The organism is Kribbella polygonati (genome assembly GCF_050320105.1).
In the GTDB taxonomy this organism is placed as follows: Bacteria; Actinomycetota; Actinomycetes; order Propionibacteriales; family Kribbellaceae; genus Kribbella.
In genome coordinates, this window is sequence record NZ_CP190129.1 from 2,251,357 (window position 1) to 2,695,482 (window position 444,126).

Consider the following 444,126-nt stretch of genomic DNA (forward strand, 5'->3'; position numbering starts at 1 on the left):
CCTGCCGCACGCCCACGCCGTACTGATCGCCGCCCGGCACGCGGTGGAGTCCGTCCAGCACGAGGCACGGCCGTTGCGCGTCGACATCCTCGGCTCGCGGGTGCTGCCCGGTGTACTGATGCTGGACTTCCACCAGCGGCACCCGGACGTCGCGCTGAAGACGCTCGTACTGCGTGGTCTGGGCGCGTCACTGCCCGCCCTGCAGTCGGGCGAGATCGACGCGACGTTCGCGTACCACCCGGAGCCGCTGCCGGCCGGGGTCGAGAGCACGCTCGCGTACCTCGAGCCGCACGAGGTGATCGTCGGCGCCGGGCATCCGCTCGCGCACCGGACCGCGGTGCCGGTGGACGAGCTGCGCCGGTACACGTTCTGGATCCCGGGGATCATCGACGGCAGCGAGTGGGGTGCGTTCTACCAGGAACTGTCCGCCGCGTTCGGGCTGACGATCGACTCGACCGGGCCGAACTTCGGCTTCGAGGACCTCATCGGGACGATCGCCGAGTCGAAGTCGGTGATCACGTTCTGGGGCGAGCGGACCCGCGAGGTCGGCCCGTGGCCGCGCGGCGTGCGGCGGCTGCGGGTGGTGGACCCGACGCCGGTCTATCCGTGGTCGCTGATCTGGCTGAGCTCGAACCGGCACCCGGATCTCGCCAAGCTCATCGAGCACGTCCGCGGGCAGTCGCAGCCGGACGTCGACGATCTGTGGTTGCCTGAGCGGCTGCGCGGGTCGGTGTCCGATCGGCGGGCGGATCGCCTCTAGGATTTCGCGGTGACTGATCTCGACCTGTTCGGCGACCTCGACACCGGCGCGCTCCCGGAGCGGCAGCAGCGGATCCTGGTGGTGATCCGGGACTGGGTGACGCGGCACGGGTACCCGCCGAGCAGCCGGCAGATCGGCGACGCGGTCGGTCTGAAGTCCTCGTCGTCGGTGTCGAAGCATCTGGCCGCGCTCGAGGACAAGGGGTTCCTGCGGCGCAGCCCGTCGGTCTCGCGGCCGATCGACGTGCGGATGTTCCTGCAGGAGACCGCTACCCAGTCGGTGAGCGATCAGAACGTTCCGGTCCCGGTCGTCGGCGACATCGCCGCCGGTACGCCGATCTCGGCCGTCGAGCACGTGGACGACGTACTGCAACTCCCCCGCGGGCTGACCGGGCGCGGCACCGTGTTCGGGCTGCGGGTGCGCGGCGAGTCGATGATCGACGCGGCGATCTGCGACGGCGACATCGTCGTGGTCCGCCAGCAGGCCGAGGCGCACTCCGGGCAGATCGTCGCCGCGATGATCGACGAGGAGGCGACCGTCAAGGTGTACCGGCGCCGCAACGGCCACGTGTACCTGGAGCCGCGGAACCCGGCGTACGAAGTGATCGACGGCGACAACGCGACCGTGCTCGGCGTCGTCGTGTCGGTACTGCGCAGCGTCTAACTCTCCAGATTGGTCTTGAGCCGGGCGAGATTGGCCGGCATCTCCTTGCGGGACTGCGGTACGACGATCAGCGGGACCAGGACCTTGCCGATGCCGTGCCCCTCGAAGTCGAGGTCGATCGTCAGCGTGCTCGCGTCCCGGCCGGCGATCGGCTCGACGGTGACGTTCACGGTCGCGCGGATCGGGCCGTCCTCGCCGCGGACCGCCCAGGAGCGCGGCGGGTCGAAAACGGTCAGCCGCGACGTCACGTCGCGTTCCCGGCCGCCGATCCTGCGGGTGGTCAGGCACTTCGCCCCGACAACCGGCTCGCCGCCTTCCAGGTGGCCGCCGGTGACGCCGGCCTGCCATTCGGGGAAGTGGTTCGGGTCGGTGACGTAGGCGAACACCTCGTCCGCGGTCCGCTCGACCTCGACCTTGGTCACGATCGTTGTCATCTCGGTTCTCCCTCCAGGCGTTCATGGAGCAGGTCCAGCTGCGCTGGGTTGGTGGTGAGTCGGGCGGCGCGTTCGTCGGCCGCGTGGGCCTCGGCTGGGCGGTCCAGGTCGCGGAGGAACTGGGCGCGTGTCGCGTGGAAGAGCGGGTAGGTGTCGAGGTCCGCGCCCAGTGTGTCGAGCTCTTTGAGCGCGGTGGCCGAGTCCTCGACGTACGACAGGGCGATCGTGCGGTGCAGGCACGTGACCGGGCTCGGCTGCAGGGTCAGCAACATGTCGTAGAGGACGAGGATCTGCGGCCAGTCGGTGGCGTCCCAGCTCGCCGCCTCGCTGTGGCAGGCGGCGATCGCGGCCTGCAGTTGGTACGGGCCGGGTGCGCGGTGGCGGCGGGCGGTGCGGGTGAGCAGGCCGGTGGCTTCGGTGATCGCGGTGTGGTCCCAGAGCGAGCGGTCCTGGTCCGCGAGCAGGACAAGGTTCGGCGTGAAGCGGGCCGCCGTACGGGCGCGGTGCAGGCGGATCAGGGCGAGAAGGCCGGCCACCTCGGGTTCGTTCGGGAGCAGGCCGTGCAGCAGTGCGGTCAGCCACTCCGCGTCGTCGACGAGGTCGCGCGAGTGGGCGCGTTCCGCCGTACTCGACAGGTAGCCCTCGTTGAAGAGCAGGTAGATGACGGTCAGTACCTCGGTCAGCCGCTCGGGCAGCTCGTCGTCGCGCGGGATCCGGTACGGGATGCCCGCGTCGGTGATCTTGCGCTTCGCCCGGGTGATCCGCTGCGCCACGGCCGACTCGGACGCGAGGAACGCCGCCGCGATCTGTGCGGTCGTCAGCCCGCACACGACCCGCAGCGTGAGCGCGACCTGCGCCTCGCGGGCGAGCGCCGGGTGGCAGCAGATGAAGATCAGCCGGAGCCTGTCGTCCGGCGGCGGCTGTTCCGGTTCCTGCAGCAGCGCCAGCTTGGCCCGGTAGTTCTCCTGCCGCCGCAGTACGTCGAGGCCGCGCCGCTTCGCGACCGTGAACAGCCAGGCGTCCGGCCGCGCCGGGATCCCCTCGACCGGCCACCGCCGCAGCGCGACCTCGACCGCGTCCTGGACCAGGTCCTCGGCCGCGGCGAAGTCGCCCAGCAACGACACCAGCCCACCCGCCAGCCGACCCGCGTGATCACGCACCACGCGGGCCAGCTCGTCCTGTCCGGTCACATCTCCGCGACCGGACGGATCTCGATCACCGGGCAGGCGGGCCACGTCTTCACCATCCGGAGGGCTTCGTCCAGGTCCTCGACGTCGATCTCGGTGAACCCGGACACCACCTCCTTGCCCTCGATGAACGGCCCGTCGGTGGTCAGCGTCGCGCCGTCCAGCCGCACCGTCGTCGCGGTCTCCCGGCCCTGGAGCTTGCTGCCCCGGCTGGTGATCTTGTCCGCGTGGTCGTCGAACCACTGGTACACCCGCCGGTACGCCTCCTCCTTCTCGGCCGGGCTCAGCGCCTCGAAGTCCTTCGCGAACTGCTCGGTCTCGATGAACATCAGCACGTACTTCACCCGCACACCTCCTTCAGGCCAGTGTGGCGTAGAGGTCGACACCGTTTCCGGACGGATCGGCGACGGTCGCGTAACGCATCCCCCACGGCGCGTCGTACGGCTCCTGCAGGCTGGTCACGCCGGCGGCGACGAGTTCGGCGTACGTCGAGTCCACCTCGGCCGGCGTGCCGTACTCGAAGGTCAGGAACGCCCGGCTCGTCGCCGGCGGCGTCCAGTTCGCGGTGATCTTGGCGCGCGACTCGTCGGTGTCGAGCATCAGGTGCAACCCGTTCGGCAGGTCGCAGCCGGCGTGGTCGTCCGGCATGTACTGGTCGCGCTCGAACGTGAGCCCGAGCCGGGCGTAGAACTCGATCGCGGCGCCGAGGTCGGAGACGACGACGTCGATGATCTTCACGGTGTTGATCGGGGTAGCCACGGCACTTCTCCTCTGCTGAACGAACAACTCTCACCCAGCAGACGATCGGCGTACCCCGGGATCCGACACTCTGACAGGGTGGGTCCATGAACCGACCGTTGTTCGCCCGGATGTACGCCCGGGTCCGGCCCACGCTCGACCAGGCCGGTGCGGCCGAACACCGTCGCCGGCTGCTCGCGGGGACGGCCGGCCGGGTGATCGAGGTCGGCGCCGGCGACGGCGGCAACTTCGCGCACTACCCGCCAGAGGTCACTCACGTCCTCGCCGTGGAACCCGAGCCCTTCCTCCGCGCCCAGGCCCGCCAGCAGGCGTCGGCCGCGGCGGTCCCGGTCGAGGTCGTCGAGGGTACGGCGGACCACCTGCCGGCCGCCGACGCCTCGGCCGACGTGGTCGTGGTGTCGCTGGTCCTCTGCTCGGTCCCCGACCAGCAGATCGCCCTCGCCGAGGCCCGGCGGGTACTACGCCCCGGCGGCGAGCTCAGGTTCTACGAACACGTCGCCGCCGAACCCGGCCGCCTCGCCACCGTCCAGCGGATCGCCGACGCCACCCTGTGGCCGCTGTTCGTCGGCGGCTGCCACACCCACCGCGACACGGCGGCCGCGATCACGGCCGCCGGTTTCGCCATCGAGGACCTGGACCGCTTCCAGTTCCCGCCCGACCGGGTGACCCCGGCCGGGCCGCACATCCTGGGCCGCGCCCGGCTCACGGGGTGAGGTCGGTCGCGGCGCGGCCCTCCGGGAAGTACATCGGGACCGAGGCCTGGTCGTGAACGATCTTCCAGTCGCCGTCGATCCGTTGCCAGGCCGCGGTCCAGCGCACCCACATGCCGGCCTCGGCACCGTTCACGAGCGTGCCGCTGATGCGGTTGACGGCGTACGTCACCGCGAGGTCGCCGTCGACCAGCACGGTCAGGTCGCGGACCTCGTAGCCGAGCGGCGGCCGGTAGACCGTGAACACCTTCTCCCAGTTCTGCAGCTTCGTCTCCGCGCCGAGGTGCCGCAGCGGCGCCTCGACGTCGAACGAGACCAGGTTCGGCGCGAAGATCGTCTTCAGCGCACCCAGGTCCCCGCTCCGGATCCCCTCCAGCAACGTCTCGATCCGCTCCCGGATCTCCAGCTCTGACTTCGCGTTGTTCGTCATACCCGGTACGACGGGACAGGTCCGCGTAATGTCAGACCTCACACTTGCGCGAGCCGTTTCGTCGTACCGGGTATGAGCGAGAGGACCGACATGGCCGAGCCCGGCCTGGACGCGATCATGAGCGAGCGGCGCCAGCTGATCAACCTGGCGTACCGCCTGCTCGGGTCGCTGGCCGACGCCGAGGACGTGGTGCAGGAGACCTACGCCCGGTGGTACGCGATGACCCTGGACGAGCGGCACGCGATCGAGAACCCGGCCGCGTGGCTCACCAGGGTCGCGAGCCGGATCTGCCTCGACCAACTGCGCTCCGCACGGGCCCGGCGCGAGCGGTACGTCGGCGAGTGGATCCCCGAGCCGCTGCCCGACGACGTCGACGGCCCGGCCGATCCGGCGGACCGGGTCACGCTGGACGAGTCGGTGAACATGGCGTTCCTGGTCGTGCTGGACGCGATGACGCCCGCCGAGCGGGTCTCGTTCATCCTGCACGACGTGTTCCGGTACCCGTTCCCGGAGGTCGCCGAGATCGTCGGCCGGACGCCCGCGGCCTGCCGGCAGCTCGCCTCGTCGGCCCGTCGCCGGATCCGCGCGTCCCAGTCCCCGACTCCCCCGTCGGCGCGGAAGGCGGAGCTGGTCCGGGCGTTCAAGGCGGCCTGGGAGGCCACCGACATCCAGGCGATCGTCAACCTGCTCGACCCGGACGCCACCGCGGTCGCCGACGGTGGCGGCCTGGTCAGCGCGTTCCTCGATCCGATCCATGGCGGGACCCAGGTCGCGCAGCGCTTCACCCAGCTGCCGGTCGTCCGGCACGGCCGGACGATCGTCGAGCGGCTGGTCAACGGTCAGCCCGGCCTGGTCATCGAGTTCGAGGGCACGGTCGAGACCGTGCTCGCGTTCGACTTCGCGGGCGACCTGATCACGAACATCTGGACGGTCAGGAACCCGGAGAAGCTGCGTCCCTGGATGCACTGACCAGCGTCATCACGGTCTCCTGCGCACACGCCTTGTTGACGCCGATCCCGCCGCGCGCGCCCCGTTTGATCCAGCCCGCCACGTAGTGCCCCGGCCGGTCGACGACGGCGCCGCGGACGTTCGGCACGATCCCCCGGCCGGCGTCGAACGGCAGCCCGTCGACCGGCCGGCCCTCGAACCCGATCGCGGTGAATAGGTTGCCTGCGGCAATGACCTCGCCGGTGTCGAGGGTCAACGCGGCGGACGTCCAGGCGGTCGGCCGGGCGTGGTACCGGAGCTCGACCCGGTCCCCCGCGACCGCGAGCAGTTCCTGCAGGGCCGGTTCGGTGTACGCCGCCTCGTCCGGACCGCGGCGGCCGAGCAGCACGACCTCCTTGATCCCGCTGGCCGCGAGCGTACGCCGTACCTCGGGCGGCACGTCCATCGTGCGGTCGCTCAGCAGCACCCGGGCGATGTCGATCGCCACGTTCCCGTTGCCGACGACAACCGCCCGCGGTCCGGCCAGCGCGGGTGGCGGCGTCGCGCCCGGTCGCCCGTTGTACCAGGCAACAAAGTCCTCCGCCGTACAGGCCGCGTCCTCACCGTCGATCCCGAGCCGCCGGCTGCTCCAGGCCCCCACCGCATGCACGACGGCATCGAACCCGTCGCTCGGCAGCGCGGCCGCGTCCGTTCCCGGACGCCAGTGGACGCGCGGATGGCGGATCAGCCGCTCGAAGTTGTCGATGATCTGTTTCGTCTGCGGGTGATCCGGCGCGACCCCGAACCGCACCAACCCACCGAGGTGCTCGCTCCGATCCACGACAGTGATGTCAGCCGTCGTCCGCAGCAACAACTCGCGCGTCGCGTACATCCCCGCCGGCCCGGCTCCCACCACCAGCACCCGGCGCGGACCGCCGCCCCACACCTGGTAGGACACCGGCTCCCAGGTGTCCAGGTCCGTCGCCTCCAGCGGCTCCCGATCCGCGAAGTACGCCGCGTTCCGCTGCACGTCCTCCGGCAGCGACTCGTCGGCCGGCTTCGCCGCGTCGACCGGGCAGATGTCGGCGCACGCACCGCAGTCGATACAGGTCCGCGGATCGACGAACAGACTCGCCCCGGTCCCGAACCCCGGCTCACCCGGCGACGGATGGATGCTGTTCATCGGGCAGACCGCGACGCAGCTCGCATCCGAGCAGCAATCCCCCGAGATCGCGTAGCTCACAGCAGTCCGGTCCGCCGATACACCCGGGACGCGGCCGGTGTCAGCAGCCCGACCGAGCCGAGGAAGTCCATCAGGTTCGCGCAGCTGGTCCGCAGCAGCGACCGGTGATGCTCGTTCTGCCGCGCCTCGCGCACGGCCCGGTCGGCGTCCAGCCCGGCGTTCACGTACACCTCGCGCCCGACCATGCTCGACACGATCATGTCGGCCGCGATCGCGATCACCAGCGCACTCACCCACCGCCGCCCACGGCCCGCGTTCGCCAGCCGCTCGCGCGTCTCCTCGCGTGCGAACACCATGTGCCGCGACTCCTCGACCACGTGGATGTGGTTCACGGTCCGCACCAGTGGCTCGACCCGGTTGTCCCGCATCCAGTCCCGCTGCATCACGTCCAGGACCTCCTCGGCGACCAGGATCGCGGCGTACGCCGACTCGCCGGTCGCGACGGTCTTGAACATCCGCCCGAGCTCACGCGCCAGCAGCCGCGGCCGGTACGCCGGGTCCACCAGCCGGCCGGACGCCTTCGCGAACATGATCGAGTGCCGGCACTCGTCCGCGATCTCGGTCAGCGCCCACTGGAACTCAGGGCTGCGCGCGGGCTTGTCGTAGATGTCGCGCAGGATCAGCTGCTGCAGGATCATCTCGAACCAGATCCCGGTCGTCGCCGTCGACGCCGACTCGTGCCGGGTCAGCTCGCGCTGCTGCGCCTCGGTCAGCTCGTCCCAGTACGGCGTGCCGTACAGCGTGCTCCACTCCGGCGACATCCCGTACGCGTCGCCGACCGGGGCGTCCCAGTCGATCTCGGTCTCGGGGTCGCGGGACAGCCGGCTCGCCGACCCCAGCAACCGTTCAGCGGTCTGGTCCATCGCACACCTCCGGGGCGACATGACATCGTCTATGTAACATAACTGATGGTTCACGCTCCTGTCGAGATGCGCGCCGATGTAACGCGCGCTACAGTGTCGCCTGTGACGGATCGATGGCTGGTCTTGCTGGTACGGATCCCGGTGGAGCCCTCGCGGCACCGCGTGGCGGTGTGGCGCGAGCTGCGGAAGGCCGGCGCGCTGTCCCTCGGGCAGGGCGTCTGGGCGGTCCCCGAGCTCCCGGTCTTCGAGGCCGCCGTCCAGCGGACGGCCGAGCTGGTCGCGCGCGCCGAGGGCGAGGTGACGATGCTCGAGGCGGCCGGGAAGGACGCGGCCGACGGCGCCCGGCTGCGCGGGCTGTACGACGAGGCCCGGCGGGCGGACTGGACCGAGTTCCTGGCGGACTGCCGCAAGTTCGAGGACGAGATCGCCAAGGAGATCCGGATCGAGAAGTTCACGCTGGCCGAGCTCGAGGAGGAGGAGCAGAGCCTCGAACGCCTGCGCCGCTGGCACCGCGACCTCACCAGCCGCGACGTCTTCGGTACGCCGGAAGCCGCCGAGGCCACCGCCCGGCTCAAGGACTGCGCCGCCTGCTGCGAGGAGTACGCCGAACTCGTGTTCCGCGCCCTGCACCAGCTCCCCGGTGATGCACAGTGAAGAAGATGTGGCCGCTGTACGCCGCCGGCTTCACCACCGCGTTCGGCGCGCACGCGATCGCGGCGAACCTCGGTGGACTGTCGTCCGACGCGGTGAAGTCACTGATGACGCTCGGCATCCTGCTCGCGCTGTACGACGGCGCCGAGGTGCTGCTGAAACCGGTCTTCGGCACGATCTCGGACCGGATCGGCGCCCGGCCGGTTCTGCTGTTCGGGCTGCTCGGCTTCGCCGTTGCCTCCGGCACCTATGTGGTCGCGGACCGGCCCGGCTGGCTGTGGGTCGCCCGCCTCGGCCAAGGAGCCGCGGCCTCGGCCTTCTCCCCCGCCGCCTCCGCGCTCGTCGCCCGGCTGAACCCGTCGGCGAAGCACGGGCGGGCGTTCGGCAGCTACGGCTTCTACAAGAGCCTCGGCTACACGGCCGGCCCGCTGCTCGGCGGCGGAGTCGTCTGGCTCGGCGGATTCCGCCTGCTGTTCGGCGTGATGACGGTCCTCGCGGTGGCGGTCGCCGTGTGGGCGCTGGTCGTCGTACCCGTCGTACCGCCGTTGCCGCGGACCCGGCAGACCGTGTTCGATCTCGCCCGGCGGATCACCGACCCGGCGTTCCTGCGGCCGACTACCGCGCTGGCCGCGGCGACGGCGGCGTTGTCGGTCGGTGTCGGGTTCCTGCCGGTCACGGGCGCGTCGGACGGCCTCGGGACGATCGCCACCGGCGCAGCCGTTTCCTTACTCGCGGCAACGGCCGCCGTGGTCCAGCCGCGGTCGGGCCGGGCGCTGGACGCAGGCAGGCTGACCACGCGGACCGGCATCGCGATCGGCCTCGGCCTGGCCGCTGCGGGCTTCGTCTGTGCGGCGCTGCCCGGGGTGGTGTTCCTCCTCGTCGCGGCCGCGCTGATCGGTGCCGGGACGGGTGTGATCACCCCGCTCGGATTCGCCGCCCTCGCGGCGAGTACACCGCCGGAGCGGATGGGTCAGACGATGGGCACGGCCGAACTGGGCCGGGAGCTCGGCGACGCGGGCGGCCCGCTGCTCGTCGCCGCGGTCGCGTCGATCGCCGTCCTCGACGCCGGGTACGTCGTACTCGCGGTGCTGCTCGCGGTCGGGCTGCTCATCCTCCGCCCGGCACGAAGCTGAACAGGCTCTCACCCTTCACCAGAGGTTCAGGCACGCCGGCGAACCGGTGCACACCGACGCCGAAGCCGGCTTCCTTGTCCGACACCCACACCCGCTCGAAACCGCTCGTCTCGAACCAGTCGCAGATCGACGGCACCAGGTCCGGCTCGCCGCGGTGCCGGGTCCAGATCACCGTCGCCCCGGTCCGGCAGAACTGCCGGCTGCCCGCGATCGTCCGCCGGATGTCGGCGTTCGTGATGTTGCCGAAGATCCCGGTGAGCAGGACCAGCTCGGCCGGCACGAACCCGTCGTAGTGCTCGGTCAGCGATGCGTCACCGGTGACCACCTCGACCCCCTCCGGCGCCTGGTCCCGCGCATCGGCGGCCAACTCCGGATCCAGCTCGACCAGCCGCGCCCGTACGTCGGCGGCCCGCGGATGATCCCGCAGTACGCCGAGCAGGTCGCGGCCCTGTCCCGCGCACAGGCTGATCACGGGGATCGGCCCGGCCGGCGCCCGATCGAGCGCGGCGCGCACCTGCGCCTGAACGGTCAGCAACCGCTGCGCGAGATCGGATCCGGGGTCGTCGTACCGCTGATGCCAGGTGCGCCAGTCCACGTGCGCACCCTACGGCCCGGGTGGGTCCGATGATCTGTAACCTCACAGTGACCGACAGGCAGGAACTTCCGGGCCCGATGGATAGTTGTTCTTCCGGAGCCCGTGCGCGATCAGAGGAGAGTCATGGCAAGGCGTGTCGAACAGAAGGCTGCGGCCCGTGAGCGGATCGCCGCGCAGCAGGCCGCCCAACGGCGGGCCGAGCAGCGCCGGCGGCTTCTGCTCGCGGTGGGTGCGGTCGTTCTGGTCGTGGTGATCGTCGGCGGGCTGATCACGATCCGGCTGGTCGGCGGCGGCAAGAAGACCGCGCAGGGGCCGAGCGGCGCGCTCGACCCGGCCCTGGTCACCGCGCTCGGCTCGGTGCCGGACTCCACGTTCTCCACCGTCGGCAGCTCCGGCGTGACGACGGCTCCGTCGGCGATCAACGACCAGCCGGCCCTGACCGCGAACGGCAAGCCGAAGGTGCTCTACATCGGCGCCGAGTACTGCCCGTTCTGCGCCGCCGAGCGCTGGCCGGTCGTGGTCGCGCTGTCCCGCTTCGGCACCTTCAAGGACCTCGGTACGACGCACTCCGCCTCCGCGGACGTGCATCCGAACACGCCGTCGCTGTCGTTCCACGGCTCGACGTACACGAGCCAGTACCTGTCCTTCACCGGCGTCGAGACCACGACCAACGAGGTCGAGGGCAACAGCTACAAGCCGCTCGACACCCCGACCGCCGAGGACCAGGCGACGCTGCAGAAGTACGACAACGTGCCGTACGTCGCCAAGGACAGCGCCGGGTCGATCCCGTTCATCGACATCGGCAACAAGTTCATCGGCTCCGGGGCGACGTACTCCCCCGACGTGCTGGCCGGCAAGACCCAGGCGCAGATCGTCGACGCGCTGAAGGACCCGGCGAGCCCGATCACCAAGGCGGTCATCGGCTCGGCCAACGTGTACACGGCGGCGATCTGCAAGATCACCAACAACCAGCCGTCGAACCTGTGCACGAGCGCGGCCGTCACCGGCGCCGCCGGCAAGCTCGGCGCTGCGAAGGGCTGACCGATGACCGGTACGACAGAGCGGTCCTCGTCGCGTACCTCGCTGGGCGTGATCCCGTGGGCCACGCTGGCGGTCTCGATCGCCGGGCTGGCCGTGGCGGCGTACCTGACCTACGAGCACTTCACCGCCGGTACGACGCTGGCCTGCCCGGACACCGGCGTGGTCAACTGCGCCAAGGTCACCAGCAGCCAGTACTCGAAGGTCTTCGGCATCCCGGTCGCACTCCTCGGCCTGCTGTTCTTCGTCGGCATGACCGCGCTGTCGATCCCCCCGATGTGGCGTACGCCGTCCCCGTGGCCCGGCCGGCTGCGGCTCGTCGGCGTACTCACCGGCGTGGTCTTCGTCTGCTACCTGATCTGGGCCGAGCTCTTCCAGATCAACGCGATCTGCCTGTGGTGCACCGTCGTCCACGCCCTCACCCTGGTCCTGTTCGGCCTGGTCATCGTCCGCCTGGCCCTCCTGCCACCCGCGTCATGACCACCTCCAGTCGCGGACCTCGGGGAGGTCCTCGCCGTACCGCGTGACGTACGCGTGGTGCCGCGTGCGCTGGTCGGCGAAGTGCTGGCGGGCGGCAGCGGCGCGGGTGCCGAGGGACGGGACGCGGTCGATCACGTCCATCGCCAGGTGGTAGCGGTCGAGGTTGTTGCGGACGACCATGTCGAACGGCGTGGTCGTCGTACCTTCCTCGATGTAGCCGCGGACGTGCAGGTTCGCGTGACCACGGCGGCGGTAGGTCAGGCGATGGATCAGCCACGGGTAGCCGTGGTACGCGAAGATCACCGGCTTGCCGGTCGTGAACAGCGCGTCGTACTCCGCGTCCGGCAGCCCATGCGGATGTTCGGTCGCGTCCTGCAACCGCATCAGGTCGACCACGTTGACGACCCGGATCCGCAGCTCCGGGAGATGTTCGCGCAGCAGCGAGACCGCGGCCAGCGTCTCCAGCGTCGGTACGTCGCCCGCGCACGCCATCACCACGTCCGGGTCGCCGGCGTCGTTGCTCGCGAAGTCCCAGATCCCGGCGCCGCGCGCGCAGTGCAGCGCGGCCGCCTCCCAGCCGAGCCAGTTCGGCTGCGGTTGCTTGCCCGCGACAACGACGTTTATGTAGTTCCGGGTCCGCAGGCAGTGGTCCATCGTGGACAGCAGCGTGTTCGTGTCCGGCGGCAGGTACACCCGGACGACCTCGGCCTTCTTGTTCACCACGTGGTCGATGAACCCCGGGTCCTGGTGCGAGAACCCGTTGTGGTCCTGCCGCCACACGTGCGAGGTGAGCAGGTAGTTCAGCGACGGGATCCGCCGCCGCCAGTCCAGCCGGTTGATCGTCTTCAGCCACTTCGCATGCTGGTTCACCATCGAGTCGACGATGTGCACGAACGCCTCGTACGACGAGAACAGCCCGTGCCGGCCGGTCAGCAGGTACCCCTCGAGCCAGCCCTGGCAGGTGTGCTCGCTGAGGATCTCCAGCACCCGCCCGTCGGCGGCGAGGTGGTTGTCGGTGTCGAAGCGGTCCGCGAGCCAGCGCTTGCCGGTCTCCTCGTACACGGCGGTCAGCCGGTTGGACTCGGTCTCGTCCGGGCCGAAGAGTCGCAGGTTGTCCGGGTTCAGCCGGAACGCGTCGCGCAGGAACGCGCCGAACACCTTGGTCGGCTCCCCGTCCTCGGCGCCCGGCACCTTGACCGGTACGGCGTACTCCTCGACCGCCGGCAACTCCAGGTCCCGGCTCAGCTCGCCGCCGTTCGCGTGCGGGCTCGACCCCATCCGGCGCTGCGGAACCAGCTCCAGCAGGCCCGGTACCGGGCGACCGTGGTCGTCGAAGAGCTCCTCGGGGCGGTAGCTGCGGAGCCAGGACTCCAGTTGCCGGAGGTGGTCCTCGTTCGTGCGGACCCCGGACAACGGGACCTGGTGGGCCCGCCAGGTGCCTTCGACCTGCTCGCCGTCGACGGTGTGCGGGCCGGTCCAGCCCTTCGGCGTACGGAACACGATCATCGGCCACGCCGGCCGGACCGCCTCCTGCTTGATCTCGTCGATCCGGTCCAGGCACACGTCCAGCGTCGCCGCGAGGGCCTGGTGCACCTCGGCCGGGTCGGACCCCTCGACCAGGTACGGCTCGTACCCGTACCCGCGCATCAGCGCCGTCAGCTCGTCGTCACCGATCCGCGCGAGCACCGCCGGGTTCGCGATCTTGTACCCGTTCAGGTGCAGGATCGGCAGTATGGCGCCGTCGCGCACCGGGTTCAGGAACTTGTTCGAGTGCCAGGACGCCGCGAGTGGCCCGGTCTCGGCCTCCCCGTCCCCCACCACACACGCCACGAGCAGGTCCGGATTGTCCGCGGCCGCGCCGTACGCGTGACTCAGCGAGTACCCCAGCTCGCCGCCCTCGTTGATCGACCCCGGTACGTCGGCCGCGACATGACTCGGTACGCCGCCCGGGAACGAGAACTGCTTGAACAGCCGCGCCATCCCCACCTCGTCGCGGGTGGTGTTCGGGTACGCCGCCGTCCAGCTGCCCTCCAGCCAGGTGTTCGCCACCAGCGCCGGACCTCCGTGTCCCGGTCCGGTCACGAACAGTACGTCACGGTCGCGCCGCCGGATCACCCGGTTCAGGTGCGCGTACAGCAGATTCAGGCCGGGCGTCGTACCCCAATGGCCGAGCAGCCGGGGCTTGATGTGCCCGGCCCGCAGCGGCTCCCGGAGCAGCGGATTCGCGAGCAGGTAGATCTGCCCTACGGACAAGTAGTTCGCCGCCCGCCAGTACGCGTCGATCCCCCGCAACTCCTGATCGCTCAACGGCCGGCCGTCGATCTGGTCCACTTCCTCACCCCTCGTGTTCGCCGGAGCTGGCCTTCCGGTCGGCTAATACCCAGTGCCGGTCTGCAACATTCGGGGCGGGGCAGGTAGCATGGTGTCTCGATCGCGCACACAGGAGCGGTGAATTCTGAAAGCCGTGTTCCTGGGCACTCTCTGGGCGACCCTCTGGACGACACCGGGTGGCGTCTCGTCGGCGGGTCGGTCCCCGCGCGGTCCGGCGTTCCGCCACGGCCCGGTCGTGGCACGACACAGGAGGAAATGTTGGCCCGACGAGGTCAGCGCCAGCCCGGCGCTACCCGTTCCGCACCCCGTCGCCGGCGTCGCGTCCGCGACGGTGAGTCCGACGGTCTGATCCAGGTCCTCGCACAGGCGGTCCGCGAGGTCGAGAACGCGGTCACCCGCGCCGCGATCAAGCCCTCGACCCGGACGAAGTTCCAGGTCGTCGCTCTGCTGGTCCGCGAGGAGCGGGCCCGGGTGAACGGCGACGCCGCGGCCACCGAGGCGTACCGCACCGAGCAGTTGCGACGGCTCGACGGGATCGCGACGATCCTGGCCAAGACCGCCGCGCTGGAGCCGTCGCTGCTCGTGCTGCTCGCCGAGGACGCGGTGATCTCCGAGGCGGCGGCAGCGCTCAAGCGGCAGATGATCGAGGAGGCCGGCCTGGAGGCTCCCGAGGAGCCGGAGCCGGCCGAGCCGGCGGCCGTCCCGGAGACCCAGACCCGGCGGGTGGTGCCGCAGGCCGTGGTGTCCCGGCAGCTCGCCAACCCGTTCCTCGCCCCGGACTTCTCCGCGGCCCCGAACCGCCCGGCCGGTCCGAGCCGGCTCGGCGGCTGGGAGCTGATCGGGCCGCTGCTGCGCTCGTTCGAGCACGCGGCCGCCACGGCGAGCATGTCGCTGCCGGACCCGACCTCGCTGCGGCTGGCCGGCGGGATCGACGCGCTCCGGCTCCGCGGCCTCGAACTGATGCCGCACCAGGCCCGGCTGATTGCCGCCGCCGCGGAGGGGCACCGGACGTTCCTGCTCGCCGACGAGCCCGGCCTCGGCAAGACCGCTCAGGCGCTGCTCGCCGCGCAGGCCGCGAACGCCTACCCGCTGCTCGCCGTCGTACCGAACGTGGTCAAGACCAACTGGGCCCGCGAGGCCGGCCTCTGGACCCCGCGCAAGACCCCGACCGTGATCCACGGCGACGGCGACTCGATCGACGGGTTCGCCGACATCGTCGTGGTCAACTACGAGGTCCTGGACCGGCATGTCGGCTGGCTCGGCGACCTCGGGTTCCGCGGCATGGTGGTGGACGAGGCGCACTTCATCAAGAACAAGAAGTCGCAGCGCTCCCGGAACGTGCTCGAGCTGTCCAACCGGATCCGCTCCCGGACCACCCGGCCGCTGCTGATGGCGCTCACCGGTACGCCGCTGATCAACTCGATCGAGGACTTCACCGCGATCTGGGAGTTCCTCGGCTGGGTCGACGAGAAGGCGCCGCGGGCCGAGCTGATGGAGAAGCTCGACGCCACCGACCTGACCCCGGCCGACCCCGGGTTCGCCGCGGCCGCCCGGGCCAGCGTGATCGACATGGGCATCGTCCGGCGCCGCAAGGTGGACGTCGCCGCGGACATCCCGGCCCGCCGGATCGCGGACCTGCCGGTCGAGCTGGACGGCGCCCTCGGGCGCTCGATCCGGGCCGCCGAACGGGAGCTCGCCGACCGCCTGGTCGCGCGCTACCGGACCGCGCTGGAGACCCGGCGTTCGGGTGCCGTCGTGGAGGGTATCGACCACGACCTGGTCCGCCAGGTGGCCGGCTGGGAGCGGACCGAGATGGCCGCGAAGAAGACCGGCGACAACGTGTTCAGCCTGTTCCGCCGGATCGGTCAGGCGAAGGCCGGGCTCGCCGCGGACTACGCGGCACAGCTCGCGCAGAACGTCGGCAAGGTGGTCTTCTTCGCCCGGCACATCGAGGTGATGGACACCGCCGAGGAGCTGTTCGCCGAGCGCGGCATCAAGTACTCCTCGATCCGCGGCGACCAGACGTCCCGGACTCGGCAGAAGAACATCGATGCCTTCGTCAACGATCCCGAGGTGTCGATCGCGGTCTGCTCGCTGCTCACCGCGGGCGTCGGCCTGAACCTGCAGGTCTCCTCGAACGTCGTCCTCGCCGAGCTCTCCTGGACGAACGCCGAGCAGACCCAGGCGATCGACCGGGTGCACCGGATCGGCCAGGACGAGCCGGTCACCGCGTGGCGGATCATCGCCGCGCAGACCATCGACACCCGGGTCGCCGACCTGATCGACGCCAAGGCCGGCCTGGCCGCGATGGCGCTCGACGGCTCCGACGAAGAGGTCGGCTCCTCGGCCGACTTCCAGCTCGAGGCCCTGACCGCCCTACTGACCCGGGCCCTGGAGAACGCCGCCTGACAACTCGCCCACCGGCAGCTCGACGTCGAGAGTGTTGGTTGCCGGGGCGAGTGGGCAGGTCCAGTCCGGGCTGTAGGCGCACGACGGGTTGTAGGCGAAGTTCAGGTCGACGACGAAGCGTCCGGTGGACAGGTCGCTGCCGAGGTCGGCGCCCTTGACGGTGTCGATCAGGTAGCGGCCGCCGCCGTACGTCTGCTTGTTCCTGTCCTTCACGGGGATGAAGAGGCCGCCGCCGTAGGACTCGAGCCACCAGACGTCGAGGTCGCCGATCGGTAGATGCAGGGTGCCGACGAGGGAGAACGGGATCACGCCGTCGGTGGCCGACTGGAACTCCCAGCTGTCGGGCTTGACGTCGGTGTCGAGGGTGGCTTCGAAGCGGTACTGCGGGTCGTACGGGGCCACGGGTGCTCCGCGATAGGTCTCGCGGTGTTGGCCCGGGACTGGGGAGGCCGGGTGGTGGGTGAGGAGGGTGTTGCGGGTGGATTGCCAGTGGGTGTGAGCACTGGCTGGGTCTGGGTCGGCGCGGACAGCGCGGTACAGGTCGAACACCTGCCGGCGCCAGTCGGCCACCGCGAGCGCCGGTCCCCCGAACCGCGCAGCAGCACCTGTCAGCCCTTCCCCCGAAACCACCGCAGCACCTGTCAGCCCTTCCCCCGAAACCACCGCAGCACCTGTCAGCTCTTGCTCGGAAACCGCCGCAGCACCTGTCAGCTCTTGCTCCTGGTCCATCGGATCTCCTGTCAGCTCTTGAGGGCTTCGGCGGACTGGGGCCAGTACTTGTGGATCTTGTCGAGGTACGACTGCGCCTGGGTGCCGGCCTTCCGGCCGCGGGCGAAGATACGCATGTTGCCGCCGCCGGCGTTGTAGCCAAGGGCAAGCAACTCGTCCTTGGTGTACAGATCGGCGCGCTTGGCCGGCAGGCGTTTCGCCAGGTCGTGCAGGTGCCAGGCCGCAGCCTCGATCGCCAGCGCCGGGTTGTCCGGCAGCTCCTCCCACCTCCGCTTCGCGAAGTCCCGGCCGCGTTTCGTCTCGTCGAACGCGGCCTTGTGCATGTTCGCGATCCCGAACGCCGGGTTCGAGTCGACCTCCGCCCACTGCCGCTCGAACTTCGGGTCGTGCGGCTTGTACGACTCGGCGTACAGGATCGCCATCAGCAACTGCGGGTTCACCCCCGCCTGCTGCGCGGAACGCCGTACGTCGGTCGCGAAGTGCGCCGGGTCGTAGTCGTCGTACCAGGCCTTTGACGCGGTAGCTGTGGGCTTCGGCGTGGAGGTGGTCTTCGCGGTCGCGGCAGGCTTGTCCGCCGTGGTCTTGTCCGAGCAGGCAGCCCACACGCCCACGAGCAGTACCCCGATCCCCACCCACGCCCAGCGCTTCGCCACGCCCCCACCGTATCGGTGAGACAACAGTCGGCCCCGGCTCCCACGGTCATTCTGTGAAGACTCTCAGCAAGTGGAAAGCGCTTGCTAGAATTGCTCGATGATCTATGAGCTGAACCATGTCGGTGGGCGGGTGCAGGATCTCGACGCGAGCCTGGCGTTCTACGGCGGGCTCGGCGCGGAGGTCGTGGACCGGTTGTTCATGAGCGGGTCCGGGGTGCACCGGGTGCACATCCAGGTCGCGACCGGGCTGGTCGAGCTGCTGCACCACGAGCAGGCGGACCCGGACGCGACGTACGGGCTGAACCATGTCGGGTTCATGACCGACGACCTGGACGGGGACTACGCGCGGCTGATCGGGCTCGGGTACGGCGAGCTGTCGTCGCCGCGGGTGGCCGGCAGCGGGCAGGGGCGGCTGGCGTTCCTGTCGGACCCGAACGGCGTCCGCGTCGAGCTGCTGCAGCGGTCGGAGGAGTTCCGGGTCGCACCGATCACGTCGGGGCCGGTGCGGGCACTGTCGTACGTCGGCATCGCGGCGCCGGACCTCGGTGCCGCGGCCGAGTTCTACGGCACGCACCTCGGGATGGAGCAGGTGGCGGACGACACGTTCCGGCTCGGGCCGGACGCCGTCAAACTCTTGCCGTCCGCAACCACCACGATCGATCACCTCGGGCTGAACGCCGACGAACCGCGGACCGCCGGCGCGGACCCGGACGGCAACCGCGTGCGGTTCGTCTGAGCGCGACTACCGGGGTTCGACGCGGAGGGTGGTCGCTCTCGCGGCGGCGTTCGTGATCGACCGCGACGGCGACCCGTTGCCGTACTTGCCGAAATACGCCGCGTCGATCCGGTCGTCGGCGGTGTCGTCGGGGACGAACGCGACCGGGCGGGTCTCGCCGTTCCAGGAGATCGCGCCCTCGTGGTGGTGGACGACGCCCTTGTACCAGGCGCCGTCCGCGCCGCGCACCGACCGGACGTAGAGGCGTCCGTCGACGACGACGTGCCACACGACGGTCAACGTCCGCAGCGAGCCGTCGCGCCGACGGCCGGCAACCCGGATCTCACCGATCCGGTCGAGGGTCTTCAGTTCGTCAGGTGTCCAGGTGCTCATGGGTTCCATTACCCCTCTAGGCTGGGGCGATGTTCGACTACGACGCGGAGATGCGGTTCTATCAGCCGCAGTTCCGGGCGGCCTGTGGGATTCGGCCGGGTGATCGGGTGCTGGACGTCGGGTGCGGCAGCGGGCAGAGCACGCGGGACGCAGGGCGGGATGCGGCGCCCGGTGTGGTGCTCGGGGTGGATCTGTCCGAGCGGATGCTAGCGGACGCGCGGCGGCGTACGGCGGACGCGAACGTGAGCTATCTGCACGCGGACGCGTCGACGTACGCGTTCGAGAGCTACGACGTGGGGATCAGCCGGTTCGGGGTGATGTTCTTCGCGGAACCGGCGGCGGCGTTCGCGAATCTGCGGCGGGCATGCCGGCGGATCGTGCTGATGGTGTGGCAGCCGCGGGCCGAGAACGAGTGGGCGCGGGCGATTCCGGAGGCGCTCGGCGGTGCGTTCCGGGACGAGTCGCCGTTCTCGCTCGGCGACCGCGAGCAGACGCGGGCGCTGCTGATGGCGGCCGGGTTCGACGAGCCGACGTTCACCGCCGTACGGGAGCCGATCTACTACGGGGCTGACGTCGAGGCGGCGTACGACAACGTCCGTCAGCTCCGGGAGCCGGGGAAACTGCTGGCCGAGCGAGGACAGGCGGCTTTGCGGAAGGTGCTGGCTGAGCACGACACCGGCGACGGCGTGCTGTTCGACTCGGCGGTGTGGATCGTCGAGGCGGAGTGACCCAGGTCACATTTACGGTCTGTCGATTCGGCGGCGGCCCGGTCGACGCACAGGCACAAGCAACCTACGAAGGAGCATCACGACATGCGTAAGCTGATCACCACCGCGTTCATCTCGCTCGACGGCGTCGTGGAGGGCCCGGGCGGCGAGAAGGAGTACCGGAACACCGGCTGGACCTTCAAGGACATCCCGTTCGACGAGGCGGCGTACGCGCTCAAGGGCGAGGAGCAGGAGGAAGCAACCGCACTGCTGCTCGGCCGGGTCAGCTACGAGTCGTTCGCGCCGGTCTGGCCGACGATGGCCGAGTTCCCCGGCTACCTGGCGATGCCGAAGTACGTCGTCTCGACCACGCTCCAGGACAGCGACCTGGTGACGAACTGGAACGAGATCCACATCCTCCGCTCCCTCGACGACGTCGCCGCGCTGAAGGAGACCGAAGGCGGCCCGATCATCGTCAACGGCAGCGCGACCCTGAACCGCGGCCTGTCCGACGCCGGTCTTATCGACCAGTACAACCTGCTGGTCTTCCCGGTCCTCCTCGGCGCCGGCAAACGTCTCTTCAGCGACGCCGACCGCGACAAGATCAACCTCACCCAAACCTCCAGCGAGTCCTACTCCAACGGCATCCAGCGCCTCACGTACGACGTACAGCACTGAAGGTCAGGCGTCGCGTGGTGGGGTGAGCCGGCGGGCGGCGGCGTGGTAGGTGTCGGCGGGGGTTTGGTTGAAGGCGATCGCGGCGGCGGGGGCGTGCCGGTGGACCAGGTTGATGACGGTCTCGAAGAGGCCGGAGTCTTCGTCGGCGCGGCGGATGCCGCCGCCGATGACCACGCACTCCCAGGGGTGCGCGGCCAATGCTGCCGTGACGACCGCCTCGATGTCGTCGCTGCCGTCCAGGCCGACCAGGCAGGTCTCGGCACCGACGCCATGCGCGGCGAAGTCCGCCATGCCGGCCTGGATTCCGGTCGCGACCGGCTCCGGGTCCCACGGGCCGGGCACGCGGTACGGGTCCAGCCCGAGCACCAACACCCGCGGCTTGCTGTCCATCCGACGAGACTAGCGCTCGAAGGAGAGCACGGTGATGCTGTGCGGCGGGAACTCGTAGCTCCCGTCGAACTCCGCCGTACCGAGGTCGCGCAGCGCCACGGTGTCCGGAGCGCTGAGGCTGTTCGAGGCGAGTACGTCGTCCGCGCTCAGCCGCTTGACCGCGCACCGCGCCGGTAACGCCTCCCGGCGGCCGTCGAGCGAGAGCCCCGCCCGGATCGTGTCCTCGCGATGCCGGTTGATCACCGCGACCCGGATCCGCTCCCCGTCCGTCGTCGCCGACACGTCCAGGTCCGGCACCGTCGCCGGCATGCTCCGGAACTCGCCCCGGTGGTTCCGCTCGTCCCCCTGCCGTACGTCGGCCAGCCGCCCCGGCGACCGTACGTCGGCCGCGAGCGCGATCGGGCCGAGGTGGTTCTGGTACAGGTCCCACACGTGGTACGTCGCGGCCCGGACCGAACCGTTGGGCCGGGCAACGATCACGCCGTTCGCGTTCAGCAGGTTGACCGTGTTCGCCATCGTCACGGGCACCTCCCGCCCGCCCGCGCGGTGCAGCGCGTGGAAGACGCCCGCGTAGAACAGCGCGTCGGCAAGCGTGCGCGGGCTCCAGCGGTTCACCCGGTGCGCGGGATGCGTCGGCAGCCCGTCAACGTCGCGAGCGACCGTACCGCCGTCGTCCGACGGTTGCGGCTCCGGCCAGCTCGCGGGCTCGACGTGCCGGATGTTCCACTCGTCCAGCGCGAGCCCGAGCGGGCGGTCCACCCCGGCGCGGGCAGCGAGGGCGCCGACCAGGTCGGAGTACTGGACGATCTGCTGCTCGAAGTACAGCGACTGGGCAACGATCGCGTCGTACTCGGACGCCCCGTCGATCAGCTGCGTGGTCGCGCCGTACAGGTGGATCGACAGGTAGTCGATCTGGTTGCCGACGGCCCGCAGTACGGTCTCGGTCCAGTCGGCGTCGGCCTGACCGACCGCGACGAACTTCAGCGCCGGGTCGACGGCGCGCATGAAACGGGCGTGCTCCGCGGCGTCGGCGGCGTACGCGGCGGCGGGGCGGTGGCCCAGCTGCCAGCCGCCGTACACCTCGTTCCCGAGGCCCCAGTACCGCACGCCGTACGGCGGCCGACCGCGGCGGCGGGTGTACTCCGTGTCGCCGGCGTAGTTCGTGTACTCGACCCAGCGGACCGCCTCGTCGACGTCGCGGCAGCTGTGCGCGAGGTACGGCACGGTCCCGACCTCGGCGCACCAGGCGAGGAACTCGTCGGTGCCGAAGCGGTTGTCCTCCTCCGAGCCCCACGCCAGCTCGAGCCGCCGCGGACGGCCGGCGCGCGGGCCGATGCCGTCCTCCCAGTGGTACGCCGACGTGAAGTTGCCGCCGGGCCAGCGCACGATCGGGAGGCCGAGCTGCCGGCAGAGCTCGATCACGTCCTTGCGGAGACCGGTCCGTACGTCGTCACCGCCGTACGCGAGCGGCGAGCCCTCGTCGAAGACACCGCCCTCGATGTTGCCGAAGAACGCGGACTCCAGGAAGTGCCCGTAGATCATCGGGTCGATGGGGTGCTGCCGGTCGCTGTGGATGTCGATCGTGGCGGCGAATGTCACGCCGCCCAACTATAGACTCCGAGGCATGCCGCCGAACGTCCTGCTCATCTGCACCGACCAGCAGCGCTTCTCCGCATTGGGTGCCTCAGGCAACGATGAGGTCGACACCCCGAACCTGGACCGGCTCGCGAGTCAGGGCGTGTTGTTCGAGAACTGCTACGTACAGAGCCCGGTGTGCGCACCGTCGCGGGCCAGCCTGATGACCGGCCGGTACGTGCACCAGCACGGGCTCTGGGCGAACGGCGTCGGGCTGCCGGACCACGAACGGCTGTTCAGCAAGGACCTCGCGGACGCCGGGTACGACTGCGGGCTGGTCGGCAAGTTCCACCTGAACGCGTGCTTCGGCGGGCGGACCGAGGTACGGCACGACGACGGGTTCCGGGTGTTCCGCTGGGCGCACGATCCGTACCCGGGGTCGTCGGAGAACGAGTACCACCGGTGGCTGTACACGGTGCGGCCCGACCTTGTCGGGGCGGAGCTGGACTACGACACGCTGCCCGCGGAGATCCACTACAGCCGCTGGATCGGCGAGCAGACGATCGACTTCCTCACCCGGTCCCGCGAACGGTCCAAGCCGTTCTTCTTCGTCGCGAACTTCTTCGACCCGCACCACGGCTTCGGCGCGCCGGAGGAGTACGTACGCCGGTACCGCTCGCGCGAGCTCAGCCGCCCGATCCCGGACGACCTGTCCGGCAAGCCGCCGATCCAGACCGAGGCGTCGCACGAGTCGTACGCCGGCCACGCGCGCGGGTTCACGACGTACGGCGAGGACGAGCTGCAGGAGGTCAAGGCTGCGTACTACGCGATGGTGACGCTGGTCGACGACGAGGTCGGGCGGATCCTCGACGTGCTGGACGCGGAAGGGCTGGCCGACGACACGCTCGTCGTGTTCACCAGCGACCACGGCGAGATGCTCGGCGACCACGAGCTGATGCTCAAGGGCCCGATGCTGTACGAACAGGCCGTCCGCGTACCGCTCATCCTCCGCCGGCCGTCCACCATCCCCGCCGGCACCCGCCGGACCGATCTCGTCCAGTGGATCGACCTCTCCGCCACCATCCTCACCGCCGCCGGCCTCACCCCCCGAGGCGAAGGCCAGGACCTCCTCCAGCCGTCCAGCCGAGGCTGGTCCCTGTGCGAGTACCGCAACAGCGGCCACCCGTACGCCGACCCCGTACACCTCACGATGCTCCGCCGCGACCACTGGAAACTCATCGTCCAACACACCAGCCGAACCCGCCCCCGCACCGGCGAACTCTACGACCTCACCACCGACCCCCACGAACAACAAAACCTCTGGAACGACCCGGCCCACCACCAAACCCGCACCGAACTGCAGGAGTTCCTCCTCGACACCCTCGTAGCCACCGAAAACCGCACCCAACCCCGCCTCGCCGACTGGTGACCCAATGCCGCTACTCGTAGACCCGGCCCTCCCCGAAGGCACCCTGCGTGCCACCCACCAACCACACCTCACCGCAAACGGCCTGACGCTGCGCCCCTGGAAGCCAACCGATGCCCAGGCGGTGTACACCGCCTTCAACTGCCCTGACATCCAGCGCTGGCACGTCCGCCGCCTCGACGACCTCGCCGAGGCGAGCGAGTGGATCGATCAGTGGGCGTCGCGCTGGACCGACGAAACTGCCGCGAGCTGGGCAGCCACCAACTCGGGTCAGGTCCTCGGGCAGGTCGGACTGCGCGGCATCTCCCTCGCCGAGGGATCAGCATCGATCTCCTACTGGGTCACCCCGCCGGCTCGCGGTCAGGCCATCGCCGCGCGCGCGGTCGACGCTCTGTCGGCGTGGGCGTTCCACACGATCGGCGTCCACCGGCTGGCGATCGGCCACTCGACCCTCAACACCGCCTCGTGCCGGGTCGCCGAACGCTCTGGTTTTCCGCTGGAAGGCACCCTCAGCCAAGCCGTCAAACACGCCGACGGCTGGCACGACTGGCACCTGCACGGTCGTCTGGCTAGGCCGTTGTGAAGCGTTGTTCGAGGGTGTCGAGGAAGGATTGGACCTGGCGGTAGGTTTCTGAGCTGTAGGCGCCGACGCTGCGTTCGGTGGAGAGTGCTTCGCGCATGGCGTCGAGGTAGCGGCGTTGGATGACTTCCATCTGTTCGCGGGTGTCGGGCTTGGTCTCCCGTAGTTGGCGGGTGCCGGCGACCAGGCGGGGCAGGATGCGGTCCTTGAGGGCGCTGGCGACCTCTGGGTCCAGTGGTTCACCCTCTACGGTCTGCTCGGACAACGGGCCGACGGCGTCGATCGCCGACTCGCCGATCTGGCGCATGAGTTCCTGGACCGAGTCGCGCTTGTCCTCGGCGCTCTCGGGGCGGAAGCGGAGCTTCGCGATCACCGCCGGCAGGGAGATCCCGAACAGCACCAGCGTGATCAGCGCGACGATGAAGGCCGCCAGTACGACGGTCGCGCGGTGCGGCGTACCAGCGGGAATCGTCTGTGCGGCGGCGACCGTGACGACGCCGCGCATCCCGGCCCAGGCGAGGACCAGGAGGCCGCGTCCGGTGATCGGCTCGCGCTCCTCGAAGTCCGCGTCGGCGCGGCCGCGGGCCAGGCGTTTCCGCGCCCAGGCGACCCGGTTCTCCTCGCGCTGGCTCGACGGCTCCATCGAGTCCAGCCGCTCCTCGAACTGGTCCAGCTGCGCGTGCGCCTGCTCATGCCGGTCGTCCGGCCCGAAGCGGCTCTGCACCGCCGGCCAGGCGAGCCCCAGGAACCGCAGCGCGATCAGCAGCCCGACCACCAGCGCGACCAGCACCGTGATCTCGCCCAGCGTCGTCTCGGCGCGGGCGTCGTTCACCAGCTCCGGCAGTTCGTACCCCATCGCAAGGAAGACGCCGCTCTCCAGGATGAAGCTGATCGTCGTCCAGGTGGTCGACTGGGTCTGCCGGTCGCGGGCGCTGAACCGCCGGTTCCCGAGCGCGCCGGTCAGCAACCCGGCGATCACGACGGCGAGTACGCCGGACGCGTGCGCCTCCTCGGCCGGGAAGTACGCCAGGAACGGCACCGCGAACGAGATCGTCGTGTTCAGCACCGGATCGTCCAGCCGCTGCCGCAGCAGGACGGTCACCAGCCCGACCGCTCCACCGATCAGGATCGCGCCGACGACCGCCCAGACAAAGTCGAGCACGGTGTGACCGAGGCTGAAGTGCGTGGTGACGGCCAGCGCCGCGACCGCCGTACGCAGCACCACCAGCGCGGACGCGTCGTTCACCAGGCTCTCACCTTCGAGCACGGTCATCAGCCGCGGCGGGAGCCCGACCCGGTGCCCGATCGCCGTCGCCGCGACCGCGTCCGTCGGGCTGACGACGGCTCCGAGCGCGACCGCGAGCGCGAACGAGATGCTCGGGAACACCGCGTGGACGAGCGCCCCGATCACCAGCGCGGACACGATCACCATCACGACCGACAGCCACGAGATCAGCCCGAAGTTCCGCCGTACGTCGATCACCGGGAGCTTGACCGCCGACGTGTAGAGCAGCGGCGGGAGGACGCCCGCGAGGATGATCTCCGGTTCGATGTGGATGGCCGGCGTACTCGGCAGGTAGCTCGCGCCGATGCCGAGCGCGACCAGCAGCAACGGTGCGGCGACGCCGGTCCGGCGCGCGAACACCGAGGCCGCGATCATGATCGCGAGCCCGGCACCGGCAATCAGAACGATCTGGTGGTCCACGCGACCGGAGTCTACGGCGGGCCAGGGTGGGAACCAGGGATTCACACTGGTGTCACGGGCGGTCCGCGGCGGCAGATTGGGAGTCAGCGAAACCCACAGCTCCCAGGAGGAAGTCATGAGCACCGATCTGAAGTTCGAAGCCGTCGTCATCCCGGTCGCCGACGCCGACCGCTCGAAGGAGTTCTACACCGGCCTCGGCTGGCGCCTCGACGCCGACTTCGCGTTCGACAACGGGTTCCGGGTCGTCCAGTTCACCCCGCCGGGCTCCCCCGCCTCCCTCCAGTTCGGCGCCAGCATCACCACCGCCGAGCCCGGTACGGCGCAAGGCCTGTACCTCGTCGTCGACGACATCGAAGCCGCCCGGTCCGAGCTGCTCGCGGCCGGCGCCAAGGTCGGCGAGGTGTTCCACCCGAGCGCACCGGGCGCCCAGTTCGAGCCCGCCGCTGACGGCCGCGTGACCGGTACGGCGGACGACCGGACCAGCTACAGCTCGTTCGCCACCTTCGCCGACCCCGACGGCAACACCTGGCTGCTCCAGGAGGTCACCACGCGGCTCCCCGGCCGGGTCAGCGAGGCGACGTACGGCTCCGTCGCAGACCTCGAGGAGGCGCTCCGCCACGCGGCCGCCGCCCACGGGGAGCACGAGGCCCGCACCGGCCAGGCGGACGAGAACTGGCCGGCCTGGTACGCCGCCTACATGCTGGCCGAGCGTACCGGCTCTGAACTTCCGCAGTAGAAGATGTAGAGAACGCCGCCGCGGCTCCGTCCTCCGGGCAAGAACCACAACCGGAGGAGAATCACGAAGATGGCAATCAAGCGCATGGACCACATCGGCGTCGTGGTCGAGGACCTCGCGGCGGCGAGGGAGTTCTTCCTGGAGCTCGGGATGGAGCTCGTCGGCGAGACCACAGTCTCCGGGCCGTGGGTGGAAGGCGTGTCCGGGCTGCCTGGAGTGGTCGCCGACATCTCGTTCCTGCGTACGCCGGACGGACACGGGCAGCTGGAGCTGACGACGTACCAGAAGCCGCTCGCGACCACCGCGGAGCCGTCGGCGCCGCCGAACACGCTCGGGATCCGGAACTTGATGTTCGCGGTGGACGACGTCCACGACACCGTCGAGCGGCTGAAGGCGCACGGCGGCGAGCTGGTCGGGACGATCGAGGAGTACACGCCGTCGAAGTACTTCTGCTACCTCCGCGGCCCGCAGGGGATCATCATCGCGCTCGCCGAGGACTAATTGTCCATGGCACCGCCTAGCGTGCGGTGCATGAACCGGATCGATCGGCTGTACGCGCTCGCGGAGGAGCTGCGCGCCGCCGGACCCCGCGGGCGTACGGCGCGGCAGCTGGCGGCACGCTTCGAGGTCAGCGTGCGGACCATCGAGCGCGACCTGAGCGCGCTCGGGCAGGCCGGCGTACCGCTGGCGACCAAGCAGGGGCGCACCGGCGGGTATTCCGTGGACCGCGCGATGAGCCTCCCGCCGCTGAACTTCACGCCGCGGGAGGCGATGGCGGTCGCGGTGGCGCTGAGCCGCAGCGCCCACGTGCTGTTCGCGCGGGACTCGCGGACCGCGCTGCAGAAGATCGTCGCCGCGATGCCGCAGCGGGACCTGGACGAGGCACGGACCGCGGCGGCGAAGGTGCGGTTGCTGGTGCAGCCGGCCCCGGACCCGGACGGCGAGATCGCCGAGCAGATCTGGCGGGCGGTCCGCGACAACCAGGTGCTGCGGGTCCAGTACACCGATGTCGGCGGTGTCGAGACGGTCCGCGAGATCGAGCCGCAGCACGTCGTTGTCGGGCCGAACGGCTCGTACCTGACCGCCTGGTGCCACCTGCGGCAGGAGGACCGGGTGTTCCGGATGGACCGGATCACCAAGGCCGAGCGGACCGCGACGCTGCCGCTGCGCCCGCCGGCCCCGGACGAGCTGCACGTGGACGGGTACGAGACCAAGCTGCCGGCCGCCGCGCTGCGGCCGGAGGATCTTTTTCCAACTCCGACATAGGGCTGTCGCGAACCGCTGGAAACGTGGTTCTCACGAAGTCCACTCGAGTTGAAGGAGCAGTTCCATGAGTACTCCCGCACCCGGCACACTGGCCTGGTTCGAGGTCGCGACCGACAACCCCGACGCGGCCGAGAAGTTCTACGGCAGCCTGTTCGACTGGTCGTTCGAGTCGTCCGGCAGCCTGACGTCCGGCGGCCTCGACTACCGCAACATCAGCGCGTCCGGCGCGCAGCAGCCGATGGGCGGCCTGTTCGCGACCAAGGGCGAGCTGCCGAACCACGCCGTGTTCTACATCCTGGTCGCCGACATCGAGGCGACCTGCGCGGACGCTGAGCAGCTCGGCGGCACGGTGGTCAACAAGCGGGTCGGCATCGGCGGCGGTACGCCGGACTTCGCCTACCTGCGCGACCCGTCCGGCAACCAGTTCGCGGTCTTCACGCCCCGGCCTGAATGATGCCACCCACCAGCCCCGCGACCCCGCCGGCCGACACCGGCGGGGCGCAGGCCCTGTACGACGAACTGACCGACGACCTGCTCTACGACCCGGCGATCGGCTACGGCACGATCATGGGCCACCCGTGCGTCCGCCTGGCAGGCCGCTTCGTCACCTGTCTGGAACGCAACGGCACCGGCCTGATCCTCAAACTGCCCGCCGACCGTGTGACCGCACTGATTGCCGACGGCACCGGCGTCCCGTTCACCGCCAACCGCACGCCGATGCGCGAGTGGGTCACCATCCCGGCAGCCGACCGCGAGGTGTGGGAGGCCCTGATCGGAGAGGCGGTCGCGTTCGCCCGCGCGCAGGTGGTTCCGTAGGGTTCGGGGTATGGGTAGCAGTGTCTACGTTGCTTCGGTGGAGGGGACTACCGGGAAGTCGACGGTGGCTCTCGGGGTGTTGCACCAGTTGTCGCGGCGGGTGGGACGGGTGGCGGTGTTCCGGCCGATCGTGCGGGCCGACACCGCGACGCACGGCGGGCGGGACTACGTGCTGGATCTGCTGATCTCGCAGGACGCGGTCGAGCAGTCGTACGAGGACGGCGTCGGGGTCACGTACGACGAGGTGCACGCGGATCCGGACGCGGCGCTGGACACGATCGTGCAGCGGTACCACGCGGTGGCGGAGCGGGCCGACGCGGTGGTGATCGTCGGGAGCGACTACACGGACGTGGAGACGCCGACCGAGTTCTCGTTCAACGCGAAGATCGCGGCGAACCTCGGCGCGCCGGTCCTGCTCGTGCTGAACGGCTTCGACCGTACGCCGCACGACGTCCGCGCGATCGCCGACATGGCGGCGGCCGAACTCGCCGCCAACCACGGTTCGCTGTTCGCGGTCATCGCCAACCGGGTGGGGTCCGGCACGGGCGACAGTCCCGCGGACGGCGGGGCGGCCGGTGGGACAGACGCAGGCGCCGCGCTGGTGGCGGCGCTGGAAGGGATCGGCGCGCCGGCGTTCGCCGTTCCTGAGGAGCCGTTGCTCAATCAGCCGTCGGTGGCGGATCTGCTTCCGCCGATCGACGGACGGTTGCTGAGCGGGGACCCGCAACTGCTCACCCGCGAGGTCACCGGGCTGATGATCGCCGGAATGACGATGCCGAACGTCCTCGACCGCCTGTTCGAGGGCGCCGTGGTCGTCACCGCCGGCGACCGCCCCGAGGTCGTGCTCGGCGTCGTGATGGCGCACGCCTCCCGCACCTTCCCGCAGATCGCCGCCATCGTCCTGAACGGCGGCTTCGAGCTCCCCGCCCAGGTCCAGCGCCTGATCGAAGGGCTCGGCGTCACACTGCCGATCGTCGAAACGGGGCTGGGCACCCAAGCCACCTCCAGCAAACTGACCGCCGTCCGCGGCCGCCTCACCAAGGACGCCCCACGCAAGATCGACACCGCGCTCGCGCTCTTCGACCAGTACGTCGACGGCCCCGCGCTCCTCGACCAACTCGCGCTCGCCCGGAGCAGCGCGGTCACCCCGCTGATGTTCGAGCACCGGCTGGTCGACCGCGCCGTCTCCGACCGCCGCCACATCGTCCTCCCCGAAGGCGGCGAGGAGCGGATCCTCCGGGCGGCCGACGTACTGCTCCGGCGTGGTGTCGCGGACCTCACGCTGCTCGGGGACCCGACCGTGATCAGCCAGCAGGCCGCGACCCTCGGCGTCGACGTCAGCGCGGCGAACGTCGTACATCCCGAACACAGCGACCTGGCCGAGCGGTTCGCCGCGGAGTACCACCGGCTGCGCAAGCACCGCGGCGTGGACCTCGACCGGGCGCGTGAGCTGGTCCGGGACGTCTCGTACTTCGGCACGATGATGGTCCAGCTCGGCCTCGCCGACGGCATGGTGTCCGGCGCCGTCCACACCACCGCTCACACGATCCGCCCGGCACTCGAGGTCGTGAAGACCGTTCTGGACGTCTCCGTGGTCTCGTCGGTGTTCTTCATGTGCCTGGAGAACCAGGTCCTGGTGTACGGCGACTGCGCGGTGAACCCGGACCCGACCGCGGAGCAGCTGGCCGACATCGCGATCTCCTCGGCCGCCACCGCTGCCGCGTTCGGGGTCGAGCCGCGGATCGCGATGCTGTCGTACTCGACCGGCACGTCCGGCGCCGGCACCGACGTCGAGAAGGTGTCCAAGGCAACGACCATCGTCCGCGAACGCGCCCCCGAGCTGCCGGTCGAGGGCCCGATCCAGTACGACGCCGCGATCGACGCCGCCGTCGCCCGGACCAAGCTCCCGGACTCCCCCGTGGCCGGCAAGGCGACCGTGTTCGTGTTCCCAGACCTCAACACCGGCAACAACACCTACAAGGCCGTGCAGCGCTCCGCCAACGCCGTCGCGGTCGGGCCGGTGCTGCAGGGCCTCCGCAAACCGGTCAACGACCTGTCCCGCGGCGCCACGGTCCGGGACATCGTCAACACGGTCGCGATCACCGCGATCCAGGCTCAGCAAGGCGGCGCGCGATGAGTGAACACGTCCTGGTGATCAACGCTGGATCGTCCTCACTGAAGTACAGCCTGGTCGACGCCGCGTCGGGTACGGCGGCCGCGACCGGTCTCGTCGAACGGATCGGCGAGGAGCAGAGCCACCAGGTGCACCACGGCCCGTCCGGTGACTTCGACGACGACCAGCCGGTCGCGAACCACGAGGCTGCTCTGGAGGCCGCCGTACGGGCGTTCGGCAAGCACGGGCCGTCGCTCTCGGAGGTCGACATCGTGGCGGTCGGGCATCGGGTCGTGCACGGCGGCGACCGGTTCGCGGCGCCCGCGCTGGTGGACGACGAGCTGATCGCGGCGGTCACGGACCTGGTCCCGCTGGCGCCGTTGCACAACCCCGCGAACCTCGAAGGGATCGAGGTCGCGCGCCGGCTGTTCCCGGACCTGCCGCACGTCGCGGTGTTCGACACGGCCTTTCACCAGACGTTGCCGCCGTACGCCTACACGTACGCCGTACCGTCGTCGTGGCCGGCCGAGTACGGCATCCGGCGGTACGGGTTCCACGGGACGTCGCACGCGTTCGTGTCGGAGCAGGCGGCCCGGCTGCTCGGCCGCGAACCGGGCGAGCTGAACGTGATCGTCCTGCACCTCGGCAACGGCTGCTCCGCGGCCGCGATCCGCGGCGGGCAGTCCGTCGACACGTCGATGGGGCTGACGCCGTTGGAGGGGCTGGTGATGGGCACGCGCTCCGGCGACCTCGATCCGGCCGTCCACGGGCACCTCGCGCGGGTCGCCGGGCAGTCGGCCGAGGAGACCGACCGGGTGCTGAACTCGGAGTCCGGGCTGAAGGGCTTGGCCGGCGCGAACGACTTCCGCGAGGTGCTGAAGCGGCGCGCGGACGGCGACGAACGGGCGCAGCTCGCGTTCGACGTCTACTGCTACCGGCTGAAGAAGTACGTCGGCGCGTACTACGCGGTTCTCGGCACCGTCGACGCGATCGTGTTCACCGCCGGTGTCGGCCAGCACTCCGCCGAGGCACGCGCCGCCGCACTCGCGGGGCTGGAGCCGCTCGGCATCCAGCTGGACCCGGTCCGCAACGCGGACCCGGGCGACAACCTGGTCAGTACGGACGACAGCCCGGTCAAGGTGCTGGTCATCCCGACGAACGAGGAGTGGGAGATCGCCCGTCAGTCCGTGGGCGTGCTCACCGGCCGCTGACGCGCCTGCCGTCCTTCGGTGGTCGCGGCCAGCACGATGACGTAGCCGACGGCAAGCAACCACAGTCCCCCGGGGTCCTTGGTGATCAGTTCCGCGATGCCGCCGAGCGCCACCAGTACGCCGACGGCCTGACCCGCGACCGACGCGATCGCTGTCGCCTTCCGCGGGTCGCCGTACCGGTGCCACAGCACTGCGCGCAGGACGCGGCCGCCGTCCAGTGGTACGCCGGGCAGCAGGTTGAACACACACAGCGCGAGGTTCATCACAGCGAGCCACAGCACGGACATCTCGAGCAGACTGTGCTCCCTTGCCCGGAGCAACAGTCCCGCGCCGAGACCCAGTCCACCGAGGCCGAGGCTCGCCGCGGGACCGGAGGCAGCGATCAGGAACGCGCCGCGCGGGGTCTCCGGGTCGCCGTCGAGAACGCTCACGCCGCCCAGCATCCAGAGCGTGATCCGCTGCACCGGCACCCGGAACCGCAGCGCCGTCAGCGCGTGCGCCAGCTCGTGGACGAGCAGCGACAGCACGAACACGACGGCGACCAGTACGCCGGTGATCCAGTACGCCGCCGTACCGCGGTCGGGCACGAGATACGGCAGGGTCGTCCAGCCGAGCATGCCGGTGACGACCACCACCATCCCCAGGATCGACCAGTGCGCGCCGATCGGGATGCCGGCGATGCGGCCGAAGCGGAACGTTTCCCTCATGCGCGGCTCCCCTCCACTCAGCCGGCGCCCCCGCAGCCAGTGTAGGTAGCGCCCGAAACGCCGGGGTCAGGGCTGGGCGGCCCAGTCGCTCCAGCTCGCCTTGGCGCCGGAGTCGCCGATGCGGACGACGTCGTACACAGCGCCGCCGGCGACGAGGACGGCGATCACGGTCAGGACCGCGGTGACGGCGCCTGAGGCGGGCGCCAGGAACAGGCGTTTCACCGGCGTCCGGCCGGTGCTCTCCCGCTGACGCCACCACACGAGCAGGGCGAGGACCGCGACGCCGATGGCCGCGTAGATGGCGGTGTCGCCGAGCTCGGTGTGCTTCTGGATGAGCGGGCTGGGCGTCAGGTGGCGTTCGAGCCATTCACCGGCGTTGGTGGTGATGGGGACCAGGACGACGACGATCAGGGAAAGCACCAGGTTGGGACCGGCCAGGCGCCGCCGGGCGGCCGGCCAGAGCGCGGTCACCGCGAGCAGCAGGGCCGCGAGCGGGAGCAGTACGACGATCGCGTGGACGAGGAGGACGTGGGCGGGGAGACCGTTGACAGTCTTCATGGGGGTCACGCTGGCAGCCGGATCTTGGTGAATTCTTGGAGCCCTCAGCCGGTGCACAGCGACCGTGCACACTGGAGATCGGAGGGAGCGACCGATGGCCACTGCGACCAGGGCGCGGCCGGCCTGGTACCACCGGGTCTGGTCCGCGGTCTCTCTCGTCGTGCTCGTCGCCATCGTGGAGTACGTCGTACTCCCGAAGCTCTCGGTCGCCCGGGAGTCGCTCGACCGGGTCTCCCGGCTGAACCCGGCCTGGCTGATCACCGCGATCGCCCTCGAAGCCGCCTCACTCGTCTGCTACTCGCTCTTCAGCCGCGCGCTGCTGAACGGCAGCGCCGTCCGGTTCTCGTGGATCCTGCGCTCCGACCTCGCCGGGTACGGCGTGAGCCACGTCGTACCCGGCGGGGCAGCCACCGCGACCGCGGTCCGGTTCCGGCTGCTGGTCAGCGGCGGCGCGAAGCCGGCCGACGTGACCGCGACGGTCACCGCGGAGGCCATCGGCTCGCCGCTCGCGCTGGTCCTGATCGCCTGGTTGTCGACAATCCCCGCGGTCATCCTCCGCGACGCGACCCCGGCGTACCTGACGCTGTTCCTGGTCGGGCTCGTCGCGCTCGCCTGCGGGCTGCTGGCGGTCCGCGAGCGGTCCAGGGTCGAACGGCTCGCCGCGCGCCTCGTCCGCGCCGTCGTCCATCGGATGCCGCAGCGCATCGGCCCGTGGATCGAGTCCGTCGCGCTCCGGCTCCGCGACCTGCTCGCCGACCCCGAGGTCCGGAAGGCGTTCCTGCTCTGGGCCACCCTGAACTGGCTCCTGGACGCGGCGGTCCTGTGGACGTTCCTCGCCGCGTTCGGCGCGCCGGTCAGCCCGGTCCCGGTGCTGCTCGCGTACTGCGCCGCGAACCTGGCGGCCGTCGTACCGCTCACGCCCGGTGGGATCGCGGTCGTCGAAGGTGTCGCGATCTCCAGCCTGCTCGGCTTCGGCGTACCGGGTGAGGCGGCGGTCCTCGCCGTACTGTCCTGGCGGCTGCTCCAGTTCTGGGCGCCGGTCCCGCTGGCCGGGCTGTGCTACCTGAGCCTGCGCGTCAAGGCTCGATGAGCCCGGCGCGGATCGCGTAGCGGGTCAGCTCGGTCCGGTCGCGCATGCCGAGCTTCTGCAGGATGTTCGCCCGGTGCCGCTCGACCGTCTTCTGACTGATGGTCAGCAATCCGGCGATCTCCCTGGACGGGTACCCCTCGGCGATCAGCTTCACGACCTCGTCCTCGCGGGCGGTCAGTACCTGCCCGGGCACCCGCTCGCCCCGCCGTACCCGGTCCACGTAGTCGCGGACCAGCGTGCTCATCACGCCCGGATACAGGAACGACTCGCCCCGGCCCGCCGCCCGGCACGCGTCGACCAGATCCCGGTCGGCGACCGACTTCAGCACGTAGCCGCTCGCCCCGGCCTTCAGCGCGGCGAAGAAGTACTGCTCGTTGTCGTACATCGACAGCATCAGCATCTTCGGCGGATCCCGCCGCCGGGACAGCTCCCGCGCCGCCTGCAGCCCGGTCATCCGCGGCATCGCGACATCCAGTACGACCAGATCGACCGGTGTGTCCCGGAAAGCTTGCAACGCCTCGGCGCCGTCCCCTGCCTCGGCCACCACCCGCAGATCCGGCTCGCTGTCGAGGATCAGCCGTACGCCGCGCCGTACCAGCGCGTGGTCGTCCGCGAGCAGGATCCGGATCATCGCCGCTCCAACGGGACGGCCAGCCGGACCGACGTACCCGGCTCCCCTGGGCCGACCGTCAGCTCGGCCCCGATCAGCATCGCCCGCTCCCGCATCCCGCGGATCCCGGTCCCGTCCTCGGCGCCACGCATCCCCGTCCCGTCGTCGTCGACCTGCAAGATCACCACCTCGCCCTGCCGCCGCAGCGACAGCTGTACGCCGGCCGCCTGCGAGTGCCGGGCCGCGTTCGTCAGCGCCTCCTGCGCGACCCGGTAGATCACCAGCTCACGCTCCGCCCCCAACTCCGGCAGCCCAGGCGACGTGACCCGCCGTACCCGCATCCCGTGCGCGGAGAACTCGGTCGCGAGCGCCGCCAGTGCACTCTGCAGCCCGAGATCCTCCAGTACGCCGGGCCGCAGCCGGCGCGCCACGCCCCGCACCTCGTCGAGGGTCGCCCGCGCGGTCTCCTGCACCTCCATCAGCTCCTGCTGAACGGCCGGCGGCAGGCCCGACGACAACTGTTTCAGCCCGAGCAGTACGGCGGTCAGCCCCTGCCCGATCTCGTCGTGCAGCTCGCGCGCGATCCGGTGCCGCTCGGCCTCCTGCGCCTCGAGCGCCATCGCGTTGCTCCGGCCGCGCTCCAGCTCCAGCCGTTCGAGCATCGCGTTGAACCCGCGGACGAGATGCTCCACCGCACTGTTCCGCGACTCCGGCAACCTCCGGCCGGGACGCTGCAGGTCGACCGAGTCCATCAGCCGCGCCAGCCGATCCAGCGGCGCGAGACTGGTCCGCAGCAGGATCGAGTTCAGTACGACGATGCCGATCAGGCCGAGCACCAGAACGACCGCCTCCGACTCCAGCACGGTCGCGGACACCGTGACCGGAGCCAGTGCGAGCGCGGCCGTTCCGGCCACGAACACCAGCCCGTTGATCAGGCAGACCCGCCAGTACAAAGGCATTCCGTTCACCTCTCCACCTTCCACCACGCGCCTCCGCCACGTCCATGAAGACGGCCAAAAGTGGGTGCCAGCACTCATACCGCCGGCGCGATCCGGCCCGCAGACTGGAAGCGCGGCGAGGCGCGCCCGACGTGCCGAGGGGGTCGTTGGCGGAGCGTCTCGCCGCGTCCACACGGCTCCGGGAGGCAGCATGCTGTTCACGCCGACGTCGATTCTCGTCGCGCTCCTCGTCCTGACGCTGGTCGCCGCGCTCGAACCGCGCGTGGTGCCCCACGACCGCGTCCTCGTCGTACTGCGCTCCGGCCGCGTCGACCGGGTGGTCGCCGCCGGGATCGCGCTCCGGCTGCCGTTGCTGGACAGCTACGTCTGGTTGCCGAAGGCATCCACCCGGCATCCGCTCGCGGTGGTCGCGCGGAGCCGCGAGGGCGTCGAGGTCCGGATCTCCGCCGAGGTCGGTCTCGAGATCGTGGATGCAGCAGCGGCCGTCGAGCACACGCTGCACCCGGTCGACCTCGCGCTCGACGAGATCGAACGGGCCTTGACCCGGGTTGTCGCCCGCTGCGACGTCACGGCGCTCGCCGAGCTCCCGTCGTACCTCGAGCTCGCGGTCGACGTGCCCGGGGTGCGGGTGTCCGCGGTGGACGTCGGCGCCGTGGAGATCGCGCTCACGCCGTACGCGCTCCGCTCGGCCGGCGGTCAGACGAAGTAGCGCAGCCACACGTACACCCAGGCGATTCCGATGCTCAGCGCGGTCACCACGAGGCCGTACCGGGTGAACTGCCAGAACGTGATGTGGTGCCCGCTGCGCGACGCGATGCCGAGGGCAACCACATTCGCGCTCGCGGCGACCGCCGTACCGTTGCCGCCGAAGTCGGCGCCGAGCGCGAACGCCCACCACAACGCCTTCCCGGTCTGCGGCTCCTGCTCGACGACACCCTCCACTACCGACGTCATCGTCGCGACGTACGGGATGTTGTCGAAGAACGCGCCGAGTACGCCGGAACCGAACAGCAGAGCGGTTGCCGCCAGCAAGTACCGGTCACCGATCGCGGCCACCGCCCAGTCGCCGATCGCCTCGATCACACCGGTGTGGGTGAGCCCGGACACCATCACGAACAGGCCCATGAAGAACACCAGCGTCGCCCATTCGACCTCGCGCAGGACTTCGCCGACATCGGCCTTCGAGACCAGCACCATGACGCCCGCGCCGATCAGCGCGACCAGCGACGGCTCCAGGTGCAGGACCGAGTGCAGCGAGAAGGCGGCGACCATCAGGCCGAGCACGATCAGGCACTTCACCAGCAGCCACGGGTCGCGGATCGCGCGCCGCTCCTGCAGCGCGAGGACGGCCGCGACCTGCGCCGGGTTGAACCGGAAGTCCTTGCGGAACAGGAACCGCGAGAGGATCACGAACAGCACGAACACGATCACGACGATCGGCGTCATGTGCACCAGGAAGTCGTTGAACGACAGGCCGGCCCGGCTGCCGATGATGATGTTCGGCGGGTCCCCGATCAGGGTCGCGGCGCCGCCGATGTTCGACGCCAGCACCTCGGCGATCAGGTACGGCTGCGGCGGGATCCGGAGCCGTTCGCAGACCACGATCGTGACCGGCGCGACCAGCATGATCGTGGTCACGTTGTCGAGGAACGGCGAGGCGACCGCGGTGATCAGCATCAGCAGCACCATCAGCCGGTACGGCCGGCCGCGGGACCGTTTCGCCGCCCAGATGCCGAGGTAGTCGAACACCCCGGTCTGCTTGACGATCCCGATCACGACCATCATGCCGAGCAGCAGGAAGATCACGTTCCAGTCGATCCCGGCATGCTCGGAGAAGAACACCTCGGTCCCCGGCGCGAGCCCGAGGACCAGCATCGCGGCGGCGCCGATCAGCACCACCTTCACCTTGTCGGCCTTCTCGGTCGCGATGAAGAAGAACGCCAGGCCGAAGATCACCAACGCGACGAGTGGCCTCACGCTCACCCCGGCGGCTGGTCCTCGAGCCCGGCGACCGCCAGACTCGTCAGCAGGCGGTCCAGCGTGATCACACCGGTCAGCACCCGGTCCGCGCTGACCATCGCGATCAGCGGGCTGCGGCCGCGGGCCATCAGCGCGGCGATCTCCAGCAGCGTCGCGTCTTCGGTCAACGTCAGCGGCCGTGCGACCGGGCGCGGCAGACAGTCGCCGACCGTGAGGCCGCCGAGCTCACGCCAGAACCCGTCGGCCGACGACTCGTCGACGGTACGGGACAGCATCGGGTCGTCCTGGTACGCCGCTGGGATGCTCAGGCGCAGTACCTGAGATCCCGGCAGTACGGCGACCGGCCGGCCGGTGTCGTCGACAACGACGAGGCCGGGCAGGCGTCCTACGGCCATCAGTTGTACCGCTTTGACCACCGGGTCGGCCACGGTGACCGTCGGCAGCCGCACCGCTATGTCCACGGCCCGCATCGGCGCCCCTTGCCCAATCGCAACACTCACCAGACCTCCCCTGACGACGTACTCAGGAGTCAAGTCTTGTTGCCGGCGGTGGGCGGAACCATGGGGTCCACACCCCAACTTCCGGGGTCAGATCACGCGGGGTGGAGCGGCTGTCTTGTCGCTGCGGGCAACGCGAAGCCGCACCCGGTGGCGCAGCCGAGGGAGCCCGAGAACTGTGTGCAGCTCCGCGGCGGCGTCGGTGACCGCGGCCTGTACTGTCTCCAGCTCCGCGCTCGGCTCGATCGTGCACTGCAGCTCGGCAACCAACTCGCCCCGATCGGCAACCACCCGTCCGGAGGCGTCGCGGATCTCCGGAAGGCGGCACAGATCTACTGCGGCCGCCGCAACCGCCGCATGGGCATCCGCAACCAACCGCCCGGCTCCATCGTCGGCTCGCCGTTCGTCGATCAGGTGGAAGCGGCCGTTGACTCGGCGGGGTAGGTGGGCGGTGAGCCACCACAGGCCGAGGCCGGCGACGACCAGACCCCCTCCACCTGTTGCCCAGGGCCACCAACCGGCTGTCGGCCGGTTCGGGATTGTGAGCTGATGGGTCGTGCCGGCGTGCCACCAGAGGAGCGCCAGGGTGCCGGCGCCGATCAGGGTGAGGGCGACCAGCACGCCGACAGCGCGATCCAGGGCGATGACTCCGCGGCGCATGTCAGTCCTCCCTCAGGTCGACGCGGACGCGGGGCTTGGGGGTGACGGTGCTCAATCGGTCCGCGACCGCCGTACCCACCTCGTCGTGCACTCTCGAGGGATCACCGAACATCGTCACGGTCGCCTGCAACCGCCGCCGCTTCGCCACCACCGACGCGGCCGTCACCGAATCCACCCACTCCGCACTGTCCGCCGCCAACCGCGCCGCGGCCGCCGGGCGGATCCACACCATCTCCCCCACCGCCAGATGCGTCCGCCGCCGCGGCTTCAAAGCCCCCACCAGCAGAACCACCCCAACCACGATCACCACACTCCCCACCCACGGCAACCACCCACCCGCCCCCACAACCACAGTCCGCCCGAACCACCCCTCCGGAACCACCCGCCCCCGCAACAACCCGGTCCCCCGCAACATCTCCGCAACGCCAACACCCCCCACCCCAACCAAAACCAACGCCCCTACAACCCCAATCCCCCAAGCCGCAGCCCCCGCCACCGGCCCCTTGGCCGCCACCACCCCCGCCCGCTCGCCCACCCCGACCGCCTCCGCACGACCGTCCACCACCCCGCCGGCCGCGGTGGGGCCCTCATCCACCCCCGCACCGGCGTCCCCCGCCCGACGACCCGCCCCGACCCCAACCCGCTCCGGGCGACCGTCCACGCCCCCACTGGCCGCCCCCGTGCGATCGTCCGCCCCCGTGCCGTCCACCTCCGCGCCGTCCACCCCCGCGCGGACCGCCTCCCTGCGGACCACCTCCCCGCGGGCCGACGCCGCGCGGCCGTTCACCTCAGCCGCCGGCAGCCCCGTACGTCCGTCCGCCTCCGTCGGCGAGGATGTGCGGGGTTCGACGGCGGTGATGTCTACGTCAACTCGGTCTATGCCGAGGCCGGTGAAGCGTTCGACGTCTTCGGTGACGGCTTGGCGGACCTCGGTGGCTATCTCTGCCAGCGGCCGGCCCCAGGCCGCCGCGAGCTCGAGCTCGATGCGGGTACGGCGGCCCGCGACCACCGCCCGCGCCTTCGGCAGCCCGCGCCCGAGCACGCTGTCCCGGCGTACCACCGCACCATGCCTCCGCGCGGTGATCTCGGCGATCCGTTCGACCGCCCGCTGGGCGATCACGAGCCGCCCTCGATCACCCCCGTACGAGACCGAGGACGGCTCAGCTCCGGGCGCGGCCGTGGCCTCAGCCACGACCACGACGCGAGATCAGGTCGTCGATGCCCTTCGTCCCGTCGGACAGGAAGCGGCCGACGACGAGCCCGACCGTGCCCAGGACGAGCGCGAGCAGGAAGCCGGGGAACCCGCCGGCCGCGGCGGCGATGGCGATCAGCAGACCGGCGAACAGACCGATGGTCGACGTGCTCACATGCGCTCCTCAGGGGATGGGGTTGGGCTACCGGACCCGGCGTTCGGCCGGCGGTTCGGCAGTGTCGTCGTCGTCCTCGTCGTCGCCTTCGAGGTGGACGTCGCTGACCGCGATGTTCACCTCGGTGACCTCGAGTCCGGTCATCCGTTCGACCGCCGAGATCACGTTCTGGCGGATCGCGCCGGCCAGGTCGGCGATGCTCACGCCGTACTCCGCGACCAGTTCGATGTCGACGGCGGCCTGCGTCTCGCCGACCTCGACCGACACGCCCTGGGACAGGTTGGTCCGGGAGCCGGGGATCCGCTCGCGGAGCATCCCGACCGCGCGGGCCGCGCCGCCGCCGAGCGCGTGCACGCCCTCGATCTCGCGGGTCGCGATGCCGGCGATCTTCGACACCACGATGTCCGCGATCACGGTCTTCCCGGCGGCGTCGGTGCCGGTGCCGCCGGCAACGATCTCCTCGGCGGCCGGGCCGGCGGTGCCTCGTGCGGAGTTCCTGGCGGCGGTCTTGGCGGCAGTCACGGTCTCGGTCATCGGACGGTGCCTTTCTGGTCAGGGTGTGGTGCCCGTACGACGGTTGGACACCGGCACGTCCCGAATTGTCACGCGCCGGACCAGCGTGACATGTCTCACGCCGTCGATCCGGGAGGTTACCGTGACAGGTGTGCCACCGGCGTCGTCATCCCGACATGAACCACCTGGACCCGCGATGACGGGCGGTCCGGCCCTGATCGAACTGGACGAGGCGACGCTGGTCGCGCGCGCCCGCGATCGGGACGCGGGATCGTTCGAACTGCTGGTCCGGCGGTACCAGCGGCGGATCTACACGCTCTGCCTGCGGATGCTGGACGGCGCCAGCGGCGAGGCGGAGGACATCACGCAGGAAACGTTCGTGACCGCGTGGCGGCGGCTGCCCGAGATCCGGAACGACGCCGCGTTCGGCGGCTGGCTCTACCGGACCGCGACGAACAAGTGCCTGACCGTCCTGCAACGCCGCCGCCCGACGGTCGACCTCGACGACCAGCACCCGGCGACCGACGACGACCCGGCGCGTACGGCGGGCACGAGCGCCGCGATGGACGCGCTCTCACACGCGCTCCGGCAGCTGCCGCCGCAGCAACGGGCGTGCTGGCTGCTCCGCGAGGTGCACGGCCGTTCGTACCAGGAGATCGCCGAACTGGTCGGTACGACGCCGACCGCCGTCCGCGGACGGATAGCCAGAGCCCGCGCCGAGCTCGCGGAGGTGATGAAGCCATGGAGGTGACCGATCTCCACCCACTGGCCTGCGGCCGAACGGTCGAGGACGTCTGGGAGGAACTCGACAGCGGTACGCCGAGCGCGCACCTGGCCGACTGCCCGCACTGCCGCACCGCGCGGGCGAGCCTGGAGCAGCTGGCCGCGGCGACCGAGATGCTGATCGACGACCCGGTCGACGTACCGACGGGGCTGCTGGACCGGATCATGACCGCGGTCCGGGCGGACGTGAATCTGGGGCGGACGATTCCGCTCGGGTCCGCGGACGTGCAGCTGTCGGTGCCGGCGTTGGCCGCCGTACTGCGGTATGCCGTCGACGGCGTGCCGGGGATCCGGGCTCGGCAGTGCCGGATCGAGCTGGTCGACGACGACGCCGTGCGGGTGTCGATGACGGTTGCGCTGAAGTTCGGCGCCGGGCAGGTCGGCGCGCTCGAGGAGGCTCGGGAGCGGGCTGCTGCCGCGCTGCGCGCGCAGATCGGGTACGCCGTCGAGAGCCTCGACTTCGAGGTTGTCGATGTGTGGACGGATCCTTTGTGACGCCGGACGACGCGGCGGAGGTGGAGCGGGTCGAGCTGGCTGAGGTGGCGGCTGCCGCGGCTCGTTCGGTGGCCGGGGTGGTGCGGTTGCAGCCGGGACTGGTCGGGTTACTGAAGCAGCTCGCGGCGCAGGCGTGGGAACGGGCGACCGGGCGGCCGGTGCCCGACATCGCGGGCATCGACGTCGAGCTGCGCGCCGACGGCCGGGTCGAGGTCGGCGCGCGGATCGTGACGGCGGCGACCCATCGGGCCGCCGAGGTGGGCGCCGCGGTCCATGCCTCGATCAGCACCGCGGTCGAGTCCGTCACCGGTACGGCGCCACAGGTCCGGGTCCGCATCGTCGAGATCGCCCTCGAGCCGAACCGCTGACCCGCGCGGTGATCTCCAGGCCCGCTTAGGGTCGTGGGTATGGACGAGTGGCGGTTCGGGCGGCTGATCGACGAGGCCGCGGTGATGCCGGCGTACGACGACAGCGGCTTCGAGGCGGTGACGTTGCCGCACACCGTCGTACCGCTGTCGTGGCGGGACTGGGACGCCGACTCGTGGGAGGGGCGGTGGTGCTACCGGCGCTGGGTCGACGTACCTGCCGATGCCCGACGCGTGTTCGTCGACGTGGACGGGGCGCTCCACGCGGCCTCGGTGTACGTGAACGGCGAGCTGGCGGGCTCGCAGAAGGGCGGGTATCTCGCGCACACGTACGAGGTGACGCCGAGGCCGGGGGCCAACCTGATCGCCGTCGTGCTCGACACCCGCTGGCTGCCGATCCCGCCGAACGGGCACCCGGACGGGCACGGCGCCGTCGACTACTACCAGCCCGGCGGCCTCTCGCGGTCCGTCGACGTCCGCTTCGAACGCGACACCTTCATCTCCGACGTGTACGCCCGCCCCCTGGACGTCCTCGACCCCGCCACCCGGCGCCTCGAGGTGACGTGCACGCTCGACGGCGAGCCCGAGCAGGTAGAGGTCGAACTCCGGGCACCGGACGGCCGCGTCATCGCCGCCGGCTCCGGCACCAGCCTGACCCTGCGTCACCTCGACGTACAGCTCTGGTCGCCTGACTCGCCCGTCCTGTACGACGTGGTCGCCCGGCTCGGCAACGGCAGCGAGCGGACCGTGCGGATCGGGTTCCGCGAGGCGCGGTTCGAGGTCGACGGGTTCTACCTCAACGGCGAGCGCCTGGAGTTATTCGGGCTGAACCGGCACCAGCTCTTCCCCTGGACCGGGATGGCGATGCCCGATCGCGTGCAGCGCCGCGACGCCGAGATCCTCCGTAACGAGCTGAACTGCACGATGGTCCGCTGCGCGCACTACCCGCAGTCCCCCGCGTTCCTGGACGCCTGCGACGAACTCGGGCTGCTCGTCTTCGAGGAGATTCCCGGCTGGCAGTACGTCGGTGACGCCGCCTGGCAGGACCTGGTGGTCGCCGATGTCGAGCGGATGATCCCCCGTGACCGCAACCGCCCGTCGGTGGTCGTGTGGGGCGTACGGGTGAACGAGTCGGCGAACTACCCGGACCTGTACCGGCGTACCCAGAAGGTTGCCAAGGCGCTCGACCCGGACCGCGCGACCAGCGGCGCGATGGTCGCCTCGGAGTACTCGACGGACGACTTCCACCAGGACGTGTTCGCGTACAACGACTACGCCCACGACGACACCGGCGCGACCCTGCTCGAACCGCTGCCCGACATCCCGTACCTGGTGACCGAGGCGATCGGTTCGCTCGCCGGGCCGCACTTCTACCGGCGGACCGATCCGCAGGACGTGCAGGCGCGGCAGGCGTTCCTGCATGCGCAGGTGCACCAGCAGTCGGCCGTCGACGACCGGTACCTCGGCGTCGTCGCCTGGCAGGCGTTCGACTACGACTCCGAGAACGGCTGGGTCGACCATCGGCTGAAGTGCAACGGCGTCGCCGACACGTTCCGGATCCCGAAGCTCGGCGCCGCGATCTACCGGTCCCAGGTGTCGCGGGCGCGCCGGCCGGTGATCGCGCCCGCGTTCTACTGGGACGGATCGGCGCCGGACGAGCTGATGATCTGCTCGAACTGCGACAAGCTCGAGGTGTTCGCCGACGGCGAGCTGGTCGCGACGGTCCACCCCGACACCGAACGCTTCGGCGCACTGCCCTACCCGCCGTCGTTCGTGCCGCGGCCAGCGGGACGTGAGCTGCGGATCGACGGCTACGTCGACGATCGTCCGGTCATCAGCCGCAGCTTCAGCGCCGAGGCGGATCACCTGGAACTGGTTGCCGACGACACCGAACTGACCGCCGACGGCACCCGGATGGTGCTCCAGGCAACAGATGCCTACGGCAACCTCATCCCCACGACGGGCACCGTCACCTTCGACCTCGACGGACCCGCGCAGCTCACCGGTGACAAGACCTTCGCACTCGAGGCCAACGGCGGCGCGGTCGCGGTCTGGGTACGGCCGAGCGGGCCTGGCCGCATCACCCTCACCGCGGCCCATCCGAGGCTGGGCACCGCAGCTGTCACCGTGACCGCGATCTGAGCCACCCACCGAGCGCGCTCGCCAGCGCCACCGGAGCATCGTACTGGATCAGGTGGCCCGCGTCCGGGATCTCGGCGTACGACGCGCCCGGGATCAGCCCGGCCAGCCGACGGCCCGTCTCGGTCGGAATCCACGCGTCGTCCCGGCCCCACACCACCCGCACCGGGATCGTCAACGAGCCGAGCAGCCGCTCGTTCGTGACCAGGAACTCCTCGTCGTACTGCGCGATCTGCCGGTAGAAGGCCGGCTGCCCGGTCTCCGTGCACCACGGACCGATCAGCTCCGCCAGCTCCTCGTCCCGCAACCCACGATGACTCGCCGCGCTCACGTACGCCCGCAGGATCGCCTCGTGGATGTACGCCGGCAGTTCGTCCAGCGTCTCCGGATGCCGCTTCACGAACCGGAAGAACGCCGACCCGCTCGGCGGAATCGCCACGACGTCGACGAGCATCAACGACGCGTACGCCGCCTTCTCGACCAGGGCCGCGCGCAACGAGACCGCACCGCCGAAGTCGTGCGCGACGACGTGCGGCCGATCCAGCTCCCACTGCTCGAGCAGCGCCGCGAACGCCCGGGCCTGCGCGTCGAAGTCCACCGGATGCGCGGGGTCCATCGACGACTCGCCGTACCCGGGCATGTCCCACAGGTACACGGTGAAGTCGTGGCTCAGCGCGTCGGCGTACCGCGACCAGACCCGCGACGAGAACGGCGTCCCGTGGCAGAACACCACCGGCGGACCGCTGCCCACCCGTTCCCAGGCGATCGATCGTCCGTCCCATCCGAATCGTTCGTCCATGAACCTCACCCAACCATGACGGAAGATCACAGCGGTCAGGCGAGGTGCGCGATCTGCTCCTGGATCCGGAACTCGAGACCGTCCGCGACCGCCAGGTACACGTCCTGGTCGACCAGGTTCCCGTCGAGCCGGAGCAGCCCGCGCGGGCTGTCGTAGAAATGCCCGCTCGGCAGCCCCGCCGACACCGCGACCGTGCCGCTGACCTCACCCAGGCGGGCGAGGAAACGGATCGCCTCGTAGCAGGACTCGCCGACCGCGTTGAGCGCCGGGGCGTACGGCCCGAAGCGGGCGTAGTACTGCCGGGCGAACTCGCTGCTCTCGACCGTCGGCAGACCGTCGAAGTACGCCGCGGCCGCATACACCCCGTGGTTCGCCCCGGGTCCGCCGCCGAGTAACGTGTTCTCCTCGACCGCCGTACTCAGCCGGATCATCCGCTCGCTCAACCCGCCGGCCGCGAACTGGCGGTTGAAGTGCACCGCGTCCTGGCCCATCAGCAACATGATCACGCCGTCGGCCGCGGTCGCGCGCAGCCCGTCGATCACGTTCCGGAAGTCCGCCGTACCGAGCGGGACGTACGCCGAGTGCACGATCTCGGAACCCGTTCCCTGCAAGGCTTCCCGCGCCACCGAGCCGGTCACCCGCGGATAGACGTAATCATTGCCGACGACAACCCACCGCCGCGCACCGAGCTGCTCGCGCAACCAGTGCGTTGCCGGGAGCAACTGGTTCACCGGCCGCTCGCCGAGCATGAACACCCCGGGCGTGTCGTCGCCGCCCTCGTGCATCGCGGCGAACGCGTACACGACCTGCCCGCCGATCCGCCGGGTCAGCGCGACGCGTACGGCGGAGATGTGCCACCCGGCCACCGCCGCCACCCGCCCCGAGTCGACCAGCTGCCCGACCTCCTCGGCAACGACCTCGGGCGACCGGCCCGCGTCCACCTCGACCAGCTCGACGCGCCGGCCGGCGATCCCGTTCGCGGCGTTCAACTGCTCCACGGCGAACTGCCCGCAGGCCAGGCAGGACGGGCCGTAGATCCCGGTCGGACCCTGCCGCGGCACGACGAAGGCGATCGGCAGTACGTCGGTACGCCGCACGTCCACCTCCTCCGGGTCGCCGACCAGTCTGACCGAATCGGAGGCGGAAGTTCGAGTGAACCGGCTATATTCCCAGCACCTGAACCGGGAGGGGGCCGGCGTGCTGCTCATACTGAAGCGGATGGAGCGACAGCTCGAACTCGGGCTGCAGCCGTTGCTCGACGAGTTCGGGCTGACGATCGAGCAGTGGCGGATCATGGCCGCGCTGCGGGCCGAGCCCGGTCAGCCGATGTCGGTGCTGGCGGAGTCCGCCGTACTCCCGGCCGCGAGCCTGACCCGGCACGTGGACAAGCTGGTCGAACGCGGGCTGGTACTGCGCCGCATCCACCCCGACGACAAGCGGCGGATCGTCGCGGCGCTCTCGCCCGTCGGCGGCACCGTCGCCGAGCGGCTCGGCGGCGTCCAGCGGGAGCTCGAGGGCGAGCTGGCGAAGTACTTCCAGATGGAAATACGTGAACGTAGCAGCTCGGCAACACAGCGGTAACACGGCGTTCCTAGGTTCCTTCCATTCGGGTGCATCCCCCGCCGGCAGCGTCGCCGGCCCGCCGGAGCACCGCTCGCCCGAAGGTGCCGCAGGAGTTCCGCCATGACTGTTGAACCCTCGCTCGACGACCGCACCACCGCCTCACCGACCCCCACCACCGCGACCCGCGAGACGCTGGAGGACTACACGCTGCGGTTCGCGCCGCGCAGCTACCGGAAGTGGTCGACCGGCGTCGTCGCCGTCTCGGCCCTCGGCGGGATCGCGTACCTCGCCGACTTCGCGATCGGCGCCAACATCGGGATCTCGTACGGGACCACGAACGCGCTCTGGGGCATCGCGATCTTCGCGGTGGTGATCTTCGCAACCGGCCTGCCGCTCGCCTACTACGCCGCGCGGTACAACATCGACCTCGACCTGATCACCCGCGGCAGCGGCTTCGGGTACTACGGGTCCGTTGTCACCAACGTGATCTTCGCGTCGTTCACGTTCATCTTCTTCGCGCTCGAAGGCTCGATCATGGCGCAGGGCCTGTACCTCGGGCTGCACGTGCCACTGTGGCTCGGGTACGCCGTGTCCACGCTGGTGATCTTCCCGCTGGTGATCTACGGGATGAAGGTGCTCTCCACGCTGCAGGTGTGGACGACGCCGCTGTGGCTGATCCTGATGGTGCTGCCGTTCTGCTACCTGCTGATCTCGCACCCGTCGTCGGTGTCGACGTTCTTCGCCTACGGTCCGCACGCCGACTTCGGGTCGATGCTCCTCGCCGCGGGCGTCTGCCTGTCGCTGATCGCGCAGATCGCCGAGCAGATCGACTACCTGCGGTTCATGCCGCCGAAGACCCCGTCGAACTCACGACGGTGGTGGACCGCGGTGCTGCTGGCCGGTCCCGGTTGGGTCATCTTCGGCGCTCTGAAGCAGGTGATCGGGCTGTTCCTCGCGGTCTACATCATCGCCCAGGTCGACGGTGGTACGGCGATCGCGAACCAGCCGGTGCACCAGTTCCTCGAGATCTACCGCGGGTTCCTGCCGGGGTGGCTCGCGATGACGCTGGCCGTCGTACTCGTGGTCATCTCGCAGGTGAAGATCAACGTCACGAACGCGTACTCCGGTTCGCTGGCCTGGACGAACTCGTACACCCGGCTGACCCGGCACTACCCCGGCCGGCTGGTGTTCCTCGGGTTCAACCTGGTGATCGCGCTGGTGCTGATGGAGGCGAACATGTTCGACTTCCTCAACACGATCCTCGGGTTCTACGCGAACTGCGGGATGGCGTGGATCGTGGTGGTCGCCTCGGACATCGTGTTCAACAAGTACCTGCTCAAGCTGTCGCCCAAGGCGCCGGAGTTCCGTCGCGGCATGCTGTACGCCGTGAACCCGGTCGGCTTCGTGTCGATGGCGCTGGCCGCGGGCGTGTCGATCGTGGTGTTCTTCGGCGGCCTCGGTTCCGGGATCAAGCCGTACTCCCCGCTCGTCGCGATCGGCCTGGCGCTGGTGCTGCCGCCCGTACTGGCTGTCATCACGCGCGGGAAGTACTACCTCCGCCGTACCGACGACGGGCTCGACCTCCCGATGTACGACGACCACGGCAACCCGTCCGGCGAGGTCCTCACCTGCCACGTGTGCCGGCAGGACTACGAGCGCCCCGACATGACCGCCTGCGAAACCCACGACGCCGCGGTGTGTTCGCTGTGCCTCAGTACGGACAAGGTCGCCGACCACGTCCTACCGTTGCAGTCATGAACTTCACCCCCGCCGACGTCGAGAAGCTGCTGCTCTCCGTGGCCGGCATGGTCGCCCGCGACCGGCTGGCCCGGGGGGTGCTGCTCAACCACCCCGAGGCCGTCGCACTCCTCAGCACCTGGGTCATCGAACGCGCCCGCGAAGGCTCCCAGGTCGCGGACCTGATGGAGTCAGGTCGCACGGTCCTCACCCGCGACCAGGTGATGCCAGGCGTCGCCGACCTCCTGCACGACGTACAGGTAGAAGCAACCTTCCCCGACGGCCGCAAACTCGTAACCATCCACAACCCGATCATCTGAGGACAGATCCGATGGCTGACGACGGTACACTTAGCAAGGAAGGACAGGGGGCGCACACACCAGCCCCCGGAGCGATCCGGGTCCGACCGGGCACCATCCGACTGAACACCGATCGATCGGACGGCGAGCGGCTGCGGCTGGTGATCGTGAATGCGGGCGATCGGCCGATTCAGGTTGGGTCGCATCTGCATCTGCCGGAGGCGAACTCGGCGCTGGAGTTCGATCGGGAGGCGGCGCGGGGATTTCGGCTGGACATCCCGTCGGGTACGTCGCAGCGGTTCGAGCCGGGGGCCTCGCGCGAGGTCGCGCTGGTCGCGCTGCGCGGGAATCGGCGGGTGCCCGGCATCCAGGTGAAGACGACCGCCGACGCCGAGCTCGGTCCGGTGGGCAATGGTTGAGATCTCGCGGGCGGCGTACGCCGCGTTGTACGGGCCGACCGTCGGCGATCAGGTGCGGCTCGGGGACACCGATCTGTGGATCGAGGTGGAGCGGGACCTCACCGTGGGTGGTGAGGAGGTGGTGTTCGGCGGCGGGAAGTCGATCCGCGAGTCGATGGCACAGGGTACGGCGACCCGCGCGGACGGGGCGCCGGACACCGTGATCACCAACGTGCTGGTGGTCGACTGGTGGGGCATCGTGCGCGCGGACGTCGGCATCCGGGACGGGCGGATCGTCGCGCTCGGGCGGGCCGGGAACCCGGACATCGCGGACGGCGTACACCCGGACCTCCGGATCGGCCCGTCGACCGACGTGATCGCCGGCGAGGGCCGGATCCTCACCGCCGGCGCGATCGACTCGCACGTCCACCTGCTCTCGCCGTCGCAGCTGCACGAGGCGCTCGCGACCGGGATCACCACGATCGTCGGCGGCGGCACCGGCCCGAGCGAAGGGTCGAAGGCCACCACGGTCACCCCGGGCGCGTGGCACCTCGAGAAGATGCACCGCGCGCTGGACGCCGTACCGCTGAACGTGCTGCTGCTCGGCAAGGGCAACACCGTCAGCGCCGAGGCACTCGCCGAGCAGGCACTCGCGGGCGCGGCCGGGTACAAGGTGCACGAGGACTGGGGGTCGACGCCCGCCGCGATCGACTCAGCGCTGCGGGCCGCGGACGAGTGGGGGCTCCAGGTCGCCCTGCACGCGGACAGCCTGAACGAGGCCGGGTACGTCGAGTCCACGCTGAACGCGATCGCGGGCCGCGGCATCCACGCGTTCCACGTCGAGGGCGCGGGCGGCGGGCACGCACCGGACATCCTCTCGATCGCGTCGTACCCGCACGTCATCCCGGGCTCGACCAACCCGACGCTGCCGCACACGGTCAACACGGTCGCCGAGCATCTCGACATGCTGATGGTGTGCCACCACCTCAGCCCGGACGTACCCGAGGATCTCGCCTTCGCCGAGTCCCGGATCCGCGCGACCACGATCGCGGCCGAGGACGTCCTGCACGACCTCGGCGCGCTCTCGGTCACGTCCTCGGACGCGCAGGCGATGGGCCGGATCGGCGAGGTGATCACCCGGACCTGGCAGGTCGCCCACGTGATGAAGCATCGCCGCGGACCGCTGGGTGGACCAGCGGACAACGAGCGGGTCCGGCGGTACGTCGCGAAGTACACGATCAACCCGGCGATCGCGCACGGGATCGACCATGTCGTCGGATCCGTCGAGGAAGGGAAGCTCGCGGACCTGACGCTGTGGGATCCGCGGTACTTCGGGGTCCGCCCGAACCTGGTGATCAAGGGCGGCGCGATCGCGTGGGCGGCGCTCGGTGATCCGAACGCGTCGATCCCGACGCCGCAGCCGGTGCTGATGCGGCCCGCGTTCGGGGACGCGATCGGGGCCGACCTGTCGTACACGTTCGTGTCGCCGGCGGCGCTGGCCGACGGGCTGGCGGGGCGGCTCGGGTTGCGGCGAGAGCTGCTCGGCGTACGGCCGACGCGCGAGGTCACGAAGGCGGACCTGAAGAACAACGACGCGTTGCCGGCGATCGACATCGATCCGGAGACGTTCGCGATCAAGGTCGACGGCGAGCTGATCGAGCCCGCGCCGGCCGCGGTGCTGCCACTCGCTCAGCTGTATTCGATGTTCTGATGAGCGCCCCCGAACTCGTCGCCCTGATGCTGGCCGACGGCCGCCTGCCCACCGGCGGCCACACCCAGTCCGCCGGCCTGGAACCCGCCGTCCGCGCCGGCCTGGGTGCCGACGGCAAGCGACTCACCGACGTCGCGGAGTACGCCCGCGACCGCCTCCACACAGTCACCCGAGTAGAAGCCGCCACCGCCACGGTCACCCGCCACCTGACCCTCCTCCCACCGACTCGTGTGAAACGGCTCCACCCCGATCCACGACTCGATGAAGGAGGCGTGGCTGGGTTGGGGGTGGTGGAGCGGGCTTGGGCGGCTCGGACGTGTAGTCAGGTGGTGCGGGGGGTGTCACGGCGGCAGGGGCGGTTGTTGCTGCGGTTGGCGGTGCGGGTTTGGCCGGAGGTTGGCGAGTATCTTCCGGTGGATCGGGAGGTGCCGCGGCCGATCGTGCTGGGGGTGGTTGCCGCGGTCAACGGGTTGTCGGCGGAGCAGCTCGTGCGGGTGGTCGCGTACGACGACGTGCAGACCGTGGTGTCCGCATCGCTCAAGCTGCTTCCGGTGGATCCGGCGGAGGCGGCGGGGTGGCTCGCGGGGCTGCACGACGAGATCGAGCGGCTCGTCAAGGACGTCGCGCCGCTCACCGAACCGGACGCGATCCCGGCCGACGGCGCGCCCCTGATCGACCTGTTCGCCCACCAGCACGCGACCGAAAGAATGAGGCTGTTCCATGCCTGAGACCCGCTCCTTCCGCCTCGGCGTCGCCGGGCCGGTCGGCACCGGCAAGAGCTCGCTGATCGCGACCGTCTGCCGCGAACTGTCCGCCGAACTCCGGCTCGGCGTGATCACCAACGACATCTACACCGACGAGGACGCGCGCCTGCTCAAGGCCGCCGGCGTCCTCGACCCCGAACGCATCCGCGCCGTCGAGACCGGCGCCTGCCCGCACACCGCGATCCGCGACGACGTCACCCCGAACCTGATCGCGGTCGAGGACCTCGAGCGCGCCTTCGCCCCGCTCGACGTGGTGCTGGTCGAGTCCGGCGGCGACAACCTGACAGCGACCTTCTCCCCCGCCCTCGTCGACGCGCAGATCTTCGTCCTCGACGTGGCCGGCGGCGGCGACGTCGCCCGCAAGGGCGGACCGGGGATCGCCCGCGCGGACCTGCTGATCGTCAACAAGACCGACCTCGCGCCGTACGTCGAGGTCGACGTCGAGCAGATGGTCCGCGACGCCGAGGCCGCCCGCGGCGGCAAGCCGGTCATCGCGCTGTCCCGGAAGGACCCGGCCTCGATCGCCCGGCTAACGGACTGGGTCCGCTCGATGCGGTCCGCCGTACACGCCGGCGACCACACGCCCGTCGACCCGGGCCCGATGGCGCCGCACTCCCACACCGGCGAGAACGGCGAGGTCGTTGTCCACACGCATTGAGGTCGTCGCCGACCCGGTCCGCCACCGGTGCCTGCTGACGACCGGCCACCTCTCCCCGCGCCGGCTCCCCGGACGCCCTGGCGTCGTCCGGGTCGCCCTCGTACAGGCCGGTGCGCTCCTGCTCGCGGGTGACGAAGTACGCATCGAGGTCGTCGTCGCGGGCGCCGTCCGGCTGGAGATCGTGGAGACCGCCGGGACCGTTGCCTACGGCATGCGTGGCGGCTCGGCCCGGTGGGACATCGACATCACGCTGACCGACGGCGCGAGCCTGCAGTGGTACGGCGAACCGTTCGTCGTCGCCGCCGACGCCGACGTCACGCGTACGACGACCACCCGCCTCACCACCGGCTGCACCGCCCAGCTCCGCGAGTCCATCGTCCTGGGCCGCCACCGCGAGACCGGCGGCCGGCTGCACACCAGCACCCGCGCCTGGCTCAACGACCAGCCACTGCTCGCCGAAGACCTCGACCTCCGCCACAGCTGGGCGATCCTCGGCACCGCCCGCTGCCTCGACACAGTCACCACCCTCGGCGTCCGCCTGCCCGACACCCCACAGACCCTGCAACTCGAAGGCCCCGGCTCGATCGCCCGCCAACTGGTCCACGAGCAGCACCAAAGCACCCTGTGAGCTACAAGAACGTCGACAGCAGCAGGGTCATGCCGAGACCCATCACGGAGATCACCGTCTCCATCACCGACCAGGTTTTGATGGTCTCCCCGACGGTCATGCCGAAGTACTCCTTGACCAGCCAGAAGCCGGCGTCGTTCACATGCGAGAAGAACAGCGAGCCGGCACCGATCGCGAGCACGACCAGGGCGATGTGTGTGGTGCTGAGGCCGGTCGCCAGCGGGGCGACGATGCCGGCCGCGGTCACGGTCGCGACGGTCGCGGAACCGGTGGCGAGCCGGATCAGTACGGCGACGATCCAGCCGAGCAGCAACGCCGACAGGTTCGCGGCGATCGCGATCTTCGCGATCGCGGTACCGGTACCGCCGTCCACCAGGACCTGCTTGAAGCCACCGCCGGCGCCGACGATCAGCATCACGCCGGAGATCGGCAGCAGGCTCTCGCCGATCTTCCGGCTCAGCTCGGGAACGCCGAAGCCGACCGCGGTGCCGAACGTGTACATCGCCACCAGTACGGCGATCAGCAGCGCGACCACCGGGTCACCGATGAACTGCAGCACCGGGTAGATCGCGTTGTCCTTGCTCATCCACACGTCCGACGCGGCCTTGATCAGCATCAGCGCGACCGGCAGCAGGACGGTGGTCAGCGTCGCCGCGAAGCTCGGCGTCCGGGTCCGCGTCGTACCGGCCGCGGGCTGCGGCGCGGCGTGCTGCGCGCCATGGGTCATGTCCTGCGGGGCGTCGTGCGCGGCGGCGTGCGGCTCCGGCTCGGAGTCGTGGTGGCCGGAGCCGACCTCGAGCGCGGCACCGGCGGCGCCGATCGGGACCCACTTCGCGGCCAGCCGGCCGAACAGCGGCCCGGCCACGATCACGGTCGGGATCGCCACCAGCAGCCCGAGCGCGAGCGTGATGCCGACGTTGCCCTTCAGTACGCCGATCGCGGCCAGCGGACCGGGGTGCGGCGGCACGAACCCGTGCAGCACCGACAGGCCGGCCAGCGCGGGGATCCCCAGCAGCATCGCGCGGGCGCCGGTACGGCGGACCGCGAGCACCACCACCGGGATCAGCAGCACCAGGCCGATCTCGAAGAACATCGGGATGCCGATGATGAACGCGATCAGCGCCATCTTCCACGGCAGGGCGCCGGGCTTGCCGCGCAGCAACGTGTCGACGACCTGGTCCGCGCCGCCGGAGTCGGCGAGCAGCTTCCCGACCATCGCACCGAGCGCGATCAGCACACCGACGTACCCGAGGACACTGCCGACGCCGTTCTCGTAGGACTTCGTCACGTCGCCGGCCGCGATCCCGGACGCGACGCCGACGAACAGCGCACCGATCGTCAGCGACAGGAACGCGTGCACCTTGAGCGCGACGATCAGCACCACGATGATCGCGATGCCGAGCACCGCCATGATCAGCACCCGGGTGTCGTGCCCGTTCCACGGCGCGTGCACGTCCGCCTCTGCCACCAACGGAAGACCGACTTCGTACGCGAGACCCATAGCTCTCCTTCGGTCGCGACCCCCACTTCGCAGTTTGCCACCAACCCTTGGATTCCGCCGGGCGACGCGGCGCAGTCGTCAGGTAGAACCAGGGGCTTGTCCCGGCGCATGATGGTGGCGTGAGCACGTGCTGGTGTTGCGGCAACGAACTCGACGAGCGCGAACTGGTCGGCCTGGGCCTGCACCCGGAGGTACAGATCTGCCTGCGCTGCACGGTCGCCCTCCGGCAGCGCGGCCGCGAACGCGAGGACCAGCTCCGACCGGGACCGCTGACGAACCTGCGGACCGGCGTACGACGGTCGCGCGACCTGGTGATGCGGCGCGGCTGGCACCGCCTGCCCGTCGTCGGCGCCTTCCTACGCCACCTCAACCGGCACCTTCCGTAACTGCCACCAGGGTCGGGCGTTCGAGGTCTTGCGGTCGAATTATCGATCACTTACAGTCTGGGCCGGCAGCCAAAATGTGATCGATAACTTTTTCTCCGGAGCAGCACGTCGCGCGACCTCCCCGCCCATGTGAGGACCAACCGTCATGCCCAGACATCGCTTCTTCCGACCCTTGCTCGCCGGCCTGGTGGCGGCGACCGCGACCGTCGCGGGGCTGCCGTCCGTCGGCGCCCCGCCCAGCACACCGACGTACTCGAATCCCTTGATGAGCGACATCGCCCAGGCGTTCTCGGACGCCGGGCTGATCCGCGCCAAGGACGGCGCCTGGTACGCGTACGCGACCAACACCAGTCTCACCCGCGAGAACGCACAGAACGGCGGACCGCAGCACCTGATCCCGATGGTGCGCTCCACCGACCTGGTGCACTGGACGTTCCTCGGCGACGCGTTCAGCCAGGCGAACCACCCGCAGTGGGCCGGCTGGCCGCAGAAGGGGTACTGGGCACCCGATGTCCGGTACGTCGACGGCGAGTACTACATGTACTACTCGGCGCCCGGCTCCACCTCGCTCGACGCCGCGATCGGCCTGGCCACCGCCCCGACCCCGGCCGGGCCGTGGACCGACGTCGGCCACCCCGTCGTGAACTTCGTGAAGGACAGCGAGGTGATGGAGATCGACCCGATGATGTTCATCGACTCCGACGGCACGAAGTACCTGTACTACGGCTCGTTCCGCAAGGGCGGCATCCACGTCGTCAAGCTCACCGCCGACGGCCGCAACACGGTCGGCGAGTCCACGCAGGTCGTCTCCGGCGAACGCGGCGAAGGCACCTGGGTCCAGAAGCGCGGGCCTTGGTACTACCTCTTCTACTCCGGCTACGGCTGCTGCATGGGCACCGACGGCGGTGGCGGCTACCCGGTGCTCGCCGGCCGGTCCGCCTCCCCCACCGGTCCGTTCGTCGACGAGAACGGCCGGTCGCTGACGTCCGACCGGCCGGGCGGCTCGATCGTGAACTCGTTCAACGGCAACTCGCTGAACGCCACCGGCCACAACGCGATCACCGTCGACCGCTCCGGCCAGGAGTGGAACATCGTCAACTCCGACATCCGCGCCGATCGCACCTGGGGCGGCCGCCCGCAGTCGATGGACCGCCTGGACTGGGTCGGCGGCTGGCCGACGGTCCGCGCCGGGCAGTGGACCTCCGACACCCCGCAGCCCGCGCCCGACACTAATGCGACAGTCGGAAGCTCGTTCGACTCGTCCGACCTGACCGGCTGGCGTTCGGTCGCGGGCTCCTGGACCAGCGACGACGGGTACGCCGCCTCCACGTCGCCGTCCGGGCTGCTCGTCAGCGAGAAGAGCGGAACCGCCGACTACCGCGTCGAGGCCGACCTGCGCACGTCGTCCGGTCCGGCCGGTGTCGTGTTCGGGTACCGCTCGTCCCGCAACTACGCCGTTGTTTGGCTCGACCCGCAGCGCGGGGTGCTCCGCGTCGAACAGCGCGTCGGTGGCAAGATCGTCAGTACGACGGAACGCCCGCTCTACCAGGGATTCCGGTACGACACCTGGCACTCGGTCACCGTCGAGGTCCGCAACGGCCGCGCCGCGGTCCAGGTCGCTCCGTCGTTCGGCGACAACCCGCTCGGCGAGATCGACGTCCAGCTCGCGCCCGGTCTGAGCGGTCCTGCGCAGTTCGGGCTCACCGGTACGGCGCAGGGCGACAACCTCGCGATGGCGCGGCTGTACCAGCCGGTGACACGCAAGGTCGCCGACCCCAAGGTCGGTCCGCTGCTCCCGGCGTACAGCGACGAGTTCACCGGGACCGACCCCCGTTGGCAGTGGACCGGCGCGAACCAGGGCCAGGTTGCGGACGGCCAACTCAACTGGGACACCCAGGCGACGAACCTCAGCACCGACGCCACCGTCGCGCTGCGGGACGCACCGGAGGGCGACTTCACGGTGGAGACCAAGCTGACGCTGCCCTTCGCCAGTACGACGGGCAACGGGCGGGCCGGGCTGATCGCCTGGACCTCGCGGACCAGTTCGTTGCAGCTGGCACCTACCCGGACCAACGCCGTACAGCAGACGTTCCTGTGGCCGGGGGCCGACCCGAGCCCGTGGCCGGAGGCGATCCAGCTCGGGCCGAGCGCCGACACGATGTGGCTGCGGTTGCGGCACACCACGCGCGACGGACAGCACCTGTTCCAGGCGGCGACCAGTCTGGACGGCAAGCACTGGCAGTGGGGCAGCTACTGGTACCTGCCGGCCGGGCCGCTGAAGTTCGGGCTGATCTCGATGGGCGGCGCCGGCTCGACCGCGCACTTCGACTACGTGCGGACCTACGGGGCGGCCTCATGACGCTCACGCGCCGCACGCTGCTCGCGAGCGGCGCGGCCGGGGTATTCGCCGCGGGGTTGTCACCGGGTCAGCCGGCGATCGCGACACCGGCCGACGAGGACGGGTACGACCTCTGGCTTCGCTATCGTCCGCTCCCCCATCGGGACGACCTCGCCCGGCAGCTCACCCACATCGTTGTCATCGGCAACCACGCCGTACTGCGGTCCGCCGGGGCCGAACTGTCCCGCGGACTGTCCGGACTGCTCGGGCGGTCGGTGCCGGTCGTCGGTCAGACCGGCAAAGGGGCTGTCGTCGTCGGCGTCGGGGCGCTGGCCGAGGAGAGCTTCACGATCAAACGCCGAGCGGACCGGGTGGAGATCACCGGCGGCGACGAGCGGGGCGCGCTGTACGGCGCGTTCCGCTTCCTCCAGCACCTGCAGCGACAGCGCCCGCTGCCGAACCTCAACCTCGCGGACCGTCCGGCCTCGCCGCTGCGGATGCTCAACCACTGGGACAACCTCAACGGCAGCATCGAGCGCGGGTACGCCGGCAAGTCGATCTTCGCCTGGGACGAGCTCCCCGGCCTCCGCGAGCGGTACGTCGACTACGCGCGAGCGATCGCGTCCGTCGGTGTCAACAACACGGTCGTCAACAACGTGAACGCCAGCGCCGACTTCCTCCGCAGCGAGCGGCTGACCGGGCTCGCGGCGCTGGCCGGCGTGCTGCGCCAGTGGGGTGTGCGGCTGTGGCTGTCGGCGAACTACGCCGCGCCGATCACGCTCACCGCCGGGCAGGTCACCGTGGCCGATCCGTTCGATCCCGGTGTTCAGAAGTGGTGGCAGGACAAGATCGACGAGATCTACCGGCTGATCCCGGACTTCGGCGGGTTCCTGGTCAAGGCCAACTCCGAAGGGCAGCCGGGGCCGCTCGACTACGGGCGCACGCATGCCGACGGCGCCAACATGCTCGCCGACCGATTGGCGCCGTACGGCGGGAAGCTGGTCTGGAGGTCGTTCGTCCACGAGGGGTTCTCGGACTGGGCTCAGTACCAGTACAACGTGTTCCATCCGCTCGACGGGCAGTTCCACGAGAACGCGATCGTGCAGACGAAGAACGGGCCGATCGACTTCCAGGTACGGGAGCCGGTGAATCCGTTGTTCGGCGGACTGCCTCGGACGAATCAGCTGGTCGAGTTGGAGATCACGCAGGAATACACGGGGCATTCGACCCACCTTTGTTATCTGGTGCCGGAGTGGAAGACCGTTCTCGGGTTCCCGACGTACCAGGCGCCCGGGGAAACGGTGGCGGGCGTCGTCGCCGGCATGGCTGGTGTGGTGAACATCGGCGACGACCGGGACTGGACCGGGTACCAGCTCGGGGCGGCGAACACGCACGGGTTCGCGCGGCTGGCGTGGAACCCGCGGTTGTCCGCGGACGAGATCGTGACCGAGTGGATCGAGCTGACGTTCGGGCTCGACCAGCAGGTCGGGTCGGCGCTGAAGGCCGTCATGTTGCAATCGTGGGAGACGTACGAGAGTTATACGTCGCCGCTCGGGATGGGGTATCTGACCTATCCGCTCGGCGCGCATTTCCTGCCGGACCCGGCCGCTACCCACAACCTGTCGCATTACACGACATCGGAGGGCACCGGGTTCGACCGCACGGCAGTTTTCCCGAAGTTGTACGCCGACCATTGGCGGGACATCTACGCATCGCTGGATGACTGCCCGGACGAGTTGTTGCTGTTCATGCATTGGGTTCCGTATACGCATCGGTTGAAGTCCGGGAAGACGGTTGTCCAGCACATCTACGACAGTCATTTCGACGGATACGCGCGGGTGCTGGAGTTCCAGCGGGCGTGGGGCCGACTGGCTGGGCGGATCGACGCGGCGCGGCATGCCGCCATCGCGGCGACGTTCGACGCGCACGCCGTCGAGGCGGAGCGCTGGCGGGACACGATCGTGTCGTACTTCTATGGGTACTCGCGGATCCTGTCGACGGGGACGGAGTGGTTGCAGGTCGAGTACCCGAACCGCGGGCTGCTGATCGGTGGGATCGCCAACGACCTGCCGTTGCAGCTCACCAACGCGTTCCGGACCTCGCAGACCGTTGCCGCCGCGGTCCGGCCGGTGGACTCCTCGTGGCAGGTCGGGACGACCTCGGTGGCGATCGAGTCCGGGGCGTCGGCGAGCATCACGGTGCCCGTCACTCCCCCGTTGGTCACGGACCTGGTGGAGGTGGCGATCGACACCGGGAAGACGGCGTTGGGTGCGGAGCATCAGACGTTCGTGGTCACGCCCGACGCGGCGCAGTGTCACCTGGCGCTGGACATCGGGACCGTGGACAGCCCACTGGTGCCGGTGTATGCGCGGGTGTCTCCCAGTACGACGTGGGATGCGACGCGCGGGTACGGGTGGGTGGGTACGGCGCCACAGCCTCGTGATCGTGGTGCCGCGTGGGACGCACTCCGGCGGGACTTCGTCGGGGACTATCCGGCGCGGACGTTCCGGATTACGTTGCCGCCCGGGAAGGTGCGGTTGTCCGCGCTCGTCGGCGACGGCGGCCCGGACTGCCCGCCGACGATCATCACCGAGGCCGGCACGGTACTCGCCGAGTCGACCGATCTCCCCGGCGGCGTCTTCGCCTGGATCCACGCCGACCTCGACGGCGGCCCGACCGGCCGCACCGCCGACCTGGTGCTGGACAGTGACCCCGACCGCTTCTGGCACCTAGGCGCACTCATCCTCACCTGACACCGCCGCAGCAGGCTCATACCCGGAACGAGACGGGTGCCTCAGTCGGCCGAGGACAGCAACCGCTCGAGCACCTCGCCTGCCTCGTCGTACCCGGCGTCGGCGATCCGCTGCAGCTCCCGCAGATCGCGAGTGGCCGCCGCGCGCCTGGTCAGCAGTTCGCCGGCGTGCGGGCAGCCTTCGTCCAGGAGGTCGCTCAGCTCTGGTACGTCGTCGCGCGCGTCGGCCAGGTCGGCGAGGCGGTCGAGTGCGCGTTCGTTGCCGTCGTCGGCGAGGGCGCGGAGGGTTTCGCGGTCGAAGGTCGTCATACGGCGAGCCTGTGGGCTTGCCCCTGGGGAAAGGTCAAGCTGGTCCTGTGATCACGATCGGCCAGCTGGCGCAGTACGTCGGTGTCTCGACCAAGACGATCCGGGTCTACCACGCGAAGGGCCTGCTCCCGGAGCCGCCGCGGGACGCGTCCGGGTACCGCCGGTACACCGCGCAGGACCTCGTCGAGCTGATCAAGGTCCGCACACTCGCCGAGTCCGGCATGCCGCTCGCCCGGATCGCCCGGCTGACCGCCGGCTCGCCAGAGGACCTACGGTCCGCGGCCGCCGCCGCGGAGGCGGAGCTGTCGGCCCGCATCGACCGCCTGCGCGAGACCCGCGGCAGACTCCATGAGCTTGCTGCCGGCAACAACCCGTTCCTGCCCGGCGACGTCGAGCAGCACCTGCGGCGGCTGCACGACCTCGGCTTCTCGGACCGCTGGATCGCGCTAGAGCGCGACCTGTGGATCCTCACCTTCGCCACCGACCCAGACACCGCACGCCGCAACTTCGCCGACCAGGCCGAGGCGCAGACTGATCCCGTCCTCGGGCAGCTGTACCTCGACTGCGACCGCGCCCCCGACCTGTCGCCGGACGACCCCACTCTCGACGACCTCGCCGTACGGATCGTCGACGCGTCCCTCGCCCGCTACCCGGCCGAGGAGCTGCGGGAGCAGTTGGCCGACGCGGCGCTCCCCCAGCTGGTCCAGGCCTCCGTCACGGCCGGCTCCCCGGCCTGGGAGCGCCTCGACACGCTGATCCGGCGCGGGCTCAGCCGACGTGTACCCAGGGACGGTTCGGCCGGTTCGGCTCGGCCCGGCGGAGGACCTCGCGGGTGACCGGCGGTACGTCGCCCTCGCCGGAGATCACGTAGCGGAACAGGAAGTAGAACGGGTTGCCCTCGGCCCACGCGAAGTAGATGTGCGGCATCACCTGCCAGTCGTCGCGGATCTTCAGCAGCAGGGCGGCGATCGCGTTCGGGACGCTCGGGCTGTCGACGCGCAGGATCTTGTAGCCGAACCGCTCCTCGCCGCGGACGTCCAGTTCGCTCTCGAACTGCGAGGCGTCGGTCAGCGTCACCTCGAGGAACAGGATCGGCGGCCCCTCCGGCAGGTTCCGCACCTCGCGCTGCTCGGCCTCCTTCTCCTGGTACTCCGCCTCGTCGCGGGCGTCCGGCTCGTTCGCGATGATCCGCAGCTCGCCGTACTCCGCGGCGGCCGAGATCAGCCGGCACGCCTCCGCGTCGAAGCGCACCTCGGTGGCGCGCAGCTCGAGCGACCGGGTGGCGCGCGAGATCAGCGAGGTGAGGACGATCGCGACGATGAAGAACGACGCGATCTGTACGCCGTCCGGCCGCTCGATGATGTTGGCGATCGTGGTGTAGAGCAGCACCAGGCTGATCACGCCGAACCCGACGGTCCGGAACCGCTCGCCCTTGCGCCGCGCCGACAACGTGACCGCGATCGACGCGGACATGATCAGCACGAGTACGCCGGTCGCGTACGCCCCGCCCTGCGCGTCGACGTTCGCCTTGAACAGCAGCGTGATCACGAACCCGATCACCGCGAACACCAGGACGAGCGGCCGGGTCGCGCGCGCCCAGTCCGGCACCATGCCGTACCGCGGCAGGTACCGCGGCACGATGTTCAGCAGCCCGGCCATCGCGGACGCGCCGGCGAACCACAGGATCAGGATCGTGCTCACGTCGTACACGGTCCCGAAGACGTTGCCGAGGTGCTCGTGCGCGAGGTAGGCCAGCGCCCGCCCGGACGCGGAGCCGCCGTCCTTGAACTCGGCCTCGGGGATCAGCACGATCGTCGTGAAGCTGCTGGTGATCAGGAACCCGCTCATGATCAGCGCCGCGGTGGTGAGCAGCTTGCGGGTGTTCCGGATCCGGGTCGCCGGGTGCGCCGGGTCGTCGTCCGGCGCGCCGTCGACCTGCGGCATCACCGCGACGCCGGTCTCGAACCCGGACAGGCCGAGCGCGAGCTTCGGGAACACGACCAGCGAGATGCCGATCATCACCCAGATGTTCGAGTGCTCGGTGGTCAGCATCCCGCGCCAGTTGGTGACCAGTTCGGGCGCGGTGATCACGTGCCAGAGGGCGTTCCCGACCACGATCAGGTTCAGCCCGAGGTAGATCCCGACCAGTGCGACCGCGATCCCGATCGCCTCCCCGAAGCCGCGCAGGAACACCCCGGCGAGCAGCGCCAGCAACAGCAGCGTGATGATCACTTCCTTGCCGTGCAGCCACTGCGGGACATACGGGTTCTCGACCACGTGCGCGGTGGCGTCCGCCGCCGACAGCGTCATCGTGATGATGAAGTCGGTCGCCATGAAGCCGAGCAGGACGAGGATCGTGAACTTGCCCTTCCAGCGGCCGAGCAGCCGGTCGAGCATCGCGATCGACCCCTCGCCGTGCGGGCTCTCCGCCGCCACCCGCCGGTACACCGGCAGCGCACCGAGCAGCGTCAGCAGTACCAGGATCAGCGTCGCCACCGGCGCCAGCAGCCCGACTGCGGCGGCCGCGATCGCCGGCTGGTAACCGAGCGTGGAGAAGTAGTCGACACCGGTCAGGCACATCACCTTCCACCACCGGTGCGTCGGATGCGGCGCCGGGCGGTGCGGGCCCTGGTGTCCGACGGGCCGGTCGTGCAGCAACCACGCGAGGACCTTGCCGTGCGTAGGCGGCGGCACACCGACCGTCTCGTTCTCACGCGTTTCTGTCACCGCTGGGAGCCTAACGAGCAGGTCAGGGACCCTTGGCGGTTTCTAACGCGTCTCTAACAGCGATGTCGGCAGCACCACTACGGCTCGAAGCGGTAGCCCATGCCGGGTTCGGTGATCAGGTGGTCGGGGCGGGCGGGGTCGAGTTCGAGCTTGCGGCGGAGTTGGGCCATGTAGACGCGGAGGTAGTTCGTCTCGGCCTCGTAGCCAGGGCCCCAGACGTCGTGCAGGAGTTGTTTCTGGCCGATGAGCTTGCCCGGGTTGCGGACCAGGATCTCCAGCAGGTTCCACTCGGTGGGGGTCAGCCGTACGTCGCCCTCCGCGGTGGTGGCGCGCTTCGCGGCGAGGTCGAGCGTGAAGGCCGCCGTACGGACGGTGGCCGCGCCCAGGTCGGCCGTCGTACGGCGTAACGCGGCGCGGATCCGGGCCAGCAGCTCGTCCATGCCGAACGGCTTGGTGACGTAGTCGTCGGCGCCCGCGTCGAGGGCGGCGACCTTGTCCGCCTGGGCATCGCGGGCCGACAGTACGACGATCGGCGCGGTGCACCAGCCGCGCAGACCGTGGACGACCTCCACACCGTTGATGTCAGGCAGCCCGAGGTCGAGGATGACCAGGTCGGGCGGCCGCTTACCGGCGGCCGCAAGGGCGGAGGTGCCATCGGCGGCGGTGTCGACCTCGTAGTGCCGGGCGCGCAGGTTGATCGCCAGCGCGCGGAGCAGGCGTCGGTCGTCGTCCACGATCAGGACCCGGCTCACGGTGCCACCGGCAACGTCACGGTCATCGTCAGGCCGCCGCCCGGCGTCGGTCCCGGGGTGAGCGAGCCGGCCATCGCTTCCGTGAATCCCCGGGCGATCGCGAGCCCGAGCCCGACGCCCCCGTCCGCGGGATTGTCCCCGAGCCGCTGGAACGGCGTGAACATCCGCGCGAAGTCCTCCGCCGGTACGCCGGGACCGGTGTCGACCACCGTCACGCGGACCGTGCCGGCGTCCGCGGACGCGCCGACCCGGACGGCCGCCGCACCGTAGCGGCGGGCGTTGTCGACCAGGTTCGCGAGCACCCGTTCGAGCAGACCCGCGTCCGCGAGCACGAGCGGCAGGTCGTCGGGTACGTCGACCACGACAGCCTCCCGCGGTACGCCGACCAGCGCCTTGCCGACGATCTCGTCGAGCACCAGCGGGCGTGGATCGACGCTCAGCGCACCGGCCTGCAGACGGCTCATCGCGAGCAGGTTGGAGATCAGGTCGTCGAGCCGGTCCGCGCTCTCCTCGATCGTCTCCAGCAGTTCGCCCTGCTCGTCCGGGCTCCACACGACGTCGCTCTGCCGGAGGCTCGAGACGGCCGCCTTGATACCGGACAGCGGCGTCCGCAGGTCGTGCCCGACGGCGGCGAGCAGCGCGGCGCGGAGCTTGTCGATCTCGGCGAGCTGGGCCGCCTCGCCGACCAGCTCCCGGTCCTCCCAGGCCCGCGCCGCCGCGCCGGCCAGCCGGGTCAGCAGCTTCCGGTCCTCGGCGAACAGTTCGGGGCCTTCGGCAACCATCACCAGGCCGTCGCGGGCCGGGACCGAGATCACCGGGCTGCCCTGCAACGGCGGCCCGGCGAGCGCGACCTGGTCGGCACCGCGCAGCAGGGCCACCGAGATCATGCCGAACGTCTCCCGGACCTCCTCCAGGACCGCGTTCAGCGAGTCGCCGGTCACCGGTTCGGCGGTGATCCGGGACAGCACCTCCGCCTCGCTGCGGCTGCGCGCGGCCGCGATCCGGCGGCTGGCCGCCAGGTCGACCGTGACGCTGACCGTCACCGCGACGATGACGAACACCGACAGCGCGATGATGCTGTCGCGCTGCTCGACGGCGAACGTGTGGTACGGCGTGGTGAAGAAGAAGTTTGCCAGCAGCACCGACCCGAAGGCGGCCACGACGCCGGGCAGGATGCCGCCGGTGACCGCGATCAGTACGACGAGCAGCAGGTACAGCAGCAGGATGCTCTCCAGCGCGAGGCTGTCCCGGACCGGTACCAGGACGATCGTCAGGACCGGCAGACTGCCGACGACCAGGCCGAGGCCGGTCCACAGCCGGGCCCGGCGACCGTGCCGGGTCGGCCTGGTCCTGCCTATCGAGCGTCCGGCAGCGTCCGGCCTGCGGTCCTGCTCCACGATGCCACTGTTACACGCCTTGCGATCACACGGGAGCCCCACGCCGCGGCTTGCGCACTGGGACCGCCGCCGGCGGCACGGCACGACGGGCCTCGAGCCCTTCCGCGGAGCCGAGCTGCCACGGCACGTTGATCACCATCACCCCGGGCTGGAACAGCAGGCGGGCCTTCAACCGCAGCGCGCTCTGGTTGTGCAGCAGCGCCTCCCACCAGTGCCCCACGACGTACTCCGGGATGAACACCGCGACGAGGTCTCGCGGACTGGTCCGGCGGATGTCCTTCACGTACTCGAGCACCGGCCCGGTGACATCGCGGTACGGCGAGTGCAGCACCTTCAGCGGCACCGGGATGTCCCGCTCGGTCCACTCCAGCAGCAGCGCGTCGGAGGCCTCCAGGTCGGTGGCGACCGTTACCGCGGTCAGCGAGGTCGGACGGGTCGCCCGCGCGTAGGCGAGTGCCCGCAGGGTCGGGGTGTGCAGCCTGGAGACCAGGACGATCGCGAACACCCGCGGCGGCAGCGTCACACCGCCCGGGCCCGGGGTGAGCTCGACCTCGACGCGTTCGTAGTACCGCCGGATGCCCTTCATCAGCGCGAACACCGCCGGCATCGCGATCACCACGATCCACGCACCGTGGGTGAACTTGGTGATCAGCACGATCACCAGCACGACCGCGGTGAACACCGCGCCGAGCCCGTTGATCGCGCGGGACCGGTGCATCGCCGCCGACGGTGCCGCGCGCAGCAGCCGGGTCCAGTGCACGACCATCCCGGCCTGGCTGAGCGTGAACGACACGAAGACGCCGATGATGTACAGCTGGATCAGCCGCGTCGTACTCGCCTGGAACACCCAGATCAGCAGCCCGGCCAGCGCCGACAGGATCACGATGCCGTTGCTGTACACCAGCCGGTCGCCGCGGCGGGAGAACTGCCGCGGCAGGAACCCGTCGTGCCCGAGCAGCGACGCCAGGATCGGGAACCCGTTGAACGCCGTGTTCGCGGCCAGCACCAGGATCGCCGCGGTGAACGCCTGCACGGCGAAGAACCCGATCGACTGGTACCCGCCGAACACCGCACCGGCGACCTGTGCGATCACGGTCCGTTGCTGGTAACCGGCCGGTGCCCCGATCAGCCGCGCCGGGTTGTCGCTGACATGCACGTGCGACGTGAGCGCCAGCACCGTCAGGCCGGCGAACATCGCGACCGTCAGACCACCCATCATCGCGAGCGTCGCGGCCGCGTTGCGGCTCTTCGGCGGCTTGAAGTTCGGTACGCCGTTGCTGACCGCCTCCACCCCGGTCAGCGCCGTACACCCCGAGGCGAAGGCACGCAGCGCGAGCAGCAAGAAGGCGAGGCCCGTCACGTGGCTCGCCGGGACGATGCCGTACGACGCGGACTCGGCCCGCGGCGCGTCCCCGGCGAGGATGCGAACGAGGCCGACCACGATCATCACCAGGACGATCGCGATGAACCCGTACGTCGGGACCGCGAACGCCGTACCGGATTCCTTCACGCCCCGCAGGTTCATCAGCGCGAGCACCGCGATCATCGCGATCGACACCGCCACCGCGTGCGGCGCCAGGACCGGGATCGCCGACACGATGTTCTGTACGCCGGCCGCGACCGACACCGCGACCGTCAGCACGTAGTCGACGAGCAGTGCGCTCGCCGCGACCAGCGACGCGTTCCGGCCGAGGTTCGCCCGGCTCACGGCATACGCGCCGCCGCCGCTCGGGTACGCGTGGCAGGTCTGCCGGTACGACGCGACGACCACGATCAGCAACGCGATGACCGCCGCCGCGACCCACGGGGCGACGTACAGCGATGCCAGCCCGCCGAGGCTGAGCATCAGCAGGATCTCCTCGGTGGCGTACGCGTTCGAGGACAGCGCGTCGCTGCAGAACACCGGCAGCGCGAGCTTCTTCGGCAGCAGCGTGTCGCCCAGCCACTCGCTCCGCAGCGGCCGGCCGACGAGCAAGCGCTTCGGAATCTCGAGCACCTTCACGTCACCAGCCAACTGCGGAGCGACCCGTCAGGCCCGGATCTTGACGCCCTCTTGACGGCTACCGCGCGGATCTTGACGCCGCGTTGACGGCGGGGTCACTTGAGGTGGTGGACCTCCTGAAGCGCGTAGACCGGGGTGGGCAGGTTCTCGTAGCGGGCCTTGAGTTGCAGGGAGAGGTAGAGCGAGTAGTGGCGGGACTGGTGGAGGTTGCCGCCGTGGAACCACAGGGCCTCCTGCTGGGTCGGTTTCCACATGTTGCGCTGCTCGCCCTCCCACGGGCCGGGGTCCTTCGTCGTGTCGGAGCCGAGGCCCCAGCACTTGCCGACGGCATCGGCCACCTCCTGGGAGATGAGGTCCGCGGCCCACCCGTTCATCGAGCCGTACCCGGTCGCGTAGACGACGAGGTCAGCGGGCAGCGTCGTACCGTCCTGCAGTACGACGGCGTCCTCGGTCAGGTGGGAGACCTGGCCGTGGGCGAGCTTCACGTCGCCGTTCGCGACCAGCTCCGCGGCGCCGACGTCGATGTAGTAGCCCGAGCCGCGGCGCAGGTACTTCATGAACAGGCCGGACCCGTCGTCGCCCCAGTCGTGGTCGAAGCCGGATGCCTCCAGCCGCGCGTAGAAGTCCTTGTCCTTCTCGGCCATGGCCTGGTACGCCGGGATCTGGAACTCGTGCAGGATCCGGTACGGGATCGACGCGAAGATCAGGTCCGCCTTCTCGGTCGTCACGCCGGCCGCGAGCGCACGCTCGGAGTACAGGTCACCAAGGCCGTACTCCATCAGCGAGTCGCTCTTCACGATGTGCGTGCTGGACCGCTGCACCATCGTCACGTCCGCGTCGTGTTCCCAGAGCGCGCCGCAGATGTCGAAGCTGCTGTTGTTCGAGCCGATCACCACGCAACGCTTCCCGGCGTACGCGTCCGGGCCGGGGTGCGCCGACGAGTGGTGCTGGTCGCCGCGGAACACGTCCTGGCCGGGCAGGTTCGGGACGTTCGGCTTCCCGGACATACCGGTCGCGAGGACCAGCTGCTTCGGGCGCAGCGTCAGCTCCTGGCCGTCCCGTTCCACCACCACGGTCCACTCGCCGTCGGCGTAGGACGCCGACTTGGCGACCGTGCTCGACCAGTACGGGACTTCCATCGTCTTCACGTACGACTCGAGCCAGTCGCCGATCTTGTCCTTCGGCGCGAACACGGGCCAGTTGTCCGGGAACTTCAGGTACGGCAGGTGGTCGTACCAGACCGGATCGTGCAGGCACAGCGACTTGTACCGGTTCCGCCACTGGTCCCCCGGCCGCGGCTGCTTGTCGATGACGAGCGCCGGTACGCCGAGTTGCCGCAGCCGTGCACCGAGCGCGATCCCGCCCTGCCCGCCGCCGACCACCAGGACGTACGGCTGCTCGGCCGACCCGAGCCTCTCCACCTCGGCCTCACGCTTCTCCTTCCACGTCTGCCGGTTCTTGTCGGCGCCGTGTTGCGCGCCCATGGGCCGCCGTACGCCGCGCGGCTCCTCGTACCCCTTGAGTTCCCGCAGCGTGGTGAGCATGGTCCACGCCTTGTCCTGCCCGTCCTCCTCCACGAGCCGGACCAGCCCGCCGCCGCGCCCGACGCCGGTCTCGAACTCGAACCAGGCCGTGACCACGCCGTCCGCGGCCGTGGCCGGTTCGGTCAGCCGGAATCCGCCGGGATCGGTGGCGTCGAGGGTGTGCGTCAGCAGGTCCGCGACACCGTCCGGGTTCTCGGCGGTCTTCAGGTTCCACGTGAATGCGACCAGGTCGCGCCAGTAACTGGTGGTCGCGAACAGGCCCGCCGCCCGAGGTACCTCGCGCGCCCGCAGCGCGTCCTCGAACGCGGTCAGCCAGTTCGTGGCCCGGTCGTCTGCCGACTGCTGGCTGGTCGGCTTCTGCTCGGTCTGAGTCATGAGGTCAGGACACCGCTCCCCGCCCCGCGCCGACCAGGGTTGCACCACGTTGCACCGTGGCGACGGTCACAGTCCCGGCCTACGATGAGCCGCAAGGCGGGAGGTGCCCATGACAGCGAGTACGGCGTACGGCGCGATCCCGCCGGGCACGGACCTCACGCTGCGTGCCCGGGAGCTGGTCCGGATCCACGACGCGGTGCTGAGCGGCGTACGGCCTCCGCAACGGCCGCGGGCGCTGGTCGCACGCTCGTGGACGCGGGTGATGAACCTCGGGCTGGCGGCGGACCACGTCAACGCGCGCCGTCCGATGAGCCAGGAGGAGCTGGTACGTCGTCGCAGTACGTCACGGCTCTCGCTGGTGATCGACGAGCTGCGGCGGGTGCTGACCAGTGTCGCGGACGCCTCGCTGTTCCTGATGGTGGTGTGCGACGCGGACGGAGTCGTGCTGTGGCGGGAGGGCGCGCCGCGGGTGCAGCTGACCGCGGACCGGCTCGGGTTCCTCGAAGGGATGCTGTGGACCGAACAGGTCGTCGGCACCAACGCGATCGGTACGGCGCTCGCGGAGGCGGCGCCGGTGCAGCTGTTCTCCGCTGAGCACTACGAGAGCCACCAGCACCCCTGGTATTGCACCGCCTGGCCGATCCACGACCCGCGGGACGGTGCCCTGCTCGGCGTCGTCGACGTGAGTGGCCCGGCGCTGACGCTGCATCCGGCGATCGCGGCGCTGGTGGAGAGCGCGGTCCGGCTGTCCGAGGCGGCGCTGTGGCGGCACCACCAGGAGCGGCTCGAGAGCCTCCGCCGGTCGACCGAGGCGGTGGTGAGTTCCACCAACGGTCCGCTCCTGGTCGTCGACGACCACGGGTGGGTCGCGCACCACGCCGGGATCGCGGCGCGCGACCGGATCGACGTACCGCGGGCCGACCGGGCGGTCGCCGTACCGGGCCTCGGCCTGTGCCTGCCCGAACGCCTCGGCGACGGCTGGCTGATCCGCCCACGGGAGGCAGGCGCCACGGTCCGCGCCCGCTTGTACCCCGGGCCGGAGCCGCGCCTCGAGGTACTCCGCGACGGCGAGCCATGGCGTACGTCGCTGACGCCCCGGCACGCCGAGATCCTCGCCGCCCTCGTCGCCGCCGGCCCCCAGGGCCTGACCGCCGCCGACCTCAGCACCCGCCTGTACGGCGACGCCCACCACGAGGTCACGATCCGCGCCGAGATCTCCCGCCTCCGCCGGGTCGCCGGAGCCCTCGTCTCGACCCATCCCTACCGGATCGCCGCCGGGGTCTCGATCGCGCTCTGAACCCGGCGCGGGCCGGCCTTCGGCCAGGTCATGGAGCCAGGTTCGCGGGCCTCGCGGCGGATGCGGTTGTCGACCACGAAGCGGCAGGTCTTCTCCTTCACCTTGGCGCCGAGCCGGCCGGGGATGAACAGGTTGACCGCGGTGTCGTCCTTGCGGGCGAGCTGGCGGATTCCGGCGTCCCGGCCGAGGCTGATGCAGGCGCCGCTGAAGCGCAGTTCGAGCGGCACGGGTTCGGTGCCGGCGATCCTGCTCAGGACGGTGTCGGCCGCCTGTGCACCCAGTGGGCCGGCTGCATACGTACTCATCCGCAGCGGCCGCCCGGACGGCGCGACCGCGTCTCCGGCGGCCACGATCCGGTCGTCGTCGACCGAGGTCAGGGTCTCGTCGGTGATCAGCCGGCCGGCCTTGTCCGTACGCAGACCGCTGTCCGCGGCGAGTTGCGGTACGCCGAACCCGGCGGTCCAGATCGTCAGTGCGCTGCGCCGGACGATGCCGTTCTCCAGTACAAGCTGGTCGGCGCGGACCTTCGTGACCGGCTGGTGTTCGAGTACGTCGACGTCGTGCTCCGCGAGCCACGTCGCGACGTACCGGCGGCCCTTCGTGCTGAGGGTCGGAGCGAGCGACCCGCCGCAGACGAGCGTGACACTACGCCCCCGGTCGGCGAGTTCGGCGACCGTTTCGATGCCGGTGAAGCCGCCGCCTACGACGGTGATCGGGGCGTCGCGCGGGAGGTCGTCGAGCTTGGTGCGCAGGCGTTGCGCGGATTCGTACTCGGCGATGTCGAAGGCGTGCTCGTCGACCGGGGTCGCGGCCCTGCTGCCGACGGCGTAGATCAGGTAGTCGTAGTCGAGCGTCACCCCGGACGCCAGCTCGACGCTGCGGGCTGCGGCGTCGATCCGGGTGGCGCTGTCGACGACCAGGTCGATGCCCTCGCCGAGCAGCGTGCCGTAGTCGATGGTCACGTCGCCGGTTCGTGCGACGTACTGGTGCAGCCGGATCCGTTCGACGAACTCCGGGCGCGGGTTGACCAGCGTGACGTCGACGTCCGGGCGCCGGCGGAGGCGGTTCGCGGCCAGGGTTCCGGCGTACCCGCCGCCGAGGACGACGACCTTGTGGTGTTCGGGCATCGGGAGAGTTCCTTCCGTGACGTGTCGTGTACCCGTCCGACCAGGCAGGCCGCCGAAACGTCAGGTCACACTTCGCGGCGCTGCGGTGTCAGGTAGGCATGAACACGCATCAGGAGCGGCGGCAGCTGATCAACCTCGCGTACCGGCTGCTCGGGTCGCTGGCGGACGCGGAGGACGTCGTCCAGGAGACGTACGCCCGGTGGTACGCGCTGTCGCCGCCCGAGCAGCAGGTGATCGAGAACCCGGCCGCCTGGCTGACGAAGGTGGCGAGCCGGATCTGCCTGACGCAGCTGTCGTCGGCCCGGGTACGGCGGGAGACGTACGTCGGCGAGTGGATCCCGGAGCCGATCCCGGACCCGGCCGAACGGCGCGTCGACGACCCGGCGGACCGGATCACGCTGGACGAGTCGGTCAGTATGGCCTTCCTCGTCGTACTGGAGTCGCTGACACCGGCCGAGCGGGTGTCGTTCATCCTGCACGACGTGTTCCGCTACCCGTTCAAGGAGATCGCGGACATCGTCGGCCGCTCACCCGCCGCCTGCCGCCAGCTCGCGTCGTCCGCCCGCCGCCGGCTGACCGCCGCCCCGCCGACGCCGGCCGCGGTCCAGTCCCGGATCGTCCGCGACTTCAAACACGCCTGGGAGTCCCGCGACATCCAGGCGCTGATCGCACTCCTCGACCCGGACGCCGGCACCACCACCGACACCGGCGGCCACGCGCCGGTCTTCGTCCGCTCGCTCACCGGCGCCGACCGGATCGCCGGAACCTTCGCGAAGTTCGCCGCCAGGCTCACCCGCTTGACCATCAAGGAATGCATCGTCAACGGCCGCCCCGGCCTCCGCGCCGAATCCCACGGCACCACCGTCACGGTCTACGCCTTCGACACCACCGCCGACCGGATCACCCACATCTGGGCGATCAGAAACCCCACCAAACTCGACGCCTGGCAGTCACCCCTGTGCGAGTAGCGCGCGCAGGTAGCGGCGGCGGTAGGCGCGCTGGGCCAGCAGTGCCACCGGGTAGGCGAGGCGCCAGAGGCCCGCGGCGGGGTGGGTCTGCGAGCGGATGGTGAGCCAGACGGAGTCGTCCGTACGGCGTTCCGCGAGGAAGGTTTCCTCGCCGCGGACGGGATGGCCGGCCAGCGTGCCGTAGGCGAACCCGACGCGGGCAGGCTCGTCGACGACAGCAACCACCTGCACCGGCTCGTGGATCCGAAAGGGCCCGACGTGCGCGACCAGCCAGAACCTTCGCCCCAGCACGACGGCAGGGTCGCCCACTACCGAGAAGCCGCTGCGAGTCTTCACACCCCACTGAAGGAGTTCGGTGGAGACGAAGGTCCAGCATTGCTCGCCGGAGCCCAGGCGGACGGTGCGCTCGAAGGACCGCGGGTCGCTGGTCAGCGTCGCGCCCGCTGCGGTGTCGGTCAGCGCACGCCTCGACAGGTCCGTTGGCATGGGTTCATTGTCCAGTTCCTGACAGCGCGCTGGTGTCGGGGCGGCGTCGCGGGGAAGGGTGGGTCGGTATGACGGACAAGGACCGTGAGGCGACCGGGTTTCAGGAGCAGGCGGGGTACGACGAGTCCATCGATCTGCGGACGGACTTCGTCATGGTCTACGGGTTGAACGACACGACGGCGGAGCGGATCGCGCGCTGGCGGGATGCCGGGTACCGGGTGCATCTGATGACCGGGATCTCGTGGGGGACGTACCAGGACTACCTCGACGGGCGCTGGGACGGGGCGGAGCACTGGGACGACGCGCAGACGTCGGGGGACGGGAAGCCGATCCTGCACGGCGAGAGCGTCGACATCCCGTACATGGTGCCGACGTTCGGCTTCACCGAGTACCTCGTGCAGAAGCTGCGGCCGATCATCGGGCTCGGCGTCGAAGGCATCCACCTCGAGGAGCCGGAGTTCTGGGCGCGGGCCGGCTACTCGGAGTCGTTCAGGCGCGAGTGGCAGGCGTTCTTCAAGGAGCCGTGGCAGCCGCCGCACAGCACCCCGGAGGCGCATTTCCGCTCGGGTCAGCTCAAGCAGCACCTGCTCTCCCGCAGCCTCGACCGAGTGACGTCCGTACTGCGTGACGAGGCGCTGAGCCAAGGACGCGAGGTGCGCTTCTACGTCCCGACGCACAGCCTGCTCAACTACACCCAGTGGCAGATCATCAGCCCGGAATCGCGGCTCCGGACGCTCCCGTCGATCGACGGCGCGATCGCCCAGGTGTGGACCGGTACGTCGCGCACCCCGAACGTGTACGACGGGAAGGTCGCCGAGCGGACGTTCGAAACGGCGTACCTCGAGTACGGCATCGCGCAGGACCTGACCCGCGGCACCGACCGGCGGCTGTGGTTCCTGCACGACCCGATCGAGGACCACCCGGACCGGACCTGGGAGGACTACCTGGCCAACTACCAGCGCACCCTGGTCGCGTCGCTCCTGCACCCGGGCGTCAGCCGGTACGAGGTCGCGCCCTGGCCGCACCGCATCTTCAACCGCCCGTACCTGCGCGAAGGCAGCACCGAACGCGAGCTGATCCCGCCGGACACCGCCACCAGCTACCTGATCGCGATGAACAGCCTCCGCGACCTCGACCAACCCGACGTACGGTGGGCGCACGAGGGCCCGCGGGTCGGCATCGCGCTGTCCGACACCGCGATGTTCCAGCGCTGGTCGCCCGGCGGCGAGAGCGGGCACTACGACGGCCTGCAGGACGCGCTCGCACTCGAGGGCCGTGAGCAACTACATTTCTCGGACTTCTACGGCCTCGCTCTGCCCCCGCTGTACGAGGGGCAGCGCGTCGCCCCGGTGCAGCTCGAGAGCGTCATCGACTCCCCCGACGCGCTCGACGACGTCGACGTACTGGTGCTCAGCTACGAGTTCCAGAAGCCGCTCGCGCCGAGCATCCACTACGCGCTGGCGGGCTGGGTGAACCGCGGCGGCAGCCTGCTGTACGTCGGCAACGGCGTGGACCCGTACCACGAGATCCGCTCCTGGTGGACCGGCCGCTACGACACCTGCGCCGACCACCTGGCCGAGGCCCTCGGCGCCGACCCGGCGCGCGACGACATCCAGCCGATCGGCCAGGGCCGCGTCCGCTTCCTCGCCGCCCGCCCCGCCGACTTCACGGAGAAGCCGGCCGAGCTCGTCGCCGCGCTCCGCGACCTCGCCGCGGCCGGCGGCCACACCTGGCAGCGCACGAGCTGGCTCGCCGTGCAACGCGGGCCGTACCTGATCGGCGCGGTCCTCGACGGCACACACGTTGTCGAAGGCACCTATCTCGACCTCCTCGACCCGCACCTCGGCGTCGTCCGCCGCCGCGAACTCGGCCCCGGCGACCTCACCTGGCTCCGCGATCTCACCTACGACGACACTCCACTCCTCGCCTCCGCCGGCCGAATCGTCGACTGGCACGAAACCGCCGACACCATCACCTTCACCTGCGAAGCCCCCCGAGGCATCACAGTCACCACCGCCCTCCGCCTCCCCACCCCACCCACAACCGTCAACGTCACCTCCACCTACGACCCCGACACCCACCTCCTCCATCTGACCCACCCCGGCTCCCCCACCGGCACGTCCATCACCATCACCCTCTGACTTCATCGAGTCGTGGATCGTGGTCGGGATCTTCCGCCACAATCCACGACTCGACGCCAAGGCAGCGACCTGTGGGGGTGTTCTACGTGGGGAGTTCGACCGTTACGCGGAGGCCGCCTTCGGGGCGGGGGGTGACGGTGAGGGTGCCGTCGTGGGCGCGGGTGATGCTCTTGACGATCGCGAGGCCGAGGCCGACGCCGGAGTGCTGGTCGGTGCGGATGCGTTCGCTGCCGCGCTGGAACGGCTCGACGAGGGTGGCGATCAGGTGCGGCGCCAGCTGCTGGCCGGTGTTCTCGACGGTCAGTACGACGGTCGGCGTGTCCACCCGGGTGGTGACCCAGACCGAGCCCTTGTCCGGCAGGTTGTGGACGATCGCGTTGTGGACGAGGTTCGTCGTCAGCTGCAGCAGCAGCGCGGGCGAGCCGACCGTGGGGGCCTGGTCCCCGCCGGTCTCGATCGTGATCCCGTTCTTCTCCGCCAACGGCAGCAGCGTCTCGGTCGCCTCTTCCGCGATCAGGGACAGATCGACCCGCTCCCGGCTGAACGACCGCTGGTTCGCCCGGCTGAGCACGAGCAGCGCCTCGGTCAGGTCGATCGCCCGCGCGTTCACCGCGTGCAGGCGATCCACGAGTACGCCGTTGTCGTGCGTCAGGTCGTTCCGCGCCACGTCGAGGAGCGTCTGCGTGATCGCCAGCGGCGTACGCAGCTCGTGGGACGCGTTCGCGGCGAACCGCTGCTGCTCGGCCACATGCGCCTCGAGCTGCGCCAGCATCGTGTCGAACGCGTCGGCCAGCTCCCGGAACTCGTCGCTCGAGCCCGGCAGCCGGATCCGGTGCGACAGCGACCCGGTCGCCGCGACCCGCGTCGCGTCGGTGATCTTGGTCAGCGGGGCGAGCATCTTCCCGGCCAGCACCCACCCGCCGACGAGCCCGAAGACCAGCAGGAACGTCATCACGACCGCCGCCACCGGCGCGAACGACCGCCACAACAGCTGCGGGAACGTGTACGTCGTGGTCATGATCACCACGCCGCCGGACTTGAACTGCATCAGCCCGAACCAGCCGGCGATCAGCAGCAGCACGCCCGCCGCCATCACGAACCCCGCGTAGCTGAGCGTGAGCTTGAGCCGGACGCTCAGCCCGGGCTCCCTATCCACGCTCCCCGTCCCCGGCGTCGATCCGGTACCCGGCCCCCGCGACGGTCGCGATCACCCACGGCTCGCCGAGCCGCTTCCGCAGCGCCGACACGGTGATCCGTACGGCGTTCGTGAACGGGTCGGCGTTCTCGTCCCAGGCCCGCGCGAGCAGGTCCTCCGCGCTGACGATTCCGCCCTCGGCCGCCACCAGCACCTCGAGGACGGCGAACTGCTTGCGGGTCAGGGCGACGTACCGCCCGTCCCGGTACACCTCGCGGCGGAACGGGTCGAGCCGCAGGCCGGCGATCTCCCGCACCGGCGGCCGGCTGTACGCGCGCCGCCGGTCGAGCGCGCGCAGCCGCAGCACCAGCTCCTGGAACTCGAACGGCTTGGTCAGGTAGTCGTCGGCGCCGAGCTCGAAGCCGGAGGCCTTGTCGTCCAGCCGGGACGCGGCGGTCAGCATCAGGATCGGCGTACCGGCGCCGGAGGCAACGATCCGCTGGGCGATCTCGTCACCGGACGGACCCGGGACGTCGCGGTCCAGGACCGCGATGTCGTAGGTGTTGAGGTCGAGCAGCTCGAGCGCGGTGTGGCCGTCGCCGGCGATGTCGGCGGCGATCGCCTCCAGGCGCAGGCCGTCGCGGATGGCACCGGCCATCTCCGGCTCGTCCTCGACGATCAACACCCGCATATCGATGATGCTACGTGCCGGGCCATATCGTCCGCGTATCCAAAACTCGATACCGGCCGGCAACACGCCGGCGCCTTCACTGGGTGCTATGACCGTCAGCCAACCGACCCGGCGCGCCCGATCGACGATCCGGGCCGCCTTCCTGCTCGCCAACGTGGCGATCATCAGCGTGTTCGTCCACCAGTCGCTCGCCACCTCGCTGCCGACCGTCGGCCAGGCCGGATCCGGCGGGCTCGGCGAGGCGGACGGCGCCGTACCGGACGGCGTCACGGTGTTCGACGACAAGGTTCCCGGGGTCGTCAACCTCGAGCCGGAGCTGCTCGGCGCGCTCCGCCGGGCGGCGACGGCCGCCGCCCAGGACGGGGTCGTCTTCTACGTCAACAGCGGCTGGCGGTCCCCGGCGTACCAGGAGAAGCTGCTGCAGGACGCGATCGGGCGGTACGGCTCGAAGGAGGAGGCGGCGCGCTGGGTGGCGACGCCGCAGAACTCCCCGCATGTGAAGGGCCAGGCGATCGACATCGGGCGCTCGGACGCGACGGCCTGGCTGTCCGAGCACGGGGCCGTGTACGGCCTGTGCCAGATCTACGACAACGAGCCGTGGCACTACGAGCTGCGCCCGGAGGCGGTCCAGCACGGCTGCCCGCCGCGGTACGCCGACCCGACGCACGACCCGAGGATGCAGGGGTGACGCTCACCGTCGCGCCGATCACCGCCGTCGAACACCTCGCGTTCGTCCAGGCGCAGCGGTCGGTCAGCTTCCTGCAGACGCCTGCCTGGGCGCACGTGAAGACCGAGTGGCGCAGCGAGTCGCTCGGTTGGTACGACGGCGAGCGGCTCGCCGGCGCCGGTCTCGTCCTGCACCGCCCGGTCCCCCGGCTGGACCGCTACACGCTCGCGTACCTCGCCGAAGGGCCGGTCATCGACTGGACCGGTCCGCTCGACGAGTGGCTGCGCCCACTGGCGGCGTACCTCAAGGCGAACGGCGCGTTCGCGATCCGGCTCGGCCCGCCGATCCGCACCGACACCTGGACGGCCGCGCAGGTGAAGGAAGGCATCGCGGACGCCGGGATCCGGCGGCTCACCGACCTGCCGAGCGTCCAGGCGCCCGGCCATCAGGTGACCAAGCAGCTCGAAGCGGCCGGCTGGCTGCCGCAGAATCCGGTCGACGGGTTCGGCACCGGGCATCCGCAGTACACCTTCGAGCTCCCGCTCGGCGGCACTGAGGACGACGTACTGCGCGGCATGAACCAGCAGTGGCGGCGCAACGTCAAGAAGGCGGTCAAGGCCGGCGTCGAGGTCACCGTCGGCGACGACCTGAAGGCGTTCCACGACCTGTACGTGCACACCGCCGAGCGCGACCACTTCACGCCGCGGCCGCTGCGGTACTTCGAGACCATGTACGCCGCGCTCCGCGCCGAGGACCCGGACCGGATCCGGCTGTACCTCGCGCACCACGAGGGTGACCTGGTCGCCGCCGCGATCATGATCCGGGTCGGCACCCAGGCGTGGTACTCGTACGGCGCCTCCGCAACGGACAAGCGCGACGTACGGGGGTCGAACGCCTGCCAGTGGGCGATGATCCGCGGCGCGCTGGCGGCCGGGTGCGACGTCTACAGCCTGCGCGGCATCACCCCGACGCTCGACGCCGGCGACCCGCACGTCGGGCTGATCCAGTTCAAGGTCGGCACCGGCGGGCAGGCCGTGCGGTATGTCGGCGAGTGGGACCTGCCGCTGCGGCCGGTGATCTACCGCGGGTTCGATCTGTACATGCGCCGGCGCCGTTGACACACCATGCTCTGGTTTACTGACCGGATGTCTCCCGGCAGCCTGCGCTTCTGGTCAGGTACCTTCACCGGCGTCGTTCTGTTGACCGTGCTGCTGTTCCCGGTCGCCGTGCTTGTCGTGTGGAGGCGAGCCCGCCGGCACGGGCTGCGCAACGCGCTCGCCGAGGTCGCGATCGTCTACTGGACGCTGCCGTTGGTCTGGATGACCATGCTCCCGGGCAGTCATGCCTTCGGAGCACCCGGCCGGGTCAGCCTGGTCCCGTTCCGCGACCTGGTCAGGGACTCGCCGCCGCAGATCGTCGGCAATCTGCTGCTGTTCGCGGTCCTCGGTTCCTTCCTCCCGATCCGGTTCCCCGTCCGCCTGGGCCGGGTCGTCGCGATCGCGGCCGGCTGCTCGCTGGCGATCGAGGTGTCCCAGTACGTGTTCCGGCTCGACCGCGTGTCGTCGGTGGACGACGTACTGCTGAACACCGCCGGCGCCGGGCTCGCCGCACTGGCGTCGTACCGCTGGTGGACATGTCGTGCGCATATGAAAATCCGGATACGCGCTCGCAACGCCGTCCGTTCTTGACTTGGAGGCATGAAACCGGGAATCACCGTCTTCGGCTGCGAGCCGGACGAGGCGAGCCTGGTCCGCGAACTCGCGCCCCGGCTCGGCGTCCTGCCGACCGTCACCGCGGCCGCGGTCACCGAGGAAACCGCCGAACTCGCACACGGGAACCGCTGCATCAGCATCGGCCACAAGCACCGCGTGTCGAACGAGGCATTGCGGGCACTGAGCATCACCGGCGTCGAATACGTGTCGACCCGGAGCATCGGCTACAACCACCTCGACGTGGAGTACGCCGAAAGCGTCGGAATCACAGTGGGAAACGTCGCCTACTCCCCTGACAGCGTCGCCGACTACACGGTGATGCTGATGCTGATGGCGATCCGGAATGCGAAGTCCGTCGTCCGCCGTACCGACCTCCACGACTACCGGCTGCACCCGGTCCGCGGGCGGGAACTGCGCGATCTGACCGTCGGCGTCGTCGGCACCGGGCGGATCGGCGCCGCGGTCCTGGACCGGCTGCGCGGATTCGGCTGCCGGGTGCTGGCCTTCGACACCCGCCCGAAGACGGCTGCCGACTACGTGCTCCTGGACGAATTGCTCGAGCAGAGCGACATTGTCACGCTGCACACGCCGCTGACCCCGGAAACGCATCATCTCCTGGACAAGGAACGCCTGGGGCAATTGCCGGCCGGCGCTTTTGTGGTGAACACCGGACGCGGCGCGCTGATCGACACCGAAGCGCTCGCGACCGCCTTGGAGGAAGGCCGGCTCGGCGGCGCCGCGCTGGATGTTCTCGAAGGCGAGGAAGGAATCTTCTACGCCGACCACAGCAATCGCCCGATCACAAGCTCGCTGCTGCTGAGACTGCAGGTCCTGCCAACGGTCCTGATCAGTCCGCACACCGCGTATTACACCGACCGTGCCCTGCACGACATGGTCGAGAACTCCCTTGTCAATTGCCTGAACTTCGAAAGCGGGAAGCACCATGGGTAAGTTGAAGGTCGGAATCCTGTTCGGCGGCGTGTCCGAGGAACACGGCGTCTCGGTCAAGTCCGCCCGCCAGGTCGCGGAGCACCTCGACACCGAGAAGTACGAGCCGTACTACATCGGCATCTCCCAGAGCGGTGCCTGGAAACTCTGCGACGGCCCGGACACCGACTGGGAGAGCGGCAACTCCAGGCCGGTCGTCCTGTCGCCGGACAGCAGCGTGCGCGGCCTGCTCGTCCTCGAGTCCGACCGGCTCGGCTCCCGGATCCGCCAGGGTCAGTACCGGACCGTCAACCTGGACGTGATCCTCCCGGTCCTGCACGGCAAGCGCGGCGAGGACGGCGCGATCCAGGGCCTGCTCGAACTCTCCGGCATCCCGTACGCCGGCTGCGACATCCAGAGCTCGGTCCTGTGCATGGACAAGACCCTCACGTACCTCGTCGTCCGGAGCGCGGGCATCCCGACGCCGAACTTCTGGATCGTCGGCGCGAAGGAGACCGTCGACCCGGACCAGTTCGGCTACCCGGTCTTCGTCAAGCCGGCCCGGTCGGGCTCGTCGTTCGGCGTCAGCAAGGTGAACAGCAAGGACGAGCTCGCGGGCGCGATCGAGACGGCGGCGCAGTACGACGGGAAGATCCTGATCGAGGAGGCCGTCGTCGCGAGCGAGGTCGGCTGCGCGATCCTCGGGAACGACCCGGAGCTGACCGTCGGCGAGGTCGACCACATCGCGCTGTCGCACGGGTTCTTCAAGATCCACCAGGAGAGCACGCCGGAGAGCGGCTCGGAGAACTCGACGCCGATCGTCCCGGCCGACATCCCGGCGGAGGCGCGGTCGCTGGTCCAGGAGACCGCGAAGGCGATCTACCGGGCGCTGGGTTGTACCGGTCTGGCTCGGGTCGACCTGTTCCTCAAGGAGGACGGCTCGGTGGTGCTGAACGAGGTCAACACCTTCCCGGGACTCACGTCGTACAGCCGGTATCCGCGGATGATGACCGCGGCCGGTCTGCCGCTCGGCGCGGTGATCGACCGGCTGGTGTCGGCGACCCTGTCGGGGAGTCCGCGGTGAAGGCCGATCTGGTGTACGTGGACGAGTTCGCCGCCGGGATCCGGTGGGACGCGAAGTACGCGACCTGGGACAACTTCACCGGCAAACCGGTGGACGGCTACCAGGCGAACCGGATCGTCGGCACCCGGGCGCTGTGTGCCGCGCTGGAGCGTGCGCAGGGCAAGGCCGAGCCGCGCGGGTTCGGTCTGCTGCTCTGGGACGGGTACCGCCCGCAGCGGGCCGTCGACAACTTCCTGCGCTGGTCCGCGCTCCCCGAGGACGGCCGCACGAAGCCGCGGCACTACCCGAACATCGAGCGCGCCGACATGTTCACCCGCGGGTACGTCGCCACCCGGTCGGGCCACAGCCGCGGCAGCACGGTCGACCTCACGCTCTACCATCTGGACACCGGCGAGCTGGCCCGGATGGGTGGCGACCACGACCTGATGGACTCGATCTCGCACCACGGCGCGACCGGCATCGGCCAGGTCGAGGCGCGGAACCGGGAGACCCTCGCGACGGTGATGGAGGCGGCCGGGTTCGAGCGGTACGCCCGCGAGTGGTGGCACTACACGCTCCGGGACGAGCCGTATCCGGACACCTACTTCGATTGCCCGATCGCGTGATCCGGCCGGCCCGGCCCACCGACAGCGCGGCCGTCAACACGTTGCTGGACCAGCTCGGCTATCCCCAGGACGACCTCGCCGCGACCGCCGCCCGGATCCAGTTCTGGGCCGACGACCCGGCCAGTGCCGTCTACGTGGCCGATGCAGGAGGCAACCTTCTCGGACTGGTCGCGGTGCACGTCGAGCCGTTCATCCAGCTGCCCGGCTTCTCCGGCCGGATCGTCGCGCTGGTCGTCTCCGAACACGCCCGCCGCCAGGGTGTCGCGGGCGAGCTGATGAGCGCGGCAGAGTCGTTCGCGGTCCGGCACGGATGCGTCCGCTTCGAGGTCACCAGCTCCGACTACCGCGCCGGCGCGCACGAGTTCTACCAGCGCCGCGGCTACGTCAACCAGGCCGGCCGCTCGTCCCGCTTCATCCTCTCGGCACGCTGACGTTGAACCATGCCCGCAGCCTCGAAACCCTCGTGAGGACGAGCTGGTCGAGCAACAGAACGGCGACCAGCGTCAGCCCGAACAACGGCAAGAAGACGCCCAGGGCAACGACCAGTACCGCCAACCCAGGCGTCGCCCGCAGCGGCAGCCTCCCCCGCGGAGCCCCAAGCGCGTTGCCCTTCGGACGCCGCCGCCACCACATCAAGGGCCCGGTCACACACATGAAGATCACACCTACGCAGAACGCCGTCGTCGCCCAGAAGTTCACCACGCTCACCCGACGCCCCTCATGCAGCGCGATCCCCTGCGCCACCACCTTCGCCAGCACCGGATAGTCGCGATACCCGTACGTCGACACCACGCGCCCGCCGTACTGGTCGACGTGCAGCGTGCGCTCCTGTCCCGGGTCGTGGAACGCGTACCCGATCGCCGAGAACACGCCGCTGCCGTCGGCCGGCAGCGCGATCGTCATCGGGCTGCGCAACCCGTTGCGGCGGCCGACTTCGAGCGCGGTGTCGACGGTGGCGACCGACCCGGTCCGGTTCGCCGGGTCCGACCGCGGTACTTCGGTCTTCCCCAGCGCCCACGGCACCGTGTGGCTGTGCGGCAGCGACTCGTCGAGCTTCGAGGTCGGGTTCGACAACGCGCCGGGGTCCTCGCCCCAGAACGACGTACCGTTGCTGGTCGCGAGCTCCTGCGTCTTCGCGCCCCACACGCCCGTCCACGGCAGGCCCGACATGACCAGGAACAGCAGTCCGACGCCCAGCACCGCACCGGTCCGGCCGTGCCGGGAACGCAGTACGGCGCCTGCCGCACCGGCGGCCCGACGACGCGCTCGCGCGACCCGGCCGCGGAGGAACAGGTAGTAGCCGGTCAGCGCCATCACGATCGCCCAGCACGCGGCGATCTCGATCACGGCATCACCCCAGCGGCCGGCCATCAGCTCGCCGTGCAGCAGGATCGCGACGCCGGACAGCGTCCGGTCCGGGTTCAGCGCGCCGAGCACCTTGCCTTCGTACGGGTCCACGAACACGTCCCGCGCACCGGCGGCCGTGTCGACCGAGAACACCGTCGACCGGTCCGGCGCCGACGGCTCGGTCATCGACACCACCCGGTCACCCGGGTACGCCGCCCGTACCTCCTCGAGCTGCGACTCGTACGGCTGCGCCACGAGTCCCGCCGGCTGGTCGACCTTCATCAGATCGGCGTGCAGCACCGGCTCGAGCTGGAACCGGAACAGGTAGATCAACCCGGTCGTCGCCAGGACGAGCAACACCGGGACGACCAGGAAGCTCGCGTAGAAGTGCCACCGCCAGAACGCCCGGAACAAGCCGGCGCTGCGCTTGCGCGGCTCCGGCTCGACGGACACGGGTGGTTCCAGTACTGCGGTCACGTCGTAGGAGTCGGATCGGAGGTCCGGGCGGTTCCCGGCGGCAGGTGTGGTGTGGCCCACAGGACGGTGGATGCGAGGATGGTGCGGCCATGCACCAGAGCCGGGGGTTCCGCGCCGCGCGCGCCGCGATGTTCGCGGCCACGTGCGTGTTGCTGGCCGGCGTCGGGCACGTGCTGATGTCCGGCGCGATGCTCCCGTGGTGGACGTTGCCGATGGCCTTCGGCTGGATCGGCATCACCGCGTGGATCCTCGCCGACCGCGAACGCGGCGTACCGTTCGTCGTCGTCAGCACGCTGGTGGCGCAGGGCGCGCTGCACCTCGTGTTCACGCTCGCGCAGACGATGGCTCCAATGGGCCACATGCACGGCGGGACGTCGTACGGCATGGTCGGCGCGCACCTCGCGGCCGCGGTGCTGTGCGGTCTGTGGCTCGCGTACGGCGAGCGGGCGGCCTTCTCGGTCCTGCGATCACTCGCCGTCCGGGTGCTGCTGACGCTGCGGCTGATCACGATCCGGCACGTAACGCCGCCCCGGATCACCGCGGCGCACTCCCCCGGACCACTGCGGGAGCTGCTGCTCGTTCATGCCATCACTTCGAGAGGTCCGCCGCGCGGGGTCGCTGTATAGACCCACCGTTCTTGGACTTTCCGAAGGACTCACAGACATGGCTACAGCCCTGTTCCACGATCCGGACGAGACCTCGACCCGGCTCGCGCTGGCCGCCCGTACCGGCGACCCCGCTGCCCTCGACACCTTCGTCCGCGCCTTGCACCGCGACGTACGCCGGTACGTCGTCCACCTGTCGGCGGATCCACAGTCCGCCGACGACCTCACCCAGGAGACGTTCCTGCGGGCGCTGAAGAGCCTGCACCGGTTCGAGGGCCGCTCGTCGGCGCGGACCTGGCTGCTCTCGATCGCCCGCCGTACCGTCGCCGACGACCTGCGCCGGAAGGCCGCCAGGCCCCGGATCGCCCAGCAGGACTGGCAGTTCGCGGCCGAGCAGTCGCAGCCGCGGGACCTGCCGGGGTTCGAGGACCGGATCGCGCTGGCCGAGCTGCTCGACACGCTGCCCGGCGACCGCCGCGAGGTCTTCGTCCTCACTCAGCTGGCCGGCGTCCCGTACGCCCAGACCGCATGGCAGCTCGACTGCCCGATCGGCACGGTCCGCTCCCGGGTGGCCCGGGCCAGAAGGGAGCTGGCGAACCTACTGCGTACCGCCTGACCACTTCTCCTCGATGCGGGCGTACTTCCAGACGGCGTGCGCCCCCATCCAGGTCAGCACGAACAGCGCGACGATCGCGTAGCCGACGTTGTTCAGGTCGACGCCGGCGATCGCCGCCAGCGGACCGTGGTCGATGTGGAACCTGGCGGTCAGGATCGAGATCAGCTCGATGCTGCCGATCACCAGCGCGACCGCGACCGAGAGGCCGGTGATCGTGATGTTGTAGTAGACCTTGCGCACCGGCTTCGCGAACGCCCACCCGTAGGCGAAGTTCATCAGGCAGCCGTCGATGGTGTCGAGCAGGCTCATCCCCGCCGCGAACAGGATCGGCAGCGTGAGTACGGCGTACCAGGGAAGACTGAACGCCGCGGCACCACCGGCCAGCACCAGCAGGCTGACCTCAGTCGCGGTGTCGAACCCGAGGCCGAACAGGAAGCCGATCGGGTACATCTGCCACGGCCGGGTGACCGCCTTCGTGACGCCGGACAGGATCCTGTTCATGAAGCCGCGGTTGTTCAGGTGCTGCTCGAGCGTCGCCTCGTCGTACGCCCCGGTCCGCATCCGGCGGAAGACCTTGATCACACCGACGAGTACGGCGAGGTTGAGCGCGGCGATCAGGTACAGGAAGACACCGGACACCGCCGTGCCGACGACACCGGTCACCTGCTGCAGGCGCGACGATCCGTCCGCGACCTGACCGGCCAGCGCGCGTACGCCGATCCCGAGCAGGAAGCACAACGTGAAGACCACGCTCGAATGCCCCAGCGAGAACCAGAACCCGACCGACAACGGCCGCCGTCCGTCCGCCATCAGCTTCCGGGTCGTGTTGTCGATCGCGGCGATGTGATCGGCGTCGAACGCGTGCCGCATCCCCAGCGTGTACGCCGTCACACCGAGGCCGACCCCGAACACCCCGGCCGATCCGAGCGCGTAGTGCCGCGGCGCCACCACCAACGCCAGCACACCCCAGCCGATCAGGTGCAGCAGCAGCACGAACCCCGCCATACCTCCGACCGAGGTCCACTCCCGCCTCGTCACACCCATTCGCCTCACGAACCGCCAGTTAACGCCTTTCCCACCCCAGATGCAACCAAGTCGCGTCTACAGCACCGGGGTCATCAGGGCGAGCATGGCGGCCATCCCGCCGGTGGTCAGGGCGTGACAGCAGCAGAGCAGGCGGTGACCGCCGGCGCGGGCCACGCGGGCGAGCCACCAGGCTGCCGAGAGCAGGAGCAGGCCGACGACGGACCAGCTCAGCAGGCCTGTCCAGGTCTGTTGACCTGCGTGGTCCATGCCCGACATGCCCGACATGCCCGACATCGCCGCCATCCCCACGGTGCCGGCGGCGAGCATCCACACCATCCCGAGGTTCATCCCACCATGCAGCAGCGCGCCGGTCCGCGCGGTGACGCCTTCGACGCCGGCCAGGTGACGGAAGAAGACGAGGGCCAGTGCCGAGAACAGCGCGATCTGCAGCCACGTGATACCCGGGGTCGAAGGCAGCCAGAGCATCAGGAGCATCGCCGGGCTCATCAGGATGTGGTTGACGTCCACAACGGTCTCGATCCCCTGGCCGCGGCCGGCGGCGACCCGCCACAGGCAGTACAGGCCGGACAGCGCGAACACGACCGTGAGCGCGATCGCCGGACCGGCCGGGAGCATTCCGTGCGACATCGAGGCGGGACCTTCCTCGCGAGGGGCGACCGTAGGTTCAACTCCGCCGAACGGCCCGAAGTTCCGGGAACTGTTCGGTGCCGTGCTTCGTACTCATGTGTTGGGGGCTCAAGGCAATTGCAGCAGATCAGGAGAGACGTGGCACCGACACGCCACCGGCCGTGGCTGATCCGGTACGTCGTTCTGCTCGGCGTGCTGGCGGTCGCCGTACCGCTCGTCACGACCGGTGTGACGGGTCCGGCGAGCTACCTGCCGATCGCCCGCGACGACCCCGGCCGGGCGACCGGCCTGCTCGCGACGTTCGTCCGGGCGCTCGCCGATCTCTCGTCGCTGGTCACGGTCGGCGCGCTGGCGTCGGCACTGTTCGCGGGCAAGGTGCGGCCGGTCCAGGACACGTCGTCGCGGCGGCAGCTCGAGATCGCGGAGTGGTTCGAGCCGGTCGTCGTACGGCGGGCCGCGACGGTCTGGGTGATCAGCTCGGGGCTCCTGATCGCGCTCGACTCCGCCGACTCGAACGGGTACTCGCTCGGGAAGCTCGCCGACCCGCAGGCATTGTGGTTCGCACTGTTCTCGGGTGATGCCGGGCGGTCGTGGATGGTGACGTTCGCCGCCGCGGTCGTGGTGCTGGTCACGTGTGTGCTGAGCGCGCGATGGGTCGGGTACTTCGTCGCCCTGCTCGCGGCGCTGGTGGGTTCGCTGGCGCCGGTCGTGGTCGGGCAGATCCTGGTCGGTCCGCGGCACGACTTCGGGAGTGACGCGGGCATCCTCCAGACCCTCGCCGGTCAGGTGCTGCTCGGGCTGGTCGTGGTTCAGGTCCTGCGGGTCGCGACCGGGCGTCGGGTTCGGGCGCTGGAGCGGGTGCACTGGCGCAGTACGGCGTGGGTGCTGCTCGGTGTGCTCGTCGTGACGCAAGGCGTGCTGCTCTGCTTCAAGCTGGCCGGGTCTTCGCCGTTCGGGAGCGCTACCGGATGGTTGAGTCTGGTGCAGTTCGCGGCACTTGGGGTCGTTGGTTGCGGCTTGGCTCTCCGTCGATCCGTAGTGCTGGCCGGTGGTGTGGCGGGGTTCGTCGCGGCCGGTTCGGCGATGCTGCGGATCCCGCCGCCGCAGTTCTTCGTGCCGACGTCGATCAGTCAGATCTTCTTCGGGTTCGACCTGAAGGTGCCGCCCGGGTTCGGCTCACTGGCCGGGCAGTGGCGGCCGAACCTGCTGTTCGTGACGGCCTCGGTTGTTGCGATCGCCGGTTACCTGCTCGGCGTACGGCGGCTCGCGCGGCAGGGTGAGCGCTGGCCCGTCGCACGGACGATCGCCTGGACGGTCGGCTGGGTGCTGATCATCGTGGTGACCAGCTCCGGCCTCGGGAAGTACTCCGGCGCCGACTTCGCCGTACACATGGCTGTGCACATGGCGTTGAGCATGCTCGCGCCGATCCCGCTCGTGCTCGGCGGACCGATCACGCTGGCGTTGCGGGCGCTGCCGGCCAAGGAAGGGCCGCACGAGTGGATTCTCGCGGTGTTGCACTCGCGGCCACTCAAGGCGTTGTACCACCCGTTGTTCGTCTTCGTCGTCTACATCGGCTCGTACTACGCGTTGTACCTCACCGACGCCTTCGGGACCCTGATGAAGTTCCATTGGGCACACCAATTGATGAACGTGCACTTCCTGGTCGTCGGCTGTCTGTACTTCGGTCTCGTGATCGGGGTCGACCGGACACCGCACCAGCTCCCGTCGCTGGCCAAGCTCGCCGTACTGCTCGGGGCGATGCCGTTCCACGCGTTCTTCGGCGTGATCCTGATGCAGGACGGCGCGGTCATCGGCAAGTCGTTCTACGACCACCTCGAGGTGCCGTGGTCGCGTGACCTCGCCGCGACGCAGCACGTCGCGGGCGGGATCGCCTGGGCCGGCAGCGAGATCCCGTTGCTGATCGTGGTCGTCGTACTCGCCCTGCAGTGGGCGATCCAGGACGGCCGGGCCGCGCGCCGGATCGACCGGCACCTGGACAGCGGCCTCGACGACTCGTACGACGCCTACAACGCGATGCTGCAGCGGCTCGCGCGGCGTACCGAATCCAGCCAGGAGCGCCGGTGACGCTGACCGATCAGGAACCGCGGACCGCGACCGTCGAGCTGCTCGTCGGCGGGATGACGTGCGCCGCCTGCGCCAACCGGGTCGAGCGAGCGCTGAACAAGCTCGACGGCGTGACCGCGACGGTCAACTACGCGACCGAGCGGGCGATCGTCACCGGGGCCGGCGAGGACCTCACCACGCGCGCGACGAGTGCGGTGGATCGCGCGGGGTACCAGGCGACGCTGCGCGATCCCGGGTCCGGGGACGAGCTTGCGGAGCAGTTGACGGCTCGGCGGATCAGTTCGCTGCGGCGGCGGCTGGTGCTGGCGACCTTGCTGGCGATTCCGTTGATGGATGCAACGATCATGCTGGGTGCCGTACCGTCGTTGCGCTTCCCGGGCTGGGACATCGCGTGCTTGCTGCTGGCGGTGCCGATCGTGACCTGGGCGGCGTACCCGTTCCATCGCGCGACCGTGCGGAACCTGCGGCATCGGGCGGTCAGCATGGACACGCTCGTCTCGCTCGGGATCGTGGTGTCATTCGGGTGGGCGGCGGTGTCGGTGGTGTGGCCCGGGGCGGCCGGGACGTCGCGGTGGATGTCGCTCGACACCGGGAGTCTGTATCTCGACGTTGCCGCTGGGATGACGGTGTTCCAGTTGGCTGGGCGGTACTTCGAGACTCGGTCGCGGCGGCGGGCCGCGGACGTGTTCGGGGCGATCGGGCGGCTGGCGACACCCGTCGCGCGGGTGGTGCGGGACGGCGTCGAGGTCGACGTACCCACGGGCGAGGTGGTGAAGGGCGACGCGGTGGTCGTCCGGGCCGGGGAGATCGTCCCGGTCGACGGGACGGTGGTCGAGGGGGCGGCCGCGGTCGACACCAGCGTGGTGACCGGTGAGCCGGTGCCGCGGGTGGTCGGGATCGGCGGTCAGGTCGTTGGCGGGACCATCAGTACCGACGGGCGGCTGGTGCTGACCGCAACGGCGGTCGGGGTGCACACGCAGCTCGCGCAGATGGCGGCGATCGCGGAACGGGCCCAGGAGCGGAAGGCGCGCATCCAGCACACGGTCGACCGGATCATCGTGTGGTTCGTCCCGTCGGTGATCGTGCTGGCCGTCGCGGTGGCTGCCGGGTGGATGGTGTCCGGGGCGCCGGTCGGGCAGGCCGTGGGCACCGGGATCGCCGTACTCGTGATCGCTTGCCCGTGTGCGCTCGGGCTTGCAACTCCGACCGCGCTGATGGTGGGCATCGGGCGCGGCGCGACGCTGGGGATCCTGATCAAGGGGCAGGACGCGCTGGAGGCCAGCGGCGTGATCGACACGATCGTCCTCGACAAGACGGGGACGCTCACCACCGGGGACCTCACCATCACCGACGTCGAGCTGACCGCGGACCTCACTCGCGAGGAGGTTCTCGCGTACGCCGCCGCTGTGGAGCAAGGCTCCGAGCACCCGATCGCCCGAGCCGTCGAACGCCTGGCGACTGCCGAGGAGATCTCCCTCCGCCCCATCACCAACTTCACCACCCACCCAGGCCAGGGCGCCACCGCCACGGTCGACGGAAAACAGGTAGCCGTAGGCAACCACACCCTCCTGCAAACGCCCGACGCCGCGCCTGACGGGTCGGCTGTTCGGGTGGTGGTGGATGGGGTTCTGGTCGGGCGGTTGGGGATTGCTGATCGGCTTCGGAGCACTGCGGGGGACGCGGTGCGGGAGTTGCAGGCGGCCGGGCTTCGGACGGTGTTGCTGACCGGGGACTCGGAGACGGCCGCGCGGGAGGTTGCTCGGGAGTTGGGGATCGACGACGTACGGGCAGGGGTGTTGCCGGCGGACAAGGCGGGCGTGATCGCGGAGCTGCAGGCTGCTGGGCACCGGGTTGCGATGGTCGGGGACGGGATCAACGACGCGGCCGCGTTGGCGACCGCCGATCTCGGGCTGGCGGTCGTGTCAGGGACCGACATCGCGTTGAAGTCCGCGGACATCGTGCTCGTGCGGGAGGACCTGTGCGTGATCCCGGACGCGATCGGGCTCGCGCGGCGGACCCGGCGTACGATCCATCGCAACCTGGTCTGGGCGTTCGCCTACAACGTGGCCGCCGTACCGGTCGCCGCCGCCGGACTGCTCAACCCGCTGGTTGCTTCGGCAGCGATGGCGTTCTCCACCTTGTTCGTCACCTACAACAGCCTCCGCCTCCGCAGCTTCGGCGACCCAGACTCCTGATGCCCTCCGACACGCGGATCCAGCCGCGCCGCCGCACGATTCCGGGAACAATTGCACGTGCCGGTGTGGCGCGGCCTCGGAGTTGTTCTCGTGCGAGCGGGAGGTACGGCGTGGGTCAACCGGACGGCGGCTACGACCGCCTGGCGGCAGCACAGGTACTCGCCCGGGTCGCAGGCGAGCTCCCGGCAATAGACCACCTCCCGCCGCCCTTCGAAGTCGCAGTAGACCTCACCCCACTCGCCCCCTCCCCCGACAGCCACCTCACGCCGGCCCAACTCAGGTACGTGCAGACGGCTCTCCAGCCCTGCACCCCCGCCGACATCACCACCGCCACCCATCGCCTCAGCTGGCAGGACAGCACCGGCACCCCCAACATCTCCCACTGCACCCCAACCACCTCCGGCCCCGCGGCGGGCGCGGGTGTCGCGGTTGTGGCTCGTGAGGTAGTGCTGTTGTTGCGCGCGGCGCTTCGAGGGGATGGGGGTGTTCGGCGGCGGGCTGACGGGTTGTCCGGGTTTGAGCGGGGAGTGCTTGGCGGGACGACGACCGAGGGGGATGTGGTCGAGGTCTTGGCCGTTGGGTTCGAGACCGTGGCGCGCGCGTTGGTGCAGCACTCGTGGCTGGGTGGGTATCGGTCCGCACGTGCGCTGGCGCTCGGGTTGCAGGAGTCAGGCATCTTCGGGGTGGTGGCCAACACCTGGTACTGGGGGCTGCAGTCGGAGACCTACCGGCGCGGGATGATCCCCGTGTCGTTCGAAGCGCGCGCGGACGGCGGGGTCGCGTACACAGCCGCCTCACGAACGCTGCTGCGCACGATGAAGGACGCGCAGATCGCCCACCCGGAAGATCCTGGGCTCGCCAAGCAGTACGGACCACTGGCGTACGCCGAGGTCCCCCGGTGTCTGGCGAACATGCCGGTCACCCTGAACGGTCAACGGCAGACGTTGCTGCCGGCAGCGGTTGGCCTGTTCGTCAGCACCTTCGTTCGGATGCTCGATGTCGTACGCATCACTGGAGAGGAGACCACCATGTCCGAGGTGTTCGAAGTACCCGACATGACCTGTTCGCACTGCACGAACACGGTCAGCAGTGTGCTCGAGTCGCACGGTGCGACCGTGGACCGGATCGACCTCGACTCGAAGCAGGTCGTGGCCGCGTTCCCGTCCGCGGAGGTGCGCGAGCAGGCGTTCGAGGCGATCCGGGACCAGGGCTACACCGTCGTCCCGCCCGCGGACTGAGCTGACCTGCCGTTGGCCGACTGGGCGGCCTTCCGCGCCCGCGGCTTGCGCGCGGGTGCCACCTCCGGATCCGGGGCGAACGGGATGAACGGCATGCTCAACGGCAACGCGGCGAGCCGCATCAGCAGCAGGGCGTTGTCGTCGCCGGCCGTCTTGTTCAGGCGGAGACGGCCGCAGTTGGTGCAGCGATGGATGAGGACCCACCGGCCCTCACCGCGGACGGTGACCGCGATCGGCTCCATACCGCCGGAGCAGTCCGCCTTGCGGTCGCCCGGGACGTTGCGGTCGAGATGCCGCGACCACAGACAGCTCGGGCAGTGATTGCGATGGGTGGTGCCAGGGGCGTCGAGGGAGACCTCTACGCCGCAGTGTTCACAACTGAACGAACGTGCGAAAGCCAAACCGATGAACCTTTCAGAGCGAAGCTGCAGGACAGGACAGACATCGGCTTCCCTCCTTCCGGTCCGCGCCGGCCACCCCGGCGCACGTGCCCCCAGCAGATCAGCCCGGCCGACGCACCGTCAACCGATTAAGACACCTTCGCCGCCGTGTGCAGCGCGAGGCCGTCGGTAGCGGCGACGTCGGCGCGGAACCAGCCCGACGAGTCCACGACGTACGCCGGGCCGCTGCACTGGCCTGCGGTGTAGTCGCCGTGGAAGATGTCGCAGTACGTCCCGGCCGGCAGGTCCGTGTGGAAGCTGCGCCCGGTCAGCGCCGCACTCTCGTCGTTCAGGACCAGGTAACCCTTCGAACCCCGGCCGAACGCGATCGCGTCGTTCCCGTTGTCCCACCACTCGGTGACGGCGGTGCCGCGGGTGGTGTTGTGGAAGCCGACCATGTTCGCGATCACCCGCCACTCGTGCTCGCACCGCCAGCGGTTCGTGAAGCAGGTCGTGTCGACGGTCTGCCCGGTGCTGGTCGACGGTGGTCCCTCGTCGTTCGAGGTGTACTCGTAGCTCGACATCACCTTCGGCGTGCCGTACGTCCAGGCGAGCATGAACGCGTTCGCCATCGCGTACCGCCCGTTGTCGCGGAACGTCAGTACGCCGGTCCCCCGCTGCGTGTCGTGGTTGTCGGTGAACACCACCGCGTGGTCGGACGCCAGCGGCTCCGCGAACGTCCGCAGGTACGCGAGCTTCTCGGTGTTGAAGATCTTCGCCAGATCCTTCCCGTACCGGAACTCCAGCACGTCCCCGTTCCCGACGTACTCGTCCGGGGTGATCGGCTCGCCCGCGCCGTAGATCACTTCCTGATAGATGTACGCCGGCCGCGACAGCCGCGACGTGATCGCCGCGATGTCGGTCGCCGGGATGTGCTTCGCCGCGTCCAGCCGGAACCCGTCGACGCCGATCGAGAGCAGGTCGTTCAGGTACGCCGCGATCCGCCCGCGCACGTAGTCCGACTCGGTCGCCAGGTCCGCGAGGTCGACGAGCTCGCAGTTCTGCACCTCCCACCGGTCGTTGTAGTTGACGATGTCGTCGTTCCCGTTCCGGCCGCAGTGGTGGAAGTCCTGCGTCTGGTACGTCCCCGGGTAGTCGTAGTGGCTGTACGTCGACCCCGCGCTGCCGGTGCCGCCCGCCGATCCGCCGGTCATGTGGTTGATCACGGCATCGACGTACACCTTGATCCCGGCCGCGTGGCAACTGTTGACCATGGCAACGAACTGGCCACGGGTCCCGCGCCGGGTGCTGTCGAGCTTGTAGCTGACCGGCTGGTAGTCCTGCCACCACGGATACCCGGATCCGGGCAGTACGACGTGCTCCTGCGGCGGCGAGACCTGCACCGCGCCGTACCCCTTCGGGCCGAGCACCTGGCCGCACTCGCGGGCGACCGAGTTCCAGTTCCACTCGAACAGCTGGACGATCACGTCCCGGTCCCCGCTCGGGGCAGCCTTGGCGACCGGGGCGATCATCGACAGGCTCAGCAACAGGATCAGGAATCGGCGCATCGGAACAGCTCCCTCGGGGCGGTGGGGTACTCCATGAAACCATCCCGACGGCGTACCGTGCGGGAAATCGTGTCAGGAGGCTGAAAAGTGCTGGACTGGTTGCAGGAGCGGCTGCCCGAGCTGATCGCGGACCACGCGGTGCCGGGGATCGCGGTCGGGGTGTGGGCCGGCGGCGAGGTGTACGACGCCGCGGCCGGCGTGCTGAACACGGCGACCGGCGTCGAGGCGACCACCGATTCGATCTTCCAGATCGGGTCCGTGACGAAGGTGCTCACCGCCACGCTCGCGATGCAGCTGGTGGACGAGCGGAAGGTGGAGCTCGACGCGCCGGTGCGGCGGTACCTGCCCAGGTTCGGCCGGGACGTGACCGTACGGCAGCTGATGTGCCACGTGGCCGGCTTCGAGGGCGACATCTTCACCGACACGGGACCTGGCGACGACTGCATCGAGCGGTACGTCGACCTGCTCGACGACGTGCCGCAGCTCTTCGCGCCGGGGTCGATGTTCTCGTACAACAACGCGGCGTTCTGCGTACTCGGCCGGCTGATCGAGGTCGTGCGTGGCAAGCAGTTCGACGAGTGTATGCGCGACCACCTGTTCGAGCCGCTCGAGCTGACGCACGCCGCGAGCAACCCGTACGAGGCGATCCTGCACCGCGTCGCGGTCGGGCATCTCGACGGCGAACCGGTGAAGACGTGGGCGATGGCGCGCTCGAACGCGCCCGCCGGGTCGATGCTGGCGATGCGCGCGCGGGACCTCGTCCGGTTCGCCCGGCTCCAGGGGCAGGTGCTGAGCGCCGAGAGCGCCGCCGCGATGCAGGAACCGCAGATCACGCTCCCGGACATCGGCTGGGCGGACGCGTGGGGCCTCGGCTGGGAGCTGAGCGACCTGCCGGGCGGGACGGTGATCGGGCACGACGGTTCGACGGTCGGCCAGGCCGCGTTCCTGCGCGTCGTACCGGAGCGTGACGTGGCGGTGGCGATCCTCACGAACGGCGGGTCGCCGCGGCCGGTCCACGCCGAGTTGATGGGCCGGCTGCTCCAGGAACTGGCCGGTGTCACGTTCCCGGAGCTGCCCGTGCCGGATCCGAGCGCCCGCCCTGAGCATCCCGAGCGGTACGCCGGGCGGTACACGTCGCGCGAGTCGATCACCGACGTACGGCAGGACGCGGACGGGCGGTTGTGGCTCGAGCAGACGCCGATCGGGGTGAGCGCGGAGGTCGGCGACCAGCCGCACCGGACCGAGCTGGTCGCCTGGCGCGGCGACAGCCTGCTGCCGGTCGAGCCGTCCGGGGGCGTGTACTGGCCGGTCGCGTTCGTCGGCCGTGACAACGAAGGACGGGCGGAGTACCTGCACACCGGCCGGGCGGATCGCCGCGCCTGAACTCGTGCGATCGGATGAAGCCGGGGCGGGTGATCTGTCCGGCCGGACCAACATCACCTGAGGCTCCGGCAGGACGATCGTCCGATGAACGACTCCCAGGGCGAAGGGCTGCTGACCGTTCGCGACCTGTCGGTCGAGATCCGGCGGGGGTCCCGGATCGTCCGGCCGGTGACGCGGGCGGACCTGACGCTGCGGGCCGGCGAGACGCTCGGCATCGTCGGCGAGACCGGCTCCGGCAAGTCGATGACCGGACTCGCGATCATGGGCATGCTGCCGGCCGGCAGCGTGGTCACCGGTGGGTCGATCCGGTTCGACGGCCGGGAGCTGACCGCGTTGGCGCCGGCCGAGTACCGGAGGCTGCGCGGTAACGACATCGCGATGGTCTTCCAGGACTCGATGACCGCGCTGAACCCGACGAAGCGGATCGGCGAACAGGTGGCCGAGCCGCTCCGGCTGCACCGCGGGGCGTCGAAGCGTGCGGCCCGCGAACGCGCCGCCGAGGTGCTGCACCTGGTCGGCATCCCGTCGCCGGCCGAGCGGATGGACGCGTTCCCGCACGAGCTGTCCGGCGGGATGCGGCAGCGCGTGCTGATCGCGATGGCGCTGGCCTGCGAGCCGCGGGTGATCATCGCCGACGAGCCCACGACCGCGCTCGACGTCACGGTGCAGGCCGAGGTCCTCGACCTGCTCGCGGACCTGAAGTCGCGGCTCGGGATGGCGATGATCCTGATCACCCACGACCTGGGCGTGATCGCCGGCCACGCCGACCGGGTCGCGGTGATGTACGCCGGCCAGGTCGCCGAGACCGGTCCGACCAAGACCCTGTTCGGTACGACGAGGCACCGCTACACCCACGCCCTGCTGTCGTCGATCCCGACGCTGGCCCACGACCGCCGCCAGGAGCTGCACAGCATCCCGGGCGCACCGCCGGACCTGACCCTCCCGAACCCGGCCTGCGCGTTCGCCCCGCGCTGCGCCGCCGCCACGGGCCGTTGCCGCGAGCAAGCACCGGAGCGGACCGTCGACGGCGACACGACGTACGCCTGCTGGCATCCGGTCGAGGAAACGCTGACCATCACGCCCCGCACCGAGGACACCGGGTCGTCGCCCGACGAGCAGATCAGGCTGCGCGTCGACGGCCTGGTCCGCGAGTACGGCGCCGGCCGGAGCAGCCTGTTCGGCCCGCGGCGGACGGTGAAGGCGGTGTCCGGGGTGAGCTTCGACGTCCGCGCCGGAGAGACGTTCGGGCTGGTCGGCGAGTCGGGCTGCGGGAAGTCCACGCTCGGCCGGATGATCGTCGCGTTGGACCGCCCGACCGGCGGCGACGTGCTGTACGACGGTACGTCGGTCGCCGGGCTCAGCTCGCGCGCGCTCGGGGACCGCCGGGCGCAGCTGCAGATGATGTTCCAGGACCCGAGCGCCTCGCTGGACCCGCGGATGCGCATCGGCACCATCCTGCGCGAACCGCTCGCGATCCAGGGCATCGGCAACCGCTCGCAACGGGCCGCCCGCGCCGGCGAACTGCTGCACGAGGTCGGCCTCCCGCCCGCGATCCTGGAGCGCTATCCGCACGAGCTGTCCGGCGGCCAGCGGCAACGCATCGGCCTCGCCCGGGCGCTCGCGCTGAACCCGAAGGTGCTCGTCGCGGACGAACCGGTCAGCGCTCTCGACGTCTCGGTCCGCTCCCAGGTCCTGAACCTGATGCGCCGGACCCAGCGCGACCTCGGCCTGAGCAGTGTCGTCATCTCCCACGACCTCGCCGTCGTCCGCTACCTGGCCGACCGGGTCGGCGTGATGTACCTCGGCAAGCTCGTCGAGACCGGTACGACGGACGACGTCTACACGGCGACCGCCCATCCGTACACGGCCGGTCTGCTCGCCGCGGTCCCCGACCCGGACCCGTCCGCCGCTCGGCCGGACGCCGACGTACGGGTCCGTGGTGAGTTGCCGAGCGTGTTCGATCCACCGAGCGGCTGCCGGTTCCGGACGCGGTGCCCGCTGGCGACCGACCTGTGCGCCGAGGCCGAGCCCGAGCTGACCACACTGTCCGGGGACCACCGGGTCGCGTGTCACTTCCCGTTGGAGGCAGCCCGATGATCCGGTACGTCGTCCGCCGCCTGCTGATCTCGGTCCTCGTGCTGCTCGGGATCTCCGCCGTGATGTTCTTCCTGCTGCACGTGGTGTCCGGGAGCCCGGGCCGGGTCGTCCTCGGGCCGAAGGCGTCACCCGAAGCCGTTGCCATGTTCAACCATGACCACGGGTTCGACCGGCCGTTCGTGGTCCAGTACGTGAGCTACCTCGGCCAACTCCTGCACGGCGACCTCGGTCGTTCGTACAAGCTCAACCAGGGCGTGGCGACGCTGCTCGTCCAGAACGCCCCGCGCAGCGCCATGCTCTCGCTCGCGGGACTCGTCCTCTCGTTGGTGATCGCCGTACCGCTCGGCATCCTGCAGGCGGTCAAGCGCAACAGCGTGGTCGACCGCGTCGGTACGGCGCTCGCGTACACCCTCTACGCGACACCGGTCTTCCTGCTCGGGCTGCTGCTGATCGCGGGGCTCAGCCAGGCGCTCCACCTGTTCCCGGCCGAGGCGTCGCAGTCCCACTCCCCCTGGGTCGTCATCACCGACCCGCACGCGATGGCGCTGCCGGTCATCACGCTGGCTGTCACGAACGTCGCGATCTTCTCGCAGTACCAGCGATCCGCGGCGCTCGAACAGCTCGGGCAGGACTACATCCGGGTCGCCCGCGCGAAAGGTCTGCCCGACCGGCTGATCATCACCCGGCACCTGCTGCGGAACGCGTGCCTGCCGCTGATCACGCTGCTCGGCCTGTCGATCCCGAGTCTGCTGGCCGGGAACCTGATCGCCGAGTCGCTGTTCAACTACCCCGGCCTCGGCCTGCTGTTCCTGAACAGCCTGCAGCGCGAGGACTACCCGGTCCTGCTCGCCTACACGCTGATGGGCGCCGTACTGACAGTCCTCGGCAACCTCCTCGCGGACGTCGCCCTCGCGTCCGCGGACCGTCGCATCACCCTGAACGGCTAGGAGCCACCGTGACGAACATCGACGCCGAGGCCGTCACCCGGACCCGGCCCAGGCTCCGGCCGCAGGACCATCCGCTCGGGCTGGCAGGCCTGCTGATCCTGATCCTGCTGGTCGGGTTCTGCTTCCTCGGACCGCTCTTCCATCACACCAACCAGACCGACGTCGACATCGTCAACGCGGCCCTCCCGCCCGGCGCCGGCTATCCGCTCGGCACCGACACGAACGGGTTCGACGTCCTCGGCCGGCTGATGCGAGGGGGCCAGGTCTCGCTGCAGATCGGCCTGCTCGCCGCAGTGACCGCGACCACGATCGGCACCCTGTATGGCGCGGTCGCCGGGCTCGCGGGCGGCGTACTCGACGGTGCCCTGATGCGGCTCGTCGACGTCGGGCTGTCGGTGCCGTTCCTGTTCGTCGTACTGATCCTGTCCGCCCGGTTCAACGCCAGCGTGTGGTCGTTGAGCCTGGTGATCGGCGGGTTCTCGTGGCTGGTCGCGGCCCGGCTCGTGCGCGGCGAGGTGCTCGTCCTGCGGGTGCGCGAGTTCGTGCTGGCCGCGAGGACGATGGGCGCGTCGCGGCCGCGGCTGATCCTCACGCATCTGATCCCGAACGCCCTCGGCGTGATCATCGTCAACATCACCTTCCAGGTCGCCGACGCGGTGCTGATCGTCGCCACGCTCGGCTTCCTGGGGTTCGGCCTCCGCTACCCCGCCACCGACTGGGGCGGCCAGCTGTCCAGTGGCGTCACCTCGATCACCTCGGGCTACTGGTGGCTCGTCGTACCGGTCGGCGCCTGCATCATCCTCACCGTGCTGGCACTCAACCTGCTCGCCGAGGCCCTCCGCGAGGCCGTCGGCCAGGGCGCCCAGTGAACCGAAGGAGCGACACATGAAGAACCTGTCCGGCCGGGTGCTGACGACCGCGGTCGCGATCGCGATGCTGACCGCCGCCTGCTCAGGCAGCGGCGCCACGCCGAAGGCTGATGCCGGCAGCTACGACAAGCTGCCCGCCGAAGCCGGCAAACCGAAGGCCGGCGGCACCGTGACCGTTGCCCTCAGCCCCGGTCTGAACCCGAACTACATCTACCCCTACGAACCCGCCTCGCAGAACGGCGGCGTGATCGCGCGCGGGCTGCTCTGGCGCGCGCTGTACCGACCCAGCAGCGAGGGCGACAAGCCGGTCGACCCCGAGCTCAGCATGGCCGAGCAGCCGACCTACAGCGTGGACCGGAAGACCGTCACGATCAAGCTGAAGGACTACAAGTGGTCGGACGGTACGCCGGTCACCGCGGACGACGTCGTGTTCTCGATCGCGCTGCTCAAGGCCGCGATCGCGGAGGACCCGGCGAACTGGAGCTTCTACACGCCCGGGCAGTTCCCGGACGGCTTCACGGTCCTCGCGAGTGATCCGCGGACCGTGACGATGCAGCTCACGAAGGCGTACAACCCGTCGTACCTGCTCTCGATGCTCGAGCTGATCTACGTGCTGCCCTCGAAGGCGTGGAACGTCGCCAAGGACGGCGGACCGCACCTCGACTACAACCAGCCGAAGAACGCGCAGGCGATCTACAAGTACCTGACGAAGTCGTCCGAGTCGCAGGCGACGTTCACCACCAATCCGCTCTGGCAGATGGTGAACGGGCCGTACAAGCTGAAGACGTTCGACCCGGCGACCGGCTCGTACTCGCTGGTGCCGAACAAGGCGTACAGCGGGCCTGGCGAGTCCCGGATCGACCAGATCGACTTCAAGACGTTCACCTCGGCCGTTGCCACGTTCAACCAGTTCAAGGCCGGGACGCTGACGGTCGGGATGCTCGACTCCGGGTACATCTCCCAGGTCGACGCGCTCAAGGCGCAGGGCTACAACGTGTACGGCGCGCCCGCACCGGCGCGGCTCGACTACCTGACGATCAACTTCAAGAACACCACGAACAACTTCGACAAGGTGATCGCCCAGCTGTACGTCCGGCAGGCCCTGCAGCACCTGATCGACCAGCCCGGGTACATCAAGAGCCGGGGCGTCTACAACGGCGCCGCCACCGAGAACTACAGCACCGCCGGCGTCGGGTCGCCGTACCCGCCCGACTTCGGTACGACGCCGCCGTACCCGCATGACACCGCCGCCGCGCAGAAGCTGCTCACGGACCACGGCTGGAAGGTCGTCCCGGACGGCACCACGACCTGCGAACGCCCCGGCACCGGGCCGGACCAGTGCGGCGCAGGCATCCCCGCCGGGCAGACCCTCAGCTTCAACCTGCTCGCGGCGAACAGCCCGTCGTACGTCGGCGCCCGCGACGTCGCGTTCGTGTCGGCGGCGAAGAAGCTCGGGATCACGGTGAAGTCCGAGACCAAGGCCGTCAACTACATCTACGAGAACTACGGCAACACGTTCGCTCCGGCGAAGAAGAACGAGTGGGCCATGGTCGACTCCGGGTCGCTCTACCAGGCCGTCGGGTACCCGAGCAGCAACACGCTCTTCAACACCACCGGCAGCTTCAACCTCGGCAGCTACAGCAACCCCGAGGCCGACAAGCTCATCGACGCGTCCACGTTCGGCGCCGACCCGAAGGCACTCAGCGCCGAGGTGAGCCTGCTCGGGAAGGACCTGCCCGTGCTGTACCTGCCGACGCCGGACACGCTCGTGGTGTGGAAGAACACGTTGTCCGGGCCGCCGTCGTCGTTCCGGTCGCTGCTGAGCTTCCTGTACTCGCCCGAGCTCTGGTACTTCCACGACTGAGGAGGCTGCGTGACCGTCCCACTCGCCACGGTCGACCCCGAGGCCGGCTTCGACGATCTCGACCGGCTCCGGGAACTGATCGGCGACGCCCGGATCGTCGCCCTGGGCGAAGGTGCCCACAACGTCACCGAGTTCTACCGGATCAAGGACCGGATCTTCCGGTTCCTGGTCCAGGAGCTGGGGTTCACCGCGTTCGTGCTGGAGTCCGGGTACGCCGAGGGGCTGACCGTGGCGGAGTGGATCCGCCACGGCAGCGGGCCGGTCGACGCGATCGCGCGGGACGGCATCACGTACCGGTTCGGCGAGTGCGCGCCGATGCACCGGCAGCTGGAGTGGATGCGGCGGCAGAACGGGCGGGTCCGGTTCTACGGGATGGACCTGCCCGGTTCGTCCACGTCGCCCGGTCCCGCCGTACGAGCGTGTCTGGCGCGGATGCCGCGGCACCCCGGTGACGAGGAGCTGCTGCGGTTGAGCGAGCTCGGCGGGCGGACCGAGGCGGCGATCCGGCTGGACCGGATGCCGGCGGCCGAACGGTTCCAGCTGCTCGACGGGCTCGCCCGGCTGGCGGATCGCGCGAACGTGCTGGGTGACGAGATCGCGATCAGATGCGCCGCGTCGTTGCACGCGTTCGTCGAGGAGCTGGCCGGGCCGGTGAGCGGCCCGTACCCGCGGGACGTGTTCATGGCCGACACCGTGCGGTGGATCGCGGAGCGGGAGCAGCGCATCGTGGTCAGCGCGCACAACGCCCACGTCCAGCGCACGCCGTTCCTCGGCCGGACCACGGTCGGCGGCATGCTCGGCGACGAGGAACTGGTGGTCATTGGTACGACCTACGGAACCGGTCCGGAGGTCCGGTTCACCGAGCGGAGTGCGCGGCCGTTCGACTGCGACGTCACGCTCGAGCAACGGGTGCCGCCGCCGAGCAGCATCGAGGCGCACCTCGATCGGCTCGGGCATCCGATCGCGCTGGTGGAACCCGGCGACATGGTTGCCGAGGGCATGCTCTCGAACGGCGAGTTCGTGCCGACCGACTGCGCTGCGGCGTACGACGCGCTGATCCACTTCCGTGAGGTCCATCGTATCCCCGGTGCCTTCGAGCGGCTCCGGGCCGAGTTCGAACCGGAGCCGGCGTGATCCCCTATCCCCCGAGCCGTACTGTCGACGCCGTCGAGGAGCTCGCCGGCGTCCCGGATCCGTACCGCTGGCTCGAGGACGACACCGACGAAGTCCTTGCCTGGCAACGTGCGCAGGCCTCGCTCGCGACGGCTGTCTGCTACCAGGGGCAGGACCCGTCGGTGGCGCGGAAGCTGATCGAGACGTACGACGCAGGCGCCCGGCCGCCGCTGCCGAAGTACGCCGCCGGCCGCTGGTTCCACGGTACGACGGAACTCGTGGTCGCGGACACGCCGTACGGCGAAGGGCGGGTGCTGCACCGGCTCGAGAAGGGCGCCGTACTGTCGTGGCTGTCGCCGTCGCCGGACGGGCGGGTGCTGGCGCTCGGCGTGTGTACCGATGGCAGTGAGAACAACACGATCCGATTGATCTCCGCGGCATCTGGAGAGTTGATGAGCGGGGCGCCGACGCAGGTCCTGCACGATGCGTGGACCGGCGGGGCGGCGTGGTTGCCCGACAGCAGCGGGTTCTTCTTCTCGGCGTTGACAGGCAGCGTGCATTCGTTTGAACGGGCGGTGTTCCGGCACGTGCTGGGCGGCGAGACCTCGGTGGAGCCGGTGCCGATCTGGGCGGGGTCGCGCGAGCACACGGTGATCCAGTTCTCCCCGGACGGGCGGTGGGCGGTCGCGAGTCATCGGCTGGGCGGTCCGGTCCCGATCGCGGTCCGCGACCTGACCTCGGACGACGGGTGGCGGCCCTTCATGACGTCGTGCGACGGGATGGTCGCGGGTCATGTGGTCGGTGATCGGTACGTCGGGGTGACCGACGTCGGGGCGGCGCGTGGGCGGTTGGTGGCGATCCCGCTGGACGCCGCCGCACCGGACGATCCGGGCCAGTGGATCGAACTGGTGCCGGAGGGGTCCACGGTGATCCGGTCGGTGCAGCCGGTCGGGTCGTACCTCTATCTCAGCGAGTTCTCCGACACGTATGCCCGGGTGCGGGTGGTCGACCACACCGGTCGGTTCGTGGGCGACGTACCGCTGCCGGGGCGCGGGGCCGTGGCGGTGCCGTTCTTCCCGTTGATGAGCCTGGCCGCGGGGAACCGGCCGGACGACTTCGTGTTCGCGTTCTCCACGTTGACCAGCTCGTGGGGCGTCTACCGGCATCGGCCCGGTGTGGACATGCTGGAGGAGCTGGTCGCGCCGGCCGTGACGCTGGACGCGACGGTCGAGGACCACGTCGCGATCGCCCCGGACGGCGAGCGGATCCCGTTCCGGCTGGTCCGGCGTACTGCGGGTGGGCCGGTGCTGATCTCGGCGTACGGGGCGGCGAATGTGCCGTATTTGCCCTCGTATCAAAGCGACATGGCCGCGTTCGTCTCGGCGGGCGGGGTGTTCGTGCAGGCGCATTTGCGGGGTGGTGGCGAGTTCGGGCGGGACTGGTATCTGGCGGCGCATCGGGAGCGCCGGGGTGTGCGGGACTCGGATCTGGTGGCGGTCGCCGAGCACTTGATCGCGACCGGCGTGGCGACGCCGGAGCGGCTCGCTCTGACCGGTGGTTCGGACGGTGGGCTGATGTGTGGGATCGCTGTGACGAAGCGGCCGGACCTTTGGCGGGCGGTGCTGCCGCGGGCGCCGTTGCTGGATCTGATCGGCGGGCTTCGTGACCCGTACCTGGATTTCGTGATCCGTAAGGCGTGGGGCGATCCGGACGACCCCGCGGAGATCCGCCGGTTGCTCGGGTTGTCGCCGTACCAGCTGGTCGCGCCGAACGTCTTCCCCGCGGTCTATCTGCAGGCGGGGGCGACCGATCCGCGGTGCAGGCCGTGGCATGCGCGGAAGTTCGCGGCGCGGCTGCAGGCGGAGCAGCAGGGTGAGCTGCCGATCCTGGTGCATGTGTACGACGACGCGGGGCATGGGGCGGCGACGAGCGAGGAGGTCGCGCTGGCGCAGGACGCGGAGTGGCTCGCGTTCCTGCTCGGGAGCCTCGGGCTAGCGTGAGGTGAGCGTCATCAGGCGGAGCTGGAGCATCATCGCGAACCGTACGTCGGGGTCGTCGAGGTCGATGCCGCCGACCTCGGCGACGCGGCGGAGGCGGTACCGGAAGGTGTTCGTGTGCACGTACATCGCCGCCGACGCGACCGCGATGTCGCCGAAGGCGTCGAGCCAGGCTCGCAAGGTGTCGACCAGCAGGCTGCGGTGCTTCGCGTCGTACGCCGCGAGCCGGGCGACCGGCCCGGACGACAGTTCGTCGCGCGGGACGAGGTCGGCCAGCTCGAGGAGCAGCGCCTCGACGTACACGTCTGCGACTCGGGCGACCTGCTGGGTGGAGCCGCGGGACTTGAGGACACGCAGCGCGCGGTCGGCGCCGGTGCGGGAGCGCGACAACGCCGAGCCGTCGGCCGCCGGCGATCCGATCCCGACCAGCGGACGCACCCGAAGCCCGATCCGCCCGAGGAAGTCCGTAGCAATCCGTGTGGCCCGGTCCTCGCCGTCGACCTGGGCGCGCGGCAGCGGGACCACGCCGTACGCGACCTCGCCGATCAAACCAGCCGCGGACCGCGGGTGCACCGCGGCCAGGTGCATCGCGAACGCGTCCGCCAGTCGCTTGCGCTCAGCAACAAGCTCAGCAGCCGTCCGCCCCGCACCACCACCCGCACCACGGTGCGCCCCATCGGCGGCCGCGCCGGTGTCCAGCAGGCTGACGGCCAGGACGACGGCCGGTTCGTCGGCCAACCCAAGCCTCCGGATTGCTTCACCGGACCCTGGGCCGCTTTCCAGCGCCGTCCGCAGCAGGTCCGCGCGTAGGCGCCGTTCGACGTCCGCGCCCGCGCGTTGGCGGATCATGTAGAGCGCAACCTGCTTCGCCGCGTCGCACAGCGCCTGGCCGCGGTCCGGCGGCAACGGCTCCGTCACCGCGGCCCAGATCGTGCCGAGGATCTCGTCGCCGGCCCGCACCGCGATCGCCACCCGCGGCAGCTCCCCGGACTCCGGCAGCGGCGCCACGAATACCGGCTGGTCGGTCCGGAAGATCTCCTGGAACACCCCACGGTCGCGCAGGATCCGCGTGTACTCCCGCGGCACCTGCCGGGACAGAATCGTCTGCACCCGCGACGGATCCGCCGACTCCTGCCGCCCGGAGAACGCCAGCACCCGGGTACTCGGATCCTCGATCGTGATCGGCGCGTCCAGCAACGCCGCGATCGCGTTCGCCAGCGCGAACAGGTCCCCGGCCGGGATCCCGCCGAGCGCCTCCACCGCACCCGCGTCTCCCCCGGCGATCAACGACCGCACCATCGACGTCAGCTGTGTCCACGACGCCCCTCGCGCGAGCGCCAGTACGACGACCCCGGTCGCCTCGGCAGCCGCCATCAGCTCCTCGTCGGGCACGACGGGCGCCCGCACGACCAGCGCCGCCGCGCCGTGCCGGCCGACCTCGGTCACGACCCGGACCAGGTCGCCCGCGTCGTGCAGCCCGACACCGAGCACCAGCGCCTGCCGCGGCAGCACCTGGTCGTCGAGCGGGTCGTGGATGACGACGCCGCCGAGATCGTCGGCACGGGCCGGATCGCCGCACACCACGTCGAGCAGCGTCGTACCGATGTCGTCGAGGACACCCTCCAGGCTGGCCCGGACGGGGCCGGCGGTCGGGACGAGCACGTCCTCGACGCTAGTCCCGCCGTCCCCGGCCGGATGTTGTCGCATACGACGAAATTATGCGTGCGGTCCGTCCGATCCGACAAGATCGATCCACTCGGTACGTACGGTCACCGCGTCCAGCACGTCCGGCAGCGGAGCGACCCCGAGCCCCGGGCCGGTCGGCACCGCGAGCCGCCCGTCGACGAGTTCGAACGGCGGCGTGATGTCGGTCCGGTAATACCGCGCGGACGCCGATGTGTCACCTGGGTACGCGAACCCGGGCAGCGCGGCCAGCGCCAGGTTGGCGGCCCGGCCGAGTCCGGTCTCGAGCATCCCGCCGCACCACACCGGTACGCCATTCGCAGTACACACGTCGTGGATCCGCCGCGCCTCCAGGTACCCGCCGACCCGCCCGGGTTTGATGTTGACGATCCGGCACGCGCCGAGCGCGATCGCGTCCGCCGCGGCCCGCGCCGAGACGATCGACTCGTCCAAGCAGATCGGCGTCCGGATCAGCCGCGCCAGCTCCGCGTGACCGCGCAGGTCGTCCTCGGGCAGCGGCTGTTCGAGCAGCAGCAACTCGAACTCGTCCAGCCGAGCGAGCAGGCGGGCGTCGCTCAGCCGGTACGCCGTGTTCGCGTCGACCTGCAGCGGGACGTCGCCGAACCGCTCCCGGACCGCGCGGACCGGCTCGACGTCCCAGCCCGGCTCGATCTTCAGCTTGATCCGCCGATACCCCTGGTCCAGGTACGCCGCCACCGCGTCGAGCAGCGCCGGGATCGACTCGGTGATCCCGACCGACACCCCGCACTCCACCTCGTCCCGGACCGCGCCGAGGTACTGCCCGAACGACATCCCGCCAGCGCGAAGCTCGGCGTCCAGCACAGCCGTCTCCAACGCCGCCTTCGCCATCCGATGGCCCTTGACCTGGGCGGTCGCGGGGCCGACCTGCTGCGCGCTGGTCACGCCGGCCACCGCCGGGATCAGATAGCTCCGCAGTACGTCGGCCGCGCCCTGGGTGTACTCCGAGGAGTAGAACGGCTCCTTGCTGGTCCCCGACTCGCCCCAGCCCTCGCCCTCGTCGGTGACCACGCGGACGAGCAGGGCCTCCCGCACGGTCTCGGTCCCGAACGAGGTCCGGAACGGTGTCACCAACGGCATCTCGATGGTCCGGAGCTCAACCCCGACGAGCTTCACAACACAGCCTCCCTGTCGACGACGTACCAGCCACTGCGATCGAACCCGCGGATCCGCGCCCCGTCGGCGAGCAGCCCACCGAGCACGTCCCGCACCGCGGCCCGCCACTCCGCGGCCGCCTCCGGATCGGTGCTCCGGAGCGCCTCGATGTCCGGCGGTACGGCGACCCGCACCAGTCGCCCGTCCACTCGTCCGCCCGCCGGCCTGCCCAGCGCGGTGATCCCCAGCGCGATGCTCGGACCGGCGTCCACCACCCGGGGCCGGCCGTTGCATGCAGCAACAACTTCCTGGTCGTCCAGCCGCCACCGCGCCAGCAGGCGGTCTGTGTCGTCGGCGGCGTTGATCGCGTCGTCGATCCGCCCGTAGAAGTTCGGCAGGTACTCGACCGCGTCCGCCGCCAGCTTGCCCAGGTTGAAGTAGGCGTTCCGCCGGATCAGCGGGTCGAACGTCCAGGAGATCTCCCGCGCACCGTGCGCCAGCGCCCACTCGCGCTGGTGCAGCTTCAACGCGTACCCGACGCCCCGCCGCTGCGGCAGGACGCCGGTGATGTGGCTGTGCAACGACCCGCGCCCCGGCGCACCGAAGAACCCGACGCACGCGCCGACCATCACGTCATCCGCGAACGCACCGTGCACATAGCTGCCCGCCTTGCTCAACGCGCGCAACAGATCCGCCGGCACCGGCGGGCTGAACTCCCCGGTCTGCCAGATCCGCTCGAACAGCGCACACGCGGCATCCAACTCCGGCAACGTCTCCAGGCTGCGAATCGTCACGCCCGCGGCAACCGCCGGATCACGCATCAGGTCGGTCACGTCGACGCCTGCAGTTCGGAGATCAGTGCCGTGAGCAACCGGGTACGCCCGGGCAACTCGGACACAATCACATGTTCGTCGTCGGCGTGCGCACCGCCGCCGACGGCGCCGAGCCCGTCGAGGGTCGGCGTACCGACTCCGGCCGTGAAGTTGCCGTCGGAGGCGCCGCCGACCGCCAGCTCCCCCGGCGGGGTCAGGCCGAGTTGCTCGGCAAGGCGGCGGGCGCGTTCGTACAGGTTCATCGAGGCGGCGCGTGCGAGCGGCGGCCGGTTCGGTCCGCCCGCGACCGTGACCTCGGCCCCGGGCAGGTGCGGTTGCAGCGACCGCATCGCGCGGTCGACTCGGTCCTGCTCGGCGGCGTCCCAGACGCGTACGTCGACCTCGAAGTGCGCGGCGGCTGGGACGGTGTTGACGGTTGTCCCGGATTCGAGCCGGGTCGGCGTCACCGTCGTACCGCGGGCCGCGAGCGCCGCGACGGCCTGCACCTGGTGCGCGGCCTCGATCGTGGCGTTGACCCCGCGCTCCGGTTCGAGCCCGGCGTGGGCGGCCCGGCCGCGGATCTGTACGTCGTACCGCGAGACACCTTTCCGTGCGGTCTTCAGCGCACCGCCCGGCCCGGACGCCTCCAGGATCAGCGCGGCCGCGCAACCGCGGGCCTCGTCCTCGATCAGCGTCCGTGACGACGGCGACCCGAGCTCCTCGTCGCCGGTGATCAGCACGGTGACCCCGTCCAGGTCGTCCAGCGCCGCCAGCGCGTGGAAGATCATCGCGACCCCGGACTTCATGTCGAAACACCCCGGCCCGGTCAGTACGCCGTTCCGCACCGCGAACGGGTGCGTCGCCAGCGACCCGAGCGGCCACACGGTGTCGTGATGCCCGAGCAGCAACACCCGCGGCCGGTCCCCGAACCGCCACCGTACGTGCGTCCGCCCGTCCAGCTCGACGCTCTCCGCCTTTGCGCCCAGCCGCTCCGCGCCGAGCTCGGCGACCCCCGCGGCACTCCGCGCGACCGCCTCCAGGTCCGCGGACGGCGACTCACACCGCACCAGCCGCTCGATGTCCGCAACCAGCACCGGTACCTCCCCGTCGACTCCGTTCGCACCAGCATCCAGCGGGCACCGCACCGCCGTCTTGTCCCCGTACCCCAAATCGGCTGCCCCGGTTCGGACCAGCGGATGAAATATCGCACCGGACACCCGCGTTGGACCGGCTATGAGCGACTGGAACCAGCAGACCATCGACGAATTTCGCGCCAACGAGGGCCGGGTGGGCGGCCCGTTCGAGGGTGCCCCGCTCCTCCTTCTGCACCACCACGGCCGGAAGAGCGGCAAGGAGTACGTCGCCCCGATGATGTATCTCGCGGACGAGACCGACCCGAAGACCGTCTACGTCTTCGCCAGCAAGGGCGGCGCACCGACCAACCCCGACTGGTACACCAACCTCGCCGCCGGCGGCAGCGCAACCGTCGAGGTCGGCACCGAGACCCACGACGTCACGGTCCACGAGATCAAGGGCGCCGACCGCGACCGCATCTACGCCGAACAGGCCAAGCGCTACCCCGGCTTCGCCGAGTACGAGGTCAAGACCACCGGCATCCGCACCATCCCGGTGCTCGCACTGACCCGGAGCTGACCGTCAGCGGGTAGTATCTACGTATGCGCGCAGATACTAAGCAACCGCGGAGAGACCCGGACGACGAGCACGTGGCGCTCGCGGTCGAGGTGTTCCGGATGCTGTCGGACGCCACCCGGGTCCGGCTGCTCTGGGCGCTGCTCGACGGCGAGCGGCCGGTCAACGAGCTCGCCGACGCGGTCGGCAAGTCGCCCGCCGGGGTGTCGCAGCACCTGGCGAAGCTCCGGATGGCGCGGCTGGTGCGGACCCGCAAGCAGGGCAACCAGGTCTTCTACCGGATCGAGAACTCGCACGCCAGCCAGCTGGTCGAGGACGCGATCTACCACGCCGAGCACTCCAGCGGGGGCTTTCCCGAGCACCACCGGGCCGCGGGAGCGGTGGCCCACGTCGACGCCCGGACGAGCCGATGAGCGCCGCGGGGCACGGCCATGGACACGGTCACGGTCATGGGCACGGTCATGGGCACGAGCACGGGTTCCTGTCCAAGGTGAAGGAGGTCTTCGTCCCGCACTCGCACGACAGTGCGGACAAGGTCGACTCCGCGCTCGAGGCCAGCCAGGAAGGGATGCGCTGCCTCAAGATCAGCTTCGCCGGCCTGATCGTCACCGCGCTCATCCAGACCGTGATCGTCATCTACACGAACTCGGTCGCCCTCCTCGGCGACACCCTGCACAACTACGCCGACGCCCTCACCGCGATCCCGCTGGCCATCGCGTTTATCGTCGGCCGCCGGCTGGCGACCCGCGCGTACACGTACGGCTTCGGCCGCGCCGAGGACCTCGCCGGCATCGTCGTCGTGGTCCTGATCGCCCTGTCGTCGGCGTACGCCGGCTACGAGGCCGTGATGCGCTTCGTCCACCCGTCCGGCGTCCGGCACGTCGGCGTACTGATCATCGCCGGTGTCGTCGGCTTCCTCGGCAACGAGATCGTCGCGCAGTACCGGATCCGCACCGGCAGGCGGATCGGCTCGGCCGCGCTGGTCGCCGACGGGCTGCACGCCCGCACCGACGGCTTCACCAGCCTGGCCGTGGTGCTCAGCGCGGTCGGCGCCTGGCTCGGCTTCCCGCTGGCCGACCCGATCATCGGCCTGCTGATCACGATCGCGATCCTGTTCGTACTGCGCGACGCCGCCCGCGAGGTGTACCGGCGGCTGATGGACGCCGTCGACCCCGCACTCGTCGACCAGGCCGAGGCGGTCATCCGCGCCACGCCCGGCGTCATCGACGTACGCGGCGTCCAGCTCCGCTGGCTAGGGCACAGCCTGCGCGCCGAGGCCCGGATCAGCGTCGACACGAACACCACGCTCGTCGAGGCCCACCACCTCAGCCACCAGGTCGAGCACGACCTCGTCCACGGCGTACGGCGGCTCACCTCGGCCACCATCCACGCCGAACCCCTCGACCCGGAGGCGGCCGCCGCGCACGAACTGGTTGCCCACCACCACTGATTTCCGCGATCCCGTACGCTCGGTCCGTGTGGACCTGAGACGCAGCCGGATCGTGATCGGGCTCGGGGTGTTCGTGTTCGTCGCGACACTGCTCGACCTGGTCACGATCGGCGTACTGCGCTCCTGGGACCACCACGTCATCCCGGTCGCCCGCCCGGCCGGGGAACCGTCGTCGACGTGGTGGCAGGCGCTCGCGGACATTGGCGGCTTCGCGGTCCTGACCGTCGTACTCGTCGGGACCGCGCTGTTGCACCTGTACCGGCGCCGCCCGGTCCGGCAGCTGGTCCGGGCGGCCGTCTGGATCGCGATCGTCGAGGCGGCGATCTGGCTCACCAAGCTCGCCGTCGGCCGTACGCCGCCACGCTCGCACGTCGACCGCCTCTGGGACGGCGGCATGTCCTGGCCCTCCGGCCACACTGCCGACAGCCTCGCACTGCTCATGATCGCGGTCACCCTGCTCACCACCGCCGGCACCCGCCTCGACCGGCTGACGGTCTGGGCCGTACCTGTCATCTCCGCCGGCGTCGCCGTGGCGACCGTCCACCTCCACTACCACTGGCCGACGGACACCCTCGGCGGCTGGTCGCTCGGCCTCGTACTCGGCCTGCTCGCCCGCCGATCGCTGCGAAACCAGACCCCGGACACACACTGACTTGTGCGAGCCGTAACACTCGATGCGTGGCAACGACGACCCACACGCAGACCCGGCCCGTCAGTGAGCGCTTCGCGGCAGCGATGAGCGCGGTCACCCGCAGGCTCCCCGGAAGACTCTCCACGATCGTCCCGCCGAGCCTGATCGGCTTCGTACTCATCAACGGTTTCACGTTCTGCGTCGACCTCGCGCTGCTCACCGCGCTCCGCTCGTGGGCGCGGCTCCCGCTGTGGCTGGCGATCACGATCGCGTACTGCACGGCGTTCGCGGTGAGCTACGTTCTCAACCGCGCGTTCAACTTCCGTTCACACGCACCGGTCGGCCCGCAACTCACGAAGTACGCGATCGTTGTCGCAGTCAACTACTTCGCGCTGATCCTCGGCCTCACCACCGCACTGTCCGCGATCGGCGTCGAGTACCACCTCGCACGCATCACCGCCGGTCTGTGCGAGGGCATCTTCATGTACTGCGCACTCCGCTGGTTCGTGTTCCGCCCGTCGGAGTAGCGTCGTCGCGGTCGAGCTGGTCGGCATGGAAGAGCGCCTGGTCGAGGAGATCCTTGACGTGGTCGTCGGCGGCCGAGTAGTACACGAAGGTGCCTTCGCGGCGGCCCTTCACCAGGCCGGCGAGGCGCAGCTTCGCGAGGTGCTGGCTGACCGCGGTCGGCGCGGCACCGGCGAGCTCCGCCAGGCAGGCGACGGACGACTCGCCCTGCAGTAGCGCCCACAGGACCTTGATCCGGGTCGGGTCCGCCAGCAGCCGGAACGACTCCGCCGCGAGGTGCACCTGCTCCTCGTTCGGCATCTCGAAATCCTCGATCGACGAGTGCATGGGGGTGATCCTACTCTTACCTGCTTACTTGCGTACCTGCATGCTTGCGCATGTAAGGTGGTTCGGTGAGCGTCGAGCTGAAGCCGGTTGCGCCGGCGAGTGTTCCTGGTCCGGTCCGCGAGTCGTGGTGGCGGAGTGCGTGGTCGCTGGCCGAGGTGCGGTGGGCCAGTGTCGCGACCGCGCTGTTCCTCGCCGGCCTCGTGGCGCAACTGGCCGGTGCGGCCGGCTGGGTGACGTGGCCGCTGTTCCTGGCCTGCTACGCGGCCGGCGGCTGGGAGCCCGGCCTGGCCGGCCTGCAGGCGCTCCGCGAACGGCGCCTGGACGTCGACCTCCTGATGGTCGTCGCCGCGATCGCTGCCGCCGCGATCGGCCAGGTCCTGGACGGCGGCCTCCTGATCGTCATCTTCGCCACGTCGGGAGCACTCGAGGCGGTGGCGACGAAGCGCACCGAGGACTCGGTCCGCGGCCTGCTCGACCTCGCACCGGAAACCGCGACCCGCCTGCGCGACCAGACCACAACAAGCACCGGACACCCCAACAACACGGCGCCGGGCGGGGCGTTGGTCGAGGAGACGGTTCGGATCGGTGAGTTGGTGGTCGGGGATGTCGTACTGGTTCGGCCCGGAGAGCGGATCGGGGCGGACGGGACCGTCGTCGACGGCGGGAGTGAGGTCGATCAGGCCACCATCACGGGCGAGCCGCTGCCGGTCGACAAGACCATCGGCGACGAGGTGTTCGCCGGCACCGTGAACGGGAGCGGCGTACTGCGTGTCCGCGTCGACCGACCCGCCGGCGAATCGGTGGTCGCGCGCATCGCCGCCCTGGTGGAAGAGGCCTCGCGCACCAAGGCCAGAACGCAACTGTTCATCGACAAGGTCGAGCAGCGCTACTCGATCGGAATGGTCACCGTCACCGTCCTGCTGCTCGCGGTCCCGCTGCTGCTCGGCCACGCGTTCACCCCAACGTTGCTCCGGGCAATGACCTTCATGATCGTCGCCTCCCCGTGCGCCGTCGTACTCGCCACGATGCCGCCCCTCCTGGCCGCCATCGCCAACGCCGGCCGCCACGGAGTACTGGTGAAATCCGCCGTGGTCATGGAAACCCTCGGTACGACGACCCGGGTCGCCCTCGACAAAACCGGCACCCTGACCCGCGGCACACCCCACCTGGCCGCCGTCCACCCCCTACCCGCCACCCACCTGACCGAGGACGAACTCCTGACCCTGGCCGCCTCCGCCGAACACCCCAGCGAACACCCCCTCGCCGCAGCAATAGTCCAAGCAGCCCAAACCCGCCGCCTCCCCCTCCACCCAGTCGACACCTTCCACGCCACCCCCGGCCAAGGCATCACCGCCACCATCGACAACCACCACATCACCATCGGCGCCCCAAGCGAGGGGTTTGGTGTGGTGCGGGAATTGCAGGCGAGTGGGGCGACCGCGGTGGTGATGACCGTGGACGGTGTAGCGGTTGCTGTGTTCGGGATCGTGGATCAGCTTCGGGCGGAGGCTGCGAACGCGGTCGTGGGGATCACCTCGGTCACCGGGCAAGCGCCCGTACTGCTCACCGGGGACAACGCACCCGCCGCGCGTACGATCGCCTCCGCCGTCGGCATCCACGACGTACGTGCCGAACTCCTCCCGGATGGCAAAGTCGCACACATCCACGACCTGCAATCCACCGGCGAACGCGTCACCGCCGTCGGCGACGGCATCAACGACGCGCCGGCGCTCGCGGCCGCCGACACCGGCATCGCGATGGGTGGCGCCGGCTCCGACCTCACCCTGCAGACCGCCGACGCGGTCATCGTCCGCGACGACCTCACCACCATCCCTACCGTCATCGAACTCTCCCGCCGCGCCCGCCGCGTCGTCACCGCCAACCTGATCATCGCCGCGACCTTCATCACGGTCCTGGTCGCCTGGGACCTCCTCGGTCACCTCCCCCTCCCCCTCGGCGTAGCCGGCCACGAAGGCTCCACCGTCATCGTCGGCCTCAACGGCCTCCGCCTCCTCCGCACCGCCGCCTGGAAACGCGCCGCCGCATGACGTCCACCGAGTACGCCGGAACGGAAGTCCTAGCGGTCGACGACCAGCTGGCCGACGCGTACGGCGAAGTCTTCAGCCGCCCACCCTTCGACCGGCCCCAGGACTCCATCCGCCCGCCCCAGCGGACTCGCCCGCCACCCCACCTGGGCAACCGACACCGTCGCCTTCTACAACCACCTCGGCCGGCACCCCGTCCACCCCACAAGTCGGGGCCAGTAACGGTCTTCCTATCCCCCAACCACCCCACCCCTTCGGCACCGACCCGCCCCCTCAACCCACCTCCCCTGAGCAGGCCGCCTTCCTCCACCGCACTTCCCCGCCCGGACGTAACCTGTGGACCAAGCGGATGAATTGGCGATAACATCGCCGTATGGCGATGAGTGCACTAGGCGTGGTCGACGAGGCGGGGGCGTTGGCTGCGGCGGCTTGTTTGTTTCGGGGGTTTGGGGATGGGTCGCGGTTGGCGATCGTGCGGCAGCTGGCGTTGGGTGAGCATCGGGTGGTGGAGCTGACCGAGCATCTGGGGCTGGCGCAGTCGACTGTGTCGAAGCATCTGGCGTGTCTGCGGGACTGTGGGTTGGTGGAGTCGCGGCCGCAGGGGCGGGCCTCGTTGTTCAGTCTCGCGCACCCGGAGGCGACGCTCGAGCTGCTGACGGCCGCGGAGCGCCTGCTCGGCCTGACGGGTGACGCCGTTGCGCTCTGCCCGGTCTACGGAACCGCCAGCCAGGGAGGCGACAGGTGAGCGAACCGCTGGAGATCACCTCACCACCAGGCACCTGGACCACCGATCCGGAGCGACGGCGGAGGTTGAGTCGCCGGGCGCAGTTGCTGGCGGGAGCCTCGGTTGCCTACAACATCGTCGAGGCTGTCGTCGCCATCTCGGCCGGTGCCGCGGCGGGGTCGGTTGCGCTGGTTGGGTTCGGGCTGGACTCCGTTGTGGAGGTGTCCAGCGGGCTGATCATTCTGTGGCAGTTCCGGCACCGGCTGCCTGAGACGCGGGAGCGGCAGGCGCTGCGGCTGCTCGCGTTCTCGTTCTTCGGGCTGGCTGCCTACGTGACGTTCGAGTCGGTGCGGTCACTCATTGGCGGCGGTCACCCGGACACCTCCCCGGTCGGCATCGGGATCGCGGTCGCGTCCCTGATCGTGATGCCGTTCCTGTCCTGGGCCCAGCGCCGTACGGGCAAGGCCCTCGGGTCGAACGCGGTGGTTGCTGACGGCACCCAAACGCTGCTGTGCACCTATCTGTCGGCGGTCCTGCTCGCGGGTCTGCTGCTGAACGCGACCCTCGGCTGGTCCTGGGCCGACCCGATCGCCGGCCTGGTGATCGCCGCCGTCGCCGTCCGCGAAGGCCTGGAAGCGTGGCGCGGTGAGGGGTGCTGCGCCCCGGCTTCAGCCAGCGGAGGCGGATGCACCGACGACTGCTGCGCCGACTGAATCCATGGCCCGGAAAGGCTTGTCCGCCTGGCGGTTCATCGTCGCGTTCGGGGTCGTCAGTCTGTTGATGGACTTCGTGTACGAGGGCGCCCGATCGATCACCGGTCCGCTCCTGGCCGCGCTCGGTGCGTCGGGCGCCGTCGTCGGGATCGTCACCGGAGTCGGTGAGGCGGCAGCGTTCGGGCTGCGTCTCGTGTCCGGTCCGCTCGCCGACCGCACGCAGCGGTTCTGGACGTGGACGATCCTCGGGTACGTCGTGACCGCTGTCGCGGTGCCGTTCCTCGGCCTCGCCGGAGCATTGTGGGTGGCCTCGGCGCTGGTGATCGCCGAACGGGTCGGCAAGGCCGTCCGCTCCCCCGCCAAGGACACCCTCGTCTCACATGCGACCGCCGTCACGGGTCGCGGCAAGGGATTCGCGGTTCACGAGGCGATGGACCAGGTCGGCGCCGTCGTCGGCCCGCTGACCGTCGCGGGCATCCTCGCCGTGACGGGCGACAACTACGCCCCGGCGCTCGGCGTACTCGCCATCCCCGGCGCGGCCGCGATCGCGTTGCTGCTCTGGCTACGCGCACGGGTCCCCGATCCCGCCCGCTACGAGCCGCCGGCCGGCGACGCCGCCGTACCCGATGAATTCGGTCGGCTGCCGCGGGCGTTCTGGGTGTACGCCGCCTTCACCGCCGCGACGATGTCCGGCTTCGCGACATTCGGCGTACTGTCGTTCCACCTGGTGCGCGAGAACCTCCTGCCCGTCGCCGCCGTACCTGTCGTGTACGCCGCGGCCATGGGCGTCGACGCGCTCGCGGCACTCGCGACAGGCTGGCTCTACGACCGGACCGGGGCCAAGACGCTCGCCGTACTGCCACTCCTCGCGGCCGCCACTCCCCTGCTCGCGTTCGCCCGCACCGCGTGGATCGCCGTCGCCGGGGCGCTGTTGTGGGGCGCAGCGGTCGGAGTCCAGGAATCCACGCTGCGCGCCACGGTCGCGGACCTCGTCCCGGTCGGCCGCCGCGCCACGGCGTACGGCGTCTTCGCCGGGATCATGGGCGCGGCCACCCTCGTCGGCGGCGCCCTGACCGGCGTGCTCTACGACGTCTCCGTGCCCGTCCTCGTCACCACCGTCATCGCGATCCAGGCGGTCGCCCTCGCGCTGCTCGTGATCACCCGAGTCCGCTCCGGTAGCTCCAGAAGCGTTGCGTGATCAGTGCCAGGACGACGACGTACCAGCTCGTGAGTACGACGGCGTGGTACTTCGCCTTCCGCAGGTTGTACTGCGTGACGTACCAGAAGATCGGGATCGTCACGGCCCAGACGACCAGGCAGTACGGGCAGAGCGCGCCGATGCGGTACAGGCTCTGGAAGATCAGCCAATGGACGAAGACCGCGCCGAACGTGACCCCGATCTGAAGACCGATCCAGAACCAGCGGGCGAGAACGGCGCCGGCCAGGAGGGCGGCGCCGACCGTCGTCAGGATCGCGAAGCCAGCGATGCCGAGCAGCGGATTCGGGAAGCCGAACGCCTCGGCCTGCGGGGTCGACATGACCGAGCCACAGGACAGCACTGGGTTGATGCTGCAGGACGGGACGTACGTCGGGTCGCGCAGCAGCTGGATCTTCTCGACGGTCAGTACCATCGCCGCCGCCAGCCCGGCCGCGCCGCCGACCAGCAGCAACCAGGCCAACGGCCTACTCGCAGGCGCTCGACTCGCCGACGGCCTACTCGAGCGCGGCATCGATGCTCGCGGTCAGGTCGTCGACGGACTTCGGCTCGAGCTTGGTGCCGTTCAGGAAGAACGTCGGCGTACCGGTGACGCCCACTTCCTTGCCGTCGACAACATCCTTCCGGATCCGGTCGAGCGTCGCCGGATCGTTGTAGGCCTTGTCCCAGGCGGCCACGTCCAGCCCGAGCGCCTCGGCGTACGAACGGAAGCGCGCGTCGGCCGGCATCTGCTGCTCGGCCCACTCCGTCTGGGTCTCGTACATCTTCTGGTACATCGCCTCGAACTTGCCCTGCCCGGCCGCCGCCTCGGCCGCCCGGGCCGCGCGTTCGGCGTTGAAGTGGCTCGGGATCGGGAAGTACCGCACCACGAACGTGACCTTCCCGGCGTAGTCCTTGCGCAGCTTCTCTACCGCCGGGTACGCCGCCCCACACGCCTCGCACTCGAAGTCGAGGAACTCGACGAACGTGACCTTCCCGTCGGCGGCCGTGCCGAGCCGGTGGCTGTCCGCGCGGACGACCCGGTCCGGCGCCGCCGCGGGCGTGTCGTCGGTGGTTCGGTTGCTGGTGGCAATCAGTACGGCGACCACGACGGCGAAGGCTGCCGCGATGCCGATCGAGATTCTGGCGTTGGTAGACATGGTTCTCCTCTGGATTCGGGTACGACGAAGCGGTGGCGGGCTCGGGCGAGCTGCCACTCAGGACGTACGCCGGATCACGTCCGCAGGACGCAGAGGCTCGTCAGCGAAGGGGTCGTGGGCCGCGGCGGATCGGTCGCGCCGCGGCGGAGCGTCGTAGGCCAGAGATCGCCGACGGCGTACGCCAACGGCCGTACGGCGAACGCGAGCAGCAGCCCGCCGAAGAGGAACACGACGAACAGGTGCGCGTGATAGTCCTCGTCCGGCACCACCGACGGTATGTCGTTAAGGTCGACGTGCAACGGCCCGACGAGATCCGTCGCAACCGCGACCGGCCGGGCAGCACCCACCGGTTCCGAGGCGGAACTGTGGAACGCGGACAGGGCGACGAGCGCGCCGAGCAACGCGAGCCCTCGCACCACGAGCCGCAGCCACGCCCCAGATCGCTCCATAACAGCGCCCAGCCTAGCCAAACGCGGTTTGTGTCGGAGGCGGCACCTACAGTGCGGGCATGACTTCCACCAGGCACGACGGCGACTCGTGGGACCTCGCCTCCAGCGTCGGTACGACGGCCACCATGTCGGCGGCGGCACGCGCGGTCGCGAGTCGTACCGAGCCGCGGTTGTTCGACGATCCGTTCGCCGGGCCGCTCGTGCGGGCCGTCGGCGTCGACCACATCATCCAGCTGGCGAACGGCGACGTACCGATCGATCAGCTCTGGATCGACATCGCGAAGATCCGGACGAGGTTCTACGACGAGTACTTCCTCGCCGCGACCGGCTCTGGCATCACTCAGGTGGTGATCCTCGCGTCCGGCCTGGACTCGCGCGCGTACCGCCTGCCCTGGCCGGCCGGCACGGTCGTCTACGAGGTCGATCAGCCGGAAGTCATCGACTTCAAAACCCAAACCCTCGGCAGTCTCGGGGCCGCTCCCACCGCCGTACGACGCCCGGTGGCCGCCGACCTCCGCGACGACTGGCCCGCCGCCCTGCGCGCCGCCGGCTTCGATCCCGCCCAACCAACCGCCTGGAGCGCCGAGGGCCTGCTCGGCTATCTACCCGCCGAGGCCCAGGACCGCCTCCTCGACACCATCACCGACCTCAGCGCCCCAACCAGCCGCATCGCCACCGAAAGCAAACCCACGCCGACCGCGGCCGAAGAAGCCACCACCAAACAAGGCCTCCAAGCCCTCGCCGACAAACTCGGCACCTCGAACGACACCTCCACCCTCCGCTACTACGGCCCCCGCAACGAAGCAGCCCCCTACCTCACCGCAGCCGGCTGGACCCTGACCACAACCACCATCGAATCCCTCCTGACCACCCACAACCTCAACCCCGCCGACCCGATGAACATGGGCCCGACGCAGTACGTCACCGGCGTACTCCCGTAGAACCACGTAGGTTGGACTGGTGTGCCGGGAGGTCTGGTCGGTGGCGTCCGTGTCCACGACACCCACCATCACGACACCCACCATCACAACACCCACCATCACAACACCCACCATCACAACGCCGGCCGTCACGACGCCTGCGGTTTCCACGCCGGCGGTCAGCACACCGACCGAGGTGCCGCCGGCCGCGCCGGTCCGGACTGCTGCCGAACTCAAGAAGGCGTTGCTGGCGTTGAGCGACCTGCTGTCCGGCTTCTCGGTGGAGGCCGACGGCGGCGCCGACGGGCCGCAGGTCGTCCTGTCCTCGAAGGACTCGCGCTGCGCCAAGCTCGTCGCGTACTCCAACGCCGACAACCCTCCCGGATCCAAGGCCGCTGCCGGCCTGTCGTACTCCGGGGGCTCCGAAGGTCCGTTCATCGACGAGAGCCTCGACGCGATGGGATCGGCGGCAGCGGTCCGCGCACTTCAAACTTCTTTCAGGAACGCCGTCGTCAGCTGCCGCTCGATGACCCTGAAGATCCCGGGCCAGGGCAGCTCCCCGATCAGCGTCCGCCAGGTGTCCGCCCCGCAGGCCGGTACCGACCCGGTCGCCGTCCGCTTCACCGCGACCTCCGGACCGCTGCAAGGACTCGAGGTCACGATGATCACCACCGGCATCAACGACGTCGCACTCTCCCTCACCATCGTCGCCGGTACCCCGGACGACATCGACGGCGCGACCGAAACCGCGGTGGACAAGGCCAAGGCCACCCTCAAGCCGGAGCCGGGCGCCTGACAAATTCAGCGGACAGGACCGTGCCGGGAGGGTAGCGTCACGGGATCATGGAGCCGTCCGAAGTCACGCGAGCGATTGCCACCGCCACCTCGATCGCCACGTCGCTCGGTCTGCGGGCCGACAACGGAACAGTCCTCCACAACTCGAACAAACTCGCCGTACGGCTGACGCCGTGCGACGCCTTCGCCCGGGTCGCGCCGGTCGGGGAAGAGGTCGCGGAGTTCGAGATCGAGCTCGCGCAACGCCTCGCCGAGGTCGGATCACCGGTTGCCGCCTTGGACCCGCGGGTGGAGCCGCGGGTCTATGTCCGCGACGGCTTCGCGGTGACGTTCTGGACGTACTACGAACCGGCGGCCGACCTCTCCCCGGCCGAGTACGCCGACGCGCTCGCACGGCTCCACGCCGGCATGCGCAAGGTCGATCTACCGAGCACGCGCTTCACCGACCGCATCGACGCAGCCCAGGCAATCGTCAGCGACCCAGCCGTCTCGCCGGACCTCCCCGACGTCGAGCGCAGCTTCCTCAGCGCCAGACTGGAGTCCCTCCGCCAGGCGGTCGAGAACCACGACGAGCAACTACTCCACGGCGAGCCCCACCCGGGCAACCTGCTCAGCACCCGCGAAGGCCCCCTGTTCATCGACTTCGAGACCTGCTGCCGCGGTCCCATCGAGTTCGACCTGGCCCACGTACCCGAGGCCGTCTGCGACCACTACCCGAACCTGAACGAGGACCTGCTCGCCACCTGCCGCGAACTCGTCCTCGCCCTGGTCACCGCCTGGCGCTGGGACCGCGCCGACCAGTTCCCCCACGGCCGAGAGTTCGGCGAAGAGTTCCTCCGCGCCCTCCACACAGGCCCACCCTGGCCAACCCTCGACGCCATGGCCAAGCGCGTCCCGTAATCAGTCGGGGAGGATTTCGCGTAGGAAGCAGGCGGTGGCCTGCATGGCGGCTTCGGCGTTCTGGGCTCGGAGGGCCTCGAGGAGTTGGCTGTGGTCGACGTAGTTGTCGTCGCGCAGTTCCGGGCCGATCACCGCGGCGACGCTGTCGCGGGTCAGGTCGGCGAACGCGACGTACAGCTCGCTGAGCAAGGGATTCTTCGCTGCGTCAACAACGGCGAGATGGAAGGCGACGTCGGCGTCGACGAACTCCCGGAGGTCCCCCGCGCGCCACGCCGCGTCGCGTGCCGCGCACGCGCGTTCGAGCACATTCATGTCGTCGGACGTACGCCGGGACGCCGCCAGCCGGGCCGCCTCCGTCTCGTAGGCACGACGTACCTCGATCACCGAACGCAACTCGGCCGCGGCCACCCGCCGGCGCATCACCGCGGGCAGTTCGCTGGGCGCCCGTACGTAGGTCCCGTCGCCCTGGCGGGCCTCCAGTACGCCGGAATGCGACAGCGCGCGGACCGCCTCGCGGACCGTGTTCCGGCCGACGCCGAGGGCGGCGACCAGCTCCGGCTCGGTCGGGATCCGGGCACCGATCGGCCACTCGTGCGTGCTGATCATCTGCTGCATCGAGGCGATCACCTGATCGACGAGCCCCGTCCGGCTCGGTGACGCGAGCGGCACGTGCTGAACACCTCCAAAAGACCGGGTCATCCAATCATCCCATGAATGCTAGACTGATTCCACCGACTCGCCCGAAGACAGGTGGCCCCGACCCGCGACGGCCGCCGTGGAAGGAGCATCGCCGCATGAACGGCCCGTCCTCGACCCTGCACCGACCCGTTCCCGAGCGACGCCGCTGGACCTGGCTCTTCCGCCCCAATCCTCTCCGCCGCCGGACCGACAAGGTCCAGGCCGGAGTCCTCGCACTCTGCGCACTGGCGGCCGCAGCCGCCGTTCCGCTGATCACCCTGCTGGCCCTGCACGTCCACCGCACCACGGCCGACGACCTGCATGCCGCCCAGCAAGGCGCTACGCAGACGACCGCGACGACGACCGGCGTCGGCCAGTCCCCGCTCGGCTCCTCCGGCCCGATCTCGACCACCGTCGCGGCGCCGGCCCGCTGGACCACCACGTCGGGCGACCTCCGCACCGGGATGATCCAGGTTCCGGCGGACACCCCGGCCGGCACCGACGAGGCGATCACCATCGGCGCCGACGGCCGCTACCTGCCGACGGGCTCGACCCATGGCAACACCGTCGTGATCCCGATCGTCTTCGGCGCGACCATGCTGGCCGTCTCCTTGCTCACCTGCACGCTCGTGTACGGCGGCATCACCGGGCTGCTGGAGCGCCGGCGCGCGGCGGCGTGGGGCAGTGCGTGGGAAGAGTTCGCCCGTACGTCTGCTCACTAAACCAGTATTGCCGCGGGCGCCTGGCGAATAGGCTCGCGGTCATGACCGAGGGCGACTGGAGGGACGGCGGGTTCAGGCAGCGCCGCCCCTCCGCGCAGACGCTCGGCTGGGTTGCGGCCTCGATGGGCCCGGGCAGTCGCGTCGTCGGGTATCGGCGAATGACCGGTGGTGTGTGCTCCGCCGTACATCGGCTGACTCTCGAGCGGCGTGGAGTGCGGACGTTCGTCGTACTGCGGCAGTACCCGGGTGGGCTCGGGCTGCAGGATCCGCTGGAGACGGAGATCGCCAACCTTGGTGTGGTGGCGGGTAGTGGGCTGCCGGTTCCGGAGATCCTGGCTGCTGATGTTGCCGGTACTGCGACCGGTGGCGCGCCGTCGTTGCTGATGACGCGGTTGCCGGGGCATGTCGAGCTCGATCCGGCGGAGCCGCGGGCGTGGCTGACGAGAATCGCGCAGACTGCTGTTCTGCTGCATTCGCTTGAGCTGCCGGCGAAGACGTTCAGGCCTTGGGTCGATTCGTGGATCGCGCCTCGCGACGGGTTTCGGGTGCCGGTCGACGCGCGGAAGCCGGCTGTGTGGGAGGCGGCGTTCGGGGTGATGGCGGGGCCGCCGCCTCAGGACCCTGATGTCTTTCTGCATTGCGATCTCTTGCCTGTCAACCTGCTGTGGTCGCGCGGGAGAATCACCGGGCTGACCGACTGGAACTCGATCCATCGCGGGTCGCGCGCGGTTGATGTCGGGCACTGCCGGCGGTACTTGGCGGCGCTGTACTCGACGGAGTGGGCGGAGGAGCTTCGGGCGTTGTACGAGTCGACTGCCGGCGTGACTCTCAATCCGTGGTGGGATCTGTATGCGTTGCTGCACTACGACGACAGCGGGGCGAAGTGGATCCGCGGGCAGGTCGCCGGGCGTCGTCCCGTTGACGTGCCCGGGATGACTTCCCGGGTTGAGCTCGCTGTGGAGGCGGCGCTGCGGCGGCTCGGATAAGACCCTAGTCGTCTGCGGCTTGGTAGGTCTCGTCGGTGACCGGCTCCAACCAGGTCGTCGGGTCGCCTTCGGCGGTCGCTTCCAGCATGGCGATGTGGCACATGAAGGTGTTCGCGGTGCCGCCGTGCCAGTGTTCCTCACCCGGCGGGGTCCAGACGGTGTCGCCGGCGCGCATACGGATGACCTTGCCGTCGCGGGTGCCGACGTACCCGATGCCTTCGGTGACGTGCAGGGTCTGGCCGAGGGCGTGGGAGTGCCAGTTGGTACGGGCGCCTGGCGTGAAGCGAACCAGCGCGGCGGTGAGGCGGGACGGATCGGTCGGGGTTTTGATCGACGTGACGTAGACGTCGCCGGTGAAGTTCTGGGCGGGTGCTTTGGCGGTGTCGCTGAAGGGGACGAGTTCCATTGGTGGGTTCCTATCGTTGGGTGGATGCTTCGTTGCCGATCACGAGCCAAGGCAACCGCTGTTCGGGACGAACTACCAGGCCACGTTGTTCCAGGTAATGGGAGAACCCCCTTCCCGACGTACGCCGCCATCCGACGAGCCTCCACGTCCACCCACCGGCGCCGGCCAAGCCGTCAACCGTCCGCATCTACACACCCACGGATGTCCGCCAAGCAGCCACCCACCATTACCTAGGCACTCCCCACGGGCGCTCACCAACCGGTCCGCCGTCACCACCTGCACCCTCACCCACAACCCCCGGCCAAGCAGACACCCCACCCACCTGCACGCGCACCCGCAGGCCTCACCGAGCTGCAACCCACCACCTGCACCCACCACGGCCCCCGGCCAGGCAGCGACCCCACCGCGGCCCACTCCACCTGCACCCTCACCCACGGATGCCTGTTAGGCAGTCACCCCGCCACCACCTCCGCACCCACCACGGACACCCACCTAGCACTCACCCGCGAGCGGAGCGAGCAGATCGCGGGCGCCAGCCCGCAACACGCCCGCGGCAGCGGGCACCACGCCGGCGCAGCCGGCAACACCCCGGCAGGAGCCGGAAGCGCCCCGCGCTAGCCGGGAACACCCCGGCGGGAGCCGAAGCGGCTCCGGCGCAAGCCGGAAGCACCCGGCGCTAGCCGGAAGAGGGCGCCGGCGGTAGCCGGAGGGTGGGTGGGTACCGCGCGGAGCGGGTGCGGGAGGGAGCGGCGCGACCGGAGCGCCTGCGGAGCACGCGAGGGGCTGCCAGCGGTCGTACGCGAGCACGCCGCGGCCCGTCGTACGTGGGGATGCTGATGCCCGTCGTACGTGCGGGCTACTTCGTGTCCTTTGCGATGGTGCCTTGTTTCATGATCAGGGCGAAGGAGGTTTCGGGTGTTGCGAGGAGTTGGAGGTTTTCGAGGGGGTTGCCGTTGACGAGGAGTAGGTCGGCGAGGGCGCCTTCTTCTACTACGCCGAGGGTGCCGGGGTACGGGTTTCGTTCGCCGGACAGTGCCAGCAGCTCGGCGTTGGTGACAGTTGCCATGGTCAACACCTCGGCGGGCGTGAACCACCGCGTCATCTTCGCGAGCTGCTTCCCCTGCTTGGCCGCCAACCCAGGGTCGAACAACGTATCCGTCCCCCACGCAAGCCGTACGTCGTGCTTCCGCGCCAGCTCGTACGCCGTGTCCGTCCCGCGCGCCATCTGGTCGAACTTCGACTGGTTCCCGGGCGGTACGGGCGGCGCGTCCTCGTCGTCGAGGAACGGCTGCAGCGACCACCAAACCCCGTTCTCCGCCATCAAGGCAGCGGTCGCATCGTCCAGCAGCTGCCCATGCTCGATGCACTTCACCCCGGCCCGGATCGACTGCTGTACGGCGCGCGGCGTATACGCATGCACCATCACATACGTCCCCCAGTTCTCCGCCGCCTCAACCGCCGCCCGCAGTTCCTCCTCGGTGTACTGCGTGACATCCAACGGATCGTACGGCGAAGCCACACCCCCGCCGGCCATCAACTTCAACTGCGACGCCCCGAGCATCAACTGCTCCCGAGCCGCCTCAAAAACTGCGCTGACACCGTCAGCGATCCGCACCGCCCCCACCAACTCGGCGTGACTCAGATGCCCGGTCCGCCCCCGTGGAACCTCATGCCGGGTCCGAAAATCCCCGTGCCCACCGGTCTGCGAGATCATCGCCCCGGACGGGTAGATCCGCGGCCCAGGCACCAGCCCCGCGTCGATCGCCTGCTTCAGCCCGAGCGAAGGACCCCCGGCATCCCGCACCGTGGTAAACCCTCGAAGCAACGTCTCCCGCGCGGTAGCAGCCGCGACGATGTGCAGGTACCCGACGTCCCCCATCATCGCGGTCATCAACGGCACCGCCGCGAACAGCGAATGCCAATGCGCGTCGATCAGCCCCGGCATGAGCGTCCGCCGCTCCCCCGGTACGACGCGTGCCCCGGGCGGCTCGGACACCGTCTGCGCGATCTCGGCGATGACCCCGTCCTGGACCACCACCTGGACCGGGTCGCCGAGGCTCCCGCGGCGTACATCCAGGACACGCACGTCACGAAAAACGGTCGGCTCGGTCACTCCCGCAGCGTACGGCGGCGCGCCACGGAACTGCTCACCCGATCTGGAGGAGGAAACCGCGGCCCGGAGCGGTCACGCTCCAGGTGACGCCGGAGGCAGTCCATGGAGGACACACACAAGGTCAGGACCGTGCTGGCGGTCGTGCTGATCGTGGCCGGCTGCCTCCTCGCGCCGGTCGCCGTCACCGCGGCCTGGGCGCGCACCCACGTGACGGACACCCAGCGGTACGTCGACACCGTCGCGCCCCTGGCCGCCGATTCCGACGTACGGAACGCGGTCGCCGACCAGGTCACGGCGGTGATCCTGCGCAACCTGCCGGACCGGATCGCGAACACGGCCCAGAGCGTCGTCCGCGGCCAGGTCGGTCAACTGGTCGAGAGCGACACGTTCCAGAGCCTCTGGCGCAACGCCAATCAGGTCGCGCACGGCCAACTGATCGATCTGCTCAACGGGCGTGGTCCGGCGAGCGTCAACGGCGACACGGTCAGCATCGAACTCGGCCCGTTCGTCGCGGCGGCACGGGACCGGCTGGTCGCCTCGGGTTTCACCGCCGCGCAGCGGATCCCGGATGTCCACCAAACGTTCGACGTCTTCTCGTCGCCGGATCTGCCCAAGGCACAACGGGCGTACCGCCTCCTCGACCGGTACGGCGCGATCCTGCCGTACATCGCCGGTGCCCTGCTCGTACTCGGGCCGGCCGTCGCCACGCGGCGTCGTCGTACGCTCGTCGGCACCGGCCTGGGCGTCGCCGCCTCGATGGTTGTCCTGGGCATCGTCTTGCTGATCGGCCGGCGGGTCGCCCCGGAGCGGCTGCCCGACGGGTTCCCGGCGACCGCGGTGTTCGATGTCGTGACGCGATCGCTGTGGACGACGCTCGTGGTGGTCCTCGTGGCCGGCGCGGTCGTGGCCGGCTCGGCAGTGGTCGCGACGCGGCTCAGTCGGCCGGGCCGAACGGCGGGATCTGCAGCACTTCCAGGATGTTGACGCCGAGCATGTCGAGGTGGTTCAGGATGCCGGCCAGCGCGGCCTGGTCGGCGAGGTCGCCGTGCAGCACGGTCTGCACCGGCTCGGACTCCACCGCCAGTGCCGGAAACGCGTCGGTGAGTTCGTGCGACAGCGCACCCTGCACCCGGATCACGTAGTGGCCCATGACAACGCCCCTTTCGTGCCCACTGTGCCCACGCCGCGGCCGCGGTGCATCACCCTTCCCGGGCGATACCCGGCGGCTCCCCCGGATCGTGGGAGGCGGGCGTACCGCGACGACGGCATGGTGGTGAGGTGGCAGACCACGCAGCGACCCGGCGCCGGGTACCGGGCGCCGTGGTTCGGGTTGCCCGGATCCTGGTCGTCGCCGTGGTCGCCTGGCTACTGCTCCGGTTGCTGCGGGCGATCGACTGGAGTCAGGTCGGGCACGCGGTCACGCACCTGAGCCCGTGGCAGATCGTCGTGATCCTGCTGGTCCTGCCGGTCCGGCGGTTCGTACTCGCGGCTCCGTTGGCGCTGTTCGTCACCGGTCTCAACGTCCCGCGCGCGATGGTCAACGACGTCGCGGCGGCCTCCGTGGCCACGATCGCGCCGTCGCCGGGCGATGTCGTCGTACGGCTGGCCATGCTCCGCTCGTGGGGTATCGACACGAAGGCGGCCGCGTCGGGGCTGACGCTCAGCACGGTGATGTTCTACATCGCGCGGCTGGCTGCGCCGGTGCTCGGGTTCGTCGTGTTCTGGGCGACGCGGACGTTCTACGCGCCGTTCGGCTGGGCGGCGCTCGTGTTCGGCGCGGGGGCTGCGGCGTTGCTGGCCGGATTGGTGTACGCCGTACGGGCGGAACGGACAGCCGCGGCACTGGGGCGGCTGCTCGGCACGGTGATACGAAAAGTGCGGCCGTCGGCCAAGGGGCCGGACGAATGGGCCGAGCGGCTCGTGGACTTCCAGGCGCACAGCGCAGGGCTGCTGAAGGCACAAGGGCGCTTGGCTGTGCTCAGCTTGGGCGCCCTGGTGGTGGTCGAGGCCGGCGTACTCGTCCTGTGCCTCGGGTTTGTCGGCGTACCGATGAGCGCCTCGACCGTCCTGCTGCTCGCTTGCACGTTCCTTGTCATCTACCCGTTCACGGGCTTGCCGCTGATGGGTGCGGGCGTGTTCGACGCGAGCTACGCGGCCTTCGTCTCGTCCCACAGCGAACTGGAGACGACGACGATGGTCGCTGGGCTGCTTGTCTGGCGGGTTGCGATCCAGGTCGTACCGGTCGTGGTCGGCCTGCTTGCGCTCGCGCGTTGGCGTCACGTGCAACGAAGGGCGACCAAGCATGCGGCGTAGCCTGCCTATCCTTGTCCTGGCAGCGACATTGCTCGTCACTGGCGTCGAGCCAGCCACAGCGACGTCACCGGACGACACGGCCGCCCAGCAGTTGGCCGCTCGCTACGCACCTGTCGTCAAACTGCAGGACAGCGCCGCCAACTGCTCCGAAGGCGAGCACTTCCGGCCCATCGACGTACAGTCCGTCCTCGGCAACCAACAGGTCGCCCTGCGCGGTCCGTGGCAGCCGCCTGACCTCATCAAGACTCAACCGCGGGGCCAGGACCTCGGTCTTGGGTACCCGGGCTACTTCCTTGACTTCCCGGGCGACCCCCTGCGCCCGGCCTGCGACTATGCCAACTGGTCAGCACAGCTCAATTCCCAGTACGCCGCGACCGTCTACGCGCACGTCACCGGCGACCCGAAGTACCCGGGCCAGCTCTCCCTGGAGTACTGGTTCTTCTACATCTTCAACGACTACAACAACACCCACGAAGGCGACTGGGAATCGATCCAGCTGATCTTCGACGCGCCGACTCCGGAGGCGGCGCTGAGCACGCACCCGGCCGCGGTCGGGTACAGCCAGCACGGCGGCGCCGAACGCGCGAAGTGGGGCGATGCCAAGCTAGAAATCGTCGACGGCACCCATCCGGTCGTCTACCCGGCGGCGGGGTCGCACGCCAACAAGTACGGGCAGCGCCTGTACCTCGGCCGCGGCTCGGAGGGTCTCGGCTGCGACGACACGACCCGTCCGGAGCCGGCGATCACCCCGAAGATCGCGTACGTACCGATGAACCGGGCCGACTATCTCGCGCAGTACCCGTGGTTGGGGTTCGAAGGCCGGTGGGGTGAGCGGCAGCGGTCGTTCTTCGACGGTCCGACCGGGCCGAACATGAAGGAGTCGTGGACGGCGCCGATCCAGGACGCCGAGGCGACCTGGCGCGACGACAGTACGGTCGTACCCGCCGGCGCACTGCTCGGTCCCAGCAGTACGGGCGTCTTCTGCGCCGCCGTCCGTACCGGGTCGAACCTGCTCCGCGAGACCCTCGACCGGACCTGGCTGCTCGGGCTGCTGCTCGTCCTGCTGATCGCCGCGGTGTGGTTCGCCGCGAGCCGGACCCGGTGGACCGACGCCGATCCGCTGCCCGCCAGGCGGCCGCGGGCGTGGGGTCAGGCGGTGGTGTCGGCGGTCCAGCTGTTCCGTCGGCGGCCCGGCCTGTTCGCCGGGTTCGGCGCCGCACTCGGCGTGCTGAGCCTGGTCACCGTCAGTCTCGCCCGGCTCGAGGCGGCTCGCCGGGACGCGCCCGCCGACCTCGGAGCCCCGACCCAGACTGCGACCGGCTTCTGGGCAACGCTCGTCGCGCTGGCGGTCACGCTGCTCACGATCGCGACGTACGTCGTCCTCCTCGCGGCCGTGATGCGAACGCTCGATCAACTCGATCGCGGCAAGCCGGTGACCACCACGGCGGCGATCCGCGACGTGATCCATCGGCCGCTGGCTCGGGCGGCCGCGCAGTACGTCGTCGTGCTGTTCGTGCTGACGATCTTCGTCGCGACGATCCCGCTCGCGGTGTACTACGCGGTCAGCCGGGCGTTCGTCGTACAGGTCCTGGTCGCCGAGCAGTGCCCCGGAGGTACGGCGCTCCGCCGCAGCCGGCGCCTGGTCGCACGCCGCTGGTGGCGGACCGCCGTACCGCTGACGCTGGTGGTCGGTGCCGGGCTCGCCGTCGGGCCGATCGCGGGCATCGTCCTGCTGCTCGCGACCGACTGGTCGCCGACGTTGATCAACGTGGTGTCGTCGATCCTGTTCGCGCTGGCGATGCCGATCGCCGCGGCGGCCGTCGCCTACCTGTACTTCGACCGCGCGACGCCACGGCCCTCCGCAGCGGATACGCCGGTCAGGACTGCAGCGCCTGGATGAGCTCTTCCTCGCGTTCGCGGGTCAGGTTGGTCTGCAGGATGGTCGGGCTGTACGGCTTCAGCGCCTCGATCACCCGGTCCACCGTGGCCGACCGCGCCAGCAGGAACACGGCCGCGTGGCCTTCCTGTAGTTCCTGGCCGATCTCCTTGATCAGCTGGTCGCTGACCCCGATGTCGGTGAGCTTGCCGCTGATCGCACCGGTGGCCGCGCCAACGACCATGCCCGCCAGCGGGTTCAGGAAGATCAGCCCGATCAAGGTCCCCCAGAGCGCGCCGCCGGCCGCTCCGGCCGCGGTCAGGTTCATGGTCTGCTGGATGCGGACCTTGCCCTTGGCATCCTTGTAGGCGATCGCCGCGTCCTCGCGCTGCAGCAGCTGCTGCTTGGCCAGCTCGTCCGTGAGCTGTACGACGCGTTCGGCGTCCTCACGGCTGTCCAGCCCGAGTACCACCAGGTGGGTCATTTCAGTTCCTTTCGTTGCTTTCGGGTTCGTGCCGTACGCGCGGCACCCGGGCGCCGATCCAGACCGCGACGACGACCAGCAGACCGATCCCGATCACCCAGCCCCACAGCCCCTCGGACACCGGCCCGAGCCGCCCGAGACCCATCCCGCCGGGGTTCTTCGCCTGCTGCAGCGCCACGACGTACGCGATGATGTCCCGCTTGTCCTCGGGCCGCATGACCTGATCGGAGAACACCGGCATCTGCTGCGGGCCGGTCAGCATCGCCTGGTAGATGTTCCGCGGCGACGTCGCCATCAGCGACGGCGCGTACTTCCCGTTCGGCAGTGCGCCACCGCTGCCGGCGAAGTTGTGGCAGGCCGTGCAGTTCGTGCGGAACAGCTCGCCGCCGCGGGTGATCTGCTCGTCGGTGGCCTTGCTGACGTCGTACGCCGATTCCGGCGGGATCGCCGGACCCGGCGCGAGCGAGGCGACGTACGCCGCCAGCGCCGCGATCTCGTCCTGCGTGTAGACGGGGGTCTTCTTCGGGATCTGCGCCCCGGGCTGCTGCGCCGGCATCCGGCCGGTGCTGACCTGGAAGTCGACGGCGGCCGCGCCGACGCCGATCAGCGAGGGCGCGGTGAACGTGCCGGTGCCGTTCGTACTGCCCTCGGCGTGCAGGCCGTGGCAGCTGGAGCAGCCGACCGCGAAGAGCTTCCGGCCCTGTTCGATCTGCTGGGACTGCGGGCCGTCCGCTCCGGCGGCGCCGTTCGGGACGAGTACGGCGTACGCCAGGCCGACGAGTATCAGCGCAGCGCCGATCACGGGCAGTCTCAGCCGGGACCTGAACCGGGCATCGCGCATCGTCGCACCTCCGCGCTGTCCAGCAGACCCGAACCGGCGGAGCTTGTGATCACCCGAATCGGGCGAGTCAGCGAGCGTCGCGCTTGGCCTGCCGGCGACTGCCCAGCGCCCGCGTCGACGCGTCCTTCTTCAATCCGCCGGTGGTCTTGGTGGCCCGCGGCGGCGGGTCGGTGGCCGGCGCCGGCTTCTTGGCGGCAGGCCGTTTCGCGGTCGTGAGTGCGGGTTTGGCCGCCTTTCCTGCCGCGATCCGCTCGGCGCGCAGTTCCAGCGACGCCCGGCGTGCCACCGCCGCGACCTCCCGGCTGACGGTCGCCAGGACCGACTCGAACAGTTCGGCCTTGTCGCGGTCGCGCTGGTTCCGCCCGTACGACAGCCCGCGGCCGCCCACGTCCGCGACGGCAGCGGCCGCGCCGCGGCGGTAGTTCTTCACGTACTTCGTCCGCGCCCGCCGTACCCGTTGATGCAGGTCCAGCAGATCGTCCTCGTCCAGCTGCTGCAACGCGTCCCGCTCGGTCTCGGCCACCAGCAACCGCTCGGCCTCGGTCAGCGAGTTCAGCAGGCCCTGATTCATCGCAATCTCCCTTGTCCGCCGAATGCCCCCGGCGAGGATCCCTGCGCCGCCGGTAGGCCCGTCTCCACCGCAGGTGCCGGCCGGAGCAGCCCGACGCCGCGGGCCACCCGCAGCGCCGCGGACCGCTTCTCGACACCAAGTTTTCGGTACAGCGCCATCAGATGCGTCTTCACCGTGTTCTCGGTGATGAACAGCGCCTTCGCGGTCTCGGTGTACGAGTTCCCGAGCGCGAGCTGGTCCAGGACGTCGGCCTCCCTCGCGGTGAGGCGGATCTGGGCACCGTTCACGACGGCGCTCAGGCGACGGTCCGGTACGACGTGCTTGTCCGGCCTGGTCCGGGCGAGCAGGGTCACGCCGCCGGGGCTCTGGTAGCCGGTCAGCTTCTCGAGGGCGATCGCGGCGAACGGGTGCGGGTTCGGCGTACCGACGTACGCGCGGAGCTGGTCGAGGAAGACCTGCTCGCCGCCCGCCGGGATCAGCGTGTGGACGATGCGCTGCGGGGCGACGCGGTTCAGCGTGTCGACCAGCGAGGCCTCGGCGGCGATCGGATCGGCGGCGCGGGCCAGCAGCACGGTGCGGAACGACGCTGCCGCCGACGACAGCGGTGAGTAGATGCCAGGGTGGGCCAGGGCCTCGTCGATCGTCCGCACCGTTGCGCGTAGATCGCCGTCGCTGATCGAGAGCATTGCCCGGAGCAGGTCGGCCTCGGGGCAGTTCCCGGTACGGTCGAGCTCGGCCAGCTGTACGACAGCTCCGTCCTCGTCGCCGATCAGCACGGCCAGGCGGAACCGCAGCAGCGCCAGGTCGCGGGCGAGGAACGACGGCAGCGGACCGGCCGCGGGAGGATCCACGGACAGCTCGGACAACGCCTCGTCGAGCCGGCCGTCCTCGATCACCAGCACGCCGCGGAGCATCGCCCGGAGCGCGCCGATCACCGTGTCGGACTCGGCCGCCTCGGTCATCGCGACCAGCTCGTACCAGCGCCACGCCTCGTCGCGTCGCAGGTCGCTGAGCGCTGCGAAACCCAGGACGACGTACGCGCGTACGGCGTACTCCCGCGGCAGCTCGTCACCACCGATGTCGAGCGCCTCGCGGGCCGACCGCGCCGCGTTCCGCAGCTGACCGACGGCGTACTGCACGACCGCCTGATGGACGAGTCCTCCGGCGATCAACCGCGAATGCGCCGCCATCCGCGCCGACACCAACGCCTCACCGAGGTGCTCGGACGCGCTGTCCAACTCGCCCGCCCAGGTCTCCGCCGCAGCCAACTCGATCAGCAACCACGCCAACCGCTCCGGCCCGAGCACAGCATCACTACCCCGCCCGTCCGTCCCCAACAACCGCCGGGCCTCGTCAATCGCAGCCCGCACGCCATGCCACCCGTACCGCGACTTCCACAACCCCAACAAAGCCGCATCAGCCGCCAACGCATCCCCCTCAACCGACCCCCCACCCCCAACCCACTCAGCCGTCCGCCCACCACCGCGCGGACCGGCCCCCGGACCGCCCCCCACAGCCCGCTCAGCCGCCCGCGCCTCACGCGCCTCCCGCTCCCCGGCCGCTCCGGCAGACTCCCCCGCCCCCCGCTCCCCGATCACCCCACCGGGCATCCGCTCCCCGGTCGGCCGGTCGGGCGTCCGCCCCTCCCGCTGGCCGGTCGGCTCGGCGGGGGTCCGTGCTTTTCGTTCGGCGGTTAGGCGGTTGGCTGCGGCGGCGTCCATGATTGCGCCGGCGACGTCTCCGGATGCTCGGCGGAGGAGGCCGCGGACTCCGGTCAGGTGCGGGAAGTCCTCGACCGGTACGACACCGAGCGCGACGGCAACCAGCTCCAGGTCCCCCGCAGCCAGCAGCTCCGGCCCGCGGCTCAGCACGATCCGCGCCACCAGCGCCGGATCCTCCGCCCCCAGCGCGCTCCGCAGCGCGCCGACGCTGTCACCGCGGTTCTCGCAGTACACCGCCGACCGATGCTGAGCCGCCGCCACGATCCGCGCCCGATCCGCGTTCCCCGCCACCCGCCGCCGCAGAAGCTCAACCAGCAAAGGGTGATAGCGGTACGTCGGCTCCCCGCCCGGCCCGTCGACGTACGCCGTGACCAGCAACCCGTTCCCCGCCAGCTCCGCAAGCATCGCGCCCGCGTCCGGGTCGTCGCTCAACGCCGCAGCCAACTCCGCAGTCACCGACGGCACGCCGAACGTACTCAGCAGCATCGTCTGAACCCGCTCGTCCAGCGTGCCGACCGTCTCCCCGAGAAACAGGTCGAGCACCGGCCCCTGGTTGACCAGCGACCACCGCACCTCACCCGACGCCGCGAACGTCCGCGCCGCAAGCACCAGCGCCGCCGCCCACCCGGCGGTGTTCGCCTGGAACAAGCGAATGTCCTCGGCGCTCGCCCGCCCCGCATGCGCCTTCACCAGCTGGGTCGCCTCGGCGTCCGTGAACCGCAGATCCCGCGACCGCAACGTCAGCGCCAGCCCCCGCAGTTCGAGCTCCGGCACCGGAAGCGGCAGGTCGTACCGGCTCGCCAGCACGATCCGCAGCGCATGCGGCGACTTCCGCAGTACCAGCCCCAACTCCGCCAGTACGGTTGCCGACAGCAAATGCCCGTCGTCGACGACCACCAGCTCCGGCTCCGGCGGTTCACCGTCCAGCGCCTGCTCCAGCAGCCGTCCGAACGACCCTGCGGCCGGCCCGCTGATCCACGTCACCGCCGTACCGTCGTCGCGCCGGCGCCGTACCCAGTCCGACAGCAGCACGGTCTTCCCGGTCCCCGGCGGCGCGATCAGCAACGTGAGCGGCGCCCGTACCCCGACGTCGAGCGCGGCGTGCAACCGCTCCCGAACCACCAACGTCGCCGGCGGCCGTGGAATCCCGCCGGCTGTTCGCGGATCGACTGTCCGGTGCTCCCGATCGATCGAGGCGCACACCTCGTGGCCCTCCCCTGGCCGACGTGCTCCTACCCAGCGTTACAAATACCGAGACTAACCGGTGCAGCCGCATCCCGGCAGCCCTGAGCCCCGGTTGAGAATCGGACCACGGTCCGAATCATTCCGGCCAGGGCGCGTGGTCGAGCTGCTCGCTCTCGATCCGGATCTGCAACTCGGCGGGGATCTTCGGCTCCAGGCCACCGACGTCGACGAGCACGTCCTCGGCCGCGGATTCGGCGAGCCGTATGACGCATTCGGCGACCAGCGCGGGCCACAGGATGTCGCGGCGCGGCGCGTCCGTACCCACCAAGCCCACGACCAACGCATCAATCGCCTCAAGCTCCAACCACCGCCCGACCGCCTCGGGTGCCGTCGCACGATCAACCCAACGCACAGTGCCCGGACGCACCTCAGCCCCCGCGACCGCCCCCTGCGGCACCTCAGGCCCGGAGCCCTGCGACACGTCAGGCGCGGAGCCTCCCGCGACGGCATCCACCGGCTCCCGCGGAACGGCCTTCGCCGAGTCCTCCTGCGGCATTGGCCCCACAGATTCCGGGGGCACGGGCGGCGCCGCGTCGAGTGACAGGGTGAGCGGCGTACGGCGGGTGCTGCCGGTGAGTTGCAGCTTGGCCTCGGTCTGGACGATCGGCGTGAGCGCGTCAAGCGAGTGCGCCACGAAGTACCCATCGGGCTCCAACGCGACGATCCGCGCCAGCGGCCCGGCGTAACTGATGCCGCGCTCGTCGTCCTGCAGCTCGGTGTAAAGGATCCGCGCCTTCGGGAACATGCCGCGCAAAATCCCGAGCGCGTTGCCACTCACGACCGGAGTGAGCACGATGTTCGCACTGTCAGGCGCCGACCTGATGTCGACGACCGTGTACCCAGGACCGAGCATCTCGCTCAACTCGGCCCGCGCCGTCTTGGACAACGGCATCGTCGTCACCACAAGCACAGCCGAATCCATCAGCAAACCGCCCCGCACAGTCCGGTCATCCCCCGAAACTACACAACGGCAGTGCCTCCTACCTCAGGAATCGAACGGCGGCGGCCCAGTGATCGTGCATCCCAGCGGATCCAGCACCGCCTGCAGCCTGGCGATTCCCTCAGGCGGCACCGGTCCCGGAATCGGCAGCTCCCCGGCGAATTCCTGAGTCAGAAGCACTCCCGAATCCCGGAAGAAGCTCTCGAAGCCGGACGGCGTGATCAGGTTGTAGTAACGGGCGGCCGCCGACACGACCCGGAACGCGTGCGCGCGCCCGGGCGGCAGGTAAATCAACGATCCCGCCTCAACCTCAGTGCTCCGGCCTTCGCTCCACGCCTCGAGCGCGCCCTCGAGAACCATCAACGTCTCGGACTCACGGCTGTGGACGTGCCGCGGCGTCATCGCACCGACCGCCGCGCGCTCCTCCACGAGCGCGAACGCGCCGTCGGTGTCGCGGCCGTCCAGCAGGATCCGGCACAACATGTCGACGTGGTTGTAGACGGCGGCGTCCTGCGGTGCAAGCTGAGTCATACCGACGAGCGTGCCGTCCGGCTCGTCGTACGGACCATCCCCCGATCCGGGGATTCGGCTCTACCCTGACAGCTGTGACCACGATCGACGGGTACGCGGACCGGCTCGCGCGAGCTGTCCGCGCCGTCGCGGCCGACGCCGGCCCGGCGCACACCGCCGAGCACATGCTCGACCGGATGCTGGCCGCCCTACCGGGCGCCGAGGCCGGAGCGCTCGTACTCATGCACCCTCAGACCGGGCTGTTCTGGACCGGAGCCGTGACCGCGCTACTGGCGGAGAGTTGCCACCCGTTCTTCGGGGTCGAGCTCGCCGGCGGCGACGACTGTTTCCGCCGGATGGCGGCGACCCGTTCCCCCGCCCGGGCTTTGCGGTTGCGAGCGAGCAATCCGGAACTGCTGTCGACGGTGGTCGAGAAGTACGGCTTCTCCGACGAGCTTCGCGCGGTACTGCCCGACGGCGCGGTCGCCTGGGGCGGTGTGTCGCTGTGGCGGCGTACCGGCGCCTTCACCGCCGATGACGAGCAGCTCCTCGACGCGGTCGCCGGGCAAGCGGGCGCGGTACTGCGTCGTACGGTGCTCGCCGATCTCCGCGGCGGCTCCCCCGGCGGGACTGTTGCCCGCGGCATGCTCGTCGTTGCCGACGGGCAGCTCGTCGAGTTCAGCCTCGACGATCCGGCGCTGCGGGCCGAACTGGAGAGCGAGCGGTTCGAGAAGTACCGCCAGGTCGACCATCTCGTCGCGCTGGCCGCCGCCGACCCGCGGTTCTCGACGGTCCTCCGCAGCGCCGACGGACGATGGCTCAGCGCCCACGGGATGGAACTCGACGAGGGTCGTACGGCGGTGATCCTGACGTCGGCGACTCCGGCCGACCTGCTCGGCCCGCGGGTCGTCGGCGCCGGGCTCAGCACCCGCGAGATCGAGGTCGTACGGCTGCTCTGCCGCGGCCTGTCGGACGCCGAGATCGCGGACGAACTCGTCGTCTCGCCGCACACCGTCCACGACCACGTACGGGCGATCCGCGGCAAGCTCGGCGTACGGACCCGCGCGGCCGTCGTCGCACGGGTCTTCGACGACACGTACTTCGACGCGTTCATCTCCCACGCGGCGATCCGGCACACCCGGTAGCTACGGGATCGGCGCTCCCTCCGGGGTGTAGGTGGCGAGCTCGACCTGGTAGCCGTCCGGGTCCGTGATCGTCAGTGCCTGCGCCGGTGCCGTGGCCGCCGTACGCGGATGAACGTCTCCGTGGGTCGCGTGCAACTCGACGGCGCGCTGGTGCAGTTCGTCGATCGAGGCGTCGGCCATCAAGCACACGCTGATCGACCCGCGCGGCGCCGGCACCCCTTGCCGCAACCGGATCGCCTGCGCACCGACGACGAACGACACCTCGCTTTCGTGATCCTTGGTGGCGCGCACCCCCGTCAGCGTGGACCACCACCGACGACTCGCGTCGAGGTCGGAAACATTCAGTACGACGTGGTCGAGACAGCTCGCGTGGATCCTCATGGTTCGACTCCTTCCACTACCCCCGACTGTGCGCCGCCCGACCAGTTCCGTCCAGGTCTCCGCCGAGCGCGGCCCGGAGCTCTTCCACCGACGGTACGGCGACCAGCCGCCCCTCCTGATCCCGGTACAGCCGACAAGCGACACCGCCGCAATCACCCGCCGACGCGAACGGATCCACCCCGTCGACCAGCAACGTCGGCGACCCCGCCATACCGAACCGCTCCGCGTCCGCCTCACTCTCAACCACCCGCGTGACAACCGGCACGTCCGTCACCTCAGCGATCCGCTCCAGCAGCGGCCGCACATTCGGGCATTCCGGCACATGAAGCACCTCAAGCCTCATCGCAGCGCCTCCAGCAACCCGCACGCCCGATCCCCTCGCGGCAAATCACACTGCCCCACCAGTGTCCCCAACGCATCGTGCATCCGCTGCAGATCCCGAATCCGCGCCGCCAAGTCCTCCTGCCGGTGTTCAGCCAGAGCCCGCGCAGCACCACAACTCTCCGGCCCACCCTGATCGAGCTGCAGCAACTCCTCCACCTCGTCCAACGTGAACCCCAACTCCTGCGCCCGCTTCACGAACCGCAACACCCCGACCGCCGACACCGGATAATCCCGATACCCACCAACCGTCCGCGGCGGCACCGCCAACAGCCCCCGCCGCTCGTAGTACCGAAGCGTCTCGCTATTCACCCCAACCCGCCCAGCCAACTCACCCGTACGCATACGCCCATCCTGAACCCCGTACCCAGCTCCAGGGTCAACCTCAGGGAGTGCTCAACGGCCGCCGCCCCACGGTCAGCCAGGACGGCACCACCTCAGCGACGGAAGGTTTCGCGCCGTGGCGCCGGCGCGAAGCACGCTGGCGAACAAGGCCAACCACATCGGCGTCGACACTGACGGCGTGACCGCGGCAACCGCCACCACCATGCCGAGGTCGAGCAGGATCAGAGCGACTCCCGCAGGGCCGGCGAACCGGGCCGGCCCCAGGCTGTTGCTCCGGGCAATTGTCGCCAGCGTCCCAGCGACGACCAGCAGAACCAGTCCGACGACAATCGCGATCGCCTTCGGTATCTGCCACTGCCAGACCTTCGCCTCGATGAGAGCAGTGCCCCACAGTCCGGCAAAGACCGGACCGGTCGCGAGCAGTGCCATCGCCGTACGCCGACCGGGAGATTGTCGTACGAAAGCCGCGACCACGCAGTCGGGAGATCCGAATTCCCGTACGGCGGCTTCGCGTGCCGCAGCCGGAGACAGGCCACGGGACACGTGAGCCCGAACCGACTCCTCCAGGCCGTCGGCCAACTCTTCGACGATGGCGGGTGAGAGCCGGAGTTCAAGCTCCGCGAGGTACAGCTCGATCAGGTCGTGGTCGGCCATGGCTTGGGCTCCAGCAGCGTAGTGACGGCACGAGCGAACTCGCGCCAGTTCGCGCGCTCCCCGGTCAGCTTGTGATGCCCGGCCTCGGTGAGGTCGTACGCCCGACGCCGACGACCGCCCGCAACCGACCAGGAACCGCTGATCAGCCCGGCGCGCTCGAGTCGATGCAGCGCCGGATAGACGGTGCCGGTCGGCAGATCGAACCGGCCCTCACTCCCGTCGCGCAACGCCTCCTTGATCGCGTACCCGTGCCGCGGCCCGTCCGTCAGGGTCGCAAGCAGCAAAACGTCGAGGTGACCCTTCAGCACTTGCGCATCCACCCTCATAGGTAGCTATGCTACATCAACAGCATAGGTAGTAATGCTAGCTATGGCGGGGCGATGCACATGGACCGGGACGCCACACACCGCGAGCTCGAACGAGCGCGCCTGGACTTCCACCGCCTGATCGAGCAGTCCGATCCCGCGGCGCTGCGCCGCCGATCGGACGGGACACGCTGGAGCAACCGTGAGCTGTTGTTCCACATGCTCCTGGGCTACCTGATCGTCCGCGCGCTGCTCGGACTCGTCCGGGTCTTCGACCGACTCCCCCGCCCCGCGAGCCGCGCGTACGCATGGTTGCTCAACGCAACCACCCGACCCTTCGACGCGGCCAACTTCCTTGGTTCGTACGTCGGCGGCCACGTCATCGGGCCCGACCGGATGGCAGTGATGTTCGACCACGTCGTCGACAAACTCCACCACCGCCTCGACGCAGAAACCGACACCAACCTCGACCGCGGGATGCACTACCCAACCCGATGGGACCCGTTCTTCAAGGACTACATGACACTCGCCGACATCTACCGCTTCCCCACCCAGCACTACGACTTCCACCGCCGCCAACTGACACTCAACCTGTGAGGATTCAGGTCGAGCAGCAGGCCGGCGAGCGACCGGCCCGGGAGTTGCGGTCGTCAGTTGCAGCAGCCGGACTGCGTGGTCGCTTCGGGCTCGATCACGGTCAGCAGACCACCACTGATGCCGGTGGCGAGGCCGCGACTCACCGGGGTCTCGATGCTCACCGGGGCCGGGCCGCAGCAGCCGCCGGCCTCGTCCGCGGAGCCGCCGTACGCGAGGTTCGACGAGCACACGCCGGTCTCGGGCAGGTCCAGCTGGACGTCGCGGGCCGCCTCCCAGTCGCCCGCCAGCGCGGCGACGACCGAACGCGCCTGCTCGTACCCGGTGGCCAGCAGGAACGTCGGCGCCCGGCCGTACGACTTCGCGCCGATCGCGTAGTACCCCGGCTCGGGATGGGTCAGCTCGTCGACGCCGTGCGCCGGGACCGTGCCGCAGGAGTGCTGGTTGGGATCGATCAGCGGCGCGAGCGCGCGGGTCGAGCCCAGGATCGGGTCGAGGTCGAGGCGCAGCTCGCTCACCATGTCGTGGTCCGGGCGGAACCCGGTCGAGTTCACGACCGTGTCCACGACGACCCGCTGGTCCCCGGCGGTCAGTGCGATCCGGCCGTCCGCCGTACGGGCGATCGACGCGGTGCGGAAGCTGCTCACCAGCTCGACCCGGCCCGACTGGACGAGCGCCTTCAGCAGGCTGCCGAGCGCACCTCGTGCGGGGAGCTCGTCGGCGTCGCCGCCGCCGTACGTCCGCGCCTGATCCGTGCCGCGCACAACCCACACAACCTCGGTTCCCGGCTCGTGCTCGGCGAGCTCGCCCAGCTCGAGCAGTGTCGTCGCGGCCGAGTGACCGGCGCCGACGACCGCCGTACGACGACCCACGAAACGCTCACGGTCGCGCCCGAAGACGTCGGGCAGCGCAGGCGAGATCGCCTCGGCCACCTCGTGTTCGCCACGCGCCGGGATGCCCGACGCACCGAGAACGTTCGGCCGGCGCCAGGTCCCCGCCGCGTCGACCACGGCCGATGCCAGGACCTCCTCGCCGTCGGCCAGACGCACCAGGAACGGTGCCTGCTCGCGGCCCGCCGTACGGATCCGGTCGTAGCCGACCCGGGTCACGGCCACCACCTCCGCGCCGTACCGGATCCGGTCCGCGAGCAACTTGGCCAGCGGCACGAGGTACTCGTCGATCAGGTCCCCGCCGGTCGGCAGCGAGTCCAGATCCGGCTCGATCCAGTCCGACGCCTCGAGCAGCCGGCGCGCCGCACTGTCGATGTCGTAGCGCCACGGGCTGAACAGCTTCACGTGCCGCCACTCGTCGATCGCGGCCGCGACGCCCGGCCCCGACTCCAGGACCACGAACTGGACGCCACGTTCGGCCAGGTGCGCCGCCGCGGCGAGTCCTACCGGGCCTGCTCCGATGACTACCACCGGGTATGTCACGATCATCCTCCGCGCTGTCTAGATGTTCATCTAATCACGAAGCTTGCCTCTTGATTCGACAAGAGTCAAGATAGACACATGCCGAAACAGGAACTGCCGGTACTCACCACGTGCTGCACGCCGATCGCCGAGGCCGCGCTCGACCCGGAGCGGGCGGCGGACGGCGCCGTGGTGTTCAAGGCGCTGGCGGATCCGGTGCGGCTCCGGCTGATGTCGATCATCGCCTCGGCCGGCGACGAGGTGTGCGTCTGCGACATCACCCCGCACTTCGACGTCAGCGGCCCGACGATCTCCCACCACCTCAAGGTGCTCCGCGCGGCCGGCCTGGTCGACTGCGAACGTCGCGGCACCTGGGTCTACTACTGGCCGATCCCGGAACGTCTGAGCTGGCTGTCGACGCTGCTGTCCGTGCCCGTGACCGCCTGATCTCGGACGTGCCGACCGCGCCGCTGACGGCGGTGGTCATCGGTGGCGGACAGGCTGGACTCGCCACCGGGTTCTACCTGCGCCGCTCCGGCCTGGTCCCCGGCCAGGACTTCGTGATCATCGACGCCGCGGCCGAACCGGGCGGCGCGTGGGCGCGGATGTGGCCGACGCTGCGGACCTTCTCCCCCACCCAGTACTCGTCGTTGCCTGGCTGGATGATGCCGCCCTGGCCGCACGGCGGGTATCCGCTCGCCTCGCACGTGGTCGACTACCTCACGCGCTACGAGGAGCGCTACCAACTCGCCGTACGGCGATCCGTGGCGGCCCGGGCGGTAACCCGGAGCGTCGGAGGGGTTGTCGTCGGCACCGACGCCGGGGACCTGTTCGCCGAGCACGTGATCTCGGCAACCGGGACCTGGTCGCGGCCGTTCGTACCGACGTACCCGGGAACATTCGCCGGACGGCAGCTCCACACCGCCGACTACCGGCGAGCGGCCGACCTCGCCGGCCAGCGAGTACTGATCGTCGGCGGCGGCAACTCCGCCGCGCAGATCCTCGCCGAGGTGTCATCGGTCGCCGAGACGACCTGGGTCACGCTGCGGCCGCCGCGGTTCCTGCCCGACGACGTCGACGGCCGCGCGCTGTTCGAGATCGCCACCAAGCGGCACCAGGCCCGGCTGCGCGGTCAAGCCGACACCGGCGGCGTCGGCGGTCTCGGCGACATCGTCATGGTCGAGAGCGTCCGCGACGCCCGCAACCGCGACGTACTACACGCCCGCCGCCCGTTCACCCACCTGATCGACCACGGCGTTCGCTGGGACGACGGCACCGACTCGCCGTACGACACGATCATCTGGTGCACCGGCTTCCGCCCCGCACTCGGCCACCTCACCAGCCTCGGACTCCGCGCACCCAACGGCCTCATCCCAACCGACGGCACCCAAGCCCTCAAGGAACCACGCCTACACCTGATCGGCTACGGCGACTGGACCGGCCCCGCCTCCGCCACCCTCATCGGCGCCGGCCGCACCGCCCGCGACCTCGTCCGCGAGCTCTACCCGCCGCGGGGGCCGCGTCTTCCAACCACGGTGGGAACGTCGCCGCCGCGCCCTCCGACCCAGCGGGGAGGCCTCGGTTTCTAGCTAGCCGCGGGACCACCTCCGTCGCGGCGAGGCTCGGCCGGGCGCAGCTCAGGCGGTCCGCAGTTGGCCGACGAGTTTCTCGACGCGGCCGCGGATCTCGTCACGGACCTGGCGCACGACCTCGATCGGCTGACCGGCCGGATCGGTGAGTTCCCAGTCCTCGTACCGCTTGCCGAGAAACACCGGGCACGCATCGCCACAGCCCATCGTCACGATCACGTCGCTGTCCTGCGCGACGTCGTACTCGAGCCTCTGCGGAACCGCGCCGGTGATGTCAATGCCGACCTCGCGCATCGCCTCCACCGCGACCGGGTTGATCTGGTCCTTCGGCTCCGATCCGGCCGAACGGACCTCGACCGCGTCGCCCGCCAGGTGCCGCAACCAGCCCGCCGCCATCTGCGACCGGCCGGCGTTGTGCACACAGACGAACAGAACACTTGGCTTACTCACTTGGAAGCTCCCGTCGTGTCTACATGAGGGGTGACAACTTCGTCCGCAGCCCGACCGGCCCTCGGGTACAGCAGGGCCAGCATTCCCACCCCGACCGCGGCTCCGACAAGCTGAGCGATCACGAAACCAGGTACCGAAGCGGGAGCGATCCCCGCGAACGTGTCGCTGAACGCCCGTCCGATCGTCACCGCCGGGTTGGCGAACGACGTCGACGAGGTGAACCAGTACGCCGACCCGATGTACGCACCGACCGCGGCCGGCGCAAGGGTTGCCCGATTGGACGCGGCCAGCGCGAAGATCAGCACGATCAACCCGGCCGTCGCGACCACCTCACCGAGCCAGAGGTGTCCTGCGCTGCGGTCCTTCGTCGACCAGGACACCGCCGCCTCGCCGTACATCAGGTTCGCGAGTACGGCGCCCAGGCTCGCGCCGACGACCTGCGCCGGCACATACGCCGCCACTTCCTGCGCGGACAGCCCGCTCCCGGTACGGCGGCCGAGCCACCAATCCACGAGCGACACCACCGGGTTGAAGTGTGCACCCGATACCGGCCCGATCATCAGGATCAGCACGGCCAGACCGAGAGCGGTCGCGAACGCGTTCTCCAGCAACTGCAGCCCGATGTCGTTCGGCGACAACTTCGAGGCCGCGATGCCGGAGCCGATGACGACCGCGACCAGCAGAGCGGTACCGATGCCTTCGGCAACTGCCCGGCGCCACAAGGGTGTCACCGGCCGCTCACCACAGGCACGGCGAGCTCCCCGAGCAGACCGCGAACGCGGCGCTCGATCTCGTCACGGATCGGGCGAATATCGGCCACCTCCAGACCGTCGGGATCGTCCAGGTCCCAGTTCTCGTACCGCTTCCCGGGAAAGATCGGGCACGCGTCACCGCACCCCATCGTCACCACCGCATCAGCCGCACGGACAACCTCATCCGTCCACGGCTTCGGGTACTCCGCCGAGATATCGATGCCGCGCTCGGCCATCGCCGCCACCGCAGCGGCGTTCACCTCGATCCCCGGCTCCGAACCACCCGACCAACCGACCGCCCGGTCACCAGCCAGGTGCTCGAAGAACCCGAGCGCCATCTGACTGCGCCCCGCGTTGTGCACGCACAAGAACAGCACCACCGGCCGGCCGTCGTCGTGATGCCCCTCGACCTTCGCCAGCGCGGTCAGCCGCTGACGCGCGAACCGCTCGGCCAGCAACGGCAGGAAGTTCGGGATCGTACTGCCGGTCGCGAACTGGTCGTAACTCGAATGCAGGAACCGCTCGATCGTCTCGGCCCCATAGAACTCGGAGAACTGCTCTTTGAGTCGAGTCGCGGCCGTCCGCAACGCCAACTGCTGATCGATCGACAAGTCCTCGCGGTGATGCCACACGAGCTCCGTCATGACCGGGCCCCCTTCCGTGAAACCAGTGGTGCCAGCCGATCGATCCGGCCGGCGATCTCGTCGTACGCCGCCTCGAAAGCCGCGTTCGTGTCCGCCGGCGCCGGATCCGGCACCGACCAATGCACCCGCGGCCGCGCCTCGGCCGGCAGATGCTCATACGCGATGTCACACACCGCGATCACCAGATCATTGGGTTTCACCACGTCGCCGACCTGCGCCGTCCGCCACTTCGCCGGATCCAGCCCACGCCGCCGCGCCACCTTCACCGCCCGCGGATGCACCCGCTCCGCCGGCCACGTCCCCGCCGACACCGCCGGCACATGACTCCGCCGCGCCCAGATCGCCGCCGCCAACTGCGACCGCGCCGAGTTGTGCGTACACACGAACACCACCCGCGGCACCTCGCTCAACGAGGGGCCTGCCACCGCCGCCAACCGCTCCGGCACCAACCGCACATACGTCCGCCGATGATCCCCCTCCGACCGGCCCCGCACCACCAGCCCAGCCTCCTCCAGCACCTTCAGGTGATGCGCCACCAGATTCGTCGGCATCTCCAGCAACGCCCCCAACTCCCCCGGCGCCGCATCCCCCACCACCAACGCATCCACAACCGCCAACCGAGCAGGATCCCCAAGCGCCGCATGCACCCGAGCCCGCTCCACCAGAGAATCCCGCTCAACGTTCATTGCCTCAATCCTCGCTGAGCTATCTCCTTTCGTCAACTCCCGGCCAAGGAGGTGAAGCGTCGCGAGCGTGAGTTCTTGGCAGGCCCATCCGCCCCGGTAGGCCAGCACACGCCTCCGGGGTAGTTGCGGCACAGGTGCGGCAGGCACTCCTGCGATCGGCGTCGCCGGCGGATGAGCGCAGGCAGGCAGCGTCACCACGGACACCTGATTGACCCGTCGTACCAACAATTGCTGAGGGACGCGCCGATCCGCATGAGTGAATCGATGTCGATTGCGACGCCAACCAACTCTCGGACGAGCCCGATCCTGCAGGCGAGACGATCCGTCGGACACGTGCGGGACGGGGCTCGGGCGAGGTCATCCGCTGCGTCCGGTAGCGCCCGGCAGTCGCTCGCCGGCGCAGCCCGCAACTCGCCCGCGGCAGCGGGCAAGAAGCCGGCGTCAGCCGGGGGCGGGCGGGAGCGCGCGGAGCAGGCGCGGGAGGGAGCGGAGCGACCGGAGTCCCTGCGGAGCACGCGGGGGATGAACCACAGCCGCCCGTGACCACCTGCATGTTCACCCACGGGCGCCGGCTACGCAGTCGCACGCGAGCGGAGCGAGCAGATTGCGGGCGGCAGCCCGCAGCACGCCCGCGCTAGCGGGCAAAGCCCCTGGATGTGGCTCTACACCTTCTGGTACCAGGTCAAACCGCTCTCCACCTCGGACAACGCAGACGCCCAGGTCTGGGCCTTGATGATGGTCCTCACCCTCGGCCTCGTCCTCGTCCCGTTCATCCCGGGCATCCGCTCAATCCCCCGCTGGATCCACCTGCACCGCCTCATCTGGCGCGACTACTACAAGCGCCGCGCTACCTGACCGGACAGGCCGGCTCGACCTCGACTTCGACGAGCCAGCCGGTGACCGGCAGGTTCTCGATTTCGAGGGCGAAGCGGGACGGGCGGGACCTCTCGACCACAGCCACCGTGGCGGTTCCTGCCCTCCAGCAGCATGACCTTGCAGCCCGCCTGCAGCCGTTCGTACGCCGACGCCGGCCCGGCAATGCCCACCCAAGACTCAACACCGCCTGGTCGGTCCCGATCGCCAGCACGAACTTGGCATCAGACCGCTTCGGCACGTCCGCCCGCGACTCAATCCGGCGCCAGGCGGTCGCCAGCTTCACTTGGTACGCCGCGTCGTCCCAGGCGTGTGCACTGTTCTCGACCTGGGCCACCAGATGGGAAAACTCGCCGAGTCAGTGGCCGCCTTGACGCACAGGAGCTCAGCAGCAGGTCGCAGGCGCCCCGGTTGCCTGGGCCGCTCTGCAGGTTGCTGCCACCGTAGGCTGCCCCTCGGTGACGCCGCCGCCACGAAGCGCACAGATAGACGTCCTGTTTGAACCCCGCGATGGCCGGTTTACGACGTGCTGCTGGCCGGTGCCTTGAAAGTGTTGCAGGAAGCGACGTCGTTCGTGTCGAGGCCGCGGGCCGCCCAGTACTGGCCATTGGCCACGGAAGCCCTGTCGGTTGGCGTTGCCGCGCCGTTCTGAGGTACGACGTACTGCCGGTCGATCATCAGGTCGAGATCGGTGAGGCCGGACGACGACCTGCTCGCCGCGATGAACAGGCCACTCAGGCACGACGCCTGCAACTCGATGCGCCGCCCCTGCTCGAGCCTCAGGTTCGGCGCGACGTACGCGAACCGGTGGGCGCTTGCGAGAATGCCGGTGAGCTGCAGCACGTGGTAGCCGTAAGCCCGCGCGGTCGTGTCGATGGCCCACATCCGCGCGAACCTGTCCGCGAAATCGCTGAATCGACTCCAGGCCACCAACGAGGCGTAGTTGAGATACAGAGTCTGGGTGGAGCCGCAGTAGAACGCCACGGACGGCCCGCTGGCGCAGGGTGACTGCAGATAGCCGCCCCAGAACACCACCCGTGGTGGAGAGAATCGGACCTGTGCAGCACGCACCTTCGGGCTCCACAACTCGTGCAGACAGCCGACCAGCCTGGTGTCGAAGGCGCGCACCGCGGCCCGCGTGTCCAGCGGCGCTTGAGCTGCGCGGCAGTCCACCGCACCGATCCGCCCGGTGCCGTAGAACGCGGCGGCCGCAGCCTTCGGGACCGCTTTCGGGGCGGCGTACCATCCGTCCGCGGTCGGAGTGGTCGGTGCGGTCAGCGCGGTCTCCGACTGGTGCTGGCGAACGCCTAGCGCGACGCCGATCACCAGGAGGATCGCCGCGCTGCCGAGCAGGACGCCCGCCACAAGGTTGTCTCGCCGCCTGCGCCTGTGCGCGCACCACACCTCAAGGGCGTCTTCAACGCCGGCAAAGCTGGAACCCCAGCTCAAACCCTGCCTAGCAGATCCGCCCCGAGACGCGACGGGCAACGGACGGCTGCTGTAGTACACGGAGCCATCCGTTCCCCGCACAACGGCGGCAGGCCGATTCACGCTGCCGTTCATAACTCACCCCCGGGACACGACGTGGCTTCCCCAAGGCCGATCCCTCGACACGTGCGTACCACTTCCAGGCCCTGCTGAGAAGCACTGGTCGCGAGCACAGCGGAGCACTGGTCTTGCTGCCCAGAAACGGCACGAGCTGCCGCGATCAGGAAGAACGCCGACAAGACGCGCTTGGCTGCCCTGGGCCGATTGGTCGCCTGGGCCGTTGACTCGAGGCACCCAGTGTCGTTGGCGCTGATGGGGCCGGCTGGATCCCCGCGAAGCCTGATGCCGTTGCTGCGGAGCTTCCAGCGCCTTCCTACTCACGCCACACTGCCTGGGCCCAGGCGCGGACTTGCCGGTCCGGAGCGGGGACACATGTCGCGCCTCGGCAGTTTGGTCGCGCGGGCCCGGGGTTCGGGTCTAAAGCAGTCCCGGTGCTGTGATGAACACCGGGACCTCGACCGGTAGGCGAAGCCGTCGCCTCGATGCATTCCCGGTGCTGCCTTTTGAACGCCGGGACAAGGATCGCGTGCCCTGCAGATGCGGTCTTGATGCCTCTAACCTGCGGAAACGTCTACCGGATGCGCATGCCGGAGATCGCGCGGGCGATCACCAGGTGTTGGATTTCGGAAGTGCCTTCGAAGATGGTGTAGATCTCTTCCCGCCTTGCGGGCGGTTGCACTACAGTCGGCGAGTCCGCACCTGGCCTGCGCGTTTGTCTCCGAACACTGCTCAGCGTTCATCGTCGCTTGTCATCGTTCCACGGAGCTGTGACGGAGCAGGAACTTGCCCACAGCAACGTTTCGAGCCCTAGTCGAGGCTTGCACACAGGAGCAAACCCTCAACTCTGGCGAGCATGCTGACAGGCCAGCCAGCAGCGTCAGGTGGCCCGACTCACCCAGTCCGCCGCAGATCGTGGTTCCGAGCGTCACTCGGCCAAGCCAATCCCATGGAGGCCGGCGGAAACACGTAGCCGCAGCGTGACCGCCGGTCTCCTAGACCGTGCCTCGCAGGTTCGAATCCTGCTGGGGCACCGTGTGTGCTGGGGCACGGCACAAACGCGCTGGTCACACGCAGAGCGCCATGAGCCAGTCCCACACGGACGGGTTCGCGTGGGACCACGCGTGGTACGAACTCGTGACGACCTAGGCCAATCCGAGGGTCTGCACGTCCACCCCTGCTCCTCCGGGCGGCCATTCCGAGCTCGGCGCAGGAACACCTCGTCGGCCAGCCGGCCACCCACACCGTTCTGCGTTCCCAGTCGCGTGGGTCTTAATACTCCTCGTCAGCCTCGTGCGGGGCAGCGGGTCCACTCTCCCAGATTTCACGTTCGAGGTGATCCTGAGCAGCGCGCTCGGCAAGTAGATCCAAGTCACGCTCTGTCAGCTCTGGCTCGTCCCACCCATCCTCCAGCCCCTCGTAGGTGTCTTCGCTCGTCAAACGCCGCTTCTCCGACTCGGTCGTCACCCACTGCCCAGCAATTGGATCCCAAGACCGCCCCCTTAACTCGTAAATCAACGTAATATCCTCGCGGCACCAAGAGTTGACCCACCCCGGAACTCGCCTCTCAATCTCTCTCCAGTCACGCTTTCTAGCCGAGGCGCGGCGTCGCGAAAGAAGCAGGGTGATATTAAATCCGTAGCATTCGCTGACGAGCCGCTCAAGGTACGACGAAGGCTGACGGTACTCCCCTTGCAAAAGATACATCGTGAGCAATGCTTCTTTAACTGCTTCCGACTCGCAGGCCCAACTTCGGTCACGGATCCTAATTTTGTCGAGCCTTTCACGCAGAAACGCCACAAAGTACATGGCGGTCTCGTTGTCTATGGACTGGCCCGATATGGCGCTTCGGATCCATCTCTTGAGAAGATTGTACTGAGCCTCACTCACAGGTTCACCGAATAGATGACGCTCCACTATCCACCAAGCGGCACCCAAGCAGGCACCGAACCGCCCCCGTGCAACCAACAGCCCGGCAGCGTCTGCTTCCGTGACTTCTTTGGCGTACTCAGACAACGCTAACCAAGATTTGCAAACAGAATCGCTAGCAAAATCGTCGACTGACGATGACGCCAATCTAAGCAAGTTCCGCACTTCCGAAGCCCACTCATCTTTGAAAAACCCCGCCTGGTCGATGAGTTCCAGGCTTGCCCAGCCGCTCATGAACATCATCTGAGCGGTGCGATTATCTTGCAAATAGTCGGATATAAAGTGCGACCGCGCATCCCGGTTGAGATTCAATAGAGCAACGAACGTCTCCAAGCCCATTCTGCGGCGAGGTGAATCCCAGTCATCACATAGCATATCGAACGCCAGTTTTCTGCTGCGCTGCGGAAGCAGCGTGCCATCCATCAAGCGAATGGGCAATCCACTATTGCCTCCTCGCAGGCAGATGTCCTCAAATACTCGCCAACCACCACCGTCTTCTTTGTCGTCGTAGGCCTGGACCAGGAGTTCTGGCAAGACGGATGTCGGATCGGCGCGAAACGCCGTGATGATGTGGTCTGCCACCGATTTGGCGTCCGGCGCCGCACGGCAGAGCGACTCTGCCGTGAAGTACTCCAAGAAAGTTCGGTGCGAGAACCCGAAGATCCGTTCTCCATGTTCGCTCGTGCCGATCTTGGCCAGCAACCATGCCCGCCCCGCGCAGAATTCCAAGAACTCTGCAGCTCGGATCTTGGCATCGGACTCATCGATTCCCGCGATACTTGCCAGATACCCGCCGATCGCCTTGGTGATGACTTTCTCTTCAAGGCCCGCTTGCGCCGCCTTCGACTTATATACCCATCGAGCAATCTCTTGCATCAACCGTTCACCATAGGCAGGCATGTCTTCTGGCTGAGATATTCCGCGATGAGCGTCCCATCTAAGGAAGAGCAGTTCGGCGCACTTCGCGTAGATATCCCGGCGCTTACGAGGAATTGATCCCCGAGCTCTGTACAGGATACACAGGAGCGATAGGAGCAACGGATTGCAGCGAAGATCCGTTACGGTCTGAGATTCGACAATGAACGGATCCGTCAACTCTTGCCGATCAACAAGTGAAAACCAGCGAGCGGCATACTCTGCGACCTGCGGATCGGTAAACTCCTTGAGTCTGTAATGCTGGAATAGACGCTCGTCCAGACTCGCGCGCTGATATCCCAGTTCACGGGAGGTAACGAGAACCGACATGGACGGATAGACCCGGCACAGCGCTTCGATTCGCTGAACCATTTCTACCCGTGCTGGAATGTCCGCGATTTCATCGAGTCCGTCAATTATGAGTTCGACTCGTCCCATCAGTAGGAGGTCGCGCAGTTTGTCAGCGTCCTCCGTCACATCCAGCGTGCGCTCCAACAGCCGGGCGATGTAGTCGACGAGCGAACCGTGCCACCCCTCACGAAGATAATCTCTGCATCGCACGGCCAGTGTAATACGCGGGACGCCCTCGGAACCCGAAAGGGCATATACGAGATGAGATACGAATGTGGTCTTTCCAGCTCCAGGCGCGCCAGTCAGAACGATTCTGTACGGCAAACCGTTCCCCATCAAAGTTTCGCTGCTCTCCCCAGCGCCGTCGCTGCGGTAGATCACTCGTGGGATGTATAGGTGAGCGAAGTCAGCTGCCGTATCGACATCTGTGTGCGTGAGGATCGGCGGTGGCTGGCGATTGCCTGTGCGCTCGAGCAGTGAAGAATAGAGCTCCTCAAGCGCTCCTAGTCGGTCAATATCGCTGGCCAGGTCAACGATTCTTGCGAGGTAGTCTGTTAACTCATCCCCTCTCTTGCGGGCCATCAGCGGGGTTTTCACAAATCTTGAGAATTGCGAAGCCTCGTCATTCGTCTTCTCCGCTTTCAAAGCGGCGAAGGCAGTGTCAAGCAACTCGACGATCCGCGCCCAAAGCAAGTCCGCCGATTCGAGCCATGTTTCGGGCGAATCCACGTTCCATTTCTGGGCCGCCTTGATAAACGATACCCTGATCACATCAAGCGTCTTGTCGTCACTCGATAACGATGGGCCTAATAGCGAAACCGCCAGAAGACTCAGGATCGGCCGAACTGATGTTGATCGCAAAAACTGCTCGATGTCAGCGATTTCTGGCGCTGTAAGCGATTGCCCCACAAGGTCGTCGGCCAGGTCTAGCCAACTCGCTTCGAATCGGCCGGCAAGCCGGAGCCAACGGAGTCCTCTACTTCCGGCCGATAGCACAACTCCACCCGCGACCTGAGCAACGGTGCCTGAAATCAGCTCTCCCATGTCGGAACCATAGCCCCCGATCAGCGGGTAGCCCACAACTCGACGTCGCGCGATGCCAATCTTGACCTCGTCATATTGATCTACCCTGAACAGCCCGGCGAAGGCCGGAGATTCTGTCGGGTGTGGGGGCCGCTCTGGGTGTGACCTTCGTCCTGCGCCGACAGTGATCACCGGCTGGGCCGATCGGCGGCCGTTCTTCGGCCCCCACGTTGTTTCAGAGGGCACCAGCAACAGAAACAAGGAAACCACGATCTGCCTACGCGCGCTCAGCCGCAGTCTGAGGACAACTCTTCCGGGCGGTGTGGCGCCGCGCGCAGCAGGTGGTGGCGTTGCGCGTTACGCGGTGCCTCGGGCGCAAATCCGTCCCGCCGGTCGCCGCCCGGATGCGTCATTGCCTGACTGAGTGTGAGGCGCGCTGGTGGCGGGAGCCAGGCTCGCCCAGAGTGGCCAGATCGGTGGCGTGGCCAGTAATCCGACGATCTTTGCGTGGTCGATTGCCGCGCTGCGGCGTACGACGGTCAGTTGAGCGACCTGGGGCTCCGGCAGGTGGACGTGGACGAGGCGCGGTTGACTGCGGTTGTGATGGCCTGGGGTGGGGTTGGCCTGTGCGGTCAGTGCCGAGGAGGACCGCTGCGTGGTCTGAGCGCGCCGCGTTCGCCTCGATACCCTGCTTTGTAGGGCCCTTGACGGTTCGGCTCGGCAGCTAGTCCCAGATCGTGCCGCGTCGTGCTTGTTCGCGTTCCGCTTCCAAGGCGCAGTCTAGTTCGAGCCGGGCTGCGGAGATCGCGTACGCCGCGATGTCTGCGAGTGCTGGTACGCGTTCGGCCATCTCTTCGAGCTTGGTGATGTCTGATTTGAGGGCATCGGATTCCAGGCCTGTCCAGCTACGGGATCTCGAGATTTGCTGGGCGACCTGTGGTGCTGGGACGCCGTGCGCCAGCAGGACCGGGCCGAGGACCTCGACGCCGTGGTCGAGTTCACCGCTCAGCATGTCGAGTGCGCGGTGTCCGTCCAGCACGCCTTCTCTCAGCAGGCGGGCGGCGAGTTCGGGGTCGGCCTCCAGCAGTGGAGGGAGGAGCTGATATCCGGGATAGCCCGCGCCGGCCGCTAGTCGCGCGAGCCGCTCTCGCTCGTCGGCTGGGAGCGTCGACGGGATCGCCTCGACGTCGTCGATCCATCGCGACGAGGCCCGGACGACCTTGTCGCCGTTGAGCAGTCGGTGTTCGAACCAGTCCGCGCAGAGACTGGGCTGGGAGACCGCGAGCGCCTCGAGGATCTCCTTCAATCTCCAACGCCCATGCTGCCCTGGTGCCGTACCGTCGTCGGCGTCCAGGAATGCTGACTCCCACTGGACGCGCAGATCCTCCGGAAGTGGTACACCGTGACCGATGCCGACGTCGAACGCCAGCGCCGCAGCAGCTCGGATCTGGATCACGGGATGGTCGAGGAGTGCACCCAGCACCGCGTTCGGTTCCGTGGCGAACTGGAGACTCTCCAGTTGCCACGCATCATCCGCCGTCAGTGCAGAGACCACGATATCGGCCACCTGGTCACGGTCGCCGACACCAACCACGGCCGCGATCACTCCGCCGCGCAAAGCATCGTCCTGGAGTGCTCGAGCCACAGGTACGACATCGATACGTCGGCCGAGTCGCCGCGCCGTCCAGAGGGCGTTGGTGAGCAGCGCGTGAGAGCGGTGCGCGATCGCCGGAACGATCCACGCGGTGGGTTCGGTCGCCTCATCGATCACTCGCCGAGCGACCAGCTCCGCGGGCTCACGCTGATCGACCTCGGCTGCGGCATCGACGAGTTCCTGGAACCGCGCGGCTCCGGCGTCCGGACCGAGTTGGTTGAGGCCCGCGGCCAGAGCGCGCTGTTCGGAGTCTCTGGTATGCCGCCACTCTTCGATCGGTGCGAACGGATCGCGGCGACCGACGAACTGGACCAGGTCTTCATCGAGGTCAATCGGTGAGATGTCGGCCGGCGGCCTGACGCCCCAACGCTCCGCAAGGTCGAGTTCCCGCTGCACCCGGAGGGCGGAACCGGGTCGAGAGTCGAGACGTGGTCGGATTGCTCGCAGGATCATCCAGGAGCCCTCGTAGCCCGCGGCTATCTGGGCCGCGGTCGGCGTGGCCGTGCCGTTGATGTGCCCGCCGGCAAGACGTAGCCAGTCCTCGAACAACCCGATCAATGAGCTGAGCGTCTCGGCGGGCATCTCGGCGGGGTCCTCCCCCGCGATCAGCGTCGCCACGCCGTCCCACAGCTCGATCATCTGGCCCAAGCGGGCTGCCGACTCGACACCACTCGCTATCGTGAACTTGCTCGAGCCGTCAGGCTCGCTCCAGGTCCCCTCAACCGACGGATCGAAACAGGTACCAACGATCGCACCGAACACCGGCCATCTTGGCTGTGGATCGACCTGCAGCCACCTTGTGGCGTACCCGAGCAACCGTTCGCGGACCTCGAACAGCGTGCCGAGATCGGGATCGAGATAGCGTGTGAGCTTGCTCAGTTCGTCTAGCGAACTGCGGCTCGACAGCGGCCGTGAGTCTCGTACGGCGAGATCCAGCAAGCCATGGACCGCCTCTTCGTTGAACCAAGTCCGGGCGCAGATGAGAAGCGTCTTCTCTGCTGCCGCCCCCAACGGGTCGTGAGGGGTTCCCCAGGGCGAGACCACAGGTGCACGCTCGGACGACAGGATCACACGGGCCGACTTGGCCGCAAAGTCGCCGGCCTCCCTCGCCGTCACCGCGTAGAGCTGGAACACGTGCAGAGTCGCCTCGGTCCACGACTCGGGCGCGCCAAGCTTCGCCATACGGGATCTGGCCTCGCCTTGTGCATCCGGCGAGAGGGCTGCCGCGCGCATCAAGGTCTCGGTGAGGGTGGAATCTGCTTCAGGGAAGGCAGCGACGAGAGAGCTCCACGGTCGATTGCGCAGTGGGCCGAAGAACCAGTGGCTGGCGAGCGGGTACCTGATGGTGGGAGAGACCTCCCAGCGGTCGGAGCGGAGCTCGAGAAGCCCTCGCGTGGCGACAGTGCGTACACCCTCGTTCAACTCGGCGAGTAGTCTGTCGACGAGCTGAGCGACCCGTGCGAGGTCGTCCTGGCTCACCGCTGTCAGGGCCGCGATGCAGGCGATTGCGTCCAGTGTGACGGCCGAGTCGGTAGCGCCGCGCATGAAGCGCATGACCTTGTGCAGTAAGACCGCGCCGGATTCGACCTGCTGACCGTTTCCGTCCACCACCGCACGGCACAGCAGCACGGCCCAGCCCGGCCGCCCGTCGGCTTGGTCCAGGATCGTATGCCGCGCTCGTACCCCCGTGACGCCCAGAGCCTGCACGATGGCATCTAGCTCGGCCCTGGCCATCAGGTCGAGCGTCAACGTCCGACCTGATGACAGCACATCCGTTACCGCGTCCGCCTGCTCGGGCCAGGTCGTGGCCACGACGGCGAAGGACAGCCGTTCCTGCTGACGCAGACGGGTCAGCTCGGCGAGCAGACTCGCAGACAGATGCGCGTCGTCGACCACCACGCACGACGGGGCCAGCATCAACAGATCGTCCGCGAGATAGTCCTTCGCCTCTGGAACCGCGAACAGGATGTCAGCTGCCTCGGCAAGCTCGGACAGCAGCCGACTCTTACCGACGCCCGGTACGCCGGCCAGCACGACGTCCTGGCCCTCCGACAGCGTGGCCTTCAGTTCACGCAGTACCAGTTCACGGCCTACAAACGGGATGACCTGCCCGTCGATCGGAGCCGGGACGCGGACCAGCGAGTCCATTCGCCCCGCTCCCCCTGTCAGGAGCAGCCGCCATTCGGAGTCCCGCACGAGCGCGGCCACGAGCCAGTCGCGTCCGAAGTACTCCGGGATCGGCAGGGAATGCTTCTGGCAGTACTGGTCCATCTTCAAGCGCGTGGAGGCGGTGATGTCGTTCGAGCAGACGACGACGATCTTGTCGACTCGGAATCCGGGGTACTTCTGCCAACTCTTGTGGCTGCGCTTGAGGTTCGCGATCGGGTCACCGGTCGTCGCGAGCACCCGTCCCCGGCTTTCCGGGTCGTCCGCGATGACCCCGTAGATGTCGCCGTCTCGCCCGATGTCCTTCCCCGCCTCCACGGCCGACAAGTTCGGGTACTGCGCACGCAAGAGAGCGATGGCCGCACGCTCGAAGACATCGTGGTCGACGCCGGCGTCCAACGCCGGCACAATCCGGTCGATCAAGGTCACGTCCCGTCCACCCCTCATTCGCCGCGACCCAACCAGGTGATCGTGACAACGATCACCTCCACGCGCAACCGTCGATTCCCTTGAAATCGGAAAGGTGGCCCTGCTTCACATCCTGCGGGAGGACGCACGCCATGAGGGTCCAACTCCGTCGGTCGCCGTTGGAGCCCTCGCCGCCACGCAGGAACGTCAGCCAGCCGCCATCCACGTGACCGGTGTGCTCGAAGATCTGCCGCTGAGCAAGGCACGGGGCCGGCGCACGGAAGGCCACCCGACCAGGACCTTCGTTGCAATCCTGGATCCCGCTGTCCAGGACACGCGTGGTGGTTGCCAAGCAACGACGGCCACTGAACAACATCCAGTCCCGGGAATGTCGCGGACAACTCTCGACCGACCGGCCAGGCTGACCACGGCACACATCTGGCATTCGGGGCGTTTCAGCGATCTGGAACGAGTATTCGGCTCTGTCGCGGTGCGCACGTTGAGCATGTATGAACGATTTCCCACCCCCGTTCGGGCGCGATCTGACCGCGCGCCAGCACGCCTGCGAGCACTGCGCCGACACCTACACCGCGGCCAGATCCGACCAGCGATTCTGCTCAGATGGCTGCCGGCTCCGCAACTGGCGAAGCCGCCGACGGGTACGGTCGGCAGACGCGATTGAGGCGGAACACGTGACCGTGCTGCTCACGGAAGTCCGTCGATTGCGGCGCACCAGGTCACCGAACTTCAGCGTGCCAATGCAGCGCTCCGCGAAGCCCTGACGCGAGCACAAACGCGTCCGAAGCCCGTACCGCACGTGGGATCAGACGTAGACGCACGGCTCGCGTTCAGTGTTCGACGTTCGACGCAGGCGGAAGTTGAGCGATGCCGCGTTTGCTCATTTGGTCCGCCAGAGGTGCACCGGTTCGGTTGGCGCTGAGAGGTGTCAGCACCAACCGAACCGGCTCAGGACCTCGACCGCGATCCTTGAGGAGATCCGGCGGTGAGGTTCTGTTGGAGGGGCGGAACGGGCGCGGAGTGCAGGTGCCATTGAGGAGGAGAGGCCGTCTCAGCACACCCGCCCCGCCTGCTTGGGAATCTCCGACAGCAGGACATCGACATGGCCGGCGAGGAGGTGTTGGCGAATGGCGATCGGATTTCCAACCGACGCGAGGTGATGAAGGTTCGGCAGGATCAGTGCGCCCTCTTCGACCTCAATTACGGCGGTGAGCGCCTTGTGAAGTTCGTCTGGCGCGGTCTCCAGCTCGTCGATGAAGAGCGCGATGAGTACGCAGTCGTTCGCTTCCGCGCAGCCGACAATCGCTTGCCGACGTGCCGCGATCTCGGGGTCGCTCATCAGAAAGTGCTTCTTGAAGTACCCGAAAGCGACTCGCATCTGCCTCTAACCCCGTCCGATCTGGCTGTTGCTCGGTACGGATAAGCGTCGAGCAAACCGCACAGCACGCACCATGGACTGCCGCTGACGCAGCACTAAACTTGCGCCGAACCTGCGCGGCGAGGTTCGAGTGGAGACGCAGGTCGGCCAATGGGAGACTGAGGCCGTGATGGTCCAGGCCTGGTCCGGCCGCGAAGTACGGGCGCTGCGCGAATCGCAGCGTCTGAGCATTCGCGAGTTCGCCCAACGCATCGGCGTGAGCGAACGAATGGTCTCTCGGTGGGAAGCCGGCGGCACCAACATCCGACCGAGACCGATCAACCAGGAAGGTCTGGACACGCTGCTCGCGGCTGCGACCGATGACGAGAAACGCGCTTCGCGGCGCGATTGGAGAACCTCTCGGGTCCAGGGTCGACGTCTGAGCCGGACACGATTCGTCCCGAGCCCACTCCCCCATCTTCCACCGATCTACGTCTGCAACAACACGTCGCTACCGCAGGCTCGCCGAGACGCAGCGAAGGGGCCGGACGTGCTTGCAATGCAGGCGTTCCGGTCCGCTGACCGGCAAGTCGGTGGCGGCCACCTGTACGCCGCGGTGGTCAAGTACCTGCGTACACAGGTAGGCCCGCGGCTGTTCGGCGGCGACCTCGTGGTCGAAGATCCATCCGTGTTCACGGCGGCAGCGGGACTGACCGAGATGGCCGGTTGGATGGCTCACGACGCGGGGCGAGACGATCGCGCGTACAGCCACTTCTTGCGCGCCTTCCACCTCTCGAAAGCTGGCCAGGATCGCCAACTTGGCGTCCACGTACTGGCCAGTCTCAGTCACCTCGCGCACCATCGAGTCGACCCGCACGGCGCCATCCGTTTCGCCCAAGCCGGGGAAGCCGCGCTCGCCGAAGGCCCTCGAAATCCCGGTTTGGCTGCTCGCCTTCTGGCCATGAAAGCCAGAGGACGAGCCACTCTCGGAGACGATCAGGAGACCCGCCTGCTTCTCGGGCAGGCTGAAGCGGCACTCGGCGGATCCCCTGAGGAGGCACCATCCGATTGGGTCAGCCATTTCGACCGTGGGAGCCTCGCAAGCGAGGCAGCGCGATGCATGCGGCAGCTAGGGAAACCAACGGAGGCGCAGGAGCACGCTCACCTGATCCTCGAACTCCGACCGTCGAATCGCACGCGGAGCCACGCGTTCGGACAGCTCTTCCTGATCACGTCCCTGATCCAGCAAGGCGAGGCTGAAGAGGCGTGCCGTGTGACGCGGGACGTCATCGACTCAACCGAATCGCTGGGATCACAGCTCGTCGTTCAACAGCTCAGGGAGATCCACGACCAGCTCTCGCCGTACGCCGACTTGCCGACAGTCAGCGACACGAGACAGCTTCTCGCTGACACGATGCGCCAACGAGTCTGGCTCCAGCAATGGATCGCCTCAGACGCCTTCGAATCTCAGGCGACGCCACGATGACCGCCGACGAACCGCTCTGCCGCCGCGACCCCGAGGCCTGGCGAAAACACCTGGCAGAGGGCAACGCGAAACAAGCTCGCAAGCGCGTCGGCGCCGACGCGATCCTGCGCGACGAGCAGGGCAGATTCCTCCTCGTCGACCCGGATTACAAGCCCGACTGGGACCTCCCGGGCGGCATGATCGAGGCCAACGAACCGCCGATCGACGGGCTCATCCGAGAGCTGAAAGAAGAGCTCAATCTCGAACTGGCACCGAACCAGCTGACCCTCTCCTGCATCGACTGGGTATCGCCGCATGGGCCCTGGGATGACTCACTGATGTTCATCTTCGACGCCGGGAGACTCCCCGCCGGCCAGATTGCGCGACTGGAACCAGACCGCGACGAGCTGCGGCGGTGTGACTTCTTCGAACTCGAGCAGGTACGACACCGACTACGGCCATACGTCTGGCATCGCGTCGAAGCTGCCCTCAAGGCCGCCGAATCGCAGACGGTGGCATATCTCCACGATGGCTATCCAGCCTGAGGGAACCTCTGACGATGCAATGCCGGGTCGATCGAACTCCGGAGGTGCCAGCGATGGAAGTCCGAGCATGGAACAACGGCGCACATCACCGATCCGGCGCCGGATACGGGCTCAAGCTCCGCATCGCGGACCGCGATAGCCTCTTCGATCCGGAGTGGACACACATCGTGCTGACCGTTCCGGGTGAAGGAGAGGTCTCGGTCCCGTTGTCTGCCTCGTTCTGGCGGACGTGCAGTGAGCTCCGGAGCGCCACGATCGGACGCTGGCTTCTCCGCTCGGGCCAGGCTCCGTGGTCACTGGGTACGCCGCCCACGATTCGCCTCATTCACATCGGCGACAACCGGTTCGTCGTGGAAGCGGATTCAAAACGCGCTGAGTAATTCGTAGGTAGCCGGTGATCGCAGCTGCTCTCGTGGAACAAGCATCTGCACTTTCACGCCACGCAGCTCGCCCACGGGCGGTGGCCTGTGAGCCTGCAGCCGCGCGACTGCGACTGCGACTGCGACTGCGACTGCGACTGAGGAGGGTTTCGTCCGACACCGCTTGTTGGCGAGTTCTGAGACCGCCGGGCACGTGTCGGTGTCGCGGATGTTGGTTTGCGTCGACACCGCTTCCGCGCCCGACGGGTGCCAGGTTGTCCGCTGCTTTGTGGCTTGGCCAGACGGTAGGAGTCGGTGCCGGTCTCGAGGATGGTGCCGCCGAAGGTGAGTCGGTCGACGATGGCTGCGCATAGCCGGGGGTCGGTGAAGGTCTTGGTCCAGCCGCCGAAGAACTCATTGGACGCGATCGCGACCGATGCCTTCTCCTCACGCTCGGTGAGGACCTCCTTGCGTGGTGGCGAAGACGTTGGTGACGAGCACGCCCAGGATCAGGCCTGTGATGCCGCCGACGACATCAACCTCGACATGACCTGTCTGCCCCGTGTCCCTGGCGCGACGAAGATCTGCTTGCGCGGTGCCTAATCGGTATTCGCGCAACACCTCGCAGGCCCCTCAGTGTTCGCTGCTGAAGAACAGTAGCAACAGCGGGCCGACGGTCTGTGGGTCGACGACGTGATCCGGCCCCTTGAGGGTCTCCCGTTGAGCGTGGGGCAATTGGTCTGCAAGCTCGTCGGCTGCGCGGTCGAAGAAGTCCGAGGGCAGGCCTGCCATATAAGGGACCGTGATCGGTCCTCCGGTGGTGACCAGGACCGGTTGGGTGACCGTTGCCAGTCGATCGGCCGGCAATTGGTAGCGGTTGTGGAAGACGCTGTCGTGGACCAGCGTGGGCGCGAGGGCGACCGAATCCGCCCAATGCGACGTCTGCTTGCCTGCCGCTTTCCTGGCCGCGATGTTGTCGTCGGAGGCGCCGGTCAAGCGCATGAACAGTTCGAGAACCTCCTCGTCTCGCCCGGCGTCGAAGGCGCGTCGGGTGTCTGCGATGTACTTCTCGAATCGCGGGCGGATGTCGTCCCCGACCGCGTAGGGCACCTCCCACACGGCGATCGTGTCGATGGCTGACCCGGCCGCGGCCGCTTCCAGCGCCAGCGCGCCACCAGAGGACGCCCCGAACAGGTGTGCCGAGCCACCCGCCTCCGCGATCAACGCATCCAGGTCCTCGATCTCCCTCTCCACGGCGTACGGCTCGGTGAAGCCGCTCGCGCCGCGTCCCCGACGGGCATAGTTGTAGACCGTGAAGTGCTCGGCGAGAGCCGGCGCCAAGGGAGCGTTCTCCACCCCCTCGTCGAGTGCTCCGCCCACCAGAATGACGGCCGGACCGCTTCCCTTCCGGTCGTAGGCGATGGTGGTGCCATCGTTTGATGTCACGCGAAAGGCCATCTCGTTCATCTCACATCTCCGTCCGAGAGGTTTGTCTCAGCGCCTGAGCAGCGTGCCGACGACGGCCTCGGTGCGCGACCAGAGCGCCCTTGCGATCACGGCCGCCACCACCAGGAATGCCAGCGGATGCCAGGGGCTCTGCTCGAGCACGAATCGATTGGTGATGGTGGCACCCGCCAGCAGCGCGACCAGCCCGAGACCTGCCAGGCCCGCCAGTGCCGGGATGAAGAGCCCCACCCCGCCAGCGACCTCCAGCGTTCCGACCAGGTACCGAAGCCACTGTCCTGCCCCGATGTCCGCGAACATGTCCACCATCGCCGGATCGCCTGCAAGCTTCGCGATTCCGCCGCCGGCGATCATCGCGCCCAGCGCAACCTGCAGGACCCAGAGCCCGATATTGCGTGCGCGCCGGGGCTGGTGCTCACCCGCACGCGAGTTGTTCGTGATGTCGGTGTTCATTTGCCGCTCTCCTCGTCTCTCGGAATCCTCTACTTCTTGTTGCGGTAGAGGACCGTGGTGATGGGACCGAAGACCGCGACGAGAAATACGGACGAGGCGAGCACCCAGCCGATTTCCCCGGCGGGCACCGAGCCGTGCATCAGGCCGCGTACCACGGTCGCCAGGTGGGTGATCGGGTTGACCTCGACGACCGCCTGCATCCATCCCGGCATCGTCTTCGGGTCCACGAAGATGTTGCTCACGAACGTCAGCGGGAACATCACCATCATGCTGACCCCCGCCACCGAGTTCGGCGTGCGCAGGATCAGGCTGAGCATCGTCCACAGCCACGACAGGCAGAACGAGAACACCACCAGCAGCACCACCGAGAGCACCACGCCGACGGCGCCACCCTCCGGCCGGAACCCGAGGACCAGTCCGAGCGTGATCACGATCGCCGACCCGATCGAGTAGCGCACCAGATCGCCGAGCAGGGCGCCGACCAGCGGCGACGGTCGCCACACCGGAAGTGACCTGAACCTGTCGAACACGCCCTTCTGGATGTCGGTGTTCAGCGTTATGCCGGTGTTCATGGTGATCATGACGTTCGCCTGCACCAGGATCCCGGGCAGCAGGAACTGCAGGTACTCCTGAGTCGACCCGGCGAGCGCGCCACCGAACAGGTAGGTGAACATCAGCGTGAACATGATCGGGAACATGGTCACGTCGACGAGCTGCTCCGGGACGTGTTTGATCTTCAGCAAGGCGCGCCAGCCGAATGTCAACGAGGTGCGCACCGGGCCGGGGGGAGACGGCCGCTCACCGGCCAACAGCACACTGCGCAGCGCGTCCTCAGTGACCGGCGCCGACGCCTGCTCTACGGACGTGGCATTCATGCGGCATCCTCCTCGGGTGTCTCCTCGGCGGCGTGTCCGGTCAGGGTGAGGAAGACCTCGTCCAGGCTCGGCTGACCGAGCGCGAACTCGGTGACGTCGATGCCGCTGCGGGACAACTCGGCCAGGGAACGGGCGACCCGTTCGGGGTCGGAGATCCTTGCGGACAGCGCGGCCGGGTCGGCGGAGGGCTCGACCGGCACCTCGAGGACGCCGGCGAGGACCCGCTCTGCCTCAGCCCGCTGCTCGGGCGCACGTAGCCGTACGTGCAGCGAGCCGGCGCCGACCGATGCCTTGAGCTCGCCGCTCGAGCCCTCGGCGATCACCTTCCCGTGGTCGATCACCGCTATCCGGTCGGCCAACTGGTCGGCCTCGTCGAGGTACTGCGTGGTCAGCACCACGGTGGCGCCCTCGACGACCATGCCCCTGACGATCTCCCAGACCTGGTTCCTGCTGCGCGGGTCGAGCCCGGTCGTGGGCTCGTCGAGGAAGATCAGTTCGGGGGTGACGACCAGGCTCGCCGCGATGTCGATGCGCCTGCGCATCCCGCCGGAGTACTTCTTCACCTGCCGGTCGGCCGCCTCGGCAAGACCGAACGCGTCGAGCAGGTCGGCCGCCCGCTCCCTGCCTCGGCGGCGTGAGTAGCCGAGGAGTCTGGCGAGCAGCAACAGGTTCTCCACCCCGGTGAGGTCTTCGTCGACCGACGCGAACTGCCCGGTAAGACCCACCCTGCTCCGCACCGCCCGGGCGTCACGCACGACGTCGTAACCGAGCACTTGCGCCTCTCCGGCATCGGGGCGCAGGAGCGTGGCCAGCATGCGGATCGTGGTGGTCTTGCCCGCCCCGTTCGGACCGAGCACGCCATACACGCCCCCGGCGCTCACGGCCAGGTCCACACCGGCGACCGCGTGGGTCGTGCCGAAGCTCTTCTTCAACCCTCTCGTCTCGATCGCGAACTTTCCCATGGGTTCGATTCCTTCTCTCGGTGTTGCGAACGGCTTGGTTGAGACTAGTCAAGTTTGACTACTTGGCTAGGAGTGGACGGGGAGGAAACGTCTAGTCAAGGTTGATTAGCGGCGCATCTTGAGGGGATCGGGGACCGTTCGCCACGAACCCGGATCATCGGCCATGGTGTAGGCGCCCTCAGACAGTCGTTTGCTCAGGCTCTTCGCCCACTCCAGTTCGGTGCGTGTCTGTCCCGCCCACAGTTCGGCCTGATCGCGGACGTGTTCGGGAATGTCGGGGTTCGGGTTCTCCCACCCCTTGGCCTGCCCTACGAACTCCGCTTCCAGGCGCGCGACCCGCTCGTTGACCTGCGCGATGGCATCTGCCCTGGTCAGCATGGGCAACATGGCGATGGACGCGTTGAGCATGTCCGGGTCGTGGGTGCGCCGCAGACCGTCGCGGACCAGTTCGACGATCTCCTCGCGGCCCCGAGCTGTCGCGCGGTACAGGATGCGCTCCGGCCCGGAGTTGCCCGGCTCGGCGTGCTCAGTGAGGAGGCCATCAGCCGCCGCCTTCTTCAGCGCGTGATAAACCGAGCCGCGCTTGATCTTGGCCCAACTCTCCGCACCCCAGCTCTGCAGTTCGGACCGCACCTGGTAGCCATGCGCACCGCCGGAGAGGTGCACGATACCGAGCACCAGGAGCTTCGTCGCCGACGTGCGCCCACCTCCGCTCAACCCTCTCGTCTCGATCGCGAGCTTTCCCATGGGTTCGATTCCTTCTCCCGGTGTGGCGAACGGATTAGTTGAGACTAGTCAAGTTTGGCTACTTGGCCACAGTGCACGGGAAGGAGCGTCTAGTCAAGTTTGGTTAGAAGCGCATCTTGAGGTGATCGGGGACCGTTCGCCACGAACCCGGATCATCGGCCATGGTGTAGGCGCCCTCAGACAGTCACTTGCTCAGGACTCCAGTTCGGTGCGTGCCTGTCCCGCCCACAGTTCGGCCTGATCGCGGACGTGCTCGGGGTGTCCCGGTTGGGGTGCTCCCGCCACTTGGCCTGCACTACGAGCTCCGCTTGCGCGCCCGCCAGGGTGGTGTCAACTCCCACCAACACTAGGGTGCCCTCCTGGTCCGGGTGGTGTCAGCACTGACCTACAAACGGTGCTGGTGGAGACCTCCAAAGCCACGACTGCGACTTCGTGATCGCACCAAGGCCCTAGGGCCTTCTCTGCTGTCACGCATTCTCCACGCACAGTCGTCCGAGCCGGCGAGCGCGGGTGTCGCCCACCGCGGAGGAAGTTCGTAGGTCGTCTGCCGCGCACGTCGTCCAGGTTTTGTCGATCCACGGAAGTCGTCCGATCCCACACGTTGATCTGCCGCACATCGACGACGACGGAGGTGCGGTGCGGTGGCTTATGTGAAGGATCTGTGGACACGCGCGGTCAAGCATGCGGATGGGACGACGACGCGGGTGCGGAATGAGCGGTGGGGGAAGGGGAAGCGGTGGTTGGCGGGGTGGGTGGATCCGGAGGGGCGGGAGCGGACTAAGGCGTTCGGGACCAAGGGACCAGCTGAGCGGCATGCGAATGCGATGGAGACAGATCGGGAGCGTGGGGAGTACATCGATCCGGAGGCTGGGAAGGTTCGGTTTGGGGAGGTTGCGGAGCGGTGGTTGGGTTCGCGGGTGGTGGATCCGGCGTCGTTGATCAGGTATGAGTCGTCGTTGCGGTTGCATGTGGAGCCGGTGTTGGGCGGCGGCAGTTGCGGACGATCAATCCGTCGGAGATCGCGGCTTGGGTTGCTGATCTGGATGCGCGGTTCGGGCCGTCGACCGCGCGTACGGCGTACCTCGTGTTGCATGGGACGTTGGAGATCGCGGTCGATGACGAGGCGATCAAGAAGAACCCGGCCAAGGGGCGAGCGGTCAAAGTGCCGGCCGAGAAGAGCGGCCGGACCGTTGCGTGAAGCGACGACGTGGTGCTCCGGATCGTTGAAGGCCACGCATCGGAGTACCGGCCGATTGCCTCGGTCGGAGCGGCGTGTGGGCTGCGGCAGGGTGAGTTGTTCGGGCTCGCTGAGGAGGATGTCGACTTCGAGGAAATGGTCATCCACGTTCGGCGGCAGGTGAAGAAGCTGGGGAGCGAGTTCGTGTTCGCGTTGCCGAAGAACGACACCGAGCGGACCGTGCCGATGTCCGACGGGACGGCGTTGATACTCAAGGAGCACATCGAGGCTCGCGAGCCACGTCCGTACACCTTGCCGTGGGAGAAGACGGACGGGGAGCCGCGGACCGTGAAGCTCTTATTCCGGTGGACGGATGACAAGCACATCCGTGCGCGGACGTACGACGAGTTGGTCTGGAAGCCGGAGCTGTTCTATGCGGGTGTGATTGCGGCCCCGAAGACGGACCGGCGGGGTCGGCGGCAGTACGTGTCGAGCCGGGAGAACGGGATGCATGCGCTGCGGCACTACTTCGCGAGCATCACCCTCGCGGATGGGGTCAACATCAAGGAGCTGGCCGAGTACCTAGGCCACAGCAACCCGGGGTTCACGCTGAGGCTGTACACCCACATGCTGCCGTCGTCACACGAGCGGGCACGGAAGGCTGTGGACTCCAGGCTCGCGAAGCTCTTCGCTCTCAAATCCCACGTAGCAGTCACGGAGCAGGCCGCCGTCCGCTCCCCCATGACCTCTCGGGAGTTGGACGACGGCCTGGATCCCGACCAACCGACCGTCAGTCTCTGACCTGCGGAAACGTCTACCGGATGCGCATTCCTGAGATCGCGCGGGCGATCACCAAACGCTGGATTTCGGAGGTGCCTTCGAAGATGGTGTAGATCTTGGCGTCTCGGTGCATGCGTTCTACGGGGTATTCGCGGGTGTAGCCGTTGCCGCCGAGGATTTGGATGGCTTCTTCGGTGACCTTGACGGCTACTTCGCCGGCTTTGAGTTTGGCCATGGAGCCTTCGCCGTGGCGGTAGTCGGGGGTTTCGCCGCGCATGAGGGCGGCGGACATGTTGGCGGCGCGCCAGACGAGGAGGCGGGCGGCGTCGATTTCCAGGGCCATGTCGGCGAGTTTGAAGGCGATGCCCTGGTTGTCGATGATGGGGCGGCCGAACTGTTCGCGGGTCTTGGCGTAGTCGAGGGCTACTTCGTAGGCGGCTCGCGCGATGCCGATGGCTTGGGCGCCGACGATGTGGCGGGTCATTTCGAAGGTGGCCATCGAGGCGTTGCGGCCGGTCGACTTCTTGTCCGCGTTGCGGGCGCGGGCGAGGCGTTCGTCGAGTTTTTCCTTGCCGCCTAGGACGTTGGCGGCGGGGATGCGGACGTTGTCGAAGAAGACGTCCGCGGTGTGCGACGCGCGCAGGCCGTGCTTGCGGAGCTTGGTTCCCTGCTGGAGGCCGTGGACCTCGGTTCGCGGTACGACGAACGCGGCCTGGCCCTTGGTACCGAGCGATGGGTCGACCGTGGCGACGACGACGTGGATGTCCGCGATGCCGCCGTTCGTGGCCCAGGCCTTCTGGCCGTTGATGACCCATTCGCCGGACGCCTCGTCGAAAACGGCGCGGGTACGGATCGCCGAGACGTCGGAGCCGGCGCCGGGCTCGGAGGAGCAGAAGGCGGCGACGCGTACGTCGTCAGGTGTGCCGTAGCAGCGGGGCATCCACTGGCTCCACTGTTCCGGCGTACCGTTGGAGAAGATCGCCGACGAGGCGAGGCCGGTGCCCTTCAGCGACATGCCGATGCCGGCGTCGCCCCAGAACAGCTCCTCGTGGACGAGCGGCATCAGCAGGCCGGACGGGTCGACGAACAGGTTGATGTTGGCGTCGAGCCCGTACAGGCCGATCTTGGCGGCCTCCTGGATGACCGGCCACGGGGTCTCCTCGCGCTCGTCCCACTCGGCGGCGGCCGGGCGGATGACGTCGGCGGCGAAGGTGTGGGCCCAGTCGCGGATCTCCTTCTGCTCCTCGTTCAGCGCGAGGGAGAACGGGCTCCAGCCCGGCTTGGAGCGCTCGGCGCCGAGTTCGCCGGCCAGCGTCATCACGTCTGCGGACACAACAGGGTCGCTCATCAGGTCCTCACAAAAGCGGGGATGTTACCGATGAGTGTAACTGTCGTTTGCACCAACGGGTACCGCTGTGGCTAAGATCGGTTCATGAGCTCCGCGCTGCTCGCGATCGGACGCCGCCGGACCACGGCGGAGCGTCGTCGCGACCGGGAGCGGGACATCATCCGTGCCACCCGGGAGATCTTCGACGAGCGCGGCACGATCGACGCCCAGATCGACGATATCGCCAAGCGGGTCGGGATCAACAAGGCGCTGATCTACCGGCACTTCGCCGGCAAGGAGGAGCTGTTCGCGCTGACGCTCGTCGACTACCTCCGGGAACTCGAAGAGCGCCTGCAAGAAAATGACAGCCCGAGACGAACGCCGCTCAACCGGCTCCGGGCGCTGAGTGAGACCTTCGTGGACTTCTGTCTCGGCTACCCGGCGTTCACCGACTGCGCGATGAGCCTGCTCAGAAGGACCGGCGAGGAGCTGTTCGGCGAGATCACCGAGCCGGTGATGGTCAAACTCGGTACGGCGATGGCCGCGCCGCTGGACCGGATCGCCGCGATCCTCAAGGCCGGCCAGCGCACCGGCGTGTTCGACGAGGTGGACACGGCGTACCTGGCCAACCACCTGTACACGCAGACCCTCGGATCGTTGCACATGGCAAGGGTCGGTCTGATCGTGTCGGGCAGCCGGCCCGGTCATCCGGTAGTGCATCATGCCGATGTCGGCACCGTCCGGTCGACCGCGATCACCGCGACCCTGGCAACCGCGGTGGGACAGAAAGCCCTGACAGCCAAGACCCGCTCCGCGAGAGCCAGAGCAGGAGAGACATCGTGACCGAACCGCGCAAGGTGGCCGTGGTGGCCGGGAACCGGATCCCGTTCGCCCGGCAGGACAAGACGTACCGGCACGCCTCGAACTCCGACATGCTCACCGCCGCGCTGAACGGCCTGGTCGACCGGGCCGGGCTCGGCGGGCAGGAGGTCGGCGAGGTGGTCGCCGGTGCGGTCCTCAAGCACGCCCGCGACTGGAACATGGTCCGCGAGGTCGTGCTCGGGTCGAAGCTCGCGCCGACGACGCCGGCGTACGACATCCAGCAGGCCTGCGGTACCGGGCTGGAGGCGGCGATCCTGGTCGGCAACAAGATCGCGCTCGGCCAGATCGAGGCGGGCATCGCCGGCGGCGTGGACACCGCGTCCGACGCGCCGCTCAGCGTCAACGACCACCTGCGCAACGTCCTGCTCGACCTGAACCGCGCGAAGACGTACCCGGACCGCCTGAAGGTGCTCGCCCGGGTCCGCCCGAAGGACGTCGTACCGGAGATCCCGCGGAACGCCGAGCCGCGGACCGGGAAGTCGATGGGCGACCACGCCGCGCTGACCGCGCTGGAGTGGGGCATCACCCGCGAGGCGCAGGACGAGCTCGCGTACCGCTCCCACCTCAACCTGGCGAAGGCGTACGACCGGGGCTTCCAGCAGGATCTGATCACGCCGTACCTCGGGCTCGAGAAGGACCAGAATCTGCGGCCCGACACGACGCTCGAGAAGCTGGCCAGGCTGAAGCCGGTGTTCGGCAAGGGCGAGACCGCGACCATGACCGCGGGCAACTCGACCCCGCTGACCGACGGCGCGTCCACCGTGCTGCTGTCCACCGACGAGTGGGCCAAGGAGCGCGGCCTCCGCCCGCTCGCGTACCTGACCCACTCGCAGACCGCCGCGGTCGACTACGTGAAGGGCGCCGAGGGCCTGCTGATGGCCCCCGCGTACGCCGTACCGCGGATGCTGCAGCGTGCCGGTCTCACACTGCAGGACTTCGACTACTACGAGATCCACGAAGCGTTCGCCTCCCAGGTACTGTCCACCCTGAAGGCGTGGGAGGACCCGATCTTCTGCAAGGAACGGCTGGGTCTCGACGCGCCGCTCGGGGAGATCGATCGGGACAAGCTGAACGTGAACGGGAGCTCGCTGGCCGCGGGGCACCCGTTCGCGGCGACCGGCGGGCGGATCGTCGCCGCGCTGGCGAAGCAACTGGACGAGAACGGCGGCGGCCGCGGGCTGATCTCGATCTGCGCCGCGGGTGGCCAGGGTGTCGTCGCCATCCTCGAGAAGTAGGAGCTGAGATGACGGATCGCTACCAGACCTTCACCCGCACGCCGCTCGGCAAGACGCTGGTGAAGAACCTGGGTCTGCCCGACCCGCTGCCGCTGCCGCGCTGGACCGACGGCGCGCCGGTGATCGACGGGCCGGTCGTCTTCGGTGCGATCGGCGAGTCCGACGCCGGCAAGGCAATCCAGGCCCTGCTGCGCGACATCGGTGCCGGCTTCAGTACGGCGACCGAGGGCGTCGCGTCCAGCGAGATCCGCCCGAAGGCCCTGGTCTTCGACGCGACCGGCGCGACCTCGACCGCGGACCTGTCGAGCCTGCAGCGGTTCTTCTCCCCCGTCATCCGCCAGCTCGCCCCGGCGGGCCGGGTGATCGTCGTCGGCCGTACGCCGGAACTCAGCCCCACCACCGAGCAGCACATCGCGCAGCGCGCGCTCGAGGGCTTCACCCGCAGCCTCGGCAAGGAGGTGAAGCGCGGCGCCACGGTCAACCTCGTGTACGTCGCCCCGGAGGCGCACGAGCAGCTCGACTCCACGCTCCGCTTCTTCCTCTCCCCCAAGTCGGCGTACGTCGACGGGCAGGTCGCCCGGATCGGCACCGGCCCGCTGGTGAGCAACGACCCGCAGCGCCCGCTGGCCGGCCGTACGGCGCTCGTCACCGGCGCGGCCCGTGGGATCGGCGCCGCGATCGCGAACACGCTGGCCCGCGACGGCGCGACCGTGATCGGCGTCGACGTACCGCAGAACGCGGACCCGCTGCGCAAGGTGATCTCGAAGATCGGCGGCACCGAACTGCTCCTCGACGTGACCGCGGTCGACGCGGCGCAGCGGATCGCGGCACACGCGCAGGAGCAGCACGGCGGCCTCGACATCGTCGTCCACAACGCCGGCATCACCCGCGACCGCCGGCTGGTGAACATGCGCACCGACGCCTGGGACGCGGTCCTCGACGTGAACCTGCGGGCACCGGAGCGGATCACCAAGCACCTGGTCGAGTCCGGCGCGATCCGCGACGGCGGCTCGATCGTCGGCGTCTCGTCGATGGCCGGGATCGCCGGCAACAACGGCCAGACGAACTACGCGACCTCGAAGGCCGGCGTGATCGGCCTGGTGCAGGCGCTCGCGCCCGTACTCGCGGACCAGCAGATCCGGATCAACGCGGTCGCGCCCGGGTTCATCGAGACCGAGATGACCGCGAAGATCCCGTTCGCGATCCGCGAGGTCGGCCGCCGGCTGAACTCGCTGCAGCAGGGCGGGCTGCCGATCGACGTGGCCGAGACGATCGCCTGGTTCGCCGACCCGGCGTCGGCCGGCGTGACCGGCAACGTGGTCCGCGTCTGCGGCCAGAGCCTGCTGGGCGCCTGAGATGCCGACCCGGCGGTACGACGACTCCCCCGGCCTCGGCTCTCTGTACGCGCGGACCGTGAAGGCGACGCTGCGCCGCGCCGACTACGAGCCGAACGAGGACGGCCTCACGCTCGAGCTCCCCCGCTCGGCAGTCGACCAGGATCATCTCCAGGCCTATCGAGAAGTCACCGGGTTCGCAGCGGGGCCTGCGCTTCCCCCGACGTACCCGCATGTGCTGGCGTTCCCGTTGCACCTGGACCTGATGTCCGACCCGTCGTTCCCGTACAAGCCGATGGGGATCGTGCACCTGTCCAACACGATCACGCAAGCGCAGCCGATCCCGCTGCACGCGGAGCCGTCGATCCGCGTGCACAGTACGCCGGAACGCCCGCATCCGAAGGGCACCGTGTTCGACGTGATCAGCGAGGTGTTCGTCGACCACGAGCTGGTGTGGAGCGACCTCACCACGCTGCTCAGCCGGTCCGCCGGTACGCCGGACGCGCACGCCGACCTGCTGCCGGATCCGGTGCTGGCCGCGAACGCCTGGTGGGACCTGCGCGGCAACCTCGGCCGCCGGTACGCCGCCGCGTCCGGCGACCGGAACCCGATCCACCTGTTCAAGCTCACCGCCCAGGCGTTCGGGTTCCCGCGCCAGATCGCGCACGGCATGTGGGCCAAGGCCGCCGCGCTCGCGTCCGTCCAGCGGGCCGGCGCGCTGCCGGACGCGTTCACGGTCCGCGTGGACTTCCGCAAGCCGTTGCTGCTCCCGTCCCGCACCCAGTTCGGCTACCAGCAGTCCGGCAAGACCCTGGACTTCGCCCTGTACGACGAATCACACGACGTGACGCACCTGATCGGGCAGCTCCAGGAGAGCTGAACCGCCAGGCCATCACAATCACGCTCCACCGCCGGCGCCCACGCTCACAACTCCTCCTCGTCGGCGATTGCGATGGCCTGGGGCTCCGCCGCTCGCCGGATCCGGTCGAGCACCTGGCCGATCGGTGCCGGGTTCCACTTGCTCCCGTCGCGTTCGCGGACCGCGAGCTCGCCGGCGGACGCTTCGCGGGCGCCGATGACGGTCTGGTACGGCGCGAGCCGGTTCTCCCGGATGCGCGCGCCGAGGCTGCCCTCGTCGGCGTGTGCGATCTCGACCCGCAGCCCGCGGTCCGACGCCCGCCGCGCAACGGAAGCCGCGGCCTTCTCCTCGTCGTCCGAGATCGGCAGTACGACGACCTGCACCGGCGCGAGCCACGCCGGGAACGCCCCGCCGTGCACCTCGATCAGCTGCGCCATCGCCCGCTCGATGCTGCCGACGATCGCCCGGTGCACCATCACCGGCCGGTGTTTGTTGCCGTCGGCACCGACGTACTCGAGCCCGAACGCGGCCGGCTGGTGGAAGTCGATCTGGACGGTCGACAGGCTGAACTCGCGGCCGGCCGAATCCATCATCTGGATGTCGATCTTCGGCCCGTAGAACGCCGCGTCACCGGGTGCGTCGGAGTACTCGACGCCCGCGTCCTCCAGCACCTCCCGCAGCACCGCGGCCGCTCGCGCCCAGCTCGCCGCGTCCCCGACGTACTTGCTCGACGGGCTGTTGAACTCGGCATCCTCCGCCGGCAACGCGAGCACGTAGCGGGACGCCGCGATGCCCAGGTCCGCGTACGCCTGGTTGATCAGCCGCAACGCCGAGGCCGCTTCGGCGGCGACCTGGTCGAGGCGGCAGAAGATGTGCGCGTCGTTCAGCTGCATCGCGCGGACCCGGCTGAGGCCCCCGATCGCGCCGGACAGTTCGGCGCGGTACTGCCCGCCGAGCTCGGACATCCGCAGCGGCAGCTCGCGGTAGCTGTGCGAGCGGGAGCGGTACATCAGCGCGTGGTGCGGGCAGATGCTCGGCCGCAGGATCAGCTCCTCGCCGCCGCCGATGTCCATCGGCGGGTACATGTCGTCGTGGTACTTCTCCCAGTGGCCGGAGATCTCGTACAGCTCCTTCTTCGCCAGCACCGGCGAATACACCTGCTGGTAGCCGGCTCGTCGTTCGACCTCGGAGATGTAGTTCTCCAAGGCACGGCGGACCGCAGCACCGGCAGGCAGCCAGTACGGCAGGCCGGCGCCGATCAGCGGGTCGGAGTCGAACAGGCCGAGTTCGCGGCCGATCTTGCGGTGGTCGTACATGGTGGTCTCCTCGTCGAGATGGGGGGCGAGGGACCACCGGGGAACGACGAAGCCCCGGGGCACTCGCCCCGGGGCTTCGGTCGACAGTCAGGTGTCAGCGCGCCGGGACGTACTCCGGCGTCGTCGTGACTACAGCGCGCTGCGACATGGTCCTAAGTTAGCAGATCCGAATCCAGCCCGACCGGGCGAATCAGCCCCTCCTGGGCGACGGACGCGATCAGGCGGCCGTCGACGGTGTAAAGGCGGCCGGTTGCGAACCCGCGCGCACCGGACGCGGACGGCGAGGCCTGGTCGTACAGCAGCCACTCGTCCGCGCGGAACGGGCGGTGGAACCAGAGCGCGTGGTCGAGTGACGCGGGCTGGATGCGGCGGTCGCCGATCACGATGCCGTGCGGGAGCAGACTGGCGCCGAGCAGCGTCAGGTCGCTCGCATAGGCGAGGACGCAGGCGTGCAGCGCCGGCTCGTCGGGCAGCTTCCCCGCCGCGCGGATCCAGAACTGGCGGCCGGTCACGCCGGCGAGCCGTACGTCCAGGGACGCCCATTCGCGGTCCCAGTCCGCGGCGGGGCGGCCGCTCTGCGCCTCCAGGACCGTGGCGAGCCGGGGCGCCTCTTCGGGCGGTACGACGTCGTCCGGCATCGGGTCCTGGTGGTCGAGGCCGGGCTCCGGGCGCTGGAACGACGCGGACATGTAGAAGATCGGCTTGCCGTGCTGGGACGCCACCACCCGCCGGCTGCTGAACGAGCCGCCGTCACGGGTCGGCTCCGCGCGGTACACGATCGGTACGGACGTGTCACCGGCGCGCAGGAAGTAGCCGTGCAGCGAGTGCACGAGCCGCTCCGCGTCGACCGTCCGGCTCGCGGCGGCCAGCGCCTGACCGAGCACCTGCCCGCCGAACACCCGCTGCATCGACGTCTGCGGCTGCCGGCCGCGGAACAGGTCGACGTCGATCTTCTCCAGGTCGAGCAGCTCGACCAGATCCTCCAACGACTCAGGCATGCCTCATCCTGACAGGCGCAGACGCAGTACTACCCGGTACGCGCTGTGGAAACCGTCACTCGACGCTGCCCGCAGCCGGGGCCGTGCACAGAATCCGGGGGCGTTGCACAGAGCATTCCCTGTGCAACGCCCCCAGTTCCTGTTCAGAGCCCCGGCAGTTGTTCGCGGGGTGGGTGGTGGTTAGTCGTTGTCTTCGCGGTTGAGTTCGGCGAGGAACTGTTCGACCTCGGCGCCCAGTTCGTCGGCGGACGGAGTTGAGTCCGCAAGCAGGCTCTTGCGGCTCAGGGAGCCGGCGGCCGCGTCGTACTGCGTCTCCAGCGCCTTGACGACCGCGCTCGCGTCCTCGGAGGCGTCGACCTGCTCGTCGACCAGGCGGCCGGTGACCGCGGCCTCGTCGAGCAGGGCCTTGCTAGGGAGGAGCAGGCCCGTCGCGGCGGAGATCGCGTGCACGAGCGCCAGCGCGGCGCCCGGGAAGCGGTTCTCGGCCAGGTAGTGCGGGACGTGGACGGCGAAGCCCATCGCGTCCTTGCCGGCCTCGCCGAGGCGGACCTGCAGCATGGTGCCGGCGCTCGCGGGCAGCTGCATCTCGCCGTCCCAGATGTTCGACCGGGTGACCAGCTCGGGCCGGGTCGCGTGCGCGGTCAGGCCGAGCGGCCGGGTGTGCGGGACGCCCATCGGGATGCCGTGCACGCCGACCGTCAGGGTCACGTTGTAGAGCTCGATGAGCTGCCGGACAGCGCCGGCGAACCGGTCCCAGTGGTTGTCCGGCTCGACGCCCTCGAGCAGCAGGAACTCGACGCCCGCGTCGTCGGTCACCAGGTGCAGCGACAGGTGCGGCGGGGTGTAGTCGGTGAACCGGTCCTCGGCGAACGTCACCTCGGGCCGGCGGGCCCGGTAGTCGTGCAGCAGGTCGACGTCGAACCGCGCCAGCAACCGGTGGTCCAGCACCTCGAGCAGGTGGTCGGCGGTCACCCGGCCGGCCTGGCCGGCGTCCATGAATCCGTCCAGCGAGTGCACCATGACCTTCGGCGTCGCCGCCGGGCCGGTCGCCACCGACTCGTCGACGATCTCGTAGAGGTCGTCCGGTCGCAGCATCGTCGTCTCCTTCGCATCACCAACAGGCACGTCTATTCTCCCCAACGCCGGGGCCGCGCGGACAAATTCCGCGATCAGCAAAGATTCAGGAACGGTCCACGACCCGGGCTCGGCGAGACAACGCTGGAAAGCGCTTGCTAGGTTAGCGTCGTGAGCCTCGAACCGAACCCCGCCCTGACCGTCATGCTGGCGATGAACGACGGCACCCGGGCACACGTCCTGGTCCCGTCCGTCCGGCAGCGCCTGGACGCCGTCGCGACCGTGCTGCCGGTCGGCCCCGGCCAGGGAGACCGGCCGGCCCAGGGCTTCCTGGACGACCCCGCCGTACGGGCGGCACTCCCGGACGTCGACGTACTGCTGACCGGGTGGGGCTGCCCGCGGATCGGGCCCGAGGTGCTGGAGGCGGCGCCGAAGCTGCAGGCGATCCTGCACGCGGCGGGCTCGGTGAAGGCGATCGTCGACCCGGCCGCGTTCGACCGCGGCATCCAGGTCTCGTCGGCGGCCACCGCGAACGCGCAGCCGGTCGCCGAGTTCACGGTGGCGGCGATCGTGATGGCGGGCAAGCGGGCGTTCCGGCTCGCGGCGCAGTACCGGGTGGAGCGGCGCAAGGGCGACGCGCACGGGATGCCGGGCAACTACGGCACCACGGTCGGGCTGCTCGGGGCGTCCCGGATCGCGAAGATGGTCGCCGAGCGGCTGCGGGCGTTCGACCTGCACGTGCTGATCAGCGACCCGTACCTGACCGCGGCCGAGGCCGCCGCGCTGGGCGTGGAGCTGGTCGACAACGACACGCTGTTCCGCCGCAGCGACATCCTCAGCGTACACGCGCCGCTGCTCCCGGAAACCGTCGGGCTCGTGGACGGGCGCCTGCTCGGGCTGCTGAAGGACGGCGCCTCGCTGATCAACACCGCGCGCGGCAAGATCATCGACTCCGAGGCGCTGCTCCGCGAATGCGCCTCCGGGCGGATCGACGCGATCCTCGACGTCACCGACCCGGAGCCGCTGCCGCCGGACTCGCCCCTGCTCGACCTGCCGAACGTGTTCGTCACCCCGCACGTCGCCGGTGCCGTCGGCAACGAGATCGCCCGGCTCGGCGAACTCGCCGTCGGCGAACTCGAACGCCTCACCACCGGACAGTCCCTCCAGCACGCCATCAGCCCCGCCGAACTAGGAAGGCTCGCGTAGTGACTCGCCTGATCCTGCCGGACACCGACCGTGAACTCTCCCGCCAGACCGGATGGGTCCGGGCGCACTGGGAGGCACTCGCCGACCACCTGCTGGACTCGCTCGTCCCGTACTTCTCCCCCGGCATGTCGCTGGTCGAACTGCCCGGCCGGCCGAGTCGTTCCGGTACGGCGTCCGACGCGCTCGAAGGGTTCGCGCGGTCGTTCATGCTGGCCGCGTTCCGGATCGCCGGCGTCCAGGGCAAGGGCTGCGAGCAGCTGATCGAGCGGTACGCGCGCGGCGTCGCGAACGGCGCGAACCCGGACCACCCGGAGGCGTGGCTGCGGCTCACCCCGCGGTCGCAGCAGATGGTGGAGGCGGCCGCGATCGCGGTGTCGCTGCACGAGACCCGCGAGTGGATCTGGGACCGGCTCGACGACAAGGCGCAGCAGCACGTCGCGGACTGGCTCGGCGGGTTCAACGGGTCCGTGACCCACGACAACAACTGGCGGCTGTTCCAGGTCGTCAGCGAGCAGTTCCTCGCCTCGGTCGGCGCGCCGTACCGGCAGGAGGACATCGACGGCGGCCTGGACCGGATCGAGGACTGGTACGTCGGCAACGGGTGGTACTCCGACGGCGACGGGCAGAACTTCGACAACTACATCGGCTGGGCGATGCACCTGTACCCGGGGCTGTGGGCGCGGATGGCCGCCGCGACGCCGGGAGCGCAGTACGAGGACCGGCTGAAGCTCTACAAGGAGCGGATCAACCTGTTCCTGCAGGACGCGCTGTACTTCGTGGGGAACGACGGCGCGCCGTTGTACCAGGGCCGCTCGCTCACGTACCGGATGGCGGCCGCGGCGCCGTACTGGATGGGGGCGTTGCTCGACTCGACGCCGCTCACGCCGGGTGAGACGCGGCGGCTGTGCTCGGGGATCGCGCGGCACTTCGTCCAGCACGGGGTGCCGGACGAGCGGGGCGTGCTGACGCTCGGGTGGTACGACACGTTCCTGCCGACGACGCAGCAGTACTCCGGGCCGGGGTCGCCGTACTGGGCTTCGAAGGGGTTCGTCGGGTTGATCCTGCCGCCGGAGCATCCGGTGTGGTCGGATCCGGAGGACTCGATCCCGCTGGATGACGCCGATCAGGTCAAGGCGATGCCGGAGCCGGGGTGGATCGTGCACGCCAGCCGGCACGATCAGGTGGTGCAACTGGTGAACCACGGGGCGGATCACGCGCCGGTGGCGGAGCCTGCCGGGGTTGAGCCGGCGGGCGACGCGCACTACAACCGGTTGGCGTACGCGAACCACGCGGGGCCGGATCTGTCGGACCAGGAACCGGGGATCGACAACCTGATCTCACTGGTGGCGGCCGACGGTACGACAAGCAGACGCGGGCGGATCCGTCGGCTCGGGGTGGACGGCCGTACGGCGTCCTCGTGGCACAAGGCGTGGCTCGGTGACGACGGACCGTGGGCGATCGAGGTCGCCTCGCTGGTGTGGAACGGCTGGGAGATCCGCTGCGCACTCGTCGAAGGACCAGAGGGTTCGGTGGTCCGAACCGGTGGGTTCGCTGTCGCCGGGGACGAGTTGCCGGAGGCAACCACCAGCCTGCCGGCGCCCTCCCCCGTTGCCTCGGCCCGGAACGCGGACGGGCTGCTGGCCGCGGTTGTCGGGTTGCACGGGTATGAGACCGCTGGTGTGCGCCGCGCGGTCGGCGTCAACCCGTTCGGGGTGCACTCGGCGACGCCGTACCTGACCGCCGCGCACCACGGGGAGCCGCTCGTGCTGGTCAACGCGGTGGTCCTGACGCGGGACGCGCTGCGCGTCGAGGCCATTGCCGAGGGCATCGATGTGCGCGTGGACGGGACGACGGTGCGGATCGGGCTGCCCGGCGGCGACTCCGAGGTGATCGAGCTGCGACAGAGTAGATTGACGGAATGAGTACGTACGAGAAGCTCCTGCAGGACCAGATCCGGAACGAATTCACGGCGTCGCAGCAGTACGTGGCAGTCGCTGTCTGGTACGACGACCAGGATCTGCCCCGGCTGGCCGCGCACTTCTACAAGCAGTCGCTGGAAGAGCGCAACCACGCGATGATGATGGTCCAGTACCTGCTGGACAAGGACATCCGGCCGGCGATCCCACCGGTCGGCGAGGTCGAGTCGGACTTCAAGACCGCGATCGAGCCGCTCGAGCTCGCCCTCGCGCAGGAGATCACCGTCACCAAGCAGATCGAGACGCTCGCCCGCACCGCGCGGGACGAGAGCGACTACATCGGTGAACAGTTCATGCAGTGGTTCCTCAAGGAGCAGGTCGAGGAGGTCGCCGCGATGAAGACGCTGGTCAACGTCGCGAACCGGGCCGGCGACAACCTGTTCCACCTCGAGGACTTCCTGGCCCGCGAGGTGGTCGGCGACACCGGCGCCGACCCGACGGCCCCGACCGCAGCCGGCGGCGCGGTCTGACCCAAGCGGTCTGACCCAAGCGGTCTGACCCACGCGGCCTGACCTACCAGCTGCCGCCTCCTCCGCCGCCGCCCCCGCCGCCCGAGGACGACGAGGACGAGCTCGACGAGGAGGAGGAGAAACCGGAGGACGACCCTCCTCCGGTCGACGGCGACGGAGGCTCGGCGAACGTGCTGGAGACCGTCGAGGAGATGCTCCCGGCGGTCCAGCCGGAGTCGTAGTACGAGCTGGAACCGGCGTACCACGAAGGCGTCGCGGTCAGCCGTCCCGCGTCGACGAGCTGCTTGCACACCTGCTGCCAGCGGTCGGCCAGCCCGAGCACGATCGCCCACGGCAGGTACTTGCTGAAGATGTCCTCGCCGTCCTCGAACCGCAGCTGCTCCGCCTCCGCCGTACTCAGGTACTGCCGGAACCCGACGACCTGATCGGTCATCGCCCGACCGACCGCGCTCCGGCGCCCGGCGCGGCGCTGCAGGATCAGGTCGACGACCGCGTTCAGTACGGCGAGCACCGGCAGCGCGACGACGATCGCCGGCCCGAGCCACGGCGGGGCGTCGAACTTGATCACGTAGACGATCAGTGAGAACAGCCCGACCAGGACCGCCAGGAAGACCCCGCAGCCGAGCGGGACCCAGCCGTACCCGGACGACTCCACGACGGTCGAGCGGTGTGGCAGCCGCGCGTACCACTCGCGGTCCGCGGCCTGCTTCCACAGCGCGTCGCCCATGCTCTCGGCGGCCCGTTGCGGCCGGGTGTCCCCCACCGCTGGCCGCAGCAGCCGGACCTGCCCGCCCGGCTGTTGCTTCGGGAACAACCCCTTCAGCAGCGCCTTCTCGTGCGGCGCCGTCGCGAGCCGCGCATCCACCAGTACGGCGGTCCGTACGTCGTCCTCGCCCTCGATCCGGATCGCGCCACGGACGGCCAGGTCGACGAGCGTCGCCGCGACCTCGGTCGTGTCCACCTTCCCGTCGACCAGCAGGCCGCCCTCCGCGGCGCTGATCTCCGGCGGCGCGAACGCGACCGGGATCGCCTTCTCCGGCAGCCGGTCGGGCACCGTACGGGCCGCGATCCCCGCGGGCGGGACGGCACCCGGCGGCAGGCCGTCGTACCGCAGGTCGCGGCGACGACGGACGGTGAGCTTGCCGGCGGCGATCGCGAGGACGGTCAGGACGACCGAGACGATCGCGGCCAGCCAGCTGACGCCGTACCGGGCGAGGAAGCCAGGCGGGTCCACCACGATCGGCGTGTCGTTGCCGACGGCACCGGCTTTGATGCCGGCGACGATCGTCAGCTCCTCGCCGCGGACCACGTCGGTCTCCTGGGTGAACGTGGCCTTCCCGCCGACGATCGCCTTCGCGTTGCAGCTCGCCGTGGACCCGGACGGGCCTTCGTTGCAGGCGACCTTCGTCACGCCCTGCGGAACGGTCACCGTGACCACGACGTGGTCGAGCGGCGCCTCCCAGCTGTTGCCGGTCGCGTCCCAGTACAGCTCGCTGTGGTCGGCGAAGTGCCGCAGTGCGCCGCGGACGTCGTAGCTGAGTTTGTACGTCGCGTCCCGCCCGGTCACGGTCTCGTTCGACGAGCCGATCTTGATCCGCAGTACCTGGTTGCGGGCCTTGTTCGTCCTGGTCGTCGACGTGCTGAACCCGGCCGGCGCGTTCGGCGACGACACCCGGATGTTCGACACGTCGTACCGCTGGTCCTTCGACCGGTCGCCGGCGTACGGCTCGCGGATCACCAGGTCGCGGAAGATCCCGTGCCGGCCGGGGTCGCCGAAGTGGTACTCGATCGTCTCGGTCACGTGCAGCACGCCGTCCGCGGACACGTCGTACGCGATCGTCATCGACGGCACCCGGTCGCCGATCGCCGCCGACGCGGGTACGGCGTACCCGGCCAGGGCGATCGCGATCACGAGCAGGCTGACGACGACCCCGAGCGCACGACGCATGCGCGCGACACTACCGAGCGTAGAGGTCGCGACTACCAGCTGCCGCCACCGCCCCCGCCGCCACCGCCACCGGAGAAGCCGCCGCCGCTGAAGCCGGAGGAGCTGCCGCCGCCCCCGCCGGAGCTGGAGGGGGTGGGTGGGGCGTCGAAGCTGTGGGCGACCGTGGAACCGACGGCGCCCGCGGTCCAGCCGGAGGTGTAGTACGACGGGCCGGAGTACCAGTACGGGTCCTGCGGGATGCGGCCTGCGGCGACGAGCTGTTCGCAGACCTTCTGCCAGCGGTCGGCGAGGCCGAAAGCGATGGCCCAGGGCAAGTACTTCGAGAAGATGTCCTCGCCCTCCTCGAAGCGGAGCTGCTGCGCCTCCGCGGTGGCGAGGTACTTCTGGAAGCCCACCACCTGGTCGGTGACGGCCCGCCCGGCCGGGTTCCGTTGCCCACGGCCACGGATCGCGATCCAGGTGCCGATGGCAACGACCACCGCGACCACCGGGATCACCACGAAGATCGCCCGGCCCGCGCCGCCGGTCGCAGCGCTCGCCACCGTGCCCATGATGCCGGCGCCGAACACCCAGATCGCGATCATCGCCATGCACGCGCAGCCGAAGCCGTTCTTGAACACCGAGCCGCCGCCCGCGCGCGGCATCCGCAGGTACCACTGCCGCGCCTGGACCTGGTCGCGGAGCGCCTTGAGCATCGCGTCGTGGGCGTTGCGCATCGTGTGGTCGCCGACCGCGCCGCGCTCCAGCACCACCTCGGCGCCGGGCTGCAGGGACGGGAACAGCCCCAGCATCAGCGCCTGCTCGTGCGGCGCGGTCGCGGCCGCCGGGTTCAGCAGCACGGCCTTCCGGGTCTCGCCGTCGTTGTCGATCCGGACACCGCCGCGGACCGCCATGTCGATCAGCGTCGCGGCCGTCTCGACCGTGGTCGCCTTCGCGTCGATCAGCAGGCCGCCCTCGGCGACCGGGATCTTCGGCGGCGCGAACGCCACCGGGATCTGGTCCTCGCGGAGGTCGTCCTTGACCGGCTGGGCGTTGGTGCCGTCCGGCGGGAACGTGCCCGGCGGCATCCCGGCGTACCGCTGGTCCTTGTTGCCGAGTTTCGCGTACAGCGCGGCGACGATCAGGGCGAGCACGGTGACGATGCCGGAGCCGATCACCTGCAGCCACGACAGGCCGTTGCGTTCCAGCCAGCTCGGCGGCTTCACGAGGATCGGCGTGTCGTTCTGGACGGCGCCCGCGGCGATGCCGGCGACGATCGTCAACTGGTCGGCGTTCGTCAGGTTGGTGGCGCTGAACTTGCCCTCACCGCCGACGACCGTGCTGGACGGGCAGTTCTGCTTCGAACCGTGCGAGCCGGTGAAGCACTCGACCTTCGTCACGCCCTGCGGGACGTTGACCGTGACCTGGACGTTCTCCAGGTCGGCCTCCCAGCCGTTGCCGGTGGCGTCCCAGTACAGCTCGCTGTGGTCGGCGAAGTGCCGCAGCGCGCCCTTGACGTCGTAGGTGATCTGGTACGTCGCCTCGGTGCCCGGCACCGTCTGGTCGGCGTCGCCGATCTTGATCTGGGTGGTCTCGTAGCGGCCGTGGTTCGACGACGAGGTGGACTCGGTGAACTTGTGACTGACACCCGGCGTCTGTGACGACACGATGATGTTCGAGACCTGGTATTCCTGGTCCTTGGAGTCGTCGTCGACGTACGGCTCCCGGGTCACCAGGTTCCGGAAGATGCCGTGCCGGCCGCTGGACGCGAACTGGTAGTCGATCGTCTCCGTGACCTTCAGGACACCGTCCGGCGTGACTGTGTACTTGATGTCGAAGTTCGTGACCTTGTCGCCGTACTCCGCCGGGCGCGCGCTCGCGGGCAGGGCGAAACCCGCCACCGCCAGTACCGCGAACAACGTGCTGATGACGACCCCGAGTGCCCTACGCATACCCCGGACCCTATCGATTCGCAGGGTCCGGGCCGGTGAGGGCACTTGTGCGAAGTGTCCGATAGGGGAATCGTGGGTGGACCAGGAGGAACGTCATGGCAGACAAGGCGAACACTTCCCAAGGCACCGGGGCCGCGCCCGCTGTGGACAGCCCGGCCGCCATCCGCAACGTGGTGCTGGTCGGCCCGTCGGGCGCCGGCAAGACCACCCTCGTCGAGGCCCTGCTGGTGGCCTCCGGAGTCCTGAACAGACCCGGCACCGTCGTCGACGGAACCACTGTGTGCGACTTCGACGACGCCGAGATCCGGCAGCAGCGCTCGGTCGGGCTCTCGCTGGCGTCGCTCCCCCACGACGGCGTGAAGGTGAACCTGATCGACACACCCGGGTACGCCGACTTCGTCGGCGAGCTCCGGGCCGGGCTGCGCGCCGCAGACTGCGCGCTGTTCGTGGTCTCGGCGAGCGAGGGCGTCGACGAGCCGACCCGTGCCGTCTGGCAGGAGTGCCAGGAGGTCGGGATGCCGCGCGCCGTGGTGATCACCAAGCTCGACCACGCCCGGGCGAACTACCAGAACGCGCTGGCCAGCGCGCAGACGGCGTTCGGCGACAAGGTGCTGCCGCTCTACCTGCCCGCTGGTGACGGGCTGATCGGGCTCCTCTCCCAGTCGTACTACGAATACGCGCAGGGCAATCGCAGGATCGTGACCCCGGATCGGATGTACGCGGACCAGATCGAGGAACTGCGCGGCACCCTGATCGAGGGCATCATCGAGGAGTCCGAGGACGAGTCGCTGATGGACCGCTACCTGGGCGGCGAGGAGATCGACCAGAAGGTGCTGATCGAGGACCTCGAACGGGCGGTCGCCCGCGGGTCCTTCTTCCCGGTCGTCCCGGTCTGCAGCGGCTCCGGGATCGGTACCTACGAGCTGCTCGAGGTGATCACCAGCGGGTTCCCGTCGCCGCCCGAGCACACCATCCCGGAGGCCTTCAACCCGCACGGGGTGGCCCGGAAGGGCCTGGTCTGCGCCCCGGACGGACCGCTGCTCGCCGAGGTGGTGAAGACGACGTCCGACCCGTACGTCGGGAGGGTCAGCCTGGTGCGAGTGTTCTCCGGCACCATCAGGCCCGACGCGACGGTTCACGTGTCGGGCCATTTCACGTCCTTCTTCGGTGAACACAACTCGCACGAGGACCACGACGAGGACGAGCGGATCGGCACTCTCTCGTTCCCGCTGGGCAAGATCCAGCGCCCGGCCGGCGAGGTGGTCGCGGGCGACCTGTGCGCGATCGGCCGGCTGACCCGCGCGGAGACCGGCGACTCGCTGTCCGACAAGTCGGATCCGCTGCTGCTGAAACCGTGGACGATGCCGGAGCCGCTGCTGCCGATCGCCGTCCAGGCCCACGCCAAGACCGACGAGGACAAGCTCGGCGTCGGCCTGCAACGGCTCGCCGCGGAGGACCCGACGCTGCGGATCGAGCAGAACCCGGAGACCCACCAGATCGTGCTGTGGTGCATGGGCGAGGCGCACTCGGACGTCGTACTGGACGCGCTCGCGAACCGGTACGGCGTGACCGTGGACACCGTCGAGCTCCGGGTGCCGCTGCGGGAGACGTTCGGCGGTCCGGCCAAGGGGCACGGGCGGCACGTCAAGCAGTCGGGCGGCCACGGGCAGTACGCCGTCTGCGACATCGAGGTCGAGCCGCTGCCGGAGGGCACCGGGTTCGAGTTCGTCGACAAGGTGGTCGGTGGCGCGGTGCCGCGGCAGTTCATCCCGAGCGTGGAGAAGGGCGTCCGGGCGCAGATGGAGAAGGGCGTCGCGGCCGGGTACCCGATGGTCGACATCCGGGTCACGCTCACCGACGGCAAGGCGCACAGCGTCGACTCGTCCGACATGGCGTTCCAGATGGCCGGTGGGCTGGCGCTCCGGGAGGCGGCGGCCGCGACCCGGGTCGCGATGCTCGAACCGGTCGACCTCGTCTCGGTACTGGTACCGGACGACCTCGTCGGCGCGGTGATGAGCGACCTGTCCGGGCGGCGCGGGCGGCTGCTCGGCACCGACAAGGTCGGCGAGAGCCGGACGCTGGTGAAGGCCGAGGTGCCGCAGGTCGAGATCACCCGCTACACCATCGACCTCCGCTCGCTGTCCCACGGCGCGGCGTCGTTCAGCCGCGAGTTCTCCCGCTACGAAGCCATGCCGGAGTCGGTGTCGGCCAAGCTCAAATGATCAGCTCTTGTTGAGGCGGCGGCGTACGTCGCGGGACTTGAGGTACGCCGCCACATCGTCGTAGCGCTCGCTCTGGTTGGCGAACTCGATGTACGAGCGGACGCGGTGCAGCCAGTCGAGCGTCGACGGCTTCACCGCGGCGAGCGCGTCGATCAGGTGCCGCATGCCGAGCGGCGGCTCACCGCCCGTGGACAGCGCCTCGTCGATCACCGTGTCGACGCCGCGCTCGATCAGCGCGCGCAGGTCCGCGCCGCTGAACATCGCGGTCTGCGCGGCGAGCGCCTTCAGGTCGAGCCCGTCGGCCGGCACGTCCTTCGTGAGCACGCCCAGGATGTCGGCGCGAGCCGGCTCGTCCGGCGGCGGCACGAAGATCACCCGGTCGAACCGTCCCGGCCGGAGCATCGCCTCGTCCACGTCCCAGGGCGCGTTGCTCGCGGCCAGCACCAGCAGGCCCTCGTTCTCGGAGCCGATCGCGTCGAGTTCCTGCAGCAGTACGTCGACCAGCCGGCGCGCCTCGGACCCACCGTGCTTGTGCCGCGCGAACGCGAGCGCGTCCAGCTCGTCGAGGAACAGCACGCACGGCCCGTTCGCCCGGGCCCGCTCGAACGCCTCGTGCAGGTTCCGCTCCGAGACGCCGAGATACGGGTCCATCACGTCCTCGATCCGGACGTTGACGAACGGCAGCCCGCACTCCCCCGCGGTCGCCCGCGCCAGCAGCGTCTTGCCGCAGCCGGGCGGGCCGTACAGCATCACGCCACCGCCGGACTTCCGCCCGTACTTCTCGTACAGCTCCGGGCGGCTCTGCGGCAGGATCACCATCCGGTGGATGATCCGCTTGATCTCGTCCATCCCGCCGACCTGGTCGAAAGTGGTGGACTCCTTCACCAGTTCCTGCTCGTACGCCGTCTCCGCCTCGGGGCCGACCTTGATCCGGACGCCGCTGCGCTCGGCGATCATCCCGTCGACGAGCTGCTGCAACCGCCCGGTGCCCTCGACGACGCCACGCTGGCGGGCCGCCTCGAGCAGGTTCCGCAGCAGCGCGAGCCGCCCGTTCGCCGCGGCCAGCTCCCCGACCGGTACGAACTGGTCGTCGGGCAGGCCCTGGTGGTCGAGGAGTACGACGTACTGGTCGAGCGCCTCCTCGGTCGCGCCCGCGGCGTTCAGCGACTCCGCGAGTACCAGCCGGAGCAGGACGTCGTCCGGGTTCGCCTCCACCGCCTTGCGGAGCGCGTCGATCCGGTCATTGCTCATCAGGAGCCCCATCTCCGGTTGATCCAGCGGCGGACGAGTGGTGGGACGACCCAGGAGTAGACGCAGAACGCGAGCCAGATCATCGCGAACGCGAACGACAGCGGGGCGGCGCCGACGGCGCGGAGGCCGTAGATCACCGCGACCGCGCCGACCCAGACGATCAACGGGTTCACCCGCGCGAACGGCCGCAGCGGCAGCATCAGCGGGTGGTTGAACAGCCTCGCCTCGCGGGCGGCCGCACGGAGGTCCTCGTCTCCGGGCTGCGCGGCGGCGGCCGAGCGGAGCGAGTCGTACCCGGCGCGGGAGTCGCCGGTCAGCATCGACGCCGTACCGTGCAAGGCGCGCGCGTTCGGGTCTTCCGGGTCGTACGCGAGCGCCTCGGTGCTGTGGCGGTGCATGTCGCGGTCCTTGCCGAGCGCGAACGCCACCTGCGCGCGGGCCGCCGACACCGCGACGCTCTCCGGCGCGTGCGACGCCGCCCGCTCGACGAGCGCGCTCGCCTTCTCGGCCTGCCCGGCCGCGAGGCACACGTGCGCGTACCCGATCAGGAGGTCCGGGTCGTTCGGGTCGAGGCTCAGTCCCTGCAGGAACGCCGCCTCCGCCTCGGGCAGCCGCCCCTCCGACCGCAGCGAGGACCCGAGCACGTGCAGCATCGCCGGGAACGGACCGTGGTGCGCCAGGCCGTCCCGCAGTACGTCGACAGCCTCCTGGTTCCGCTCGAGGGCGTGCAGCGCGGCGCCGCGGAACAGGTACGCGCGGTAGTCGACGGCGGCGTCGCCGGACAGGCCCTGCAACTCGTCCAGCGTCCGCTCAGGACGGGCGATCCGCAGCCAGTGCGCGGCCATCTGCAGGCGGGACTCACTCGGATCGTTCACCGGATCACCGTCACCAGAAGGAGGATCAATGCCTCGGTGACCGCGCCACCGACCGTCGCCGCGATCCCCACGCCCCACAGCGACCGGTACTCCGCGCCGCGCAGCTGGAACGCCCGGTCCATCGGCCGCTGCAGCCGGATCTGCGCCATACAGCACAGCACCGCCACCACCCGGATCCCGACCCGGAGCCCCGACAGCACTCCGGCGTCGGAGTACAGCAGCACGAACACGGCGACCACCACCAGCAGGCCGGCCAGCCCGGACAGCAGGATCAGCCGGCGCTTCGCGGCGTCCACCCCGAGCCGGCCCGCGTTCAGGTAGGCGACCACAGTGCACGCGATCACGCCGCCGAAGAACGCGACGTACGTCTGCGACATCAGCCGCCAGGGGCGGGCCGACATGTTCACGCCGGCGCCGATCGTCGGGCGCAGGAGATCGTCCGGCATCGGGCTCCTAGTCCTGGGCGGGTTTGCTCGCGCAGTGTATAGCCTGTGCGGATGAGCGAGAACTGCATCTTCTGCGGGATCGTGGCCGGAACCATCCCCTCGACCCGGGTCGCGGAGACGGATCGGGCGATCGCGTTCATGGACATCGCGCCGGCCACCCCGGGTCACCTGCTGGTGGTCCCGCGGGTGCACTCGACCGACCTCCGCGAGGCGGCCCCCGAGGACCTGACCGCCGCCACCCTGCTCGCCCAGTCCCTGGTCGGTCGCGTCATCGACCGCCTCGACGGCGCGACCGGTGCGAACCTGCTGAGCTGCATCGGCGCCGACGCCTGGCAGAGCGTCTTCCACACGCACCTGCACGTCATCCCCCGCTACCCGGACGACCCGATGGTCCTCCCCTGGAAGCCCGAGTCCGGCAACCTCGACGAGATCAAGGCCGTGCACGACAAGCTCACCTGACGAAGAACCCCCGGAGGTCCTGCACCAGCAGGTCCGGCGCGTCCTGGGTGGCCCAGTGGCTGCCGCGGTCGAACTCGTGCCAGGACACGATGTTCGCGTGGTCCCGCTCCGCGAACCGGCGGAGCGGGCGGAAGTCGAAGGCGAAGCTCGCGAGCGCCGTCGGCGCGGTCGTCGGCTCGTTCGGGTGCTCCGCGTGCTTGTCCTCGTAGTAGAAGCGCGCCGACGACGCACCGGTGTTCGTCAGCCAGTAGATGGTCGCGTTCGTCAGCACGTGCTCATCGCTGCAGCTGCTGAGCAACTGGGCGATCCACGCGAGCTGCCCGGTCGGCGAGTCGGCCAGCGCGTGCGCGAGGTTCTGCGGCGCCTGCTCCTGCAGCTTCGCGTACGCACCCATGTTCTCGTTGAAGAACTGCAGGAACTTCAGGTAGCCCTGCTCCTCCTCGGTCAGGTTCTCCAGCTCGGCCGGATCCCCGCTCGGGAACGAGAACAGCTGCGTCACGTGGACGCCGATCACGTGCTCCGGGTCGATCCGCCCGAGCTCCGGCGCCACGTAGGACCCCGCGTCGTTGCCGTGGGCGCCGTACCGCTCGTAGCCGAGGCGGCGCATCAGCTCGGCCCAGGCGGCCGCCACGCGGTACCGGTTCCAGCCGCGGTCCTTCGTCGGGCCGGAGAAGCCGAAGCCCGGGATGCTCGGGATCACCAGGTGGTACGCCTGCTCGCCGTTCCGCGGGTTCGTCAGCGGCTCGATCAGGTCGACGTACTCGAGCGAGGTGTTCGGCCAGCCGTGGGTGAGGATCAACGGGATCGCGTCCGGGTCGGCCGAGCGGACGTGGAAGAAGTGCACAGTCTGCCCGTCGATCTCGGTCGCGAACTGCGGGTACGCGTTCAGCCGCTGCTCCCACGCCCGCCAGTCGTACGACGTGAGCCACTGCTCGGTCAGCCGCCGTACGTAGGACAGCGGTACGCCGTACTCCCACTCCGGCGGCGTCGGGCCGGTCTGAACGGCGCCGGTGTAGTCGATGTCCAGTTCGTTCGCCCACCGCGTCCGGGTCAGCCGGCTGTGCAGGTCGTCCAGGTCGGCCTGCGGGATGTCGATGCGGAAGGGTCGGATCTCGGTGTTGTTCGTCATGTCTTCACTCTAGGAACCCATTAGGCGAGTTAGCTTCCTAATGGTCTGCGAGACTTTCGGCATGATCGAGACATCGGCGCGGCTGCTCAAGCTGCTCACGTTGCTGCAGTCGCCCCGGGACTGGACCGGCGCGGAGCTGGCTGAGCGACTGCAGATCAGCCCGCGGACCGTTCGGAGCGACGTGGAGCGGCTGCGGTCGCTGGGGTATCCGGTGGACGCCACCCGCGGTTCGGTGGGCGGCTACCGGCTCGGCGCAGGCGCCGCGTTGCCCCCACTGTTGCTGGACGACGACGAAGCCGTGGCGGTGGTCATCGGACTCCGCAAGGCGGCGGGCGTTGCCGGTGTCGAGGAGATGTCGCTGCGCGCGTTGACGAAGCTGGAGCAGGTGCTGCCGTCGCGGCTGCGGCGGAGGGTCAGCACGCTGGCCAGTTACACAGTCCAGGTCCCGGCGGACGAGGCCGGGCCGCAGGTCGACCCCGAGGTCCTCACGCAGCTGGCCGGGCTCTGCCGGGACCGTGAGCAGCTGCGCTTCGACTACCTGTCTCACGACGGTACGGCGTCTCTCCGGCGGGCGGAGCCGCATCGGCTGGTCAACTGGGGGCGGCGCTGGTATCTCGTTGCGTTCGACCTGGAGCGGGACGACTGGCGAACGTTCCGGGTGGACCGGGTCCGGCCGCGGATCCCGACCGGGCCGCGGTTCACGCCGCGGGAGCTGCCGGCCGGCGGGGACGTGGCGGCGTACGTGTCGCGGGGCGCGGCCGCGGCTGCCTGGCGGTACACCGCGTCGGTGGAGGTCGCCGTACGGGCGTCTGTGCTGGCAGAGCGGTTGACGCCGGCTGTCGGGGTGGTCGAGCCGATCGACGACCGGCGGTGTCTGCTGCGGACCGGTGCGGACCGGGTGGAGAGCCTGGCGGTGCACTTGAGTTTGCTGGACGAGGACTTTGCGGTGGTGGAGGGCCCGCCGGAGCTGACGGCGTACCTGGAGAAGCTGGCGGAGCGCTATCGGCGGGCGACCAGTTCGTAGACCGAGAGAAGTTCCGGGAGCAGGACCGACCAGTCGTAGTTCGGTGCTGCGGCCAGCCCGTTGGCACGCAGGCTCTCGCGCCGCACCGGATCGTCGAGGAGCCGAAGGGCTCGGGTCGCCAGGTCCGTCACGTTGCCGGGCTCGAACAGCTCCCCCAGGCGCCCGCCTTCGAGGACAGTGCGGAAGGCGGGGAGGTCGCTGGCCAGGACCGGAGCGCCGGCCGCCATCGCCTCGAGCAGGACGATGCCGAAGCTCTCGCCGCCGAGGTGCGGCGCGATGTAGAGGTCCGACCCGGCCAGCATGTCGGCCCGCGCCTCGTCGTCGATCGCGCCCAGGAACAACACGTTCTCGTGCGGTACGGGGAGATCCGAATGCCCGGAACCAGCGATCAGGATCTTCAGCTGCGGGCGCTCGGCCAGTAGCACGGGTACGGCGTCGAGGAGCACGCCGAGGCCCTTGCGGGGCTCGTCGAGGCGGCCCAGGAACGAGATCGTGCCGTCGGTGCCCATCCACTCCGCGCGCGGGCTGCCCTTGAACCGCGCGGTGTAGAGGCCGTTCGGGATCACCACCGCCTCGCCGCCGATGTGCTGCACCATCATCGAGCGGGCGTTCTCCGAGACCGCGATCCGCGCGTCGATCTTCTCCAGCGCCGGGCGCAGCAGGCTCGAGGCGACGCTCATCGCCCGGGACCGCACCTGCCAGGTGTGGAACGTCGCGACGAACGGCCCGTCCGCGGACCAGAGCGCGATGATCGACGCGCTCGGCGTGGTCGGCTCGTGCACGTGGACGACGTCGAAGTCGCCGTCGGCGAGCCAGTTCTTCACCCGGGCCGCCGTCCGCGGGCCGAACGTCACCCGGGCGACCGACCCGTTGTACGGGACGCCGACCGCGCGGCCGGACGAGACGACGTACGGCGGGACGGTGTCGGCGTCGTCGACCGGGGCGAGCACCGACACCTCGTGCCCGAGCCCGAGCAGCGCCTCGGCGAGGTCGCGGACGTGGTTCTGCACCCCGCCGGGCGTACCCAGCGAGTACGGGCACACCACGCCGATCCTCACCCCTAGATTGTTACTGGTCGAGGAAGATGCGCTGCAGCATGTGCCAGTCCCCCGGGTGCTCGGCGATCCCGACGGCGAACGCGTCCGCGCAGCGCTGGGTCATCTCGGCCGCGGTGTCCGGCTCGATCGTGTCGTGGAACGTGATCACCAGGTCCGGCCCGTCGTAGTGCAAGGTCGCCGGGATCAGCGGCGCGCCGGTCTTCAGGCTCAACGCGGCCGGCCCCACCGGCATCCGCGACGGACGGCCGAAGAACGTCACCGGTACGCCGCGCTCGGACAGGTCCCGGTCGGCGACCAGGCAGACGAATCCACCGGCCCGCAGCCGCTCCGCGAGTACGGCGGTCACGTCCTCGTCGCCGCCGGTCAGCGGCAGCACCTCCATGCCGAGCTTCTTCCGGTACGCGATGAACCGGTCGAACAGCGACTCCGGCCGCAGGCGCTCCGCGACCGTCGACACCGGCATCCCGGTCAGCCCGGCCCAGGCGCCCGCGTGGTCGTAGTTCGCCAGGTGCGGCAGCGCACAGATGACGCCTTGCCCGGCGGCGTACGCGTCCCGCAGCAGCTTCTCGTTGACGGTCCGGACCCGGGCGACGATCTGCTCGTCCGACCACTCCGGCAGCCGGAACGCCTCCTGCCAGTAGCGCAGGTACGACCGCATCCCGGCGTGGGTCAGCGCGTCCAGCTCGGCGCCGGTGGCGTCCGGACGGACGGCGGCCAGGTTCGAGCGCAGCCGCCGTACGCCGCGGCCGTTCCGGGCGTAGGTCCGGTCGGCCGCCTTCGTGAACAGCCAGGTCACGGTCCGCTCGGGCAACCGCCGTACCAGCGCCCAGGCGAGCGCGAACGCCAGGTCGACGGCCCGCTGCCGGGCGGCCTCCATCAGGACTCGAGGTCGTTCTTCGCCGGGTCGGACATGACCTGCTTACGGACCGAGAGCGACCGCTGGACCACCGTGATCGTGCTCGCGACGGCGACGTACCAGATCACCAGCTCGAGCAGGATCGGCAGGTCGAGCAGGTCCGAGAAGAACGCCAGGATCAGCGTGAACACCAGCCGGTCGGCGCGCTCGGCGAGCCCGCCGCTGGCCTTCAGCCCGAGGCTCTCCGCCTTGGCCCGCGCGTACGACGTGGCCGCGCCCATCACCAGCGCCCACAGCGTCACGGCGGCCATCAGCGTGGAGTCGCCGGCCTTGGAGTTCGCGTAGTACATCACGAGGCCGCCGTAGATCGCGCCGTCGGCGATCCGGTCCAGCGTCGAGTCCAGGAACGAGCCCCACTTCGAGGACGTCCCCGAGGTCCGGGCCATGTAGCCGTCGATCAGGTCGGAGAACACGAACAGCGTGATCACCAGGACGCCGATCCACAGCTGCCCGCGCGGGAAGAAGATCAGCGCACCGGCGGACACCCCGATGGTGCCGACGAGCGTGACCATGTCGGCACTCACGCCGAGCTTGAGCAGGAGGGTGGCGATCGGCGTGATCACCTTGGTCCAGAACTGCCGGAATCTGTTAAGCATGGCAGCGCGATCGTAGTTCACCCGGGTCACCATCGGGTGACGAGGCACGGCTTTCGGCCTGCGACCGAGCCGTTCAGGGGCGATGCTGGGTGCTGGAGGAGGTGACGCATGCGACGACAGTTGGCCGGCGCGCTCACTCTCCTGCTGCTGACCAGCGGCTGCGCGGTCGCACAGCGCGCGAACGGCACGGCCCCGGCGCCGGTCCAGCCGACGACCGTGCAACCGACCGCGGTCGCTCCCGCCCAGCCCGAGGGCCTCGACGGTACGGCGGGAGCACCCGGGCCGCAGGTCTGTACGGCGATCACGCGAACCCTCACCGCCCGCCTCGAACACCCCGTCACCGCGAAGCCGAACAGCTGGAACGACGGCGGCCTCCCCGCGCTGGACCTGTGCACGCTGCTCGTCGACGGGCGCCCGGTCACGATCGGCGTCAGCGCGCTGCCGAGCCGCCCGGACTCGCTCGTCCGGCTGATGCGGGACGCCGGCGGCGTCGACTCGCTGCCCGAACTCGGGCCCGACGCGCTGATCGGCGAGTCCCGCCTGGTGTTCCACGCCGACGGCCACGCGGTCCGGGTCACGCCCGCCGGCGGCATCGACCTCGGTACGCCGAACGGCATCAACCGGGCCACGGCCGTCGCGATCGCCGAGGCCGCGCGGGACGCCGTACCGCGCAGTCTGCGGCCCGCGCGACAGGTCGACGAGACGTGCCAGCTGTCGAACTCGGCGGCCGAGCGGTTCGTCCGCACGCAGGTCCGGTTGCGGCGCGACTACCGGGTGAAGGGCGCGCTCACCTGCATCTGGGGCACCGCCGACGCCACGGTCTCGATCGTCGAGGCCTTCGACCAGAAGACGATCCCCGAGGCCCAGCAGATCCCACCACCGGGCTTCGCCCCGCTGGGCGACCCCGGCTACTACCTCCCCGAAACCCCCGAACTCGTCTTCCGCCAAGGCCGCCGCGTCGTCCGCGTCACCGCCCTCACCGACCCACCCCAACCGGTCACCCTCGACACCCTGACGACGCTGGTCGACCCCATGCTTCCCCTGTTTCTGCGCTGACCAACTTTCCGGTCCAGACCGGCATCCAACCATCATCGATCATCAATGGGGGTGGTGGAGAATGCGCAGGTTTCTCGGGTACGGCGGGCTGCTGGCCGCCGGAGTACTCACGACGGGGCTGCTCACGCCGGGTACGGCGACGGCGGGGCAGAGCGGGACGACGGCGCCGTGCAGGATCTCGGTCGGTTCGGTGACGGCCGCCGGGGATCATCGGATGCAGACGTTCACCGCGACGTCGCCGGTCACGAAGGTCACCGACAAGATCGTCGCGAAGGGCGTCTACGCGCCAGGTCAGGCACGGATCAGCTCGCAACTCCGGTACGGGATGGGAGAAGGGTCGGAGCTGCACATCGGGAACGCCGTACTGGGCTCTGTCCTGTACAACGTCTCCTACCGGACACCGGCCGGCGGCGGTGCGCTGCTGGAGAAGTACCTCACGCGGATCGGGCCGGGCTGGCAGAACTACCGCAGCTACGACCTGACCGGGTTCGGGCTGCGGGACACGGCCTGGTCCCTGAACAACAACGGCACCATGGAACGCCGGAGCATCGAGACGCTCGAGGGCCGGCAGTACTACCACTACGACGGCGTACTCGGGAACTTCCCGAACGCCAAGGGGATCGCGCAGATCAGCCAGACGGCGACGTACGACACGTTCCTGATGTCGCGGAGCGACGGGAAGCTGACCACCGTACGGTTCTCGGCCGTCCGCGGGCAGCCGCTGCGGACCGAGGTGAAGCCTGTCCGTACGTCGACCTGGCAGGTGTTCGAGATCCTGGTCGCGGCGCCGTGCGGGAAAGGCACGATCCTGCTCGGCATCGACCGCGACACCGGCAACGGCTACCTGTACTCCGTTGGACACGCCAACGGACCGGCGACGATCGTCCAGGGCCTCGGCAAGGTGCCGGCGACGTTCAAGGACCCGGTCTACTTCCGGTGGGCCGGGTTCGGCGATCCGCTGCTCGCCGGGGACTGATCACGGCCAGGACTTGGCCAGCAGTGCCCGGGTGTCGGAGAGCAGCTGTGGGAGGACCTTCGTGCCGCCGATGACCGGCATGAAGTTCATGTCGCCGGACCAGCGCGGTACGACGTGCTGGTGCAGGTGGGCGGCGATGCCGGCGCCGGCGATCTCGCCCTGGTTCATGCCGATGTTGAAGCCGTGCGCGCCCGAGACGGCGCGCACGGCCTGCATCGCCTGCCGGGTGAGCGCGGCGACGTCGGCGGTCTCCTGGTCGGTCAGCTCGGTGTAGTCGGCCACGTGCCGGTAGGGCACGACCATCAGGTGCCCGGGGTTGTACGGGTACAGGTTCAGGACGGCGTACGCCGACTCGCCGCGGTGCACGATCAGCGCGTCGGCGTCCGGCAGCCCGGGGAGCCTGCAGAACGGGCAGCCGGAGCCGGCCGCCGAGCTGGTCGGCTTGTTCTCCCCTTCGATGTACGCCATCCGATGCGGCGTCCACAGCCGCAGGAACGCGTCCGGCACCCCGACGCCGTCCTGCCGCAGCAGCCCCTCGGGCTTGTACGGCGACTCCGGCACTTCTGGATCACTCATCTCTCACCTGAGAATCCTCTCGCCGGGAGATCCTTCGACTGAGCGGCGGGCGGTCGCAGAAACTGTCGGCGGCTGCTGGAACAGTTCCGACATGAGCAAGTTCCGTCTGCGCCCGACACCTGAGCAGGTGGACGCGCTCCTGCTCCAATGCAGACACGCTCGATACGTCTGGAATTTGGCCGTCGAGCAACACGCCTGCTGGACCCCCGACCGCCGATCGGCGCCAGGATACGTTGAACAGGCACGGCAACTGACCGAAGCCCGAGCTGCGTGCGATTGGCTTCGGGCCGGCTCTCAAATGGTTCAACAGCAAGCGCTCCGAGATTTCGGCCAGGCCATGACGAACTATTTTTCCGGCACCCATGGACGTCCGACCTGGCGAAAAGCAGGTGTGCACGAGGGCTTCCGCGTAGTTGCGTTCAAGCCGGCACATCTTCGTCGACTGAGCAAGAGCACCGGAGCCGTGCACGTACCCAAGGTCGGCTGGGTGAAGTTTCGTTGGAGCAGGCTGCCTCCGGCAGCGAGTTCGTACAGAGTTACGCTCGATAGATCTCACCGCTGGCATGTCGCGTTCGCCGCGATACCCACAGCTGTCCCGGCGCCAGGCAACGGGCGAGTGGTCGGCATCGATCGCGGAGTAATCGTCACCGCAGCACTCTCTACCGGCGAGCTGCTGAGTACTCCGAAGCCTCGGCCGACCGAGCTGCGTCGCCTCAAGCGTTTGCAGCGGAGACTGTCGCGAGCCAAACCGGGGTCGAGCAGGCGCAGGAGAGTGAAGCTGGGCATTGCGCGGATGCTCGCCCGTCAAGCTGATCGGACCAATGACTGGGTCGAGAAGACGACCACAACGCTCACGCGCAGGTTCGACGTCATCCGGATCGAGGCTCTCCGGGTCCGGCAGATGACGCGATCCGCGCGGGGGACGCTCGCCCGCCCGGGGCAGGGTGTACGCCGAAAAGCGCAGCTCAACCGTGCCATACGTGCGAACTGCTGGGCCAAGTTCGCCCGACGTCTCAGAGACAAAGCTCCCGGTCGAATCGAAGAAGTCCGAGCCGCATTCACCTCGCAGACCTGTCACACATGTGGCCATACCTGCCGCGAGAACCGCAAGAGCCAAGCGGTCTTCCGTTGCACAGCCTGTGGTCACGTGGATCATGCAGATGTGAATGCGGCAAAGAACATCGCGGCAGGGCATGCCGTGACTGCGCGGGGAGGCCGACCGTCGGGTCAGCCTATGAACCGCGAACCTCACCGCTCGGCCTCCCTGTCCGTGGTGAAACCCGGCTGACGCCGGGTGGATGTCAAACCTGGACGCGCTTCTTGACCGACTCGACGATCTCGGCGACCGCGTCCGCGATCGGTACGCCGTTCTGCTGCGAGCCGTCGCGGTACCGGAACGACACCGAGCCGGCCGCCATGTCGTCGTCGCCGGCGATCAGCATGTACGGCACCTTGGACTTCTGCGCGTTGCGGATCTTCTTCTGCATCCGGTCGTCGGACGCGTCGATCTCGACCCGGATGCCCTGCACCTTCAACTGCTTGGCGACCTCGAGCAGGTAGTCGACGTGCCCGTCGGTGATCGGGATGCCGATCACCTGGACCGGGGCCAGCCAGGGCGGGAAGGCGCCCGCGTAGTGCTCGGTGAGGACCGCGACGAACCGCTCGATCGAGCCGAACAGCGCCCGGTGGATCATCACCGGCCGCTGCCGGGAGCCGTCCGGCGCGGTGTACTCCAGGCCGAACCGCTCCGGCAGGTTGAAGTCCAGCTGGATCGTCGACATCTGCCAGGTGCGGCCGATCGCGTCCCGGGCCTGGACCGAGATCTTCGGGCCGTAGAAGGCCGCGCCGCCCGGATCCGGGACCAGCTCGAGACCGGAGCCCTCGGCAACTTCCCGGAGCGTCTCGGTGGCCTCCTCCCAGACCTCGTCGGAGCCGACGAACTTGTCCGGGTTCTTGGTGGACAGCTCGAGGTAGAAGTCGTCCAGGCCGTAGTCGGCGAGCAGCCCGAGCACGAACGTCAGCAGGTTCTTCAGCTCGTCGCGCATCTGCTCGCGGGTGCAGTAGATGTGCGCGTCGTCCTGGGTGAAGCCGCGGGCCCGGGTCATGCCGTGCACGACGCCGGACTTCTCCAGCCGGTACACCGTGCCGAACTCGAACAGCCGCAGCGGCAGCTCCCGGTACGACCGGCCGCGGGCCGCGAAGATCAGGTTGTGCATCGGGCAGTTCATGGGCTTCAGGTAGTAGTCCTGGCCCTGCTTGCGGATCTGCCCGTCCGCGCCGCGCTCCTCGTCCAGGTGCATGGGCGGGTACATGCCGTCGGCGTACCAGTCCAGGTGGCCCGAGGTCTCGAACAACTGGCCCTTGGTGATGTGCGGCGAGTAGACGAACTCGTAGTCATCCTCGACGTGCCGCTGGCGGGAGTAGTCCTCCATCACCTTGCGCAGCACGCCGCCCTTGGGGTGGAAGACCGCGAGGCCGGAGCCGATCTCGTCCGGGAAGCTGAACAGGTCGAGCTCGGTGCCCAGCTTGCGGTGGTCGCGCTTGGCGGCCTCCTCCAGCCGGGTCAGGTACGCCTTCAGCTCGTCCCGGGACTCCCAGGCGGTGCCGTAGATGCGCTGCAGCTGCGGGTTCTTCTCACTCCCCCGCCAGTACGCCGCCGCCGTACGCATCAGCTTGAAGTTGCCCAGGTAACCCGTCGCCGGCACGTGCGGGCCGCGGCACAGGTCCTTCCAGGCGACGCTGTCGTCACGGCGGACGTTGTCGTAGATGGTCAGCTCGCCACCGCCGACCTCCACACTCGCCCCTTCGGCCGCGTCGGCGGCCGAGCCCTTGATACCGATCAGCTCCAGCTTGTACGGCTCGCTCGCCAGCTCCGTACGGGCGTCGTCGTCGCTGACCACCCGGCGGCTGAACCGCTGCCGCTCCTTGATGATCTGCTGCATCTTCTTCTCGAGCTTGGTCAGGTCCTCCGGCGTGAACGGCGTCTCGACGTCGAAGTCGTAATAGAACCCGTTCTCCACCGGCGGGCCGATGCCGAGCTTGGCGTCCGGGAAGACGTCCTGCACGGCCTGCGCGAGCACGTGCGCGGTCGAGTGCCGGATGATCGCCCGGCCGTCCTCCGACGCCGCCTTGACCGGCTCGATCCGGTCGCCGTCGGCGACCACCCGGGACAGGTCGCGCAGCTCACCGTTGACGCGGGCGGCGATGGCGGAGCGGTCCTGGCCGAAGATCTCGGCGAACAGCTCCCCGATCGTCGTCGTCTCGGTCACACTCCGCTCAGCCTCGCCCTCGATGCCGACCAGCTGGACCTTGACTTCCGACACGTTCACTCCTTCGTTCACGAGCAGATGGTATCGACAACGAAAGTAGGGGGTCGGACCAGCCGGTCGTCAGATGTGCCGGGCCGCCCGGATTCCTAGGTTCGTGGGTATGAGTGACGCGATCCTGCACTTCGCCCAGGAACTGATGTCATCGTGGTGGATCTACCTCGCGCTGTGGGGTTTCGCCGCGCTGGACGGGTTCTTCCCCGCGATCCCGAGCGAGACCCTGGTGGTCACGGCCGGCGTCTTCGCCGCCTCCACCGGTGAGCCGAACCTGTGCTTGGTCATCGCCGTGGCGGCGCTCGGTGCGTTCTTGGGTGACCACGTGTCCTACGTGCTGGGCCGAGGCGCCGGCGGCCGGCTACTGGACCGAGTGAAACCGGGCACCCGTCGCTCTGCTGCCGTTCTCTGGGCCCGCACTGCCCTGGATGAACGCGGAGCACTCGTCCTCGTCGTAGCCCGCTACATCCCTGGCGGCCGCACAGCGATCACGCTGACGATGGGCTCGGTCCGCTACCCCCTGCGCCGCTTCACACCGTTCGCGGGTTTGGCGGCGATCAGCTGGGCCGTGTACTGCACGCTGGTCGGCTACCTCGGCGGCAAGGCCTTCGAGGACAACCCGCTCAAGGGGGTTGTCCTCGGCATCGGGCTGGCCCTCGCAGTCACGGTGATCGTGGAACTCGTCCGCCACCGGCAGCGCAAACCTCAACCTCAGGTCGAGCCTGACCGCGAACTGGCGGAACGCTGACCCAACGGGCTGCCAGGCTGTGCGGTCGTGCCCAGAACGCTCCGCGATCCCAAGGTCCTGGTTGTCGCGCTCGCCCTCTTCGTCGTCGGGGCCTGCGCGCCCGACTCCAGCCGACAGCCTGCGCCGTACGTCGTGCCGGACACAGCCGAGAAGACGTCAGGACAGGCGCAGGCCCTTACGGAGGCGCTGCGGCAGCGCGGGCTGGTGTGCTCGGACCTGTACCCGCACGCGAAGCCGCTGCTCGTCCGCGACTGCTCCCGCAAGGATGCGACCCACGACGTACGCGCAGACTTCGCGGCCACTCCGGACGGCCGGCTCAGCTCGGCGTTGCTCGACGTCAGCTACCAGAGCGAACCCGGCGCCGGGTCGGAGCTCGCGGCGATCGTCGAAGCCTTCGGCGCAGCCGGTTCCGTTGGCAACCTGACGAGCCTGCTCGACCAGAAGGGCGACTATTCGACCTCGTGGGGCAAAGTCACCGTGATCAGCGAGAAGAGCAGCATCGGCGGACGGGTGGAGCTGAACCGGAAGAACTGGAAATGGCCGACGCTCCCGGACGCTCACCTGACCGGCACAGCCGCGCAGATCACGGACGCAGCCGCCGCTGACGGGTTCACGTGTACCGGCGGCGCCCCCGGTGGCGACCTGGAATGCGAGCGAGGCGAGGACCGCGTGAGCGCGGCTGTCGGCGGCGACGGCCTGCACACGATCGAGATCAGCGCCGGGTCCTGGGCGGCGGCCCGCACCCTCCAGGAACACGTCTTCGGCGAGCTGTCCGATGCCGGCGACCCGGAACCGATGGTCACCCAGTGGTTCGCCGCGGGCGAGCCCGCCGGCGCACGCGCCTACGTCAGCGGGCTTCAGCTCTGTCAGACCAGGTACAGCGGCCTGACGGTCTTCAAGATCACCATGCTGGTGCCGTTCGGATCGTGCTGAGCTCGCTCAGCGTGGAGTGTTCAGAGCGATCGTGATCTGCTCGGAGACCTTGGCGGCCAGCTCCAGTGCGGCGCGGCGGGTGGCCGGCTGCAGGGCCGAGTGGTCGAGCGGGCCTTCGGCGGCGATGTGCATGTCGGTCGGGATGTCGATCACCGCGGCCGCGCGGGACTCGAAGTACGGCCGGAGCTGCTTCTCGACGTCCTTGTTCACGTCGCCGGGACCGTTCGAGACCGCGATCACCGCGCGCCGGATCAGCCGCTGCGCCTCGGGGCCCTGGTTGTCGAGCTCCTCCAGCATCTGCACGGCGGCCGCGCACGAGAGGCTCTTCCACTTGATCGGGATGACGAGGGCGTCGGCCGCCTTCATCGCCTCGCGCCAGTTGCTGGAGCCCTCGTTGTTCCCGGTGTCGATCACGAGCACCTTGTAGAACCGGCTCAGCAGCCGGTGCACCTGGTCGAAGTCCTTCGCCTCGATCTGCGCGTACGTCGTGGTCGCCGACGTCAGCACGTCGTACTGACCCGACACCTGGTGCCGCAGGTACGCCGCGACGTCACCGAGCCGCGCGTCCGGCTGGGTGAGCATCGGCATCGCCTGCAGCATGTCGGTGACGGTGGACCGCGAGTTCGTGTCGTGGGTGCGCAGGTGCATGTTGCCGCGCAGCTCGTTGTTGTCCCACGCCACGACGCCACCGCCGCGGGCCTGCCCGAGCGCACCGGACAGCAGCAGCGTGGTCGGCGTCTTGCCGGAGCCACCCTTCGGGTTCGCGATCACGATCGTGACCGGCCGGCGGAACGCCGTCGCGGCGGTCGCGCGGGCGAGCCGCTCGGAGCGCTCCGTCGTACCGGGACGCAGCTTCAGCATGCTCCGGACGCCGCGCTCGGCCGGAGCCTCCCGCGGCAGCGGCAGTGCCTGGATCAGGTCGTCGGTCCGGAACGACAGGTTCTGCTGGGGCTGCTGCGCGGCCTGCTGGCCGGGGATGCCCTGCGGGAAGAAGTGCTGCGCGGCCGGGGAGAGCGGCTGGCCGCCCTGACCGGTCTGTCCGCCCTGACCGGCCGGTGGGTTCTGCGGGCCCTGGGGGAACTGGCCGGACTGCGGTGTCTGCTCGGGAGCCGCGCTCTGGAAGGAGCCGCCGCCGAACACCGGGGCCTCGGGCTGCGCGGGCTCGTCCGTCCGCGGAGCCTCGGGCTCGGCCGGGTCGTCCTCCGGGTCAGGCTGGCTCCACGACGAGGCCGCCGAGTCCGGGACGGCCTGCGTCCAGGAAGGCGCCGAGGGCGCCGACGGGGCCGGCTGGCTCTGCGGCTGGGTCCACGGCGCCGGCTGGTCGGCCGGCTGGGACGCCGCCGGTCCGGCCCAGGACTCGCTGTGGAAGTCCTCGGACAGCGCGTCCGGCTGCTGCCCGGCGTCCTCGGCGGCGCCGGTGGTCTCCTCGACGGCCTCGCCGTCGTCCGGCTGGGTCCAGGAGGGGGTCGGCTGCCACATTCTCCGGACCTCGGCCGCCGCCGCTTCCCGGTCCTTGTGCTGTCCGGAGTTGTGCGAGTCGGTCACGACCTGGATCCCCGATTCTGTCAAAGGGGGCGGGTGGCCCCTGGAGCTTTGCTGGGTACGTTCGTTCTTCGGTGCTCCGGTGATGTGAGGTCGCCGGGCGGGTCCACTATCCCACGACCGAGTGTCCTCACGGCGTCACCACCCGGAGCGTTCGGTGACGAGGCCCGCTTCGTAGGCCACGATCGCCGCCTGGACCCGGTTCTTCACGCCGAGCCGCTGCAGGACCGCGCTCACGTACGCCTTCACGGTCCCCTCGACCAGGTACAGCCGGGCCGCGATCTCGGCGTTCGACAGCCCGGCGCCGACCAGCCCGAGCACCTCCAGTTCTCGCGGGCTCAGGGCGGCGACCTGCTCCTTCGCGGCCGCCGCCCGGGTCATCGCGCCGCCACTGAGCTCCTGGATGATCCGGTGCGCGACCTTCGGCGCGAGGTACGCCGCACCGTCGGCGACCGCCTTCAGGCCCGCGATCAGCTCCCGCGGGTCACCCGACTTGAGCAGGAACCCGCTGGCCCCGTCGCCGAGCGCCCGGGCGATGTACGCGTCCTCGGAGAACGTCGTGAGTACGACGACCGCTGTCTCCGGCACGGTCCGGCGGATCTCGGCGCCGGCGGCCAGCCCGTCCAGCCGCGGCATCCGGATGTCCAGTACGGCGACGTCCGGCCGATGCCGGCGTACCGCCTCCACCGCCTCGACGCCGTCGGCCGCCTCGGCGACGACCTCGATCTCGTCGTCGGTGCCGAGGATCGCGCGGACACCGGCCCGCACCATCGCCTCGTCGTCCGCGAGCAGCACTCTGATCATCGGTTGCCTTCCGGGGTCGGTGGGACGGAGCCGCTCTGTACGACGGTCTTCGCGACCAGCGCGCCGTCGGCGAAGCACAGGCGGTACACGTAGTTGCTGGAGAACGGAGCGGCCGGCCGGTAGTAGTGGCACCGCCAGCCCGCGGGCGGAACGTAGCCCTGCATCGGCGCGTCGATCATCTGCATCCGCGGCAGCACCTTCGCGACCTCTTCCTCGGACTGGCCGACGGTGAGTCCGTCGTACTGCGCGGGTCGCAGGATCGCGCTGTACCCGGCGACCAGGTAGTAGCCGAGGGCAACCACGCCGACGACCGCGCCGAGCAGGACCGGTGCGGCGATGGCGGTGATCAGCCCGCGCCGGGCGCTCCGCCGTACCGTGGCCCGTTCGACCGCGGCGGTGGGCGGGCCGGGGCGACCGCCGGCGCGCGGCATGGTGGCTGCGACCTCGAAGCCGCCGTCCGGTCGGGGACCTGCGGTCAGAGAACCTCCCGCCAGACGGACACGTTCGCGCAGACCGTCGAGACCGCGACCGCCTGACGGAGCAGCCACCGGCTCGGTTGCCCCGGTGTCGATCACGCTGAGGTGGACGTGGGCCTCGTGTGTGGTCACGTTGACCGTCACCGTTGCGCCTGGTGCGTGTTGGCTGGCGTTGGTCAGCGACTCCTGGACCACGCGGTGTACTGCACGGTCGACCATTGGCGCGAGTACGTCGTCCAGCTGTTCTGTCAGCTCTACCTTGAGACCTGATGCGGCGGCACGGTCGACCAATGCACGCACGGTCTCGTCGTGAGGCATGGTCGGGGCGTCCTGGTCGCGCAGTACGCCGACGATCTCGCCCAGGCGCTCTGTCGCGGTAGCAGCCGACTCCCGGAGCTCACCGGCTGCAAGGCGATGCTCTTCCGGTAAGGACGGGTCCAACTCGAGCGCTGCAGCCCGTAGCGCGATCAGGCTCAGTTCGTGGCCGACGGAGTCGTGCATGTCCTCGGCGATGCGGGAGCGCTCACGGAGACGTTCCTGGTCGATCTCCATCTGCTGCTCGCGTTCGATCCGCTCTGCGCGCTCCCAGCCGGCTGTAGCGAGCAGGGCCTGCTGTGCGCGGTAACGGCCGATCAGCCAGGGCAGCACGACGACTAGTAGTGCCATCAGGAGCATCAAGAGCCACGTCAGCACTGCTTCTGTCGCCTGGCTGCGGGTCAGGGCTAGCGCGAGCATCACAAGCAACGACAGGGTGTTGAGGAGTACGAAGTGTTTGAGCTGTGTCTCGCGGCGACCGGCCAGGTAGCTCAGCAGGCTCACGGCCGGTACCAGCGCGATCTGTACGCCGTTCGTCGTACCAAGTGACACGACCAGGATCACGATCTCTGTCCACGACACGACAGCCAGCGCGGTCAGCGGCCACCTGCGTCTCGTGGCGACAGCAAGGGCGAGTACGGCGACGCAGCCGGCGCGGAACCAGTACGGGTCGTTGCGGGCACCGCTCTCACCGAGCACGAGGAGGCTCAGCGCGGCCCACAGACCTACGTCCCCCAGGAGCCGCCACTTCATGCCGTAGACGCTACACAGTCGCAGCACCGCGACCCTACTGCCGAAAGTCAGGTCGCCGCGTCGACGAGCGTGTACGGCACGTACGACAGGCTCGGCACCTGCTCACCGCGCAGCTGTGCGAGCAAGAGGTCGACAGCTTGGCGTCCCATCTCGGTCTGGTTCTGTTTGACGTGCAGGTACGGCGGTCCGCCGATGGAGTCACCCGGTGAGTCGAAGCAGGCCACCACGCGGTCCCCGCCGAGCACGCGGTCGACCATGCGGGCCAGGTTGTACTCACAGGCGAAGTACGCCGTCACCTCGGGCCGGCTGTCGCGGAACGCGCGGATGGTGTCCAGGTCCGCCCGTACGCTCTCGGTGGTCGTCGAGCCCGGCAGCGTGCTCCGCAGGTCGGTCAGCTCGTACGGCCGGCCGCGCTCGCCGAACGCCGTACGGAAGCCCTCCAGCCGGTCCTCGATAGAAGACGTGTTCACGGGCGGTGGCGAGACGAACGCGATGTGCTCATGCCCTTGGTCGAGCAGCCGTGTCGTCAACGCACGCGCCGCAGCCACGTTGTCGGTCAGCACCGCGGACACCGGGATCCCTGACAGGTGACGGTCCACCAGCACGACAGGGAACCCGTCCAGCACCTGCCGCAGCAGGCTGGCGTTGTAGAAGTCCCCGTGCACCGGGAACACGATCAGCCCGTCCACCGCGGCCACCAGCGAGTCAACGGCCTTCTCCTCATCCGTCTGACGCCCATGGGTACGCCGTACCACCAAGTGAGCGCCATACTCCGCGCAGCGCTCCTCGATCGCGTTCAAGAGGTCCAGCCCGTACGCCTCGGACATGTCCGGGACGATCAGCGCCACGGACCGCGCCTCCCGCCGCTGCACCGGCCGGAGCGGGACGGTCAGGTCCGTGAGGTCAGGTAACCGCCGTACGACGAAAGTCCCCTTGCCGCGGACGCGCTCCACCAGACCGGCTTCCCGCAGTACCTCCAGGGCGCGCTTGGAGGTGATCCGGCTGACCTCGAACTGCGCCGCCAACTCCATCTCCGACGGCACCCGGTCCCCCGGCCGCAGCGCCCCACGGCGCAACTGCTCCAGCACGTGAGCGCAGATCCGCTCGTACAGCAGTGTCACGAAGTCGCCACCTCACCTGTCCGCTTGACATATCCAATCATCCTCGCGGGAACTGTCGGTGGCGCCTGGCACCCTGACGGACATGGACATCGCGCGAAAGCTCGCCGTGGTCACCGGAGCCGCCGTCGGCATCGGGCGGGCCATCGCGGTCCGGCTCGCGGCGGCCGGAGCCGAGGTGGTGGTCGCGGACGTCGACGCTGCCGGCGCCGCGGAGACGTGCGCGCTGATCGGGCCGGCGGCGCGTTGCGTCGAGGTCGACCTGCGCGACGACGCGGCCGTCCGGGAGCTGATGGCATGCCAACCGCAGATCCTCGTCAACAACGCGGGCGGTGGAGCGGTGCTGAGACCGTGTTTTCCGGAGGCGAATCTCGCGCGATGGTCGGCGTCGCTCGACGTGAACCTGCGCGCCCCGATGCTCACCACCCAGCTCGCGCTGCCCGGCATGCGGGCGGCCGGCGGCGGGGCGGTCGTGAACGTCGGATCGACGGCAGGCCTGGGCTTCGAGCCACACGTGTCGCCGGAGTACAGCGCGGCGAAGGCGGCGCTGATCCGGCTGACCGCGACCTTGGCGCCGTTGCACGCCAGCCACGGAGTGCGGGTGAACTGCGTCGTCCCCGACTGGGTCGCCACACCCCGTGGGCTCCGGGAACGGGAGGCGCTGTCACCGGCCGAACGCGGCCCGGAACTGGTCCCGCTCGACTCGGTCACCGACGCCGTCGTCCGCTTCGTGACGGACGAGTCCCTCGCGGGTCGGGTGCTGCTTCTGGATCGCGCCGCCGAACCACGCTATTTGCCCTGGTCGCGGCCCCCTTCTGCTGACACGATTCCGCCATGACTCGCCCAGCGGTGCCCGCCTTCGCGGTGCGGCCGGTGGCGGCGGTGGCGGTTCTGGTCGGCGTCGTACTGACTGCGCTGTCCGGCCGCTACGGCTACCACCGCGACGAGCTGTACTTCATGGTCGCCGGCCACGACCTCAGCTGGGGGTACGTCGACCAGCCGCCGCTGACGCCGTTCATCGCGCGGGTGTCGACCACGATCTTCGGCGACACCGTGATGGGGCTGCGGGTGCTGTCGACGCTGAGCAGCGTCGCGACGATCGTCGTGGTCGCGCTGCTGGCCCGGGAGTTCGGCAGCGCGCGCCGCGGCCAGGTGCTGGCGGCGGTCTGTGCCGCGGTGTCCGGGTTCGTCCTCGGCGTCGGGCACATGGTGTCGACGGCGACGTACGACCTGCTGGCCTGGATGCTGATCGCGCTGTTCGCGGTCAAGCTGCTGCGGACGCGGGACGGCCGCTGGTGGCTGGCGCTTGGGCTGACGGCCGGGATCGCGCTGGAGAACAAGTACCTCGTCGTGCTGCCGATCGGGGCGTTGCTGGTCTCGCTGCTGATCGTCGGGCCGCGGAGCGTGCTGCGGTCCTGGTGGGTGCTCGCGGGCGTCGCCGTCGCGGGGCTGATCGCGTTGCCGAACGTCGTATGGCAGTTCCAGCACGACTGGCCACAGCTCAAGGTCGCGGGCGGGATCAGCTCCGACGACGGCACCGAGAACCGGATCATGTTCATCCCGCTGCAGATCCTCCAGTTGTCGCCGTTCCTGGTCACGGTCTGGGTCGCCGGGTTCCGCCGGATCTGGCGTTCGTTGCCTTGGGCCCGTGCCGTCGCGCTCGCCTACCCGGTGCTGTGCGTCGTCGTACTCGCGGTCGGCGGGAAGTCGTACTACGCCCTGCCGCTGCTGCTCGTCCTTGTCGCGGCCGGGTCCGAGCCGACGCTGCGCTGGGTTGAGCGGCGGCGACGTACGGCTGCCGTGACGTTGGTGCTGACGGCGCTGACGTCGGCGTTGTTCACGCTGCCGGTGCTGCCGGCGTCGGCGGCGGACTTCGTCATACCGGTGAACAAGGAGCAGGGCGAGCAGATCGGCTGGCCCGCGTTCACCGACGCGGTGGCTGACGCCTGGAAGCAGGTGCCTGACCAGTCCACGGCGACCATCCTGACCGGGAACTACGGAGAGGCCGGCGCGCTCGTCCGGTACGGTCCGGCGCGCGGGCTGCCGATGCCGTACTCGCCGCACATGAGCTTCTGGGAGTGGGCGCGACCTGCCGACTCGCAGACCGGGCCGGTGCTGCTCGTGGAGCTCGAGCGGACGCCGATCTTCGAGAAGTACTTCCGCGACTGCCACCAGATCGGGACCGTGCACAGCATCGTGTCGAACGACGAGGACGGTACGGCGCTCGTCCTGTGCGCGGGACCGGCCGGCCTGTGGTCGGAGGTTTGGCCGAAGATCCGGCAGTACTACTAAGGCTTGAGCGCCAGCTTTCCGACAGTGGCGCGAGCTTCCAACTCGGCCAGGGCTTTCGGGCCGTCGGCAAGGTCGTAGACGGTGGGCTCGCCTGGCGGATACACACCTTTGGCGATCAACTGGTGGAGTTCTTCCAGCGCGGCGGCGAAGATGTCCGGCGCCTGCTGGATCGTGGTCGTCAGGTGCTGGCCGATCACGTGCACGGGGTGCTTGAAATTCAGCTCCCAGTTGCTGACCGTCGCCTCGCCGGCGGCCGCGCCGATCACGACCACCTTGCCCGTGACCCGGCGCGCCACCTCGATGCTCTGGCGGAACGTCGTACCGCCGACCGACTCGAGCACGACGTCGACGCCGCCGGCCAGCCGCAGTACCTCGTCGGTGAGGTCCGCGGTGCGGTAGTCGATCACGTGATCCGCGCCGAGGCGGCGTACGACGTCGTGCTTGGCCGCGGAAGCGGTCGCGATCACGGTTGCGCCGTAGTGCTTGGCGATCCGGACAGCCGCCTGGCCGACGCCGCCGGCCGCTGCGTGGATGAGTACGGTGTTGCCGGCTTTGAGCTGGCCGAGCGGGCGGAGCGAGATGAGCGCCGTCGCCCAGTTGAGCGTGAGACCGAGGGTTTGCTCGTCGTTCCATCCGTCCGGCAGTGGCACGAGCCCGACTGCCGGCACCACGACGTACTCCGCGAACGCCCCTGCCCCGGTGCCGATCACGTGCTGCCCCACGGCCGCGGTCGTCACGCCCTCGCCCAGTGCGACGACCTCCCCGGCGGCCTCGAACCCGGCGATGTACGGCGCTCGCGGACCACCGTCGTACGTCCCGCGGGACTGCATCACGTCCGCGAAGTTGACCCCCGCGGCACCGACCCGCACCAGCACCTCCCCGGCGCCGGCCACAGGCACCGCCACGTCCACCAGCCGCAGCCCCTCAGGCCCGGTCAACGCCTGCTGCTCCAACGCCCGCATGATCCGCTCCTTCGCTGCTCGACCGTGATCATACATCTGTTCGCCATCCGTCGAACACAAATCCCGTCGCCCTCGCGGCTGCCGCACCGCTAACGTCCCCTCGATGGAGCTCACCACCCCGAGACTCACCCTCCGCAGCCCGATCGAGTCCGACTTCCAGATGCTCTGCGAACTCTGGACCGACCCCCGAGTAGCCCGCTTCATGGACGACTACGGCCCCCGCGATATCCCTTCCGTCCGCGCCTGGCTCGACCTCCACACCAACCCCACCAGCCAGAACAGCACCCACCTCCAACTGATCCTCACCCGCCACACCACCCCCATCGGCTGGCTAGGCCTAGGCGAAAGCAACTCCCCCATAGCCGCCTGGAGCTTCGGCTACGCCATCCACCCGACCCACCGCTCCCACGGCTACGCCACCGAGGCCCTGTCCGCAGCCCTAACCCACTGCCACCAAACCCTCGCCATCCCCACCCTCTGGGGCGAATGCCACCCACCCAACAAAGCCTCAGCCCACGTAATGCTCACCGCCGGCATGACCGAAATCCCCCCATCCCCCACCAACCGCCGCTTCCTCTACACCCCCACCCCCCTCCCCCCAACCTGACGCGCCGCCCCACCACCCCACCCCCACCCGGCGCGACACCCACCACCCACCGGATCGCCCACCCATGGACGGGTCGCCCGCCCGCAATCCACACCGGCAAGCCCACCCACACCCGCACGCCCAGCCACACCCGCACGCCCACCCACGCTGGCAAGCGCCCACCCGGCCGACGCGCCCCACCCACACCCCACCCACGCCAGCACGCCCCCGCACGCCCATCCCACCCGCACGCTCGCCCACCCGCACACCCACACCGGCAAGCGCCCACGCTGGGCGAGACGCCTACCCACACCAGCACGCGCTGACCCTGGCTGACATCCCCCGCCGACACGACGCGCCCACCCCCGGCTGCCATGCCACCCTGGCCAACACGCCCACCCGCCAGCACGCACCCACCCTGGCCGACACGCCCACCCACGGACGGGTCGGCCCGCCCGCGACCCCACCCCGGCTCGGCGACCCGCCTGCACCCGCCGGATCGGCTCACCTCCCGGCCAGCGGCTCGGGCACCCCGCCTACCCGCACAGGCTCAGCTCACCTTCCCACCCACCGGCTCGCACGCCCCGCCTACCCACAGAGGCTTCAGCTCCCCCGCCACCCCACGGCGGCACAGCCCCGCGCTCGGCCGACCAGCCAGCCCGCCGCGCAGGTCCAGCCGCACGCCCTCCACCGACCGGCCGGCCAACTTCAGGTTGGACACCAGCGGACCTCCAGCCCATCACAAGTCGCGCCGGGCAACGCGCGGCAGGCGTGACGACCCCCATCCGCCCGGATTGTGATGGCGTGGCGATGCGGACCGAAACAAGATCGCGAACCACGCCGCGACGCGGCGACCCAGACGTGAGCCCACCGCAGCGGGAAGTGTCGGCCGACGGTGGCGCCGCGACCGTCTCCTACGTCACCGCGGGTGAGCAGACCCGCACAACCCCAGCTCGCGCAGCCCGACCCGAGCACGTGCCCCCCAGTCCGACCCGACCCCAGCCGCCGAGCCGACTCCGCGACTGAACCCGAGCAGGTGAGCCGACTGCGCGACCGAGCCCGTGCAGGTGAGCTGACTGTGCGACCTGGCCCCCGCCGCCCAGCGAAGCGAAGGCGCAGGGGGCGCGGGTGGCGGAGCCCCCGCCGCGCGGCGAGCGGAGCGACGCCGCACAAATGACGAAGGCGACGTGGTCAGCGCACGGAGTGCGCGACACACGTCGCCTGTCGCCTTCGTGGACGATACTGGGATCGAACCAGTGACCTCTTCCGTGTCAGGGAAGCGCGCTACCGCTGCGCCAATCGTCCGTGCGCTGTACGAGGTGGAGACGGGATTCGAACCCGTGTACACGGCTTTGCAGGCCGTTGCCTCGCCTCTCGGCCACTCCACCACTGAGAGCCGAACCCTCTCCGAGCGGACGACCGGGTTCGAACCGGCGACCTCAACCTTGGCAAGGTTGCGCTCTACCAACTGAGCTACGTCCGCATTGCGACCGGGTTTTTCCGTCCCCCGGCGCGAGAAGAACATTAGCCCATCTCCGCCCGAGTTCAAAAACGGGGGTCCCCGGTACGTCGACGTACGGTCATCAACTGGTCACCTCGGACGGCCCGCGCGGCGAGCGATCACCTGCGCACTAAGGTGTTCCGCGGAAGGAGCACCACATGCGTATCTGGCTCAACGGCGACCTGCTGGACGACGCGGCGACGGTCTCGCCGCTGGATCACGGGCTGACCACCGGCGACGGCGTCTTCGAGACGATCAAGATCGAGGACGGCAGGCCGTTCGCGGTACGCCGGCACCTGGAGCGGCTGGTCCGCTCGGCGGTCGGTCTCGGCCTGCCGACGCCGGACCTGACCGCGATCGAGGGCGGCATCGACGCGGTCGTCGCGGCGGACCCGGGCATCCCGTTCGGCCGGCTGCGGATCACGTACACCGGCGGCGTGTCGCCGCTCTCGTCGGACCGCGGCACCTCCGGCCCGACGATCCTGATCGCGACGCAGGAGATCAAGCGGCCGGCGCCGACGTCCGCGATCGTCACGGTCCCGTGGGTGCGCAACGAGCGCAGCGCGGTCGCCGGTCTCAAGACCACGTCGTACGCCGAGAACGTCCGCGCACTCGCCTACGCGAAGGAACGCGGCGGCAGCGAGGCGATCTTCGCGAACACGGTCGGCGACCTGTGCGAGGGCACCGGGTCGAACATCTTCTGCGTCTACGACGGTGAGCTGGTCACGCCGACGCTCGCGTCCGGCGCGCTCGCCGGGGTGACCCGGGCGCTGGTGCTGGAGTGGTTCGGCGGCGTCGAGCGCGACGTACCGCTGGCGAAGCTGTCCGAGGCCGAGGAGATCTTCCTCACATCGACAACTCGTGACGTCCAGGCGATTCAGCGTGTCGACGACCGCGAACTGCCCGCACCCGGCGTGATCACGGCACAGGCCGCGAAGATCTTCGCCGAGCGCTCGGCGCAGGACCCCAACCCCTGACGGTCACCCGCCACTCACCAACCCGCCGGCAACCGCCCGCCGACCGTTCGGCGCAGGACCTCAATCCCTGACGGTCACCCGCCACTCACCAACCCGCCGGCAACCGCCCGCCGACCGTTCGGCGCAGGACCTCAATCCCTGACGGTCACCCGCCACTCACCAACCCGCCGGCAACCGCCCGCCGACCGTTCGGCGCAGGACCTCAATCCCTGACGGTCACCCGCCACTCACCAACCCGCCGGCAACCGCCCGCCGACCGTTCGGCGCAGGACCTCAATCCCTGACGGTCACGCGCCACTCACCAACCCGCCGGCAACCGCCCGCCGACCGCCCAGCCAGCGGCGCCATGCCGCTGACCAGCGACGTTGGTGAGTGGCGCCGGTGCGCCCACTCCCCACCCAAGACCGCGCGCGTGAGACAACCGCCGACTGTGGGGCCGGTCAGTCGCGCGGGCTGCTGACCCCTGACTGCGCGGACCGCGCGGACCGCGCGCCGAACTGCCGGCCGCCACCCGACGTCTCCTCGTCCAGCGGCGGTTGGCCGCCGACGGTGGGTTCGTCAGTGGCGCGGGCCTGTCGATCCCGCCCGACGGCGCCACGGCATACGCTGCCGGTTGCTCGCCGAAGGGCTGGTCCGCGGTGCGGGTCCGGCTACTCCCCCGATGCCTTGCGGCGTTCGCGGTACGCCGCAACGTGCAGGCGGTTGCCGCACGTACGGGCGTCGCAGTACCGCTTCGAACGGTTCCGGGAGAGGTCGATCAGGGCGTCGTCGCAGTCCGGGGCCTCACAGCGGCGGAGGCGTTCGCGTTCGCCGGCCGAGATCACCTGGGCGAGCGCGATCCCGCACTCCACCGTGATCCGGCAGGCCAGCGAAGCACCCGCGCGGGAGTAGTGGATGTGCCACGGGTGCCCGTCGTGGTTCGTGAGCCGCGGGGTCGACGTACCGCGGGCGATGATCGCGTTGATCATCGTCGCCGCCGCCGCGTCGGAATCGGTCGTGAACACCGGCGCGAACAGCGGCCGCAGATCGCGGACCTCGGCCAGGTCCTTCTCCGACAACGAGTCGACCGCGCTGAACTCCCGTTCCTGGACGAACTTCTCCAACTCCTCAAGAGTCTCCAGCGAATCGACCTGGCTGTTCGGTCCGGGCAGGGTGTTGACGAGCCGGACCAGCGTCCCGAGCGCCTGCTCGGTGTCGTGCGAGAAAGTCACAATCACGTCTCCAACGCGACGGGATCTCCGTCCTGACCCAAGAGTAGCCCGGCCCGATTAGATCGGCGCCTCATCATGCGCTATGGTTTCACCCGCAACACCCCATCTGAAACACCAGCACCACGCTGGGCGATTGGCGCAGTGGTAGCGCGCTTCGTTCACACCGAAGAGGTCACTGGTTCGAACCCAGTATCGCCCACCCGAAGAACACGCAGGTCAGAGCGGGAACCCAGCACCAGCCGGGTCCCCGCTCTTCTCGTTTTAGCCCTCGTCAGGCAGCGAAAGGCAGCAAGAGCCCCTAGGACGCGCTCCTGAGAGCCTCCCTGGACGTGCGTGTAGATCGCCAGCGTCGTCGTCGGCCGCTCGTGCCCCATCACCCGCTGTACGTCGGGAACCGGCACACCCGAGGTGATCAGCCACGACGCGTAGGAGTGCCGGAGGTCGTGGAACCTCAGACCGCCGTCGGCGCGCCGTGAGACCGCCTTCACGGCCTGCGCCTTCGTCTTGAACAGCTCGGACTCGTCTCCGGCCGGGGTCGGCCAACTCCCCCGGAACTTGTCGCCTTCCTGGCCTACCCACCCGAGCAGCCCAGCCCGCATGAGCGAGGGTCGCCAGATCCGCGCCCGGAACAGAGTCCGTCGCAGCGGCGTGCCAGCCTCATTGATGAACACCTCCCCCGCCTGACCGGTTCCGTACAACTCGCGGTACTCCTCCAGGAGGTGCCCCACCATCGAGGGGAGGGGCACCACTCGTCGCCCAGCTCTCGACTTCGGATAGGGCTTCGGGCTGACGTGACCATTGACCTCGACGGCAACTCGCTCAACCCGGATCGTCCCGGCCGCAACGTCCACGGATTCCCAGCGGAGCCCCACGCATTCGCCCCACCGCAGGCCTGTGCCGCCAGCAAGCGCGACGATTGCACGGTGACGTTCCGGAACGGTCGGGAGGAGCCGCTCGGTGAACTCCTCCCGGCTGATCGGCTGCCGGTCGCCCGCCGTCTGTCGCTTCTTCGGCAGCCGGACATCCTTCGCGGGATTCACCGTGATCAGACGATCGCGGCTCGCGGCCTTGAGAACGGCGCTGAATAGGCGGTGGCATTCGCCAACCGTGGACGGCGATAGCTGACGGGACAGGCCGGTCACCCACTTCTGCGCCGACGAATGGTCGATAGCCGCTAGTGGCGCGTTCGCCCAGTGCGCGACCACGTGGTTCTTCAACAGCGATCGATCACGTGCGCGCGTCGTCAGCTCGACGTTGTGCGATTCCAACCACTGCGCCGCATACGTGCCGAACTTGATGCGTCGGGCGGCGTGCGGGTCGACGTACGTCCCGGTGTTCTTTGCCGCTTCGATTGTCGCCAGGAAGGCCGCAGCCTCCCGGCGAGTGGTGAACGTCTTTGACGGCTGGCGGCCGGTCGCGTCGCGCCAGCACGCCCCAGACCAGCCGAAGCGCACCCCACCGGCCGACGCCGTCGCCGTGGTCCCGACGACGTTCAACACTCTCAACGCCTGGGCCAACGGCACTGCCAACACCTACCCGCTGACCACGCTCTGCGCGGCATTGGGCGCGCGGACCATGACAGTCGCCGTTCCGTTTGCCAAGCATGATCTTGCGGGTCATCCGGCCTGGCTGGCTTCCCTCGCGGTGCTCCGGTATGCGGGAGTGAGAATCCTCGATCCCCACGACGGGTCTCGCGTTTCGTTGAAGCCGGTCACCAGCGGAACCGGCGCTGACGTAAGCTCCGACTTTCAGTGGCAATGGGTCTTGGATGCGCTTGCGGAAGGCCCAGAATATCTGGGCCCCCGCTGGCACGGTGAGTCGCCGATCAGACGCGCGCCATCAGAAGTACCGCCAAGAATGCGACCGCAACAAAGACCAGGATGATTGCCCAGCCGCTCCAAAGAAACTTCCTTCGGGCAACCTTCGAATTCGCCCATGCTTGAGCGCTAATCTCATCCACTAGTCGCGCCTCATCTATGACGAGACTCTGGAAGACGGCGCGGTAATCCTCGTAACGCGTGTACCTCTTGGCCACATGGTTGAAGTAGATGAGGTTCTGCGGATTCTGCCTCACCCATAATCTTGGCACGAGACACATTCCAGCACACAGGACCGACCCAAGCACCCCAGTCACACAGCAGATTACAAGGATCAAATCACCTGGACTTAGCGTCGCATCCTTGGTCAGGTTATAAACGGTCCCCGCGATAACACCGCCCGCGGCTAGCGCGGCCGTCGCCTTTACCTCCGAGGCTCGAACCCACCCGGTCACCACGTCCAGTATCTTCCACGCCTGCTCAGTTCCTACCGATACGACCTCGACCAGGGATTCGTCGAGTCGTTCGGGCCTTCTCCTCAGGCGAGACAAGATCGTCATCGTGGGCCCACATGGCGAAGCTCGCGCGCCCTCCTGGCCTTCTCGGTGACCACATTGCCGAATTGCGACTTCAGGACCTCAGCCCGCAAGTGTGAGACATCGTCGCGCTTCTTCTTGCCATCCATGATTGCCTGGCAAAACTCCGCACCGTGAGTGTCACACCACCCTGCAACCAGCAGCCGACCCTGCGCTTCCGGCTCTCCGTCAGGCAGGTTGTTGACCTCGATATTGTTCCAAATATTCAAGCTCGGACCGTCGGGGCAGCCGCAACTGATCGCTAGATAGTCATTCTTCTCAACCATGTCCCAAACACATCCAGTGACTATGACCTGATTTCGGTCTGCGGTCTGCGCCGCCTTGGCTGCGTAGTTCACGGCCTTGCCCGCCCACACGGGTTCTTGCTCGTTCGGGTTTCGAGGCGTTCCAACTCGCTTAACCAGCAGTCGACCTTCCGCGACGCCTACCTTGAAGCCGGTCAAAGGGCTATCAGGCCACTTCGTTTCAAGCCGCTTGGAAAATTCGTCTGAGAACGTTCGAATGGTGATTGCCGCACACATAGCACGCTCGAAGTTGCTCTCCCCCCAAAAGAGAGCAAAGGCACCGTCCCCTTGGATTGCAATGAAGTCTGCGCCGAATCGATTGAAGATCTTGACGACATTGCCGGTTCCTGCCTCATAGATACTCGCAGTCGATGCGGCATGCTTACCGGTGCCGAGTTTGGTCGAACCTTTCAAATCGGCAACGACGGCTAGAACGCCGGAGACTTTAAGCCATCGCCGTGCCTCGATTGGCAGCTTTGAAATGTCTAAGGTCTTTCCACTGTCGACTACTTCCGGAGTGGACTTCAGCTCGTCTCGCACGCTCTCGTCGAGTTCTTTAAGCATGCCTTTGAGATCGATGATCTCCCCCACCATTGCCCCCCTGGCAATCCGATGATGCGTTACAGGTCCACGCGGCTTGTCGCGCAGAGTTGAAGGAGGCTAGCCAAGCGTGTCTGAGTGGATTAGTCCAGACCCTGCGAGCCCCACGCTGCCGCCGACGAGCCGCCGCAATGCTCCCGCCCCTCTGCAGGCCGTAGGCGCGCTGGCCTGGTCCTCACGGGCGAAACACGAGATCAATGGTGCCGCGCCATCCCTCCTCACCAGCGTGATCGGTCGTTGCGCCGACCCTGCATGTCGGTATTTCCTCAAGTCCTGCGTCAAGCAGCGCCTGACGCAGGGCCAGCGCGGCGTCGACAGCCTCTGCCGGGGCCGGGTATGTGTCTGCCGTACTAGCCATCACCCTGGTGAACACGCTTGAGGTCCGGATCTCCCAGCCGTGCTGCGGGTCGCTCTCGCCGTCGACCGCGAGCCGACCGAGGATCGCCTTTATCTCAGTCATGTCGGTGACACTAGCGGCGACCGTCGGCATCTGGCACTCGCACCGCCGCCGCAAGCCGACGTGTGAGGTGGGCGCCGAGGCAGCGGAAAGGCAGCAAACCGCGTGGTCGGCGGGAGTCACAAGCTGACGTCGCTGCAGTAACAGAGGGAGTCGGAGAACGTCGCGGGGCTCACTGGTACGCGAGAACCGCCTTCACACCGAAGAGGTCACTGGTTCGAACCCAGTATCGCCAACGAAGGCGACAGGCGACGTGTGTCGCAAAGCGTTCCGCTTTGCTGACCACGTCGCCTTCGTCATTTGTGCGGCGTCGCTCCGCTCGCCGCGCAGCGGGGGCTCCGCCACCCGCACCCCCTACGCCTTCGCTCCGCTCGGCGGCGGGGGTGCGCCTTCGCTTCGCTCGACGGGATCAGGTGTGGGCTGGGGCCAGGAGAGGACGTGTGGGTGGGAGGCCGTTCGCGGGGGCTTCTATGAGGGCTGCGCAGGTTGGGGTGCCGCATTCGCAGTCGAAGGTCGTCAGGGTGGTTGCTTGGGTGGCTAGTTGGGTGTTGCTCAGGCGGAGGTAGGACTGGCGGGTGGGGGTGTCGGGGTTTGTGGTCAGGTACGGGGCGAAGTGTTGTTCTACGGCTGCGAGGGTTTGGGGGATGGATTGGTTGTCGACCTCGAGAACCGGTGCCTGGGTGTCTGACAGCTGGTCGTGGATCAGTTGCCGGCCCCAGATGAAGCCTTCGTGGTTGATGCCGGGGTTTCGCACGTCGAGTCTTGCTGCTTGTTCGGGTTTGGAGGGCATCAGCCAGAGGGCGTTGCGAGCAGTGCCGGCCATGGTGGGGGTGACGAAGGCGCCTTCGACGATGACGGGGGCGTCGGCGGGGTAGGCGCGGATGTCTTCGAGGATCATCGGGGCGCGGTCGAAGGTGCCGGGGTCGGTTCCTGGTACGTAGAGGCCGGCGGCGGCCGCTCGGGCCTCGTGGGCAGAGGCGTGGGCGTCGACGCTGTACCAGATGTAGCCGTGTTTCCGGGCGAACAGCCGGCTGAGGGTGGACTTCCCGGCCGCGGCGGGGCCGCCCACCCAGAGGATGGTCATTCGGGGAAGACCTCCGGAAACAGGTCGTCGGGGATCAGGAGCGGGCGGTTGAGTACGACGGACCGCCACGCCGTCGGAAGCTCCGGAAACGGTCCCCGCGGACCCGCACCCAGGCGACCCTCGAGGGCGAGCGCTACGGGGCCGGTGGTTGTCGGGCGGACGTTGGTGCCGGCGCCGTTCAGGAGTTCCAGGAGGACTTCGTACACGTCCGCGGGAAGGCTGCCGTCGATGACGTCGCACCAGACCTTGGCCCGGCCGCCGGCCTTGAGGCCGACACCCAGGAACAGCCCCAGGTCGCCAAAGGCCTGCGCGTAGTAGCCGAAGTACCTCGTGCACGTCCAGACCAAGGTCTTGGTGTACGCCGCCAGCTCCCCCGTCCCAGCGGGCAATCGTTCCTTGAGTACTGCGTCGGGCTGGTAGAGCCGGGCTGCGCCTAGCTGGAAGTACGGCGTCATTCGCCGGACGATAGCGACCCGTCGGCTCAGTGTTTGACGAGGTCCTCGCTGAGGTTCCACAGGCGTGTGGCGGACTCGGGGTCGATTGCGTGCGGTACGACGTCGGAGCGGACGTCCGGGTCGTGGAAGTCGGTGCTGCCTATCAGGTCCAGCGGGGAGATGTCGTTGTCCTTCAGGTATGTCCCGCCGTGGCCTTCCAGTAGCGGGCTGGTGGCGCCGAAGACTGCCGTGCTGGCGCCCTGTTGAGGGGTTTTGCGTTCGCGGGACGGGTCGAGGATCTGGTTGCCGTCGGCGTCGACCAGGCCCATCGCCTTGTGGTCCTCCAGCGAGAGCCACGGCGTACGGGTCTCCCCCACGGGCAGATGCGGGCCGAGGTTCGTGGTGATGACGATGCCGGGGTGTACGGCGAAGGCGTGGATGCCGTACTGCGACCACCGCCGCTCGAGCTCCACCGCGAACAGCACGTTCGCGGTCTTCGACTGACCGTACGCGAGCAGCGGGTCGTACCCCTCCTCGAACTGTGGGTCGCCCCAACGAATGTCGGACAGTCGGTGCCCGCCCGAGGTCACGTTCACGATCCGGGCGCCGTGCGCCGCCCGCAGCGCGGGCAGCAAGCCGAGGGTGAGCTGGAAGTGCCCGAGGTGGTTCGTCGCGAACTGCGACTCGTACCCGCGGGCGTCCCGCTGCAGCGGCCCCGCCATGATGCCGGCGTTGTTGATCAGGATGTGCAGCGGCCGCCCGGTCGCGAGGTACCGTTCGACGAACGCGTCGATCGACAGCGGGTCGAGCAGGTCGAGCTGACTCGCGTCCGGGTCCTCGACCGCCGCCGGGTCGCGGACGGCGACCGTCACGTGCGCGCCCGCCTTGCGCAGGGCGCGGGTCATCTCCAGGCCGAGGCCGCGGTGCCCGCCGGTGACGATCGCGTTCTTACCGGTCAGGTCGATGCCTTCGAGTACGTCGTCCGCGGTCGACGCGGCGGTGAATCCGGTACCGATGAGCTGCTGTCTGGTCATGCCTCCACCCTGGCGCGGGATCGGCGTACGATGAATAAGTATCCGTCCACGTTTTCTTCGCGAGAGTACAGATGACCGATCAGCTGTCCGAGGTGTTCGAGCTCGTCGAGGTGCGCGGGCTGGTCTCCGGCGGGTTCGTCGTCCAGGGCCCGTGGGTGTCGCGCGCGACGCTGCGGGAGACGTTCAAGTTCATCGCGATGGTCGGCGGTCGCGCCCGGCTGACGACCGACGGCATCGACGCGCCGATCGAGCTGCGTGCGGGCGATGTCGCGATCCTCAACAACCGCACGCGGCTGGAGCTGGCCGGCGGGTCCGGCGACGGCCCGGTCCAGCAGGTCGAGCCGGTCGAGACCGGGCTGGAACTGCTCGATGCCGACTGGGCCAGCAACGACATCGTCATCGGCGGCCGCATCGACCTGAACGAGGCCGGGCGAACCCTGCTCGGCGAGGCGCTGCCGCCCGTCGCACATGTCCAGGCCTCCCCCAGCACCGGCGCGAACCTGCGCGGCAGCCTGCACCGGCTGTTCGCCGAGGTCACGAGCGACCGGATCGGCTCCGCGTTCGCGATCCGCCAGCACGCGCAGCTCGTACTCCTCGAGGTCCTCCGCACGTACGTCGAACAGGCCGAGCTCCCGCCCGGCTGGCTGCGCGTCCTGACCGACGAACGCCTCCGTCCAGCACTCACGCTGATGCACTCGCAGCCGGACACGCTGTGGGGCCTCAACGAACTCGCACACGCCGCCGCGATGTCCCGCACTGCGTTCGCCGAGCGCTTCCGCGCCGTCGCGGGCATGCCGCCCCGCGCGTACCTGAACCGCTGGCGCATGATGCTCGCACAACGCGCCCTTCGCAACGGAGACGTCAGCGTTGGGTCACTCGCGACCGAGCTGGGCTACGCCTCCGAGAGCGCCTTCAGCACTGCGTTCAAACGCGAGGTCGGCGAGTCACCATTGCGCTACCGCTTCAACGCCCGCGCTCAGGCCGTGTCCAACTGAGCCACCAGCTCGCCGTCCAGCTGCAGCTCAACCGCACCCAGCGCCTCCTCCAGCTGCGCCAGCGACGACACACCGACCAGCGGTACGACGCCATGGTGCAACAGCCACGCGAGTACTACCTGGTTGACCGTCACGCCCAGCTCCCCTGCGACCCGGCGGATCGCTTCGAAGCGCATGTACGCCGTCGGATGCGCATAGCCGCGCTGTTCCGAGAAGGGCCGCTCAGGGCGTACGTACGACCCGGTCAGCAGCGGCTGGTACGCAACCAGCGTCACGTCCGGGTGTTCCGCCAGGTAGTCGTAGTGCTCGATCCCCGCATGCTGGAGGTGCGGTGTGCCGCGTCGCAGAACCCCTTGCAGCGCGGGAGGATTCGGCCACAGGTACGTCGAGTGCTGCTGGATCACGGTGTACTGCGCAACGCCTTGAGCGGCTGCGGTCTGCCGAGCGCGGTCGAATCGCCAAGTGGCGGTGTTGCTGCAGCCGATCCGCGCCACGACCCCGTCCGCCGCCAGCTGGCCAAAGGCCGCCACGGTCTCCTCCAACGGAGTACTGCGGTCGTCGATGTGCGCGTAGTACAGGCCGATCCGTTCAACACCCAACCGCGCCAGACTGCCCTTCACGGCCTCACTGACGGCTCCTCCACTCAAGCCCTCCCAGTGTGCGTCTCCAGGATCGCCAGGCACGGTCGTACGCGCACCACACTTCGTAGCGATCACCAGGTCGTCGCGGTCGGCGCGGTTACGCAGCCAACGCCCGAGCAGCTCCTCGCTCTCCCCGCCGTGCCCGACCCACTGGTCAAGAGAGCCAGTGGCCGTCAGTCATCAGCACGCGGGCCTTCAGCTCCTCGACCTCGCGCCAGGCCTGGATCTTGGTTGGCGTTACCCGGAAGAAGGGGTAGTTCGGCAGCGGGCGGGGGTCGAAGCCGGCCTTGGCCGCGAAGGCCGCGGCCTCGGCGTCGGTCGGGGTGACCAGCTCGGCGGTGCCGGTCACGTGGATGACGTCGCGGACCTCGCCGAGGGTCAGCTGGACCCGCGGGTTCGCGATCAGGTTGCGTGCCGTCGGGTTCGTCCGCGACGTCGACAGCAGCAGCGTCCCGTCGGTCCACAGGAACGAGAGCGGCATCAGGTACGGCGTACCGTCGAGCGAGGCCGTCGACACCCACGCGTCGACGTCCTTCTCGAGACGGTCCAGGGTGTCCTGCTTGCGGACCGCCGGCGGGCGGGCTGCCTCCGTCATCGCGCACTCCTCTGTCACATGTCGTCCTCGGGCTCCGTCAATCGTGGTGACGGCGCTGGGCCGGACAGTGTGACAGGTGAGAGGTTGGGCGACATGACCGGGGACGACTGGCTGGCAGTGCGGTTCGAGGAGAACCGGGACCGGCTGCGCGCCGTCGCGTACCGGATCCTCGGCTCCGAGCCGGAGGCCGAGGACGCGGTCCAGGAGACCTGGATCCGGCTCAGTCGCAGCGACACCGAGGCGATCGACAACCTCGGCGGCTGGCTGACCACGGTCGTCGGGCGGATCTGCCTGGACATGTTGCGGTCCCGGCGCGGCCGGCCCGAGCTCCCGGTCGACGAGCACTCCCCCGTACTCGCGGACGACGCCGTACCGGATCCCGAGCTCGAGGCGATCCAGGCGGACTCGGTCGGGCTGGCGCTGCTCGTCGTACTCGAGACGCTGTCGCCGGCCGAGCGGCTGGCGTTCGTGCTGCACGACCTGTTCGCCGTACCGTTCGAGGACATCGCGCCGATCATCAAGAAGTCGCCGGCCGCGGCGCGGCAGATCGCGAGCCGGGCGCGGCGGCGGGTCCGCGGTACGCCGGAGCCGACCGACGTGGATGTCCTGCGCCAGAAGGAAGTCGTGACCGCGTTCCTGACCGCGGCGCGCGAGGCCGACTTCACCGCACTGCTCGCCGTACTGGACCCGGAGGTCGTCGTGCGCGGGGACGCGAGCGCCGCGTCGTACGGGTCGACGATGTCGCCGTTGTCCGGCGCCGCGGAAGTCGCGCGGGCCTTCAACGGACGGGCGCGGGCCGCGAAGCTCGTGCTCGTCGACGGGATGCCCGGGCTGGTGTGGATGCAGCGCGGCGAACCGTTGATTGTGTTCTCTTTCACGGTCGTCGGCGGGCGTGTCGCCGCGATCGACCTTCGGGGCGATCCGGAGTACCTCGAAAGCGTCGATCTCGTGACCTTGCGGGCCTGATCCGGCGGCGTGGCGAGTGGACAGCGCCGGCGCGAATCGTGCGCCGGGCAGAGCGTCCCGGAAGCACCCGGAATCCGGTTTTTGCGGACGCGAAAAGTGCGCTACTGTTCTGCTCTCGCAGGGAGCGGAAACGCTCACAGCGAAGCGCGGACGTAGCTCAGTTGGTAGAGCGCAACCTTGCCAAGGTTGAGGTCGCCGGTTCGAACCCGGTCGTCCGCTCGGAGAGGGTTCGGCTCTCAGTGGTGGAGTGGCCGAGAGGCGAGGCAACGGCCTGCAAAGCCGTGTACACGGGTTCGAATCCCGTCTCCACCTCGTACAGCGCACGGACGATTGGCGCAGCGGTAGCGCGCTTCCCTGACACGGAAGAGGTCACTGGTTCGATCCCAGTATCGTCCACGAAGGCGATGGGCGACGTGTGTCGCAAAGCGTTCCGCTTTGCTGACCACGTCGCCTTCGTCATTTGTGCGGCGTCGCTCCGCTCGCCGCGCGGCGGGGGCTCCGCCACCCGCACCCCCTACGCCCTCGCTTCGCTCGGCGGCGGGGGTTGGGTTGCGCAGTTGGCTCACCTGCTGGGGTTGGGTCGTGCGGTTGGCTCACCTGCTCGGGTTGGGTCGCGCGGTTGGTTCACCTGCTGGGGTTGGGTTGCGCGGTTGGTTCGCCTGCTGGGGTTGGGGTTTGTCAGTTGTGGCGGGCTTGGGCGATGACTGCTAGGAGGAGTACTGCGGCTCCTGTGATGGCCAGTGGGGTGAGGTGTTCGTGGAAGGCGGCTATGCCTATGGCTGTGGCTACTACGGGTTCTAAGAGGGCTATTACCGCTGCTGTTGATGCCTTGAGGGTTCTTAGGCCGGCGTAGAAGAGCGTGTAGGCCAGGGCGGTGGGGACCAGGCCGAAGTATGCGATCAAGAGCCAGCCTGTCCACGTGGTTGGGAGTTCTGCGAACGGGGCTAGTAGTAGGGCTCCGGTGGTGAAGCCTACGAGGGCTGTTGTCAGAGGGTCTTGGCTCTTGCGGTTCAGGAGTGTCGTTAGCGAGTAGCCCGCGGCTGAGGCCAGGGCTGCTGCTATGCCGGTGAAGCTGGCGGTGCCGGTTGTGGCTGTGAGAAGGATCAGGCCGGCTATGGCCATGAAGGTGGCTGTGGTGAGGCGTTCGCGGGCGGCGATGGTGATGATCACCGGGGCGGCGCCAAGAGCGATGACGGTGGCGATTCCTACGCCTACGCGTGGGATTGCGGTGAAGTAGCCGAGCTGGCAGATGGCCAGGCCGACGCCGCTGAGCGCAGTACGTGGCTGCACAGGACGGCGGCGTACGGCGGGCAATAGCCAGACGGCTGCGGCGGCCAGGCGCCAGAAGGAGGTGGCCAGCGGGGACAGGCCGGCGTACGTCGACAGCAAGGCGCCGGTGGGGCCGCCGGTGCCCCAGGCGAGGGCGGCGAGGACTACGAGGACAAGGGCACGCCGATGGTGCATCGGACACTCCGGTGGTGTTCGCAACGAGTAAGGGCGCGTCTGCGAACAGCCCGAAGAAGCCCGGGTCGCAGGACCCGGGCGCGTGGGGAAGCCGTCCGCTAAGCGACGGCCGGCGGAGTGATGATGCGATGCACGAAGGAGACCTTAGCCAGTCCCCCACGCCACGGCGACTGGATTACATGCGGAGGTAGGAGCCGCCGTTGAAGTCCAGGACTGTGCCGGTGGCGAACTCGGCTTCGGCCGAGGCCAGATAGACGATCGCGGCCGCTACCTCGGACGGGTCTGCTACGCGTTCCAGGGGGCTTTCCAGGCGGCGGCGGTCGTAGCCTTCACCGGCCAGGTTGACGGCGGCCATGTCGGTCACCGTCCAGCCGGGGGCGATGGCTGTGACAGCGATTCCTTCTGGGCCCAGCGCGCGGGCCAGGGATTGGGTGAAGGACACGATCGCCGCTTTCGAGGCGCCGTATGCGGGCTGGTTCGGTTCGCCACGGAACGCACCCCGCGACGACACGTTCACGATCCGCCCGCCGCGGGTCATGTGCCGGACGGCGCACCACGTGACGTTGGACGGACCAACGAGATTCACGGCGAGCGTGTCCGCCCACGCGCGCTGCCACTCGGCGTACGTCGTGTCGCGGATGCGGTGCGGGTGGTAGACGCCGGCGTTGTTCACGAGTACGTCGATGCTGCCCAGCCCGGTAGCGGCGGCCGAGACCATCGCCTCGATCGCGTCCGGATCCGCGAGATCCGCCTGGACGGCCAGATGCCCCGACCCGGGCAGCTCCTTCACGAGCTGGGCGGCCGCCTCCGCGGACGAGCTGTAATGCACCGCCACCCGGTCCCCCGCGGCGGCGAAGGCCCGCGCCGTCGCCGCACCGATCCCCCGCGAAGCCCCTGTCACCAGCACTGATCGGTTCATACAACCGATCCTTTCATCACTGACGCGGGTTCCAGTCCCGGCGGTACGACTTGGCGGCCCGCACCCACTCCTTCTTCGCCTCGTTCCGCAGCCGTACGTCCGCCCGCCGCGCCATGTACGCCGCTTCGCGCTGCAGCTTCACCCAGCTCTCGTAGCGCCGGTACGGCAACGTCCCGTCCTCGAGACCCGCCCGTACGGCGCAGCCGGGCTCGGACTCGTGGGAGCAGTCCTTGAACTTGCACTGCTCCGCCAGCTCCGTGACGTCCGGGAACGCCGCGGCCAGGCCCTCCCCGCTCTCCTGCAGGCCGATCCCCCGCAGTCCGGGTGTGTCGATGACGACGCCACCACCCGGCAGCACGATCAGCTCACGCCGTACCGACGTATGCCGTCCCTTGCCGTCCTCGCGGATCTCCTGCACGTTCAGCAGTTCCACACCGGCCAGTGCGTTCACTAGCGACGATTTACCCGCACCACTGGACCCAAGCAACGCCAGCGTCGCATTGTCGGCCAACAGCTCACGTACGGAGTCCATCCCATCCCCTGTGCTCGCACTGCACACGAGTACGTCGGCCCCGGGCGCAGCCGCAGCCACGTCCTCGGCCAGCAGGTCAGCGTCATGCACGAGGTCCGATTTGGTCAGTACGACGACCGGCCGCGCGCCGCTCTCCCAGGCCAGCGCCATGAAGCGCTCGATCCGGACGATGTTCGGCTCCGGCACCAGGCCGACGACGATCGCGATCACGTCGACGTTCGACGCGAGCACCTGCCCGCGGGAGGACCGGCCGGCCTCCGCGCGGACGATCGCCGACCGGCGGGGCAGCACCGACTCGACCGTGATCCGGTCGTCCGGCCAGAAACGCAGTACCACCCAGTCGCCCGTACACGGGCCGGCCTGGGCGTCCGCCGCGATCTCGGCGAGCAGCGCCCCGGACCAACCGGCCCGGACCGGCCCGTCGGCGGTGAAGACCGTCGCCAGGCCCTTGTCGACCCGGGCGACGCGTCCCGGGACCAGGTCCGCGGGGACGGATTGCAGACATTCGGCCGTGGAGCTGTCGAGTCCCAGGGCCTGGAGTGTGGCTGACATGCGGCGAACCTTTCGAAGGGTCCGGCCGCGGGGATTCAGCTCCGCGGACGGACGATGCGGGAGACAACGGGCCGAACGGCCTGTTCGAAGCTCATGGCGGGTTGCCTCCCTTCGGGTCCTTGCGGTCCAGCCAGGACCGTCTGTCGCGATGCCGTCAGCCTAGGTCGTCGTCGTCCCCCCGCGCACCCGGTTTTCCGACCCGCGCGGCCTTCCGGTCCGGCTCCACGGGCTTCTTGTCCACAGCCTTCTTCAGGCCCTTCCGGACCGCCGGAGGGATGTTCCGCGGCTGCTCCGCGAGCTCCTCCAGCTTCCGCGCCGCCTCCGCGTGCTCCTCGGACTCCACCGGCGTCAGCGGCTGCGGGTGCTCGTGGTGGTGCTCCGGCTCGGCCTTCATCACCGGCTCGACCTCGTCGTCCTTCCCGGCGACAGGCGCGGATTCTTCCTTCTTGACCTCGGTCACGTGCGCCTTGTGCGGCCACAGCCGGTCCACCACGGCGTTCAGGGCAGCACCGATCAGCACGGCGATGGCGGTCATGTACAGCCACATCAGCACCGCGATCGGGGCCGCCAGCGGGCCGTAGATCGACGTACCGCCGACTGTGCTCTGCAGGATCCAGCGGAGCACGAAGCTGCCGAGGATCCAGATCGACAGCGCCAGGAACGAGCCGGGCAGGTCCGAGACCCACGGCGTCCGGATCGGCACGGACAGGTGGTAGAGGGTGTTCAGGAAGCCCGCCGACAGGATCGTGACGACCGGCCAGTACAGCTGGTTCAGGAAGTCGAGGCGGTGCGGCAGCAGGGCGTCGACCGCGTCCGGGCCGGCCAGGACCAGCGGCAGCACGATCACGCCGATGATCAGGGCGGCGCAGTACAGGCTGAACGACAGCGCGCGGGTCTTGACGATGCCGCGCTTGCCGCCCATCCCGTACATGATCGTGATGGTGTCGACGAAGACGTTCAGCGCGCGGCTCCCCGACCACAGCGAGAGCACGAAACCGATCGAGATCACGTCCGGCCGGCCGCCGTTCAGCACCTGGTCCAGGGTCGGCGAGATCACGCTCTTGATCGAGTCGTCGGTGAGCGCCCGGGCGGCCAGGTCGACGATCTGCTGCTTGACGTCGTTGATCGTCTCGACCTCGAACCACCTGCTCGCGATGTAACCGAGCGAGCCGGCCAGCCCGAAGATCAGCGGCGGCAGCGAGAGGATCGCGAAGAACGCCCCCTCGGCCGCGAGACCGGTGACCCGGTACCGCAGACACACCCCTACCGTCTGGGTGAGCAGCTTCCAGGTCGTCGCGGGGACCTTGCGAACCCATGCCAATGAGAGGGAGCTCCCACCAGTGGGTCCTGCCCCAGAACGTGCCATACCGCTTACCGTACTGACATGGCGGACCCATTCGCGGTAACGAACCAGGCTCCCCCACTGCGGGGCGTGAACTTCTTCACGCGGGATGTGCCGCTCGGTGACGCTCTGCGCCCGTACGCCGAGCTCGCCGGGGATCCCGGCCTGACCCGGATCGGCGAGCTGGCCGGGTCCGAGGAGGCCCGCGCGCACGCCCTCCCGGCGAACCAGAACCCGCCGGTGCTGCGGACCCACGACCGGTACGGGAACCGGATCGACGAGGTCGAGTTCCACCCGTCGTGGCACTGGCTGATGGAACAGGCCGTCGGGTTCGGGCTGCAGGCCGCGCCGTGGACGAGCGACCGCCCCGCGCCGCACCTGCGCCGGGCGGCCGGGTTCTACCTCTGGTCGCAGGTCGAGCCGGGGCACGGGTGCCCGATCTCGATGTCGTACGCCGCGGTACCGGCGCTGCGGGCGGACGAGCAGCTCGCGGCGGAGTGGGTGCCGCGGCTGGCGTCCACAGAGTACGACGTACGGCGCCTGCCGGCCGCGGCGAAGGGCGGCGTACTGGCCGGGATGGGGATGACCGAGAAGCAGGGCGGGTCCGACGTACGGGCGAATCTGACGACCGCGACGCCGGCCGGGGACGTGTACCAGCTGGACGGGCACAAGTGGTTCTGCTCGGCGCCGCAGGTGGACGTGTTTCTGGTACTGGCGCAGGCGCCGGACGGGCTGAGCTGCTTCGTCGTACCGCGGGTGCTTGCCGACGGCAATCGGAACCCGTTCGCGCTGCAGCGGCTGAAGGACAAGCTCGGGAACCGGTCGAACGCGTCGTCGGAGGTCGAGTTCCACGGGACGATCGGGTATCGGCTCGGTGACGAGGGTGCCGGCGTACGGACGATCATCGAGATGGTGGCGGCGACCCGGCTGGACTGCGTGCTCGGGTCGTCGGCGCTGCAGCGGCGAGCGCTGGTGGAGGCGATCTGGCACACCCGCCACCGGTCGGCCTTCGGTGGACTGCTGGCGGACAAGCCCGCGATGCAGAACGTGCTCACAGACCTCGCCATCGAGAGCGAAGCCGCCACGGCACTCGCGATGCGGCTGGCCGCGGCTGTGGACGACCAGCGGGCGGCGGCGTTTCGGCGGATTGGGTTGCCGCTGGCCAAGTTCTGGGTTTGTAAGCGGACGCCGTTCATGGTGGCGGAGGCCCTGGAATGTCTCGGCGGGAACGGGTACGTCGAGGAGTCCGGGTTGCCGTTGCTGTACCGGGAGTCGCCGTTGAACTCGATTTGGGAAGGATCGGGCAACGTCAACGCGCTGGACGTACTGCGGGCGCTCCAGAAGCCCGAGTCGCTGGAGGCCTGGCTGCTCGAGGTCGGCACCGTACAAGGTGCGGACGCCCGGCTGGACACTGCCGTCGAGGGTGTACTGCAAGCGCTTGCCGATCACCACGCCGCGGAGGCCGGCGCGCGAAGGCTGGCCGCACAGATGGCCCTGTGCCTGCAGGCTTCGTTGCTGATCCGGCACTCGACGCCCGAGGTCGCCGACGCGTTCGTCGCGTCCCGGCTCGCGGGCGATTGGGGCGGCGTGTTCGGGACGCTTCCGCGGACCACTCCCTTCGAGCGGATCCTCGAGCGCACGATAGGGTGAGCCGCGTCGCGACTGGCGCGCTGAAGGTGGAGAACCACCGGGGAGCGAAACCCGTCGGCACCGTGCGCCTGGGTGCCTTCGACCCACTGCAACCGCAGGAGAGACAACGATGACTCAACCCTTCGATGCTGCCGCCGCGTCGGCCGCGTACAACAACGCGCTGCAGGTGATCGCCGCGGTCGAGCCGACCATCGCCGGCGCGATCCGGTCCGAGCTGGCCGACCAGCGCTCCTCGCTGAAGCTGATCGCGAGCGAGAACTACGCCTCCCCCGCCACGCTGCTCACGATGGGCAACTGGCTGTCGGACAAGTACGCCGAGGGCACCGTCGGGCACCGCTTCTACGCCGGCTGCCAGAACGTCGACACCGTCGAGCAGGCCGCCGCGGACCACGCGCAGGCGCTGTTCAACGCGCCGCACGCGTACGTCCAGCCGCACTCCGGCATCGACGCGAACCTGGTCGCGTTCTGGGCGATCCTCGCGCAGCGGATCGAGTCCCCAGCGCTCGCCGAGGCCGGCGCGAAGCACGTCAACGACCTCTCCGAGGAAGACTGGACCAAGCTCCGCAAGGCGCTCGGCGACCAGAAGATGCTCGGCATGTCGCTGGACGCCGGCGGTCACCTGACGCACGGCTTCCGGCCGAACATCTCCGGCAAGATGTTCAACCAGCACTCGTACGGGACGAACCCGGAGACCGGCCTGCTCGACTACGACGAGGTCGCCCGGGCGGCCCGCGAGTTCAAGCCGCTGATCCTGATCGCCGGCTACTCGGCGTACCCGCGCAAGGTCAACTTCGCCAAGATGCGTGAGATCGCCGACGAGGTCGGTGCCACCCTGATGGTCGACATGGCGCACTTCGCCGGCCTGGTCGCGGGCAAGGTGTTCACCGGCGACTTCGACCCGGTCCCGCACGCGCATGTCACGACCACGACCACGCACAAGTCGTTGCGCGGCCCACGCGGCGGCATGGTGCTCTGCCAGCCGGAGTACGCCGAGTCCGTCGACCGCGGCTGCCCGATGGTGCTCGGGGGTCCGCTCAGCCAGACGATGGCCGCGAAGGCGGTCGCGCTGGCCGAGGCGCGGCAGCCCTCGTTCCAGACGTACGCGCAGGCCGTCGCGGACAACGCCGTCACGCTCGCCGAGGGCCTGATGAAGCGTGGCGTCAAGCTCGTCACGGACGGCACCGAGAACCACCTCGTGCTGCTCGACGTCTCGTCGTACGGCATCACCGGCCGGCAGGCCGAGTCGGCGCTGCTCGACGCCGGCATCGTGACGAACCGGAACGCCGTACCGCGGGATCCGAACGGCGCCTGGTACACCTCCGGCGTCCGGATCGGTACGCCGGCGCTCACCACGCGCGGGTTCGGCGCCGACGAGTTCGACCGGGTGGCCGAGCTGATCGTCGACGTGCTGTCGTCGACCACCCCGACCACCACCGCCGCCGGCGCCCCGTCGAAGGCGAAGTACGTCCTCGCCGACGGTGTCGCCGACAAGACCAAGGCCGCCTCGGCGGAGATGCTGGACAAGTTCCCGCTGTACCCGGGTCTCGAGCTCAGCTGACCACCGGCTGCCCGTCCTCAGCGTGCTGGGGGCGGGCAGCTCTTTTCGGCATCAGTACGGCGGCAAGAACCGCACCGGCGACCGCGATGCCGCCGGAGACCCACATCGTGGTGTTGAGGCTGGTGAGGAACGCGTCCCGCACGCTGCTCGCCAGCCCTGCCGAGCCCGTCCTCGCGGCCACCGCGAGCCCACCCGCGAGACTGCGCTGCGCCGCGTCCGCGACCTGCGCCGGCAGACCGGTGATGTCCACGTTGTGCCGGTAGACCGAGTTCAGCACGGTCCCGAGGACGGCGACGCCGACCGTCCCGCCGACCTGGCGGAACGCCTGCAGCAGCGCCGACCCGGTCCCGGCCCGCTCCGGGTCGAGCACGCCGAGCGCCGCGTTCATTGCCTGCGGCATCGAGCAGCCGAGCCCGAAACCGACGACCACGAACCAGATCGCGGTGTACCCGTACCCGGTGCCGAGGTCGGTGAACGCGCCCAGCACGAACCCGGCGGCCATCACCACGAACCCGGTCAGCACGACCAGCCGGGTGCCGATCCGCGACTCCACCGGCTCGGCCAGCTTCGCGCCGACCGTCATCCCGCCGATGAACGGCAGCAGCTTCAGCCCGGTGTGCAACGCGTCGGTCCCGTTGATGCCCTGGAAGTACTGCGGCATCGTGAACAGCAGCCCGAAGATCGCGAACACCGACACCGTCAGCAGTACGGCGCCGCCGGTGAACACCCGCTCGCGGAACAGCCGCAGCTCGATCAGCGGCTCGGAGTTCCGCCGCTGCCAGACCAGGAACCCGGCGATCAGTACGACGGCTGCGGCGAGGAACACGATCGTGACCGCGTCGGACCAGGACGCCTCGCCCGCCCTCGTCACGCCGTACACCAGGGTCGCGAGTCCGGCGCTGGACAGCACGATGCCGAGCCAGTCGATCGCCGGGCGCCGCGAGCTGCGCGTCTCCGGTACCAGCAGCGTGACGGCGAGCGCGGCCAGGAACGCGATCGGGACGTTCATCCCGAAGATCCACTGCCAGCCGGCGTGGTCGAGCAGCAGGCCGCCGACGATCGGGCCGAGCGGCATACCGATGCTGTTGGCAACGACGAAGAAGCCGATCGCCTTCTTCCGCTCCTGCTCGGTGCGGAACAGCACGGTGATCAGCGAGAGCGCGACCGGCACGATCATCGCGGCGCCGATCCCGAGGAACGCGCGCGCCGCGATCAGCTGACCGGCCGAGCCGGCCAGCGCGCAGGCGAGCGACGCGAGCCCGAACAGGGTGAGCGCGATCGCGATGATCCGGCGCCGGCCGTACCGGTCGCCGAGCAGACCGGCCGGGAGCAGCAGGGCGGCGAGCACCAGGTTGTAGCTGTTCGCCATCCACTGGAGCTGCCCGGTGGACGCGTCGAGATCCTTGGCGAGGGTCGGCAACGCGACGTTGAGCACGGTGGTGTCGAGGCCGAGCACGAGGACGGCGAGGCACAGCGCGATGAGGACACCGAAGCGGCGGGCGCCGGTCAGCGTCGGCACTCCGGTGGTGTCGGTGGTCGGGGTCATGAAATTCAAGTTATCAGAAGTTTGTGATAGTTGCGATAAATCCGATTACTGTAAGCTTCAACCATGGCGGAGGAACCGAGCCGGGAGGCAGTCAGCCAGTTCGTCGAGCGCTTCGCGGGCGTGCTGGCGAACAGCGGCGTACCGACGATGTCGGCCCGGGTGATGGGCGCGATGCTGGTCAGCCCCGACGGCTCGCTGACCGCTGCCGAGCTGGCCGAGTCGTTGAAGATCAGCCAGCCGGCGGTGTCCGGCGCGGTCCGGCAACTGCTCCAGGTCTCGTTCATCTCCCGCGAACGCATCCCCGGCTCCCGCAAGGACCACTACCGGATCCGCGAAGACGTCTTCGCCGCCATCCTCGAACGCCGCAACCTCGCCCTCAGCGAATGGGAGTCGACCAGCCGCTCGGGTGCCGCCCTCTTCCCCGCCGACTCCCCCGTCGCGAGCCGTCTCACCATAGCCGCCGACTTCTTCGCCTTCATCCACGCCGACATGGACCAGATGATCAAGAACTGGCGCGCCGAACGGCCTCGGTGAGCCGCCTGGCGTCAACCGACGAAGGCGATCGTGTTGCCGTCCAGGTCGCGGACGATGAAGTCGGTGCCACCCCAGGCTTGCTTGGTGAGCTTCTGGGTCGGCTCCACGCCCGCCGCGAGGTATTCGGCGTACAAGCCCTTGACGTTCCGGGTTTCGACGAACGCCATGATGACGTCTTCGTCCTGCACGGTCTCCGCGGCGAGCACCGGCCCATGCACCAAACGCAGGTGCAAGGTAGCGCCGTCGCGCGACACTGAGCCGTAGAACGGCGGCTGCCCGTGCAGGAAGTCGACACTGAACCCGAGGCGATCGCGATAGAACTCGGCCGCCGCCTGCACGTCGCGAACGAACAGAACCGGCCGCGCGGCGTCGAGCAGGACCGGTTCCGGAGCCTCGGGTGGCCGTGGCGCGTCCTCGACGGCCGCCCGCAACCCGGCCCAACTGTCGTAGCCCGCCTCGAGCGCGATGATCTCCTGCGCCTCCGCAAGCTTGAAGTTCAGCTCGAGCGATTCGTGATCCGTGACATCGCGGTAGCGCGGCAACTGACGGATACGGCCACCGACCGAGTGGTTGCGCTCGCGGTGCCAGCGCAGCAGTTGCTTGGCCTGCTTCTTGTACGTTTCGAGTGTCGGCATGGCGTCCCTTCCAGGGTTGAGCTGGAGTAGGTGGGCCTTGCCCTTCCGGCGTCCGCGCCGATGCGCCCCGCCCAGAAACTGGGCTCGCGCTTTCGCACGAATTTAGCACGGCAACGGGCCAGCCGGCCGAGATCAGCTCTCGCCGTCGGGCGTCGCCTGCTCCAGCTGCGCGCTGGTACGCCCGGCCCAGCTGGCGAGGAAGCGGAGAGCCTCCGCCGCGGGGCTGCCGGGTTCGGCGGTGTAGGTGATGATGACGAGACCGTCGCCGGGTAGTTCCATGGCTTCGCCGCTGAGGTCTATGTCGCCGACCAGGGGGCTGTGGAGGCGTTTGGCGGCGGTGCGGTGGTGTTTCACGTTGTGCCGGGCCCACCGGGTGCGGAACTCGTCGCTGCGGGTGGCCAGTTCGCCGACGAGGTCGGTGAGGCTCTTGTCGTGGGGGTTGTGCCCGGCTTCGACCCGCAGCGCGGCCGCTGAGTCGTCGGCGACGGTTTCCCAGTCGAGGAAGAACGCGGGCGCCCGCTGGTCGAGGAACAGGAACTTCGCGAGGTTCAGCGGCAACTGGTCGAGGATGTCGCCGTACAGCGCGAGGGCGAGGTCGTTGGCCGCGAGGATGTCGGTACGGGCGTTGCGCACGTAGGCCGGGGTCGTCAGGGACTCCAGGATGCGATGGATGCCGGGGCGGACCTTGGAGATGGCGGTACGGCGTGAGCCGCGGACCGGGCCGCTGGCCGCCCTGGCCAGGTCGAACAGGTGGGCCCTTTCGGCGTCGTCCAGCCGCAGTGCGCGGGCAAGTGCGTCGAGGACCTGCTCGGAGACACCTGAGAGATTCCCACGCTCGAGCCGCGTGTAGTAGTCGGCGCTGACGCCGGCGAGCAGCGCGACCTCCTCGCGGCGCAGGCCGGCCACGCGGCGTTTGTCGCCGAACGTCGGCAGCCCTGCCTGCTCCGGCGTCACGTTGGCACGCCGGCTGGTCAGGAACTCCCGTACGTCGTCCTTGTTGCTCACGGTGACCACGGTACGGCGGGAGCTCTCCGACCTGGGGGGGTCTGGTGGTACCTGGTACACCGGGGACTCTCACTCGTGGTCCGGGCGGCTGTTTCCTGGACCCATGAACAGGAACGTCACGTTGAACAACGGCGTCGAGATGCCGGTCCTCGGGTTCGGGGTCTTCCAGATCCCCGACGACCAGACCCAGGCCGCCGTCGAAGCCGCGCTCGAGGCCGGGTACCGCCACCTCGACACCGCCGCGTCGTACGGCAACGAGGAAGCCGTCGGCGCCGCGATCGCCGCGAGCGGGATCGCCCGCGGCGAGCTGTTCGTCACCACGAAGCTGTGGATCCAGCACGCACCGACCGGCAGCGTCGAGGACGACACACTGCGCGCCTTCGATGCCTCACTGAACAGGCTCGGTCTGGACCACGTCGACCTGTACCTGATCCACCAGCCGCTCGGCGACTACTACAGCGAATGGCGCGCCCTGCAGCGGATCCACGCCGACGGCCGCGCCCGGGCGATCGGCGTCTCGAACTTCCACCCCGACCGCCTGGTCGACCTCATCGAGCACAACGAGATCACCCCTGCGGTCAACCAGATCGAGACACACCCGTTCCACCAGCGCGTCGCCGACCAGGAACTCATGGTCGAACGCGGCGTCCAGATCGAATCCTGGGGGCCGTTCGCCGAAGGCCGCAACAACCTGTTCACCGACCCGGTCCTGACCGCGATCGGCCAGGCCCACGGCAAGTCGGTCGCCCAGGTCGTACTGCGCTGGCTCATCCAGCGCGGCGTCGTCGTCATCCCGAAGTCCGTCCGGCCGGACCGGATGGCGCAGAACCTAGACATCTTCGACGTCACCCTGACCGATAACGAACTCGAGCAGATCGCCACCCTCGACACCGGCGACAGCCTGTTCTTCGACCACCGCGACCCCGCCATGGTCACCGCTCTCGGCAACCGCAGGATCGACGCCTGACCTGAAGGAATCCACCATGCCTGAACCCACACCAGCCCAGCGAGCCATCGGCGACTTCGCGCCCAAGCTCGTCGAGCTCACCGACGACGTGCTGTTCGGCGACGTCTGGAAACGCGCCGAGCTGTCGCCGCGCGACCGCAGCCTCATCACGGTCGCCAGCCTGCTGACGTCGAGCAGCTTCGAGCAACTGCCCAACCACCTACGCCTCGCCCGGCAGAACGGGCTCACCGAAACAGAGCTCAAGGAGGCGATCATCCACCTCGCCTTCTACGCCGGCTGGCCCAAAGCGATGTCCGCCATCCAAGCCGCCAAGGCCGTCTTCGCCGAAAGCTAGCCGACCGAGCTCTGTTCAACCTGTCGGCGGTCGGGGTAGGTCTATTTGGATTCGTTGGGCGACTGCGAGGGCGGTGGCGTCTGTGCCGTGCGGGGTGGTGACCTGGGCGCCGACCGGCAGGCCGGTTGACAGGCCGGCGGGGACGCTGACCGCGGGGTGGCCGGTGACGTTGAAGGTCCAGCAGGGGTCGCCGGTGACGATCGACTGTTCGTGTTGGTCGTAGCCGTGGGCAACTGTCAGGGTTGTGGGGGTTATCAGGGCGTCGACCTGGGTGAAGAGGTCGGCCAGCGCGGTGTTGTTGTGGTCTCGGATCTCTCGTGCTCGTTGGACCTGAGCGGTCGTTACGCCTCGGCCGTTGTCGAGGGCCGACAGGACCGGCCAGGCTTCGTCGGTCGGGGCGAGGTTCAGCGGTACGTCCACCACCTGTACGCCGCACTCGGCCAGACGCTGTCGGATCACTCGGTCGACGCCTGCTTCCGGCGGGCAGGCGCCGAGAGTTGGGCGATACGCGACCCGCCACGCGCGCTGGTCGAGCGGTGGGACGGGCCAGTGGGGTAAGGCGGTCGGGTCCAGGCGATGCGGGCCGGTGGTGAGGCTGGTGGCGTGGATCAGGTCGCCGAGGTCGGCGGCGAGGAAGCCGGCGGTGGTGAGTTCGCCGAGGCCTCGGCCGGTGGGCCGTGGAATCCGCCCGTACGTGCCCTTGAAGCCGACGATGCCGCAGAACGAGGCCGGGATGCGGAGCGACCCGCCGCTGTCGCCGCCGGTGGCCAGGGGTACGACGCCTGCTGCGACCGCGGCCGCTCCGCCCGCGGTCGAACCGCCCGGTGAGCAGGAGAGGTCCCACGGGTTGCGGGTGTACTCGTACCCGTTCCAGCCGAACGTCAGCGAGACCGCGCCGGTCCGCGCGCGGGTCGACCAGCCGATCGGGATCGCGCCGGCCGCGGTCAGGCGGGTGAGGATCGGCGACTCCGGCGGCGTACGCGCCTTCACCAGGAACGGGACGCCGGCCAGCGGTCCGGCAGGATCCACCCGCTCCGCCGCCCGGCGCGCCCCGTCGGCGTCGAGTTCCGCCAGGAAGTGCAGCACCGGATCCAACCGGCAGGCGGCGTCCAGGGCCTCCTCGACGACCTCCATCGCGGTCAGCTCGCCGGAGCGGACCAGCTCCGCGGTCCGGAGTGCGGTGCGCCGACTCATGTGGCGATCAGGCAGTAGGCGAAGGCGAGCCGGCGGTCCAGCCAGTCGGCTTTGACGGTGATGAGGTTGGTGCCCTCGGAATACATGACGGCCTCGTCACCGGCACGCCACTCCAGGGTGCGCACCCGCACCGGCTGGTCGCCACCGTCGTCACCGATCCCGGTCAGGCCGTCGAGTACGCCGACGAGCAAGCGGCCCGCGGCCTTCGCGGCGAGCCGGGCGGGCGGACCGCTCAACCATTCGGTACGACCCAGTACGTCCGGTCGACCGGGCTGGGTGATGCGCCAGTTGGGGCGGATTAGGGGGCGGCTGGACGGGAGGCGGGTGATGGTGCCGAGTTCGGTGTCGTCTGCGTCCACGACGGACCACGTATGGTCGGACAGCTGCTCGACGCGGCAGAGCAGTCGGGTCAGGTCGGCGTCGACGTACAGCGATCGCTCGGGGCCGACGTACGCGCACGCCTCGAGGACTCGATCGTCGCGCGGTCCGGACGGGACGCGGATCGCGTTCGGGCCCCAGTCGATCCGGTTGCGGTAGCGGGTCGCCGGGCGTTCGACGTTACCGAGAGTGAACTCACGGACGCTCTCCCACTCGGGCACCCGCCGAGTCTACGTGCGGACGCACCCGGGTCCCCGCCCACAGCATCAGCGCCGCGAACAGTACGCCGACCACCCCGCAGGCGGCCGAGATGCCCGACAGGCTGATCAGCGCGCCGAATCCGGTCATCGCGAGCGGCATCAACGCCTCGTCGGACAGGTTCACGATGCTGAAGCTGCGCCCGAGGTACGACGGATCGACCGACTGCTGGAACGCCGCCGACAGCTGCGCCGACGCGATCCCCGCCGTACCGCCGATCATCGCCATCGCGACGAAGACCGCCGGCCGTGGCACCACCCCGATCATCGCGCACCCGGCCGCCTGTACGACGAGCGCCAGCAGCCCGGACCGCGCCAGGTCGGCCGGCTTCCACCGGATCGCCACCAGCGCGCCGGCCGCGGCCGCGATCCCGGAGCAGGCCTCGAACCACCCGAACCAGGCCGGCCCCCAGCCCGCCCGGTGCGTGCGCTGCACCAACCCGACCGCGAGGACCGGCCCGACGCACAGGTTCAGTCCGGAGAACGCGATCACCAGCGTCCGCGCCCGTACGTCGCGCTTCAGATATGCGAACCCGGCCCGCAGATCGGCGCGGACGGACCGGCCCGACGACGCCGGCTGCGGCAGCCGCGGCTTCACCACGAACGCGAGCGCCAGCGCGATCACCACGAACGACGCCGCGTCCACCAGCATCACCGTCACCAGACCGCCGTTCGCGACCAGCAACCCGCCCAACGGAGCACCCGCGAACGTCGCCAACCGCGTCACCAGCTGCGTACCCGCCGACAACTTCACCAGGTCATCGGACCGCACCATCCGCCGCGGCAACGTCCCGGACGCGGGCGTGTACAGCGCGTCGACCGCCCCGAACACGACCGCCACAGCGATCAGCAGCCCGAGCGACAACCCCCACGCCAGGACCGCCACCGAGGCGACGGCGAGTACGACGATCCGCGCCAGGTTCGCGAGGATCATCGTCCGCCGACCGTCGAGCCGGTCCGCGAGCGCGCCGCCGTACAGCAGGATGAGCGCCTTCGGCAGCGCGCCGACGCCCATCACCAGTCCGGCGCCGGCGGGGGTGGTCACCTGGGCGGCGCTCCAGGCGAGACCGACGTACCACGCGACGTCGCCGGCCCAGGAGATCCCGGCCGACAGGATCCAGCCGTGCACCCGGCGGTCTCTCCGGAGCGGCGGGAAGACCGGGGCGCTCATGGCCGGGCGGGGACCGCGTGCGCGAAGAAGAACACGCGGTGCGCGTCCTCCCCCTCGGCCGGGTGGTCGTGGTACTCGCGGACCAGGTCCTCGATCCGTTCACTGAGCTCGACGAGCTGGTCCGGCGTCAATGTGAGCCATCTCTCGGTCGCGTACGCCGCCCGTACCCAGGGCTCGTCGAACTCGTACCGGATGTCGAACCACTGCCGCACCTTGCCGACGTGGTGGGCCAGGTTCACGTCCTCCGCCGAGGCCGCGATCAGCTCCCCCGCCGGGTCGCCCTGGGCGTCGGCGATCGACCACGAGTACTCCGAGGTGTCGCCGGGCTTCCACCAGCGTTCGCGCCGGGTCTTCGCGAGTTCAGGCGCTTCGACGATCACGCCCGCGGACGCGAGAACCTTCAGGTGATGGCTCACGTTGCCGACAAGTTCTCCGGTCGCCTCGGCCAGCCGGGACGCGGTCGCGGGGCCGTCGACGTGCAGCAGGTCGAGCAGCCGGCGGCGCAGTGGATGGTGCATCGCGGCCAGCACGGACGGGCTCACGGGCCGCCGGTTCGGAGGTGTCATGGACGCCACCGTAGCTTCCACAAGAACTCTTGCACAAGAGTTCTTGTGGAACCCCGAACACGCCCGGATCAATCAGCACCAGACTGCTAGACATAGCCACATCGTGAGATTGGATCTCAGGATGTAGGAATGGGAGTTGATTTGTCAGGCGCTGGCGCTGACGCTTGTGGACATGCTCGCTGCCCTTTCCACCCACCTCGTAGGTCGCATTCATGTCGACCTCGGGCGGATGCGCAGCGCCATCTGTTGTCCTTCGATGTTCTGACAGCCCCCTGATCATTCCCCGATCACCGCTGGGTGCGCACCGCGCGGAACACATCGAACCGACGACGCTTCGATCTCCCCGCCGCTGGTGAGTACCTGTCACGAGGACAAGGACACGCCCCGATGACTGCCGGCGTCACCACCCCCGCCGCTCGCAAGCCCGCCCGCCCGCGCAAGGGCAAGGGCGAGGGCCAGTGGGCACTCGGATACCGCGAGCCGCTGAACAAGAACGAAGAGAACAAGAAGAACGACGACGGCCTGAACGTCCGGGCCCGGATCGAGAACGTCTACGCGCACCGCGGCTTCGACTCGATCGACCCCGCGGACCTGCGCGGCCGGTTCCGCTGGTGGGGGCTGTACACGCAGCGCAAGCCCGGGATCGACGGCGGCAAGACCGCGACGCTCGAGCCGGAGGAGCTGGACGACCGCTATTTCATGATGCGGGTCCGGGTCGAGGGCGGGCAGCTGACCACCGACCAGCTCAAGGTGATCGCCGAGGTCTCGACGAAGTACGCGCGGGACACCGCGGACATCACCGACCGGCAGAACATCCAGCTGCACTGGATCGCGATCGAGGACGTGCCGGCGATCTGGCAGGCGCTCGAGGCCGTCGGGCTGTACACCACCGAGGCGTGCGGCGACGTACCGCGGGTCGTGATCGCCAGCCCGGTCGCGGGCATCGCGGCCGACGAGATCATCGACCCGACGCCGGCCATCGACGAGATCGTGTCGAAGTACATCGGGTCGGACGAGTTCTCCAACCTCCCCCGGAAGTTCAAGACCGCGCTGACCGGGCACCCGTCGCACGACGTCGTACCGGAGGTGAACGACATCGCGTTCGTCGGGGTCGTGCACCCGGAGCACGGCCCGGGCTTCGACCTGTGGGTCGGCGGCGGCCTGTCCACGAACCCGATGCTCGCGCAGCGGCTCGGCGCCTGGATCCCGCGCGAGGAGGTCGCCGAGGCCTGGTGGGGCGTGACCAGCATCTTCCGCGACTACGGCTACCGCCGGCTGCGGAACCGGGCCCGGCTGAAGTTCCTGCTGCAGGACTGGGGCGTGGAGAAGTTCCGTGAGGTGCTGGAGACGAAGTACCTCAACCGGAAGCTGATCGACGGCCCGGCGCCCGAGGTGCCGGCCGTCCAGGGCGACCACGTCGGCGTGCACAAGCAGAAGGACGGCAAGTACTACATCGGCGTCGCGCCGGTCGTCGGCCGGGTCTCCGGTACGTCGCTGGCGCAGGTCGCCGACGTCGTCGCCGCGCACGGGTCGAACCGGATCCGGACCACCGCGCAGCAGAAGCTGCTGGTGCTCGACGTCGAACCCGAGCAGGTCGACTCGCTGGTCGCCGAACTGGACAAGCTCGGCTTCCAGGCGAAGCCGAGCGCCTGGCGGCGGAACACGATGGCCTGCACCGGGATCGAGTTCTGCAAGCTGGCGATCGTCGAGACCAAGGCGAAGGCGGCGCAGCTGATCACCGAGCTCGAGGAGCGGATCCCCGACCTCGACGTACCGATCACCGTGAACGTGAACGGCTGCCCGAACTCCTGCGCCCGGATCCAGACCGCGGACATCGGGCTCAAGGGCCAGCTGGTGATGGATGCCGACGGCAACCAGGTGCCGGGGTACCAGGTGCACCTCGGCGGCGGCCTCGGCCTGGACGCCGGCTTCGGCCGGAAGCTTCGCGGTCACAAGGTGACGGCGGACGACCTGACCGACTACGTGGAGCGCGTCACCCAGAACTACCTCAAGGAGCGCAACGCGGGCGAGCGGTTCGCCCAGTGGGTCACCCGGGCCGATCAGGAGGCGTTGGCATGAGCGAGCGTGCTGCGCCCCTGTACTGCCCGTACTGCGGAGACGAGGACCTCAGGCCCTCCGAGGAAGGCCATGGCGCGTGGGAGTGCCGGCCGTGTGCACGGGTGTTCCAGCTGAAGATGATCGGGTTGCGGGTGACGGTGGAATGAGTGACTTGAAGACGATCGCCGAGGAGGCGAACGAGCGGCTCGCCGACGCGTCGGCGGTCGAGGTGCTCGCCTGGGCGCGCGAGACGTTCGGCGACGAGCTCGTCGTGACCGCCTCGATGGCCGACGGCGCGCTCCCCCACCTGGCGGCGCAGGCCGCGCCCGGGGTCGACGTACTGTTCCTGGACACCGGCTACCACTTCGCCGAGACGATCGGGACCCGGGACGCGGTGGCCGCGACGCTGCCGATCCACCTGATCAACGCCACCCCGAAGCAGACCGTGGCCGAGCAGGACGCGGAGTACGGCGCGAAGCTGCACGACCGCGACCCGAACAAGTGCTGCGCGCTGCGCAAGGTCGAGCCGCTGAACCGGTACCTGTCCGGGTACAAGGCGTGGGTCACCGGCATCCGCCGCGAGGAGGCGCCGACCCGCGCGAACACACCGGTCGTCGAGTACGACGAGAAGCGCGACATGGTGAAGCTGAACCCGATCGCGCCGTGGACGCAGGACGACCTGGACAGCTACATCCAGGACAACGGCGTACTGGTGAACCTGCTGCAGTACGACGGCTACCCGTCGATCGGCTGCGAGCCGTGCACGCAACGCGTCGCGCCGGGCGAGGACCCGCGCAGCGGCCGCTGGGCGGGCACCGGCAAGGTGGAATGCGGGCTGCACACATGACCGCGACGGTGACAGAGCTCGACGCTCTGGAAAGCGAGTCCATCTTCGTGTTCCGCGAGGTGGCGGCGGAGTTCGAGCGGCCGGTGATCCTGTTCTCCGGTGGCAAGGACTCGATCGTGATGCTGCACCTGGCGCGGAAGGCGTTCGCGCCGGCGGGTGTGCCGTTCACGCTGTTGCACGTCGACACCGGGCACAACTTCCCGGAGGTCCTGGCGTACCGCGACTCCGTGGTCGAGCAGTTGGGCTTGCGGCTCGAGGTCGCGAGTGTGGAGGACTACATCGCCGACGGCCGGCTGCGGGAGCGGACCGACGGGACGCGGAACCAGTTGCAGACGATTCCGTTGCTCGACGCCATCAACCAGCACCGGTTCGACGCCGTGTTCGGCGGCGGCCGCCGGGACGAGGAACGCGCCCGGGCGAAGGAGCGGATCTTCAGCCTCCGCGACGAGTTCGGCCAGTGGGACCCGCGCAACCAGCGCCCCGAACTGTGGTCGCTGTACAACGGCAGGCACCGGCCGGGCGAGCACGTCCGGGTGTTCCCGCTGTCCAACTGGACCGAGCTGGACATCTGGAACTACATCGAGCGCGAGCAGATCCCGCTGCCGTCGATCTACTACGCCCACCAGCGGGACGTGTTCGAGCGCGACGGCATGTTGCTTGCCGTCGGCCCCTACTCGCAACCGCGCGACAGCGAGACCGTCGCCCAGCGCACCGTCCGGTACCGGACCGTCGGCGACATGTCCTGCACCGGCGCGGTCGCGTCGACGGCGACGACCGCCGCGGACGTGGTGGTCGAGGTGGCGGCCAGTGAGATCACCGAGCGGGGCGCGACCCGCGCCGACGACCGGGCCAGCGAGGCCGCGATGGAAGACCGCAAACGAGAGGGGTACTTCTGATGAGCACCCTGTTGCGGCTGGCAACGGCCGGCTCGGTGGACGACGGGAAGTCGACGCTGGTCGGGCGGCTGCTGCACGACTGCAAGGCGATCCTCGCCGACCAGATCGCGCACGTGAAAACCGTCTCCGAGGCGCGCGGCGGCGACTTCGACTTCGCACTGCTCACCGACGGCCTGCGGGCCGAACGCGAGCAGGGCATCACGATCGACGTCGCCTACCGGTACTTCGCCACCGACAAGCGGTCGTTCATCCTGGCCGACTGCCCCGGGCACGTGCAGTACACCCGGAACACCGTCACCGGCGCCTCGACCGCGGACGTGGTGATCATCCTGGTCGACGCGCGGCACGGCGTACTCGAGCAGACCCGCCGGCACCTCGCGGTCGCCGGGCTGCTCCGGGTGCCGCACGTCGTACTCGCGGTGAACAAGATCGACCTGGTCGGCTACGACGAGGCCGTGTTCACGAAGATCGCCAAAGAGGTCAACGAGGTCGCCGACCAGCTCGACATCGCCGACGTCCAGGCCATCCCGGTCTCCGCCCTCGTCGGCGACAACGTCGTCGAGCACTCCGCCCAGACCTCTTGGTACGACGGGCCGACACTGCTGGAATACCTGGAGAACGCGAACGGCCGCACCGACACGTCGCGGCAGCCGCTGCGGTTCCCGGTGCAGTACGTGATCCGCCCGCAGACCGACGACGAGTACCGCGACTACCGCGGCTACACCGGAACCGTTGCCTCCGGCACCGTCACGGTCGGCGACCCGGTCATCGTGCTGCCGGCCGGCCGCCGTACGTCGATCGCCGGCATCGACCGCCCGGTTGTCACCGCGACCGGTACCGCGGTCGCCGAACGGCCGTCCGCGATCGCCGGTGAGGCGGTCACGGTCCGGCTCGCGGACGACCTCGACGTCGCCCGCGGCTCGGTGATCGTCGCCGCCGACGCCTCCCCCGGCACCCGCCGGGAGCTGGCCGCCACCGTCAGCTGGCTGTCCGACCGGCCGCTGACCGTCGGGGCCCGGGTGCTGATCAAGCACACCACGACCACCGCGCAGGCGATCGTCACCAAGATCACCGGCGCGCTGGACCTCGACACCCTCGGCGTCATCGACGCCGCCGAGCTCGCCCTGAACGACATCGGCAAGGTGCAACTCAAGATCGCCGCACCGCTGGCCGCCGACCCGTACTCCCGCAACACCATCACCGGATCGTTCCTGCTGATCGACGCCCACGACGGGTGGACGCTGGCGGCCGGCATGATCGACGACGAAGAAGGGGAACTGCTGTGACTGCTCCAGCGCTCGTGATCCTCGCCCACGGCAGCCGCGACCCGCGCTCGGCCGCCACCGTCCACGCCCTCGTCAAGTGCCTGCGTGAGATGCGTGCCGACCTGCGGATCGAAGCCTCCTTCCTCGACCACTGCCCGCCGACGCCGTACCAGGTGCTCGGGAAGCTCGCCGCCGAGGGCGTCGAGGAGGTCGTCGTCCTGCCGCTGCTGCTGTCGGCCGCCTACCACGCGCGGATCGACGTACCGGCCGTCATCGACGAGGCGCGCAGCCGGTTCCCGGGCCTGCGGGTGATCGCCTCCGACGTGCTCGGGTACGACGACACGCTGCTCGACGTCCTCGACCGCCGGATGCGGGCCGAGCTCAAGGGCGGCCGGGTGCGGGAGCTGGACGCGCTGGTGCTGGCGTGCGCCGGGTCCAGCGACTCGCACGCGAACGCGAGCGTCACGCGACTCGCCCGCCTGTGGGGTCAGCGGCACAAGCTGCCGGTCACCGCCGCGTTCGTGTGCGCGGCGTCGCCGTCACCCGCCGAGGCCGTGCTGCAATGGCGGCTGGAGGGCCGGCGGCACGTGGCGGTCGGCTCGCTCTTCCTCGCGCCGGGCGTCCTGCCGGACCGTGCCGAGTCCACCTCGCGCCGGGCCGGTGCGGTCGCGGTGTCGCGTCCGCTCGGCGTCAGCGGCGAGGTGGCGCGGCTGGTCATGCTCCGGTACGGCGTCGCCGGTCTGGACCTGCTGACGCTGGAGCCGGCGCCGCGGCCGGTGCTCGCACGTCCGGAGCTCGTTCGTACCGCCTAGAACCTGTGTGGGTCGACGAAGGAGGCGTCCGTGTAGGGCGTCTCCTTCGTTGTCTGCTGGGCGAGCAGTTCGCCGATTCCGGCGCAGTGCTTGAAGCCGTGGCCGCTGTCGCCGCCGGCGATGAGGACGCGGTCGCCGTACCGCCCGACCAGGAACTGGCCGTCGAGCGAGTCCGTGACCATGCAGGGCATCAGCTTGACCGGCTCGGGGTCGAGGTCCGGGAAGTGCTGCGCGATGGCGCCGGACAGTTCGGCGATGTCCTTGCGGGGGTGGATGTAGCGGTCCAGCTCGTCCGGGTCGACGTCGCGGTCGCGGTCGGCGCCGTCGAGGCCGACCTTCACCAGGAAGTCCTCGTCGGAGCCGTGTCCCCAGAGGCCGCGGCCGTCCGCGAACTCCCAGATGAAGGACGGGAAGTTCCGCAGCCGGAACGCGTCCGAGGCGGGGTCCTTCGGCTGGAACCAGAACAACGGCGTACGACGTGGTGACAGGGTCACGTCCGGGACGAGTTTGCTCAACCAGGCGCCGGTCGCGATCACGACCTGCTCGGCGGTGATGGTGGTGGTCGGCGTACGAACGGTGACGCCGTCGGGACGGACGTCGATCGCCGTCACCATCGTGTGCGGATACACGGTCGCGCCGAGCCGCTCAGCCTCGGCCACGTGCGCGCGGACGGTCGGCTCGGCGTAGCAGATACCCGCGTCCGGGTCCCAGACCGCGACATCGTCCGCCGCCAGCTGGTACTGCGGGAACCGTTGATGCAGCTCGTCGTGGGTGAGGTCACGCGTCCGCGCACCAGCCGCCGCTCGCGCGCCCTTCACCGGTTGGCTTCCCGGCGCTCCCACGTTGAGCGAGCCAGTCTGCCGGACGTACGTCGCACCCGTGCGCTCCCCCAGCTCCGTCCACAACGCCAACGACTTCCGCGCGATCGCCGTCAGCCCCGGATGCTCCATGCACGCGACCCGGAACAACCGCGTCGTCCCGTGTGACGACCCGAACGCATGCCCGATCCCCTGCCGTTCGATGCCCACGACATCAACCCCGCGAGCAGCCAACCGCCACAACGCTGCCGACCCGAACGCCCCCAGCCCCACCACCACGACATCCGCCATACCGCCGACCCTATAGGCCGACCATGGCCATTCCGGCGGCGTTGTAGCGGTTGCCTTGGACGCCTACGCGAGCGGCCAGGGTGTTGAGGTCGGCCAGCTCGTCGGCGGAGAGGGCTACCTGGGTGGCCGCGTTGTTCTCATCGATGCGTTCGCGGCGGCGGGTGCCGGGAATGGGGACGATCCACGGTTGCTGGGCGAGCAACCAGGCGAGCGCCACCTGACCCGGCGTACATCCCTTCGGCTCCGCGAGCGAGCGTACGTAGGTCACCAGCGCTTCGTTGGCCGTCAGGTTGGCTGCCTCGAAACGCGGCACCCGGTTGCGGATGTCGCCCGCACTGAACTCGGTCGACGTGTCCACCGTGCCGGTCAGGAACCCCTTGCCCAGCGGGCTGAACGGCACGAACCCGATCCGGAGCTCCGCACACGCGGGCAGCACCTCCGGCTCCGGGTCACGCGTCCACAGCGAGTACTCGCTCTGCACAGCGGTCACCGGGTGTACGGCGTGCGCCCGCCGGATCGTCGCCGCGCCCGCCTCGGACAGCCCGAAGTGCCGTACCTTCCCGGCCTGGACGAGCTCGGCCACCGTCCCGGCGACGTCCTCGATCGGCACCTCGGGATCGACCCGGTGCTGGTAGAACAGGTCGATCACGTCGATCCCGAGCCGGCCCAGCGACTCGTCCGCGACGCGGCGGATCTGCTCCGGGCGGGAGTTCGTGCCGAGCATCTTCCCGTCCTCGATGTTCCAGCCGAACTTCGTCGCGATCACCACTTGGTCCCGCACCGGCGCCAGCGCCTCGCCGACGAGTTCCTCGTTCACGTACGGCCCGTACACCTCGGCCGTGTCGAAGAACGTGACGCCGTGCTCCACGGCGTACCGGATGACGCCGATCATCTCGGCGCGGTCGCCGGGGTTCGGGCCGTAGCTCTGCGACATCCCCATGCAGCCGAGACCGACCGCCGACACCTGCAGTCCTTGACCGAGCGTTCGTGTGTGCATGACCCGACGGTAGAGCCGGCGCGACGCGGGGAGGGAGATCCTGCCAGTACCCCCTTCGGATAGCGTGATATCTTGCTATCTATGGCGAAGGACGTGACCAAGAACATCCTGCTGCGGCTCGACCCGGAGCTGGCCGACCGGCTGCAGACGGTGGCGTCGGTGGAGGGACGATCGGTGTCGGACGTGGCGCGCGAGGCGATCGCGGCGCTGGTGGACCAGCGCCGGCAGGACGCCCAGTTCAGCCAGTTGCTCGAGGAGAACCTGACCCGCCACGAGGAATCACTGCGCCGGCTGCGTGGAGACGACTGATGCGGCACCTCGGCCGGTACGACGTCCTCGCCGTCGCGGCGCGGGTCCTGCGCTGCGCGTCCGACGACGTCGTACGCCGCTCGAACCTCGACGCGATCGACCGGGTGCTGGCCGACGTACGGCGGACTGGCGGTCTCGCGGAGGCGGCCGGCGTACTGCTCGCGGGGCTGGTCCGCGCGCGGCCGTTCGACGGGGCGAACCGGGTCGTCGCGGTCGCGGTGGTGCTGCAGTTGGTGTCACTCAACGGGGCCGAGCTCCGGCTGGAGCCGGTCGTCGACGTCGACGAACTGCTCGACCGGATCACGGCCGGTGCCGCCGACGACGCGGAGGCCGGCGACTTCGTCCGGAGCCGGCTCGAGTACCACCCGGTCGCCGCGGAGGACCTGCAGGACGCTCTGCGGATCGAGCTGCTGCTGACCGAGGAGTCCCTGGCCTTCGACGTCGAACAAGAGTGGTGGAGGGGAATCCGGATGTACGAACAGTTCGGCCAGGAAGCCCGGCAGATCATCGTGCTGGCGCAGGAGGAGGCCCGCGGCCTCGACCACGTGTACGTCGGCACCGAGCACCTGCTGCTCGGCGTGATCGTGGAGGGATCGGGCCCTGCGTCGAGCGTGCTGGCCGACCTGGGCATCACGGCACCGGCGGTGCGGGATCTTGTCGTGGAGATCATCGGGCGCGGCAAGAGCGGCGCGGGCACCGCCGCGATCCCGTTCACGCCGCGGGCGAAGAGCACGTTCGAGTTCGCCTGGGGCGAGGCGCGGGCGCGCGGTGCGGAGCAGGTCGGGCCGGAGCACCTGTTGCTCGGCGTACTGCACGACGCCGACGGTGTCGGCGGCCAGATCCTCACCAAGCTCGCCGAGGACGTGGACGAGGTACGGCGCAAGCTCGAGCAGCGGATGAACTGGCGTCGGCGGTCCGAGGACCTCGTCACCAGCATGCTCGCCGACGACGCCGCGCAGACCTGGTCGACGTACGGCCGCAGGCACCACCTGATCGCCGAGCTGAACTCGGTCCTGGACGAGAACGAGCGCCTGCACGAGCAGGTCGCGAAGCTCCGCGACCTGCTGCGGCGGCACGGCGTCGACCCGGACAGCTGAGCTCAGGTCGCCGCGAGGCGCTTCTTTTCCTTCTCGACGTCGAAGTCGGCGGCCGGCCACTCCGGGTTCAGTTCCTGCAGCGTCTCGAGCAGGATCGTGGTGACCGCCCAGTTCCGGTACCACTTGCGGTCGCTCGGGATCACGTACCACGGGGCGTCCGGGGTGTTACAGCGCTCGATGGCCGCGTGGTACGCGTCCATGTAGTCCGGCCACAGCTGCCGCTCGTCGACGTCGCCCGGGTTGTACTTCCAGTGCTTCGTCGGGTCGTCGAGGCGCGCCTCGAGCCGGGCCCGCTGCTCCTCGGGCGAGATGTGCAGGTAGCACTTCACGATCGTCACGCCGCTCGCGGTCAGCTCGGCCTCGAAGTCGTTGATCTGGTCGTAGCGCCGGGTCCAGACGTTCGGCGTGACCAGTTCGCGGACGCGGGCGATCAGCACGTCCTCGTAGTGCGAACGGTCGAAGATGCCGATCATGCCGCCGCCGGGCACGGCCTGCCGGATCCGCCACAGGAACCCGCGGCGCTTCTCGGCCGGCGTCGGCGCCTTGAACGAGGTGATCTTCAGGCCCTGCGGGTCCATCAGCCCCGCGCCGTGCCGGATCACGCCGCCCTTGCCGGAGGTGTCCATCCCCTGCAGCACCAGCAGGACGCTCCGCTCCCCGCCGCTGCGGCCCTCGGCGAACAGTCGCTCCTGCCAGTCCGACACCTCGGCGCCGAGACCCGCCAGCGCCTCCTTGCCGTCGTCCTTGGTACCGCCGAACCCGGCCGTCGACCGCGTGTCGTACGTCGTCAGGTCGACCTCGCCGGCCGGCACCCGCAAGAGCTCCCGCAGTCCCCCGCCGGCCACCGGCTCCGGCGCCTTCTCCGCCGCGGCCTTCGGAGCCTTCGCAGCCTTCACCACCGGCTTCTTGGACGCCTTCTCGCCCTTCTTCTGCTTCGCCATTCCCTCATCCTGCCTCATCGGGCGGCGAGTTCCCCGTCACGCAGCGCGGGCCAGCGCGATCAGCCGGGACAGCGCCCGCAGGTACTTCTTCCGGTAGCCGCCCTTGAGCATGTCCTTCGAGAACAGCTCGTCCAGCGGTACGCCGCCCGCCAGCAGCGGCAGGTTCCGGTCGTACATCCGGTCCGCGAGGACGACCATCCGGAGCGCGACGTTCTCGTCGGTGAGCGGGCGGAGGTCGGTGATCGCCACGGTCTCGATCCCGTCGAGGAGCGCGCCGTACTTGTTCGGGTGCAGCTCCGCGAGGTGCCGGTGCAGGTCGACGAAGTGGTCGCACGACGCGTTCCGGCGTACGGCGGCCTCGTGCGCGACCTTCTCGTCCGGCCACGGGTCGGGCGCCACCGGGAGGCCGCGGTGGCGGTAGTCGGGGCCGTCGACCCGGCGTACGTCGAAGCGGGCGGCGAGGCCCTGGATCTCGCGGAGGAAGTCGACGGCCTGGAACCGGCCCTCGCCGAGCTTGTCCGGGAGCGTGTTCGAGGTGGCCGCGAATTCGACACCGGCGTCGACGAGCTGGCCGATCAGGCGGGAGAGCAGCATCGTGTCGCCGGGGTCGTCCAGCTCGAACTCGTCGATGCAGATCAGGCGGTACGAGGAGAGCTTGTCGACGGCTGCGCGGAGGCCCAGGGCGCCGACGAGGTTGGTGAGTTCTACGAAGGTGCAGTACATCTTCGGGGCGGCCGACTCGTGCCAGAGCGAGGCCAGGAGGTGGGTTTTTCCTACTCCGAATCCACCGTCCAAGTAGATGCCCGGTTTGCCCGGGACTGTGGTGGAGGGGCGGAGGCGGGACCAGAAGGTGGGGGCTCGTCTGGGGGCGGCCAGGTGGGCCGCGCGGGTTGTCAGGGCGGCGAGGGCCTCGGACTGGGTCGGCTCGTCGGGGTTCGGGCGGTACGTCGTGAAGCGGGCATCCGTGAACCGGGGTGGCGGGACGCACTCCGAGAGCAAGCGGTCGGGACTGACCTCGGGCCACTGTTCGCTCAACCGCACCACCATGCCCCCAACCCTACAAAGCCGCGCCGTCTAGGCTCGCGCGCATGACCAACAACTGGCTCCGCCCGCTCGGGTCCACCGGGCTCACCGTCTCGGCCGTCTGCGCCGGCGGCAGCGGCATCGCGGGCATGCCCGCCGTCTTCGGGTACGACGTGACCGCACAGGAGGCCGTCGACCTCGTACTGCGGGTCTTCGACAGCCCGCTCAGCTGGATCGACACGTCCAACGGGTACGGCGACGGGACCAGCGAGACCCGGATCGGCCAGGCGATCCGCGAGTACGGCGGCCTGCCCGACGGGTTCCTGGTCGCGACCAAGGTGGACGCTCGCGACGGCGACTACTCAGGTACGAGGGTCCGGGCGAGTGTTGCCGAGAGCAAGGAACGGCTCGGGCTCGACGACCTGCCGCTGGTCTATCTGCACGACCCGGAGGCGCACGAGTTCGGCACCATGCGCGACGCCGTCGACACGCTGATGCAGCTCCGGGCGGACGGCGAGATCGGCCACGTCGGACTGGCCGGCGGCGACACCCGCGAGCTGTCCCGGTACCTCGACCTCGGCGGGTTCGAAGTACTGCTGGTGCACAACCGGTGGAGCCTCGTCGACCACTCCGCCGACCGGATCTTCCGGCGCGCCCGCGCCGACGGCATCGCGGTCGTCAACGCGGCCGTCTACGGCGGCGGCATCCTCGCGAACCCGGGCGGCGCGACCAAGTACGCCTATCGCGAGGCGCCGCCCGCCCTGCTCGCGGCCGTCACCGCGATGGACGAGGCCTGCCGCGAGTACGGCGTCGACCTGGCCACCGCGGCGCTCCGGCATTCGGTGGACGATCCGGGCATCGCCGGCACCGTGGTCGGGATCACCAAGCCCGCCCGGGTCGACGCGCTCACCAAGGCGCTCGCCGTAGACCTCCCCGAGGAGCTGCTTAACCGGTTAGGTAGCCTGCTTCCCGACGAGCAACACTGGGTCGAGAAGGAGACGACGTGACGAACGGCTTCCCGAGCGGGTTCACCTGGGGCGCGGCGACCGCGTCGTACCAGGTCGAGGGCGCGATCCACGCGGACGGGCGCGGCCCGAGCATCTGGGACACGTTCGCGAACACCCCGGGCGCGATCGCGGACGGCAGCACCGGCGACGTCGCCGACGACCATTACCACCGGTTCGCCGACGACATCCGGCTGCTCGCCGGCCTCGGGCTGACGGCGTACCGGTTCTCGATCGCCTGGCCGCGGATCATGCCGGCCGGCACCCTGAACCGGCCCGGGCTGGACTTCTACCGGCGGCTCGCGGAGACCTGCCTGGCGAACGGCGTCACGCCGTACGCGACGCTCTACCACTGGGACCTGCCGCAACCGCTCGAGGACGCCGGCGGCTGGCTGGTCCGCGACACCGCGGAGCGGTTCCGCGACTACGCCGCCGTCACCCACGACGCGCTGTCGGACGTGGTCAAGCACTGGATGACGCTGAACGAGCCGTGGTGCTCGGCGTTCCTCGGGTACGGCAACGGCGAGCACGCGCCGGGCCGGTCCGAGGGCGCCGACGCGCTGAAGGCCGTCCACCACCTGCTGCTCGGGCACGGGCTCGCACTGGACGCGATCCGCACCGAGGGTGGCACGTACGGCATCGCACTGAACCCGGCGCCGATCCACGCCGCCACCGACTCCCCCGCCGACCGCGACGCGGCCCGCCGGATCGACGGGCTGCGGAACCGCCTCTTCCTGGAGCCGCTGCTGTCCGGGCAGTACCCGGCGGACGTGCTCGAGGACACCGGGATGACCGACTGGTTCGCGGCCCAGGAGGCGGACCTGCCGCTGATCGGGGCACCGCTGGACTTCGTCGGCGTGAACTACTACTGCCCCACGACGGTCGCCGCGCCGGACGGGCCGATCTCCACCCCCGGTCCGAGCACCCAGCCCGGCAGCGAGAACGTCGTCACCGTCGACACCGGTCTGCCGAAGACCCAGATGGGCTGGCCGATCCAGGCGTCCGGACTGCGCGACATCCTGGTCTCGATCAACAAACTCGCGCCGGAGCTGCCGTTGTACGTCACCGAGAACGGGTCGGCGTACCCGGATGTCGTCACCGCCGACGGTCAGGTCGAGGACGACGAGCGGCTCGACTACCTGCAGCAACACGTTGCCGTCTGCAAGGACCTGGTCGCGGAAGGGTTCCCGCTGAAGGGGTACTTCGCCTGGTCCCTCCTCGACAACTTCGAGTGGGCCTGGGGCTACAGCCGCCGCTTCGGGATCGTGTACGTCGACTACGCGACCCAGCAGCGCATCGTGAAGAAGAGCGGCCGCTGGCTGCAGGAATTCGTCCGCGCGGACGTGTGACACTCACCAACCTCCCCGACACGCCGCGTTCGCGGCGTGTCACGTGGCGACGGCGGCGTGTCGCCGGGTTGATGAGTGCCGCAGGTCCGGGGCCCCGGATCCCCAGGCCATCACAATCGCGACCGCACCGCCTGGCCACGCCTGAGATCGCGAGGAACGGCCGATTGTGATGGCCTGGCGGTCCGCATCGCTTGACCTCAACAAATGTTGAGGTTCTAGCGTTCTCGGTGTGAAAGCGATCAGACTGCATGCATTCGGACCGGCGGAGAACCTGGTGTACGAGGAGGTCCCGGACCCGGTGCCGGCCGCCGGGACCGTGCTCATCGAGGTCGAGGCCGCCGGCGTCCACCTCGTCGACACGATGATCCGCGCCGGGGCCACCGGCGGCAGCCCGATCCCGGTACCCGACCTGCCCACGATCCCGGGCCGCGAGGTCGCCGGCCGGGTGCGCGAGGCCGGCCCGGGTGTGGACCGGTCGTGGATCGGCAAGCGCGTCGTCGTACACCTCGGCATGGTCCCCGGCGGCTACGCCGAACTCGCGGTCGCGAAGGTCGAGTCGCTGTACGAACTCGCGGACCACGTCGACGCCGCACAGGCGGTCGCCACCATCGGCACCGGGCGTACGACGGCCGGCATCCTCCAGCAGGCTCGCCTGACGATGGAGGACGTCGTACTCGTGACGTCCGCCGCCGGCGGCATCGGCAGCTACCTGATCCAGACGGCGCGGAACGTCGGCGCGGTCGCGATCGGCCTCGCCGGGGGCCCATCGAAGGTCGAGGCCGTGCGCTCGCTCGGAGCGCAGTACGCGGTTGACTACCGGGACCCGGATTGGGCTCAGGCGCTGAAGGACGCGCTGGACGGCCAGGAGATCACGGTCCTGCTGGACGGCGTTGGCGGCACCAACGGCCAGCAGGCGTTCGACCTGCTCGGCCCCGGCGGCCGCGCGTTCCTGTTCGGCTGGTCGGGCGGCGGCCCGATCGAGTTCACCCACGAGGACCTGATGACCCGCGGCCTCACCGTCGGCTGGGCCCTCGGCGCCAAACTGACCAGCCGCCTCCGCGAACTCGAATCAGCCGCCCTCGAAGAAACCACCACCGGCCGCTGGCAAGCCCTCACCACCACCTTCCCCCTCTCCGAAGCAGCAGCCGCCCACCGTGCTCTCGAGACCAGAGCAACCACCGGCAAAGTCGTCCTCTTCACCTAACGATCACGCAAGGCCCGCTTCAGGCTGTGGTGTCGTCGGGCTGTCGGACACGAAGAACAGGTCCCGCGCGGCGACGTACTCCGCACGCGACAAGAAGTGACACCGCGAGAATCTGAACAACGGCCGGCACAACACCTTGAACTCCGCCGCCGACAACCGCCCGTCCCCCACCGCCTCCGCCAACGACACGAAACTCTCCGCTTGCCGCATCACACCTCCAGCAGCGAACGCATCCGGACGGCGATCGCCGCCGTCTTCTCCCGCACCTGCTCGGCCGTCAGCAAATCCGACGGCGTCTCCCCCGGACTCTCCCAAATCGTCCGCCACGAAGAACAGGTCCTGCGCAGCGTGGAAATGCTCTGACGACTTGAACCGTCCCGGCGTGTACTTGAACAACGGCAGACAGATCCGCATGAACTCACCCGCCGACAACCGCCCCTCCGCCACCGCCTCCGCCAGGACCAGGAACGGCTTCAAGTCCTTCACCGCAACTTCTCCAGCTTTCACTAGGCACCGGTGCGCGGGGCGTACATGATGACGGCTACGCCGAGGAGGCAGATGGCTGCGCCGGTGAGGTCGTAGCGGTCGGGTTTGAAGTGGTCGACGAGCATGCCCCAGGCTAGGGAGCCGGCGACGAAGATGCCGCCGTACGCGGCGAGGATGCGGCCGAAGTTGGGGTCGGGCTGGAAGGTGGCGACGAAGCCGTAGGCGCCTAGGGCAACTATTCCCGCCGCGATCCAGAGCACGCCGCGGTGTTCGCGCCAGCCCTGCCAGATCAGCCAGGCGCCGCCGATCTCGGCGATCGCGGCGAGGACGAACAGCAGGATCGAACGCAGTACGGTCACGCCTGGCCGCCCAGTGCGGCGAACGGCAGCGGGCAGGACGGGTCACCCGCGCAGGTCTCCAGGTCGTCGCAGCCGGCGGCGATCCCGGCGCGCAGGGTCTCGGCGATGACCGTCAGGTCGGCGATCTTGGCTTCCACGTCCACCAGTTTCTCCTGGGCCCGCGCCTGCAGTCCGGCTCCCTCGCCGCGGCGGTGGCGATGTCTCGCCGCGGCGAGCAGCTCGGAGACCTCGGCGAGCGTGAAGCCCAGGCGTTGCGCGGCCTTGATCACGCGCAGCGTGGTGACCGCTTCGGCCGGGTAGACGCGATGGCCGCCGAGGCTGCGGTCCGGTTCGTCGAGCAGGCCGCGGCGTTCGTAGTACCTGACCGTTTGCAGGTTGACGCCGGCGGCGGCCGCGAGTTCGGCGGTTCTCATTGGGGGAAGCCGTCGAGTACGGCGGCGTGGGTCGGGGGGACGGTGATGCGGAGGGTGGTGGCGCCGGTGAGGGTGAAGGTGAAGAACGAGCAGCACTCGGACTCACGGGCGATGAGGTCGGCTGTGGTGTCGTGGGCGTCGGGGTCGAGGGTGAGATCGAGGGTGCGGGAGTCGAGGCGTTCCGCGCGCTGGAGGTGATTGGCGAACAACTCACTGAACTCGGCGATCCGGAGCGGCTGCTCCGCGGTCGGCAGGGTGCAGGCTTCCGGTACGTCCATGAGTCGACGGTAAACCTGTACCCAAGTACAGGATGCAAGTCCTTACGGCTGTTGCGTCAACGTGAAGCTGACCGCTCCGAAGCTGACCCGGTCCCCTGGGCGTACGCGGACCGTGGTCGTGATCCGGAGGTCGTTCACGCAGGTCCCGTTCATCGATCCGAGATCCCGCAGCAGCCAGCCGTCCCCGACGTACCGCAGCTCGGCGTGGAACCGGGAGACGGTCACATCCCCCAGCCGCAGCGTCGCGCCGGGGCCGCGGCCCACTCGCACGGTAGGAGATCCGGGCGCGGGCAGCGCCAGCGCGGGCGGTGCCTGCGTGGGTGTCTTCCGGACCAGCGACAGGCGGGCCAGCACGTCCCACCGCGGGACGCTGCGGGACGGACGGTCCAGCGTGAGGCGCGGGAGCTTCTCACGCAGGTTGCGGGTGACCGTGGTGAAGCGCGACTCGCGGCGGGGCAGGTCGCGGAGGACGTCGGCGAGTTCGCCATGGGTCTGAGCGCGGAGTACGACGTTCATCCGGCGGACGAACGTGTCGTGCGAGAGGCGGCCGGAGCCGGCGCCGTCGCGGAGGACCGAGAGCGCGTGGTCACGCTCCGCGTCCGACGGACGCGTACCCACCCCGAGCGAGCTCATACAGGCATTGTCCGAGGCAACTCGCGTCTAGTCCACCTGGGAAGTGTCTGAGGCGTGGGCCAGAATGGCAGGATGCGACTGCCAGTGATGCCGCCGGTCAAGCCGATGCTCGCCAAGCCGGTGAAGGAGATTCCGCGCGGAGACCTGTCCTACGAGCCGAAGTGGGACGGGTTCCGGTCGATCATCTTCCGCGACGGCGACGAGGTGGAGATCGGCAGCCGGAACGAGAAGCCGATGACGCGGTACTTCCCCGAGCTGGTCGAGGCGGTGAAGGCCAACCTGCCGGAGCGCTGCGCGATCGACGGCGAGATCGTCGTGATCGGCGAGTCCGGCGACCGGCTCGACTTCGAGGTGCTGCAGCAGCGCATCCACCCGGCCGCGAGCCGGGTGAACATGCTGTCCGAGAAGACACCGGCCCGGTTCGTCGCGTTCGACCTGCTGGCACTCGGTGACGACGACTACACCGAGCGCCCGTTCGCGGAACGCCGTACGGCGCTGCTCGAGGCGTTGGCCGGCGCGAAGGAGCCGATCCACGTCACGCCGGCGACCGCCGACCACGACACCGCGGCGCGGTGGTTCGAGCAGTTCGAGGGCGCCGGCCTGGACGGGCTGATCGCCAAGCCGCTCGACGGCACGTACCAGCCGGACAAGCGGGTGATGTTCAAGATCAAGCCGGAGCGTACGGCGGACTGCGTCGTCGCCGGGTACCGCCTGCACAAGAGCGGCCCGGACCGGATCGGCTCGCTGCTGCTCGGGCTGTACAACGGCGACGGCACGCTCGCCAGCGTCGGCGTGATCGGCGCGTTCCCGATGGAGCGCCGCAAGGAGCTGTTCGCCGAGCTGCAGTCGCTGGTCACGACGTTCGACGACCACCCGTGGGCGTGGGCGAAACAAGAGGAAGGCGTCCGTACGCCGCGGAACGCCGAGGGCTCGCGCTGGCAGGCGGGCAAGGACCTGTCGTTCACCCCGCTGCGCCCGGAGCGCGTGGTCGAGGTGCGGTACGACCACATGGAAGGGATCCGGTTCCGGCACACCGCGCAGTTCGTCCGCTGGCGCCCGGACCGGACGCCGGAGTCCTGCACGTACGAGCAGCTGGAGGAGCCGGTGAAGTTCGACCTGGCCGACGTACTCTCGAGCGCGCGACGCTGATGCTCTACTCCCTGTACAAGCGCCGCCTCCGGCGCCGGCTGAAAGACCTACCGACGCCGCGTCACGTCGCCATCGTGATGGACGGCAACCGTCGCTGGGCGCGCGGCGCGGGGTACGACGACGTACGGGTCGGGCACCGTTTCGGAGCCCAGCACCTGGAGCAGTTCCTGCAGTGGTGCGCCGACGCCGGGATCACCTGTGTGACGGCCTGGGTCGCGTCGGCCGACAACATGCGCAAGCGCGACTCGGCCGAGGTCGACTACCTGATGGAGCTGACGGAGAGCGTGCTCGCCGAGCACGCGCGGCGGGACCACCGCTGGCGGCTGCATGTCGCGGGCCAGCTGGATTTGTTGCCCGACTCAACAGCCAGGGCGCTGAAGGAGGCCGTCGAACTCAGCCGGGACCGTGCGGCCGGTGATCTGACGCTGGCCATCGGCTACTCCGGGCGCCTGGAGGTGGTGGACGCCGTGCGGGAGCTGCTCGACGACGCGGCGGCGGACGGGCGGTCGCTCGAGGAGGTCGCGGACACGCTGAGCGAACGGGAGATCGGCCGGCACCTGTACGTGCCCGGCCTGCCCGATCCCGACCTGGTGATCCGGACCAGCGGCGAGCTGCGGATGTCGGACTTCCTGCTCTGGCAGGCGACCGACTCGGAGATCGAGTTCTGCGACCTGTACTGGCCGGCCTTCCGCGAGGTCGACCTGCTCCGCGCGCTGCGGACGTACGGACACCGCAGACTGCAACGATCCAGGTGAATACTTTGGGGCCGGTCGGGGGCACTATGGGGGTATACCGACTGGTCAGCGGAGGTGGCACGATGTACGACGTCGTACTGCTTGTCGAACAGGAACTGTCCGAGCCGGACGCGAAACGCGTCGTCGAACTCCATCAGGACATGCCCGAGCCGGTCACGTACCACGTGCTCGTGCCCTGCCACAACGCGGAGGCAGGCGTCGAGGCGTCGATCAGCGCGCTCGGTACGGCGGACCTCTACGGACCGGGCCTCGCCGGTCAGCGCGAGGACCTGCAGGAGGCGCAACGGGCGATCGACTCCGAGGCCAAGGGCTGCAGCGGCCGCAGCGTGCAACGGCTCCGCGATCTCGGGCAGCACGCCGAGGGCGGGATCTCGCACGACCGGCCGATCGACGCGCTGGTCGCGACCGTGCGGCACAGCCAGGGCCAGGAGGTCATCATCCTGACCCGGCCGCACATCGTGGCCGAGTTCTTCCATCTGGACTGGACCAACTCGGCCCGCCGGCACCTCGGCGTACCCGTGCTGCACCTGCTGGAGCACGAGTCCCGGTCTAGTGCTGGAGCAGAACCGCGTAAGTGAGGCCGGCGGCCAGGCTCGCGATCAGCAGCGACAAGGTCGTCCTGATCGCGCGCTCACCGGTGCGGCCGTAGTGCCGGCCGTCCTCGGAGTGGTACGCGACCTTGTAGCCGGCGTACCCGGCTGCCAGGACGAGCCCCAGTTTGATCATCAGACACCTGCCGCTGTGCCGGACTCCTTGAACTGCGTGTGGTACAGATCAGCGTACTCGCCGCCGGCCGCCAGCAGCTGCTCGTGCGTGCCGCGTTCGATGACGTTGCCGTGGTCAACGACCAGGATCTGGTCGGCGTTGCGGACCGTGGACAGCCGGTGCGCGATGACCAGCGACGTACGGCCTTCGAGGGCGGTGTCCAGGGCCCGCTGGACAGCGACCTCGGACTCGGAGTCCAGGTGCGCGGTCGCCTCGTCGAGTACGACGATCTTCGGCGCCTTGAGCAACAACCGGGCGATCGCGAGCCGCTGCCGTTCGCCACCGGACAACCGGTGCCCGCGGTCGCCGACGACCGTGTCGAGTCCGTCGGGAAGTGCCGACACCAGCTCCCAGATCTGCGCCGCCCGCAACGCCGCCGTCATCTCGTCCTCGGTGGCGTCCGGCTTCGCGTACAGCAGGTTCGCGCGGATCGTGTCGTGGAACATGTGCGCGTCCTGAGTCACATAGCCGATGCTGTCGTGGAGGGACTGAAGGGTGACGTCGCGAACGTCGTACCCGCCGACACGCACCGCTCCCCCAGTCACGTCATACAGGCGGGCGACCAAGTTGGTGATGGTGGTCTTGCCGGCGCCCGACGGGCCGACCAGGGCGACCATCCGGCCGGGCTCGACGACGAAGCTCACGTCTTCGAGGACCTGGGCGGAGGCGCGCTTGTCGAGGACCGCGACGGACTCCAGGCTGGCGAGCGAGACCTGTTCGGCGGTCGGGTAGGCGAAGGCGACGTGGTCGAACTCGACGCTCGCGGCGTCGTCAGGCAAGGGCTGCGCGTCGGGGGCGTTCTTGATCATCGGCTCCAGGTCGAGCACCTCGAAGACGCGCTCGAAGGACACCAGCGCGGTCATCACGTCGACGCGGACGTTCGACAGCGCGGTCAGCGGCCCGTACAACCGGCCGAGCAGCGCGACCAGGGCGAGCAGCGTGCCGACGGTCAGCGTCTGCCGGACCGCCAGGTTGCCGCCGACGCCGTAGACCAGCGCCGTCGCGAGGGCCGCGACCAGCGTCAGCGCGGTGAAGAACACCCTGCCGAGCATCGCGATCCGGATACCCAGGTCGCGGACCCGCCCGGCACGTTCGCCGAAGTCGCGCTCCTCCAGCGCCGGGTGGCCGAACAGCGTGACCAGCAACGCGCCGCCGACGCTGAACCGCTCGGTCATCGCGGACGACATCTCGGCGTTCAGGTTCATCTGCTCGCGGGTCATCGCGGCCAGCCGGCGGCCGAGGATGCGCGCCGGGACCAGGAAGATCGGCAGCAGCAGGATCGCGACCAGCGTCAGCTGCCAGCTCAGCGCGAGCATGGCGCCGACCACGAGGATCAGGCTGATGATGTTCGAGACGACGCCGGACAGCGTGGTGGTGAAGGCCTGCTGGGCACCGATGACGTCGTTGTTCAGCCGGGAGACCAGCGCGCCGGTCTGGGTCCGGGTGAAGAACGCGACCGGCATCCGCTGCACGTGCGCGAACACCTTGGTCCGCAGGTCGTAGATCAGACCCTCACCGATCCGCGCCGAGAACGAGCGCTGCACCAGGCCGAGCACGGCCTCGACGACCGCGAGTCCGGCGACCACGAGCGCGAGCGCCGTCACGAGTCCGGCGTTCCCCTTGGTGATGCCGTCGTCGACGATCTTCTTGAACAGCAGCGGCGACGCGATCACCAGGAACGCCGACGCGATCACCAGCACCAGGAAGCCGCTGATCTGCCAGCGGAACGGCCGCGCGAACCTCAGGATCCGCCGGACCGTGCCCTTCGCCAGCTTGCGTCCGACGACGGACGCGTCCTGCCGCCGCCAGCCGGCCGCAGCCATCCCGCCCATCATCGACATCGCGCCGCCTCCCTTTTCACAGATCATCTCAACATTCCGGGGATGAGAACGCTTCCCGCAACCTTTGGTTGCATATCGGCCCGGCGTGCTCTACAGTCATGAGCAACCAAAGGTTGCGAAAGGGGCAGGGGCAATGAGCAGGAGCATCGAGCGGGAGATTCGGATCGAGGCCGCGCCGGAGGTGGTCTACGAGGTGGTGACCTCGCCGGAGCACCTGCGCGAGTGGTGGCCGGACGAGGCCGACTACAAGCCGGTCCCGGGCGGCACCGGCACGGTCGGGTTCCGGCAGGCCGAGGGGCTCATGTCGGTGCCGTTGACGGTGCTCGAGGCCGAGCCGCCGCGACGGTTCGTGTTCCGCTGGGACTACGACGGCGAGGCCGCGACCGTGCGGAACTCGGTGCTGGTCACCTTCGAACTGGTCCCGGAGGCCGGCGGCACGCTGCTCCGGTTCGCCGAGACCGGGTTCGACGAGGCCGGGAAGTCCGACGAGCTGTTCGCCGACCACACCAGCGGCTGGGACTACTACCTGCCGCGGATCGCGCCGTACGTCGCCCGGCTGGTCGCCAGGCCGTGATCGACGACGAGCTCTGGTCGGCGATCGGCGACCCGACCCGGCGGCGGATGCTCGACCTGCTGCTCGCGGACGGCGGCGGTACGGCGACCGGGCTCAGCGAGCGGCTGCCCGTCACCCGGCAGGCGGTGGCGAAACACCTCGGCGTCCTGGACCGGGCCGGCCTGGTGCACTCCGCGCCGTACGGGCGGGAACGCCGCTACACCGTGGACGAGGACCGCCTCGCCCACGCCATCAACCAGCTGTCCGACGTGACCCATGCCTGGGACCGGCGGCTGCAGCGGATCAAGACGATCGCCGAGGCGATCGAACGGAAGGAAAGGTAGTACCGATGAGCGATATCCTGCACCGCGTGGGCATTGTTGCCCCGAGCAAGGATGTGTACGACGCCCTGACCACGATCGACGGGCTGGCCGGCTGGTGGACCGTGGACACCACCGGCGACGTCGACGGTGTGATCGAGTTCCGGTTCGCCAGCGCGGGTGGCGACGGCTTCGACATGAAGGTCCTGGAGACGAGCCCCGAGCTGATCCGCTGGGAGGTCGTCGGCGGACCCGAGGAGTGGATCGGCACCCACGTCAGCTTCGCGCTCTCGACGGTCGACGACTTCACGATCGTCCTGTTCAAGCAGGAGGGCTGGCGGGAGCCGGTCGAGTTCATGTACCACTGCAGCACCAAGTGGGCGACGTTCCTGATGAGCCTCAAGCAGTACGTCGAGACCGGCAAGGGCGAGCCGGCCCCGAACGACGTACTCGTGAGCAACTGGCACTAGCCGAAGGCGGCGATGAGCTCCTTCAGCCGGCGTTCCTGAGCTTCCCGCTCGGCCCGGAGCTGGTCGTCGTACGAGCGGTCCGCGGCACCGAGGAGCAGCGCCTTGGTCTCGCGGATCGCGCCCGGCAGCGGCCCGAGCAGCGCGTCGGACAGGTCCTTGACCGTCGCCGCCAGCTCGTCGGCCGGTACGACGATGTTCGCGAGGCCGAGCTCCTTCGCCTCGGCCGCCTCGACCCACCGGGTGGTCGCGCAGATCTCGAGCGCCCGGGAGTACCCGACCAGTTCGACCAGCGGCTTCGTGCCGCCGAGGTCCGGGACCAGGCCGAGCGACGGCTCGCGCATGCTGAACCGGGCGTCCGGGGTCACCACCCGCAGGTCGCAGGCCAGCGCGAGCTGGAAACCGGCGCCGACCGCGTGGCCCTGGACGGCCGCGATGCTGACGAACTCCGGCCGCCGCAGCCAGGAGAAGCCGGACTGGAAGTGCGCGATCAGCTCCAGCACCTCGCCGGTCGGCTTGGCACCGAGGTTGAGCAGCGGCTCCTCGCCGAGCTCGTTCTCGCCCATGATCAGCCGCCGGTCGAGCCCGGCCGAGAACGACGGCCCCTCCCCCGACACGATCACCACCCGGACGTCGTCCGGCAGCGACGTACCGAAGTCCGCCAGCTCGCTCCACATCCGCGGCGTCTGGGCGTTCCGCACCTCGGGCCGATCCAGCACCACCCGGGCCACGGGCCCGTCCACACTCAGTCGCAGACCAGTCATACCGCCGGATATTACTCGGAAGTAATCAGGCGAGCGAGACCAGGTCGGCGTACTCGTTGGTCCAGAGGTCCTCGACGCCGTCCGGGAGCAGCACGACCCGCTCGGGCTCGAGCGCCTCGACGGCGCCCTCGTCGTGCGTGACGAGGACGATCGCGCCGGTGTACGAGCGGATCGCGTTCAGCACCTCGGCGCGGGACGCGGGGTCGAGGTTGTTGGTCGGCTCGTCGAGCAGCAGCACGTTCGCCGCCGACACGACCAGGGTCGCCAGCGCGAGCCGGGTCTTCTCGCCGCCGGACAGCACACTGGCCGGCTTGTCGGAGTCGTCGCCGGTGAACAGGAACGAGCCGAGCACGCTGCGCGCCTGGGTCTCGTTCAGGTCCGGGGCGGCGGACTTCATGTTCTCCAGCACGGTCCGGTTCACGTCGAGCGTCTCGTGCTCCTGGGCGTAGTACCCGAGCTTGAGGCCGTGGCCGTCGATGATCTCGCCGGTGTCGGCCTTCTCGATCCCGCCGAGGATCCGCAGCAGCGTGGTCTTGCCGGCACCGTTCAGCCCGAGCACGACCACCCGCGAGCCCTTGTCGATCGCCAGGTCGACGTCGGTGAAGATCTCCAGCGAGCCGTACGACTTCGACAGCTCGCGCGCCATCAGCGGCGTCTTGCCGCACGGCGCCGGCGTCGGGAACGCGATCTTCGCGACCCGGTCGGCCTGACGCTCGTCCTCGAGCGAGGACATCAGTCGCTCGGCGCGCCGCAGCATCTGCTGGGCGGCGGCCGCCTTGGTCGCCTTGGCGCGCATCTTGTTCGCCTGGTCGACCAGCTGGGTGGCCTTCTTCTCGGCGTTCGCCCGCTCACGCTTGCGGCGCCGTTCGTCGGTCTCGCGCTGGTTCAGGTACGCCTTCCAGCCGACGTTGTAGACGTCGATCTCGGCCCGGTTCGCGTCCAGGTGGAAGACCCGGGTGACGGTGTCCTCGAGCAGGTTCACGTCGTGGCTGATCATGATCACGCCGCCGGCGTACGACTTCAGGAAGTCCCGCAGCCAGACGATCGAGTCCGCGTCCAGGTGGTTGGTCGGCTCGTCGAGCAGCAGCGTCTCGGCCTGCGCGAACAGGATCCGGGCCAGCTCGACCCTGCGCCGCTGCCCGCCGGACAGGGTCGACAGCGGCTGGCCGAGAACCCGGTCCGGGAGGCCGAGGTTGGCGGCGATCCGGGCCGCTTCGGACTCGGCGGCGTACCCGCCGGCCGCATGCAGGTCCGCCTCGGCGCGCTCGTACCGCCGCATGCCTTTGGCGCGGGTCTTCTCGTCCGTGCTCGCCATCTGCTTCTCGGCGCCCCGCAACCGCCGGACGACGTCGTCCAGCCCGCGGGCGGACAGGATCCGGTCCCGGGCGAGTACGTCGAGGTCGCCGGTGCGCGGGTCCTGCGGCAGGTAGCCGATCTCGCCCGACGACGTCACCGACCCGGCGGCCGGCAGCCCCTCCCCGGCGAGGATCTTGGTCAATGTGGTCTTGCCGGCCCCGTTGCGGCCGACCAGCCCGACCTTGTCCCCCGGGCCGACCCGGAACGACGCGGGCGCCAGCAGCTGGCGGGCACCGACGCGGACCTCGAGATTGGAAACAGTGATCATCGGGGTACGCAGAGGTCCTTACGCTGGGGCCGGCAGGGGTTAGCTGCTCTAGTGTATGTGCCGTGAAATTCAATCCGGACGCGGATCTCGACACCAGCGGTGTCGAGGACACCCGCGGTAGTGGTGGTGGCGGCCGCGGTGGCCTGCCCGGCGGGGTGATCCCGGTCGGCGGCGGCATCGGCGGCATCATCCTGCTCGTCGTGATCCTGCTGCTGAACGGCGGCCTGCCAGGCGGAGGTGGCAGTGACGAGCCGGCGGCACAGAACACGGCGGCAGGCAATCTCGGCTCCTGCAAGAAGGGCACCGACCTGCAGTCGAACTCGAACTGCCGGTTCGTCTTCTACCAGAACTCGATCCAGAGCTTCTGGGCGAGCGAGCTCCCCCGGCGCGGCAAGAAGTACACGCCGGCCGCGATGCGGGTCTTCGACGGCTCGGTGAACACCGGCTGCGGCCCGGCGACCAGCGCGGTCGGCCCGTTCTACTGCCCGCCGGACAAACGGGTGTACCTCGACATCGGCTTCTTCCAGACCCTGCAGACCGACCTCGGCGCCCGCGGCGGCGAGTTCGCCGAGGCGTACGTCGTGGCGCACGAGTACGGGCACCACATCCAGAACCTGTACGGCATTCTCGACCGGATCAAGACCCGGAACGGCCCGACATCCGACTCGGTCCGCTCCGAGCTCCAGGCCGACTGCCTGGCCGGCGTCTGGACCAACCACGCGACCACGGTCCCCGGCAAGAACGGCAAGCCGCTGATCACCGACCTCACCCAGGACGACATCGCCCGCGGCCTGGACGCGGCGGCATCGGTCGGCGACGACCGCATCCAGCAGAAGACCCAGGGCCAGGTCACCCCCGAGTCCTTCAGCCACGGCACCGCCGCCCAGCGGATGAAGTGGTTCAAGGCCGGCATGGACTCCGGCGACATGAACTCCTGCGACACCTGGTCCGCCCGCACCCTCTGACGCTCCCCGACTCCGGGCATCCCACCTGAACGCACGACGGGTTATCCCCTGCTGTTGCCGGTTCTCCTGTCTTTACAAGGGCGGAGAACCGGTAACAGCAGGGGATATCCGTTGGTGTGCTAGGCGACCTGGGCGGGGCGGTGGTAGCCGGGGAGGAGTTCGTCGACCAGGGCGTCGGTCTCGGCTTCGGGGCCGCGGGGGGCGCCGTGCTTGGTGAGGGCGGCGTACATCTGGCCGGCGACGTTGGTGACGTCGGCGGTGGTACCGAAGTGGGCCGCCAGCCGGAGGGTGGCCCGCCACAGTTCCTCGGAGGCCGGCGAGAAGCTCAGGCCGGTCTGCAGGGCGGTGCGGGCCAGGTTGCCGTCGTTGTGGCCGAGGGACGCCTCGGCCAGCCGCAGCGCGGCGTCGACGACGGACTCGACCATCCGGCGCTCGATGCCGGACGCGGCGAGCCACGAGTAGCGGCCGCCGGGCAGGTTCGACCAGGCGGGGCCGTGCACCAGGCTGAGCGCCGTCGACAGCGGGCCGCGCGGGTCGTCCACCATCGACGCCTGCTTGGCCAGCGTCCGGAACACGTCCCAGTCGACCCGGACCACGCTGCGGTTCAGCATCCAGCGGCCGGACTCGTCGGCGTACATCGCGTCCACCCCGACCCAGCGGCGGGTGTGGTCGAGCGCCGAGTCGCGCAGTTCCTGGCTGATGCCGCGCGGCCAGATCGCACCGGCCAGCACGTTCGGGTGTACGCCGTAGTCCTGGCTGGCCAGGAACGCGACGATCTCGGTCGCGAGCGCGATCCGCCCCTCGTCGATCGTGCCGCGGGCGTCGACCTCGACCGGGCCGAGCAGGTCGACCTCGACCGGGGCCGGCTGGCTCAGGTCCATCGCCGAGTACTCGTAGGCCGGCATGTCCTGCTCCGCGCGGCGCTTGTCGCGGGCGTCCGTCTCCGCCGCGTCGAACAGCTGCACCAGGTCCGCGAACTGCTCCGGGTTGATGCTGTGCGCCTCGACCTCGAGGCCGAGCAGCCGGCAGACGGCCTGGTTCTTCTCGTCCACCACGAACCGCCACGGCGCGTTCAGTACGTCGCCGACCACGACCACCGAGATGCTCCGCTTGGTGTCCGCGGCCAGCCGGTTCAGCTGCTCCTGCTCCTCCGGCGACGGCGGCGCGGACACGAAGATGATCTCCGCGCCCCACAGCGCCGCGTCCGGGTGCGTCATCCTGGCCTCGGCGACCGAGGCGGCGTTCCGCCGCTGGCAGGCCTGCACCTGCGCCTCGGTCCGCCGGACCACCTCGCCCATCGCGTCGTCCAGCCGCACCCAGTAGCTGAGCCGGCTCGGCGACAGCGACGACAGGTCGTCGCCGAACCCGACCATGCTGATGTGCGCGCCCTCCGACCACAGGTTGGTGGCCAGCTCGACGGCCAGCGAACCGACCACGTCGCGGGACGCGTTGGTGACGCCGCCGAACGCGACGATCCCGTTCGCGGTGTCGAGGTCGATCAGCACCGTCGCGCCGTCGGCGTTCTGGCCGACCGTGACCAGCGTCGGGTACGGCGCCGGCGCGTCCACCTCGCCCGCCGGGCCGTAGCCGCGGCGCAGCGTCCAGCGCGTGCCCTCGGCGATCGCCTGCCACGGACCGGGCGGCGCGGGCTGCGCCTCGTACGGGTCGAGGACCAGGGTCAGCGCCCGGTCGGTGACCAGCGCGGCGACGACGTTCGGCATCGGGCGCCCCAGCTGGGTCATGTCCGCGCCGAGCTTGCGCAGCGAGTTGTCCACGAACTGCGCGGTCGGTACGTCTGCCGCCAGCCGCAGGTCGATCTCGGTCTGCCGCTGACCGGCCGCCTTCGGTCCCGGGCCCTGCGCCCAGCCGCGGCGGCGCTTCAGCGCGATCGCCAGACCGGCCGCGAGCAGCGTCGCGCCGAAGCCGAAGATGCCGGCCTCCTGCAGGCTGATGCCGCTGTGGGCCGCGACCGGCGCCGCGACCGGCACCTGGGTACCGCCACCGGCCGGCTCGCCCTGGGCGTTCGTCCCGGTGCCCGGGATGTGCGGCTCGGCCGTCACGTTCGGGCCGCCCGGCTTGACGTTCTTCGCCCCCGGGTCGGTCGTCGAGCTGACGATCCCCAGCGAGGACCCCTGCTCGGAACCCTGCTCCGAGTAGCGCCCCGGGCCGTTCGTCCCGGCCTCGGTCCGGTGGTCGACCGCAGCCTTCGGCTTCGCCGTCGTCTTGGTCTCGGTCGTCTTCGTCCGGGTCTCGGTGGTGTGGGTCCTGGTCTCGTTCGTCGTCGTGTGGTCGCCGATGCTGACCCGGACCGTGTGCACGCCCGGGCCCTTGGCGTCGGCCGGCAGCCGCACCTGCCAGCCCGGCATGATCAGGTCCGGGTTGGTCAGCCGGCGGCCGTCCGGCTGCAGCTTGTTCTTGTTGAGGTCGTAGATCTCCTTGTACCGGCGGCCGTCGCCGAGGTGCCGCTCCGCGATGTCCCACAGACAGTCGTAGTTTCGGCCGTGCGGCGGACGCACCTCGGTGTACTTGATCACCTGACCCTGGTGGTCGTGGTTCGTCCGCACACCGGTGGTGGTCTTCTTGGCCTGCTGGTTGCTGCCACTGAGGATCGTGCTGGACGCCTCGGTCTGGCGGAACTGCGACGACGCGGACTCCTGCGCACTGTGCCGCGCGGTGACCGCGGTCGGGGCGACCGGGCCGCTCGTCGTCACCGCGCTCGCCACCGGCAGGCTGACGCCCGCGCCGGCCGCGATCAGTACGACGGTGCCGATCAGCCGCCGGGCCAGCACCTGCGAGCCGCCGCCGAGCGGGACCCGTGGGGACAGCCCGTGGCCGCGGACCTCCGCGACCGCCTCCGCGATCAGGCAGACCACGAAGTGCAGCCAGGCGATCCAGATGAAGAACGCGATGATGCCCAGCACGGTCCGGATGCTCAGCTCGCTGAACAGCATGCTCTTCGTGGGCATGCTGTCCGGCCACGGCGTACCGAAGAACCGCAGCAGCACGTATGGCACGCCGCCGACGATCGCGAGGATCGCGAGCAGCGCGAGGAAGCCCTTCAGCCGGTCCGCGCCCGGACTCGTCGACCGCCGCTGCGGCAGCCGCGCCGCGCGCACCGGATCATTCGTCCTTACCATCGCTCCTCCATACCCCCACCATCAGTCACCATGTCAGCCACCAATGGCCTCGACTTCCTGCACCGGCAACCGCTGCACCGCGTCGACGTTCGCCTGCCCGATCGGCTTCCAGCCGCCCACGTCCTTGCCGATCCAGTAGGACACTTCCCAGGTGATCGTCAGCTTGACCGTGTACATCCCGTCGGGCTGACTCGCGCTGGACTTCGTGTACTTGTGGAAACACGGGTTGAGCTGGTGGAACGGGTCCTTCGTCTGGTCGTACCCGGTCGGGTCGGCCAGCGGCGTCGTCCCGGCCATGCACTTGAACGGCGCGGTGCCGTCGCCGGGGTCGATCGTCATCTCCACGACCATGCCGCGCATGGTCAGGTTGTGCCCCGGGCTGAAGTAGCTGCTCGTCGTACCGTCGATCTCGTAGACCTCGGAGCTCTGCGGCGTCAGCGTGAAGTACGCCGGGATGTTCACCCGCGGCGTGTACGTCGGCATGATCTGCAGCGCCGGCTCCGGGTAGTTGCTCTGGAACTCGTACCAGAACTGCTTCATGTAGTCCGGGAACGGGCACTGCGCTTCCTCGGCCGGGTCAACCGGCATGTACGCGCGCTCGAGGTGCGCCTTGTCGCCGCCGTTGTACGTGTCGAGGTTGTAGTCCGTGATCGTCACCCGGAGCACCCACTTCTTGCCGTCCGGGGCCTTCGGCAACTTGACGCCGTCGGGGATGTCGAAATTCTGGCACGGCACGAACGGCCGGCCCGCGAGCCGGTCCTTCCAGGTCGGCGGCGGCGTACCGTCGCCGAGGTACGGCTGGCCGGAGCTGCAGTAAGAGCCGAAGCCGACCGAGTTCACGTACATGCTGCAGACCGAGTTGCCGGTGACGATCGTCTCGGCGTTGGCGGTCGTGGCGGGGACTGCCACCAGTAGTGCGAGAACGGCGCTCAAGGCGAGCAGCGTGCGGCCTACCCGGTTGTGCATCCTCACTCCCCAGACTCGTCTTCCGGCAGATTATCTTCGACCAGGGGCATCATGCCCGTTGCCCGGTGCCCCGTCACCTCTTCGCAACCTGAATTCCGGCATTCCGGTCTAGACCGGGTAATGAACGCCCGCACAGTTCACGCCCTTGCTCGTGACCAGGCGGTACGGCAGCCAGCCCATCCCGGTCTTCACCATCTCGATCACCTCGGGCGACCCGTGCGGCGCCGCGACGGTCCAGTTCCGGGCCTTCGGGTCCCAGTACTGCGTGCTCTGCGAGCGGCACGTCTGCACCGTCACGGTGCCCTGCGGCGTACTGCCGACACCGACCACGACCACGCCGCCCGGCGGCTTCATCACCCAGCCGTTGCGCTTGGCGTCGGCGATGCCCTGGGCCACGTCGGCGTAGAAGAACGACGGGAACCGCTGCTTCAGGATCGTGTCGTCGCGGTCGACGAGCGCCTTGAAGTACAGCGGGTAACTGGTCACGAGGCCTTGGACGGCGGGATTCGACCCGAAGTTCCCGGCCTGCACGACCACCTGCTTGGCGGCCGGCGCGGTCGGTTGCGCGGTGGTCGCGGGCGCGGTCGCGGTCGTGCGGGGCTCGGTCGGCTGCGTGGCCGGCGTACTCGAGGTCGTCGCACCGGAGCCGCCGGCCGGGACCGGGAGGCCGCCGTCGTTCGAGTCCTTGCCGCAGGCACTCAGCAGCAGGACGCCGCAGAGCACCGCGGCCGGGATGGCAAACGTACGCACGAAGACGATCCTCCGTTGTCTAGCGCCGAGGCGTCTTAGAGGGCTTGGGGCGGCCGGTAGGCACGGACTTGGGCGGGGTGGTCGGCGTCGTGCTCGGCGTGCCGGACGGATCCGGCGTGGGCGTGGGCGTCGGGGTCACGTTCGGCTTGCAGGTGGCCGGGAACGGGAACGGCGTCAGGGTCCAGACCGGTGTCGGCGAGCCGACGGTCCAGGTCGGGCACGGCAGGTCGATGGTCGGCGGCACCGCGGTGGTGATCGGGATGTTGCCCGGGCCGTCGGGCGACGAGTTCACCACGATCGGCGGGATCGTCGGGCTGTCGTCGGCCTTGTCGACGCCCTGCTCGGCGTGTGCCTGGCCGACGCCGGACGCCTTCAGCGACTGCTTGCCGATCAGGCCGAGGAACGTCGTCTTGTTCAGGATGTCGACCTGGATGTCCACCTCCTTCTCGGTCAGCGTGGTCGGGCCGCACGAGGTGACGGTCGGGTCGTTGCTCTGCACCTGGCCGCAGAAGCCGGCGATCGCGGTGGCCGCCTTGGTGGTGTCGATCTTCGCCTCGGCCGAGTTCAGCTGGATGGCGGCCGCGCCGACCCGGGCGGCCTCCTGCGCGTAGCCGACCGCGCGGGACCGGGCGCCGAGCTGCCGGCCGCCGTCGATCACCAGGCCGGCCAGCGTGAAGATCATCACCGCGAGGATCGCCACCGCGGGGCTGAGCGCGCCGCGGGCGAACCGCCGGTGCGGCCGCGGCGCGTCGATCCGGAGGAACTCGACGAACCGCGACCTCAGCTGGTCAGGATCCGGCACCGCGCACCCCCCGGTACGGGTCGAGCGACGAGGTGAAGCGCTTGGTGATCTTGGTGTCGCCGCCGAGCCCGAGCAGGCCCAGGTCGCGGTAGTTGATCGTGCAGGTGACCTCGACCGACAACGGCGACCCGGCAACGAACCCGGTGGTGATCGAGCCGCTCGCGGTCTCCTTGCAGGACTTCACCGCCTGGCTCATCGTCGTACTGACCGCGTCGTCGACGCGGCCCTGCGCCTCCTGCACCGACCGCGACTGGCTGGCGCCACGGGCACCGTCGCGAGCCGCGCTCTCCAGCAGCGACGAGGTCTGGAAGTACCGCCCGCAGGCGAGCAGGAACATGAACAGCGCCAGCAGCACGGGCGCCAGGATCACCATCTCCAGCGCCATCGTGCCGCGCTGGGGGCGGCGCCGCGGCTGCATCGTCCGGAACCTCACTTGTCGGCCTGGAACTGCTCGATCGGGCCGGTGGCGGTCCGGCTCACCTTCAGCTTCAGACCGGGCACCAGCGAGACGGTGTCACCGGTGACGGTGAACGAGACCATGCCTTCCGGGCTGTTGTACGACGGGAACGGCACGGCGGTGTTCTGCAGCGTCGTACCGCCCAACTGCTGGGCGTACGACTGGATGTCCGAGCGCACCTTCTCCCCCACCGCGTCGCTGTAGACCGACGGCTGCACCAGCCGCAGGCGGGAAACGCCTTCCTGCGCGGCGTTCAGCGCCACCGACCGCCCGTACAGCCAGAGAGCGGTCTGGATCGAGACGAAGATCAGGGCCAGGATGGCCGGGGCGAGGATGGCCAGCTCGAGTGTGCTGACCCCCCGCTCCGATCGTCGCCGGGGTGGACGCCGCCGCACGGTGGACGTCAGCCCTGGTCGATCTCGGACGTGCGCTTGCTGATCACGCGCTTCACCACGACGCCGATCGCCAGCGCGGCCGCGACCAGGATCGCCGAGATGATCGCCCACTCCAGGGCGGACGCGCCCAGCTCGGTCTGTCCGGCGCGTTGGCGGGCGCGCTGCGCCTGGGCCCGCGCCACCGCGTAGCCGGCCATCGCCCGCCAGAACATCAACTCCGAGGTCATCGCATGCCTTCCGATTCGTGAAGCCGAAACCGGCCCCAGTATGTCAACTGCCTAGGATCGCCACGCCTGCCGGGAAGGCCAGGAACAGGAAGAAGGCCGCGATCATCACGAGCTGCGCGACCAGCATGGACTGCGACCGCTCGCCGGCCTTGCCCTCGACGTCGGCCAGTTCCTTGCGGCGCAGCGACGCCGCCCGGGCGAGCAGCGAGGACCGGATCTTCGCGCCCTCGTCCCCGGCCAGTGCCAGCGCCGACGCCAGGTCCCGGAGCTCCTCGACGCCGAGGTCCTCGCCGAGCCGGGCCATCGCGTCCCACGGCGTGATGCCGATCAGCCGCGCGTTCGCGAGCGCCTGCCGGATCCGCGCCATCGCCCAGTGCTCGCCGATCGTGGACGCGGTCATCAGCGCCTCCGGCAGGCCGCGGCCGCCGGCCAGGTTCATCGCGACCAGGTCCAGGAAGCTGCCGACCACGTGCCGGAAGTCCCGGCGCCGCTTCTCCGCCTCCTGGCGAAGCGCCAGGTCCGGCAGGAAGAACGCCACCGCCATGAACGCCAGCGTGACGATCGCCGGCGTCGCGCCGGGCGGGGTCAGCCCGATCGCGGAGAACAGGAACAGCACGATCGGGATGAACAGCATCGCGCCGAGCGCGAAGAACACCTTGGTGGCGAGCATCGCGGCGAACGGCTGGTTCATCACCGCGAGGTCCCGGCGGAGCTTGCCGAACGCCCAGCCGCGGGCGTTCGCCTCGGCCTCCAGCCGGCGGCCGAGGGTCGCCCGGGCCCGGTCCACGCCGCCGAGCACCCGCTCGCCGGCGGCACTCGCGGTGGCCCCGCCGGCGAACCCGCCGCGGCCGGCGTCGATCCGCGCGATCGTGGACAGCACGTTGGCCCGCGGCTTGATGAACATCCGTACCAGCACGTACACGCCGAGCCCGGCGATCGCGCCGGTGATGAAGGCCCACGTCATCCGTTCACCACCTCCATCCGCTCGTCACCCGGCCGGTGCACGGCGTGGTCCTTCGAGATGCCGATCAGGAACCGCTCCGGCACCTCGATCTTCGCCAGCCGCCGCAGCCACAGCAGGCCGAGCGCGTACAGGCCGATCACCACGGCCAGCACGACCTGCCCGATGAAGCTCGTGTACGGCGCCATGTACGTCGGGTTGAACAGCACCAGGCCGGCCGCCATGATCAGCGTGATCGCGACCACCACCTGCACACTGCGCCGGGTGGACCGCCGTTCGGCCGCGACCTTGCGGCGTACGTCGAGCTCCTCGCGGGCCGAGTCCGCGAGCGCGCTGAGCACCTCGCGCAGACCGGGGCCGCGGAGCCGGGCGTTCAGTACCAGGGCCGCGACGATCAGGTCCGCGGACGGGTCGTCGAGGTCGTCGGCGAACCGCATCAGGGCCGACGGCAACGGTTCCCGGATCCGCAGCCGGTCGACCAGCAGGTTCAGGCCGGGCTTGATCGCGGGCGCGGCGTTCACCGCGGTGGCCGGGATCGCCTGCTCCAGGCCGACCGCGCCGGCGATCGTGTCGCGCAGCGCCTCGGTCCAGGTGGCCAGCGCCTCCAGCCGCTCGATCGCCCGGCGCTCCTCGCCGCTGCCGCCGAAGAACCGGTCCGCCATCCCGGCGAGCAGACCGAGGGCGATCGCGAGCACCAGCCACCGGGTCACCACCAGCACCAGCAGGCCGACCGCGATGCCGGCGCCGAGCCGGATCAGGTTCTTGCGGTTCTCGGCGCTCCGGTTCCGGAACAGCGATGGCGTCTCGTCCCGCGGCTCGGTGCCGCGGATCGCGACGATCAGCAGCAGGACCGCGCCACCCACCACCGCGCCGCAGAGCAGCGCCGCCAGAGTGTTAGTGCTCATCGCATCACGCCCAGGTTCCGTGTACGAGCGGCTGGTACCCGAAGTGCTCGAGCTCATCCATGCAGGCGATCGGGGCGTGCGCCGCGGCCCGGCCGTCCGGACCCGGCGCGAACACCTCGCCGGACAGCACCCGCCCGTCCCAGCCGGTCACCTCGCGGATGCTCTCGATGTACCGGCTGACGCCGCCGCCACGCTGGTAGTCGTTGTGCCGGCGGACGAACACCACGAAGTCGAGCGCTCCGGAGATCAGCATCTGGGTAGCGTCCATCGGCAGCCGCTCGCTCGCCTGGATGGCGTACGTGCTGATCCGGTTGAACACCTCCATCGAGCTGTTCGAGTGGATCGTCGACAGCGAGCCGTCGTTGCCCTGGCTCATCGCGTTCAGCATCGTCACGATCTCGTCGCCGAGCACCTCACCGACGATGACGCGCGAGGGGTTCATCCGCAGCGAACGACGGACCAGATCGGCCATCGTCACCTCGCCGACGCCTTCGGAGTTGGGCAGCCGTTCCTCGAACGAGACCACGTTCGGGTGCAGGTCCTTGAACTCCCCCAGCCCGAGCTCCAGCGAGCGCTCGACCGTGATCAGCCGCTCGTGCGGCTGGATCTCGTTCGCCAGCGCCCGCAGCAGCGTGGTCTTCCCGGAGTTCGTCGCGCCCGCGATCATGATGTTCTTCCGGGCCGCGACCGCCGCCCGCAGGAACGAGCCGACGTCGTCGCTCATGGTGCCGTTGGCAACGAGGTCCTTCAGGAACACCCGGCCGAGCCGGGCCCGCCGGATCGACACCGCCGGCCGCGCGGTCACGCCCATCACGGCCGAGAGCCGGGATCCGTCCGGCAGCCGCAGGTCCAGCTGCGGGTTCGCGGAGTCGAACGGCCGGCTGGTCAGGCCGGCGTGCGAGGCCAGTACCTGGATCAGCTCGATCAGTTCGTCGTCGCTCTCGGCCACCGGGCCGGGCGTCTCCTCGCGGCCGTCGCCGTACTGCACGAAGACCTGGTCGCAGCCGTTGATGTCGATGTTCTCGACGTCGGGGTCGTCGATCAGCGGCTGCAGCCGGCCGACGCCGAACAGCGCGGAGTGGATCGCGCCGGCGATCTGCGCGTCGTCGTCCGGCGTCGGCGGCGTCCGCCCCTCGGCCAGCTCGTACCGCGCGTGGTCCTCGAGCACCTGCACGATCAACGACCGGGCGTACTCCCGCTCGTCCTCCGCGCTCATCGGAGGTACGCCGTTCACCTGGTCGCGGCGGCGCTGCTCGTTCAGCCGCTCGGCAACCTGCACCCGCAGCCGGCGAACCAGCTCCTGGTCTGCGCTCATCTGTAGTCACCTGGCGGGAACGCCGCGTTCGCCATGTCGAAGTCCTGCGGCGGCGGGGCGGCGACCAGCGACGCCATCTCCGCGGTGATCACGCTCGCGGACCGGATCAGCTGGGTCTTGTCCAGCCGACCGTGCCCGCGGCCGTCGAAGAACGCCGCGCCGGCCGGGTCGTACGCGAGGTGCCAGCGGTGCCGTACCGGCAGCGACATCGCGTCCAGGACGGACCACACCTGCTTCACACCGTCACGCTGCTTCGGGTCGGCCACCACGACGACACCGAGCTGGGCGTCCACGTGGTGCACGAGCGTCGACAGCCGCTCGCGCAGGTGCGCCACCGACGACCCGGTGGCTGTACAGACCATGACGACCAGCCGCGCGGACTGGATCACCGGGAGCTGCGGCGACGACGCGCCGATCCGCCCGCAGTCCGCCAGTACGTCGGCCTGGTGCATCTGGTTGAACGAGATGCCGAGCGGATGCCACAGCCCGCCCATCCCGCCGACCTGCTCCGGCGACCGCACACCGAGCAGTACGTCGAGCCCGCCGTCGAGCTGCTGGCTGTGCGCGAGGATCACCTCGTCGCCCAGGCCCTTCCGGCTCGCGGCGGCCAGGCTGACCAGGCCACGATCGGAGTCGAGCGCCGCACCGGCCGGCCCGGTCATCCGGATCGCGACGTCGCTGCCGGCCGGGTCGCACTCGGCCAGCAGCACCTGCCGCGGCCAGAGCGCGCCGAACACCAGGCTCGCCGTGGTCACGCCCGGAGAGCCCTTCGCGCTCGCCAGCGCCACCAGTGCCATCAGTTCGCCCCGCCGCGCAGCGCGTCCGCCGTCGTACCCGGCGGCAGCTTCGCCACCGACAGCGTCTTCGCGGCAGCGGCCGCGGCGACCAGGGTGACCTTGGACTGCGGCACCAGCAACGTCACGTTGAGCGAGCTGTTCGCACTCGTCTTGCTGTCGGTGATCGCGCCCGCGCTCGACGTCACCGCGGCAGCACCGACCAGCTCCACCGAGTTGCCGCCGCCGTCGTTTCCGCCGGGGACCCGGACGATCTGGACCACGTCGCCGACGCTCAGCCCGTCGGACGGGGCGTGCCCGGCGTCCAGGCTGACACCGACCAGCGCGCCGCCCTGCGGGATCGGCTGCTGGCCGTCCTTGGTGAAGTTGCCGGGCGTGACGAACTGGTCCTTGTACAGCCAGCTGGTGGTGTACCGGCCGACGTACTTGCCCGCCTGCGACCACGGGACCAGGCCGCCGGTGGCGCCGGCCAGGTCGCCCCGGGAGAAGTCCTTGGCCTCGATCTTGTGGCCGGGCGGCAGCGCGTCGGCGGAGATCGCGACGAAGTCGGACCGGTTGCCGCTGTTCAGCGCGATCAGCGCGGACCCGGCGGCGCCGAGCAGGATCAGGATGACCGCGAGCGCGGCCAGTGCCGGACGTCGTTCCCGGCCGCTCGGGAGGCGGGTCGAGCCGCCACCCGCCGGTCGGCCCGCAGCCCGGGACCCTTGGGAAGAGGTACGCGTGGAGGACGAGAGACTCACCCGCCTACCGTAATGGCAGCGAGGTACCAATCGCGCCAGCAGCCCGGCGCCGTTTACCGCGCGGCAACCTGCTCACGCTCCGGCCCGGTGAGGAGTTGGTTGAACAGACCTTCGCCGCCGTACAACTGGTCTAGATACCGGTACAGCGCCCGAAGGCTCAGGCCGACCTGCCGCTCCCAGTCCTGCCGCCGGACCAGCCACTCCGTCAGCTCCCGCCCTTCCGCCAGGGTGACGGCGGCGTTGACCGGTTGCTCCAGGCGGTAGGAGTCCGGATCCCACGCGGTCTCCGGGCCACGCGCGGCCTGCACCGCTGCCGCCAGTTCGTCGAGGCGCGCGCCGGTGTAGAACGAGCCGAATCCGAACCTGCCGCGGTCGCGATCCGTGCCGTGCAACTCGTCGAGGTACTCACACAGCGCGAGGAAGAGTTCGATGCCGTCGTACCCCCGGTCGTCGGGCGCGATCCGCAGCAGCTCGCGGACCAGGTAGCGCGCCTCGCTCACCGTCCAGCCCGACTCACCCATGGCCTCAGTCATGTGGCCGACCCTAGGTGAACAGCCAGGCGTAAATTGTTAACAGCCCGTGTGGTTCAGCTTGCTGGCAAGTAACCGATTGTTTGCTACATTCCGGAACCTGAGGGTCCTGGTGACAACTGGTGAGCACCAGGGAACTGACGGGGAGGCGGTGATTCGGCTGTCCACACCCACGGTGGCCGCCGCGGACGCGACGATTCGGGCCCGCTGGGCGATCGCGACCGCCCTCGGCATCCTGCATCCGTCGGCGGTGTCGCTGCGCGACGGCCGGATCCGGCTGAGCACCCGGCGCGACCTGCTGGACGCGCAGGTCACGCGCGGACTGGAGCAGCAGCTCGCCCGCTGGGCCGGCAACCGGGTCTCCGACGACCGCCTGCTGGCTCAGTCGGTCGCCGTCCTCGGAGCCGAGGTCGCGCGCGCCCGCGGACAGCAACCGGGCGCCGGCGCGACCGCCGCGCTCGACCGCTATCTCGCCGGTCCGGGCCTGACCCGCTCGCAGCGTGCCGAGGCCGAGGCGATGCTGCCGGTGGCGCTCCGCAGCGCGGCCGTGAACGACCCGGCCGCGGCGGAACGGCTCCGCCGGCTGCCGCAGCCGGGACCTGTCGTCCGCACCTCCGAGATCGTCGGCACCGCGGGCCGGATCAGCCTCGACGCCGAGCATCTGGGCACCCCGCGCCGTACGCCCACGTCGCATCGCCGGCAGCGCGGCCACGTCGGCGGGCGGCACCGCGCGCCGCAACGCAGCCGGCAGCAGAGCACCGGTGGCCGCCGGCTCTGGACCTCGCAGATCCGCGGCACCGGCCTCGAACGGCGGGAACGCCCGGCGGCCCAGGGCGAGCTGACCGCCGGACACGCGCTGGACGTCGTCGCGGCGATGGACCAGGCTCACCTGCCCGCGCCGCTCGCGGGCCCGGCGCCGACCGGCCAGGTCGCCCTACTGCGGATGCCCGGCGCCGAGGACCCGCAGTACGTGCGGGTCGAGGTCGGCGACGCCCCGCTCGGAGCCCTCGCGAGCAGCGTGCGCCATGCCGGTACGGCGACCGACCCGCACGTCGTCCAGCTCTCGTCGAGGCTCGCCGACGAGCAACTGCGGGTGGTCTGGACGAACCAGACCTCGCAGCTCGCGCAGGACGTCACCGCCGAACGGCCGCACGGCCTGCTCGGCAAGCTCCGCTCCGCGTTCGGCGGCGACCGCCGGGACCGCCGCGTCCAGGCCGACGACGCGAGCCTCCAACTGCTCCTCCGGGACTGGCACCAGGCCCGCGCCGACGGGCAGCCGGTCGCGGATCTGCAGCGCGACATCGAGGGCCTGGCCCGGACGATCAAGCGCCACGGCGGCTACGAACCGGCGCTGCCCTGGAAGGGCGGCCTGGTCGTCGACCCGCAGGTCGCGGCGTTCGGTGTCGAGGCCGGCCGCGTGTTCGCGTCCGCCAACGCCGCCCCGCACACGGCCGAGCACCTCCGGGGCGAGGTGGTACGGCAGATCGAGGTCCTCCGGGCCGCGGCCGGCGACCTCGAGATGGACGTGGCGACCAAGCGGAACAGCTCGCTCGACGCGACTGCCGAGGCTGCCAAGGCCGACCGGGACGCCGCCGAGGAGGACCTGCAGCGCGACCGCGGTGCGCCCGAGCGCGCCCGTCAGTTCCGCGTCCGGGCCGCCGCCGCCCGGCGCAAGGCCGTCCGGCACACCACGATCGCCGACGGCTACGAGCACGCGGCCGGCGCCGCCCGGCAGACGCTCGCCGACTACCGGCAACTGCTGACCGAGATCGACCAGGGCGCCTCGCCGGCCCGGATCGCCGAGCTCTCCGCCGCCGCCGAGCGCCAGGTCCAGGCGTACGAGCGCAGCCTCGACACCGCGATGCCGGTCAAGGACCTGTTGCTCAGCGGTACGCCGGACGGGCAGCCGCCTGCCGCTCCGATCGGCGACATCAACCGGATCCTGGCCGCGCACGGCATCGGCCGGCAGCTCCCGGCCCGCGGACCGGCCCCGCTGACCGAGTCCGAGTACCGCCGGGTGATGTCCCGCGACGGCGTGGTGTTCGACGTCGGCAACGACCCGGACGCCGGCATCGCGGCGCTGCCGCAGGTCCGGTTGCGGCTGGTGCCGCGCGATCTCACCGAGATCACCAACCGCGACTACGAGATGGCCGAGGCGATGACCGGCGCCCTCGGTGAGGGCGGCAACAGCTTCGGCACCACCAACACGCACTCCACCAGCGCGAACTTCGGCGTCAACCTGGGCCAGGGCATCGCGGCAGCCGCCCCCGGTACGCCGCTGCACCTCGCCGTGGAGGTGGCGTCGCCGCGCGTGGACGCCTCGGTCGGCGCCACCGAGGCCGACGCCACCGGATTCGTGGCGCACGCCAAGCGCGGCGGTGTCGACGACAACCGCGGCGAGTCGCTGCTGTACGAGTGGTCCGGGACGTGGGAGATCGAGGTCCGCAAGTCCCCCACCGACGCGTGGTTGCCGCTCGAGGCAGTCGAGGCCGGGCGGAACCAGACCTGGGTGTCCAGCGCGTACTCGGTGCCGGCGGCGCGCGAGACCGTCTCGCTCGACGAGATCGGCCGGGGAGCGGACGTCAGCCCCGAGTTCCCGCGGCACACGGTCACCGGCATCGACGGCCTGCAGGACGTCACCGACCGGCTGGTCCGCAGGGCCCAGCAGCAGTACGGCGACCTGGACCGGGTCGCGTACGACCACATCGCGGGCCTGATCGTGAACGACTCGCACCGGCTGCTCGGCGAGATGAGTCTGCCCGGCGGCATCACCCGGCGGATCCCGACCGGCGGCGAGACGGAGTACGAGCTCACCTGGGAGGTCGAGCCGGTCTGGGCCGACGCCGAACTGGTCGGCGAGTCCAGCTTCGACATGTGGCAGGAGAACGTCCAGGTCGACTTCGCCGGTACCAACAGCAGCCAGACGTCCGGTACGTCGGCGACCGTGACCGCCGGGCTGTCCGCGGGCAGTGCCGTCACCGCGCTCAGCAACGTCGGCGGCAGCGGCGCGAACCTCGCGCCGACCGTGTCGGCCGGCCGCAACGTCTCCCGGTCCGGCGGCCAGAACGTCAGCACCACCGCGATCACCCCGGCCGTGCACCGCTGCCAGGGGCCGACCCAGGGCGTCCTGGTCGGCCTGAACGTCCGCGCCACGCTGCGCAAGGTGGACGACCGGAAGGCGTCCCCGATCGTCGAGACCGACAACTGCAAGGCGATGCTGCGGGTGCCGGAGAACGACCTGCTGCGGGCGGGCGGCCGGGCGGACAAGAACGCCGTACCGCGCAACCCCGACGGCTCGGTCAAGTTCGAGCCGGACGGCCGGCTGGTGCTCCGCGGTGATCCGGCGCCGACCACGGACCAGCAGCAGGCGCCGCCGTGGATGGGGTACGGCCCGGACCAGCTCCGCGGTGTCGGCAAGGCGCTGCCGCAGAACGTCCGGGGCGCTCCGCAGCTCCAGGCGCAGGCGATTCGCGGGCTCCGCAAGCTCGGCCTCGTCCCGCCGCACGGCAAGACCGGTCCCGACGACCTGCAGAACCGGAACTACCAGCGCGTCGTCGAGAGCATCGACGCGGCACGGCTCGGGGCCGACATGAACGAGGCCTGCCAGGGCGGCGTGATCGTGATGCTCGAGGACCGCGGGCTCGCCGGTACGCCGAAGTGGCGGCCGTTCCGGCTGACGGTCACCCAGGACCACGACGAGACCACCGGCGAGCTGCGGAACGCCGGTGCCGGCGTCAGCGAGAACGAGAACGTCGTACTGCTCGGCATCAGCTCGCGGGCCACCGGGCGGACGTCCGGGCGGTCGAAGGCGCTGCCGCTGTCGGCCGGCATCGGCGGCACCCGCGGCCCGGCCACCGGGATCAGCGGTCTGATGGGGCGGCTCGGCCTGAACTTCACCCGCACGGCCCGCGGCCGGAACTTCGGTTTCAACGCCGGACGGCGGGTCAACCGGGTCACGCTGAGCGAGTCCACCGAGCCGCTCGACCGGCTCGACCAGGGCATCACGATGAAGTTCGCGGAGATCACCGACGACGGCGACGCGACCCCGCTGGCCGAGGTCCGCGGCAGCATGCAGGTGGCCTACGACAGCTCGATGTCCCGGGCCGACCGGACCACGGTCGAGGCGAAGGACCCGAAGCCGCCGCACGACGACGCCGTTCAGCAGGCCATCCCGGTCGCGGTCGACGCCGGCAACATCGCCGACGAGCTGCACAAGGCGATCCCGGCGTTCCGGGCCGACTCGACCGCGCTGGCGTCGCTGCACAAGGCGCTCTCGCCGGCCAGCCTGGTCGCGAACCGCGAGTGGCTGAACGGCGAGTACAAGCTGCCGTTCAGCGTGGTCCGCGCGCCCGGCAACCCGGCGCACATGGTGCAGGACCGGACGATGCTGCCGGCCGAGTACCAGATCGTCATCCGCGGCCAGGCGATCAGCCAGACGCACCGCGCGATGAGCCAGCAGAACACCGTCGACATCAACTTCACCATGGACGACGTCGGCTCCACCTCCGGTACGTCGTCGTCCGGCGGGATCGGGGGCTCGGCCGGCGGCGGAGCGGTGGGCGCGGACGGCACCGGCCACGGCGGCGGGGCGTCGCTGTCGCGGACCGGCGGTACGGCGCAGTCGACGACGATCAGCGAGACCGGCGGCGACGAGGAACTGCTGATCAACCCCGGCACCCACCACGAGTTCGTCGAGCGGTTCAAGATGACCGCCGACATCCTCCGCAACGGCAAGGTGGTCGGCCAGGTCGAGCTGCCCGACGCCCGGGTGCAGAAGGCGATGGCCGAACGCCGGGCGCTCGAGCTGTACGCCGAGAAGAAGCTGGACCTGCCGCTCTGGGTGGTGTCCGACGCGGCCGAGCGGTACCTGAACGACAGACTGCCGATCAGCCACCGGACCGCGGCCGCGGTGCTGCTCCGCTACCAGCACGAGAAGCGCGGCGTGACGACCGGCCTGGCCGCTGAGCACACCACCCGGCGGCTGATGACGAAACTGGCCGAGCAGAGCCGCCTCGAGTCCGGTAAGACCGCGCAGGCGAGGACCGCCGAGGAGCAGTTCGCGGAGCTGACCCAGAAGGTCATCGACCGCGCCGACGAGCGCCGCGTGGTGCACACCTCGCAGGCGTTCGAGGACAGCCTCGGGGCGTCCGCGGTCGAGTCGGTGCGGGTAGGCGACAAGCCGTTCGACCCGCGCGACCAGGTCCGGGCGCAGATCGAGTCCGTGGCACCAGGGCTGCTGGCGGCGAGTCCGCAACTGCAGAACGCCCTCGACGTCGACCTGGACCCGCGCAGCTTCCAGGGCCACCTGAACGACATGCTCGGGGCCGGCGGGTTCTACGCGCCGATCGAGGTCCCGGTGCCGGGGCAGGCCCGGCCGGACGTGCTGTTCGTCCGGGTCCGGGCCCGGTTCACCGGCGAGCGCACGATGGACAACGTGCCGGACAAGCCGGTCGACGAGCAGAACCCGGACGCCGGCACCGAGCCCGACATCCCGGGCGAGTCGGTCGGGAAGGTGCGGCAGAAGTACGACTACCAGTCCATCGACCGGCAGGTCGGGCACACCACGTCGGTGACCGTCGGCCTGGACGGGAAAGGCGCCGCCGGCGGCGGAACCGACCTCTCCGGTGGCCTGTCCACCGACCAGACCAGGAACCAGACGGCCGGTAGCGGCGAGCAGAACACCACCATCGACCGGCTCGGCCACTTCGACCTGGTCAAGACCCACCGGGCGGTGGTCTTCAGCACCGAGGTCGTCCGGATCCGGAACGCCGGGGCCGCGGCGCAGACGGGTCTGCGCTGGCGGCTCGGCCGGATCGACCCGGCCGACATCACCACGGTGTCGGACCCGAGGAGCGTCCGCGCCGACCTGACCCAGTGGATCCCGCGCGGCGACCTGCTCGACGGCCCGGCGCCGGACACCGGGCCGGAGACGCCCGTGCTGCCCGACCACCGGCGGATCGAGCTGCCGGAAGGCGCGGTCCCGATCCGGATCCAGCTGCACGCCCGGGACCGCGAACGCCGGCACGAGCTGCTGGAGAACCTCACCCGGCACCTCGAGCAGCCGGGTCTGCTCGGCAAGCACGGCGCCGCGGCGTACGAGCATCTCCTGCACACGAGCCTGACCCCGACCGCGCTGGCGGCGAAGACCTCGCGGATGTTCGGCCCGGGCATCGACCTGCAGCCGATGGCCAGACCCGGGAACGGGAAGAAGACGGTCGACGTGCATCTGCAAGCGACCGCGATCGGGTTCGAACTGCACGGTCCGGAGGTCGAGGGCCAGGTCGGCCGGGTCTGGCGGCACCAGAAGACCTACAAGACCTCCAACTCCGGCAACCGGCTGACGCCGCTGACCGCGAGTGCCGGTGTCGACGGCGGTCTGGTCGGGGTCGGTGGCTCGGTCGGCGAACAGGTCAAGGAACAGGCGTCCGACGCGAACGGCACCCGGCTGGAGACCAGCAGGTTCCTGGAGGGGCAGCTGGTCACGGTCCGGATCCCGGTCCGGTACGACGCGACCATCAGGACCAGTACCGACAACGGCCGCGGCGAACCGGTCCCCCGGCACTCCACCAAGGTCCGGGATCTGGCCCGCGGCGAGGTGTTCGTCCGGATGCTCGGGCACCAGTACCTCAACGTACTCCGGCAGATGGAGCGTGGCTCCGACCTCGACACGGCGCTCGCCGATGCGCAGCTGCGGGCGGAGCCGGCGGACTTCGGGCGGCCGGACCGCGTCGTCGACGAGCTCCAGCCGGGCAAGTCCGGCATGGTCAGCCGGCCGTACACGCCGGTGCTCGAGCTGATCCAGCAGGCACAGGCCGAGGAGCGGACCCTTGTGCTGCTGGTCCGCGGGGCCGACGGTCAGGAGCAGAAGTACCGGGCCACGAAGGACGGCCTGCTGGAATGCGAGGGCGACCCGCGGTTCGGGCCGGCGTTCGAACGGCTGCACCCGACCGTCGTCCGGATGGCCGAGGGCCGGGTGGACCTGCACGAGCTGCACAACACTGCGCCGCCCGGCAACTTCAACGGGCAGGTGGCCCAGGCGCTGATGGACAACGGCGTACCGCGGGACGTGCTCAAGGGGCTGGACTACCAGACGACGGTGCAGCAGATGGCGTACGTCGTCAGCCACTCGGCCCGCACGCACTCGGGCGGCTCGGCCGGGCACACGATTTCGCCGTCCCACGGCACGTCACTGGCCGGACCGTGAGCCGATGATGAATACTGCTGGACTTCGGGAGCGAGAGGGGCTTCATGGGATTCTCGGTGGTGCGCACCCGGGACGAGGCACACCTGTACCTCGAGCTGCATCCGTGCCCGGACTGCGGGACCGACGAGGCACCCTGGCAGCAGGCGCTGGTCGACGTCGACGGTGAGCTGTCGATCAGCTACAGCGCGGTCTGCCCGGGCTGCGGCGCCGAACGCGAGTACCTGTTCGGCGTACCGGACCGGGAGACGCCGGTGCGGGGCTGGCCGACGTTCGGCGGGCCGGAGCCGTCCGACGTCATCGACGCCGGGCAGTGGCTCGAGGTCGCGGAGCGGCTGGTGGCGGCGGTGCCCACGGACCGGGCCGAGGCCGGCCGGGCGCTGGCGATCGCGCGCGCCGCGGTGGCCGAGGTGATCAAGTTCGTCCCGGAGGGTCTGGACGCCGTACCGGACGAGGAGTTCTGGACCGCGGAGGGCCGGGCCAGCCGGGAGACCGACCCCGGCCGGTTCCGGTTGCAGCGGCTGCTGCTGACCCGGGACAGGTACGCGGAGCTGGCCGAACAACTGGGAGCGAGATAGTCGATGCTGATGGCACGGAGCCTCTGGGAGGCCGAGACCTACGTGAACCTCCGGCTCGCGGAGACCACACCCCCGCCGGGGGGCCAGGTGACCCCGGCATCGCCGCCGAAGGTGGGCGAGAACATGACGGAGGGCGCGGACGCCTGGACCTGGCACTCCCCGATCGGCGACATCGAGATCCCGTACGTGTCCGAGAAGACGACGGTCCAGGTCGGCGCGCCGTTCGGTCTCGGCCGGTCCCGGCTGATCGACGCCGCGGAGTGGATCCACGTCGCCCACCTGTACGGCGAACGGGCGATCGCGGACATGATGGAGTACGCCGCCGACGAGCATCCGCCCGGCGACTTCCAGGACCAGGAACGGCGCCGGCACATCTCGCTCGGCTTCGAACTGGCCGTCGACGCCACGCTGCAGGCGATCGCGTTCCTGCCCGACGGCGAGGACGTGGTCCCGGACGGGGAGATCTGGTCGACGTTCGGCGCCGGCGTCAAGGAGGCGAACCCGGACGTGGTCACCCGCGCCAAGATGGAGGAGGAGCTCGAGTACTGGCGCGGCGTGAACGAGGACTTCGTCGGGTTCTACGAAGAAACGTCCTGAGTCAGCTCGATCCGGATCGCGCGGGCGTCCGCCCCGGCCTGTTCCAGGACCTTCTGCTTCGGGTCCGGTACGCCGAGGAACGGCGCCCGCACCAGCGGTACCAGGTCGCGCAGCCGCGGGTCCTCCAGCACGGTGTCGACGGCCCGCCGGTCTCCCCCGCAGACCAGTACGTCGAGCCGCGCCGGGGCGAGGATCCGTACGGCGACCTCGGTCGCGGCGGCGAACGCCTCCCGCGCCTGGTTGTCCCGGCGGCGCGCGTACCGCTGCTGCGACCACCCGCCGGCCTTGGTCGTCCCCTGCACGTGCCGGGACCCGACCTTCGAGTCGAGAAGCTTGCCATCGGCAAACACCCCCGCGCCGTACCCACCACGCCGCACCAGCAACACACCAAGCCGCCGCGCCCGCACCACATGCGCGACAAGCCCCTCACGGGACAACTCCGCAAGAGGCTCAAAAGGCACCGTGACAACAGCACTCTCGCCGTCCGCGGCCACCAACGTGACCACCGACGCCGTCACGTCGTACCGCACCTCACCGTGCCGCTCGCCGAAACCTGTCAGCCACCTGTCCAACCGCTCCGGCGCGACGTGGACGACTCTGCTCACACGTTGAAGCCGAGGGCGCGGAGTTGGTCGCGGCCGTCGTCGGTGATTTTTTCCGGGCCCCACGGGGGCATCCAGACCCAGTTGATGCGGAAGTCGTTGACCAGGCCGTCGAGGGCCATCCGGGTCTGGTCCTCGATCACGTCGGTCAGCGGGCAGGCCGCGGACGTCAGGGTCATGTCGATGATCGCCGTGCTGGTGTCGTCGACGGTGATGCCGTAGATCAGGCCGAGGTCGACGACGTTGATGCCGAGCTCGGGGTCGACGACGTCCTTCAGTGCCTCGGTGACATCCTCGACCTTCGCCGGGGAGGAGCCGGCCGCGAGGTCGACCTCGGGCAGCTCGATCTTCTCGTCGGTCTGGTCAGCCATTGCTCACTCCTTGGTCGGCTCGCCCACTGTGGGCTACGGCCTGGGCGGTGGCGTCGCGCCACGCGGACCAGCCCAGCAGTGCACACTTCACCCGGGCCGGGAACTGCGCGACGCCCGCGAACGCCACACCGTCCTCCAGAACCTCTTCGTCGGGTTCCACATTCCCACGGCCCTGCATCAGTTCGAGGAACTTCTCGTACGTCGCCATGCCCTCGGCGACCGGTTTGCCGATCACCAGGTCCGACATCACCGAGGTCGCCGCCTGGCTGATCGAGCAGCCGACGCTGTCGTGCGTCACGGACTTCACCGTGTCGCCGTCGAGCTCGACCCGGAGCGTGACCTCGTCCCCGCAGGACGGGTTCACGTGGTGCACCTCCACGTCGTACGGCTCCGCCAGGCCCGCGTGATGCGGGGCCCGGTAGTGGTCCAGGATGATCTCCTGGTAGAGGCTGTCGAGCTGCATATCAGTCCACCTTGAAGAACGATCGGACGAACCCGAGCCCGTCGACGAGCGCGTCGATCTCCTCGGGAGTCGTGTACAGGTAGAAAGACGCCCTGGTCGACGACTGCATTCCGAACCGCTCGTGCACCGGCCGCGCGCAGTGGTGCCCGGCCCGGACCGCGATCCCCCGGGTGTCCAGCACCGTCGAGACGTCGTGCGGATGTACGCCGTCCAGCGCGAAGCTGATCGCGCCGCCGTGGTCGGTGGCGTCCGTCGGGCCGAGCAGCTTCAGGCCGGGAACGGTCTTCAGCCCTTCGAGCGCGTACTCGACGATCGCGTGCTCGTGCGCGGCGATCTTGTCCATCCCGATCCCGGACAGGTAGTCGACGGCCGCACCGAGTCCGACCGCCTGCGCGATCGGCGGCGTACCGGCCTCGAACCGGGCCGGCGGGGGTGCGTACGTCGAACCGGTCATCCGGACGACCTCGATCATCTCGCCGCCCCCGAGGAACGGCGGCAGCGACGCGAGCAGGTCGTACCGGCCCCACAGCACGCCGATCCCGGTCGGGCCGACGACCTTGTGGCCGGTGAAGGCCACCAGGTCGGCGCCGAGCGTGGACACGTCGACCGGGAACTGCGGCACGGCCTGCGAGGCATCGACGACGACGGTCGCACCGACCGCGTGCGCCTTGGCGGCGATGTCGCTGATCGGGTTGATCGTGCCGAGCGCGTTCGACACCCACGTCAGCGCGACCACCTTGGTCTGCTCGGTGAGCAGTTCCTCGATGTTCGACTGGTCCAGCCGACCGTCCTCGGTCACGCCGAACCACTTCAGCGTCGCGCCGGTCCGCTCGCAGGCGAGCTGCCACGGGACGATGTTGCTGTGGTGCTCCATCTCGGAGACCACCACGACATCGCCCGGCTTCAGCGACGCGCCGAGCGTGTGCGCGGCCAGGTTGAGCGCCTCGGAGGCGTTCTTGGTGAACACGATCTCGTCCCGCGACGGGGCGCCGATGAACGCGGCCACCTTGTCGCGACCACCCTCGTACGCCGCCGTGGCCTCCGCACCGAGCTGGTGCATGGCGCGGGCGACGTTCGCGTTGTGCTTGAGGTAGTGGTCCTCGAGCGCCTGCACGACCTGACGCGGCTTCTGCGACGAGTTCGCCGAGTCGAGGTACACCAGGGGGAACCCGCCTGCCAGCTCCCGCGACAGGATCGGGAAGTCCGCCCGGACCGACTGCACGTCCAAGGGACTAGAAAACCCAGTCAGCGGACTGCTACTTGAGGTCCGGGCGTCGGTCACTTGGCGCCTGCCTTCAGGAAACGCTCGTAGCCGTTGGCTTCCAGCTCCTCGGCCAGCTCCGGGCCACCCTCCTCGGCGACGCGGCCGTCGACGAAGACGTGCACGAAGTCCGGGTGGATGTAGCGCAGGATCCGCGTGTAGTGCGTGATCAGCAGGATGCCCTTGTCGCCCTGGGACGCGAACCGGTTGACGCCCTCGGAGACGATCTTCAGCGCGTCGATGTCGAGGCCGGAGTCGGTCTCGTCGAGGATCGCGATCTTCGGGTTCAGCAGCTCCAGCTGGACGATCTCGTGGCGCTTCTTCTCACCGCCGGAGAAGCCCTCGTTGACGTTGCGCTGCGCGAACTCGGGGTCCATCTGCAGCTCGGCCAGCGCGGTGTTCACGTCCTTGACCCAGGTCCGCAGCTTCGGCGCCTCGCCGTCGACCGCGGTCTTCGCGGTCCGCAGGAAGTTCGCGACCGACACGCCCGGCACCTCGACCGGGTACTGCATCGCCAGGAACAGGCCGGCCCGGGCGCGCTCGTCGACCTTCATGTCGAGCACGTCCTCACCGTCCAGCGTGACCGTACCGCCGGTGATGTTGTACTTCGGGTGACCGGCGATCGAGTACGCCAGCGTCGACTTACCGGAGCCGTTCGGGCCCATGATCGCGTGCGTCTGACCACCGGCGATGGTCAGGTCGACGCCGCGCAGGATCTGCTTCGGTCCGGCCTCGGTGTCGACCGACACCTGCAGGTCGCGAATCTCGAGTGTCGCCATGAGGTTTCTCTATCTCCGTCTGTTTACAGGGCTGCTTGGTTCAGGGGGTTCTTCACGTCGACGAGTACATCGTCGCCGTCGAGGCGCACCGGGTAGATCGGCACCGGGTCGTACGCCGGCAGGCTGGTCGGCTCGCCGGTCCGCAGGTCGAAGCGAGAGCCGTGCAGCCAGCACTCGATCTCGCACTCGCCGACGTCGCCCTCGGACAGCTGGATCTGTGCGTGCGAGCACTCGTCCCGGACCGCGAAGTACTGTCCCTCGCTCTTCACGACCGCGACCTCGACGCCGCCGACCTCGACCGGGATCACGCCCTCGTCGGGGACGTCGGCGGCGGCGCAGGCGCGCTCGAAGGTGTCGCTCATCGGCCGGTGGCCGCCTTGGCGGCTTCGCTCAGCTCGGCGGTCCGGGCGAGCTTCTCCTCGATCACGTCGTGCAGGTGCTCGGAGACCTCGGGGACGCCGATCTTGCCGATGATGTCGTTGAAGAACCCGGCCACCACCAGCCGGCGGGCGGCGTCCTCGGGGATGCCACGGGCCTGCAGGTAGAACAGCTGCTCGTCGTCGAACCGGCCGGTCGCGGACGCGTGCCCGGCGCCCTCGATCTCGCCGGTCTCGATCTCCAGGTTCGGCACCGAGTCGGCGCGGGCGCCGTCGGTGAGTACCAGGTTCCGGTTCAGCTCGAACGTGTCGGTGCCCTCGGCCGCGGCCCGGATCAGTACGTCGCCGATCCACACCGAGCGGGCCTCGTCGCCGGCCAGCGCACCCTTGTAGAGCACGTTGCTCTTGCAGTGCATGGCCTCGTGGTCGACGAACAGCCGGTGCTCGTGGTGCTGGCCGGACTCGGCGAAGTACACGCCGACGAGCTCGGCGTCGCCGCCAGGCCCGGCGTACCGGACGTTGGTGCCGATCCGGACGACCTTGCCGCCGAGCGTGACCGCGACGTGGTGCAGCCGCCCGTCCCGCCCGACCAGTGCGTCGTGCTGGGCCAGGTGGATCGACTCGTGGTCGCCCTGCTGGATGCTCACCACGCGGAGGTCGGCGCCGTCGCCGACCTTGATCTCGACGTTGCCGCTCAGCTCACCGGCACCGGTGTGGTCGATGATCACGATCGACCTGCTGTGCCGGCCGGCCTCGATCACCAGGTGGCTGAAGCCGCGGCCACCGAGGCTCGCGACGTTCACGTGCACCGGCTCGGTCAGCTCGGCCTCGACCGGGATCCGGACCGCCAGCGCCTCGGGCGCGTGGTTCCACGCGACCGCGGCGGACCGGTCCTGCGGCGTGAGCACCTTGACCGCGTCGGCGGCGACCGTCTCGATCACCACGCCGTCCGGACCGGAGGCGTCGATCTTCGGCGTCTCGGTACCGGCCGCGTCCTCGAACAGGGCCTTCAGCTGCTTGACCGGGGTGAAGCGCCACTCCTCCTCGCGCCCGGTCGGCACCGAGAACGCGTTGACGTCGTACGACGTCGGCCGCTCGCTGCGCGCCTGGAGCGGGACCGGGGAGCCCGGCCCGTGGGAGTGTGCCTTGTTGCCGGTAGCAACAAGAGTTTCAGAGGTCGACATCAGCCGACGGCCCCTTCCATCTGCAGCTCGATCAGTCGGTTCAGTTCCAGCGCGTACTCCATCGGGAGCTCGCGGGCGATCGGCTCGATGAAGCCGCGGACGATCATCGCCATCGCCTCGTCCTCGGCCATGCCCCGGCTCATCAGGTAGAAGAGCTGGTCGTCGCTGACCTTGGACACGGTCGCCTCGTGCCCCATCGCCACGTCGTCCTCGCGGACGTCGACGTACGGGTAGGTGTCCGAACGGCTGATGGTGTCGACCAGCAGCGCGTCACAGCGCACCGTGGACTTGCTGTGGTGCGAGCCCGGCGCCACCTCGACCAGGCCGCGGTACGACGTCCGGCCGCCGCCGCGGGCCACCGACTTCGACACGATCGAGCTGGAGGTGTACGGCGCGTTGTGCACCATCTTGGAGCCGGCGTCCTGGTGCTGGCCCTCGCCCGCGAACGCGACCGACAGGGTCTCGCCCTTGGCGTGCTCGCCCATCAGGTACACGGCCGGGTACTTCATCGTCACCTTGGAGCCGATGTTGCCGTCGATCCACTCCATCGTCGCGCCCTCCTCGCAGGTGGCGCGCTTGGTGACCAGGTTGTAGACGTTGTTCGACCAGTTCTGGATCGTCGTGTAGCGGCAGCGGGCGCCCTTCTTCACGATGATCTCGACGACCGCGGAGTGCAGCGAGTCGGACTTGTAGATCGGCGCCGTACAGCCCTCGACGTAGTGCACGTACGCGCCCTCGTCGACGATGATCAGGGTCCGCTCGAACTGGCCCATGTTCTCGGTGTTGATCCGGAAGTACGCCTGCAGCGGGATGTCCACCTTGACGCCCTTCGGGACGTAGATGAACGAGCCGCCGGACCAGACCGCGGTGTTCAGCGAGGCGAACTTGTTGTCGCCGACCGGGATGACCGAGCCGAAGTACTCCTTGAAGAGCTCCGGGTGCTCCTTCAGGCCGGTGTCGGTGTCCAGGAAGATGACACCCTGCTCCTCCAGGTCCTCGCGGATCTGGTGGTAGACGACCTCGGACTCGTACTGCGCGGCGACGCCGGCGACCAGGCGCTGCTTCTCCGCCTCCGGGATGCCGAGCTTGTCGTAGGTGTTCTTGATGTCCGGCGGCAGCTCCTCCCAGGAGGTGGCCTGCTTCTCGGTGGACCGGACGAAGTACTTGATGTTGTCGAAGTCGATCCCGGACAGGTCGGCACCCCAGGACGGCATCGGCTTGCGGCCGAAGAGCTTCAGGCCCTTCAGGCGCAGCTCGAGCATCCATTCCGGCTCGTTCTTGAGGGTGGAGATGCCTCTCACCACGTCCTCGCTCAAGCCGCGCTGAGCGACCGCGCCGGCGGCGTCGGAGTCGGACCAGCCGTACTGGTAGTTGCCGAGGCCTTCCAGTTCGGGGTGAGCGGTTTGCGTCATCGTGCAGTCCTCGCAGATTCGCCGTCGGTTACAGGGGTCACAGGGGCAGGACCCGGGATGTGCGTCGTACAGACACCGTCGCCGTGGGCGATGGTGGCCAGGCGCTGTACGTGCTTGCCGAGGAGTCTCGAGAACACCTCGGTCTCGGCCTCGCACAGCTGGGGGAACTGCTCGGCCACGTGCGCGACCGGGCAGTGGTGCTGGCAGAGCTGGGCGCCGTGGCCCGCCTCCGCCGTGGAGGCGGCGTACCCGTCGGCCGTCAGGGCCTGGGCGAGCACCTCCGTCTTCTTGCCCTCCGGAGCCTGCGCCAGCAGGTCCCGGTAGCGCTCCTCCACCTCGGCGACCCGACGGCGGGCGAACTCCGTCACCGCGTCGTCGCCGCCGGCCTCGGCGATGAACCGCATCGCGGTCGCCGCCAGGTCGTCGTACGCCGTGTGGAAGGCGTGCCGGCCGGAATCGGTCAGCACGAACACCTTCGCGGGGCGGCCGCGGCCACGGGGGCCGTAGACGCGCTCCTCGCGGGACTCCACCAGGCCCTCGTCGAGCAGGTGGTCCAGGTGCCGGCGGACCGCCGCCGGGGTCAGCTCCAGCCGCTCGGCCAGCACCGCGGCGCTGGACGGGCCGTTGGTCAGGATCGAGCGGGCGACCCGGTCCCGGGTGGACTCGTCCCGCGCGACACTGGCGCCGGAGCCCGGCGCAGGAGTGCTCGCAGGAGTTTTCACAACATCAGTGTCGCGTAATTCCCCGGGGCCTTCAAATAAGGCTCACCTAACCGATTCCCGGGCTCAGGCGGGACTCAGGGGGAGGCGTGAGCGAGGTCACTCCGCCCTGTTCTCTATGCTGCCGTTTGTGCCAGTCGCGGTGGAGATCGACAACCTCGTCGTGCGGTACGGCGAGAAGACCGCGGTCGACGGCCTCAGTCTCACCGTAACCGCCGGCACGGTGACGGCCGTGCTCGGCCCGAACGGTGCCGGCAAGACCACGACCGTCGAGACCTGTGAGGGCTTCCGGCGCCCGGACTCGGGCAGCGTCCGGGTCCTCGGCCTGGACCCGCTCGCCGACCACGACGAGCTGATGCCGAAGCTCGGCGTGATGCTCCAGGAGGGCGGCGCCTGGTCGGGCGTCCGCGCGGTCGAGATGCTCCGGTACGTCGCGACGCTGCACACGCATCCGCTCGACGTCCCCGCGCTCGTGGAGCGACTCGACCTCGGCAGCTGCGGGCGTACGCCGTACCGCAGGCTCTCCGGCGGGCAGAAGCAGCGGCTGTCGTTCGCGCTGGCGATCGTCGGGCGGCCGGAGCTGGCGTTCCTCGACGAGCCGACCACCGGGCTGGACCCGCACGGCCGCCGGGAGATCTGGCAGCTGATCCGCGACCTCCGCGACGACGGCGTCACCGTCGTACTGACGACGCACGCGATGGACGAGGCCGAGCAGCTGTCCGACCAGGTGCACGTGCTGTCGGCCGGCAAGGTGATCGCCTCCGGCACTCCCGACTCGCTCACCGAACACCACACCAAGTCGCTCGAGGACGTGTTCCTCGAGCTCACCACCCCTAGGCACGAGAAATGACGACGTACGCCCCGCAGCCGGGCAGCGCGGCCTGGGCGCAGAAGGTGCTCTCGCACACGCGGATGGAGTTCAAGCTGCTGGTCCGCAACGGCGAGCAGTTGCTGCTGGCACTGGTCATCCCGCTCGGCGTCCTGCTGCTGCTCGGCGCGACCGGCCTCGGCGACCGCCTGCCCCTCGGCGGCGGCCGCCCGATCGACGAAGCGGTCCCCCGCGTCCTGGCGCTGGCGGTTCTCTCCTCGTCCTTCACCTCACTGGCCATCGCCACCGGCTTCGAACGCCGGTACGGCGTGATCAAACGCCTAGGCGCCTCTCCCCTGTCGCGCACCGGCCTCCTGGCCGGAAAGATCGGCGCAGTCCTCCTGGTCCAGGCAATCCAGCTCATCATTCTGATCAGTGCTGGGCTGGCACTCGGGTGGAAACCTGTCGGTGGATTCGTCGCCGTCATAGGCGTCCTCCTCACCGTCCTGTGCGGCACAGCGGCCTTCGCCTCCCTCGGCCTACTGATGGCGGGAGTACTGCGCGCCGAGGCCACGTTGGCGGCCGCGAACCTGCTGTACCTGCTCCTGCTGGTGGGCGGTGCGATCATGACCCCGGTCGACGAGTACCCGCACGGTATGCAGGCCGTCGTACGGCTGCTACCGAGCGCCGCGCTGGCGAGCGGGATCTCGAACTCGACCGTGCACGGCGTGGTGCCGTGGGCCGCGGCGCTGTCGCTCGCACTGTGGGCCGCGGTGCTCGGATACCTGGTCTCCCGGACGTTCAAATGGGACTGAGCTTTAGAGTGTGCCGGTGATGAGCACGGATACCCCGCCCCAGGAGAGCGAGCCGGTCAGCAAGTTCTGGCGCCTGATCCCCGAGCCGAGCCTGGACGTCGTCCGGCGCTGGGGCTGGGCCTCGGTGGCGGTGAACATCGGCATCGTGGTGACCGGTGGACTGGTCCGGCTGACCGGGTCCGGCCTCGGCTGCCCGACCTGGCCGTCGTGCACCGACTCGTCGTACGTCCCGCACGCCGCGCTCGGCTATCACGGCGCGATCGAGTTCACCAACCGGATGCTCGGGTTCGTGGTCGCGATCGTCGCGATCATCACCTGGCTGGTCGTGATGCGCTACCGCCCGGTCCGGCGGGACCTGCGCCGGCTCGCCACCGCGGCCGCGCTCGGCGTCCCGCTGCAGGGCGTGATCGGCGGCATCAGCGTGCTGACCGGGCTGAACCCGTGGATCGTGTCGGCGCACTTCCTGGTCTCGCCGGTGATCATCACGCTGACCGTGTCGATGATGCGCCGGTCCCGCACCAGTCCGTACCCGCACACTCCCCCGGTGGTCCGCGCGCTCGCGACCGCCGCGGTGGTCGCGGTCTGGATCACGGTTGCCCTCGGCACCGTCACCACCGGCGCCGGGCCGCACTCGGGCGACCCGGAGACCGGGCGGAACGGGTTCGACCCCGCGGTGGTCAGCCAGCTGCACGCGGACTTCGTGTTCGGGCTGTTCGGCATCACGATCGCGCTGGTGATCGCGACCCGGGTGACCGCGACCTCGCGGACGCTTCGGAAGCTGGCCGCCTGGCTGCTGGCTATTGAGCTGCTGCAGGGCGCGGTCGGCTTCACGCAGTACTTCACCGGCCTGCCGTGGGGCGTCGTACTCGTGCACATGTTCCTGGCCGGCCTGCTGATCGCGCTCGTCACCGCGGTCTACGGCGAACGCGGTACGCCGGCGACCTAGACCAGGTCGCGCCGCAGCGGTACGACGGCCGCGACGATCGCGCCGGCGGCGGCGTACCCGAGCAGGACCAGGGCGGCGTACACCGGGGGCAGCGGTGTGCCGAGGTGGCCGGCGGTCTGGTCGGCGATCGTGTCGGTGAGGTACGTGAAACTGGTCAGCGAGGACGTCGCGCCGCCGGGCAGGTACGGGTACAGCCGGTTCACGCCGGGCAGGATCATCAGCACGTACTCGAGGAAGTAGAAGTACCCCAGGACGATGCCGACGGCAACGAGCTGGTGACGGGCCAGGGCGCCGACGGCCACGCCGATGACGACGTACACGGCCGCGACGACGGCGAGTTTCGTCAGCAGGAGCAGCAGATCCGCCGGGCCGATCGTCAACGTGACCCCGCGGGCGAGCGCCGCGCCGAGCAGGGCGAGGCCGGACGTGACGGAGGCGATCAGGCCGTAGCAGAGGCCGCCGACGCCGTAGACGACCAGCTTCGCGGTCAGCACCCGGCCGCGCCGCGGTGCCGCGAGGAACGTCGTACCGATCGTGCGGTGCCGGTACTCGCTGGTGACCGCGATCGTGCCGAAGAGGGCCGGGACGAACAGCAGCAGACCGGTCAGGCCGACGACCATGCCCGCGCCCGCCGGGGTGTCGATGCCGGGCATCGGCGGGGTGGCGTTCTCCGGACCGGTCAGCGCGAGAATGCCGGTCAGCCCGCCGCCCGACGCCACTGCGGCGATCAACGCCCAGAGCGGCAGGCGGGTCGAGAACAACCGGGTGATCTCGCCGCGGATCAGGTTGGTCATGCCGTCAGCTCCTTCGTGGTCAGCGTGAGGAAGGCCTGCTCGAGGGTCGTTCCGTGGCTGGTGAAGTCACCCAGGCCGCCGGACCAGGCGATCCGCCCGTGGTCGATCAGCACCAGGTCGTCGACGCTGTACTGCAACTCGGTCAGCACATGGCTCGAGATCAGTACGGTCCGCCCTTCGTCGGCCAGCGACCGCAGGAACGTCCGCAACCAGACGATGCCCGCGGGATCCAGGCCGTTCGACGGCTCGTCCAGGACCAGTACGTCCGGATCCCCCAGCAACGCCGTCGCCAGCGCTAGCCGTTGCCGCATCCCGGTGGAGAACCCGCGCACCTTCCGGTCGGCGTACCCGGTCAGTTCCACCGCCTCGATCACCGCGTCGACCCGCGCGCGGTCGTGACCGCTCAGGTCGCACACGGTCCGCAGATGCGCCCGCGCGCTCGTCGCGGGATGCGCGGCCGCGAGATCGAGGACGGCGCCCACCGTCCCGGTGGGGTCGGGCAGCTCGTGGTACGCCGTACCGCCGAACAGCGCGCTGCCCGCGTCCGGCCGGATCAGGCCGAGCAGCATCCGCAGCGTGGTCGACTTCCCCGCCCCGTTCGGCCCGACGAACCCGGTGACCCGGCCGGCCTCCGCGGTGAACGTCACGTCCCGCACCGCCTGGACCGCCCCGAAGCTCTTGCTCAGCCCGGACACCCGAATCGGCACCATGACTGTCCCCTCTCCTACTATTATCAACCTGAGAGCAATAACATTATCAGACTGATAATGATCAGGAGACGACTGTGCCGAAGGACTCACCGATCGCGGACGTGGTCATGCATCCGGCCAGGCTGCGGATCATCCAGCAACTCGGCGGCCGCGAGCTCACCACCACCCAGCTCCGCGCGGCCCTGCCCGAGATCACCCAGGCCACGCTCTACCGGCACGTCGCGGCGCTGATCGACGCCGGCATCCTCGCGGTGGTCGCCGAACGCAAGGTCCGCGGCACGACCGAGCGGACGCTGGCGCTCGGCGAACGGCTCGCGATCGCCGACCTGGACGAGATCCGGGCGATGGGCGCGGCCCAGCTGCGCACGACGTTCCTGACGTTCCTGGGCCTGGTCGGTGAGACGTTCGACAGGTTCCTGGCCTCCGAGGACCAGGAACTGCGCGACTACCTCGGCTTCGGGATGGGCCAGCTGTACGTCGCGGACGGCGACCTGCCCACGTTGCAGAACCACCTCAACGACGTACTGGCGCCGTACCGGGAAGAGCGGCCCGGCACTCGCCGGGTCGCCCTCGCCAGCATCCTCATTCCGGAAGCCGAATAGCTACCGCACCTGGTAGACCGCGCCCGGGCCGAAGACCGGACCGGACACATACAGGTCACCTCGGCGACTGAACGCGGCCCCGGCCGGCAGGATCAGCTTGTCCTTCGCCAGCTCGATCCGGTGTCCGCGGGTCTGCAGGAACAGAGCGCCGACCTGCGGCTTGCCGGTCAGCTCGAACTGCAGCCAGCTCGCCTTCGCCAGCTCCACCACGGCAAGCTTCCCGTGCGGTCCGCCGGCCAGGTCCACGATCGACGTGTAGCCGTCGGCGTACCGCTTGCAGCTCCCCTTGGACGGGTTCTCCGGGTCGCACACCGCGCCCACCGAGCCCGGCCTGATCCGCCAGATCTCCGACGTCCCCGGTGTCGCCGGCACGCCGCGGAGCTCACCGACGTACCAGTACCCGTCCGAGCCGACCGTGACCGACGTCGCGACCGCCTCGGCCGGGACCTTCGAACCGGCCGGCGGCAGCCCGAACTCGGGCGGCAGGCCGGGCGGAACCGTGACGGTGCGTGGCTTCAACCGTGCGACCGTCGCGAGGTGGCCGTTCGGCCAGACCCGCAGCAGGTCGTTGCCGGCCGCGTCGGACACCAGGACGGTGCCGTCCGCGAGCGCCGCGACCCCGAACGGGTTCGAGTCCGTCGGATTGTTCTCGAGGTCGTACGGATCCGGGTCGTGCGCCTGGTACGCGGCGATGTCGGCGACCTTGACCGCCTTCCCGCGCCACAGCTTGTACAGCGTCGAGCTGCCCGGCACCGGCGGCTGTCCCGGCTCGCCGCCCGCCCCGGTCAGCGCGTAGGTAACACCCCGGTTGCTGGTGTCGATCGCCGGCGGGAACCCACCGGTGCCCGGCACGGTACCGAGCTTCCACGTCTTGTGCCCGTCGGTCGCGTACACGGAACCGTCCGTGACGCTGTAGATGACCTGGTTCTTGTACGTCGAGACGCCGCGCGGCCCGTCCAGACCGGTCGCCACCGGCCGCAGTCCCGAATGGTTGCCACCGGCGTCGGCCTGTCCCGCGAACAGTAGCGACCCGGTCAGTGCGAGCGCCGCGAGCGCGGCAATGCGTGTTCGTACCCCCATACGTTTCCCCCTGAAGCCACGTCTCCCCAGGCGTGGAATCCCCCTCCACAGACCGGACCATCGCAGCAAAAGATCACCGCGAGGTCAACACTCAGCGGAGACTCAGCGCAGCAGCGGGTCGATCGCGGCGGCGATGAACAGCAGCGCGAGGTAGATGTTGGAGAAGTGGAACAGCCGCATCGGCCGCAGGGCCGCGCCGTCGGCGCCGGTGTGGGCGCGGAGCAACAGGCGACGGGCCTCGCGGAGGAAGACGAAGCCGAGCACGATCGCGGCCGGCCCGTAGATGTAGCCGGTGTCGGCGATCGGCCACAGCGCGAGCGACGTGATCACCATGACCACCGAGTACGCCATGATCTGCCGGGCGGTGGCGACCGGCGTCGCGACCACGGGCAGCATCGGTACGTCGACCGCGGCGTAGTCCTCGCGGTACCGCATCGCGAGCGACCAGGTGTGCGGCGGCGTCCAGAAGAACACCACCAGGAACAGCACGACCGGCGTCCAGGCCAGCTTGCCGGTGACCGCGGTCCAGCCGATCAGGGTCGGGAAGCAGCCGGCGATGCCGCCCCAGACGATGTTCTGCACGGTCCGGCGCTTGAGCACCATCGTGTAGCCGAAGACGTAGAACAGGTTCGCCGCCAGCGCCAGGCCGGAGGACAGCCAGTTCACGAAGAAGCCGAGCTCCAGCGTGGCCAGCACGCCGAGCACGACACCGAAGATCGTCGCCGACCGCGGGCTGACCGCGTGCCGCGGCAGCGGGCGGCGCCGGGTCCGGCGCATCTGCTCGTCGATGTCGCGGTCGAACACGCAGTTGATCGTGTTCGCGCTGCCGGAGGCCAGGATGCCGCCGATCAGCGTCGCCACCACGATCGTCAGCCCGGGCACGCCGTCGGCGGCCAGGAACATCACCGGCACCGTGGTCACCAGCAGCAGCTCGATGATGCGCGGCTTGGTCAGACCGACGTACGCCTTCACCACGTCGCGCACCGACGGACTCGCTGTTGCGGCTGACACAGCAGGAGCGTCCGGCAGCGGCGTCGGGTACGACGTCGTCGCGGCGGGACGCGGGTCGACGGCCGTCACGAACACCTCGAACAGATCTGGGTTGACGCCGGCTGACCGGCGCTGACGATTCAGCAGTCTACGACGCCCCGTAGGAGGGTTCGCACACCCCCCTTGGCGAGCCGGGAACAGGCCGCCGACCTGAACGGTTGACAAACAGTCGAGTGGTACCCAGCGGACGGTCCTCGCCACAGTAGGCTCATCCTGAGTGAGTACCCCGAAGACTTTCCATCGAGAGGAGCGCCGCCGGCGTGACGGAGAAGACCAAGCTTGAATGGACCGAGCTCGACCAGCGCGCGGTCGACACCGTGCGGGTGCTCGCGATGGACGCGGTCGAGAAGGTCGGAAACGGGCATCCCGGTACGGCGATGAGCCTGGCGCCGGCGGCGTACCTGCTGTTCCAGAAGGTGATGCGGCACAATCCGGCGGACCCGCACTGGGCCGGCCGCGACCGCTTCGTGCTGTCCGCGGGCCACTCCAGCCTGACCCTGTACATCCAGCTCTACCTGGCCGGCTTCGGCCTCGAGCTGGATGACCTGAAGTCGCTGCGCACCTGGGGCAGCAAGACCCCGGGCCACCCGGAGTACCGGCACACCGCGGGCGTCGAGACCACCACCGGCCCTCTCGGCCAGGGCGTCGGCAACGCGGTCGGTATGGCGATGGCGGCCCGCCGCGAACGCGGTCTGCTGGAGCCGGATGCCGCACCCGGCGACGGTGTGTTCGACCACCACGTGTACGTGATCGCCTCCGACGGCGACCTGGAGGAGGGTGTCTCGGCGGAGGCATCGTCGCTGGCCGGTCACCAGCAGCTCGGCAACCTCACCGTCATCTGGGACGACAACAAGATCTCAATCGAGGACGACACCAACATCGCGTTCTCCGAGGACGTCGCCGCCCGGTACGCGGCCTACGGCTGGGATGTCCGGACCGTCGACTGGACCGATGGCGGAACCGGCTACCACGAGGACGTGCAGGCGCTGTACGACGCGATCGAGGCCGGCAACGCGGTCACCGACAAGCCCACCTTCATCAAGCTGCGCACGATCATCGGCTGGCCGGCCGCCACCAAGAAGGGCACCGGCAAGGTGCACGGCAACGCGCTCGGCGCCGAGGAGGTCGCGGCGACCAAGAAGATCCTCGGCTGGGACCCGGAGCAGACCTTCCAGGTCGCCGACGAGGTGCTCGCCCACACCCGGCAGGCGCTCGAGCGGGGCAAGACGCTGGAGTCGGCCTGGACCACCAAGTACGAGGCGTGGAAGGGCGCGAACGCCGAGCGTGCCGCGCTGTTCGACCGGCTCTCCAAGCGGGAGTTGCCGGCGGGCTGGCAGCAGGCACTGCCGAGCTGGGACGCCGACGCCAAGGGCATCGCGACCCGGGCCGCCTCCGGCGAGGTGCTGACGAAGCTGGCGCCCGAGCTGCCCGAGCTGTGGGGCGGCTCCGCCGACCTGGCCGGCTCGAACAACACCACCCCGAAGGGGCAGCCGTCGTTCATTCCCAAGGAGCACTCGACCGAGGAGTTCCAGGGCGACGAGTACGGCCGGGTGCTGCACTTCGGTATTCGTGAGCACGCGATGGGCGCGATCCTGAACGGCATCGCCCTGCACGGCCTGACCCGGCCGTACGGCGGTACCTTCCTGGTCTTCTCCGACTACATGCGCCCGTCGGTGCGGCTGGCCGCGCTGATGAAGCTGCCGGTCACGTACGTGTGGACGCACGACTCGATCGGGCTCGGCGAGGACGGCCCGACCCACCAGCCGATCGAGCACCTGTCGGCGCTGCGCGCGATCCCGGGCCTGGACGTCGTCCGCCCCGGTGACGCGAACGAGACGGCCGCCGCGTGGGCGACCATCCTCGAGCACACCGACCGCCCGGCCGGCCTGGTCCTGACCCGGCAGAACGTGCCGACCTTCCCGCGCGGCGCGGACGGTTTCGCGACCACCGAGAACGTGCACAAGGGTGGGTACGTACTGCTCGACACCGAAGGCACTCCGGACGTCGTGCTGATCGGCACCGGCTCCGAGGTGCAGCTCGCCGTTCAGGCGCGGGCCAAGCTCGCCGAGGAAGGCATCAAGGCCCGGGTGGTCTCGATGGTCTCCCGCGAGTGGTTCGACGAGCAGGACGACGCGTACCGCGAGACCGTCATCCCGGCCGGCGTCCGGGCCCGGGTCTCGGTCGAGGCCGGTATCTCGCTCAGCTGGCACGACATCGTCGGCGACGCCGGCCGGTCGGTCAGCCTCGAGCACTACGGCGCCTCGGCGGCGTACCAGACGCTGTACGACGAGTTCGGCATCACGACCGACGCGGTCGTGCAGGCCGCCAAGGACAGCATCGCCGCCGCCGCACAGATCAGCGGTCCGGGTGTCCCGCCCGGTCGTTCCGCCGCCGGGCCGGTCGGACCGGCCGACGCCAACTGACACCCACCCGAGAACATTCCGGAAGAAGGCATCGGAACATGAACGATCGCTTGAAAGCACTCGCCGACGCGGGTGTCTCCATCTGGCTCGACGACCTGTCCCGCGAGCGGCTGACCAGCGGCAGCCTGCAGGCACTGATCGAGGACAAGCACGTCACCGGCGTGACGACCAACCCGACGATCTTCGCCAAGGCGATCTCGGACGCGGACGCGTATTCCGAGGTGATCGGCAAGCTCGCCGCGCAGGGCGTCTCCACCGACGAGGCGATCCGGGTGATCACCACCAGCGACGTCCGCGACGGCGCCGACGTGTTCAAGCCGACGTACGACGACACCGAGGGCCAGGACGGCCGGGTGTCGATCGAGGTCGAGCCGACGCTCGCGCACGACACCGCGAAGACGGTCGAGCAGGCGAAGCAGCTGTGGGAGATCGTCGGCCGGGAGAACGTCTTCATCAAGATCCCGGCCACCAAGGAGGGCCTGCCCGCAATCACGCAGACGCTGGCCGCCGGGATCAGCGTGAACGTGACGCTGATCTTCTCGCTGGAGCGCTACAAGGCCGTCGCCGACGCGTTCCTGACCGGCCTCGAGCAGGCCGTCGAGAACGGCCACGACGTGACCAAGATGGCCAGTGTCGCGTCGTTCTTCGTCAGCCGGGTGGACACCGAGGTGGACAAGCGGCTGGACGCGATCGGCACCGACGAGGCCAAGGCGCTGAAGGGCAAGGCCGCGATCGCCAACGCCCGGCTCGCGTTCCAGGCGTACGAGGAGATCTTCGACACCGACCGCTGGCGTGAGCTGGAGACCGCCGGCGCGAAGCCGCAGCGCCCGCTCTGGGCGTCGACCGGCACCAAGGACCCGTCGTACTCCCCCACCCTGTACGTCGACAACCTGGTCACCAAGGGCGTCGTGAACACGATGCCGGAGGCAACGATCAAGGCGGCCGAGGAGCACAGCGAGTTCTCCGGTGACACCGTCCGCGGCGACTACGCGGCCGACCGCAAGGTGATCGACGACCTGGAGCGGCTGGGCATCTCGTACGACGAGGTCGTGCAGATCCTCGAGGACGAGGGCGTCGCGAAGTTCGACGCGTCCTGGTCGGAGCTGCAGGACACCGTCACCGCCGCGCTGAAGGGTGCCGCCAAGTGACCGCGGTAACTACCCAGAACGGCGACTGGACCGAGGTCGTGGACAAGCTGGTCGCCGAGAAGATCGCCTCCCGGATCGCCGCCAAAGATGCGACGATCTGGGGGCCGGAGGCCGAGCACGAGGCGTCGATCCGGCTCGGCTGGGTGGACCTGCACGAGACGTCGCGGCCGCTGCTGGCCGAGGTCGAGGCTCTGCTCGCGGACCTGCGGTCCGAGGGGCTGACTCGGATCGTGCTGTCCGGCATGGGCGGTTCCTCGCTGGCGCCCGAGGTCATCACCCGGACGGCGGGCGTCGAACTCGTGGTCCTGGACTCGACCGACCCGAGCGTCGTGAAGCGCGCGCTCGACGGCGATCTGTCGAAGACCGTGATCGTGGTCTCCAGCAAGTCCGGCGGTACGGTCGAGACCGACAGCCACCGGCGTACGTTCGCCAAGGCCTTCACCGACGCCGGCATCGACGCGGCCTCGCGGATCGTCGTGGTGACGGACCCGGGGTCGCCGTTCGAGAAGCTGTCGAAGGACGAGGGCTACCGCAAGACGTTCCTGGCCGACCCGAACATCGGCGGCCGGTACAGCGCGTTGACCGCGTTCGGCCTGGTGCCGTCCGGTCTGGCCGGTGCCGACATCGCCGAGCTGCTCGACCAGGCGGCGGAGGCCGCTCCGGCGCTGCAGGCCGACTCGACCGACAACCCGGCGCTCTGGCTCGGCGCGGTCCTCGCGGCGAGCGCGGGCCGGGACAAGGCGATCATCACGGCCGACGGTTCCGACATCGTCGGGTTCCCGGACTGGGCCGAGCAGTTGATCGCGGAGAGCACCGGCAAGAACGGCACCGGCGTCCTGCCGGTCGCGGTCGAGGTGACCGCGCCGGAGCTGCGCAGCGACGCGGCCGACCTGACCAACGCGCTGCTCGCGGACAAGGCGACCAGCGGTGTACCGACGGCGCTGACGTCGGGGTCGCTCGGCGGGCAGATGCTGCTGTGGGAGACGGCGACGGCGGTGGCGGGCTACCTGCTCGGCATCAACCCGTTCGACCAGCCGGACGTGGAGAGCGCGAAGAAGGCGGCCCGCGGGCTGCTCGACGCGCAGCCGGAGCCGGAGGCGGCCGCCTTCACCGAAGGCGCTGTCGAGGTCCGTGGTTCCGAGGGTCTGCTGGACGGTGTCGACTCGCTGAAGGGCGCGGTCGACGCGCTGCTCGGCAAGCTCGACGACAAGGGCTACGTGGCGGTGATGGCGTACCTCGACTCCGAGCGGGACGCCGACCTGCTGGCGGTCCGCCCGGCGCTGGCCACCACGACGGGTCGCCCGACGACCTTCGGCTGGGGTCCGCGGTTCCTGCACTCGACCGGCCAGTACCACAAGGGCGGCCACCCGGAGGGCGTGTACCTGCAGATCACCGGCGCGCACCCGGTGGACGTGGAGATCCCGGACCGGCCGTTCACGTTCGGCACGCTGATCTCGGCGCAGGCCGCCGGGGACGCGAACGTACTGGCCGAACGCGGGCGCCCGGTGCTGCGGCTGCACCTGACCGACGTCGCGGCCGGCGTACGGCAACTGCTGGCACTGTTCCAGTAAGTCAACTAGAGCCACCTGACACGGGAGGAAAGTGGCTATGACCGCTGAGCTCGACGAAGAGCCGACAGGTCCGGTCAACCCGCTGCGCGATCCGCAGGATCGCAGGCTGCCGAGGATCGCCGGGCCGTGCGGCCTGGTGATCTTCGGGGTGACCGGCGACCTCGCCCGGAAGAAGCTGATGCCGGCGGTCTACGACCTGGCGAACCGGGGGCTGCTGCCCCCGGGCTTCGCCCTGGTCGGGTTCGCCCGCCGGGACTACACCAACCAGGACTTCGCCCAGATCGTGCACGACTCGGTGAAGGAGCACGCCCGGACGCCGTTCCGCGAGGAGGTCTGGCAGCAGCTCTCCGAGGGCTTCCGGTTCGTGCCGGGCGACCTGACCGACGACGACGCGTTCAACCGGCTGCGGGAGACGGTCGACGAGCTCGACGTCACCCGCGGGACCGGCGGGAACCACGCGTTCTACCTGTCGATCCCGCCCGGGCTGTTCCCGGAGGTGGTCCGGCAGCTGTCCGAGCACGGGCTGACCGACGAGAAGCCCGGGTCCTGGCGGCGGGTGGTGATCGAGAAGCCGTTCGGGCACGACCTGAAGAGCGCCCGCGAGCTGAACCACGTGGTCGAGTCCGTGTTCCCGCCCGAGGCGGTCTTCCGGATCGACCACTACCTGGGCAAGGAGACGGTCCAGAACATCCTCGCGCTGCGGTTCGCGAACGCGATGTTCGAGCCGATCTGGAACAGCAACTACGTCGACCACGTGCAGATCACGATGGCCGAGGACATCGGCATCGGCGGCCGCGCCGGGTACTACGACGGCATCGGCGCCGCCCGCGACGTGATCCAGAACCACTTGCTCCAACTGCTCGCGCTGATCGCGATGGAGGAGCCGGTGAGCTTCGACGCGTGGTCGCTGCGGCAGGAGAAGAAGAAGGTCCTCAACGCCGTGACGCTGCCGGAGCGGCTGGACCTGCACACGGCCCGCGGGCAGTACGCCGCCGGCTGGGCAGGCGGCGTGAAGGTGAAGGGCTACCTGCAGGAGGACGGCATCCCGTCGGACTCCGCGACCGAGACGTTCGCGGCGCTCCGGGTCGACGTCGACACCCGGCGCTGGGCGGGCGTCCCGTTCTACCTGCGAACCGGCAAGCGGCTGGGGCGCCGGGTCACCGAGGTCGCGGTGATGTTCAAGCGCGCGCCACACCTGCCGTTCACCAAGACCGAGACCGAAGAGCTCGGGCAGAACGCCCTGGTGCTGCGGATCCAGCCGGACGAGGGCATCACGGTCCGGTTCGGCGCCAAGGTGCCGGGGACGTCGATGGAGATCCGCGACGTGAACATGGACTTCGCGTACGGCGGCTCGTTCACCGAGTCCTCCCCGGAGGCGTACGAGCGGCTGATCCTCGACGTACTGCTCGGTGATCCGCCGCTGTTCCCGCAGCACACCGAGGTCGAGCTGGGCTGGAAGATCCTCGACCCGGTGCTCGACTACTGGGCCCGGCACGGCAAGCCGGAGCAGTACGCGTCCGGCGACTGGGGTCCGGACTCGGCGCACGAGATGCTCGCCCGCGACGGACGTGCCTGGAGGCGGCCATGATCATCGACCTGACCGACACCACGTCGAGCGAGATCGCGTCGGCGCTGCTGAAGGCCCGCCGGAACGCCGGATCGCCGGCGATGGGCATGGTCGGCACCATCGTCGTGGTCGTCGACGAGGCGTCCCACCACGACGCGATGAAGGCCGCGAACGAGGCCGGCCGCGAGCACCCGTCGCGGGTGCTGGTCGCGATCCTCCGGCCGGGCAAGGGCGCGCCCGGCCTGGACGCCGAGGTCCGTGTGGGTGAAGGGATTCCGGGCGAGGCGGTGCTGCTGCGGCTGCACGGGGAGCTGGCGAAGGTGCCGGAGTCCGTGATCACGCCGCTGCTGCTGCCGGACTCCCCCGTGATCGTGTGGTGGCCGGGCGGCGGGCCGCGCGTACCGGCCGAGGATCCGCTCGGCAAGCTGGGCCGGCGGCGGGTGACCGACGCGGCGGCGACCCGGCGGGCGTCGGTGGACTACAGCGCACGGGCCGAGGGGTACGCGCCCGGTGACACCGACTTCGCGTGGACGCGGCTGACGCCGTGGCGAGCGTTGATGGCGGCCGCTCTGGACCAGTATCCGACGCGTGTGACCGGGGCCGAGGTGTCGGCGGCGCGTGGCAACCCGAGCGCCGACCTGATGGCGGCGTGGCTGCAGTCCCGGTTGAAGGTGCCGGTGGAGCAGCGGACGTCGCGCGGTCCGGGCGTGACCGCCGTACGGCTGTTCACGCCGTCGGGGCCGATCGCGCTCACCCGGCCGGACGGCGCGGTGGCGACGTTCAGCGTGCCGGGGCAGCCGGATCGGCCGGTGGCGCTGAAGCGGCGTACGACGTCCGAGCTGCTCAGTGAGGAGCTGCGGCGGCTGGATCCGGACGACGTGTACGCGAAGACGCTGGCGTGCATGGTGGAGCGGGACAGCATGCCGGCCGAGAAGAAGAAGGTTGCCGACACGGCGCGGAAGTCGGCGCCGGTGAAGGCGTCTGCTGCCGCCAAGAAGGTTGTGACGAAGAAAGCTCCGGCCAAGAAGGCTGCCGCGGCGAAGAAGAGCGTTGCCAAGAAGACCGTTGCGAAGAAGGCTGCGAAGCGATGACTGTGGATCCTGAGCTGGTGATTCATCCCGATGCCGAGGACCTGGCGTTCTCGGTGGCGGGCCGGCTGCTCACCGCGATCGTCGACGCGCAGAGCACCGGCGGTGTCGCACAGGTCGTGCTCACCGGCGGGCGGGTGGCCGCGAAGGTGTACCAGGCAGTCGCCGAGTCGCCGGCGCGGGCCGAGGTCGACTGGCAGCGGGTCGAGTTCTGGTGGGGCGACGAGCGGTTCCTGCCGGCCGGCGACCCCGAGCGGAACGAGACCCAGGCACGGGACGCGTTCCTGTCGGCGCTGGACGTCGACCCGGCGCGGGTGCACCCGATGGCCGCCGACACCGGACAGGGCGCGGAGGCGGCGGCCGCGGCGTACGGCGCCGAGCTCGAAGCGGCCGGGTCGCCGACGTTCGACGTACTGCTGCTCGGGGTCGGCCCCGACGGGCATGTCGCCTCGCTGTTCCCGGGGTACCCGCAGGTCGAGGTGACCGACGTGGCGGCGGTCGCGGTGCACGACTCGCCGAAGCCGCCGCCGACTCGGGTGTCGCTGACGATGCCGTTGCTCGAGCGGGCCCGCGAGGTCTGGTTCGTGGTGTCGGGCGAGGACAAGGCCGACGCGGTCGCGAAGGCGCTGGCCGAGGGCGACGTACCGGCGGCCCGTCCGAAGGGGCAGAACCGCACACTCTGGCTGCTCGACGAGAAGGCGGCGCGGCAGGTTCGGTGAGCGCCGAACTGTCGCGGTGACAAACTCGGGCGCATGACGTTCCGAGAGTTGCACACGGGCCGGTTCGTGATGCCGAACGCGTGGGACGCCGGGAGCGCGGTGCTGCTCGCGGCGGCCGGGTTCCCGGCGATCGCCACCACGAGTGCAGGGATCGCGTTCTCGCTCGCGAAGGGCGACCACACACTGCCGGACGGCGCTCCCGCGGTATCGCGGGACGAGATGTTCGCGCGGGTCCGGGAGATCACCGCGGCCGTCGACGTACCGGTGAACGGCGACCTCGAGGACGGGTACGGCGCGGATCCGTCGCGGGTCGCCGAGACGATCGGGGCCGCGCGGGAGGCCGGGCTGGCCGGTGGGAACATCGAGGACTACGACGGGCGGGAGCTGTACGACGTCTCGCTCGCGGTGGAACGGATCGCCGCGGCCCGCGAGGCGGCCGGGCCTTCGTTCGTGCTGACGGCCCGTACCGACGGGCAGTTGCTGCGTACGCCGGTTCCGCTCGCCGACTCGATCGAGCGGGCGAACCGGTTCCGGGAGGCCGGGGCCGACTGCCTGTACGTCCCCGGCGTCAACTCGCTCGACACGATCCGCACGCTGGTGCAGGAGATCGACGGGCCGCTGAACGTGGTGATGGGCCTCGGTACGTCGACCCTGACCGTCGCCGAACTGCAGGCCGCCGGGGTCGCGCGGATCAGCCTGGGCGGGTCGATCGCCCGGGCCGCGCTCGGCTTCGTCCGGCGGAGCGCGGAGGAGCTGGCGACGCACGGGACGATCAGCTTCGCCGCGGATCAGATCCCACAGGCTGACCTGAACCAGCTCTTTGCGCGATCATCCAGGGGTGAGCACTGATCGGACCGTGCGGCAGGTGGCGCTGACGCACGCGGTCGTCGGGTTCGCCACCTGCCTGTGCCTGATCGTCTTCTACACCGGGGCCGGCGCCTTCGGACCGATCAACGACGTCGGCAACGCGGTGCTGGGGGTGCTCAGCTTCGGGCTCGCCTGGGTTCTCCGGCCGCGGCGTACGGTGCTGCTCGGGTTCGCCGCCGTTGGTGCGGCGGTGACCGTTGCCGGGACCGTGCTTGTCCTCGGCGGCATCACCGGGTTCTATCTCGCCGGGTTGTGGTCGAGCTTCGGGTTCGCGCTCGTCGGGGTCTGGCTGGTCGGCGTACGCGGGTTCCTGCCCGGTGGGGTGATGCTGCTCGGGTTGGTCGGCGTACCTGGGATCCTGATGGGGCTCGACGACATGGCCAGCGCGCCGGGGTGGACGTTCGCGGCGGGTGTCAGCTGGGCGGGGACGTATCTACTGTTCCCGGCCTGGAGTCTCCGGCTGGCCCGGCGGGACCGTACCGAAAGCAGCCTCTAACGGCGGGAACATCCCGCGCACGTCTCCCCCGCCGACCCAGATCCCGATCACCAGCGCGGCGGTTGCCTCCAGCAACTTCGCCCGTACCAGCCCACCGGCCGGCACCGGCGTACATCCCAGATCCCGCACCAGCTCCGCCACCTCCTCCACTCCGTCGTCCCCACACAGCGGCACCCCGAGCCCGCGCGGCGGATTCCGCCACACCGTGTCCGCCGCCAGATTGAACGCCTTCACCACAGCCGCATCAGTCACCGCACTGACCGCTTCCGCAACTGAGTCCTGTGCCAGCGTGAAGTTCCTGTGGTCGAGGGAATTCGTGCAATCGACGAGCGTTCTGCCCTCCGGCACCAGGCGCGCGACCTCCACCGCGTTCTCGCCCGGCACAGCCAGCAGTACGACGTCGCCGTACGCCGCCGCCTCCGCGAGCGTGCCCGCGACCGCGCCGGCCCGCTTCGCCGCGGCTGCTGCCCGCTCGGCGGACCGCCCGCCGATCATCACGTCGTGTCCCGCCCGCACCCAGCCGCTCGCGAGTGCCTCGGCCATCATTCCGTTGCCCACTGTCCCAATTCGCATGGTCCCGACCGTAGCCAGTTCGATGCGCACCTCCAGGTGCCCAACGGGCGACGCACAATGGACCGGTGGAGCCGAGATTCTTCGCCGACTGCCAGGCACGCGTCGCCGCCGACCTGATCAGCGGCCGCTGGCCGATGGTCGTCCTGTACTCCCTCGCCCAAGGCCCCAGCCGCCCCGGCGAACTCCGCCGCCAGATCGGCGGCATCAGCCAGAAGGTGCTCACCGAAACGCTGCGCCGCCTCGAACACAACGGCCTGGTCGAACGCCGCCGGTACCCCGAGGCACCCCCACGCGTCGAGTACTCCCTGACCACCGCCGGCACCGACCTCCTGATCCCCATCCGAGCCCTCGGCGCCTGGGCCGACACCTACGCTGCCCAGCTCCCCACCGAAAACAAACCGTAAACGGGTCTCGGCATGCTGGTGGAGTCAGCTCGATTCCGTCGGAGGTGCCTGTCATGTTCACCCTGCAGCAGTTGGTCGACGCCCCGCCCAGCGAGGTCGTCCGCGCGTTCACCGAGCCCGAGCCGTTCGCCGCCTGGTTCGTCGCCGACGGCTTCCGGACACCGGCCGACCGCGTCCGCATCGACGCCCGCCCCGGAGGCCGGATCTCCGCGGTCTTCGTCGGCGACGCCGAGGTCCCCTTCACCCTCCACTTCGGCGCCCTCGACCTCCCCCACCACGTCGAACTCCGCTTCGACGACCCCGCCGAGGAGATCACCATCACGCTCACCGAACTCCCCGGCAACCGCACCCAGCTCGACTACCGAAGCGTGGGTCTGACCGACGAGCAACAGGCGCCCATCAAGCCCGGCGTCGCCACCATGCTCACCCACCTCGCCACTTACTTCAGCTGAGAGGCGGACCTCCACCACTCAACAACTCTCTCGCAAGGCCGGCCGACAACCGCGGTCGAGTGTGCGAGAACCCCGCCCACGCCGATTGGTGAGTGCCCCAGGTCCGCACCCTCAGCCGGTCGTCCCGGGACCCGGAGGTGCGGTGGCACCGAGGAGGCGGCGGGTGAGGGTGTCCTGGGAGGACAGGAGGTCGGCTACGGCAGAGCGGAGGTGGTTCGGAGCGGGTGGTTGTCCCACCTCGGCGGCCAGGAGGATGGTCCGGCGTACGAGTTCCTTCATGAACGACGCCGTCGTGCCGGCCGTCTGCTCGACGATCTCGGCCACCAGCTCGGCGGGCAGGTCCAGAGCGGGTCCGTACAGCCGCAGCAACCGCGCCCGCCCGTCGGTGTCGGGCAGCGGTACCTCGACCGCCATGTCCACCCGCCCCGGACGCTGCACGAGCGCCGGCTCCAGCAGATCCGCCCGGTTCGTCGTCAAGAGGAAGGCGACGTCAGCATCCTGCGCCAACCCGTCCATCTCGTTCAGCACCTGGAACAGCAGCGGGTTCTCCGCACCCCGCGAGAAGTCCCGCGCCTCCGCCACGAGATCACAGTCCTCGAGCACAACCAGCGCCGGCTGCAGCATCCGTGCCAACGCGCACGCCTGCGCGATGAAGTGGATACTCGTCCCGGCCAGCAGTACGACGGTGAACTCCGGCAACTGCGACAGCACATACCGCACAGTGTGCGTCTTCCCCGTTCCAGGCGGTCCGTACAGCAGCACGCCCCGCCGCAGATGCTGCCCGGCCGACAGCAACGTCTCCCGGTGCTCGGCGATCCCCACAACCTCCCGCTCGATCCGCTCGAGCACCCCGTCCGGCAGTACGACATCCTCCCGGCGCAGGCCCGGCCGCGGATGCAGCCGGAACGGCCCGACTCCCTGCCCGAACTCGTGCCCCTCGAACGAGACCACCTTGCCGCGGAACACGTTGTGCTCGCGGATCAGCCCCGGCAGCGCGCCGAGGAACCGGTCGCGCGCCCCCTTCGCCGCCACCAGGATCTCCAGGTCGACGTTGTTCCGCCCGTACTGCGGGTTCGCCGCCCGCAGCAGCGCGACGTACCGGTCCGCCCCCTTCACCCCGAGGTAGAACCCGAACGCGACGCAGTCCTGCTCGACGTCGACATCGATCTGCACCCGCTGGTAGTCGACCGCGCCGACCCCGAACCGGTCGTACTCCGCCAGCTCGAGCAGCTCACCGAGCGTGTGGTGGCCCCGGTTCGACCCCGCCAGCCCGACCACCTCGAACGAGTCGAACCACGCCTCGACCGCCCGCTGCACGTTCGGCAGGTCGTACGACGGGTACGACGACGCGACCACCGGCACCTGCTCCGGTTCCATCCCGAGATGCTCCCGGAGCCGCTCCCGCAGACTCTCCCGCCGTACCCCCGGCCCGCCGGCCGCCTGCATCCGCTCCAGGAACCGCGTGAACAACCGCGCGAACTCGTCCACGTCGTCCATCCCGCCGTACCCCCGTCCAGGATTCCGGTCTATCCGGAGGGTCCTCCGTAACGCCGGATAGGATCTCCACCATGACAGCTTCCGAGTCCACCGACCGGCCGTACGGCGCCTTTCCCGTGCGGATCGGTCTGCAGGTCCAGCCCCAGCACGCCCAGTACGCCGACATCCGGCGGACCGTCGCCGCGGCCGAGGAGATCGGCGTCGACGTGGTGTTCAACTGGGACCACTTCTACCCGCTCAGCGGTGAGCCCGAGGGCCTGCACTTCGAGTGCTGGACCATGCTGGCCGCCTGGGCCGAGGCGACCGAGCGGGTCGAGATCGGCGCCCTGGTCACCTGCAACTCCTACCGCAACCCCGACCTGCTCGCCGACATGGCGCGCACCGTCGACCACATCAGCGACGGCCGGCTGATCTTCGGCATCGGCTCCGGCTGGTTCGAGAAGGACTACGACGAGTACGGCTACGAGTTCGGCACGGCGGGCGGCCGGCTGGACGCCCTCGGCGAGGCGCTGCCGCGGATCGAGGCGCGCTGGGAGAAGCTCAACCCGAAGCCGACCCGAGACATCCCGGTGCTGATCGGCGGCGGCGGCGAGAAGAAGACGCTGAAGCTGGTCGCGCAGCACGCGAACATCTGGCACGGCTTCGGCGACGCCGAGACGATCGCGCACAAGCACGCCGTACTCGACGAGCACTGCAAGACGATCGGCCGCGACCCCGGCGAGATCGAGCGCTCGGTCGGCGTCGGTGACAAGAAGCCGGAGGAGGTCGGCAAGCAACTGCTCGACGTCGGCACCCGGCTGTTCACCGTGCACGCTTCCGGCCCGGACTACGACCTCGGTCTGCTCCGCGACTGGGTCGCGTGGCGGGACGAGGCCAACGCCAAGTAGCACCCCCGGCCGGGTGACCGCCGTACCGGTCACCCGGCCTACACTTTCCCGCATGTCTACGTTGCCTGAGAACGGTTCGGTGCGGCCCATCACCCGCTGGGGTGAGGACGTCATGCACCGGGTCAACAAGCCCGTCACCGACTTCGGCGACGAGTTGCAGACGCTGGTCGCCGACATGGTCGCGACGATGCGCGCGGCCGAGGGCGTCGGCCTGGCCGCGAACCAGGTCGGGGTGGACCTGCAGCTGTACGTGTTCGACTGTCCGGACAAGGACGGCAACCATGTCCAGGGCGTGGTCTGCAACCCGACGCTGGAGCTTCCGGAGGGCAAGGACCGCAACCTCGACGAGGGCGACGAGGGCTGCCTGTCGCTGCCCGGCGCGTTCACCAAGTGCGCCCGGCCCGACTACGCGAAGGTCAGCGGCGTCGACCACCACAACCAGCCGGTGACGTACGAGGGCAACGGTCTGCTCGCGCGCTGCCTGCAGCACGAGACCGACCACACGCAGGGCATGGTGTTCGGCGACCGGCTGTCCCGCAAGTACCGCAAGCGCCTGTACGCCGAGGCCGAGGAGTTCGCCCCGGACTACCCGAGCGACTGGCCGGTCTCCCCCATGGTCGACCACGACCAGGAGGAAGAGACCCCAGCGACCTGACCGGTCACCAGCGGGCCTTCTCCAGGTCAATCGCTTCGACGGTCTCCTCCGGGGTCTGACCGGTGGTGTCCAGCCACAGACCCCGGCGCGGGATCTCCTCCAGGCCGGCCTGAAGCGCCCGTACGGCGTCCGCCGGCGAGCCGCCGGGCTGCTCCCAGTCGCGGTACGCGTTCCCGCCGCCGCGCGCGACCTCCCGCTCGACGATCGACTCGACCGACGGCACGAGAACGATCAGGTATTTCTCCACGTTGTGCAGCCGGGAGAACCACCGTTCGACGTGCTCGCCCAGCACGATGTCGCTGCAGACGAAGTCGAATCCAGCGTCGGCGTAGTGCTGCGCGACCAGCGAGCTGGCGTCGTACCGCAGTTCCAACTGCCGGATCGCCTCGGCCGACGGGTCCGGCGTCATCACCTCGGCGCCCGCGACGACGCCGTGGTAGAACACGTCCCCGTCGAGCGTCGCCGCCGGCGGCCCAATCCGGGCGGCCAGCAACGGCGCGATCGTGGACTTCCCGGCGGCCTGCATCCCGGTGACGAGAACTACCTTCGCCATTCCTCCGCCTTCAGTGAGTAGATGGTGGCGTCGAACGGCACGCCGTCCGCCGTCAGCACCGCCTCGTGGTCGAACCGCATCCCGAGCCGGCGCATGACCGCGATGCTACGGACGTTCGGAGTGTCGGTCACCGCAATAACCCGAGGCAGCCCCGCCTCGCGGAACGCGTAGTCCAGCCAGGACGCCGCCGCCTCGGTCGCGTACCCGTGACCCCAATACTCACGCGCGAGCCGCCAGCCGATCTCCAGGTCGTCCGGGTAAAACTCCTCACGGGACAACCCGGCAGCACCCACAAACACCCCGTCCGCCCGCCGCTCAACCGCGAGGAACCCATACCCGTTCCGTTCGTACGCCGCGTTCACCGCCGCAGCGACCCGCTCGGACTCCTCCCGCGTCAACGCCGCCCCGAGATACCGAGTCACCTCAGGATCCGCGTTCAGCACGGCCCACGGCTCGAGGTCGGACTCCCGAAACGGCCGCAGCACGAGGCGCTCCGTCGTACGCACGGTTCAGACCAGCCCGATCACGAGCGTCATCGCGAGGAACAGGACCAGCTGGTAGCTGGAGTTGATGAGCGTCAGCTTCGGCGGCTTCAGTTCGAAGGCGTTGTGCTGAAGCAGAGTGCTCGCCGAGAACCCCAGCCACGCGACCAGGCCGACCAGCAGCGCCGGCCCGACCGAGTCGTTGCCGAACGCCTTCGCTGCCGTTGCGCAACCGAGCGCCAACCCGGCCGCCGTGATCGCGTTGGCGATGAGCAACTGGACCATGTTCTTCCGGCTGGCGTTCTTCGACTGCTCCGGGGTGATGCCCGTCAGCTTCCACCAGACCGTCGTGAACGCCTTGCCGTACCAGATGCCTGCCACGACCATGCCGACCACGAGCGCGAGCACGGCACCCAGCCAGTTGATGTCCATGGCGGGCAGTGTTCCACGCCGTGCAGGTCTAGCGCGTCGCGTAGAAGGCGACCGCTGCCGAGGAAGCGACGTTGAGGGAGTCCACGCCGCCGGCCATCGGGATCTTGACGGTCAGGTCGGCCTGGCGAAGGACGCTTGGCTTGAGGCCGTGGCCTTCGGTGCCGAAGATCAGGGCGAGCTTCTCGTCCTTGCGGGCGGCGAGGTCGTCGAGCGTGATGGAGTCGTCGGTGAGCGCCATCGCGGCGGCGACGTACCCGTTGTCCTGCAGGAGTTTCAGGTCGCCGGGCCAGCTCCGCAGGCGGGTCCACGGGACCTGGAAGACGGTGCCCATCGACACCTTGATCGACCGCCGGTACAGCGGGTCCGCGCAGGTCGGCGTCACCAGTACGAGCCCGACGCCGAGCGCGGCCGCGGCCCGGAACCCGGCGCCGACGTTGGTGTGGTCAACGATGTCGTCGAAGATCGCGATCCGCCGGGTGTCTGTCGCCAGGAGCTCGGGCAGCGGTACGGCGGCCCGGCGCTTGTACGACGCCAGCGCGCCGCGGTGCACGTGGAACCCGGTGACCTGCTCGGCCAGCTCCTCCGACACGACGTACACGGGCTTGTCCGGCCACTGCTCCAGTACATCCTGCAGCGAGTCGAGCCAGCGCGGCGCGAGCAGGAACGACCGCGGCTCGAACCCGGCGCCCGCGGCCCGCCGGATCACCTTGTCGCCCTCGGCGATGAACAGTCCGTGCTCTTCCTCGAGGAGCCGCCGCAGGTTCACCTCCCGCAACTGCACATAGTCGGCGAGCCGGTCGTCACCTGGCTCTTCGATCGGCACTCTCATCGGAGCTTCGCAGCCACCTCGACCACGTTGCCGATGACAACGATCGCGGGCGCACCCACGCCGTTCTCCTGCATCGCCCCGGCGATCCCGGCGAGGTCGGACGTCACCATCCGCTGGCCGGGAAGGGTGCCGTCGGCAATCGCCGCGGCGGGGGTGCCGGCCGGGCGACCGGCCTCGATCAGCCGGGCGGTGATCGCGGGCAGGTTCTCGACCGCCATCAGCAGTACGAGCGTCCCGTGCAGCTGCGCCAGCGCGTCCCAGTTCACCAGCGAGTCCGGGTGCGACGGCGGAATGTGCCCGGACACCACCGTGAACTCGTGCGTCACCCCGCGATGCGTGACCGGGATCCCCGACACCGCAGGCACCGAGATCGAGCTCGTGATCCCCGGCACCACGGTCCACGGCACACCGGCCGCAGCGCAGGCGATCGCCTCCTCGAACCCGCGCCCGAAGACGTACGGATCGCCACCCTTCAGCCGTACGACGACCTTGCCCTGCCGCCCGCGGTCGACAAGGATCCGGTTGATCTCCTCCTGCTGCGCGGCCCGCCCGCGCGGCAGCTTCGCCGCGTCGAACAGCTCCACGTCCGGGTGCAGCTCGTCCAGCAACTGCTGCGGCGCGAGCCGATCCGCGACCACCACGTCCGCCTCGGCCAGCAGCCGCCGCCCGCGCACCGTGATCAGGTCCGGATCGCCCGGCCCGCCGCCGACGAGGTACACCCCGGGCCGCCGCTCCGCGTCCCGCGCCGCCAGCTCGCCGGTCCGCAGCCCCTCCAGGATCGAGTCCCGTACGGCGGCCGACCGGCGGTGATCACCGCCGCCGAGGACGCCGATCGTGATGTTGTCGTGCTGCCCGGACGCGGGCGTCCACGCAGTAGCGCGGGACCGGTCGTCCGAGCGTACGCAGAAGATCCGCAGCTCCTCGGCCTCCGCCGACACCTGATCGTTGACCAGGGCATCGTCCGTCGCGACCACGACGTACCAGGCACCCTCGACGTCGCCGGTCCGGTACCCGCGCTCGATCCAGGTCAGCGACGGGTTGCCGAGCAGTCCTTCGATCGTCGGCGTGATCGACGGCGAGATCAGGTCGATCCGGGCGCCGGACTCGAGCAGCCGCGGCAGCCGCCGCTGGGCGACACCGCCACCCCCGACGACGGCCACCCGCCGCCCGTCGAGGACCAGCCCGGACAGGTACTGGTGGGTCACGAACCGATCCCCGCGTCCTCGAAGGTGGCCATCTCGGCGAGTGCCCGGGCCGCGCAGGTCAGGATCGGGTACGCGAGCACCGCGCCGGTCCCCTCCCCGAGCCGCAGGTCCAGGTCGACGAGCGGCTGCAGGCCGAGCTGCTTGAGCGCGACCGCGTGTCCGGGCTCGGCGGACCGGTGCCCGGCGACGCAGTAGTCGATGACGGCCGGGTGGAACGCCTGCGCGACGAGGGCGGCCGCGCCCGCGATCACGCCGTCCAGGATCACCGGGACCTTGTTCGCGGCCGCGCCCAGGATGTACCCGGCGAGCGCGGCGTGTTCGAGTCCGCCGTACGCCTGGAGTGCCTTGAGCGGCTCGGTCGGAGGTACGTCGTGTCGCGCGAGTGCGTCTCGTACGACGGCCGTCTTGTGCGCGAGCGCGGCGTCGTCGATCCCCGTACCGCGGCCGGTCACCGCGTCGGCGGTGGCGCCGGTGAAGGTGGCGATCAGCGCGGCCGAGGCGGTCGTGTTGGCGATGCCCATGTCGCCGGTCAGCAGGCAGCGGTACCCGTCCTGGACCAGCTTGTCCGCGAGCTCGAAGCCGACCGCTATCGCCTGGCGCGCCTCGTCCTCGGTGAGTGCGTCACCCTGCGAGAGGTCGCGGGTGCCCTGGCGGACCTTGGCGTGCACGATGTCGAGCCCGTCGACCGGGGTCGCGACGCCGACGTCGACCACCCGTACGTCGACGCCGTTGTTCTTCGCGAACGCGTTGACCGCGGCGCCGCCGGCGGCGAAGTTCGCCAGCATCGCGGCGGTCACCTCCTGCGGCCACGGGGAGACGTTCTGCGCGTGCACCCCGTGGTCGGCCGCGAACACCGTGACGACCGCGGGACCCGGGACGGCGGGCGCGCCGGTCATCCCGGCGAGCTTCACCGACAGCTCCTCGAGGACGCCGAGGGAGCCGGCCGGTTTGGTCAGCTGCGCATGCCGCTCCGCGGCCGCCGTCATCGCCGCCTGATCAGCGGGAGCGATCCGCTCCAGGTACTCGTCCACCAGTCCTCCACTCGTAGCCTCCCGACGATCTTCGCATCCCCGGGTGTGTGCCCCGGAACGGGCGAGCGGTCCGTGGACAGTAATGTCGGGATCACCACACGTCGCTCGCCGTTGGAGGGCTCACAGATGTCGCTCGATCGTCCCGTCACACCGGACCCGTACAAGCTGCTCCCGGAGGTCGGCGGGTTCACCGTCACCAGCACCGACGTCGCCGACGGCGAGCCGCTGGCCCACGCGCACGCGTTCGCGGGCGGGAACACCTCGCCGCAGCTCAGCTGGTCCGGGTTCCCCGCGGAGACCAAGGCCTTCGTCGTCACCTGCTTCGACCCGGACGCGCCGATCGTGTCCGGCTTCTGGCACTGGGTGCTGGTCAACCTCCCCGCCACCGTGACCGACCTCCCGACCGGCGCCGGCACCCCCGAACGCCTCGACAACGGCGCCTTCCACGTCCGCAACGACTTCGGCTCGAAGGCCTTCGGCGGCGCCGCCCCGCCCGCGGGCGACCAGGTCCACCGCTACTACTTCGTCGTCCACGCCCTCGACGTCGAAGCCCTCGACGTCGACCCCGACGCCACCCCAGCCGTCGTCGGCTTCAACCTCGCCTTCCACACCCTGGCCCGCGCCCTCATCACCCCGACCTACCAGATCGCCGAGTAGCTAACCTTCCTCGGTGGACCGACCGTCCGCGGCCCACCGAGTGATCTGGTACGCCGCACTGTCCGGCGCCGGCGGGTCGCCGCTCAGCTCGGTGGACGTCGCCTTCGGCGACACCCGCAGCTTCTCGACCCGGCCGTCGCGCCGGTGGATCTCGAGGTAGGGACCGCCGACGAAGACGTGGTAGTCGAACCTCGCCGACTCGATCTCGGCGCGCGGGATCCGGGTCGTGCCGAGGATGGTCCGGAACACCAGCTCGTCGTCGGTCAACCGCAGCTCTTCGCGGAGCACCGCGGCGAGGATGACCAGGCTGAGCGGGATCGTCGGCCAGAATTCCGGCAGCAGGATCGTCGTCACGATCGTGGCCAGGACGATGAGCCCGCTCACGATCCGGGTCACCCGGTGCGGGCGCCAGGTGCGCTGCTCGTTCACAGGGCCGCGATGTACACCCATTGGCCGGCTTCGCGGATGAAGGTGCTGGTTTCGTGTTGGATGCCGGTGTTGTGGTGGGCGTTGAACTCGACGGTGCCTTCGGTGTGGAAGGGGCTGCCGCCGGTGGTGGCGAGGATCTGCAGGCGGGTCCACCGGCGGGTCGGGTCGAAGTCGATGGTCGCGGGGCGGGTCGCCAGGGCCCAGGTGCGGCGGAGGTACGCCGCGTCGTGCATCACGAAGGCGGTGTACCTGGACCGCATCAACTGCTCGGCCGTCGCCGCGGTTGCCTTTCCCTGGTGGAGCGGTCCGCAACAGGCGAGGTACGGCTGGGGCTGACCACAGGGGCAGTTGGACATGGCTTGATTCTTACGGACAGCTCGGGGCCCCTGAGCGGCAGGGCTGCCACCTCGGCCTGCAGGGCTTCGTACTGGTCGGTTGTGAGGTCTTGCGACAGCAGAACGTCCACCCGTCCGCCCTTACGCCCCCAGGCGCCGGCTATCTGACCGTCTACGAGCAGCCCGTTGGGGTGGAAGGTGTCCGCGGCCGGGGTCAATGGGCGGAGGCCGGGGGCGATGAAGCGTCCGTCGCGGTCGCGGCCGAGGAGCCGGAGGTCGGAGGCGACCAGGAGGCGTACGCCGTGGGGCCGCGGCGGGGCGTCGGCGGTTCGCAGTACCGATGCCGGTACGCCGGCGAAGTCGACCTCGACCAGCTCGTCCGCCACCTGCGCCCAGACGGCGCGGGCGTCAACGGGCGACAGCCCGGACCACCAGGCGTAAACCTTCGGCGTCGTCGGTCCGAAGTACTGGATGTGGCGCCGGCACAGCTCAAGGCGTGCCTCTGGTACGTCGATCTGCGGGCGCGGGACCTCGCGGGCGTACAGCGAGGTGGTATCCCAGCGGAGGGCGATCCGGCCGCTCGCGCAGGCCGCCCGCAGACCGTCGATGTACGCGCCGCGCCGTTCCTCTCCGGCGAGTACGTCGCATACGTGGTCGGCGAGCTCGTCGATCCGCCGTACCGCGGCCGGATCGAGCGGCAACCGGCCGAGCGTGAACACACCGAAGTCGCGAGCCGGCAGCACGTACACCGCCTGGCGCGGGCTGTACGTCTGGATCAGCGACGGGTGCTCCCAGTCGGTCGGCGTGGTCCCTTCCATCCGCGCCGCCATCCCGAGCAGGGCGTCCCGCGGCGCGGTGTCCTGCAGGCCGACGTACGCCGCCCGCGCCTGCGAACCGGGCGGGAGCCGACGCACCAGGTGGTTCACATCCAGGCGGTAGGCGATGGCCTGTTCCCGCGTCACGCTCCGCATGGCGACGACCGTACGGGCAAATCACGCCACTAAATGGCTTGTTTTCAGGGAAAGGCCAGTGCCAGCGGGGCGAGGATCGCGAGCGCGAACAGGTTGACCGCCAGACCGATCACCGCGACCGGGCGCCACCGCCGCCTGCGGTCCAGGCCGACGACGGCCAGCGCGAGCCCCGGTATCGCCAGCGCGACCGTGCCGTACTGGCGCAACGCGGTCAGGTCCGCCGGGGGCAGGAACGGAGCTGCCAAGGCGGCCAGCCCGACGATCAGCGCAAGCATTCCCAGGACGGCCGAGCGTGGTCGCTGCGCCGCCGCCGGTCCGGCAGGCCAGTCGCGAGCGTGTTGCTGGGCCCGTGCCTGCGCGTAATCCGGCCAAAGCTGCTGCGGATATCCGGAGCGGTGGTCGGTCGGCCGGCTGTTGGTCATAGGTGCTCCACGTTCAAGTTGCCGTCCACTGCCCTGACGCGACGGCGCGGCCCCTGGTTCCCCGGCGGGCTACTCCTCGTGGAGCGGGAACGCGCGGATGATCACCGCGGTCGGGGTGGTGGACTCCGCGGCCGGCTGCGAGCCGACGAAGTCGTGCAGGACGCGGTGCAGGCGGGCGCGCAGTTCGGCGAGTTCGCCGTCGGCGAGCGTGACGACCGCGCTGAACGCGAAGTCCTCGTCGTCGGACGTCTTCGCGGCCAGCCAGCTCGCGTACGCCGTGTCCTCGAGCTCGCGGTTCAGCGTCGCCTGCTCGGCCCGCGCCCGCCGCCACGGCTTCACCCGGCCCGGCGCGCCCGGCACCGCCTCGATCACGCCGAGCGCCTCCAGCCGGCGGAGGTGGAACGAGCACGAGCCGGTGCTCTCCCCCAGCTCGCGTGCGGCGATCGTCGACGTCGTCGCGCCGTCCCGGTCGATCAGCCGCAGCAGCTCCTCGCGCAGCGGATGCGCGCGGACGACGTTCCGGCGGTTCGTGTTCATGGCGGCATCCTAATGGCTTTGCAAAGCTTTGACTTTGCATAGTACGGTCTTTGTATGCCGACGTACATCCAAGGGCGGCTGAGTCGTCGCCTGCCCGAGCTGCTGGACGAGGTACGACGGGGCACGCCGCTGCGCGTCACGGAGTACGGCGAAGAGATCCTGCACCGGGTCTGCCGGCCCGTCACCGAGTTCGGGACGGAGCGATGGGGGCGGCTGATCGACGACATGTTCGCGACCATGTGGATCGCCGAGGGCTGCGGACTCGCCGCGAACCAGGTCGACGTCGACGCGCAACTGTTCGTGTACGACCTCACCGACGAGCAGGGCGATCGGCATGTCGGGCACGCGTTCAACCCGCGCATCGAGACGAGTACGGCGCTACTCGGCACCCAGGGCGGCACCGAGGGCTGCCTGTCGGTGCCTGGCGCCAACGCACCGCTCCCCCGACCGACCCGCGCCGTACTGCACGCGTACGACATCAACGGCAACCCGTTCACAGTCGAAGCGTCCGGGTACTTCGCGCGCTGCCTCATCCACGAGACCCAGCACCTGGCCGGCACCGTGTACGTCGACCACTTGTCCCCCGTGGCGCGCGACGACACTCTGTCCGAGTCCGCGACCAACCGCGAGACGGTATTCACCCGGCGCACGTCCCGCGAAAACCAGCTGACCGGAGCCCGCTGAAATGGACAACCCGAAAGACATCGTCCGCCGCGGCTACGACGCCCTCTCCCGCCACTACGACGCCGCCACCGACGCGGACTCGAAGTACAGGCTCACGAACTGACGGATCGCCGTGCGGGAACTCGTACCGCAGGCTGAATTCGTGAACGCGGACGCTCTGACGCTGGAGGTTGCGCCCGGATCGCTCGACGCTGTTGTGTCGCTCTACGCGCTGATCCACCTGCCGCTGGACGAGCAGCCTGTGCTGCTGGAGCGGATCGGCGGGTGGCTGCGGCCGGGCGGGATCTTCTTGTGTACGACGTGGCACACGGCGTGGACGGGCACCGAGGACGACTGGCTCGGCGGTGGGACCGAGATGTGGTGGAGCCATGCCGATGCAGCGACGTACCGGCGTTGGCTCGTGGCCGCCGGTCTGACCGTCGAGGCCGAGTCGTTCGTACCGGAAGGCTCCGGCGGGCACGCGCTGTTCTGGGCGGCTAAACGCTGACGTCTTGTCGGAGCGCCCGAAGTACATCGAGTTCGCGGTCGAGCTCGCGACGCTTCGCTTCGAGTCGTTGGACCTCTTGCGCGAGCAGCACCTCGAGTACGCCGGTACGCTCCTCGGGCGGCGCCTCCAGACACGGCAGCAGCTCGCCGATCGTCGTACTCGACAGCCCCGCCGCCAGCAGGTGCTGGATCATCACGACCCGTTCGACCATCGCCCCGTCGAACTCCCGCCACCCACCGGGCGTACGGCTCGAGCGGATCAGCCCCTGCTCCTCGTAGTACCGCAAGGAGCGCGTACTGACGCCGACCTCGCGCGCGAGCTCTCCGATTCGCATGCGCCCAGTGTTGCATCTGACACCAGTGTGAAGTTCCACGATGAGGCGGTCGCACTCTTCGTGGAAGGACCCTCATGCACTGGCTCTACCTGGCGATCGCCGTCGTCCTCGAGATCGCCGTCGCGGTCTCGGCCGGCAAAGCCCAAGGCTTCAAACACCGCGGCTGGACAGCGGCGACGCTCCTCACCGGCGCACTCGGCACGTACTTCCTCAGCCGCGCCCTGCTCACCTTCGACGTCGGCGTCGGCTACGCGCTGTGGACGTCCCTCGCCGGCGTCGGCATCACCCTGCTCGGCACCCTCGTCTTCGGCCAGCAACTCACCTGGCACAAGGCGATCGGCATCGCCCTGGTCATCGGCGGAGTCGTCGGCCTCCAGCTGACGAGCGCCTCATGAGCACGCGCCGTACGGCCTGGCTGACCCTCCTCCTGGCCGGCACCTTCGAAATCGGCTACGCGTTGTCGGTCGCCGGCAGCCACGCCTTCACCGTCTGGACCTGGTCGCTCGCCGCCGCGGCCTTCTTCCTCCTCACCCTGTGGGCCTTGAGCCTCGCCCTACGCACCATCGAAGTAAGCACCGGCTACGCCACCTGGGCCGGCATCGGCGCCACCGGCACCGCCCTCCTAGGCCCGCTCCTCTTCCACGAACCCCTAACCCTCCCCAAAGCCACCTGCCTAACCATCACCATCACCGGCATCACCTACCTAAAACTCGCCGACCGCCCCACCCCCACCGCCACAGTCCCCACCGCGCCCTCCCGCACCCCACCCGACCCAAGCCCCACAACCCACACCACCACCTGACCCAACACCCACCCGCCCACCGCCTCGGCCCAGCCGCCCACCCCTCCGGCGCAGCCGCCCACCCCCTCCCGCCAGACGCGCCATACCGCCCACCACGTCCACCGTCAGCCGGCCGCACCTCCCGACCGCCCGCTCCCCCAGCACCCCGCCAACAAGGGGTGTCTCGCGAGGGGTGTTTGTCCCTTCTTCTTGCCGGTGGTGATGACGAGGCGCTGGGCTACGTCGCGCAGGCTTACTCTTTGCTCACGCAGGTGCACGGCCATGGACAGCATGTCGGGGTCAGTGACGCCGGCGCCGCCGATGGTCTTGCCGCGCCTGCGGGCCGACTCGTGGCTCTCCAGGGTGGGTCGCTGATGCACTCGCACTCCATGCCGGACAGGGCGGCGAGCACGGTGAAGACCACTCCCGACGGGTCGTGCGAGCCCTGCAGTTCACCGGTGAGGAACTCCAGCCCGATGTCGCTGGCCTTCAGTTCCTCGGCCAGAGCGGCCAGCTCGATGCCGCGGCCGAGCCGCTTGTGCTCGTGGACGACGAGCGTCACCCGCACCGCCGAGCCGCGGATCTCGCCGGCGAGCCTGACCGCGGCCTCCAGTTCGGGCCGTCGGGTCGCGCGAGTGGAGATCCTGTCGGAGAACACGCGGGCGCCGCCGGCGCCGGTGAGGGCGTCGAGCTGGGAGTCCAGCGACTGGCGCGTCGTCGACGCGCGGGCGTACCCGATCCGCACATGCCCGGAAGGCTTGCTGTCGGTCTCGATTGGGCGGGGCAGCTCGGTCCAGGTCGATCCGGGCCGGCGCACGGCCGGAGTCGGCACGTTGAGTACCTTGGCCAACGCGGGCACGAGCCGGAAGCGGGCTGTGTGGTACTGGACGGCCACCTTGCCCTTCGCCGTGCGGCCAGGGCGATCCCGGCGGCACGGCGCAGGTGGACATCGGACAACGTTGCCTTCAACGCGCTGGTAGTCCTGACGAGCCTGGTGGTTGCTCGTCACAGCGACCGGGCGTTTCATGAGTATGGTTCACTCGTCCAATCGTTTGCAACGACCCATGAAACGCGGAGTCCGCCGCAGGGCCGCCCGGTCGACGGGGTGTTTCATGAGCGACCACCTATGAAACGGCCTGTGGGACGGGCCGGGCTTTGGATACCTGCGGTCGCGAACACCTCCGGCGGTGGTACACGGTGAGCGATCCAGGTAGCGGCGGAGCGCGCGGCCAGGGGAGTTCAACGACGTGACCCGCGACACCGAAGACGTGCGGCGCCGGTGTGCATCCGGTGTTCCGAAGGTGTACCGGGCTGGAGGTGCTCGGCGGCCGACTCGGCGGTATCCGGAACGAGCCGCGGGAATCCCCGATCACGTGTCATCCGCCACATCGCTGTGAAGGCGGCGCGACATCAGCCCATCGCGATGACGGCGAACACGACTCCGACCAAACCTCCGAAAATAAGTGCGAGCTGCGCACCCCGTACGCGCCTGTTAATGCGTCGGTCTTCCGCAGTCATAGGCCCATCGTCGCTCCGATCTCGCAACATGAGGTCGGTCATGTAGACGAGGCGCCCGCCGGTGACGAGCAAGGCGTACCAAACGATTCCACACGCGATCAGGATCGACGTGACGGCGGAGAACTCCTGCGCCACGCGTGGGTAGAGGACGGACGGGATGGCCAGCCAAGAACCTATGACGATCAACGACTTCGGCGTGCCAATGTGGCGTCGATCGACCCACACGGAGACCACGACGAGGGCCGCCGTGATCGCCGCCAGCAGAAGCATGATGACGATCACAGCGACTCCTCGGTCGTTAAGAGCGATCAGTATCCACCGTCGCGGCCCCGGTTGCGGCGGTACGTGATGTTAACCGAGACGTTCTGGGCGTACCACGCCGTTGCGCGAACCGCGCGGCCTCCCCTGCTATGGGCCTTCATGCGGCCGTACCAGCCTTCCCGTAAGTTATGCCTGAATCGGGAATAGACCTTCCGCGACTTCTTCAGCTTGCGTGCGTATTTGAGGAACTTCACGCCCCCGGTGGCGGCGTTGACAGTCGTCGCGAGAACGGCCTTCGCCGCAGAACGGCCATCCCCACCGATGGCGTACGCGGCGGCGCCGAGATACCCGGTGATCAGCGACGCGCCGGTGCACCACGAGCAAAACGGAACCAGCGACAGGCCGGTACTCACCCAGCCGAGCACTCTGCCGGAATTACATAGCCACTTTCTCCAGCCCTTGCACTTCTCCTTTCCGTCAAGGTCGAAGTGGTTGATCGGGTCACTCGGATACGTGTATGCGTTGGCGTTGCCGCCTGGCACCGGATCAAGAGAGCTGAACAACGCGGTTGCCGGGTCGTAGAGCCGGACGCCCATGAGAGTTAGGCCGGCGCCGGTGACAGCGCGCTGCTTGGCTCCGAGCCAAGCCGTAGTCGACTGTTCCGGTGTCAGCTGTCTTGCTGGTGGCGTTGCCGTATTCGTCGTAGTTGTTCCAGCCGACGATTCCTTCTGCAGCCACATTGCCGGCAGGGAGGTCGACGGTGGTGACAACATCGCCGTGGGGGTTGGCGATCGCGAGGTCGGCGTTGCCGGTCTGGTTGACGGTGAGGGACCGAGCCCTCAAAAAGGAAAACGACGCCCTCAAGACCAAGCTCGCCGCCGAACGAGCACGGAACAAGTCTCTTGCGAAAGTCGCCGTCGAGCTAGCCCTGGAGTTAGAGCAAGCTAAGGAGGAACTCGCCCAGGGGGCAACTGTCGCGCGGCTGCCGCGGAGCCGCACGACCACGTCACCGCAGCTCCGCTGATCGGACCCGTACCCGTCTGACACGGCCAGACTGTTCGCCCTGAGCGGGCCGGGCCGGCAGCGCACGTCTGCGACCACAGCTCGCTCAAGGCAACTTCCTCATCAGCCCAGTTACGCTACCTCTCCTTGCGCATCCTCCCGCGGAAGGTGGCGGATCGATACAAGGCAAAGATCTCGGACAAGTAGTCCTTGGTCGGAAGATCGTGACGGGGCGGGGCGTTGTCGGTCCATGCGCGGAAGAATCGGTCGACCGATTCTTGTAGGCGGTTCAGATCGATCTCTGAGTCCAGTGTCTCGAGGTGGACACTGTCGTCATCGGCAACCAGCCTCATCAGATTGCCCTGGCTGTCGATCAGAAAAGTGACCTCGTCTACAAACGGCGGCTCCTGATCGTCGATCAGATCGTCCGTGCTGTTGTAGATGTTGATCCAGCCGCCGTCGTCGATGAGTAGGAATGGGGGTCGAGGATCATTGGTTCCTGGCATCTCTCTGTCCGTTCCTAGAATCTGTGCCACCAACGGCTGTCACCGGCCTTGTTCTGCCAGGGTCGGTGTCTGCCGATCCCGCCGCGTCCTCTGTGATGGTAGTGGAATCTGGTGTACCACCTGTGACCGTACTTGGGGGCGAATCGGTGGCTGTGAAGCCCGAACCGACGCTGTCCTCCCCATCTGAAATCGGTTCCGCGCGCGCTCCGGGAACGACTGAAGACTGCGCCGAATCTTGCCTCTTTGGCCGCGTGTCCGAAGATTCGGCCAGTTCCGCCGAACGCTCCGCCAAGCGCACCTCCGATGGCTGCGGATTGGGCGAAGCCGCCCCAGCTCCAGCTCCTGGTTCCGGCGTGGTCCGCGGCGTAGGCGGCTGCACCGAAGGCCGCGCCAGCCACGATGCCACAGACAATCGAGGCTCCGCATGCCACTGCGGCGGCCACGCCTCCGACAATCGCGCCGATCTTGAGCGCTTTGCGCCACCAGCTCTGACCATTGAGATCGAACGAATTGATGGGATCGCTCGGATACGCGTACAGGTTCGCCCCGCCCCCGTCGACCGGGTCGATGCTGGTGAATAGACCAGTCCTAGCGTTGTAGAGACGGGCTCCCATGAGAACGAGTCCTGCTCCGCTGACCGCGCGTTGCTTTGCTCCGAGCCAGCCATAGTTGAGTACGCCGGTGTTGGTGGTCGTGTCGGTGGCGTTGCCGTATTCGTCGTAGTTGTTCCAGCCGACGATGCCTTCTGCTGCTGCTCCCGCGGACGGGAGGTCGACGGTGGTGACGACATCTCCGTGCGGGTTGGCGATGGTGAGGTCGGCGTTGCCGGTTTGGTTGACGGTGAGGGCGAGGTCGCTGCCGATGAGTTCGGTGTAGCGCTGGGTGGTGGTTCCTTGGGTGACCCAGGTGGGGTTGTCGGAGGTGTCGGTGTAGTGCCGGACGGTGTCGGTCGAGCCGGTGCCGGTGGTGACGGTTTCGGTGGCTCGTCGGTCGAGTGCGTCGAGGGTGAAGTTCGTGGTCGTGGCGCCTTGGGTGATGGTGCGGGCGAGGTCGTTGTCGTAGTAGGCGAGGGTGATGTCGCCGTCGGTCGGGTGGGGGGCGTCCGTGGCGGGCAGCGTGGTTGTGCGGCCGAGGGCGTCGTAGGTATAGGTGCCGGTGCCGCCTGCGCCGGTGGTGGGGCGGTCGGCGGTGTCGAAGGCGCGGGTGGTTGTGGTGGCGCCGGTGGTGGTGCAGGAGCCGTCGGCGGATGCCGCGGCGGTTGACTTGGTGACGCGGTTGTCGTTGGCGTCGAAGCCGTACGTGCGTGTGACACAGGGCGTCACGGACGGGTCGTTGATGTCGGTGCCGGAGGTTGGGGCGGTGCGGTCGTTGACCTGTGTCAGGCGGCCGGCGTTGTCGTAGGTGTAGCGCCGGTCGTAGGGGATGGCGCCGCCGGTTGCGGTGGTGAAGGCGTTGCCGTCCGGGGTCCATTCGTGGGTGACGCGGCCGGTGACGTCGTTCTGGAGCGACCAGGACAGCCAGGCTCCGTTCGGGTCAACGGTGGTGGAACCGTCGGGGTTGGTGGTGGTGACTTGCCCGGAGTAGCTGAGACCGACAGGTTCGCCGCTGTTGTCGATGTTGTTGGTTTCGGTGACGCCGCCGGGCAGCTTCTGGGTGACCAGTGCCCCGGTCGAGTCGTAGGCGCCGATGGAAGTCCAGGTGGAGCCGGAGGTGGTGACGTCGACCTTCGTGACGATCCCGCGATGCTCGGTCTTGCCGGCCGCGTCGGTGCCGTCGTAGGTGTACGTCGTGGTGCCGTTCGGGTCGGTCACGGTGGCGACATCGCCGGCGGCGTTGTAGACGGTCGTGGTGGCTGCATCACCGGACGGCTGGTACGAGGTCTGGCGTCCCCAGGTGTCGTAGCCGGTGGTGATGGTGCCCGCGGTGGTGTTGTCGGCGTTCTTCGCGGTGACGACAGTGGGCTGGCCGGTGGCGGGGTCGTAGGTGGTGGTCTTCTTGGTGTTCGGTGTGGATCCGGTGAGGCCGGTGACGGTGGTCGCGGTGGTGTCGGTGCGGCCGTCGGGCAGGTAGGTCGTGGTGGTCGTGCGGACGACGGTGCCGGAGGTTTCGGTGGCGGTCTTCGGGGCGAGCAGGTAGTTGTAGTTGGAGGTTGTGGTCGAAGGCAGTGTCGGCCCGGAGGTGGGTGCCGCGGCGGGGTAGGTCTTGCAGGTGAGGCCGGCCCACTGTGGTTTGCTGCCGCATTCGGGGGCGCTGCTGTTGGCGGCCTGTGTGTAGTAGATGGTCTTGGTGGTGCCGGCGTCGGCGCCGTTCGACTTGGGTTGCCGGGTCTCGACGACGCGGCCTTCGGAGTCGTAGCGGGTGAGTTTGACGATGTCACCAGCGTTGTTGGTGCCGGACAGGTCGACGTCGGTGACGGTCTTGCCTGGGAGACTGCGGCTCCAGCCGTCGGTGTCGCCGGTGACTGGCGCGTTGTAGTCGGTCAGGGTTTGGCCGGTGGTCTCCAGGTCGGTGCCGGCGCCAGGATCCTGGGCGTACGACGTCTGGGTGGTGGCCAGCCGGTACGGCAGTGACGTCTCGAGGTTGATGCCGCCGTTCGGCGCACCCTCATCGAACTTCGTGTGGCTGTGGGGGCGGACCCAGGCGAGAGTCCCGTCCTTCAGCGCAGCCCAGCGCGCTGGACCGTAGGTATCAGTCACCAGGGTGCCGGCCGGGGTGAGGACAGTGTCACCGGCGGCGTTCTTGATGTCGTCGTTGTAAACGGTGATGGATGCAAGCTGATCGGCGGATGCCTTGGTATCGATGACTGCGCGCAGGGCGCGTTCGTCGAGCGTCCGTACCGGGTTGCCTTGGTCGTTGTAGTCGGTGGCGGTGTATTGCCAGTTTCCGGCGCCGTACTTGGCGGTGTTGACCGTGTAGTTGGCGGCGTCGGTGTACTGCAGGTCGGCGTACTGCCAGTCGTCAGCCGTCGGTGCACCGGACAGTGGGTGGTCGGGTCCGAAGACCGCGTAGCCGTGGGTGGGCGCGGTCTTCTGGTTCCACTTGGCGACCGATGTTGAGGTTAGGTCGGGCAGGCCGGTGCCGGACAGCGGCGCGTCGTACACGTACTTGCCCAGCGTCGCGGTGCCGCCCGCCGGATCGCCGGCAGGGCGGGCGCGGGTGACCGTGTCGAGCTTCTGGCGGCTGTCGGCGGTGATGTAGTTGAACTGGTAAGCGACCTGCCCGGCCGACTTCATCGACGTCAAGTGGTTCGCGGCGTCGTAGGTGTACTCGGTCGACAACCCCGAGCGCGGGTCGGTGACCTTGGTCAGCGTGGCGGTGGTCTGGTCGTAGGTGTACGCGGCGACCTGGATCGAATCCATCCCCGCCCCGCCGCTCTTGTCGGGGTTGTAGATGTCCAGCCAGGCCTGGCTGATCCGGACCTTGGTGGAGCCGATGGTGGTGTAGCTGAATCGCAGCGCGCGGCAGCCCGGGTTCATCCCGTTCAGCGGGTTGTTCGGGTCGTAGGTGCCGCAGGTCACGCCGGGTGCTGCGGGCGCGATGATGCGGGTGACGCGGCCGGTGCCGTCGTAGGAGAACGTGGTCTTGCCCGCGACGCCGGGCTCGGAGATCCCGGCAGGCCGGAACTCGGCGTCCTTGCCCGCGACGGGCGCGGCGGGCAGGTTCCAGGTCGTCACGGTGCCGTCGTCTTCGGTGTAGGACAGCGTTGTCGACGCACCGGTTCCGGTGATGGTCAGCCGTGACCCATCCTGTTCGGTGTCGTCGTCGACCGGGACCCAGTCACCGGTCGCGAACGCGGCCGTGGTGCGCCGCTGATGGTTGGACGGCTCGTAGCTGAGGCTGGTGCCGTCGCCGTCCATCAACACGATGGTGCCGTCCATGCGGGTCTGGTCGATCACCTGCATGCCGGCAGCCCCGGATTCGGCGCCGTCGAACTGCGTGCTCCAGCCGTCACCGAACACGTTGTAGACCGGGCTGCGTGGCGTCTCGTAGGTCATGTGCGACCGCGAGATCGTGAGGTCACCGGTGTAGCCGGGCACCGAGATGTCTGTGGCGGAGACGTTGAGCTCGCCGGTGGACAGCGCGACCTGGCCGGGGCCGGCGGCGGCGGTGGGGTAGCCGTCGCCGAAGGCGTGCGGCAGCCGCTGGATCGTCGTGCCGGGCGATTCGGACCAGGTGCACTGGACGGTCTGGTTGTAGGTGAAACAGACCTGAACGTCGAGCTTGACCGGCACCCGCGCGGTCAGGCCGGTGGGCTGGATCCCGGCGGTGTCGGGGTCGGAGTCCAGGAAGGCATCTTCCTTGGCGTTGTTGGTGTCCCAGGTCGTGTTCACCGACACCGGTCCAGTACCAGGGTCGACCACGGGAAGATCGCCACCGTCGTTCCAGCCGACCAGATCGTCCGCGCCGCCGTACCCGGACACCCGCCACTTCAGCTTCGCAGTAACGGTCGGTGCGCTGCCCTTGGGCGGTCCGGCCGCGATGACCGGGATCGTGTCCGCGGTCGTGATCCGCTGATCCGCCGGCGGCGACGACATCGAGGCGCTGCCCCAGCCGAGTCGCTGGGTCGCGGTCGAGGAGTAGTTGCCTCCCGGCGTCTGTGCCTCGGCGACGATGGTGTGCAGGCCCTTGTCGGCGGCCTTGAACGTCACCTCGTACTTGGCCACGGCCGGGTCGCTCGAGGGCGTGATCTTGACCGCGCCGTTGGTGTCGGTCGCCGTCGGCCGCTTGCCGTCGATGAACATCCACAGGTAACCCGGCGCGCTGTACCCGGTACCGGTCGCGGTGACCGTGCAGACCACGTCCGCGGTCGGGGTCGCGTCGGTCCAGGTGTTGTTCACGTCGTACGGCGCCGGGCAGACGACCTTCGGCGTCGCCGGCGGCGCGGCCCCGGTGCGCAGCCGTGTCTGGTAGCTGGTCCAGGGGCCGTCGACGCGGCCGTCGTTCGCCTTCGCCCGGATGTACAGCTGGGTGTTGTCCGGCAGATCACTCGACGGACGGCAGCCCGCCGTCGTACCCGACGCGTACACCGACGAGGTACAGGTCCCCACCACGGTTGAGCCGTCTTTCATGAACTCGAACACGTACTTGACCGTGTTGCCGTCCGGGTCGGTCGCCTTCGTCTGCACCCACGGCCGCAGGCTCCCGGAGTACATGTACGACGTCGGATCGCCGGGCGCCGCGAAGGCGGCCGCCTCGGTCGTCTCTACCGTTGCGGGCGCGTTCGGGGTCCGGTTCCAGGTGAACGAGATGTACGGGTCGGCCGGGCCGCCGGAGGCGTAGAACCGCTTCCACGAGTTCACATCCGCCTCGTTCGCCGCGACCAAAGCCAGACCGCCGACGTCGTAGGCCGCGTTCGACCAGGCCTGGGCGAGGCTGGTCATCGGGATCTCGATCCGCGCAGCCGGGCACGCCGCCGAGAAACCCTTCGTCGTGTTCAGCGATCCGTACACCGAGCCCAGGGTCGGCTGGTTCGCCCATCGCGTCGCCGTCGACACCGGCTGCACGGCCCGCACGTTGACAACCGTCGGGGTACACGAAACGCCGCTGTACTGGTAGATCGAGAGGAACGACGACAGCACGTCCTTGCCCTTGAACGGCGCGGTCGCGAAGTTCATGAACGTCCGCTCCGTCTTGGTCCCGTTCATCCCGACCCGCAGGTCGATCGTCCCCGACAAATCATCGGGGTAGGCCGACTGGACCCAGGTGTCGAAACTCGGCAGCGTCGTGTTCACCGCGTACGTCGGGTCGACCGTGACCGGGAACACCCGGGCCGGATCCATGATCCACTTGGCGTCCGGGGCGATCACCAGCGTCGCCTTACCTGGCGAGGCCTGCTCGACCGACATCTTCACCGGCACGTTGTTCACCGGCATCTTGGTGTGCTCATCCAGGACTGCGTCCCACATCTGCCCGACGGGGATTCGGGACCGGACCACGTTCTTCGCATCAACAAACTCGATGGCGCCATCGGCGGTCTGCCGCGCGGTCAAGCCCTTGGTGCGCAACGGGATCCGCCATACCGGCGCCAACCCGTCAGCTGGGCGTTGCTTGACCACCAGGTCGGTCTCGAAGCCGGTTCGGCGGGCGTCCAGTTTCAGGTCGACGCCTGGCTGCACGTCGGCGTAGGTCGCCTGGGTCCCGTCAACGGTCGGCTCCGGAAGTTTCCAGGGAGCCAGCCATTCCACCTGGCGGCCGGTACCTGCCGTCGCCGAGGCGAACACACCACCGACCGCCGCGTTCGGCTTGCCTAGCTGCAGGCCGTACCCGTGACCCCGAGGAGCGACCGTACCGTCGGTACCCTTGTCCAGCGTCAGGTCGATCGACTGCCACCCGCCCTTGGCGTTCTTGAACCGGACCGGTGCCATGTGAGACTCGGTCGTCATCGTCCCGTCGGGGTTCGCCCAGGTTGTCGCGGTCTCCGTCCGCAGCGACTCGACCTCGACCTTCGAGCCCTGGGCCCGTGCCGAGACCACCGCTGACACCAGGTCCGGCCGCGACGACACCTTCGCCACCGCTGGCTTTGGATCCGCAGCCGGCGCGGCGGCCGCCGGCTCTTGTGCTTCCAAAACGGTCGCCAGCAACGATGCTGAAACCAGCATCGCCACGAACCGCGGGAATCTCTTGACGCGAGAACGTTTCGAACGATCTAAACCAAGCACGGGACACCCCTCCGCCGACCCAGAGGGCAGGTAACACCCACGACTGGACGGGTCACGGGCGCTGGGCAGGCAACCGCCACATCGCAATTACGGTGCTCGCCGTTACACGTCTGCAACAACCTGCAGAAACCGGCCACGCCACGCCGTCTCGGCTCGACAACAGGCCCGACAGCCCGCTACAGGCGTACGTCTTCTAGGTCGGGTTACCGTCTGCCTGTGCTCTGCTGGAGCAACAGCGAGGGTGGAGCGGCCGCGCCAGCGGTTCGCTTATGTTCCCTGTACTCGGGGCTTGTTGAGACGATCTGTCTCTTGTCGAATGGGATGCCCACATGAAGTTGCAACGCTCCGCGCTCGCAGTGACCAGTCAGTGCCGGTGTACTCGCCGGCCTGCTCACTATCACCGCGTCTCTCGGCCCGGCCAACGCCGCCAGCCCTATCGGCACGGCAAACGGTGCGCACTCCTGCGGGTAGACAGCCGCCGCGAAGCGACGACCGCTCCACTCCACCCACCACACCCGCCTCGGCGAACCACTCCACCGTCCTGCGGACGCGCACACGCGAGCGCCATTCCACCGACGCGCCCGTCGCCGGATACACCCGCCCCGGTAGCACCAGCCACGCGCGCCGAAGGCGCCAATAGGTCAGCCGCCGCGCAGCGGTGACCGCTGCGCTCCACCACCCGAACTCCACGGCGCATGCACCTCGCCCAGCACGCCCACCTGGCTGCACCACCCGCGCGCCGAAGGCGCCAACAAGTCAGCCGCCGCGCAGCGGCGACCGCTGCGCTCCACCACCCGAACCCCACGGCGCACGCACATCGCCCAGCGCACCCGCCCGGTAGCAGCGGCCGCGCCAATAGGTCGGGCGCCGTGGAGCGGTGGCGTTTGTAGGGCGGGGAGCGTGGGGGCTCCCCGCCGGGTTCGGTCAGTCTTTGATGCCGGACTGGGTGACGCCCTGGATGAGGTAGCGCTGGAGGAAGGCGAAGATGAGTACCAGCGGGAGGATCGACACCGCGACCGCCATGAACAGTTCGTGGATGTTGATCGTCTGGGCGGTGATGAACGTCGACATCGCGACCTGGATGGTCCACGACGACGAGTCCTGGCCGATCACGAGGGGCCACAGGAACGAGTTCCAGTTGCCGATGAACGTGATCGCCGCGAGCGCCGCGAAGAACGGCAGGGAGTTCGGTACGACGATCCGCCAGAACACCCCGAAGTACCCGGCGCCGTCCACCCGCGCCGCCTCCTCCAGCTCCCGCGGGAACCCGAGGAAGTACTGCCGGAACAGGAACGCCGCGAACCCGCTGAACAACGTCGGAATGATCAGCCCCCGCAGCGAGGACACCCATCCGAGCGACGACACCACGATGAACGACGGGATGAACGTCACGGCGCCCGGGATCATCAGCGTCGCCACGATCGCGTAGAAGATCTTGTCCGCGTGCCGATAGGGAATGCGAGCCAGCCCATATCCCGCCATCGATGCCAGCAGCAACTGTCCCGCGGTGCCCAGCACACCCACGACGGCCGAGTTGAACAACGCCCGCGCCATCGGCACGGTCGTGTCATTGAACAGCTCGCTGATGTTGCCCCACTGCAGATGCGACGGGAACAGCGTCCACGTCGGCGCGGTGATGTCGGCCTCAGTCGACAGCGCGTTGCGCAGGATCAGGTAGAACGGCAGCAGGAACAGCACCACCGCGATGAACAGCGCGATCCAGCGCAGCCCGGTCCCGACCCGGCCGAGCGGGGTCTGGGTGAAGCCGATCGGCTTCGGCGTACCGGTCGTACGTTCGGCGTCGGCCATCAGTCGCCCGCCTTTCCGAAGCCGAAGATCCGGCTCTGCAGCAGGGTCACGAGCATGATGATGACGGCCAGGATCAGCGCGCCGGCCGAGCCGTGCCCGAGGTCCTGGATCGAGCCGAGCGAGATGCCGTACAGGTAGACCAGCGGCGGCCGCGCGTAGTTCACGTTGCCGATCAGGTTGTAGAACTCGTCGAAGGCCTGGTACGCCGCGATCAGGTTCAGGATCAGTACGGCGACCGAGGTCGCCCGCAGCTGGGGCAGGGTGATGTACCGGAAGATCTGCCACCCGGGCTTCGCCCCGTCGACGTACGCCGCCTCGTACAGCGTCGGCGAGATCCGTTGCAGGCCGGCGATGAACAGGATCATGTAGAACCCGAGCTGCAGCCACAGCCGCACCGTCACCAGCGGCAGCCAGTACCACGGCGGCGACACCGTCGACAGCCACGCGATGTTGTCGATCCCGAACCAGCCGAGCACCGTGTTCGCGAGGCCGAACCGGACGCCGTTGAAGATCGACAGCCGCCAGATCAGCGACGCGACGACGTACGAGCACGCGGTCGGCAGGAAGAACACCGACCGGAAGAACGCCCGCGCGATCTTCACCTGGTTGACCAGCAGCGCCAGCGCCAGCGAGAGCACGAACGTCAGCGGCACGATGAACACCGCGAAGATCGTGAACGTGCCCAGGCTGGACAGGAAGTTCTGGTCGGTGAGCATGTCGATGTAGTTGCGGAGCCCGACGAACTTCGACGGCGTCGCGGTGTTGTACGCCTCGAAGAAGCTGAGGACCAGGCTCCAGATGATCGGCAGGTACGAGAAGATCAGCAGCCCGAGCACGAACGGGCCGACGAACACCCAGAACCACAGGGCGTTCCCCTTGATCCCCTTCTGTCGGCGCCGTGCACCCCGCCGCTCACCAGCTGCCGCGGGGTCCGTGCGTGTCCTGACAGTTGAGCTCATCCGAACAACCGCTGCAGTTCGTCGTTGACGGTCTTCTCCGCCTTGGTGATCTCGGCGGCTGGGTCGGCTCCCTTCTTGATGATGTTGGTCAGCATGTCGCCGAACGCCGTACCCATCTTCGGGGTCCAGGCCGGGTCGTCGGTGTGACCGTAGTCCTGGGTCAGCTTCACCGTGTCGGCCGCGACACCGCTCTGCAGCTTGGCTGCCTTGGCCGCGACGCTCTTGCGCGGCGGGATGTGGAAGCCGTAGCTCAGCGACCAGTCCTCCTGGTCGGCGGTCTGGTCGATCCACAGCCACTTCACGAACTTCTTCGCCGCGTCGACGTTGGCGCTCTTCGCGGACACGAACTGGGTCCAGCCGCCGGAGTACACGGCCGGCTTGTTCGACGCGTCGAGGGCCGGGAACGGGATCACGCCGAGGTCGTCGCCGAGCGCCTTCTGCATGCCCGGTACCGCCCACATGCCGATCCACTGCATCGCGCACAGGCCCTGGTTGATCGCGCTCGGGTCGGTCCAGTCGGTCGGCGAGCCGAGCAGGATGCTCTTGCTGGCGTACAGCTCGTGCAGCTTGCCGAACATCTTCGCGGGACCGTCACCGGAGAAGCCCGGCTTGTGGTCCTTGGTGAGCCGGTCGCCACCGGCCGCCCAGAGCGCCGGCGAGCCGAGGGCGAGGCCGCCGTCGTTGCCGACGAACATGCCCTTCACCTTGTTGGTGGTGAGTTCCTTGGCCGCCGCGATCAGGTCGTCGATGGTCTCCGGCGGCTTGATGCCCTTCGCGTCCAGCAGCGACTTGCGGTAGTAGATGACCTGCGGGTCGATGATCATCCGGATCCCGTAGATCTTCCCGTCCACGGTGTTCGTGGCCAGGTCGCCCGGGAGGAAGTCGTCCTTGACGTCGGCGATGATGTCGTCGAGCGCGACCACCTGGTTGCTCTTCACCATGCTGATGTTCAGCTGGCTCTCGAACACGTCGGGGCCCTTGTTCGACAGCAGGCCCGCGGAGAGCTTGCTGCCGTAGTCGCCCGGGGTCCACTGCACGGTGACGTTCGCGTCGGTGTAGGCCTTCGCGTACTTCAGTGCTGCCTGCTGGGTCCCGGTCTCGCCGTACTGGTGGTACCACTGCGAGAGGCTGGCTTTGGACCCCCCACCACCCCCACCGGACGACGGTCGGCCGGTATTGCCGCCGCAGGCCGCGGTGAACGCGGCGAGCGCGGCGAGTCCACCGGTCCGCTTCAGCAGATCGCGCCGGGACAGGCCGGCGTTCGGAACATGAGCAGGCATGAATTCCACCTTCCCGAGAGGGAACGTCGCAGGGGTACGACGCACGGTTCCGAGGTACTTAACGGCGTTAAGCATCTCCGAGTTCTGGCACACGGTGCTGCAAGTCAATCGTTGTAGAAGTGCCAGCACAATGTCTCAAAAGCGCGCCCGGCGCAAGACCGGACGCGCTGTTCTTTGTTTGATCGTGTGTAGTTGGTACCGGCTCGTGATCAGCCGAACAGCTCCCCCGCGGCAGCCTTGCGGACGAGCAGGGCGGGCGGCTCGAACCGTTCGCCGTACGTCGCTGCCAGCGCGCGCGCCCGTTCGGTGAATGCGCTGAGTCCGTACGCGTTCACGTACTGCAACGCCCCGCCGTGCAGCGGCGGGAATCCGATGCCGAAGATCGACCCGATGTTGGCGTCCGGCACCGACCGCAGCACGCCCTCGTCCAGGCACTTCACGGTCTCCAGCGCCATCGCGAACAGCATCCGCTCCTGGAGATCGATCAGCGGTACGTCAGCCCCGGTTGGGAAGTGCTCCCACAGCCCCGGCCACAACCGCTTCGGCCCGTCCACCGGGTAGTCGTAGAACCCGGCGCCCGCGGCCTTCCCGCGACGGCCGAACTCGTTGACGAGCCGATCGGCGACGGCCATCCCCGGGTGCTCGTCGAACGCGCCGGCGCTGTCGCCGGCGGCCCGGGCCGCGTCGCGGATCTTCTGCGGCAGCGTCAGCGTGACCTCGTCCAGCATCGCCAGCGGCGGCGCGGGGAACCCCGCCTGGGTCGCGGCCCGTTCGATCATCACCGGGTCGACGCCCTCGGCGACCATCGCGGCGCCTTCCATCACCAGGGTGCCGAACACCCGCGAGGTGAAGAACCCGCGGCTGTCGTTGACCACGATCGGCGTCTTCTTGATCTGCCGTACGACGTCGTAGGCCTGCGCGATCGCCCGGTCCGAGGTCTTGGCGCCGGCGATCAGCTCGACCAGCGGCATCCGGTCCACCGGCGAGAAGAAGTGCATGCCGATGAAGTCGTCCGGCCGGTCGATGCCGTCGGCGAGCGCGGTGATCGGGAGCGTCGAGGTGTTCGAGCAGAGCAGTGCGTCCGGCTCGACCACGCCGGCGATCTCGGCGAACACCTTCTGCTTCAGCCCGCCGTCCTCGAACACGGCCTCGATCACCAGGTCGCAGCCGGCCAGATCGTTCGGGTCGCCGGTCGGCGTGATCCGGCTGAGGAATTCCTCCACCTCGGCCGCGGTCGTCCGGCCTTTGGCGACCTGCTTGGCCAGCAGCTTCTCGGAGTATTCCTTTCCGCGCGCGGCCGCCTCCAAAGAAACATCTTTGAGCACAACCTCGATACCGGCCTTGGCGCACACGTAAGCGATTCCGGCGCCCATCATCCCGGCCCCCAGTACGCCGACCTTGCGCGCCCGGTACGCCGGTACGCCGTCCGGCCGCGAGCCGCCGGCGTTGATCGACTGCAGGTCGAAGAAGAACGCCTGGATCATGTTCTTCGCGATCTGGCCGGTGGCGAGCGACACGAAGTACCGGGACTCGATCCGGGAGGCGGTCTCGAAGTCGACCTGGCTGCCCTCGACGGCGGCGCTCATGATCGCCCGCGGCGCCGGATACGGCGCGCCCTTAAGCTGCTTGCGCAGGTTCGCCGGGAACGCCGGCAGGAACGCGGCCAGCTTCGGCGAGGCCGGCGTACCGCCCGGGATCTTGTACCCGTCCCGGTCCCACGGCTGCTTCGCGTCACCGTCGTACGACGTGATCCACCGGCGCGCGGCGTCCAGCAGCTCGTCGGCAGGAACGACCTCGTCGACGATGCCGACCGACAACGCGTGCGCGGGCTTCATCCGCTGGCCCTGGAGCAGCACCTTCATCAGCGCGTCCTGCAGGCCGAGCATTCGCACCGTCCGGGTCACTCCCCCGCCGCCGGGCAGCAGGCCGAGCGTCACCTCCGGTACGCCGAGCTCAATACGGTTGTCGTCGGCAACGATCCGGTGGTGGCAGGCGAGCGCGATCTCCAGCCCGCCGCCGAGCGCCGACCCGTTGATCGCGGCAACCACCGGTACGCCGAGGGTCTCCAGGGCGCGCAGTTGCCGCTTGACCTCCTCGACCGTCTCGAACACCTGCGCGGCGTCCGACGGCTGGATCCGCGCGAGCTGCTGCAGATTCCCGCCGGCGAAGAACGTCGACTTGGCCGACGTCACGATCACGCCCTTGAGCAGCGCCTTCTCCGCGACCAGCCGCTCGACAGTCCGGCCCATCGCCTCGACGTACGCGTCGTTCATCGTGTTGGCCGACGCGTCGGGATCGTTCAGCGTCAGCGTGACCACGCCCGCGTCGTTCTTCCACTCGATCATGCGGCAAGCCTTTCGATGATCGTCGCGACGCCCATCCCGCCGCCGACGCACAGGGTGGCCAGTCCGTACCGGAGCTCACGCCGCTCCAGTTCGTCCAGCAGGGTTCCGATCAGCATCGCGCCGGTGGCGCCGAGCGGGTGCCCGAGGGCGATCGCGCCGCCGTTCACGTTCACCTTCTCGTGCGGTACGCCGAGATCCTTCATGAAGTGCATGACCGCCGCCGCGAACGCCTCGTTCATCTCGAACAGGTCGATGTCCGCCACGTCCAGCCCCGCGCGGGCCAGCGCCTTCCGGGCCGCCGGTGCCGGACCGGTCAGCATGATGGTCGGGTCCGCGCCGCTGACCCCGACCGAGACCACCCGGCCGCGCGGCGCCTGCCCGAGCGCCGCGCCGGCCTTCTCGTTGCCAACAGCAACCAGCGCGGCGCCGTCGACGATCCCGGACGAGTTGCCGGCGTGGTGCACGTGCTCGATCCGCTCGACGGTCAGGTACTTCTCCAGCGCCACCGAGTCGAACCCGCCGTGCTCCCCGATCGCCGCGAACGACAACGGCAGACCGGCCAGCGTCTCCACCGAGGTCCCCGGCCGGACCAGCTGGTCGTGGTCGAGGATCCGCAACCCGTTCCGATCCACCACCGGTACGACGGAACGCCCGAAGTACCCGTTCGCCCAGGCCTTCGCGGCGCGGGCGTGCGACTCCGCGGCGTACGCGTCGACGTCGGTCCGGGAGAAGCCGTCGATGGTCGCGATCAGGTCCGCGCTGATGCCCTGCGGGATGAACCCGGTCTGCAGCGCGGTCTCCGGGTCCATCGCCCAGGCGCCGCCGTCGGAGCCCATCGTGACCCGCGACATCGACTCGACACCGCCGGCCAGGATGAAGTCCTCCCACCCGGACCGCACCCGCTGCGCCGCCTGGTTGACGGCCTCCAGCCCGGACGCGCAGAACCGGTTCAGCTGCACGCCGCCGGTGGTCTCGGGGTAGCCGGCCATCAGTACGGCGGTCCGTGCGATGTCCATGCCCTGGTCGCCGATCGGCGTCACCACGCCGAGGACGACGTCGTCGACGGCGGCCGGGTCGAGGCCGGGGTGCCGGGTCCGCAGCTCGCCCAGCAGGCCGGTGATCAGCTGGATCGGCTTGACCTCGTGCAGCGCGCCGGCCGCTTTGCCCTTGCCGCGCGGTGTGCGGATCGCGTCGTACAGGAAGGCGTCACTCATGAGGCCGATTGTGACAGTTGTACTGTCATGATGGTCAAGTGCGGACCGTTATGATCTCCGCCATGTCCGAGGTGGCGGGGGACGCGACGTTGACGGTGGACGAGCTGTCGGCGCGCGTTGGAATGACAGTGCGAACGTTGCGGTTCTACGCGGGCCGGGGCCTGATCCCGCCGCCGATCCGCCGCGGCCGCGTGGGGTACTACGGCGCCGAGCACATCGCCCGGCTCGACCTGGTGCGGGAACTGCAGGCGCACGGGTTCACGCTGCAGGCGATCGAGGGGTACCTGGACCGGATCCCGTCCGACGCCACCCCGCAGGACATCGCGCTGCACCGGACGCTGCTGACGCCGTGGATGCGCGACCTCCCGGAGACCCTCGACCGGGCGGCCCTGGTACGGCGTACCGGCCGGGAGCTGAGCGACGACGACATCGAGATGCTGGTCGCGCTCGGAGTCGTGGAGCCGACGCCGGACGAGGACGTGTTCCAGGTGGCGACTGCGCACCTCAGCCTCGGCGTCGAACTGCTCGACCTGGACCTCCCGGTCGAGGCGGTGCTGGACGCCGGCCGGATCTTCACCGAGCACGGCCGGGCGATCGCCGAGGAGCTCACCGAGGTGTTCCGTACCAAGGTCTGGCCGCACTACCGCGACTCCGGCGGCCCGCCCGAACACATCCAGCACCTCGTCGAACGCTTCAAGCCCGTGACGATCCAGGGCCTCGTGCTCGCGTACGAACGTGCCGTCGGCGAGACCCAGCGGGACACGATCCGGCGTACGCAGAACAAGCCGCGCTAGTTCGGGATGCGCAGGTAGGTCAGCCCGCGGAGGTCCAGGTAGGTGTCGTTCGGAGTGGTGACCACGCGAAGGAGCACCGCGTCGCAGCCCGGGCAGCGGGCCACCGTGCCTGGGGCGTTGACGTACACGCGGGCCTCGGCGAACACGTTGGTCTGCCCGCAGCCGTCGCACTGGCCGATGGCGGCGGTGAGGTCCACGGCGAACAGTTCGCTCAGCGGTCCCGCCACGGCATTGCCGTCGAGGTGGTTCATCCGAAGCGCTCCGTTCTGACGCGGGCCGGGTCGTGCCCGGCTGCCACCAACAGGTCCGCGACCGCCTCCACAAAGGCCGTCGGACCACACACGTACGTCGTCGCGCCGTCATCGGGGCCGAACGCGTACCGCTCAAGCACGTCCGCGTCGATCCGGCCCACCCGCGACTCCCCCGCCGGTGCCTCGCGCGTGTAGACGAGATGTACGTCGACGTCGTCGGCGGCCGCAAGCTCCTTCAGGTCGCGGACGTAGATCACCGACTCCGGACGGCGAACGGAGTACAGGAGCCGCATCGGGGTCGACGTACCGGCAGCCGCTTGCAGCATCGACCGCAACGGCACGACGCCGGAGCCGCCGCCGATCAGCTGCACCGGGCCTTCCTGACCCGGCTTCCACACGAACCAGCCGCCAACCGGTCCGCGGATCTCCAGCGGGTCACCGGCCTTCAGCACGTCGACCAGGTACGGCGACACCTCGCCGTCCGGGACCTCTTCCACGGTCAGCTCGATCGTGCCCTCGGACCACGCGGACGCGATCGAGTACGACCGGGACGCGCGGTACCCGTCGTCAGCGGTCAGCCGTACGTCGAGGTGCTGCCCCGCGAGATGACCCGGCCAGTCCGGGACCTCCAGGACGATCGTGCGCGCCGTCGCGGTCTCCCGCCGTACGTCGGCCACCGTGGCGACCTGCCACGTCAGTCGCCGGCGTATCGCTGTTCTTTCCATGGGTCTCCGTACTCGTGGTAGCCGGCGGTCTCCCAGAAGCCGAGGTCCTCGGTGTCGGACAGCACCAGGCCGCGGACCCACTTGGCGCTCTTCCAGAAGTACAGGTGCGGGACGAGCAGCCGGGCCGGTCCGCCGTGCTCCGGGTCGAGCGGCTCACCGTCGTACTCGTAGGCGATCCAGGACTGCCCGTCGAGCAGGTCGTCGAGCGGCACGTTGGTCGTGTAGCCGCCGTAGCTGTGCGCCATCGCGAAGTCCGCGCCGGTCTCGACGTCCGCGAGCAACGTGTCCAGCGAGACGCCCTGCCAGCTCGTCTTCAGCTTCGACCAGCGGGTCACGCAGTGGATGTCCTTGGTGATCTCCTCGGACGGCAGCGCCATCAGCGCCGCCCAGTCCCACTTGTACTTCTCGCCGGTCTCGGTGGTGACCGTGAACTCCCAGTGCTCCGGCAGGATGTGCGGCGTCGGCCCGGCCGACAGCACCGGGAACTCGTGCGTCAGGTACTGCCCCGGCGGCAGCTCCGTGCCACCCCGCCGCCGTCCGGTGAACCCCGGGGACACGATCCCCATGGCGACCCTCCCTGTCCCTGTACGCAGGACTAGACTGCTACCTCTCGCTGCCCCGGACCTCGGTAGCCTCCGTTGCTGCCACCTGCCCCGAGGAAGCTCTGATGTGCGAATGGTACGGCGCTCGCCCGCCGGTGGACGAGTGAGGATCGCCGAAGCGGGTACCGGGTGGGCCGCGGCACCGAATCCGGCCGCCGTACGACAGTTCGAAGCACGTGTCCCGATGAGCCTTGCAACGCGTTCGAGGCCGCTACAGTTGAGTATCCGCCGAGCGGCGGAACGAACGTGGACGGGATGCGTGGATCTGGACCGGAGCGCCAGAGTGTGGGGGGCGATCAGAGCTACCGCGCACCGTGACGGCATGCCCCCGTCGCTGCAGCACGTGGTCCACGCCTGCGCGTCCGCCTTGTCCGCGGCCGGTGCCGGTTTCGCGATGACGCGAGGTGGCGGCGTCTGGGAGCCGCTGTTCTCCAGCGGTCCCGCCGCGACCGAGCTGGACGAGCTGCAGTTCACCCTCGGTGAAGGCCCCAGCGCCGAAGCCGTCACGAGCGGTGCGCCGATCCTCGAACCGGACCTGTCCGGGACGGGAGCCGACCGCCGCTGGCCCGTGTTCGCGGCCGGTGCCACCGAACGCGGGATCGGCGCCGCGTTCGCGTTCCCGGTCGGGTTCGGCGCGGCACAGGTCGGCGTACTGACCGTGTACCGCCACGAACGCGGCGCGCTGCCCGCGGAGTTGCTGCAGGACGCGCTGGTGTACGCCGACGCGCTCCTCGTCCTGACGCTCGACCACCGCAGCGGAATCGTGACCGACGCCGATCAACTGATCGAAGCCACGTTCTCGGCGCGGCGCGCGAAGGTCCACCAAGCCGTCGGAGTCGTGGCGGCGCAGCTTGCCGTCAGCATCACCGATGCCTTCGCTCGGCTGCGCGCCCACGCGTACAGCAGCGGGCAGTCCTTGCAGACGGTCGCCGCCGACGTGATGGCCGGCCGCCTTCGCCTCGAGGCCGACACGAAGGAGACAGGCTCCCAGCATGCCGAGTTGGAGCAGGAGGACGACTCATGAGCACATCTGACCGAAGAGTGCGGGAGGTGTTCATCGAGCTGTCCGACACCCTCGTCGCGGACTTCGACATCATCGAGTTCCTCGACCGGCTGACGGCCCGCTGCACCGAACTGCTGGACGTGGCGGCGTGCGGCATCCTGCTCGTCGACCACCACGGCGCGCTGAACCTGGTCGCCGCCTCCAGCGAACAGGCCCGGCTGATCGAGCTCGTCCAGCTCCAGAACCTCGAAGGACCGTGCCTGGACGCGTTCAAGGCCGGCGCTCCAGTGCACCACGCCGACCTCGGCGACGGCAGAAGTCCCTGGCCGCGTTTCGCGGAGGCGGCGGTGGACGGCGGATACCTGTCCGTGCAGGCGCTGCCGATGCGGCTGCGGGACACGACGCTAGGCGCCGTCAACCTGTTCAGCCGGGAGCCCGGTCCGCTGTCCGAGGAGACCGTCGTGCTCGGGCAGGCGCTGGCGGACGCGGCGACCATCGGGATCCTGCACCAGCGGGCGCTGGCCCACCAGGAAATCGTCACCGAACAACTGCAGAACGCGCTGAACAGCCGGATCCTGATCGAGCAGGCGAAGGGGTTCCTCAGCCACAGCATGTCGATCGCCCCCGACCAGGCGTTCTCCGCACTCCGCACCTACGCCCGCTCCACCAACCGCCGCCTCACCGACGTAGCCGCCGACGTCGTGCACGGCCGCCTCACGTTGCCCACCCCCACCACCGATTGAGTCAGCCGCTTCAAACGCCCGCACCCCTTCCCGGAGAGCGCCCTCCGTAGTTACTCTGTGTTGGCCTGTCCAACAAGCCCCAGCCCCCGGCCCGGACGCGCCGCGACCGCAGGGAGGGGTGACCGCGGCCCCAAGGCACCGGGTCCCGCCGCACACCACGACGGGACCCACCTCATTCATCGGGCCACGTGCAGTCCGCCGCCGCCAGTCAAGCGGAACTCCCTCGAGGCAGATCGACGTACCAGTTCGGGTCGTCGCATCAAACTCCAGTCCGCACAGCTGGAGCAGTTCGGGCCCGTGCTCTAGGCCTTGCGCAACTGCCGCGACGAGGCGATCGGACGGTCCTCGATGCCGAACAAGCCACGCCGGACCACGTGCGGTATCAGCACCTGCCTGACTCGCCGTTCCACCCGCAGGGCCGCCGTGTTGAGCGTCGGCCCCAGGTCGACATCACGGACGGTTCGTTGGCCGTGCTGTCGGTTCGTAGGCCGTGCTGTCGATCCGCGAAGGCGGACCGACACGCATCTGGGGCTACGTCGAGCACAGCAGCGCGGTATGGCGCGACCCCCGGTCGCCTGAGATCAGCGCCTTCCGGCTGCGTGAGCTGGTATCTAATCCTTCACCGATGGCGGAGTAATTAGCGACTCCATCCCCGACCGTCACCGCACATCGAATGCAACAGGCGCTCAACCTCTATCAATTTCCTTTCTGCTTCCCCCCTTCCTCCCCTCTTCTTTGATTCCTAAACAGATCTCCAGCCAAGCCCTCACACGAACACCAAAGGCGACCACATCTCCAAAATGTCTTTGTCTCCTTCCTTCCTTCCTTCCTTTCCTAGATGCCCATGGTTCTGCCGATTATTTCTTTCATTATTTCGGTGGTGCCGCCGTAGATGGTTTGGATTCGGGTGTCGAGGTAGGCCTTGGCGATGGGGTATTCGGTCATGAAGCCGTAGCCGCCGTGGAGTTGGAGGCAGCGGTCCACTACCTTTTTCTGGAGTTCGGTGGTCCACCACTTGGCCATGGCGGCTTCGGCCACAGTGAGGGTGCCGGCGTTGAGTTCCTGGATGCAGCGGTCCACGAAGACGCGGGCGATCTGGGTTTCGGTGGCCAGTTCGGCGAGGACGAAGCGGCTGTTCTGGAAGGAGCCGATGGGGCGGCCGAACGCCTTGCGGTCCTTCACGTAGGTGAGAGTGTCGGCGAGCATGTTCTCGCAGGCGGCGGCTGCGACCACCGCGATGGTCAGGCGTTCCTGCGGGAGCTTCTCCATCAGGTAGACGAAGCCCTTGCCCTCCTCGCCCAGCAGGTTCTCCACCGGCACCCGCACCTCGTCGAAGAAGAGTTCGGCAGTGTCCTGTGCCTTCAATCCGATCTTGTCGAGGTTGCGGCCACGCTCGAATCCGGGCATTCCGCGCTCGACCACGATCAGCGAAATACCTTGCGCACCGGCGGACGGATCGGTCTTGGCGACAACGATCACCAGGTCGGCGAGAATTCCGTTGGAAATAAAGGTCTTCTGGCCATTGAGGACATAGTGGTCGCCGTCGCGGCGCGCGGTGGTCTGAATTCCTTGCAGATCACTCCCGGCGCCCGGCTCGGTCATCGCGATCGCCGTGATCGTCTCCCCCGAGCAGAACGCCGGCAACCAGCGCTTCTTCTGTTCCTCGGTCGCGTAGTCGAGCAGGTACGCCGAGTTGATGTCGGTGTGGATCGTGAACCCGACCCCGCTCGCCCGCACCCGGGTCAGCTCCTCGATCAGTACGGCGTTGAACCGGAAGTCCCGCGCTCCGCCCCCGCCGTACTCCTCCGGCATCATGAATCCGAGCAGGCCCGCCGCCCCCGCGGCCTCCCACAGGGCGCGCGGAACGATGCCGGCCTCCTCCCACGCATCGTGGTGCGGGACGATCTCCTTGTCGCAGAACGCCCGGACGGTCTCCCGGAAGGCATCCTGATCGGCGTCGAAGAGCTGACGTTCCACGGGCGGTTCCTCTCAGAGTTGTACGGCTGCGCCGGACGCGAGCAGGCCGTCGATGTCGGCGATACCCCAGTCGGCCAAGGCCTCCCGGGTGTGCTCCCCCGGTCGCGCGGGCGGCCGGTCGAGCTGGGTCGGCGTACGGTCGAACCGTGGCGCGGGTGCCGCCTGCCGTACCCCGTCCACCTCCACAAAGGTGCCGCGGGCAACAAGATGCGGGTGGTCCGCGGCCATCGGCAGCACCGGCGCGACGCAGGCGTCCGATCCGTCGAAGACCGCGGTCCACTCCGCCTGCGTCCGTTCGCGGAACTTCTCGGTCAGCACCTTCCGCAGCTCCGGCCACTGCGCCGGCTCGTTCCTGTCGGGCGCATCCAGCCCAAGCTTGTCGATCAGCTCGGCGTAGAACTGTGGCTCAAGCGCCCCGACCGCGACATGCTTCCCGTCCGCGGTCTCGTATACGTCGTAGAACGGCGCACCGGTGTCCAGCAGATTCGTCCCACGCTCCTGCCGCCACGACCCGGCCGCCAACGCGCCGAGCAGCATCGTGGTCAGATGCGCGGACCCGTCGACGATCGCCGCGTCCACCACCTGCCCCTGCCCGCTCCGCCCCGCCTCGTGCAGCGCGGCGAGCACGCCGATCACCAGGTACAGCGAGCCGCCCGCGAAGTCGCCGAGCAGGTTCGCCGGCACCTGCGGCGGTCCGCCCGCGCGGCCGATCAGGTGCAGCGCGCCCGCGACGGCCAGGTAGTCGATGTCGTGACCGGCCGTCCGCGCCAGCGGCCCGTCCTGCCCCCACCCGGTCATCCGCCCGTACACCAGCCGCGGATTCACCGCGTGACAGTCCTCCGGCCCGAGCCCGAGCCGCTCGGCGACCCCGGGCCGGAACCCTTCGACGAGTACGTCGGCCTGCGCGACCAGCCGGCGTACGACGTCCACGGCGGCCGGCTGCTTCAGATCGAGCGCGGCGCTCCGCCGGCCGCGGTTCACCAGGTCCAGCTCCGGCGGCCCCATCGAGAGCCCGCCGCCGGGGCGGTCGATCCGCAGTACGTCGGCACCGAGCTCGGCGAGCAGCATGCACGCGAACGGTGCGGGGCCGATCCCGGCCAGCTCGACCACTTTCACGCCCTCGAGTGGACCCATACCGGCCATTGTGACAGTTCCACTGTCACGGTCGTCAAGTGAGCTTGCGCACTCCCGCCAGCGCACTCAGCGGAACCAGCGCCATCAGCCCCACACCAACCCCGAGCACAACCGACCAGCCTGGCTCGGCACCGTTCAGATGGCCGAGGTGGAAGACCAGGTGCGGCACCGAGAACGCCAGGTACGCCAGCAACGCGACCGCCACCAGCCAGCGCTCGAACCGGATCGCCGCCGCGGTCAGCACGATCCCGATCCCGAGCGTCGCGCTGCCGAAGTCGTGGAACAGGTGATCGTTGTACGGCGGATCCCAATCAACCGTCGGCACGTGGTCGTAGAACGTCTTCGGCAGAACCGTCAGCCACAGCCCGAGGATCAACTCGAACACCGCGAACACGATCAGCACCACCCGCGTATAGGCCCTCATCGCAGGTACTCCGCGAAGGTGATCTTCCCGTACGCCGGCCCGTCCACCGTCGCCTCCGCGGCAGCGAACGCCCCGAACGTCCTCCCCGGCACCCGCACCGGCAGCACCGCGCGCCGCACGGACCGCGCGTCCTTCCACAGCCGCGCCAACTCGACGACCGTACGCCGTTCCGGACCGCCGATGTCCGGGGCGCGACCGTTCAGCGGCGGCTGTTCGACGAGCTCGGCGAGCCGGACCGCGACCTCCTCGACCGCGATCGGCTGCAGCGTGACGGCCGGCGCGAGCACGGCGGGGAGGAACCGCTGGGCGCTGAGCACCTTGTCGACGAGGTTGTGGAACTGGGTCGCGCGGAGCACCGTGTACGGCACGCCCGACTCGGCGACCAGGCGCTCGGCCTCGAGCTTGTACCGGTAGTACGGCAACGGGATGCGGTCGATCCCGGCGATCGACATCACGATCAGGTGCCGTACGCCGGAGGCGGCGGCGAGCAGGTTCCGGGTCTGCACGACGTCCCGCTTGCCCTGGCTGGTGGCCAGGTGGACGACGACGTCGATCCCGTCGAAAGCCAGCCCTTGGCCGGTCGTGAGGTCGCCGACGACCCGATTCGGCCCGGGCCTCCGGCTCAGTACGCGCACCTGGTGTCCCTGGAGCCGGGCAACAGTCGGTCGGCCGAGCGTGCCGGTGCCGCCCGTGACGAGTATCGAGGTCATTCGCTTGGTGTCCTTTCCGTCACCAAGTCAGACCCGACAGCCCTCCGATCTGTGACAGCTGCCCGGTCGCGAACGCCAGCTTGTCCGGATTCATCACGAACTCCACGTGCGTGACGCCCTCCGCGCCGACGGCGATGAACGCGATCGCGACCACCCCGTCCGGCCCGGCGGCCACGAGGGCCGGGCCGCCGTTCGCCTCGGTCAGGTACGCCTGGACGTCGCCGCCGAAGCGGCGTACCGCACCGGACAGGTAGCGGGCGACCTTGTCCCGGCCGGTCACGACGTTGCGGGCCGCCGATACCTGGCCGCCGCTGTCGGCCCGCGACACCACGTCCGCGGCCAGCAACTGCTCCAGCTCCTCGAGCTCCCCCAGGCGGGCCGCCGCGATGAACCGCTCGACCAGTTTCCGCCAGCCCGCGCGGTCGACCGGTTGTTCGCGCCGCGGTTCGGCGGCGAGCTTCTTCCCGGCCCGGGACGCCAGCTGCCGCGCGTTCGCCTCTGACGTACCGATCAGCTCCGCCACGTCGCGGTACCCGTACGCAAAGGCCTCGTGCAACACGTACGCCGCCCGCTCGGCCGGGGTCAGCCGTTCGAGCATCAGCAGCAACGCGAACGACACCGACTCCCGCTCCGCGACGACCTCCAGCGGTCCGAGCGCGTCGAACTGCCCGGTCAGTACGGGCTCCGGCAGCCACTGGCCGACGTACGTCTCCCGCCGCGCGCGGGCCGAGGTGAGCTGCCTGATCGAGAGGTTCGTGACGACCTTGGCGAGGTAGCCGTCCGGGTCGCGGACCGTCGTACGGTCGACATCCTGCCAGCGCAGCCACGCGTCCTGGACGATCTCCTCGGCGTCGGTCGCGGTGCCGGTCATCCGGTACGCGATCCCGAACAGCCGGCCCCGCACCCGCTCGAACTCATCCATTGCGGAACGTCTCCGCCGCCCGCTGGATCGACGTGTAGAACTCGGACCAGCCGGCCTCGTCGAGCATGTCCGCGTCCCGGCCGCCCTGCCCGTCGATCAGCTCCCGCAGGATGTCCGCGTGCCCGGCATGGTGCGCGGTCTCGTCGACCACCCGCACCAGCAGGGCGCCGAACGTCGTACTGCGCTGGCTCTCCGCCCAGTGCGGCACTGACGCCGGGTGCTCGAGGTCGAGCTCGGCGATCGAGCGGTCGGAGTGCGCGCAGGCCTCCCGGTAGAGCCCGGTCAGGTACTCCGTCGACTCGTCCGCCGTCGCCCACATGTCGGCGCCACCCCAGACCGAACCGTCCGCCTCCCACGGCAGCTGTTCGCGCGGCGGGCGGCCGACGCTGGTGCCGAGGTAGACGTACTCGATGCCGGTCAGGTGCTTCACCAGCCCGAGCAGGTTCGTACCGGACGGGACCAGCGGGCGGCGGCGGTCGTACTCGCTCAGGCCGTCGAGCTTGGCGAGCATCAGCCCGCGGGTCGCCTGGAGGTAGTCCTGCAGCACGGTCTTCACGGCGCTCCCGGAGGTACGAAGGGGACCGACGGCGCGCCGTGCTCGATGAGGTGCAGGAGCGCGGCGGTGTCGGCGTACTCGTCGATCATGTCGGCCAACCGGTCCAGCCGATCCTCGCGCAGTCCCGCGAACGAGACAGTGCCGTCGGGCGCCGGTCTGCCGGTCAGCCCGGCGACCTCGGTGAGGAACGCGTGCCGCGCCGCGTCGTCGTCCAGCAACCCGTGCCAGATCGTCCCCCACACGTTCCCCGAACGGCAGCCGCCGGGGAACGGCACGACGCCACCGCCCGGGTCGCCTCCCGCGGTGTCGATCACCTCGACGGTCCCGTGGTGGATCTCGTACGCCGTCGCCGCCGGCCGCCGCAGCACCTTCTCACGGGCAAAGGTGGTTGCGACCGGCAACAACCCCAGTCCAGGGTGATCACCACCTGTCTCGACCGCATGCGGATCGGCGACGAATGATCCGAGCATTTGGTACCCGCCGCATATTCCCAGCACTGGAAGGCGGTTGGCGACCCTGGCCTGGAGGGCTTCGGCTAGGCCGGTGGTGCGGAGCCAGGCGAGGTCGGCGACGGTGGCTCGGGAGCCGGGGAGGACTACGAGGTCGGCGTCGCGGACCTCGGCCGGGCTGGTGGTGAAGAAGACGCTGTTGGTCGGCTCGGCGGCGAGCGCGTCGAGGTCCGTGAAGTTGCTGATCCGCGGGAACCGCACGACCGCGATCGTCAACAGCTCCCCCGAGGAGGTACGCCGTACCGGAATGTCCAGCGCGTCCTCGGAGTCCAGCCACAGCTCCGGCAGCCACGGCAGTACGCCGTACGTCGTCCGGCCGGTCGCCGAGGCGAGCATGTCGATCCCCGGCTGCAGCAACGACACGTCTCCGCGGAACTTGTTGATCAGGAACCCGCCGATCAACTCCTGATCCGCCGCGTCCAGCAGCGCGACGGTCCCGAACATCGACGCGAACACTCCCCCGCGATCGATGTCGCCGACCACGACCACCGGCGCGCGGGTGTGCTGCGCGAGGCCCATGTTCACGTAGTCCGACTGCCGCAGGTTGATCTCGGTCGGGCTGCCCGCGCCCTCGCTGATCACCACGTCGTACCGGGACGCGAGATCGTCGTACGCCGCGAACGCCGCCTTGGCCAGCTCCGCGCGTTCGGTGAGGAAGCCGCGCGCGGACAGCTCGCCCCACGGCTCCCCCATCAGCACGACGTGGCTGCGCCGGTCGCTGCCCGGTTTGAGCAGCACCGGGTTCATCGCGGCCTCGGGTTCGGCGCCGGCGGCAACGGCCTGGATCCACTGCGCGCGGCCGATCTCGGTGCCGTCGGCGCAGACCATCGAGTTGTTCGACATGTTCTGCGCCTTGTACGGCGCGACCCGCACGCCCTGCCGGGCCAGCCAGCGGCACAACCCGGTGACAACGGTCGTCTTCCCGGCGTCGGACGTCGTACCGGCGATCAGCAGCGAACCCATGTCAGCCGGCGAGCCGCAGCACGACGGCCGTCGGGAGCTTCGCGAGGTCGGCGCCGTCGAGCAGCAGCTTGGAGGCGCGTACGCCGCTGCCGATCACGACCGGGCCGGCGTTCGCGACCGCTTCGTCGACCAGCACCGGCCAGTCCGCGGGCAGGCCGATCGGCGTGATCCCGCCGTACTCCATGCCGGTCGTGCCGACCGCGTCGTCCTGGGCGGCGAACGAGATCTTCCGGACGCCGAGGTGCTTGCGGATCACGCCGTTCACGTCCGCCCGGTGCGTCGCGAGCACCATCACGGCGGCGTACGTCGACTCGCCGGCGCGCTTGCCGTGCACGATCACGCAGTTCGCCGACGCCGCCATCGGTACGTCGTACTCCGCGCAGAACGCGGCCGTGTCCGCGAGACCCGGATCGATCGCGACGGCGTACGCCGCGATGTCGCCGAGCGCCGCGCGGACCGGTGCCGCGAGCAACTCCGGTACGTCGGCCGCCGGCTGCCACTCGAGCTTGCCCAGCACCGGCCCGGTCATGCGGTCTTCACCAGGTCGGCGTACTCGGTGTGCTCGGCGAGGAAGTCCTGGTAGAACGGGCAGGCCGGCCGGACCTGCAGCCCGAGCGCCCGCGCGTCCTCGAGCGACTTGGTGGCGATCGTTCCGGCCACCCCGCGACCGCGGAACTCGGGCAGCGTCTCGGCGTGCAGGAAGGTGATCGCCCCGGGGTACAGCTTGTAGTCGACGAAGCCCATCAGGTTGCCGTCCGGGCCGACCGCCTCGTACCTGGACCGCTCCTTGGCGTCGACCACGCTGATCTCGTTCTCCATGCCCGCCACTCTAGTCAGGCCGGTAGATTGAACAGACGATGGAGCAGCACGACTGGCCTACTGAGTACGCCGAGCTGACGGCGGCCGACCGGCACGCCCCCTTGCCGCCCGCGGACCTCGACCGGCTCGCGGTCGCCGCGTTCGTCCTCGGCCGCGACGACGAGGTCGCCCAGTGCCGGGAACGCGCGTACGAAGGTCACCTGGCAGCCGGTGACCGCAGGCGCGCCGCCCGGACCGCGTTCTGGCTGGGCTTCCATCTGCAGAACCGCGGCGAGGTGGCGCACGCGGCCGGCTGGCGGGCGCGGATCGAGCGGCAGGTGGCCGACGACAGCGCCGAGTTCGCCGCGATGCGGCTGCAGGCCGACGCCGTCGCGCTGATGAAGGCCGGTGACGCGGCGACCGCGCTGCCGATGTTCGAGCAGTCGTCCGGGCTGACCGCCGACCCCGAACTGCTGGTCCTCGCCACGCTCGGCCGCGGCCGCTGCCTGATGATGACGGGCCGCGGAGCCGAGGCGCTCGCCGCCCTCGACGAGGCGATGGTGCACGTGACCGGCGGCCGGATCGGCCCCGAGGTCTCCGGCCTCGCGTACTGCGCGGTCGTCGACATCAGCATGCAGATGTACGACCTACGCCGCGCGCAGGAGTGGACCCGGGCGCTGACCGGCTGGTGTGACGCGCAGTCCGGTCTCGTGCCGTACCGCGGCGCCTGCCTGGTGCACCGGGCGGAGATCCTCCAACTGCGCGGCGCGTGGGCCGAGGCGGCGGATGCTGCCGAGGACGCCTGCCGCCGGTTGGCCGAGACCCAGGCGGGTGGCGACGCCTGGTACCGGCTGGCCGATGTGGAGCGCCAGCGCGGCCGGTACGCGGCCGCCGACCAGGCCTATCAGCAGGCAGCCGCTCACGGGGCCGAGGTCCAGCCCGGATTCGCCAGACTCCGGGCGGCGCAGGGCAACCAGGCCGCCGCGCTCGCCGGGCTCGAGCGCGCCTTGGCCGAGCAACCGCAGAACCGCCCGGACCTGCTGGCCGCTCGGGTCGACCTCGCGATCGACGCCGGCGACTACGACACCGCGCGGACGGCCGCCACCGAGCTGGCGACCCTCGCGGGCGCGGACTCGCCGTACCTGCAGGCCGTGGCGGCGTACGCCGAGGGCGCGGTCCGGATCGCGTGCGGCGACCCGCGCGAGGCGATCCCGCCGCTGCGGCGTGCCTGGGCACTGTGGCAGCAGCTGGACACGCCGTACGAAGCCGCCCGCACGCGACTCCTGGTGGCGCGCGCCTGCCGGGCGCTGGGCGACGGCGATGCCGCGCAGATGGAGATCGACGGCGCCCGCGCCGTGTTCGAGCGGCTCGGGGCGGTGGCCGACCTGGCCGCGCTCGACCCCGGCGGCCGGGCCGGCGGGCTGAGCCCGCGAGAGCTGGAAGTACTGCGATTGCTCGCCACCGGCGCCACCAACCGGGGCGTCGCCGAGCAGCTGTTCCTCAGCGAGCGGACCGTTGCCCGGCACGTCTCGAACATCTTCGGGAAGCTCGGGGTCTCCAGCCGCGCGGCCGCGACGGCGTACGCCTACTCGCACGGGCTGGTGTCTGGGTAGAAATGACCATGCCGCGACGGCCGTGATGGCGTGGTCGGTCGATGTCACGGCGGGGTCCGCGGTCCTACGTTGCTGGACAAGCGACGTACTGAGGGGGCTGTGATGGACAGGTTCGGGACTGTGGTGATCGGTGGTGGTCAGGCCGGTCTGGTGATGGGCTACTACCTGCGCCGGCTGGGCGAGCGCTTCGTGATCCTCGAAGCCGACCCGCGGATCGGTGACTCGTGGCGGCGCCGGTACGACGCACTCCGCCTGTTCAGCAGGCCCCGGTACGCGAGCCTGCCCGGCCTGCGGATCCCGGTGAAGGACTGCCCGACCCGCGACGAGATGGCCGACTACCTCGAGCGGTACGCCGCGCACTTCGAGCTGCCCGTGCACACCGGCGTCCAGGTGACCCGGGTGTCGCGGGACGCGCAGGGCTTCGTGGTGGACACCGGCTCCGGCGAGTACTTCGCCGACCGGGTCGTCGTCGCCTCCGGGTGGCACGTCGTACCGCACCGGCCGGCGTTCGCGGCCGAGCTCGATCCGGCGATCCGGCAGCTGCACTCGCTGGAGTACCGCAACCCGGGGCAGTTCGCGGACGGCGAGGTGCTGGTCGTTGGCGCGGCCAACTCGGGCACGGACATCGCGCTGGAGGCGGTCAGGACGCATCCGACCCGGCTCGCCGGCCGGCACCCCGGGCAGGTCCCGGTCGACATCGACACGCGCGTCGGACACCTCACGACACCGCTGGTGATGTTCGCGTTCAAGCACGTGCTGACTCGCCGTACGCCGATGGGCCGCAAGGTGATGGCCTCCATGCAGGGGCACGGGGTCAACCTGGTGCGGAACAAGATCGAGCAGGTCGAGGCGGCCGGCGTCGTACGGCACGGGAGGATCGAGTCGGTGCGGGACGGCTACCCGGTGACCGCGGACGGCGAGGTGCTGAGCGACGTACGGACGGTCGTCTGGTGCACCGGGTCCGGGCCGGACCACAGCTGGCTGGACCTGCCCGAAGGACCGCACACGCGCGGGATCTCGGACCAGGACCCGCGGCTGATGTACCTCGGCGCGGAGTTCCAGTTCGCGGTCGCGTCCGCGACGATCCAGGGGCTGGACCGGGACGCCCGGTACCTGATCCGGCACCTCCGGGACCGCCGGAACGCGGCGGTCCCGGCAGGGGTCACGCGACCTTGAGGTCGACCTTGATGTTGCCGCGGGTGGCGTTCGAGTACGGGCACACCTGGTGCGCCTGCGCGACCAGTTCCTCGGCGGCCGCGCGGTCCGCGATGCCGGGCAGGCTGACCACCATCGCGACCTCGAGACCGTACCCGGCGCCGCCGTTGATCGGGCCGATGCCGACCTCGGCCGTCACGGTCGAGCCCTCGACATCCTGACGGGTGCGGCGGGCGACCACCTTCAGCGCACTGTGGAAGCACGCCGCGTACCCGGCCGCGAACAGCTGCTCCGGGTTGGTGCCGTTGCCGTTGCCGCCCATCTCGACCGGCGGCGCGACGGTGACGGCGAGCTTGCCGTCGTCGGTCGCGACCTTGCCGTCCCGGCCGCCGTCCGCGGTGGCCTTGGCGGTGTACAGAACCTTCTCAACAGCGATCGTCATAGCTGGTTTCTCCTTCAGCGAGTGGGGTCGAGCAGGAGCTTGCCCACGGTACGGCGGGCGCGCATGTCTTCATGGGCGGTGGCGACGTCGGACAGCGCGTACTCGCCGCCGACGATCGGGCGCAGTTCGCCGCGCGCGGTCAGGCCGAACAGTTCGGCCAGCGGATCGCCGAGCAACCGCGGGTTCGCGAAGCAGTCGGCCAGCCAGAAGCCGGCGACCGTCTTCGAGCCCTTCATCAACCGGCTCGGGTCGATCGGCGCGGCCTGCTGCCGGGACGCGGCACCGAAGGTCACCAGCCGGCCGAACCGGGCCAGCGCCGCGAACGACTCGTCGAACGTCGGGCCGCCGACCATCTCGAGCACGATGTCGACCGGCTTCCCGCCGTTCGCCTCGAGGATCCGGTCCTTCAGGCCTTCCGGCGTACCGTCGATCGCGGCGTCCGCGCCGAGCTCGAGGACCTGCTTGCGCTTGTCCTCGCTCGAAGCGGTCGCGATCACGCGCCCGGCGCCCCAGAGCTTCGCGAGCTGGACGGCGAGCGAGCCGACCCCGCCCGCACCGGCGTGCACGAGGACGGACTCCCCCGGCTGCAGGTGCGTCGACGTCTTCAGCAGATGCCACGCGGTCGTCCCTTGCAGCACGAGCGACAGCGCCTGGCCGTCGGTGACACCCTCCGGCACGTCCCACGCGTACGGCGCGTGCGCCACGGTCTTCTCGGCGTACCCGCCGGAACCGACCAGTGCGACCACGCGACGGCCGTCCGCGGTGTGACCGACAACCTCGCCGCCGGGGATCAGCGGGAGCTCCGTCTTCGAGAGGTAGCTGTTCTCGACCTGGTGGGTGTCCGCGTAGTTGATGCCCGCGCGGTCGACCGTGATCAGGACCTGCCCGTCGCCGGCGACCGGCTCCGGGACCTCGCTGATCTTCAGGACCTCGGGTCCGCCGAACTCGGTGATCTGAATGGCTCGCATACACCGTACTATACACTGTACGTTAGTGAGATCGAAGGGAGCTGGGTCACATGGCGCGGACGCCGCGGAACACGCTGAGTGCGGAGCTGATCGTGCGGACGGCGCTCGAGCTGATGGAGGCCAAGGGCGCGGACGCGTTCAGCCTGCGCGGCGTCGCCGCCGAGCTAGGTGTCGGCCCGATGGCGCTCTACACCTACTTCCGGAACAAGGACGAGCTGTACGACGCCGTCCGCGACCACCTGATGTCGCTACTTCCCGCCGTACCGGCCGATGCGCCGTGGCCGGACCAGGTGCGGTCTGTGTGCCGGTCGCTGCGGCTGCTGATGCTGCAGCATCCTTGCCTGGCGCAACTACTCGCCGGCCGGCCGCTGAGCGGGCACGAGACGGCGCGGGTCGCCGAGGGGCTGCTCGGCGTACTGCGGTCCGCCGGGTTCGACCCGGAGACGGCGGCGCGGACGCACACCACCCTGTTCACGTACGTACTCGGGGCCACGTCGTGGGAGATCCAGATGGCCGCCGAACGCCGGGACCCGGAGGCGTGGCGGCGGTTGCGGGCGTCGATGGAGTCGCTGTCGGCGCGCGAGTTCCCGTCGGTCGTCGAGCTCGCGCCGGAGCTGGCCCGGACGACCGGCGGCGACGAGCAGTTCGACTACGGACTGGACCTGTTGCTCGCCGGGTTGCAGGTCAGAACAGCATCGTGACGATCGCGATCGCGCCGATGCACACGATCAGCGCCCGGAGCGCGATCGGCGGCAGCCGCCGGCCGTAGCGGGCGCCGAGGAAGCCGCCGATCGTCGAGCCGACGGCGATCAGCACCGCGACCAGCCAGTCGATGTCGTGGACGATCACGAACAGGATCGCGGCAACGGTGTTCACGGCCGTCGCCAGCACGTTCTTCAACCCGTTCATCCGCTGCAGGTTCGAGTCCAGGCCGAGGCCGAGGATCGCCATCAGCAGCACGCCTTGCGCGGCACCGAAGTACCCGCCGTACACACCGGTCGCGAAGACCGCCGGGATCACCCACCAGGCACCGCGGTGCAGGTGCGACGGCGCGCTGATCCACTTCGACAGCCACGGCTGGAACGCGACCAGCAGACAGCCGAGCAGGATCAGCACCGGTACGACGGCGTGGAACGCGGAGTCCGGTGTGGTGAGCAGCAGGACTCCCCCGAGGATGCCGCCGAGTACCGACGCGGGCACCAGGCGCAGCATCCGGCCGCGCTGCCCCTCGAGCTCCCGGCGGTACCCGATCGCGCCGGCCGCCGCACCGGGCGCCAGGCCGACCGTGTTGCTGACGTTCGCCAGCACCGGCGGAATACCGACGGCCAGCAGGGCGGGGAACGTGAGCAGCGTGCCCGACCCCACCACAGCGTTGATCGTTCCCGCGCCCATCCCCGCCAGCAGGACGAACACCGCCTCGAACCATGTCATCGCTCAGAGACTTTACGCACCTGTTCCGGCACCTGCAGATCTGTCCGGCGGTTGAACAGGCAAGAACCCTCCCGGACGAGCTCCGGGAGGGTTCCTGGTGGGTGTTGTCAGCGCTGCGGCGGTTCCTGCGCCGGCGGCTGCTGCTCCGGAGCCGTCGGGGCCGCCGTCGGGGTCGGCGGCGGCACGGCCGGCATGCTCGGCGCGGACTGGCTGCGCGTGCTCACGGCCGCGGACTCGGCGGCCGCGATCGCTTCCCGTACGGCGTTGTCGGCCTCGGCGACGGCGGAACCGCCGGCACCCGAACCGGCGGCCGCCCCGTCGAGCTCCGGGACCTGCCCGTTGTCGAGCGCGGGCGCCTCCCAGTTGCCCTCGGCCTGCTGCGCGATACCGGCCACCTGGCCGACCGCGGAGCCGAGACCCTTGAGCGCGTCGCCGATCTCGCTCGGCACGATCCACAGCTTGTTCGCGTCGCCCTGGGCGATCGACGGCAGCATCTGCAGGTACTGGTACGCGAGCAGACCCTGGTCCGGCTTGCCGGCGTGGATCGCGTTGAAGACCGTGGTGATGGCCTGCGCCTCACCCTGCGCCTTCAGGATCCGGGCCTGCCGCTCGGCCTCGGCGCGCAGGATGCGGGACTGCTTGTCACCTTCGGCGGTCAGGATCGCGGACTGCTTCTGACCCTCGGCGGACAGAACGGCGGACTGCCGCATACCTTCCGCGGTGAGGATCGCGGCGCGCTTGTCCCGGTCCGCGCGCATCTGCTTCTCCATCGAGTCCTGGATCGACGGCGGCGGGTCGATCGAGCGCAGCTCGACCCGGTTCACCCGGATGCCCCACTTGCCGGTCGCCTCGTCCAGCACGTACCGCAGCTTCTCGTTGATCTCCTCGCGGGAGGTCAGCGTCTGCTCCAGGTCCATGCCACCGATGATGTTCCGCAGCGTGGTCATGGTCAGCTGCTCGATCGCCTGGATGTAGTTGGAGATCTCGTACGTCGCCCGCACCGGGTCGTTGACCTGGAAGTAGATGACGGAGTCGATCGACACCATCAGGTTGTCCTCGGTGATGACGCCCTGCGGCGGGAACGCGACCACCTGCTCGCGCATGTCGATGGTGTAGCGGACCTTGTCGACGAACGGGGTCAGCAGGTTCAGGCCCGGCTGCAGGCCGGTCTTGAACTTACCGAACCGCTCGACGATGCCGACGGTCTGCTGCTGCACCACCCGGACGGATTTCACCAAGGTCACGATCACCACCAGGGCGACCAGTGCCAGGACTATGAGGAACGCGGTCACTCGACCCTCCACTCGAACACTCGGACGGGCAGTCTGCCGCCCTACCTCCGACACTACTGCGGGTAGGGGACCACTCGACGCTCAGGACTGCGGCGGGTCCTGGGGTTTCGGGGTCTCCACCTGGGACAGCGGATCGCTGATCGGGTACACGACCGCGGTGGCGCCGTCGATCGACATCACCTCGACCCGGGTGCCGGGCGCGATCGTCGACACCTCGTCGTACGGGCGCGCCGTCCACAGCTCACCGCCGAGCCGGATCGAGCCGCCGCCGTCGGGGTGGATCTCCTTCACCACCGTGCCGGTCCGGCCGATGACGTGCGCCGAACCGGTCTTCAGCTCCTGCCCGTGATGGATCTTGCGGACGATCATCGGCCGGATCGCGCCGAGCATCGCGCCCGCGGTGATCAGCCCGATGACGATCTGCAGCCAGAGCAGCCCCGGGAAGAACGCGGCCACCCCCGCCGCGGTGAGCGCGCCGGCGGCCAGCATCAGCAACGTGAAGTCGAGCGACGCCAGCTCCGCCAGGCCGAGGACGGCGGCGATCGTCAGCCACGCCGCCCACATGTTGTCCCGCAGCCAATCCATCATTTCCCAAGCCTATCCAGGTCGGGGGTTTCCGGCAGGGGTTCGACGCGTCACACCCGCCGCCGGATCCGCGTCAGAGCGCGCGGGCCGTGTACCGGCCGTCCTCCTGCTTGAGCGTGAGAGCCAGGTCGAAGGTGTCGCTGAGGTTCTCCGCGGTCAGCGCCTGGTCCATCGGGCCGGCCGCGACGATCCTGCCCTGCTTGAGCAGCAGCGCGTGCGTGAAGCCCGGCGGGATCTCCTCGACATGGTGGGTGACCAGCACCATCGCGGGCGCACCGGCGGCGGTCGCGATCGAGCTCAGCGACCGGACCAGTTGTTCGCGACCCGTAAGGTCCAGGCCCGCCGCGGGCTCGTCCATCAGCATCAGCTCGGGGTCGGTCATCAGCGCGCGGGCGATCTGCACGCGTTTGCGCTCGCCCTCGGACAGCGTGCCGAACGTACGGTCGGCCAGGTGCGCGATGCCGAGCTCGGCCAGCAGTGCGCCGGCCCGCTCGTGGTCGAGTTCGTCGTACTCCTCGATCCAGCGGCCGAGGACGGCGTACGACGCGGAGACCACGACGTCGGACACCCGCTCGCTCTTCGGCAGCCGGTCGGCGAGCGCGGCGCTGGTCAGCCCGATCCGCGGGCGCAGCTCGAACACGTCGACCGCGCCGAGCACCTCACCGAGCAGCCCGGCCACACCGGCCGTCGGGTGCACCTGGGCGGCCAGAATCTGCAGCAGCGTGGTCTTGCCGGCGCCGTTCGGCCCGATCACCACCCACCGGTCGGCCTCGTCGATCATCCAGTCGATCCCGTCGAGCAGACGCGCGTCCCCACGAACGACCGACACCCCGGCCAGCTCCACCACTGCAGTCATGCACCAAAACCTAAGGGGTCGCCGTTTCCGGCCCGCTGGTGGGTGGTGCGAGACTTACCGGCGTGCTGACGACCTCCGCCTCGGTCCGGTTCACCGTCTGGACGAACGCGATGCTGACCGGCGCCTGCGATCCCGACACCGCCGCGCACCAGATCCTCGGCGACGACGTCGGTCACCACGTCGCGGGCCTCGCCGGGCACCCGGAGCCGGCCACGTTGCCGGTGGCGCTCAACCTCTTGCGGGCCGCCGGTACGACGCAGGCGCATCTCGCGCTGCCGGTGCCGGGTGATCCGATCGGGCTGGCCGGTCCGCCCGCGTTCAACGAGGCGGCGCTGGAGACCGGGGAGGCCGTCGTACTCACGGGGCCGGAGATCGGGCTGGTGCCGGCGTACGTCGGGCCGTCCGTGCAGTGGGCGGTACTGCCCGCGGTGTCGCCGGTGCCGGCCGACTTCGGTGAGGCCGACCGTGGGTTGCGGATGGCGCTGATCGACGCGGCGGAGTCGCTGGCCGCGCTCGAGGTCGCGAGGTGGAAGCCGGAGGTGGCCGACGCGCTGATCGACATCCGCAAGATCGGCCGCGGCACCGGCGACGACCTGGCCCCCGGATACGAACCCCGCGCCGTGAAGACCGCTGCGACCGCCCGCAGATGCCTCGCCATCGCCGACGCCGCCCTGGAGGACGACGGCGCCGCAGTAACCGGCCCCGAAGCCGACGCCCGCCGCCGAGCCCTCCTGGAACTAGCAGCAGCCGCCCGCCGAGCCCTAGTGGCAGCCTGCGCCCCGCCCGTCCACATCTGACGTCGTCTCCGCTCCCCGCTCCCCCGCCCCGCTCAGCGGACGCCCACCACTCACCAAGCTCACCGCACCGTCCTCGGCGAGCAGCTCGCGAGCGGGAACCGCTCGCCCGACAGGTGATTGGTGAGTGGTGCCGGTCCGCGGAGCGCGGTTCTCTTGCTTGAGATCTGGACCGGACATCTGACCGTCATCTGATTTAGGTAGGTTTGCCGCGAGATGACTGGACCTGGTGAGGTGGAGACGACGGCCGAGCGGCCGACGTTGCTGGTGACGTTGACGGGGACCGACCGGCCGGGGCTGACGTCCGCGGTGCTGTCCACCCTGGCGACCCGTGGGCTCGAGGTGATCGACGCCGAGCAGGTCGTCCTGCGCGGCCGGCTGGTGCTCGGCGTACTGCTGTCCGCACCCCGCGACCACAAGAACCTGAAGGAAGAACTGAAGGCGCTCGCGAACGTCCTCGACGTCGACATCTCGGTCAAGAAGGGCGTCGGCGACAACGAGCCGCGCCGCAAGGGCCGCAGCCAGGTAACGGTGATCGGCCACCCGCTGTCCGCCTCCGGACTGGCCGCGATCGCCGGCCGGATCGCCGACACCGGCGCGAACATCGACCGGATCAGCCGGATGGCGCGCTACCCGGTGACCGCGATGGAGATCGCCGTCTCCGGCGTCGAACCTGAGGCGCTCCGCACCGTCCTCGCCCAGGAAGGCGTCCGCCAGAGCCTCGACATCGCGGTCCAGGACGGCGGCCTGTACCGGCGCGCCAAGCGCCTGATCGTGATGGACGTCGACTCCACCCTGATCCAGGGCGAGGTGATCGAGATGCTCGCCGCGCACGCCGGCCGCCTGGCCGAGGTTGCCGCCGTCACCGAGCAAGCGATGCGCGGTGAACTCGACTTCGCGGAGTCGCTCACGCACCGCGTCGCCGCCCTCGAAGGCCTCCCGGTCTCGGCGCTCGACGAGGTGTACGCCGCCATCGAGCTCGCGCCCGGCGCCCGCACCCTGGTCCGCACGCTGAAGCGTCTCGGCTACCAGTTCGCGATCGTCAGCGGCGGGTTCAGCCAGATCACCGACCAGCTCGCCGCCGAGCTCGGCATCGACTACGCGAAGGCGAACGAGCTGGAGATTGCCGACGGCAAGCTCACCGGTCGGGTGGTCGGCGAGATCGTCGACCGGCCGGGCAAGGCGACCGCGCTGCGCGAGTTCGCGGCTCGTTCCGGTACGCCGCTCAGCCAGACCGTCGCGATCGGTGACGGCGCCAACGATCTCGACATGCTCGCCGCCGCCGGCCTCGGCGTCGCCTTCAACGCCAAACCGGTGGTCCGCGCCGCCGCCGACACCCACCTGAGCGTGCCGTACCTCGACACCATCCTCTACCTCCTCGGCATCACCCGCGAGGAAGTCGAGAACGCGGACGCCGACAACCCGGCCTAGGTGGCAGGATCCGGGGTATGGAGTTCAGTACCCGCCCCGCGACGCTCGACGACGCGCCGGCGATTCACGCGATCATCGCCGCCAACGAGCGGGCCTGGCACGGACAGGCGGAGTCGGCGCCGGACGCCGTCGCCGCGGACCTGCGGCGCCCGCTGATCACGCTCGACCTCGACACCCGCGTCGTCGAGACGCCCGACGGCGAGCTTGTCGCCTGGGCGTGGGTGCACGGCGGCCGGCGCTCACAGATCGACGTACACCCGTCGTACGCCGGCCGCGGTCTGGGGACCGAGCTGCTCGACTGGGCCGAGGCCCGCGCCCGGGAGCACGAGAGTGACTGGCTCGCGCAGACGGTCGACGACGCGGACGAGGCCGGTACAGCGTTGCTCCGGTCGCGCGGCTACGAGGTACTCGCGACCAACTGGTTGCTCGAACGGCCCGTCGGCGGCGAGGCCCCGACGATCCCGGACGGCGTGACCGTACGCCCGTTCGCGCCGGGTGACGCGCGGGAGGCGCACCAGGTCGTGCAGGACGCGTTCGACGACTGGCAGCCGCGCCGGCACGGGTACGAGGAGTGGGCCGGGACGAGCATCGAGCGCCCGAGCTTCGACCCCGCGCTGTCGCCGGTCGCGCTGTCGGGTGACGAGATCGTCGGTGTCGTGATCGGCCTCGACCTGCCGGACTCCCCCGACGGGTACGTCGACCAGGTCGCCGTCCGGAAGGACTTCCGCGGCCGCGGCATCGCCCGCACGCTGCTGACCGTCGCCGCGCAGGAGGCCGGGCGCCGCGGGCGGCGGACGCTGACGCTCTGGACGCACTCGGGCACCGGCGCGCTGGCGATGTACCAGCGGCTCGGCATGTCGGTCCGGCGCAGTACGACGGTCTACCGCACGGAGCTGTGACGAGCTGTTGACAGCGCGGCATGAGAGCGCTCACATTGACCTCATCCACCGCCCTGGAGGTCGACATGCGGATCCGCCCCCTCGCACTCGCCCTGACCGCTCCCCTCGCCGCCCTGCTGGTCGCCGCCGCTTCGCTCGGCGGCGCCGCGCAGGCCGACGTACCGACCCCGCCGGCCGGCTGGTCGACGGTGTGGAGCGACGACTTCAACGGCCCGAGCGGCAGCCTGCCATCGGGCACGAACTGGATCATCGACACCGGCCACGGCTACCCGGGCGGCCCCGGGAACTGGGGCACCGGCGAGATCCAGAACTACACGAACAGCCCGGACAACCTGTCCCTGGACGGCGCCGGGAACCTGAGGATCACCCCGCGCCGGGACGCGGCCGGCAACTGGACGTCGGCCCGGATCGAGTCCCAGCGGGCGAACTTCAAGCCGCCGGCCGGAGGCGTGCTGGCGATCGAGAGCCGGATCCAGATGCCGAACGTCACCGGCGACGCCGCGCTCGGGTACTGGCCGGCGTTCTGGGCGCTCGGCTCGCCGTACCGCGGGAACTACTGGAACTGGCCGGGCATCGGCGAGTTCGACATCATGGAGAACGTCAACGGGATCAACTCGGTCTGGGGCGTGCTGCACTGCGGCGTGAACCCGGGCGGCGCCTGCAACGAGACCACCGGCCTCGGCGCGAACCGCGCGTGTCCCGGATCGACCTGCCAGTCCGCCTTCCACACGTACCGCTTCGAGTGGGACACCTCCGTCTCACCGAACCAGCTCAGGTGGTACGTCGACGGCCAGCAGTTCCACTCGCTCAGCCAGAGCCAGTTCCCGGCCGACACCTGGTCGAACATGACCTCGCACGCCGGGTACTTCGTCCTGCTGAACCTCGCGATCGGCGGCGCGTTCCCGGACGCCCTGAACGGCCCGACGCCGCGCGCGTCCACGGTCCCGGACAAGCCGATGGTCGTCGACTACGTCGCGGTCTCGACGAAGGGCGGCGGTACGACGACTCCCCCGCCGCCGAGCTCGTCGGCGTACAGCACGCTCCAGGCCGAGTCGTACAGCCAACAGTCAGGAATGGGTCTAGAGACCACGACCGACGCCGGCGGCGGCCAGAACCTGATGCAGATCGGCAACGGCGACTGGGCGGAGTACAGCGGCATCGACTTCGGCAGCACGCCGGCGACCCAGTTCGTCGCCCGCGTCGCCTCAGGAGCCGCGGGCGGTGTGAGCGGCCTGGTCGAAGTACGGCTCGACAGTAGGTCGAACCCACCGATCGGCAGCTTCGCGATCGCCAACACCGGCGGCTGGCAGTCCTGGCGAACGGTCCCCGCGAACATGTCCGCCGTCACCGGCACCCACGACGTCTACCTCACCTTCACCAGCGGCCAACCGGCCGACTTCGTCAACCTGAACTGGTTCACCTTCGGTCACTGACCGACGTACCGTCGAAAGATGCTGGCGCTCACCAGGAGCGGATCGTCGGTCGTACTGCGGGAGGTCCCCGACCCGGTCCCGCTGTCCCACGAGGCGATCGTCCGGGTGAACACCTTCGCCGTCACCCACCGCGACCTGCTGGACCTCGCGGGTGCGTGGCCGACCGCCGGCTTCCGGAACGAGAACGTCCCGGAAGCGGCGGTCCCCGGCCGAGACTTCGCCGGCACGCTGGTGCAGTACCCCGCCGCCATCCATCCGACAGCCACCCTCGGAGCGGTCCTCGGCGCGCGGGTCGCAGGAACGGTCCCGCGTGGCGCCTGGGCCGAATTGGTCGCCGTCCCGTACACCCGGCTCGCCGGACTGCCGGACAACGTGGGCGACGTCTTCGGTGCGACCCTGCCGACCCCGGGCCTGACCGCGCTGCATGCCCTTGAACTCGGCGGATTCCTGGTGGGCAAGGACGTCCTGGTCACCGGCGCACGCGGTGCCGTCGGCCGCCTCGCCTGTCAGCTCGCCAACCTTGCGGGCGCGCACGTGCGGGCATTCGTCCGTCCGGGTGAGCGGAAGCGGCATCCGCTCGCCCCGGTTCCGGGTGCGGAGATCGTGAGCGACAGTCTGGGCAGCCGACCGAATCTCATCATCGACACCGTCGGCGGTGCGGTGCTCGGCGAGGCGATCGAGTCGCTCGAGCCGCAGGGGCTGCTGGTCACGGTGGCGACACCGGTCCGCGATCAGCCGATCAGCTTCCGGACTTGGCGGCGGGACCGCTCTGCCGGTGGACGGATCGTGTTCCTCGACGACCTCGACGAGGTCACCGCGCACGACACGCTGCACGCGGATCTCGTGCGCCTGGTCCGGCTGGTGGCGGAGACGAAGCTCGACCTCGGCGTGGAGGTGGAGCGGCCGTGGCAGGAGGCGGCGGAGGTGATCGACGCGGTGCGCGAGCGGCGGATCAAAGGGCGCGCCGTGCTCCGGGTCCGGAAGTACGCGCCGTGACCGGAATGCGGCCCGAGCGGGGATGAGCACCTACCATTCCGCTTATGTCTGAACTGCAGGGTGGGCCGGGTGCCCTGTTCGCCATCGGTGGTGCCGAGGACAAGCTGAAGAAGCGGACGGTGCTGCAGGAGTTCGTCGAGGCGGCAGGTGGGTCGAAGGCGCGGATCGTCGTGGTGCCCACGGCGTCCGCGCTGGGGCCCGACGTGATCGACGTGTACCGGGCGCTGTTCGCGGCGCTCGGCGCCGAGAGCGTGGTCGGCGTCCGCCCGGAGAACCGGGGGGACGCCGACGATCCGGCCTTCATCGCGCCGCTGAACGACGCCACCGGGATCTTCATGACCGGCGGCAACCAGCTCAAGCTCGCGGGGGTCGTCACCGGTACGGCGTTCGGCCGGGCGGTGACGGCCGCGCACGCGCGTGGTGCGGCAGTCGGCGGTACGTCGGCGGGCGCGAGCATCCTGGCCGAGCACATGATCGCGTTCGGGCGGTCCGGGGCCACCCCGCGGCAGCGGATGAGTCAGCTGTCCGGCGGGCTCGGCCTGGTGCAGGGCGCGATCGTCGACCAGCACTTCGCGCAGCGGAACCGGTACGGCCGGCTGCTGTCGCTGGTCGCGCAGTCCCCCGGCCTGCTCGGGATCGGCGTCGACGAGGACACCGCGGCGGTGGTCCGCGGCAGTCACCTGGAGGTCGTCGGCCGGGGCGCGGTGACGATCTTCGACGGCACCCGGATCACGTCGAACGCACACAACGCGAAGCGCTCCGAGCCGATCCTCGCGTCCGGTGTGGTGCTGCACGTGCTGCCCGCGACCGCGACGTTCGACCTGCAGAACCGCGTGCTGCTGTCGTACGGCCCGCAGCCGCCGGCCGCGGAGATCGCCGAGATGGCGGCCGCCGAGGCGGACCTGCGCAAGCTCGCGAAGGAGATCGCCGCGGAGGGCGTGTCGCCGCGGTACTACGCCGAACGCAAGCGGCGGGCGGGACGCCGTACCAAGGCTGCTGCCGCCGGGGAGTCCAGACCGGAGGCGACCGAGCCGATCAAGGCCGGCGCCGACCCAGAGCTCCCCGACCGCACGCAACCAGAACAGTGACGCCCCATGACCGATGCAACACCCTCGCCTGACCTGAAGATCATCGAGACCCGCGTCTACCGCGGCCCGAACGTCTGGAGCTACGACCCCGCGATCCACCTGGTCGTCGACCTCGGCTCGCTGGAGAAGTTCCCCTCGAACACCATCCCGGGCTTCACCGAGCGCCTCCTGGCCGACCTCCCGCGCCTGGACCAGCACCACTGCTCGCGCGGCCGCCGTGGCGGGTTCATCGAGCGGCTGTACGAAGGCACCTGGCTCGGCCACATCGCCGAGCACGTGTCGCTCCAGCTGCAGCAGGAGGCCGGCCACGACATGCGCCGCGGCAAGACCCGGCAGGTGAAGGGTTCGCCCGGCGTCTACAACATCACCTACGCGTACGCCGACGAGGCGGTCGGGCTGGCCGCGGGCGAACTCGCCGTACGGTTCGTGAACAACCTGGTCGAACCGGACCCGGCGTTCGACTTCACCCAGGAGCTCGAGAAGTTCATCAAGCAGGCCGAGCGGACCGCGTTCGGCCCGTCCACGCAGGCGATCGTGGACGAGGCGGTGTCCCGGGACATCCCGTGGATCCGGCTGAACAAGGCCAGCCTGGTGCAGCTCGGGCAGGGCGTGCACGCGAAGCGGATCCGGGCCACGATGACGTCCGAGACCGGGTCGATCGCGGTGGACGTCGCGAGCGACAAGGACCTGACCACCCGGCTGCTCGCGTCCGCCGGCCTGCCGGTGCCGCGGTCGGAGTCGATCCGGACCGTCGAGGAAGCGGTCGGCGTCGCGAACAAGATCGGGTACCCGGTCGTCTGCAAGCCGCTGGACGGCAACCACGGCCGCGGCGTCTGCCTGAACCTGCAGGACGCCGACGCACTCCGCGAGGCGTTCCCGATCGCGGCCGAGCAGTCCCGGCGCGGCTTCGTGATCGTGGAGAACTTCGTCACCGGCAAGGACTACCGGTGCCTGATCATCAACGGCCGGATGGAGGCGATCGCCGAACGCGTGCCCGCGCACGTGGTCGGCGACGGCGTCCACACGGTCGCCGAACTCGTTGACATCACCAACGCCGATCCGCGCCGCGGCGTCGGGCACGAGAAGATCCTCACCCGGATCACGGTGAACGCGGCGGCCCGGCAGCTGGTCCGCGACCAGGGCTTCGAGCTGGACGACGTACCGCCAGAGGACGTGATGGTGAAGCTGACGCTCACCGGGAACATGTCCACCGGCGGGATCTCCATCGACCGGACCTGGGAGGCGCACCCGGAGAACGTCGAGATCGCCGAGGAGGCGGCCCGGATGATCGGGCTGGACATCGCCGGCATCGACTTCATCTGCCCGGACATCACCCAGCCCGTCCGCGAGACCGGCGGCGCGATCTGCGAGGTGAACGCGGCGCCCGGGTTCCGGATGCACACCAACCCGACGATCGGCGAGCCGCAGTACATCGCGAAGCCGGTCGTGGACATGCTGTTCCCGCCCGGCGCGACCAGCCGGATCCCGATCGTCGCGGTGACCGGGACGAACGGCAAGACCACCACCGCGCGGATGATCAGCCACGTCTTCAAGGGTCTCGGCCGCAAGGTCGGGATGACGTCGACCGACGGCATCGTGATCGACGAGCGGCTGGTGATCCGGCAGGACGCGTCCGGCCCGAAGTCGGCGCGGATGGTGCTGCAGAACCCGCGGGTCGACTTCGCGGTCTTCGAGGTGGCCCGCGGCGGGATCCTGCGCGAGGGCCTCGGGTACGAGCGGAACGACGTGGCCGTCGTACTGAACGTGCAGCCCGACCACCTCGGGATGCGCGGCATCGAGACGCTGGAGCAGCTCGCCGACGTGAAGTCGGTGCTGGTCGAGGCGGTGCCGCGGACCGGGTACGCCGTCCTGAACGCCGACGACCCGCTGGTCCGGAAGATGCGCCGCAAGTGCTCCGGTCAGGTCGTCTGGTTCAGCATGTCCGAGCCGGGCAGCGAGGTCCGCGACTACATCGAGGGGCACTGCCGGCGCGGCGGGCGGGCCGTGGTGCTGGAACGCTCGGACCTCGGCGACATGATCGTGGTGAAGCACGGCCGCCGGTCGATGCAGCTCGCCTGGACGCACTTGCTGCCGGCAACGTTCGGCGGGCGGGCGATGATGAACGTGCAGAACGCGATGGCGGCCGCCGCCGCGGCGTTCGCGGCCGGTGCGCCGCTGCACGACATCCGGCAGGGCCTGCGGACGTTCAACACGTCGTACTACCTGTCCCCCGGGCGGCTGAACGAGATCGACGTCGACGGGCGCAGCGTGATCGTCGACTACTGCCACAACGCGCCCGCGATGCGGATGCTCGGCGACTTCGTCGACCGGCTCGGCGAGAGCCTGAACGCGTCGTCGGAGCTGGGGCGGCCGTCCCGGATCGGCGTGGTCGCGACCGCGGGCGACCGGCGCGACGACGACATCCGCGAACTCGGCGAGGTCGCTGCGCAGCACTTCGACGCGGTCGTGGTCCGCGAGGACGCCCGGCTGCGCGGCCGCAAGCGCGGCGAGTCCGCGGACCTGGTCACGGCCGGCGTCCGGGCCGCGATGGAGGACGGCGCCCGCTGCCGGCGGGTGGACGTCGTCCTCGACGAGCTCGAGGCGGTCCGCTACGCGCTCGACCTGTCGAACCCGGGCGACCTCGTGGTGCTGTGCGTCGACCAGCACCAGTCCGTGCTGGCCGAACTCGAGTCGGTCTCCCACCTGGCCCAGGCGGGCGCCCGCTCCGGCGACGAGGGCGGCGACCCGGACTTCGTCCAGCCCGACGAGGAGATCGCGGAAGAGGCAATGACCTGACCAGGCAGCGGCTGATCAGGACGCCGGTTGCTGCCGCTTCGGCAGCAGCCGGCGGCGCGGCTCCACCTGGTCGATCCAGTCGAGGTCGTCGGACAGTACGGCGTCGTTCGACTTCCCGGCGTACGGGTCCGGCGGCGGTGGTGCCGGCGGCAGGGCGCGCAGCTTGAGCGTGACCATGGGGATCGCCAGCAGTACGCCGACCACCATCCACGGCCAGTACGTGCGCAGCAGCGGCTCGAACGACTGGAAGAACGCGTCCGTCGAGGCGTTGCCGACCGAATCCATCGGCTTCCCGGTGGACGCGCTGATCAGCCGCACCGACTCGACGACGGCGAAGCAGACGACGTAGAACCCGGTGAGCGGGATCCATGCGCCGACCGAGCGCCAGCCGCGCTTCCAGCAGGCGATGTAGAGCAGCAGCGCGAGCCCCGCGCCGACGAGCGCGCCGTTCAGCTGCCACAGCCAGCGCCAGTCGGTCAGCTGCTCGGCCGGCCGCATCGCGGTCCACGCGACCGGCAGCGCCAGCGCGAACGCCGCGACCACCGAGCTCCGGGCCCCGATCGCGCCGAAGAACGCACCGACGGCGGTTGCCACCAGCAACGTGATCAGCAGCTTCAGCTCGCCGAACGACGTCCCGGTCGCCCACCACAGGCCCGCGGCAACGACCAGTACGACGGGTACGGCGATCCGGATCCGGCCGATCAGCAGCCCGGCGAGCACGCCGCCGGTCAGGCCGCCGAGCACCAGCAGGTCGATCCGCGGCGGCACGAAGTACGTCGTACCCTCCGGGAGTCCCTTCAGGTACGTCGCGGAGAAGCCGCCCACGAACCAGGCGACCACCGCGGCCGGGATCGACCACAGGTAGCGCATCACAACCCCGTTCCCACCCCAGCGGGCGGACCGTCGGGGCTAGTGCTGGGCTCTCTCGACCTTGCTCTTCAAGGTCTCCGGTGTGTCGACAGTAGCTCCCTCGGACCGCAACCAGGCGTCAAGACTCGCCCGATCCTGCAGAGACATCACCGCCACCACATCACCCGCCCTGGCCTCGGCGACCAGCGCCTGCGCCGCTTCCAGCTCGGTCGGGAAGGCCGGCACGTCCTCCACGCCGACCGACGCGGCCCCGGCCCGGAACACCGCCTCGAGCTCGGCCGGCGGCCGTCCGCGCAGGTAGTCGCTCTTGTGGCCGATCGCGACCCGGTCGGTCGCCCGGGCGCCCATCGCGCCGAGCGTGGCGACCATGTCGTCGGCCCGGTCCCCCGGCGAGCCGAGCGCCAGCATCAGCCGCCCGCCCTCGGGTTTGACGCCGTTCATGATCTCGATCAGCGCCTCCAGGCCGGCCTCGTTGTGCGCGAGGTCGATCACCACGGTGAAGTCGCGCAGCGAGTACATGTTCATCCGGCCGGGGTTGTTCTCGTTCGGCGCGAACGTACTGAGCCCCTCGATCACCGCGGCCCGCGGCAGCCCGAGCCCGAGCGCCGCCGACGCCGCGGCCAGCGTGTTCTCCACGTTGTAGTGCGACAGCCCGGACAGCGTCATCGGTACGTCGACCACCTTGAGCAGCGGCTCCGGGTCGCGGGCGTTGTCCAGCACCGTGACGAACCCGTCGAGCACGGTGGTCGCCCGGCCGCCCTCGTCGAGCACGGTCCGGATCGACGGCGAGTCGGGGTCGCGGGAGAACACCCAGCACTTGGCCGGTGAGCCGAGCCGCATCGCGAAGGTCCGCGGGTCATCGCCGTTCACGACGCACCAGCCGCGCGGCCGGGTGATCTGTGTGATCACGGCCTTCACCTCGGCCAACTGGTCGACGGTGTCGATGCCGCCCAGCCCGAGGTGGTCCGCGGTGACGTTGGTGACCACCGACACGTCGTTGTACGCCACGCCGACGCCGCGGCGCAGGATCCCGCCGCGCGCGGTCTCGACCACGGCCAGCTGGATCCCGGGGCGGGACAGCACCTGGGCGGCACCGCTCGGGCCGGAGAAGTCGCCGTACTTGATCAGTTCGCCGTCGAAGTACACGCCGTCGGTGCTGCACCAGCCGACGTGCAGGTCGGCGGCGCGGCCGATGTGCGCGATCATCCGCGACGTCGTGGTCTTGCCGTTCGTCCCGGTCACGGCGACCACCGGCACCTTCGGCCGCAATGTCGGCGGCGGGTTGCCCGGCGGCTCGTCCCGGACGCGCTCACCGACGGCCGTGATCAGCTCGCCCAGGTCGTCCGCGCCGAACGCGTCCAGCACCTCGACGATCGCCGCCCCGAGCGCCCGCGCCCGGCCCTCGTGTGCCCACGGGAACGCCACCACGAGCCGCCGTACGTCGGACTCCGGGCGCACCCGGACACCGATCCGGCCGATCCCCGCGGTGCGCGCGATCCGCCGTACGACGTGACCGACGACGCGGATCGCGAACCGCTGCCGGAAGCCGGAGCCGATCCGGCCCGGACGGGTGGCGCCGAGGCCGATGGCCTGCGCGTACGCCTTCGCGGCCGGGGCGGGCGCGTCGACCAGCGAGGTCAGGTCCAGCGTCAGCTTGACCGCGGCGCGGCTGAAGTAGAGGTTGGCGCCGTCCAGGACGCGAAGCTCCACCAGGGAAGTAGACACCTATCACGCTCCCATCGCGTGGTAGCCGCCGTCGACGTGCACGATCTCGCCGGTCGTCGAGGGGAAGAAGTCACTGAGCAGGCCGACGATGGTGCGCCCGGTCGGCTCCAGGTCGGACGGGTCCCAGCCCAGCGGGGCGCGGTCCAGCCACGGCTCCTCGAACTTCTCGAAGCCCGGGATCGCCTTCGCGGCCAGCGTCTTCAGCGGGCCGGCCGACACCAGGTTGCAGCGGATGCCCCGCGCGCCGAGGTCGCGCGCGAGATACCGGTTGGTCGACTCGAGCGCCGCCTTCGCGACCCCCATCCAGTCGTACCCGGGCCAGGCCACGGTCGCGTCGAAGGTCATCCCGACCACGCTGCTCCCCCGGCTCATCAGCGGCGCGCACGTGACCGCGAGGGCCTTCAGGCTGTACGCCGAGACGTGCACGGCCTGCGCCACGTCGTCCCACGGGCCGTCCAGGAACTTGCCGCCGAGAATCGTCTCCGGGTTCCCGTACGCGATCGAGTGCACGACCCCGTCCAGTCCGTCGACGTGCTCCCGCACCGCGTCGGGCAGCGCCGCCAGGTGCTCGGCGTTCGTGACGTCCAACTCCAGCACCGGCGGCTCGACCGGCAGCCGCTTGGCGATCCGCTTGGTGATGCTCAGCGCGCGGCCGAAGTTCGAGATCAGCACCGTCGCGCCCTGCTCCTGCGCGACCTTGGCCGTGGCGAAGCCGATCGACGAGTCGAGCGTGACGCCGGCGACCAGGACCCGCTTGCCGTCGAGGATGCCCATCAGTGGCCCATCCCGATGCCGCCGTCGACCGGGATCACCGCGCCGGTGATGTACCCGGCCTCCTCCGAGGACAGCCAGCGGACCGCGTTCGCGATCTCCGAGGTCAGGCCGAAACGCCCGAGCGGGATCTGGCTCAGGTACTGCTTCTGCGTCTCCTCCGGCAGCACCGCGGTCATGTCGGTCTCGACGAACCCGGGCGCCACCACGTTCGCGGTGATGCCGCGGCTGCCCAGCTCGCGGGCGATCGAGCGGGCCATCCCGATCAGGCCGGACTTGCTGGCCGCGTAGTTCACCTGGCCCGGCGAGCCGAGCAGGCCGACCACCGAGGAGATGAACACGATCCGGCCCTTGCGCAGCCGCAGCATGCCCTTCGCGGCCCGCCGGGCGACGCGGAACGAGCCGGTCAGGTTGGTCTGCACGACCTGGTCCCAGTCCTCGTCGGACATCCGCAGCAGCAGCGTGTCGCGGGTGATGCCGGCATTCGCCACCAGCACCTCGACCGGGCCCTGCTGCTCCGCGATCGTGTCGAACGCGGCGTCGACCTGCGCCTGGTCGGTGATGTCGCACTTCACCCCGAGGAAACCCTCCGGCGGCGGGCTCGAGTTGTAGGTCACGGCGACCTGGTCACCGGCCTCCTTGAACGCGGTAGCGATCGCCAGACCGATACCCCGGTTGCCTCCGGTCACCAGCACAGACCTGCCCACAAGCCCTCCTCACGTCGTCGGTCGGAGGAACGCTATCCCACTCGGGCCGGTGCGCAGATCTCAGGAGTCTTCGAGCCGGAAACCGACCTTCATCGTCACCTGGTAGTGGTCGATCTGGTTGTCTTCGATGTGCCCGCGAATATCGGTCACCTCGAACCAGTCGAGGTGCCGCAGCGTCTCGCCGGCACGGGTGATCCCGTTGGTGATCGCCTGGTTCAGACCCTCCTTGGAGGTGCCCACGATCTCCGTGACGCGGTACGTGCGATCGGTCATGACATACCTGCTTCCAGCCTGGCTGCGCTTGGGCGGACGGCGCGGCGTACCGTTGTTCCTGGTGAGGAGGATAGATGTCGAGACGCCATGAGCGGAGCGGCGCGGCGGTCATCTCGGTGACCAGTGCGCAGCCGGGCCGGTCCGAGGATCTGGACAGCCGGATCGTGCGGTACGCCTGGATGATGTCGATCCGGGTGGTGTGCTTCATCCTCGCGGTGGTCACCCCGTCGCCGTGGCGCTGGGCCTTCGTGGTCGGCGCGATCGCACTGCCGTACTTCGCGGTCGTGCTGGCCAACGCCCACCGGTCCGCGACCCAGGGCGGCGCGAGCCCGTTCATCGCCCCCGGCCGGACCGCGATCGGGGACGGCCGGACGACCGTCGTACGGGCCGACGAGGAGCCGGTTCAGGACGGCGGAACCGACACCGAAAAGTGATCTGGGCCGGGACTGGAAAACTTGGACTGATTCGTGTCAGAATCTCCCGCGTGCCTTGAAGTTCAGCAGTGGAATTCAGGGACTTGATGCGGCGTCGGACGGCTCCCCCCGTGGCTGTCCGACGTCGCTTCATTTTTGCCCTTATTGATTATTGAGACATCAGGAATATCGGGAATGTGACTGACGAACCTGCTCCGACCACCTGCTCCGCCAGGGGCTGCGGCAACGCCGCCACCTGGGCGTTGCGCTGGAACAACCCGAAGATCCACACGCCGGACCGGCGGAAGACCTGGCTCGCCTGCGACGAACACAAGGACAGCCTGTCGGACTTCCTCGACCGGCGGTCATTCCTGCGCGAGGTCGAACCATTCAGCTAAGGAATGTCGAGCGCACACGCCAGCGACATACCGAAAAAGCACATTTCCGGATTAGGCCGGTCAACCGCCGATCGCGGACATCGGCCGGGCCGGTTGCAGGAAGCTCGGGTCGTTGATGCCGTGGCCCGGGTGTTTGCGGAGCATCGCGCGCCGCCAGCGGTCGGCCAGTTCCGCATCGTCGGCGCCGGCGCGCAGCGCGGACCGCAGATCGGACTCGGTGCGCGCGAACAGGCAGTCGCGGATCTGACCGTCGGCGGTCAGCCGGACCCGGTCGCAGTCCCCGCAGAACGGCCGGGTCACCGACGCGATGATGCCGACGGTCCGCGGACCGCCGTCGACCAGGAACGACTCGGCCGGCGCGCTGCCGCGCTTCGACGCGTCGTCCGGGGTCAGGTGGAACCGGTCGGTGAGCATGCCGAGGATGTCGTCGGCGGTCACCATCGTCGCCCGGTCCCAGCCGTGCTGGGCGTCCAGCGGCATCTGCTCGATGAACCGCAGTTCGTACCCGCGGGCGAGGCAGAACTCCAGCAACTGCGGCGCTTCGGTGTCGTTCACGCCGCGCATCAGGACCGCGTTCACCTTCACCGGCGTCAGGCCGGCGTCGTGCGCGGCCTCGAGTCCGGCGATCACGTCCTTGAGCCGGTCCCGCCGCGTGAGCTGCTTGAACGTGTCCGCGTTCACGGCGTCGAGGCTGACATTCACCCGGTCCAGACCGGCATCCTTCAGCGCCTGCGCCTGGCGGGCCAGCCCGATGCCGTTGGTGGTCAGCGAGATCTCCGGGCGCGGCGCGAGCTCCGCCGTACGGGCGACGATGCCGACCAGGCCGCGGCGCAGCAGCGGCTCGCCGCCGGTGAAGCGGATCTCGTGCACGCCGAGCTGGGTGACCGCGACCGAGACCAGGCGGACGACCTCGTCGTCGGTGAGCAGCTCGGGCTTGCCGAGCCAGTCCAGGCCTTCCTCCGGCATGCAGTACGTGCAACGGAGATTGCAGCGGTCCGTGAGCGAGACCCGCAGGTCGGTCGCGACCCGGCCGTAGCGGTCCGCCAGGCCCAGTTGAGTCGCTTCCCGGATCGCCGTCATCCCCCCAGCGTACGTGCCGGGCGTCAGGCATTTCAGGGGATGGCTTAAGTTCGAGACGTGGGTCGTGTGATGAACATCCGCTGGATCACTGCCGCGCTGGGAGTTCTGGCGCTGGCCGCCGTGTGCGTTCTGCTCGGCCGCTGGCAGCTGCACCGGCTCGACGAACGCAAGGCGCGCAACGAGGTGACCAGGTCGAACCTGGCCGCCGCGCCCGCGCCCCTGGACCAGATCGTCGGACCGCAGGCCGTTGTCGGCGACCAGCACGCCTGGCGCACCGCGATCGTCACCGGGCACTACGACGCGTCGAAGCAGGTCGTCCTCAAGTACCGCAACGTCGAGGACAAGCCAGGCTTCGAGATCGTCACGCCGCTGATGCTGCCGGACGGGAAGGCGGTACTGGTCGACCGCGGCTTCATCGCCCGGCAGAGCTCGGAGCTGATGCCGGTGAACGTCCCCGCCGTACCGAGCGGCGAGGTCACCGTCACCGGGCGCCTGCAGCGCAGCGAACGCGGCGGCAGCACCAACGGCGGTACGCCGGACGACGGCACCGCCCGGCTGATCAACGGTCCCGACTTCGCGAAGGTCCTCGGGCTGAACCTGTACGACGGCTACATCCAGATCACCAAGCAGGACCCGGCCAACGACCCGTCGTTCGGCGGGTTCCCCGGCCCCGAGATCGATGACGGTCCACACTTCTTCTACGCACTGCAGTGGTTCTTCTTCGCGCTGCTGGCGATCGGTGGACTGGTCTACTTCACGAAAACGGGAGGTCGCGGTGGCAAGTCGGGGGACGACGTCGAGCAGCCCGCGGTCCACGCCGGCGCGCCGGATTGAGGACTACGCGCTGATCGGTGACCTGCAGACCGCCGCACTGGTGTCGAAGCAGGGCTCGATCGACTGGCTGTGCTTCCCGCGGTTCGACTCCCCCGCCTGCTTCGCGGCGCTGCTCGGCACCGAGGACAACGGCCACTGGCGGATCGCGCCGCGGGACGCGGACGCGGTCAGCAGCCGGCACTACCGCGGCGACACCCTGGTCCTGGAGACCGAGTGGTCGACGCCGACCGGCACGGTGCGGGTGATCGACTTCATGCCGCCCCGGGACGCGGCACCGGACGTGGTCCGGATCGTCGAGGGCGTGCACGGCACGGTCGAGATGCGGTCCGAGCTGAAGCTGCGGTTCGACTACGGTCACGTCGTTCCGTGGGTACGCCGTTCCGACGGGCAGATCGACGCGATCGCCGGACCGGACGCGGTCTCGCTGCGCTCCGACGTCCACCAGTACGGCCGCGACCTCACGACGTACGGCGATTTCCGCGTCGGCAAGGGCGACCGCGCCTGGTTCGTGCTGACCTGGCACCCGTCGCACCACCCGGTGCCGCGGGCCACGGACGCGATCGCGTCGCTGCGGCCGACCGAGGACTTCTGGACCGACTGGATCGGCCGCAGTACGAGCACCACCGAGCTCAGCGAGGAGGTGACGCGGTCGATCCTGACGCTGAAGGCGCTGACGTACGCGCCGTCCGGGGGGATCGTCGCGGCCCCGACCACCTCGCTGCCCGAGACGCTCGGCGGCGCGCGCAACTGGGACTACCGGTACTGCTGGTTGCGCGACGCAACGATGACGCTGTCGGCGATGCTGCGCGCCGGATACTCCGACGAGGCCGAGGCCTGGCGGAACTGGCTGCTCCGCGCGATCGCCGGCTCCCCGCAGGACGTGCAGATCATGTACGGCGTGACCGGCGAGCGCCGGCTCACCGAGTTCGAGGCCGGCTGGCTGCCCGGGTTCGCCGGGTCGGCACCGGTGCGGATCGGGAACGCGGCCGCCGAACAGCTGCAGATCGACGTGTTCGGCGAGGTGATGGACGTGCTCGCGCTCGCCCGCGAACACCAGATCGGGGCGATCGAGGAGGCCTGGCAGGTGCAGCGCGGGCTGATGCGGCACCTGGACGACGTGTGGAACCAGCCCGACGAAGGGATCTGGGAGGTCCGCGGCGGGCGCCAGCACTTCACGTACTCGAAGGTGATGGCCTGGGTCGCGTTCGACCGGGCCGCGCGGGCGGTCGAGCGGTTCGGACTGACCGGGCCGGCCAAGGAGTGGCGGGCGCGCGCGGACGAGATCCACCAGGCGGTCTGCGCGCAGGCGTACGACCCAGACCGGAACACGTTCACGCAGGCGTACGGCAGCAAGGCGCTCGATGCCGCCGTACTGCTGATCCCGCAGGTCGGGTTCCTGCCGGCCGACGATCCGCGAGTGGTCGGCACGGTGGACGCCGTCCAGCGTGAGCTGACCGCCGACGGGTTCGTCCGGCGGTACCTGACCGAGCACACCGACGACGGGCTGAGCGGCGACGAGGGCACGTTCCTGATCTGCTCGTTCTGGCTGGCCGACGCGCTGGCGATGGTCGGCCGGGTCGGCGAGGCCCGCGACCTGTACGAGAAGCTGGTTGCCCTGCGCAACGACGTCGGGCTGCTCGCCGAGGAGTACGACGTGAGCTCCGGGCGGATGCTCGGGAATTTCCCGCAGGCGTTCTCGCACCTCGGCCTGGTCAACACCGCGTGGCACCTGACCACGGCCGAGTCCCCGCTGCGCAGGTCGGCGTACTAGTTTCTTGCCGTCGGCCACCGTCGAGGTGCGCGCCGGGGTGCGGTGCGGCAGGATGGTGCCGTGGACCTCGGACTGCGCGATCGCACCTACATCGTCACCGGCGCCAGCGCCGGGCTCGGCTTCGCCACGGCGAAGGCGCTGGCCGCCGAAGGCGCCCGGCTGGTGATCTCCAGCCGGAACGAGGAGTCGATCTCCCGGGCCGCCGCGGAACTGTCAGGGCTGGGCGCGAACGTCGTCGGGATCCCGGTCGACAACGCCGACCCGGAGAGCGCGGAGCGGCTGGCCGCGACCGCGATCGCCAAGTGGGGCGAGCTGCACGGCGCGCTGATCAGCGTCGGCGGCCCGCGCGCCGGGACCGCGCTGGACACCGACGAGGAGGACTGGCGGGCGGCGTTCGACAGCGTGTTCCTCGGCGGGCTGCGGATCGCCCGGGCGGTCGCGCGGGCCGGCGCGGAGGGTACGTCGATCGCGTTCGTGCTGTCGTCGTCGGTGAAGTCCCCGATCAACGGGCTGGCGATCTCGAACGGTCTCCGCCCCGGGCTGGCGATGGTCGCGAAGACGCTCGCCGACGAGCTCGGGCCGAACGGCATCCGGGTGAACGGCCTGATGCCGGGCCGGATCTCCACCGACCGGCTGAAGGAGCTCGACGGCAGGTCGAGTGACCCGGAGGCGGCCCGCCGCGCGGCGGAGAAGACCATCCCGCTGCGCCGCTACGGTACCCCCGACGAGTTCGGCCGGGTCGCCGCGTTCGTCCTCTCCCCGGCCGCCTCCTACCTCACCGGCGCGATCATCCCGATCGACGGCGGAGCGCTCCGGACAATCTGATCAGCCCCACTGACCGGGGACGTAGTCGCCGGCCGGTTGCTGGGTGATGATGTTGATGCGGTTCCAGGTGTTGATCCCGGCGATGGCGGCGACCAGGGCGCCGAGCTGTTCCTCGGTGTAGTACTTCGCCGCGTTCTGCCACACGTCGTCGGGGACTCCCCCGGCGGCGTCGGCGATCCGGGTGCCGGCCTCGGCGAGCGCCAGCGCGGCCCGCTCCTCCTCGGTGAAGACCGTGGCCTCACGCCAGACCGCGACCAGGTTGATCCGGACCGCGGTCTCGCCGTGGTGCGCGGCGTCCTTCGAGTGCATGTCCACACAGACCGCGCAGCCGTTGATCTGGCTGACCCGCAGCTCGAGCAACTCCAGCGTGCTGAGCGGCACGCCCGCATCCATCGCACCGCGCGCGGCGGCGTTGAAGTGCTTGATGAACTTGCGCAGCACCGGGTTGGCGAACAGGTCCAGACGAGCGTTCATAACAGGTGTCTCCTTGCGAATGAGCAGGTTGATACCCACCCGACGAGACAGCCGCCCGAAGTGTCAGTCCGGGATTCTGTTGCCCTGCTCGTCCCAGTGCTCAGCGACCTTCTTGCTCGGCTGCACCCGCGGCGGCTCGCCCGGCATCTTCGGGTAGTCGGGCGGGAAGTTCAGCTCGCCACCCGGCAGCTCGTCCCACAACCGCAGCAGCGGATCGAGCGCGTACGCCGTCTCGTCCATGCCGGCCCACGGGTCGCCGTCGGCGAGGTACTCCGGCACCCTGTGCAGGTTGAACGCTCGCGGGTCGTCGACGCCGGCGAGCCGCTCCCACGACATCGGCGTACTGACCGGCGCCCCGGGACGCGGCCGGAGCGACCAGGCGCCGGCGACCGTGCGGTCGCGGAGGTTCTGGTTGAAGTCGAGGAAGATCGAGGCGTCGCCGCGCTCCTCCTTCCACCAGGCGGTGGTGACGCCATCATCGCGGCGCTCCAGTTCCCGCCCGAGCCCGATCGCGGCGTGCCGGACCTCGTCGAACGACCACTCGGGCCGGATCCGCACGTAGATGTGGATGCCCCGGTTGCCACTGGTCTTCGGGTACCCGCGCAGGCCCAGCTCCTCGAGCAGCTCCCGCGCCACGCCGGCCACCCGGCGGGCGTCGGCGAACGTCGCACCCGGCTGTGGATCGAGGTCGATGCGCAGCTCGTCGGGCCGGTCGAGATCGGTCTTCCGGACCGCCCACGGGTGGAAGGTCAGCGTGCCCATCTGCGCCGCCCAGATCGCCGCGGCCGGCTCCGACAGGCACAGCTCGTCGATCGGCCGGCCGTTCGGCGTCAGCACCCGGCAGGTCTCCAGCCAGTCCGGCGCGCCCTTCGGCAGCCGCTTCGAGTAGAACCCGTCGCCGGTCTGCCGGCCGATCGAGTCCACCGACAGCGTCATCCCCTCGCGCCACCCGCCGGGCCAGCGTTCCAGCGCGACCGGCCGGTCCCCCGAGGCGTGCATGAACGCCGGCGCCACGGCGGCGAAGTACTCGCAGACCTGCAGCTTCGTGACCTCCGGCGCCCAGTCGGTCGCCTCGTAGACCACCCGCTCCGGACTGGAGACCCGGACCTCGCGCTCCCCCACGGTGAGCATCACCGCCGTGCTCTTCGCCATGGCCAGACGCTATCGCCCCGGCAGGACAAATTCCGTGGACCGCACGGGAAAGGCAACTTTTCTCGACCCCTGGCCACCGTAGGTGACTGGGCGGTAACGTTCCAGCACCTCGTTCCTGGGGCGTGAGGCCTCCGGGACACCTGACAAGGAGCGCGAGGATGAACAGATCCGCCCTGTTCGCCGCTGCGACTGCAGTGGCGACCACCACCGCCCTCGGACTGACCAGCGCATCTACTGCCACCGGTGCACCGACGGCAAGCCCTGTCCCCACCCCGGCCGCGGCCGTCGCGAAGGCCAAGGAGGCGATCAGCGGCAACCTGGCCGCGCTGCGCGCCGGCTCCGCCGACGCCTTCGTGGTCAAGGACGTGATCGTCGACAAGGACGGCAGCAGCCACGTGCGGATGGACCGCACTGTCGGCGGCCTCCCGGTCCTCGGCGGCGACGTCGTCGTCCACGAGACCAAGGACGGCGCCTTCAAGGGTGCCAGCCTGACGCTCACGAAGAGCGCGAACATCAGCCGTACGCCGAAACTCAGCGGCGCCACCGCGACCGCGAAGGCGCTGACCAAGGGCCTCAAGGCCGAAGGCAAGCCCAGTCTGGTGATCGAGGCCCGCAAGGGCGCGCCGCGACTGGCCTACCTGATCACCACGGTCGGCACCCAGAAGGACGGTACGCCGAGCCGCATCACGACCACCGTCGACGCCCTGACCGGCGCGAAGCTGATCAGCGAGCAGCACATCGAGACAGCCACCGGCGACGGCAAGAGCCTGTACTCCGGGACCGTGCCGCTGGAGACGAGTACGGCGACCGGCGGCTTCACGCTGACCGACGCGACCCGCGGCGGCGGCTGGACCGGCGACGCGAACAACAAGACCGACTCGATCCTCTGCCAGCTCTTCCAGCTGGGCTGCACGGCGGCGACGAAGTTCACCGACGCGGACAACCACTGGGGCAACGGCACGAACTCCGACCGGGCGAGCGCTGCCGTCGACGCGCACTACGGCGCGGCGACGACGTACGACTACTACAAGAACGTCCAGGGCCGGAACGGGATCTTCGGCGACGGCAAGGGCGTTCCGAGCCGGGTGCACTACGGCTCGAACTACGTGAACGCGTTCTGGGACGGCAAGCAGATGACGTACGGCGACGGCGACAACGTTGCCGCCGGCCCGCTCGTGTCGCTGGACGTGGCCGGTCACGAGATGTCCCACGGCGTCACCGAGCACACCGCGAACCTCACGTACTCCGGTGAGTCGGGCGGCCTGAACGAGGCCACCAGCGACATCCTCGGCACGATGGTCGAGTTCTACGCGAACAACCCGGCCGACCCGGGCGACTACTACATCGGCGAGAAGATCATGAAGGACCGCCCCGCATTGCGGTTCATGGACAAACCGAGCAAGGACGGCAAGTCGCCGGACTGCTACTCGTCGAGCGTGGGCAACCTGGACGTGCACTACTCGTCCGGGATCGCCAACCACTTCGCGTACCTGCTCGCCGAGGGCTCGGGCGCGAAGACGATCGGCGGGCTGCCGCACAACTCGCCGACCTGCGACGGTTCGACGCTGACCGGCATCGGGCACGACAAGCTCGGCAAGATCTGGTTCCGCGCCCTGACCACCTACATGACCAGCGGTACGACGTACGCGCAGGCCCGGACCGCGACGCTGAACGCGGCCTCCGACCTGTACGGCGCGAACAGCGCGGAGAAGGCCGCGGTGGCCACCGCCTGGACCGCCGTCAGCGTCAGCTGATCACCTGATTTCGCCGGTCCTGTCCCACTGGGGCGGACAGGACCGGCGAATGATCACCCCTGCTTTTCCGCAGCGCACCCGGTGTTCATGTGTTGGACCTTGGAAGGACCTGAGAGCAATGTGAGAATCCGGCCATGTCTGCCCTGAACGGACCACGGCGCCGCATCGGCGCTCTCGTGGTCGCCTCCAGTCTCGCCGTGGCCGGCGCCGCGACCCTGATCGCCCGGCCCGCCGACGCCGCGTCCACCGATGTGGTCATCACCGAGGTGTACGGCGGTGGCGGCAACAGCGGTGCGCCGTACACCAACGACTTCGTTGAGCTGACCAACAACAGCTCCGCCCCGGTCGACGTGAGCGGCTGGTCGATCCAGTACGCGTCCGCGGCCGGTACGTCGTGGCAGGTCACGAAGCTGACCGGCAGCATCGCGCCGGGCGCCGCGTACCTGGTCCAGGAAGGCGGCGGCGCCAACGGCCAGCCGATGCCGACGCCGGACGTCACCGGCACGATCCCGATGTCCGCCACCGCCGGCAAGGTCGCGCTGGTCACCAGCCAGACCGCGCTGGCCTGCGGCTCCGCGTGCCACGCCGACCCGGCGGTCCGCGACTACGTCGGATTCGGTACGGCGAACGACTCCGAGACGGCGCCCGCGCCGGGCCTGTCGAACACGACCTCCGCGGCCCGCTCGAACCCGAAGCAGGACACCGACAACAACAGCGCCGACTTCGTCGCGGGCAACCCGTCGCCGGGCACGCTGACCGGCGGACCTGCCGAGCCGCCGGTGGACGCCAAGATCCACGACATCCAGGGCGCCGCGCACCGCTCGCCGCTGGAGGGCAAGCGGGTCGGCAACGTCACCGGTGTGGTGACCGCGAAGAGCAGCAACGGGTTCTGGTTCCAGGACACCCAGCCGGACGACAACCCGGCCACCAGCGAAGGCATCTTCGTCTTCACCAGCTCCGCACCCACTGTGTCGGTCGGTGACGCGCTGAACGTCGAGGGCACGGTCGCCGAGTTCCGCCCGGGCGGCTCCGGCGGCACGACGAACCTCACCACGACGGAGCTCACCAACGCCAAGATCACCGTGACCGGCACGGCCGCCGTACCGGCTCCGACGATCGTCGGCCCGGGCGGGCGGGTGCCGCCGTCGACGGTGATCGAGGACGACTCGAACGGCGACGTCGAGAAGACCAGCACGGCGTTCGACCCGGCCAACGACGGGCTCGACTTCTGGGAGTCGCTCGAGGGCATGTGGATCGGCATCAACCAGCCGGAAGTCACCGGTCCGACCAGCTCGTTCCGCGAGCTGTCCGTCGTACCGGCCGGGTCCGGGGTCCGGACCGTCCGCGGCGGCATCCTGCTGCAGAAGACCGACTCGAACCCGGAGCGGATCCTGCTGGACGACGTCCTCACGCCGATTCCGGACGCGAAGACCGGCGACAAGCTGGCCGGGACCGTGACCGGTGTCGTCGACTACTCGTTCGGCAACTTCAAGTTCCTGCCGACCACCACGCCGACCGTGATCGACGGCGGGGTCAAGCGTGAGGTCACCAAGGCCTCCGGGCCGACGCAGCTGTCGGTGGCGACGTTCAACGTGGAGAACCTGGACCCGTCCGACGGCGACGCCAAGTTCGACGGGCTCGCGCAGGCCGTCGTCCACAACCTCGCCTCGCCGGACATCCTCGGCCTCGAGGAGGTCCAGGACAACGACGGCGCGGTCAACTCCGGTACGACGGCCGCGGACAAGACGCTGAACATGCTGACCGCGGCGATCCTGAAGGCGGGCGGCCCGACGTACGCCTGGAAGCAGATCGACCCGGTGAACAACGCCGAGGGCGGCGAGCCGGGCGGCAACATCCGGGTGGCGTTCATGTACCGGACCGACAAGCCGCTGACCTTCGTCGACACGCCCGGCGGCGGCTCGACGACCGCGACCACGATCGTCACCGACCACGCCGGCCGGCCGCACCTCAGCTCGTCGCCGGGTCGCGTCGACCCGGCCAACCCGGCCTGGGCCGCGACCCGGGTGCCGCTGGCTGGCGAGTTCAAGTGGCACGGGCAGACCGTGTTCGTGGTCGTGAACCACTTCAGCTCCAAGGGCGGCGACGACCCGCTGTGGGGCCGGTTCCAGCCGCCGGTGCAGTCCAGCGCGCCGAAGCGGCACCAGCAGGCCGCCGCGGTCCGCGGGTTCGTGGACCAGATCCTGGCGAAGGACAAGGGCGCGAACATCGTCGTACTCGGTGACCTGAACGACTTCGACTGGTCGCAGACCGCGGACATCCTGGTCGGCGCGGGCAAGACCGCGCTCGTCGACCTGCCGCGGACGCTGCCGCTGCCGGAGCGGTACAGCTACGTGTTCGAGGGCAACAGCCAGATCCTGGACCAGATCCTGGTGTCGCAGAACCTGCGGCCGACCTCGCAGTACGACGTCGTGCACATGAACGCGGAGTTCCCGGACCAGATCTCCGACCACGACCCGCAGGTGGTGAAGCTGACGCCGCTCCCGTCCTGGGTGCGCTAACCGGAGTGTTACGTCGGTCGCCCGGACGGGGTTTTCGCGTCCGGGCGGCCGATACTGGTGTGGTGACAGATGACACCAAGCAGTACGCCGTCCAGAAGTCCGACGCGGAGTGGAAGGCAGAGCTCTCCCCCGCCGAGTTCCACGTGTTGCGCCAGGCCGGCACCGAGCGGCCGTTCGTCGGTGAGTACACCGACACCAAGACGGTCGGTGTCTACAAGTGCCGGGCCTGCGACGCCGAGCTGTTCCGCAGCGAGACCAAGTTCGACTCGCACTGCGGCTGGCCGTCCTTCTTCGCCCCGCTCGCCGAGGACCGGGTCGAGTACATCGAGGACTCCACCCTCGGCATGAAGCGGGTCGAGGTCCGCTGCGCGAACTGCGGCTCGCACCTCGGTCACGTCTTCGAGGGCGAGGGCTACGGCACCCCGACCGACCTGCGGTACTGCATCAACAGCATCAGCCTCACCCTCGACCCGCTGTAGATTGACCCCAACTGGTGTTCCTGGGGAAGGAAATTGGTGGCTGACGACGTCCGTACACCGCAGGTCCTGGATGTGCTCTCCGCGGCCGAGCCGTGGGAGGTTCCGTCGGCGTGGACGGAACGCGTCCGGGCCCAGCTGAAGCTCTGGGCGGACGATCCGGAGGCGTTGCGGCCGCTGCGGCCGGAGGCGTTCCCGGACTTCGTGAAGGGGACGCCGGCCGCGGTCTGGTTCACCCATCAGGTCGCGCCGCTGCTGAGCGGGTGGATCCCGGTCCTGCACGGTGAGTACGCCGACCTGTCCACGGAGCTCACGCACGACTTCTACCGGCCGCCGTCCCGCCTCGGCGGCAACGGCCACGTGATCTACGCGGCGCCCACCGACTGGCACCTGCAGGCGATCGCCGGCGCCCGCGGCTTCCGCGAACTGGGCCGCAAGCACGCGCTGCTCGTGTCCCGCGACGTCGTCCGCCTGTTCGTGGACGCGCCCCCGCTGGCGGCCCGCGCCGAGGCACTGGCCGCCGCGTTCGAGCGGGCGGTGAACGACCGCGACGCCTTCCACCTGCACATCACCGGCGAGTACGACGAGATCGCGAAGTACTGGCGGACCGACGCGCTCACGCCGTCCGAGCGCGCCCTGCTCCCGGAGCTGGCCGGCCCGACCGCCGCGCTCCGGTACTCGCTGAACTCGATCCGCGACACGCACGCCCGGATGCTGATGGCGGTCCCGGACGAGTACGCCGGCGACTTCGCCCAGGTGCTGTCCGAGCTGATCCTGGCCGCCGGGCTGCGCGGCATCCCGCAGTCGGTGGCGAACATCCTCGGCGACGCCGCGGTCGACGTCCACCACGCGTTCGAGGACCTCCGCCCGCGGTTCAGCCTGCAGACCTGGCACGGCCACGTGAACCAGTGGATGTCCCGCGCGATCCGGAACGGGCAGTCACCGCTGGCCCGCGCGTGGGGCGCCGCCGCGGCGCGGGTCGGCGTACACCTGTCCGGCGTACTGACCAAGCAGCCGTGGCCGGAGCCGGAGATCCCCGACCTGACGACGCTGTTCCGGATGCTCGACCGGGAGCGCTGGAGCGCCCTGGAGACGGCCGCGGCGGCGGAGCAGGACAACTCGCTGGCCGCCGCGTGGAGCGACGTCAAGGAGAGCGAGCAGCAGGCCGCGACCGGCAGCAGCAGCCTCGACGACGAGCCGCTGCCGCCGAAGCCGGTCGACCTGAGCGACAACCCGCTCGCCGAGCTCGACTCGCTGATCGGCCTGGAGTCGGTGAAGGACTCCGTCCGCCGGATGGTCGCCGAGGTGAAGACCAACCTGCGCCGGACCGAGCTCGGCCTGCCCAGCCACGAGCGGGCCCGGCACATGGTCTTCGTCGGCAAGCCCGGTACGGCGAAGACGACGATCGCCCGGCTGCTCAGCCGGATCTACCACCAGCTCGGCGTCCTGGAGAAGGGCCACGTGGTCGAGGTCGACCGCTCCGACCTGGTCGGCGCCGGGCTCGGTTCGACCGCGCCGATGACCGCGGCCAAGTTCCGCGAGGCTCTCGGCGGCGTGCTGTTCATCGACGAGGCGTACAGCCTGACGCCGGAGAACACGCCCGGCGACTACGGCCTGGAAGCGGTCGCGACGATCCTGAAGATGATGGAGGACCACCGCAACGACTGCATCGTGATCGTCGCCGGGTACCACCGCGAGATGCAGCGCTTCATGGAGTCGAACACCGGTCTGCAGTCCCGGTTCCCGAAGCTGCTGTCGTTCAGCGAGTACGACACCGACCAGCTGGTGCAGATCTTCGAGCTGCAGGCCCGCCAGAAGGGCATGATCTACGGCGAGGAAGTCCTCGACAAGGTCCGCAGCGTCATCCCGCCCGCACCGCGCGGACACAGCTTCGGCAACGGCCGTTTCATCCGCAACGTCCTCGAGGAAGCCGTCTCCAACCAGGCCACCCGCCTGTCAGCCAGCGACCCGGACAAACTCACCGAACGCGACCTCCGCGAACTCATCCCGTCCGACGTCCGCCCCCCAACCTCAATGCGCGCCGAAGACTATCTACTCCAGAAGCCGGGCACCTGAACCGACCAGGATTCCCGGATTCCGGGTATCATGGATTCATGGATACGCACATCGGGTTCGCTGCGGTGCAGCCGAAGAACGGAACGATCACGATTCCGGCACAGCTCCGTCGGCGGTTCGGGCTCGACAAACCCGGTGCCCAGGTGGAGATCGTCGTCCGTGACGGCGAGATCGTCCTGCTGCCACACGTCGCCGTACCGGCCGAGCAGGCGTGGTTCTGGTCCGAGCGGTGGCAGGCCAAGGAACGCGAGGCCGACACCGAGCTGGCCGCCGGCCACGCGACGACCTTCGACACAGCCGAGGAGTTCCTGGCCCATCTCGAGCACATCGACGACGCGGCGGCGGACGAGTAGGCGTCCGGCCGATGAAGTACCGCACCGCGAGCACGTTCGATCGTGACCTCGCCGGGCTCCCCGGCGATCACCGGCAGATGTTCCTGAAGATCCTGGGAGAACACTTCCTCCCCGCGATTGCCGCCGGCAGCTTCACCGGCACGCCGCCGTGGCCCAAGCGCCTCCGGGTCCACCAATTGGCCGGCGGCATCTACTCCATCACGTGGAGCTTCACCGGTCCCGATGGTCGCGCCACGTTTCATCTCGAACGCACCGACGACGGCGAGACGATCCTCGTCTGGCGCCGGATCGGCACTCACGACGTCTACGACCGGCCCTAGACCGGCGTTGCGAGTGCGACTGGGTTGCCTTCGGGGTCGGCGAGGTAGGCCTGGCGTTCGCCCCAGGGCATGGTGGCCGGTTCCTGGAGGACGGGGTGGCCGGCGGCGCGGAAGCGTTCCACCTCGGCTTCGACGTCGTCGACGTACACGAACAGTTCGAAGCGGGGCGCCGTGCCGACGGTGATGCCGAGCTGGGCCTCCGGCCAGTTGGCGTCGGAGAGCCCGAGCGAGGAGTCGCCGCGCTCGAGGCCGACGTAGTGCGGGTCGCCCTCGAGCGGGAACTGGTACGTCGGCTCGTAGCCGAGCAGCGTGTAGAACTCGACCGCCCGGCGTACGTCGGTCACGTACAGGACCGGGAACGCCTTAGACAAGGTTCGCGATCAGGTCGGCGACCCCGGTCCGCTTGCCCGTGTAGAACGGGACCTCCTCGCGGGTGTGCCGGCGCGCCGTCGCCGCGCGCAGCTCGCGCATCAGGTCGACGATCCGGTGCAGCTCGTCCGCCTCGAAGGCCAGCATCCACTCGTAGTCGCCGAGCGCGAACGCCGCCACGGTGTTCGCCCGGACGTCGGGGAAGCCGCGGGCCATCTTGCCGTGCTCTGCGAGCATCGCGCGACGCTCCTCGTCCGGCAGCAGGTACCACTCGTAGGAACGGACGAACGGGTACACGCAGACGTACGGCCGCGGCTCCTCGTCGGCCAGGAACGCCGGGATGTGGCTCTTGTTGAACTCGGCCGGCCGGTGCAGCGCGAACTGCGACCAGACCGGGACCAGGTGCCGGCCCAGCCGCGACCGGCGCAGCGCGTGGTACGCCTGCTGCAGCGCGTCCGAGCTCGGCGCGTGCCACCAGATCATGAAGTCGGCGTCCGCCCGGAAGCCCTCGACGTCGTAGATCCCGCGGATCACCACGTCGTCCGCGGCCAGCTTCCCGACCAGGTCGTTCAGCTCCGCGGTCAACTCGTCCCGGTCCACGTCGCCGAGCGGCGTCTCCACCTTGAACACCGACCACAGGGTGTAGCGGATGACGTTGTTGAGCTCACGGGCCTTCGGCTTACCAGTCACGATCTCATTGTCTCCAATGCGTCCAGATGCTCCCGCACCCGGGTGGCCGCCTTGCCACCCGATGCCACACACGCGGCGATCCCGACACCCCGGTACGCCGCCCCACACACGGCCAGTCCCGGCACGCCGGCCACCGCCGCCTCCACCCGGTCGACCCGGTCCAGATGCCCCACGGCGTACTGCGGAAGCCCGCCACCCCACCGTGTCACCAACGATCCGACGACATCGCGCAACCCGATCGCCTTCCCCAGATCGGCCACCGCCAACCGCACCAGTTCCTCGTCGGAACGCTGCAGTACGTACTCCTCACCGAGCCGTCCGACCGACGTCCGCAGTACGGCGAGGTCTCCCCCGGCCTCCGCGGACCAGGCCCACTTGGCGTGCGAGTACGTCGCCGCCTTGATCGTGCGCCCCTCGACGGACGGCACCAGGAACCCGGAACCGGTCGCCCCCGCGGGCCAGTCGGCCTTCCGGACCGCGAGCGTGACGATCGCCATACTCGCGTACTCGATCGCGCCCAGCTCGGTCGATGCCGCGGGCGCCAGCCCGGCGAGCATCCGCGCGGCCGGCGTCGCGGGTACGGCGACCACGATCGCGTCCGCGGTCAGGTACGTCGGCGCGGGCACCGGCCCGGCCTCCAGCTCGAACCCCTCGGCCGTGCGCGTGATCCGCCGTACGGCGAGCTTGGTCCGGAGCTGCACGCCGCGCCGCGTGAGGTCCTGCTCCAGGGCGGCGACGACCCGGTTGATGCCCCCGGCAACACCCGCGAACACCGGCTGACCGGCGCGCTTCTGCCCGAGTTCGCGCAGCTCGGCCGTCGCGGCGAGCAGGCTCGGCGCGGTCCGCAGCTTCGCGTACAGGTCGGGTACGGCGGCGGCGAGCGAGATCTCCTCGGCCTTCCCGGCGTACACCCCGCCGAGCAGCGGGTCGACCAGCTTGTCGGTGACCGCGGACCCCATCCGGTCGGCCACGAACCGCCCGATCGCCACGTCCTCGGTCAGCGCGGGCGCGGCCAGCTCCGCCTCGTGCGCGACCTGCTCGGCGGCGGCCTCCCCGAGTACGTCGGTGGTCGCGGACGGATCCACCGGGACACCCATCACGGTCGGCGGGATCGCCCGGATCCGGTCACCCACCCACAGTCCCGCGGACGTCGTTGCCGGGTGCACCAGATCCAGCCCGACCGCCTTGATCAGGTCCACCGCCTCGGGCCGACGGGCCAGCACCGACTCGGCGCCGAGGTCCACCGGCACGCCCTCGACGTCGGCACCGGCCAGCTTGCCGCCGAGCCGCGGCGACCCTTCGAGGACCGTGACCTGCGGCGGGTTCGGCCCGGTCGCCAGCGCGTGTGCCGCCGCCAGTCCGCTGATCCCGCCACCGACCACCACGACCCGCTTCACAGCGCCTCCAGGACGTACTTCTTGCCCGGCCCGAGATCGGTGCTCGAGACCCCGACCTGCCGGAAGCCGGTCCGGGTCAGTACCGCCTGCGACGCCGGATTCCGGTCCGAAGCACCCGCCCGCAGCGACGTCAGGCCGTAGCCGCGCGCCAGGTCGAGCATCGCCCGTACTGCGGCCGTCGCCAGCCCCTGGCCCGCCCGCTTCTCCGCGATCCGGTAGCCCAGCTCGGCCGCGCCGTCCGCCAGGTCGATCAGGTTCACCCGGCCGACCACCGCGCCGTCCTCGTCCACCAGCACGTGGAAACGGCAGACGCCCGCCTCCTGCTCCGCCAACTGCGCGGCGTGCCGGGCCGGGAAGTTCGCGAAGTACTCGTCGCCGCGGTCCCAGATCCAGGAGGCGAAGTACGCCCGGTTCGCCAGCTCGAAGGCGAGGACGGCGTCGGCGTGGTCGGCGCGCAGGGGCTCCAGCGTCACCCGGTGGTCAGGCAGATACATGCTGCACGTACTTGGTGATCCGCGCCAGCACGTCGGGATCCGCGTTCGGCGGGACCCCGTGGCCGAGGTTGAAGATGTGCCCCGGCGCGGCCTTGCCCTCGGCAAGGATCCGGTCCAGCTCCGGCTCGATCGCCTCCCAGCCCGCGAACAGCAGTGCCGGGTCGAGGTTGCCCTGCACCGGCTTCGGCCCGATCCGCCGTACGGCCTCGTCCAGCGGGACCCGCCAGTCGACGCCGACCACGTCCGCGCCGGCCGCGCCCATCAGCCCGAGCAGCTCGCCCGTGTTCACGCCGAAGTGCACCCGCGGTACGCCGTACTGCTTGATCGCCTCGAACACCCGCGCGGTGTGCGGCAGCACGAACCGCTCGTAGTCCCGCGGCGACAGGCCACCCGCCCACGAGTCGAACAGCTGGACCGCCGAGGCGCCGGCCTCCACCTGGATCGCCAGGTACGCGATCGCGACGTCGGCGAGCCGCTCCGCCAGCGAGTGCCACAACGCCGGGTCGCGGTGCATCATCGCCTTGGTCTTCGCGAAATCCTTGCTCGGCCCGCCCTCGACCAGGTACGACGCCACCGTGAACGGCGCGCCCGCGAACCCGATCAGCGGCGTACCGCCGAGCTCCGAGACCAACTGCTGCACAGCCTCCGTGGTGTACGGCACGTCCGCCGGCGTCACCGGGCGAACCCGGCCGACGCCCTCGGCGTCCCGGATCGGGTCCGCGACCACCGGGCCGACGCCGGGCTTGATGTCGATGTCGAAACCGGCCGACTTCAGCGGCGCCACGATGTCGGAGTAGAAGATCGCGGCGTCGACGCCGTAACGGCGGACCGGCTGCAGCGTTATCTCGACGACGAGGTCGGGCCGGGTCAGGGCCTCGAGCATCGAGGTGCCCTCTCGGACCTTGCGGTACTCCGGGAGCGCGCGGCCCGCCTGCCGCATGAACCACACCGGAGTGTGCGGCGGCCGCTCACCCCGGGCAGCGAGCAGGTAGGCGGAACTGTCCAGCGATGGGGGTAACGTCGAGGCCACGGTCCGATGATCCCACGCGGCCGTCGGCGCCTGGCGGCCTGGTCGCACACAGCTACCGGCGCGTCTAAGCGCGCGGCGGTGAGTAATCAGTCGTAGGCTGCCGATATGGGTGCCCGCAAGCAGGTCGACGCGCCACCCGCGGAGTTCGCCGAGGCAGTCTCGCAGTTACGAGGTGCCCGGTTCAGGCCCGAGGTTTTCGTCGAGGAGATGCCCGCACCGCAGCGGATCGCACCGCATGCGGCGGCGGTCAGCGCGGACGTGACGGTCGACGGTGACGATGTCGCCACCGGCCGCCTGGTCGTCCTCTACGATCCCGCGGGGAACGACGCCTGGCAGTCGACCTTCCGCTGTGTCGCGTACGTGCGCGCCGCCGTCGAACCGGAGATGGTGACCGACGCGCTGCTCGGCGGCGTGGGCTGGACCTGGCTGATGGAGGCGCTCGCGGACCGCGGCGCCGACTTCCTGGCACCGAGCGGTACCGTGACCAGGGTGGTTTCGGAAAGCTTCGGCGGGATGGCCGACGACGACGCGACCGCGGAGATCGAGATCCGCGCGTCGTGGAGCCCCGTGCCGGGGAGTGACGTGACGCGCCACGCCGAGGCCTGGGGTGAAGTCCTCTGTACGGCGGCCGGCCTGCCGCCCGTTCCGCCGGGGGTGGTCGCGATGCCGACCCGGCGTGGACAGCGGGGCCGATGAGCCCAGCCGACCAACAGGCGTCCACCGCGGCGGACCCCACAGCCGACCTGCCCCTGCTCGAGCTCAGGGACGGGCTGTCCGAGGTGATCGACACCGATCCGGCGCTGACCGAGACCGTCGAGGCGTTCCAGGCCGGTACCGGTCCGGTCGCCGTCGACGCCGAACGGGCGTCCGGCTACCGGTACTCGCACCGCGCGTACCTGGTCCAGCTGCGCCGCGAAGGCTCCGGCTCCGCGCTCGTCGACCCGATCCCGTTCGGGGACCTGTCCGCGCTCGGTGACGCGATCGTCGACGCCGAGTGGATCATCCACGCCGCCAACCAGGACCTGGCCTGCCTGGCCGAGGTCGGGATGGTGCCGCGGAAGGTCTTCGACACCGAGCTGGCCGGCCGGCTGCTCGGGTACCCGAAGGTCGGGCTCGCCTCGCTGGTCAGCGAAGTACTCGGCTACCGGATGCGCAAGGAGCACTCCGCCGCCGACTGGTCCACCCGGCCGCTGCCGTCGCCGTGGCTGGTGTACGCCGCGCTCGACGTCGAGATGCTGATCGAACTGCGGAACGCGATCGAGCAGGAACTCCGCCGGGCCGGCAAGTGGGAGTGGGCCGACCAGGAGTTCACCGCGATCCTGGACGCACCCCCACGGGAGCCGAAGCCGGACCCGTGGCGCCGTACGTCCGGCATGCACCGGGTCCGGAACCGCCGCAGCCTGGCCGTCGTACGGGCGCTGTGGGAGGCCCGCGACCAGATCGCCGAATCCGCGGACATCTCCCCCGGCCGGATCCTGCCGGACGCCGCGATCGTCGAGGCGGCGTCCGCGATGCCGACCGACCGGGACGCGCTGCAGAAGCTGACCGCGTTCAAGGGCCGCGGCGCGCACCGGCACATGCGCACCTGGTGGGAGGCGGTCGACCACGCCCGCAAACTCCCCGAGTCCCAGCTCCCGAAGCAGGGCCCCCGGTACGACGGCCCCCCGCCGGCCCGCGCTTGGGCTGACCGCGACCCGGACGCCGCCGCCCGCCTCTCCACCGCCCGCACCGCCGTCGCCGAAATCGCCGAGGCCCACCGCCTCCCGACCGAAAACCTCCTGGCCCCCGACACCATCCGCCGCCTCGCCTGGTCCCCACCCCCCGAGGTAACCGTCGACGTGGTCACCACCTTCCTCCGCGACCACCACGCCCGCCCCTGGCAAATAGCCCTAACAGCCACCGTCCTCACCGACGCCATGACCTCAGAAGCCCCCGCCAAACCCCTCGACTAAACACCACCCCGCGAAAGGACACCGCTCCGCGGCGACAGTCCTTCTGGCCGCCTCCGGCGGCGTGCTACCGCCGTGGTGCTGGACCGCCGTCGTGCGCGCAAGCTGACCCGGTGCACGGGAGCCGACCCCTCGCGTCCAACACGTCGAGTCGCCGATGCGCATCTCGGCGTGGCCGATCCGCCCCTGCTCGTCGACAACGCGCCCGCCCAGGTCCTCGGCGTCGAAGGTGGCCGCGAGGAGGTCGATCAGGCCAGCGGTGTCACGGCCGATGATCCACGGAGTCAGCGTGGCAACTGTCGGGGATCGGGGGCACTGTCAGCTGCTGCTCCTTCGGCTCGGTTGTCCTCAACCACAGGAACCGAAGCGGACACGCTACTCGCCAGATCCGTGCGGATCTCGGCGCGCAGGCTTAGCAGCGTCTGCAGTGCGCCGACCAGGATCACCGCCGCGATGATCGCGAAGATCTGGCGGAAGCTGAGCAGGCTGACCAGCAGGCTGCCGAGGGCGAGCGAGATCGCCTGCGGTGTGGAGATCAGCACCTCGACGGCGGTCGACACCCGGCCGATCAGGTGGGTCGGGGAGCGGCGCTGCATCAGCGTCGTGAGGGCCACGAACGTCCACGGCAGCCCGACTCCGCAGATCGCGGCGCCCACCAGCACGACGACGATCGTGGACGCCGCGGCGCAGACGATCGTGGCGACGGCCAGCAACACCAGCCCGAGTACGCAGGTGGCGATCTCCCCCAGCCGCCGTACGGCGCGACTCGCGGTCAGGCCGCCGAGGACGGCGCCGACGCCCTGGCAGGTGACGAAGACGCCGGAGAACGTCGGCGGTCTGCCGAAGGCGTCCATCAGTGCGTAGATCGACGACTCGAAGAACCCGATCACCAGGATCGAGATCGCCAGCCCGAGGAGTACGTTGCGGAGCACCCGGTCGGCGGCCAGGAACCGTACGCCGCCGAGCAGATCTTCCCGGAACGTGCTCTTCGCCGGTGCCGGTGTCTCGGCCACCGTGATCGTCGCGATCAGCACGCCCGCGATCACGAAGGTCGTCGCGTCGATCACCGCCACCAGCCAGCCACCCGCGGACGCGAACACCGCCGCGCCGACGAGCGGCCCGAACAACCGGTAGCCCTCCTTGATCGTCGCGAGGCTGGAGTTCGCGTCGACGAGCAGGTCGTCCGGCAGCAGTTCCTTGAGCAGCCCGTTCACAGCCGCGGGCAGTACGACGAACGAGACGCCGTACAGGAACGCCACCACCCAGATGATCCACACGTCGCCCGCGTCCCGGACGAGGACCAGTGGGAGTACGGCGGCCGCGCTGGCGAAGTTGCCCCAGACCAGGATCGGCTTGCGTGGCAGGCGGTCCACCCAGACGCCGAACAGCGGTGCGCCGAGTGCGGGCAGCACCATGAAGAAGAACGTGAGGCCGGCCTGCGCGTTCGAGCCGGTGAGCGTCTTCACCCACATGCTCAGCACCAGCAGCATCACCGAGTCGCCGAGCATCGACGTACTCAGGCCGCCGAACAGCCGCCCGAACCCGGGCCGCGCGAACAGCTTCCTCATGCCCGATCGACCCCCGGGAAGTATGTCGGGACGCCCCAGGTGACGAACTCACACAGCCGCGAACCGGCCGGCCGCTGCGCTGGATCGGTCAGCCGCTCGACGTACCGATCGAGAATCGCGTTGAGCGCATCGTTCATCTCCTTCAGCTCGTCGGCGGTCAGCCAGGCCACCATCTCGGTGTTGTTGCGCGCGGCACGCCACTCCTCGGTGTCGTCCGGCGCGCGCTGCTGCGACTCCCGCAGCCGGTCGATCGCCCGGCCCATCATCACGTCGGACAGCCCCTCCGCCGCGCGCCGCTGCTCGCCCGACGCCGACTCATGCTCCTCGTCCCAGGCGAACCCGAGCCCCGGCACCTGCCACGGCCGCTGCCGTCCTTTGCCTCCCTCGGCCTCCTCGACGAACCCGTGCTGCGCCAGCTTGCGCAGATGCCACGAGCAGTTCGCCGGCGTCTCGTCGAGCCGATCCGCCAGCTCGGTCGCGGTCAGCGGCCCGCTGATCGACAGCAGCTCGATGATCGCCATCCGCACCGGATGGGCCAGCGCGTTGAGTTCACGGGGGTCGCTCAGGCGGCGATGCGGGTTCGGCATGGCGTCGAAAGTACTCTTTCGAAAGAGTTGTTGCAATGCCGGGCAAAGAATCGCCCGCCACCATCAGGTGACGGGCGATCGGTCAGGCGGGGAGCTGGGCCTCGATCGCGCTGACGACCTCGTCCGACTCCGGTTCGGTCCGCGGGCGGAAGCGCGCCGCCACGGTGCCGTCCGCACCGATCAGGAACTTCTCGAAGTTCCACTGGATGTCGCCGGCCTCGCCGTCGGCGTCCGCCGTCTGAGTCAACTCGGCATACAGCGGGTGCCGGCCCTCGCCGTTCACCTCGAGCTTGTCCAGCATCGGGAAGGTCACGCCGTACGTCGTGGAGCAGAACGTCTCGATCTCCTCGGCCGACCCGGGCTCCTGGCCGCCGAACTGGTTGCACGGCGCCCCGAGCACCGTGAAGCCGCGGGACGCGTACTTCTTCTGCAGGTTCTCCAGGCCCTCGTACTGCGGCGTCAGGCCGCACTTCGACGCCACGTTCACGACGAGAACAGCCTTGCCCTTGTACTCACCGAGGGTGGTCGGTGCGCCGGACAGAGTGGTCAGCGGAATGTCGTACAGGCTCATGCTCATCCTTGGGAGGTTGGGAGATGACGGGCGAGAAAGTCCTCGGTACGCCGCCACGCGAGCGCGGAGGCGTCGGCGTTGTGGAACATCGGCAGCGGGTTGTCGAACGCGTGCCCGGCACCGTCGTACCGGTGCACCTCGGCACCACTCAGCGCAGGCACGATCGCATCCACGTCCAGGAACGTGTCCTCGTTACCGAAGTGGTGCAGCGCCGGCGCCTCGGGGCGGAGGTCGAGCAGCCGCGGGAGGGCCGAGCCGTAATAGCTGATCAGCACGTCCGGGGAGGACACGGCCGACACGTTGAAGCCCAGTCCCCCACCGAAGCAGAACCCGACGACGGCTGTGCCGCTACCGCGCGACTTCAGCTGCTCCAGTACGGAGACCGCGTCGGCGACGGCCTGGTCCCAGTCGAGCCGCTGGACGATGCCCATCGCCCGCGGCAGCAGGTCCGGCGCCGACTCGTCCAGCTCGGTGTCGTCGAGGCGCCAGTAGATCTCCGGCGCGATCACGTAGTACCCGAGGGCGTGCAGGTCCGCGGCACGTTGCTTGATGTAGTCGGAGACCCCGAAGATCTCCTGCAGCAGCAGGACTCCGGGCGCGTCACTGCCCGCGGACCCCCACTCGTGGAACGGAATCTCCAAGGTCACACGGTGAAGCGTACGACCTCCGGTTCAACCGGTATCGGCTTGGGTGCGGGCATCCAAGACTTCGTCTCGGCGATCGCGTCCAGCAGCAGCTGATACAGCCGGTCGTCCGGGTTCGGTACGCAGGCCTGCGAGATCCCCTCGACGGCGCAGGACACCGCGCGAGGCGCCGTACGGCGGGCGAAGTCCGGGGTCACGCGGCGCGCGCGGGCGGTGAAGGACCGCGCCCACTTGGTCGCCTGCGGGACGGCGTGCAGGATCTCGACCGACTCCGGCTCGAGGTCGTCCGGCGGCCGCCCGTCGAGCGCGGCGAGCTGCCGCTCCCCCACCAGCAGCGCGACGGCCAGGATGTACTGGCGCTCCTGCGAGACGACCGGCAGCGCGTGCCGGATGCAGCGGGCGGTGACCCGCGGTACGACGTGTGGGTCGTCGGGGGTCAGCCCGATCACGGACGGGATCAACGGCGCCAGGCGGGAACGCCCCGAGTCGCTGGTGCAGTCGTTGACGTCCCGGGCGACACCGGCCAGCAGCGGATGCGTACAGGCGGGATGGTCGGACCACGGCTCGCCGGCCAGGTACGACGCGAACTCCATGAAGCAGGCGCCCTTACGCGGGCTGCGGTGTTTCCCCCGGCTGAGGACCGGCACGGCAAGATCGAGATTGTTCATAGAACGGCTCCAGAGACACGGACCTTGGGTCCAGCATGCGCCGATTCGACGGCGGATGCTACGGGTAACCGGACCTCCACCACTCATCAAGTTCCCGTTCGCCTCACTCGTCACGCTCCGCCGTCCGGCGCTCCGCGCCGGACGGCGGAGGTTGGTGAGTGCCGGGCGTCCGCCGTGTGAGCGGACCCACAGGCGCGCCTCCTTTGGCAGTTCTGTTACTCACGGGTAGCATCGGGGTAGATTTCCCGACCTTCAGAGGAGGGCCCTCGTGCCCCGTGAGATCCGCGATGTCGTGTACGTCGACGGCGTTCGCACCCCGTTCGGCAAGGCCAAGGGCCAGTACGCCGAGACCCGAGCCGACGACCTGGTCATCAAATGCATCCGGGAGCTCCTCCGGCGGAACCCAAGCCTTCCCCCGGAACGCGTGGACGAGGTCGCGATCGCGGCCACCACCCAGATCGGCGACCAGGGCCTGACCATCGGCCGGACCGCCGCGCTGCTGGCCGGCCTGCCGAACACCACGCCCGGCTACGCCATCGACCGGATGTGCGCCGGCGCGATGACCGCCGTCACCACCACCGCGGCCGGGATCGCGTTCGGCGCGTACGACGTGGTCGTGGCCGGCGGCGTCGAGCACATGGGCCGGCACCCGATGGGCGAGGGCGTGGACCCGAACCCGCGGATCATCTCCGAGAAGCTGGTCGACACCTCCGCGCTGGTGATGGGCTCGACCGCCGAGAACCTGCACGACCGGTACCCGACCATCACCAAGGAGCGCGCCGACGCGTACGCCGTCGCCTCCCAGGAGAAGGCGGCCAAGGCCTACGCGAACGACCTGATCCAGCCGGACCTGGTGCCGGTCGCGACCCGTTCCGCGGAGCAGGGCTGGGGCTACGCCACCACCGACGAGCCGATGCGCCCGGGCACCACGGCCGAGGACCTGGCCGGCCTGAAGACGCCGTTCCGCCCGCACGGCCGGGTGACCGCGGGCAACTCCGCCGGCATCAACGACGGCGCGACGGCCTGCGTACTGACCTCCGCCGAGGCGGCCGAGGAGCTCGGGCTGACCCCGAAGATGAAGCTGGTCTCGTACGCGTTCGCCGGTGTCGAGCCGGAGGTGATGGGCGAGGGCCCGATCCCCGCGACCGAGAAGGCGCTGCGCCTGGCCGGGCTGTCCATCGACGACATCCAGGCGTTCGAGGTGAACGAGGCGTTCGCCGTGCAGGTGCTGGCGTTCCTGGAGCACTACGGCATCGCCGACGACGACCCGCGGGTGAACCCGTACGGCGGCGCGATCGCGTTCGGGCACCCGCTCGCGTCGTCCGGCGTCCGGCTGATGAACCAGCTGGCCAAGCAGTTCGAGCAGCGCCCCGAGGTCCGCTACGGCCTCACCACGATGTGCGTCGGCCTCGGCATGGGCGGGACCGTCATCTGGGAGAACCCGAACTGGGAGGGTCACAAGTGAGCCTGCAGGAACTGATCGACTCTGCGTCTGCGCTGTCGACCGACGAGGTAGTCACCCAGGTGCACTCACGGGACGTCAAGCTCCCTGGTGACGCAGGCCTGATGGCCCTCATCACGCTGGACAACGGCCACGACCACACCAAGCCGAACACGTTCGGCCCCAAGGGCCTCGGCTCGCTGAACGCGGCGATCGACGCGGCGCTGGCCCGCGACGAGGTCGTCGCGATCGGCGTCACCGGCAAGCCGTTCATCCTGGCCGCGGGCGCGGACCTGACCGGCGTACCGAAGCTGACCGACCGGGAGCAGGCGCTGGCGCTCGGCAAGATCGGGCACGGCGTGATGCGGAAGCTGCAGGACGGCGGCAAGCCGTCGTTCGCGTTCGTCAACGGTGTGGCGCTCGGCGGCGGGCTCGAGGTCGCGCTGCACGCGACGTACCGGACGGTCTCGGTCGCGGCCGGGATGCTGTCGACGCCCGAGGTGTTCCTCGGGCTGCTCCCGGGCTGGGGCGGCAACTTCCTGCTGCCGAACCTGATCGGGGCGGACAACGCGGTCAAGGTCGTCGTCGAGAACGCGCTCAACCAGAACAAGATGCTCAGCGGACCGGAGGCCGTGAAGCTCGGCATCGGCGACGTACTGCTGGAGTCGGCGGACTTCCTGGAGCAGTCGCTGCTGTGGGCGTCGAAGGTCCTGACCGGTCAGATCACGGTCGAGCGGGCCGAGATCGACCGTGGCGAGGCCTGGGACGCGGCCGTTGCCCGGGGCAAGGCTTTCGCCGACGTCAAGGTGAGCGGCGCGGCGCCGGCGCCGTACCGGGCGCTGGACCTGATCGCGGCCGCCAAGGACAACGACCGCGACCGCGGGTTCGCGGCCGAGGACGAGGCGCTCGCCGACCTGATCATGAGCGAGGAGCTCCGCAGCGGGCTGTACGCGTTCGACCTGGTGAACAAGCGGGCCAAGCGCCCGGCCGGTGCACCGGACAAGTCGCTGGCGCGGCCGGTGAACAAGGTCGGCGTGGTCGGTGCGGGCCTGATGGCAGGTCAGTTGGCGCTGCTGTTCGCGCGCCGGCTCGAGGTTCCCGTCGTACTCACGGATCTCGACCAGGAGCGGGTGGACCGCGGCGTCGGGTACGTACACGGTGAGATCGACAAGCTGCTCGCGAAGGGCCGGGTCCGCCCGGACAAGGCGAACCAACTGAAGGCGCTCGTCACCGGCTCGGTGGACAAGGGCGCGTTCGCGGACGCGGACTTCGTGATCGAGGCCGTGTTCGAGGAGCTGCAACTGAAGAAGACGATCTTCGCCGACCTGGAGAAGATCGTCCGGCCGGACGCGGTCCTGGCGACCAACACGTCGTCGTTGTCGGTGACCGAGATGGCCGCGGACCTGGAGCACCCGGAGCGGGTCGTCGGGTTCCACTTCTTCAACCCGGTCGCGGTCCTGCCGCTGCTGGAGATCATCCGCGCGGACAAGACCGACGATGCCGCGCTGGCGACCGCGTTCGCGGTCGGTAAGAAGCTGAAGAAGTCGTGCGTGCTGGTGAAGGACGCGCCGGCCTTCGTGGTGAACCGGCTGCTGACCCGCTTCCTCGGTGAGGTCAGTGCGGCGGTCGACGAGGGTACGCCGATCCTCGACGCCGACCGGGCGCTCTCCGCGCTCGGCCTGCCGATGCCGCCGTTCGTCCTGCTGCAACTGGTGGGCCTGCCGGTCGCACTGCACGTCGCCGAGACGATGAACCGCGCGTACCCCGACCGGTACGCCGTCTCCGAGAACCTGGCGAAGGTCGTTGCCGCCGGCAAGAGCTCGTTCTACGTCTGGCCGGAGGGCAAGCCGGTCGTCGACCCGGAGGTCGAGGCCCTGGTCACGGTCGGCGACAAGCCGTCGACCGCCGACGAGCTCCGGACCCGGGTCCTCACGGCCCTCGCCGAGGAGATCAGGATCATGCTCGACGAGGGCGTGGTCGCCGAGGCCCAGGACATCGACCTGTGCCTGCTGCTCGGCGCCGGCTGGCCGTTCCACCTGGGCGGCATCACGCCGTACCTGGACCGCACCGGCATCTCGGAGAAGGTCAACGGGAGCCGCTTCCTCCCGAAGGGCGTGGCAAGCCTCGCCTGACAGAGACCGCTGGGGGTCGGTGCGGCGCCGGAAGCCCGCTCCGGCCCCCAGCAGCTGTCAGGCCTTCTGTACCTCGCCGGTCTTCTGCTCGATCCCGACGCGGCTCTTGCGGTAGCCGTACAGCGCGTAGATCACGAACCCGATCACCATCCAGACCAGGAACCGGATCCAGGTCTCGATCGACAGGTTCAGCATCAGGTAGACGCAGATCACCGCGGCCAGGATCGGGATCACCGGGCTGCCCGGCACCCGGAACGAGCGCTTGATGTCCGGCCGGCTGCGGCGCAGCAGCGGCACCGCGATCGAGACCAGCGTGAACGCGGCCAGCGTGCCGATGTTCACCATCTCCTCGAGCTTCCCGATCGGCGTGACGCCGGCGATGATCGCCACCACGACGCCGATGCCGATCGTCAGCCGGTACGGCGTACCCCACTTCGGGTGCGTCTTGCCGAGTTGCTTGGGCATCAGGTGGTCACGGCTCATCGCGAACACCACCCGGGCCGCGCCGATCATCAGCGTCAGTACAACGGTGGTCAGGCCGGCGACCGCACCGGCCGAGATCAGCGTCGCGAAGCCGCCCTTGCCGACCGACTTGAACGCCTCCGCCAGCGCGGCCTCGCCGTTGATGTCGGTGTACTTCACCATGCCGGTGATCACGATGCAGACCAGCACGTACAGCACCGTGCAGATCGCCAGCGAGCCGATGATGCCGCGCGGCAGGTCGCGCTGCGGGTTCTTGGCCTCCTCGGCCGTGGTCGCGACCACGTCGAACCCGATGAACGCGAAGAACACCAGCGACGCGCCGGACACCAGGCCCATGATCCCGAACGTCGACGGCGTGAACCCGAAGATCGCCTGGAACAGCGGCGTGGTCACGTCCACGCCGCCACCCGGCGCCGGGACGCTCGGCGGCACGAACGGCGTCAGGTTCGAGCCCTTGATGTAGAACAGGCCGGCGACGATCACGAACAGCACCACGAACAGCTTGATCGCGACCAGTACCAGGTTGACCCGCATCGACTCCTTGATGCCGATCGTCGCCAGTGTCGCCAGCACCAGGACCAGCAGCATCGCCAGCACGTTCACGTGACTGTCCGGCCCGATCGAGTCCGGCCAGCCGAGGCCGATCTGATCGAGGAACAGTTTCGCGTACGTCGACCAGCCCTGCGACACGACGCTTGCCCCGAGCATCAACTCGAGCAGCAGGTCCCAGCCGATGATCCAGGCGAAGATCTCACCGAGCGAGAAGTACGAGAACGTGTACGCCGAACCGGACACCGGCACGGTCGACGAGAACTCGGCGTAGCACAACGCGGCCAGCGCGCAGCAGACCGCGGCGAGAACGAAGGACAGTGCGATCCCCGGGCCGGCGTACAGCTTGGCCGCACGCCCGGTCAGGGTGAAGATGCCGGCACCGATGATGACACCGATACCGAAGACGGTCAGGTCGATCGCGGTGAGGCGTTTCTTGAGCTGGTACTCCGGCTCGTCCGTGTCGGCGATCGACTGCTCGATCGTCTTCTTCCGCACAAGACTCATCTGCGCCTCCTCGAAGTGGACGGAACCCTTCGAGGTTGCCCTCTCTGACGGGATGAGGTCAAACCGCCACTCAGCGTTGCGGCCGGTATGTTGTGAGTGCGGTCCACAGGCTGGCTTCGGTCAGGCCGGTACGTTCCTGCAGAATCCGGTCACGCGACGCCTGGTCCACGCCGTTCCGCGCCATGTCCTCGTAGAGCTCCTCCACCTTCTGAAGCCCGACCTGGTGGACGAGGTACTGCACGGCCAGCCAGCTCACGCCGTACACGTCCGCGGAGTTCTGGTAGAAGCCGTTGTCACCCGGTAGCGAGGACAGCTGCGGTACGGCGGTGTCGACGACCTCCTGCTCCCACTTGACCACCTCGCCCGGCCCACTGATCGCCTCGATCCCCCGCCAGGACACGTATTCGGCAGCCCCCTCGGCCAGCCAGAGCGGCTCGTACCCGCCGAGCGCCGCGGTCACCACGTGGGTGATCTCGTGCGACAGCAGGATCTCGTCGACCTTGTCGCGCTGGTTCGGGTTGATCACGATGTACCCGCCGGCGACCGTGCCGTCGGCGGTGTCCTGGCCGGGCAACGACGAGAACGTCGACCCGGTACTGGCCGCGGACTCGATATCCTCGTCGGCGAACCGGGCGTCCCGGACGTCGGTCTTGTCGAGTGCGATCACCAGCACTGACCCGTTCCACTTCAGCGGCCAGTACGCCGTCACCTCGGCCAGGCCCTCGTTCGCGGCACGCACGATCGCCCGGCCGCGCTTGGTGTCGCCCTTCTCGACGATCACCATCACCCGCGGCGCCCGCTGTACCTCGATCCGGCCGAGGTCCCACGCCTCGCGGTGCGCACCCGGGCCGAGGTCCGGGTCGAGCTCGCTGTCCGAGGTCAGCAGCCAGTGGCCGTCGCGGGCGATGAACGTGTAGCCGAGCTCGGTCGTCACCGGCGTGAAGTCGACCTTGGGGATCTGGTATCGCATCAGGATCCGGACCAGGTACGTCGTACGCCCGTGGGCCTTGAGCAGCGCCGGGTTGAAGCGTTCCTCGGCCTGGCTGTAGCCGATCTCGGTGAAGCCGATCTCCATCAGGTTCGCGAACAGGATCTTCTGCGCGGCGACCAGCTTCGTGTTCAGCGGATCCACGTCGGCCAGGAACTGCTGCTCGTTGCCGGTCTGCACGGCGCCGGCCCGCCGGACCAGGATCGTGTCGATCGCCACCCTTCGGGCCGCGACGGCCTCGGCGATCCGCGACGGCTTGGTGGTGCGAACGGGGCTCGGCGCGGCAGCGCGCTCCCGGAGGTCCTGTTCCCGTTGTTCAACGGTGTAGACGACACCGCCGGAGACCAGGAGCACCGCCAGCAGCAGACCCAGCCACCGCCTCATGCTGCTGCGGCTGCTTTCAGGGCACGGAAGAGTCCGGCCTCTGTCATTCCGAGGTGTTCGAGCATGATCCGGTCGCGGTCCTTCTGCGTGACGCCGAGTGAGGCGAGCTCACGGTACAGCGTCCCCACCTCGGTCCCGCCGAACCGCGTGAACAGGTAGTCGAGCGCCAGCCAGGACAGCGGGTACGAGCTGTCGGCCTGGTCGAAGAACGTCGCGTCCGCGGGCAGCGCCGTCGCCTTCGCAAGGTACTTCGTCCGGACGTCCAGCCGGTACTGCGCGATCGCCAGGTCCTTCTGCCCCGCCATCGGCAGGAACTCGACGTACGTCGCGGCGCCCTCGACCAGCCAGCGCGGCGCGTACGGCCCGTACGGCGCGGTCGCGACATGGGTGAACTCGTGCGCGAGGGTGCGCGCGTCGACCTTGGTGCGGTTGTACGGGTTCACCACGACGTACGAGTCGGCCCGCTCCCCTTCGCCGGTGACCTCGCCGGGCAGTGTGCGGTACACGAAAGTCGCCATCGCGAGCGCGTCCTCGGCGTTCTTCGGCTGCGTGTAGTCGGCGCCACGGACCACCTTGTCGTCGAGCGCGATCACCACGCCGGACCCGTTCCACCCGCCGGGCCAGTTCTTCGACACCGCCTGGACGGCGTTCTGCGACATCGCGACGAACTTGTCCGCGAGCGCCGTCTGCCCCTGCTCGACGACCACGAGGACCCGCGGCGCGCGCTTCACCAGCACCGGGCCGAAGTCCCAGGCCTCCTCGTGCGAGCCGCGCGGGAGGCGCTTGTCGAGGTCGGAGTCGGACACCAGCATCCAGCTCCCGTTCGGCCGCCGACTGAAGGTGTACCCGAGCATCGCGCGCACCGGCACCAGGTCGATGCCGCGGAGCTGGTACTCCATCGCGACCGCGACCAGGTACGTCGACGGGCCGTACTTCTGCGCGATCGTGTCGTCGTACTGCTGGGCGAGCTGCTGGTAGGCGAGCTTGGCGAAACCGAACTGGCGGAGGTTCGCGAAGAGCGTGTGCTGCCGCGCGACGAGCTTGGTGTCCGCGGCGTCGACGTCCGCGACGAACTCCTGCTCGTTACCGGTCAGCACCGCCTGCGCGCGGCGCTGCAGCACCTGGTTGACGGCCGCGGACCGGGCCGCCAGGTCGATCGCCGGCGTACTCGGGCCCGCATCGGCCGCGTCGTCGGCGTGCTGGCTCGAGTAGTGCAGGTACAGCCCGCCGCCCACGGCGGCCGCGACGAGGGCCAGCGACAGCAGGATCGGCCAGACCCGCGACCGCCGGCGGACGGCGGCGTGCCTGCTGTGTCGCCCTCCCCCGTCAGACATGGTGCCTGGCTAAGCGTTCCGGCCGCCGGCCCGGTCCGGCTCGTCGAGAGACGCGTCGACGTGCTGCGTGAGCTGCTCGGTGATCTCCCGCGCGACCTCCTGCCCGGTCAGCCCGATCTCCTGCAGTACGGCGGCCCGCTTCGCGTGCTCGAGGAACACCTGCGGTACGCCGAAGTCGCGGAACGGCGTCCGGACGCCGCCGTCGCGGAGCGCCTGCGCGATCATCTCGCCGACCCCGCCGGCCCGGCCGTTGTCCTCGATCGTGACGACCAGCTTGAAGTCCGCGGCCAGCTCGACCAGCTCCGCCGGCACCGGCTTCACCCAGCGCGGGTCGACCACGGTGACACCGAAGCCGTGCGCCTCGAGCCGCTGCGCGACGTCCATCGCGGTCGCCGCCATCGCACCGATCCCCACCAGCAGCACGTCCTGGCCGGAACGGTTCAGTACGTCGACGGACCCGACGCGGTCGATCTGCTCGATGTCCGGGAACACCTCGCCCTTCGCGAACCGCAGCGCGGTCGGGACGTCGTCCACGTCCACGGCCTCGTTCAGCAACTCCTGGAGGCGCTTGCCGTCCCGCGGCGCGGCCAGCCGCAGACCCGGGACCAGCTGCAGCAGCGACATGTCGTACACGCCGTTGTGGGTCGGGCCGTCGTCACCGGTGACACCGGCACGGTCGAGGATGAACGTGACGCCGCACTTGTGCAGCGCGACGTCCATCAGGGTCTGGTCGAAGGCCCGGTTGAGGAACGTCGAGTACAGGCACACGACAGGATGCAGGCCGCCGAGCGCCAGACCGGCAGCGCTGGTCACCGCGTGCTGCTCGGCGATCCCGACGTCGAACGTCCGGCCCGGGAACTCGTCCGCGAACGGCGCCAGTCCGGTCGGGTGCAGCATCGCCGCCGTGATCGCGACCACGTCCGGGCGCCGGTGGCCGATCTTCACCAGCTCGTCGGAGAACACGTCGGTCCAGCCGCGCGGCTTGTTCGCCGGGCGGACCTGGTGCAGGTTGTCCTCCTCGTCCTGCTCGGCGGCCGGGTAGCCGAAGCCCTTCTTGGTCACCGCGTGCACGATCACCGGGCCGCCGAAGGCCTTCGCGTTCCGCAGCGCGTCCTCGAGCGCCTGCCGGTCGTGGCCGTCCACCGGGCCGACGTACTTCAGGCCGAGGTCCTCGAACATGCCCTGCGGGGCGAGCATGTCCTTCAGGCCCTTCTTCACCCCGTGCAGCACCTCGTACATCGGCGGGCCGACGTACGGCGTCCGGCCGAGGTTCTTCTTGATCAGGTCGAGGATCTTCTCGTACCGCGGGTTCGTGCGCAGGCTGGTCAGGTGGGTCGCGAGGCCGCCGACGGTCGGGCTGTACGAGCGGCCGTTGTCGTTGACGATGATGACCAGGTTCAGGTCCTTGGCGGCGGCGATGTTGTTCAGCGCCTCCCAGGCCATGCCGCCGGTCAGCGCGCCGTCGCCGATCACCGCGACCACGTGCCGGTTCTCGCCGCGCAGCCGGTACGCCTTCGCGAGGCCGTCGGCGTACGACAGGGCCGTCGAGGCGTGGCAGTTCTCGACGATGTCGTGCTCCGACTCGGACTGGCTCGGGTACCCGGACAGGCCGCCCTCCTGGCGGAGGGTGCCGAAGTCCTTCGCCCGGCCGGTGACCAGCTTGTGCACGTACGCCTGGTGACCGATGTCGAACACCAGGCGGTCGCGCGGGGAATCGAAGACCCGGTGCATGGCGAGTGTGATCTCGACCATGCCGAGGTTCGGGCCGAGGTGGCCGCCGGTGCGGGTCACCGTGTCGACCAGCACGTCACGGATCTCGGTCGCCAGATCGGTCAGCTGCTGATCCGTCAGCTTCTTGAGGTCTTCCGGACCCTCCACCGTCTCCAGCACGCGCATCGAGCTCCTCCCGCAGGTAGTCCTCGAATGCTCTCACATTCCAAGACGTCGGCCAGGAGTGGCTGGTTCGAAGGTGTGCTGGGTCTCACTTAGGGTGACTGCTATGGAGATGGTGAGGACCCTGTTCCGGAAGTACGACGGGCAGCCGCACCGCCTGGTCGAGGCGATCCGGCTCGGCGAGGACGAGCACGGCCTGTGGGTCGGCTCGCTCCCCGGCAGCCAGGGTCAGCGCGCCGACGGCAGCTGGAAGTCCATCGACCACCACCGCGTCCGGCTGTTCCCGCGCGGGCAGTGGTGGAGCGCGCTGTTCAACGACGTACCGCACCAGACGGCGATCTACTGCGACATCACGATGCCGGCCGAGTTCGGCGTCGACTCGGTGACCGCCGTCGACCTGGACCTCGACATCCGCCTGCTCCGCGACGGCACCGTGCACGTGATGGACGAGGACGAGTTCCACGAGCACCAGGTCCGCTACGGCTACCCGCCCCAGGTGGTCGCCACCGCGCGCGCCGTCTGCGACCACCTGGCCGCCACCATCACCACCGCGGAGCCGTTCGTGACCGCGTACAAGCCGTACCTGGAGCAGATCCGCTCGCTGACGCCCTGAGCCGATAGGTTGAGGCTCATGCGCGATGTCCGGGTGGTGTACCGCAAGTACGACGAGAAGCTGCACTGGCACCAGTGGATGCGGTATCTCGGCGAGGACGAGTACGGCGTGTGGCTGGGCGCACCGGCCGGGTCGGTGTCGCAGCGCGGGGCCGAGCCCGAGGTGACGCAGGAGCAGGCGCACGTGCAGCTGTTCCCGCGGGACAAGTGGTTCACCGCGATCTTCAACGACGCGCCGCGGTACACCGAGATCTACGCCGACATCACGACGCCGGTCGAGTTCTCGGACGACGTGGTGACGATGATCGACCTCGACCTGGACGTGATCAAGCGCCGCGACGGGACTGTCTTCGTCGACGACGAGGACGAGTTCGCCGAGCACCAGGTGAAGTACTCGTACCCGCCGGACGTGATCGCCACCGCCCAGCAGACCTGCGACTGGCTCGTCCAGGCCGTCTCCACCGAGGAGCCGTTCCTGACCGTGTACAAGACCCACCTGGACAAGATCCGCTAACGCACCTGGTGCACGCTCAGGGTGCCGTTCTTGAGCATCATCAGGCCAGGGAGCGGTCCGTGCTGACCGGCGTACATGTCGGCGACCGGGGCCACGGTCAGGTAGAGGTGCTGCCCGGCGGGGACGTCGACCGCGATCGCCGGCAGCTCGAAGGTACGGCGTACGCCGTGCGCCGCGCGTTGTTCGCGCAGCGGCATGGTGTTGTTCTGCACGACCTTGGCGGTGAGCGGGTTCTTGCCGACGCTGAGCGCGAAGTACGCCGCCGACTGCGGGATGATCGTGTAGACGTCCGCGGTCACGGTCGGCGTACCGGCGATCGTGACCGGGCCCTTCGCGATCGGCAGGCTGACCGGCAGGCCGACACCGGTCGGTACGACGATCTTGCCGAGCGGGTAGCGCTTGTTCGGCGTCAGGCTCCGTTGGGTGAGGCAACGACCGTCGGCGGTGGACAGGTGGTATGCACCGAAGCCGGTCAGCCCTTCCGCCTTGTGCAGCAGCTTCTCCTGCATGAAGCGGATCGACAGGCCGGAGAAGTTCGGTGAGCCGAGCGCGATCGAGCACGGGTCCCCCGGCGTCGCGTAGCCCGGCGGTACGACGGCCGGCAGCGTGTGGCCGCCGTTGTACCCGACGAAGATCGACCGCGCCCGGGCCTTCGCCGTCAGCGCGTGGCCGAAGTTCATCAGGCCCTGGTTGAGGTTGAACAGGTTGTCGGAGATGCCCTGGCCGAACAGCACCGGGATGTCGAGCTTGCGGCCCTGCGCCACGTGCCAGGCGGGCCCGTTGTGCGCGAAGAACGCGTCCAGGTCCCGCCCGGCCTGCCCGCTCGGCCAGGCGCCGGTCGCGATCAGCGCGACGAACGCCTTCGAGACCGCCGGCGGCAGGTGTGTCCCTCCGCCCGCGAACAGGATCGACAGCCACAGCGTCCGGGCCGCCTCCTGCGGCGCGAGGCTCTGCTTGAGATCCCACCAGGTGATCTCCGGCGCCAGCGCGTCGAACCGGGTCGCGCCACGGTCCCGCAGCTCGGTGAACGCGCCCGCGAACTGGTACCCGCCGCCGTACGACCCGCCGATCGCGCCGATCAGCGGGTCACCGGGGCGTTGCTTCGTCACCCAGTCCAGGCCCGCGACCAGGTCGACGAGCTTGACCACGTCGCGGCCCTCGTAGTCCGGGTTCATCACGTGCGCGACGCCGGTGCTCTGCCCGAAGCTCCGCTGATCGAAGCTCAGGACGCCGAACCCGGCGTCCAGCCACGCCTTGAACGCGGCCGGGTCCGTGGTCCGGCTGCCGCCCCAGCCGTGGCTGTGGAAGATCAGCGGCACGGTGTGCTGCTTCGTCGCGTTCGCGGGTCTGAACAGCGTGTAACAGATCTTCACGGGCGTGGTGGTCCCGGGCTCCGGCACCGAATCGACACATCCGTTGGTCACTGCTGCGTCGGCTGCCCGAGCCGGGACCACCGGCGACAGCAGCAGAGCGACCACACCGACCAGGGCAAGCACACGACGACGCACCATCAGTCACTCCCAGTGATCAACGGATCCCGCTTCGCACACGCTAGAGGACCGGCCGCGCGATGACCAGATCCCGCACCCAGATCCCGGCTCAGCCTTCGGCGAACCGATGGGTGGAAACGGCGTCGCCGCTGCGACACTGTGCCCGTGCATATCGCGATCGAGGTCGTGGCCCTCGTCGCCGTCGTCGCGGCCGGCGCCGCGCTGGCGCGACGGATCGGCATCTCGGCTCCCCTGCTGCTGGTGGTGATCGGGATCGCGGCGTCGTACCTGCCGTTCATCCCGCGCGTCGAGCTCTCGCCCGAGGTGGTGCTGGTCGGCTTCCTGCCGCCGCTGCTGTACTCGGCCGCGATCAAGACCAGCCTGGTCGACTTCAGCAAGCACCGGCGCTCGATCGGGCTGCTGTCCGTCGGCCTGGTCGCGTTCACCGCGCTCGGCGTCGGCGTGGTCGTGTGGTGGCTGCTCGGCCGGGTTGCGGCGTCGGTCGGTCAGCAGCCGCTGCCGTTCTGGGCCGCGTTCGCGATCGGCGCGGTGGTCGCGCCGCCGGACGCGGTCGCCGCCACCGCGATCGCCAAACGCGTCGGCCTGCCGCGCCGGATCGTCACGATCCTCGAGGGCGAGAGCCTGCTGAACGACGCCACCGCGCTCGTCTGTCTCCGGACGGCGGTCGCGGCCGCGGTCGTCGCCCCGACCGTGCTGCACGTCGGGCTGGACTTCCTGCGCGCGGCCGGTGGCGGCGTACTCGTCGGCGTCGTGGTGACGTTCGTGCTGGCGAAGATCCGCCGGCGGTTCACCGACCCGGTGCTGGACACCACGCTCAGCCTGACCGCGCCGTTCGTCGCCTACATCGCGGCCGAGAACCACTACATCCACGCATCCGGCGTGCTGGCCGTCGTCGTCACCGGTCTGCTGCTCGGGCACAAGGCGCCGATCATCCAGTCAGCCAAGTCGCGGATGTCGGAGCGGACCAACTGGCGCACGTTCCAGTTCCTGCTGGAGAACACGGTCTTCCTGCTGATCGGGCTGCAGACCCGGTGGATCCTCGACGACCTCACCGCGAGCCCACTGCCGGCCTGGCTGATCGCGACCACGACCGCCGCGGCGTTCGTCGCGGTCGTGCTGCTGCGGCCGATCTGGGTGATCCCGACGACGCTGCTGTCCCGCCGGTTCCTGGGGCCGTCGCGGCCCGGTCCGGTGTCCCGGCGCGCGCTGATCGTGGTGTCCTGGGCCGGGATGCGCGGCGTGGTCACGCTCGCGGCGGTTTTCACGCTGCCTCCGCAGACGCCGCACCGCGAGGTACTCGTCTTCATCGCGCTCGCCGTCACCGCGGGCACGCTGCTCGTCCAGGGCTCGACCCTCCCCTGGCTCGTACGCCGGTTGCGCCTGCCCGGACCGGACCCGGCGGAGGACGCGCTGCAGGAGGCCGCCGTACTGCAGGGAGCCCATCGGGCCGCGATCGCCAAGCTCGACGAGCTCGCCCAGCCGTCCGACCCGCCCGCCGTTCTCGACGTACTGCGGCAGCGTGGTGAGGCCCGCGCACAGGCGGCCTGGGAGCGGCTGGGGCGGCCGGAGAGCGAGTACGAGACGCCGAGCGAGGCGTACCGGCGGCTGCGGATCGCGATGCTCGAGGCGGAACGGTCGCACATCCTGAAGGTCCGCGACGCCGGGCTGGTCGCGGACGAGGTGCTGCAGCGGGCGCAGAGCGTGCTCGACATCGAGGAGTCGATCCTGGACCGCGACGAGGACGACGACGTCGGCGGGCGCTCCGAGGACCTGCGGCCGAAGGTGCCACCGGGCGGGGCGTGTGCGCACCTCGAGGAGGCGCCGCTGGTGGTCACGCCGAACACGCCGGACGGCTGTGAGGAGTGCCTGGCGACCGGCGGCTCGTGGGTACACCTGCGGCTGTGCCTCGGCTGCGGACACGTCGGCTGCTGCGACTCGTCGGTGATGAAACACGCCAGCAAGCACCACGACGCGACCAAACACCCGGTGATGCGCAGCTTCGAACCGGGTGAGACTTGGCGCTGGTGCTTCGTCGACGAGAAACTGGGCTGATGGCTGACTGCTTGTTCTGCTCGATCATCGCGGGTACGACGCCCGCGCAGATTGTCCTGGACACACCCGACGTCGTGGGCTTCCTCGACGTACGGCCGGTGTTCAAGGGGCACACCCTGCTCGTGCCGCGGGAGCACGTGCCGACGTTGGTCGAACTGCCGGACGAGTTGACCGTGCCGCTGTTCGGGGCGGCGCGTTCGGTGGCGGCCGCGGTACGGACGGCGTTCGACGCGCAGGGATCGTTCGTTGCCGTGAACAACGTTGTGTCGCAGTCGGTGCCGCATCTGCACGTCCACGTCGTACCGCGCACCAAGGGCGACGGCTTGCGCGGGTTCTTCTGGCCGCGGACGAAGTACGCCGACATGGCCGAGGCGGAGGAGTACGCCGGGAAGCTACGTGCCGCGCTGGCGGATTAGCTCGTACTCCACCTGCGGGAGCGGGTTGCCGTCGCCGAAGTCTCTGGTCTGGGTGGCGCCGGTCTCCGTGAAGCCGCACTTGGTGTAGAACCGGCGCGACTGTGGGGTGTCCCTCAGCGTCCAGAGATGCACGCGGTCGGTGTCCAGGTGCTGCAGCGTGGCTTCCATCAGCGCGACGGAGACGCCGCTTCCCCACCCGTCGGGATGCGTGTAGAAGCTGTAGATCTCCGCGAAGCCCTCGCGGGTCTCCGACGGCAGGCTCCACGACATCGCCAGCGGTCGGTCGCCGACGAACCCGAGCATCACGAGTCCGTTCCCGGCCGCCAGGCGCTCGTGCCACCTGCTCAGGCGGCTCTCAACCCCGTCCCGCGCAACGTCCGCGGAGAACAGCGGGCCGTAGGCAGCGCCCCACGACGCGGCGTGGATCACCCCGACGGCCGCCCCGTCAGCGGGCGTAGCCGGCCGTGCGGAGATGCGGCGCTCAGCGGACGGGTCGGTCAAGGCGGTCCTCCAGCTTGGTGAGCGCGCGTTCGACGGCCGCGCGAACGGTCTGGTCGGGGTCGTCCGCGAGCGGGCGGATCGCATCGGCGTGTTCGTACTCCCCCGCGGCACCGACCGCGCGTACCGCGGCCGCCCGCACCCGAGGCAACTCGTGCTCGAGCAACGGAAGCAGCGCATCGACAAGCTGCCCCAGCTCCCGCTGCGCGGTGATCTTCGCGACATGCTCCTGCACCCGCCACGCCGGATCCCGCGCCGCCTTCAGCAGCACGTCGACCAGATCGTCCCGCCACACATACAGGAAGACCCGAGCCGCCCACACCCGGATCCAGTAGTAGTTCACCGGATCGACCGGCGCCTTCCACCCACCCGGATTCTCCGCCCCGGTGATCGCCACCAACTTCGGCAGCGCCGCGCCGTACGCCTCCTCCCCCGAGATCTCCCCACTGAGGAAAGCGACGCACCAGTCGATCACGACGTCCGCACCGAACTCCGCGCAGGCGGCCCGAACCACCTCCCGCGGAGCATCCCTGGTCGCCATGCCCTCAGTAAATCGCAGCCTGGGGACAGTTCGGGGCCGGTCGGTAGAGCAACCGGCCCCTCTGCTGTTGGGTTCAGCCCGCGATCAGCGACCGCAGAACGTACTGCAGGATGCCGCCGTTGCGGTAGTAGTCCGCCTCACCAGGCGTGTCGATCCGGACGACCGCGTCGAACTCCTGCACGCCACCGTCGGGCGAGGTCGCCTTGACGTGCACCGTCCGCGGGACGGAGCCGTCGTTCAGCGCGGTGACGCCGGTGATGTCGAACGTCTCCTCGCCGGTCAGGCCGAGCGACTCCGCGTTCTCGCCCTCCGGGTACTGCAGGGGCAGGACACCCATGCCGATCAGGTTCGAGCGGTGGATGCGCTCGAAGGACTCGGTGATGACGGCCTTCGCGCCGAGCAGCGCCGTACCCTTGGCCGCCCAGTCACGGGAGGACCCGGAGCCGTACTCCTTGCCCGCCAGGATCACCAGCGGGGTGTTCTGAGCGGCGTACGCCTGGGCGGCGTCGTAGATCGTCGTCACCGGCGCGTCGGCCGTGGTGAAGTCGCGGGTGAAGCCGCCCTCGGTGCCCGGCGCGATCTGGTTCCGCAGCCGGATGTTCGCGAACGTACCCCGGATCATCACCTCGTGGTTGCCGCGGCGGGAACCGTACGAGTTGAAGTCCTTCCGGTCCACCCCGTGCTCGGCGAGGTACTTGCCGGCCGGGCTGTCGGCCTTGATCGAACCGGCCGGCGAGATGTGGTCGGTGGTGACCGAGTCGCCGAGCTTCGCCAGCACGCGCGCCCCGGCGATGTCGGTGACCGGCGACGGGTCCTTCGCCATCCCGTCGAAGTACGGAGGCTTCCGGACGTACGTCGACTCGCTGTCCCAGGCGAACGTCTTGCCCTCGGGCGTCGGTAGCGACTGCCAGCGCTCGTCACCGGCGAACACGTCCGCGTAGTCCTTCGCGAACATCTCCTTGTTGATCGAGCTGGCGATGGTCCGCTCGACCTCGTCGGCGCTCGGCCAGATGTCCTTCAGGAACACGTCGTTCCCGTCGGTGTCCTTGCCCAGGGCATCGTTCTCGAAGTCGAAGTCCATGGTGCCGGCCAGCGCGTACGCGATCACCAGCGGCGGCGACGCCAGGTAGTTCATCTTCACGTCCGGGTTGATCCGGCCCTCGAAGTTCCGGTTGCCGGACAGCACGCTGACGACCGCGAGGTCGGCTTCCTGGACGCCGGCCGAGATCGCCTCGGGCAGCGGGCCGGAGTTGCCGATGCACGTCGTACAGCCGTAGCCGACCAGGTGGAATCCGAGCTTCTCCAGGTACGGCGTGACGCCGGCCTTCTCGTAGTAGTCGGTGACGACCTTCGACCCGGGCGCGAGCGACGTCTTCACCCACGGCTTGGACGCGAGGCCCTTGTCGACCGCGTTCTTCGCGAGCAGCGCGGCGGCCAGCATGACCGACGGGTTCGACGTGTTGGTGCAGGAGGTGATGCTGGCGATCACGACGTGGCCGTGGTCCAGCTCGATCTCCTGGCCCTCCAGCGTGACCTTGGTCTTCTTCGACGGGCGGTCGCTCGCCGCCGCGACCTGGTGCGGGTTGTCGTCCGGGTGGCCGTGGCCGTTCGGCGCGTCGCTGGCCGGGAAGCTCCCGGTCTCCGACGGGTCGACGTCCTTCTCCTCGGCCGCGTAGTCCGGCAGCACGCCGCGGAACGACTCCTTGGCCTTGCTCAGCTCGATCCGGTCCTGCGGGCGCTTCGGGCCGGCGATCGACGGCACGACCGTCGACAGGTCGAGCTCGAGGTACTCCGAGAAGCGCGGCTCGACGTCCGGGTTGTGCCAGAGGCCCTGCTCCTTGGCGTACGCCTCGACCAGCGCGACGTCGTCGTCGGAGCGGCCGGTCAGCCGCAGGTAGTCCAGCGTCACGTCGTCGATCGGGAAGATCGCGCAGGTCGAGCCGAACTCCGGGCTCATGTTGCCGATCGTGGCGCGGTTCGCCAGCGGGACGGCCGCGACGCCGTCGCCGTAGAACTCGACGAACTTGCCGACCACGCCGTGCTTGCGCAGCATCTGGGTGATCGTCAGCACGACGTCGGTCGCGGTCGCGCCGGCCGGCACCGCCCCGGTCAGCTTGAAGCCGACGACCTTCGGGATCAGCATGCTGACCGGCTGGCCGAGCATCGCGGCCTCCGCCTCGATACCGCCGACGCCCCAGCCGAGCACGCCGAGGCCGTTCACCATCGTGGTGTGGCTGTCGGTGCCGACGCAGGTGTCCGGGTACGCCTGGCCGTTGCGGACCATCACCGTCCGCGCGAGGTGCTCGATGTTCACCTGGTGCACGATGCCGGTGCCCGGCGGGACGACCTTGAACTCGTCGAACGCGGTCTGGCCCCAGCGGAGGAACTGGTAGCGCTCCTTGTTCCGCCCGTACTCGAACTCGACGTTGCGCTCGAACGCGTCCGGCGTACCGAACACGTCGATGATCACCGAGTGGTCGATGACCAGCTCGGCCGGCGCCAGCGGGTTGATCTTGGTCGGGTCGCCGCCGAGCTCACCGACGGCCTCGCGCATCGTGGCCAGGTCGACCACGCACGGCACGCCGGTGAAGTCCTGCATGATCACCCGGGCCGGGGTGAACTGGATCTCGGTGTCGGGGGCCGCGTTCTGGTCCCAGTTGCCGAGCTTGGTGATGTGCTCGGCGGTGATGTTCGCGCCGTCCTCGGTGCGCAGCAGGTTCTCCAGCAGGACCTTCAGCGAGTACGGCAGTGTGTCCGCACCCTCGATGCCCGCCAACCTGAAGATCTCGTACGACTGCCCGTTGACCTCGAGTGCCCCCTTGGCACCGAAGCTGTCGACGCTCGCCATCAACCTGCTCCTCTGTCCAGTCCGTAAACTCTCTCGATATCAAGATACATGACATCGAGCCAACGTCGTGATGCGTTATGAAACCTGTGGAAGAACCTCGGACGCGATCAGGTCGAGGTGCTCCAGGTCGTGCAGATCGAGGATCTGCACGTACTGCCGGTCCGACCCCGCGGCGGCGTACTGGCCGAGACGCTCGACGACCTGGGCCGGCGTACCCGCGATGTCCTTATCCGGGTGCGGCTCCCGGCCGATCGCCGCGGCGCGCTGCTTCACCTCGGCGTCGTCCTTGCCGACGATCACCGTGTGCGCGGTGGACAGCGCGAGCGTTTTCCGGTCCCGCCCCGCCTCGTCGCAGGCCGCCCGTACCCGCTCGAACAGCGTCGCGGTCTCCTCGACGCTGCGGAAGCCGGCGTTGAACTCCGCCGCGTACTTCACGGCCAGCGCGGGCGTCCGCTTCTTGCCCGCGCCGCCGATGATGATCGGCGGGTGCGGCTGCTGCACCGGCTTCGGCAGCGCCGGCGAATCGGTGATCTGGTAGTGCTTGCCGTCGAAGTTGTACCTCTCCCCGACCGGCGTGTCCCACAGTCCGGTGATCAACTCGAGCTGCTCGGTCAGGATGTCGAACCGCCCCGGGGTGTCCGGGAAGTCCAGCCCGTACGCCTTGTGCTCCGCCTCGTACCAGCCGGCACCCAGCCCGAGCTCGACGCGGCCGCCGCTCATCTGGTCGACCTGCGCGACCGAGATCGCGAGTACGCCGGGGTTCCGGAACGTGGCCGAGCTGACCAGCGTGCCGAGCTTGATCCGCTGCGTCTCACGGGCCAGCCCCGCGAGCGTGATCCACGAGTCGGACGGCCCCGGAAGCCCGTCGCCGTCGCCCATCACGAGATAGTGGTCGGAACGGAAGAACGCGTCGAACCCGTTCTCCTCCGTCTTGCGCGCGACGGCGAGAAGGTCGTCGTACGACGCGCCCTGCTGAGGTTCGGTGAAGATCCTGAGAAGCATGGCGCCAACGCTATCGCGCGCTCGTGTACAGCTTCTCCAGATACGACGGCTGCCACTGCGGGCCGCGGTCGTACAGCCGGCGGACCAGCCCGTCCACGTCGAGCCGCTCCTCGACCGGGTTGTCCCACCAGTCCGGCACCTGGTCGTACCACCGGTCGATCCGCAGCGTCCGCCCCGCCGCGTCGATCCGCGCGAACAACCAGCCCCCCTGCTCGCTCCGCGCCTCGGTCAGCCACAGGTCCCCCAGCAGCCCACTGAGCCGGTCGGCCGCGAACTCCGGATCGTCCACCTCCGGCGGCTCCAGATCGAACCGGTACGACGGCGCGTTCGGATCCAGCACCTGCACCTGAATCGTGAACCCCGAAGGCACCACCGCCGTCCGCGCCCGGCACCAGGCCCGCAGCGCCTCCACCGCCTCCGACTCCCCCGGCCGAGGCCGAGGCCGCTCCACCTCGGCCCGCATAGCCTCCTCGATCGACCCCACCTCAGGCACAACCCGAGGCCCCCCACCCCCCACCACCCCAACCCCAGGCACCACCATCGGCGCCACTACAACCCCGTCAGCGTCCCCAACCACCGGCAACGCCCCAGTAGGCGTGTCATCCTCCAAGTCCCCGCCAACCCGACCCCACGGCGCCACCCCACCGTCCTCATGCCACACACCCTCATACGCCGCATCCCCGAGGCGACCGTCACCCCCAGGCCCCTCATACAGCCCCGCACCACGGTCCCCAGCACCCACTGGATCGCCATACGCCCGCACATCACGGCCTCCAGCACCCGCCAGGTCGCCGTACGCCCGCACATCACCGCCCCCAGCACCCGCCGGATCGCCGTCCCCCCGCACGTCACGGCCCCCAGCACCCGCCAGGTCGCCGTACGCCCGCGCATCACCGCCCCCAGCACCCGCCGGATCGCCGTGCGCCCGCACATCACCGCCCCCAGCACCCGCCAGGTCGTCATACGCGCGCACGTCAACGCCCCTAGCACCCGCCGCGTCGCCGTGCATCCGCACATCGCGATCCCCAGCACCTGCCGCTTCGCCGTACGCCCGCACATCACCGCCCCCGGCACCCGCCGCGTCGCCGTACGCCCGCACATCGCGATCCCTGGCACGTGCCGCTTCGCCGTACGCCGGTGCATCGCCGTACGTCCGCGCGTCCTCGTGCGCCGCAGACGGTGAGTCGCCGTGCGGCACGCTCTCCAACCCGGCCACCGGCTGCATCTCAGGCTGATGCTCCGGGGCAGCGTCGGGCAGCGGGTCCGGCTCGGACTCCGCAGGCGCAGGATCAGGTTCAGGATCCGGGAACGGCTCAGGCAAAGGCTCAGGCCCCGGCTGAGGCACAGGATCGGGCTCAGGCTCCGGAAGCGGCTCCGGCTCCGGCCCCGGAACAGGCTCAGGCCCAGGAACAGGACCCGGCCCGGGCTCAGGCCCCGGGGTTGGCTCCGGTCCCGGGATTGGCTCCGGCACTGGAACTGGCTCGGGACCTGGAACCGGCTCCGGACCTGGGATCGGGCCTGGGCCGGGCACGGGCTCCGGGCTCGGCCCAGGTGCCGGCCCGGGGGTTGGACCAGGTACGGGGGTCGGACCGGGTACGGGGGTCGGACCGGGTACGGGTGGAGTGGGCTCGGGCCAAGGCGCCGGGTGAGGTTCCGGTTGGGGCCACGGCTCGGGGTGAGGTTGCGGCCACGGCTGCGGCTGAGGGTAAGGCTCTACCTGACCTTCAACCCCATACCGCTCACCCTCAGGTACGCCGACCCCTGCCGCATCGCCCTGCACAGCAGGTACGGCCGGAATCTCCGCAGTCTGATCATCCGGATCCAACTCCACACCGACGGAACCCGCCGCCGAACTCTGCTCGGCGACGTACGACCCACCCTCAGCCCGCATCCCACCCGGAACGTCGCCCGCAAGCCCACGCCCATCCGCGAACTGCCCACCGGTGAACTGCTCCGCAGGCGTACCGGCCACAGGCGCAAACGGAGACGGCCCCGTAAACGAAGCCAGCTCCTCATCATCGCCGTCCCCACCCGCACCCACAGGCTCCTCGGCGAGAACCGCAGCGATCTCAGCGGTAGGCGCGTCATCGTCCTCAAGATCAACAACCGCACCAAACGGAGAGCCCGCAGAAGCCCCATCCCCAGACCCAGCACCCGCCCGCGCCTCACCTGCCGCCGAAGCCCCAGACAACGCCTCAGGCGCAAACGGCGAGCCCGCCGCCTCCTCATCCGCACGATCAGCACGCGCGTCCGACGAACCCGCCGACTCCGCGCCGGCGACCGAAGACGCCGCGAACGGCGAACCGGTCGGCACCTCGTCCGCCAAGTCCGCACGCCCCCGCGACAAATCACCCGTCGCGCCGAACGGCGACCTAGTGGGAGTGTCATCTGCAGGCTCGATAGGCGCATGAGGTGCACCAGGCGCCGGGGACCCCGTGAACGCCCCCGGAGCGAACGGTGATCCGGTCGGGCCTTCGTCGTCCGACGCTGCGCCCGCCAGCGACCCTCCGGGCCGTCCCACGGCAGGTTGGCCGCTGGTCGGGCCAAGCGGCGCGAACGGAGAACCGGTCGGAACGTCGTCCGCAGAGTCCGCGAGGTCCCGCGGCGCGCCAGCCGACCGGGCGAACGGGGAGCCCACCGGGGTGTGGTCCGCAGATTCGGCGGGCGCATGGGGTGCACCAGGTGCTGGGGCCTGGGTGAGCGCCGACGGGGTGAACGGCGAGCCGGTGGAGGCCTCGTCGTCCGGCGCGGCACCGGACAGCGAGGACTGCCCCGCGGCCGGGTCCCCGGCAGACGGAGGCCGCCTGGCGAACGGGGAGCCTGTCGGGGTGTCGTTCGCGGGGTCGGTGGGCGAATGGGGCGCACCAGGCGCCGGGGCCCGCGTGAACGCGGACTGGGCGAACGGGGATCCGGTGGGGACCTCGTCGTCCGATGCGGCGCCGTTCAGCGAGGGCTGCTCCGCCGCGGGGTCGCCTGCGGACGGGGGGCGCGGGGCGAACGGGGAGCCTGTCGGGCTGTCGTCCGCGGGGTCGGCGGGCGAATGGGGCGCACCAGGCGCCGGGGCTCGCGTGAATGCCGACGGGGCGAACGGCGAGCCGGTGGGGACCTCGTCGTCCGGCGCGGCGCCGGACAGCGAGGGCTGCCCCGCGGCCGGATCGCCAGCGGATGAGGAGCGCGGGGCGAGCGGGGAGCCTGGTGTGTGGGGTGTGCCGGGTGGCGGGGCGCTCGGTGGTGTGGGGGGTGCGCCCAGTGTCGGGGTGCTCGGCGGGGTGTGGGGTTGGGTGGGTTCGGCGGGTGGGTTTTCTATCCATTCGCCGTTGACCCAGCGGGGGCCGGTCCACTGCGGGGCGGGGGTTTCGTCGGTGAAGGGGGTGTAGGCGCTGGTGGGCTCCTGGTCGGGCCAGGAGGGTTGTTCCGCGGTTTCCCAGTCCTGGTCGGGGGCGGGAGTTGCCGCGGCGGGGGCGTCGGCGAAGAGGCTGTTGTAGAAGTCGTCGCCTTCGTACTGGCCGCCGCCCACCCGGGGAGGCTCGGACGACGGGAGGGTATAGCCGCCCGGCGCCGGATGCCGGATGGGCAGCCCGGAGCTGGGCGTGTCGTCCGGGATGTAGGTCCCAGGAGTCGCCGGATCGTACGCCTGCCGCCCCTCGTCCACAGGTTCCTCTTCCACCGGCGCATCGTGCTTGCGCCGCCGAAGCCAGCCCTGCCGCTTCCCGGACGCCGGCTCCGGCCCAGCCGCGGGGAGTGGTTGGCCGGTGAAGGGGCTGATGCCGGGCGGTACGACGTACGACTCCTCGTCGTCCAGCGGGGTGTCTCCAGTCACGGGTGGTTCAACGACCGAGACCTCTGCTGTGTCAGGGCCGACCGGGAAACTTGCCGGTTCTGCAAAGTTCCGGGCGAAATCCTCCGCCGCCACGACCCCGGCCGGCACATCGGGCTGCACCGGCGACCGCGGATCGATCGCGAAATGCGCGAAGAACTCCCTTAGGGACTCGACCGTCACCCCAGCCCGGATCAACGCGACCCCGAACGGCCGCAACTCGTCCAACCCGCCGAGGTAATCGGCCCACTCCGCGACCCACTCGATCATCTCGTCCGCGGCGGCCTCGTCGGACGTGACCCACTGCCCGATCGGCGCGAACCCGTCGTCGACCGGCTGCCAAGGATCACCCGGGTACGACGCCCGCGCCCATGTCGAGTTGAACGCCCCGTACACGAACCCGAGCTCGCCCGCCGCCTGCCGCTGCCGCACCTCCGGCTGCCCGATCCAGTCCGGCGAACCGGCGAGCAGGTCCTCGCCGGCGGTCCGGCTGTGCTGCGTGTGGAACCCCCACAGCACGGCCCGTCCGTCGGCCAGCCGGGTCATCCGCAGTACGGACGCCGTCTCGTCCTGGTGGTGGTACCCGTCGGCGTCGGCGTACCACCGCCGGTCGAAGCCCGTGGCATGGGAGACCGCGGCGAGTGCGGTCCAGCGGGCGCGCAACTCCTCCGGGTCGTCCAGGTCAACGAGCGGCATCGGGTCTCCAAGCGCATTTGGAATCCAGCCCCAGACGCTACCCGAGGCCTCCCCCGCTGACCACTCAGCTGTCCACAGGCTCCAGTACGGCGACGCACTCGATGTGGTGGGTCATCCCGAACAGATCGAACGCGCGCAGCGACGCGATCCCGTACCCGAGCCGCCCGAACGTCTTCAGGTCCCGCGCCAGCGCCGCCGGATCGCACGCCACGTAGGCCACCCGGCGCGGCCCGAGCGCGGCGATCCGCCGTACGACGTCCTTCCCGGCCCCGGTCCGTGGCGGGTCGAGGACGACCAGGTCGACACGCTCCAGGCCCTGACCGGCGGCCGCGTTCAGCACCCGGTCTACGTCGCCGTTCTCCAGCGTGACCCCGTCCAGGTCGTGCAGGTTGCGCCGTGCGTTCCGTACGGCGTCCTTGTCGCCCTCAACGGCCAAGACCGCACACCCTGCCTCGGCCAGGAACGCCGCGAACAGCCCGACCCCCGAGTACAGGTCAAGCGCGGTCTCACCCTCAGCAGGCTCGAGCCCACTCAGTACGGCGTCCACCAGCGTCTCCGGCGCCGCCGGGTGCACCTGCCAGAAGCCCCCGGCCTCCACCAGGAACCGCCGGTCGCGGACGACCTCGACCAGTCGCTCCCCCGGGTCCTGGTCCGTCTGTACGGCGGTCTTGCCCTCCGACGACACCACGGCCTGCACCGACGACACGTCAGGCCACCGTGACTCCAGCACGTCGGGTGTCCCCGGATGCGCGATCAGGCACCGGTCGATCGGGATCAGGTCGTGCGAGCGGTGCGCGTACATCCCGGGCCGCCCGTCCACGACGGCGTACCGCATCCGCGTCCGCCAGCCCAGCCCGTCGTCACCGGGCGACTCCATCACCACGGTCCGTTCGATCCCGCCGATCCGGCGGAGCGTGTCGGACACGACGGTCGCCTTCAGCCGGCGTTGCTCCACGACGTTCGCGTGCTGGAAGTCACAGCCGCCGCACAGGCCGGGCCCGGCGTACGGGCAGGGCGGGTCGATCCGCTGCGGCGACGGTGTCAGCACCGAGACCGCGTCGGCTCGCAGGTACTTGGCGGTCTGCTCGGTGATCCGGGCGTGCACCAGCTCGCCCGGAAGCGCGTGCCGGACGAACACCACTTGCCCCTCGTGCCGGGCGACACAGTGTCCCCCGTGCGCGACTGGACCTACCTCCAGCTCGACTACCGTTCCGACCAGACTGTCGTTCTCGTCTGTCACCGATCTCCTGACGCCTTGCGGGCACCGCGCCGTACCTGGCCGGCCACCCGTTCCACCCGGTCCTGCCGCTCCTCGGCCCCCTGCGACGAGAGCAGTTGGTAAGGAACGGACGTAACCATGACACCAGGTGTGAACAAGAGCCGCCCCTTGAGCCGGAGTGCGCTCTGGTTGTGCAGCAGGTGCTCCCACCAGTGCCCGACGACGTATTCGGGGATGTAAACCATCACCACGTCCCGCGGCGACTGCCTGCGGATGTCACGGACGTACTGCAGGATCGGCCGGGTGATCTCGCGGTACGGCGAGGCCAGCCGCTTGAGCGGAACCGGGATGCCACGAGCGTCCCACTCAGCCTGCAGCGCGTCGGACTCGTCCCGGTCGACGTCGACGGTGACGGCCTCCAGCGTGTACGGACGGGCCGCCTTGGCGAACGCCAGCGCCCGCAGCGTCGGCCGGTGCAGCTTGGAGACCAGGATGATCGAGTGCACCCGGGACGGCAGCATCAGCGGCTCGTCGTCCTCGGCGGACATCTGCCGGCGGACCGTCTCGTAGTGCCGGTGGATGCCCTTCATCAGCACGAACAGCAGGGCCATCGCGATGATCGCGATGTACGCGCCGTGGGTGAACTTGGTCAGCAGCACGATCACCAGCACCACGCCGGTCATCGTCAGGCCGACCGTGTTGATGATCCGGGAGCGGAACATGTGCCGCCGCTTGGCCGGTTCCGTCTCGGTCTTCAGCAGCCGCGTCCAGTGCCGGATCATCCCGAACTGGCTGAGCGTGAAGCTGACGAACACGCCGACGATGTACAGCTGGATCAGCTTGGTGACCTGGGCGTCGAACGCGATGATCAGCGCCATCGCGCAGAGCGCCAGCAGCACGATGCCGTTGCTGTACGCGAGCCGGTCGCCGCGGGTGTGCAGCTGGCGCGGCAGGTACCCGTCCCGGGCCAGGATCGAGCCGAGCACCGGGAACCCGTTGAACGCGGTGTTCGCGGCCAGCACCAGGATCAGCATCGTCGCGCCGATCACCACGTAGAAGGCCGGCTGGAAGTCCGAGAACACCGAGTCGCCGATCTGGCCGATCACGGTCTTCTGGGTGTAGCTGTCGCCGACGGGCTGCCCGTTGCGGTACAGCTGCGTGGCGGGGTTCTCGGCGTACCGGAGACCGATCTTGCTGGCCAGGAACAGGATGCTCATCAGCATCGTGACCGCGATCGTGCCGAGCAGCAGCAAGGTGGTCGCCGCGTTCCGGCTCTTCGGCTTGCGGAACGCCGGTACGCCGTTGCTGATCGCCTCCACACCGGTCAGCGCCGCACACCCGGACGAGAACGCCCGGGCGAGGAGGAACACCGCGGCCAGCCCGGTGAACAGCTCGTGCCCGCCCTCCGGCCGTACCTCGAACCCGGCGCTCTCCGCCGGCGGGAGGTTGCCCGCGGCGAGCCGGATCAGGCCCCAGATCGCCATCCCGATGATCGAGAACATGAAGATGTACGTCGGCACCGCGAACACGCCGCCCGACTCACGGACACCGCGCAGGTTCATCGCAGCCAGCAACAGCACCAGGCCGACCGCGAGCGGTACCTCGTGCCCCTCCAGGAACGGCAGCGCCGACTTCGCGTTCTGTACGCCGGACGAGATCGACACCGCCACCGTCAGGACGTAGTCGACCATCAACGCACTCGCGACGGTCAGGCCGGCGGACGGGCCGATGTTGACCGTCGCGACCTCGTAGTCACCCCCGCCGGACGGGTAGGCGTGCACGTTCTGCCGGTACGACGCCACCACGACGAGCATCACGAACGCGACCAGCAGGCCGATCTTCCACGAGTAGCCGTACGCCGCCAGGCCGGCGATCGACAGCGTGAGGAAGACCTCGTCGGGGGCGTACGCGACCGACGACAGCGCGTCGCTCGCGAACACCGGGAGGGCGATGCGCTTCGGCAGCAGGGTCTCACCCAGCTGGGTGCTGCGCAGTTTGCGTCCGAGCAGCAGCCGTTTGCCGATATCGCCTAGAGCGGGAGTCACACCGGTGATGTTAGATGGCTGACAGGACCGTGTAGCGTCTACCTCTGCCGAAACCGACCCAGCGGCCCTCACGGGCAGGGAGTGATCACGGAGTGCACGTCGTCATCATGGGCTGCGGCCGCGTCGGGTCGATGCTCGCCCGCGGTCTGGAGAAACGCGGCCATACGGTCGCGATCATCGACCAGTCGGCCGACGCGTTCCGGCGCCTGAGCCCCGCCTTCACCGGCCGGACCATCGTCGGGATGGGTTTCGACCGGGAGATCCTGATCGAGGCCGGGATCGAGGACGCCGAGGCGTTCGCGGCCGTCTCGAACGGCGACAACTCGAACATCCTGGCCGCCCGGGTGGCGCGCGAGACGTTCGGGATCGGGAACGTGGTGGCCCGGATCTACGACCCGGGCCGCGCCGAGGTGTACCAGCGGCTCGGCATCCCCACCGTCGGCACCGTCCGCTGGACCGTCGACCAGATGATGCGCCGGCTGCTCCCGGAAGGCTCCGAGCCCGAATGGCGAGACCCGTCCGGTACGGTCCGGCTCGCCGAGGTGCACGTCCACGCCGACTGGATCGGCCGGCTCGCCCTCGACATCGAGAAGGCCACCGGCGCCCGGGTCGCGTTCCTGACCCGGCTCGGCGAAGGCATGCTGCCCAAGGCCGACACCGTCATCCAAGAAGGTGACCTGGTCCACGTCGTGATGCTGGAACGGGACGCCGCGACGATCGAGTCCCAACTCGGCACCAAGCCTGAGGAGCTGTGATGCGGGTCGCCATCGCCGGAGCCGGGAACGTCGGTCGTTCGATCGCCGGCGAACTCCTGGAGAACGGCCACGAGGTGCTGCTGATCGACAAGGACCCGCGCGCGATCAAGGCCGAGTCCGTACCGCGGGCCGAATGGCTGCTCGCCGACGCCTGCGAACTCTCCTCGCTCGAGGAGGCCGCCCTGCAGCGCTGCCAGGTCGCCATCGCCAGCACCGGCGACGACAAGGTCAACCTGGTCGTGTCGCTGCTCGCCAAGACCGAGTTCGGCGTACCCCGGACCGTTGCCCGGGTCAACCATCCGCGCAACGAGTGGATGTTCAACGAGGCCTGGGGCGTCGACGTCTCCGTGTCCACGCCGCGGATCATGTCGGCCCTGGTCGAGGAAGCCGTCTCCGTCGGCGACCTGGTCCGCCTGTTCACCTTCCGCCAGGGCGACGCGAACCTCGTCGAACTCACCCTCCCCGAAGACTCCCCCATGATCGGCCAACGCGTCGGCGACGTCGACTGGCCCCTCGACACCGCCCTCGTCGTCATCCTCCGCGAAGGCCGAGTCCTCCGCCCCGACCCCGAAGGCACCCTCGAACTCAACGACGAACTCCTCTTCGTAGCCGCCGACGAAACCGAAGAACAACTCGAAGCCATGCTCTCCCCCCACCACCAACGCGGCGAATAACCCCCTCACGCGGTGTCCGCGAGACGGACACCGCTGCGCGGCGGCTGCTGGCGCGAGGTGCACGTATAGCGGTCGCCCCTTCGCGGAGGCTGTCTGTTGCCGCCTCCGGCGGGTGCGCGTCAAGCGCCACCGGGCTGTGGTGCTGCCGCCGGGTGCTGAAGAAGGTCACCGCTGCGCGCTAGCCGCATGTTGCCGCCTTCGGCGGGGTGCGCATGTGCTGCTACCGACGGGGGGCACGAGCGCCGGGTGCTGCACTGCGTGGTGCTGGCGTAAGAGGTCGCTGCTTCGCGGTGGCTGTCTGTTGGCGCCCTCGGCGGGTGCGCCTGAGGTGCTAACAGGCGGAGGTTGTGGCGCCAGGGGAGGTGCTGCCGGGTGACGTGCAGCCAGGGATGTGCTTCCGCACGACTGACGACGGGCTGTGCGGATACCGCGACCCGCGCGGCAGCCTGCCCGCGTCCGCCGAGCATGCACGACAAGGAAAGACGGGCTGCTTGAATACTGCCGGGGTGGCGTCGCCGGCCGGATCGACCGCCTGCCGCAGGGCAGCCACAGTACTCAGGACAAGCTCTCGTGGCACCGGCTACTGACAGCCTTCTGCGCGCAGCGACCGCACACACCGACCTTGCACACCGGCACTGAACACCGACCAACACCACGCCCACACCAACCGTTCACGGCAGGTCCACCTCACCCAGGATCCCTTACAGATAAGGGATCCTGGTCTATCGCCGATTTGCCTGTGACCATTCTGTGACATACAATGGAACACATGTTCGATATTGATCTGGATGGGCTCTCGACCGCGGACCTGCTGGCCGCGGGAGCCGAGTACGTCCAGGATCAAGAAGACGCCGCAGTCGGTGTCCTGCGCGTGACGCTCGCCTTCGCCGACCGCAACGCCGTCGTCGACTGGGCAGGCCGCGAGCTCCTGCCCGGCTACGAACGCCTCCGCGTCTACGGCGGCGAAGGCTGCCCCGGCGTCGGGGAGTTCGCCCCGGTCGAACTCGGCGCCGTCCTCGGCATGTCCTCCGGCGCCGCCGCCTCCCTCCTCGGCGAAGCCCTCGCCCTACGCCACCGCCTGCCCCGCGTCTGGGCCGCCGTCCTGTCCGGCAACGCCATCGCCTGGCGCGCCCGCAAGATCGCCCACGCCTGCCTGTCGCTGTCGATCGAGGCCGCCGCGATCGTCGACGCCCGCGTCGCCGGCATCGTCAACAACCTCACCCCCGGCCGGTTGAAGAAGATCGTCACCGCCGCCATGTGGGAAGCCGACCCCGCACAAGCCCAAGCCGCCGCCGAAGCCGCCGCGAAAACCCGCGGCGTGTTCGTCGCCCAGTCCGACCCTGACGACGACTACGGCACCAAACGCATCTTCATCCGCGCCCCGACCGGCGCAGTGGTCCGGTTCAAGGCCACCGTCGACGACCTCGCCCAAGCTCTGCAAGCCTTCGGCGACACCGACACCCTCGACGAACGCCGCGCGAAAGCCATCGACTGGCTGTCCGACCCCGCCGCCGCCGACCACCTCCTCAAGGTCTACCACCACCTCACCCACACCCAAGCCCAACCGGCACAAACCGACACCAACCAACCCACACCCGAGCACCAAGACGCAGCCACCACCGCGGACACCACCGCGGCAGATGCCGCCGCAGCCGAGGCTCCCGAACCGGACGTTCCGGGCGCGCCGGGGCCCGACGACGTTGTCGTGGACGAGAACCCCGCCGCAGCCGGGCATCACCAGCCGAACCAACAGCACGAGCAGCACGAGCAGGACGACCGCGACGAGCAGCACGAATGGGACCAGCGGGACGAGTGGCAGGACCCAGCCGCCGACACCACCAACCTTGCCACCGGCCGGGACAGGCAAGCCGTCTTGAACAGCGAGCCCGGCACGGACAGCACGGACGGCGCCGGATACGCGGGCGGTAGGTGCGCTGACGACGGCGAGTACGACACCAGCGACACGGACACCCAGTACGACACCCCAGACAGCGCGGACACCGACGGCATGAACCACGTGGGGTACCTCCTCGGCGTGGACGACCCGGACCACCCGCACTACCCGGTCGACGCCGCCGGCCCGAGCAGCGCGGGCCGCACCGTCCATCACGGTGACGCGGACGGTGCTAGTACGGCTCAGGAGCTCACTCGGCCAGAGCTGGGCGACACCCTCCAGGCGCGGCTCGCCGCGATCAAACAGCAGGCCCACACTGGCGGTCCCGGTACGGGCGGCACCGGAGCTCGCAGTGCAGGTGGTCGGGGACGGCGGCACACGCTGTATGTGCATCTGACCGACAAAACGCTTGCCGCCGGTACCGGCGTACTTCGCGTGGAGGGGCTCGGGCCGTTGCTTGCCAGCCAGCTCGGCGAGTTGCTGGGTCACGATCGGGTGGTCGTGAAGCCGGTCATCGATCTGCATGATCAGGTCAGCGTGGACAGCTATGAGATCCCTGACGGGATCCGTGAACGGGTACGGCTGCGCCATCCGGTCGACATGTTCCCCTACGGCGGCCGCGAAACCACCACCTCAATGGACCTCGACCACATCACGCCGTACAAACACGCCCACACCCCAGAACACACCAGCACCACCGGCGACGCCGGCCGGGCGGAATGCGTTGTGCGAGCCGACACCCCCGCACCAGGCAGTGGGACAGGTCTGTCTCGAAACGCCAGGCCACCCGGACGAGCAGGACTGCCCGCGCCACCCGGGCAGACCAACGTCGACAACCTCATACCCCAAGGCCGACTCCACCACCGCGCGAAAACCTTCGGTGGATGGCGCAACCGGCGCCTGCCCGAGGGAGCAATCGAGTGGATCAGCCCGCACGGATTCGTGTTCCGGGTCGACCACACCGGGACGCATAGGGTCACGGTCAGCTGAGACTGGGACACCGTGGGCGGTTGCTGGCTCACTCGAGCATGGGCCGGGGTCTTGGACGGCCACGGGGTGCGCGCCAAGCCCCCAGGTGGGGATCACGACGGCGGGTGGGGCTTGGTGCTTGGGTGTGTGGGCGGCTGGTGCGGCGGCGTGCGTCCGTTTCCGCGCGGCGGGGGCTGGGCGGGGCGGTTGCTGCGCGCGGCCGGGACGGTGTTGGTTCGGCTCGGGCGGATGGGTGCGGTCGCGGGGTGATCCGGCGGGCCGAGGAGGCCCCCGGTGTCTCGCGGTTGTCGTGGGGCGGTGCCTTGCTGGTGGGGCGCGGGGGCCTGGGTGGCTAGGCGCGTTCTTCGGGTTTGTTTTCGGGTTTGGTGCCGCGGAGCAGGTGGGCGAAGTTGTCTTTGACCTCGTCCCATTTCTCCGGCGGTATCGAGGCGCGGAGTACGGCGTACGCGGCCCACAGGGTGACGGCGTAGAACGGGAGGCCGAGGCCGATCTTGGCGATGCCGAGGGCGTTGACGTTGTGGGCGAGGTAGAGCGGGACCATGATCACCAGGCGGATGCCGACCTGGCTGGCGAAGACGATCGTTACCCGGTTCAGGCCGCGGAACAGGTCGGGGTCGTTGCGCCAGCCGAGCCAGGTCTGGGTGATCACGCCGTACAGCAGGCCGAACAGCGGGTAGCGGGACAGGATCGTCACCAGGTAGAGGACGCCGTAGCCGGCGTTCAGGAGGATGCCGGGGAGGAAGGCGTCCTGGGCCTGGCCGGTGTGGTGGGCGGTCCAGGCGGAGATGAGTACGCCGATGAAGCCGGCGATCACGCTGGCGATCGGCTTGCGGCGGACGAGCCGGTAGAGCGCGACGACCGCGGCGGCCGAGATCGCGACGATCAGCGCGAGCTTCAGGTTGTGGTCGCTGAAGCCGTAGACCAGGGTGAACGCGATCCAGGGCAGGCCGACGTCGACCATCATGCCGACCCAGCTGCCGAGGCCCTTCGACGCGGGGGCGGCGGGCTCAGCCATGGGCTTCTTGGGGCCGGAGCTCGTAGCGCGGGTTGAACATCACCCGGTCGCCGTCGACGACGCCGATCCGGCCGGAGGCGATCAGCTCCGAGCCGGCGTGGATGCCGCCGATCTTGCGGCGGCCGAGCCAGATCAGCTTGACCGTGCCGGTTCCGTCGTACAACTCACCCTCCAGTGCCGGTACGCCGCCGCGCGGGCTGAACGTGATGGTGCGCAGTGTCCCGTACAGCGTGACGAGCTCCCGGTCGTGGCAGCCGGTGATGGAGCGCGCACCGCAGTCCTGCGCGAAGTCCTGGAGGACTTCCGCGTCCTGCTGGTCGCGGTCCCCGGCCAGGCCGCGGAAGGCGCGCTTCCACAGCCCCTCGGGTTTGTTGCTGCCCATGACGTCGAGTGTAGTCCGGTCAGGCCTGCTCGGCGTCGTTCGGCTGAGCGCCCTCGGGCAGCCGCAGCGGCAGCGACTCGCGGACCGCCATCGGCTCGTTCCCGCGAACCACGACGACGTTCCGCAGGGTCTCCTCCATCGGCGCCGCGGCGTCCGGCTCGACCGCGGCGCGGCCGAGGACGGTACCGCGGAGCAGCCAGCGCGGGCCGTCGACGCCGATCACCCGGGAGGTCTGGCTGAACACCTGTCCTTCGGGGTCCTCGACCGGCACGACGAGCACCAGTTCGGTGCCGAACGGGCCGTCGGTCTCGGTCGCCGTACCGCCCATCCGGGCGGCCTCGTCCATGATCTCCTGGCGTACTTCGTCCCAGATGCCGCTGGTCTTCGGCGCCGCGAACGCCCGCAGCTCGAGGGCGGAGTCGTCCAGCATCAGCAGCACGGCCTGCACGACGCCGCTCTGCTCGTCGACCTGCAGCCCCAGCTCCATCCCGGGCATCCCGGTGACCTGCAGCGCGCCCAGGTCGATCCGTTCGCCGGACTCCAGGTCGGCCTCCTCGACCTCGGTCGAGTCGAACGGGCCCGCGGCGCGGACGTCCGGCGTCTCCTCGACGGTCTCGCTCGTCTCGGGCTCGTCGTTCTTGCCCTTACGGCGGAAGATCACAGCTGTTGCCTACTTCCTCGATGTTGGTACGGGCGCTGGCACCGCGCCGTAGTCTCGCGCATCCGACAGGTCAACGGGTGCACCTGATCAGCGTGTCACATCTCCGAAACCGCCGGTCGACCCGTGCCCCCGCACACCCCGTGCGGACCCCGGCAGCGAGGTCACCTCGACGAACCGCGCCTTCGAGACCTGCTGGACGATCAGCTGGGCGATCCGGTCGCCGCGCCGGATCGTCACCTCGGCGGCCGGGTCGAGGTTGATCAGGTTGATCTTGATCTCCCCGCGGTACCCGGCGTCCACGGTGCCGGGGGCGTTGACGATCGAGACGCCGTGTTTGGCCGCCAGCCCGGAGCGCGGGTGCACGAACGCGGCGTACCCGTCCTGCAGGGCGATCGCGATGCCGGTGCCGACCAGGCCGCGCTCCCCCGGCTTCAGGGTCAGGTCGGCGGCCGCCACCAGATCCGCGCCGGCGTCGCCGGGGTGCGCGTAGGAGGGCAGCGGGAGGTCGGGGTCGAGTCGCTGGATCAGTACCTCGGTCACGAGAGGCGACCCTATCCTTGTCCCCGTGGATGCGTATCGGGAGAGTCTGCGGGTGCCGGTGTCGTGGTGGATCATCGCCGTCGCCACCGTGATCACTCTGTTCGTGATCGTCGCCGTGCCGGCCGGAACGCCCGCCGGGGCGATCGTCGGCGGGCTCGCGGCGGTGATGCTGCTGGCGTGGTTCGTGCGGTACGGCGGGGCGCGGGTCGAGGTGGACGCGCGGAAGCTCCGCGCCGGGCGGGCCGAGATCGACCGGTCGTACCTCGGTGACGTCGAGGCGCTGACCGGGGACGCCGCGCGGTACGCGTTCGGGCGGGACTGCGACCCGAAGGCGTACCTGGTGCTGCGCAGCTACATCCGGGGCGCCGTCCGGGTGCGGATCACCGACCCGGGTGACCCGGCGCCGTACTGGCTGATCGCCACGCGGCACCCCGATCGGCTTGCTGCCGCGCTGAGTGGGCACAGCGTGGGAAGATCCTGACTGTCAGCAGTCGTACGAGGAGGGTTTGCAGTGGTCGGAGCGAAGATCGGCTGGAAGCTGGTGCAGGCCGCGTTCACGATCGTGGTGGGCCTGGCCGCGAGCAAGGCGGTCAGCACGGCCTGGAAGCTGGGATCCGGCGGGAAACCGCCGAAGAACGGGCAGGGCGGGTACGCCGAGGTCGCGACCTGGGCCGCCGTCAGCGCCGGGGCCGCCGCGGCAGCCCGGCTGTTCGCGGAGCGGCGGGCGGCGGCGTACTGGCTGAAATCGACCGGCTACGCCCCGCCCGGCTACGACGAGGACACCCTGCGGAAGAGCATCACCGAGGACTGATCAGGACAGCACAGCGGGACCGTTCCACGATCGTGGAACGGTCCCGCTGATGTTTGCAGACGAAGAAGGGCGACCCGTCAGGCGGCGCAGTCGCGGCAGATCAGCTGCCCGTTCTTCGTTTCGGCGAGCTGGCTGCGGTGGTGAACCAGGAAGCAGCTCGAACAGGTGAACTCGTCGGCCTGGCGCGGGAGGACCCGGACCGCCAGCTCCTCGTGGCTCAGGTCCGCGCCGGGCAGCTCGAAGCTCTCCGCGGCCTCGGCCTCGTCCTCGTCGACCTTGCCGGAGTTCTTGTCGTGACGCCGAGTCTTGAGCTCCTCGATCGACTCTTCGGAAGCGTCCTCGTCCGTCTTGCGCGGGGCGTCGTAATCAGTCGCCATGGTGTTTCCCTGCCCTCTTCGTACCCGTGGTGTTGCCTGCTGAGCCCTTGAACGGGTGGAGCGGCCGAGAAATTCCGCGTCGGAGCACCGCGCTGAACTTTCGTCCCCCGAAACCCTTGACAGCCAGGCCGGGACCGGCAATCACCGTTCCCGAGGACGGGATTGTGCCCTATAAAGGTCCGCAATGCACGACTGGGTCCATGGTGTGACCCGCGTGTCGCAACAAATGTCAGGACCGAACACACGAATGCTCGTTAGTGCGCGGTACTGCGCAGAAACGAGCACTCAGGAGACTCTAAGCGCGCAGCGGGTCGGCGCCGGCCAGCAGGTCGTGGAACGGCCCGAAGAGCGCCGGACTGGCCGCGATCGACATCTCGGGCGACACCGGAGCGCCGTTGAGCCCGCCCACGGCCGCTCCGGCCTCGGCCGCGATCAGCGCACCCGCTCCGTAGTCCCACGGGTTCAGCCCGCGCTCGAAGACCACGTCCAGCCGGCCGCACGCCACGTAGCACAGGTCGATCGCGCCGACCCCGATCCGGCGGATGTCGCGGACCTTGGTGATCAGGTGCTGGATCACCTCGGCCTGCACCTGCCGGCGCGCCGGGTCGTACCCGAAGCCGGTCCCGACCAGCGCCTTCGCCAGGTCGGTCTCGCCGGACACCTGGATCGGCTTGCCGTCGGCGTACGCGCCGCCACCGAGCGTCGCGGTGAACACCTCGCCCTTCGGCGCGTCCACCACTACACCGGCGACCGTCTTCCCGTCCTGCTCGACCGCGATCGAGACGGCGTACGTCGGGAGGTCGTACAGGTAGTTGACCGTGCCGTCGATCGGGTCGACGACCCAGCGCACCCCACTGGTGCCGACCACGTCGTCGCCCTCCTCGCCGAGGAACGAGTCGTCCGGCCGGGCCTTCAGCACCCGGGCGCGGATCAGCTCCTCGGACTCGCGGTCGACCGCGGTCACCACGTCGGTGACCGTGCTCTTCGTGTCCGCGACGGTGATCGTGCCGCGGCGGCGTTCGACGATCATCCGCGCCGCCTCCTCCGCCACGTCGACGGCGAGCTTCAGCAACTCTTCCGGGGAGGTCATGCGTGGTCCTTCGGTCGGCTTACAGGTCGGCGCAGGGCTGGGCAGCAGTCGTGGCGGCAGTCGTCCCAGGCCGGACCGAGCTTGCCGACGCACGGGCGGTCCGGTTCCTCGCCGCGTTCGCCGGCGGCCCGCTCGACCACCAGGTCGCGGAGCATCGTGACGAACCTCTCGTCGGTTCCCGGGGTCGCGGCCCGGGCCATCGGCAGGCCGAGCTTCTCGGCGGTCTTCGCGGCCTCGGTGTCGAGGTCGTAGATGACCTCCATGTGGTCGCTGACGAACCCGATCGGTACGACGGCGACGCCCGGCTGCCCCTCGGCGGCGAGCGCCTCGAGGTGGTCGTTGACGTCCGGCTCCAGCCACGGCACCTGCGGTGGCCCGGACCGCGAGCAGTAGACCAGGTCGGTCCGGCGGGACTGTCCGGTACGGCGCTCCAGCTCCGCCGTGATCGAGGCGGCGACGTCGTTGTGCCAGTCGACGTACCCGTTGCCGTCCGGGCCGCTGGTGGCGTTCATCGCGGTCGGGATCGAGTGCGTCACGTACGCGATCGCGGCACCGTCGGGGAGCTTGCTCAGCGCCTCGGCCGTGGACTCCACGAACGCCCCGACGAAGCCCGGGTGGTTCGCGTAGTGCCGGAGCTTGTCGATCCGCGGCGCGTCCGGGATCTCCCGGGCGGCGTCCTCCAGGTTCTCCCGGTACTGCCGGCAGCCGGAGTACGACGGATACGCGGACGTGACGATCACCACGGCCCGGCGGACCCCGTCGGCCGCCATCTCGCGCATCGTGTCGGTCAGGTACGGCGCCCAGTTGCGGTTGCCCCAGTAGACCGGCAGGTCCAGCCCGATCTCGTCGAACGACTCCCGCAGCGCCTGCAGCAGCGCCCGGTTCTGGTCGTTGATCGGGCTCTTGCCGCCGAACGCGTAGTAGTGCTCGCCGACCTCCTTCAACCGCTCGTCCGGGATCCCGCGGCCGCGGGTCACGTTCTGCAGGAAGGGGAGCACGTCCTCGGGCTTCTCGGGCCCGCCGAACGAGAGCAGCAGTACAGCATCGTACGGAGGCGCAGCTGGCGACATATTCCAAGCTTCTCAGACGCCGATGACCTAAGCTGCTCCCGGTCTCTCATGCTCAAGCCTTACATCCATCTCATGCGCCGCCCCGGCGCCGGTGCGTTCTTCGCGGCCGGCATCCTCGGGCGGATGCCGATCTCGATGATCGGCCTCGGAATCGTCATCCTGATCGCCCAGGAGAGCGGCTCGTACGGTCTGGCCGGCGCGGTGTCCGGCGTGGCCGTGATCGCCGGCGCGCTGACCGGCCCGGTCCAGGGCCGGCTGGTCGACCGGTTCGGCCAGCGCGGGCTGATCCTGATCGGGTCGGTCGCCTGTACGGTCGGCCTCGCCGGCCTGCTCGTCGCCGTCCGTGCCGGTGCGGCTACCTGGGTGCTGTACGTGCTGTCGTTCGTTGCCGGCGGCACCCGTCCGCAGGTCGGGTCGTTCGTCCGGGCACGCTGGACGCACCTGCTCGGCCGCGGGCGTGCCCTGCAGACGGCATTCGCGCTGGAGGCGGTGGGCGACGAGGTCGTCTTCATCGTCGGCCCGGTCCTGGCCACCACGCTCGCGACGCAGGTCAGCCCGTACGCCGCCTTGTCCGCGGCGGGCGTACTGGGGCTGGCGGGCGGGATCTGGCTGGCGATGCTGCGCGCGTCCGATCCGCCCGGGCGCGGGAAGGCGAACGGCGCCGAGCAGGCACCGCTCCCCTGGCTGTCGATCATGCTGCTCAGCCTGATCGGGCTCGGCCTCGGCGCGACGCTCGGCGGCGCCGAGGTGATCACGGTCGCGTTCACCACCGAGAAGGGCAAGGCCGGCCTGGCCGGTGTCGTGCTGGCGATCTGGGCGTTCGGCAGTCTGCTGGCGGGACTCTGGTACGGCTCGGTGCACTGGCGCGCCCCGGTCGAACGGCGGCTGCTGCTCGGCACGATCGCGCTGGCGATCACGCTGGCACCGCTCCCCTGGGTCAACAGCATCCCGCTGCTCGGCGTGGTGCTGTTCTGCTGCGGTATGACGATCGCGCCGACCATGGTCGCGGTCACCGCGTGCGTCGAGGAGTGGGTGCCGCCGGAGCGGCTGACCGAGGCGATCACCTGGACCGTGACCGGCATCCTGCTCGGTGTCGCGCCGGGCAACGCGGCCGCCGGGCACGCGGTCGACGTCTGGGGGCCGTCGAACGCGTACTGGGTCCCGTTCGGGGTCGGCATCGCGTGCGCGATCGTCGCGGGCGTCTCGATCACGTTCGCCCGGCCGAAAGAACGATTCGCCCACAACTAGGCTTGCATCTCCTGTTAGGGGAGGTGTTTGAGTGTCTGGCATGGACCATTCGATCGGTGCGCTGGCCCGGCTCGGGGGTGTCTCGGTGAAGACCGTGCGGCACTACTCCGAGCTCGGCCTGCTCGCGTCCTACCGGACCTCGGCGGGCCACCGGAGGTACGACGAGACCGCCGTCGCCCGGCTGCGGCTGATCCGGACGCTGCGTGCGCTGGACCTCGACCTGCCGACGATCAGCGCCGTGCTCCGGCAGGAGCGTTCGATCGCCGAGGTCGCCGCCACGCACGCCGACGCGCTCGCGATCCAGCTCCGCACGCTGCAACGGCAGCACGCACTGCTGACGGTCCTGGCCCAGCACCCGCACCTGGAGGACCTTCACCTGATGACCGAGCAAACCGCGCAGGACCGCCGCGCACTGATCACCGAGTTCCTCGAGTCGACGCTGCACGGCGTCGAGCCCGCCGTCCACGCGAACCTCACGCCTGTCCTACCCGACGACCCCACTCCCGAGCAGGTGTCCGCCTGGCTCGAGCTGACCACGCTGATCGCCGACGAGGGCTTCCGGACGACGATCCGCAACCTCGCGAGCGGGTACCACGCGCTGGCCGGCGACGACCCGTTACGCCCCGATCCGGAGTATCGCAGCAGCCTGATCGCGCTCCGCCGGCACGTCGACCAGCGCTGGGACCGCTACATCGAGTTGGTTGCCGTGATCAACGAGTGGGCGCCGCCGTTACGGATTACGGGGTAACGGTGCGTTCCAGCCCCGGCGGATGGCGAGCAGCCGGATCGCGAAGCAGGTCAGTGCGGCGACGATCGGCACCCACAACGCGTGGTAGTCGAGCCACGCCGCGATGACGACGATGCCCGCGCCGAGGAGTGCGGGCGTGGCGTAGATCTCGGACCGCAGTACGACGGGGACGCGGCCGCTGAGCACGTCCCGGAGCACTCCCCCGCCGATGCCGGACAGCATGCCGAGCAGGGCCGCCGAGATCGGGGACAGGCCGAAGTCGATCGCCTTCAGCGCACCGGTGACACAGAACAGGGCAAGCCCTGCCGCGTCGAAGATGTTCACCAGCCGCTCGACGCGGCCGATCCCAGGATGGAGGAAGAACGTGATCAGGCCGGCCACGATCGGGACCACCAGGTACCGCCAGTCGCGGAGCGCCGCCGGCGGCGTCTGGCCGATCAGCACGTCACGGATGAATCCGCCGCCCAGACCGGTGACGAGCGCGAGGACCTGGATGCCGAAGACGTCGAGCCTCTTCCGTACGCCGACCAGTGCGCCGGTGATCCCGAACACGAAGATCCCGACCAGGTCGAGCACATGCAACACCATGAGCCGAACGCTAAACCACAATGTCTACATGAACCGTGCCCCGGAGGTCGACTACTCCACCACTTCTGCCCGCCCTGAGTGGGGCTCGCTGCCGTCGGCGTTGCACGAGGCACTTGCCGAAACACTCGGGCAGCGGATCGTCGACGTGGCTGCGCCGGTGTCGTCCGGGTTCACCGGGGGCTTCGCGGCGCGGGCTCAGCTGGCGGACGGACGGCGGGTGTTCATCAAGGCGGCCCCTGAGGACCTGCATGCGTACGGCGCTTACCAGCGCGAGGCCGAGGTGGTTCCGCAGCTTCCCGCTGTGGTGCGTGCGCCGGCTGTTGTCGGGACGGCTCTCGCGGACGGGTGGTTCGCGGTGGCAGCCGAGTGGGTGGACGGGCGGATGCCCGGGGCGCCGTGGACGGAGGCCGACTTCGAGCTGGTGACTGCTGCCTGTGAGGCGACGGCCGAGGCGATGCGGCCGAGTCTGTTGACAGGGCTGGACAGCTTTGCCGAGCTCGTGGGTGACGACGTGGGCGTTCCGGCACAGGTGCTGGCCGGCGAGCGGGCGTTGGCGTCGGGGCTGCCTTCGTGGGTGCCTCAGGTGTTGCCCGAGTTGGTCGAGCTGGTTCAGCTCGTGCCGCAGGCTTTGGTCGGTGACACCGCGGCGCATTCCGACCTGCGGCCGGACAATCTGCTGATCGACGGCTCCGGCACCTGCTGGACGGTCGACTGGAACTGGCTGACGCTCGGCCCGCGCTGGGTGGACTGGGTCGGTCTCCTGCCGGTCGCGCAGTACCAGGGCATCGACACGTTCGGCGCGCTCGCGCGCAGTCCGCTCACGGCCGGTGTGCCGGAGGATCACCTCGACTGCTTCGTGGCCGTCATCGCGGCGTACATGATGAAGAACATCGACGCCCCGCCGCCACCCGGGTGTACGCCGGCGCTGCGGGAGCACCAGCGGCTGTCCGCGTGGACGTTCCTCGACTGGCTCGCCGTCCGGCGCGGGTGGCCTACCGTAGACGTATGACCAAGGCGCCCACCAGCAGGTTCAAGGTCGAAGTGCTCGACGGCGACCGTACGTCGCGCCGTGAGGACATCGTCAGCACCGAGGAGCCGCTCGAGCTGCGGCTGGAATGGCCGGGCCGGCCGCCCGAGCCGCTGGTGGTGACGATGCGGACGCCGGGGTCGGACTTCGAGCTGGCCGCCGGGTTCTGTCTCGGCGAAGGGTTCGCGGTGCGCCCGGACGCGATCCGGACCGTTGCCTACTGCACCGATGTCACGCTGACCCGCGAGCAGCAGTTCAACACCGTTACGATCAGCTTCGACGGTCCCCCGGACCGCGAGCCGCCGCAGCGGTACGGCGTCACCTCGGCCGCCTGCGGGGTGTGCGGGCAGCAGAGCCTCGACGAGCTCGCGGAACGCCAGTACGACCCGGTCGACCCGGTCGAGGTGCCGTTGGACGTCGTCCGGCGGCTGCCCGACCTGCTCCGCGAGGGCCAGCCGATGTTCAACCGAACCGGCGGGCTGCACGCCGCGGGCCTGTTCACCACGGACGGCCGGAAGATCGTGGTGAAGGAGGACATCGGCCGGCACAACGCCGTCGACAAGGTGGTCGGCTGGACCGTCCTGAACCAGCACTCCCGTAAGGGACTGGTGCTCGCGGTCAGCGGCCGCGCCGGGTACGAGATCGTCCAGAAGGCGGTCGCGGCCGGGCTCGGCATGATCGTCGCGGTCGGTGCGCCGTCCAGCCTGGCCGTCGACCTGGCCCGCCAGTTCGGCATCACGCTGGCCGGGTTCGCGCGCGGCGAGCGCTGCGTCG

443 protein-coding genes, 7 tRNA genes, 1 pseudogene and 1 riboswitch (2 of these 452 cut by a window edge) are annotated in these 444,126 nt (G+C 69.6%); of the genes and pseudogenes, 204 read left to right on the plus strand and 247 right to left on the minus strand.

The window, feature by feature from the left end:
• Positions 1–760 carry the 3' portion of a LysR family transcriptional regulator gene (locus ACQHIV_RS10650; protein ID WP_427893323.1) on the plus strand. Its footprint begins 191 nt before the window's first position, so only the last 760 of its 951 coding nucleotides appear in the window; its start codon lies beyond the left edge, outside the window; it ends in the stop codon at positions 758–760.
• A gap of 9 nt (positions 761–769) precedes the next feature.
• On the plus strand, positions 770–1,423 hold the full coding sequence (gene lexA, locus ACQHIV_RS10655; RefSeq protein ID WP_427893324.1) for a transcriptional repressor LexA: 654 nt from the start codon (positions 770–772) through the stop codon (positions 1,421–1,423).
• On the opposite strand, the gene ACQHIV_RS10660 is transcribed toward lexA, so the two are convergent.
• Genes ACQHIV_RS10660 through ACQHIV_RS10675 form a run of 4 tightly spaced genes read right to left on the minus strand, consistent with a single transcriptional unit; the run spans position 1,420 to position 3,803 of the window.
• A complete protein-coding gene (locus tag ACQHIV_RS10660; RefSeq protein WP_427893325.1) occupies positions 1,420–1,857 on the minus strand; it encodes an SRPBCC family protein in 438 nt (145 codons plus the stop codon). The genes lexA and ACQHIV_RS10660 overlap by 4 nt on opposite strands.
• Positions 1,854–3,047: an RNA polymerase sigma factor gene (locus ACQHIV_RS10665; protein ID WP_427893326.1), complete on the minus strand. Its 1,194-nt coding sequence runs from the start codon at positions 3,045–3,047 to the stop codon at positions 1,854–1,856. The genes ACQHIV_RS10660 and ACQHIV_RS10665 overlap by 4 nt, the downstream gene beginning before the upstream one ends.
• Positions 3,044–3,388 (minus strand): YciI family protein, encoded by a 345-nt coding sequence (locus ACQHIV_RS10670; protein ID WP_427893327.1) that lies wholly within the window; start codon positions 3,386–3,388, stop codon positions 3,044–3,046. The genes ACQHIV_RS10665 and ACQHIV_RS10670 overlap by 4 nt, the downstream gene beginning before the upstream one ends.
• A 13-nt stretch (positions 3,389–3,401) precedes the next feature.
• Positions 3,402–3,803 (minus strand): VOC family protein, encoded by a 402-nt coding sequence (locus ACQHIV_RS10675; RefSeq protein WP_427893328.1) that lies wholly within the window; start codon positions 3,801–3,803, stop codon positions 3,402–3,404.
• A gap of 86 nt (positions 3,804–3,889) precedes the next feature.
• Between ACQHIV_RS10675 and ACQHIV_RS10680 the strand changes: the two genes are divergently transcribed.
• Positions 3,890–4,516 carry a class I SAM-dependent methyltransferase gene (locus ACQHIV_RS10680; RefSeq protein ID WP_427893329.1) on the plus strand — a complete coding sequence of 209 codons (627 nt, stop codon included), beginning with the start codon at positions 3,890–3,892 and terminating at the stop codon, positions 4,514–4,516.
• On the opposite strand, the gene ACQHIV_RS10685 is transcribed toward ACQHIV_RS10680, so the two are convergent.
• Positions 4,506–4,943 carry a YybH family protein gene (locus tag ACQHIV_RS10685; RefSeq protein ID WP_427893330.1) on the minus strand — a complete coding sequence of 146 codons (438 nt, stop codon included), beginning with the start codon at positions 4,941–4,943 and terminating at the stop codon, positions 4,506–4,508. The genes ACQHIV_RS10680 and ACQHIV_RS10685 overlap by 11 nt on opposite strands.
• 72 nt (positions 4,944–5,015) lie before the next feature.
• On the opposite strand from ACQHIV_RS10685, the gene sigJ (ACQHIV_RS10690) reads away from it, so the two are divergent.
• Positions 5,016–5,912 carry an RNA polymerase sigma factor SigJ gene (gene sigJ, locus ACQHIV_RS10690; RefSeq protein WP_427893331.1) on the plus strand — a complete coding sequence of 299 codons (897 nt, stop codon included), beginning with the start codon at positions 5,016–5,018 and terminating at the stop codon, positions 5,910–5,912.
• Here sigJ (ACQHIV_RS10690) and ACQHIV_RS10695 read toward each other — a convergent pair.
• Both ACQHIV_RS10695 and ACQHIV_RS10700 read right to left on the minus strand, forming a co-directional pair.
• Positions 5,875–7,113, minus strand: a complete 1,239-nt coding sequence (locus ACQHIV_RS10695; RefSeq protein WP_427893332.1) for an FAD-dependent oxidoreductase — start codon at positions 7,111–7,113, stop codon at positions 5,875–5,877. The genes sigJ (ACQHIV_RS10690) and ACQHIV_RS10695 overlap by 38 nt on opposite strands.
• Positions 7,110–7,976 (minus strand): AurF N-oxygenase family protein, encoded by an 867-nt coding sequence (locus ACQHIV_RS10700; protein WP_427893333.1) that lies wholly within the window; start codon positions 7,974–7,976, stop codon positions 7,110–7,112. The genes ACQHIV_RS10695 and ACQHIV_RS10700 overlap by 4 nt, the downstream gene beginning before the upstream one ends.
• Before the next feature lie 102 nt (positions 7,977–8,078).
• On the opposite strand from ACQHIV_RS10700, the gene ACQHIV_RS10705 reads away from it, so the two are divergent.
• The gene (locus tag ACQHIV_RS10705; protein ID WP_427893334.1) at positions 8,079–8,630 is read left to right on the plus strand and encodes a Chromate resistance protein ChrB; all 552 of its coding nucleotides are present in this window, start codon (positions 8,079–8,081) and stop codon (positions 8,628–8,630) included.
• A 5-nt stretch (positions 8,631–8,635) separates the two neighbouring features.
• The gene (locus ACQHIV_RS10710) at positions 8,636–9,760 is read left to right on the plus strand and encodes an MFS transporter (protein WP_427896454.1); all 1,125 of its coding nucleotides are present in this window, start codon (positions 8,636–8,638) and stop codon (positions 9,758–9,760) included.
• Here ACQHIV_RS10710 and ACQHIV_RS10715 read toward each other — a convergent pair.
• The gene (locus ACQHIV_RS10715; protein ID WP_427893335.1) at positions 9,735–10,355 is read right to left on the minus strand and encodes an SAM-dependent methyltransferase; all 621 of its coding nucleotides are present in this window, start codon (positions 10,353–10,355) and stop codon (positions 9,735–9,737) included. The two genes, ACQHIV_RS10710 and ACQHIV_RS10715, sit on opposite strands and share 26 nt — an antisense overlap.
• 123 nt (positions 10,356–10,478) lie before the next feature.
• On the opposite strand from ACQHIV_RS10715, the gene ACQHIV_RS10720 reads away from it, so the two are divergent.
• The gene (locus ACQHIV_RS10720; protein WP_427893336.1) at positions 10,479–11,396 is read left to right on the plus strand and encodes a DUF929 family protein; all 918 of its coding nucleotides are present in this window, start codon (positions 10,479–10,481) and stop codon (positions 11,394–11,396) included.
• Positions 11,397–11,399: 3 nt separating this feature from the next.
• Positions 11,400–11,873, plus strand: a complete 474-nt coding sequence (locus tag ACQHIV_RS10725; protein WP_427893337.1) for a vitamin K epoxide reductase family protein — start codon at positions 11,400–11,402, stop codon at positions 11,871–11,873.
• On the opposite strand, the gene ACQHIV_RS10730 is transcribed toward ACQHIV_RS10725, so the two are convergent.
• Positions 11,868–14,204: a phosphoketolase family protein gene (locus tag ACQHIV_RS10730; protein WP_427893338.1), complete on the minus strand. Its 2,337-nt coding sequence runs from the start codon at positions 14,202–14,204 to the stop codon at positions 11,868–11,870. The genes ACQHIV_RS10725 and ACQHIV_RS10730 overlap by 6 nt on opposite strands.
• 255 nt (positions 14,205–14,459) lie before the next feature.
• Here ACQHIV_RS10730 and ACQHIV_RS10735 point away from each other — a divergent pair, with 255 nt between their 5' ends.
• On the plus strand, positions 14,460–16,613 hold the full coding sequence (locus ACQHIV_RS10735; protein WP_427893339.1) for a DEAD/DEAH box helicase: 2,154 nt from the start codon (positions 14,460–14,462) through the stop codon (positions 16,611–16,613).
• On the opposite strand, the gene ACQHIV_RS10740 is transcribed toward ACQHIV_RS10735, so the two are convergent.
• Together ACQHIV_RS10740 and ACQHIV_RS10745 are read right to left on the minus strand one after the other, a co-directional pair.
• Complete coding sequence (locus ACQHIV_RS10740) at positions 16,581–17,342, minus strand: DUF1684 domain-containing protein (protein WP_427893340.1); 762 nt, start codon at positions 17,340–17,342, stop codon at positions 16,581–16,583. The two genes, ACQHIV_RS10735 and ACQHIV_RS10740, sit on opposite strands and share 33 nt — an antisense overlap.
• Positions 17,343–17,353: 11 nt before the next feature.
• A complete protein-coding gene (locus ACQHIV_RS10745) occupies positions 17,354–17,995 on the minus strand; it encodes a transglycosylase SLT domain-containing protein (RefSeq protein ID WP_427893341.1) in 642 nt (213 codons plus the stop codon).
• 97 nt (positions 17,996–18,092) lie between these two features.
• Here ACQHIV_RS10745 and ACQHIV_RS10750 point away from each other — a divergent pair, with 97 nt between their 5' ends.
• Positions 18,093–18,731 (plus strand): VOC family protein, encoded by a 639-nt coding sequence (locus ACQHIV_RS10750; protein WP_427893342.1) that lies wholly within the window; start codon positions 18,093–18,095, stop codon positions 18,729–18,731.
• A 6-nt stretch (positions 18,732–18,737) separates the two neighbouring features.
• Here the strand turns inward: ACQHIV_RS10750 and ACQHIV_RS10755 are convergent, their stop codons facing one another.
• Complete coding sequence (locus ACQHIV_RS10755; RefSeq protein ID WP_427893343.1) at positions 18,738–19,103, minus strand: DUF2255 family protein; 366 nt, start codon at positions 19,101–19,103, stop codon at positions 18,738–18,740.
• A gap of 29 nt (positions 19,104–19,132) precedes the next feature.
• Here ACQHIV_RS10755 and ACQHIV_RS10760 point away from each other — a divergent pair, with 29 nt between their 5' ends.
• Together ACQHIV_RS10760 and ACQHIV_RS10765 are read left to right on the plus strand one after the other, a co-directional pair.
• Complete coding sequence (locus tag ACQHIV_RS10760) at positions 19,133–19,831, plus strand: class I SAM-dependent methyltransferase (RefSeq protein WP_427893344.1); 699 nt, start codon at positions 19,133–19,135, stop codon at positions 19,829–19,831.
• 84 nt (positions 19,832–19,915) lie between these two features.
• Positions 19,916–20,488, plus strand: a complete 573-nt coding sequence (locus ACQHIV_RS10765; RefSeq protein WP_427893345.1) for a dihydrofolate reductase family protein — start codon at positions 19,916–19,918, stop codon at positions 20,486–20,488.
• Positions 20,489–20,491: 3 nt separating this feature from the next.
• Here ACQHIV_RS10765 and ACQHIV_RS10770 read toward each other — a convergent pair whose 3' ends face one another.
• Together ACQHIV_RS10770 and ACQHIV_RS10775 are read right to left on the minus strand one after the other, a co-directional pair.
• The gene (locus ACQHIV_RS10770; RefSeq protein ID WP_427893346.1) at positions 20,492–20,878 is read right to left on the minus strand and encodes a hypothetical protein; all 387 of its coding nucleotides are present in this window, start codon (positions 20,876–20,878) and stop codon (positions 20,492–20,494) included.
• Between the two features lie 9 nt (positions 20,879–20,887).
• Positions 20,888–22,477: an alpha-L-arabinofuranosidase C-terminal domain-containing protein gene (locus ACQHIV_RS10775; protein WP_427893347.1), complete on the minus strand. Its 1,590-nt coding sequence runs from the start codon at positions 22,475–22,477 to the stop codon at positions 20,888–20,890.
• Between the two features lie 25 nt (positions 22,478–22,502).
• Here ACQHIV_RS10775 and ACQHIV_RS10780 point away from each other — a divergent pair, with 25 nt between their 5' ends.
• Positions 22,503–23,882 (plus strand): sulfatase family protein, encoded by a 1,380-nt coding sequence (locus ACQHIV_RS10780; RefSeq protein WP_427893348.1) that lies wholly within the window; start codon positions 22,503–22,505, stop codon positions 23,880–23,882.
• A gap of 4 nt (positions 23,883–23,886) precedes the next feature.
• On the plus strand, positions 23,887–24,462 hold the full coding sequence (locus ACQHIV_RS10785; RefSeq protein ID WP_427893349.1) for a GNAT family N-acetyltransferase: 576 nt from the start codon (positions 23,887–23,889) through the stop codon (positions 24,460–24,462).
• Here the strand turns inward: ACQHIV_RS10785 and ACQHIV_RS10790 are convergent.
• The gene (locus tag ACQHIV_RS10790; protein ID WP_427893350.1) at positions 24,449–26,164 is read right to left on the minus strand and encodes a cation:proton antiporter; all 1,716 of its coding nucleotides are present in this window, start codon (positions 26,162–26,164) and stop codon (positions 24,449–24,451) included. The two genes, ACQHIV_RS10785 and ACQHIV_RS10790, sit on opposite strands and share 14 nt — an antisense overlap.
• Positions 26,165–26,279: 115 nt before the next feature.
• Between ACQHIV_RS10790 and ACQHIV_RS10795 the strand changes: the two genes are divergently transcribed.
• From ACQHIV_RS10795 to ACQHIV_RS10825, 7 genes are all read left to right on the plus strand, one after another.
• A complete protein-coding gene (locus tag ACQHIV_RS10795) occupies positions 26,280–26,900 on the plus strand; it encodes a VOC family protein (RefSeq protein WP_427893351.1) in 621 nt (206 codons plus the stop codon).
• 69 nt (positions 26,901–26,969) lie between these two features.
• Positions 26,970–27,401, plus strand: coding sequence for a VOC family protein (locus ACQHIV_RS10800; RefSeq protein WP_427893352.1), 432 nt, complete (start codon positions 26,970–26,972; stop codon positions 27,399–27,401).
• A gap of 30 nt (positions 27,402–27,431) precedes the next feature.
• Positions 27,432–28,166, plus strand: a complete 735-nt coding sequence (locus tag ACQHIV_RS10805) for a helix-turn-helix transcriptional regulator (protein WP_427893353.1) — start codon at positions 27,432–27,434, stop codon at positions 28,164–28,166.
• A 64-nt stretch (positions 28,167–28,230) separates the two neighbouring features.
• A complete protein-coding gene (locus ACQHIV_RS10810; protein ID WP_427893354.1) occupies positions 28,231–28,620 on the plus strand; it encodes a VOC family protein in 390 nt (129 codons plus the stop codon).
• A complete protein-coding gene (locus tag ACQHIV_RS10815; RefSeq protein ID WP_427893355.1) occupies positions 28,617–28,982 on the plus strand; it encodes a hypothetical protein in 366 nt (121 codons plus the stop codon). Before ACQHIV_RS10810 ends, ACQHIV_RS10815 begins: the two co-directional genes overlap by 4 nt.
• 10 nt (positions 28,983–28,992) lie before the next feature.
• A complete protein-coding gene (pta, locus tag ACQHIV_RS10820) occupies positions 28,993–31,119 on the plus strand; it encodes a phosphate acetyltransferase (RefSeq protein ID WP_427893356.1) in 2,127 nt (708 codons plus the stop codon).
• Positions 31,116–32,306, plus strand: a complete 1,191-nt coding sequence (locus tag ACQHIV_RS10825) for an acetate/propionate family kinase (RefSeq protein ID WP_427893357.1) — start codon at positions 31,116–31,118, stop codon at positions 32,304–32,306. The genes pta and ACQHIV_RS10825 overlap by 4 nt, the downstream gene beginning before the upstream one ends.
• Here ACQHIV_RS10825 and ACQHIV_RS10830 read toward each other — a convergent pair.
• Positions 32,276–33,013, minus strand: a complete 738-nt coding sequence (locus ACQHIV_RS10830) for a site-2 protease family protein (RefSeq protein ID WP_427893358.1) — start codon at positions 33,011–33,013, stop codon at positions 32,276–32,278. The genes ACQHIV_RS10825 and ACQHIV_RS10830 overlap by 31 nt on opposite strands.
• A gap of 66 nt (positions 33,014–33,079) precedes the next feature.
• The gene (locus ACQHIV_RS10835) at positions 33,080–33,571 is read right to left on the minus strand and encodes a DUF2231 domain-containing protein (protein WP_427893359.1); all 492 of its coding nucleotides are present in this window, start codon (positions 33,569–33,571) and stop codon (positions 33,080–33,082) included.
• Positions 33,572–33,665: 94 nt separating this feature from the next.
• Here ACQHIV_RS10835 and ACQHIV_RS10840 point away from each other — a divergent pair, with 94 nt between their 5' ends.
• Entirely contained in the window at positions 33,666–34,661 is a 996-nt protein-coding gene (locus ACQHIV_RS10840) for a lysylphosphatidylglycerol synthase transmembrane domain-containing protein (RefSeq protein WP_427893360.1), read from the plus strand.
• Here ACQHIV_RS10840 and ACQHIV_RS10845 read toward each other — a convergent pair.
• Positions 34,648–35,292 (minus strand): response regulator, encoded by a 645-nt coding sequence (locus tag ACQHIV_RS10845; protein ID WP_427893361.1) that lies wholly within the window; start codon positions 35,290–35,292, stop codon positions 34,648–34,650. The two genes, ACQHIV_RS10840 and ACQHIV_RS10845, sit on opposite strands and share 14 nt — an antisense overlap.
• Positions 35,289–36,230 carry a histidine kinase gene (locus tag ACQHIV_RS10850; RefSeq protein ID WP_427893362.1) on the minus strand — a complete coding sequence of 314 codons (942 nt, stop codon included), beginning with the start codon at positions 36,228–36,230 and terminating at the stop codon, positions 35,289–35,291. Before ACQHIV_RS10850 ends, ACQHIV_RS10845 begins: the two co-directional genes overlap by 4 nt.
• Before the next feature lie 190 nt (positions 36,231–36,420).
• On the opposite strand from ACQHIV_RS10850, the gene ACQHIV_RS10855 reads away from it, so the two are divergent.
• Positions 36,421–36,939, plus strand: a complete 519-nt coding sequence (locus tag ACQHIV_RS10855) for an SPFH domain-containing protein (RefSeq protein WP_427893363.1) — start codon at positions 36,421–36,423, stop codon at positions 36,937–36,939.
• Here the strand turns inward: ACQHIV_RS10855 and ACQHIV_RS10860 are convergent.
• The 6 genes from ACQHIV_RS10860 to ACQHIV_RS10885 form a co-directional block, all read right to left on the minus strand.
• Positions 36,927–38,213, minus strand: a complete 1,287-nt coding sequence (locus ACQHIV_RS10860) for an SLC13 family permease (RefSeq protein ID WP_427893364.1) — start codon at positions 38,211–38,213, stop codon at positions 36,927–36,929. The genes ACQHIV_RS10855 and ACQHIV_RS10860 overlap by 13 nt on opposite strands.
• Positions 38,210–38,710 carry a CBS domain-containing protein gene (locus tag ACQHIV_RS10865; RefSeq protein WP_427893365.1) on the minus strand — a complete coding sequence of 167 codons (501 nt, stop codon included), beginning with the start codon at positions 38,708–38,710 and terminating at the stop codon, positions 38,210–38,212. The genes ACQHIV_RS10860 and ACQHIV_RS10865 overlap by 4 nt, the downstream gene beginning before the upstream one ends.
• A gap of 87 nt (positions 38,711–38,797) precedes the next feature.
• Positions 38,798–39,367, minus strand: a complete 570-nt coding sequence (locus tag ACQHIV_RS10870) for a hypothetical protein (RefSeq protein WP_427893366.1) — start codon at positions 39,365–39,367, stop codon at positions 38,798–38,800.
• 1 nt (position 39,368) lies between these two features.
• Positions 39,369–40,559 (minus strand): DUF6286 domain-containing protein, encoded by a 1,191-nt coding sequence (locus tag ACQHIV_RS10875; protein WP_427893367.1) that lies wholly within the window; start codon positions 40,557–40,559, stop codon positions 39,369–39,371.
• Positions 40,552–40,734: a hypothetical protein gene (locus ACQHIV_RS10880; RefSeq protein WP_427893368.1), complete on the minus strand. Its 183-nt coding sequence runs from the start codon at positions 40,732–40,734 to the stop codon at positions 40,552–40,554. Before ACQHIV_RS10880 ends, ACQHIV_RS10875 begins: the two co-directional genes overlap by 8 nt.
• Before the next feature lie 27 nt (positions 40,735–40,761).
• On the minus strand, positions 40,762–41,268 hold the full coding sequence (locus ACQHIV_RS10885; RefSeq protein ID WP_427893369.1) for an Asp23/Gls24 family envelope stress response protein: 507 nt from the start codon (positions 41,266–41,268) through the stop codon (positions 40,762–40,764).
• 175 nt (positions 41,269–41,443) lie between these two features.
• Between ACQHIV_RS10885 and ACQHIV_RS10890 the strand changes: the two genes are divergently transcribed.
• Genes ACQHIV_RS10890 through ACQHIV_RS10905 form a run of 4 tightly spaced genes read left to right on the plus strand, consistent with a single transcriptional unit; the run spans position 41,444 to position 45,032 of the window.
• Positions 41,444–41,998: an RNA polymerase sigma factor gene (locus ACQHIV_RS10890; protein ID WP_427893370.1), complete on the plus strand. Its 555-nt coding sequence runs from the start codon at positions 41,444–41,446 to the stop codon at positions 41,996–41,998.
• Positions 41,989–42,525 (plus strand): hypothetical protein, encoded by a 537-nt coding sequence (locus ACQHIV_RS10895; protein WP_427893371.1) that lies wholly within the window; start codon positions 41,989–41,991, stop codon positions 42,523–42,525. Before ACQHIV_RS10890 ends, ACQHIV_RS10895 begins: the two co-directional genes overlap by 10 nt.
• Complete coding sequence (locus ACQHIV_RS10900; protein ID WP_427893372.1) at positions 42,507–42,893, plus strand: hypothetical protein; 387 nt, start codon at positions 42,507–42,509, stop codon at positions 42,891–42,893. Before ACQHIV_RS10895 ends, ACQHIV_RS10900 begins: the two co-directional genes overlap by 19 nt.
• Before the next feature lie 39 nt (positions 42,894–42,932).
• Positions 42,933–45,032, plus strand: a complete 2,100-nt coding sequence (locus tag ACQHIV_RS10905; RefSeq protein WP_427893373.1) for a glycoside hydrolase family 2 TIM barrel-domain containing protein — start codon at positions 42,933–42,935, stop codon at positions 45,030–45,032.
• On the opposite strand, the gene ACQHIV_RS10910 is transcribed toward ACQHIV_RS10905, so the two are convergent.
• The gene (locus ACQHIV_RS10910) at positions 45,013–45,828 is read right to left on the minus strand and encodes an alpha/beta fold hydrolase (protein ID WP_427893374.1); all 816 of its coding nucleotides are present in this window, start codon (positions 45,826–45,828) and stop codon (positions 45,013–45,015) included. The genes ACQHIV_RS10905 and ACQHIV_RS10910 overlap by 20 nt on opposite strands.
• A 35-nt stretch (positions 45,829–45,863) precedes the next feature.
• Positions 45,864–46,925 (minus strand): substrate-binding domain-containing protein, encoded by a 1,062-nt coding sequence (locus ACQHIV_RS10915; RefSeq protein WP_427893375.1) that lies wholly within the window; start codon positions 46,923–46,925, stop codon positions 45,864–45,866.
• Between the two features lie 121 nt (positions 46,926–47,046).
• On the opposite strand from ACQHIV_RS10915, the gene ACQHIV_RS10920 reads away from it, so the two are divergent.
• The 5 genes from ACQHIV_RS10920 to ACQHIV_RS10940 all read left to right on the plus strand — a co-directional run bounded on the left by ACQHIV_RS10920 (position 47,047) and on the right by ACQHIV_RS10940 (position 51,536).
• A complete protein-coding gene (locus ACQHIV_RS10920; protein WP_427893376.1) occupies positions 47,047–47,409 on the plus strand; it encodes a MarR family winged helix-turn-helix transcriptional regulator in 363 nt (120 codons plus the stop codon).
• Between the two features lie 102 nt (positions 47,410–47,511).
• A complete protein-coding gene (locus tag ACQHIV_RS10925; protein WP_427893377.1) occupies positions 47,512–49,149 on the plus strand; it encodes a purine-cytosine permease family protein in 1,638 nt (545 codons plus the stop codon).
• Positions 49,146–49,448, plus strand: a complete 303-nt coding sequence (locus ACQHIV_RS10930; protein ID WP_427893378.1) for an urease subunit gamma — start codon at positions 49,146–49,148, stop codon at positions 49,446–49,448. The genes ACQHIV_RS10925 and ACQHIV_RS10930 overlap by 4 nt, the downstream gene beginning before the upstream one ends.
• Positions 49,449–49,459: 11 nt before the next feature.
• Positions 49,460–49,846, plus strand: a complete 387-nt coding sequence (gene ureB, locus ACQHIV_RS10935) for an urease subunit beta (RefSeq protein WP_427893379.1) — start codon at positions 49,460–49,462, stop codon at positions 49,844–49,846.
• Positions 49,839–51,536 (plus strand): urease subunit alpha, encoded by a 1,698-nt coding sequence (locus tag ACQHIV_RS10940; RefSeq protein ID WP_427893380.1) that lies wholly within the window; start codon positions 49,839–49,841, stop codon positions 51,534–51,536. Before ureB ends, ACQHIV_RS10940 begins: the two co-directional genes overlap by 8 nt.
• Here the strand turns inward: ACQHIV_RS10940 and ACQHIV_RS10945 are convergent.
• Positions 51,515–51,742: a hypothetical protein gene (locus ACQHIV_RS10945; RefSeq protein WP_427896688.1), complete on the minus strand. Its 228-nt coding sequence runs from the start codon at positions 51,740–51,742 to the stop codon at positions 51,515–51,517. The genes ACQHIV_RS10940 and ACQHIV_RS10945 overlap by 22 nt on opposite strands.
• Between ACQHIV_RS10945 and ACQHIV_RS10950 the strand changes: the two genes are divergently transcribed.
• From ACQHIV_RS10950 to ACQHIV_RS10960, 3 genes are read left to right on the plus strand one after another with little or no spacing between them, the layout of a single operon-like run.
• Positions 51,638–52,264: an urease accessory protein UreF gene (locus tag ACQHIV_RS10950; protein WP_427896456.1), complete on the plus strand. Its 627-nt coding sequence runs from the start codon at positions 51,638–51,640 to the stop codon at positions 52,262–52,264. The genes ACQHIV_RS10945 and ACQHIV_RS10950 overlap by 105 nt on opposite strands.
• Positions 52,257–52,958 carry an urease accessory protein UreG gene (gene ureG, locus ACQHIV_RS10955; protein ID WP_427893381.1) on the plus strand — a complete coding sequence of 234 codons (702 nt, stop codon included), beginning with the start codon at positions 52,257–52,259 and terminating at the stop codon, positions 52,956–52,958. The genes ACQHIV_RS10950 and ureG overlap by 8 nt, the downstream gene beginning before the upstream one ends.
• The gene (locus tag ACQHIV_RS10960; protein WP_427893382.1) at positions 52,942–53,586 is read left to right on the plus strand and encodes an urease accessory protein UreD; all 645 of its coding nucleotides are present in this window, start codon (positions 52,942–52,944) and stop codon (positions 53,584–53,586) included. Before ureG ends, ACQHIV_RS10960 begins: the two co-directional genes overlap by 17 nt.
• Before the next feature lies 1 nt (position 53,587).
• On the opposite strand, the gene ACQHIV_RS10965 is transcribed toward ACQHIV_RS10960, so the two are convergent.
• On the minus strand, positions 53,588–54,997 hold the full coding sequence (locus ACQHIV_RS10965; protein ID WP_427896458.1) for an SLC13 family permease: 1,410 nt from the start codon (positions 54,995–54,997) through the stop codon (positions 53,588–53,590).
• 209 nt (positions 54,998–55,206) lie between these two features.
• Between ACQHIV_RS10965 and ACQHIV_RS10970 the strand changes: the two genes are divergently transcribed.
• The 3 genes from ACQHIV_RS10970 to ACQHIV_RS10980 all read left to right on the plus strand — a co-directional run bounded on the left by ACQHIV_RS10970 (position 55,207) and on the right by ACQHIV_RS10980 (position 60,564).
• Entirely contained in the window at positions 55,207–55,473 is a 267-nt protein-coding gene (locus ACQHIV_RS10970; RefSeq protein ID WP_427893383.1) for a hypothetical protein, read from the plus strand.
• A 145-nt stretch (positions 55,474–55,618) separates the two neighbouring features.
• Positions 55,619–57,832 carry a family 43 glycosylhydrolase gene (locus ACQHIV_RS10975; protein WP_427893384.1) on the plus strand — a complete coding sequence of 738 codons (2,214 nt, stop codon included), beginning with the start codon at positions 55,619–55,621 and terminating at the stop codon, positions 57,830–57,832.
• The gene (locus ACQHIV_RS10980) at positions 57,829–60,564 is read left to right on the plus strand and encodes an alpha-glucuronidase family glycosyl hydrolase (RefSeq protein ID WP_427893385.1); all 2,736 of its coding nucleotides are present in this window, start codon (positions 57,829–57,831) and stop codon (positions 60,562–60,564) included. The genes ACQHIV_RS10975 and ACQHIV_RS10980 overlap by 4 nt, the downstream gene beginning before the upstream one ends.
• 41 nt (positions 60,565–60,605) lie before the next feature.
• On the opposite strand, the gene ACQHIV_RS10985 is transcribed toward ACQHIV_RS10980, so the two are convergent.
• Positions 60,606–60,872 carry a hypothetical protein gene (locus ACQHIV_RS10985; RefSeq protein ID WP_427893386.1) on the minus strand — a complete coding sequence of 89 codons (267 nt, stop codon included), beginning with the start codon at positions 60,870–60,872 and terminating at the stop codon, positions 60,606–60,608.
• Between the two features lie 47 nt (positions 60,873–60,919).
• On the opposite strand from ACQHIV_RS10985, the gene ACQHIV_RS10990 reads away from it, so the two are divergent.
• Positions 60,920–61,708, plus strand: coding sequence for a MerR family transcriptional regulator (locus tag ACQHIV_RS10990; protein WP_427893387.1), 789 nt, complete (start codon positions 60,920–60,922; stop codon positions 61,706–61,708).
• Here the strand turns inward: ACQHIV_RS10990 and ACQHIV_RS10995 are convergent.
• From ACQHIV_RS10995 to ACQHIV_RS11015, 5 genes are all read right to left on the minus strand, one after another.
• Entirely contained in the window at positions 61,641–63,599 is a 1,959-nt protein-coding gene (locus ACQHIV_RS10995) for an amino acid transporter (RefSeq protein ID WP_427893388.1), read from the minus strand. The two genes, ACQHIV_RS10990 and ACQHIV_RS10995, sit on opposite strands and share 68 nt — an antisense overlap.
• Before the next feature lie 77 nt (positions 63,600–63,676).
• Positions 63,677–64,351, minus strand: coding sequence for a response regulator (locus ACQHIV_RS11000; protein WP_427893389.1), 675 nt, complete (start codon positions 64,349–64,351; stop codon positions 63,677–63,679).
• Positions 64,348–65,748 carry a sensor histidine kinase gene (locus tag ACQHIV_RS11005; RefSeq protein WP_427893390.1) on the minus strand — a complete coding sequence of 467 codons (1,401 nt, stop codon included), beginning with the start codon at positions 65,746–65,748 and terminating at the stop codon, positions 64,348–64,350. The genes ACQHIV_RS11000 and ACQHIV_RS11005 overlap by 4 nt, the downstream gene beginning before the upstream one ends.
• Positions 65,749–65,773: 25 nt before the next feature.
• Positions 65,774–67,750 carry an APC family permease gene (locus tag ACQHIV_RS11010; protein ID WP_427893391.1) on the minus strand — a complete coding sequence of 659 codons (1,977 nt, stop codon included), beginning with the start codon at positions 67,748–67,750 and terminating at the stop codon, positions 65,774–65,776.
• Positions 67,751–67,845: 95 nt separating this feature from the next.
• Complete coding sequence (locus ACQHIV_RS11015; protein ID WP_427893392.1) at positions 67,846–69,669, minus strand: flavin-containing monooxygenase; 1,824 nt, start codon at positions 69,667–69,669, stop codon at positions 67,846–67,848.
• Between the two features lie 109 nt (positions 69,670–69,778).
• On the opposite strand from ACQHIV_RS11015, the gene ACQHIV_RS11020 reads away from it, so the two are divergent.
• On the plus strand, positions 69,779–70,966 hold the full coding sequence (locus ACQHIV_RS11020) for a GAF domain-containing protein (protein WP_427893393.1): 1,188 nt from the start codon (positions 69,779–69,781) through the stop codon (positions 70,964–70,966).
• Here the strand turns inward: ACQHIV_RS11020 and ACQHIV_RS11025 are convergent.
• Positions 70,930–72,093 carry an NAD(P)/FAD-dependent oxidoreductase gene (locus ACQHIV_RS11025; protein WP_427893394.1) on the minus strand — a complete coding sequence of 388 codons (1,164 nt, stop codon included), beginning with the start codon at positions 72,091–72,093 and terminating at the stop codon, positions 70,930–70,932. The genes ACQHIV_RS11020 and ACQHIV_RS11025 overlap by 37 nt on opposite strands.
• A gap of 98 nt (positions 72,094–72,191) precedes the next feature.
• Between ACQHIV_RS11025 and sigJ (ACQHIV_RS11030) the strand changes: the two genes are divergently transcribed.
• Positions 72,192–73,061 carry an RNA polymerase sigma factor SigJ gene (gene sigJ, locus ACQHIV_RS11030; protein ID WP_427893395.1) on the plus strand — a complete coding sequence of 290 codons (870 nt, stop codon included), beginning with the start codon at positions 72,192–72,194 and terminating at the stop codon, positions 73,059–73,061.
• Here sigJ (ACQHIV_RS11030) and ACQHIV_RS11035 read toward each other — a convergent pair.
• The gene (locus tag ACQHIV_RS11035; RefSeq protein ID WP_427893396.1) at positions 73,044–73,547 is read right to left on the minus strand and encodes a DUF1990 family protein; all 504 of its coding nucleotides are present in this window, start codon (positions 73,545–73,547) and stop codon (positions 73,044–73,046) included. The two genes, sigJ (ACQHIV_RS11030) and ACQHIV_RS11035, sit on opposite strands and share 18 nt — an antisense overlap.
• Positions 73,548–73,615: 68 nt before the next feature.
• On the opposite strand from ACQHIV_RS11035, the gene ACQHIV_RS11040 reads away from it, so the two are divergent.
• Entirely contained in the window at positions 73,616–75,688 is a 2,073-nt protein-coding gene (locus tag ACQHIV_RS11040; protein ID WP_427893397.1) for a hypothetical protein, read from the plus strand.
• 82 nt (positions 75,689–75,770) lie between these two features.
• Here ACQHIV_RS11040 and ACQHIV_RS11045 read toward each other — a convergent pair whose 3' ends face one another.
• The gene (locus tag ACQHIV_RS11045; RefSeq protein WP_427893398.1) at positions 75,771–76,844 is read right to left on the minus strand and encodes a sensor histidine kinase; all 1,074 of its coding nucleotides are present in this window, start codon (positions 76,842–76,844) and stop codon (positions 75,771–75,773) included.
• Positions 76,837–77,514: a response regulator transcription factor gene (locus ACQHIV_RS11050; RefSeq protein WP_427893399.1), complete on the minus strand. Its 678-nt coding sequence runs from the start codon at positions 77,512–77,514 to the stop codon at positions 76,837–76,839. The genes ACQHIV_RS11045 and ACQHIV_RS11050 overlap by 8 nt, the downstream gene beginning before the upstream one ends.
• A gap of 88 nt (positions 77,515–77,602) precedes the next feature.
• Between ACQHIV_RS11050 and ACQHIV_RS11055 the strand changes: the two genes are divergently transcribed.
• From ACQHIV_RS11055 to ACQHIV_RS11085, 7 genes are read left to right on the plus strand one after another with little or no spacing between them, the layout of a single operon-like run.
• Positions 77,603–78,202, plus strand: a complete 600-nt coding sequence (locus ACQHIV_RS11055) for a M15 family metallopeptidase (protein WP_427893400.1) — start codon at positions 77,603–77,605, stop codon at positions 78,200–78,202.
• Entirely contained in the window at positions 78,199–79,299 is a 1,101-nt protein-coding gene (locus ACQHIV_RS11060; protein WP_427893401.1) for a lipid II:glycine glycyltransferase FemX, read from the plus strand. The genes ACQHIV_RS11055 and ACQHIV_RS11060 overlap by 4 nt, the downstream gene beginning before the upstream one ends.
• Before the next feature lie 27 nt (positions 79,300–79,326).
• Positions 79,327–79,869, plus strand: coding sequence for a VanZ family protein (locus ACQHIV_RS11065; RefSeq protein ID WP_427893402.1), 543 nt, complete (start codon positions 79,327–79,329; stop codon positions 79,867–79,869).
• A 9-nt stretch (positions 79,870–79,878) separates the two neighbouring features.
• Positions 79,879–80,844: a D-isomer specific 2-hydroxyacid dehydrogenase family protein gene (locus ACQHIV_RS11070; RefSeq protein WP_427893403.1), complete on the plus strand. Its 966-nt coding sequence runs from the start codon at positions 79,879–79,881 to the stop codon at positions 80,842–80,844.
• The gene (vanA, locus tag ACQHIV_RS11075) at positions 80,837–81,904 is read left to right on the plus strand and encodes a D-alanine--(R)-lactate ligase (RefSeq protein ID WP_427893404.1); all 1,068 of its coding nucleotides are present in this window, start codon (positions 80,837–80,839) and stop codon (positions 81,902–81,904) included. Before ACQHIV_RS11070 ends, vanA begins: the two co-directional genes overlap by 8 nt.
• Entirely contained in the window at positions 81,901–82,509 is a 609-nt protein-coding gene (gene vanX, locus ACQHIV_RS11080; protein WP_427893405.1) for a D-Ala-D-Ala dipeptidase VanX, read from the plus strand. The genes vanA and vanX overlap by 4 nt, the downstream gene beginning before the upstream one ends.
• The gene (locus ACQHIV_RS11085; RefSeq protein WP_427893406.1) at positions 82,494–82,940 is read left to right on the plus strand and encodes a GNAT family N-acetyltransferase; all 447 of its coding nucleotides are present in this window, start codon (positions 82,494–82,496) and stop codon (positions 82,938–82,940) included. The genes vanX and ACQHIV_RS11085 overlap by 16 nt, the downstream gene beginning before the upstream one ends.
• Here the strand turns inward: ACQHIV_RS11085 and ACQHIV_RS11090 are convergent.
• Positions 82,921–84,333 (minus strand): PepSY-associated TM helix domain-containing protein, encoded by a 1,413-nt coding sequence (locus ACQHIV_RS11090; RefSeq protein ID WP_427893407.1) that lies wholly within the window; start codon positions 84,331–84,333, stop codon positions 82,921–82,923. The two genes, ACQHIV_RS11085 and ACQHIV_RS11090, sit on opposite strands and share 20 nt — an antisense overlap.
• Before the next feature lie 89 nt (positions 84,334–84,422).
• Between ACQHIV_RS11090 and ACQHIV_RS11095 the strand changes: the two genes are divergently transcribed.
• Positions 84,423–84,959, plus strand: a complete 537-nt coding sequence (locus tag ACQHIV_RS11095) for a hypothetical protein (RefSeq protein ID WP_427893408.1) — start codon at positions 84,423–84,425, stop codon at positions 84,957–84,959.
• Between the two features lie 37 nt (positions 84,960–84,996).
• Positions 84,997–85,554, plus strand: coding sequence for a sigma-70 family RNA polymerase sigma factor (locus tag ACQHIV_RS11100; protein ID WP_427893409.1), 558 nt, complete (start codon positions 84,997–84,999; stop codon positions 85,552–85,554).
• On the opposite strand, the gene ACQHIV_RS11105 is transcribed toward ACQHIV_RS11100, so the two are convergent.
• Together ACQHIV_RS11105 and ACQHIV_RS11110 are read right to left on the minus strand one after the other, a co-directional pair.
• Entirely contained in the window at positions 85,537–86,598 is a 1,062-nt protein-coding gene (locus ACQHIV_RS11105; protein ID WP_427893410.1) for a HoxN/HupN/NixA family nickel/cobalt transporter, read from the minus strand. The two genes, ACQHIV_RS11100 and ACQHIV_RS11105, sit on opposite strands and share 18 nt — an antisense overlap.
• A gap of 57 nt (positions 86,599–86,655) precedes the next feature.
• The gene (locus ACQHIV_RS11110) at positions 86,656–87,228 is read right to left on the minus strand and encodes a DUF5134 domain-containing protein (protein WP_427893411.1); all 573 of its coding nucleotides are present in this window, start codon (positions 87,226–87,228) and stop codon (positions 86,656–86,658) included.
• A 138-nt stretch (positions 87,229–87,366) separates the two neighbouring features.
• Here ACQHIV_RS11110 and ACQHIV_RS11115 point away from each other — a divergent pair, with 138 nt between their 5' ends.
• The 3 genes from ACQHIV_RS11115 to ACQHIV_RS11125 all read left to right on the plus strand — a co-directional run bounded on the left by ACQHIV_RS11115 (position 87,367) and on the right by ACQHIV_RS11125 (position 92,746).
• Positions 87,367–89,313 (plus strand): cytochrome c oxidase assembly protein, encoded by a 1,947-nt coding sequence (locus ACQHIV_RS11115; RefSeq protein WP_427893412.1) that lies wholly within the window; start codon positions 87,367–87,369, stop codon positions 89,311–89,313.
• 53 nt (positions 89,314–89,366) lie between these two features.
• Entirely contained in the window at positions 89,367–91,508 is a 2,142-nt protein-coding gene (locus ACQHIV_RS11120; RefSeq protein ID WP_427896460.1) for a heavy metal translocating P-type ATPase, read from the plus strand.
• Positions 91,509–91,618: 110 nt separating this feature from the next.
• Positions 91,619–92,746, plus strand: coding sequence for a heavy-metal-associated domain-containing protein (locus tag ACQHIV_RS11125; protein ID WP_427893413.1), 1,128 nt, complete (start codon positions 91,619–91,621; stop codon positions 92,744–92,746).
• On the opposite strand, the gene ACQHIV_RS11130 is transcribed toward ACQHIV_RS11125, so the two are convergent.
• Together ACQHIV_RS11130 and ACQHIV_RS11135 are read right to left on the minus strand one after the other, a co-directional pair.
• Positions 92,719–93,147, minus strand: coding sequence for an RNHCP domain-containing protein (locus ACQHIV_RS11130; protein WP_427893414.1), 429 nt, complete (start codon positions 93,145–93,147; stop codon positions 92,719–92,721). The two genes, ACQHIV_RS11125 and ACQHIV_RS11130, sit on opposite strands and share 28 nt — an antisense overlap.
• 128 nt (positions 93,148–93,275) lie before the next feature.
• Positions 93,276–94,694: an alpha-amylase gene (locus tag ACQHIV_RS11135; RefSeq protein ID WP_427893415.1), complete on the minus strand. Its 1,419-nt coding sequence runs from the start codon at positions 94,692–94,694 to the stop codon at positions 93,276–93,278.
• 87 nt (positions 94,695–94,781) lie between these two features.
• On the opposite strand from ACQHIV_RS11135, the gene ACQHIV_RS11140 reads away from it, so the two are divergent.
• From ACQHIV_RS11140 to ACQHIV_RS11170, 7 genes are all read left to right on the plus strand, one after another.
• Positions 94,782–96,077 (plus strand): serine hydrolase domain-containing protein, encoded by a 1,296-nt coding sequence (locus ACQHIV_RS11140; protein ID WP_427893416.1) that lies wholly within the window; start codon positions 94,782–94,784, stop codon positions 96,075–96,077.
• Positions 96,078–96,161: 84 nt separating this feature from the next.
• A complete protein-coding gene (locus ACQHIV_RS11145; protein ID WP_427893417.1) occupies positions 96,162–98,174 on the plus strand; it encodes a dipeptide ABC transporter ATP-binding protein in 2,013 nt (670 codons plus the stop codon).
• Positions 98,171–99,121, plus strand: a complete 951-nt coding sequence (locus ACQHIV_RS11150) for an ABC transporter permease (RefSeq protein ID WP_427893418.1) — start codon at positions 98,171–98,173, stop codon at positions 99,119–99,121. Before ACQHIV_RS11145 ends, ACQHIV_RS11150 begins: the two co-directional genes overlap by 4 nt.
• Before the next feature lie 8 nt (positions 99,122–99,129).
• The gene (locus ACQHIV_RS11155) at positions 99,130–99,990 is read left to right on the plus strand and encodes an ABC transporter permease (RefSeq protein ID WP_427893419.1); all 861 of its coding nucleotides are present in this window, start codon (positions 99,130–99,132) and stop codon (positions 99,988–99,990) included.
• Positions 99,991–100,006: 16 nt separating this feature from the next.
• A complete protein-coding gene (locus tag ACQHIV_RS11160; protein WP_427893420.1) occupies positions 100,007–101,854 on the plus strand; it encodes an ABC transporter substrate-binding protein in 1,848 nt (615 codons plus the stop codon).
• A 9-nt stretch (positions 101,855–101,863) separates the two neighbouring features.
• Positions 101,864–102,988, plus strand: coding sequence for an erythromycin esterase family protein (locus ACQHIV_RS11165; RefSeq protein WP_427893421.1), 1,125 nt, complete (start codon positions 101,864–101,866; stop codon positions 102,986–102,988).
• Positions 102,985–104,967: a prolyl oligopeptidase family serine peptidase gene (locus ACQHIV_RS11170; protein ID WP_427893422.1), complete on the plus strand. Its 1,983-nt coding sequence runs from the start codon at positions 102,985–102,987 to the stop codon at positions 104,965–104,967. Before ACQHIV_RS11165 ends, ACQHIV_RS11170 begins: the two co-directional genes overlap by 4 nt.
• On the opposite strand, the gene ACQHIV_RS11175 is transcribed toward ACQHIV_RS11170, so the two are convergent.
• The 4 genes from ACQHIV_RS11175 to ACQHIV_RS11190 are packed head-to-tail and all read right to left on the minus strand — an operon-like array spanning position 104,959 to position 109,687.
• Positions 104,959–106,671, minus strand: coding sequence for a PucR family transcriptional regulator (locus ACQHIV_RS11175; protein WP_427893423.1), 1,713 nt, complete (start codon positions 106,669–106,671; stop codon positions 104,959–104,961). The genes ACQHIV_RS11170 and ACQHIV_RS11175 overlap by 9 nt on opposite strands.
• Before the next feature lie 9 nt (positions 106,672–106,680).
• Positions 106,681–107,802: an o-succinylbenzoate synthase gene (gene menC, locus ACQHIV_RS11180; protein ID WP_427893424.1), complete on the minus strand. Its 1,122-nt coding sequence runs from the start codon at positions 107,800–107,802 to the stop codon at positions 106,681–106,683.
• Positions 107,799–108,614 carry a GNAT family N-acetyltransferase gene (locus tag ACQHIV_RS11185; RefSeq protein ID WP_427893425.1) on the minus strand — a complete coding sequence of 272 codons (816 nt, stop codon included), beginning with the start codon at positions 108,612–108,614 and terminating at the stop codon, positions 107,799–107,801. Before ACQHIV_RS11185 ends, menC begins: the two co-directional genes overlap by 4 nt.
• Complete coding sequence (locus ACQHIV_RS11190; protein ID WP_427893426.1) at positions 108,611–109,687, minus strand: M20 family metallopeptidase; 1,077 nt, start codon at positions 109,685–109,687, stop codon at positions 108,611–108,613. Before ACQHIV_RS11190 ends, ACQHIV_RS11185 begins: the two co-directional genes overlap by 4 nt.
• Positions 109,688–109,826: 139 nt before the next feature.
• Between ACQHIV_RS11190 and ACQHIV_RS11195 the strand changes: the two genes are divergently transcribed.
• From ACQHIV_RS11195 to ACQHIV_RS11215, 5 genes are read left to right on the plus strand one after another with little or no spacing between them, the layout of a single operon-like run.
• A complete protein-coding gene (locus tag ACQHIV_RS11195; protein ID WP_427893427.1) occupies positions 109,827–110,246 on the plus strand; it encodes a nitroreductase/quinone reductase family protein in 420 nt (139 codons plus the stop codon).
• Positions 110,247–110,269: 23 nt separating this feature from the next.
• On the plus strand, positions 110,270–110,656 hold the full coding sequence (locus tag ACQHIV_RS11200) for an ArsR/SmtB family transcription factor (RefSeq protein ID WP_427893428.1): 387 nt from the start codon (positions 110,270–110,272) through the stop codon (positions 110,654–110,656).
• The gene (locus tag ACQHIV_RS11205) at positions 110,653–111,693 is read left to right on the plus strand and encodes a cation diffusion facilitator family transporter (RefSeq protein WP_427893429.1); all 1,041 of its coding nucleotides are present in this window, start codon (positions 110,653–110,655) and stop codon (positions 111,691–111,693) included. The genes ACQHIV_RS11200 and ACQHIV_RS11205 overlap by 4 nt, the downstream gene beginning before the upstream one ends.
• A 28-nt stretch (positions 111,694–111,721) precedes the next feature.
• The gene (locus ACQHIV_RS11210; protein WP_427893430.1) at positions 111,722–112,345 is read left to right on the plus strand and encodes a phosphatase PAP2 family protein; all 624 of its coding nucleotides are present in this window, start codon (positions 111,722–111,724) and stop codon (positions 112,343–112,345) included.
• Positions 112,346–112,371: 26 nt separating this feature from the next.
• A complete protein-coding gene (locus ACQHIV_RS11215; protein WP_427893431.1) occupies positions 112,372–112,851 on the plus strand; it encodes a GtrA family protein in 480 nt (159 codons plus the stop codon).
• Here ACQHIV_RS11215 and ACQHIV_RS11220 read toward each other — a convergent pair.
• The gene (locus ACQHIV_RS11220; protein ID WP_427893432.1) at positions 112,805–113,176 is read right to left on the minus strand and encodes an ArsR/SmtB family transcription factor; all 372 of its coding nucleotides are present in this window, start codon (positions 113,174–113,176) and stop codon (positions 112,805–112,807) included. The genes ACQHIV_RS11215 and ACQHIV_RS11220 overlap by 47 nt on opposite strands.
• 65 nt (positions 113,177–113,241) lie before the next feature.
• On the opposite strand from ACQHIV_RS11220, the gene ACQHIV_RS11225 reads away from it, so the two are divergent.
• The 4 genes from ACQHIV_RS11225 (at position 113,242) to ACQHIV_RS11240 (ending at position 117,856) form a co-directional block, all read left to right on the plus strand.
• The gene (locus tag ACQHIV_RS11225) at positions 113,242–115,224 is read left to right on the plus strand and encodes a heavy metal translocating P-type ATPase (protein WP_427893433.1); all 1,983 of its coding nucleotides are present in this window, start codon (positions 113,242–113,244) and stop codon (positions 115,222–115,224) included.
• Between the two features lie 370 nt (positions 115,225–115,594).
• Positions 115,595–115,966 (plus strand): ArsR/SmtB family transcription factor, encoded by a 372-nt coding sequence (locus ACQHIV_RS11230; protein WP_427893434.1) that lies wholly within the window; start codon positions 115,595–115,597, stop codon positions 115,964–115,966.
• Complete coding sequence (locus tag ACQHIV_RS11235) at positions 115,963–116,658, plus strand: cation diffusion facilitator family transporter (RefSeq protein WP_427893435.1); 696 nt, start codon at positions 115,963–115,965, stop codon at positions 116,656–116,658. The genes ACQHIV_RS11230 and ACQHIV_RS11235 overlap by 4 nt, the downstream gene beginning before the upstream one ends.
• Before the next feature lie 4 nt (positions 116,659–116,662).
• Positions 116,663–117,856, plus strand: coding sequence for an MFS transporter (locus tag ACQHIV_RS11240; protein ID WP_427893436.1), 1,194 nt, complete (start codon positions 116,663–116,665; stop codon positions 117,854–117,856).
• On the opposite strand, the gene ACQHIV_RS11245 is transcribed toward ACQHIV_RS11240, so the two are convergent.
• From ACQHIV_RS11245 to ACQHIV_RS11255, 3 genes are all read right to left on the minus strand, one after another.
• Positions 117,816–118,337, minus strand: coding sequence for a vitamin K epoxide reductase family protein (locus tag ACQHIV_RS11245; RefSeq protein ID WP_427893437.1), 522 nt, complete (start codon positions 118,335–118,337; stop codon positions 117,816–117,818). The genes ACQHIV_RS11240 and ACQHIV_RS11245 overlap by 41 nt on opposite strands.
• Positions 118,338–118,371: 34 nt before the next feature.
• Complete coding sequence (locus ACQHIV_RS11250; protein ID WP_427893438.1) at positions 118,372–119,013, minus strand: DsbA family protein; 642 nt, start codon at positions 119,011–119,013, stop codon at positions 118,372–118,374.
• Between the two features lie 74 nt (positions 119,014–119,087).
• Entirely contained in the window at positions 119,088–119,462 is a 375-nt protein-coding gene (locus tag ACQHIV_RS11255; protein ID WP_427893439.1) for a hypothetical protein, read from the minus strand.
• A gap of 59 nt (positions 119,463–119,521) precedes the next feature.
• On the opposite strand from ACQHIV_RS11255, the gene ACQHIV_RS11260 reads away from it, so the two are divergent.
• The 3 genes from ACQHIV_RS11260 to ACQHIV_RS11270 are packed head-to-tail and all read left to right on the plus strand — an operon-like array spanning position 119,522 to position 122,077.
• The gene (locus tag ACQHIV_RS11260; protein ID WP_427893440.1) at positions 119,522–120,403 is read left to right on the plus strand and encodes a class I SAM-dependent methyltransferase; all 882 of its coding nucleotides are present in this window, start codon (positions 119,522–119,524) and stop codon (positions 120,401–120,403) included.
• A 49-nt stretch (positions 120,404–120,452) separates the two neighbouring features.
• Positions 120,453–121,178, plus strand: a complete 726-nt coding sequence (locus tag ACQHIV_RS11265; RefSeq protein WP_427893441.1) for a hypothetical protein — start codon at positions 120,453–120,455, stop codon at positions 121,176–121,178.
• 47 nt (positions 121,179–121,225) lie between these two features.
• Positions 121,226–122,077: a phosphotransferase gene (locus ACQHIV_RS11270; protein ID WP_427893442.1), complete on the plus strand. Its 852-nt coding sequence runs from the start codon at positions 121,226–121,228 to the stop codon at positions 122,075–122,077.
• Here ACQHIV_RS11270 and ACQHIV_RS11275 read toward each other — a convergent pair whose 3' ends face one another.
• The gene (locus ACQHIV_RS11275; RefSeq protein WP_427893443.1) at positions 122,078–122,746 is read right to left on the minus strand and encodes a FadR/GntR family transcriptional regulator; all 669 of its coding nucleotides are present in this window, start codon (positions 122,744–122,746) and stop codon (positions 122,078–122,080) included. It lies immediately after the preceding gene.
• A gap of 125 nt (positions 122,747–122,871) precedes the next feature.
• On the opposite strand from ACQHIV_RS11275, the gene ACQHIV_RS11280 reads away from it, so the two are divergent.
• Together ACQHIV_RS11280 and ACQHIV_RS11285 are read left to right on the plus strand one after the other, a co-directional pair.
• Positions 122,872–123,477, plus strand: a complete 606-nt coding sequence (locus tag ACQHIV_RS11280) for an Rv1733c family protein (protein ID WP_427893444.1) — start codon at positions 122,872–122,874, stop codon at positions 123,475–123,477.
• Positions 123,478–123,518: 41 nt separating this feature from the next.
• The gene (locus ACQHIV_RS11285; protein ID WP_427893445.1) at positions 123,519–124,463 is read left to right on the plus strand and encodes a phosphotransferase family protein; all 945 of its coding nucleotides are present in this window, start codon (positions 123,519–123,521) and stop codon (positions 124,461–124,463) included.
• Positions 124,464–124,467: 4 nt separating this feature from the next.
• Here the strand turns inward: ACQHIV_RS11285 and ACQHIV_RS11290 are convergent, their stop codons facing one another.
• On the minus strand, positions 124,468–124,869 hold the full coding sequence (locus tag ACQHIV_RS11290) for a (R)-mandelonitrile lyase (protein ID WP_427893446.1): 402 nt from the start codon (positions 124,867–124,869) through the stop codon (positions 124,468–124,470).
• An 856-nt stretch (positions 124,870–125,725) separates the two neighbouring features.
• The gene (locus ACQHIV_RS11295) at positions 125,726–126,982 is read right to left on the minus strand and encodes an amidohydrolase family protein (protein ID WP_427893447.1); all 1,257 of its coding nucleotides are present in this window, start codon (positions 126,980–126,982) and stop codon (positions 125,726–125,728) included.
• A 102-nt stretch (positions 126,983–127,084) separates the two neighbouring features.
• Here ACQHIV_RS11295 and ACQHIV_RS11300 point away from each other — a divergent pair, with 102 nt between their 5' ends.
• Entirely contained in the window at positions 127,085–127,966 is an 882-nt protein-coding gene (locus ACQHIV_RS11300) for a hypothetical protein (RefSeq protein WP_427893448.1), read from the plus strand.
• Here the strand turns inward: ACQHIV_RS11300 and ACQHIV_RS11305 are convergent.
• On the minus strand, positions 127,917–128,132 hold the full coding sequence (locus ACQHIV_RS11305) for a hypothetical protein (RefSeq protein WP_344195980.1): 216 nt from the start codon (positions 128,130–128,132) through the stop codon (positions 127,917–127,919). The two genes, ACQHIV_RS11300 and ACQHIV_RS11305, sit on opposite strands and share 50 nt — an antisense overlap.
• 128 nt (positions 128,133–128,260) lie before the next feature.
• On the opposite strand from ACQHIV_RS11305, the gene ACQHIV_RS11310 reads away from it, so the two are divergent.
• Together ACQHIV_RS11310 and ACQHIV_RS11315 are read left to right on the plus strand one after the other, a co-directional pair.
• Positions 128,261–129,295 carry a lysylphosphatidylglycerol synthase domain-containing protein gene (locus ACQHIV_RS11310; protein ID WP_427893449.1) on the plus strand — a complete coding sequence of 345 codons (1,035 nt, stop codon included), beginning with the start codon at positions 128,261–128,263 and terminating at the stop codon, positions 129,293–129,295.
• Positions 129,296–129,323: 28 nt separating this feature from the next.
• Entirely contained in the window at positions 129,324–131,195 is a 1,872-nt protein-coding gene (locus ACQHIV_RS11315; RefSeq protein ID WP_427893450.1) for a hypothetical protein, read from the plus strand.
• Here the strand turns inward: ACQHIV_RS11315 and ACQHIV_RS11320 are convergent.
• From ACQHIV_RS11320 to ACQHIV_RS11345, 6 genes are all read right to left on the minus strand, one after another.
• Positions 131,173–131,655, minus strand: coding sequence for a DUF1269 domain-containing protein (locus tag ACQHIV_RS11320; RefSeq protein ID WP_344195986.1), 483 nt, complete (start codon positions 131,653–131,655; stop codon positions 131,173–131,175). The two genes, ACQHIV_RS11315 and ACQHIV_RS11320, sit on opposite strands and share 23 nt — an antisense overlap.
• Before the next feature lies 1 nt (position 131,656).
• A complete protein-coding gene (locus ACQHIV_RS11325; protein ID WP_427893451.1) occupies positions 131,657–132,496 on the minus strand; it encodes a cytochrome c in 840 nt (279 codons plus the stop codon).
• 67 nt (positions 132,497–132,563) lie between these two features.
• On the minus strand, positions 132,564–133,067 hold the full coding sequence (locus ACQHIV_RS11330) for a hypothetical protein (protein ID WP_427893452.1): 504 nt from the start codon (positions 133,065–133,067) through the stop codon (positions 132,564–132,566).
• Positions 133,064–135,991 carry a LuxR C-terminal-related transcriptional regulator gene (locus tag ACQHIV_RS11335; protein WP_427893453.1) on the minus strand — a complete coding sequence of 976 codons (2,928 nt, stop codon included), beginning with the start codon at positions 135,989–135,991 and terminating at the stop codon, positions 133,064–133,066. Before ACQHIV_RS11335 ends, ACQHIV_RS11330 begins: the two co-directional genes overlap by 4 nt.
• 118 nt (positions 135,992–136,109) lie before the next feature.
• Complete coding sequence (locus tag ACQHIV_RS11340; protein ID WP_427893454.1) at positions 136,110–136,955, minus strand: hypothetical protein; 846 nt, start codon at positions 136,953–136,955, stop codon at positions 136,110–136,112.
• 63 nt (positions 136,956–137,018) lie between these two features.
• A complete protein-coding gene (locus ACQHIV_RS11345; RefSeq protein ID WP_427893455.1) occupies positions 137,019–137,504 on the minus strand; it encodes a cupin domain-containing protein in 486 nt (161 codons plus the stop codon).
• A 74-nt stretch (positions 137,505–137,578) separates the two neighbouring features.
• Between ACQHIV_RS11345 and ACQHIV_RS11350 the strand changes: the two genes are divergently transcribed.
• Positions 137,579–138,628, plus strand: coding sequence for a response regulator transcription factor (locus ACQHIV_RS11350; protein WP_427893456.1), 1,050 nt, complete (start codon positions 137,579–137,581; stop codon positions 138,626–138,628).
• Here the strand turns inward: ACQHIV_RS11350 and ACQHIV_RS11355 are convergent, their stop codons facing one another.
• The 5 genes from ACQHIV_RS11355 to ACQHIV_RS11375 form a co-directional block, all read right to left on the minus strand.
• Positions 138,629–139,009: a VOC family protein gene (locus ACQHIV_RS11355; RefSeq protein ID WP_427893458.1), complete on the minus strand. Its 381-nt coding sequence runs from the start codon at positions 139,007–139,009 to the stop codon at positions 138,629–138,631.
• Positions 139,010–139,025: 16 nt separating this feature from the next.
• Positions 139,026–139,352 (minus strand): hypothetical protein, encoded by a 327-nt coding sequence (locus tag ACQHIV_RS11360; protein ID WP_427893459.1) that lies wholly within the window; start codon positions 139,350–139,352, stop codon positions 139,026–139,028.
• Positions 139,349–139,735 (minus strand): MerR family transcriptional regulator, encoded by a 387-nt coding sequence (locus ACQHIV_RS11365; RefSeq protein ID WP_427893461.1) that lies wholly within the window; start codon positions 139,733–139,735, stop codon positions 139,349–139,351. The genes ACQHIV_RS11360 and ACQHIV_RS11365 overlap by 4 nt, the downstream gene beginning before the upstream one ends.
• A gap of 72 nt (positions 139,736–139,807) precedes the next feature.
• Entirely contained in the window at positions 139,808–140,389 is a 582-nt protein-coding gene (locus tag ACQHIV_RS11370; RefSeq protein ID WP_427893463.1) for a permease prefix domain 1-containing protein, read from the minus strand.
• Complete coding sequence (locus tag ACQHIV_RS11375; RefSeq protein WP_427893465.1) at positions 140,371–140,715, minus strand: PadR family transcriptional regulator; 345 nt, start codon at positions 140,713–140,715, stop codon at positions 140,371–140,373. The genes ACQHIV_RS11370 and ACQHIV_RS11375 overlap by 19 nt, the downstream gene beginning before the upstream one ends.
• Before the next feature lie 54 nt (positions 140,716–140,769).
• On the opposite strand from ACQHIV_RS11375, the gene ACQHIV_RS11380 reads away from it, so the two are divergent.
• Positions 140,770–141,291, plus strand: a complete 522-nt coding sequence (locus ACQHIV_RS11380; RefSeq protein WP_427893467.1) for a DinB family protein — start codon at positions 140,770–140,772, stop codon at positions 141,289–141,291.
• Between the two features lie 53 nt (positions 141,292–141,344).
• Here the strand turns inward: ACQHIV_RS11380 and ACQHIV_RS11385 are convergent, their stop codons facing one another.
• The gene (locus ACQHIV_RS11385) at positions 141,345–142,727 is read right to left on the minus strand and encodes an FAD-dependent oxidoreductase (protein WP_427893469.1); all 1,383 of its coding nucleotides are present in this window, start codon (positions 142,725–142,727) and stop codon (positions 141,345–141,347) included.
• Positions 142,728–142,799: 72 nt separating this feature from the next.
• On the opposite strand from ACQHIV_RS11385, the gene ACQHIV_RS11390 reads away from it, so the two are divergent.
• Entirely contained in the window at positions 142,800–143,147 is a 348-nt protein-coding gene (locus ACQHIV_RS11390) for an ArsR/SmtB family transcription factor (protein WP_427893471.1), read from the plus strand.
• Between the two features lie 8 nt (positions 143,148–143,155).
• Positions 143,156–144,289 carry an ArsO family NAD(P)H-dependent flavin-containing monooxygenase gene (locus ACQHIV_RS11395; RefSeq protein ID WP_427893473.1) on the plus strand — a complete coding sequence of 378 codons (1,134 nt, stop codon included), beginning with the start codon at positions 143,156–143,158 and terminating at the stop codon, positions 144,287–144,289.
• Between the two features lie 48 nt (positions 144,290–144,337).
• Here ACQHIV_RS11395 and ACQHIV_RS11400 read toward each other — a convergent pair whose 3' ends face one another.
• The 4 genes from ACQHIV_RS11400 to ACQHIV_RS11415 are packed head-to-tail and all read right to left on the minus strand — an operon-like array spanning position 144,338 to position 146,821.
• Entirely contained in the window at positions 144,338–144,739 is a 402-nt protein-coding gene (locus ACQHIV_RS11400; RefSeq protein WP_427893475.1) for an arsenate reductase ArsC, read from the minus strand.
• Positions 144,736–145,470, minus strand: a complete 735-nt coding sequence (locus tag ACQHIV_RS11405) for an MIP/aquaporin family protein (protein ID WP_427893477.1) — start codon at positions 145,468–145,470, stop codon at positions 144,736–144,738. Before ACQHIV_RS11405 ends, ACQHIV_RS11400 begins: the two co-directional genes overlap by 4 nt.
• Complete coding sequence (locus ACQHIV_RS11410; protein ID WP_427893479.1) at positions 145,467–146,135, minus strand: arsenate reductase ArsC; 669 nt, start codon at positions 146,133–146,135, stop codon at positions 145,467–145,469. The genes ACQHIV_RS11405 and ACQHIV_RS11410 overlap by 4 nt, the downstream gene beginning before the upstream one ends.
• Positions 146,132–146,821 (minus strand): helix-turn-helix domain-containing protein, encoded by a 690-nt coding sequence (locus ACQHIV_RS11415; RefSeq protein ID WP_427893481.1) that lies wholly within the window; start codon positions 146,819–146,821, stop codon positions 146,132–146,134. The genes ACQHIV_RS11410 and ACQHIV_RS11415 overlap by 4 nt, the downstream gene beginning before the upstream one ends.
• A 654-nt stretch (positions 146,822–147,475) precedes the next feature.
• Here ACQHIV_RS11415 and ACQHIV_RS11420 point away from each other — a divergent pair.
• Positions 147,476–147,676 (plus strand): hypothetical protein, encoded by a 201-nt coding sequence (locus ACQHIV_RS11420; RefSeq protein WP_427893483.1) that lies wholly within the window; start codon positions 147,476–147,478, stop codon positions 147,674–147,676.
• On the opposite strand, the gene ACQHIV_RS11425 is transcribed toward ACQHIV_RS11420, so the two are convergent.
• The 5 genes from ACQHIV_RS11425 to ACQHIV_RS11445 all read right to left on the minus strand — a co-directional run bounded on the left by ACQHIV_RS11425 (position 147,669) and on the right by ACQHIV_RS11445 (position 159,042).
• On the minus strand, positions 147,669–148,031 hold the full coding sequence (locus tag ACQHIV_RS11425) for a hypothetical protein (protein WP_427893485.1): 363 nt from the start codon (positions 148,029–148,031) through the stop codon (positions 147,669–147,671). The two genes, ACQHIV_RS11420 and ACQHIV_RS11425, sit on opposite strands and share 8 nt — an antisense overlap.
• A gap of 182 nt (positions 148,032–148,213) precedes the next feature.
• Positions 148,214–149,203: a neutral zinc metallopeptidase gene (locus ACQHIV_RS11430; RefSeq protein ID WP_427893486.1), complete on the minus strand. Its 990-nt coding sequence runs from the start codon at positions 149,201–149,203 to the stop codon at positions 148,214–148,216.
• 1,308 nt (positions 149,204–150,511) lie between these two features.
• Positions 150,512–153,718, minus strand: a complete 3,207-nt coding sequence (locus ACQHIV_RS11435) for an NACHT domain-containing protein (RefSeq protein WP_427893488.1) — start codon at positions 153,716–153,718, stop codon at positions 150,512–150,514.
• Positions 153,719–154,181: 463 nt separating this feature from the next.
• Positions 154,182–157,706, minus strand: coding sequence for a hypothetical protein (locus tag ACQHIV_RS11440; protein ID WP_427893490.1), 3,525 nt, complete (start codon positions 157,704–157,706; stop codon positions 154,182–154,184).
• Positions 157,707–158,754: 1,048 nt separating this feature from the next.
• Positions 158,755–159,042, minus strand: coding sequence for a hypothetical protein (locus tag ACQHIV_RS11445; RefSeq protein ID WP_427893491.1), 288 nt, complete (start codon positions 159,040–159,042; stop codon positions 158,755–158,757).
• Between the two features lie 169 nt (positions 159,043–159,211).
• Between ACQHIV_RS11445 and ACQHIV_RS11450 the strand changes: the two genes are divergently transcribed.
• Both ACQHIV_RS11450 and ACQHIV_RS11455 read left to right on the plus strand, forming a co-directional pair.
• Positions 159,212–160,546 (plus strand): helix-turn-helix domain-containing protein, encoded by a 1,335-nt coding sequence (locus ACQHIV_RS11450; RefSeq protein ID WP_427893493.1) that lies wholly within the window; start codon positions 159,212–159,214, stop codon positions 160,544–160,546.
• A complete protein-coding gene (locus ACQHIV_RS11455) occupies positions 160,543–161,070 on the plus strand; it encodes an NUDIX domain-containing protein (protein WP_427893495.1) in 528 nt (175 codons plus the stop codon). The genes ACQHIV_RS11450 and ACQHIV_RS11455 overlap by 4 nt, the downstream gene beginning before the upstream one ends.
• 655 nt (positions 161,071–161,725) lie before the next feature.
• Here ACQHIV_RS11455 and ACQHIV_RS11460 read toward each other — a convergent pair.
• A pseudogene (locus ACQHIV_RS11460) lies at positions 161,726–161,896 on the minus strand (ATP-binding protein); the annotation flags it as partial.
• Between ACQHIV_RS11460 and ACQHIV_RS11465 the strand changes: the two are divergent.
• The gene (locus tag ACQHIV_RS11465; protein ID WP_427893497.1) at positions 161,814–162,032 is read left to right on the plus strand and encodes a hypothetical protein; all 219 of its coding nucleotides are present in this window, start codon (positions 161,814–161,816) and stop codon (positions 162,030–162,032) included. The pseudogene ACQHIV_RS11460 and the gene ACQHIV_RS11465 overlap by 83 nt on opposite strands.
• Before the next feature lie 30 nt (positions 162,033–162,062).
• Here ACQHIV_RS11465 and ACQHIV_RS11470 read toward each other — a convergent pair whose 3' ends face one another.
• From ACQHIV_RS11470 to ACQHIV_RS11490, 5 genes are all read right to left on the minus strand, one after another.
• Complete coding sequence (locus ACQHIV_RS11470) at positions 162,063–162,896, minus strand: alpha/beta fold hydrolase (protein ID WP_427893499.1); 834 nt, start codon at positions 162,894–162,896, stop codon at positions 162,063–162,065.
• A 27-nt stretch (positions 162,897–162,923) separates the two neighbouring features.
• Positions 162,924–163,346: a DoxX family protein gene (locus ACQHIV_RS11475; RefSeq protein ID WP_427893501.1), complete on the minus strand. Its 423-nt coding sequence runs from the start codon at positions 163,344–163,346 to the stop codon at positions 162,924–162,926.
• Positions 163,347–163,375: 29 nt separating this feature from the next.
• On the minus strand, positions 163,376–164,221 hold the full coding sequence (locus ACQHIV_RS11480; protein ID WP_427893503.1) for an ABC transporter permease: 846 nt from the start codon (positions 164,219–164,221) through the stop codon (positions 163,376–163,378).
• Positions 164,218–165,183 (minus strand): ATP-binding cassette domain-containing protein, encoded by a 966-nt coding sequence (locus ACQHIV_RS11485; protein ID WP_427893505.1) that lies wholly within the window; start codon positions 165,181–165,183, stop codon positions 164,218–164,220. Before ACQHIV_RS11485 ends, ACQHIV_RS11480 begins: the two co-directional genes overlap by 4 nt.
• Before the next feature lie 105 nt (positions 165,184–165,288).
• The gene (locus tag ACQHIV_RS11490; RefSeq protein ID WP_427893507.1) at positions 165,289–165,930 is read right to left on the minus strand and encodes a PadR family transcriptional regulator; all 642 of its coding nucleotides are present in this window, start codon (positions 165,928–165,930) and stop codon (positions 165,289–165,291) included.
• Between the two features lie 994 nt (positions 165,931–166,924).
• On the opposite strand from ACQHIV_RS11490, the gene ACQHIV_RS11495 reads away from it, so the two are divergent.
• Positions 166,925–167,128, plus strand: a complete 204-nt coding sequence (locus tag ACQHIV_RS11495) for a hypothetical protein (RefSeq protein ID WP_427893509.1) — start codon at positions 166,925–166,927, stop codon at positions 167,126–167,128.
• 12 nt (positions 167,129–167,140) lie between these two features.
• A complete protein-coding gene (locus ACQHIV_RS11500) occupies positions 167,141–167,908 on the plus strand; it encodes a site-specific integrase (RefSeq protein WP_427893511.1) in 768 nt (255 codons plus the stop codon).
• Between the two features lie 13 nt (positions 167,909–167,921).
• Here ACQHIV_RS11500 and ACQHIV_RS11505 read toward each other — a convergent pair whose 3' ends face one another.
• Positions 167,922–169,235 (minus strand): acyl-CoA dehydrogenase family protein, encoded by a 1,314-nt coding sequence (locus ACQHIV_RS11505; protein ID WP_427893513.1) that lies wholly within the window; start codon positions 169,233–169,235, stop codon positions 167,922–167,924.
• An 84-nt stretch (positions 169,236–169,319) separates the two neighbouring features.
• On the opposite strand from ACQHIV_RS11505, the gene ACQHIV_RS11510 reads away from it, so the two are divergent.
• From ACQHIV_RS11510 to ACQHIV_RS11525, 4 genes are read left to right on the plus strand one after another with little or no spacing between them, the layout of a single operon-like run.
• Positions 169,320–170,057, plus strand: a complete 738-nt coding sequence (locus ACQHIV_RS11510) for a TetR/AcrR family transcriptional regulator (protein ID WP_427893515.1) — start codon at positions 169,320–169,322, stop codon at positions 170,055–170,057.
• Positions 170,054–171,331, plus strand: coding sequence for an acetyl-CoA C-acetyltransferase (locus ACQHIV_RS11515; RefSeq protein WP_427893517.1), 1,278 nt, complete (start codon positions 170,054–170,056; stop codon positions 171,329–171,331). Before ACQHIV_RS11510 ends, ACQHIV_RS11515 begins: the two co-directional genes overlap by 4 nt.
• Positions 171,332–171,339: 8 nt before the next feature.
• Positions 171,340–172,686 (plus strand): 3-oxoacyl-ACP reductase, encoded by a 1,347-nt coding sequence (locus tag ACQHIV_RS11520; RefSeq protein WP_427893519.1) that lies wholly within the window; start codon positions 171,340–171,342, stop codon positions 172,684–172,686.
• A 1-nt stretch (position 172,687) separates the two neighbouring features.
• Positions 172,688–173,545, plus strand: a complete 858-nt coding sequence (locus tag ACQHIV_RS11525) for a MaoC/PaaZ C-terminal domain-containing protein (protein ID WP_427893521.1) — start codon at positions 172,688–172,690, stop codon at positions 173,543–173,545.
• Between the two features lie 44 nt (positions 173,546–173,589).
• Here the strand turns inward: ACQHIV_RS11525 and thrS (ACQHIV_RS11530) are convergent, their stop codons facing one another.
• The 3 genes from thrS (ACQHIV_RS11530) to ACQHIV_RS11540 form a co-directional block, all read right to left on the minus strand.
• Positions 173,590–174,840, minus strand: a complete 1,251-nt coding sequence (thrS, locus tag ACQHIV_RS11530) for a threonine--tRNA ligase (RefSeq protein WP_427893523.1) — start codon at positions 174,838–174,840, stop codon at positions 173,590–173,592.
• Between the two features lie 152 nt (positions 174,841–174,992).
• Entirely contained in the window at positions 174,993–175,838 is an 846-nt protein-coding gene (locus tag ACQHIV_RS11535; protein WP_380200752.1) for an acyl-CoA thioesterase, read from the minus strand.
• A gap of 180 nt (positions 175,839–176,018) precedes the next feature.
• Complete coding sequence (locus ACQHIV_RS11540; RefSeq protein WP_427893525.1) at positions 176,019–176,933, minus strand: proteasome assembly chaperone family protein; 915 nt, start codon at positions 176,931–176,933, stop codon at positions 176,019–176,021.
• A 150-nt stretch (positions 176,934–177,083) separates the two neighbouring features.
• On the opposite strand from ACQHIV_RS11540, the gene ACQHIV_RS11545 reads away from it, so the two are divergent.
• From ACQHIV_RS11545 to ACQHIV_RS11555, 3 genes are read left to right on the plus strand one after another with little or no spacing between them, the layout of a single operon-like run.
• Positions 177,084–178,118, plus strand: coding sequence for a hydroxyacid dehydrogenase (locus ACQHIV_RS11545; RefSeq protein WP_427893527.1), 1,035 nt, complete (start codon positions 177,084–177,086; stop codon positions 178,116–178,118).
• Complete coding sequence (locus tag ACQHIV_RS11550; RefSeq protein WP_427893529.1) at positions 178,118–180,040, plus strand: DUF2264 domain-containing protein; 1,923 nt, start codon at positions 178,118–178,120, stop codon at positions 180,038–180,040. Before ACQHIV_RS11545 ends, ACQHIV_RS11550 begins: the two co-directional genes overlap by 1 nt.
• Positions 180,037–180,564: a ferritin gene (locus ACQHIV_RS11555; RefSeq protein ID WP_427893531.1), complete on the plus strand. Its 528-nt coding sequence runs from the start codon at positions 180,037–180,039 to the stop codon at positions 180,562–180,564. The genes ACQHIV_RS11550 and ACQHIV_RS11555 overlap by 4 nt, the downstream gene beginning before the upstream one ends.
• A gap of 43 nt (positions 180,565–180,607) precedes the next feature.
• Here the strand turns inward: ACQHIV_RS11555 and ACQHIV_RS11560 are convergent, their stop codons facing one another.
• Positions 180,608–182,512: a DUF2207 domain-containing protein gene (locus ACQHIV_RS11560; protein ID WP_427893533.1), complete on the minus strand. Its 1,905-nt coding sequence runs from the start codon at positions 182,510–182,512 to the stop codon at positions 180,608–180,610.
• A 32-nt stretch (positions 182,513–182,544) separates the two neighbouring features.
• Entirely contained in the window at positions 182,545–184,443 is a 1,899-nt protein-coding gene (locus ACQHIV_RS11565; RefSeq protein WP_427893535.1) for a DUF2207 domain-containing protein, read from the minus strand.
• Between the two features lie 95 nt (positions 184,444–184,538).
• Between ACQHIV_RS11565 and ACQHIV_RS11570 the strand changes: the two genes are divergently transcribed.
• On the plus strand, positions 184,539–186,665 hold the full coding sequence (locus tag ACQHIV_RS11570) for an elongation factor G-like protein EF-G2 (protein ID WP_427893537.1): 2,127 nt from the start codon (positions 184,539–184,541) through the stop codon (positions 186,663–186,665).
• On the opposite strand, the gene ACQHIV_RS11575 is transcribed toward ACQHIV_RS11570, so the two are convergent.
• From ACQHIV_RS11575 to ACQHIV_RS11585, 3 genes are read right to left on the minus strand one after another with little or no spacing between them, the layout of a single operon-like run.
• Positions 186,666–187,916, minus strand: coding sequence for a tetratricopeptide repeat protein (locus tag ACQHIV_RS11575; RefSeq protein WP_427893539.1), 1,251 nt, complete (start codon positions 187,914–187,916; stop codon positions 186,666–186,668). It lies immediately after the preceding gene.
• Positions 187,916–188,791 (minus strand): tetratricopeptide repeat protein, encoded by an 876-nt coding sequence (locus tag ACQHIV_RS11580; protein ID WP_427893540.1) that lies wholly within the window; start codon positions 188,789–188,791, stop codon positions 187,916–187,918. Before ACQHIV_RS11580 ends, ACQHIV_RS11575 begins: the two co-directional genes overlap by 1 nt.
• The gene (locus ACQHIV_RS11585) at positions 188,788–189,237 is read right to left on the minus strand and encodes a hypothetical protein (RefSeq protein WP_427893542.1); all 450 of its coding nucleotides are present in this window, start codon (positions 189,235–189,237) and stop codon (positions 188,788–188,790) included. Before ACQHIV_RS11585 ends, ACQHIV_RS11580 begins: the two co-directional genes overlap by 4 nt.
• Before the next feature lie 51 nt (positions 189,238–189,288).
• Here ACQHIV_RS11585 and ACQHIV_RS11590 point away from each other — a divergent pair, with 51 nt between their 5' ends.
• Entirely contained in the window at positions 189,289–189,696 is a 408-nt protein-coding gene (locus ACQHIV_RS11590) for an HIT family protein (RefSeq protein WP_427893544.1), read from the plus strand.
• Here the strand turns inward: ACQHIV_RS11590 and ACQHIV_RS11595 are convergent.
• On the minus strand, positions 189,689–190,825 hold the full coding sequence (locus ACQHIV_RS11595) for an epoxide hydrolase family protein (RefSeq protein ID WP_427893546.1): 1,137 nt from the start codon (positions 190,823–190,825) through the stop codon (positions 189,689–189,691). The genes ACQHIV_RS11590 and ACQHIV_RS11595 overlap by 8 nt on opposite strands.
• 61 nt (positions 190,826–190,886) lie before the next feature.
• On the opposite strand from ACQHIV_RS11595, the gene ACQHIV_RS11600 reads away from it, so the two are divergent.
• Positions 190,887–191,849, plus strand: coding sequence for a helix-turn-helix transcriptional regulator (locus tag ACQHIV_RS11600; RefSeq protein WP_427893548.1), 963 nt, complete (start codon positions 190,887–190,889; stop codon positions 191,847–191,849).
• Here the strand turns inward: ACQHIV_RS11600 and ACQHIV_RS11605 are convergent.
• Genes ACQHIV_RS11605 through pgsA form a run of 3 tightly spaced genes read right to left on the minus strand, consistent with a single transcriptional unit; the run spans position 191,825 to position 194,419 of the window.
• The gene (locus ACQHIV_RS11605) at positions 191,825–192,907 is read right to left on the minus strand and encodes a glycosyltransferase family 4 protein (RefSeq protein WP_427893550.1); all 1,083 of its coding nucleotides are present in this window, start codon (positions 192,905–192,907) and stop codon (positions 191,825–191,827) included. The genes ACQHIV_RS11600 and ACQHIV_RS11605 overlap by 25 nt on opposite strands.
• A 10-nt stretch (positions 192,908–192,917) precedes the next feature.
• Positions 192,918–193,784, minus strand: a complete 867-nt coding sequence (locus ACQHIV_RS11610) for a phosphatidylinositol mannoside acyltransferase (RefSeq protein ID WP_427893552.1) — start codon at positions 193,782–193,784, stop codon at positions 192,918–192,920.
• Positions 193,784–194,419, minus strand: coding sequence for a phosphatidylinositol phosphate synthase (gene pgsA / locus ACQHIV_RS11615; RefSeq protein WP_427893554.1), 636 nt, complete (start codon positions 194,417–194,419; stop codon positions 193,784–193,786). The genes ACQHIV_RS11610 and pgsA overlap by 1 nt, the downstream gene beginning before the upstream one ends.
• Before the next feature lie 108 nt (positions 194,420–194,527).
• Between pgsA and ACQHIV_RS11620 the strand changes: the two genes are divergently transcribed.
• Both ACQHIV_RS11620 and ACQHIV_RS11625 read left to right on the plus strand, forming a co-directional pair.
• Positions 194,528–195,475, plus strand: coding sequence for a hypothetical protein (locus ACQHIV_RS11620; protein ID WP_427893556.1), 948 nt, complete (start codon positions 194,528–194,530; stop codon positions 195,473–195,475).
• A 61-nt stretch (positions 195,476–195,536) separates the two neighbouring features.
• Positions 195,537–196,451 (plus strand): hypothetical protein, encoded by a 915-nt coding sequence (locus tag ACQHIV_RS11625; RefSeq protein WP_427893558.1) that lies wholly within the window; start codon positions 195,537–195,539, stop codon positions 196,449–196,451.
• On the opposite strand, the gene ACQHIV_RS11630 is transcribed toward ACQHIV_RS11625, so the two are convergent.
• A complete protein-coding gene (locus ACQHIV_RS11630; protein ID WP_427893560.1) occupies positions 196,452–197,027 on the minus strand; it encodes an HIT family protein in 576 nt (191 codons plus the stop codon).
• Positions 197,028–197,118: 91 nt separating this feature from the next.
• Here ACQHIV_RS11630 and ACQHIV_RS11635 point away from each other — a divergent pair, with 91 nt between their 5' ends.
• Positions 197,119–198,315, plus strand: a complete 1,197-nt coding sequence (locus tag ACQHIV_RS11635; RefSeq protein ID WP_427893562.1) for an RNA-guided endonuclease InsQ/TnpB family protein — start codon at positions 197,119–197,121, stop codon at positions 198,313–198,315.
• A 13-nt stretch (positions 198,316–198,328) separates the two neighbouring features.
• On the opposite strand, the gene thrS (ACQHIV_RS11640) is transcribed toward ACQHIV_RS11635, so the two are convergent.
• Entirely contained in the window at positions 198,329–200,350 is a 2,022-nt protein-coding gene (gene thrS / locus ACQHIV_RS11640; RefSeq protein WP_427896462.1) for a threonine--tRNA ligase, read from the minus strand.
• Between the two features lie 106 nt (positions 200,351–200,456).
• On the opposite strand from thrS (ACQHIV_RS11640), the gene ACQHIV_RS11645 reads away from it, so the two are divergent.
• Positions 200,457–201,095: a DedA family protein gene (locus ACQHIV_RS11645; RefSeq protein WP_427893564.1), complete on the plus strand. Its 639-nt coding sequence runs from the start codon at positions 200,457–200,459 to the stop codon at positions 201,093–201,095.
• A 27-nt stretch (positions 201,096–201,122) separates the two neighbouring features.
• Positions 201,123–202,028, plus strand: a complete 906-nt coding sequence (locus tag ACQHIV_RS11650) for a hypothetical protein (RefSeq protein ID WP_427893566.1) — start codon at positions 201,123–201,125, stop codon at positions 202,026–202,028.
• Positions 202,029–202,034: 6 nt separating this feature from the next.
• On the opposite strand, the gene ACQHIV_RS11655 is transcribed toward ACQHIV_RS11650, so the two are convergent.
• The 4 genes from ACQHIV_RS11655 to ACQHIV_RS11670 all read right to left on the minus strand — a co-directional run bounded on the left by ACQHIV_RS11655 (position 202,035) and on the right by ACQHIV_RS11670 (position 207,039).
• Entirely contained in the window at positions 202,035–203,573 is a 1,539-nt protein-coding gene (locus ACQHIV_RS11655) for a division plane positioning ATPase MipZ (RefSeq protein ID WP_427893568.1), read from the minus strand.
• 135 nt (positions 203,574–203,708) lie between these two features.
• The gene (locus ACQHIV_RS11660) at positions 203,709–204,374 is read right to left on the minus strand and encodes a response regulator (protein ID WP_427893570.1); all 666 of its coding nucleotides are present in this window, start codon (positions 204,372–204,374) and stop codon (positions 203,709–203,711) included.
• Positions 204,371–205,918, minus strand: coding sequence for a sensor histidine kinase (locus ACQHIV_RS11665; RefSeq protein ID WP_427893572.1), 1,548 nt, complete (start codon positions 205,916–205,918; stop codon positions 204,371–204,373). Before ACQHIV_RS11665 ends, ACQHIV_RS11660 begins: the two co-directional genes overlap by 4 nt.
• Positions 205,919–205,965: 47 nt before the next feature.
• Positions 205,966–207,039 carry a GntR family transcriptional regulator gene (locus tag ACQHIV_RS11670; protein WP_427893574.1) on the minus strand — a complete coding sequence of 358 codons (1,074 nt, stop codon included), beginning with the start codon at positions 207,037–207,039 and terminating at the stop codon, positions 205,966–205,968.
• An 82-nt stretch (positions 207,040–207,121) separates the two neighbouring features.
• Here ACQHIV_RS11670 and ACQHIV_RS11675 point away from each other — a divergent pair, with 82 nt between their 5' ends.
• The gene (locus tag ACQHIV_RS11675; protein WP_427893576.1) at positions 207,122–207,874 is read left to right on the plus strand and encodes an SDR family NAD(P)-dependent oxidoreductase; all 753 of its coding nucleotides are present in this window, start codon (positions 207,122–207,124) and stop codon (positions 207,872–207,874) included.
• On the plus strand, positions 207,871–209,328 hold the full coding sequence (locus tag ACQHIV_RS11680) for an ArnT family glycosyltransferase (protein ID WP_427893578.1): 1,458 nt from the start codon (positions 207,871–207,873) through the stop codon (positions 209,326–209,328). The genes ACQHIV_RS11675 and ACQHIV_RS11680 overlap by 4 nt, the downstream gene beginning before the upstream one ends.
• Here the strand turns inward: ACQHIV_RS11680 and ACQHIV_RS11685 are convergent.
• Positions 209,325–210,290 (minus strand): NADPH:quinone oxidoreductase family protein, encoded by a 966-nt coding sequence (locus ACQHIV_RS11685; protein WP_427893580.1) that lies wholly within the window; start codon positions 210,288–210,290, stop codon positions 209,325–209,327. The two genes, ACQHIV_RS11680 and ACQHIV_RS11685, sit on opposite strands and share 4 nt — an antisense overlap.
• Positions 210,291–210,393: 103 nt before the next feature.
• On the opposite strand from ACQHIV_RS11685, the gene ACQHIV_RS11690 reads away from it, so the two are divergent.
• A complete protein-coding gene (locus ACQHIV_RS11690) occupies positions 210,394–210,897 on the plus strand; it encodes a GNAT family N-acetyltransferase (RefSeq protein WP_427893581.1) in 504 nt (167 codons plus the stop codon).
• A 529-nt stretch (positions 210,898–211,426) separates the two neighbouring features.
• Here the strand turns inward: ACQHIV_RS11690 and ACQHIV_RS11695 are convergent.
• The 4 genes from ACQHIV_RS11695 to ACQHIV_RS11710 form a co-directional block, all read right to left on the minus strand.
• A complete protein-coding gene (locus ACQHIV_RS11695; protein WP_427893582.1) occupies positions 211,427–211,597 on the minus strand; it encodes a hypothetical protein in 171 nt (56 codons plus the stop codon).
• A 512-nt stretch (positions 211,598–212,109) separates the two neighbouring features.
• Positions 212,110–212,181 (minus strand) — tRNA-Val (locus ACQHIV_RS11700).
• A 12-nt stretch (positions 212,182–212,193) separates the two neighbouring features.
• Positions 212,194–212,264, minus strand: a tRNA-Cys gene (locus tag ACQHIV_RS11705).
• 22 nt (positions 212,265–212,286) lie between these two features.
• Positions 212,287–212,359, minus strand: a tRNA-Gly gene (locus tag ACQHIV_RS11710).
• 176 nt (positions 212,360–212,535) lie between these two features.
• On the opposite strand from ACQHIV_RS11710, the gene ACQHIV_RS11715 reads away from it, so the two are divergent.
• Positions 212,536–213,354 (plus strand): aminotransferase class IV, encoded by an 819-nt coding sequence (locus ACQHIV_RS11715; protein ID WP_427893584.1) that lies wholly within the window; start codon positions 212,536–212,538, stop codon positions 213,352–213,354.
• A gap of 650 nt (positions 213,355–214,004) precedes the next feature.
• Here ACQHIV_RS11715 and ACQHIV_RS11720 read toward each other — a convergent pair.
• Entirely contained in the window at positions 214,005–214,571 is a 567-nt protein-coding gene (locus ACQHIV_RS11720) for a CGNR zinc finger domain-containing protein (protein WP_427893586.1), read from the minus strand.
• Positions 214,572–214,692: 121 nt separating this feature from the next.
• Between ACQHIV_RS11720 and ACQHIV_RS11725 the strand changes: the two genes are divergently transcribed.
• Positions 214,693–214,764: transfer RNA gene (locus tag ACQHIV_RS11725), tRNA-Val, on the plus strand.
• On the opposite strand, the gene ACQHIV_RS11730 is transcribed toward ACQHIV_RS11725, so the two are convergent.
• On the minus strand, positions 214,724–215,455 hold the full coding sequence (locus ACQHIV_RS11730) for a tyrosine-type recombinase/integrase (protein WP_427896464.1): 732 nt from the start codon (positions 215,453–215,455) through the stop codon (positions 214,724–214,726). The genes ACQHIV_RS11725 and ACQHIV_RS11730 overlap by 41 nt on opposite strands.
• Here ACQHIV_RS11730 and ACQHIV_RS11735 point away from each other — a divergent pair.
• Positions 215,357–215,653, plus strand: a complete 297-nt coding sequence (locus tag ACQHIV_RS11735) for a hypothetical protein (RefSeq protein ID WP_427893588.1) — start codon at positions 215,357–215,359, stop codon at positions 215,651–215,653. The two genes, ACQHIV_RS11730 and ACQHIV_RS11735, sit on opposite strands and share 99 nt — an antisense overlap.
• Positions 215,654–216,390: 737 nt before the next feature.
• Here the strand turns inward: ACQHIV_RS11735 and ACQHIV_RS11740 are convergent.
• From ACQHIV_RS11740 to ACQHIV_RS11765, 6 genes are all read right to left on the minus strand, one after another.
• Entirely contained in the window at positions 216,391–216,942 is a 552-nt protein-coding gene (locus ACQHIV_RS11740) for a Pycsar system effector family protein (RefSeq protein WP_427893590.1), read from the minus strand.
• A complete protein-coding gene (locus tag ACQHIV_RS11745) occupies positions 216,939–217,853 on the minus strand; it encodes a hypothetical protein (protein WP_427893591.1) in 915 nt (304 codons plus the stop codon). Before ACQHIV_RS11745 ends, ACQHIV_RS11740 begins: the two co-directional genes overlap by 4 nt.
• Before the next feature lie 184 nt (positions 217,854–218,037).
• Positions 218,038–218,322, minus strand: a complete 285-nt coding sequence (locus tag ACQHIV_RS11750; RefSeq protein ID WP_427893593.1) for a hypothetical protein — start codon at positions 218,320–218,322, stop codon at positions 218,038–218,040.
• Positions 218,323–218,728: 406 nt separating this feature from the next.
• Positions 218,729–219,403 (minus strand): hypothetical protein, encoded by a 675-nt coding sequence (locus tag ACQHIV_RS11755; RefSeq protein WP_427893595.1) that lies wholly within the window; start codon positions 219,401–219,403, stop codon positions 218,729–218,731.
• A complete protein-coding gene (locus ACQHIV_RS11760; RefSeq protein ID WP_427893597.1) occupies positions 219,400–219,858 on the minus strand; it encodes a hypothetical protein in 459 nt (152 codons plus the stop codon). Before ACQHIV_RS11760 ends, ACQHIV_RS11755 begins: the two co-directional genes overlap by 4 nt.
• A gap of 26 nt (positions 219,859–219,884) precedes the next feature.
• Complete coding sequence (locus ACQHIV_RS11765; RefSeq protein ID WP_427893599.1) at positions 219,885–220,871, minus strand: SDR family NAD(P)-dependent oxidoreductase; 987 nt, start codon at positions 220,869–220,871, stop codon at positions 219,885–219,887.
• A 71-nt stretch (positions 220,872–220,942) separates the two neighbouring features.
• Here ACQHIV_RS11765 and ACQHIV_RS11770 point away from each other — a divergent pair, with 71 nt between their 5' ends.
• On the plus strand, positions 220,943–221,866 hold the full coding sequence (locus tag ACQHIV_RS11770; protein WP_427893601.1) for an AraC family transcriptional regulator: 924 nt from the start codon (positions 220,943–220,945) through the stop codon (positions 221,864–221,866).
• On the opposite strand, the gene ACQHIV_RS11775 is transcribed toward ACQHIV_RS11770, so the two are convergent.
• The gene (locus ACQHIV_RS11775; protein ID WP_427893603.1) at positions 221,848–222,582 is read right to left on the minus strand and encodes an aldo/keto reductase; all 735 of its coding nucleotides are present in this window, start codon (positions 222,580–222,582) and stop codon (positions 221,848–221,850) included. The two genes, ACQHIV_RS11770 and ACQHIV_RS11775, sit on opposite strands and share 19 nt — an antisense overlap.
• A 79-nt stretch (positions 222,583–222,661) precedes the next feature.
• A complete protein-coding gene (locus ACQHIV_RS11780; RefSeq protein WP_427893604.1) occupies positions 222,662–223,102 on the minus strand; it encodes a pyridoxamine 5'-phosphate oxidase family protein in 441 nt (146 codons plus the stop codon).
• A 93-nt stretch (positions 223,103–223,195) separates the two neighbouring features.
• Here ACQHIV_RS11780 and ACQHIV_RS11785 point away from each other — a divergent pair, with 93 nt between their 5' ends.
• The 4 genes from ACQHIV_RS11785 to ACQHIV_RS11800 all read left to right on the plus strand — a co-directional run bounded on the left by ACQHIV_RS11785 (position 223,196) and on the right by ACQHIV_RS11800 (position 224,464).
• The gene (locus ACQHIV_RS11785; RefSeq protein ID WP_427893606.1) at positions 223,196–224,068 is read left to right on the plus strand and encodes a sigma-70 family RNA polymerase sigma factor; all 873 of its coding nucleotides are present in this window, start codon (positions 223,196–223,198) and stop codon (positions 224,066–224,068) included.
• A 146-nt stretch (positions 224,069–224,214) separates the two neighbouring features.
• Positions 224,215–224,287 (plus strand) — tRNA-Gly (locus ACQHIV_RS11790).
• 22 nt (positions 224,288–224,309) lie between these two features.
• Positions 224,310–224,380: transfer RNA gene (locus ACQHIV_RS11795), tRNA-Cys, on the plus strand.
• A gap of 12 nt (positions 224,381–224,392) precedes the next feature.
• Positions 224,393–224,464, plus strand: a tRNA-Val gene (locus tag ACQHIV_RS11800).
• Positions 224,465–224,746: 282 nt separating this feature from the next.
• Here the strand turns inward: ACQHIV_RS11800 and ACQHIV_RS11805 are convergent.
• From ACQHIV_RS11805 to ACQHIV_RS11820, 4 genes are all read right to left on the minus strand, one after another.
• A complete protein-coding gene (locus ACQHIV_RS11805) occupies positions 224,747–225,532 on the minus strand; it encodes an EamA family transporter (protein WP_427893608.1) in 786 nt (261 codons plus the stop codon).
• A 175-nt stretch (positions 225,533–225,707) separates the two neighbouring features.
• On the minus strand, positions 225,708–226,451 hold the full coding sequence (locus ACQHIV_RS11810) for an SDR family NAD(P)-dependent oxidoreductase (protein ID WP_427893609.1): 744 nt from the start codon (positions 226,449–226,451) through the stop codon (positions 225,708–225,710).
• 16 nt (positions 226,452–226,467) lie between these two features.
• Complete coding sequence (gene rsgA, locus ACQHIV_RS11815; protein WP_427893611.1) at positions 226,468–227,535, minus strand: ribosome small subunit-dependent GTPase A; 1,068 nt, start codon at positions 227,533–227,535, stop codon at positions 226,468–226,470.
• 154 nt (positions 227,536–227,689) lie between these two features.
• Positions 227,690–228,856, minus strand: a complete 1,167-nt coding sequence (locus ACQHIV_RS11820; RefSeq protein WP_427893613.1) for a YihY/virulence factor BrkB family protein — start codon at positions 228,854–228,856, stop codon at positions 227,690–227,692.
• A gap of 63 nt (positions 228,857–228,919) precedes the next feature.
• On the opposite strand from ACQHIV_RS11820, the gene ACQHIV_RS11825 reads away from it, so the two are divergent.
• Together ACQHIV_RS11825 and ACQHIV_RS11830 are read left to right on the plus strand one after the other, a co-directional pair.
• Positions 228,920–230,527 carry an acyl-CoA dehydrogenase family protein gene (locus ACQHIV_RS11825; protein WP_427893615.1) on the plus strand — a complete coding sequence of 536 codons (1,608 nt, stop codon included), beginning with the start codon at positions 228,920–228,922 and terminating at the stop codon, positions 230,525–230,527.
• A riboswitch (ZMP/ZTP riboswitch) is annotated at positions 230,526–230,608 on the plus strand. (Overlaps the previous gene by 2 nt.)
• Positions 230,609–230,636: 28 nt before the next feature.
• Positions 230,637–232,085, plus strand: coding sequence for a glycine hydroxymethyltransferase (locus ACQHIV_RS11830; RefSeq protein ID WP_427893617.1), 1,449 nt, complete (start codon positions 230,637–230,639; stop codon positions 232,083–232,085).
• On the opposite strand, the gene ACQHIV_RS11835 is transcribed toward ACQHIV_RS11830, so the two are convergent.
• Complete coding sequence (locus ACQHIV_RS11835) at positions 232,078–233,631, minus strand: DHA2 family efflux MFS transporter permease subunit (RefSeq protein WP_427893619.1); 1,554 nt, start codon at positions 233,629–233,631, stop codon at positions 232,078–232,080. The two genes, ACQHIV_RS11830 and ACQHIV_RS11835, sit on opposite strands and share 8 nt — an antisense overlap.
• Positions 233,632–233,694: 63 nt before the next feature.
• On the opposite strand from ACQHIV_RS11835, the gene ACQHIV_RS11840 reads away from it, so the two are divergent.
• A complete protein-coding gene (locus ACQHIV_RS11840; protein ID WP_427893621.1) occupies positions 233,695–234,165 on the plus strand; it encodes a GbsR/MarR family transcriptional regulator in 471 nt (156 codons plus the stop codon).
• Positions 234,166–234,176: 11 nt separating this feature from the next.
• Here the strand turns inward: ACQHIV_RS11840 and ACQHIV_RS11845 are convergent, their stop codons facing one another.
• Together ACQHIV_RS11845 and ACQHIV_RS11850 are read right to left on the minus strand one after the other, a co-directional pair.
• Positions 234,177–234,800, minus strand: a complete 624-nt coding sequence (locus ACQHIV_RS11845; RefSeq protein ID WP_427893623.1) for a glyoxalase superfamily protein — start codon at positions 234,798–234,800, stop codon at positions 234,177–234,179.
• Positions 234,801–234,932: 132 nt separating this feature from the next.
• Positions 234,933–235,805 (minus strand): helix-turn-helix transcriptional regulator, encoded by an 873-nt coding sequence (locus ACQHIV_RS11850; protein ID WP_427893625.1) that lies wholly within the window; start codon positions 235,803–235,805, stop codon positions 234,933–234,935.
• Positions 235,806–235,908: 103 nt separating this feature from the next.
• Here ACQHIV_RS11850 and ACQHIV_RS11855 point away from each other — a divergent pair, with 103 nt between their 5' ends.
• Positions 235,909–236,772: an aldo/keto reductase gene (locus ACQHIV_RS11855; protein ID WP_427893627.1), complete on the plus strand. Its 864-nt coding sequence runs from the start codon at positions 235,909–235,911 to the stop codon at positions 236,770–236,772.
• 16 nt (positions 236,773–236,788) lie between these two features.
• Positions 236,789–237,106: a carboxymuconolactone decarboxylase family protein gene (locus ACQHIV_RS11860; protein ID WP_427893629.1), complete on the plus strand. Its 318-nt coding sequence runs from the start codon at positions 236,789–236,791 to the stop codon at positions 237,104–237,106.
• 15 nt (positions 237,107–237,121) lie between these two features.
• On the opposite strand, the gene ACQHIV_RS11865 is transcribed toward ACQHIV_RS11860, so the two are convergent.
• The 4 genes from ACQHIV_RS11865 to ACQHIV_RS11880 are packed head-to-tail and all read right to left on the minus strand — an operon-like array spanning position 237,122 to position 240,672.
• Positions 237,122–238,300, minus strand: a complete 1,179-nt coding sequence (locus ACQHIV_RS11865) for an amidase (RefSeq protein WP_427893631.1) — start codon at positions 238,298–238,300, stop codon at positions 237,122–237,124.
• Positions 238,297–238,899 carry a hypothetical protein gene (locus ACQHIV_RS11870; protein ID WP_427893633.1) on the minus strand — a complete coding sequence of 201 codons (603 nt, stop codon included), beginning with the start codon at positions 238,897–238,899 and terminating at the stop codon, positions 238,297–238,299. The genes ACQHIV_RS11865 and ACQHIV_RS11870 overlap by 4 nt, the downstream gene beginning before the upstream one ends.
• On the minus strand, positions 238,874–240,106 hold the full coding sequence (locus tag ACQHIV_RS11875; protein WP_427893635.1) for an MFS transporter: 1,233 nt from the start codon (positions 240,104–240,106) through the stop codon (positions 238,874–238,876). The genes ACQHIV_RS11870 and ACQHIV_RS11875 overlap by 26 nt, the downstream gene beginning before the upstream one ends.
• Positions 240,103–240,672 carry a helix-turn-helix domain-containing protein gene (locus ACQHIV_RS11880; protein ID WP_427893637.1) on the minus strand — a complete coding sequence of 190 codons (570 nt, stop codon included), beginning with the start codon at positions 240,670–240,672 and terminating at the stop codon, positions 240,103–240,105. Before ACQHIV_RS11880 ends, ACQHIV_RS11875 begins: the two co-directional genes overlap by 4 nt.
• A 387-nt stretch (positions 240,673–241,059) precedes the next feature.
• Between ACQHIV_RS11880 and ACQHIV_RS11885 the strand changes: the two genes are divergently transcribed.
• Genes ACQHIV_RS11885 through ACQHIV_RS11910 form a run of 6 tightly spaced genes read left to right on the plus strand, consistent with a single transcriptional unit; the run spans position 241,060 to position 246,550 of the window.
• Positions 241,060–242,751: a nitrite/sulfite reductase gene (locus ACQHIV_RS11885; protein WP_427893639.1), complete on the plus strand. Its 1,692-nt coding sequence runs from the start codon at positions 241,060–241,062 to the stop codon at positions 242,749–242,751.
• Complete coding sequence (locus tag ACQHIV_RS11890; RefSeq protein WP_166665480.1) at positions 242,748–242,897, plus strand: hypothetical protein; 150 nt, start codon at positions 242,748–242,750, stop codon at positions 242,895–242,897. The genes ACQHIV_RS11885 and ACQHIV_RS11890 overlap by 4 nt, the downstream gene beginning before the upstream one ends.
• The gene (locus ACQHIV_RS11895; RefSeq protein WP_427893641.1) at positions 242,894–243,577 is read left to right on the plus strand and encodes a phosphoadenylyl-sulfate reductase; all 684 of its coding nucleotides are present in this window, start codon (positions 242,894–242,896) and stop codon (positions 243,575–243,577) included. The genes ACQHIV_RS11890 and ACQHIV_RS11895 overlap by 4 nt, the downstream gene beginning before the upstream one ends.
• Complete coding sequence (gene cysD / locus ACQHIV_RS11900; RefSeq protein ID WP_427893643.1) at positions 243,574–244,473, plus strand: sulfate adenylyltransferase subunit CysD; 900 nt, start codon at positions 243,574–243,576, stop codon at positions 244,471–244,473. The genes ACQHIV_RS11895 and cysD overlap by 4 nt, the downstream gene beginning before the upstream one ends.
• A complete protein-coding gene (locus tag ACQHIV_RS11905) occupies positions 244,473–245,759 on the plus strand; it encodes a sulfate adenylyltransferase subunit 1 (RefSeq protein WP_427893645.1) in 1,287 nt (428 codons plus the stop codon). The genes cysD and ACQHIV_RS11905 overlap by 1 nt, the downstream gene beginning before the upstream one ends.
• Positions 245,756–246,550: a sirohydrochlorin chelatase gene (locus ACQHIV_RS11910; protein ID WP_427893647.1), complete on the plus strand. Its 795-nt coding sequence runs from the start codon at positions 245,756–245,758 to the stop codon at positions 246,548–246,550. Before ACQHIV_RS11905 ends, ACQHIV_RS11910 begins: the two co-directional genes overlap by 4 nt.
• On the opposite strand, the gene solA is transcribed toward ACQHIV_RS11910, so the two are convergent.
• Both solA and ACQHIV_RS11920 read right to left on the minus strand, forming a co-directional pair.
• Positions 246,547–247,659: an N-methyl-L-tryptophan oxidase gene (gene solA, locus ACQHIV_RS11915; protein WP_427893649.1), complete on the minus strand. Its 1,113-nt coding sequence runs from the start codon at positions 247,657–247,659 to the stop codon at positions 246,547–246,549. The two genes, ACQHIV_RS11910 and solA, sit on opposite strands and share 4 nt — an antisense overlap.
• A 10-nt stretch (positions 247,660–247,669) precedes the next feature.
• The gene (locus tag ACQHIV_RS11920; RefSeq protein WP_427893650.1) at positions 247,670–248,656 is read right to left on the minus strand and encodes an aldo/keto reductase; all 987 of its coding nucleotides are present in this window, start codon (positions 248,654–248,656) and stop codon (positions 247,670–247,672) included.
• A gap of 81 nt (positions 248,657–248,737) precedes the next feature.
• Here ACQHIV_RS11920 and ACQHIV_RS11925 point away from each other — a divergent pair, with 81 nt between their 5' ends.
• Entirely contained in the window at positions 248,738–248,965 is a 228-nt protein-coding gene (locus ACQHIV_RS11925; protein ID WP_427893652.1) for a ribbon-helix-helix protein, CopG family, read from the plus strand.
• Positions 248,965–250,062 carry a Clp protease N-terminal domain-containing protein gene (locus ACQHIV_RS11930; RefSeq protein WP_427893654.1) on the plus strand — a complete coding sequence of 366 codons (1,098 nt, stop codon included), beginning with the start codon at positions 248,965–248,967 and terminating at the stop codon, positions 250,060–250,062. The genes ACQHIV_RS11925 and ACQHIV_RS11930 overlap by 1 nt, the downstream gene beginning before the upstream one ends.
• Before the next feature lie 2 nt (positions 250,063–250,064).
• Here ACQHIV_RS11930 and ACQHIV_RS11935 read toward each other — a convergent pair whose 3' ends face one another.
• On the minus strand, positions 250,065–251,003 hold the full coding sequence (locus tag ACQHIV_RS11935; RefSeq protein WP_427893656.1) for a polyphosphate kinase 2 family protein: 939 nt from the start codon (positions 251,001–251,003) through the stop codon (positions 250,065–250,067).
• 36 nt (positions 251,004–251,039) lie between these two features.
• Positions 251,040–252,050: a cell division protein ZapE gene (zapE, locus tag ACQHIV_RS11940; protein WP_427893658.1), complete on the minus strand. Its 1,011-nt coding sequence runs from the start codon at positions 252,048–252,050 to the stop codon at positions 251,040–251,042.
• 41 nt (positions 252,051–252,091) lie between these two features.
• Here zapE and ACQHIV_RS11945 point away from each other — a divergent pair, with 41 nt between their 5' ends.
• The 3 genes from ACQHIV_RS11945 (at position 252,092) to ACQHIV_RS11955 (ending at position 255,583) form a co-directional block, all read left to right on the plus strand.
• Positions 252,092–253,033 carry an aldo/keto reductase gene (locus ACQHIV_RS11945; protein ID WP_427893660.1) on the plus strand — a complete coding sequence of 314 codons (942 nt, stop codon included), beginning with the start codon at positions 252,092–252,094 and terminating at the stop codon, positions 253,031–253,033.
• Positions 253,030–254,379, plus strand: coding sequence for a GH1 family beta-glucosidase (locus tag ACQHIV_RS11950; protein WP_427893662.1), 1,350 nt, complete (start codon positions 253,030–253,032; stop codon positions 254,377–254,379). The genes ACQHIV_RS11945 and ACQHIV_RS11950 overlap by 4 nt, the downstream gene beginning before the upstream one ends.
• 229 nt (positions 254,380–254,608) lie before the next feature.
• Entirely contained in the window at positions 254,609–255,583 is a 975-nt protein-coding gene (locus tag ACQHIV_RS11955) for a zinc-binding dehydrogenase (RefSeq protein ID WP_427893664.1), read from the plus strand.
• A gap of 3 nt (positions 255,584–255,586) precedes the next feature.
• Here the strand turns inward: ACQHIV_RS11955 and ACQHIV_RS11960 are convergent, their stop codons facing one another.
• From ACQHIV_RS11960 to ACQHIV_RS11980, 5 genes are read right to left on the minus strand one after another with little or no spacing between them, the layout of a single operon-like run.
• Positions 255,587–256,069, minus strand: coding sequence for a hypothetical protein (locus tag ACQHIV_RS11960; protein ID WP_427893666.1), 483 nt, complete (start codon positions 256,067–256,069; stop codon positions 255,587–255,589).
• A 20-nt stretch (positions 256,070–256,089) separates the two neighbouring features.
• Positions 256,090–256,428, minus strand: a complete 339-nt coding sequence (locus tag ACQHIV_RS11965) for a YnfA family protein (protein ID WP_427893668.1) — start codon at positions 256,426–256,428, stop codon at positions 256,090–256,092.
• Positions 256,425–256,841, minus strand: coding sequence for a MerR family transcriptional regulator (locus tag ACQHIV_RS11970; protein WP_427893670.1), 417 nt, complete (start codon positions 256,839–256,841; stop codon positions 256,425–256,427). The genes ACQHIV_RS11965 and ACQHIV_RS11970 overlap by 4 nt, the downstream gene beginning before the upstream one ends.
• Positions 256,838–257,119 carry a hypothetical protein gene (locus ACQHIV_RS11975; protein WP_427893672.1) on the minus strand — a complete coding sequence of 94 codons (282 nt, stop codon included), beginning with the start codon at positions 257,117–257,119 and terminating at the stop codon, positions 256,838–256,840. The genes ACQHIV_RS11970 and ACQHIV_RS11975 overlap by 4 nt, the downstream gene beginning before the upstream one ends.
• 42 nt (positions 257,120–257,161) lie before the next feature.
• Positions 257,162–257,752 carry an FHA domain-containing protein gene (locus ACQHIV_RS11980; RefSeq protein ID WP_427893674.1) on the minus strand — a complete coding sequence of 197 codons (591 nt, stop codon included), beginning with the start codon at positions 257,750–257,752 and terminating at the stop codon, positions 257,162–257,164.
• A gap of 72 nt (positions 257,753–257,824) precedes the next feature.
• On the opposite strand from ACQHIV_RS11980, the gene ACQHIV_RS11985 reads away from it, so the two are divergent.
• The 3 genes from ACQHIV_RS11985 to ACQHIV_RS11995 all read left to right on the plus strand — a co-directional run bounded on the left by ACQHIV_RS11985 (position 257,825) and on the right by ACQHIV_RS11995 (position 260,234).
• Positions 257,825–258,901 carry an ATP-dependent DNA ligase gene (locus tag ACQHIV_RS11985; RefSeq protein WP_427893676.1) on the plus strand — a complete coding sequence of 359 codons (1,077 nt, stop codon included), beginning with the start codon at positions 257,825–257,827 and terminating at the stop codon, positions 258,899–258,901.
• Positions 258,901–259,656, plus strand: a complete 756-nt coding sequence (gene uppS, locus ACQHIV_RS11990; RefSeq protein WP_427893677.1) for a polyprenyl diphosphate synthase — start codon at positions 258,901–258,903, stop codon at positions 259,654–259,656. The genes ACQHIV_RS11985 and uppS overlap by 1 nt, the downstream gene beginning before the upstream one ends.
• 62 nt (positions 259,657–259,718) lie before the next feature.
• On the plus strand, positions 259,719–260,234 hold the full coding sequence (locus tag ACQHIV_RS11995) for a hypothetical protein (protein WP_427893679.1): 516 nt from the start codon (positions 259,719–259,721) through the stop codon (positions 260,232–260,234).
• Here the strand turns inward: ACQHIV_RS11995 and ACQHIV_RS12000 are convergent.
• Complete coding sequence (locus ACQHIV_RS12000; RefSeq protein WP_427893681.1) at positions 260,206–260,382, minus strand: hypothetical protein; 177 nt, start codon at positions 260,380–260,382, stop codon at positions 260,206–260,208. The genes ACQHIV_RS11995 and ACQHIV_RS12000 overlap by 29 nt on opposite strands.
• On the minus strand, positions 260,382–262,256 hold the full coding sequence (locus ACQHIV_RS12005) for an ABC transporter ATP-binding protein (protein WP_427896466.1): 1,875 nt from the start codon (positions 262,254–262,256) through the stop codon (positions 260,382–260,384). Before ACQHIV_RS12005 ends, ACQHIV_RS12000 begins: the two co-directional genes overlap by 1 nt.
• Before the next feature lie 139 nt (positions 262,257–262,395).
• Here ACQHIV_RS12005 and ACQHIV_RS12010 point away from each other — a divergent pair, with 139 nt between their 5' ends.
• Genes ACQHIV_RS12010 through ACQHIV_RS12020 form a run of 3 tightly spaced genes read left to right on the plus strand, consistent with a single transcriptional unit; the run spans position 262,396 to position 263,605 of the window.
• Complete coding sequence (locus ACQHIV_RS12010) at positions 262,396–262,836, plus strand: SRPBCC domain-containing protein (RefSeq protein WP_427893683.1); 441 nt, start codon at positions 262,396–262,398, stop codon at positions 262,834–262,836.
• Entirely contained in the window at positions 262,833–263,159 is a 327-nt protein-coding gene (locus ACQHIV_RS12015; RefSeq protein ID WP_344196529.1) for an ArsR/SmtB family transcription factor, read from the plus strand. The genes ACQHIV_RS12010 and ACQHIV_RS12015 overlap by 4 nt, the downstream gene beginning before the upstream one ends.
• A gap of 5 nt (positions 263,160–263,164) precedes the next feature.
• The gene (locus tag ACQHIV_RS12020; RefSeq protein ID WP_427893685.1) at positions 263,165–263,605 is read left to right on the plus strand and encodes an SRPBCC family protein; all 441 of its coding nucleotides are present in this window, start codon (positions 263,165–263,167) and stop codon (positions 263,603–263,605) included.
• Here the strand turns inward: ACQHIV_RS12020 and ACQHIV_RS12025 are convergent.
• Complete coding sequence (locus ACQHIV_RS12025) at positions 263,602–264,366, minus strand: enoyl-CoA hydratase/isomerase family protein (protein WP_427893687.1); 765 nt, start codon at positions 264,364–264,366, stop codon at positions 263,602–263,604. The two genes, ACQHIV_RS12020 and ACQHIV_RS12025, sit on opposite strands and share 4 nt — an antisense overlap.
• Before the next feature lie 25 nt (positions 264,367–264,391).
• Entirely contained in the window at positions 264,392–265,990 is a 1,599-nt protein-coding gene (locus ACQHIV_RS12030; RefSeq protein ID WP_427893689.1) for an ABC-F family ATP-binding cassette domain-containing protein, read from the minus strand.
• 62 nt (positions 265,991–266,052) lie between these two features.
• Here ACQHIV_RS12030 and ypfJ point away from each other — a divergent pair, with 62 nt between their 5' ends.
• On the plus strand, positions 266,053–266,955 hold the full coding sequence (ypfJ, locus tag ACQHIV_RS12035) for a KPN_02809 family neutral zinc metallopeptidase (RefSeq protein ID WP_427893690.1): 903 nt from the start codon (positions 266,053–266,055) through the stop codon (positions 266,953–266,955).
• A gap of 119 nt (positions 266,956–267,074) precedes the next feature.
• Here the strand turns inward: ypfJ and ACQHIV_RS12040 are convergent, their stop codons facing one another.
• From ACQHIV_RS12040 to ACQHIV_RS12100, 13 genes are all read right to left on the minus strand, one after another.
• Positions 267,075–270,092, minus strand: coding sequence for a hypothetical protein (locus ACQHIV_RS12040; RefSeq protein ID WP_427893691.1), 3,018 nt, complete (start codon positions 270,090–270,092; stop codon positions 267,075–267,077).
• 33 nt (positions 270,093–270,125) lie between these two features.
• The gene (locus ACQHIV_RS12045) at positions 270,126–271,058 is read right to left on the minus strand and encodes a hypothetical protein (protein ID WP_427893693.1); all 933 of its coding nucleotides are present in this window, start codon (positions 271,056–271,058) and stop codon (positions 270,126–270,128) included.
• Between the two features lie 108 nt (positions 271,059–271,166).
• The gene (locus ACQHIV_RS12050; protein ID WP_427893694.1) at positions 271,167–271,808 is read right to left on the minus strand and encodes a hypothetical protein; all 642 of its coding nucleotides are present in this window, start codon (positions 271,806–271,808) and stop codon (positions 271,167–271,169) included.
• Positions 271,809–271,827: 19 nt separating this feature from the next.
• Entirely contained in the window at positions 271,828–272,610 is a 783-nt protein-coding gene (locus tag ACQHIV_RS12055; protein ID WP_427893696.1) for a TadE/TadG family type IV pilus assembly protein, read from the minus strand.
• On the minus strand, positions 272,597–273,028 hold the full coding sequence (locus ACQHIV_RS12060) for a TadE/TadG family type IV pilus assembly protein (RefSeq protein ID WP_427893698.1): 432 nt from the start codon (positions 273,026–273,028) through the stop codon (positions 272,597–272,599). Before ACQHIV_RS12060 ends, ACQHIV_RS12055 begins: the two co-directional genes overlap by 14 nt.
• Before the next feature lie 11 nt (positions 273,029–273,039).
• Positions 273,040–273,462, minus strand: coding sequence for a TadE/TadG family type IV pilus assembly protein (locus ACQHIV_RS12065; protein WP_427893700.1), 423 nt, complete (start codon positions 273,460–273,462; stop codon positions 273,040–273,042).
• Positions 273,463–273,470: 8 nt separating this feature from the next.
• A complete protein-coding gene (locus ACQHIV_RS12070) occupies positions 273,471–273,689 on the minus strand; it encodes a hypothetical protein (protein ID WP_209699881.1) in 219 nt (72 codons plus the stop codon).
• A gap of 43 nt (positions 273,690–273,732) precedes the next feature.
• Entirely contained in the window at positions 273,733–274,653 is a 921-nt protein-coding gene (locus tag ACQHIV_RS12075; RefSeq protein WP_427893702.1) for a type II secretion system F family protein, read from the minus strand.
• Positions 274,650–275,555 carry a type II secretion system F family protein gene (locus tag ACQHIV_RS12080; protein WP_427893704.1) on the minus strand — a complete coding sequence of 302 codons (906 nt, stop codon included), beginning with the start codon at positions 275,553–275,555 and terminating at the stop codon, positions 274,650–274,652. Before ACQHIV_RS12080 ends, ACQHIV_RS12075 begins: the two co-directional genes overlap by 4 nt.
• Positions 275,556–275,559: 4 nt before the next feature.
• The gene (locus ACQHIV_RS12085) at positions 275,560–276,870 is read right to left on the minus strand and encodes a CpaF family protein (protein ID WP_427893706.1); all 1,311 of its coding nucleotides are present in this window, start codon (positions 276,868–276,870) and stop codon (positions 275,560–275,562) included.
• The gene (locus ACQHIV_RS12090; protein WP_427893708.1) at positions 276,867–277,667 is read right to left on the minus strand and encodes a hypothetical protein; all 801 of its coding nucleotides are present in this window, start codon (positions 277,665–277,667) and stop codon (positions 276,867–276,869) included. The genes ACQHIV_RS12085 and ACQHIV_RS12090 overlap by 4 nt, the downstream gene beginning before the upstream one ends.
• Positions 277,667–278,404, minus strand: a complete 738-nt coding sequence (locus tag ACQHIV_RS12095; protein ID WP_427893709.1) for a hypothetical protein — start codon at positions 278,402–278,404, stop codon at positions 277,667–277,669. Before ACQHIV_RS12095 ends, ACQHIV_RS12090 begins: the two co-directional genes overlap by 1 nt.
• A 53-nt stretch (positions 278,405–278,457) precedes the next feature.
• Positions 278,458–278,937 (minus strand): hypothetical protein, encoded by a 480-nt coding sequence (locus tag ACQHIV_RS12100; protein ID WP_427893711.1) that lies wholly within the window; start codon positions 278,935–278,937, stop codon positions 278,458–278,460.
• Between the two features lie 148 nt (positions 278,938–279,085).
• Between ACQHIV_RS12100 and ACQHIV_RS12105 the strand changes: the two genes are divergently transcribed.
• From ACQHIV_RS12105 to ACQHIV_RS12115, 3 genes are read left to right on the plus strand one after another with little or no spacing between them, the layout of a single operon-like run.
• Positions 279,086–286,138: a hypothetical protein gene (locus ACQHIV_RS12105; protein WP_427893712.1), complete on the plus strand. Its 7,053-nt coding sequence runs from the start codon at positions 279,086–279,088 to the stop codon at positions 286,136–286,138.
• A gap of 44 nt (positions 286,139–286,182) precedes the next feature.
• Complete coding sequence (locus ACQHIV_RS12110) at positions 286,183–286,713, plus strand: hypothetical protein (RefSeq protein WP_427893714.1); 531 nt, start codon at positions 286,183–286,185, stop codon at positions 286,711–286,713.
• A 9-nt stretch (positions 286,714–286,722) separates the two neighbouring features.
• The gene (locus ACQHIV_RS12115; RefSeq protein WP_427893716.1) at positions 286,723–287,310 is read left to right on the plus strand and encodes a hypothetical protein; all 588 of its coding nucleotides are present in this window, start codon (positions 286,723–286,725) and stop codon (positions 287,308–287,310) included.
• On the opposite strand, the gene ACQHIV_RS12120 is transcribed toward ACQHIV_RS12115, so the two are convergent.
• Genes ACQHIV_RS12120 through ACQHIV_RS12160 form a run of 9 tightly spaced genes read right to left on the minus strand, consistent with a single transcriptional unit; the run spans position 287,292 to position 294,481 of the window.
• Positions 287,292–287,915, minus strand: a complete 624-nt coding sequence (locus ACQHIV_RS12120) for an acVLRF1 family peptidyl-tRNA hydrolase (RefSeq protein ID WP_427893717.1) — start codon at positions 287,913–287,915, stop codon at positions 287,292–287,294. The two genes, ACQHIV_RS12115 and ACQHIV_RS12120, sit on opposite strands and share 19 nt — an antisense overlap.
• Positions 287,912–288,283 carry a metal-sulfur cluster assembly factor gene (locus ACQHIV_RS12125; protein WP_380200557.1) on the minus strand — a complete coding sequence of 124 codons (372 nt, stop codon included), beginning with the start codon at positions 288,281–288,283 and terminating at the stop codon, positions 287,912–287,914. The genes ACQHIV_RS12120 and ACQHIV_RS12125 overlap by 4 nt, the downstream gene beginning before the upstream one ends.
• Complete coding sequence (gene sufU / locus ACQHIV_RS12130; RefSeq protein WP_427893719.1) at positions 288,276–288,746, minus strand: Fe-S cluster assembly sulfur transfer protein SufU; 471 nt, start codon at positions 288,744–288,746, stop codon at positions 288,276–288,278. Before sufU ends, ACQHIV_RS12125 begins: the two co-directional genes overlap by 8 nt.
• Position 288,747: 1 nt before the next feature.
• On the minus strand, positions 288,748–289,974 hold the full coding sequence (locus tag ACQHIV_RS12135) for a cysteine desulfurase (protein ID WP_427893721.1): 1,227 nt from the start codon (positions 289,972–289,974) through the stop codon (positions 288,748–288,750).
• Between the two features lie 50 nt (positions 289,975–290,024).
• A complete protein-coding gene (gene sufC / locus ACQHIV_RS12140) occupies positions 290,025–290,786 on the minus strand; it encodes a Fe-S cluster assembly ATPase SufC (RefSeq protein ID WP_427893723.1) in 762 nt (253 codons plus the stop codon).
• Between the two features lie 23 nt (positions 290,787–290,809).
• Positions 290,810–291,148 carry a non-heme iron oxygenase ferredoxin subunit gene (locus ACQHIV_RS12145; RefSeq protein WP_427893725.1) on the minus strand — a complete coding sequence of 113 codons (339 nt, stop codon included), beginning with the start codon at positions 291,146–291,148 and terminating at the stop codon, positions 290,810–290,812.
• Positions 291,145–292,347 (minus strand): Fe-S cluster assembly protein SufD, encoded by a 1,203-nt coding sequence (gene sufD / locus ACQHIV_RS12150; protein ID WP_427893727.1) that lies wholly within the window; start codon positions 292,345–292,347, stop codon positions 291,145–291,147. Before sufD ends, ACQHIV_RS12145 begins: the two co-directional genes overlap by 4 nt.
• The gene (gene sufB / locus ACQHIV_RS12155; protein WP_387662125.1) at positions 292,347–293,759 is read right to left on the minus strand and encodes a Fe-S cluster assembly protein SufB; all 1,413 of its coding nucleotides are present in this window, start codon (positions 293,757–293,759) and stop codon (positions 292,347–292,349) included. Before sufB ends, sufD begins: the two co-directional genes overlap by 1 nt.
• Entirely contained in the window at positions 293,756–294,481 is a 726-nt protein-coding gene (locus ACQHIV_RS12160) for a helix-turn-helix transcriptional regulator (RefSeq protein ID WP_427893729.1), read from the minus strand. The genes sufB and ACQHIV_RS12160 overlap by 4 nt, the downstream gene beginning before the upstream one ends.
• A 127-nt stretch (positions 294,482–294,608) precedes the next feature.
• Between ACQHIV_RS12160 and ACQHIV_RS12165 the strand changes: the two genes are divergently transcribed.
• Genes ACQHIV_RS12165 through ACQHIV_RS12175 form a run of 3 tightly spaced genes read left to right on the plus strand, consistent with a single transcriptional unit; the run spans position 294,609 to position 297,047 of the window.
• Positions 294,609–295,328, plus strand: coding sequence for an ABC transporter ATP-binding protein (locus ACQHIV_RS12165; protein ID WP_427893731.1), 720 nt, complete (start codon positions 294,609–294,611; stop codon positions 295,326–295,328).
• Positions 295,325–296,101 carry an ABC transporter permease gene (locus tag ACQHIV_RS12170; RefSeq protein WP_427893732.1) on the plus strand — a complete coding sequence of 259 codons (777 nt, stop codon included), beginning with the start codon at positions 295,325–295,327 and terminating at the stop codon, positions 296,099–296,101. Before ACQHIV_RS12165 ends, ACQHIV_RS12170 begins: the two co-directional genes overlap by 4 nt.
• A gap of 19 nt (positions 296,102–296,120) precedes the next feature.
• Positions 296,121–297,047: a COX15/CtaA family protein gene (locus tag ACQHIV_RS12175; RefSeq protein ID WP_427896468.1), complete on the plus strand. Its 927-nt coding sequence runs from the start codon at positions 296,121–296,123 to the stop codon at positions 297,045–297,047.
• Here ACQHIV_RS12175 and ACQHIV_RS12180 read toward each other — a convergent pair.
• Both ACQHIV_RS12180 and ACQHIV_RS12185 read right to left on the minus strand, forming a co-directional pair.
• The gene (locus tag ACQHIV_RS12180) at positions 297,044–297,841 is read right to left on the minus strand and encodes an ABC transporter permease subunit (protein ID WP_427893734.1); all 798 of its coding nucleotides are present in this window, start codon (positions 297,839–297,841) and stop codon (positions 297,044–297,046) included. The two genes, ACQHIV_RS12175 and ACQHIV_RS12180, sit on opposite strands and share 4 nt — an antisense overlap.
• Positions 297,838–298,551 carry an ABC transporter ATP-binding protein gene (locus ACQHIV_RS12185; protein ID WP_427893736.1) on the minus strand — a complete coding sequence of 238 codons (714 nt, stop codon included), beginning with the start codon at positions 298,549–298,551 and terminating at the stop codon, positions 297,838–297,840. Before ACQHIV_RS12185 ends, ACQHIV_RS12180 begins: the two co-directional genes overlap by 4 nt.
• A 74-nt stretch (positions 298,552–298,625) precedes the next feature.
• Here ACQHIV_RS12185 and ACQHIV_RS12190 point away from each other — a divergent pair, with 74 nt between their 5' ends.
• Positions 298,626–299,153: a helix-turn-helix domain-containing protein gene (locus ACQHIV_RS12190; protein WP_427893738.1), complete on the plus strand. Its 528-nt coding sequence runs from the start codon at positions 298,626–298,628 to the stop codon at positions 299,151–299,153.
• Here the strand turns inward: ACQHIV_RS12190 and ACQHIV_RS12195 are convergent, their stop codons facing one another.
• Entirely contained in the window at positions 299,154–300,233 is a 1,080-nt protein-coding gene (locus ACQHIV_RS12195; RefSeq protein ID WP_427893740.1) for a ScyD/ScyE family protein, read from the minus strand.
• A gap of 102 nt (positions 300,234–300,335) precedes the next feature.
• Positions 300,336–301,313, minus strand: a complete 978-nt coding sequence (locus ACQHIV_RS12200; RefSeq protein ID WP_427893742.1) for a heme o synthase — start codon at positions 301,311–301,313, stop codon at positions 300,336–300,338.
• A 230-nt stretch (positions 301,314–301,543) separates the two neighbouring features.
• Here ACQHIV_RS12200 and tkt point away from each other — a divergent pair, with 230 nt between their 5' ends.
• Genes tkt through ACQHIV_RS12240 form a run of 8 tightly spaced genes read left to right on the plus strand, consistent with a single transcriptional unit; the run spans position 301,544 to position 311,162 of the window.
• Positions 301,544–303,706, plus strand: a complete 2,163-nt coding sequence (gene tkt, locus ACQHIV_RS12205; protein ID WP_427893744.1) for a transketolase — start codon at positions 301,544–301,546, stop codon at positions 303,704–303,706.
• A gap of 38 nt (positions 303,707–303,744) precedes the next feature.
• Positions 303,745–304,854 (plus strand): transaldolase, encoded by a 1,110-nt coding sequence (gene tal / locus ACQHIV_RS12210; RefSeq protein WP_427893745.1) that lies wholly within the window; start codon positions 303,745–303,747, stop codon positions 304,852–304,854.
• A complete protein-coding gene (locus ACQHIV_RS12215) occupies positions 304,851–306,425 on the plus strand; it encodes a glucose-6-phosphate isomerase (protein ID WP_427893747.1) in 1,575 nt (524 codons plus the stop codon). The genes tal and ACQHIV_RS12215 overlap by 4 nt, the downstream gene beginning before the upstream one ends.
• Positions 306,426–306,462: 37 nt before the next feature.
• On the plus strand, positions 306,463–308,013 hold the full coding sequence (gene zwf / locus ACQHIV_RS12220; protein ID WP_427893749.1) for a glucose-6-phosphate dehydrogenase: 1,551 nt from the start codon (positions 306,463–306,465) through the stop codon (positions 308,011–308,013).
• Complete coding sequence (locus ACQHIV_RS12225; protein ID WP_427893751.1) at positions 308,010–309,083, plus strand: glucose-6-phosphate dehydrogenase assembly protein OpcA; 1,074 nt, start codon at positions 308,010–308,012, stop codon at positions 309,081–309,083. The genes zwf and ACQHIV_RS12225 overlap by 4 nt, the downstream gene beginning before the upstream one ends.
• Positions 309,080–309,799, plus strand: coding sequence for a 6-phosphogluconolactonase (pgl, locus tag ACQHIV_RS12230; protein ID WP_427893753.1), 720 nt, complete (start codon positions 309,080–309,082; stop codon positions 309,797–309,799). Before ACQHIV_RS12225 ends, pgl begins: the two co-directional genes overlap by 4 nt.
• Positions 309,800–309,832: 33 nt before the next feature.
• Entirely contained in the window at positions 309,833–310,648 is an 816-nt protein-coding gene (locus ACQHIV_RS12235; protein WP_427893755.1) for an isocitrate lyase/PEP mutase family protein, read from the plus strand.
• On the plus strand, positions 310,638–311,162 hold the full coding sequence (locus ACQHIV_RS12240; RefSeq protein WP_427893757.1) for a hypothetical protein: 525 nt from the start codon (positions 310,638–310,640) through the stop codon (positions 311,160–311,162). The genes ACQHIV_RS12235 and ACQHIV_RS12240 overlap by 11 nt, the downstream gene beginning before the upstream one ends.
• Here the strand turns inward: ACQHIV_RS12240 and ACQHIV_RS12245 are convergent.
• Complete coding sequence (locus tag ACQHIV_RS12245) at positions 311,100–311,735, minus strand: NADPH-dependent F420 reductase (protein ID WP_427893759.1); 636 nt, start codon at positions 311,733–311,735, stop codon at positions 311,100–311,102. The genes ACQHIV_RS12240 and ACQHIV_RS12245 overlap by 63 nt on opposite strands.
• A 65-nt stretch (positions 311,736–311,800) precedes the next feature.
• Between ACQHIV_RS12245 and ACQHIV_RS12250 the strand changes: the two genes are divergently transcribed.
• Positions 311,801–312,139 carry a winged helix-turn-helix transcriptional regulator gene (locus tag ACQHIV_RS12250; RefSeq protein WP_427893761.1) on the plus strand — a complete coding sequence of 113 codons (339 nt, stop codon included), beginning with the start codon at positions 311,801–311,803 and terminating at the stop codon, positions 312,137–312,139.
• A gap of 53 nt (positions 312,140–312,192) precedes the next feature.
• On the plus strand, positions 312,193–312,591 hold the full coding sequence (locus ACQHIV_RS12255) for an SRPBCC family protein (RefSeq protein WP_427893762.1): 399 nt from the start codon (positions 312,193–312,195) through the stop codon (positions 312,589–312,591).
• Between the two features lie 111 nt (positions 312,592–312,702).
• On the opposite strand, the gene ACQHIV_RS12260 is transcribed toward ACQHIV_RS12255, so the two are convergent.
• Complete coding sequence (locus tag ACQHIV_RS12260; protein WP_427893764.1) at positions 312,703–314,088, minus strand: AAA family ATPase; 1,386 nt, start codon at positions 314,086–314,088, stop codon at positions 312,703–312,705.
• Between the two features lie 71 nt (positions 314,089–314,159).
• Between ACQHIV_RS12260 and ACQHIV_RS12265 the strand changes: the two genes are divergently transcribed.
• Positions 314,160–314,975 (plus strand): LLM class F420-dependent oxidoreductase, encoded by an 816-nt coding sequence (locus ACQHIV_RS12265; RefSeq protein WP_427893766.1) that lies wholly within the window; start codon positions 314,160–314,162, stop codon positions 314,973–314,975.
• Between the two features lie 52 nt (positions 314,976–315,027).
• Positions 315,028–315,630, plus strand: a complete 603-nt coding sequence (gene def / locus ACQHIV_RS12270) for a peptide deformylase (protein ID WP_427893767.1) — start codon at positions 315,028–315,030, stop codon at positions 315,628–315,630.
• Positions 315,631–315,634: 4 nt separating this feature from the next.
• Here the strand turns inward: def (ACQHIV_RS12270) and ACQHIV_RS12275 are convergent, their stop codons facing one another.
• Genes ACQHIV_RS12275 through cobT form a run of 6 tightly spaced genes read right to left on the minus strand, consistent with a single transcriptional unit; the run spans position 315,635 to position 320,162 of the window.
• Positions 315,635–316,183, minus strand: a complete 549-nt coding sequence (locus ACQHIV_RS12275; RefSeq protein WP_427893769.1) for a phosphotransferase-like protein — start codon at positions 316,181–316,183, stop codon at positions 315,635–315,637.
• Positions 316,171–316,689 (minus strand): GNAT family N-acetyltransferase, encoded by a 519-nt coding sequence (locus ACQHIV_RS12280; protein ID WP_427893771.1) that lies wholly within the window; start codon positions 316,687–316,689, stop codon positions 316,171–316,173. Before ACQHIV_RS12280 ends, ACQHIV_RS12275 begins: the two co-directional genes overlap by 13 nt.
• A gap of 3 nt (positions 316,690–316,692) precedes the next feature.
• Entirely contained in the window at positions 316,693–317,097 is a 405-nt protein-coding gene (locus tag ACQHIV_RS12285) for a DUF1761 domain-containing protein (protein ID WP_427893773.1), read from the minus strand.
• A gap of 28 nt (positions 317,098–317,125) precedes the next feature.
• Positions 317,126–317,926 carry a TrmH family RNA methyltransferase gene (locus ACQHIV_RS12290; protein WP_427893775.1) on the minus strand — a complete coding sequence of 267 codons (801 nt, stop codon included), beginning with the start codon at positions 317,924–317,926 and terminating at the stop codon, positions 317,126–317,128.
• Positions 317,923–319,131: a uroporphyrinogen-III C-methyltransferase gene (gene cobA, locus ACQHIV_RS12295; protein ID WP_427893777.1), complete on the minus strand. Its 1,209-nt coding sequence runs from the start codon at positions 319,129–319,131 to the stop codon at positions 317,923–317,925. Before cobA ends, ACQHIV_RS12290 begins: the two co-directional genes overlap by 4 nt.
• Positions 319,128–320,162, minus strand: coding sequence for a nicotinate-nucleotide--dimethylbenzimidazole phosphoribosyltransferase (cobT, locus tag ACQHIV_RS12300; protein ID WP_427893779.1), 1,035 nt, complete (start codon positions 320,160–320,162; stop codon positions 319,128–319,130). The genes cobA and cobT overlap by 4 nt, the downstream gene beginning before the upstream one ends.
• Positions 320,163–320,288: 126 nt before the next feature.
• Here cobT and ACQHIV_RS12305 point away from each other — a divergent pair, with 126 nt between their 5' ends.
• Positions 320,289–320,819, plus strand: a complete 531-nt coding sequence (locus ACQHIV_RS12305; protein WP_427893780.1) for a YbhB/YbcL family Raf kinase inhibitor-like protein — start codon at positions 320,289–320,291, stop codon at positions 320,817–320,819.
• Here the strand turns inward: ACQHIV_RS12305 and ACQHIV_RS12310 are convergent, their stop codons facing one another.
• The 5 genes from ACQHIV_RS12310 to ACQHIV_RS12330 form a co-directional block, all read right to left on the minus strand.
• Complete coding sequence (locus ACQHIV_RS12310) at positions 320,820–321,248, minus strand: hypothetical protein (protein WP_427893782.1); 429 nt, start codon at positions 321,246–321,248, stop codon at positions 320,820–320,822.
• Positions 321,245–321,508, minus strand: a complete 264-nt coding sequence (locus ACQHIV_RS12315) for a YchJ family protein (protein WP_427893784.1) — start codon at positions 321,506–321,508, stop codon at positions 321,245–321,247. The genes ACQHIV_RS12310 and ACQHIV_RS12315 overlap by 4 nt, the downstream gene beginning before the upstream one ends.
• Entirely contained in the window at positions 321,508–322,554 is a 1,047-nt protein-coding gene (locus tag ACQHIV_RS12320; RefSeq protein ID WP_427893786.1) for a DNA glycosylase AlkZ-like family protein, read from the minus strand. Before ACQHIV_RS12320 ends, ACQHIV_RS12315 begins: the two co-directional genes overlap by 1 nt.
• Positions 322,555–322,598: 44 nt before the next feature.
• On the minus strand, positions 322,599–322,976 hold the full coding sequence (locus ACQHIV_RS12325) for a hypothetical protein (protein WP_427893788.1): 378 nt from the start codon (positions 322,974–322,976) through the stop codon (positions 322,599–322,601).
• Between the two features lie 69 nt (positions 322,977–323,045).
• Complete coding sequence (locus ACQHIV_RS12330; protein WP_427893789.1) at positions 323,046–323,513, minus strand: helix-turn-helix domain-containing protein; 468 nt, start codon at positions 323,511–323,513, stop codon at positions 323,046–323,048.
• 54 nt (positions 323,514–323,567) lie between these two features.
• Between ACQHIV_RS12330 and def (ACQHIV_RS12335) the strand changes: the two genes are divergently transcribed.
• Both def (ACQHIV_RS12335) and ACQHIV_RS12340 read left to right on the plus strand, forming a co-directional pair.
• The gene (def, locus tag ACQHIV_RS12335) at positions 323,568–324,197 is read left to right on the plus strand and encodes a peptide deformylase (RefSeq protein WP_427893791.1); all 630 of its coding nucleotides are present in this window, start codon (positions 323,568–323,570) and stop codon (positions 324,195–324,197) included.
• 112 nt (positions 324,198–324,309) lie between these two features.
• Positions 324,310–324,684, plus strand: coding sequence for a class I SAM-dependent methyltransferase (locus ACQHIV_RS12340; RefSeq protein ID WP_427893793.1), 375 nt, complete (start codon positions 324,310–324,312; stop codon positions 324,682–324,684).
• On the opposite strand, the gene ACQHIV_RS12345 is transcribed toward ACQHIV_RS12340, so the two are convergent.
• Positions 324,674–325,018, minus strand: a complete 345-nt coding sequence (locus ACQHIV_RS12345; RefSeq protein WP_427893795.1) for a MerR family transcriptional regulator — start codon at positions 325,016–325,018, stop codon at positions 324,674–324,676. The two genes, ACQHIV_RS12340 and ACQHIV_RS12345, sit on opposite strands and share 11 nt — an antisense overlap.
• Positions 325,019–325,092: 74 nt before the next feature.
• On the opposite strand from ACQHIV_RS12345, the gene ACQHIV_RS12350 reads away from it, so the two are divergent.
• Together ACQHIV_RS12350 and ACQHIV_RS12355 are read left to right on the plus strand one after the other, a co-directional pair.
• Positions 325,093–325,413, plus strand: coding sequence for a DMT family transporter (locus ACQHIV_RS12350; protein WP_427893797.1), 321 nt, complete (start codon positions 325,093–325,095; stop codon positions 325,411–325,413).
• The gene (locus ACQHIV_RS12355; protein WP_427893799.1) at positions 325,410–325,820 is read left to right on the plus strand and encodes a DMT family transporter; all 411 of its coding nucleotides are present in this window, start codon (positions 325,410–325,412) and stop codon (positions 325,818–325,820) included. The genes ACQHIV_RS12350 and ACQHIV_RS12355 overlap by 4 nt, the downstream gene beginning before the upstream one ends.
• Positions 325,821–326,052: 232 nt before the next feature.
• Here ACQHIV_RS12355 and ACQHIV_RS12360 read toward each other — a convergent pair whose 3' ends face one another.
• From ACQHIV_RS12360 to ACQHIV_RS12370, 3 genes are all read right to left on the minus strand, one after another.
• Positions 326,053–326,631, minus strand: a complete 579-nt coding sequence (locus tag ACQHIV_RS12360; RefSeq protein WP_427893801.1) for a recombinase family protein — start codon at positions 326,629–326,631, stop codon at positions 326,053–326,055.
• 578 nt (positions 326,632–327,209) lie between these two features.
• The gene (locus ACQHIV_RS12365) at positions 327,210–327,599 is read right to left on the minus strand and encodes a hypothetical protein (RefSeq protein WP_427893802.1); all 390 of its coding nucleotides are present in this window, start codon (positions 327,597–327,599) and stop codon (positions 327,210–327,212) included.
• Between the two features lie 26 nt (positions 327,600–327,625).
• Complete coding sequence (locus ACQHIV_RS12370) at positions 327,626–328,318, minus strand: RHS repeat-associated core domain-containing protein (RefSeq protein WP_427893804.1); 693 nt, start codon at positions 328,316–328,318, stop codon at positions 327,626–327,628.
• Between the two features lie 20 nt (positions 328,319–328,338).
• Between ACQHIV_RS12370 and ACQHIV_RS12375 the strand changes: the two genes are divergently transcribed.
• On the plus strand, positions 328,339–328,602 hold the full coding sequence (locus ACQHIV_RS12375) for a hypothetical protein (protein WP_427893806.1): 264 nt from the start codon (positions 328,339–328,341) through the stop codon (positions 328,600–328,602).
• Positions 328,603–328,717: 115 nt separating this feature from the next.
• Here ACQHIV_RS12375 and ACQHIV_RS12380 read toward each other — a convergent pair whose 3' ends face one another.
• From ACQHIV_RS12380 to ACQHIV_RS12410, 7 genes are all read right to left on the minus strand, one after another.
• Positions 328,718–329,086: a hypothetical protein gene (locus ACQHIV_RS12380; RefSeq protein WP_427893808.1), complete on the minus strand. Its 369-nt coding sequence runs from the start codon at positions 329,084–329,086 to the stop codon at positions 328,718–328,720.
• 14 nt (positions 329,087–329,100) lie between these two features.
• Positions 329,101–335,685 carry an RHS repeat-associated core domain-containing protein gene (locus ACQHIV_RS12385; RefSeq protein WP_427896470.1) on the minus strand — a complete coding sequence of 2,195 codons (6,585 nt, stop codon included), beginning with the start codon at positions 335,683–335,685 and terminating at the stop codon, positions 329,101–329,103.
• 984 nt (positions 335,686–336,669) lie between these two features.
• Entirely contained in the window at positions 336,670–337,554 is an 885-nt protein-coding gene (locus tag ACQHIV_RS12390) for a carbohydrate ABC transporter permease (protein ID WP_427893809.1), read from the minus strand.
• Positions 337,554–338,513 carry a carbohydrate ABC transporter permease gene (locus ACQHIV_RS12395; protein ID WP_427893811.1) on the minus strand — a complete coding sequence of 320 codons (960 nt, stop codon included), beginning with the start codon at positions 338,511–338,513 and terminating at the stop codon, positions 337,554–337,556. The genes ACQHIV_RS12390 and ACQHIV_RS12395 overlap by 1 nt, the downstream gene beginning before the upstream one ends.
• The gene (locus ACQHIV_RS12400; protein ID WP_427893813.1) at positions 338,510–339,793 is read right to left on the minus strand and encodes an ABC transporter substrate-binding protein; all 1,284 of its coding nucleotides are present in this window, start codon (positions 339,791–339,793) and stop codon (positions 338,510–338,512) included. The genes ACQHIV_RS12395 and ACQHIV_RS12400 overlap by 4 nt, the downstream gene beginning before the upstream one ends.
• 209 nt (positions 339,794–340,002) lie before the next feature.
• Positions 340,003–342,138, minus strand: coding sequence for a 3-hydroxyacyl-CoA dehydrogenase NAD-binding domain-containing protein (locus tag ACQHIV_RS12405; RefSeq protein WP_427893815.1), 2,136 nt, complete (start codon positions 342,136–342,138; stop codon positions 340,003–340,005).
• Positions 342,135–343,352, minus strand: a complete 1,218-nt coding sequence (locus ACQHIV_RS12410) for an acetyl-CoA C-acetyltransferase (RefSeq protein ID WP_427893816.1) — start codon at positions 343,350–343,352, stop codon at positions 342,135–342,137. The genes ACQHIV_RS12405 and ACQHIV_RS12410 overlap by 4 nt, the downstream gene beginning before the upstream one ends.
• Positions 343,353–343,414: 62 nt before the next feature.
• On the opposite strand from ACQHIV_RS12410, the gene ACQHIV_RS12415 reads away from it, so the two are divergent.
• Positions 343,415–344,146, plus strand: coding sequence for a MerR family transcriptional regulator (locus tag ACQHIV_RS12415; RefSeq protein ID WP_427893818.1), 732 nt, complete (start codon positions 343,415–343,417; stop codon positions 344,144–344,146).
• Here ACQHIV_RS12415 and ACQHIV_RS12420 read toward each other — a convergent pair.
• The 3 genes from ACQHIV_RS12420 to ACQHIV_RS12430 are packed head-to-tail and all read right to left on the minus strand — an operon-like array spanning position 344,143 to position 345,688.
• The gene (locus ACQHIV_RS12420) at positions 344,143–344,397 is read right to left on the minus strand and encodes a DUF6510 family protein (protein WP_427893820.1); all 255 of its coding nucleotides are present in this window, start codon (positions 344,395–344,397) and stop codon (positions 344,143–344,145) included. The genes ACQHIV_RS12415 and ACQHIV_RS12420 overlap by 4 nt on opposite strands.
• Positions 344,394–345,122: a ferredoxin reductase gene (locus ACQHIV_RS12425; RefSeq protein WP_427893822.1), complete on the minus strand. Its 729-nt coding sequence runs from the start codon at positions 345,120–345,122 to the stop codon at positions 344,394–344,396. Before ACQHIV_RS12425 ends, ACQHIV_RS12420 begins: the two co-directional genes overlap by 4 nt.
• Positions 345,092–345,688, minus strand: coding sequence for a sulfite oxidase-like oxidoreductase (locus ACQHIV_RS12430; RefSeq protein ID WP_427893823.1), 597 nt, complete (start codon positions 345,686–345,688; stop codon positions 345,092–345,094). Before ACQHIV_RS12430 ends, ACQHIV_RS12425 begins: the two co-directional genes overlap by 31 nt.
• 358 nt (positions 345,689–346,046) lie before the next feature.
• Here ACQHIV_RS12430 and ACQHIV_RS12435 point away from each other — a divergent pair, with 358 nt between their 5' ends.
• The gene (locus ACQHIV_RS12435; protein ID WP_427893825.1) at positions 346,047–346,748 is read left to right on the plus strand and encodes a GAF and ANTAR domain-containing protein; all 702 of its coding nucleotides are present in this window, start codon (positions 346,047–346,049) and stop codon (positions 346,746–346,748) included.
• On the plus strand, positions 346,745–347,470 hold the full coding sequence (locus ACQHIV_RS12440) for a GAF and ANTAR domain-containing protein (protein ID WP_427893827.1): 726 nt from the start codon (positions 346,745–346,747) through the stop codon (positions 347,468–347,470). The genes ACQHIV_RS12435 and ACQHIV_RS12440 overlap by 4 nt, the downstream gene beginning before the upstream one ends.
• Before the next feature lie 834 nt (positions 347,471–348,304).
• Here the strand turns inward: ACQHIV_RS12440 and ACQHIV_RS12445 are convergent.
• The 9 genes from ACQHIV_RS12445 to ACQHIV_RS12485 are packed head-to-tail and all read right to left on the minus strand — an operon-like array spanning position 348,305 to position 355,484.
• Positions 348,305–349,447, minus strand: a complete 1,143-nt coding sequence (locus ACQHIV_RS12445; protein WP_427893829.1) for an acyl-CoA dehydrogenase family protein — start codon at positions 349,445–349,447, stop codon at positions 348,305–348,307.
• 12 nt (positions 349,448–349,459) lie between these two features.
• Entirely contained in the window at positions 349,460–350,581 is a 1,122-nt protein-coding gene (locus ACQHIV_RS12450) for a CaiB/BaiF CoA transferase family protein (protein WP_427893831.1), read from the minus strand.
• A gap of 34 nt (positions 350,582–350,615) precedes the next feature.
• Positions 350,616–351,005 carry a DUF4345 family protein gene (locus tag ACQHIV_RS12455; protein WP_427893833.1) on the minus strand — a complete coding sequence of 130 codons (390 nt, stop codon included), beginning with the start codon at positions 351,003–351,005 and terminating at the stop codon, positions 350,616–350,618.
• On the minus strand, positions 351,002–351,715 hold the full coding sequence (locus ACQHIV_RS12460; protein ID WP_427893835.1) for an SDR family oxidoreductase: 714 nt from the start codon (positions 351,713–351,715) through the stop codon (positions 351,002–351,004). Before ACQHIV_RS12460 ends, ACQHIV_RS12455 begins: the two co-directional genes overlap by 4 nt.
• Positions 351,716–351,734: 19 nt before the next feature.
• Positions 351,735–352,637 carry an RNA polymerase sigma factor SigJ gene (sigJ, locus tag ACQHIV_RS12465; RefSeq protein ID WP_427893837.1) on the minus strand — a complete coding sequence of 301 codons (903 nt, stop codon included), beginning with the start codon at positions 352,635–352,637 and terminating at the stop codon, positions 351,735–351,737.
• Positions 352,630–353,193 (minus strand): DinB family protein, encoded by a 564-nt coding sequence (locus ACQHIV_RS12470; RefSeq protein WP_427893839.1) that lies wholly within the window; start codon positions 353,191–353,193, stop codon positions 352,630–352,632. Before ACQHIV_RS12470 ends, sigJ (ACQHIV_RS12465) begins: the two co-directional genes overlap by 8 nt.
• The gene (locus ACQHIV_RS12475) at positions 353,190–354,665 is read right to left on the minus strand and encodes a cobyric acid synthase (protein ID WP_427893841.1); all 1,476 of its coding nucleotides are present in this window, start codon (positions 354,663–354,665) and stop codon (positions 353,190–353,192) included. The genes ACQHIV_RS12470 and ACQHIV_RS12475 overlap by 4 nt, the downstream gene beginning before the upstream one ends.
• 1 nt (position 354,666) lies before the next feature.
• Complete coding sequence (locus tag ACQHIV_RS12480; protein ID WP_427893842.1) at positions 354,667–355,194, minus strand: YbaK/EbsC family protein; 528 nt, start codon at positions 355,192–355,194, stop codon at positions 354,667–354,669.
• Positions 355,191–355,484: a GNAT family N-acetyltransferase gene (locus ACQHIV_RS12485; protein WP_427893844.1), complete on the minus strand. Its 294-nt coding sequence runs from the start codon at positions 355,482–355,484 to the stop codon at positions 355,191–355,193. The genes ACQHIV_RS12480 and ACQHIV_RS12485 overlap by 4 nt, the downstream gene beginning before the upstream one ends.
• A gap of 38 nt (positions 355,485–355,522) precedes the next feature.
• On the opposite strand from ACQHIV_RS12485, the gene ACQHIV_RS12490 reads away from it, so the two are divergent.
• Positions 355,523–357,076, plus strand: coding sequence for a LuxR C-terminal-related transcriptional regulator (locus ACQHIV_RS12490; protein ID WP_427893846.1), 1,554 nt, complete (start codon positions 355,523–355,525; stop codon positions 357,074–357,076).
• A gap of 102 nt (positions 357,077–357,178) precedes the next feature.
• Positions 357,179–358,252 (plus strand): flavin-containing monooxygenase, encoded by a 1,074-nt coding sequence (locus ACQHIV_RS12495; protein WP_427893848.1) that lies wholly within the window; start codon positions 357,179–357,181, stop codon positions 358,250–358,252.
• Here ACQHIV_RS12495 and ACQHIV_RS12500 read toward each other — a convergent pair.
• Positions 358,239–358,673: an organic hydroperoxide resistance protein gene (locus ACQHIV_RS12500; protein WP_427893850.1), complete on the minus strand. Its 435-nt coding sequence runs from the start codon at positions 358,671–358,673 to the stop codon at positions 358,239–358,241. The genes ACQHIV_RS12495 and ACQHIV_RS12500 overlap by 14 nt on opposite strands.
• Positions 358,674–358,687: 14 nt before the next feature.
• Entirely contained in the window at positions 358,688–359,641 is a 954-nt protein-coding gene (locus ACQHIV_RS12505; protein ID WP_427893852.1) for a quinone oxidoreductase family protein, read from the minus strand.
• A gap of 50 nt (positions 359,642–359,691) precedes the next feature.
• Here ACQHIV_RS12505 and ACQHIV_RS12510 point away from each other — a divergent pair, with 50 nt between their 5' ends.
• Entirely contained in the window at positions 359,692–360,342 is a 651-nt protein-coding gene (locus tag ACQHIV_RS12510) for a TetR/AcrR family transcriptional regulator (RefSeq protein WP_427893854.1), read from the plus strand.
• On the opposite strand, the gene ACQHIV_RS12515 is transcribed toward ACQHIV_RS12510, so the two are convergent.
• The 4 genes from ACQHIV_RS12515 to ACQHIV_RS12530 form a co-directional block, all read right to left on the minus strand.
• Positions 360,326–361,072, minus strand: a complete 747-nt coding sequence (locus ACQHIV_RS12515; protein WP_427893856.1) for a sulfite exporter TauE/SafE family protein — start codon at positions 361,070–361,072, stop codon at positions 360,326–360,328. The genes ACQHIV_RS12510 and ACQHIV_RS12515 overlap by 17 nt on opposite strands.
• Before the next feature lie 107 nt (positions 361,073–361,179).
• Positions 361,180–362,364, minus strand: a complete 1,185-nt coding sequence (locus ACQHIV_RS12520; RefSeq protein ID WP_427893858.1) for an SPFH domain-containing protein — start codon at positions 362,362–362,364, stop codon at positions 361,180–361,182.
• A gap of 81 nt (positions 362,365–362,445) precedes the next feature.
• Positions 362,446–362,952 (minus strand): NfeD family protein, encoded by a 507-nt coding sequence (locus ACQHIV_RS12525; RefSeq protein ID WP_427893860.1) that lies wholly within the window; start codon positions 362,950–362,952, stop codon positions 362,446–362,448.
• Between the two features lie 70 nt (positions 362,953–363,022).
• Positions 363,023–363,805 carry an ABC transporter ATP-binding protein gene (locus tag ACQHIV_RS12530; protein WP_427893862.1) on the minus strand — a complete coding sequence of 261 codons (783 nt, stop codon included), beginning with the start codon at positions 363,803–363,805 and terminating at the stop codon, positions 363,023–363,025.
• A gap of 62 nt (positions 363,806–363,867) precedes the next feature.
• Between ACQHIV_RS12530 and ACQHIV_RS12535 the strand changes: the two genes are divergently transcribed.
• From ACQHIV_RS12535 to cphA, 7 genes are all read left to right on the plus strand, one after another.
• Positions 363,868–364,602 (plus strand): hypothetical protein, encoded by a 735-nt coding sequence (locus ACQHIV_RS12535; RefSeq protein WP_427893864.1) that lies wholly within the window; start codon positions 363,868–363,870, stop codon positions 364,600–364,602.
• Between the two features lie 213 nt (positions 364,603–364,815).
• A complete protein-coding gene (serB, locus tag ACQHIV_RS12540) occupies positions 364,816–366,030 on the plus strand; it encodes a phosphoserine phosphatase SerB (RefSeq protein WP_427893866.1) in 1,215 nt (404 codons plus the stop codon).
• Between the two features lie 17 nt (positions 366,031–366,047).
• A complete protein-coding gene (locus tag ACQHIV_RS12545) occupies positions 366,048–366,929 on the plus strand; it encodes a GNAT family N-acetyltransferase (RefSeq protein ID WP_427893868.1) in 882 nt (293 codons plus the stop codon).
• Positions 366,930–366,994: 65 nt separating this feature from the next.
• On the plus strand, positions 366,995–368,362 hold the full coding sequence (locus ACQHIV_RS12550) for a glycoside hydrolase family 16 protein (RefSeq protein ID WP_427893870.1): 1,368 nt from the start codon (positions 366,995–366,997) through the stop codon (positions 368,360–368,362).
• Between the two features lie 18 nt (positions 368,363–368,380).
• A complete protein-coding gene (locus ACQHIV_RS12555; RefSeq protein ID WP_427893872.1) occupies positions 368,381–369,358 on the plus strand; it encodes a zinc-binding dehydrogenase in 978 nt (325 codons plus the stop codon).
• Positions 369,359–369,402: 44 nt separating this feature from the next.
• Positions 369,403–370,446, plus strand: a complete 1,044-nt coding sequence (locus ACQHIV_RS12560) for a cyanophycinase (RefSeq protein ID WP_427893874.1) — start codon at positions 369,403–369,405, stop codon at positions 370,444–370,446.
• A 6-nt stretch (positions 370,447–370,452) separates the two neighbouring features.
• Complete coding sequence (gene cphA, locus ACQHIV_RS12565) at positions 370,453–373,242, plus strand: cyanophycin synthetase (protein WP_427893876.1); 2,790 nt, start codon at positions 370,453–370,455, stop codon at positions 373,240–373,242.
• A 15-nt stretch (positions 373,243–373,257) separates the two neighbouring features.
• Here cphA and ACQHIV_RS12570 read toward each other — a convergent pair whose 3' ends face one another.
• Genes ACQHIV_RS12570 through ACQHIV_RS12590 form a run of 5 tightly spaced genes read right to left on the minus strand, consistent with a single transcriptional unit; the run spans position 373,258 to position 377,588 of the window.
• Positions 373,258–374,112 carry a hypothetical protein gene (locus ACQHIV_RS12570; RefSeq protein WP_427893878.1) on the minus strand — a complete coding sequence of 285 codons (855 nt, stop codon included), beginning with the start codon at positions 374,110–374,112 and terminating at the stop codon, positions 373,258–373,260.
• Positions 374,113–374,151: 39 nt separating this feature from the next.
• Positions 374,152–375,837, minus strand: coding sequence for a Mur ligase family protein (locus ACQHIV_RS12575; protein WP_427893880.1), 1,686 nt, complete (start codon positions 375,835–375,837; stop codon positions 374,152–374,154).
• 3 nt (positions 375,838–375,840) lie between these two features.
• Entirely contained in the window at positions 375,841–376,611 is a 771-nt protein-coding gene (gene fabI / locus ACQHIV_RS12580) for an enoyl-ACP reductase FabI (protein WP_427893882.1), read from the minus strand.
• A complete protein-coding gene (gene fabG / locus ACQHIV_RS12585; protein WP_427893884.1) occupies positions 376,611–377,315 on the minus strand; it encodes a 3-oxoacyl-[acyl-carrier-protein] reductase in 705 nt (234 codons plus the stop codon). Before fabG ends, fabI begins: the two co-directional genes overlap by 1 nt.
• Positions 377,316–377,375: 60 nt before the next feature.
• Positions 377,376–377,588: a dodecin gene (locus ACQHIV_RS12590; RefSeq protein WP_427893886.1), complete on the minus strand. Its 213-nt coding sequence runs from the start codon at positions 377,586–377,588 to the stop codon at positions 377,376–377,378.
• 74 nt (positions 377,589–377,662) lie between these two features.
• On the opposite strand from ACQHIV_RS12590, the gene ACQHIV_RS12595 reads away from it, so the two are divergent.
• Positions 377,663–378,022 carry a DUF3099 domain-containing protein gene (locus ACQHIV_RS12595; RefSeq protein WP_427893888.1) on the plus strand — a complete coding sequence of 120 codons (360 nt, stop codon included), beginning with the start codon at positions 377,663–377,665 and terminating at the stop codon, positions 378,020–378,022.
• A 176-nt stretch (positions 378,023–378,198) separates the two neighbouring features.
• Entirely contained in the window at positions 378,199–378,399 is a 201-nt protein-coding gene (locus ACQHIV_RS12600; RefSeq protein ID WP_427893890.1) for a hypothetical protein, read from the plus strand.
• Positions 378,400–378,459: 60 nt separating this feature from the next.
• Here ACQHIV_RS12600 and moaA read toward each other — a convergent pair whose 3' ends face one another.
• The gene (gene moaA, locus ACQHIV_RS12605) at positions 378,460–379,479 is read right to left on the minus strand and encodes a GTP 3',8-cyclase MoaA (RefSeq protein WP_427893892.1); all 1,020 of its coding nucleotides are present in this window, start codon (positions 379,477–379,479) and stop codon (positions 378,460–378,462) included.
• A 57-nt stretch (positions 379,480–379,536) separates the two neighbouring features.
• On the opposite strand from moaA, the gene ACQHIV_RS12610 reads away from it, so the two are divergent.
• Genes ACQHIV_RS12610 through ACQHIV_RS12620 form a run of 3 tightly spaced genes read left to right on the plus strand, consistent with a single transcriptional unit; the run spans position 379,537 to position 382,909 of the window.
• On the plus strand, positions 379,537–380,313 hold the full coding sequence (locus ACQHIV_RS12610) for an SURF1 family protein (protein ID WP_427893894.1): 777 nt from the start codon (positions 379,537–379,539) through the stop codon (positions 380,311–380,313).
• Positions 380,255–382,084, plus strand: a complete 1,830-nt coding sequence (locus ACQHIV_RS12615; RefSeq protein WP_427893896.1) for a glycoside hydrolase family 15 protein — start codon at positions 380,255–380,257, stop codon at positions 382,082–382,084. The genes ACQHIV_RS12610 and ACQHIV_RS12615 overlap by 59 nt, the downstream gene beginning before the upstream one ends.
• Positions 382,085–382,144: 60 nt before the next feature.
• The gene (locus tag ACQHIV_RS12620; protein ID WP_427893898.1) at positions 382,145–382,909 is read left to right on the plus strand and encodes an SDR family oxidoreductase; all 765 of its coding nucleotides are present in this window, start codon (positions 382,145–382,147) and stop codon (positions 382,907–382,909) included.
• Here the strand turns inward: ACQHIV_RS12620 and ACQHIV_RS12625 are convergent, their stop codons facing one another.
• Together ACQHIV_RS12625 and ACQHIV_RS12630 are read right to left on the minus strand one after the other, a co-directional pair.
• A complete protein-coding gene (locus ACQHIV_RS12625; RefSeq protein WP_427893900.1) occupies positions 382,910–383,383 on the minus strand; it encodes a carboxymuconolactone decarboxylase family protein in 474 nt (157 codons plus the stop codon).
• A gap of 63 nt (positions 383,384–383,446) precedes the next feature.
• Positions 383,447–384,535, minus strand: a complete 1,089-nt coding sequence (locus tag ACQHIV_RS12630; RefSeq protein WP_427893902.1) for a DNA polymerase domain-containing protein — start codon at positions 384,533–384,535, stop codon at positions 383,447–383,449.
• Between the two features lie 158 nt (positions 384,536–384,693).
• Between ACQHIV_RS12630 and ACQHIV_RS12635 the strand changes: the two genes are divergently transcribed.
• From ACQHIV_RS12635 to ACQHIV_RS12660, 6 genes are all read left to right on the plus strand, one after another.
• The gene (locus ACQHIV_RS12635) at positions 384,694–386,289 is read left to right on the plus strand and encodes a M4 family metallopeptidase (RefSeq protein WP_427893904.1); all 1,596 of its coding nucleotides are present in this window, start codon (positions 384,694–384,696) and stop codon (positions 386,287–386,289) included.
• Positions 386,290–386,423: 134 nt separating this feature from the next.
• Positions 386,424–388,808, plus strand: a complete 2,385-nt coding sequence (locus ACQHIV_RS12640) for a lamin tail domain-containing protein (RefSeq protein ID WP_427893905.1) — start codon at positions 386,424–386,426, stop codon at positions 388,806–388,808.
• A gap of 62 nt (positions 388,809–388,870) precedes the next feature.
• Positions 388,871–389,287, plus strand: coding sequence for a peptide-methionine (R)-S-oxide reductase MsrB (msrB, locus tag ACQHIV_RS12645; RefSeq protein WP_427893907.1), 417 nt, complete (start codon positions 388,871–388,873; stop codon positions 389,285–389,287).
• 36 nt (positions 389,288–389,323) lie between these two features.
• Positions 389,324–391,360, plus strand: coding sequence for an AAA family ATPase (locus ACQHIV_RS12650; RefSeq protein WP_427893909.1), 2,037 nt, complete (start codon positions 389,324–389,326; stop codon positions 391,358–391,360).
• 38 nt (positions 391,361–391,398) lie between these two features.
• Entirely contained in the window at positions 391,399–391,713 is a 315-nt protein-coding gene (locus tag ACQHIV_RS12655; protein ID WP_427893911.1) for an AbrB/MazE/SpoVT family DNA-binding domain-containing protein, read from the plus strand.
• Positions 391,714–391,724: 11 nt separating this feature from the next.
• Positions 391,725–392,033, plus strand: coding sequence for a hypothetical protein (locus tag ACQHIV_RS12660; RefSeq protein WP_427893913.1), 309 nt, complete (start codon positions 391,725–391,727; stop codon positions 392,031–392,033).
• On the opposite strand, the gene ACQHIV_RS12665 is transcribed toward ACQHIV_RS12660, so the two are convergent.
• From ACQHIV_RS12665 to hemE, 5 genes are read right to left on the minus strand one after another with little or no spacing between them, the layout of a single operon-like run.
• Positions 392,030–392,404, minus strand: a complete 375-nt coding sequence (locus ACQHIV_RS12665; protein ID WP_427893915.1) for a VOC family protein — start codon at positions 392,402–392,404, stop codon at positions 392,030–392,032. The two genes, ACQHIV_RS12660 and ACQHIV_RS12665, sit on opposite strands and share 4 nt — an antisense overlap.
• Positions 392,397–393,095 carry a hydrogen peroxide-dependent heme synthase gene (gene hemQ / locus ACQHIV_RS12670; protein ID WP_427896472.1) on the minus strand — a complete coding sequence of 233 codons (699 nt, stop codon included), beginning with the start codon at positions 393,093–393,095 and terminating at the stop codon, positions 392,397–392,399. Before hemQ ends, ACQHIV_RS12665 begins: the two co-directional genes overlap by 8 nt.
• The gene (gene hemG / locus ACQHIV_RS12675) at positions 393,089–394,489 is read right to left on the minus strand and encodes a protoporphyrinogen oxidase (RefSeq protein ID WP_427893917.1); all 1,401 of its coding nucleotides are present in this window, start codon (positions 394,487–394,489) and stop codon (positions 393,089–393,091) included. The genes hemQ and hemG overlap by 7 nt, the downstream gene beginning before the upstream one ends.
• Entirely contained in the window at positions 394,486–394,983 is a 498-nt protein-coding gene (locus ACQHIV_RS12680) for a GNAT family N-acetyltransferase (RefSeq protein ID WP_427893919.1), read from the minus strand. The genes hemG and ACQHIV_RS12680 overlap by 4 nt, the downstream gene beginning before the upstream one ends.
• Positions 394,970–396,013: a uroporphyrinogen decarboxylase gene (gene hemE, locus ACQHIV_RS12685; protein WP_427893921.1), complete on the minus strand. Its 1,044-nt coding sequence runs from the start codon at positions 396,011–396,013 to the stop codon at positions 394,970–394,972. The genes ACQHIV_RS12680 and hemE overlap by 14 nt, the downstream gene beginning before the upstream one ends.
• A 105-nt stretch (positions 396,014–396,118) precedes the next feature.
• Between hemE and ACQHIV_RS12690 the strand changes: the two genes are divergently transcribed.
• Both ACQHIV_RS12690 and ACQHIV_RS12695 read left to right on the plus strand, forming a co-directional pair.
• Positions 396,119–396,709 carry a DUF3000 domain-containing protein gene (locus ACQHIV_RS12690; RefSeq protein WP_427893923.1) on the plus strand — a complete coding sequence of 197 codons (591 nt, stop codon included), beginning with the start codon at positions 396,119–396,121 and terminating at the stop codon, positions 396,707–396,709.
• Positions 396,706–397,965, plus strand: coding sequence for a ribonuclease D (locus ACQHIV_RS12695; protein ID WP_427893925.1), 1,260 nt, complete (start codon positions 396,706–396,708; stop codon positions 397,963–397,965). Before ACQHIV_RS12690 ends, ACQHIV_RS12695 begins: the two co-directional genes overlap by 4 nt.
• A gap of 281 nt (positions 397,966–398,246) precedes the next feature.
• Here the strand turns inward: ACQHIV_RS12695 and ACQHIV_RS12700 are convergent, their stop codons facing one another.
• From ACQHIV_RS12700 to ACQHIV_RS12720, 5 genes are all read right to left on the minus strand, one after another.
• Complete coding sequence (locus ACQHIV_RS12700) at positions 398,247–399,530, minus strand: MFS transporter (RefSeq protein ID WP_427893927.1); 1,284 nt, start codon at positions 399,528–399,530, stop codon at positions 398,247–398,249.
• A complete protein-coding gene (locus ACQHIV_RS12705; RefSeq protein ID WP_427893929.1) occupies positions 399,527–400,117 on the minus strand; it encodes a winged helix-turn-helix domain-containing protein in 591 nt (196 codons plus the stop codon). Before ACQHIV_RS12705 ends, ACQHIV_RS12700 begins: the two co-directional genes overlap by 4 nt.
• A gap of 82 nt (positions 400,118–400,199) precedes the next feature.
• Positions 400,200–400,688, minus strand: coding sequence for a glutathione peroxidase (locus ACQHIV_RS12710; RefSeq protein ID WP_427896474.1), 489 nt, complete (start codon positions 400,686–400,688; stop codon positions 400,200–400,202).
• A gap of 2 nt (positions 400,689–400,690) precedes the next feature.
• Entirely contained in the window at positions 400,691–401,335 is a 645-nt protein-coding gene (locus ACQHIV_RS12715; protein WP_427893931.1) for a dienelactone hydrolase family protein, read from the minus strand.
• Positions 401,332–402,000, minus strand: a complete 669-nt coding sequence (locus ACQHIV_RS12720; RefSeq protein WP_427893933.1) for a hypothetical protein — start codon at positions 401,998–402,000, stop codon at positions 401,332–401,334. The genes ACQHIV_RS12715 and ACQHIV_RS12720 overlap by 4 nt, the downstream gene beginning before the upstream one ends.
• Positions 402,001–402,268: 268 nt before the next feature.
• Between ACQHIV_RS12720 and ACQHIV_RS12725 the strand changes: the two genes are divergently transcribed.
• Together ACQHIV_RS12725 and ACQHIV_RS12730 are read left to right on the plus strand one after the other, a co-directional pair.
• Positions 402,269–403,465 carry a thiolase family protein gene (locus ACQHIV_RS12725; RefSeq protein ID WP_427893935.1) on the plus strand — a complete coding sequence of 399 codons (1,197 nt, stop codon included), beginning with the start codon at positions 402,269–402,271 and terminating at the stop codon, positions 403,463–403,465.
• Positions 403,462–405,573 carry a 3-hydroxyacyl-CoA dehydrogenase NAD-binding domain-containing protein gene (locus ACQHIV_RS12730; RefSeq protein ID WP_427893937.1) on the plus strand — a complete coding sequence of 704 codons (2,112 nt, stop codon included), beginning with the start codon at positions 403,462–403,464 and terminating at the stop codon, positions 405,571–405,573. Before ACQHIV_RS12725 ends, ACQHIV_RS12730 begins: the two co-directional genes overlap by 4 nt.
• 57 nt (positions 405,574–405,630) lie before the next feature.
• Here the strand turns inward: ACQHIV_RS12730 and ACQHIV_RS12735 are convergent, their stop codons facing one another.
• The 4 genes from ACQHIV_RS12735 to dxs form a co-directional block, all read right to left on the minus strand.
• Positions 405,631–407,112 carry an amino acid permease gene (locus ACQHIV_RS12735; protein WP_427893939.1) on the minus strand — a complete coding sequence of 494 codons (1,482 nt, stop codon included), beginning with the start codon at positions 407,110–407,112 and terminating at the stop codon, positions 405,631–405,633.
• 70 nt (positions 407,113–407,182) lie between these two features.
• The gene (locus ACQHIV_RS12740; RefSeq protein ID WP_427893941.1) at positions 407,183–408,484 is read right to left on the minus strand and encodes a hypothetical protein; all 1,302 of its coding nucleotides are present in this window, start codon (positions 408,482–408,484) and stop codon (positions 407,183–407,185) included.
• Positions 408,481–409,818 carry a hypothetical protein gene (locus ACQHIV_RS12745; protein ID WP_427893943.1) on the minus strand — a complete coding sequence of 446 codons (1,338 nt, stop codon included), beginning with the start codon at positions 409,816–409,818 and terminating at the stop codon, positions 408,481–408,483. The genes ACQHIV_RS12740 and ACQHIV_RS12745 overlap by 4 nt, the downstream gene beginning before the upstream one ends.
• 9 nt (positions 409,819–409,827) lie before the next feature.
• On the minus strand, positions 409,828–411,714 hold the full coding sequence (gene dxs / locus ACQHIV_RS12750; protein ID WP_427893945.1) for a 1-deoxy-D-xylulose-5-phosphate synthase: 1,887 nt from the start codon (positions 411,712–411,714) through the stop codon (positions 409,828–409,830).
• A gap of 103 nt (positions 411,715–411,817) precedes the next feature.
• Between dxs and ACQHIV_RS12755 the strand changes: the two genes are divergently transcribed.
• Positions 411,818–412,324, plus strand: a complete 507-nt coding sequence (locus ACQHIV_RS12755; RefSeq protein ID WP_427893947.1) for a DUF402 domain-containing protein — start codon at positions 411,818–411,820, stop codon at positions 412,322–412,324.
• Between the two features lie 18 nt (positions 412,325–412,342).
• Positions 412,343–412,837: a DUF402 domain-containing protein gene (locus ACQHIV_RS12760; RefSeq protein ID WP_427893949.1), complete on the plus strand. Its 495-nt coding sequence runs from the start codon at positions 412,343–412,345 to the stop codon at positions 412,835–412,837.
• Here ACQHIV_RS12760 and ACQHIV_RS12765 read toward each other — a convergent pair.
• Positions 412,834–414,348 (minus strand): CocE/NonD family hydrolase, encoded by a 1,515-nt coding sequence (locus ACQHIV_RS12765; RefSeq protein ID WP_427893951.1) that lies wholly within the window; start codon positions 414,346–414,348, stop codon positions 412,834–412,836. The two genes, ACQHIV_RS12760 and ACQHIV_RS12765, sit on opposite strands and share 4 nt — an antisense overlap.
• A gap of 144 nt (positions 414,349–414,492) precedes the next feature.
• Here ACQHIV_RS12765 and ACQHIV_RS12770 point away from each other — a divergent pair, with 144 nt between their 5' ends.
• Both ACQHIV_RS12770 and ACQHIV_RS12775 read left to right on the plus strand, forming a co-directional pair.
• The gene (locus ACQHIV_RS12770) at positions 414,493–416,400 is read left to right on the plus strand and encodes a Na+/H+ antiporter (RefSeq protein WP_427893953.1); all 1,908 of its coding nucleotides are present in this window, start codon (positions 414,493–414,495) and stop codon (positions 416,398–416,400) included.
• Positions 416,400–416,816 carry an HIT family protein gene (locus tag ACQHIV_RS12775; protein ID WP_427893954.1) on the plus strand — a complete coding sequence of 139 codons (417 nt, stop codon included), beginning with the start codon at positions 416,400–416,402 and terminating at the stop codon, positions 416,814–416,816. Before ACQHIV_RS12770 ends, ACQHIV_RS12775 begins: the two co-directional genes overlap by 1 nt.
• Here ACQHIV_RS12775 and ACQHIV_RS12780 read toward each other — a convergent pair.
• The 5 genes from ACQHIV_RS12780 to ACQHIV_RS12800 form a co-directional block, all read right to left on the minus strand.
• Positions 416,793–417,317, minus strand: a complete 525-nt coding sequence (locus ACQHIV_RS12780; protein ID WP_427893956.1) for an N-acetyltransferase family protein — start codon at positions 417,315–417,317, stop codon at positions 416,793–416,795. The genes ACQHIV_RS12775 and ACQHIV_RS12780 overlap by 24 nt on opposite strands.
• Complete coding sequence (locus tag ACQHIV_RS12785; protein WP_427893958.1) at positions 417,298–417,855, minus strand: HEAT repeat domain-containing protein; 558 nt, start codon at positions 417,853–417,855, stop codon at positions 417,298–417,300. Before ACQHIV_RS12785 ends, ACQHIV_RS12780 begins: the two co-directional genes overlap by 20 nt.
• A 73-nt stretch (positions 417,856–417,928) precedes the next feature.
• Positions 417,929–420,703 (minus strand): aconitate hydratase AcnA, encoded by a 2,775-nt coding sequence (gene acnA / locus ACQHIV_RS12790; RefSeq protein ID WP_427893960.1) that lies wholly within the window; start codon positions 420,701–420,703, stop codon positions 417,929–417,931.
• 75 nt (positions 420,704–420,778) lie between these two features.
• Positions 420,779–421,705: an LLM class F420-dependent oxidoreductase gene (locus ACQHIV_RS12795; RefSeq protein ID WP_427893962.1), complete on the minus strand. Its 927-nt coding sequence runs from the start codon at positions 421,703–421,705 to the stop codon at positions 420,779–420,781.
• A gap of 10 nt (positions 421,706–421,715) precedes the next feature.
• Entirely contained in the window at positions 421,716–422,168 is a 453-nt protein-coding gene (locus ACQHIV_RS12800; RefSeq protein WP_427893964.1) for a hypothetical protein, read from the minus strand.
• A 189-nt stretch (positions 422,169–422,357) separates the two neighbouring features.
• On the opposite strand from ACQHIV_RS12800, the gene ACQHIV_RS12805 reads away from it, so the two are divergent.
• Positions 422,358–422,888, plus strand: coding sequence for a hypothetical protein (locus ACQHIV_RS12805; protein WP_427893966.1), 531 nt, complete (start codon positions 422,358–422,360; stop codon positions 422,886–422,888).
• 3,394 nt (positions 422,889–426,282) lie between these two features.
• Here the strand turns inward: ACQHIV_RS12805 and ACQHIV_RS12810 are convergent.
• On the minus strand, positions 426,283–427,458 hold the full coding sequence (locus tag ACQHIV_RS12810) for a class I SAM-dependent RNA methyltransferase (protein ID WP_427893968.1): 1,176 nt from the start codon (positions 427,456–427,458) through the stop codon (positions 426,283–426,285).
• A complete protein-coding gene (locus ACQHIV_RS12815) occupies positions 427,455–429,482 on the minus strand; it encodes an APC family permease (RefSeq protein WP_427893970.1) in 2,028 nt (675 codons plus the stop codon). The genes ACQHIV_RS12810 and ACQHIV_RS12815 overlap by 4 nt, the downstream gene beginning before the upstream one ends.
• A gap of 92 nt (positions 429,483–429,574) precedes the next feature.
• Here ACQHIV_RS12815 and ACQHIV_RS12820 point away from each other — a divergent pair, with 92 nt between their 5' ends.
• The 3 genes from ACQHIV_RS12820 to ACQHIV_RS12830 all read left to right on the plus strand — a co-directional run bounded on the left by ACQHIV_RS12820 (position 429,575) and on the right by ACQHIV_RS12830 (position 433,795).
• Positions 429,575–430,237: a potassium channel family protein gene (locus ACQHIV_RS12820; protein WP_427893972.1), complete on the plus strand. Its 663-nt coding sequence runs from the start codon at positions 429,575–429,577 to the stop codon at positions 430,235–430,237.
• Complete coding sequence (locus ACQHIV_RS12825) at positions 430,237–430,911, plus strand: potassium channel family protein (RefSeq protein ID WP_427893974.1); 675 nt, start codon at positions 430,237–430,239, stop codon at positions 430,909–430,911. Before ACQHIV_RS12820 ends, ACQHIV_RS12825 begins: the two co-directional genes overlap by 1 nt.
• Before the next feature lie 769 nt (positions 430,912–431,680).
• The gene (locus tag ACQHIV_RS12830; RefSeq protein ID WP_427893976.1) at positions 431,681–433,795 is read left to right on the plus strand and encodes a hypothetical protein; all 2,115 of its coding nucleotides are present in this window, start codon (positions 431,681–431,683) and stop codon (positions 433,793–433,795) included.
• 331 nt (positions 433,796–434,126) lie between these two features.
• On the opposite strand, the gene ACQHIV_RS12835 is transcribed toward ACQHIV_RS12830, so the two are convergent.
• The 4 genes from ACQHIV_RS12835 to dut all read right to left on the minus strand — a co-directional run bounded on the left by ACQHIV_RS12835 (position 434,127) and on the right by dut (position 436,393).
• Positions 434,127–434,810: a DUF3159 domain-containing protein gene (locus tag ACQHIV_RS12835; protein ID WP_427893978.1), complete on the minus strand. Its 684-nt coding sequence runs from the start codon at positions 434,808–434,810 to the stop codon at positions 434,127–434,129.
• Complete coding sequence (locus ACQHIV_RS12840; protein WP_325035842.1) at positions 434,803–435,192, minus strand: OB-fold nucleic acid binding domain-containing protein; 390 nt, start codon at positions 435,190–435,192, stop codon at positions 434,803–434,805. The genes ACQHIV_RS12835 and ACQHIV_RS12840 overlap by 8 nt, the downstream gene beginning before the upstream one ends.
• A gap of 19 nt (positions 435,193–435,211) precedes the next feature.
• Positions 435,212–435,853, minus strand: a complete 642-nt coding sequence (locus tag ACQHIV_RS12845) for a DUF3710 domain-containing protein (RefSeq protein ID WP_427893979.1) — start codon at positions 435,851–435,853, stop codon at positions 435,212–435,214.
• 87 nt (positions 435,854–435,940) lie between these two features.
• Positions 435,941–436,393: a dUTP diphosphatase gene (gene dut / locus ACQHIV_RS12850; protein WP_427893981.1), complete on the minus strand. Its 453-nt coding sequence runs from the start codon at positions 436,391–436,393 to the stop codon at positions 435,941–435,943.
• Between the two features lie 25 nt (positions 436,394–436,418).
• Here dut and ACQHIV_RS12855 point away from each other — a divergent pair, with 25 nt between their 5' ends.
• Together ACQHIV_RS12855 and ACQHIV_RS12860 are read left to right on the plus strand one after the other, a co-directional pair.
• Positions 436,419–436,874 (plus strand): DUF3093 domain-containing protein, encoded by a 456-nt coding sequence (locus tag ACQHIV_RS12855; RefSeq protein ID WP_427893983.1) that lies wholly within the window; start codon positions 436,419–436,421, stop codon positions 436,872–436,874.
• Between the two features lie 30 nt (positions 436,875–436,904).
• Positions 436,905–437,204 (plus strand): DUF4235 domain-containing protein, encoded by a 300-nt coding sequence (locus tag ACQHIV_RS12860; RefSeq protein WP_427893985.1) that lies wholly within the window; start codon positions 436,905–436,907, stop codon positions 437,202–437,204.
• A 77-nt stretch (positions 437,205–437,281) separates the two neighbouring features.
• On the opposite strand, the gene ACQHIV_RS12865 is transcribed toward ACQHIV_RS12860, so the two are convergent.
• From ACQHIV_RS12865 to ACQHIV_RS12875, 3 genes are all read right to left on the minus strand, one after another.
• Positions 437,282–437,581 (minus strand): DUF4193 domain-containing protein, encoded by a 300-nt coding sequence (locus tag ACQHIV_RS12865; RefSeq protein ID WP_130379292.1) that lies wholly within the window; start codon positions 437,579–437,581, stop codon positions 437,282–437,284.
• A 295-nt stretch (positions 437,582–437,876) separates the two neighbouring features.
• Positions 437,877–438,671 (minus strand): inositol monophosphatase family protein, encoded by a 795-nt coding sequence (locus ACQHIV_RS12870; protein ID WP_427893988.1) that lies wholly within the window; start codon positions 438,669–438,671, stop codon positions 437,877–437,879.
• Positions 438,668–439,741, minus strand: a complete 1,074-nt coding sequence (locus tag ACQHIV_RS12875) for a ferrochelatase (RefSeq protein WP_427893990.1) — start codon at positions 439,739–439,741, stop codon at positions 438,668–438,670. The genes ACQHIV_RS12870 and ACQHIV_RS12875 overlap by 4 nt, the downstream gene beginning before the upstream one ends.
• Positions 439,742–439,789: 48 nt before the next feature.
• Here ACQHIV_RS12875 and ACQHIV_RS12880 point away from each other — a divergent pair, with 48 nt between their 5' ends.
• Positions 439,790–440,989: an MFS transporter gene (locus tag ACQHIV_RS12880; RefSeq protein ID WP_427893992.1), complete on the plus strand. Its 1,200-nt coding sequence runs from the start codon at positions 439,790–439,792 to the stop codon at positions 440,987–440,989.
• A 40-nt stretch (positions 440,990–441,029) separates the two neighbouring features.
• Positions 441,030–441,737: a MerR family transcriptional regulator gene (locus ACQHIV_RS12885; RefSeq protein WP_427893994.1), complete on the plus strand. Its 708-nt coding sequence runs from the start codon at positions 441,030–441,032 to the stop codon at positions 441,735–441,737.
• On the opposite strand, the gene ACQHIV_RS12890 is transcribed toward ACQHIV_RS12885, so the two are convergent.
• Positions 441,720–442,325, minus strand: coding sequence for a trimeric intracellular cation channel family protein (locus ACQHIV_RS12890; protein WP_427893995.1), 606 nt, complete (start codon positions 442,323–442,325; stop codon positions 441,720–441,722). The genes ACQHIV_RS12885 and ACQHIV_RS12890 overlap by 18 nt on opposite strands.
• Positions 442,326–442,353: 28 nt before the next feature.
• Between ACQHIV_RS12890 and ACQHIV_RS12895 the strand changes: the two genes are divergently transcribed.
• Together ACQHIV_RS12895 and fdhD are read left to right on the plus strand one after the other, a co-directional pair.
• Positions 442,354–443,334 carry a phosphotransferase gene (locus ACQHIV_RS12895; RefSeq protein WP_427893997.1) on the plus strand — a complete coding sequence of 327 codons (981 nt, stop codon included), beginning with the start codon at positions 442,354–442,356 and terminating at the stop codon, positions 443,332–443,334.
• Positions 443,331–444,126 carry the 5' portion of a formate dehydrogenase accessory sulfurtransferase FdhD gene (gene fdhD / locus ACQHIV_RS12900; protein ID WP_427893999.1) on the plus strand. Its footprint extends 38 nt past the window's final position, so only the first 796 of its 834 coding nucleotides appear in the window; it begins with the start codon at positions 443,331–443,333; its stop codon lies off the right edge, out of view. The genes ACQHIV_RS12895 and fdhD overlap by 4 nt, the downstream gene beginning before the upstream one ends.

What these genes read in the sequence shown, in the direction of transcription:
- ACQHIV_RS10980 (WP_427893385.1), top strand. Translation starts at nt 57,829, where the DNA reads ATGACGCTCACGCGCCGCACGCTGCTCGCGAGCGGCGCGGCCGGGGTA.
- ACQHIV_RS11385 (WP_427893469.1), bottom strand. Translation starts at nt 142,727, where the DNA reads ATGATCGTGACATACCCGGTGGTAGTCATCGGAGCAGGCCCGGTAGGA.
- ACQHIV_RS12020 (WP_427893685.1), top strand. Translation starts at nt 263,165, where the DNA reads ATGAGCGATATCCTGCACCGCGTGGGCATTGTTGCCCCGAGCAAGGAT.
- ACQHIV_RS12425 (WP_427893822.1), bottom strand. Translation starts at nt 345,122, where the DNA reads ATGGAAAGAACAGCGATACGCCGGCGACTGACGTGGCAGGTCGCCACG.
- ACQHIV_RS12185 (WP_427893736.1), bottom strand. Translation starts at nt 298,551, where the DNA reads ATGGTGCCGATTCGGGTGTCCGGGCTGAGCAAGAGCTTCGGGGCGGTC.
- ACQHIV_RS11035 (WP_427893396.1), bottom strand. Translation starts at nt 73,547, where the DNA reads ATGCCAACGGACCTGTCGAGGCGTGCGCTGACCGACACCGCAGCGGGC.
- ACQHIV_RS12895 (WP_427893997.1), top strand. Translation starts at nt 442,354, where the DNA reads ATGAACCGTGCCCCGGAGGTCGACTACTCCACCACTTCTGCCCGCCCT.
- ACQHIV_RS11935 (WP_427893656.1), bottom strand. Translation starts at nt 251,003, where the DNA reads ATGGCGAAGCAGAAGAAGGGCGAGAAGGCGTCCAAGAAGCCGGTGGTG.
- ACQHIV_RS12330 (WP_427893789.1), bottom strand. Translation starts at nt 323,513, where the DNA reads ATGAACACGAACCGCCGGAACGTCGTCCGCGCGCATCCGCTGCGCGAG.
- ACQHIV_RS10780 (WP_427893348.1), top strand. Translation starts at nt 22,503, where the DNA reads ATGCCGCCGAACGTCCTGCTCATCTGCACCGACCAGCAGCGCTTCTCC.
- ACQHIV_RS11575 (WP_427893539.1), bottom strand. Translation starts at nt 187,916, where the DNA reads ATGAGCAATGACCGGATCGACGCGCTCCGCAAGGCGGTGGAGGCGAAC.
- ACQHIV_RS11105 (WP_427893410.1), bottom strand. Translation starts at nt 86,598, where the DNA reads ATGGGTGTGACGAGGCGGGAGTGGACCTCGGTCGGAGGTATGGCGGGG.
- ACQHIV_RS12400 (WP_427893813.1), bottom strand. Translation starts at nt 339,793, where the DNA reads ATGCCTGCTCATGTTCCGAACGCCGGCCTGTCCCGGCGCGATCTGCTG.
- ACQHIV_RS11145 (WP_427893417.1), top strand. Translation starts at nt 96,162, where the DNA reads ATGAACGACTCCCAGGGCGAAGGGCTGCTGACCGTTCGCGACCTGTCG.
- ACQHIV_RS11160 (WP_427893420.1), top strand. Translation starts at nt 100,007, where the DNA reads ATGAAGAACCTGTCCGGCCGGGTGCTGACGACCGCGGTCGCGATCGCG.
- ACQHIV_RS12415 (WP_427893818.1), top strand. Translation starts at nt 343,415, where the DNA reads ATGTCCGAGGTGGCGGGGGACGCGACGTTGACGGTGGACGAGCTGTCG.
- ACQHIV_RS11885 (WP_427893639.1), top strand. Translation starts at nt 241,060, where the DNA reads ATGACTGCCGGCGTCACCACCCCCGCCGCTCGCAAGCCCGCCCGCCCG.
- ACQHIV_RS11740 (WP_427893590.1), bottom strand. Translation starts at nt 216,942, where the DNA reads ATGACGATCTTGTCTCGCCTGAGGAGAAGGCCCGAACGACTCGACGAA.
- ACQHIV_RS11780 (WP_427893604.1), bottom strand. Translation starts at nt 223,102, where the DNA reads ATGACGGAGGCAGCCCGCCCGCCGGCGGTCCGCAAGCAGGACACCCTG.
- def (WP_427893767.1), top strand. Translation starts at nt 315,028, where the DNA reads ATGTCTACGTTGCCTGAGAACGGTTCGGTGCGGCCCATCACCCGCTGG.
- ACQHIV_RS10805 (WP_427893353.1), top strand. Translation starts at nt 27,432, where the DNA reads ATGAACCGGATCGATCGGCTGTACGCGCTCGCGGAGGAGCTGCGCGCC.
- ACQHIV_RS12560 (WP_427893874.1), top strand. Translation starts at nt 369,403, where the DNA reads ATGTCTGAACTGCAGGGTGGGCCGGGTGCCCTGTTCGCCATCGGTGGT.
- ACQHIV_RS11620 (WP_427893556.1), top strand. Translation starts at nt 194,528, where the DNA reads ATGCGACGACAGTTGGCCGGCGCGCTCACTCTCCTGCTGCTGACCAGC.
- ACQHIV_RS10710 (WP_427896454.1), top strand. Translation starts at nt 8,636, where the DNA reads ATGTGGCCGCTGTACGCCGCCGGCTTCACCACCGCGTTCGGCGCGCAC.
- ACQHIV_RS11600 (WP_427893548.1), top strand. Translation starts at nt 190,887, where the DNA reads ATGATCGAGACATCGGCGCGGCTGCTCAAGCTGCTCACGTTGCTGCAG.
- ACQHIV_RS10975 (WP_427893384.1), top strand. Translation starts at nt 55,619, where the DNA reads ATGCCCAGACATCGCTTCTTCCGACCCTTGCTCGCCGGCCTGGTGGCG.
- ACQHIV_RS11595 (WP_427893546.1), bottom strand. Translation starts at nt 190,825, where the DNA reads ATGACGAACAACACCGAGATCCGACCCTTCCGCATCGACATCCCGCAG.
- ACQHIV_RS12110 (WP_427893714.1), top strand. Translation starts at nt 286,183, where the DNA reads ATGGGATTCTCGGTGGTGCGCACCCGGGACGAGGCACACCTGTACCTC.
- sufU (WP_427893719.1), bottom strand. Translation starts at nt 288,746, where the DNA reads ATGCAGCTCGACAGCCTCTACCAGGAGATCATCCTGGACCACTACCGG.
- ACQHIV_RS11810 (WP_427893609.1), bottom strand. Translation starts at nt 226,451, where the DNA reads ATGAACCGATCAGTGCTGGTGACAGGGGCTTCGCGGGGGATCGGTGCG.
- ACQHIV_RS12595 (WP_427893888.1), top strand. Translation starts at nt 377,663, where the DNA reads ATGTCGAGACGCCATGAGCGGAGCGGCGCGGCGGTCATCTCGGTGACC.
- ACQHIV_RS10700 (WP_427893333.1), bottom strand. Translation starts at nt 7,976, where the DNA reads ATGGACCAGACCGCTGAACGGTTGCTGGGGTCGGCGAGCCGGCTGTCC.
- sigJ (WP_427893837.1), bottom strand. Translation starts at nt 352,637, where the DNA reads ATGGATGAGTTCGAGCGGGTGCGGGGCCGGCTGTTCGGGATCGCGTAC.
- ACQHIV_RS12315 (WP_427893784.1), bottom strand. Translation starts at nt 321,508, where the DNA reads ATGCGGTCCAGGTACACCGCCTTCGTGATGCACGACGCGGCGTACCTC.
- ACQHIV_RS11770 (WP_427893601.1), top strand. Translation starts at nt 220,943, where the DNA reads ATGACCGATCAGCTGTCCGAGGTGTTCGAGCTCGTCGAGGTGCGCGGG.
- acnA (WP_427893960.1), bottom strand. Translation starts at nt 420,703, where the DNA reads ATGGCGAGCGTCGACAGCTTCGGTGCCAAGGGGGCACTCGAGGTCAAC.
- ACQHIV_RS12885 (WP_427893994.1), top strand. Translation starts at nt 441,030, where the DNA reads ATGGACCATTCGATCGGTGCGCTGGCCCGGCTCGGGGGTGTCTCGGTG.
- ACQHIV_RS10800 (WP_427893352.1), top strand. Translation starts at nt 26,970, where the DNA reads ATGGCAATCAAGCGCATGGACCACATCGGCGTCGTGGTCGAGGACCTC.
- ACQHIV_RS11840 (WP_427893621.1), top strand. Translation starts at nt 233,695, where the DNA reads ATGGCGGAGGAACCGAGCCGGGAGGCAGTCAGCCAGTTCGTCGAGCGC.
- ACQHIV_RS11715 (WP_427893584.1), top strand. Translation starts at nt 212,536, where the DNA reads ATGCGTATCTGGCTCAACGGCGACCTGCTGGACGACGCGGCGACGGTC.
- ACQHIV_RS10810 (WP_427893354.1), top strand. Translation starts at nt 28,231, where the DNA reads ATGAGTACTCCCGCACCCGGCACACTGGCCTGGTTCGAGGTCGCGACC.
- ACQHIV_RS11255 (WP_427893439.1), bottom strand. Translation starts at nt 119,462, where the DNA reads ATGGAGCGATCTGGGGCGTGGCTGCGGCTCGTGGTGCGAGGGCTCGCG.
- ACQHIV_RS11540 (WP_427893525.1), bottom strand. Translation starts at nt 176,933, where the DNA reads ATGCTGCGACCGGACGACCTCTACGAGATCGTCGACGAGTCGGTGGCG.
- ACQHIV_RS11685 (WP_427893580.1), bottom strand. Translation starts at nt 210,290, where the DNA reads ATGCGGGCGTTGGAGCAGCAGGCGTTGACCGGGCCTGAGGGGCTGCGG.
- ACQHIV_RS12680 (WP_427893919.1), bottom strand. Translation starts at nt 394,983, where the DNA reads ATGTATCTGCCTGACCACCGGGTGACGCTGGAGCCCCTGCGCGCCGAC.
- ACQHIV_RS11390 (WP_427893471.1), top strand. Translation starts at nt 142,800, where the DNA reads ATGCCGAAACAGGAACTGCCGGTACTCACCACGTGCTGCACGCCGATC.
- ACQHIV_RS12305 (WP_427893780.1), top strand. Translation starts at nt 320,289, where the DNA reads ATGTCGCTCGATCGTCCCGTCACACCGGACCCGTACAAGCTGCTCCCG.
- ACQHIV_RS11305 (WP_344195980.1), bottom strand. Translation starts at nt 128,132, where the DNA reads ATGGGCCACTACGTGATCCGGGTGCAGGGTGCGCTGTCGCACGAACTC.
- ACQHIV_RS10740 (WP_427893340.1), bottom strand. Translation starts at nt 17,342, where the DNA reads ATGGACCAGGAGCAAGAGCTGACAGGTGCTGCGGCGGTTTCCGAGCAA.
- ACQHIV_RS12385 (WP_427896470.1), bottom strand. Translation starts at nt 335,685, where the DNA reads ATGCTGGTTTCAGCATCGTTGCTGGCGACCGTTTTGGAAGCACAAGAG.
- ACQHIV_RS11505 (WP_427893513.1), bottom strand. Translation starts at nt 169,235, where the DNA reads ATGAGCGACCCTGTTGTGTCCGCAGACGTGATGACGCTGGCCGGCGAA.
- ACQHIV_RS11925 (WP_427893652.1), top strand. Translation starts at nt 248,738, where the DNA reads ATGGCGAAGGACGTGACCAAGAACATCCTGCTGCGGCTCGACCCGGAG.
- ACQHIV_RS11380 (WP_427893467.1), top strand. Translation starts at nt 140,770, where the DNA reads ATGCACATGGACCGGGACGCCACACACCGCGAGCTCGAACGAGCGCGC.
- ACQHIV_RS12125 (WP_380200557.1), bottom strand. Translation starts at nt 288,283, where the DNA reads ATGGCTGACCAGACCGACGAGAAGATCGAGCTGCCCGAGGTCGACCTC.
- ACQHIV_RS10760 (WP_427893344.1), top strand. Translation starts at nt 19,133, where the DNA reads ATGTTCGACTACGACGCGGAGATGCGGTTCTATCAGCCGCAGTTCCGG.
- ACQHIV_RS11760 (WP_427893597.1), bottom strand. Translation starts at nt 219,858, where the DNA reads ATGACGCCGTACTTCCAGCTAGGCGCAGCCCGGCTCTACCAGCCCGAC.
- cysD (WP_427893643.1), top strand. Translation starts at nt 243,574, where the DNA reads ATGACCGCGACGGTGACAGAGCTCGACGCTCTGGAAAGCGAGTCCATC.
- ACQHIV_RS12225 (WP_427893751.1), top strand. Translation starts at nt 308,010, where the DNA reads ATGATCATCGACCTGACCGACACCACGTCGAGCGAGATCGCGTCGGCG.
- ACQHIV_RS11285 (WP_427893445.1), top strand. Translation starts at nt 123,519, where the DNA reads ATGACCGAGGGCGACTGGAGGGACGGCGGGTTCAGGCAGCGCCGCCCC.
- ACQHIV_RS12870 (WP_427893988.1), bottom strand. Translation starts at nt 438,671, where the DNA reads ATGACCTCCCCGGAAGAGTTGCTGAAGCTCGCCGTCGACGTGGCGGAG.
- ureG (WP_427893381.1), top strand. Translation starts at nt 52,257, where the DNA reads ATGCCTGAGACCCGCTCCTTCCGCCTCGGCGTCGCCGGGCCGGTCGGC.
- ACQHIV_RS11340 (WP_427893454.1), bottom strand. Translation starts at nt 136,955, where the DNA reads ATGGATTCGGCTGTGCTTGTGGTGACGACGATGCCGTTGTCCAAGACG.
- ACQHIV_RS12005 (WP_427896466.1), bottom strand. Translation starts at nt 262,256, where the DNA reads ATGATGGGCGGGATGGCTGCGGCCGGCTGGCGGCGGCAGGACGCGTCC.
- ACQHIV_RS11250 (WP_427893438.1), bottom strand. Translation starts at nt 119,013, where the DNA reads ATGTCTACCAACGCCAGAATCTCGATCGGCATCGCGGCAGCCTTCGCC.
- ACQHIV_RS12195 (WP_427893740.1), bottom strand. Translation starts at nt 300,233, where the DNA reads ATGGGGGTACGAACACGCATTGCCGCGCTCGCGGCGCTCGCACTGACC.
- ACQHIV_RS11485 (WP_427893505.1), bottom strand. Translation starts at nt 165,183, where the DNA reads ATGGGAAAGTTCGCGATCGAGACGAGAGGGTTGAAGAAGAGCTTCGGC.
- ACQHIV_RS11565 (WP_427893535.1), bottom strand. Translation starts at nt 184,443, where the DNA reads ATGCGTAGGGCACTCGGGGTCGTCATCAGCACGTTGTTCGCGGTACTG.
- def (WP_427893791.1), top strand. Translation starts at nt 323,568, where the DNA reads ATGCCGACGTACATCCAAGGGCGGCTGAGTCGTCGCCTGCCCGAGCTG.
- ACQHIV_RS10910 (WP_427893374.1), bottom strand. Translation starts at nt 45,828, where the DNA reads ATGGACGAACGATTCGGATGGGACGGACGATCGATCGCCTGGGAACGG.
- ACQHIV_RS11590 (WP_427893544.1), top strand. Translation starts at nt 189,289, where the DNA reads ATGAGCGAGAACTGCATCTTCTGCGGGATCGTGGCCGGAACCATCCCC.
- ACQHIV_RS12060 (WP_427893698.1), bottom strand. Translation starts at nt 273,028, where the DNA reads ATGCAGCCGCGGCGCCGCCCCCAGCGCGGCACGATGGCGCTGGAGATG.
- ACQHIV_RS11510 (WP_427893515.1), top strand. Translation starts at nt 169,320, where the DNA reads ATGAGCTCCGCGCTGCTCGCGATCGGACGCCGCCGGACCACGGCGGAG.
- ACQHIV_RS12705 (WP_427893929.1), bottom strand. Translation starts at nt 400,117, where the DNA reads ATGCCGAACCCGCATCGCCGCCTGAGCGACCCCCGTGAACTCAACGCG.
- ACQHIV_RS10925 (WP_427893377.1), top strand. Translation starts at nt 47,512, where the DNA reads ATGACTGTTGAACCCTCGCTCGACGACCGCACCACCGCCTCACCGACC.
- ACQHIV_RS12700 (WP_427893927.1), bottom strand. Translation starts at nt 399,530, where the DNA reads ATGAGGAAGCTGTTCGCGCGGCCCGGGTTCGGGCGGCTGTTCGGCGGC.
- ACQHIV_RS11525 (WP_427893521.1), top strand. Translation starts at nt 172,688, where the DNA reads ATGCCGACCCGGCGGTACGACGACTCCCCCGGCCTCGGCTCTCTGTAC.
- ACQHIV_RS11355 (WP_427893458.1), bottom strand. Translation starts at nt 139,009, where the DNA reads ATGAGGATCCACGCGAGCTGTCTCGACCACGTCGTACTGAATGTTTCC.
- ACQHIV_RS12115 (WP_427893716.1), top strand. Translation starts at nt 286,723, where the DNA reads ATGGCACGGAGCCTCTGGGAGGCCGAGACCTACGTGAACCTCCGGCTC.
- ACQHIV_RS10855 (WP_427893363.1), top strand. Translation starts at nt 36,421, where the DNA reads ATGCTGTTCACGCCGACGTCGATTCTCGTCGCGCTCCTCGTCCTGACG.
- ACQHIV_RS11945 (WP_427893660.1), top strand. Translation starts at nt 252,092, where the DNA reads ATGACCAACAACTGGCTCCGCCCGCTCGGGTCCACCGGGCTCACCGTC.
- ACQHIV_RS12485 (WP_427893844.1), bottom strand. Translation starts at nt 355,484, where the DNA reads ATGGAGAACGAGATCAGCGTGGTCGACGCCAAGGAGCGGTCCAGGTAC.
- ACQHIV_RS12555 (WP_427893872.1), top strand. Translation starts at nt 368,381, where the DNA reads ATGCTGGCGCTCACCAGGAGCGGATCGTCGGTCGTACTGCGGGAGGTC.
- ACQHIV_RS10895 (WP_427893371.1), top strand. Translation starts at nt 41,989, where the DNA reads ATGGAGGTGACCGATCTCCACCCACTGGCCTGCGGCCGAACGGTCGAG.
- ACQHIV_RS12740 (WP_427893941.1), bottom strand. Translation starts at nt 408,484, where the DNA reads ATGAGGCGGTGGCTGGGTCTGCTGCTGGCGGTGCTCCTGGTCTCCGGC.
- ACQHIV_RS12285 (WP_427893773.1), bottom strand. Translation starts at nt 317,097, where the DNA reads ATGGACATCAACTGGCTGGGTGCCGTGCTCGCGCTCGTGGTCGGCATG.
- ACQHIV_RS11975 (WP_427893672.1), bottom strand. Translation starts at nt 257,119, where the DNA reads ATGGACGTACCGGAAGCCTGCACCCTGCCGACCGCGGAGCAGCCGCTC.
- ACQHIV_RS12570 (WP_427893878.1), bottom strand. Translation starts at nt 374,112, where the DNA reads ATGCGCTACCTGTGGTCGATCCCGGCCGCGGTGGTCGCCTGGTTCGTG.
- ACQHIV_RS11690 (WP_427893581.1), top strand. Translation starts at nt 210,394, where the DNA reads ATGGAGCTCACCACCCCGAGACTCACCCTCCGCAGCCCGATCGAGTCC.
- zwf (WP_427893749.1), top strand. Translation starts at nt 306,463, where the DNA reads ATGACCGCTGAGCTCGACGAAGAGCCGACAGGTCCGGTCAACCCGCTG.
- ACQHIV_RS10795 (WP_427893351.1), top strand. Translation starts at nt 26,280, where the DNA reads ATGAGCACCGATCTGAAGTTCGAAGCCGTCGTCATCCCGGTCGCCGAC.
- ACQHIV_RS12530 (WP_427893862.1), bottom strand. Translation starts at nt 363,805, where the DNA reads ATGACTGCAGTGGTGGAGCTGGCCGGGGTGTCGGTCGTTCGTGGGGAC.
- ACQHIV_RS11150 (WP_427893418.1), top strand. Translation starts at nt 98,171, where the DNA reads ATGATCCGGTACGTCGTCCGCCGCCTGCTGATCTCGGTCCTCGTGCTG.
- zapE (WP_427893658.1), bottom strand. Translation starts at nt 252,050, where the DNA reads ATGGTGGTGCGGTTGAGCGAACAGTGGCCCGAGGTCAGTCCCGACCGC.
- ACQHIV_RS11930 (WP_427893654.1), top strand. Translation starts at nt 248,965, where the DNA reads ATGCGGCACCTCGGCCGGTACGACGTCCTCGCCGTCGCGGCGCGGGTC.
- ACQHIV_RS12500 (WP_427893850.1), bottom strand. Translation starts at nt 358,673, where the DNA reads ATGACGATCGCTGTTGAGAAGGTTCTGTACACCGCCAAGGCCACCGCG.
- ACQHIV_RS11535 (WP_380200752.1), bottom strand. Translation starts at nt 175,838, where the DNA reads ATGCCTGAGTCGTTGGAGGATCTGGTCGAGCTGCTCGACCTGGAGAAG.
- ACQHIV_RS12085 (WP_427893706.1), bottom strand. Translation starts at nt 276,870, where the DNA reads ATGAGCGCAGACCAGGAGCTGGTTCGCCGGCTGCGGGTGCAGGTTGCC.
- ACQHIV_RS12350 (WP_427893797.1), top strand. Translation starts at nt 325,093, where the DNA reads ATGCACTGGCTCTACCTGGCGATCGCCGTCGTCCTCGAGATCGCCGTC.
- ACQHIV_RS10985 (WP_427893386.1), bottom strand. Translation starts at nt 60,872, where the DNA reads ATGACGACCTTCGACCGCGAAACCCTCCGCGCCCTCGCCGACGACGGC.
- ACQHIV_RS12880 (WP_427893992.1), top strand. Translation starts at nt 439,790, where the DNA reads ATGCTCAAGCCTTACATCCATCTCATGCGCCGCCCCGGCGCCGGTGCG.
- rsgA (WP_427893611.1), bottom strand. Translation starts at nt 227,535, where the DNA reads ATGTCAGCCACACTCCAGGCCCTGGGACTCGACAGCTCCACGGCCGAA.
- ACQHIV_RS12875 (WP_427893990.1), bottom strand. Translation starts at nt 439,741, where the DNA reads ATGTCGCCAGCTGCGCCTCCGTACGATGCTGTACTGCTGCTCTCGTTC.
- ACQHIV_RS12370 (WP_427893804.1), bottom strand. Translation starts at nt 328,318, where the DNA reads ATGTGGCTGCAGAAGGAATCGTCGGCTGGAACAACTACGACGAATACG.
- pta (WP_427893356.1), top strand. Translation starts at nt 28,993, where the DNA reads ATGGGTAGCAGTGTCTACGTTGCTTCGGTGGAGGGGACTACCGGGAAG.
- ureB (WP_427893379.1), top strand. Translation starts at nt 49,460, where the DNA reads ATGGCTGACGACGGTACACTTAGCAAGGAAGGACAGGGGGCGCACACA.
- ACQHIV_RS11300 (WP_427893448.1), top strand. Translation starts at nt 127,085, where the DNA reads ATGGAGGACACACACAAGGTCAGGACCGTGCTGGCGGTCGTGCTGATC.
- ACQHIV_RS10725 (WP_427893337.1), top strand. Translation starts at nt 11,400, where the DNA reads ATGACCGGTACGACAGAGCGGTCCTCGTCGCGTACCTCGCTGGGCGTG.
- ACQHIV_RS12355 (WP_427893799.1), top strand. Translation starts at nt 325,410, where the DNA reads ATGAGCACGCGCCGTACGGCCTGGCTGACCCTCCTCCTGGCCGGCACC.
- ACQHIV_RS11905 (WP_427893645.1), top strand. Translation starts at nt 244,473, where the DNA reads ATGAGCACCCTGTTGCGGCTGGCAACGGCCGGCTCGGTGGACGACGGG.
- serB (WP_427893866.1), top strand. Translation starts at nt 364,816, where the DNA reads ATGACTGGACCTGGTGAGGTGGAGACGACGGCCGAGCGGCCGACGTTG.
- ACQHIV_RS12735 (WP_427893939.1), bottom strand. Translation starts at nt 407,112, where the DNA reads ATGAGTCTTGTGCGGAAGAAGACGATCGAGCAGTCGATCGCCGACACG.
- ACQHIV_RS11220 (WP_427893432.1), bottom strand. Translation starts at nt 113,176, where the DNA reads ATGCACTCGTCGATCGAGGATTTCGAGATGCCGAACGAGGAGCAGGTG.
- ACQHIV_RS11470 (WP_427893499.1), bottom strand. Translation starts at nt 162,896, where the DNA reads ATGAACGAGATGGCCTTTCGCGTGACATCAAACGATGGCACCACCATC.
- ACQHIV_RS11860 (WP_427893629.1), top strand. Translation starts at nt 236,789, where the DNA reads ATGCCTGAACCCACACCAGCCCAGCGAGCCATCGGCGACTTCGCGCCC.
- ACQHIV_RS11095 (WP_427893408.1), top strand. Translation starts at nt 84,423, where the DNA reads ATGCACCAGAGCCGGGGGTTCCGCGCCGCGCGCGCCGCGATGTTCGCG.
- ACQHIV_RS12380 (WP_427893808.1), bottom strand. Translation starts at nt 329,086, where the DNA reads ATGCCAGGAACCAATGATCCTCGACCCCCATTCCTACTCATCGACGAC.
- ACQHIV_RS12785 (WP_427893958.1), bottom strand. Translation starts at nt 417,855, where the DNA reads ATGGCGACCAGGGATGCTCCGCGGGAGGTGGTTCGGGCCGCCTGCGCG.
- ACQHIV_RS12630 (WP_427893902.1), bottom strand. Translation starts at nt 384,535, where the DNA reads ATGGCGAAGAGCACGGCGGTGATGCTCACCGTGGGGGAGCGCGAGGTC.
- ACQHIV_RS10930 (WP_427893378.1), top strand. Translation starts at nt 49,146, where the DNA reads ATGAACTTCACCCCCGCCGACGTCGAGAAGCTGCTGCTCTCCGTGGCC.
- ACQHIV_RS11560 (WP_427893533.1), bottom strand. Translation starts at nt 182,512, where the DNA reads ATGCGTCGTGCGCTCGGGGTCGTCGTCAGCCTGCTCGTGATCGCGATC.
- ACQHIV_RS12825 (WP_427893974.1), top strand. Translation starts at nt 430,237, where the DNA reads ATGCGGGTCGCCATCGCCGGAGCCGGGAACGTCGGTCGTTCGATCGCC.
- ACQHIV_RS12505 (WP_427893852.1), bottom strand. Translation starts at nt 359,641, where the DNA reads ATGCGAGCCATTCAGATCACCGAGTTCGGCGGACCCGAGGTCCTGAAG.
- ACQHIV_RS12695 (WP_427893925.1), top strand. Translation starts at nt 396,706, where the DNA reads ATGAGCCCAGCCGACCAACAGGCGTCCACCGCGGCGGACCCCACAGCC.
- ACQHIV_RS11415 (WP_427893481.1), bottom strand. Translation starts at nt 146,821, where the DNA reads ATGAACGTTGAGCGGGATTCTCTGGTGGAGCGGGCTCGGGTGCATGCG.
- ACQHIV_RS10815 (WP_427893355.1), top strand. Translation starts at nt 28,617, where the DNA reads ATGATGCCACCCACCAGCCCCGCGACCCCGCCGGCCGACACCGGCGGG.
- dxs (WP_427893945.1), bottom strand. Translation starts at nt 411,714, where the DNA reads ATGCGCGTGCTGGAGACGGTGGAGGGTCCGGAAGACCTCAAGAAGCTG.
- ACQHIV_RS12590 (WP_427893886.1), bottom strand. Translation starts at nt 377,588, where the DNA reads ATGACCGATCGCACGTACCGCGTCACGGAGATCGTGGGCACCTCCAAG.
- ACQHIV_RS11050 (WP_427893399.1), bottom strand. Translation starts at nt 77,514, where the DNA reads ATGCGGGTGTTGATCGTCGAGGACGAGCCGGAGATGGCCGGTGCCATC.
- ACQHIV_RS11825 (WP_427893615.1), top strand. Translation starts at nt 228,920, where the DNA reads ATGGCGGACCCATTCGCGGTAACGAACCAGGCTCCCCCACTGCGGGGC.
- ACQHIV_RS11755 (WP_427893595.1), bottom strand. Translation starts at nt 219,403, where the DNA reads ATGACCATCCTCTGGGTGGGCGGCCCCGCCGCGGCCGGGAAGTCCACC.
- sigJ (WP_427893395.1), top strand. Translation starts at nt 72,192, where the DNA reads ATGAACACGCATCAGGAGCGGCGGCAGCTGATCAACCTCGCGTACCGG.
- ACQHIV_RS11055 (WP_427893400.1), top strand. Translation starts at nt 77,603, where the DNA reads ATGACCGTCAGCCAACCGACCCGGCGCGCCCGATCGACGATCCGGGCC.
- moaA (WP_427893892.1), bottom strand. Translation starts at nt 379,479, where the DNA reads ATGACGGCGATCCGGGAAGCGACTCAACTGGGCCTGGCGGACCGCTAC.
- ACQHIV_RS11875 (WP_427893635.1), bottom strand. Translation starts at nt 240,106, where the DNA reads ATGAGCGCCCCGGTCTTCCCGCCGCTCCGGAGAGACCGCCGGGTGCAC.
- ACQHIV_RS12840 (WP_325035842.1), bottom strand. Translation starts at nt 435,192, where the DNA reads ATGGGCAGCAACAAACCCGAGGGGCTGTGGAAGCGCGCCTTCCGCGGC.
- ACQHIV_RS12255 (WP_427893762.1), top strand. Translation starts at nt 312,193, where the DNA reads ATGTTCACCCTGCAGCAGTTGGTCGACGCCCCGCCCAGCGAGGTCGTC.
- ACQHIV_RS12545 (WP_427893868.1), top strand. Translation starts at nt 366,048, where the DNA reads ATGGAGTTCAGTACCCGCCCCGCGACGCTCGACGACGCGCCGGCGATT.
- ACQHIV_RS12510 (WP_427893854.1), top strand. Translation starts at nt 359,692, where the DNA reads ATGGCGCGGACGCCGCGGAACACGCTGAGTGCGGAGCTGATCGTGCGG.
- ACQHIV_RS12720 (WP_427893933.1), bottom strand. Translation starts at nt 402,000, where the DNA reads ATGAACAATCTCGATCTTGCCGTGCCGGTCCTCAGCCGGGGGAAACAC.
- ACQHIV_RS12420 (WP_427893820.1), bottom strand. Translation starts at nt 344,397, where the DNA reads ATGAACCACCTCGACGGCAATGCCGTGGCGGGACCGCTGAGCGAACTG.
- ACQHIV_RS10755 (WP_427893343.1), bottom strand. Translation starts at nt 19,103, where the DNA reads ATGAGCACCTGGACACCTGACGAACTGAAGACCCTCGACCGGATCGGT.
- ACQHIV_RS11480 (WP_427893503.1), bottom strand. Translation starts at nt 164,221, where the DNA reads ATGAATGCCACGTCCGTAGAGCAGGCGTCGGCGCCGGTCACTGAGGAC.
- ACQHIV_RS12655 (WP_427893911.1), top strand. Translation starts at nt 391,399, where the DNA reads ATGGATACGCACATCGGGTTCGCTGCGGTGCAGCCGAAGAACGGAACG.
- ACQHIV_RS11100 (WP_427893409.1), top strand. Translation starts at nt 84,997, where the DNA reads ATGGCTACAGCCCTGTTCCACGATCCGGACGAGACCTCGACCCGGCTC.
- ACQHIV_RS12475 (WP_427893841.1), bottom strand. Translation starts at nt 354,665, where the DNA reads ATGGGTTCGCTGCTGATCGCCGGTACGACGTCCGACGCCGGGAAGACG.
- ACQHIV_RS12550 (WP_427893870.1), top strand. Translation starts at nt 366,995, where the DNA reads ATGCGGATCCGCCCCCTCGCACTCGCCCTGACCGCTCCCCTCGCCGCC.
- ACQHIV_RS11025 (WP_427893394.1), bottom strand. Translation starts at nt 72,093, where the DNA reads ATGCCCGAACACCACAAGGTCGTCGTCCTCGGCGGCGGGTACGCCGGA.
- ACQHIV_RS11375 (WP_427893465.1), bottom strand. Translation starts at nt 140,715, where the DNA reads ATGAGGGTGGATGCGCAAGTGCTGAAGGGTCACCTCGACGTTTTGCTG.
- ACQHIV_RS11995 (WP_427893679.1), top strand. Translation starts at nt 259,719, where the DNA reads ATGTACGACGTCGTACTGCTTGTCGAACAGGAACTGTCCGAGCCGGAC.
- ACQHIV_RS12390 (WP_427893809.1), bottom strand. Translation starts at nt 337,554, where the DNA reads ATGGCCGACGCCGAACGTACGACCGGTACGCCGAAGCCGATCGGCTTC.
- ACQHIV_RS11325 (WP_427893451.1), bottom strand. Translation starts at nt 132,496, where the DNA reads ATGCGCGATGCCCGGTTCAGGTCCCGGCTGAGACTGCCCGTGATCGGC.
- ACQHIV_RS12450 (WP_427893831.1), bottom strand. Translation starts at nt 350,581, where the DNA reads ATGGGTCCACTCGAGGGCGTGAAAGTGGTCGAGCTGGCCGGGATCGGC.
- ACQHIV_RS11410 (WP_427893479.1), bottom strand. Translation starts at nt 146,135, where the DNA reads ATGACGGAGCTCGTGTGGCATCACCGCGAGGACTTGTCGATCGATCAG.
- ACQHIV_RS10835 (WP_427893359.1), bottom strand. Translation starts at nt 33,571, where the DNA reads ATGAAGACTGTCAACGGTCTCCCCGCCCACGTCCTCCTCGTCCACGCG.
- ACQHIV_RS12430 (WP_427893823.1), bottom strand. Translation starts at nt 345,688, where the DNA reads ATGGGGATCGTGTCCCCGGGGTTCACCGGACGGCGGCGGGGTGGCACG.
- ACQHIV_RS11015 (WP_427893392.1), bottom strand. Translation starts at nt 69,669, where the DNA reads ATGACTCAGACCGAGCAGAAGCCGACCAGCCAGCAGTCGGCAGACGAC.
- ACQHIV_RS10660 (WP_427893325.1), bottom strand. Translation starts at nt 1,857, where the DNA reads ATGACAACGATCGTGACCAAGGTCGAGGTCGAGCGGACCGCGGACGAG.
- ACQHIV_RS12710 (WP_427896474.1), bottom strand. Translation starts at nt 400,688, where the DNA reads ATGAGCCTGTACGACATTCCGCTGACCACTCTGTCCGGCGCACCGACC.
- ACQHIV_RS10735 (WP_427893339.1), top strand. Translation starts at nt 14,460, where the DNA reads ATGTTGGCCCGACGAGGTCAGCGCCAGCCCGGCGCTACCCGTTCCGCA.
- ACQHIV_RS11290 (WP_427893446.1), bottom strand. Translation starts at nt 124,869, where the DNA reads ATGGAACTCGTCCCCTTCAGCGACACCGCCAAAGCACCCGCCCAGAAC.
- ACQHIV_RS12030 (WP_427893689.1), bottom strand. Translation starts at nt 265,990, where the DNA reads ATGATCACTGTTTCCAATCTCGAGGTCCGCGTCGGTGCCCGCCAGCTG.
- ACQHIV_RS11135 (WP_427893415.1), bottom strand. Translation starts at nt 94,694, where the DNA reads ATGCGCCGATTCCTGATCCTGTTGCTGAGCCTGTCGATGATCGCCCCG.
- ACQHIV_RS12660 (WP_427893913.1), top strand. Translation starts at nt 391,725, where the DNA reads ATGAAGTACCGCACCGCGAGCACGTTCGATCGTGACCTCGCCGGGCTC.
- ACQHIV_RS11280 (WP_427893444.1), top strand. Translation starts at nt 122,872, where the DNA reads ATGAACGGCCCGTCCTCGACCCTGCACCGACCCGTTCCCGAGCGACGC.
- ACQHIV_RS11230 (WP_427893434.1), top strand. Translation starts at nt 115,595, where the DNA reads ATGGCGATGAGTGCACTAGGCGTGGTCGACGAGGCGGGGGCGTTGGCT.
- ACQHIV_RS11205 (WP_427893429.1), top strand. Translation starts at nt 110,653, where the DNA reads ATGAGCGCCGCGGGGCACGGCCATGGACACGGTCACGGTCATGGGCAC.
- ACQHIV_RS11445 (WP_427893491.1), bottom strand. Translation starts at nt 159,042, where the DNA reads ATGAGCGACCCCGAGATCGCGGCACGTCGGCAAGCGATTGTCGGCTGC.
- pgsA (WP_427893554.1), bottom strand. Translation starts at nt 194,419, where the DNA reads ATGCTTAACAGATTCCGGCAGTTCTGGACCAAGGTGATCACGCCGATC.
- ACQHIV_RS12640 (WP_427893905.1), top strand. Translation starts at nt 386,424, where the DNA reads ATGTCTGCCCTGAACGGACCACGGCGCCGCATCGGCGCTCTCGTGGTC.
- ACQHIV_RS11020 (WP_427893393.1), top strand. Translation starts at nt 69,779, where the DNA reads ATGACAGCGAGTACGGCGTACGGCGCGATCCCGCCGGGCACGGACCTC.
- ACQHIV_RS12320 (WP_427893786.1), bottom strand. Translation starts at nt 322,554, where the DNA reads ATGCGGAGCGTGACGCGGGAACAGGCCATCGCCTACCGCCTGGATGTG.
- ACQHIV_RS10830 (WP_427893358.1), bottom strand. Translation starts at nt 33,013, where the DNA reads ATGAGGGAAACGTTCCGCTTCGGCCGCATCGCCGGCATCCCGATCGGC.
- ACQHIV_RS11680 (WP_427893578.1), top strand. Translation starts at nt 207,871, where the DNA reads ATGACTCGCCCAGCGGTGCCCGCCTTCGCGGTGCGGCCGGTGGCGGCG.
- uppS (WP_427893677.1), top strand. Translation starts at nt 258,901, where the DNA reads ATGCTCTACTCCCTGTACAAGCGCCGCCTCCGGCGCCGGCTGAAAGAC.
- ACQHIV_RS11785 (WP_427893606.1), top strand. Translation starts at nt 223,196, where the DNA reads ATGACCGGGGACGACTGGCTGGCAGTGCGGTTCGAGGAGAACCGGGAC.
- ACQHIV_RS11065 (WP_427893402.1), top strand. Translation starts at nt 79,327, where the DNA reads ATGTCTCCCGGCAGCCTGCGCTTCTGGTCAGGTACCTTCACCGGCGTC.
- ACQHIV_RS12525 (WP_427893860.1), bottom strand. Translation starts at nt 362,952, where the DNA reads ATGATGGATTGGCTGCGGGACAACATGTGGGCGGCGTGGCTGACGATC.
- ACQHIV_RS11610 (WP_427893552.1), bottom strand. Translation starts at nt 193,784, where the DNA reads ATGGAGGCCGCCCGGCAGCGGGCCGTCGACCTGGCGTTCGCGCTCGCC.
- ACQHIV_RS11365 (WP_427893461.1), bottom strand. Translation starts at nt 139,735, where the DNA reads ATGCGTACGGGTGAGTTGGCTGGGCGGGTTGGGGTGAATAGCGAGACG.
- ACQHIV_RS12290 (WP_427893775.1), bottom strand. Translation starts at nt 317,926, where the DNA reads ATGAGAGTGCCGATCGAAGAGCCAGGTGACGACCGGCTCGCCGACTAT.
- ACQHIV_RS11330 (WP_427893452.1), bottom strand. Translation starts at nt 133,067, where the DNA reads ATGAATCAGGGCCTGCTGAACTCGCTGACCGAGGCCGAGCGGTTGCTG.
- ACQHIV_RS12025 (WP_427893687.1), bottom strand. Translation starts at nt 264,366, where the DNA reads ATGACTGGTCTGCGACTGAGTGTGGACGGGCCCGTGGCCCGGGTGGTG.
- ACQHIV_RS11625 (WP_427893558.1), top strand. Translation starts at nt 195,537, where the DNA reads ATGCGCAGGTTTCTCGGGTACGGCGGGCTGCTGGCCGCCGGAGTACTC.
- ACQHIV_RS10845 (WP_427893361.1), bottom strand. Translation starts at nt 35,292, where the DNA reads ATGATCCGGATCCTGCTCGCGGACGACCACGCGCTGGTACGGCGCGGC.
- ACQHIV_RS12440 (WP_427893827.1), top strand. Translation starts at nt 346,745, where the DNA reads ATGAGCACATCTGACCGAAGAGTGCGGGAGGTGTTCATCGAGCTGTCC.
- ACQHIV_RS12325 (WP_427893788.1), bottom strand. Translation starts at nt 322,976, where the DNA reads ATGACCAACAGCCGGCCGACCGACCACCGCTCCGGATATCCGCAGCAG.
- ACQHIV_RS10965 (WP_427896458.1), bottom strand. Translation starts at nt 54,997, where the DNA reads ATGGCGGTGCTCGGCATCGCGATCATCGTGGTGCTGATCGTCGCGCTC.
- ACQHIV_RS12410 (WP_427893816.1), bottom strand. Translation starts at nt 343,352, where the DNA reads ATGAGTGACGCCTTCCTGTACGACGCGATCCGCACACCGCGCGGCAAG.
- ACQHIV_RS11110 (WP_427893411.1), bottom strand. Translation starts at nt 87,228, where the DNA reads ATGTCGCACGGAATGCTCCCGGCCGGTCCGGCGATCGCGCTCACGGTC.
- ACQHIV_RS12000 (WP_427893681.1), bottom strand. Translation starts at nt 260,382, where the DNA reads ATGATCAAACTGGGGCTCGTCCTGGCAGCCGGGTACGCCGGCTACAAG.
- ACQHIV_RS11320 (WP_344195986.1), bottom strand. Translation starts at nt 131,655, where the DNA reads ATGACCCACCTGGTGGTACTCGGGCTGGACAGCCGTGAGGACGCCGAA.
- ACQHIV_RS10770 (WP_427893346.1), bottom strand. Translation starts at nt 20,878, where the DNA reads ATGGACAGCAAGCCGCGGGTGTTGGTGCTCGGGCTGGACCCGTACCGC.
- ACQHIV_RS12795 (WP_427893962.1), bottom strand. Translation starts at nt 421,705, where the DNA reads ATGCTTCTCAGGATCTTCACCGAACCTCAGCAGGGCGCGTCGTACGAC.
- ACQHIV_RS11520 (WP_427893519.1), top strand. Translation starts at nt 171,340, where the DNA reads ATGACGGATCGCTACCAGACCTTCACCCGCACGCCGCTCGGCAAGACG.
- ACQHIV_RS11555 (WP_427893531.1), top strand. Translation starts at nt 180,037, where the DNA reads ATGAGTACGTACGAGAAGCTCCTGCAGGACCAGATCCGGAACGAATTC.
- ACQHIV_RS12625 (WP_427893900.1), bottom strand. Translation starts at nt 383,383, where the DNA reads ATGAACGCTCGTCTGGACCTGTTCGCCAACCCGGTGCTGCGCAAGTTC.
- thrS (WP_427893523.1), bottom strand. Translation starts at nt 174,840, where the DNA reads ATGTACGACCACCGCAAGATCGGCCGCGAACTCGGCCTGTTCGACTCC.
- ACQHIV_RS11845 (WP_427893623.1), bottom strand. Translation starts at nt 234,800, where the DNA reads ATGCCGACACTCGAAACGTACAAGAAGCAGGCCAAGCAACTGCTGCGC.
- ACQHIV_RS11865 (WP_427893631.1), bottom strand. Translation starts at nt 238,300, where the DNA reads ATGAGTCGGCGCACCGCACTCCGGACCGCGGAGCTGGTCCGCTCCGGC.
- ACQHIV_RS10840 (WP_427893360.1), top strand. Translation starts at nt 33,666, where the DNA reads ATGGCCACTGCGACCAGGGCGCGGCCGGCCTGGTACCACCGGGTCTGG.
- ACQHIV_RS12395 (WP_427893811.1), bottom strand. Translation starts at nt 338,513, where the DNA reads ATGAGCTCAACTGTCAGGACACGCACGGACCCCGCGGCAGCTGGTGAG.
- ACQHIV_RS11120 (WP_427896460.1), top strand. Translation starts at nt 89,367, where the DNA reads ATGACGTGCGCCGCCTGCGCCAACCGGGTCGAGCGAGCGCTGAACAAG.
- ACQHIV_RS11895 (WP_427893641.1), top strand. Translation starts at nt 242,894, where the DNA reads ATGAGTGACTTGAAGACGATCGCCGAGGAGGCGAACGAGCGGCTCGCC.
- ACQHIV_RS12170 (WP_427893732.1), top strand. Translation starts at nt 295,325, where the DNA reads ATGACGACGTACGCCCCGCAGCCGGGCAGCGCGGCCTGGGCGCAGAAG.
- ACQHIV_RS11200 (WP_427893428.1), top strand. Translation starts at nt 110,270, where the DNA reads ATGCGCGCAGATACTAAGCAACCGCGGAGAGACCCGGACGACGAGCAC.
- ACQHIV_RS10940 (WP_427893380.1), top strand. Translation starts at nt 49,839, where the DNA reads ATGGTTGAGATCTCGCGGGCGGCGTACGCCGCGTTGTACGGGCCGACC.
- ACQHIV_RS12040 (WP_427893691.1), bottom strand. Translation starts at nt 270,092, where the DNA reads ATGGTAAGGACGAATGATCCGGTGCGCGCGGCGCGGCTGCCGCAGCGG.
- ACQHIV_RS12235 (WP_427893755.1), top strand. Translation starts at nt 309,833, where the DNA reads ATGACGTTCCGAGAGTTGCACACGGGCCGGTTCGTGATGCCGAACGCG.
- ACQHIV_RS11370 (WP_427893463.1), bottom strand. Translation starts at nt 140,389, where the DNA reads ATGGCCGACCACGACCTGATCGAGCTGTACCTCGCGGAGCTTGAACTC.
- ACQHIV_RS10785 (WP_427893349.1), top strand. Translation starts at nt 23,887, where the DNA reads ATGCCGCTACTCGTAGACCCGGCCCTCCCCGAAGGCACCCTGCGTGCC.
- ACQHIV_RS12635 (WP_427893904.1), top strand. Translation starts at nt 384,694, where the DNA reads ATGAACAGATCCGCCCTGTTCGCCGCTGCGACTGCAGTGGCGACCACC.
- ACQHIV_RS10685 (WP_427893330.1), bottom strand. Translation starts at nt 4,943, where the DNA reads ATGACGAACAACGCGAAGTCAGAGCTGGAGATCCGGGAGCGGATCGAG.
- ACQHIV_RS12495 (WP_427893848.1), top strand. Translation starts at nt 357,179, where the DNA reads ATGGACAGGTTCGGGACTGTGGTGATCGGTGGTGGTCAGGCCGGTCTG.
- cphA (WP_427893876.1), top strand. Translation starts at nt 370,453, where the DNA reads ATGACCGATGCAACACCCTCGCCTGACCTGAAGATCATCGAGACCCGC.
- sufD (WP_427893727.1), bottom strand. Translation starts at nt 292,347, where the DNA reads ATGTCGACCTCTGAAACTCTTGTTGCTACCGGCAACAAGGCACACTCC.
- ACQHIV_RS12830 (WP_427893976.1), top strand. Translation starts at nt 431,681, where the DNA reads ATGTTCGATATTGATCTGGATGGGCTCTCGACCGCGGACCTGCTGGCC.
- fabI (WP_427893882.1), bottom strand. Translation starts at nt 376,611, where the DNA reads ATGGGCATCCTCGACGGCAAGCGGGTCCTGGTCGCCGGCGTCACGCTC.
- ACQHIV_RS12775 (WP_427893954.1), top strand. Translation starts at nt 416,400, where the DNA reads ATGGCTGACTGCTTGTTCTGCTCGATCATCGCGGGTACGACGCCCGCG.
- ACQHIV_RS12260 (WP_427893764.1), bottom strand. Translation starts at nt 314,088, where the DNA reads ATGGACGACGTGGACGAGTTCGCGCGGTTGTTCACGCGGTTCCTGGAG.
- ACQHIV_RS11890 (WP_166665480.1), top strand. Translation starts at nt 242,748, where the DNA reads ATGAGCGAGCGTGCTGCGCCCCTGTACTGCCCGTACTGCGGAGACGAG.
- ACQHIV_RS11970 (WP_427893670.1), bottom strand. Translation starts at nt 256,841, where the DNA reads ATGAGAACCGCCGAACTCGCGGCCGCCGCCGGCGTCAACCTGCAAACG.
- ACQHIV_RS11835 (WP_427893619.1), bottom strand. Translation starts at nt 233,631, where the DNA reads ATGACCCCGACCACCGACACCACCGGAGTGCCGACGCTGACCGGCGCC.
- ACQHIV_RS12245 (WP_427893759.1), bottom strand. Translation starts at nt 311,735, where the DNA reads ATGCGAATTGGGACAGTGGGCAACGGAATGATGGCCGAGGCACTCGCG.
- ACQHIV_RS11880 (WP_427893637.1), bottom strand. Translation starts at nt 240,672, where the DNA reads ATGACACCTCCGAACCGGCGGCCCGTGAGCCCGTCCGTGCTGGCCGCG.
- ACQHIV_RS12515 (WP_427893856.1), bottom strand. Translation starts at nt 361,072, where the DNA reads ATGACATGGTTCGAGGCGGTGTTCGTCCTGCTGGCGGGGATGGGCGCG.
- ACQHIV_RS11345 (WP_427893455.1), bottom strand. Translation starts at nt 137,504, where the DNA reads ATGACTCAGCTTGCACCGCAGGACGCCGCCGTCTACAACCACGTCGAC.
- ACQHIV_RS12755 (WP_427893947.1), top strand. Translation starts at nt 411,818, where the DNA reads ATGGAGATGGTGAGGACCCTGTTCCGGAAGTACGACGGGCAGCCGCAC.
- ACQHIV_RS12455 (WP_427893833.1), bottom strand. Translation starts at nt 351,005, where the DNA reads ATGAGGGCCTATACGCGGGTGGTGCTGATCGTGTTCGCGGTGTTCGAG.
- ACQHIV_RS11475 (WP_427893501.1), bottom strand. Translation starts at nt 163,346, where the DNA reads ATGAACACCGACATCACGAACAACTCGCGTGCGGGTGAGCACCAGCCC.
- ACQHIV_RS12760 (WP_427893949.1), top strand. Translation starts at nt 412,343, where the DNA reads ATGCGCGATGTCCGGGTGGTGTACCGCAAGTACGACGAGAAGCTGCAC.
- ACQHIV_RS11070 (WP_427893403.1), top strand. Translation starts at nt 79,879, where the DNA reads ATGAAACCGGGAATCACCGTCTTCGGCTGCGAGCCGGACGAGGCGAGC.
- ACQHIV_RS10885 (WP_427893369.1), bottom strand. Translation starts at nt 41,268, where the DNA reads ATGACCGAGACCGTGACTGCCGCCAAGACCGCCGCCAGGAACTCCGCA.
- ACQHIV_RS12480 (WP_427893842.1), bottom strand. Translation starts at nt 355,194, where the DNA reads ATGACCGGGCCGGTGCTGGGCAAGCTCGAGTGGCAGCCGGCGGCCGAC.
- ACQHIV_RS11750 (WP_427893593.1), bottom strand. Translation starts at nt 218,322, where the DNA reads ATGACTGAGATAAAGGCGATCCTCGGTCGGCTCGCGGTCGACGGCGAG.
- ACQHIV_RS11360 (WP_427893459.1), bottom strand. Translation starts at nt 139,352, where the DNA reads ATGAGGCTTGAGGTGCTTCATGTGCCGGAATGCCCGAATGTGCGGCCG.
- ACQHIV_RS10720 (WP_427893336.1), top strand. Translation starts at nt 10,479, where the DNA reads ATGGCAAGGCGTGTCGAACAGAAGGCTGCGGCCCGTGAGCGGATCGCC.
- ACQHIV_RS10870 (WP_427893366.1), bottom strand. Translation starts at nt 39,367, where the DNA reads ATGCGCCGCGGAGTCATCGCCCTGGATCGCGCTGTCGGCGTGCTGGTC.
- ACQHIV_RS12865 (WP_130379292.1), bottom strand. Translation starts at nt 437,581, where the DNA reads ATGGCGACTGATTACGACGCCCCGCGCAAGACGGACGAGGACGCTTCC.
- ACQHIV_RS11195 (WP_427893427.1), top strand. Translation starts at nt 109,827, where the DNA reads ATGAGCGACTGGAACCAGCAGACCATCGACGAATTTCGCGCCAACGAG.
- ACQHIV_RS11805 (WP_427893608.1), bottom strand. Translation starts at nt 225,532, where the DNA reads ATGCACCATCGGCGTGCCCTTGTCCTCGTAGTCCTCGCCGCCCTCGCC.
- ACQHIV_RS11490 (WP_427893507.1), bottom strand. Translation starts at nt 165,930, where the DNA reads ATGGGAAAGCTCGCGATCGAGACGAGAGGGTTGAGCGGAGGTGGGCGC.
- ACQHIV_RS12075 (WP_427893702.1), bottom strand. Translation starts at nt 274,653, where the DNA reads ATGACGTGGGCCTTCATCACCGGCGCGATCGCCGGGCTCGGCGTGTAC.
- ACQHIV_RS12265 (WP_427893766.1), top strand. Translation starts at nt 314,160, where the DNA reads ATGACAGCTTCCGAGTCCACCGACCGGCCGTACGGCGCCTTTCCCGTG.
- ACQHIV_RS11675 (WP_427893576.1), top strand. Translation starts at nt 207,122, where the DNA reads ATGGACATCGCGCGAAAGCTCGCCGTGGTCACCGGAGCCGCCGTCGGC.
- ACQHIV_RS12090 (WP_427893708.1), bottom strand. Translation starts at nt 277,667, where the DNA reads ATGGCACTGGTGGCGCTGGCGAGCGCGAAGGGCTCTCCGGGCGTGACC.
- ACQHIV_RS12490 (WP_427893846.1), top strand. Translation starts at nt 355,523, where the DNA reads ATGGAGCAGCACGACTGGCCTACTGAGTACGCCGAGCTGACGGCGGCC.
- ACQHIV_RS11455 (WP_427893495.1), top strand. Translation starts at nt 160,543, where the DNA reads ATGACCGCCGACGAACCGCTCTGCCGCCGCGACCCCGAGGCCTGGCGA.
- ACQHIV_RS12800 (WP_427893964.1), bottom strand. Translation starts at nt 422,168, where the DNA reads ATGCGGGCCGAGGTGGAGCGGCCTCGGCCTCGGCCGGGGGAGTCGGAG.
- sufC (WP_427893723.1), bottom strand. Translation starts at nt 290,786, where the DNA reads ATGGCGACACTCGAGATTCGCGACCTGCAGGTGTCGGTCGACACCGAG.
- ACQHIV_RS11985 (WP_427893676.1), top strand. Translation starts at nt 257,825, where the DNA reads ATGCGACTGCCAGTGATGCCGCCGGTCAAGCCGATGCTCGCCAAGCCG.
- ACQHIV_RS12890 (WP_427893995.1), bottom strand. Translation starts at nt 442,325, where the DNA reads ATGGTGTTGCATGTGCTCGACCTGGTCGGGATCTTCGTGTTCGGGATC.
- ACQHIV_RS12145 (WP_427893725.1), bottom strand. Translation starts at nt 291,148, where the DNA reads ATGAGCGACACCTTCGAGCGCGCCTGCGCCGCCGCCGACGTCCCCGAC.
- ACQHIV_RS10850 (WP_427893362.1), bottom strand. Translation starts at nt 36,230, where the DNA reads ATGCCTTTGTACTGGCGGGTCTGCCTGATCAACGGGCTGGTGTTCGTG.
- ACQHIV_RS10905 (WP_427893373.1), top strand. Translation starts at nt 42,933, where the DNA reads ATGGACGAGTGGCGGTTCGGGCGGCTGATCGACGAGGCCGCGGTGATG.
- ACQHIV_RS11660 (WP_427893570.1), bottom strand. Translation starts at nt 204,374, where the DNA reads ATGATCAGAGTGCTGCTCGCGGACGACGAGGCGATGGTGCGGGCCGGT.
- pgl (WP_427893753.1), top strand. Translation starts at nt 309,080, where the DNA reads ATGACTGTGGATCCTGAGCTGGTGATTCATCCCGATGCCGAGGACCTG.
- sufB (WP_387662125.1), bottom strand. Translation starts at nt 293,759, where the DNA reads ATGACGCAAACCGCTCACCCCGAACTGGAAGGCCTCGGCAACTACCAG.
- ACQHIV_RS12180 (WP_427893734.1), bottom strand. Translation starts at nt 297,841, where the DNA reads ATGACCAACCTGATCCGCGGCGAGATCACCCGGTTGTTCTCGACCCGC.
- ACQHIV_RS12835 (WP_427893978.1), bottom strand. Translation starts at nt 434,810, where the DNA reads ATGGCTGAGCCCGCCGCCCCCGCGTCGAAGGGCCTCGGCAGCTGGGTC.
- ACQHIV_RS10750 (WP_427893342.1), top strand. Translation starts at nt 18,093, where the DNA reads ATGATCTATGAGCTGAACCATGTCGGTGGGCGGGTGCAGGATCTCGAC.
- ACQHIV_RS11765 (WP_427893599.1), bottom strand. Translation starts at nt 220,871, where the DNA reads ATGACCAGACAGCAGCTCATCGGTACCGGATTCACCGCCGCGTCGACC.
- ACQHIV_RS11260 (WP_427893440.1), top strand. Translation starts at nt 119,522, where the DNA reads ATGACTTCCACCAGGCACGACGGCGACTCGTGGGACCTCGCCTCCAGC.
- ACQHIV_RS11635 (WP_427893562.1), top strand. Translation starts at nt 197,119, where the DNA reads ATGAGCAAGTTCCGTCTGCGCCCGACACCTGAGCAGGTGGACGCGCTC.
- ACQHIV_RS11585 (WP_427893542.1), bottom strand. Translation starts at nt 189,237, where the DNA reads ATGCCGGACGATCTCCTGCGCCCGACGATCGGCGCCGGCGTGAACATG.
- ACQHIV_RS12345 (WP_427893795.1), bottom strand. Translation starts at nt 325,018, where the DNA reads ATGCGAATCGGAGAGCTCGCGCGCGAGGTCGGCGTCAGTACGCGCTCC.
- vanA (WP_427893404.1), top strand. Translation starts at nt 80,837, where the DNA reads ATGGGTAAGTTGAAGGTCGGAATCCTGTTCGGCGGCGTGTCCGAGGAA.
- ACQHIV_RS11665 (WP_427893572.1), bottom strand. Translation starts at nt 205,918, where the DNA reads ATGAAGTGGCGGCTCCTGGGGGACGTAGGTCTGTGGGCCGCGCTGAGC.
- ACQHIV_RS12275 (WP_427893769.1), bottom strand. Translation starts at nt 316,183, where the DNA reads ATGGCGAAGGTAGTTCTCGTCACCGGGATGCAGGCCGCCGGGAAGTCC.
- ACQHIV_RS11420 (WP_427893483.1), top strand. Translation starts at nt 147,476, where the DNA reads ATGTGGCTCTACACCTTCTGGTACCAGGTCAAACCGCTCTCCACCTCG.
- ACQHIV_RS11830 (WP_427893617.1), top strand. Translation starts at nt 230,637, where the DNA reads ATGACTCAACCCTTCGATGCTGCCGCCGCGTCGGCCGCGTACAACAAC.
- ACQHIV_RS12080 (WP_427893704.1), bottom strand. Translation starts at nt 275,555, where the DNA reads ATGAGCACTAACACTCTGGCGGCGCTGCTCTGCGGCGCGGTGGTGGGT.
- ACQHIV_RS11570 (WP_427893537.1), top strand. Translation starts at nt 184,539, where the DNA reads ATGGCAGACAAGGCGAACACTTCCCAAGGCACCGGGGCCGCGCCCGCT.
- ACQHIV_RS12805 (WP_427893966.1), top strand. Translation starts at nt 422,358, where the DNA reads ATGCCACACACCCTCATACGCCGCATCCCCGAGGCGACCGTCACCCCC.
- sigJ (WP_427893331.1), top strand. Translation starts at nt 5,016, where the DNA reads ATGAGCGAGAGGACCGACATGGCCGAGCCCGGCCTGGACGCGATCATG.
- ACQHIV_RS11240 (WP_427893436.1), top strand. Translation starts at nt 116,663, where the DNA reads ATGGCCCGGAAAGGCTTGTCCGCCTGGCGGTTCATCGTCGCGTTCGGG.
- ACQHIV_RS10920 (WP_427893376.1), top strand. Translation starts at nt 47,047, where the DNA reads ATGGAGCGACAGCTCGAACTCGGGCTGCAGCCGTTGCTCGACGAGTTC.
- ACQHIV_RS11920 (WP_427893650.1), bottom strand. Translation starts at nt 248,656, where the DNA reads ATGCACACACGAACGCTCGGTCAAGGACTGCAGGTGTCGGCGGTCGGT.
- ACQHIV_RS12100 (WP_427893711.1), bottom strand. Translation starts at nt 278,937, where the DNA reads ATGACTGAGGCCATGGGTGAGTCGGGCTGGACGGTGAGCGAGGCGCGC.
- ACQHIV_RS12405 (WP_427893815.1), bottom strand. Translation starts at nt 342,138, where the DNA reads ATGATCGAGTGGAAGAACGACGCGGGCGTGGTCACGCTGACGCTGAAC.
- ACQHIV_RS12010 (WP_427893683.1), top strand. Translation starts at nt 262,396, where the DNA reads ATGAGCAGGAGCATCGAGCGGGAGATTCGGATCGAGGCCGCGCCGGAG.
- ACQHIV_RS12690 (WP_427893923.1), top strand. Translation starts at nt 396,119, where the DNA reads ATGGGTGCCCGCAAGCAGGTCGACGCGCCACCCGCGGAGTTCGCCGAG.
- ACQHIV_RS10765 (WP_427893345.1), top strand. Translation starts at nt 19,916, where the DNA reads ATGCGTAAGCTGATCACCACCGCGTTCATCTCGCTCGACGGCGTCGTG.
- ACQHIV_RS11645 (WP_427893564.1), top strand. Translation starts at nt 200,457, where the DNA reads ATGAGTGACGCGATCCTGCACTTCGCCCAGGAACTGATGTCATCGTGG.
- ACQHIV_RS11630 (WP_427893560.1), bottom strand. Translation starts at nt 197,027, where the DNA reads ATGAGTGATCCAGAAGTGCCGGAGTCGCCGTACAAGCCCGAGGGGCTG.
- ACQHIV_RS12070 (WP_209699881.1), bottom strand. Translation starts at nt 273,689, where the DNA reads ATGACCTCGGAGTTGATGTTCTGGCGGGCGATGGCCGGCTACGCGGTG.
- ACQHIV_RS12745 (WP_427893943.1), bottom strand. Translation starts at nt 409,818, where the DNA reads ATGTCTGACGGGGGAGGGCGACACAGCAGGCACGCCGCCGTCCGCCGG.
- tal (WP_427893745.1), top strand. Translation starts at nt 303,745, where the DNA reads ATGAACGATCGCTTGAAAGCACTCGCCGACGCGGGTGTCTCCATCTGG.
- ACQHIV_RS11270 (WP_427893442.1), top strand. Translation starts at nt 121,226, where the DNA reads ATGGAGCCGTCCGAAGTCACGCGAGCGATTGCCACCGCCACCTCGATC.
- solA (WP_427893649.1), bottom strand. Translation starts at nt 247,659, where the DNA reads ATGGCGGATGTCGTGGTGGTGGGGCTGGGGGCGTTCGGGTCGGCAGCG.
- ACQHIV_RS10890 (WP_427893370.1), top strand. Translation starts at nt 41,444, where the DNA reads ATGACGGGCGGTCCGGCCCTGATCGAACTGGACGAGGCGACGCTGGTC.
- ACQHIV_RS12435 (WP_427893825.1), top strand. Translation starts at nt 346,047, where the DNA reads ATGCCCCCGTCGCTGCAGCACGTGGTCCACGCCTGCGCGTCCGCCTTG.
- ACQHIV_RS10680 (WP_427893329.1), top strand. Translation starts at nt 3,890, where the DNA reads ATGAACCGACCGTTGTTCGCCCGGATGTACGCCCGGGTCCGGCCCACG.
- ACQHIV_RS11175 (WP_427893423.1), bottom strand. Translation starts at nt 106,671, where the DNA reads ATGCGACAACATCCGGCCGGGGACGGCGGGACTAGCGTCGAGGACGTG.
- ACQHIV_RS12460 (WP_427893835.1), bottom strand. Translation starts at nt 351,715, where the DNA reads ATGACCTCGATACTCGTCACGGGCGGCACCGGCACGCTCGGCCGACCG.
- ACQHIV_RS12045 (WP_427893693.1), bottom strand. Translation starts at nt 271,058, where the DNA reads ATGCACAACCGGGTAGGCCGCACGCTGCTCGCCTTGAGCGCCGTTCTC.
- ACQHIV_RS10825 (WP_427893357.1), top strand. Translation starts at nt 31,116, where the DNA reads ATGAGTGAACACGTCCTGGTGATCAACGCTGGATCGTCCTCACTGAAG.
- ACQHIV_RS11980 (WP_427893674.1), bottom strand. Translation starts at nt 257,752, where the DNA reads ATGAGCTCGCTCGGGGTGGGTACGCGTCCGTCGGACGCGGAGCGTGAC.
- ACQHIV_RS11855 (WP_427893627.1), top strand. Translation starts at nt 235,909, where the DNA reads ATGAACAGGAACGTCACGTTGAACAACGGCGTCGAGATGCCGGTCCTC.
- ACQHIV_RS11040 (WP_427893397.1), top strand. Translation starts at nt 73,616, where the DNA reads ATGACGGACAAGGACCGTGAGGCGACCGGGTTTCAGGAGCAGGCGGGG.
- ACQHIV_RS12765 (WP_427893951.1), bottom strand. Translation starts at nt 414,348, where the DNA reads ATGGTGCGTCGTCGTGTGCTTGCCCTGGTCGGTGTGGTCGCTCTGCTG.
- ACQHIV_RS12175 (WP_427896468.1), top strand. Translation starts at nt 296,121, where the DNA reads ATGAGCACGGATACCCCGCCCCAGGAGAGCGAGCCGGTCAGCAAGTTC.